The organism is Alteromonas macleodii ATCC 27126 (assembly GCF_000172635.2).
In the GTDB taxonomy this organism is placed as follows: Bacteria; Pseudomonadota; Gammaproteobacteria; order Enterobacterales; family Alteromonadaceae; genus Alteromonas; species Alteromonas macleodii.
In genome coordinates this window covers 865,071-1,326,443 of record NC_018632.1, presented here as the reverse complement: position 1 = coordinate 1,326,443, position 461,373 = coordinate 865,071, and the positions used below count along the sequence as shown (strand labels likewise).

The window sequence follows — 461,373 nt, the reverse complement described above, 5'->3', positions numbered from 1 at the left end:
GTACCGCTGGTCTCTATTTGTGTTGTGTATCCGTTGTCGTGAAGTAGGCTCGTCAGAGGACGTAGGTCGTACATACATGGCTCACCGCCGGTAATAACCACATGCTTTGCCACATAGCCTTGTTTCCCAAACTCAGCCAGCAAAGCCTCCTCACTGGAGATGAAATAGGTTTCAGACTCTTCGCCTTTTGTGATCACAGCTTGTGGCGACACACTCAAGTCAGGCTTAATTTCCCACGTATGTTTTGTATCACACCATGGACAGCCCACAGGACAGCCTTGTAAACGAACAAAGATAGAGGGAATACCAGTGTGAGCACCTTCACCCTGGATAGTTTCAAACATCTCATTGATGTTTAATGTGGACATTACAGACAATTTGACACCCTTTAACGATTGTATGTTGGGATTTTACCAAGGATCACATAAAATTCGGGCATAATTTCTTAAATCTTCGAAAAACTATGTCAGAAAACGTTGTTGTTATCTATTCAGGAGGCATGGACTCCTTCACAGTGCTGCATAAGGCGCTAAAAGCAGGCAAAAAAGTTCATGCACTGAGCTTTAACTACGGACAACGCCACAAGAAAGAACTCGATTATGCTGCCAACGTGTGTAATTCGCTTAACGTTCCCCACAAAATTGTAGATATTAGCGCCATAAATACGCTCATAGGAGGTTCAGCGTTAACCTCAGATATCGAAGTTCCAGAAGGCCACTATGAAGAGCCAAGCATGAAACAAACCGTGGTGCCCAATCGCAACATGATTTTGTTATCGCTGGCCGTTGGCTACGCGGTCAGTTTAGACGCTAACGAAGTATACTATGGCGCTCACTCTGGCGATCATGCCATTTACCCAGACTGCCGCCCTGAGTTTGTTCATAAAATGAATGATGTGTGCGGCATTGCGAATTATACACCGGTTACGATTATGACGCCTTATATCGACGACAGCAAAACCGCTATCTTGACCGATGGTCTGTCAATGGGACTGGATTACGGCCAAACGTGGACCTGTTACAACGGCAGAGAAAAAGCATGCGGAAAATGCGGTGCGTGCGAAGAGCGCTTAGAGGCGTTCAAGGAAAATAGCGCCGTCGATCCTCTAGAATACGAATAGCGTAATCTGAAATAAAAACACCTCTTATTGTTTATAAGCGCTTTATTCCAAGCGTTTATAAACAATAAGAGGTGTGATCACAGGTGCTTGTTGCTACTACTTTTGACTCTCTGAAATGAAGTAGCTCAATTCTTTAATACAGTGGCGTAATACAGGGTTTAATCGCGTATTTTTTCCATTCATCACAAACAGTTCGTGACTAAATTTAAATAAGCTCCCTTTTGCAATAGGTACAAGCCCAAGTGCGGCGCCCTGCTCTTTCGCCATATAGTCTGGCAGCAAACCAACATACTCGCCGGTCATAATCGCAGACATCGCTGCATCAAATGAATCTGAGAAAGTTTGAATCGATAATCTGGTTTCATCTTCAATGTAGTTTGCCGACGACAATCCAGAAATACCAATGGCAGGATAATCACCAATTTTCACGCCTTCTGGTAAATCAGTATCGCGATATTTTGCCAGAGGGTGTGTAGGCGCACAGTACAATCGCCCTTCGGTTTTGATGCCGACAGGATGAAAAGTTACTGATTCCGGTTTGACCATGTCATAGGTTGAAACAACGAGGTGGCACTCACCAGATAAAGCGACATGCTCAACTTCATTGTATAAACGAGTTTGGATATTAACGTGAATATCGTCAAACTTCTTCATAGTACTTTTAACCGCTTTACTTACGGCCAAGTGCATAGAAAGTGGAAGGCCAGCCATTAAGACCAAAGTGATATGGCCTGAGTAGTCATCATGAAGCGATTTCAGATTGAAGACAAAATTGTCGAAGGCATTAAAGATGCGTTTGGTTTCTTGGAAAACCACCTCACCCTCTTTTGTCATTTGAAAGCCACCACGACCGCGATGACATAACACCAAATCTAAACGTTCTTCCAGTTTTTTGATGGCTGCACTGATGTTGGGTCGTTGCATACGCAACACGGGTTCTGCCGCAGTAAATCCGTTGCAGCTCGCTACAGCGTAAAACACACGCAGTAGCTTTATATCTGACTCCTGAAGACGATTAAGCATATTAGCACCTGTTTATAGGTATAGTTATCGATACTCAACTTAGAACTATATTCAACTAATTGTGCTATTACAACGACATTTTGCGGCTTTTCATCTCATTTTTTATTAAAAATTTGAGTTTTGTGCTACCCAAAAACTGACGTCAAGTCGTATTGTCCACAGGAAAAAAGGGGGATTTTCTTACATCAAAAGGAAAGGTGCTGTAGTGAGTTATCCGGTTTTATACGGAAAGACCCCACATACAGCCTCTGCTAGCGGGGCACATAGCCATTTTTAAGAGAGTGTAACAACTTGCTTTCGAAGTGCTTCAATATCGTCACGCAATGATGCTGCTTTTTCAAACTCAAGCTCGCGCGCATATTCAAACATCTGCTTTTCAAGCTCCGTGATTTGGTCCATCAATTCAGTAGCACTTGCTGTTTTCTGTTGCTTCTTCTTCTCTTCAACTTTGCGCAGTCTGACTTTTCCAGACGCAGGGTGCGCGCTGTCGCCTAAGTCCATAATATCGGTAATAGGCTTGTTAAGTCGCATCGGCGTTATACCATTTGCCTCATTATGCGCCATTTGCTTCTCACGACGGCGTTCAGTCTCGTCCATCGCTTTTTTCATCGACTTGGTAATACTGTCAGCGTACAAAATAGCTTTACCATTCACGTGACGCGCGGCTCTACCAATAGTCTGAATTAATGAACGCTCGGCTCGCAAAAAGCCTTCTTTATCGGCATCTAAAATCGCCACCAGCGACACTTCCGGCATATCTAGACCTTCACGTAAAAGGTTAATACCTACCAACACGTCGAATTTACCCAGTCGCAAGTCTCGGATTATTTCAATTCGCTCTACGGTATCGATATCCGAATGCAGATAACGAACTTTAACGCCGTGCTCATTTAAATACTCGCTTAAATCTTCTGCCATACGCTTGGTTAGGGTAGTAATAAGCACACGTTCGTCAAGCTCTACCCGCTTTTGAATTTCAGACAGGACATCATCAACCTGAGTGGCTACAGGACGTACTTCAATAACAGGGTCTAGCAGACCCGTTGGACGCACAACCTGCTCTACTATCTCACCGTCAGTTTTCTTTAATTCATAATCGCCTGGCGTCGCAGAAACATAGATGGTTTGGGGGCAAATCTGTTCAAACTCTTCAAACTTAAGCGGACGATTGTCCAACGCCGACGGCAGCCTGAAACCAAACTCCACCAAGGTCTCTTTTCTAGAGCGATCCCCGCGATACATTGCCCCTACTTGAGAGACAGTTACGTGAGACTCATCGATAAACATTAGGCCATCTGCTGGAAAATAGTCCAATAAGGTTGGAGGTGGTTCGCCCGGTGCTCTTCCTGAAAGATAGCGAGAGTAATTCTCGATCCCAGAACAATAGCCAAGCTCCATCATCATTTCGATATCGAACTGGGTGCGCTGTGAAATACGCTGCTCTTCAATCAGCTTATTCGCCTCTTGAAGTTGCTTTTTGCGATCGCCAAGTTCTTCCTTGATATGCTCAATAGCATTGAGGATTTTCTCTCGAGGGGTTACATAGTGCGTTTTAGGAAAAACCGTTGCTCGAATAACTGACTTATCGACAGCCCCGGTTAGCGGGTCGAACAGACTAATTTTATCTATCTCATCGTCAAAAAGCTCGACCCTTACGGCTTGCTTTTCAGAGTCCGCAGGGAAAATATCTATAACATCGCCACGCACACGAAACGTACCCCTTTCAAACGCTAAATCGTTACGCTTGTACTGCAGTTCTGCAAGGCGACGTAAAATGTCACGTTGGTCCATGGTGTCGCCCTGGCGAAGGTGCAATAGCATCTTCATGTAGGATTCAGGGTCCCCCAAACCATAAATAGCCGACACACTCGCTACAATGACCACGTCTCTGCGCTCCATCAACGCTTTAGTGGCTGACAGTCGCATTTGTTCAATATGATCATTAATTGACGCGTCTTTCTCAATAAAGGTATCTGTACTTGGAACGTAGGCTTCTGGCTGATAATAATCATAATATGAAACGAAGTACTCTACGGCGTTATTGGGGAAGAATTCTTTCATCTCACCGTAAAGCTGAGCCGCTAATGTTTTGTTGTGTGCAAGAATAAGCGTTGGTCTCTGCACTTCTTTGATGACATTAGCCATGGTAAAGGTTTTACCCGACCCCGTAACACCAAGCAGTGTTTGGCCGGCCAAGCCACTTTCTAGGCCATCCACCAAAGCTTCTATTGCTTTTGGCTGGTCGCCTGCTGGCTTGTATTTAGAATGAAGCTCAAACCCTCTACTCATTTACTTAACCTTTTCTTTAGCTTACTGCTTAACATCTTGCCTGCGGTCAAACTACTCAACATTAAAAACGCACAGCCTTAAATAGCCGCTCTGGTATTAGCTGTGCTCAGACGTTTCTTTATCTAATTCAAACTGAGTAATCGCACGTTTGAAAACAACAAATGAAACACACGCCATTGCAATATTGGCAATGACCGTTCCTGCAAATAACCCTTTCAGTTCAAATAGAAAACTACCCGCAACGCTGATAGGTACGAAGAAAACAAATAAGCGGATGACACTTAACGTTAATGCCGTCATTGGACGATGCATGGCATTCAACGATGAGTTAGTCAGAATGATAATGCCTTGCATGCCATAACCCAGCGGTACAATCATAAGAAACAGCTGTATTAGTACGCTTACCTCTGCTTCATTAGCAAAGGCGACGGCTACCCAGCTAGATAGTCCCCACATGACAAGAAAAATGGCGAACTGCCAAACCAGAACAAATTTCAATGTAAGCGAATATGCCGTTTTTACCCGTTCTACTTGGCCTGCTCCAACGTTTTGACTGATAAATGGAGGCAGTGTCATGGAAAGTGCTAGCACAACAATACTTGCAATAGACTCCATTCTATTTCCCACTCCCCACGCTGCAACCGCTTCAGCACCGTAACCAGCAACTACAGCTGTCATCACGCCACCGGCAACAGGGGTAAGCATATTTGCACCCGCCGCAGGTAGTCCTATTTTGAGAATTTCACGGCTGCTATCACGCAGCTCGGCAAGTGTCAGCAGTCGAGGCAACATCAACTTTCGACGAACGGCTAAAATATAAAGAATCCATAATGCACCAACTATCCACGCTATAAAGGTAGCGAGTGCCGCACCTTTTATTCCCATTGCCGGAATGGGCCCAAGGCCGAAAATGAAAATAGGATCAAGCAACGCGTTTAATCCGCCGCCTGCTGCCATAACAATACTGGGTGTGCGGGTATCGCCACACGCTCGCAGCACACTATTGCCAACCATCGGCATGGCAAGAAAGATGCTCGACAAGTACCATAGCCCCATATAGTCAGATATGTACGGCATTAGATTGTCTGTTGCATTAAGCAACTTAAACACAGGCTCTATGGTGAAAAAGCCAATTGCAGCTAGTGCACCCACAAGCAAAACGGACAGCATTAATGAACCCGTCGCATAATGTTGAGACTTGGTTATTTCTTTACTGCCCTGTAACTTGCCTATAATTGCAGAGGTACCAATACCTAAACCTATGTTTAGGCTTATTACGGTAAAAGTAACGGGAAAGGTAAAACTAATAGCGGCTAAAGGGTCGGTGCCCAACAAGCTCACAAAAAAGGTATCGATAAGTCCAAAGCTCATCATCATTACCATTCCCAGTATCATGGGAATAGTCATACGCTTTAACGTAGTACCTATATCTCCTTCCAATAAGTCGGAAGTACGTTGTTTAGCGTTACTTTTTATCACTTGAGCTCCGGCAAACTAAAATCCCCTCATCAATTGCGCGTTAGTGTAAAAGAGTGAACACTATTTAGCTATGCGTATTCGACAAACAAAACAAAGCATAAGAGGGTTGTATGAAAAGCGATGTTTTTGACAAAAGTACGTGCGATGACCCATTTCGCTGGCTACGCCACAAAACTACGAGTTTTTTGTAAAAATAAATCAAAACACGTGCGTATGTGTTCATTACAGTTTAATTTCTATCCTGTTTCACTTTTAATATGCAGGCAAAACGTCTCGGGCGCATCTAGCTATCCAAATAGAGCGTTTAAAAGACACACAAAAATGTTAACAAAATGTAAGGCATTGAGAATTAAGATGGATTTCATTGAATAGCATTTAGGCATTCGTTGAATTAACACACAAGCTACTTTTTGTTCAACCGATCTATTCCGATCGAGAAACAAGATCAAAAAAAACACCCTAAACCCCTGTATTAAAAAGATTATCCACTCAATAACGCCATAACCTCATTAGATCAATACGTACGCGATCTCGTAAATAACTACAGCGATTCTAAGCTATCAACATAGTTATCCACAGATTTAGTGGATAACTAACGCCAGACCATATTCGGCGGGATTTCGTGCTCGATTAATTTCTCAGCACGTAAGTGGTGACTAACCTTTTAATCCTCAGGTACAGGTTACAGATTTATTAAAGCCTGTACATAATACCAGTATGGAAGCGCTTTTTTATTCTATTTAGTTATACCCTTTAACTTTAGTGAGATATATAAGAAAACGAGATGGGTAAAACTATCAATTACTAAAACAACCTCTTGTTCATAAGCAATGAGGGAATAATGTGCAGTTATTAACCATCATTTTCTCAGCATTGACGACAAAATGAACATAAAAGCCGTAAAAAGCTATTTTTTGCGCAGTCAGCACAAATATTTCATTTATGTTGTTGACAGTTCCTAAGTACGTCTTTAATATTCGCCTCCGTTGAAGCACAGGTCCCCCTTAGCTCAGTTGGTTAGAGCGACGGACTGTTAATCCGCAGGTCCCCCGTTCGAGTCGGGGAGGGGGGGGTCTAGACATTCTTACTCACCTTATTGGGCCGAAGGCCATTGTAGTTGCGGTTGAAGACAACAAGCCAGAGACTTTCGAAGCACTTAATATTGCCTGTCAGGATAAGAAAGACTATCGCGTTGTTAGCGTTGAGACTAAATACCCTGCCGGCGGCGAAAAACAGCTGATTCAGGTACTGACTGGCCGAGAAGTTCCAAGAAATGGATTGCCTGCCGACGTAGGCGTGATGATGTTCAACGTTGGTACCTGCTATGCCATTGCAGATGCTATTTTACACGGCAAGCCACTGATTGAACGGGTTGTTACCGTAACTGGTGAAGCCGTTGAATCACCAAGCAATTTTAGAGCGTTGTTGGGTACGCCCGTCTCTCATCTATTGGATGAAGCAAACTACAACCCGAAAAAACAGAAAGTACCTAAAGTGATTATGGGCGGGCCTATGATGGGCTTTACCTTATCAGACGCTACGATCCCCGTGGTTAAAACCACAAACTGTTTGCTGGTTCCTGCAAAAAAAGAGCTGGTAGACGACAATGCAGAGCGCCCCTGTATTCGCTGTAGCGCATGCGCCGACGCATGCCCTGCGTCGTTGCTCCCCCAACAAATGTTTTGGCACGCCAAAGCAAAAGAATACGATAAAGCCGAAGAATACGACCTTTTCGACTGTATAGAGTGCGGCGCATGTGCTTACGTTTGCCCCAGTGAAATCCCACTGGTGCATTACTACCGCCAGGCTAAATCCGAAATACGCATTCAGCGTGATGAAAAGAACAAGGCCGAAAAAGCTAAACAGCGTTTTGAAGCACGTAAAGAACGTTTAGAGCGCGAAAAACTTGAGCGCGAAGAAAAACATAGAAAAGCAAAAGAAGCACGATTAGCCGCCAACAAAGCCAAAGAAGAAAATGCAGTAGCCGATAATGCGAATAGCGCTGTTGATGCTGGCGCAACTGAGGCCAAGGACAAAGTAGCGGCGGCGCTTGCGCGTGCGAAAGCAAAGAAAGCGGCTATGCAGGCCAACGCAAAGGATGAAAGTTATACAACAAATACCAACGAACCAAGCACTGCGGCAGACGATAAAAAAGCACAGGTAGCAGCAGCTATTGCCAGAGCTAAGGCGAAAAAAGCCGCACAAGCCCAGAATGAAGCTCAACTTGAAAGCGCGGATAAGCAAGGTGAACAGGCGTCATCGCCAGAAGATGACAAAAAGGCAAAAGTTGCTGCAGCAATCGCCAGAGCAAAAGCGAAAAAGGCCGCACAAGCTCAAAACGAAACGCAAGAAGAAAGCGCTGTCGAACCATCAACCACAGAACAGCCAAGTAACCAGTCATCATCACCAGAAGATGAGAAAAAAGCTAAAGTTGCTGCCGCTATCGCTAGAGCAAAAGCAAAAAAGGCCGCGCAAGCCAGCCAGTCTGAAGCATCTTCAGCAGAAAAAACTGCGGGCTCTCAAGGCGAAAAGCATACCGAACTTTCCGATACTGAAGCTAATTCAGAGCTAAACGCTGAAGCGCAGAAAAGAGCGCGTATTGCCGCGGCAATCGCTAAAGCTAAAGCGCAAAAAGCTGCTAAAAATAGCGAAGACGGGCAGCCTGATAAGTCAGTTTCAGAGCAAGGTGCGCCAACTCAATTAGATGAGCAACCAGACAGTCACTCCAAAGAACAGCTAGATGAAAAGCAGGCTAGGATCGCAGCGGCAGTAGCGAAAGCGAAAGCTAAAAAGGCCGCTTCGCAAAAAGCGCAAGCATCTGGCCCTGATGGCGAGGCTGGTATTGAGAATCAAGACGGTAACTCGCCAGAAGAAGCCAGTTTTCAAAGCGTCAGCGATCAAAACAGTAGTGCTCAGAGTGATAGCGCATCAGATCCTGCTAACAACTTGAGCGAAGCGGATGAAAAAAAAGCGCGCATTGCTGCTGCGGTGGCGAAAGCGAAAGCCAAAAAAGCGGCTAAGCAGGAAGAACATGAAGGAAGCGAGCAAACTGATGCTAACGACGCTGCCTCGACAAATGAAGCTGACGAGAAAAAGGCGCGCATTGCTGCCGCAGTGGCAAAGGCTAAAGCAAAGAAACTTGCTCAAGACAGTAATGGCAATTTAGCGACCTCATCAATTACTGCTGAACAGGAAAGTAGTAAAGCACATGAGCAGAGCGAATCGTCTAGCCGTGTAGGTCAAGCAACAAGCACGCAAGCTCCTTCTCAACCGACGGCACAAGATGAAAAGAAAGCGCGCATTGCAGCTGCAGTAGCAAAGGCTAAAGCAAAAAAAGCAGCAGCTGAACAAGAGAAAGAATCATAATGAAGTTAAGTTTATCGAGTTCACCACACCAACGGGTTAAACGCGATACTGGCCAAGTCATGCGTATGGTTATTTATGCCATGCTCCCTGGCATGATTGCACAATCCTTCTTTTTTGGCTGGGGAATGCTCATTCAAGCCATCATTGCAGTAGTGAGTGCACTGGTCATTGAAGGCGTGATTTTATTTTTAAGAAATCGCCCCATCGAGCGCACATTAACGGATTACAGCGCAGTATTAACCGGCTTACTCATCGCAATTAGTATTCCTCCTACCCTACCTTGGTGGATGACGGTAACGGGTGTTTTCTTCGCTATTGCGGTGGCTAAACAGGTTTACGGCGGGCTTGGCTTTAATATTTTCAACCCTGCCATGATAGCGTATGTGGTGCTGCTTATTTCATTCCCTGCGGCTATGAGCCTATGGCTGCCTCCTGCGACTCACGCTGGCATTACGCCAAGTTTCTTTGATTCGGTATCACTCATATTTACTGGTTTTACTACTAGCGGATACGATGTCACTCAACTCAAAACCATTGCCGATGGTGTAACCATGGCTACACCGTTAGACACATTGAAAACCGACCTAACGCAAGGAGTAACATACTCAGAATCATTAGCGAAGCCAATCTTCGATGGCGGCATATTCGAAGCTGCTGGTGCTGGATGGGGAATGGTGAGTCTTGCATACCTACTTGGTGGCCTCTACCTTTGGAAGACCCGCGTTATCAGCTGGCATATCCCGGGAGGTATGCTGCTAAGCGTGTTTGTTTGTGCATCACTGCTTCATTTAGCAAACGCCGATTACTACGCTTCACCGCTATTTCACCTGTTTAACGGTGCAGTAATGGTAGGCGCCTTCTTTATCGCCACCGACCCGGTTTCAGCGTCAACAACACCAAGAGGCCGCATTATATTTGGTGCAGCGATTGGCTTTTGGGTGGTAATAATCCGTACCTTTGGTGGTTACCCTGATGCTGTAGCGTTTGCGGTTATTATTATGAATATGGCGGTGCCTTTGATTGATTACTATACCCGTCCTCGCGTGTACGGCAAAAACGTAAAAGGTCGAGGTAAACACTAATGATGAAAGAAAGCCTGGCCAAAAACGGCCTTATGTTAGGTGCGTTTGCCGTTGTTACCACAGCATTAATAGCACTCACATTTTTTGGCACCCAAGATAAAATTGAGCAACAAAAGCAGCAAAAACTGCTAAGCGTACTTAATGAAGTCGTGCCTAGCGAATTCCACGACAATGCCCTTTACGCCAACTGCACAGAGGTCAATGCACCTGAACTTGGCAACAAAAAAGCACACAAAATATATCGTGCGACGTTAAATGGCCAACCTAGCGCATTAGTATTAGAAGCCACTGCTCCAGACGGATACAGTGGAGATATCGATATCGTTGTTGGTGTAAAAGTGGATGCACACGTTGGTGGAAACACACAAGGCGGCTCGAGTACTGACTCGCTCGACGGTGAGAGCGAAAATCTCAATATCACCGCGTTAGCGCTCTCGGAGTTGGCCGAGCTTGACTCAACACCTCAGAGCCCATCGGAGCAAGACGAGAATGCGTCCGATATTTCTGTGCCCAACACTAATAGAATCAGTATGAGGGTGCTTGGCGTACGCGTTATCGAACACAAAGAAACCCCTGGCCTTGGCGATAAAATAGAGCTTGCAGTTAGCAACTGGATAACGACGTTCAGTGACAAGCCTTTTTCACCCGACAATTTGGCGCCTTGGCAGGTCAAAAAGGACGGTGGTGAGTTCGATCAGTTCACTGGCGCTACCATCACGCCGAGAGCAGTAGTAAGAGCAGTACGCGAAGCCTTGCTTTATGCACAGGCCAACCAATCTGCACTTTTCAACGCTCCTAACACCTGCGCAATTACAGATTCCGTTGAAACAATTGATGCGATTAACGTGAATGAGGCTCAACCTCATAGTGTAGAGGAGCTATAACGTGACTGATTTTCGCGACCTGTCTTTACAAGGGCTTTGGAAGAACAATCCTGCGCTGGTACAACTGTTAGGTTTGTGCCCGCTATTGGCCGTTACCGCGACGTTTACCAATGGTCTCGGGTTAGGCCTTGCTACCATGTTGGTACTCATTGGCAGTAACGTTACCGTTTCACTCGTTCGTAATGTAGTAAGAAACGAAATCCGCATTCCCGTTTTTGTTATGATCATTGCTGCGTTCGTTACCATTGTTCAGCTATTAATGAATGCATACACCTATGACCTTTACTTAGCGCTAGGTATTTTCATTCCGCTGATTGTAACTAACTGCGCCATCATAGGCCGCGCAGAAGCCTTTGCGTCGAAAAACGGGCCGCTCGCCTCTGCCTACGACGGACTCATGATGGGACTGGGTTTTACCGCAGTGCTGGTCATTTTAGGTGGTATGCGTGAGATATTGGGTGCAGGTACATTGCTAGCAGGGGCAGACAGACTGTTTGGCTCAATTGCTGAGAACTGGACCATAACGCTTTTCAACACTGAAAATCCGTTTTTGCTTGCGATACTGCCGCCTGGTGCCTTTTTAGGTATGGGTCTTCTCATTGCTATCAAAAACAGTATTGATGCAAAGTTAGCCGCTAAGCAAACATCGCCTGCAGTGAAGGCTGAACGGGTACGCGTTACCTCTGAAAGCTAAACGCTAAAAATCAAAAACAAAAAAGTATTTAGAAATGAATGATGTAGTTAAGCCGGCCAAGCCGCTTTCTAAGCAGGAAAAAGTAAAAGAAATCATGCGAATACTGGATGACCTTTATCCGGAAATTCCTATCTTTTTAGATCATAAAGACCCATATACGTTACTCATTGCGGTTCTGCTATCGGCGCAATGTACAGACGAGCGCGTTAACCAAATTACGCCGAAGCTCTTTGCTCGGGCAGATAATCCGTACGACATGGTATTGATGAGTATTGAAGAAATTCAAGACATTATCCGTCCTTGTGGTTTATCTCCCATGAAGTCCAAAGGCATTTGGCATTTGTCTGACATGATCATCAAGCAGCACAACGGTGAAGTGCCTGCAAACTTTGAAGCGCTGGAAGCCATGCCCGCAGTGGGTCACAAGACTGCCGCTGTGGTTATGTCTCAAGGCTTTGGCATTCCTGCTTTTCCCGTAGATACTCATATCCACCGATTAATGTATCGCTGGGGTTTGTCGAACGGAAAGAGTGTTGAGCAGACAGAGCGTGACGCAAAACGCTTGTTCCCAAAAGAAAGGTGGAACGATTTGCATCTGCAAATCATCCTATATGGCAGAGAATACTGCCCTGCCCGCGGTTTCGACTTAAACAAGTGTGTTATCACACGCGAGTTCGGCAGAAAGAGTTTTATTAACGAAGTGCTGAAAGAACAAGAGAAAAAGCAAAAATTGGCGCTTAAGAAGAAGCGTAGATAGAAACTTTCAGAAAGGAGCCTTAGGCTCCTTTTTTATTCTCCATTTATTTTCTCTCAAGAGGAATTTTGCGACTAACACACGACTTACGCTTGTGGTTTGCCTCGAAAGGGACAACCAAATTGGCTATGATGGATGGGTTAGAGTTTTGCTCGCGCAAATAAAAAAGAAATATAAAAATAAATCCATGGAGAACACATGTCTCGATTGAATACTATCGCTAGAAGGCTGGCGTTTGGTGCATTAGTAAGTGCATGCAGTTTTGGTGTTTTTGCAGAAACTTCCCCCATTACTGACGAGCAAAAGAAAAATGCGGAAGCATTAATTCAAAAAGCCCTGAAAAGTGATTTAGGCTATAGCATTGTTGAATCCCTAACCACTGAGATTGGCCCTCGCCTGGGCGGCTCTGAAGCAGAAAAGCGAGCTAGAGATTGGGGCGTGGTGGTAGGAGAGCGTCTAGGTTTTGATAAAGTCAGCATAGAAGAATTCACTATGCCATTTTGGGATAGAGGCCACCTACACATTTCACTCACGGCGCCTTATGCCCAGCCGCTTTACGGCACAGCCCTTGGCGGCGCAGCGCCTTCTGAAAGCGAGATCAATGCAGACATCGTTTATTTCAGAGATATTCACGCGCTAACCGCAGTTAAAGATGGTGCCCTTAAAGGCAAAATTGCATTTGTAGACGGCGACGCCATGGTTAAAAGCCAAACAGGTGCAGGCTATGGTCAAGCGAACCAACGTCGCCGTATTGGTTGGCAACATGCTCAACGCGGCGGCGCTGAAGCGCTGGTCGTGCGCTCAGTAGGTTCAGACTCTCATCGTTTCCCTCACTCAGGCATGATGAGCTCAGACGGCGATAATTGGGCAGATATCCCCGTAGTCGCTATCTCAAACCCAGACGCAGACCATTTACGACGTTTACATAACTTAGGTAAACCGCTGTCATTGTCGCTTCACTCTGAATCGAAATGGAAAGGCGAAGTAAACAGCGGCAACGTAATACTGGATTTAGTGGGCAGCGAGAAGCCCGAAGAAATTATCCTTATTGGCGGCCACCTAGACAGCTGGGATTTAGGAACAGGTGCAGTTGATGACGGCGCGGGCGTTGCCATTACCACGGCAGCGGCTGCGTTAATTGCTTCTTTACCAGAGCGCCCAAAACGCACCATTCGTGTGGTCATGTTTGGCGCTGAGGAAGTGGGCTTATTAGGTGCCTTTGCTTACGCTAAACAACACGAAAAGAACCTTGAAAATCACGTTCTGGCCACAGAGTCTGACTTTGGTGCGCAAACTATCTGGCAAGTAGTGTCAAATGTGAATCCCGAAGCGACTGTGCTAGTCGATGAAATCGCGAAGATTTTATCACCGCTAGGTATAGTGCGTGGCGGTTCAGACATTGCTGGCGGCGGCCCTGACATTATTCCGCTAGCAGCGAAAGGCGTACCAACGATTAGGTTAAATCAAAACGGTAGAGATTACTTTGATCTTCACCATACGCCAGATGATACCTTAGATAAAATTGACCCCGATGAGCTTGCGCAAAACATTGCAGCCTACGCAGCAAGTATATACTTGTTAGCCGATTCGGACGTTGACTTAAAAGCTAAACAGTAGTTACACGTTAGTAATCATCAAACATTGGTCAGTGCATCTCGTGCTGGCCATTGCTTACCAGTACTCTGCTTACCCTCGCCTCTGCTAGTCCGAAATGCTTACGTTTTATTGCGCTTGAATAAGCTGGGCAACAAATCGCTTCGCCTCTTGCCTTGATGGCAGCTCTACATGCCGATACGTATTCGCATGTTTAAAAGCAACGGTTGTTTTATTTATGGAGATATTTGAGATTAACGCACCTGAAATGGCGCTATTAAAGGTAGAGATAGAATCTTGAAATTGCATAGTAAATACTTCTTTATTAATGTTGTTTGTTTTGAATTCCTCGCAGGTTGGGTAAAGAAATCGAAAAACGATAATTAGGCTCTAGCGTGAACATAGCGTTTCAGAAAGAGCCCATTTTTTTGAGGTCACTTCAGAAAAGAGAAGTGACCTTAGATAAGCATAGAGGTTTTATCGAACTACTACGTTAGCAGCTTGAGGACCTTTTTGGCCTTGTTCAACTTCGAAGCTAACTTCTTGGCCTTCTTTCAACGTTTTGAAACCGTCAGAAGCAATTGAACGGAAGTGTACGAATACGTCTTTGCCGCCAGCTTCAGGAGTGATGAAACCAAAACCTTTTTCTTCGTTGAACCACTTAACTGTACCGTTTACAGAATTAGACATAATAAAAACCTTTTAAAAAAATTGATGTAATGGTGGAAACCACCGAATAGCTATAGACATCTCCAAGCTAGTAAAGCAGTTGTATATCTATATAAAACTTCAATTTGAAGGATTTAAAAAAGAGGTACAGCGCAGTATTAGGTAAAGCAAATAACATATCTAGAGCGATGCGAAAGGTACAGGTAATCGCGAGCAATGTCCACTAGTTTTCAGTTTATTTTTTAACCAAAACACAACTTTTTTACAAATTTTTTTGGCGAAGCTGAATACGTATGTTTGTTCAAGGCACTTGAAAGCTAGGTTAACCTTGCTTTTTTGCTATAGGTTTAAATTATGACAGACACGTATGCGTTAGAAGGTAAAACAGCCATTGTTACTGGAGGCGGAAAAGGGCTAGGTAAAACTCTCGCTCGATTTCTACTAGAAGCAGGAATGAACGTGGCCATTTGTGGGCGCACTGAAACTGCGGTTAAGCAGACTGTAGAGCAGTTCGACGCCTTATTCCCAGGTAATGTCTTTGGCCAAGTTTGTGATGTATCGAAAAGCGCTGATGTTGCCAGTTTTGTTAGAAAAGTCAAAGATAAATTTGGCGAGCTACACGTCCTAATTAATAACAGTGGCTTTGGTAAGGAGACCCTTATTTGGGAAACCTCAGAGAAAGCGTGGGACGAAGTAATGGATACTAACGTAAAAGGGACTTTTCTCATGTGTAAAGAGGTCGTGCCTCACATGATTAACAACAAGGAAGGCTACATTATCAATATCGCTTCTCAGGCGGCATTGAACGGCTATGCCAATGCAGGCGTTTACTGTGCATCAAAATTTGCGATGGTGGGGCTTGGAAAAGCGTTGCAAGAAGAGGTTCGCCCCTACGGTATTCACGTCCATTCCCTAAACCCTGCACTGATACAGTCGCAGAAAGCAGAAACAGAGAAAGTGGACGATGGCCTAATTCAAAATGAAGACTTAGGCAACATGGTGGTTTACCTATTGAGCCAACCTCGCCGTCTTAAAATTGATAATATCGGCCTATGGGGCTATTAATACCAGTCCGCATAGATAATTACCCACTCAGCGAGACTTAAAATGTTCGTAATCGCGGCGTGTTACCGCAGGTATAGTACGGTTAACTAGAATTGTAATATTGTCTTAAAGCGTTAACATTTCCTAATTAACATAAAAGCGTGTTGTTTGCGTTTACTCAAATAAAGTACTCATCGTATTTATGTGTACAAAAAGTAACAGCCAACACGCAATCACAGTGCAGTGTGCCATCGAGTAATTCCGATGGTTCAAAATAGGAATCTCTTATGCGAATGCTTCACACCATGCTTCGAGTTGAAAACTTAGAGGCCTCTCTTCACTTTTATACCTCACTCATGGGCATGCGCCTTCTTCGCCAGTCTGAAAACAAAGAGTATGAATACACGCTAGCTTTCGTGGGATATGGCGATGAAACCGAGAGTACCGTCTTAGAACTTACCTACAACTGGGGCGACAACACCTACGATAAGGGTAACGCATATGGTCATATTGCGATTGAGGTCGATGATATCTATCAGTTTTGTGAAAACTTAGAAACAAACGGCGCTGATGTATATCGTAAACCGGGGCCAGTAAAAGGCGGCTCCACAGTTATTGCTTTTGTTCGCGACCCCGATGGATATGCAATAGAACTCATACAAAATAAATCGATTTCGCTATGAAATGGCTCAAAAACAAGAACTGAAGATGCAGCCAGCGTAGTCAAAGCGATTTGAACGCTTAAGTCGCCAAACTATCAATTTAAAAACGTGCGGCACTGGAAAAAAACGATGAAAAACCACATGGAGTGACACGACATGCTACGTAACCGCTTATTATTTTCGCAAGATGATAAAAACAAAAGCCAAGCTAGAACAGCGATATGTCGGAAGCCTCGAGCAGCGCACAATATAGGCTTGCGCAGTCAGCCAAAAGCAAAACTGGCCGCTATTCTGCCAGCGTTGTTTATCGCTTTTACCGGTGCAGTTGCTGCTGGCAGTGCGTTTTCGGCCATGGCTGCAAATAACGAGAGTGCGCAAACACACGCTGACACAAAAGAAAATGTTGAAACGCACTTTACCGTGATAGCCCATCGCGGCGCGTCGGGCTATTTACCTGAGCATACCCTCGAAGCTGCTACCCTCGCCTTTTCTCTGGGCCCTGATTTTATTGAGCAAGATGTTGTTATCACCAAAGACGACATACCCGTTGTGCTACACGACATCCACTTAGAAACGGTCACCAATGTAGAAGATGTGTTTCCTGCACGCCACCGCGATGACGGACGCTATTACGCGCGTGATTTTACTCTTGAAGAACTGCGACAACTGCAGGTACACGAGCGCGCTAACAGTGACGGGAAGCAAGTTTTTAAAGATAGGTACCGCGGCACGCATGCTAATTTTAAAGTTGCCACGTTAAATGAACACTTTGAGCTAATCAGCGAGCTAAATCGCCAATTTGGAACGTCTGTAGGGGTTTATCCTGAAGTAAAGTCCCCTGCCTTTCACATTAAAGAAGGCGTTGATGCCAGTAAAATCGTTGTAGATGCCTTAGATGCTTACGGGTTTGGTGGAGAGAGCGGTAATAGCTACCTGCAATGCTTCGATTTTAACGAAGTTAAGCGCATTCGAGAAACCCTGGGCTATAAAGGCAAAGTTGTGATGCTGATCGGCGAAAACGACTGGGGCGAAAGCGACACAGATTATAACTGGCTGCGCACTCAGGAAGGCATGCAGCAGGTTGCGTTATATACCGATGGCATAGGCCCTTGGTTAGGCCATTTACTCGATAATGAAGCGATGACTCAAGGAAAAATAGAAGCCGCGGCATGGATTGCCTACGCCCACGAAAATAACCTGACAATCCACCCCTACACCTACCGACATGATGCACTACCAGCAGGTATGAGTTCAGAACAAGTCTTGGAAGTTTTAGACAAGGTGGTAGGTGCTGACGGTGTTTTCACCGATCATTTAGTACCGGTATTAAGGTGGCGAGAAAAATTAAACTAACGCATTTTAAAGCGAGTGTAGGCGCGACAATTAGCGCCTAGGATTTTGAAAGTCGCACCACCACGCGTCTATTTTGGGCACGGCTTTCTCGCGTATCGTTTGGCGCAATATGGCGTTTCTCACCGTGGCCTGTTAACTGAATTCGATCTTCAGGTACACCTAGCGTAGTCAAATAGCTTTTTACTTCGTTAGCACGTCGAATAGACAACTGTTCATTATTATAGCGACCGCCGTAGCTATCGGTGTAACCATCAAGAAGCACAAGCTCAAGCTCGCCGTCTTCTTTTAAGTATTCACCTATCATGGTTAAGCGCTTCTGCGAATATTTGGTTAGCTCTGTACTGTTGTTTTGATACGACAATACCGTGTAGGCAATGTCATCAAAACCGAAGGGCAATAAGTTCGATACACACTTCACAAATTCACGATACACACCAGAGAAGTTGCTAGCGTTTAATGCCACACTCACTTGGTCGTATTTGTTATACCAATCTTGGTAATAGATTGTGGGCCAAAAGCCTTTTTCTAATTCAGACAACATAGTCCAAGCCGCATCCTGCGGAAGGTCGCCATTGTACTGTTTACGAATAGACATGTCGGCAATGGTTTTAGGCGCAACGCCGGGCATCCATTTAGGTGGTACAGAATAAACAGCAGCCATATCAAATTTGCTTGGCAGCAAATACATGTCCAGTTCAAATTCCATATTAAGCTGCTTCGACGCTGAGCTCGTGAACATGGCTTCGCCATAACCGGGTAGTTCGTGGTTCAAGGTACACTGAAGTCGGGTGTCTTTGTCTATTCGCCAGTTGGAGCTTTCTATGGTTGCAGAATATTGCCGCATGGCAGCGTGGGAAGACAATGACCCCAGCATCCCCAATAAAGCGATGTATTTTAATTTCGACACCATTTCGACACCATAACGAAAATCAGACTAACACAGGTAAAAGACAACACTACGTGCACAAATTACCGAACATAATGAATCAAATTAGCTCACACAAAAAGAAGAAATGTGCCTAATGATTTTTCACGCTTAATTTGATTATCGTCCAAATTGTAGAAAAGTTTAGCGTTTAATACCATTCGCGTTTTGTACTTTTGCTAGCCCCCTGATTTAACAGTTTATAAATTGCAACTGGCAACTCGAGAGTATCCTTGCGATAATTCTTTTACGCAATATGCTTCGCAGGTTGGTACGCATTTTAGTCACCAACCAATTAACGCAATCGAGTCTTACAAGAGTGTTTATGTCTGCCAACCCGCCCCTTCTCTCCCAGCGCTTTCGAGGTTACTTTCCCGTTGTTATCGACGTTGAAACAGCCGGATTTAATGCAGGCACTGACGCCCTGTTAGAATTAGCCGCGGTAACGGTGAAAATGGATGAAAACGGTATACTTCATCCTGATCAAACTTTTCATTATCACATTGACCCCTTTGAGGGCGCTAACCTAGAGCCAGCAGCCTTAGAATTTAATGGCATCGATCCTAATTGTGCATTGCGAGGGGCTATTGAAGAAAGCGAAGCCATGAAGGACTTATGTAAAGGCATCCGCAAGGCGCAAAAAAATGCAGACTGCCAACGTTCAGTTATTGTTGCTCACAATGCAACGTTCGATCAGAGTTTCGTCAATGCCGCGATAGAACGCTGCAATATAAAACGCACGCCGTTCCATCCGTTTGTTTCATTTGACACCACCAGCCTTGCTGGATTGGCCTTAGGCCAAACGGTTTTGGTAAAAGCATGCCGTGCAGCGGGGATTGCATTTGACCAAAGTGAAGCGCACAGTGCGCTGTATGACGCCCAAAAGACCACCGAGCTATTTTGCTATATGGTAAATCGCTATAAAGCGCTAGGCGGATGGCCTGTAGAAAATAAAGAGTAGTTTTATTCAAACTGATATAAACAAAAACAGCGCCAAAAGGCGCTGTTTTTTTATAATCTTTAAACAGTTTAGCTTATAGCTTGTCTGCTTCTTCAGATAGGTACTTAGCAACACCTTCAGGCGACGCATCCATACCTGCTTTACCTTCAGTCCAACCCGCTGGGCAAACTTCACCATGCTCTTGGTGGAATGCTAGTGCATCAACCATGCGTAGCATTTCATCAACGTTACGGCCAAGTGGAAGGTCATTGATTACCTGATGACGTACCATACCTTCTTCGTCGATTAGGAATGAACCACGGAACGCAACGCCATCTTCTGGGTGCTCAACATCGTATGCCTGGCAGATGTCGTGCTTAACGTCAGCAACAAGGGTGTACTTAACCGGACCAATACCACCTTGATTTACCGGAGTGTTTCTCCACGCATTGTGTGAGAACTGAGAGTCGATTGAAACACCGATCACTTCAACACCACGCTTTTTGAACTCGTCGAAACGCTTGTCAAAGGCGATAAGCTCTGACGGGCAAACAAACGTAAAATCTAGTGGGTAGAAGAATACAACAGCTTTCTTGCCCTTGATTGCTTCACTTAGTGTGAAAGTGTCAACAATTTCACCACTACCAAGTACCGCTGCTGCAGTAAAGTCAGGTGCTGGACGGCCAACTAATACACTCATGAGTCTCTCCATTTATATTTGGATTGTAATAATAGAAGTGATTACGTTGCGTAACCACTTTGATAAGAAATTTCCTTCAAAGAAAATAGGTACGAATATGGAAATAACAATATTAAACAACGAGTTTTTTTACTGATCATACCAATAACCGCTTAACATCACCCCACACTGTTCAGTCTTTCTTCAATTACCTTGTATTAAATTTGTCATTATCCACTTGCTAAAGCAAAGAATAACAATTATTATCATTTACAGATTCATTTGGAGTACGTTTAATGTTTGTTTGCATGTGCTATGGGGTAACTGATAAAAGCATTCGCGCAGCGGTTGAAGAAAACGGTGTGGGAAATATGCGAGAGTTACGTCAACATTTAGAGCTTGGCTCACAATGCGGTAAGTGCATCAACATGGCGCAACAGATCATTGACCAAACTATCGTCGATGAGTCCCTATTCAAAGACGTTGGCTAGGCAATTAGCCAACTCGCGTATTCTTAACACGCAACGTCATCGCTCTTAGCATCCTTGGCTAGACTTTAAACACCATATTTATTATCACGATTATTCCTTTAAGTGACCTAAGTCATATTCTAGTTCAATTACCTAAGTAACATTCACATCGTCACCTAAAACGATAGGTTGTTGTCCTTTCAAACTCAGAGCTAGGCTCATTTTCTTACTTTCAATGAGTGCAGCGCGCCATTTAACTACGTAGCTTTGCTGAAGCACGCCCTAGTTAAAGGTGTACTCAATGCCTGCATAATAGAAAGCCCCATTGATACCGCTAGGCGATGTAGGTGGGTAGAGTGCGCCAACTTCACCTTGAAAAGGGTTTTCATTAGGCAGCGAATCAAACAGATTTTGGGCGCCGAGGGTAACTTGTGTTTGAGGCAGTACTTTCCATGCAACTTGGGCATCGAATGTGGTTAACGCATTGCCGTATATGTCCATCCCTGCGGACGCATCAAGATGGTCTTCATAAAACTCACCGTAATAGTTCAGTCGCCAAGTAAATGCCCAATTTCCTTTCGATTGCTCCAGCGTGATACTGCCTCGATGAGCAGGCAAGTTATCTTCCAGCATGCGAATTCTTGCCTGTGTTAGATTAGGTAGAAGCCGTATTTCGTCCCCCACTTGCGCAGGATAAAGTGTAACCCGCTCTACTTGTGTGTCTGTCCAGTTGAAGGCAAGAAGTAAAGAATTTGACCAATCAGCTAGCGCAAAATTGTAGTTAACAACTAAATCAACACCCTGAGTTTTTGTGTCAAAGTCATTAGTAAAATACTTTGCAGCATTATATTTCGCCGCATCTGGACGCCCTTGGGCAATAAGCGCACTAATGTCGTCGTCGGTTAACGGAATTGCAGATGTCGTACTAATACGATCAGAAAGGCGAATATTGAAATAGTCGAGCGTTGCAAAAAAGTTCTCGCTTGCCTGCATAACTAGCCCAAGGCTAAAGTTCACCGATTCTTCAGGCGTCAGTGGAGTTGCGCCTAGTTGCAGTGAGATAAGATCAGTTGGAGGCAGCGTTGCTTGGTCTTCCAAACCGTTAACACCGTAGGCGGTAGTTACGTTGATAACATTACTCTGCCCTACTGTTGGCGCCTTAAAACCGGTGTTTACAGATCCGCGTAATGCAAAAATATCATTTAGTTTATAGCGAGTACTCAATTTCCCATCGAATGTCGAGCCGAAATCACTGAAATGCTCTACACGAGTGGCCACGCCAAACTGCCATGCTTCGGTAACATAAAATTCCAAATCGGCGTACACAGCCCAATTGCTTCTGCTCCAGTGCCCAGCACTTTGAGGCTGATACCCCGGAAAACCGTTGGAACCGATGGAAAAGCCTTGGTTCAACCCAAGTGGCGGCTCTAGAGCGAAAGGGCCTGCAATATATGACGCTTCATCGCCGGACTTTTGAAAATAGGTTTCTTTGCGCCATTCTAAGCCCACGGCAATGCTAACCGGATCGTCGAAAATAGTTTGAATGAGTTTGTTAAAATCTAAGTTAAGCGTTCGCTCTACTTGCGACACACCACCGGGCGAAAACGACGTTGGCGTTTGTGGCCCTAACGATGGATTAACCGTATTGGAGATGGTGTACTCAATGTCACTGTAGCCCAATGTCGCACTGGCATCCATCGCCCAGCCATTAGGTAACTCATGTTTAACGCCCATCGCAACAGAAGCATCCGTTATCGTGCCCCCAAATTTTGGTGTGAAACCGCCAGGGAACCACTCGTTGAAAGCAAAACAGTTGGCACCAAGCGCCGTTGTGTTATCTGCAATAAGTTGATACGAGGGGTCCAGCAATACACTATTGCTGGACAAGGTTATAGAAGGGCAAGCAATTCCACTTTCCAGCCCGTCGAGATCGGCTACAATCAAACGACTTTCCCCTGTATTTGGGTCGGTACGGCTGAACACCCCTTCTCGGGTTTGCGGATTTCGAAAGTAAAAACCACCGTTTATTTCTCTTCTTGCTGCAGTGGCAAAGCTGTAAAATTGTGATTTAGACGAAATGTCTGCGCCTGCATTTAGCGCAAGTTTAATATCTTCGTTAACATCAAGCGCTCCCCATACTTGGGACGGTGACGCGATGAACACATTCCCTTGGTCAATCAAGTTCTGCGCATCAACCCGCTGTACAGAGCGCGACGTGCCATTTTGCTGACGATACTCTGCCGTTGCATTTAAAAAGCCGTTTTCTCCAATAGCAAAGCCCTTATTCAACTGCACTTGAAACAGTTCGCCGTCGCCTTCACTGTATCCGCCAACCTTCAGCGCAACATGCCCTCCTTCACGAGCATCCTTAAGTACGAAGTTAATCACGCCTGCAATGGCGTCTGAGCCATACTGGGCTGCTGCACCATCTCGCAATACTTCGACTTGCTTTAACGCATAGGCAGGAATAACCGATATATCAGGCCCTTGTGCACCGTCAGATAAACCTCCGCCTAAAAACGTGATTACCGCAGAGCGATGGCGTCGCTTTCCGTTAAGCAACAAAAGCGTGTGATCCGAGGACATTCCTCTAAGGTTCGCCGGCCTTACCAGGCTACTGGCATCATTGATGGGCTGATCGTTTACGTTCAACGAAGGAACCATCACGCTTAACATAGAAAGCACGTCTGAATTTCCCTGTGAGTTGAGGGTTTCAGAACCAATCACATCCAAAGGAACTGGTGAGTCAACAGCACTTCGAGGCGAGTTACGAGTACCGACGACCGCAATTTTTTCAAGTCCATTGCCTCCCTCGTCTGTTTTCTTTTCGGTATCTTGTGGCTGTGTTTCCTTCGCCACTAACGATGAACGAGAACGAATACTTACCGCACCGCTTTCATCAGTCACTACCGCCAATTCTGTTCCTTCAAGAAGCTGTGCCAGCGCTTCATTCAGTGTGAACGTACCTTCCAATGCGTTTGTTTTCACTTTTTTTGCTAAATCAAAAGGAAAAAGCAATGTGGTATTTGCCTGTTTAGCTAGTTCGGTTAGCGCTTCATTAGCATTTTGTGCGGGTATTGAAAAGCTGTAAGCACCCAATTTTGGTTCGGTTTGGTCGGGTGATTGCGAAGGGCTGTCTGTTTGTGCATGAAGCGTTGGCGCTGGTGCTATGAAAAGAAAAAAGCCGGACGCTATGTGTAGTGCCGAGAGGGACAAAATACGGGAGAATTTGCACATTCTTTTTTGCGAAAGGCATTGGGCCGAACACGCGAGGGCATGCAGCTTTTCTATTGCCTTTTTGGTTTGCCTGCTTATCGCAAAATTGCTGTATTGCAAGATATAAAATCGATGTGCTTATTATTTTAATTATATTGTCACATTAAAGAAATTGATGCCAACTACGAATAGTAGAAAGCACCTATCTTTCAGAAATATTTAACTTTTCGCTAGCTTAAGCTCAATACTTGTTTCTGTGACTTTCTCGTAATTGATATTAAAGCTGCTCTTAAGTGCTGACAACAGACCGTCTATATCGCCTACCTTAAAGTAGCCCGCTACACGTCGCTTGCGCAGACTTTCATCCGAAATGTTAAAGCGAACGGGTGTATAGCGCCCAATCTCAGCTAATACGGCCTCTAGCGGTTCACCTTTAAATACAATCATACCTTGTTGCCACGCTAAATCGTCGTCAATGTCATTTTGAGACATGCTTTCACGGGCTTCCACTTTACCTTGCACTGTTGCTTTTTCACCTGCGAACATGAGAAGTCCTTCTTCAGCAACAGGACGTTTCGTGAAGAGCGACTCATTTGAGGATGAAGCCTTAAAGCGATCTTTCACCAATACCTTTCCGTCGGTCACCACTAACTCAAACGCATTATCATCCACATATTGCATATTAAAAGCAGTTCCAACAGCGGTAACGGTGTTGTTGCCTGCAGTTACAGAGAACGGGCGAGACGTGTCGTGAGCCACTTCAAAGTGTGCCTCCCCTTTCAATAAAACGATATTGCGCGCCGTTGATGAGAAGTCTACGGTAACGACAGAGTTTGTATTTAGATGAAGTTTAGAGCCATCGGCTAGCGTCACGTTTTTCTGTTCGCCAACACCGGTTTGTACCTTTTGTGTTACCGCTGCGAATTCAGGGGTGCTATTTAGCCACGTGCGCTGAACCACTACCCCAACAGCAATTGCCATCACTAAAAATGTGGCCGCAATGCCCCAAACCGCTGTTTTAGGCATATTGCGTTTTTTCGACGACTGACGTGAGGTAGGCTGCGGGAATAAACCGCTCAATTCATTTAATACCGACATGTCGTCCCACAAGCTAGCGGCGTCGAGCAAAGCTTGACGATGCGCATTACTTTCCGACAACCAAGCATCTAGCTCCGTCTTTTCGTCACTGTTTAAGCCGCGATCGAGACGGCTTATCCATAAGCATGCTTGCTCTTGGATATCTTCTTTGCTTGAAAACTGGCGAATATTATTCATGTTAACTACGGCTTATGTCCTGAGTCGCGTTAGCAGTGGCACGGGGGGATGCACTGTCCTTTGACAGCTCGGCTAAGTACCTAGAGCACATCATTAAACCTTTGGCGACATGCTTCTCAACGGTGCTTTCGCTTAGCCCCACAAGCTCTGCAATCTCTTTTTGTCGCATGCCATATACTTTTTTCAGCAAAAATACGCGTTTTACATCAGCAGACAGTGTATCTGTCGCTCGGCAAAAATGAATAAAACGCTCTTTGCTTTCTACATTTTTTTCTAAACTGTGCCCTACAAGCTCATAAGGCAAAATATCCATGTCATCGAGCTGCTGCTTATTTTTGTTTTCAGCTTTCGCAACATGGTTCAGCGCTAGATTACGCGCTGTCTTGAGCATATAGGTACGCTCATACTGTATTTCTTGTTTTAACTCTGCTTCGTAGCTTTTAATAAAAGCTTCTTGCACGATGTCTTCAATGTCGTCGGCGCCAACAATAGAACCTACCGCGCGCATTAGCTTTGAGCGGTATTTTAAAAAGGTTTCAGCTACTGTCGACTTTCTCGTCATAATATTAAATGTTGTGTGTTTCGATTTGCTTACATTGGCATCAATAATGCCTGCTTTTTCGTTCTTTTTCACCTAATAAAATAAAAGGGGGCTAATGCCCCCTTAACTTTGAAACATTAAGTGAAAGTTTGGTTTATAGGTAATTGCTTACCTATTAAAAAGTGTAAACACCTCTTAGGTAGTAGAAGCCACCGTTTATACCAATTGGTGATGTTGTCGGATACGCTGAACCTGCAATCTGTGCGTAGGTGATACCACCTGCATCAGTGTTGTTTTCGTCAGGGTATTCATCAAACGCGTTCTTAGCACCAACAGTTACCGTGAACTCTTCAGTGAAGTTATATGCCACTTCAAAGTCGAACGTAATTTCAGAACCTACTTTGTCAATCGGCAATGCAGAGTCTAGGTGATCTTCGAAGATGCTACCGTAGTAGTTCATTCTCGCAAGGAAGCGCCAGTCGCCATTAGTGTGGTTAGCTGTTGCACTGTAACGTACCGCTGGAAGGTTATCTTCTAGCATGCGAATACGGAAATCAGAGATATTATCCGACGCGCGGTCAACTTCTGTCGACGTCCAGTTATATGCAAGTGAGAACTTAGTTTCACCGCCCATCATATCCATCGAATAGTTCGCTACTACGTCTACACCTTCGGTGGTGGTGTCGAAGTCGTTAGTGAAGAAGCTGATTTCAGAGAAGCTAGACGCATCGTTGATACCTTGCTCAAGCAGCGTGGCAATGTCTTCTTCAGTCAGCGCAATACCAGAGGCAGTACTGATACGGTCAGTCAGTTCAATGTTGTAGTAGTCTGCGGTAATGAATAGACCATTATCGAAATCGGCTACCACACCAAACGTGATACTTTCTGACTCTTCAGGCGTTAACTGCTCACCACCTTTAAGTTGAGACACTGGATCTGTCGGAGGCAGTGTTGCACGGTCAATAAGTTCACCACCTGTACCAAACGCGGTAGTTACGTTACGCACGTTGCTTTGACCAAGGTAGGTGCTTTAAAGCCTGTTGAGAACGCACCACGGAAAGCGATGTTCTCAAGTGCTTGCCAACGGAAAGCAATCTTACCTTTCGTTGTGTCACCGAAATCAGAGAAGTCTTCATAACGTAGCGCACCGGCTAACATGAAGTTTTCAGTGATATACGCTTCTGCGTCAATGTACAGTGCGATGTTGTTGCGGGACACACGACCTTGGCTATTGGCCGCCAAGCCAGGGAAACCATTTGAGCCAATGCCAAAGCCTTGTGTCGCCAGCGGACCTATTTCATAAGAGGCAGTATCACCTGCAAAGCTCTCATAACTTTCGTTGCGATATTGGAATCCAGTTGCCACGAATAGTGGTTCATATAAACCAACATCGAACGGCTTAGTGAAATCAATATCAAGGGTTTGCTCAGACTGCGTATAGCGACCTGGGCTAAATTCTGTAGGTGTTTCTGGACCTAAAGACGGGTTGATGGTGTTGCTAATAGCAAAGTCAACTTCGTTTTGGCCAAGGTTCAAGCTCACGTCATAAGTAATATCGTGGTCAAGTTCGCCTTTCGTACCAAAGACAAGCGACATATCTGTAACCGTACCACCGAAACGAGGCGTGAAACCACCTGGCAGCATTTCGTTGAACGCCCAACAGTCAGGGTTGTTCTGAACTTCGTTAATATAACGCGGGTTCTCTAGTACGTTATCACCAACTACGATGTCGGTTGGACAGTTACCTGACATATCACCGGTTAAATCACCAACAAGCAGTAGTTGCTCGCCATCTTCATTTGTACCACCATCGTTCACACCACCACGATTGTGTGGGTTACGGAAGTAGAAACCACCTTCAACCTCACGCTCGGCGTAGTTACCAAACATATAAGCTTCTGAGGTAGCAGAAAGCTCTATACCTGCATTAGCGAAAAGTTTGATGTCGTGTTTGATTTCAGGTGAACCCCAAATTTGCGCAGGATCTGCTACAAAGGTGTTCCCTGCCGCTATCAATGCAGCAGCGTCGGCACGCTGTACACTTCGAGATGTGTCATCTGCAGTACGGTATTCAGCTGAAAGGTTAATAAAGCCTTTATCAGATAGAGGAAGACCTACGTTACCCGACATCTGAATCATGTCGCCGTCGCCTTCGTAGAAAGAGCCGTAACGGGCTTCAAACGAACCACCTTCTGATGCATCGTTAAGTACGAAGTTAATTACACCCGCAATCGCATCAGAACCGTATTGTGCTGCTGCACCATCACGAAGTACTTCCACCTGCTTTAATGCCGCTGCTGGGATAACAGAAATATCAGGACCTTGTGCACCGTCAGAAAGACCACCACCAAGGAAAGTGATAACCGCAGAACGGTGACGACGTTTACCATTTACAAGCACAAGCGTGTGGTCTGATGCCATACCGCGAAGGTTAGCAGGACGAACAAGCGTTGAAGCATCGTTGATCGGCTGGTCGTTTACGTTAAAAGACGGAACAACAGTCTGCATCATAGATACCATATCAGTGGCACCCTGCTGCTTAAACTCTTCGTCAGAAATAATATCAATTGGCACCGCTGAGTCAGCGACCGAGCGAGGCGCTGCACGTGAACCAACTACCGCAATTTGTTCAAAATCTTCGGCCTTAGCACTCTCTTCAGCTTCTTGCGCATAAACAGGTGCAGCGGCCATTACTGAAAACGCAGCTGATGCGGCTAATACGCCACGCACGTTTTTGGTCAATAAAGACAAGGTTGTATTCATGGTGGTTTCCCGGAGTTTCTCTAAGACACCTTCAGCGTTTTAAACACATTAAAAAAATGCTCAGAGTAGTTGTTATTTTTTACCTTCAACACTGACTCATTTGCGGTCAGATGGTGTTTTTTATAGAACGCAAGATATTAAAAAACAAACCTTTTTCGACAAAATAAAAATATTTTTTCACTCCGTAGAGGATTTTAATTTCTGACCTGTCTATATAGTTTTTACGGGAATAAAAGTGCGGGATTTTTGGCGGGTTTTAATAAAAAAAGCCGACTATAAGCCGGCTTTTAAATCGTTTTTACAAACCCAAAGATTTGTACATGGAAACAAGATTTACTCTGCTTCTTTGTACTTTGCAGCCGTTTCTTTAATAAGCGGTTGAAGCTCGTTTTGTTGGAACATTTCAATAATGATATCGCAACCGCCTACAAGCTCACCTTCAACCCATAGTTGCGGGAATGTCGGCCAGTTTGCATATTTTGGTAGTTCTGCGCGGATGTCTGGGTTTTGAAGAATATCTACATAAGCAAATGGTTCGCCACATGACATCAACGCTTGCGATGCTTGTGAAGAAAAGCCACAGCTAGGTAGTTTAGGAGAACCCTTCATATACAATAAAATTGGGTTTTCTTCGATTTGCTGCTTGATTCTATCTAGCGTTGATTGATTTTCAGTATTATCCATTTGATTCCTCTGAGCACAAAAGTGTATTCCCAGTTAGATGGGAATGCATGAATGATTTATCAAGGGAAAGGGTATCATAATTTTATGTTTAATTACTCATAGCTGAATTGATCTTTTCAACCTCTGGATCGTTATCTACCCATACATTGCAATACAAATTAGTGTCACATTTTAACTTTTGAAAAAAAATTCACATTTTTGTCATTGAGTTATAGGACTTTATCCCCACATTTGGGATATGCTTTAGCGTCTAAAGCAGTATATTGAACATAGAATTAATATGCACTTATTGAACAGGCGAAGATAAGTGGGCTTTAGACTACAATACTAAACCAACATGGAGACCGTCATGGCTTTTGAATTACCAGCATTACCATACGAACAAAATGCACTAGAACCGCATATTTCTGCTGAAACGCTTGAGTACCACTATGGCAAGCACCACGCTACTTATGTAACTAAGCTTAACGGCCTAGTTGAAGGTACTGACATGGAAAACAAAAGCCTAGAAGAAATCATCAAATCTTCTGACGGCGGTGTTTTCAATAACGCAGCGCAGGTATGGAACCACACGTTCTACTGGCACTGTCTAAGCCCGAACGGCGGCGGTGAGCCAACAGGCGCGCTAGCAGAAGCTATCAACGCGAAATGGGGCTCATTTGCAGACTTCCAAGCAGCATTTAACGATAAAGCGGTTAACAACTTCGGTTCAAGCTGGACGTGGTTAGTTAAAACTGCAGACGGCAGCCTAGATATCGTTAACACAAGCAACGCGCAAACGCCTATTTCTGGCGACGACCTTACGCCAGTGCTTACTGTTGACCTTTGGGAACACGCTTACTACATCGACTACCGCAATGCGCGTCCTAAGTACCTAGAAAATTTCTGGGCGCTGGTTAACTGGGAATTCGCAAGCAGCAACTTTGCATAAGCCAAAGACTGAAGCGTTAAGCGCCTTGCGCTCTTAACAGCGTAAAGTATCAGTTATAAAAAGCCCCGCTTCCAAGCGGGGCTTTTTTTATGCACTATTGTTCATTAAGTGACACTAAATTCTTATTAAAGTTGCATTTTTCATTAGACGAAAAGATTAAAAACTATACACAATAATTACTATCGTTTTCCCAAATACCTACTAAGCTGAAATTACGGGGTTCCGTATTTAAGGGGTATTCATGGGTATTTTTGAACACTATCAAAGTCGCTATGAAGAGCGAAAACAGGAAGAGTTCACCATTGGGGAGTTCCTTGAAATTTGTAAAGAGGATCAAACCGCTTATGCAAATGCAGCAGAACGTTTGCTACAAGCTATTGGTGAGCCTGAATTAATCGACACTGCCAACGACCCGGCACTTAGCCGCATTTTCTCAAACCGCGTTATTTCTCGTTATCCAGCTTTTTCAGAATTCTATGGCATGGAAGAAGCCATAGAACAAATCGTTTCTTACCTTAAACACGCCGCACAAGGTCTTGAAGAGAAGAAACAAATTCTCTATTTGCTCGGCCCAGTGGGTGGCGGTAAATCGTCTCTGGCAGAGAGACTTAAAGAACTGATGCAGCACGTACCTATTTACATGCTGAAAGGCTCGCCTGTTAACGACCATCCATTCTGTCTGTTTGATGTCAAAGAAGATGGCGACATTTTACAAAAAGAGTACGGCATTCCTAAGCGCTACTTAAAAACCATCATGTCTCCGTGGGCACGCAAACGCCTGCATGAATTCAATGGCGATATTACCCAGTTTAAGGTGGTTCGCGTTTATCCGTCAGTGCTCGACCAGGTGGGTATCGCTAAAACCGAACCCGGTGACGAAAACAACCAAGATATTTCATCTTTGGTGGGTAAAGTTGATATTCGCCGCTTAGAACAATATGCACAAAACGACCCTGATGCTTACAGTTACTCGGGTTCACTATGTAAAGCCAATCAGGGCTTAATGGAATTTGTGGAGATGTTCAAAGCACCGATTAAAGTGCTGCATCCACTATTAACCGCAACACAAGAGGGTAACTACAACCCAACAGAGGGCTTCTCTGCGCTTCCCTTCGATGGGCTTATACTTGCGCATTCAAACGAATCTGAGTGGCAATCGTTTAGAAACAATAAGAATAACGAAGCCTTCCTAGACCGTGTCTATATAGTAAAAGTACCGTACTGTTTGCGAGTACGTGAAGAAATTAAGATCTACAAAAAGTTACTAGACAGCAGCGAGCTTAACGGCGCGCCCTGTGCGCCAGACACGCTAGAGTGTTTAGCGCAGTTTACTGTGTTATCGCGCTTGAAAGAGCCAGAGAACTCCAGTCTATTTTCTAAAATGCGCGTGTATGATGGCGAGAGCCTGAAAGACACCGACCCGAAAGCCAAGTCTTATCAAGAGTACCGCGACTACGCCGGTGTCGATGAAGGCATGGAGGGGTTATCCACCCGCTTTGCATTTAAGATTCTCTCTTGGGTTTTTAACTTCGATCATCAAGAAGTGGCGGCAAACCCAGTCCATTTGTTTTATGTACTGGAGCGTCAAATTGAACGGGAGCAGTTCCCTCAAGAAACCGCTGATAAGTATTTGGAGTTTTTGAAAGGCTACCTCATTCCTCGCTACGTGGAATTCATTGGTAAAGAGATTCAAACGGCTTACTTAGAATCGTATTCTGAATATGGGCAAAACCTGTTTGACCGCTATGTAACCTATGCTGATTTCTGGATCCAAGACCAAGAGTATCGCGACCCAGAAACCGGACAGCTGTTCGACAGAGCGTCACTGAATGCTGAATTAGAAAAAACAGAGAAGCCTGCGGGAATAAGTAATCCGAAAGACTTCCGTAACGAAATCGTTAACTTTGTTTTGAGAGCCCGTGCAAATAACGGCGGCAAAAACCCAGCATGGACCAGTTACGAGAAACTTCGCACCGTGATTGAGAAGAAAATGTTCTCTAACACGGAAGACTTACTGCCGGTTATTTCTTTCAACACCAAAGGCTCTGCAGAGGAGCAGAAAAAACACGACGACTTTGTAAATCGTATGACCGAGAAGGGATATACGCAAAAACAAGTTCGGTTGCTGTGTGAATGGTACCTGCGCGTACGTAAAGCGTCTTAGCGCTAAACGCAAGTGGTGCTGAAGCGCGTGTAATGCGTGCTTCAGCACGGGTATTTGTAGTTCACAACAAGACAAGCAGGTGTGTATGGCGCATTTTATTGACCGAAGGTTAAACAGCAAAGGTAAGAGTACGGTAAACCGCCAGCGCTTTATAAAGCGTTACAAACAGCAGATAAAGCGCGCTGTTTCTGATGCAGTGGGTAAACGTTCTGTTACCGATTTAGATTCTGGCGAGCAAATTAGCATTCCAGCCAGAGATATCTCTGAACCTATTTTTCATACCGGCCGCGGCGGCAGTAGAGATATTGTCCACCCTGGCAACGACCAATTCACAGCGGGTGATAAAATTGATAGACCACCAGGTGGCGGTGGCAAGGGCGCAGGCGAAGGCGACGCCAGCAATGAAGGCGAAGGCCAAGATGAGTTCGTATTTTCTATATCTAAAGACGAATATTTAGACCTACTTTTTGAAGATTTAGCGCTTCCCAACTTAAAGAAAAATCAATTTGATAAAGTCACCCAATACGAAACCTATCGCGCAGGTTATCAGACCGATGGCGTGCCAAGTAATTTAGATATTGTTCGCTCTCTCAAAGGCTCTGTGGCAAGGCGTATTGCCTTAAGCGGAAGTGATAGAAAGAAACTGAGAGAGCTTGAAGAAAAACTTGCACTGCTTATAGAAGACAAGCACGACAATACGTTAGCCATAAATGCATTAAAAGAAGAAATTGAAGCACTTAAAGCCAAAATAGCCCGCGTGCCTTTTATTGATACTTTCGATTTGCGCTTTAAGAACTATGACAAGCGTCCGCTTCCCTCAAGCAAAGCCGTAATGTTTTGCTTAATGGATGTATCTGGCTCTATGGACCAAGCCACCAAAGACATGGCTAAACGGTTTTATATCTTGCTGTATCTCTTTTTGACGCGCACCTACGAAAATGTAGACGTGGTGTACATTCGTCATCACACGCAAGCTAAGGAAGTGGACGAGCACGAGTTTTTCTACTCTCAAGAAACCGGCGGCACTATTGTTTCAAGTGCATTGAAGCTAATGGATGAAGTCGTTCGCGAGCGCTACAGCGATGGAAACTGGAATATCTATGCAGCACAAGCGTCAGATGGCGATAACTGGGCTGATGACTCGCCACAGTGTCGTGACTTGCTTACCGCTAAACTGCTACCCGCAACCCGGTATTATGCCTATATCGAGATAACCGAGAGGCAGCACCAAAGTTTGTGGCGAGAATACGAGAAAGTGGCCGCCACTCACGACAACTTTGTATGTAAGCACATACAAACACAGGCCGACATCTATCCTGTGTTCAGAGAGCTATTCAAACGCTCTGAACAAGATGCGCAGCAAGGAGCCTAATATGACAACCGACGCTATGGCAAAAGAAAACAGCGAGCCTGAAACATCAAAACGCCACTTATTAAGCGATGGGCCCGACTGGACGTTTCCACTTATCGAAGAGTATGAGCAACATATCGATCGCATCGCCAAAAAATTTAAGTTAGACACCTATCCCAATCAAATTGAGGTGATCACCGCAGAGCAGATGATGGATGCTTACGCCAGCATCGGCATGCCGCTTAACTACACGCACTGGAGCTTTGGCAAAAAGTTTATTCAAACTGAGCAACAATACCGTCGTGGACAAATGGGGCTGGCTTACGAAATCGTCATTAACTCTGACCCCTGCATTGCGTATTTAATGGAAGAGAACACCATTACCATGCAAGCGCTCGTTATGGCTCATGCGTGCTACGGTCACAACTCATTCTTCAAAGGCAACTACTTATTTAAAACCTGGACCGATGCCAGCTCTATCATCGACTACCTAGTATTTGCTAAAAACTACATTGCTAAATGCGAACAAAAATATGGATTTGATGAAGTCGAAAATATGCTCGACTCGTGCCACGCGCTAATGAATTACGGCGTTGACCGATACAAACGCCCGCAGAAAATTTCGTTACAGGAAGAGAAAAACAGACAAGAAGAGCGCGAGGCCTACCTGCAATCGCAAGTGAACGAGCTTTGGCGCACCCTGCCAAATAGCCCGCATAGCAAACACAAAGAAAAAATTCGTTTTCCACAAGAACCGCAAGAAAACCTGCTTTATTTTATTGAAAAAAACGCACCTTTACTTGAACCTTGGCAACGTGAAATTGTGCGTATTGTACGGAAAGTTTCGCAGTATTTTTATCCGCAAAAACAAACCCAAGTAATGAATGAAGGATGGGCCTGTTTTTGGCACTATCACATTCTAAATGAGATGTATGACGAGGGTTTGGTCAGCGACCGCTTCATGATGGAGTTTTTGCACAGTCATTCAAGCGTCGTTATGCAGCCAGAGTACAACAGCCCTTATTACTCTGGCATCAATCCGTATGCGTTAGGCTTTTCCATGTTCATGGATATTAAACGAGTGTGTCAGTCCCCCACTGAAGAAGACTATAAATATCTTCCAAGTATTGCGGGAAAAGACTGGCTTGAGACCGTGCATTTCGCCATGGAAAACTTTAAAGACGAAAGTTTTATCAGTCAGTTTTTATCGCCTAAAGTTATTCGCGACTTTAAGTTATTCGCCCTTGAAGATGACACCACCAAGCCCTTTATTGCGGTGAGCGCTATTCATGACGAAATGGGTTATCAAATTATTAAAGAGAAGCTGTCTGCTCAATACAATTTGAGTAATTTAGAACCCAACATTCAGGTACATAACGTTGATGTGAGGGGCGATCGTTCGCTTACTCTTCGCTATATTCCTCAGCGAGGAATTCCGCTAGGCGATTCAAAAGATGAAGTTATGCGCCACCTGCACAGGCTGTGGAAATTTGATGTACGTTTAGAGCAAGACAATGGTGATGATGGTATTGACGTGATATCAGAGTGTAAACGTGCACCGCAGGCGTAAGCCTGCGGTCAGCCCTCAGAACAAGATTTTAAGCCGCCTTTGCACTTTCCATTTCTTTTCTGGAACACAGTAACAATGACAGTGCGCCTATTGCTGCAAAAACGGCTGCGGTAACGAACGTCTCATAGGCGTTGGTGCCTTGCTGCCACTGCTGCCCTGCCATGTAGTTTCCAAATGCGCCACCTAATCCAAACGCTATACTGATGTATACCGCTTGCCCTCGGCTTTGATACGCCTTCGGCAGGAACTGGTGGATAAAATGCACCGATACTGCATGCGTTAAACCAAAGCTTAACGCATGAATAAGCTGACTTAACACAATCACCATAAAGGTATCAGCGAATGCCGCCATGACATACCAGCGAAGCCCTGTCAGTGCGATGCTCACAAACAACAAATTCCACACGCCAAACTGGCTAATCAGACGGCGGGCAATAAGAAATATCCCCACCTCGGCAAGTACCCCAAGCGCGATAAAGATGCCAGTTTGTTGACCGCTATAATCAAGGTCGCGCATGTAAAGTGCGAAAAATCCGTAATACGCACCAAAGCTAATTTGCAAGCACGCTGAAGAGAATATAAAGATGGCGAAAGGCTTTTGTTTGGCGTATTTCCAAATACTTCCCGCCGTAGACGTTTCAGGTGCAGCTTCTTTGGGCGCACGTATGAACAAGGTACTGATGAACAGTAACGCGAGTACGCCAATACTGGCGTGCACTGGCGTGTCGGTAGAAAAAATATCTAGGGCTTTACCCACACCTACCGTCAAACAAATAAAGCCAACGCTCCCCCATAGCCTTACCTGCCCATACGTGGCATTGGTTTTCGCCACCGTGTTCATCGTGATAACTTCAAGTTGAGGCAACACCGCTGTCCAGAACATCATCATTAACCCGAAAGCCAACGTAAGCCCCCAAAAACTGGTGAAGTAAAACACCGAACTGAAAGTTAGTACGGTGAGCAAGCAGCCTAAACGCATTACGCCAATGGCATTACCCGTTTTATCGGCCACGCCAGCCCACAGGCCTGGCCCTAAAATACGCGCTAGCGTTATAACAGCAAAAAGTTCACCGATTTCGGCAGAAGAAAATCCCCGCCCATCAAGGAAGATACCTAAATAAGGCACAAGCACGCCAAGCTGACCGAAGTAAAGCCAGTAGGTGATAGCAAGAATAAAGAGGCCGGTTTTGCTGCTTGCTGGGCTCGCCGCAGTATTGTTGGCATCGTTTAGGCCATTTGGTGACAATTCACATCTCCATATGCAAAAACGCCACTAGCGCAGAACAGGCAGTGGCGAATGATAAAATTAATTAGCGCAACATGCGCTCATGCTGCGTGTATCTTTAATCCGCGTTAACGTCGCAGTCCTGGCATTGCGGTCTTGCGATTTAAAAAACTGCTATGCCTGACCCGCAATTGGTTTCGTGGTCGACTGCACACCGGCATTTTGCGCGCGGTGGCGTAGCAGATGATCCATCAATACCAGTGCCAGCATGGCTTCAGCAATAGGTACAGCACGGATACCCACACACGGGTCGTGACGACCTTTGGTGACGATATCGATTTCTTCATTGTCTTTATTGATAGTTTTACCGGGAACCGAAATACTTGAGGTCGGCTTAAGCGCCATGTGTACTTCAATATCCTGACCGGTAGAGATGCCGCCTAGCACGCCACCTGCATGATTAGATGTAAATCCTTCAGGAGTAAGCGTATCGCGGTGTTCACTGCCTTTTTGATTAATAACATCAAAACCATCACCAATTTCCACGCCTTTCACGGCGTTAATTCCCATCATGGCGTGGGCGATTTCAGCATCTAGCCTATCGAAAACAGGCTCGCCTAGGCCTACAGGCACATTCTTCGCAACAACCGATACTTTCGCGCCAATGCTGTCGCCTGACTTTTTAAGGTCTCGCATGTACTCGTCCAGCGCGTCTAGCTTAGACTCATCAGGACAGAAAAACGGGTTAGTGTTGGTTACGCTGTGATCAACCTTATCTACTGTTACCGGCCCAAGCTGAGACAAATAGCCTAATACCTCAATACCGTGCACTTCTTTAAGGTACTTTTTCGCAATACCACCTGCGGCTACGCGAATAGCCGTTTCACGTGCAGACGAACGACCACCACCGCGATAGTCACGGCTTCCGTACTTTTGATCGTAGGTATAGTCAGCGTGGCCTGGACGAAAGCGGTCCTTGATATTGCCGTAATCTTGGCTTCGCTGATCTTTATTTTTAATTAATAAACCAATACTGGTGCCAGTAGTTTTACCTTCAAATACGCCAGATAAAATTTGTACTTCATCGTCTTCTCTTCGCGCCGTAGTATAACGAGAGGTGCCGGGCTTACGTCTGTCTAAATCAACCTGAAGATCTTCTTCAGTGATCTCAAGTCCTGGAGGGCAACCGTCTACTACACCGCCAATTGCAATGCCGTGGCTTTCACCAAACGTGGTTACAGTGAAAAGTTTTCCGAAGCTGTTACCTGACATAATTAACTATTAATCCTTACTACTAAAATACTGTACTAGTGTGTCTTTGCGCACGGCGAAAATACCTGAACCACCGTTATCGAATTCAAGCCAAATCACTTCTAACCCGGGGAACCTTTCGCTCATGTGCACTTCGCTATTTCCAACTTCAACGAATAACCAGCCACCGTCATTAAGGTAAGTTGGCGCCTCTTTAAGCATGATATCAACCAGTTCCAGACCGTCTTCACCTGCGGCAAGGGCAAGCTCAGGCTCGTGGTGATACTCTTCAGGCAAGTCAGCCATGTCCTCTGCGTCAACATAAGGCGGATTAGACACGATAAGGTCGTATTTCTGCCCTTCTAAACTTGAAAACAGGTCAGACTGAATGGGATAAACACGGTGACTAAGACCATGCTCCTGAATATTAATATCGGCCACTTCCAATGCATCTGTGCTGATATCTACGGCATCTACCTGCGCCTCTGGGTATGCATGAGCAAGCGCAATAGCAATACACGCACCGCCCGTGCACATATCAAGAATACTGTTAGGCGTCGATTCTACAAATGGCGCAAACTCTTTTTGAATAAGTTCAGCAAATGGAGACCGAGGAATGAGCACTCGCTCGTCTACGTAGAACGGCATACCGCAGAACCAAGCTTCGTTTGTGATATAAGGCAATGGCATGCGAGTTTGCACGCGCTTTAAAACAAGCTCTGCAATCTTCTCTCGCTCGCTTTTCGTTAAGCGAGACGTCATTACGCTGTCCCCAACTTGTTCCAATATAGGATGAGGCAAATGTAAGGCTTGCATAACTAGGCTTGTCGCTTCATCCCATGCATTGTCAGTACCATGACCAAAATACAAAGCCGCATCGTTAAAACGGCTGGTTGCCCATCGTGTCATATCTAACAGGGTATGCAGATCTTCAATGGCTTCTTCGAGGTAAAACTTATCGGTCATGGCGTTTGGGTACATCAAAAATTTCAAAGCTGGTATCATACCCAAACTTCATACCGATTCACATAATTAACTACGTACCGAATCTTTCTATTCGTTATAATTTAGGCGTTTTGAATCGTTAAACTCGAGTGTATTTACCCAAGCTATCGTTGATGAAAACCTTTAAAAAAGAACTCAAAGCATTGAAGAAGCAACTTTCTGAACCTCATCGCCATAAAAGTCAGGCGAGACAGGAAGGCGCCCGTAATGGAAATATGTCTACGAATACCGAGGAAGAGACCTTTTCATTTGCCGATGCAATGCAGGGAGTGACGCCTTTATCACAAGATAAAGTTGAGCCTGATAAGCAAGTTGAGTTATTTAAGAAGTCACAGCAGGTAAAAGGTAAACATCTAAAACACAGTAAGCAATTAGCGGCAAGCTTCGACTTTTCTGATATGTACCAGGCAGCGTTGCCGCAAGAAGGACCCATGCGCTTTTGCCAAGAAGGTGAGTCTACGCATATTTTGAAGCAGCTGCGCCGTGGCGACTACTCGCCAGAAATGACTTTAGATTTACATGGCCTTACCCGAGAGATGGCAAAAGCCGAGCTTGCCGCACTTATTCACACGGCAAGAAAAGAACTGATAGATTGCGTGTGTGTAATGCATGGTTTTGGTCAGGGCGTGCTAAAAGCCGCCCTGCCCCATTACTTAGTTCAGCACCCACACGTACGTGCATTTCATCAAGCGCCCCTCGAATACGGTGGACAAGCAGCACTATTGGTACTCATCGACATACCGCTTCAAAACAACAAGCGTTAATTTGCGCCTGGACAGCCATACATGGTGACTTATTTGTCTTCATCTGCACTGTTGTGCATAAACAAATAAGTGTAATACATCATCATCGCTACAATAATGCCTATACCGAGTAGTGAGCCCCATACTACGGGGTCTTTCATCATAGTCCACAACATAAGTAATCTCCTCTTCAACTAAGTAAATAGTAGAAGAGGCGTTAGAAAGAGGATGTGATCCAGATCAAATTCGATTTCTAGTCGTTAGCTGTCGGCCTAATTATTTGATCCAGGTCAACATACAGTTAATACCAATCCGCATATTTTTCGCGCCATCACAATTGGGCTTTGCCATACTTAGTTGTAACGATTGAATATGTTCAGGTTTCCCTCATAACCAAGCAAGGCCTCCGCATTACGGCACAGCTGCTCCATCGACTCACTAACTTGTATATCAAAATTGGGGGGTGTTGCTCGAAGACTGTGTTGAAAGATTTTGGCGTTTACATGGTTCGCAAGCAAAAGAAAACCCAAACACCCATACGTTCTCAGAAAGGGAAGCCGTGAGCAAAGTTGAGATGCGGCAGTATGTGTAATCGTTAAACTTTTGTCGGGAATAGATAGAATTACCCACTTATCAAGTTTCTGACCCTCTCTTGCGATATTCCTAAACCATCCGTCGACAACGCTATCGTCGTATACATTGCTTGGTATATCAAATAGAACATTGTTGACGTTGAAAAAACGGTATTGATGCTGACTACCTACCATGGCTACCTCCTGTTATGCCTTCATTCAATTGGTAGAGTGGAGCACTGAGCAAAGATCAGTTTAGACATGGCGAGTTCGCCTAGTTAGGACTGTTATGGCTATCGTCTGGCATTATTGAACTGATTAACATTGTGGGCCTGCAGACAAGCAAGTACTTTTTCACTCAACCACAGTGTTGCCTGAGCAGTGTCGTCAAAGTATTCGAATGCTAGTGTTGAAGATTCATAAACACGAGACCAAAACTTCTTTTGCATTGCCACACCTTCTGGTTCATGAAGCACCACTGCCGTGGCAATTAGCCCCAATGCTACGGCTTTACTAACAATTTCTTGCCCAGCGTTAGTAGCCTCCATGGGCGCAAGTGCCAGACCATGCACATTTACTAAGCTTCCCCAACACGGTGTATCAATATTCTTTCTTTGTGCGCCAACCACACGCTCATACTTTTGCATGAACTCAAGATTAAACGGACCTACTAAGTCTATATGTAGAATATTTTGCTCTGCTTGAAAATGAGCGTGAACCTCTCCATGCGCACTAAACTTGTCTATATCCATACGTTCCTCCACTTGAAAAGTATAGAACAAGATCAGGGCCAGATAAATTTGTTGCATATTTAGGGATAGAATTAATTTACAAAAAGGTATTGCAAATCATTCTCATTTACACTATCTTGTAAATGCCTGTTCGACGTTGGGTAAAAAACGGTCTTGGCTTAGCGTCGCTGAGGGATAGACGCCCGTCTATCCCTCAATTTTTTTCTTCAATATATTTTTCTATTTATTTTAATCAACGTTCATAGACGCATAAAAAAAGCGACTATCACGTCGCTTTTTCTCGCTTCTTTAATTTAGCTAAACAGCTTCATAAACCAACCTTTTTGAAGATCTTCCTCGCAGGTTTTAAGTTGCGTAGCATAGCGCAGCGAGCGCGCTTTAACTTTTGACGCCACTTTCTTCAGCCACGGCTTTCTATCATAGCTTCTGCGTTTGTACCCGCCCCATCCTTCGTGATAGTTAAGGTATTGCGCGTAGGCATCCCATTTAGAAATACCGTTCACTTTTTGCGACTTGTAAATAAACCATCCCATAAAGTCGATAGCGTCCTCGAAATCATCACGATCCGCACCACTGTTATCTGTTTCTCTCATATAGTCAGACCAGGTAGGTGTTTTCGCTTGTGAATAGCCATAAGCCGAACTAACACGCCCCCAAGGAATAAGCCCGAAGAAAACGTAATCACGCGGTGGAAGCGCATCGTGGCGGAAGGAACTTTCTTGATACATCATGGCCATTGGAACATGTATAGGCACACCCCATTTATCGCGGGCATCAGCAGCTGCATCATACCAATCGTCCTTTTCGTAGAATATTTCGCACAAATTACTGATGTCTTTAGGAGGCGTAGTTGCACACCCAGCGATAAACAGCGGAAAAAGAACGATGAGAGTTGATAAAAAAACAACCAATTTTTTGAACTTTTGGTTCATAGCTTGTCTTAACTAATGTTCTAGTAAAATGTGTGTTTCCCTGGAACCCTTCGATGCCTGACCTATGTCAGGCATTTTTTTTTGCTGGGGCCTCAGCGAAATAATCACGAATAAATGTATCAAAGTCTTTCACATCAGCAGCTTCTATTTCTTTTTGAGCAGCAAACGACACGTCAGCTTGGGCAGCAAAACCAGCAGCATCCGTATCCGTGTATTCAAAAGACTTCATCTCAGCTTGATAAGCTTGTGCCAGCTCTAAGCCCAACACGCCATTATCTTTGTCGCTTTCTAGCAAAGTAGCAAGTAGTTTACCTGACGGTGTTAGCGCCGGATCCGCCACTTTCTCAGCCTCGACGTTCACCGCTTGTGTATAACGCGACGTATCATTGGCTAAATCGAGTAATTCGGCCGCTTGCTCGAAGGACTTAAACAGCGAGGCACACCATTTAGGTAGTGAAATATTTTCTCCGCCATTTTGCAGGAGCAAATCAGGGTTTCGCCCTTCTAACACCACTTTATTCATATTCTCTTTAGCTTCTTTAAGCTGCGCTTCGTCAAGTTCTGCACTTGGCATTAGTAAGCACGCCACTAAGAAAACATCTAAGAAATCGAATTGCGTCTGTGAAATACCAATTGCCGAAAATGGATTTACATCTAGAGCGCGCACTTCAATGTAGCTGATACCGCGTCTAACCAAAGCGTCTGTTGGCTTTTCCATTGACTGAGTGGGCTGCTTAGGGCGTATAGGCGAGTACAGTTCATTTTCAATTTGAATGATGTTGCGACTTAACTGTTGATAATTGCCCTCTTCGCCTGCAGCAAACTGGCTGAACCGGGATGACGGCGTATTCATCGCATCGCGCAGCAAGGTGACATAGTTGTCTAGCTTGTTGTAACAAATCTTAAGCGACGATTGCTCTGCACTTGTGTAGCCTAAATCACTCATGCGAAGTGATGTCGCGTATGGCATGTATACCGTGCCCTTACCTACCTTTTTAAAAGGTAACGCATGCTGCTTTCCTTTTAAAAACGATCCACATAATGCAGGGGATGCACCGTACAAATAAGGAATAAGCCAACACAACCTGCGGTAGTTGCGGATAAGCCCAAAATAATCGGCTGAAGTCTGCTCTTGAGAATGTTCTTTTTCGTTCAGTTCAGCCCATAGCTTCCAAAACGTTTCGGGAAGAGAAAAGTTGAAATGCACGCCGGCAATTGCCTGCATCATACTGCCGTAGCGGTTTTTCAGACCAATGCGATATACACGCTTCATCTTGCCCACATTTGACTCACCAAAATAGGCGATGGGAATGTGCGCTTCATCATCTATAAAGCATGGCATACTTAGCGGCCATATTTGCTCTTCACCAATATTATCAATAACGAATTTATGGATATCTTTTAACTGAGAAATCGTTTTGGCAGCACTGTTTTCTGGCGGCGTAATGAATTCAAGCAACGATTCAGAAAAGTCTGTGGTGATTGAATCATGGGTTAGCGCAGATCCCAGCGGTTTAGGATGGGGTGTTTGTGCCAACGTACCGTTCGGGTTTATACGAAGGGCTTCGCGCTCAACGCCGCGCTTAATATCTTTTAGCGCAGCGAGAAATTCGGGTGACTTAAGCGCAGCAATGCGCGCTTCAAAACGGGATGAGTCTACAGTCAAAATGGTGGTCCGTTATGTCAATATAGCCCCCTGTTATGGGGGGCAATAATGTAAATTCAACAAAAATCAATCTATCAGTTTAACGTTTCTCGGGTGTTACTCTCTACTGATAACTCGATAATTGGTATCGATAGCGCGTTTAACTGAGGCAAAATTTTAGCTTTATCGCCTACTACAATAATTTGCATCTTATCAAGATTCAAATATTGCTTTGCCAAGGTATCCATCGTTTTCTTATCAATATTGTTGATAATAGCAAGCTGCTCTTCACGATAGCCTTTATCAAGACCATAGCTAAGCAATTGCCTTAAAAAGCGCGCTTTACTGGTAGGTGTTTCAAATTCAAGTGCGTCGCTTAACGTAAAGGCATTGCGCATGAACGCAATTTCTTCCTCGGTTACACCTTCAGTGCGGTAGCGATTAATCTCTTTTAAAATTTCAGCGATACCTTCACCTGTGTTAGCAGCAGTGAGGTCGGTACTTGCTTCAAACCAGCCAAGGGTTTTGCCACCAACGAAACCACTATTTGCTCCATAGGTGAAGCCTTTATCTTCTCGAAGGTTCAGATTTATGCGGCTATTAAATGCTCCCCCTAATGGGAAGTTCATAAGGCGAGACTTAAAGTGATCGCCTGTCGCATCAAAAGGTAAGCTTCTATCAACAATAAATACTACCGACTGAACCGCTTCTGGGCTATCCACTAGGAAGATTTGGTTTTCTTCGTACTTGGGAAAATCGCTGTAATCAGCAAATTCATAGGAATTCCCCTTCCACTGACCAATAAAGTCTAGTGTATTCACCATGTCTTTTTTCGGTAAGTTACCAACAACGACGATACTCGCTTTATCTGGCGAATAGTAATTGGCATAAAACGTTTTAACATCTTCCAACGTGATATTCTGCACAGTTTGCAGCGTGCCTTCATCCGGCAGGCTGACACGGTTCTCTTCACCAAACAAAACGAGGTCACGCGCGCGGCGGGCTAAGCTAGACGGCGTTTTCGCTTGTTGCTGCAAGCCTTGTACAACACGCTCTTTCATGCGGTCAAAATCTTCTTGAGTGAACGCAGGGTTGAACAGCTTTTCTTTTAATAGCGCTAGGGTTTCATCTAAATGCTTGGTTAAGGTAGAGACGTAAACTTGTGAGTATCTACCTGCAGTACTAAATCGGATAGCGCTACCCAGTTTTGCAAGTTCGCTAGCTAATTCTTCATTGCTGTAATGCTTTGTAGTTTCATTCATAAGTAACGCGGTTAAGTAGGCCGTACCCGCTTTACCTTCAGGGTCTAGCAACATGCCGCCATCCATACCTAATGTAAGCGTTACCGTTGGCGTTTCGGTGCTGGTTACGCCAAGTATTTCAATGCCGTTAGCAAGTTCAGATTCCCAATAATCAGGAACTTCCACAACCGGTGCCTCACCGGCTTTCGGCATTACGCTTCTATCAAAGCTAGGGGCGGTATTGGTAGATAGGGCACTGGTAACAGCTTCATTTTCAGACACTTCTACCGTATCGATTTCAATATTTCTCACCGGACGTTCAAAGGTCTGCTCAGCCGCAGCGAGCTGAACCTGCCCTTTGGGCACCACGCTTAATACAACGCTATTGGCGTCTTTAATGTATTTATTGTAAACACGCATAACGTCTTCAGCAGTTACGGCGTTGTAGCGCGCAATATCTTCGGCAATCAAATCTGGCGTTTGGTAAAAGGTTTCGTTAGCGGCGAGGGCTGACACTTTGCCAGACACACTTTGTAAGCCAAATACCGTACGCGCTTCAATTTGTCCTTTTGTACGCGCCAAATCATCTGCCGTGACACCACGTGTCTCAAACTCTTTTAGGGTTTCATTCAGTACGTTCTGAAGAGTAGAAAGTGAGGTAATTTTTGCAGGGTTAGCCAAAGCGAGTAGCTGAAATTCACAGGCAAGTTCGCGGCAAGGGTGAGACACCACGGCTTGCACCGCCATGCCTTCTTTGACTAGGTTTTTGTAAAACAGTGAGGTTTTTCCACCGCCTAAAATATCGGCCAACACGTCCAGTGGCGCTTCGTCTTCATGGCGACCATACACTGTAGGGTAAGTTATTTGCAGAAGCGGAAGATGAACTTTATCTTCTAACGTTACATAACGGGTTTCGTCTAGCGTTACTGGCTGAGGCTCAGGCTCTTCTACTTTCGGTCCTGTTGGGATTTCCCCAAAGTACTTGTTCACCCACGCTTTGGTTTTGGCTACGTCGATATCGCCACCAATAGTTAGGACCGCATTGTTCGGGCCATACCAGCGCTTAAAAAAGGCTTTTAGGTCATTGACGTCAACCCGGTCTAAATCTTCTACATAGCCGATAGTCATCCACGAGTATGGATGCCCTTCGGGATATAACGCTTCACCATTAAGCTCGAAACGCAATCCATACGGCTGATTGTCCACACGTTGTGCACGCTCATTTTTAACCGTTTCTCTTTGGTTTTCAAACTTAGTTTGGTCTACGGCTTCTAACAGATAGCCCATTCTGTCAGATTCTAGCCAAAGGACTTTCTCCAATTGGTTAGCCGGTACGGTTTCAAAATAGTTTGTGCGATCGGTATTGGTTGTGCCGTTTAAGTTACCGCCCGATTCCGTAATAACCTTAAAATGCTGCTCATCGGCAACGTGTTTTGAGCCTTGAAACATCATGTGCTCAAAAAAGTGAGCAAAACCCGATTTACCTACCTCTTCTCGCGCAGAGCCAACGTGATAGGTAACGTCAACATGAACCAGTGGGTCAGAATGGTCTTCGTGGAGAATGACGGTAAGTCCGTTTTCTAATGTGTACTTTTCGTAAGGAATAGACACGGTGTTCGACGAATCAGCTACTGTGTTTAGTTGGTTATTCGTCTTCTCTTCCTGTACGTGCTGACACGCTGTTACTACAATGACGCCTATGGTCATAACGAAGGTACGTAGGGTCAGTTTTCCTGACATGATGATTCCTTTTAAATTACTACACATTCTTCACTCTGCCTTTTCACTCTATATTCACTGAGTGGTACTTGGCTTATTGGGTGAAAACAGAGGTTGCTATCTCTATAGCGCAAGCGAATTTTCGAAGACTACCAGACTTTTTAGCGCTTTACTTGCTTCGACTTTGCTATGATTGTATTAATTTGTGTATTTCTGAAATACACTTACACTTCATAGTCTTTTGTAAAATAGGCTTTAGCCAGTTGAATTCGCTAAGTGGTACGAATGAACTGACAAACGGTTTCCATTTGGAATAGAAATAGCCCAATAGAAGTTGCGAAATAAAAAGGATAGTTGCATGGATCAGTCAACAACAGTAGTCGATATTGATTTTGGAATGTCACAGCTAAGTGGTAACAAAAAACTGTTGTTCACCCTACTTGGTAAGTTTACGGACGAATACCGTTCTCTTGATGCTGACTTGCAGGCGCATGTTGCTAAGGGTGATTTTAATGAGGCTTACTCTCTTGTTCACACACTAAAAGGCGTGACAGGAAACCTAGGGCTTTTTGCTTTGCACAATGCGAGCAAGCCTGTAGAAAGCGGCTTTAGAAACGACAAACGCGTTGCTGAACAATACCCTGCTTTTATCGCAGTACTAGATGAAACCATTGCTGCGGTTGATGCGTTGATCAAAGAGCCAGAAGTCACAGCTTCTGCCCCGGCACCGGCGAATGGAGCAGCAGCTGAGCAAGCGCGAAAACAGTTAATGACAGCGCTGAAAGCGAGCGAGTTTATCGCCCAGGACAAACTGGATGAATGGCTAGATGCCCTTGCCCTACCTCAAGAAAAGCGCTCGGCTATTATCGATGCGGTAGACGAACTTGACTATGAAGAAGCCATTTCAGAGTTAGAAAATAGCTAGTGCAGCCGATCCCCGTTCTCTTTGAAAATACAGACCTCATTATTGTTAACAAGCCTATTGGCATTGCTATGCACGATGCCACCAGTGAGGCAGATGTTAGAGAAGATATTGCCGAAAACGGCGAACCAGAAAAAATAGACGGCATTGTCACCCGATTAAAAAAGCAGTTAGCCGTAACAGAACTGCATCTATGCCACCGCTTAGATACGGGCACGTCGGGCTGTTTATGTCTTGCTAAAAATGCAGCTGTAGCCGGAGAAATTGGCGAGCTTTTCTCATCAAGACGCGTCAGCAAATATTACTTGGCGCTAAGTGATCACAAGCCTAAAAAGAAACAAGGCATGATAATGGGCGATATGAAAAATCGTCGAGGCGGCCAGCGGATTTTGCTAAAAACCACAGAAAACCCGGCTATCACTCAGTTTTTCAGTAGCGCGGCTAAGCCCGGTACCCGAGGGTTTATCGTTAAGCCTCACTCGGGGAAAACCCATCAAATTCGTGTGGCGCTTAAAAGCATTGGCGCACCTATTTTGGGTGATACACTTTATGGGGGTGAGACATCAGACAGGCTGTATCTTCATGCATGGCATTTGCGCCTACCTTTGTCTTCTGGTGAATTATCGGTTACTGCACCTTTCGATACAGGTGAAGTCATAAACGAAGCCGATGTGCAGACTTGGTACAACGGGCTTAATGCGCCTGAGACTTATCCATGGCCTTCCCTGCCCGCACGCTTTTTGCCGGTGTGCTAGGGGAAAACGCGAACGGCCTAATAGGTGCTAACCTAATAGGTGCTAATAGTCATAAAAAAATAGAAGCTACTTTGAATGTTTAATAGGTGCTAATGGGTAAACTACATATAGTTGGCGGCGGTGCCATAGGAAGCCTGATTGCTGCGAGCTCCCAGAAAAATGGCGTGCCGTATGACTGCTACCCCAGAGACATGAAAACCATGCCCTCTTGCGCACACTGGCAAAACGGCCAAACCACTGCGCTAAAACCTGCGAAGCCTTCACCTATCGTGTTACCTAAAAGTGATGTGCTGATAATCCCCTTGAAAGTATATCAACTTAAAGCAGCCCTATTGCAATGGCTTCCCTATCTCACACAACAACCTACCGTTGTGCTGCTTCACAACGGTATGGGCGGACTTGAGATCGCAAGAGATTTACTAGGCGGCGATTATCCGTTGCTTCTTGCTACAACCAGTCATGGCGCGTTAAAGGTAAGTACATCAAGTGGTTTTCATGTTAAGTATACTGGCGTTGGCGCAACGCAAATTGGCGCGCCAAATGTAAATAAACCATCACCTCAATCTTTGGCCGCCCTCTCACAAATAGCGCCACAGCTAGCCAGCGCAATTGCGACGTTAGATAAGGCTCTTCCGCCAGTGCAATACCAAAATAATATTCTAAAAGCACTGTGGACGAAGCTTTCCGTTAATGCCGTGATTAACCCGCTAACGGCGCTTCACAATATCCAAAATAAGCACATTGCTAAGCCTGAATTTGAACAAAGCCGTATTTCAATTTGCAATGAGTTTACTCAGGTAGCGGATGCTTACGGGCTAGATTTTGATGCACTGTCAGTTCATGAAAATGTGCTATCTGTAGCCAAGGCGACCGGAGAAAACTACTCAAGTATGCATCAGGATGTTGCTCACGGTAGACAAACAGAAATAGACGCCATCAACGGTTACATTGTAGATATGGCAACAAAAAAGGGTATTCCCGTTCCCGAGAATACCCTTTTAGTAGAGCGTGTTAAGGCGCTGAAGCTTTAACAGCGCCGAGCACCTAAATCACGCAATTTAAGGATTAAGATTATTCTTGTTCGCCCGCTTCTTGCGCGTCTTTTGGCGCCTGAGGCTTCATGTGTGGGAACAAGATAACATCTTTAATTGTTGAGCTATCAGTAAATAGCATAGCTAGACGGTCAATCCCGATACCTTCACCCGCCGTTGGCGGCAAGCCATATTCAAGGGCGCGGATGTAGTCATCGTCAAAGTGCATGGCTTCATCGTCGCCAGCGTCTTTCTCTTCAACCTGCTTTGCAAAACGTTCCGCCTGATCTTCTGGGTCGTTAAGCTCGCTAAAGCCATTCGCTAATTCACGTCCACCTACAAAGAACTCGAAGCGGTCTGTAATGAATGGATTGTTGTCGTTACGGCGCGCAAGCGGCGATACTTCCCACGGATATTCTGTAATAAACGTAGGTTGGATAAGCTTCTCTTCTGCTGTTGCTTCGAAGATTTCGCAAAGGTACTTACCCGCACCCCAAATGCCGTCAACTTCAGGCTCTTTAATGTGAAGCTGTTTTGCCATTGCTTTAAGCGCGTCAAGGTTCGCCTCTGGGTCGCGAATAGCTTCTTCGTTAGCTTCTGGCCAGTACTTAAGAATAGCTTCGCCCATACTTAAGCGGTCAAACGGCTTACCAAAATCGTATTCAACTTCAGACGTTACGTTACCTTCAGCGTCTTTAGTTGTGTTTTTGATAATGCTTGTACCAAGAATATCTTCTGCCAGCGTGCGCAGCATATCTTCGGTAAGGTTCATCAGGTCGTTGTAGTCTGCATACGCTTGATAGAACTCAAGCATAGTAAACTCTGGGTTGTGACGGGTTGATAAGCCTTCATTACGGAAGTTACGGTTAATTTCGAACACACGCTCAAAACCACCAACCACTAGGCGCTTAAGATAAAGCTCTGGTGCAATACGCAGGTACATATCGATGTCTAACGCATTGTGGTGAGTCACAAACGGCTTCGCTGTCGCGCCGCCAGGAATAACCTGAAGCATCGGTGTTTCTACCTCAAGGTAGTCACGTTCGGTAAGATAATTGCGAATACCGTTTACGATCTTGCTACGGATCATGAACGTTTTGCGCGTTTGTTCACTTGTGATCAAATCAACGTAGCGCTGGCGATATTTCGTTTCCTGGTCACTCAAACCGTGGAATTTTTCTGGCAATGGACGAAGTGCTTTGGTTAGCAACTCGTATTGCTCCATGTTCACGTAAAGGTCGCCTTTACCTGACTTATGCAGGTCACCCGCCACGCCAATAATGTCGCCAATATCTAGTGCGCCATATTTTGCTTTAAGGGCTTTTTGCGTGTCTTTATCTGCGTATGCCTGAATGCGGCCAGTCATATCTTGAAGCAACATGAAAGGACCACGCTTTGCCATAATACGGCCAGCGATGCTTACTTTGTTACCCTGCTCTTGTAGCGTTTCTTTGTCGAATTCACCGAACTTAGCTTGAAGCTCATCCGCATAGTTTTCGCGACGGAAGCTGTTTGGGAAACCGTTTGCACGGCACTGCTCGCGAATAGCGCTTAGCTTAGCACGGCGCTCTGCAATCAATTTGTTATCGTCTGTTTGTTGGTCAGTCATAACCTTTCACTTCGTTGTTCGGTTTACAGCCCGGATTTCAGGCTGGCTTCAATAAATTTGTCCAAGTCGCCATCCAGCACGGCTTGAGTGTTGCGTGTTTCCACGCCAGTACGCAAATCTTTAATGCGGGAGTCGTCCAAAACGTAAGAGCGTATTTGGCTTCCCCAGCCGATATCAGACTTGCTGTCTTCCATCGCTTGTTTTTCAGCGTTTTGTTTTTGCAGTTCAAACTCATAAAGTTTGGCTTTTAACTGCTTCATCGCCTGATCTTTGTTTTTGTGCTGCGAGCGGTCGTTCTGACACTGCACCACAATGCCCGTAGGTTCATGGGTAATACGTACCGCTGAATCTGTTCTGTTTACGTGCTGGCCACCCGCGCCCGATGCGCGATAGGTGTCTATACGTAAATCAGACGGGTTGATTTCAATATCGATGTCGTCGTCAATTTCAGGATATACAAACGCAGATGAAAACGACGTATGACGGCGGTTGCCCGAGTCAAACGGCGATTTACGTACTAAGCGGTGTACGCCCGTTTCTGTGCGTAGCCAGCCAAACGCATATTCGCCCTGAACGCGCAGCGTAGCACTTTTAATGCCCGCGACTTCACCTTCCGACACTTCAATAAGTTCCGTTTTGAAACCGTGCGCTTCGCCCCAACGCAAATACATGCGCAGCAGCATATTGGCCCAATCTTGTGCTTCTGTACCACCAGAGCCCGACTGAATATCAATATAGCAGTCGTTTTCGTCGTTAGGGCCAGAAAACATGCGGCGAAACTCAAGCACTTCTAGCTGCTCAATTAAGCCTTCAAGCTCACTTTGGGCCTCAACGAAGGTATCTTCATCTTCGGCTTCAACGGCCAATTCAACGAGACCTTCAACGTCTTCAGTTCCCTGATCGAGCTTGTGGATCGTCTCTACGATTTGCTCCAAGGCCACTTTTTCTTTGCCAAGGGCCTGCGCTCTGTCTGGCTCGTTCCAAACGTCAGGACTTTCTAACTCTCGGCTAACTTCTTCTAAACGCTCTGACTTTGCATCAAAGTCAAAGATACCCCCTAAGCGCTTCAGTGCGCTCGCGGATATCTTTTATCGCATTCATAACGGGGTTTATTTCAAACATAGTCCGCTTATTTCGTTAAAAATTTAAGACCGCGGATAGTACCGAATTTGAAGGAATTTTGATAGGGGTTGGCGCAAATATTGCGACACTGAGCTTGTGCTAATTTTCGTATGGATTTTAAGCACCTTCGTTGAAGCGAGTATTTTCACCGTTCAATGGCGCGCACATATTGTTGGGTAGGCTGTCTTAGCCCATACAAATAGAGTAAATGTTTTTAAAGGCAGCCTACAGCTGCACTAGTTTGGAGCATTATTGCTTAGTGTCGCGTGCGTTTAGAGTGCGAATTGTTTGGAAAATCTTTTAGGAAAAGTATGTCGTTCAATAATTTGTCTTATGCCGTTATCGGCGTACTTCTCGGTCTTTTTGTATTGGCCTTGGGCCAACTCGTCGATTGCCAGAACCTTGCGGGGGCAACGATGGCGTTGCAGTGCCCCAACGGCACGCCCATTTCTAAATTGTGGCTTGCCACGTCAATGTTAATAGCGGGAAGCGGAATTTTCACTTGGCTATATCGCAATCGTAAATATTAACCGTAAAGTGCAGAAATGACTCGGTGAGTATCAACGGTGTTAACACATCACTGCGTATAACTGTTACGTAATGAGTCTAACTGCTGACTGACGAAAGTAAGATTTAGAACGAACAACATGTTTTAAGTGCTGTTCGTTCTGGTAAAAAAGAGCCATGCTCATTTTTAATGGATTGCCCCTTTTTCCTGAGCAAAGTGTTTTTTACACACCCGCTGGAATTTCCGGCTATTTAGCAAAAGAATAATCTGTGTAGCCCTTCTCACCACCGCCAAATAACGTATCGGGGTTGTGCTCATTCAGGGGTACATTATTCGCTAGTCTGTAGGGTAAATCTGGGTTCGCCACGAAAGGTCGACCAAAACCAATCATATCTGCCCACCCTTCAGTTAGAGCTTGTTCGGCACGCTCTGTGTCGTACTTTCCGGCATAAATGAGCAGACCGCTATAGGCTTCACGAATAGCCATCTTGAATGATATTGGCATTTGCGGCGCATCATCCCAGTCGGCTTCAGCAATATGCATATAGCCAATCTTGAAACTATTAAGCATGGAAGCAATCGCAAGATAGGTCTCTTCGGGATTGTCGTCGACCGTCCCGTTTAATGTTGTTAGGGGCGCCAAACGTACACCTACTTTATCAGCGCCAATTTCCTCAGACACAGCCTGCACCACTTCTTTCAAGAATCGAATACGGTTCTGTACACTTCCGCCGTATTCATCAGTTCTTGTATTACTTTGAGAATCAATAAACTGGTTAAGCAAGTAACCATTAGCCGAATGCAATTCAATGCCATCAAACCCAGCGTCTACGGCATTGCGCGCCGCAACGCGATACTCTTCTACCACGGCTTTTATATCTTCAATGCTCATTTCTCGGGGCATGACCGACTCAACAAAGCCAGGGTTGCCGCCTTCATCAACAAATACTTTTACGCCTTTTGCTTGAATCGCCGATGCGCTAATAGGCTGCTGCCCTTCGGTATTTGAAGGATGGGATACGCGACCCACATGCCAAAGTTGCGCAAACATCACACCACCCGCTTCATGGACTTTATCTGTTACCAACTTCCAGCCATCGATTTGCGCCTTGGTATAAATACCCGGCGTCCACGCATAACCCTTACCGAGTGCCGAAATTTGTGTGCCTTCACTCACAATAAGCCCTGCACTTGCGCGCTGAGCGTAATATTCAGCCATAAGGTTGTTGGGCACATCTCCCGGCTGTGTTGAGCGGGAGCGGGTCATTGGCGGCATAACAACCCGATTGTTCAGCGTTTTTCCAGCCAGCGATAGGGTTTCAAATAGTTTCATAATACAGTCCTTTAAACTTTATTCTTGCAATTTACACGTTTAGATAACGGTAAATATAAGGCCCTATAGCTGGCTTAGAACCCGTACTTTTAACAAAGCACTTTTGCATTTTTCACAAAAGTACCGGTGTATTTCGACGACGTTATCCCAAATTTCATGCATCTCCTCTTGACGCATAAAAAATTAAGCTTACACTTGTGCGCTGAGCTAGCGTACAAGTGTAAGCTAAAATATTTTCATCCTTTTTGTATTTAAGATATTCCGACGAAATACAGGTGTGATTTCTACATTGAGACTATTAATAGATAAATTCACTGATCGCATTTTTCACCATGCCTCTTGGAAGGGCTACTGGGAAGTGCTGATGCAGCAAGTTAGACCCGCGTGGCGCGATGGGTATTTCAGAGCTAGGGTCGTGACCGTAAAAAAACTGAGCACGGATATGCTCGAGGTGTTACTTATACCAGAGAGGTCTTGGCCAACGCATGTTGCAGGGCAACATATCGCATTAACCATAGAAATTAATGGCAGGCTCACCACTCGCGTGTTTACCATAGCGAGTGGTGCTAACACCCGACAAAAAGAAAAGCAGATTCGTCTTGTAACCAAGGTTAAAGCTCAGGGCGCATTAACACCTTATCTTCACTCTTGTGTGCCTAATCAATGGGTAAATATCTCAGCCCCTATGGGGGAATTTATCTGGCCGAAGGTTGAAAAGCCCCTACTTATGATAGCGGGCGGCTCGGGTATAACTCCTTTCATTGCCATGCTTGACGATGCCGTCAACAACGCGCAGCTAAACCATACACCGGTACACTTACTTTATTTTGCTAAGCCGGACGAGCATGTATTACTCAATGAATTATCAGCGTTCAGTCAGCGCTGTGAGCACTTCACCTATGATATTTTGAGCAAGCAAAAAGACGGAGACGTAGAAGCGCATCTGTGTAACTTTGCCAATGCACACTGGTTAGTGTGTGGTCCACATGCAATGTTCGAGCAAGTTGAAAGTTATGCAAATACGATCAACGTCCCTGTTTCGAGCGAGCACTTCGCTGCGCTTCCTGTCCTAAGCAGTTCTAGTCTTAGCCAAAGTGAAACCTTTTCCTTGGTACACAACGGCCAATCTTTAACTGTCGACAATCAGCAAACCCTACTTATACAACTTCAGCAAGCAGAACAACCTGTGACTTATGGCTGTGGCATGGGAATTTGTCATCAATGCCAATGTGTTAAGAAACGGGGCGTAGTGAGAGATACCCGCACGGGTGAGCTTTCAGATAGCGCAGAGCAACTTATTCAGCTGTGTGTATCACAAGCCGTTACTGATTTGGAGATTCAACTATGAACACCAGCGTTGCAATAGACAACCAACACCGTGAAGAAGCCATCGAACAGGCGCATGCTCCGATAAGTGAAACCAAAGCTATTCGGTCAACGAGCACTAAAGAGAAACCGAACTACGAGTTACTTGCCGCTCAGCTTGATGAAATTAAAGCTGACATTAAACGAAAAGTGGGTGCTGAAGATGCGGCCTATATCCGACGTATTATTCTTGTTCAGCGAATTTGCGAGTGGAGCGGACGGATACTTTTAATGTTGGGGTTCATTCAACCGCTGCTCTGGGTTGCCGGCGTATTGAGTTTAGCTACAGCAAAAATTCTCGATAATATGGAAATAGGCCACAACGTAATGCACGGCCAGTACGATTGGATGAACGACAAACACATTAATTCGAAAGGCTATGAGTGGGATATTGCCTGCGATGGTGCGAGCTGGAATCGCGTTCATAATTACGAGCATCACACGTATACCAATATTATTGGGAAAGACAGAGACTTTGGCTACGGCTTGCTTCGCCTGTCTAACGATTTTAGATGGCGTGTAAAAAACCTATGGCAGTTTGCGACTTACATCGTACTTAGTGTTTTATTTCAGTGGGGTGTGTCGTATCACGAAATGGCCGCTGAGCGGGTCTTTTTTGGAAAAAAGAAGGACAACCGTAAGAATCAGATTACCCATAATGAACTTAAGAAACGCTTTTTTAGTAAAGGCGCACGTCAGTTAGTAAAAGATTATGTACTATTTCCTTTGTTAGCTGGGCCGTTATTTTTATGGGTATTTACCGGCAACCTTATCGCCAATTTACTACGCAATTTATGGACATCTACTATTATCTTTTGCGGCCATTTCACTGGCGACGTGGAAACGTTTAAACAAGAAGATTGTGTTAATGAAACCCAAGGGCAATGGTACTACCGACAAGCGCTGGGCTCGTCGAACATAAAGGGCGGAAACCTGTTTCACGTGCTTACTGGGCATTTAAGCTTTCAAATTGAGCACCACCTGTTTCCAGATATCCCAGCCAGACGCTACCGAGAGATGGCACCCAAGGTAAAAGCCGTATTCGAAGAACACGGCATACACTACAACACTGGCAGCTTTTTAAAACAATACGCCAGCGTGTTAAAACGCATTATTCGCTACTCTTTCCCTTAACCAGTTGAAATCCTAACCAGCCGGCCATGGCGCTTGCGCTGGTTAGGCACGTGCCCCACGCCCAATCAATCAACATGATAAACAAAGTAAAACCTTCAATTATGCTGTACGCCGTTAAATTGTAGGCGCCATAACTGGCCAACCCTAGAAGCGCGCCATCGATCCCTGCATAAAGTAACGACTTATCTCTGTTCGCCACCACAGCAAGTACAAACACCACACATCCATACATGAGGTAAAAAACCACCCAAGGCCACGTGATAAATTGACTTCTAAGCAGAGGAGCCATTTCACTTTGATACCAGCCATCCGCAATAACGCCAAGCCACAAGAAGTCGAGCACACCAAAACACACAAAGATTGCAATTAACGACACGACGATGTTTTTCGCAAAGCGAATGATGTTGGAAAGCATGGAACCTATCCCTGTAAATAAGCAAATTGCGGATGCAAGTGATTTAAAATATGAATACGCAAGTGTTGCACAATAAGCGCATCACTTGAATGATAATTCAAGGTAATGCGCATGGGATGATAATTCACTTAGCTTTTAAATACTCAGCTTTTCATTTTCGCAGCAAGTGTTGCACGCAGAGTTGCAGTTGGACGACCAAGTAGTGATGATAAGGTGCCGCTGTTATCTTGGAGCCACCCCGAGGCGGCGTAATGCTCTGAATCTGCTAACGCTGCTGCCATACCTTCAGGCAGCCCAGCTTTAATGAGTGCTTCTCTATAAGCGCTCTCATCCATGTCTAAAAAACCAATATCTTCGCCGGTAATTTCAGATAGGGTGGAAGCATACTCCATTAGCGTAAAGCCCGTGTCGCCAGCAAGCTCATAAATTTTGCCTGTTTGATTTTGCGATGATAGAAGAACGGCCACTGCGGCGTCTGCATAATCTTGTCGGCTAGCGGTAGACAAAACTCCCTGCTTTGCAGCGCCTGCCACCGCTCCCATCTGCAGTACGCTGTCTACATTATCGGTGTAATTTTCCGTGTACCACCCATTTCGAAGAAACACGAAAGGCGCTGACACATCTTTAAAGTAAGCCTCGGTTTGTTTATGTTCTTGCGCTAACAGCAAAGGAGACGTATCTGCTTTCAACAAACTGGTATAAGCAATGAGGCCAACGTTTTGTGCCATAGCTGCAACTATTACCGCTTTGTGCTGCTCAAAGCGTTTCCCAAACTCTGTACCTGATATTAGCAACAGCTTCTCAACACCCTCAAAAGCCGACTCAAGCGTCTCCGGTTTATTGTAGTCTGCCTGTCGTACTACTACTCCCAACTGCTTTAATGCGTGTGCGTTATCAGGGTTGCGCACTAGTGCAACAATTGTGTTTGCCTTCTCTGTATTAAGCAGTGTTTGAATAACTTTTTGACCTAATTGTCCGTTAGCGCCGGTTACTGCAATCATAATCTATCCTCTATCAATTAAATGAGTACTGGTTGAATACAGAGGTGATTATGTGCGTGAAACACTGTTATGATAAGTAGACACATACAGAATGAATTGTTACGAATATGAGTACAATTAACTATTCACATCTTAAGGCACTCGCTATATTTGCCAGCGTAGTAGAATGTGGAAGCTTTGCGGAAGCTGCCCGCCGTTTAGGCACCAGTCGATCTAGAGTTAGCGAGCAAGTAGCAGGTTTAGAAGCATCTCTTGACGTGCGATTACTGCAAAGAACCACTCGACAGCTCATGCTTACTGACGAGGGAAATGCTGTATTTTCCCATGCGAAAAAGTGCCACGAGATTTTGCATGGTATTGATGAAGATCTGCGTCAACCGGCGCCAAAAGGAAGAGTATCAATAACAGTCACCAACGACATTGCACACAAGTTTTTATTACCGTTGCTGCCTGAGTTCAAGCGCCGCTATCCTGAAATAGATTTACACATAGTGAGCAGTGACGATAAGCTCGACCTTATCGCTCAGAATATTGATGTAGGACTTCGAATTGGTTTGCCACGAGACGACTCGCTCGTCGGTAGGGTCTTATATCAAGAACAATTCGCCTTATATGCTAGCCCTGATTATCTCAAGAAATATGGTGAACCTAAGACTATTGCAGAACTGAATAATCATACCTGGATTTTGCTATCTCAGTTAAATTCACGAATCATGCATTACCTAATGCTGGACAACACACCAATCGACATTACACCCAAACATTACGAGCTGTGTAATTCTCCTCACCTTGTTCAAGAAATGGTCAAAGCAGGGTTGGGAATATCTACGCTGCTACCTTCAACTGTGCAAAAAGAAGTCGCATCTAACGAACTGGTACGAATTTTCCCTTCACTTGGAAGTGAAACCTTGTTGTTTACCTTGGTTTATCCTTCTCGTAAGCATGTGCCAAGCCGTACCCGAGCACTTATTGACTATCTGGTTGAGACTTGTCGCTTCGGCAATGCCGCTTCTTTTTGACGTAAAATGCATAACGTAATGAGTGTTGCTTGTAACGATACGCTCGTTATGAAGTTTGCATACCGAAATGCTTTACTTAAAACTTACACTGGGTGCTGCAACTAAAGAGGCGTTTGAATCTCAAAGTGACGTGGTTCAAATAAGCGTTAAATAAAATGAATAAAACACTATTAGTAATAACGACCTCTTTGATTGTCAGTGCGTGCGCTCATAGGCCACCACCTTTAGACATGGATGAAATATTTTTTGAAACGAAGATCAAGCAAGACGGTACCAAGCTCTTCGCCTTTAGCATTCCGTTAATGCAGCATCGTGACAGTGCCAAAGGTGGCGGTAAAGGCGGCCGTGGTCAGGGAGGCGAACGAAGTGGTCGTGGCGGTCGCAAAGGACAGGAAAGTCGCGAAGGCTCGTCACATAGCAGCGATAGAATGACTGAGCAACTTTATACATCTCTAGATGAGAAACTGGATGAGACCGGTTACTGCCAAACGGGCTTTCTAGAAATAGATACACACCAAACCGAAGATAGGCTTCACCTATTAGGTGAGTGCAATGAAACGGCGAGCGAACTGGACAAAATCGAGTTCCCCAACGTTAATTAACCCGCGTTGTTGTGAAGCGCATTGCCGATGGCGTGCGCTTCATTCAACGTTCGTTTGCTAAACAACCTCTTAGTCAACACACAAGGTATGCTCCACAACGCCGTTAGACACATAGGCTCTACAGCCGAATAAGTCCGTACTTTCTAAACACACGCCGCGCGCCTTTTCTCCCGCTTCCATATTATTGTTTTCCGTAACACAAGCCACTTCGCACTCGCTGCTGTCATTACACGCATTACCGGCATCGTTTGCTGGGAGCACACAAGCATGCGCCTGCTGTCGGCCTACTTTCTTCCAGTTACCACCGTGTTTATCGCACACTTTTTCGGACTCAATGGAATAGGCCTGCTGTACCAAAGGCAATGAGGTATCAACAACTTGCTCTAATCTTTCGACGTCTTCAACACTCGCGATTGGCTCATCAATAGGTTCTGGGGGCTGAGCGCCACAAGCAGACAACGCTGCACACACGCCAGCTATTAACCAGATCCTAAAACGCTTCTGTGCTCTACTGCTTGCTTGTTTCATTTTTTCTCTCAATTTATTTTACTTTTTAAACCACTACTATTTAAGCCCCACATTACTTAAGACCTAATTTATTAAGACCGCTGCTACTTATGACAACCGCTATTAGATAAGTTCTTATTTTGTCGATAAATCCTTATTTGCTTATTGCGCTATGCCTAATAAATTATCAAACCTATGAAATTTTAGTGCTACCTCGACGGGTCTCTACATACACTTCGCAAAACTAGCAGTATTTACGGACGCTTTATGACACTAAACCAAACCGAAAACATGGTCACCGCATTGCTCACTTTTAGCTTCGCAGTTCTTGGCCTAACATTTTTATTGGGTGCAAACCCCAATGCACTTATCGCTACATTTAATTTCTACTCGTTAGACACTGTGTTGAGCGAGAGTGCCCTTGGTGCTTTTTCAGGTATCGCATTGCTGTTACTACCGTTAATGACCATTGCAGCACGTTTTGACCTTGTATCAGCAAAAGCAGTAACACTATATGCCGCTTTTGTAACTGCCATTCCATTGCTGACGTTATTATCACCAACAAGATGGATGGCCGATTTAGGGGGCTTCCCGATTATTGGCAGCGGTCAAGGCATCATCAAGTACTTCGCAGTATTACCGCTTTTCCTATTCTTGTTTTATCGCGAAAAATTTTCGCACAAGCAACTGACATACCTCAACTTTGCTCCTGTAGCCATGGTCTTATTATGGATAGGAGGCATGAAGTTTTTCGAGTTTGAAGCTAATGCAATTGTGGGGCTAGTTGAAACATCACCGTTTATGTCGTGGCTATATGCTGTGTTTAGCGTACAGGGGGCATCGAATGTAATTGGTGGATTTGATGTCCTCTTTGCATTGCTATTGGGCGCGGGCATCTTTTCTAAGAACAAGCCGGTGATCATTGCGAGCGGACTGGCTTGTTTATCGGTTTTTCTGATGACACAAACGTTTTTGTTTACTGTACCGGATACCTTTAACAGCACGACTATCGTCAACCGCCTAGGTCAGTTCGTTATTAAAGACCTTTGGTTTGTCGCTAATCTTGCTGTGGTGGCTTACTTTACGCTGTTCGAGGCAGTTTCACGAGATCGCGAAGAAGCGCAGTTGGGCCAATCGCCACAGTAAGGCTTTACGGCAAAGTCAGGTTAAAGATGTTGTAGTAATTAACCACTACCCCACTTATCGTTTATTCGAAAATGGTCACTTGGTTGCGGCCATTTTCTTTTGCAGTGTAAAGTGCTTGGTCGGCATGGGTTAACATTCTGTCGTGATCTCTCGCGCCATCTGCACTTGCTACACCAATACTGATTGTGACTTTCAGCGTTTGCGCTATAAAACTGAAATCATGTGCTGCCACGATTTTTCGAACATGATCCATAGCTACCCTTGCATTTACCAAGTCATATTCAGGTAACAACACAGTAAACTCTTCGCCGCCCCACCTTGCACATTTAGCATAATGCGGAACTTCGCGATTTAATATACGGGCCACCTCAGTAATGACTTTATCCCCTACTAAGTGAGAGTACTGATCATTTACCTGTTTAAAATGGTCGATATCGATAACGGCAAGACATAGAGGAGATTGTTTCGCTTTAGCCTCTTCAAAATATTGTACAAGCCAGCGGTCGAATGCTCGTCTATTTGCAATACCGGTTAGATCATCGTGAGTTGCTTGGAACTCGAACCGCTTGGTTTGTAATTCTAGTGATCTGGTTTGTTCATCGACCCTTTGTTTTAAAATCATTTCTGATTTTTTCAAGTGATGAAAACGTACTTTATAAAGTGCATAGATAACAAAACAGAAGAAAAGAAAAACCGAGAATTTAAAAGCAAATGTCTGATAAATACTGGGTAACACGCGAATAGAAAATGGTGACGTAATCTCTTGCCAGGGACCACCAATGTAACGAGCACGTACTTTAAACTGATAACGACCAGGTGCTAAATTAGTGTATTCAGTCATTCTAAATTGATGACGGTTAACCCAATCTTGGTCATATCCTACTAACATAGCCTGATACTCTATACGCGAAGGCATAGCGAAACCCAACCCTGCATACTGAAACGCAACTCGCGTGGTTAACGGCGTTACGTCTACTTCCCTTTTATCCGTATCAAATTGCTGGTCAGCACCGTCCAGTAGTACCGCCTCTATACTTACCGGAATAGGGAATTCACTCAACATGGCGAGGTTTGCAGGCGTCACTGTGGCGAGCCCTTTCGCAGTAGGAAGCCAAACATTTCCGTCTACATCGACAATCTGAGATGGCTGTGATCCACCATTGATTTGAATACTCGCCAGGCCATTTTCTTCCTTAAAATGCTCAAATTCCAATAATGCACTTGGATGTGTCAGACACTCCTTAAGACTTGATAGTGAAGTGAGAATGACCCCTTGGTTTGAACTTAGCCATACACCGCTGTTGTGATCTATACCGATTGAAAACAGTTTATCTACGGGAAGCCCCTGCGACTTTTCGATTACACTAAGTGCCTGAGTAGCATTGTCAAAATACGCAAGTCCTCGATCGGTTGTAATCCAAGTTCCCTTTTCAACAACGCTAAAACTGAACGCGTGCTGCGCATCTGAATGTTCAGGAAACGAAACTACGTGCACAATACCCTGTTGGATAAAGGCTAGCCCTATCCCTGTAGCAATCCAGATTCGTCCTTCACGATCTTCTGCCAAGCCCATCGAAAAATGGGCAGGTAGCCCATTTTGTTCATTAAAATGGCTTAGCTTTCCATCTGGTGTTTGTTGAACCACACCTTGCGCCGTGGCATACCAAATACTGTTATCACTCGCTAAAAGAATGGCCCTTACTTCATTACTCGGTAACCCTAAATGTCTATTGAGGTACGGAGTAAGTTGGTCGTTTTCATATCGCAGTACACCTTTTGTGTAGGTGCCAACTAACGTTACCTCTTCAGTTACCGCTGCCAAACTGAGTACAGAAAAAGCTTCACCCGTAGTAAGCGATGCGCTGGAAAACGCATCATTGGAAAATATATCTAATCCAGCACTTCCACCTGATAAAAGTTTGCCATCAGACGTTTGCAAAACAGTTCGCAAAAAGTCTCCACTCATTCCTTGGCTTTGCGAGAATGTGGTAAATAGCGCACGACGCAGCCTAAACAAACCACCATTAGTGCCAATCCAGATATTTTTTTCCAAATCTTCAAGCAGTGAAAAAACACGGTTATTGGGAAGACCTGCAGTTGCATCCAGTTTTTCTAGGCCTAAGTCACTTAGACGATAAAGGCCATGATTGATGGTGCCTACCCAAATGCTATTTTGATGATCAAGCAAAATACTACTAATTGATTTGTCGGCAAGTGAGCTGTGAAGTAGCGCGAAGGTACCGTTTCTTTGCTGCCAAACACCGTGTTCCGTGCCAACTAAAACACGTTTTTTGCTATCAAGAGCGAGAGTAAATGATGGACCAGAGAGTATGTTGTGGTCGGGTACAGCTAGCTGAAATTTATCGTTTATGTATTTGAATAACCCTTGGTTTGTTGCAAACCAGATTACGCCAAATCCGTCTTCGATTATGCGGTAAGCACTCGAATTTACAATGTATTCTTTTTGCGTACCGTCAGGCGTTCTCATTGCAATCCCCGTGTCTTCCAGCGCAAACCACAACACGTTATTACTGTCTCTGAATGCATGATTAACCATTGAAGACAGGGGCGCTTGAGCATGCCACTGCTCGGCAATAAGCGACGTTATACCGCCTCGGTTTCCTGCCACAAGTAGCTCGTCGCGGGGCTTGTTGTAATACAAGCTTCGAATGCCGGAGTCTGGTAATCCTGTTTGCGCGCCGCGGGTAAATACAGTGAACTGCTGACCATTAAACCGAGCAACACCTTCCCAAGTACCCGCCCATAGATACCCATTGGACGTTTGTGCTAATGCGTGAATACTGTTGTGAGGAAGCCCGTCTTTCGTTCCCCACGATTGAGGGAAATACCGGTTGAGCGGCATGAGCTGAGAAGACTCTACCGAAAAGCCATCTATGGGTATCACCCACAGCAAACACATCACAAAAGTGAGAGACACAAACTTCAATGGCTTCTCGGTACATTATTAGATAGACGGTGTAATAATACCTCTATCTATTAACTAACACAAAAATTGTGGTTTTTAGTTATCGTCGGTCAACGACAAGCTAATCCAAACTAACCTGTGATCTGAGCTGGCTTCGCGGTCTTTAACTAATCGATATAGGTCACTGGTTTTTGCAGGCCAGAAAACGCCAGCATCGTTCACATCGAAGCCAAATCGAGATGGCAAAACATAGTCAGCTCTGGCTCCCCAATAGGCAGTAAAGCGGTTACTAAACTCTGCACCTGACGCGCCTGCACCACCTGCGCTTGTTGGAATGATGTCGTTATTAACTAACGGGTGCTCAGTTAACTGTTCAATTACACCCTCGCGATGTTTATCTCCAATATCCGCCGCGTTAAAATCACCAACAAGTACAAAACGCGCGTTCTCTGACAGGCTGACTTTCTCGCCATTATCATCGTAAATGTAGGCCCCTTTATCCGGAGAAAGGTAATCTGCCATAAGCCTAATTTCGTCAAAGTTGCGCTTGCCGTTGCGATCCTCGCTTCCATCGAAATTAGGTGGTGTTGGATGCATAGCAAGTATGTGTACGGTTTTGCCCGCTACTTTCACCGGCACATCCCAGTGAGACTTAGAACTCAACCTTAGCGCAGCCCACTCTTCTACGTCGTACCATGGCTTGCCCTTATCAGTACTTCCGCTCTCATCGGGAATAATAGGAACCTGTGGATGAGGCATGTGATGCCATTTAAACGTCTGAAAAGTGCGAATACCATCAACATCAATAGGGTATTTCGACAAAAGCGCCATGCCATATTGCCCGGGATAAAGCCCAAAGCCATATGCATCGCCACCAAAACCTTCTGCTTTGCCATTGTTATCTAAGTCGAATTTCGTGGGCTCCCCTGTGTTGACTGTGGCCACATACGTATATAGGTAATCCACAGGCTCAAGGCCGCCTTGTGAAACATTCAGGTAGTTCTTAACAAATGCATCTACCCCTTTACGCTTATCTGCAATGTAGTCAAATTCATTCAACATCAAGATATCGGGGTTAACGCGTTGAATAATTTCAGCAATGTTTTTAACTTGGCTATGCTCACCCGTTGAAAGAACGTATTGAAGTACCTGATCGCTCGGCTTCATACCCAACGCTTTGTAGTTAGTGGCTTCCATACTTACATTAAACGTTGCAACTTTAAGCATTTGCTCTTCTTGCGAGCTAGCTAGCGTAGATACGAATAATGCGGGTAGAAGAGCTATCGCACAGAAAAGCGCCCTATTTTTCATGTTGTTACCTGTAAGTAAAAGCGAAATGCAAAGATAGCAACTTTAGCGACTTATCTGAACTTTTTTGTTTTATTAAAGACCGTTGTATCAACAAGACAAACATGCTCTCGCTCTTACACAAAAACGGAATTTATTTTCATAAATGAGACCTATGAAAGAAATATTTTTTACTATAAAGCCCTAATACTAAAATAATAGAATCAAATACTCGTTCTTAACTGGTATTCTATTTTTGTTTTATACAGCTAGCATTAAGCGAACTACGCTTAACGTTTCGCATTTTGGGTGAATGAGAGAAGGTTATGAAAAGCTGGGTTTCAAAAGCGATCAATATTATCAATGCAGATTATCAACGTTCGGCTGATACGCACTTAATCAAATTAGAGCAGATCGCCTTTAGAGATATTGATATCTACCTTAAAGATGAAAGCACCCATCCAACAGGCAGCCTAAAGCACCGTCTAGCCCGGTCCCTTTTTCTATACGCCCTTTGTAATGGAAAAATTGTAGAAGGAACTACTGTGGTTGAAGCCTCGTCAGGCAGTACAGCGGTGTCTGAAGCTTATTTTGCTAAAATGATTGGCGTTCCGTTTGTTGCGGTTATGCCTAAATCTACCGCCCAAAGTAAAATCGCGCTTATTGAGCGATATGGCGGGCAGTGTCACTTTGTAGATTGCCCTACGCAAATGCACAGCGAAGCAACCAAAGTAGCTCACGAGCTTAATGGTTATTTTATGGATCAGTTCCTTTTCGCAGAGCGCGCTACAGACTGGCGAGGCAATAACAATATTGCTGAGAGTATCTTTGAGCAAATGAAAGCCGAGCCCCACCCTATTCCACACACCGTGGTTATGAGTGCAGGTACAGGTGGAACATCAGCCACCATAGGGCGTTACATTCGCTACAAAGGTCTCTCTTCTCAGCTTGTCGTGGTAGATCCAGAATTCAGTGTGTTTTTTGATAGCTTCAAAAACAACGATCATACACTTACTGCTACCCGTGGTAGCCGCATAGAAGGGATAGGACGCCCTAAAGTGGAAGCCTCTTTTCAACATGACGTTATAGATGACATGATTGCCGTTCCCGATGCCGCCAGTATTGCAACCATGCATTGGTTAAACAACACCATGGGGATTAAAGCCGGCCCATCTACCGGCACAAACCTATGGGGCGCATTAAGTATTGCTGAACAAATGAAGCAGCGAGGAGAAGTGGGATCGATCGTAACGCTTATGTGCGACAGCGGAGAGCGGTATAGTGAAACTTACTATAATGCTGGTTGGGTAGAAAAGACCATTGGCTCTTTCGCTGAATACACCACCAAACTAGAGGCCATCGGGGCCCCTGCTTAAATAGCCTGTTTCTGCTGTTTAAAGTGCTGGGGCGTTATGCATCGCGCAGCACTTTATTCAAAGCGTTTATCTCTATACATTGGCGATATACTTCTCATTGATAAAGCGCGCAAAATTATGATCAAAATAAAAAACGTTGTTAGCTGTACAGTTGCATTTGCCACAGCGTTTGCTGCACACACTGCCTTTGCTACCAGTACATCGACTGTTGAAATTGCGAACACAAGCAACACTAGTATTAACCAAACCGCAGACGCGACCGCCAACGCTGACGTCCCTAACAACAATTACGAAAGCGTTTTTGCTAACCTCGCGCTTCATTGTATTCATCAAGAGTTTCCAAATGTAGTGAAACACATGATGAATAACGGCGATGACGTTAAGGCACCAAATCAACTATACCCTTCATTTTATGGTTGTTTAGACTGGCACTCGTCGGTTCATGGCCATTGGCTTTTAGTAAGAATGCTAAACACTGCGCAAGATGCAGTGGATAAGGATGAGATCATTGAAAAGCTCAACATCAGCTTCACGCCTAAAAATATCCAAGGTGAATTGACGAGCCTTAAGCGTGAAAACAATGCCTCATTTGAACGCCCCTATGGTCTTGCTTGGTTCCTGCAGCTAACCGCTGAACTACGTCAATCTTCCCTTCCTGAAGCAACAAAATGGCTAAATACTTTACGTCCTCTCGAGGACGAAATTGTAGCCAGAGTAAGCGCATGGTTACCCAAATTAGCTTACCCAATCCGAACGGGTGAGCATAGCCAAACCGCCTTTGCTTTTGGCTTAATGTTGGATTGGGCGAAAACAGCAGGTAATAAGGAGTTTGAAGCGCTGTTAACGTCCAGGGTGAAAGACTACTATCAGGACGATACACAGTGCCCTCTTGCCTACGAACCTTCGGGACAAGATTTCTTATCACCGTGTTTGGCCGAAGCTGATTTAATGCGAAGAGTAATGTCTAAAAAGGACTATAGCCAATGGCTTTCAGCATTCTTTCCTAGCCTCACAGCTAGAACATCAAATTGGCTAGCTCCCGCTACAGTGACTGACAAGACGGATGGTAAACTCGCTCACCTAGACGGGCTGAACATCAGCCGAGCGTGGATGATAGAAGGCATAATGCAAGCTTTGCCTGAAGGTGACAAACGCTTACCTGTGCTTAAGAAAGCATTAAGTTCACATCGTGAGGCCGGGCTCAACGCGGTGTTTGGTGACATGCACTACATGGGCAGCCATTGGCTTGGCAGCTTTGCCAGCTACTTAGAAACACAGCACGGTTTGAATTAACTTATATCCTACTAAAGTGTGAGATGAATGAGCACTAAAGTGCTATTCGTCTCACACGCCTACCGTGGCATGCTCATTCTATGGTGATATGAATAAAGCGCAGCTATGGAAATTTTACTTGTTGATGATCACGCAATAGTGAGAGAAGGCTTTTCTACACTGTTATCTTCGGTACTCGAAGGCGCTGTCGTCACCAATGCAAAAAATGCGCAGCAAGCCACAAATGCACTTCGTGCCAACCACTTCGACCTCATTATTTTAGACATTAATTTAGGAACCACCAGCGGACTCACGCTAGCGGAATATATTGTTCAGCGCTGGGAGCACGCAAAAGTACTTATGTTCAGCATGTTCGATGATATTTCCATCATCGATAGAGCTATGAAACTAGGGGCAATGGGCTATGTTAGTAAACAAAGTGAACCTGATGTACTGATAAGCGCGGTGACATCTATCATTAAAGGCCGCCGTTATTTAGAACACAATACTGCCATTGAGCTCGCTACATTCAACCTGTCACATTCCGGAGGCAACTTAACAGATCTGACACAAAGAGAGTTGGATATATTCCTTGGTATAGCGAACGGGCTTTGCCGAAAACAGGTCGCTGAAAGCCTCAACATTTCTGAAAAGACGGTCTCAAACGTTATCACCCAGCTCAAGCGAAAACTTGAGCTACAGACAAATGCCGAGTTTGTTCACCTTGCCGTAAAGCAGGGTTATATCAAAATTGCCAGCTAAACAAGCGCCACTAAACAAGGTCGGGAAAACTTCCCTGTACTTTCGTATCTTTTTTATACCCCTTTGGTACTAACTTTGTCTCATGATTAAGATATCTCATTTAAATCAACACATTAGCGTTTTTATTACACTTCAATCTAAGGGAATTTTTCCCGCATTTTGAAGGACGGAATCCGTTTATCAGGGCCTCTACTTAGTTACATACTGTTAACACAACATCAAGGTAACAGTGGAAATAAAACTATGGCTAAGTTCTATTCAAAGGCTTCATTGGCCTTAAGCGTAATTATTGGTTTAGGTACGAGTTCACATTTATATGCGGACGATGGCGTGACATGGGCAGACATTGAAAATGATGCCAAGACGCCTGAGAACGTACTGATGTATGGTATGGGTCCAGAAGCTCAGCGTTACAGCGGACTTGATCAAATCAACAAAGAAAATGTACACATGCTATCTCCGGCTTGGGTGATGAGTTTTGGTGATGAAAAGCAACGGGGTCAAGAGTCCCAGGCAATCGTGTACGACGGTATTGTCTATGTAACCGGTAGCTACTCCCGTATCTACGCCTATGAAGCAAAAACAGGTAAGAAGTTGTGGGACTACGCCCACCGCCTTCCAGAAGGTATTCGACCGTGTTGTGACGTGGTAAATCGCGGCGCAGCAATTTATGGTGACTTAGTCTTTTTCGGTACGCTGGATGCTGGCGTTGTTGCCCTTGACCGGCTAACAGGCAAAGTAAAATGGAAGAAGCGCTTTGAAGACTATCGTGCAGGCTACACCATGACGGGGGCACCTACGATTGTTAAAGACCAAAAGTCAGGAAAGGTCATGCTTATTCACGGTTCATCAGGTGATGAGTTTGGTGTTGTAGGAAAACTGTTTGCACGCGATCCTGAAACCGGTGAAGAGATTTGGATGCGTCCATTTGTTGAAGGGCACATGGGCAGATTAAATGGAAAAGACAGCACGCCTACTGGTGGTTCATACGAAGTGACAACGTGGCCAAAGGATGAAAACGGCGAAATGGTTGAGGCTTGGCACCACGGTGGTGGCGCACCATGGCAGAGTGCAAGCTTCGATGTTGAAACTAACACTATCATCATAGGTGCAGGTAACCCCGCTCCTTGGAATACATGGAAACGCACCGCCAAAGGCGGCGATCCACGAGATTGGGATAACCTTTATACTTCCGGACAAGTGGGTGTAGATGCAACCACTGGTGAGGTTAAATGGTTCTATCAACATACACCTAACGACGCATGGGATTTCTCTGGCAACAATGAACTTGTTCTATTCGACTATTACGATAATGGAAAGCTCATAAAAGCGACGGCTCATGCAGACAGAAATGGCTTTTTCTATGTAGTTAACAGACAAAACGGTGAATTCATCAGAGGCTTTCCCTTTGTAGATAATATCACGTGGGCCACACATATAGACCCTGACACGGGTCGCCCAGTTGAAGTAGACGGACAGCGCCCGCCACTGCCTGAGCCGGGTGAAAAACGAGGAAAGTCAATAGAGGTATCGCCTCCATTCTTGGGCGGAAAGAACTGGAACCCGATGGCCTACAGCCAGAATACCGGCTGGTTCTATATGGGCGCAAACCACTGGAAAGAAGACTACTGGACGGAAGAAGTGACCTATAAAAAAGGTGCCGCTTACCTAGGACAGGGTTTTAGAATTAAGCGCATGTATGACGACCACGTGGGCGTACTTCGTGCCGTAGACCCCATTTCAGGTGAAATTAAATGGACACACAAAGAGAAACTTCCTATGTGGGCTGGGGTACTGGCGACGAAAGGCGGACTCATTATTACCGGAACGGGCGATGGCTATGTCAAAGCTTTCGATGAGGAAACCGGTGAAGAACTTTGGAAGTTCCAAACGGGCTCGGGCATCATTTCATGCCCTATAACCTGGGAAGAGGATGGTGAGCAATACATCGGCTTAGCGTCAGGGTATGGTGGTGCAGTACCTCTATGGGGAGGAGATATGGCTGAACTCACCAAACCTGTGGCGCAAGGTGGTTCGTTCTGGGTATTTAAACTTCCTAATCACAATAAAAAGCAAAACGTAGCTAAACAATAGCTTTACCTTTGCAACAAACCCAACCGAGAGGCGGTGAAAACGCCTCTCGGCATTAAGGAGCTCTCATGCGCTTACGTTTTCAAGCAACCAAACAACTCCCCATATTATTAGTTGTCCTATATTCAGCAACTGCCAGTGCCATTCCCGATTTCGAAGATGACGTGAAAATTATCAACGGATGTGAAATAAAACCAAAGACAGTGTGTAGTGATACAGACTTAAGCGGTGCTGATTTAAGCCATGCAAATTTGCACGGGGCAGTATTCACCAACGTTAAGTTCAACAAAACAGATTTAAGGCACGCCAACTTAAGCTATGCGACGTTTAAGAAAAGTAACCTAGATCACGCTGATTTAGCTACCGCCAACTTAAAACACGCAGATTTACGCAGCTCAAAAGTTCGCAACGCTAACTTAGAAGGCGTAGATGGCTGGGCGCTTTTCGGTCAAGGGGTTGATTTCACTAACTCCAACTTTTCAGGTGCTAACCTGGACCAAGCGCGTTTATCAGGTGCGACAATGGTAAACACCAACTTACGTGCCGCACGCTTAGAGCGGGTTTGGATGAACAAAGCAAACTTTGAAGGTGCTTCACTGATTAACGCCAATATTCAGGAAGCAAAACTGAACGATGCAAGTTTGTATCGAGCAAACCTAACCGGCACGCGCATCCACTACGCAACATTTCAGGGCACTTTCATGGACGAATGTATAAACTGTCCTATTAACTGGTAACTGTGATTGGGTGGAAAGAAAACATTGAGCCGTTCGATATAGCCAGCGCCCATTACCTTCACTAACACCCATTCATACTTACTTTCTTAATATCCCCACTTTTGCTCCCATTCATCTAAAAGAGGGGGACATTCAGAGAAAAGCGTTGGGTAGTTCTCATACTTTTGCATTGAAGACTTATACACTGGTTGACTAACTTGATAGTAGCTCGGTGTTTGGAACAAAGGCGAACTATTACTTTCTAAGGTCTTAGTCTCCCCTTCTGTCAGCCCTGAAAACTGATATATGGATGCTATAGAAGATTCAGGGTCAGCAACAACATCTTCATATTTAATGCTTATTGCTCTGTCCCTTAAGATTGGTTCCATTTTTTCCCAGCACGTGAAGACTTTATTATAAGCCTCAGCGAATTGCTCAACGGTGTACAAGTTTATTTCCTCGAACTGTAAACAACTCAACGCAACTGCCTTCGGGTTACGTAGGCAACAAAGTACTTTTGCGTTAGGAAATAAGGTCAACATTGCAGGTAAATAAGGGAAGTTAAGCGGCATCTTATCTACGATGAGTTTATTGCTGTTAACACTAGGAGAATAAGCCGTTAAATGCTCAAGATAGTCATTTGCCAAAGCGTCTAGTTCACTTTGGTTTGTCCGCTTTATATCACCCGTCTCAGGGTCAACAATCTCGCGTTCAACCATCTGGTTATAAAAGGTTTCTACAGCATCTGTTTCTTCTAATAACTCAACATTCGCATTTTTAAGTAACAAACTTTCTATCAATGTCGTTCCCGAACGAGGAAATCCAACAATAAAGAGAATGTTTGTGCTGTTACTTGACGCGTTAACGATAGGAGAAGGTGATACATCAAAACCATTGAGCATGACGCCAGAGGACAAATCTGCGAATTTACTGGAATGAAGGTTATTCACGTTATGTGCGATAAACCTGATGACCTCTTCGGCATCGCTAAAACGCTTGAGCTTTTCAAGGTTTCTAATCTTCTGGTAAAGATGAGGAAGGCTTTTGGGTTGTTTTACTAAGAAGTGCTCGTTAATTCGCAGCCCCTCTTCAAACTCTCCTTTTGCGAAGGCCAACAGCGAACGTTTTAACTCGTGTTGCTCCTTGTCGCCCTCAGCTTGAATTAATTGAATTTTGCCAAGAAACTTCTCAGCTTCAGCTAGCTCACGCCTGTTTTCGTTAATATTAAAGGCCAGCTCTAGTAACTGAATGTTATCGGTGTTTTCAAACTTTCTATTGAGGACATCAAGGTTGTCTTTAGTGGCATTGAGTAGCCAAGAAACATAGTCTAAGTACGTCAGTAACTCTTCTTTATCCGATGAATCAGCGAGGGAAAGTGATTTTTCAAGATGACGCTTTGCATGAACGTAACGCTTCGACTCCAATGCTGACAACGCCAAAAAATAGTGGATCGAATAAGAATCTGAGTACGTTGAACTTAGCATATTACTCTGCTTAGCTAATTCTCCTCTCGAATGAATTCTGTAACATGCTTCTGTATACAGTTCAGCGCTAAGTTTATCGCTTAGATGAAGACCCTCTCTTTTAATATGCGCGACCAACTGAGACCATTTTTCCTGCTGATAAAGACACTTACTCAGGCTTTGTCCGTACTGAATATTTTTAGGATTTTTTGCTATTGCTTTTTCATATGCTAACTGTGCTTCTTCATATCGGCCAAGCTCAGACATTAAATTTCCAAGTGCATGAAAAGCAACGTGGTAGTTTGGGTTAATTGCTATCGCTTTTGAAAGCTGCTTTTGTGCGTCATCAAACCGCTCAGCTTCTTTTAGCAATAGACCATAATTATACGCCACATCAGTGTTTTGAGGATAATCAGACTGAAGGCTTTCAAATATTTCAAACGACGTAGTAAATTCAGCAACCTTTCCTAGTGCCGTAGCATATACCATTTGTGCCATTGGATGCTGCTCATAGACAGGAGAAAGCGTCGATATGACTCGGCTAAATTCACCGGCACCGAACGCCTGCATTGCTTGATTTATTATTTCTTGAGTAAGTTTCATGAATATTTTATTTTTGGAGATATGTGCGTCTGTAGCAGATTTTGCAGTAATGATTTGTCTATAGTAACACGCTAAAAGTTGAATTTAAGCACTCTCAACTAACCATGCACAAAACTAAAACCTCGAACATTCACCGAAGACTGGCCACGCGTAGATACTGCAATTACAAGGTGGCCAGTCTTAATTTAGTAGGCTTCAAATTTGATTACCTAGTTTCAGCTATTTTACTTTGGCGGCAAGCTCGGCAGTTTCTTTACCCAAATTTTTAAGCTGCTTAATCGTCTTTTCATCCGTAATTGCGCCATCTTCCATAAGCGTATTTACCTTCGCAATAGCTTTTTGGTTCGGCAGCACCATGGTACCTAGATTTTCAAGTAACATTCTCAGTACCACCAGCACGCGCATGCCGCCTAGCCCACCAGCAGACGCAGCCATAATTCCAGCCACCTTACCGCGATATGCTTGTAATGGCTTTTCGCCTTCCCCCATGCGCGATGCCCAGTCGATGGCATTCTTTAGCAGTGCGGGATAGCTTGAGTTGTATTCTGGTGAAGCAATAAGAAAACCATCATGGCTCATTAGCAATTCTTTGAACGCCTGTGCTTTTTCAGGCATACCAAACTCGGCTTCCTCATCTTCATTAAACAACGGCATTTGAAAGTCAGCGAGATCTATAACGGTAACCTCTGCGCCAGCTTCACGTGCGCCCTCTGCGGCAACTTTCATAACAGCTTGGTTGAATGAACCTTTACGGGTACTACCTGCAAATGCAAGGATCTTAGTCATTTGAGTTTCCTGTCGTTAATTTAAGTAGTGTTCTAGTTGTCTGATTTATAGGAAGCTATCGCCCTATCGGTTCTAATCGAAATGTAATACCACTGTACCTGCTGTTACACGTGTACCTGCGGTTACACGCCGAGATTACGAACATTTTAAATCTCGCTGAGTACGCAATAATCTATACCCACTGGTATAAGAATCACGATTAGCGCAAACGAGCGTTGTAGGGTTGACGCTTATGTTTCGCATAAAAAAAGGCTGACAATCAATGTCAGCCTCTTTGTTATCAATATGTATGTTGTACCGCGAACACTACATTTTTTCTAGTGTTTCGATGCCAAGTAGGGTTAATCCTTGCTCTAGCGTCTTGGCAACCAGAGCTGACAACGCTAGACGGCTATCGCGTACGGCTGGCTCAATACCGTCTTTTAACATCGGGCACGCTTCGTAGAATGACATAAATGCTGAAGCCACATCATAGAGGTAAGTACACAGTACATGAGGCGTGGCTTCACGAGATACTGTACCAATCACCTCTTCAAACTGCATAAGTAATACAGCTAGCGCGTGCTCTTGTTTCTCAGCAATATTGATATCTACTGGCATGGTGGCCATATCCACACCCGCTTTTCTGAACAAGCTTTTCACACGGGTATAGGCGTACTGAAGGTAAGGCGCGGTGTTACCTTCAAAGCTTAGCATGGAGTCCCAATTAAACATGTAATCAGTTGTGCGGTTTTTAGATAGGTCAGCGTATTTCACAGCGCCAATACCCACCTTGTGAGCGACTTCTTTAAGCTCGTCTTCACTTAAATCGTTGTCGCGCTCGGCGATAAGCTTACCCGCACGCTCAACGGCTTCATCAAGCAATTCGACCAGTTTAACTGTACCGCCAGTACGCGTTTTAAATGGCTTACCGTCACTGCCTAGCATCATTCCAAATGGGCAATGCTCGTAAGTTTGCTCTTCTTTCATAAAGCCCGCTTTACGGCCCACAATTTCAGTTTGCTTGAAGTGCAGTGCCTGACGCGCGTCAGTAAGAATCAGCGTACGGTCAGCGTTTAACTTGCCGCTGCGATAGCGCATTGCCGCAAGGTCTGTCGTTGCGTATAAATAGCCGCCACCCGACTTTTGAACGATGTAAACCGCAGGGTTACCTTCTTTATCAGCAAGCTCAGGTATAAACACCACCTGCGCACCTTGGTCTTCTACTGCAAGGCCTTTCGCTTTAAGGTCACTGATTACGTTGGCTAAATCGTCGTTGTAAGCCGACTCACCCATAATATCTTTACGGGTCAGGCTTACGTTTAGCTTGTCGTACACTTCTTCTGAGTGAGCAATAGACACGTCAATGAACTTTTCCCATAGCGCCAGACACTGAGCGTCACCGCCCTGCAGCTTAACTACGTATTCACGGGCGCGGTCGGCAAAACCTTCTTCTTCGTCAAAGCGTACTTTGGCTTCGCGGTAAAAGTCTTCTAGATCAGAGAGCGCAGTTTCAGCCACTTCATCTTGTAGCTTGTCTGAAAGGTGCGCAAGCAACATGCCGAACTGTGTGCCCCAGTCGCCCATGTGATTTTGACGAATAACGTTGTGGCCCAAGAACTCAAGTACTTTAACCACAGCATCGCCGATGATGGTAGTACGCAGGTGTCCCACGTGCATCTCTTTGGCCAGGTTAGGCGATGAGTAATCAACAACAATGTTTTGTTCTTTTGACTTAGCAATACCTAAACGTGGGTCGGTTAGTGACAACTCACACTGATTAGACAGCCATTCGTCATTTAAATGAACGTTGATAAAACCAGGGCCCGCCACTTCTAGCTTGCTGGCAATATCGTCGAGCTTTACAGTCTCAACAATTTTCTCTGCAATATCGCGCGGCTTTTGCTTAAGCTGCTTGGCTAGCGCCATCGCGCCGTTAAACTGATACTCACCAAATTCAGGTCGAGCGCTGCGCGAAACTGGCACTGGCGCATTTTCTACGCCCATTTCTTGTAGAGCTTCAGTGAAACGGTTAACTAATAGTGCATGTATATTCATAATATATTGTGTCTTTGTTTAATCTTTATTAGCTTAATTTTCGCGCGTGTTCTTGAACTGAATATCAGGGTAGCGCTCTTGCGCTAGCTGTAAATTCACCATAGTAGGTGCGATGTACGTCAAGTTATCGCCGCCATCTAGTGCAAGGTTTTGCTCACCTTTACGGCGGAATTCATCAAGCTTCTTCTCATTGTCAGAGTAAACCCAGCGGGCAGTGCTCACGTTAATATGCTCATAAAGCGCGTCTACGTTGTATTCGGCTTTCAAGCGAGCGACAACTACGTCAAACTGAAGCACACCTACTGCGCCAACAATCAAATCGTTGTTGGCAAGCGGTCTAAACACCTGCACCGCCCCTTCCTCAGAAAGCTGGATCAGCCCTTTCAGCAGTTGCTTTTGCTTAAGCGGATCTTTCAAGCGGATGCGTTTAAATAGCTCAGGCGCAAAGTTTGGAATACCCGTAAAGCGGTAGTTATCGCCTGACGTGAAGGTGTCCCCTATGCGAATGGTACCGTGGTTGTGCAAGCCGATGATATCGCCGGCATAGGCTTCTTCTAGCAATGAACGGTCACCAGCCAAGAAGGTCAATGCATCCGAAATACGCACATCTTTACCTAAACGGCTGTTGCGCATTTTCATGCCTTTTTCGTACTTGCCCGACACAATACGACAGAATGCTATGCGGTCACGGTGTTTCGGGTCCATGTTGGCCTGAATTTTAAATACGAAGCCACTGAACTTACCATCGGTACTTTCGATAGTCCCTTCTTCGGTTTCGCGGCCAAGTGGCGCAGGTGCCCACTCAACCAAACCGTCAAGCATATGATCAACACCGAAGTTACCTAATGCTGTACCGAAAAATACTGGCGTTAACTGGCCTTCCAAGAAAAGCTCTTGTTCAAATTCGTTAGATGCACCGCGTACAAGCTCAAGCTCGTCACGCAAGGTTTCAGCGAGGTCACTTCCTACTGCAGTATCTAACTCAGGGTTATCTAACCCTTTGATGATGCGCACGTCTTGGATAGTGTGACCCTGGCCGCTTTGATACAAAATAGTTTCGTCGCGGTGAAGGTGATATACACCTTTAAAGCTCTTACCACAGCCAATTGGCCAAGTGATTGGTGCACACAGGATATCAAGCTCGGTTTCTACTTCATCGAGCAGTTCCATAGGATCGCGAATATCACGGTCAAGCTTGTTCATGAAAGTCACAATCGGCGTATCGCGCAAACGGGTGACTTCCATAAGTTTACGGGTTCGGTCTTCTACACCTTTCGCTGCGTCGATAACCATAAGGCATGAGTCAACCGCCGTCAGTGTTCGATAGGTATCTTCAGAAAAGTCTTCGTGCCCCGGAGTATCCAGCAGGTTTACTAAGTGATCGCTATATGGAAACTGCATGACCGAGGTGGTTACCGAGATACCACGCTCTTTTTCCATTTCCATCCAGTCAGATTTAGCATGCTGACCTGACTTTTTACCTTTTACGGTACCGGCAGTTTGCAGGGCGCGTCCGAATAACAATACTTTTTCGGTAATCGTGGTTTTACCCGCATCCGGGTGCGATATGATTGCGAACGTACGTCGCTTTTTAATCTCTTCTAGAAGCTTCTTATCTGACATCAATACTTATCTTCGTTATCTATTATCCCTGTAAACCAATTACTTACAGGCGCGTTTTATAACGGATAAGCAATGCTTTTCCGCGCAAATTCAGTATTGCGGTAAAACGCTTGATACGGCTTGGTAATTAATTGCGCGGATTTTAGCATTTTACTGCACGTAACAGTAGAGCGAAATTACATACTCCCTACCGCTTAATTTGCTATGCGACCACTCACTGCTTTTTTTCATGCATACACACTTTCACATCGTTAACCTATTTCAAACATTGTTGTACACACCGTTTACAACACAAGTGACAGACCCTTTTTATAAACCCTATTTATAAAAATAAGGACAACGCCCTGTGATATTGTTTCTAATTTGCGTAGCCGCGCTTATTGCTGGCTACTTTATATATGGCGCCTTTGTTGAGAAGGTATTTGGCGTCACACCAGCACGCCCCACTCCTGCACATAGCCAAAAAGACGGCGTAGACTTTGTTCCCATGTCTACACCGAAGGTGTATCTCGTTCAGCTTCTGAACATTGCTGGCGTAGGCCCTATATTTGGTCCTATTATGGGTGCACTATATGGCCCAGCTGCCATGCTTTGGATTGTATTAGGGTGCATTTTTGCCGGCGCTGTTCACGACTATTTTTCAGGCATGCTGTCAGTTCGCAACAATGGCGAATCTGTGCCTAGCTTATCTGGCCGTTATTTGGGCCGAGGCGCTAAGCACTTTATGAACTTGTTCGCTATTGTGCTGCTTCTACTGGTAGGTGTAGTTTTTGTCTCAGCGCCCGCAGGCATGATCACAAACCTCGTTAATGATCAGACATCATGGCATGTTGAAGTTGGCACCATGGTCGCCATTATTTTTGCCTACTATATTTTGGCTACCATTGTTCCTGTAGATAAAATTATTGGTCGCTTTTATCCGTTTTTCGGAGCCCTTCTTATTTTCATGTCGGTGGGATTATTAGCCGCTGCCAGCTATTCTGACCAGCACTCGATACTTAGCCAATTCACGGCAAGCGATATGCTGACGAATTTGAATCCTAACGATATGCCTCTTTGGCCGGCGCTCTTTATCACTATTGCTTGTGGCGCTATCTCTGGATTTCATGCCACCCAGTCCCCACTTATGGCTCGCTGTATGGAGAACGAGAAGAACGGGCGTTTTGTGTTTTTTGGTGCGATGATAGGTGAAGGTGTGATTGCCCTTATCTGGTGTGCCATTGCCCTTTCTTACTTCGACAATTTAGAAGGACTATCGGCAGCTATTACCAATGGTGGCCCTGGAAACGTTGTCTATGCCTCATCATTCGGTCTTTTAGGTGTTGTTGGTGGCGTACTGGCCTTTCTTGGCGTGGTTATTCTTCCTATTACGTCTGGCGACACCGCATTTCGCTCAAGTCGTCTTATCATGGCCGAGTACTTTAACGTTGAACAAAAAGGTATACGTAACCGCTTGTTCATGGCCGCCCCATTGTTTGTGCTTGGCGGTATTCTTACCCAAGTCGATTTCGGCGTAATTTGGCGCTACTTCGGATTTGCCAACCAAGCAACAGCCGTCATGATGCTGTGGACCGCGTCTGCATACTTATTAAGACATAATAAACTGCACTGGATAACTACGGTACCAGCAATATTTATGACGGCCGTTTGCGTTACCTTTATTCTAAACAACGACACCTTGGGTTTCGGTATGGCGATGAATGTATCGACAACCATCGGGCTTATCGCATCGCTAATCACCACGGTTTACGTCATTCGAATTTCCAAGGGGAAAGGTGAAGCGCCGCTTGAGCCATCATCTGTGAATGTTGAAAAACCTTCCCAACCGGTAGACGCGTAACTACCTACACTAAACACGTGTAATATGATGAGCCGCCCTTTATATAGGGCGGCTATTTATTTTGTACTTTTGACATGGGTTATAATGAGGCTCATTTTTAATCGGCGGTAATATTGGCAAGCATGGAACTCATACTTTCGCTACTTCAACAAATGTGTGTGTATCTTGTGCTCGCATATATGCTGAGTAAAACACCGCTTTTTCTTCCTATTCTCAGCATTTCTTCTCATCGCAAACACCGCTACTTGGTGTATGTAGTTTTTTCTTCCTTTTGTATTCTGGGCACGTATTTTGGTCTGCAAATAGACGACGCCATTGCCAATACCAGAGCCATTGGGGCAGTTATAGGAGGATTACTAGGCGGTCCAGTAGTTGGGTTTGCCGTAGGATTGACCGGTGGCCTCCATCGTTATTCATTGGGTGGTTTTACTGATGTTGCCTGCGCTATTTCCACCACGCTGGAAGGTCTTATCGGCGGCCTCATGCACGTTTACTATGTTCGCCAGAACAAAAGTCTAGATCTTTTCAACCCATGGAAAGTTGGTGTCATTACCTTCATAGCAGAGTTGTTTCAGATGGCTATACTGCTTACCGTTGCTGAGCCTTTTGAAAAGTCTTACGCACTGGTCAGCGCTATAGCCGCACCTATGGTCATTGCAAATTCTGTGGGAGCTGCACTTTTTATCAGTATTTTATCTGACAAAAAAACGATTTTTGAAAAGTACTCTGCCACTTTTTCACGACGTGCACTATCCATAGCAGATCGCTCAGTGGGCGTGCTCACATCTGGATTCACCCCAATTAATGCAGAAAAAGTAGCACGCATTATCTATGAAGAAACGAATGTGGGTGCGGTAGCGATTACTGATAAAGAGAAGATTTTGGCGTTTATCGGAACGGGTGCCGATCATCACCTGCCAAACACCCCCATATCGTCATCAAGTACGATGGAGTCACTGAACAATAACAAAATAGTCCATTTAGACGGTGCCGAGCGCCCTTACCAATGCACATTAAACAAAAATTGTCCGCTGGGTTCAGTATTGATTATTCCACTTCACTCTGGCTCTGAGGTGGTGGGTACCATTAAGCTTTACGAACCCAAACGGAAGTTTATGTCGACGGTTACCCTGTCAATGGCAGAAGGCATCGCTCAATTACTGTCTAGTCAGATTGTTTACGGCGCGTATCAGCAGCAAAAAGATCTGCTCTCACAATCTGAAATCAAGCTGCTGCATGCACAGGTCAACCCTCATTTCCTATTTAACGCACTCAATACGATTAGCGCTATAATTCGTCGCGATCCCAAAAGGGCCAGAGAGCTCGTTCTAAGCTTGTCACGCTTTTTCAGAATAAACCTAAAGCAAAACACCGCAGTGGTGACACTAAAAGAAGAGATTGACCACGTTAATGCTTATCTGGCAATCGAGAAGGCGCGTTTTGCCGAACGCCTGCAGGTTGCCATCAAATGTGACGATGCTGCCATGTCAGCGCTTCTACCAAGTTTTACGTTACAGCCACTAGTAGAGAACGCGGTTAAACACGGTATCGCCCAACGAATAGAGGGTGGGCATTTAACTTTGAATGTACGATGTACAACAGATAACCACATTCACATTCTCGTTGAAGATAATGCTGGCTTGTACAAACCCAAAAAAGAGCAACACGCAGGTTTAGGGATGGATATTGTAGATAAACGACTTATTCATCAGTTTGGTCAACAAGCAGGCCTGGTGATCGAATGTCGAACTAACCAGTTCACTCGGATGTCCTTTTCCATTCCACACACTCATTACCATTCTCATCAGGGCTAACAATGACTAAGAACTCAGCATTTCGCGCGCTTGTTATTGACGATGAACCGCTCGCCAGAGAGGAGCTTTGCCAGTTACTCAACGAAACCAATGAAGTACAAGTCTTAGCCGAGGCCGCAAATGCCATAGAGGGGTTGGCATTAATTAAACAACACCGTCCGGATGTTATATTTCTTGATATAGAAATGCCCCAGCTCTCTGGACTCGATATGCTGGCTATGCTTGATTTAGACACCATGCCTTATGTTGTGCTGGTCACCGCATTTGAACAGTATGCCCTTCAGGCATTTGAAGATAACGCGTTTGATTACTTGCTCAAACCTGTGGAACCAGAGCGGCTTGATAAAACACTCGCCAGGCTTAAAAAGAGAACTCAGCCCCAAACTGACATTGACGCCATTGCCTCCCCCACATTAGTACATATTCCTTGCGTAGGTCATCAGCGCATATTACTGCTGCCCGAATCTGATATTCAGTTTGCTTACAGCGATGTGGCGGGCGTACATGTTAGATCGCTAGAACAACAAGCAGACACGCAGCTCACATTGAAAACCTTAGAAGAGAGAACCGCGCTTGTTCGGTGTCACCGGCAATACTTGGTGAGGTTATCATGCGTTGGGGAAATTAAACTCTTGGATAATGGCCTTGCTACGCTTCTAATGAAGACGGGAGATTCAGTTCCCGTGAGCCGTCGATATCTCAAAAAGCTAAAGTCGTTATTAACGCTTTAATCACACCACAAAGGCTGTATTAACTTAAAAAGGACTGAGAGAGTATGCCTGATTTTCAGGCACCGTAAGACAAATAGCCACATTTTCCTGCTCGATGGAGAGCCTTCACCCGTTCAATTCACGCTCAACTTGCAAAATCTCTTTCTCATCTCAATGCTATTTACTTAGCATGCTAAACAAATAAAATAGTTAGCATGCTAAGTAAATCAACGGTTTTTACATGTCATTTTCAGAACCTATGCCACTTCAACTTATTGCGCTTTTTGCCCGCACTGCGCAAAAGTGCAGAAGAACTGTCACTGAATCGGTCGCTCATCTCGACCTTACAGAGTCTAGATGGCGCGTAATGATTCACATGTCATTACTTGGTGAGGGCTGTACGCAACAGATGGTGGCTGAAAGCTTGGAAATAGAAATGCCTAGCTTAACTCGCACAATTAAACAGCTCGAAACTACCGGGTTAATCAAACGCGTTACCGATACTAACGACAAACGAAGTCGCTTACTTTACTTCACAGATATGGGCAAAGGTCGAATGAATGATATCGAAAGTACATTGATGGCGCTGCGAGATGAAGTGTACGCAGGAGTATCTGAAGAAGAGTTACGCATTATGGCTAAATGTGTTCAAAAAATTGAAGTTAATGCCGCAAAATTATTGGAGTCACTTAAGTGAGTCAACGAACACCAGATCAGGAATTTGCTAGGTATATAAAGCTGGCTTTAGTCGCTTTTGCCATCTGTTTTATCTACTTTATTATTGCAGATATACGCATGCCAATGACACCACAGGCGAGAGTCTATCATCAGGTCACGCAAATCTCTCCTCAGATAAATGGGCCGATAAACGAGGTGCTTGTCAAAAATAACCAAACCGTCAAGGAAGGGCAGGTTTTATTTGTTATAGATGAGACACCTTACCTAATTGCGCTTGAAAAGGCGCAAATTGATTTGGCAAATGTGGAGTTAGAGAATGCTCAGATAGATGCGAAAGCGGAAGCGATTAGAGCCAAAATAGAGGCTGCATCGGCGGTTTACGACGAACGCAACAGTGAATTTCAACGACTCAATTCCTTAGTTCAAACTAAAGCGGTATCTCAACAAAACGTGGACAAAGCGTACGCGCAACTTAAAAGCGCTGAAGCTGAAATTAGTGCGCTTGAAGCCGATCTAAACGAGCAAGTTGTTGCAAGAGGTGAGCAAGGTGACAAAAACCTAAAATATCTAGAAGCGGTAAATGCGGTTAAACGGGCAGAGTTGAACTTAGCCTATACCAAAATTAAAGCACCGCATGACGGCATAATGGCAAACATGCAGGTAACTCAAGGCACTTATGCTAAACAAAGTACGCCCCTTGCCTCAGTTGTCGATAACACGCTAGATGTGGTTGCAGATTTTCGAGAGAAATCACTCGCCAATGTAAAAGAAGGCATTCGCGCTAACGTCGTTTTTGATGCACTACCGGGTAAAGTATTTGAAGCTAAAGTGGAAGAATTTGAAGCTGGTGTAAGCGACGGCCAACTTGCCGCCAACGGCACCCTTGCAAGCGTTGAAAAGTCGAATCGATGGGTACGAGATGCACAGCGCCAACGTGTCCACATTAAGCTTGAAGAACAAGAAATATCGTTAAGCCACCTCACCAGTGGCGCTCGCGCTACCGTGCAGATAGTTCCAGACAACCCTATTGAAAGTGTGGCAGCGAACATTCAAATTCACTTTATAAGCCTGCTGCACTTCATTTATTAGACTTAAATTATGGATTCACAGCTAAGTAAAAATGATGTCCAGCAGATGCTTAGGATCGCCTCCGGCGCCACGTTGGGCTTTGCTATATCGAAAGCGCTGGATTGGCCTAATCCGATATTTTTTACCTTGTACCCTATTTTGTTGCTTGGACTGGTAGCCGTTTTAAATGGTCACATTATTCGACAATTTCTTGCCGCAACTATCTTTCCGGCGGCGGCTGTTTTAGTGGTATACGGCTTGTTCGGAAGCCACCCATTGCTGATCACGCCGCTAATCGCCATCACTTTCGCTTTTCTGTTTTGGCAAATGAGTAAAGGTACGCTGTATTTATTCGGTGCGTTTTCCCTTGTAGGACTTTCGCTGCAGCTACACTTTGCCAGCTACAGCAGCGATGGAATAGATATCTACGCATTAGTGATATCAAACATCGGTGCAATTCTGTTGGCATTGATAATTGCATTCGCTTTGCATATTGTTTTTCCCGATGAGGAGCCGCGCACGCCTTTACCCAAAGCGGCAAAAGATAAAGCAAGTATTCGCCACGAAGTCATATTATGCACCACTGTCGCCACGCTATCGTTTGTTGTATTTCAAACCTTCGACTTAGTAGATTCGATATCAGCACAAGCAGCAAGTGTATTGATTCTTTTTCCACTGTGTTGGAAAGGAGCCACATTGAGTGGCTGGCAGCGAGCGCTGGGCACGCTAATTGGATGTAATCTTGCCCTGCTCGCCCAGCTCATTTTGCTCAACTACAGTGACACGTTGTTTTTCGCAAGTTTCAGCTTATGGATATTGGTATTTTTCATCAGCCGCCAGCATGTGCTTAGCGGTGGTGGTGCTGGCACGGGCTTTGGCGTACTTACCACATTTGGCATTTTGTACGGCCAGTCACTCTCTCCACAACAGGATATTATTTATAGTGCGCTGTATCGCTTTTCATCGGTAGTCGTAGCTATTGCACTTAGCCTGTGCGTTATTTATGTAGTACACAGTCTACTTAACAAATTCCAGCCTACACGACACCACACGTTTACTTAAAAGACCTGTAGTTATAACGCTTACTGGTTAAAATTTGTGGACGAAAAGTTGATTTACTACTTCTAGGGCCTGTTGACCTTTGGTGTACAAATTTTGAGTTAAAGGACTGTGACAAAGAGTAAAAGGCTTCGACGATATCGTCGAAGCCTTTAGGCGAGCAGAGGAAGCCCTTTAGATCGCTAAGGATAGAGAAGGACCTTAATCATTCCGGCTTTATGAAACCGCAACCACTGCCTTTCGCTTGTCTTCTTTTGAAAATTGCAGCGCGTTGTTCAAATTATCGAATTCAAACACGTTAGGTATTTCGACAACCAACGTTTGCGCAGCAACTTGCTCAAGTAGAGCCTCACCGTCTTTCACCAAACGCTGCCACTGTGACAAATCGCCATAATCATGCAGCGCACCTAGCGCTATCTCATGATAAGAAATAGTACGCGTGAAAGGCTCATCAACAGGCACTTCAATACGACCTAGAATACTCACTACGTGACCATTAGCTTCAAGAAGCGGTACAAGTGACGCCGCATAGTCTGGACCATTTGCATCAAAAAGCGCGTAAAAGGTTTGCCCTTCAGGCTTACCGCGATGGATGGCTTTTACGCCCATCTCCGCAGCTTGCTCTTGCGAAAAGCTCCCTGAGATAACATGTACATTAAAACCGGCCTGAGAAAGCATTTGCGCCAGCAATTTGTTAACGGCGCCCATACCGCTGACTAACACGTCAGCCCCCTTTCGGACCGGCACTTTACTAAACGCTTGCCAGGCAGTAAGCATTGGACATGGCAACGCAGCAGCTAGTGCAAAATCAACGCTTTCCGGCACGACCATTACACGGCTAGCATACACTTCACTATGATCGGCAAAGCTTCCGTTTTCACCTAGGCTATGATGGTAAGCCACACGCTTACCCAATAGACTGTTATCGACGCCCTCACCTACAGCGACAACAACACCCGCACCGTCCACACCGGGAATATGCCCTTTTTCCCAGTCGCGCGGGTTATCATCGATAAACTTCCAGTCAACTGGGTTAATGCCAATAGCATAGTTGCGCACGACAATACGCCCTGCCTTCGGCTCAGAAAACTCGCGTACCTGCTTTACCAGTGATGCGCCAGCTTGTTCAAATTGCCAAACGTTAGCTTGCATAAAAGCTCCTTAACACAGTGATTTTTCCGATTAGTCCCACGCAGGTGAAAAATCTGGGTTAGCTTGACGGTCGCCACAATCTAGCGCGTCAATCTTTGCGATATCGTCAGCGCCTAATGTAAGTTCAAGCGCTTTGAAATTGGTTTCCAGATTCTTGCGTTTAGTCGACGATGGAATAGTGACTAAACCATGGGCCAGCTCCCAGGCTACCACTACCTCAGCAGTGCTCACACCATGCTTATCTGCAATTGCGATGATGGTCTCGTCTTTTAGCACTTTACCAACAGCAAACGGCATATATCCTGTTACTGTGATACCGTGTTTCTCACACGCTGCACGCACTTTTTCATTAGTAAGATAAGGGTGTACCTCTACCTGATTCGTGGAAATAACGCCCTCGCCCAAGATACTCACCGCTTCTTCAATTTGTGCCACGGTAAAGTTAGAAATACCAACTTCTTTTGTGAGTCCCAGTTCCTTAACGCGCAGCAATTCACCTAGGTACTCTTCCATGCTTTCGCCGTTTTCCGGTGACGGCCAATGAATAAGTAGCAGGTCAACGTACGACAGTTGAAGCTTTTCCAAACTCTCTTTTACGCTATCCACAAAGCTTGCTTTATTCAGCTTGTCATTCCACACCTTGGTGGTGACATAAAGGTCTTCACGTGCAACAAGATTGTTTGCAATAGCGTCTTTAATAGCGCGACCTACCGCTTCTTCATTGCCGTAAATTTGCGCCGTATCAATGTGACGGAAACCCACTTCAAGTGCCATTGTCACGCTGTTATAGGCTTCATCGTCTTTTAAGCGAAACGTGCCTACACCTAGCGAAGGAATTTTAGATTGTGACTGATTTACATTCGGCATGATGCCTCCTTGTTGGTTCCGTTATTTATGAAAGTGAGGTAATACATTGTCAGCAATGCGCTGCATCGCGACTTCTACTGGTTGCGTATTACGTCTGAAGTGCAGGCCAATATGATCAACCCCCGCTTCTTTCATTGCATTGAGTTCTTTGATAAGCCCATTTACACCAGTTTCAACCCCGAACCGGTGGCGTTTTATGGGCGCTTCATCGTCTTCAACCAAATTAAGATGAATAAAGCTAACGTACGGCTTGTTGCCCGCGACATTTCGCCATAGCTCTACGCGCTTTACATGCTCGTTCGGTGTACCTGGATACGCCAGCCAACCGTCCATATTTTCTCCAACCCACTGAGGGCTTTGCTGAGCGAGCCCTGCAACGTACAAAGGCGGCGTGGTTGAGCGCGGTAACAGCGACATGCCAGGCTTAAGGGAATTCTCACCGTGCTTTACAATTTCCAGTGAGTGCCTGAAGTGCTCGCCGCGACTGTCAAAATCGACATCGAACAACGGATACTCAACCGGTCTATCCCCACTGGCTACGCCGAGTATAAGGCGGTCGTTACTTAGCTGCTGCACCGTTGCTGCCGCCTTTTTGACAAGCCATGGCTGCCTAAGAGGTAAAACAACGGCGGCTGTGCCTAATAGAATATTGTCTGTGATACCTGCTAAATAGCCCAAGTAAGCGAAGGTTTCGAAAACCTGAGCCGCATCACCAAAGCTAGGGTCATAAACTGGCACATCCCGTACCCACGCTGCTTTAAACCCTAGTTTGTCGGCTAGTTGAATACGGCTGTGATGCTCGGTCATATCAGGTACGCCGAATGGCGTACCTTTTGTGGCGTCGAAATGCGCCCAGTCGTTATCTAGCGGAAGCTCTACACCTACTGAGAACGTGTGTTGTGCAAGCTTATCAAAGGTATTTGTCGTCATTATGACCTCCCTACGCGCTCGTTGTGTTATTCGCCGTATTCGCAGTACTGAGTGCGCGCTTGTCTAAGTAGCCGCTGTAACGTGTAACAAGTAACGCTGCAACAGAAATAATTGCGCCAATCCATGCGGTATCAGATAACTGCATGCCGTCTACAATTGCACCGCCCAGAATTGAACCCACAGCTATGCCAATGTTAAATGCCGCGATATTTAAACCTGAAGCGACATCAACAGCATTAGGGGTAAACTTCTCTGCTAATTGAACAACGTACACCTGAAGTCCTGGAACATTGCCAAAGGCAAAGGCGCCCCACACTAAAACGGTGATCACTGCGGCAACTTTACTGCCCATGGTAAACGTCAGGGCAAACAAGATGACTGCAAGGGCTGAAAAGATGATCGTTAACGCGCGGATTGGGCCTTTTTTGTCAGCAAGCTTGCCGCCATAAATATTGCCTACCGCGACAGATACACCGTAAACCAGCATAATTAAGCTGATGGCTGAGGGCGCAAACCCCGCCTCTTCCTGCAATATAGGAGCGAGATAGGTGAATGCCGTAAATGTGCCGCCATAGCCCAATATCGTCATTAGATACACTAATACCAGACGAGGCTGAACCAACACCTTCATTTGTTCACTCAAGGTGGCCGGTTTACTTTGTTTAAGGTTGTTCGGTACCAGCAACGCACTGCCTATTAGCGCAAGTGTGCCAAGCGCGGAAACCACAAGGAAGGTTGCTCTCCAACCGAAGTTTTGACCAATCCAGGTACCCAAAGGTACGCCAGTAACCAAGGCTACGGTTAAGCCCGTAAACATAATGGCAATAGCACTGGCTTCTTTTTCTTTCGCCACTAGCCCTGTAGCAATAGTTGACCCTATGGAAAAGAACACACCGTGCGCTAAGCCTGTCAAAATGCGAGCTAATATTAAGCTCTCGTAGCTAGGCGCTTGCCAAGCAAGAATATTACCAGCCACAAATAGCGCCATTAAGCTAAGCAGAACATGCTTTCTATTCCACTTACCCGTAAGGGCGGTAAGAACCGGTGCGCCAACGGCAACACCAACGGCGTACAAGCTTACCAGTAAGCCTGCGCTTGGTAACGTAACGCCAAGATCAGTGGCAATGGTGGGGACAAGCCCCACTATCACGAACTCTGTTGTGCCAATAGCAAACGCACTTAACGTTAACGCAAATAATGCAATAGGCATTTCAATTATCCTCAAAAAGTAATTAACGAGATGGCTTGATTAACAACGCCACCATTGGCTTCTAGAACGAACAACTACACCGTTTTTTGAAAGCCATTAATAAAGTGCGTACAGTTTGACGATAAATTTATTTGCAAAAAACAGCACTAATGACAAAATACTTTTGCGATATTTGAAAATATAAGGTGTGCGATGCCAGTCTCATCAAAAACTGAAGATTTAGAAGCGTTCCTAACCGTTGTGGATACAGGTAGTTTTTCCAGTGCTGCCAATCTACTCAATCAGCAGGTTGCAAAAGTTAGTAGAGCAGTTACTCGTCTTGAAGATGGCTTAGATGTAACTCTATTGAATCGCACTACCAGACGGCTGGAATTAACAGAAGAAGGTGAGCTTTTCCTGCAATATGCCAGAGACGGGCTAAATATATTAGAAAAAGGTGAAGAAGCATTACGGCTATTAAAGCGGGCTCCTTCTGGAAAACTTCGGGTTGATGCTGCGAGCCCGTTTGTGTTCCACCAGCTAGCGCCGTTAGTGGGTGAATTTCGAGAAGCATTTCCTGACATAACACTCGATATCACCAGTCACGACAGCATTATCGACCTGTTGGAACATAAAACCGATATCGCAATACGTATTGGTGATTTAAGCGACTCTAACTTGCACGCTAGACGTTTAGGAAAAAGTAAGCTGCATATTGTGGCAAGCCCACAGTATCTTGAAAAATATCCCATATCTGAAGGTGAGGATGGAATTAGCACGCTAAACAAACACAAACTGATTGGCTTTAGCGACTCACCAAGTCTAAATAAATGGCCGCTCAAGCAAGATATTAACTTGCAGTACAGTCTTCGTGCGTCAAGCGGTGAAACTATTCGCCAGCTGTGCTTGGCAGGTCAAGGTATCGCGTTACTTTCTCACTTTATGGTACACAAAGATATCAGTGCAGGCTCGCTGGTAGCGCTATTTCGTGACGACATCGTCAGCCCAAACCGCAGAGAGTCGGTACAAGCGGTATACTATAAAAATAGCGCGGTATCGTCTCGTATCTCTGCGTTTTTAGATTTTATACAGCCTCGACTAACTCTTTAACTTACCTTTATTTCGCGTGGCCTTTACCTAATATTTTTTTAAGTGTGCTTTGGGGGAGGCCATTTACTATTAGCGCGGCTATCATCAATATTGCGCCGGCCATAACCATAGGCAGCAGCGTTTCTTTAAGCAATATCACAGAGCTTACATAACCCACTATCGGCGTAAGTGTACTAATAAGTACAATTTTATCTGGTGGCAATTTAGGCCCCGCTGCTACCATAAGCCCAAAGCCGAGACCCGTTGCCACTGGCCCAATGTACGCCAATAGTAACCAATCGCTTATATCGTAAGCCCCAAAATTAGGTGTTGGTTCAACTATCAGTGCAATAGCAAGCATGGCGAAACCTGCGATGGTAAACTGCCAGAAGACAGCTTCAATGACGCTTCCCTTCCACTTATGAAAAGACACTCTTCGAATAGCGACCGCCCACAATGCAGATGCCAGCAACATACCAAAGAGCGGTAGCCATGCGCCCGGTTGTCCCGAAGCAAATAAAATCATTGCACAGCCAATGGTAGATATACCGGTTAGAATTAATCGCTTAGAAGGCGGACGTTGCCGATACCATAGAGTGTCGATAAGCAGCATCCAAAGCGGTGTAGTGTAAATAAGAATACTGGCCGTGCCGGCAGGAATAAACTGCAGTGAGACAGTAATAAGCCCCATTGATAGGATAAACTGGAAAAAGGCAACGACAAACACCACCGAGCGATCTTTACGATTGAGCACCGGTAAACGTTTTTTGGTGATAAGTACAAACAGCGCGAGTACCGGAAGGCTTAACAAGAAGCGCAAGCACACCATCCATACAGGCCCTACAATCTCAAGCCCTAACTTCATGCCTGGCCAGTTAAGCCCTAAACACAACACCGCAACCAAAAGCATTTTAATGCCTTTTGATTGCTCTTTTTCCGCCACCGATGATGAAGACATGCGTTTTAAAAAATCCAATTACACGAACTGCGTTAAGAGAAGTTTCTACCGCCTGGTAAGCTGAATGTAGGCGGAGAATTTTGAGGGCGCAAATATAAGTGAATTAGCAAGGGATTAAAACCTTCCTGACCGTGTAAACACGCCAATTTATCGACCAAATGGTCAACTTTTTAAAACCTTGTGGAAACTTTGCTATACGGGTGGTTAATCACTGATAAACACTTTGACTTACAGGTACAATGCAACAGACAGCAGCTTCCGCTCACCTCTTTCTATTTTGCTTACGCTGTGCATGTACTTATCTGGCCGAAAAAAGTAAATGCGGTTAAAGAGATTAAAGATGACTTTCTCTGCCCAAAATTGACCGCCGCGCTTCGGCTTTTTTAGTACTACATTAAATTTAAAGTAACGCCCGCTGCCCATAGGGTCATTATGTTCTAACACGCTATGACCCTCTTTGTAGGTAACCACATTTATGGCAAATCGTTTTGATGAGATTAAAGCCTTGTTGAGCACTTTAGCCATGCTATTTATACCTTGATTGATGGGGACGTGTTCTAATTTAAACACGCACGGCTATGGTCTGGAAGCGTATGCTGAGTTCAGATAATGCTTTGATATACGCGAAACGTATATGCCTAGGAATACAAACACTAGGCTAAGGTGGGATTTGTCCACTTCATGATTTTAGCGTTTTCTTTTTGTGCGCTGTTTCCATTACTCTTGTCATGCCCGTCATCATTATTTTTTACGGTGTAATAATTTTTGCGGGTTTCTATATGCTCAAACCCCGAGCTCTCATAAAGCGCAATAGCAGTATGGTTACTTTCACGCACTTCTAGCCACATTTCACGCATTGCATTTTTTACCGATGTCTCAATGACAAAATCAACTAAAGCGCGACCTACCCCCTTGCCTCTTGCGCCACTGTCTACCGCAATATCCATCAGCGTAGCTTCATCAACGACCTCAAGCATGATGGCATAGCCAACAATCTTGTCATTTTCAAAGGCAAACACCCCGTAATAGGGTTTCGTGAAACAGTCTGCGAAGGTACTTAGTTTCCAAGGCGACACTTGTGCCTCTTGATGGATAGCATGCGCAAGTTCAATGTGCTCGTTAAAGCCTTGTGGCGGTACGATTGTTAACTTCATCGACGCGACTACTGGCCGTTAGCTGAATGGTTTAATTCGCGTGCTGCGCTGATAAGCTGCGCCCACAGCTCCCGTTTTTGCACAGCTGTGAGTTTAAGCGGTGTGGCTGGCAATATAATGGCCGTTTCGGTTACCGATAGCGTACGGCCAATCATTATGGTGCTAGCCCACTGTGACGGTATACCCAACTGAACACAGGCTAGCTGTAAGTCCTTCAGCCATTGCTGTGATTTTGCTTTCTGTTCGGCACTTAACGGGATACCTTCAGGCGATACCGGCCCTTTTGCGCCAATAGACTTTGTTAAAGACTCTTGCGAGGCAACCGCATTGTCGTAAGACGGCGAAGTGTTGTGTGACTGTGAAGCACCTGTTTCGCTTTGCCTTACTTTCCCTTCATTGTGCGATGCGCCAAGCGTGGAAAGTTTTGCTGCCCCGCCGTCTTTAGGCTTAGTCTTATCTTTCGCGCTACTGCCAACATTTGCTCTCAACTGAGCAAGCCGTGATTGCTTTTCTTCTTGAGATATTGGCGTTGAAGGCGGCTTATTGGTTCGAGCGTTTTGGCTGAAGGGTAATTGTGTCGATGAACTACTAGCAGTGCCGACGTTGCGTTGTACTGCATTAGTATTGTTTTGTTTCGCTTGGTCTTCCTGCTTTAGCTCAGTGTAGGCGTCTTTGGTGATCCAAACCGGGATCCCCATTTCCTGTAAAACCGCCTGCTGATATGAAGTAAGAGACATTGCGCAAAAACACCTAACGTGGATAGTTCATTGTATTTGTTTAGTTTACTAAAGTTGCAGGCTTGGTTGAATAACTATCGCGTTCTTTTGCTCGGATTGTACCTGCTGTTTAATGCTCAAGCGTTGATTCTTAAGTATTATTCGCGAATTTATAATGCCTAGCCCTTGGTATAAGAGAAAATAAAACAGCTGCAGCAAATTAAGCACTAGCAACAGAAACCAATAAAATTTAAGAAGAATTGAAGAAGAATTTAACAAAGAAACGATTTAGGATTTGAACGTAAACGTTCACAAGAAGAGAAAGTGGCAGGGGTGGAGGGACTCGAACCCCCAACCATCGGTTTTGGAGACCGCTGTTCTACCAATTCGAACTACACCCCTAGCGCGCTGTGCATTATACGGATGACATTAAAAAGGTAAAGCCTTTTTATCACTACCATGCACTGCATGCTTAATTAACACGCAATGCGCTGTTTTTTCAATCGAATAACACCAAATAGGCTTTATCCATCACCTGTGTTTTGTCTTATTGCTCGCTTTTAAACCGACTTCTATGCAGCGTCACTTTTAAATGCGGAGCAGTTTATGACAATTAGACCTTATTGGCGTTAAGCGCAGCAAACCACAGGTCATTAGTGATAGCGACAATCTCGGTGTGCAGATCAAATTTCGCTATCGCGTCGTGCTCATCGATATTCATTAGCTTGGCGTAATGCTTAACGAGCTCTCTACTTTCATTGATTTCAAGTTTATTGATAAGGCAGCAACTTGCTAAATCGAAGTAGCGGTTTCCCATTGCGGCATATTCCCAATCAATAATTTTGAGTGAGTTATCTGCGCTCAGTAATAAGTGATTAGTTAGCAAGTCATTATGACATAACACATAGTTGTCATCGTCTTGTTCACTTTTTATTACTTGTTTCCGCAATGATTGGGCTTTTAGATAAAGCTCACTGCTCATATCGAGCTGTGCAACATTAATATAATGCTGCCATCTTGATGCTAAATCTAATGGCCTAGCGGTAATGGGCAAAGAATGAATACGAGCGAGGGTGTTGGCCAGCTCAAGCATTGAAAGCGTCGCACTTTCACTGTGCTCTAGCCACTGCTCAACCCAGATGGTTTCATCATCGCTTAACCATATAGGTTGCGGCGCTACTCCTAACCTATAAAGCTGTTGCTGCAAAGCAAATTGGTGCGCACGATTAACCCCACTAAAGTCATCATCGCCCATCCATTTCACCGCTAAGTCGACAGGGTTATAATCCGACTTTGGTTGCCCACTACTTTGAAGGTTATTTGCAATCAAGGGTAACTGACTATCTGCGAGCTCTTGAACGCGGTAAACGTGATTTACCGCTCCAGCAGGGTGTGACGAAATTTTCGCACTGTCGCTAAGATTAAGCGCCTTTTGCAGCGTGGCGATGATATCCAACCTGTTCACCTTGTTTTTTATATTGTACTAGCCACTGGTAATACCCAAATACCGCAAAACCAACATAGCCTAAGAACAGGCAAGCAGATAATGCATAACCCACTTGCAGGTATAAATAGGCGGACGCTAAATTGATGAAAAACCAATAAACCCAGTTTTGCAGGATTTTATGCGCCACCATAAATGTTGTGACTACACTCAATAAATTAATGCTCGCATCTAATAGTAGGTACTCACTATTGAACTGTGAGCCTGCCACCTCAGACAGAACCCAAGCGAGCAATAACATACTCGGCACAATGAGCAAATGAGCCCAGAGAGGCCAATGAAGCACTGGCTTAACATCGCCGTCTTCCGCCCCTTTCGACCACTGATAATAACCGTATCCCGCCATTATCATATAAAAGAAGTTAAGCGCAGACTGAAATGGCAAAGTCACCTGCCAAAATAGCCAGGTGTAAATTGCGGTACTTACAAAGGCGCACAGCCAACACCAGCTGTTCTGTTTTGCGGCTAACAACACATAGGCAATAGCGAGGACAACCGCTACCCACTCTAACAGTGAAGTAGCGGCAATTTGTGAGGTAAACTCAGAAAAAAAGTTAGCCATTAAGATGATTTTCTAGATTGCATGGCATCGAAGTTTAGGAACTTAGCAACGAAAATAGCCTGCCCCACTTCTTCATGGGTCCTTTGCATTTCTTCACCAAGTACTTTCATAACCACACCATAGTCACCTGTAACCTGCGTGCTGGTTGAGCTTGTTGAAACTGCAATATCACTATAGCTATTTAACCTATCAATGAAATCTTGAATAGGTGGAATGTATTCGTTAACCAATGGGTACAACGACAGTTCAACCATAACTTGCATGTCTGTTTCCTTTTATTTTAAAACGCGTACTTAACAGTAACGCCAAACTGACGACCGTTACCTATTTGGTAATATGGCTCATCGAAGGCATACTCATCGCGAGGGTCGTTGCTGAAACCACCGAATCCACGGGTGTAGTACTCACGATCAAAGGCATTTTGTACCCACAGTGATGTCTGCCAATCACCGTGTAACACCACAATCTCCGAATTAACCAGCGTAGTACTTGGCGAGGTGACATCATGGCCGTCAGAAAAACGGTATTCGCTTTTGTAATCTACATCTACACGCCAGAGCATGTTATCTGTAAGTGCGTACTCACTATACAGGTTTGCGGTCCACTTAGGTGATTGAGCCTGCCTTTGCTCAGACACTTCAGTACCGTCTGCAAGCGTATACCCTTCAAAGGTAGCGCTTAGATATCCAACACTTGCATCTAGCTGCCATGCATCACTAGCAATCCAGCTAAGCTCCAGCTCGGCTCCTTTGTTTGTTCCTAAATCAGCATTATCAATAATGTCTACGAGCCCTGCCGTACCGTCATCACGAGTGATAACGTCAAAATCGCTCACCTGAGTATCTTTTCTATCCATATAGAAAATTGCAGCACGAGCAATTAGGTCAGGCGTAAGTAATGGGCCCTTTACACCTATTTCGTAGTTCCAGTTATATTCTTCGTCGAAGAATCGCTGATTGTCATTCACGCGGCTGTCGGGGTTAAAGCCTGCACCTTTATATCCGCGTGAAATACTGCCGTAATAGAAGTGATTGCCCTGCGTATACTGAAGCGCGACTTTCCCGCCTACCATGGTGGTGTCGAACGCGCGAGTAAGTTGGTTGTTATCAGCGTAATCAAAATCGTAGTTTTCTACTCTTAACCCTGCTACCAGTACTAAATTTTCGTTCAAACGACTTTCAGTCTGAGCATAGATAGCGGTCGTCGTAGGCGTGTATTCACTGGCAAAGTCACTATCCAAATAAGTGTATTGACGTAGCAGCTTTTCTTCCGTGCTTTTATAAAACACGCCTATTGTCCAGTCAGTCATACCATCAAAAAGTGCGGCACTGTCAGACGACACGAAACGCATCTCGCCGGTCTGTGTTTCTACATCGCGATAATAGGCGTCAAAAGACGTGTAACCCCACGGGTGAAACCCTGTGAATGTCCAGTCTTCATCGTAGCCATAAGCAATATTGTGAGAAGCATGGGTGGCAATTAGAATAAAGTCGCCCGCTGCTGTATTGGTTGTAGAGCGCGCGCTAACAGCGTGGGTTTGGTGTTCGTCAAATCCTGGTTCATCAGACAGCGTTTTGTTGTCATTGTCTAGCGAGAATGCATCGTAACCGTTATCGATATCGTACCAGCGATAAGTAAGTGCAAGTGTGGTTCGCTCATCTACGCTGCCTTCAACGGCAAAGCGCAGTGCGGTTTCATCGATATTCGCGGTATCGCTTCTATTTAAGAACGTATTTTCTACAAAGCCATCACTGCGATTATGAACCAGCGCAACACGATAGCCCCAATCCGTGTTGATATCATCACCAGTGGCGCCTTCAATACGGTAACTCTCTTTGTTCCCAATGCGGGCTTCAACGTAGTCTGGGGCGTCGCTACCCACGTCATTACTGGAGAGTTTAACCGCTCCGGCCAATGCACCTGTGCCGTATAAGGTAGCCTGAGGTCCGCGATATACCTCTAGTTGTTTAGTATCAAAAATAAGACCTGCCGCAGCAAGGCCTGAAAAATCAAATTCATCGACGATAAAGCTTACAGAAGGATTGATAGGCTCGGCGAACTGACTACGCTCTCCAATACCGCGAATTTGCACGAAGCGGCCGCGAGACGCACCAGCTGCAAAGTTTACGTTTGGAATACTGTTTAGCACACTGTCGATATGGCTCGGCTGTCTACTGCGAAGACGCTCTTGATCTAAAATGGTCGCGCTAGCACTTAACTGGTCGAGTGTAGTTTGACGAAAATCACCAGATACGATGACGCGCTCAATATCTGATGGCGTGCTATCTGAAGTGTTACTTACATTGGTTTGTTGCGCATAGGCCGCAACGGAACTAGCAAGCAGTGAAAGTGTGAAAAGTGTTTTATACATGGGATCTCTTATTCTTATTTAAGAAAAAAGATCCGGGTCTAACGGCAGGTGATAAGGCTATATTGTGAACCATCCCTACGCCGGTATTATCCGGATCAGGTTTAAGGGTTCCCACGAATGTGGATCTCAGACCGAAAACGGACACCCCTTGGTATAGTGTTGCGCGGCTAAAACTAGCAAACTCAACTTCTGCGACGGAGTCTACCAGTTCGATACACGCCGTCAAGCAGATAAGACGTTAAGCTAACGTAAGGTTTTATATATGATATAAGGCGTTGAAAGCTTAGGGCTATTCAGCGTCAATATTCATATTTAGGCGACGTACTTCATCGTCAGTTTGTGCTTTTAAACCTTCCAACGTTTTGCCGTGTGCGGTTGGTTGACGCGTATCAGGGTCAACCTTTACGAAAACGATATCGTCTGCAAAACAGATGGTTTTCTTGGTTGCTTTGTTGCGTACCAAGCAGCTTACGGTAATAGACGTACGGCCTACAGCTTTAGTTTCTAGACCAAACTCTACGATATCACCCTGCATAGCCGGTGATTCGAAACTAATTTCACCAATATGCTTAGTTACCAAGCAATTAGTTTCTAGCTGACAAATAGCCCAAATTGCAGCTTCTTCGTCTATCCATTCTAACGCGCGGCCACCGAACAAAGAATTGGCGTAATTAAGGTCGTTTGGCATAACTAGACGCCGAGAAAGAAAGCGCATTCGAATTCCTCATAATAAATCGCTACTATAGCGTTAGATTATACCGAAAAAACTGATTCATGGCGCTAACTCAATTACGCGAATGGCTATTAGCCCCCTACTTTGAAAATAGCGGCGAAAATGGCTGCAAAAAAAGCTCTCACGCTTCACACTTATCAAACGTGACTTGCCCGCTTCACCGGAGAATGCTTGTAATATCTGGCAATGATGATTTTTGTGAAGCTGCCATACGTAGCGTTCAAGCCTTTGTAGATGAAGTTTCATCTATAAGCGTTGTGAATTTTGCTGGCGATACACTTAAGGGAAAGAACCGCAAACAAGTACTGGGGAGCGAATGTGACATTGCCACATTAGACTGTCGCGATTCATTCAAACCTGGCGACGTGATGGCAGTGGCGGGGATCGTTAAACGCAGTGGTTGTTTAATACTTATTTGCCCTGCATTGAGTGAATGGGTCAACAATATTTCGGTCTCGTTCCTGTCGGAGGGGTTTACACTTACACAAAGTCGATACCTCGAACGCTTTATAAAGCACCTGCGTAACAACGACTACGTGGCATTTCACACTGAAGAAAAAACCACACTTCCAGATACGGCTATGTACCGCATTAGCCAAGGCGTAACATCAAACGTCTATAGAGGCTCACTATTTAAATCAGAAGAGCAAGAGCAGGCATACAGTCGTTTATATCAAGCACACTCACTTAATAAACTAAACGCGCTGATTACCGCCCCAAGAGGCAGAGGCAAGTCATCATTATTAGGTATATTCATTGAAAGCCTAATCAGACAGGGTAAAAATGTACTATTAACCAGTGAACGCTTTGATAATGTGAAGAACGTGCTTTCACGTATTCAACAGTACGAAATAGCAGGTGTCAGAACACAACAACCATCCACCGCTAACATTCAAACCCAACTAATCCTTGGTGATAAGAATGAGGCAGCGACGTTTGGCAGTGTAAAATGGGTGCCCCCTGACAGTGCCTTGTTATATACCACAGAAGATGAAAAGTACGACGTTGTAATTGTTGATGAAGCGGCTTCAATCCCCCTCCCGGATGTATACCGGATCATAGCCAACCACAAGCAGTGGGTGCTTAGTACTACGCTTTTGGGTTATGAAGGTTCAGGCAGTGGTTTTATTCACAAACTCATCCCTAGTTTACCGCCATCAGCTATCCATTTAAGACTATCAACGCCGTTACGATGGTTCGAACATGATCCCATTGAAGCCTTTTTCAATACGACTTGTTTATTTGAGGACAGAGATGCGGCGCGCAATATTGGCGAGATTAATTTCAAAAACAGTATTAACCCACCGATAGATTACGATTTTTCCATAAGTTCGTTTAAAACCATTTCCGAAGAGGCGCTTCAGCAAATAATGTCGCTACTTTCATTAGCCCATTATCAAACTACGCCCGATGATTTTATGCGCTTGATGGATAGCCCGGATGTACTTGTTGCCATACTTAAATTCAACGACAACGTGATAGGTGCTGCAATCATAAACGCTGAAGGTAGCGACTACCTGAACGATACCGCATTGGGGATTGCGTCTGGAAAGCGTCGTCCTAAAGGGCATTTAGGTGCACAGCGACTTGCTCTGTTGTCTGCTGATGCAAAAACAGCAACGTTTAGATATTGGCGTATTAACCGTATTGCCGTCGATACGCTTGCGCAGAGTAAGGGTATGGGCAGTTACTTGCTACAAAGAGTTAGTAATGAAGCCAAGAAGCAAAGTATTGACGCTATCTGTACTTCTTATGGAACGACACTTAAGTTAGACAGTTTTTGGACAAGAAATGGATTTGAGATTGTAGACTATGGGCGAAAGCCTAATAAAGCCAGTGGCGAAACCAGTGCACTAGCGTTATATCCTCATTCTAACAGAGCAAAAAGACTGCTTTCTGAATTGGTAGCGCTAAAAGAGAGCTTTAAATTCGATAACCAGTTAGACAACGTGCCCATTAGCATACTGACAATCTATGTAGAAAAGTTAGTACATTTTACCCAAGGCACACGCACTTTAGATGATGTTTGGCCGATATTACATAAAATTGCGCGTTATGCAGGGACTCAGCCTACACCAAGCGCAAATACTCAACTGAACAAGCCAAATAACACAATACTGTATACGCTATGGCGTCTTGTTGAAATCATTAACACGAAGCGCTTTCTCAGAAAAGTACTTACACATTCAGATATGAATGCGAAGCAACTTGTTTCTACATTTAACAAAGAAAACCTAAAAGCAAGTGGGTTAAAAGAAGTCACTATTGTTATAAGAGAAGCACTTCTGCCTGCTTTCAAATAATAGAAAGTCTGTAGCCTGAAAATACAAATAATCAGCTTGGCGTAGAGCCACTATACCTGCGTTAACAAGTCGCGATTACGAACATTTTAATTCTAGCAGAGTGGGTAATGACCTATGCGGACTGGTGTTAAAGCCCTATAAATATAACCCCATTCGAGAAAAGCTCACTTACTAAATTAAGGGCAAAAAAAAGCCTCCCAAAGGGAGGCTTTTTTGCTAAAACCACATATTAGATACTAATACCGCGGTTCTTCGCTTTTTCCTTGATATAAGGTTCCCACGCTGCAGCGTTGCGGCGTAGAGAGCGATCTTTCTTAGCTTCTTGTACGTGCTTGTAAGCAGACTTGAAGTTACCTGCGTAGAAGTTCGCTTCCATTAACGTGAAGTGAATCTTCTCAGGGTCTTCAGCACCACGCTCTAGAGCATTCTCTAGTGCTTTAATAGCGCCTTTGTAGTCTTCCGCCACAAGTAAAAGTGTACCTTGCTTACGATAATGCTCAGGGTCTGAACTCTTAGCAGCAGCTTGTGCATACAAGTCGGCAGCTGTTTTGAAGTTCTTTGCCTGGTGATAAGCATTAGCTACGTTTGCTAACATATCGGCATCATTTTTTAGCAAGCCTTCTTTCACGTGCTTTTCAAGCAACTTGGCCGCCTTGTAAGGCATACCGTTACTTTGATAAAGCTGAGCAAGCGTCTTTATTTCTGACTCTTTCTCTAGATAGCCCTGCATATAAGCAAGTTCTAGCGTTGAAAGACCTTTCTTATAGTCTTCAACTAAGATGTAGAAAAAGCCAAGACGTGACCACCAAGTTTTTTCCTGAGGGAAAGTTCTAACAAGATCTTCCGCCACAGCAACCGTTTCAGGGTACATCTTACGCTCGTAGTAAGAAGTTAGCTTTAATACATACGGGTTTTTGTTTGGCTCTTCATACAAAGCAATCGCTTTGTCTGCTGGCTCAACCATCTTCGCTAATTGCTTAGATTCAAAGTAAGCCTGTGCCAAACGCGTATATACGTCTGCGTCTTCTTTACACGTGAAGTCCATCCACTTGTTATACCATTTAATGGCATCAGTGTACTTCTCTTCCTGCATGCTCAAATCACCTAGTAATTTAAGTGTTTGAGAGTGTTCAAGGTCGTTTAGAACTTTTGGTTCAACTGATTCAACCAAATACCCTAAAGCTTTACCACCTTGACCTTCTTGCGCAGCAAGTAAGTTACCAATAAAACGCTTTACGTAAGCTCTATCGAAATCGTCAGATGCGTCGATTTCGTAAAGTACGTTTAGTGCTTCATTAACTTGGTCTTCATTGTAGAACTCAAAAGCTTTCTGAACTTTTTTACCGGTACGCTCACCTACAAGCGTTGTTTTTCCTTTCTCATATCCAGGACAAACAACAGGTGCTGACTGCGCTAGGGCAGCGGGTGCTGAAAGCACCGCACCTGCGCCTAGCACTAAAGCAACGGCTGACATTTTGAATGTACGTTTCATCATGATCATTGCTCCAGTTTAAAGTCTAGCTGTACGAACATGCCAGGTTGTTTAACTGGCTTGCCATCAACGATCTTAGGCTTGTATTTCCACTTACGTAGAGCACGACGTGCTTCACGGTCGAATACGCGCTTAGGTTCAGCTTCGATAACTTCGATATCTTCAACACCACCAACTTCGTTGATAGTGAAAGACAGTCTTACCCAACCTTCACGGCCGTCACGGGCTGCATCAGGTGGATATTTCGGGTCGATACGAACGATAGGTGTTGCTTCACCATCACGCTGCATTGCACCAACACCACCGATGTTTACACCAACACCACCTGTGTCGATAGCTGGAATAGCTAAGCTAAAGCCATCTGCATCAGGTTCCGCTGTTTCCGGCTCTACTTGCTCCATTTTAGGAGGCTGTGGAGGCGGAGGTGGCGGTGGTGGTGGAACACGAGTACGCGTCTGCGTCTGGTCGTCTGGTTCCTGCATTACAATATCGATAACCGGTGCAGGCGGTACTTCGTCTGCTGGTCTAGATGAATTTTCAATCAACTTGGCCATTAGAACGAAAAGGGCAAATGCAACACCAGCACCTAAAAGTATAGATACAATTATACGTAACATCTTATCCCCTTGCCGCTACCGAGACTCGGTTAACGCCAGCGGCTTTAACCTGATCCATAATCTCAACTACTAAACCATGCTTCGCTTTTACGTCAGCTTGAATGATTACGTAGTCAGTAGGCTGCTCGGTAAGCAGTCTTTCAATATTCGCTCTTACGCTGTCCGGCGCAACTTCACGCTTATCTAGCCATACATTTCCGTCTTCAGTTACGGCGATGAAAATGTTTGCATTTTTGTGAAGAATCGCCTGGCTCGCATCTGGCTTGTTGACTTCGATCCCTGCTTCTTTAACGAAAACAGTGGTAACGATAAAGAAGATCAGCATGATAAACACGATATCCAACATGGGCGTCATGTCGATCTGTGCATCTTCTTCCTCGGTTCTGACTTTTCGAGCCATAATCTCTCTCTCTAATGATGTGGCAGGCTATCAACTAGCCCTTCTCTTGCCAGCTTCACTTTCGCTTCAAGACGTGAACTGATGAACAGTCCAGATAGCGCGGCTACCATTCCCGCCATTGTCGGGATCGTTGCCATAGAGATACCAGCTGCCATTAGACGAGCGTTGCTGGTGCCCTGTGTTGCCATTGTCTCGAAAACACTGATCATACCGGTTACTGTTCCAAGTAGACCGATTAGTGGACACATTGCAATAATGGTTCTGATAATCAGCATTCTAGCGTTAAGGTCGTCTGACGCTTGAGAAATCCACGCGTCACGGATTCTATGCGCATACCATGATGTGGTATCTGCTCGGGCATCCCAATTCGCGATGATGTTTTTCTTCACCTTTGGGAAGACCGAGGTTAAATACCAGTAACGCTCAATCATTAAAACCCACATGAGAAAGAGCGCGGCAGCAACGAAGTATAGTACGTCACCGCCGGTAGCGATAAAGTCCCTGACCGATTCGAATAATCCAATCAGGTAATTCATATTACGCTTTCTCCGACTCTGAGTGAGCAGCTACGATACCCGCAGTTTGCTCATCAAGAATGTGGATGATTGACTTGCTACGAGAAGCTACGATGCTGTGAGTAAGGATTAGAGGCAGAGCCGCGATAATACCTTGAGCAGTAGTTACAAGAGCCATAGAGATACTTCCTGCCATCATACGTGGGTCACCTGTACCGAATAGTGTGATGGTTTGGAATGTCTCGATCATACCTAGTACTGTACCTAGTAGACCTAGTAGAGGAGCAATCGCTGCGAAGATCTTGATAACGTTGATGCCGCTTTCAATTTTTGGAAGCTCGCGAAGAATCGCTTCATCAAGTTTAAGCTCAAGGTTTTCTGCATCAGCAGTCTTGTTCTCTTGGTAAACTTTAAGGATACGACCTAGTGGGTTACCTTCTGAAGGATTGTTTACGTTCTTAAGCTGTGAACGCATTTTTCCACCAGTGATCGTTAGTGTGATCATTTTGTAGATACCAATTAGTAGGCCAATCGCAAGCATAATTGTGATTGTGTAACCAACTGGACCACCAGCATGATAACGCTCAGACATTGTCGCTTTTTGCTTCAATAGACCAAGGATTGCACCTTGAGAAGGGTCAGCAAAGAAAGGAACAATACCAGAAGTAGCGCCGATTAGTTCGTCAGCAGAAGCTACAAAGTGACCATCTGGTTGACGACCAAGAGGCTGAACAACTTCAGCTTCAGCGTCATACGCTAGGTAACCAGCTTCACCAACAAGGTTGAAAGTACCAACACGAACAACTTCTTGCTGTGAAGAACCGCCGTCAAGGTTAACAACTTCTGTAGTGAACTTAACTACTTCACCGCCTTCAGTCATTTCTTTCTGAAGAGCAAACCATAGGTCTTCAAGTTCTTTAATGTTTGGAAGACCTTTAGAGTCTTCTGACATTTCAGCAAGGAACTGACCACGGCCAGGGAATTGTGCACTTACGATTGATGTAGAGATACGGCCGTAAGCTTCAGAAGATGCTTGACGTACCACACCGAACATTTCACCAAGTGTACCTGTAGCTTGGTCTAGCTCAGCAGCTTTCTCGTTCAATGTAACTTCGTTGTCTGAGAATTGCTTCTGTAGACGGTCACCACGAGCTTGTTCAGCTTTAAGATCTGCTTGTGCTTTGCGAAGAAGTGCTTGCTTGTCAGCACGTGCTGATTGGAACTCAGCTTCGCGTTGCTTATCTAGGCGAGCTTCAGAAACGCGGTTCTGTTGAACCTGGTCTAGAAGGTCTTTCAGGCTCTTTGCTTCCTGAGCCTGCGCTCCGGTTGCTGCAACTGCAACTGTCGCAGCGGCTAAAAGAGATTTGAATACTGGTTTCATTAACAATTACTCCGCTGCGCTAATTGGTAGTTTAATCAGATCCGCAGGAATGACGTTGTTAGCCATTTTAACTGCGTCAACAACTGAAGACAGATACTCGTCACCCAGTTTTTCCCATGCGCGGCTTTCGTTGTTCCATACCCATGCGTGAGTTTGGTCTAGAGAAAGTGCAACTAGCGCCGTACGACCTAGGTTAAAGAAGTCAACAGTAACTTCTGTGCCTGCGTCGTCGATAGTACCTTGGTAAGAGTTGATCTTAGTACCGTATTCAACTTCTACTAGGTAAGCTTCTAGTACCTGACGGAACTGTTCTGAAACAGTTACGTTAGAGTTAGCCATAAGGTCGCGAAGACGCTCAACACGCTGTAGACGCTCGTCTAAGTGAATTGGACGGTCTAGCTTGATGAACTGCTCTAGGCTGTCGATCATGCGGAACATAAGAGGAACGATGCCCTGCTTAGTTTGTTCGATGCTGTCGATCTGACGTTGTAATGAATCGATACCGCGTTGCTGGTCTGCAACTAGGCTTGCGATGTAATCGTTGTAGATTTTAAGGTTTTCTGTCTCATCTACTGTTTGACGATACTCAACAAGTAGTTCTTGAGACTGTTCAAACAACGTATTGATTTTTTCTTGAGATTTCGCTGCAGCCGCGTGGATTTTCGCTTCTTCTTTATGAAGATCTTCAAGCGTATCTGCAGAGACTGCGCTACCTGTTAGTGCGAATGCACCCATAACAGTAGAAGCAATAAGAGTTCTCTTGCTCATTTTGGACATAGTTCCCAACCAAATTTCTTATTTGAATCCTCGCCGATAGGAAAATATTCGGGCAAGGGGCGTATAAAACTTTCACAATTTTGTTTCAGGAATGTAGCGCCGACGTCAATTGTCAGTACTACGAACGTATTATACTCACATGGAATGTTACGTTTAGTCAAGTAACACACTGTTTACACCTAGTAGATTTCATTCCGTCTGCCTAATTTGTGTTCATTAGCAGTGCAGATTTCATTCCAAAATAATGACATCAAACAAGAATGGAGCATCACTGACACCTTAATCGATTAACTAATAATCAATTACCAAATTTATTTAACAATTTCTCAGCGCGCATTTCTGGCTACTCGCAGAAATTAGATATGATTTTTAACCTAGATGTTACTTGCTATTAAAAGAAGGGCTAATCATATAAACTTCATGAAAAATCCAAAATACAGACGAGTATGCAATGACATTCACGCCAACTCACCACATTACGATTGAGAACAAACCCCTGTGGATCTTCGACGACCTTTGTACTCAGGCAGAAGCGGAAAGCTTATTCAAAGGTTTACAAGTAAGCGCGTTCAAGCGAGACGAAATTGCTAGACCTGATACACAAGAATATCGGCATTGGGCAGTGAATCTAACATCTGAGCAAATTAGAACCCTCCCCGTATACCACAGAGCGATTGAGGCCATTCGCGGTATTACAAAACAAGATTTTAGTGCTTATAGAGGATATGTGAATCACGCATCGTATGGAGATATGCTTTTTACGCACACAGATTGTGCACCTGATGCGAATGAGTTCACTGTTTTGGTTTATATTGCACCTGAATGGGACATTGAGTGGGGAGGAGAAACGTTGTTCTATGACAACAACGACGATTGCTTATTCGCGTGCACACCAAAACCTGCTCGTGTTGCAATTTTCCATGGTGCGATCAAACACGTCGGTAGACCGCCCAATAGAATTTGTTACACGCCCCGCTACACCCTGGCGTTTAAGCTAGAAAAAATGTAACTACGTTTAGTTTTCGTTTGGAATAATATCGAAGGCAACGGTTAATCTGTGTTCATCAGTGGTAAAAGCGTTAGTACCGTGCCACATGTATGATGGAAACAGAACGACCGTCCCCCCTTCGGGTTTGACTGCATAATCCCCTTCAAATCGTTGATTCGCAATATCAGCCCTACCAAACATCAACCAGCCTTGCCCATCCGTATCAACGGCTTTAGGCACATCCACATAGTAAACGCCGCTTAACCATCCTTCTGGATGGTAGTGAGACTTATGAAAGCCTCCATTTCTTAACCTTACTGACCAAGAACCGATATATTTAAGCTTATCGCTTAACCGTGATAAAAACGGATGGGTTTTGTCTGCACACTGTTGCGCGGTAAATAGTTTTGCCTGCGCTAAAATGTTTTCCGACAATTCTTTAATGATAGGTAAGGATGTGACGAATAAATCTTCATATGTTTGCGTCCCATTCTTCAATGATTGTCCAATAGGATGCCGTTGATTCTGATGTTTTTCTACAAGGGCAGTTTTTAGTTTTTCATTGAAATTAGCAGTATCAACTGGACTAGGTTTAATAGCGTTAACGTAAACAAGCTTGTCATAGTCGCACAACCATTTATAACGGTTTTCTTGTTCGGCCATAGACCAACATGTAGATAACATTGTCCACCAACCTTGGTTTAGTGGTTCTATTTTTATCAATTGGTTGAAGCAGTTGAGTGCTTCTTTTGCGCGCCCCAAACAAAGCAGCGAATAGCCCTTCTCACTTAATAGCGCCACTTTATTTGACTGTATTTTGGCATTTTCTATTTCAACAATAGAAGCCTCATAGTCACCTAGTTCTCTGAGCACTCTGGCCCTCAATGGCGCAATTTCGTGAGTCTTAATTGCTTCTGTAGTAAGTAAGTCTAATTGCTCTTTTGCCGCATGATATTCGTCGGCTTGTATTAGCAACTGAATAAAACGAAACCTGAAGCTATCGTCTTCAGGTTGTCGTTTGATATATGACTCAATATGAACAAATGGCGCATCAACTCCCTCTTCCCATAGAAACTTGGCCAGCTCCTCCTGAAGCTCCCAATCAGATGGTGCAACTTTCAATGCTTTCAGATACACCATTTCCGCGCGCTCTCTTTGATTTGATAGCGCGAGTACTGCTGCATAATTTCTTAAAATAGTAGGGTTAGCATTAGTTTTAGAAAGCGCTAATTCAAAATGCTTTAATGCTTGTTCATAGTCTTCAATTTTGCGATACAAATTGGCGATATTGTTCAAAGCAACAATATTTTCTGGACTAATAGCTAAGACATCTTTTAAGACGATTATGGCTTCATTAAAGTCTGATTGCTTCGAAAAAATGTCTGCCATAATTAGCTTCGTTTGCACGTGATTCGGCACTAACGCTAGAACTTTTTCTGCTGCTATACGCGCTTGCTTTAACGCATTTTTTTCAATTAGTGCACGTGCCAAATTATAGTTTAAATCAACATTATTAGGCGCTAATTCACTCGACTTTTGAAAGGTCGATACTGCCAAGTCAATTCGCCGAGTGGATAGGTATAAATTACCTAAAGCATTTGATAATTCGGGGTGATTTTTAAATTTCTTCAGCCCTTTTACTAAATATTTCTCAGCTTCTTTCACTCGCTGAACTTGGCGAAGCGAGCCACAGAATAGTTGAATAAATACTGGGTCTTTTTGCAACAGAAATAACTGCTTCTCAATAAATTGGATAATCTGCTGATATTGCTTCTGGTTATAAGCTGAGACGAGCTGTTGTACTATATTCATACTATTATTATTTTCTTCGTAACTGTGCATCTAAGTTAGCTAACTTACCTACCCCATTGTTCCAGACAGCAAATTTTGTCATAAACTTTGCCAATCCTTCCTTTTCTAACGAAGATAAGTCTGGATGCCATATATCAAAAATGAGCACAATTCTTACTTCATCGCTCTCATTTTTTGCGGAATGTAGAAAGCTATCATCGAAGATCATCGCGGATTGTTCATTTTCCCACTTGAATATTTCGTCTCCCGCTTTCAACGATGCATGTTTTGTGACTTTTAAAGGTATATGCACGGTAAGCTTACAATTTGAAATTCCGTAATGCGGAGGGATGTATGCCCCAGGCTCTAGCACAGAAACAAACATTTCAGGTGCATGAGGTGGACAATGCGCCAATGGTGCCCTTTCCAATACTTCACGAAGCGGTTCACTTAACGATTTAAACACTTCACTGTGCTCCCCACCTTTTATTAGATGGGTAGAGAGCCATTCATCTCTTAGCTTGTTCCACTCTTCCAAATTCGGTAGATTTTCAAACTCTTCAACATATTTGCTTTTTGATACTTTGCCTATATCCAACAACTCATCTATAAAAGGCTGCAATGTCTGTATCCAACTCTTTAATCCTTCACATTCCTGAATATCGTAAAACGGTTTACTGGTAAGCTCAGGAATATAAACAAAATTAGGTCGTTGAAGCGGGTTTGAAAAGAAGGTTGTGCAAGACCAAACAAAACTTTGACCATTTCACCTAATCGCGGAGATATATCTTTAACAAACTGCAGTTCGTTGAAACCTGCTCTTCGCGCTAGATTTGCGGCGTTAGAAATATGTGTAGCTTTAACACGTGAAGGCTGGCTACCTTCGATATTGAAGTCTAGGGGAGAAGATTCGTACCACTCTAAATAAAGCGCTGTAGCGAGATCAAAATTCTGTTGTTTAAGGGCTTGTTCAATTTGCTTTGTCATTTTAATAAGTAGCGTTAGAAACGAGAAGGCTACTTTATAGTAGCCTTCGTTCACATTACAAGCCTGAGCCTGAAGTTTCAGTCCCTCTTTGCATACGAGTCCAGCTTTCGCGTGCGGCCTCTTCCATCATTTCCCTTTCTTCTGCTGTATAGCAAACTCGGCGCATCATATTTGAACCGACTTTTCGCTCCATCTTACACACCATGCCATCATCTTTACTGCTAGCTATGTTGTTGCTTGCTTGCTCGGTAGAAGAACTTGCATTTGAAGAGGTAGAGCTACAACCTGCTAATGCTATAACACTCAACATACCTGAAAGAATTAATGTTTTCATATCGCTTCCTTGAAAAAATATTTGGTTTAACTTCCATGGACTAAATTACCATACTGAGTAGAATTTAGCCTCACCCATTTTGTAAGCATCCATTTCTCATTTGTAGAGACAGGTTGGCCACAATGATAACTCTGTTTTTCTAGCGCCAGATTTTTATCAACATTAAGAAAACTCACCAGCTTTCCCTTTTCTGGATAGATCGTTATTCCTAACTTGGGAAAGTGAGTAGCGCCCTCACTCAATGAATTCAAGTATGCCAATATCGTATGGGTGCGCTGGCCTCCCTCTTCAATAATACTGGTTTGCTTTAGTTGAGTATCAGTAAACCCATCATAATGCGGTTTGTATTCTTGGCCATCTTTGTATCTCAGTAAATTTAGTGGTTCACCATGCTGAGGTTTTGTATCAGACATACGGCTCATCTTCACTTCTACTTCGCGACTTATCCAATCTACCCATTGATTAGTGATAATAGCGACCTCACTCGTGCGAATATCATCTTTCATGGGATTACCATTCAATGGATTTAGAACCATAGATGGCTGAAGTAAACTTTTGTATCGAAGAAGCATGTAGTCACATTCAATATCTGACAGTACGCCGCTCATTTCACAAACGATACCGTTGCTATCAACAGCAGTTTTAGTTTTATCTAGTAGCGAGGTTTGCTTTTCAAGTACCGTGGTGATGATTGTATCTTCACATAAAGACGTAGAAACATCGGCGTAATTAGGGTCTCCCATAAACAATTGACGATAAATGTTGGGATTATGGCGACCTAATGTACCCTTCAATTGAGCGTAAACCGATGTGTTTTGCTCAGTCCAACTAAGTAATACAATTAAGGACTCTGCATGCCCTGCTGAAGCAAGCCTGACGAGCTCACTCACCAGCTCATAATTCATTTCTTTAAATAGATAAAACCGTGAAATGAGTAAACAGTGAAACCTTACAGTAGGTTTTGAGTTGTCTGGTAATGCGCTCAGATAGTCGATAGCTGCTTTGGGGCTATTTGGTGCGATGTGATAAGCGTAGTCTAATGCGGCATACAAATGTCCTGACTGACCAGCAATGCGTAAACAATCATAAGCTTGACTGTATTCGTTCCTTTGAAAATGCAAATCTGCTTTTGTCAGGAGTTGTTCAATGCTCTTCACAATATTCTCCTACAAAAAAGGCCTCTTACGAGGCCTTTAAATTTTTGAAAATCTTATGCAATCATTGAATTAGAATTCAAGATTTACACGACCGTAGAAGAATCTTCCAGGGATTTCATACATTGATGGGTCGAAGCTGTTCGCGAACGTAGTGAAAGAAACTTCTGGGTCAGTATCCCAAAGGTTGTTAACACCAAGCGTTAGACGAAGGTTATCAGTAACTGCATAACCAACAGACACATCGTGGTAAGCCATATCTTCAAGCTCGTTGAAGCTATCTTTAACTAGGTTACCGTCATCATCAAATGTAGTCTCACCTGGATCGCTACATAGTGTATCTTCTAGGTAGTTACCATCTGCATCTGTAGAAGTACCGAATGAACATTCTTCAGTTGTGTGACCAATGAAGCGTACTAGGTAGTTCGCAGTCCAATCTTCGTATGCCCAAGTAACAGACAGGTTAGTACGAAGACGTGGAATTACGTCACGGTCAAATGCACGGCCAGCGTCGTTTTCTTCAATTGTTTCACCGCTTACAGGGTCAACAACAATTGTTGTACGCTCGTCTACATATGTGCCATCCCAGTTAAGACGGAAGTCACCAAACTCAGTTTCGAAGTTATAAGCAACGTTATAATCGAAACCAGATGTTGTTTGACCACCAAGGTTCACAAGACCGTTGAATAGCTCAGTTACAACACCACCAGAGTTACGTTCGATTAGTGAACAGAATTGCGTACCAGTTTCAGCACACGCATCTAGGATGCTTTGCGCGCCAACAGTTGATACTGCATTGTCAACTTCGATATCAAATACGTCAAACGTGATTGATAGGCCTTCAACTTGTGCTGGAGAGTATACGAAACCGTATGTAAAGCTCTCTGCTTCTTCAGGCTGTAGGTCAGCGTTACCACCAACGGTAGTTCTGATCTGTGGGTTAGGCTGTTGGTAACCAGCAGGGATTCCCGCACAACCTGGTGCATTTGGATTTCCTGCCTCACCACCGTTACAAGGGTCTTGAAGTGTAACGAAGCTATCGCTGTTACCCAAGAATAGCTCTGATAGTGAAGGAGCACGGAACGCTTCAGACCATGTACCGCGAACGATTAAGTCTTCGTTTACACGCCACTTAAGACCAACTTTAGAGTTTGTTGTATCGCCAAAGTTGCTGTAGTCAGAGTAACGAGTCGCTAGTTCAAGGTCTAGTTGCTCTACGCCAGGCATATCTGAAAGTAGAGGAACAGCAAGCTCTAGGTAGAATTCTTCAACGCTGAAGTCACCTGAAGTTGGCTGACGAGAGTTACCAGAAGTAATACCCGCTGCGATTAGCGCGTCAGGCTGATCGTAACCAGACTGCCAGCGTTTTTCATAACCTGTTGCGAAAGCAAGGTAACCCGCAGGTAGCTCCATGATTTCACCAGAAAGGTTAGCAGTGTAGCTCTCTAAAGAAGAGTTCAACGCATCCTGTGCAGTAAACGTGATGTAGTCTAATTGATCTTGCGTGATAGTACCTTCACCGATAGCAGTTGCGCCGCCAAATAGGTTAAGTGGTACACAGCCGTCGTCTGAATTGTTACATGCGTCAACATCGCCTAGTGCCAATGCAACGCGGTCCATGTTAAGCAGACCGTCAGTCAACGTGTTTTGTGTGATATCAGCGTACGTGTAAGTCGCGTCCCAGAAGAACTCTTTATCGCCGATTTCAATAACGCCTTCAAAACCACCGTTAAATTGGTATTGGTCAACGTTTTGAGCGAATTGACGATAACCAGCTTCTAGCATACGACGACCTAGGAAATATAGGCCATTTGGCTCGCCGAAGCCAGCTTGGTCAGATAGGTCTAGACCAGTTGGGTTATATGGGTTGTTTGCAGCGATAGTGATACCAGAAGTACCGCCAGCAAAACCTAAGAATAATGGTGTAGGAGCAAGCAACTGTGCAGAACGACGGTTACCGTAGAAGCCCGTAACGTTAACACTTAGGTTATCTGTAAGCTCGTAACGACCCTGAGAGTAAATGTTTGTACGCTCTTGAGGTGTTGATAGGTAGTTAAGTGGCGCGAAGTTGAAAGCGCTGCTTCCAGACCAAGGAATTAGACCACCGTTACCGTCATTTTGTACGTTGAATGAAGTACCGTCTTCATCGAAGTACCAGAAACGACCGTTAGGCGTACCAGATGAACCACCGAAGCCAGTAGGTGCACCGAATACAGGCACAGCTGAAATTTCACGGTCACCCGTGAATGTTGGCTCTTCTTCTACGTAAGAAATGTTGAAGTAAACGTTACCTTTATCGTTTGAAGTACCGAAACCAACATCCCACTGCTCTTTGTTGCCGTCGCCTTCATCGTACTGACCCATGTAGCCAGACGCGTGAACGCCTTCAAAATCTTGACGAGTGATGATGTTTACAACACCAGCTACCGCGTCAGAACCGTATACAGCAGAAGCACCATCTTTAAGTACTTCGATACGCTCGATAATTGCTGCTGGGATGTTGTTAAGGTCAACTGAACCGCCAAGACCTGGAGCCCAACGTTTACCGTTAACTAGAACAAGAGTACGGTTTGAACCGATACCACGAATGTTGATTGTAGTTGTACCATTACCACCGTTGTTGTTGTTGGTGTTAATAGCAGAACCTGCAGAAGGGATAGCCTGAAGAACGTCACCGATAGACGTTACACCAAATCGCTCAATGTCGATTCGAGACATTACTGTAACTGGGTTTGCACCTTCGATGTCTGTACGACGGATACGTGAACCTGTTACTTCGATTTTTTCTACTGCTTCCGCTGCTTGTTCGGTTTCCTGTGCGTTAACTGCACCAGTGAAGCCGATAGATGATGCAGCACCGAATGCGCACGCTAACTTCACTGATTTAGCCAGCTTAGAGTTTGTAAACATGTATTGTCTCCCTGGACCACTAAAACTCTTAGTGTGTGTTTCTTAAATCGTTTATATAACGAATTATTATTAGTAAGGTCAAAGCCTCACTTTGATAATAACCACATCCTGTGCGAAGGGTCAACTGGGATCAGACGGGTGTTTCACAAAAGTTCAATTTTTTTTTGTCTTTTAACTCTAATCTGTAAATATTAACTTACATTTTACATATACTTTACAATACCAAGCTTTTTTAGCTCACTTTTCATACACTTCAAACCAAGACTAAAGTTTAATGAACTCATCTATGCGGCGAACAGCAAAATCGATGACGGCCGCTTACAGTTCAAATACTCTACTAATGAATTTCTGAATATGTTTTTTCGAACTTGGGGGGGATATTTTTAGAGTGTGCATGGTCGCTGCTTATCGGCTGTCGAGCCTGATACATACTTGCAGTTCTTACTGCTGTTGTATCTACTTTTCCTGCTTCATATGGAGGTAAAGATAGCAACTCAGTCTCACGAGTAGCGCCTTGCTTTTGGTAAACCCTATTAATTACTTGTTTTATTTTTTCCTGTGGCTGGTCTTGCAAGGTTTCTAGCTGTATTACTATTGGTGCTACCTCTTTAGAATTAGCCAAAATTTTCGCTAATCTAGACTCATTATCAATAAAACTTTTTATTTTTCTAATATCCCAAGACCAATGTAAACTATTACTAAATTGCGTCTTGAATATTGACCATGCGTTATCAATTTCATTTCTTTTGGTGACAACAAAGATTGCTTTATTAAAAACGTGCTTGATTGCATAAGCATATCGCAAGTTACTTAAGCTTTTGTCAACGATCAGGGCATTTGATACCCCATATTCGCTACAAATCTTAAAATACTCGTCAGCTATCATACTGCATTTTTCTTCATCTAAAAGAGCGAGTGTTTTTAGGCGCTCTAGAGCATTTTTAGTTTTTAATACGTTATCTACTGCCATCGGAAAGGCATCTATTTCCCCCACACTCTGCGCTTCTGTATTTTGAATGATGACTTGTTCTACAAGCGTTGTTCCAGTTCGAGGAATTCCCAAAATAAAAATTGGAGAGCTTTTCGTTGAAACACTTTCGTCTGTGAAGTTAGAAGGTTTAACCTCTGCGCACTCAACGTTCTCGTTTCTCCAATCCTCAATTAATGAGTAATCAAATGACTTATCCTTTGGTGAGATCGCTCGCATGGTTTCTGCGCACTTTTCAAAATATTGGTAAGCGGTAACCACTTCGGAGGTTTTTAGGTAGGTATTCCCTAAGGCGTTGTAAAAGCATGCTTTGGACACTGATAAAGGGGCCTTGTCCATGCTAGATAATAAGGTATCTAGTTCCTTCTGTAGCTCTTTTGCTTCCTCTGTATCAGACATCGTTGATAATAAGTGGAGTGTTTCCCCTGACGTTGGGACTTTTATTAAGACTTCTCTAAGCGACTGCTTTGCTTGAGTGAAGTAACCCAGTTGATAAGCGAGTACTCCTTTTAAGTGTAATAGCACTACAGACGACGACACTCTGTTGCCGATAGACTGCAGGTATTCGTATGCCAACTCGGTTTTTCCTAAATCAGAGAGCATTCCCAAGGCTTGCGCGACCATTTGATCACTTTGGCTTTGTTCAAGCGCTTTTTCGATACAGCGCTTAGCTAGTCTATAACTGCCAAACGATTTTGCTATTTGCCCTACTCCAACCCATCTTTCTTGTAAAGGTGCTTGTAAGTTGATTAAGTCGCTAACTATCGCCTCAACCTGTGACTTATTGACTGATTTTGAGGCTGAAACTAACTTTTGCAATAGATGATTCATAGTAAAAAAGAAGCCCAGCACTATGCTGGGCTTTCGACCTTGTTTAGAAATTTACTTCTACACTGAAGCGCACGTAACGTGGCGTTTGGAAAGATGTAGGCAACCCGTAACTTGGGTTGTATTCTCCAAGGAATATACCTTCATCACTTTGTCCAGCATAACGCTCGTTTATTTCGTTAAGCTGAGTAGCATCATCATTGTTGAATAAGTTAAAGATGTCAGCACGAAGTGCTACGTCCGCTTGCTCTAGCTCAATAAGGTATTTCGCACTCAAATCCAAAGTCCAAGTACTAGGCGTACGACCTTCAGAGCCACGAGAAACTAACTCACCATCTTTTACAAATGACTCCGCATCATAGTAGCTTGCGAAAAGATCTGTTGGGTGATAACCAAAAGAGTTAAGTGGTCTACCTGATGTCCAACGGAAGTTTGCTCCCAGTGTAAAGTTCTCAAAGAGCTGGTAAGCACCTGTTAGTTTAACAGCATGACGGCGGTCATTCGGTAAATTACCATATGCGCCATCAAGAAGGCCTGGTTGGTCAAAGTTTGTTGTTAAACCAGAATCTGTTTGGTCATTATCAGAACGAACAGCACCTTCAGTGTTACCCCAACTATGGCTCCACGTATAGGTGAAGCTCATCATCCAAATATCATCCCACGCTCGGTCAACAGTCAAATCAACCGCGGCATACTGACGTTCAGCTTCAGGGTAACCCAACATATCAGCAGGAATAGTGTATGTTCCGTATGGTACATCACCATCTCCATCTGGATCTGTGGTAATTGTTACATCGTTGCCTGGGTTTGTTAAAACATAATAATGGAAGCCAGAACATAGTGTACACGATGAACCAAACTCTTGTTGAATGTAGTCGTCGAAGCCTGCATCGATAGCAATATCTTCCAGAGAGCTTTTCAGGTCGCGGTAAGTCCCTTTAATACCGAAGCTCCAAGATTCGTTAATGACTTGCTCATAACCCAGAATATATTCATCTTGATACATAGGGTCGAGGTCGGCATTGACTGTTTCTGTCGTTCCTTTAAGCGTACCGTCACTGTATACCGTCAAACTGCCAGTAGCCTCGCCCAATACAGGCGTGAAATCATCATTTATTGACTCAACATCAAAATACTGGCGTGTATAGAGTTCATCACCCGCAAGACGAATATTTGTATTCGTCGCAACTGGAAGATAGTAGCGGCCGTAGTTTGCAAATACTTTACTCTCACCGTCACCTTTTACATCCCAGCTCAAGCCCAAACGTGGTGCCCACTGATCGCTTACATCAACAAATTTTTCACCGGCTTTGTTAAAGTTTTCGAAGGTTTCATTACGAAGACCAATTCTTGCAGTAATGTTGTCTGTCACTGTCCAAGTATCTTCAACATAATAAGCGAAGCTCTTGGTCTCAAAGTCGCCCTGGTTTACATAAAACTCTTGGCGAACTTGGCAGTCTGCATTACTCGGCTCATCTAGATTATCGCCACAGTTTTCATATCGGTATGCAACGCCACCTGCGCGAGAAGTATTTTCATAAGCCTCAAGGTCCTCATTATCGATACCAATTTTGAGGACATGGTCTGCATTAACGTACCACTCTACGTCAAAACGAATAGCCGTACGTTTATCTTCTTGAACTGAAGGCGTCGTTAAGCCGTAGGCGCCATACTCTATGTTGGTAAATCTGTCGTAAATAACCGGAGCATCACCTAGCGGATTGGCGCCATTATTCAGATTGCTGTAGCTCGTTTTGTTAACCGAGTATTTGGCACTCACGGTAAGATCATCGGTAATGATGCCTGTATATTGAGCTCCCCAAGTCGTGCCGCCACGCTCCAGCGTATATTCACCTAACGACGATCCCACATTGTCGCTATCTGGGCTATATAGGAACTTTTCAGATTCTAGCTCTTCAGTATTATCCCATGCCGTAAATTCTAGTATGTGCTCGGGCGTAATGTACCAATCAAGCTTTGCACTGAGTAACGTGTCGTTACCTTCGCGGTCGTAGATCGTTGTAGTCTCTGCGTAATCACGCTGACGTACTTTTTGATTTACTAAGCCGAAGAAAAAGAGTTTGTCTTCAATAAGCGCGCCAGAAGCCCACAGGTTGACGTTTGTCTCACCTGTTTCGTCTTCTTTGTTAACAACGTAATAGGCTGTTCCAGCCTCTTCTGCATCTTCTTGAGTTCTGTAGAATACGTCGGGCTGGTGAGCTCTAAGGGCTGCTGGCTCGTAATATGCGCTGGCTCCCCATTTGAATTCATTGCTACCGCTCTTGGTCCGTGCGTTAATAACACCACCTGTTGAACGCCCGAACTCGGCTGAGTAACCACCTGTTTTTACTTCGAAAGATTCGTACATTTCAAATGGAAGCTCTGAGCCCCCCAATCCGTTACGGAAGTTTGTAACGTTAATACCGTTCACATAGTAAACGTTTTCGCCAACTGAAGAACCGCCAAACGAAGCATAGTTACCGAAGTCGGAATCACCAGAAACGGTACCCGGAGCAAGTAGCGCTACTGAAGAAATATCGCGAGGTACTGGAACTTTAGATATAAACTCTTGGTCAACATATAGCTGTGACTCACTCGAAGTCACATCGATATTGGAAATTGAAGTTCCACGCACAGAGATTCTTTCGATATCACCCGCTTCGAGAGCGACATCCAAATTTGTTTTACCTGAAGGCCTTACACTGAATTGTTTTTCTTGCGCAACAGAGAAGCCATCTTTTTTAGCGGTTAAGCTATAATTGCCAGGTGGAAGAAGAGGAAAGGTATATCTACCGTCACTGTCTGTAACAATAGTTCTGGTTAACCCTGTTTCCAGATTTACAATAGTAACTTCTACTCCTGCAAGAGCTTGTTCTGTACTAGCTGATACTGATGTGCCAGTAATTGTACCTTTGGACTCTTGCGCGAATACAGGCGCAGAGAGGCCCATCGACGCGGCAACAGCCACCGCCGTAAGCGTTTTATTAAACGTCATTGTTTTTCCCTGGTTTTCATTTCTTATTAAAGTTTTTCTCTGTTTAGGTTTTTTAAAAACACCTTAAAACAGAATTAAACTAATGTTTTTATTAGGATTTTTTAAAATTATCCTTTTGTATAATTGACATATTGACAGGATGAAAATCAAGGGCTCTTCGATAGGATGCGGTTAGCTGCACCATAAAAGTGCAGCTAACTTACTGATTTTGTTGTTTACGTTTAAATTTCATGCAGAGAAAAATGCGACGAATAACAGTAAGAAAAAACGCATAAAAGCTTACTTTTCAAACTATTGGAGATAAAACCCCAGTCGTCTTCTTACAGTTTCAGGCAATTCTGGCAATGCACTTTTGGGAAGTAAGAAGGTTGCCATGTTAAAAAAGTCTAAATAGATACGATTAGACTCAGTGGTTTTCTTGAGGTAATGATGTCCTGACGATCCACCAGTGCCAATTTTAGTGCCCAGCATGCGCTGAACCATCATTGCGTGACGATAGCGCCATATAGTGAGTTGCTCGTCTATCTCTGTGAGTGCGGTAATAAGCTGGAACGGCAGATTAAAGATAGGCTCTTCAGAATACTGCTTTATGAATAATGCAGAAAGCAATGCTTTATGACTTAAGCGGAACTTGCCCTCGCCTCTTAACTTTTCAAACTGCGTATCATCAAACAACGCATCAAAGTTCTCCATCGTTGCTTGTAAGTCTTTTAGCTCTTGTCGCCGCTCTGTATCAGATAGCATGTCACTGGTTGAAATTGTATGATGATCGTCTTTCAACATTTCGTCTGCCGCATCTTTATAATATTGCCAAAAATCGAAACCTTCAGTTTTTAGAAGCGGCATTCTTGAAAGCCATTTGTCGACCAGCTCAAACAAACTGGGTTTGCTTTCAAGGGTTTCCAATAACGCTCTATCTTTATCAGTCAGACGGTTGTAGAAGCTTTGCTTATCAAAGTCGATTCTGAAATCACGCTTTAGGCCCAGTGATATTTCTAAACGCTTGAACTGTATACTTTGGAAGCCCGACGCGGGCACCAGGTAGTCCCTAAACGACAAAAACTGCTGTGGCGTCATGGTTTCCATGATAGCAATTTGATCGTTCATTAACTTTTGAATTTGTATGACTCGCTGTAAGCGATGCACCACTAGTGTTAGCTGCTGATCTTTAACTGTTTCTTGATTAAACGTATCAATTACTGCATTTAATTCATGAAGAACCTGCTTAAACCAAAGCTCATAAACTTGGTGAACAATAATGAACAGCATTTCTTCGTGCGCCGCGTCACCGTACTTCTCACTCTGTAAGTCCTGCGCCCCCAAAATCTTATCAAGCTGTAGGTAATCGCCGTAGTAGCAGGGCTCTATATTTTTTTCATGTCGTTCTTGCCTTATTGCTTTGTTTAACTTCGTAATTCTATCACCGTCGACTCGACATCCACAGAATACAAGCTATACATTATAAGGATATATAGCCAAGGTTCGTGTTGTGCCATATAGCTTGTATAAAAATGTGTCCAATTAATTGGACAAGCGCTGTATTTTCCGCACAGCATATTTGCATACCACAGCACTTTTACGCAGGGCGCTAACAACAACAATTATAAGGGGAATGAACATGAAACTAGATGACGACATCCATAACTATTATGAACACCTGGTTTTAGAAAGAATCAGTAAGCTGGGGCTCGATACCACGAAAAGTCCTGATTACTTAGCAGACTTATGCTGTCTTGCCTTAAATCAGGTTCCACCACGTTATATCCGCTACGAAGTAGACATGGCGTTTTACCTGCCTCAGAGCGAACGAAATCAAATGGAAATGAATGTTGAGCATGCTATTAGTAAAGCACTCAAGTACTTAGATGAAATAGAAAAGACTAAAAAAGAAGACGAATAAGGAATTTGGGTGGCGGGCCTCCAGCCACATCCCGGCACATGAGTCGTCTGCTGCGGCTGCTCCCTTCCAGGCCTGACCGGGTTCACAGAGTATCATTGCGGGAGGACCAAAAGCCCACCATAGAAAATCGCATTCAAAGCAAAGTCATTCGCCCCTGCCTGAGTGCGGGGCGCATTATGACTATTTGGTTGAGAGTTTTCAACCCTTTAAAGAAAATCTCTCTTCGGCAATAAGGTTGGCAACGCGGTTTGTCGCCGCCCCTTCTTGCTCTGCACGGGTATAAATTTCTTTTAGCGTTTCGCCGATTTGCTCAATATGTGCGCGAAGCGCTTCATTAGAACTCGATTCCATACGCTGATGGAAGATGTCGATAACGCCACCCGCGTTGATCACGTAATCTGGCGCATACAGAATGCCGCGCTGTTGAAGCAATTCACCAATATCTTCACGTGCAAGCTGGTTATTTGCAGCGCCTGCAATTACTTTGGCTTTGATTTCAGGCAATGACAAATCGTTAATGGCTGCACCCAACGCACATGGTGCTAACACATCCACATCTAGGCTCAGTATTTCTTCCGGCGCTACAGCTGTCGCACCAAATTCAGATACTGCTTTTTCAACACCTTCAGGATAGATGTCCGCAACATAAAGCTTGGCACCGTGCTCATGCAAGTGCTTTGCAAGACGGTAGCCAACGTGCCCCATACCTTGTATAGCAACACTGACGCCATCAAGGCTGCGCTTCAAGCCGTACTCTACCGTCGCCTTTAAACCCACAAACACACCGTACGCTGTAGACGGAGCCGGGTTTCCGTCAGGTACTTCGCCCGCATAGTGGTATTTAGCATTAACACCAGCGATGTAATCCGACTCGGTTGCCATGGTTTGCAAGTCCGTTACTGAAATACCAGAGTCTTCAGCAGTGAAATACTTGCCGCCCAATGATTCAACAAACTTGCCCATTGCCTTCATCATTTCTGGCGATTTAGCCTTACGAGGGTCGCCGATGATCACAGATTTACCGCCGCCAAGCTCCAAGTTAGCCATGGCTGCTTTATACGTCATCCCCTTTGACAGTCTCAACACATCGGTCAATGCCTCACCACTATTTACGTAGGGCCACATGCGACAACCGCCAAGTGCTGGCCCCAGATTGGTATTGTGTACAGCAATAATGGCGCTCAAGCCCGCCTTCTCGTCATGATAAAACGCAACGTGTTCGTGATTATTGAACTCCGGGTGATCAAAAACTGACATATTTTCCCTATTAATACTGTGATGAATTAAAGCCTACCCAAGGTCTAGCTGTCACGAAAACGAAACGCCGCTCATTTGGGATGATGTGAGAGTCTGAAGATGATTTGCGGTACACTTATCGGCCTCGCAAAGATCAGCAACATTTTGCCAAGTGTATCCGATTGTTTTGAGGACAGGCCTTGCAAAGTTTGTTAATGAAATTTACAAACTGAAACGCAATAGAATTGATTACAATTTTTCTAGGACAGCTATCCTAGAATTTTTTTTGATATATAATAAACATCATAAAAACGACGGAAACAGTGTTAATGAAATTGGATAAATTTGACCGTGAGATTTTGCGCGTACTTCAGCAAGACGCCACGGTGTCGATGGCAGATTTAAGCCAGCGTGTAGGATTGTCGCATACTCCGTGCTGGAGACGTGTCAAACGAATGGAAGCCGACGGCATCATTCTTGGTAAAGTCACATTGCTAAACAGCAAAAAACTGAATTTAGGTGTGTCGGTCTTTATCTATGTCACGTTGAAAAACCATGACGGTGACTCGCTAACCGATTTTGAAAATGCCGTACAAAACATCGATGAAATCGTGGAGTGTCATACCACCAGCGGTGAAAAAGATTACTTACTAAAAGTGATAGTGGAAAGTATTGAAGAGTACGAATTCTTACTTAAAACGAAATTAACTCACCTGCCTCTTGTCGATCATTTAAGCTCAACCTTCGCCTTAAAGCAGGTGAAAAACACCACCGAGCTACCGATTAAACGCCAATAACTCAAAAAATGGGGTCAGAGTACATTTCTACTCTCCCCCGTCAGTCTAAGTGGCGTCTATTTGATTTTCGGGCTTAGCCCGCTCAAAAGCATCTAACTCGTTACAGTTCTTCGCTATCTTACTAATTAAAGGGTAGCGACTCATATCAACGTTAAAACGTTGCGCATTATACACTTGGGGTACTAAGCAAATATCAGCCAGCGTAACATCGAAATCAAAGCAGAACTTTCCAGCTTGGGTCTGAAGACGCTTTTCAATGCCGTCGAACCCCAGCGTTATCCAGTGGGATGCCCACTTCGCCACATCATCTTGTGACGCCTCAAAATTCCCTTTTAGCGCATTCAGTACACGTAGATTACCCAAAGGCTGAATATCACACGCGATATCTTGTGCTAGCGCTCTGACTCTGGCTCTCTCTGTTCGATGTTCAGGAACCAGCTGGTGTTCGCCTTCATACCGTTCATCAAGATATTCGATGATTGATAGCGATTGATTCAAAATAATATCTTCGTCTTCGTCAACCAAAGTAGGGACAAGCTGCGCGGGATTGAGACGCGTATATTCGCTACTATGCTGCTCGCCACCGTTGTTTACAAGATGTACAGGTACATACTCGTACTCAACCCCTTTCAAATTCAGCGCAATCCGCACGCGGTAAGAGGCGGTCGAACGCCAATAGCCGTAAAGTTTTATACTCATGGTACTACCACACCTATTAAACGTTTTTGGTAGGAGTGCAGGGCTTTGATGAATCTAAACGCTCTACACCCTCTTATAATTATAGTGGGGAAAACAACAACGTGCCTACTGAGTAAACCGCGTTATTAGCCCACACTACTTTTCATTTTAAAGTTTTAGCTAAGCGGTTTAACTTGCTGTTCAATGGCGCCAAAAACAGAGTGACCTTCTTTATCTAGCATTTCTATGCGTATACGATCGCCAAACTGCATGAAAGGAGTAGAAGGTTTGCCGTCTCGAATAGTCTCAATCATGCGCACTTCTGCAATACATGAATAACCCACACCGCCTTCAGCGATGGCAGAGCCATGATCTGTACCCTGTTTATTAGACACTGTACCCGAGCCGATGATAGCACCTGCACCTAGGTTTCTGCTCTTGGCGGCATGCGCGACTAGCTGACCAAAATCAAACGTCATGTCCTGACCCGCTTCAGGCTTACCGAATAGTTCACCATTGTAGGTTGAACGCAAAGGCAAGTGCACTTTGCTATCTTTCCACGCATCACCTAATTCATCTGGTGTTACAGCAACCGGAGAAAAGCTAGACGCAGGTTTTGATTGGAAGAAGCCAAACCCCTTCGCCAGTTCGCCTGGGATTAACCCTCTAAGTGACACGTCGTTAACTAACATAATAAGTCGAATGCGCTCTGAAGCTTGTTCAGGCGTACACGCCATAGGAACGTCATCGGTAACAACAGCGACTTCACCTTCAAAATCGATTCCCCAATCATCACTTGGAAGTATGATGTCATCCTCGGGTCCAATAAAGTCATCGGAACCACCTTGATACATCAATGGGTCAGTCCAAAAGCTTTCCGGCATTTCTGCATTACGCGCCTTTCGCACCAATTCCACATGGTTCACGTAAGCACTTCCATCAGCCCATTGGTAAGCTCTAGGAAGAGGCGACTCACAGCGAGATGCGTCAAACGGCACGCTGTCACACGCATTGTCATTTAGCGCTTGGTATTTCATCTGTAGCTGAGGGGCAATCTCTTTCCAATTATCCAGTGCGTCTTGCATCGTTTTCGCAATGTCCTGTGCACTGCATGCTCGAGAAAGGTCCTTCGACACTACCATTAGGCAGCCATCTCGGGTTTCATTCTTATAGGTTGCTAGTTTCATTGTTCTTTCCTCGAAAAATTATTCATCAGCTTGGCGCTCTTGTCTTTTATTAATACGTTCTGAATAAAAGACCTATATCTTTTTACGCGGCAGCATCACACACAATTCCATGATTATAGTTATGCCACTAGTTGGTGTGCGTTGAGAAGTGATCTGTTGACGAAGTTTTATTTGGCTGTAAGAAAGGATGTACGCTAGTAAGCCTCTGTTGAGCAGGTATAGCGCTGCCCGCTTGCTCCGTGGGCGATGTAAATTTATCGTAACAGATGAATTGATATTGCTATGAGGCACAAAAACGCATTATCAATATAAAAATTGGCGTAGACCATTTGCCACTTTTACTTTGCTAAACGAAGCCAAATATACTTGGTCACATTGACCTTCACCCTATGGCAAAGGTCAATGCTCCCATATAATTAAAGCTTTACCGTTGCCTTGTTAATGCCGTACTCACGTAACTTATTTGCAATTGCCGTATGACTTAACCCCAGTTTTTTAGCCAATTGACGGGTACTTGGGTAGGAAGGATATAACCGCTTGAGCAAGTCCTTTTCAAACTTCTTCACTTCTTCGTCTAATGTGCCGTCAAAGTTTTCGTCAATATAAGTGACGCTTGGCGCACAACTTGGAAGCTGAATGTCTTCCTTGGTAATCTCCTTACCGTCAAGGAGTGATAACGCGCGATACAACGCATTCTGTAGCTGTCTCACATTACCCGGCCACGGGTACTGCTGCAGAAAATCAACACAGGATTTACTGAGTTTCGCAGGACGACGACCTAACTTGGTACTGTGTTGAACGATGAAAGACTCGGCAAGAGGAACGATATCCTGCCTTCTGTCTTTTAAAGAAGGCATAACCAAACTTAGTACGTTTAAGCGGTAGTACAATTCTTTTCTAAATCGTCCTTCTTCTACAAGCTGACCTAAGTCACGACAGGTGGTGCAAATAAATCGCACGTCTACCTTAACTGGCTCAGAATCCCCTACTCTTCTAAATTCGCCGTCTTCCAGAACGCGGAGCAGTTTAGCTTGAAGCTGAGAAGACATATCAGCAATTTCATCGAGAAGAAGCGTACCGCCTTTTGCTTGCTCTAATAGCCCCACTTTTGCATTAGGCTGATTGAATGCGCCCGCTGCGTAACCGAATAATTCGGTTTCTGCCACGCTGTCTGGTAAAGACGCGCAGTTTAAAGCTAAAAATGCTCCTTCACTGCGACGGCTAGACTGGTGACAGGCTCTGGCAATCATTTCCTTGCCTGTGCCTGTTTCACCAAAAATTAAAATAGGTGCATCCAAATCAGCTATTCGCTTGGCTTCATGAACGACTCGCTTCATAAACGGAGATTGAGTGACAAAGCGGTCAAAGCTATCAGTGGGAGACTGATGGAACGCGGTAAATTGTTGCCCTAGTCGCATCTCTGATTTTAATATCACCACAGCACCTGCCATGATCATATTCTGCTCGCCGTCAGGTACGGTAATAGGCAGCATATCGGCTAGATAATCCTGTTGAATAAACTTCACTTTCGAAGACTGAGGGCCAGGCGATTTACCGTCCATCCATTTAGTAAAGTTAAAGCCTTTCACAACTTCGCCAATTTCAATGCCTTCTATTTCGCTACTCGGAATTTCTAGCCCCGCGCATACCGCTTCATTGCATAGCAAGATATTGCCTTTGGCATCGATAGAAAACACAGGGTCGGGCAACGTTCTTAAAATAGCGGAAAGCTGATTTTTTTCACGCTCTCCTGGCATGAAAAGCGTCGTCTTCACATCGTCGATACCATCGATGCGGCGAATTTGAGGCATGAGGTGTTGAAAATCTGCAAATTCGATATTGGGAAAATTAAGGAAAATTTTCCCCGCAGGGTCAATTTCAATACCGCGTAAATCTATTTCTTTAGTAACGAGAATATCTAAAACATCTTGAGTGATACCAAGACGGTCCTGACAGCTTATTTCTAGACGCATAGGGTGTTATAGCTATTTTGTAAACATATATGTACAGAATATCATACTTTTACAAAAAGATAACAAGATAAATGTTACAGATGGTTAAATTTGCGATGAATCACACATTTAAGAACACGCAGAGAGCATGATTAAAAGGCCGTGCATACCAAATAAAAAAGATGCCGCTTCAGTGAGCGGCATCCTATATAAAACACATTTAATTAACAATAGTGTTAACTGGCTTTTTTCTCTTTAGGTGGGAAAAGTGGGGAAAATAACCCTAAAGACTTCGCTTCTTCTACGAGTGCCATAATATCCATTTCCGCTAATTCAAACAGATGGTCGAATTCCGGTAAAATATAATAAAGAGGCTGCATAATATCGATACGATAAGGTGTTCTTAATGCATCAATAGCAGTGAGCGGGTTACGCAGAGGTGTGTCGCTGTCTAACGCGTATATTGTCTCGCCAGGAGAAGATAAGATGCCTCCACCGTATATCTTCAATTCATCTTTGGCTCTAACCAATCCAAACTCTACGGTGAACCAATAAAGACGAGCGAGATAAACTCGGTCTTCTTTGCTGGCAGCAAGACCCAACTTTCCGTAAGTGTGAGTAAAATGAGCAAATGCAGGATTCGTTAGTAGCGGACAATGACCGAAAACTTCATGGAAAATATCCGGCTCCTGCAAATAATCGAATTCTTCTCTGGTGCGAATAAAGGTGGCAACAGGAAATTGCTTATTCGCCAGTAATCTGAAAAATTCGCCAAAATTAATTAACGCAGGCACTTCAGCTGTTTGCCAACCCGTTTTCTCCATCAGTACTTTGTTGATGTCGGGTAGCTGAGGAATTTCCTTTTCATTTAACTTCAACAAATCAAGCCCGTCCAAGTATTCTTGGCACGCTCTTTCTTTCACCAGCGGAATTTGTCTCGCATAGAGTTCAGACCAAATTTGGTTCTCTTCGTCTGACCAATGGATAATGCCATTCTCGTCAGATTGTCTCGACTGGTATTGCGTTGATTTTGGCATAACTTCTGTAACCAATAAGAGTTAAAAAACTTGTCTATCAGTCTAATGAAATTCGCGACGTCGAAAAGTGTAAGCCCTTACGAGCGACTCGATTTTGCTGTAACAGGAATTTTACAAAACCAAGTAAACGCATTGTTTTATATAACAAAAAGCCGCTCATTACGAGCGGCTTCATTCAAGTTTGCTTGGTGCGCCATCGCCAATTAAAGGCGGCTAATTTCTTTATTGAGTTGATATTCGCGAGACGTTACATAAGTTTCCATTTTACGAAGTCGAACTTCTGCTTTTTCAAAACGATTGCGAATATCGTGAAACGCTTGTTTTGGTGGCTCGCCCGCCTGCCAAACTTTCGTTTTCACTTCCACTTTTGGGCTTTTAACCTGACCACCGTTGGGATTTGTCCACCCCTTACCTTTTGAGAAAACAGGTTGCGTTGGTGCATTTTTTAACCCAACAGGTTTTTTATCGAGGATGAACCAAGCTGCAATGTATGCAACAAAGATGAAAGGTCCGGCTAACAAGAAGAAACCTGTTACAACTAAAATCCTTACTAACCAAGTTTCTAAGCCGAAATATTCAGCTACACCCGAGCACACGCCTGCAATTCTTGCATTTTCTGGGTTGCGATAGAGCTGCTTACCGTTTCTCATGCTCTATTCCTCCACTCAGGTGCCTCGCTGTCTAAAATGGCCTCTAGAGTTTCAATGCGTTCGCTCATTTTCTCGGCTTTCTCGGCTAAGTCTTGCAAAGATGCGTGCTCTTCTGCACTCAATCCCTGATTCACTTGCTTCTTGCTTCGATAGTGTAATATTAGCCAAATTGGAGCAACGAATATTGAAAACACCACAAGGGGCATCACCAACATTGCAATCGTACCTTCATCCATCTCAATCTCTCCTACAAACTCTGATGTAATTACCCTCCTTCCGATTTCACATCCGGAGGGTACACCCTATTCTTATTATTCTGATTTTTCGGTGCTTGTGTTTGCACCTTTTACTTTCGCTTTAAGCGCAGCAAGTTCGTCTTCAACTTTGTCACTGGCCTCTAGTTCAGCAAACTCATCCTGTAACGTTTTCTTACCTAGATCGTAAGCTTCAACCTGCGACTCAAGGTCATCGATTTTACGCTCATATTGCTCAAAGCGTCCCATCGCATTATCTACTTTAGTGCTATCGAGCGTCTTTTTCACTTCAAGACGAGAGCTTGCGGTTTTCTGGCGCATGATAATCGCTTTTTGGCGACTCTTCGCATCCGCTAGCTTTTCTTGAAGCTGACCAATTTCATCCTGAAGTTTGCTGATTTGCTCATCAACAATAGCCAGCTCTTTACTTAACGCTTCAGCAGCTTCTGCAGACTTCTTCTTTTCCTGCAGCGCAGCACGCGCCAAGTCTTCTCTGTCTTTGCTCAAAGCAAGCTCAGCTTTGGCTTCCCAGTCACTTGCATCGCTTTCATACTTTGCAATTTGATTAACAATTTCTTTTTTGTTGGCTAAGGTCTTTGCTGATGCTGAGCGCACCTCAACCAATGTGTCTTCCATTTCCTGAATGATTAATCTAACCATTTTCTCAGGATCTTCCGCTTTATCTAAAAGCGCATTAATATTCGAATTCACAATATCTGTAAAACGCGAGAAGATACCCATAATAATTACCTCTTGCTAAAAATGGTAAGTGTTTAAAAAACACCACACTTGATAAATAGGTTACTCTTGGTATTAGTTGTATTCAATATGCTTGCCAACTTTACAACTGTGCTAACCTGCTATTTTTCATACACTTTTTATAAGTTCAAATAATACTCGTTTCTCAATATGTTTTGTTCTACACTATTAATTGGTCGAAATGACTAACTTTTGAGGGATTTAATGAGTAGGTATCGACAGCAAGACAATTTACTTGGCCAAGCGAATAGTTTTCTAGAAGTTTTAGAGCAAATTTCACAAATTGCACCGCTAGATAAACCTGTGCTGGTAATAGGTGAGCGAGGCACAGGTAAAGAGCTTATTGCCGCGCGACTTCACTTCTTATCTAAGCGCTGGGATCAGAACTATATCAAGCTTAATTGTGCCGCCTTAAGTGAAAGCCTTTTGGAGAGTGAATTATTCGGTTATGAAGCAGGTGCGTTCACCGGTGCCTCAAAACGCCGCGAAGGTCGCTTTGAAGTGGCCCACAACGGCACCTTATTTCTTGATGAACTAGCTAATACTTCTGGCCTTATTCAGGAGAAGCTACTGCGCGTTGTCGAATATGGCGAATTTGAGCGCGTTGGCGGAAGCAAGTCAGTAAAAACTGACGTACGCCTTATTGCAGCTACAAACGAAGACTTACCCGCGCTTGCCGATGCAGGTGAATTTCGTGCAGACTTACTCGACCGACTTGCCTTTGACGTAATTACCATTCCTCCGCTACGCGAGCGTAGGGAAGATATCATGATGTTGGCAGAAAACTTTGCTATTAATATGGCCCGTGAAATGGAAATGGAATTATTCAGCGGCTTTACAGAGAAGGCGAAGCGAACCCTTCTTGATTACGATTGGCCAGGCAATATACGTGAACTTAAGAACGTGGTCGAACGTGCAGTATATCGAACAAATAACCCTCATCTGCCCGTCCATGAAATCGTTCTTGACCCCTTTGAGTCAGCTTATCGCCCGAAAGGTAGAGTGAAGACCAATGACAGAGTGAATACGTCCGACTCACCCGTTCCTCAATCCCCTTCAGAGGCCGCTGCCATCAATGAACGCATTGAAAGTGCAGACATTACGCCACTGGCACCAGTGAAAAAGCCAGAAATTGTTGAATATCCCATAGATTTGAAAGAACGTTCTCAACAACATGAGATAGATATGATAAAACAGGCACTTGCTGACAGTCAGTTTAATCAGAAGAAGACTGCTGAAAAATTGAGCCTGACGTATCATCAGCTGCGAGGCTATCTCAAAAAATATAACTTACTAGATTCTTCCGCGGAAAGCGTCGAGGCGTAAAGCATGTCCCATGGTTTGGTAAAGCGTTTGTCATTATGTATATGTACAGCGCTTCTTGTTGCATCCTGTGCTAAGCAGAACAAACAAGCGTTTTACAATACGGGTATTATATACTGCTCTGAAAGCAATCCAGTTACCTTCAATCCGCAGCTAGATACATCAAGTACAACGTCAGATGCATCTTCACACCAACTCTACGACAGATTGCTTGATTTCGACCCTGAGTCTGGCCGCATCGTGCCTAGTTTGGCGAGTAGCTGGTTAGTGAGTGATGACGGTCTTACCTACGCTTTTCAACTGAGAAAGGATGTATGGTTTCACAATACGCGCTACTTCACGCCAACACGAAACTTTAACGCCGACGATGTTATCTTCAGTATAGACAGATGGCGCCTACGCTCCCATCCATACCACTACGTATCTGGTGGGCGCTATCCCTACTTCGAAAGCATAGGCCTTGCACAAAATATCGCGTCGGTAGAGCGCGTAAACGGCTACCGCGTTGAAATTACGCTTAAGCGCAGGGATAGCTCATTTTTGGCAAATCTAGCAACCGATTTCGCCGTTATCTTATCAGAAGAATATGCTAACCAGCTGGCACAGACCGGCACGCCAGGCAAAATCGATGAGCTTCCAGTAGGTACTGGCCCCTTTAAATTCGATAGCTATCGCAAAGATCATTTCATTAAGTTCCTGCGCCACGACAACTATTGGCGTGACCAAATGGAAGATGCGCCTACGAGTGATGAAATCCTAAGCGATAACAATACTGTAGAGAGTGCCAACCAAGAAGTTGAAAATGGCCAAGGTGGCGAAGATACTGTTCAAGATGGTACAGCACAAAACGGTGACGAAACGCGCCCTGTTGTAGAGCAGCTTATATTCGACATTACGCCAAGAAGCTCACTGAGACTGGCTAAATTAATGACAGGTGAATGTGACGCTACCGCTTTTCCTGCACAGACTGAACTTGAAGTGATTCGGGCAAAAGAAGATCTGACGCTAGCGGAAAAACCAGGACTAAACATTGGATTTTGGGCGTTTAACACTCAACGCCCTCCTTTTGATAACCCAGATGTAAGACGTGCGCTAGCGGCCGCAATCGATAAGAACACATTGCTAGAAGCGGTGTATTTTGACAGTGCTACTAGAGCTAAGACCCTGCTGCCTGCGGCAAGCTGGGCGTTTCAAAATGACGCAGACGATACCGCCTACAATCCAGTTCTAGCGCGCAAATTATTAGCTGACGCCGGAGTTAAGGCCGGCTTTTCTATGACGATATGGGCTATGCCTGTTGAACGCTCTTACAACCCTAACGCAACAAAGATGGCCGAGCTCATTCAGCGTTATTTGCGTGATGTAGGCGTAGAAGCAACCATTGTCAGTTACGATTGGACTACCTTCAGACGCCATCTTCAGGAAGGCCTGCACGACTCGGTATTAATTGGTTGGTCTGCCGACAACGGAGACCCAGATAACTTCTATCGTCCGCTATTGAGCTGTGGCGCTATACCCTCAGGTACAAATCGTGCCATGTGGTGCAGTGAAGACTATGATAAGTTACTCAACGACGCTCTTCAGACAGATGATATTGAAGAACGCACAGCCATATACCGGCAAGTTAACCGATTATTATACGAACGCCTTCCTCTTGTTCCCATCGCACATGCCTATCGCTATCAGGCATACAGGAATGAACTAGAAGGAATGACCATTAATCCCTTTGGCGGTGTACGCTTTGGTGGAGTAAAAAAAGCACTGTGATCCAGATCCTCGTAAGATACTGCACTTTATTTATATTAACGCTTTTGGTGTTAGCGATTATGTCGTTTTCACTCGCCTACCTTTTTCCAGGCGATACACTTGAAAACCTAACAGGACTCGTGCCGCAAAATGAAATTCAACGCGCGGCATTGGAGCGGCAATTTAAACTAGATCAGCCCTATATTTTCCAGTTTTTCTATTATGTAGGCAACTTGCTCACTGGTGACTGGGGATACAGCTTTACGTCAGGCCTGCCGTTAAGAGAAGAGGTAGGTATTGCGATGCCAGCCACAATAGAACTGGCAACCTATGCCATGTTGATGGCGTTATTCATTGGAATACCGCTTGGTTATTATGCGGGGATTCGCAGCTATTCAACGTCGGATCACCTAATAAATAGTGCAAGTATAACAACCTATTCTTTTCCTGTTTTTTGGTTTGCGCTCCTGCTTATATTGGTTTTCAGTTTGCAGCTAGACGCTGCACCGCTGTCGGGTCGTATCAGTTTGCTTTATAACATCGAACCCGTGTCAGGCTTTATTCTCATTGATATATTATTGTCTGACATAGAAAACAAGACCTTAGCCTTCAAGGATGCGTTATCGCACTTAGCATTACCTACGTTTGCCATTGGCGCTATCGCCACCGCTTCGATGATACGTATAACAAGACGTTCTGTTATAGACGTGAAACACCGCCCCTATATCGCTGCAGCAATATCTAGAGGCCTTTCAAGTTGGCAGATATTCTTTCGTCATATTCTGCGCAACGCGTTACTGCCCATTTTACCGCTAATGGCGATACAAATTACGACATTAATAACGAACGCGATGATTGTCGAAACCTTGTTTTCTTGGCCGGGGATCGGTAATTGGCTGATTCAAGCTATTTATCAGCGAGATTACCCTGCCCTTAGAATTGGTATGATGGCAGTATCCACGGTAGTAATTACACTCACGATTCTCGTTGATTTGTTTAACCGAATGATTGACCCAAGCAGAGAGAAATACGAACGTGCCACAGTTTAGTTTATACGACGAAGAATTCCATCCGTCGCCGTGGCAACGGACTTGGGCATCATTTAAAGCGAGCCACATCGCCATGCTTGGCCTGATTATGCTGGCGTTGTTTGTTGTTTGCGCGCTGTTCGCACCAATCATCACTCCCTATGATGCCGTGGAACAAAATATCGACGGACTGTTAATACCGCCTAGCTGGTTAGCTAATGGCTCTATATCGCACATTTTCGGTACTGATGCGTTGGGTAGAGACCTATTTACCCGCATAATTTATGGGTGTCGCATCACACTAGGCTCCGCATTCATTACTGTTGTGCTTGCCATGTTAGTCGGCGTTAGCCTTGGGACCTTTGCTGGCATGCTGCGAGGTGTTCGCTCAAGTATCGTCAACCACTTACTCGATGCACTTATGGCCATTCCCACGCTACTTATTGCGATTATTATCGTTGCAATATTGGGTACCGGTCTGGTTAACAGCATGTGGGCAATTACCCTTGCACTTATTCCACAGTTTGTGCACCACACAAGAAGTTTTGTGCGCGCCGAAATGAAAAAAGAATATATAGTGGCGTCTAAATTGGACGGTGCCAGTAGATGGCAACTTTTTGTTCATTCTATACTACCCAACATGACCGAAATGCTGGTTGTACAGGGCACGCTTGCACTTTCTATTGCCGTTATCGACATATCTGCACTTGGTTTTCTGAATTTAGGCGCACAGTCACCGCTTCCTGAACTTGGCGTTATTCTAGCTGATGGGCTAGATGTTGCTTATCTAGCACCGTGGAACGTTGCCGTCCCCGGCATGGCAATATTCTTCATGGTGCTATCTATCAATATTGTGGGCGACGGTTTGCGTTCAGCACTTAGAAAAAGAGTGAGTCATTAATATGCCAATGCTTGATATTAAAAACCTCACCTTGGAAATGCAGAGCAGCGATGGCGCAATTAAAGCGTTGGACAAGGTTAACCTGTCGGTTAGCAGCGGGGAAATTCGCGCACTGGTAGGAGAGTCAGGCTCAGGCAAAAGCTTGATCGTGTCCGCCATTTGCGGAGCCCTTCCTAGCCAATGGAATTTAACGGCTGACCGCATGAGTTGGAATGGTGAAAACCTGCTGAGTATGTCTGTGCAGCAGCGTCGTGAGGTAATGCGCCGAGAAATAGCGGTCGTATTCCAAAACCCACAGGCAAGTTTAGACCCATCGGCAACTCTTGGAGAGCAGTTGGAAGAGAGCATTCCCGATGAATTTGTTGAAGGGAGCTGGTTCTGGCAACGAGCACAACACCGCAAAAAGATCGCAATAAGCACCGTTCACAAAGTAGGAATAAAGTACCACAAGCATTATTTAAGCGCTTTTCCTCATCAAATACCGGCTGACATAGGTCAAAAATTCATGATTGCGATGGCCTTGGTTTCACAGCCTAAATTGCTCATCGCCGATGATCCAACTCGGGGAATGGAACCTACAACAAAAACACAAATTCTGAAGCTCTTCACGCGTTTGAATCAGACCCGCTCGCTCTCGATCTTGTTTGTTAGTCACGACCTACTGGCAATTGCAAGTATGTCTCACTCTATGACGGTGTTGTATGCAGGGCAGACTGTAGAATCAGGTAGAATGAAGCACATTAAGAAGCGCCCTCTGCACCCTTACACAAAAGCATTACTAGACAGCGCGCCGAGCTTCAGAAAAGATTTACCACCGAAATCGCTGCTACCCACGCTTGGTGGCTCTATTCCCACACTACAGCATTTGCCTATTGGTTGCCGATTAGGTCCGCGCTGCCCTCGTGCACAGCGCGCCTGTGTACAAACGCCAGCCGTGCGTAAAATTCACGATCACAATTACAGCTGTCACTTCCCTCTACATATGGAGAAGCTGTAATGGATATCATGCAGGTTAAAGATCTCACGTTTATTCATAACGAAAGGAAACGTTGGCTAAAACGTCCTGAAGTTTTTCAACTTGGTCCAGTGAACTTAAGCGTAAAGCGCGGTGAAACCATTGCAATTATTGGTGAAAACCGCTCAGGTAAATCCTTGTTGGCTAAGCTCTTGGTAGGTGCACTGCCTGCTGATGCAGGTGAAATTGAAATTAACACGCACAAATATTTAGCCAAATACCAGTCTAAAGATAGCCAGCAAAAACGTACCCATGACATTCGTATGATCTTGCAGCATAGCTCCGAGTCGATGAATCCATCGGTTCCTGTGGGAAAGATCTTGGATGAGCCATTGCGTTTGAATACAGGTCTAAGCGAAGCAGAACGCAAACCAATTATAGAAGATATGTTGGTGAAGGTAGGCCTCTTGCGCGAACACTATTACTTTTATCGACATATGCTTTCTGATGGACAGCAGCAGCGCGTAGCGCTAGCCAGAGCCATTGTGTTAAAGCCCAAAGTGTTAGTGGCTGATGAACCCTTTGCAGCGTTAGACCCTTCCATTCGTTCGCAAACGGTGAATCTTATATTGAAGCTTCAGCAAGAACTTGGCTTGGCGTTTATCTTTATTAGTCACAACTTGGGTATTGTACGACACATTGCAGACAGGATTATTGTGATGGAAGGCGGTGAAATTGTAGAAGAAGGCAAGACCGAAACTATCTTTAGGTGGCCGCAGCATACGCGCACTAAGAAACTCGTTACCGCCTACCAATCACTGGTACCACAAAACACAATTCGAGAATAAAGAGCTTATCGTTTGGGTGTTGTTTTCTTTGAGAAGCGCACTTACGTACCTAACTGGCACGCTCGACTCGTCACAAAAAGAAAACCCTAGAAAGCCTTTTTTGAACAAACGCCATGCAATAAAAAAAGGGCAGATAAACTGCCCCTTGTACAGCAATGCATTCGTGCTTTCTAGCCAACCAGAGCCAAAAGTATACCTGCGGCAACCGCACTACCTAGCACGCCAGCCACGTTAGGCCCCATTGCATGCATAAGTAAGAAGTTATGAGGGTTAGCTTCTAGCCCAACTTTGTTCACCACTCTGGCTGCCATCGGCACAGCAGAGACGCCAGCTGCACCAATCAGTGGATTTATACTGCCACCAGACAGCTTACTCATAAGCTTGGCCATGAGTACGCCTGCGGCAGTGCCTATACCAAACGCGATAGCCCCAAGCCCCAAAATACCTAAAGTCTCGACCGTAAGGAATGCTTCAGCTGATAACTTTGATCCTACTGCTAAACCAAGGAAAATGGTGACCGTATTGATGAGCTCGTTTTGGGCTGTTTTGCTCAATCTGTCTACCACGCCACACTCTTTCATTAAGTTACCGAAGCAGAACATGCCGACAAGCGGCGTTGCGGCCGGTAAAAACAAGATAGTCATAAACAGCACAGCAAGCGGGAAAATAATCTTCTCTCGCTTTGACACAGGTCGTAGTTGACCCATTTTTATCTCGCGCTCTTCTTTTGTGGTCAGCGCTTTCATGATAGGTGGCTGGATAATAGGTACCAACGCCATATAAGAGTATGCAGCGACAGCAATCGCACCAAGCAAATCAGGCGCAAGCCGTGAGGCGAGGAAAATGGCAGTAGGCCCATCCGCGCCACCTATGATAGCAATGGCGCTCGCGTCCTTTAACGTAAACTCAAAGCCAGGTATAAGGTTTAACGCTATCGCGCCAAACAAGGTAGCAAAAATACCGAACTGCGCAGCTGCGCCAAGTAACAACATTTTGGGGTTAGCAATAAGCGCACTGAAATCAGTCATTGCGCCTACCCCCATAAAGATGAGCAGAGGAAATACCCCTGTATCTATGCCGATTTTGTATATGTAGTGCAGCAACCCCCCCGCTTCTGAAAAACCAGCAATAGGGATGTTAGTAAGCAATGCACCAAAACCAATGGGCAGTAAAAGCAATGGCTCAAACTTTTTAACAATGGCCAAGTACAACAAGCCGAAACCCACTGCCATCATTATAAGCTGGCCGGCTTCAAAGTGCGCAAGCGCGGTACTATCCCAAAGTACCATTAACTTATCCATGTACTACCCCAATAAGATTAACGGTTGACCACTGGTTACGGCATCGCCCTCACCTACGGTAATGTCTGTGACCGTACCGGTGTATGCGGAGCGGATCTCTGTCTCCATTTTCATGGCTTCTAAGATCATCACCACATCGCCTTCTGACACGCTGTCGCCGTTTCTCACCAAGACTTTAAATACGTTACCTGCAAGCGGTGCATCAATAGACTGAGAAGAGTTAGAGTCTGATGGCGCAGCGCTGTTGGTTTGAGGCTGTGCTTGCGTCTGAGAGCCACTAGCAGGTGTAACGCTCGTCAGCGTACCTGAAGGTGCCACTTCTACGCGATACACTCTTCCATCTACGTTTACGTCGTAAGTTTCACTCGCGGTAGCCCCTTGTGAGCTTGACTTGGCTTCAGCAGGCTTAGGCGCACTCGAGCTTTGCGACTCTTGCGCGCTAGGTGCAGGTTCAAACGCATCAGGGTTGCCGCGGTTTTCGATAAACTTTAGGCCTATCTGCGGGAATAAGGCATAAGTCAAAACATCATCAATTTTATCGTCTGACAGCGATAGTTGCTTTTTCTCAGCCAGTTCATCAAGCTCTTTACTCAGTGTATCCAGCTCTGGTGCAATATTGTCAGCAGGGCGACATGTCACGGGCTCTGCGCCATCAAGCACACGCGCCTGCAACTCCTTGTTTACTGGTGCTGCGGTAGCGCCATATTCACCTTTAAGAACGCCTGCGGTTTCTTTTGTAATGCTTTTGTAACGCTCGCCGGTGAGTACGTTAAGCACTGACTGCGTGCCCACGATTTGTGAGGTTGGCGTAACAAGAGGAATGAACCCAAGATCTTCCCTTACCCGTGGAATTTCTTTTAACACTTCTTCGAATTTATCTTCAGCGCCCTGCTCTTTAAGCTGACTTTCCATGTTGGTTAGCATTCCGCCCGGTACTTGAGCCAAAAGAATACGTGCATCTACCCCTTTGAGACTGCCTTCGAACTTGCTGTATTTCTTTCTTACTTCCCTGAAGTAACTGGCAATTTCTTCTAGTTCGGGTAGTGCAATACCCGTATCGCGCTCTGTACCTTCTACGATAGAAACCATGGTCTCAGTTGCGCTATGACCATAAGTCATGCTCATTGAAGAAATAGCCGTGTCCAGCATATCAATGCCGGCATCGATAGCTTTTTGATACGTCGCCGTACTCAACCCTGTTGTGGCATGGCACTGCATGGCAATAGGTACATCAACCGTTTCTTTTAATCCGGTAATCAATGCCTCGCACTCGTACGGTTTTAAAAGCCCAGCCATATCTTTTACGCAGATAGAATGAACCCCTAGGTCTTCAAGCTGTTTCGCCATTTCGAGCCAAAGCTTAAGATTGTGCACAGGGCTTACCGTATAAGAAATTGTCCCTTGCGCGTGAGCGCCACTGTCTATAGTCGCTTTTATTGCGGTTTTCAAATTCCTAATGTCATTCATGGCATCAAAAATTCTAAATACATCTACGCCACTTTCGTGAGCACGCTCTACAAAGCGAGTGACAACATCGTCAGCATAATGGCGGTAACCCAATAGGTTTTGACCACGCAACAGCATTTGCTGTTTCGTGTTAGGCATGGCTGCTTTTAGCTTTCTGATGCGCTCCCAAGGGTCTTCCCCTAAATAACGAATACAGGCATCAAATGTAGCACCACCCCAAGATTCAACTGACCAAAAGCCAGCTTTATCTAGTTTTTCCGCTATGGGAAGCATATCTTCAATACGCATGCGCGTAGCAAGAAGGGATTGGTGGGCATCACGCAGAACCAGCTCGGTAAGGGCCAGAGGCTTAGACATGGTAACTCCTGATTAGGCTTTATTTTTTAGAATTTTGGCGATGGGTATGAATTGCGGCAGAAATAGCTGCGATAACGTTTCCGTCTATTCCTGGTTGTACCGCTTGATTGTTTCGACTCAAATTAGCTGAAGGCCCTTTTAAATGAGCTGAAGGCTCTGCTGTTTCACCGGGAAAAGCTTCACAAAATCGGGCAATGAGATGAATACCCACAATAAGAAGCCCTAAGAATGAGAAAACAAATACCATTCCTATAAGCATAAGAGAAGCTGCTTCAAAGAGCAGGCTAGCGACGGATCCCGAATTCATATTCAAACCTGTTGTTATTTTGTACCTGAATAAGTATCACGTGGTTTTTCAAAACACAACAAAGCAGCATAAAAAACCACTTTAAAATGAATAAAACCCGCCAAAATGAAACTTAATGCATTATTCTCTAATAAATTTGCAACAAAAGCATGTTTTAGGAATTAGCATAAGCGTTGCCGATGCCAGCAATCTACGTTTACGTTCATTTATACTCACGCCTTAATGAAAGCCTATATTTTCCGTAAAGTCACTGTCTAGCTGTTTAGCGAAATCTTTCGCATGCATCGCCACTAATTCTAGCTGCATATGTCGTTCATCCTCGGGTACGTAAGCAGGCACATTTACTGGGCTTCCCTCACAGTCCACCGCCATAAAAGTTATAAAACAGCGATTTGCGACAGACTTAGTGTTTTCCGTGGCGTCGCCCGATTTAACCACAACATAGATATGCATACTTGACGCACCAGTGTGTACCAACGATGCGGTTATCTCAACTAGCTGGCCTACTTTTATAGGTTTTATGAAACGTATGCCATTGGCAGACACCGTGACGCAGTAACATTTGGACCACTGCGCGGCACAGGCATAGGCTGCTTGGTCAATCCATTTCATTACAATGCCACCGTGAACGTTACCGCCAAAGTTTACGTCGGTAGGTTCTGCTAAAAATCGAAAAGTAGTAGATGGATGTGCCATAGCGTACCTCGCGCTTTACTGCTGTTAGACACATTAAGTTTAGCTTAAATTTTGAACAGCGCGCTTAGACGAAAGTGGAGAGAACAAAAATAAAAGGAGTAGAAATGAAAAAACCCACCTAAAAAGGTGGGTTTTTCAATGTGGCGCGTGTGGAAGGATTCGAACCTCCGACCGCCTGGTTCGTAGCCAGGTACTCTATCCAGCTGAGCTACACACGCGTAAACTTGTGTACTTTTGAATTTTACATCAAAAGGTGACGCTTTAAAATAAGTGGCGCGTGTGGAAGGATTCGAACCTCCGACCGCCTGGTTCGTAGCCAGGTACTCTATCCAGCTGAGCTACACACGCGCAAAACTTGTTGTTGGCCGTCACTGCCAACGAATAATGGCGGAGAGGGAGGGATTCGAACCCTCGATACGCGTATATGCGTATGGTTCCTTAGCAGGGAACTGGTTTCAGCCACTCACCCACCTCTCCTTGACTGCGGGGTGCATTTTACGGATTCATTGGCCTGAGTCAAACCTTTTTTATAAAGAAATTGTTCACCCGCTGCCATTTTAAACGATTCGAGCAAAAAACCAGTAATTTGTTCGCAATACAAGCAATTAAACCGAATTTTATTTAACGATGCTCGTTAATTTGCATTTGAATATGCGCAGCTTCATTGCAGTTTTAACTGACCCGCCTTAATAATTTAGTCAATTTTTCAAAAATAATATCAAAAAGTTTTGAATTTATTTGTTCATAACCAAGTACGCTGATTCGTATTACTTACTTAAGTTATTTAAAAACGCTCCAAAATCTCAGATAAAGCGGTAAATGTCTCTATTTAAAAATCGTCCACCCAGAAGGCATTGTGCTAGAAAAAAGCTGTGCACGACCCAGAGACTTAACTTGGTCGTTAGCGCGAGACATCACAACGTCATTTCTGGCGAAATAGAACAGAAACAATAGACTTGCGCTAAAGCCCGATAAGATTTACTCACTTAAAACAAAAAAGGCCAGCGTAAGCTGACCTTTTCCAATGAAGCGTATAATGCAATTATTCTGCAGAGCCTGGCTGACCGCCTTTTTCTGCTTGAATGCGCATGTATATCTCTTCACGGTGCACAGAAACTTCTTTTGGTGCATTCACACCGATACGTACCTGATTCCCTTTTACACCTAGTACGGTAACGGTTACATCGTCACCAACCATAAGCGTTTCACCAACTCGACGAGTCAAAATAAGCATTCGCTTGCTCCTGTTCCTTAATACTGAACATCATCCATTAAGATTTGCCAACCCATCGGCACGACCCGATGGAAGCGACAGTGATTCCATGTTTCTGCGTCACTTCAAAAACTCACTGTTATACACAAAAATAATTATAGCTTATCTTGTAACCAAGCGTTAACCGAATCTAGCGCCTGGCCCAAGTTTTCAGGCTGGTCACCGCCTGCCTGTGCCATATCTGGACGACCGCCCCCTTTGCCACCTACTTGTGATGCGACAAAGTTAACTAGCTCGCCCGCTTTAACTTTACTAGTGAGGTTTTTAGTAACGCCAGCAATAAGATTCACTTTCGCGTCATTAGCCACACCTAATACTACGATCCCTTCACCAATTCGGTTTTTAATGTCATCCATCATTGAACGCAATGACTTCGCTTCAACACCTTCCAAATTCGCAATAAGAACTTTAACGCCATTTATCTCTACTGCATTACTAAGCATATCAGCACCTTGCTGACTCGCCAGTTTTTGTTTCGCAGAATTGAGTGCTTTTTCTAGTTCTTTAGTCTGATTTTGTAGAGAAACTACGCGATCAAGTACATTTTGGCTGTCTGTTTTCAATAACGCAGACAATGAAGACAGTGTCGCTTGTTGGGTTTGCACGACTTCAAGTGCATGCTCGCCAGTAACTGCTTCGATACGTCGAACGCCCGATGCAATACCCGCTTCACTGGTAATTTTAAACAAGCCAATATCACCAGTACGTGTAACGTGAGTACCACCACATAGCTCAACAGAGAATGGCCCCATGGTTACCACGCGAACTTTTTCGTCGTACTTTTCACCAAATAACGCCATTGCGCCTGATGCTTTGGCTTCATCCAAATCCATTAGTTCAGTTGCTAACGTGTGGTTTGCACGTATTTCTTGGTTAACTCGTCTTTCAATCTCAGCAAGTTGCTCAGCCGTTACTGCCTCAAAATGCGAGAAGTCAAAACGCATGCGCGGCGCTTCAACCAATGAACCTTTCTGAGTTACGTGCTCACCTAAAATTTCACGCAGTGCTGCATGAAGTAAATGCGTTGCGCTGTGGTTCTTTTTAATGGCTTCACGATTTGCTGCATCAATCGCTGCGGTTGCCGTATCACCTTTAGATACCGAACCTTTAGCAATACCTTTGTGTGCAAACGCATTACCCATTTTTTGGGTGTCGGTAACGATGAATTCACCGTTTGCCACGCGAAGCACACCTTTATCTCCAGCCTGACCACCACTTTCAGCGTAGAACGGTGTGCTGTCTAATACCACAACGCCTTCTTGACCGTCTTCAAGCTTCTCAACAAACGCATTGTCGGCAATAAGTTCAACCACATTCGCCTGGCCTTCTACATCGGTGTACCCAGTAAATGAGGTTGTGTGGTCAATGGCGAGTTTACTATTGTAGTCTGCACCAAAGTTGCTAGCCTGCTGTGCACGGGCACGCTGTGCTTGCATAGCAGCTTCAAAACCTTCTTCGTCAATCTTAAGGTCGTGCTCTCGTGCTACATCATTGGTTAAATCAGTAGGGAAACCATAGGTGTCGTAAAGCTTGAACACTACGTCACCCGGCACTGTGTCGCCTTCTAGAGTTTCTAATGTATCGTTTAGGATAGCCATACCACGGGCTAACGTTTTGCTAAACTGCTCTTCTTCAACACGTAGTACTTTTTCAATAACCGGTAGCTGGTCTACAAGTTCTGGATACGCTTCACCCATTTCTTTGGCAAGTGATGCCACAAGTTTATAGAAGAAGATATCGTTTGCGCCAAGCTGATAGCCGTGGCGAACAGCGCGACGAATAATGCGACGTAATACGTATCCGCGCCCTTCATTTGATGGCATAACGCCATCGCAAATTAAGAAGCTGCACGAACGAATGTGATCGGCGATAACCCGTAGCGATTTATTTTCTAAATCTTCGCTTCCAACAATTGATGCTGCTGATTTGATCAAGTTTTGGAAAAGGTCGATCTCGTAGTTGCTGTGCACGTTCTGCAAGATAGCGGAAATACGCTCTAGGCCCATACCGGTATCGATTGAAGGCTTAGGGAGTGGCTCCATGGTACCGTCAGCTTGTTTGTTAAACTGCATAAATACCAGGTTCCAAATTTCGATAAAGCGGTCGCCGTCTTCTTCTGGTGTTCCCGGAGGACCTCCCCAAATGTGCGCACCGTGATCGTAAAAGATTTCAGAACAAGGACCACATGGACCGGTATCGCCCATAGACCAGAAGTTATCTGACGTGCTAATGCGAATAATCTTTTCTTTTGGAACACCAATATGGTTTTCCCAGATGTCGAACGCTTCGTCATCTTCAGAATAAACGGTGACTAAGAGCTTTTCTTTTGGCAAACCAATTTCTTTGGTAAGGAAATTCCATGCAAACTCTATCGCTTCTTTTTTGAAATAATCGCCAAAGCTGAAATTACCCAGCATTTCAAAAAAGGTATGGTGACGCGCAGTGTAACCTACGTTCTCAAGGTCGTTATGCTTACCACCTGCGCGAACGCAGCGCTGTGACGATACCGCACGGGTATAGCTGCGTTTTTCCGCACCTAAAAAACAGTCTTTAAACTGGTTCATGCCCGCGTTGGTAAAAAGAAGTGTGGGATCATCTGCCGGAACCAGTGACGAGCTCGCCACCGCTTGGTGGCCATGGCTTTTAAAATAATCGATAAACTTGTTACGTAAGTCAGCAGTTGATAATGTCATTGAAAACCTAACTTCCTTTATTCTATTTTTGAAACGTGCGATTTGCCTGTTCTAATGAGCTTTATAATCGGGGCAGTTTGCGAATACGCAATACGCTTATCCTCGCTATAATTCTCTGGATAATTAAAATGCACACAAATTTGCGCAACAATACCATGGATAACGCAATTTTGTTAAGTGTAACGGGGAGAAGATAGGCTCAAATTTCACTTTAAGTAGACGAAAATAGCCAGTATTCATAAAACGAATCGCCAACGGCATCTATTTGTCGGTAAACAAGAGCATAAACCAGCCGTTTTAGCTAGATTCGTTTGCGCTTACCGCATATTCAATGTGATCTTGGTAAAAGCCACGATATTGAAGAAATTGTTTCTGCTTTTGTCTCAACGCGAATTCGGTTTCATAAAACTCGCCAAACTTTTTCTCTTTTACTTTTTTAGCACTTTCAAACCAGTCAGCGTCAATCTCTCTCATTGCGTGTTCTGCAGTACTTTCATCTACACCGTATTGCTGTAAGTCTAATTTAATTGCGCGGGGTCCCTTCCCTTTTAAATACAGTGCGCGAGCTCGGCTTTCTGCAAATCTAGCATCGCTTTGGATATCAGCATCTTTGAATTCCTCCAGAATAGGCATGAAAGCATCACTCGCTATTCCCTTCTGCTGCAACTTTCGCATAATCTCGTTAAAGCTATGCTCTCGTCGTGCCAGCATGCGAGTAATCGCGTCGGTAATGATTTTTCGGTCGAACTCTGACATTTTTGTAAACTTACTCTTCTGTATTAAACGTAGAAACCGCGTTATTTTAGCGTTAATTACTCGTACATTGCGACTATCTAGCGTTTTACGCACTTAACCTCTACATGATGTAAACTGCATGACAGCATCCAACTATCGCATAACAATAATAGATTCGATTGAACAGATCTCTAAAGAGCGCTGGCAATACCTCGCAAAAGAATCGGGTCCTTTCGTTTCTTATGAATTTTTACATGCGCTAGAACGCAGCGGCTCGTGCAGCAATGAATCTGGGTGGCAGCCTTGCCATATTGCTATAGCGCAGAGCCAGCATGGGGCTGTTAATCTCGTTATTCCCGGCTACCTGAAAACTCACAGCTACGGTGAATACGTGTTTGACCACGCATGGGCTAATGCTTATGCACAGCACGGTCTCGACTATTATCCTAAATGGATATCGGCCATCCCCTTCACGCCCGTAACAGGCTCTAGACTACTTTCTGATGGGCACATTGCGCTTACTCCGTCACTTTTAAGTGAACTAGAAAATACATTAACAGCGTATGTAGATTCCGTATTTGGTGAGGCTTTATCTTCTTTTCATTGGCTATTTGCTAATGAAAGCACCTCGGCTCAAATCACCAGCAGCGGTACTCCCAAGCCAAATGACTTTTCCATTGAACAACTTCGAGATCAATCCGACACGCTAAACCGTTACCTGACCCGATACGCGGTTCAGTTTCAGTGGCATAACTACGGTTATGGTGATTTCGACGATTTTCTTAACGCGCTTACCTCCCGCAAAAGAAAAGATATCAAGAAAAGTCGACGTAAACTGAACGAGCAAGGCGTCCGCTTTACCCATCATACCGGCAATGAGATTAGTCCAGAGACACTGCAGTTTTTCACAAAGTGTTACAAAGCAACCTATTTAAAACGAAGCGGTCACGTGGGATATTTGAATGATGCGTTCTTTGAGCAGCTTGTCGAGAGCATGAGCGAGAACATGCTTATAGTTACGGCAGTAGAGAATGAGGTAGCAGTAGCCAGCGCCCTCTTTTTCTACGATGAGACAGGACTGTATGGCAGATACTGGGGAGCACTGAAAGAAATAGACGGGCTACATTTTGCCTGCTGTTATTTTGAAGGCATTGAATTTGCCATTGAGAAAAAGCTATCGCTTTTTAATCCCGGCACCCAAGGTGAACATAAAATACTTCGAGGCTTCGAGCCCATTTATTGCCGTTCACATCACAAATTACAACACGAGTCGTTTCACACAGCTGTAGCAGACTTTTTACAGCGAGAAACGCCGCATATCACAAGCTATTTTAATCAGGCACGGAATGCTTTACCGTTTAACAAGGAATTTGTGCCTACTTTAAAAACAACGAGTGTCACTGCACCTAACGACGACACTTATAATCACAACGAGAAAAACGATGAAATATAAACTTCTTGCCGTAGCGATTGCGGCATCTTTGGGACTTGCTGGTTGCGGTCAGCCTGAACAAGCCCAAGAACAAACCAGCAATGTTGAAGCGCCAGAAATGAAGGGCGAAGCGGAACTAGGCTCTTTTGGCATAGACTTGACCGCTCGTAATGAAGCGGTAAAACCTGGTGATGACTTCTTCATGTACGCGAGCGGTACATGGTACGACAACTACGAGCTGCCCGCTGACAAAACTCGCTACGGCGCGTTTACGGGTCTTGCAGAGCGTAGTGAAGAGCAAGTTAAAAACATCATTGATGGGCTAATGGAAAAGTCTTCGCTTAATGCAGAAGAGAAGCTTGTTCACGACTTTTTTGTTGCTTACATGGATACCGATACTATCAACGAGAAAGGTATTGAGCCAATTAAAGACGTACTCACGTCTATCGATAGCATTGAAAACAAAACTGACCTAACCAAAGCATTTGGTAACAGCTGGTTAGTAGGCTCAACCACGCCAATTGGCGGCGGTATGTGGTACAACCGCCTTGACCCAAATGAATACCAATTAAGTGTTGGTGTTGGTGGTTTAGGCCTTCCTGATCGCGACTACTACCTGAGCGATAGCGAACGTTTTGTTAAAATTCGTGAAGCTTATGTAGCGCACATCGAGCAGATGCTAAATTTTGCAGGCGAAGAAAACGCAGCTGAAAAAGCGGCGAATATTCTTGCCCTTGAAACACAAATTGCAGAAATTCAGTGGCCTCGCGAAAAACGCCGTGACCGCGACCTTACTCTTAACCAGATTGAACGTAGCAAGCTGTCTGACGAGTACCCTGGCTTTGATTGGGATACATATTTTGCTCAAACCGGTTATAAGGTACCTGAGCTAAATATTACACAGCCTGAGCCAGTAAAAGACGTTATTAAAATTATTAACGAAGCTGATCTCGCTGATTGGAAGTCGTACTTGAAATATCACACTATTTCAAACAATGCGGATTTCCTTTCTGAAGATATCTACCTAGCCAACTTTGACTTCTTTGGTCGTACACTAAGCGGACAGCAAGAGCCTCGTCCTCGTTGGAAACGCGCAGTGAGCCAAATGTCTGGTACTGAGTCACTTGGTTTTGCTATCGGCAAGATTTACGTAAACGAATACTTCCCAGAAAGCTCAAAAGAGCAGATGGCGGAGCTGGTTGAGAACTTGCGTACAGCACTAGGTGAGCGTATTGAAAACCTAGACTGGATGAGCGAAGAAACCAAGGTAAATGCCAAAGAAAAGCTAATGGCATTTAACCCTAAAATTGGCTACCCAGACGAATGGCAGTCTTTCGACGGCGTAACCATCAGCGACAAAGACTTAGTAGGCAATGTTCGAAACCTACGCACATTCTTCCAAGACCAATCGGTAGAACGTGAGCTAGAGAAAACAGATCGCAATCGCTGGGGTATGACACCGCAGCGCGTTAATGCCTACTACAATAGCTCGTTCAATGAAATTGTATTCCCAGCGGCTATTTTGCAACCACCATTCTTTGATCCAAACGCCGACGCAGCAGTTAACTACGGTGCAATCGGTGCGGTAATTGGTCACGAAATGGGACATGGTTTTGACGATCAAGGCTCGAAGTCAGATGCAAACGGTATTCAGCGCAACTGGTGGACCGATGCTGACCGCGCAGCGTTTGAAGAAAAAGCGGATATGCTAGCCGAGCAATACAGCCAGTACGAGCCTATCGAAGGTAACTTCGTAAATGGTCGCAACAGCTTGGGTGAAAACATTGGTGACGTGGGTGGTCTAGCCATGGCTTACCACGCCTACAAACTTAGCCTTAACGGCAAAGAAGCGCCGGTAATTGACGGCCTAACAGGCGATCAGCGTTTCTTCCTTGCATGGGCACAAGTGTGGAAAGAAAAACGCACTGAAGAAAGCATGCTGAATCAACTTCGCGCAGGTACACACGCGCCAGGTCGTTATCGTGCACAAGCTCCAAGAAACCATGATGCATGGTATGAAGCGTTTGACGTGAAACCAGGTGATGCACTTTATCTTGCGCCAGAAGAGCGCGTAAGAATTTGGTAGCTCATTGAGTTTAGCACTTAGTGAGCACATGCTAGCCTCTCGCGCCGGATAGCGATTTGTATCTGGCGCCAGCTAATACCAGTCCGCATAGATCATGTAGCTCATTTAGAAAGTGTAGATAATTAAAAAGGGCGGTTCGACTTATCTCGAACCGCCCTTTTTATTTTTCTAATAAGTATTCGCTCGGTGGTACTTATACGCCAGCCGCGAGTACTTGTTTAACTTCCGTTTGCTTATTTATCTTCCGTATTGGGCAACTAAATCGCGAACGTATTGCTTACAACGGGCTACAGCTTCTGAAAAATCACCGTTACCCACACTGCCCATGGAATAACGAAGCCAATACCCATCAATTAATGCAGCGGTAGACGCAGCGGCGTTTTTGACCTGCTCAGGTTTAAGTAGCTTGCGGTAACTAAACGCTAAATTACGCTCTAAGCGTTTGTGGTTAATACACTGCAAACGATGCAAGCCTTCGTTGTGTAGTGACAACGCCCAGAAGTTAAACCAGGTATTGGTGGCGGAACTCGCCCCTTGCGTTTGTGAAAAGTTATTTTCAATAATGAAATCTATCCGCTCTAGGGGATCGTCAATACGCTGCGTGATTTTTAGCGCATCGAGAAGGTGGTGCATCGTTGCTTCAATTAAACCTTGCTTGTCACCAAAATAGTGACTAATTATCCCTGAAGAAAGCCCAGCTCTTCTACTAATTAAGCTAATCGTTGTACCGTGATAGCCAACTTCTGCCATCACTTCTAGCGTTGCTTCTATTAATTGCTTCTTGCGAACTGGCTCCATTCCCACCTTGGGCATGCTACAACTCCAAACCTTAAATCTAAAAAATAACCTGCGACAGCACAATGCCGCCGCAGGCATGATATCACGATTAAAAGGTTAAGCGTGCGTTGACTGCAACAGCGCGAGGTGCGCCAATCCAAAATGCACCTGGTGCAATGGTAGACGCATAGTCTTCATCAAACAGGTTGTTTACTGTTAAACGCACTTCTAGCTCTTCAGCACCTGAACCAATGTTTTCGATAAAGCCGCCAATATAGAAGTCGCTAACGATATAGTCATCAACTTGTGCTGCATTATCAATATCCAGGTAGCGGCTATCAACGTACTTGGTAGACAGGCCTGCAAAGTAGTTATCGCGTGCCCAATCAAGGCTAATTACCGCCATAGTGTCAGGCGTACCGATAACCGTATTACCTTCAATAGCTACCAGTGACACTTCAGGGTTTTCAGGGTCAGCGATGGCTGCCAGCGCATCGTCAAGTGTATCGTATTGCGTACCTGAACTACCTACCGTCGCAACATATTCTGACTCGCTTAAGGTAATAGAAGTGAACAACGAGAACTCTTCGGTTAGCATAATGTCTGCTGAAATTTCAAAACCGCTAGACTCAATACCGCCCACGTTTTTGTATCCACCCGCGGCTGCTTCAAGAAAGTCTATACCCTCTGAGGTTTCGTTACTGGTAAATTGAATACGGTCGTTAAACTCAATATTGTAGTAGGTCACGCTGGCATTGAAACCAGGTGAAGAGTAGCGGAAACCTACGTCAATGTTGTCAGCGGTTTCTGGCTTTATAAAGCGAAGGTCAGTATCGTTGCGCTCTAGTTGTGCATCTTTGATTGCCGCAAAGTTCTCACCGTAACCTGCGAAAACTTCAACTCCTTCAATGGGTAAAGGTGCAACGATACCGGCTGAGAATAAGGTATCTGAGTCAGTATTGACCGCTAAGTTGTTGGCTGAATCAAAGTTGTCCGTTTTCTCGATATCTACGTTAAACTTCTTGGCACCAGCGCGAATGCGGGCAAAGCCTAGATCAAGCTCATCTTCCACATAGTACATCAAGGTATCAACTGGGAAGGTTCTGTCGTACTGCACCCAGTAAGGCACGTTGTCATAATCGACGCTAATAGACGAGTTGGTAATTTTATGCCAATCGCGAGACTCGCCACGCTCATAGTCTTCCCACCAAATACCAAAACGTACGGTATTATCAAAATCACCAATTTTGGTGTACCACACAGCATCAGCATTAATGCCAAAACGCTCTTTATCATAATGGGTGTGACGATATGAGCCCACGGGAATAGCGCCTTGCGCATGACAGCCTGGGTCATATTCTGCACCTGCACCACCATAAGGGAAGGTCAGTGAGCTTTGACAACCCTCGATAGGGCTTAGCTGGTTACCTTGTCTATCAACAAAGTAGATTTGTCCCAGCTCCTCTCCACCGAATACCGTATTTCCAACAATAAGCTCTGAGTGCCCTTCTGCTCCGTCATCAGTGATATCAACAATATAGGGTGGAACCCATTCGCCGCGTCCTTCATTGTCGTGATAATACACGTTAGTCATAAAATCGACCTGGCCAATAGTAAAGTCAGCCTGTAAATAAGCGAAAAGGTTTTCGCGTAGGGTAGACCAACCTCGACGATACGCCTGATCTTGATAAGGCACGCCTGTCCACTCGTCAGTTAACTGGTCCCAATCTGGATTTTGCTCATATTGCGCCAGCCCGTATATGCGCTGGTAGTTATCTTCGTGGGTATCGTCGTAAGACAGGTAACCTGTAAGAGACACGTCGTTAACGGTAGAGATAAACTTCATGGCTAAATGATCACGGGTGTTCTCTGCTGCCTGCTGCATAAAGTCAGAACTTTCTTGACTTGAAAGGCTTATCCACGCGTAAGTATCTTTAAAGATTTCGCCTGTTTCGTAGCGTACATAGTATTTTGACGCATCAAATGAACCCGCAGTTACACTGGTTATTAAGCCCTGCTCCGCAGACGGGTTAATGGTGGTGAAATTCAGTGTGCCGCCCAAGGCTTCGTGTGAACGGGAAGCGATATCCGCCGTACCCTGAGAAACTTCAACGCCTTTTACGTTTTCGGTATCGATATAGCGATTCGCTTTCGCGCCACCACCGTAATTCGAGTTACCGTTGGCGATGCCATCTACCGTCATGCCAATTTGCTGCTCGTTTAGGTTTACTTGAAAGCCACGAATAACAATAGACGTTGACCAGTCATCAGCCCCAAAGGTATCACCTTCGTTAATAAGCACACCCGGCAGGTTATCAACCGCGGCTAACACACTGCTAAGATTAGCCTGTTGTTTAAACATATCGTCGCTCGTTGCGTTATTCGCGTAAGAAACGCTTCGCCCAACAACGGTAATTTCTTCTATGCGCTCTTCGTCAGCACGCTCTGCTTCCTCTGCCCACGCCACTGTAGGTGTAGTCATAGACGAAAGTGCTGCAAGTACAGCTAACGAGAGTTTATTGTGTGTTTTCATGTGTTTCCCAAAGTAGTTGTGTAATGTTTACTCACTACTCTAGGGAGGAATTGTTACAGTAGCGTTAAGTTTAATTGAACAATCAATTAATAAAACATTTTCCATGTTTGTTTATTCAATGACATCCAAGTAAACACGCACCAGCTATAAACGGACCCAGAAATTTAGCAAAGAAATCTTTGCCTAACAGACACAAAAAAGCCCTCACTAAGGAGGGCCAAAAGGGAAAGGTTTATCTTACCTTGATATTACTTCACGACTGCGTTGCGGCTTGAAAACGGGTGTTTTTGCTTTCAGTCCCGGCTACTTGCTTTTCTGCGTAAAGCAAGGCGTCGTGTAGCGTGTCAAAGTTGGGGATACCTGGGTGCGCTTCGTTTACGCCCTCAAGCACCTTATTGACTTCTGCATTAGCACCACAAATAACCAGCTGACGACCTGCCGCTAGTGCATCTGAGGTAACTGTATCAACTGCCATCGCAGCAGAAACATCCATAAGTGGAACGCGCGAGAAATCTAAAATGGTGACTTTAGAACCCGGTTTCACACGCTCACGAACGTGGTGGCCCAAATCGGCAGCCGCACCAAAGCTTAGTGGTCCGCCAAAACTAAAGATTGATACTTTGTCTTTAAGAGATTCCAATAGCTCATTTTCTTTAGGGTCGTTTAACGACTCAGGGATTTTCTTAAGCTCTTCAATTTGCAGCTGTGCGATTTGCTTAACGTAAGCTAATGCTGCGAATACCACGCCAACACCAACTGCTGTGATCAGATCTACAAATACCGTTAGCGCAAGCACCATAATCATTAGGCCGAAGTCCCAACGTGGGCCTTTGTGAGCGCGCTTCAAGTAACTCCAGTCGATGATATCTAAGCCAACTTTGACCAAGATACCAGCAAGAACAGCGTGAGGAATTTGCGCTGCTAGCGGGCTAAGACCTAACACAATTGCTAGAAGAACTAGCGCGTGTACCATGCCTGATATGTTGTACTTACCACCGCTTCGGATATTTACAACAGTACGCATCGTTGCGCCTGCACCTGCGATACCGCCGATAAGACCAGCAAATGTATTACCAATACCTTGGCCGATTAGCTCTTTGTTACTATCGTGACGGGTACGCGTCATGTTATCAGCAACAAGAGATGTAAGTAGACTATCGATGGCTCCCAGCACAGCTAGAATAAACGCGGCTTCAAGAATAAGCAGTGCTTTGCTTTGGTCAAATACTGGAAGGTGAAGGCTAGGTAAACCCGTCGGGATATCACCAAGGATTGGCACAGACAGCGCTAAACTTACAAGCGTGCCAATGATAAGTGCAGCCAGTGCGCCAGGCACATACTTGCCTAATTGCGGTGGCCATTTGTAGGCAATAACCAAGGTACCAAGGCCTAACGCCAAGGTTGCAAAATCAATATCGGCAAGCGCGGTTGGCAAATATGTCAATGCGCCGATTGTTCCGCCTGGCGGCTCATGGCCCAGCAAGCGGCCGATTTGAAGAATGATGATGATTGCACCGATGCCCGACATAAAGCCCGATATTACCGGGTAAGGCACCAGGCGAATGTATTGACCAACGCCAAGGACACCAAAAACAATCTGGAATATACCGGCCAATATCACAGCTGTGAATATAAGGCTGGCGTCGCCTGATAGACTTGCGAACAAGCCTGCAAGAACAACAACCATAGGCCCCGTTGGACCAGAAATCTGTGCTGGTGTACCACCGAAAAGTGCGGCAAAGAAGCCAACCGCAATAGCACCGTACAGACCCGCCATTGGGCCTAAGCCTGACGCTACACCAAGTGCAAGCGCCAGTGGTAAAGCAACGATACCGGCTGTTAAACCGCCGGTAAAATCGCCTCGTAGGTTTGAAAGGTTAATTTTTACCATAGTTATAGACCTTATTCACCGCGAGCAAGTTGTGCTTCGGCAGTTGACTCGTCCATTACATCGAATTCACCAGACTCAGTGTTGTAGTAAAGTACTTCACCTGAACCAATGTTATAAACCCATCCGTGGAGCTTAACCTGACCTGTTGCAATTTTTGCAGCAACAGCAGGGTGAGTACGAAGGTGCTGAATTTGCTGAACAACGTTCTCTTTCGTTACCGCTTCTAGGTCGTCAATAGAAAGGTCTGAATGGCCACAGCGCTCTTTAACAACTTCAGTTGCAACACGGCAATGACCTAGCCACTCTTTTACATGCGGAAGCGCACTTAAGCCTTCAGGGTTGATGGCGCCTTTCATCGCACCACAGTCAGTATGGCCACAAATAACAATGTGAGAAACGCCCAGTGCAGCAACTGCAAATTCAATAGACGCTGTCATGCCACCAGTTTGGTTGCTGTGAGGAGGTACGATGTTGCCCGCATTACGGCAGATAAATAGCTCACCCGGATCAGTTTGTGTTACTAAGTTCGGGTCGATACGTGAATCAGAGCACGTAATGAAAAGCACTTCAGGGTTCTGCCCAGTAGCTAGTTTTTGAAACGTAGCTTTTTTGTTTGGGTAAACTTCTTTCTGGAATTTGGCAACACCTGAGATAACGTGATCCATATATAACTCCCAATTTTTTAATAATTGTAATGATTATGTAATTACGCCAGTTTCACCTGATAGATTAATAGTTTAATATACTAACTCGCGATAGCTAAATACTATCACCGCTTACGTATCACTACCCATAAGCATAGTAATAGAGAGCCATTTTCACCATGCAATTCAACGGAAAGACCCCGTCAATTAACCAAATCCGCTATTTTGTTGCAGTGGCTAAATACCTAAGCTTCAGGCAAGCAGCGGGAATACTGGGAATTAGTCAGCCTACTCTGACCAGTCAGATCAGTGCGCTAGAGAACCTCTTAGGGCTAACGCTTTTTGAACGTTCACGCACAGGAACGCTGTTATCTCCCCAAGGTAAAGCCTTGCTTGATGCAGCGGAAGAGGTGCTGCAGGCCTCTCAACGGTTCAGCGAAATTGCACGAGACTTGTCCGAGGGTGAAGTTGTAACCTACCGGTTAGGGATACCGCCAACGCTAGGGCCTTATTTACTTCCCTTTGTGCTACCAGATCTGCACAAACGGAAGCCCGGCTTGCGCTTCTATGTTCGAGAAGGCGCCCCTAACGCATTGCAACACGGTCTACTGCGTGGTGAATATGACCTAATTCTTTCGCCACTTTCAGGCGAAAACTCTCAATTAATCACGCAACCACTCTTCAAAGAGCCTTTAAAATTCGTCACGCCTTCTGATCACAAATTGTCAGGAAAAGCCTATGTTAAGCCAGAAGAAATAAGCGGCGAGAAAGTGTTAACACTAGAAGACCGACATCACTTTCATCATCAAGTGCAGCGCATTTGCGATGAGATTGGGGCAGATTTACAGCGAGATTATGAGGGCACCAGCCTAGATACTTTGCGTCAAATGGTGGTAATGGGCATGGGTGTAGCCTTCCTACCCGGGCTTTATATTCATTCTGAGTTGCACAAGCCTGAAGCATTACACGTGTGTGAGATTGCCGATATGCCTATTGAGCGTCAGCACTCATTAGCGTGGAGAAACACTGCGCCTGGACGAAAGACCTTTAGAGAAATATCAATTATCATAAAAGAGATAATTGAAACTCGCCTGTCGGACGCCGTGACTATAGTCAGTGCTGCCCCAAGCCCTCTTCAAAAACGTTAAACTGGTTGTAATTTATTATGATTGATAGACAACATTTACGAATAGTAAGAGCGATAGATGCTGAAGGCACGATGACAGAAGCGGCAAAATCGCTTTTTCTAACCCAGTCAGCGTTAAGCCACGCAATGAAAAAGTTGGAAGCCCATTTTGACGTACCGCTTTGGAAAAAAGACGGCAGAAGACTCACGCTGACTCAGGCGGGTCAGAGTGTATTGGGCTTAGCTCACCGAGTTTTACCCCAGTTTGAGCATACTGAAGCCCAATTACGCAGATTCGCCGATGGTAAACAGGGCATATTACGTATTGGGATGGAGTGCTACCCGTGTTTTGAATGGTTGCTCAAGGTAGTGGCGCCTTTTTTGAAAGCCTTTCCAGATGTTGATGTAGATGTACGCCGCGCGTTCTCTTTTGGCGGTTTACAAGCGCTTCACGGGTACGATATTGATATATTGCTCACGCCAGACCCTCTTTCACTTGAAACCATTACCTACACGCCAGTGTTCGAATATGAACAAGTGTTGGTAATGGATAAGCACCACCCTTTGGCAGAGAAACCATTTGTTACACCGAAAGACTTAAGCAATGAGACCCTTATCACCTACCCCGTAGAACTCAGTCGACTGGACGTATTCACGCATTTTCTTACTCCTGCCAATTGCACAGTGAGGCAACATAAAACGATTGAAACCACAGAGATCATCTTACAAATGGTAGCAGCGGGACGTGGTGTTACTGCGCTACCTAAATGGTTGATTGATGAATCAAAAGAAAGCGATCTCCTGACTTGTCGGTCGCTTGGTGAACAAGGCGTATCAAAAACGCTGTACTTGGGTCATAGAAAAGCGCAGGACGTATTGGGGTTTGTAGATGATTTCATTGCCCTTTCGCAAACGCACAAGCCATAGGTGTTCCAAACTGTATTTCGGAAAACTTATGTCAAACTAGGGAATAAAATAATTCGCTTGCCAACAATGTTGGCAAGCGACAACGCTCTAATTAAAGACTGTCGCGCATTATGCGCGGTTAACGGTATGAATGGCGCTAAATTTTAAACTGCCCCACCAATTCTTTTAAGTCACCAGAGACGGCACTTAGCTGCGTAGCTTCCACAGCTAACTCTTCTGCATGCTGACTAGTTTTATCACTTAAACCAGTGATAGCTACGAGCGACTTATTAATATCTTGCGCCACCTCCGTTTGCTGCTCGGTCGCCAGTGCTATGTGAGTACTTTGCTCGTGAACCAAACCTATAGACTGGGTAATGTCTTTAAGCGTTTCGACCACTTTCTCTGTCTTATCGACACCAGATTGAGAACGGGTTTGTCCTTCCTGCATAACACTGTTGGTCTGCTCAGACATCGCCTGCAATCGCTCTACCATTTTTCGTATATCAGTCGTCGATTCTTGTGTACGACTTGCTAATGAGCGAACTTCATCTGCAACAACGGCAAAGCCGCGCCCCTGTTCACCGGCTCTCGCCGCTTCAATGGCTGCGTTTAATGCCAGTAAATTAGTTTGTTCAGCAATGCTGTTAATTACATCGACTACAGCACCGATGCTATCTGACTCTTTGCTCAATCCGCCCACAACTTCAACACCCTGACTGATGGCGTCAGCCAGCGCGCGAATTTCCCTCATGGCATCTTGCACTTGCTCACTGCCGGCTTGTACCAATTCATCTGCTTTAGTCGCAGCGTCACTGGACTGTGCCGCATTTTTTGAAATTTCAACGACGGTAGCAGCCATCTGCGTGACTGCCGTAGACACATTGTCCACCTGACTACGCTCTTGGTTAATTTCCTTGCTAGTCGCGTGACTCACATCTCGAAGGTGATCCGCTGCATCAGAAACAGCCTTAGTGTTAGCGGCAGTATCTTTTAGCAATGATCTTAGTTTATCGGTAAAGGTATTAAACTCTATGGCAAGCGCACCGATTTCGTCGTTGCTCTTAACTTCCAGACGCTTGGTTAAGTCGCCGTCGCCATGCGCTATTTCCGCCATTGCGTTGCGCATTTCGACCAAAGGTTGAGTGACTTTAGCACTCGCAAAATAAGTAATAAGCGCTATTAATCCAATAATCACAAAGGCGACGATAATTGCCGTAGTAATTGCATTATTTATAGGGCTATCAATGATGCTTGCAGGGATAAGAATGCCCAGCGACCAATTCATTTGTGGGTTAGTTAACTGAGCGTGCTCAAAAACCGCAACATAGTCTTCCCCCTTCCAGGTTACGTGCACAATACCAGATTCATTAGCCGCTATATTACTTGCCAACTTGCCAAACCCTTCAGTGCTATCAAACACGCTGTCAAAGTTGCGAATAGAGGAGCTTAGTGGCAACGCTTTGCTCTGTTTTGGAAAGTAAACAATGTTTTGGTTTTCATCGAGTAAAAACGCCGTGCCTTGTTCTTCATAACGAATGGCATCTATGACCTTACCCACCGTGCTAATAAGAATATCGACACCGCCAACGCCTAGTAACGCTCCATTTTTGTATATCGGGGTTTGTACTACTGCAGATACGCTTCCATCTTGGGAATCGACAGCAGGAGGCGTTACATATAGCTTTCCTTTTTCAACGGCAGTAGTAAACCACGGACGCTTAGTTGCAAAGTAACCGGCGTTAGGATTGCCAGCATCAGGACCCGAAGTGTCGACGCCGACTCGGCCCTCTTCATAGAAGTATTCACCCGTCTTAGCTGAACCAAAGAACGCCGATTTAATAATGGGATCTTGACTGCTGATGCCCTCAAATGTGGCATAGATATCTTTGGATTGAGTCAGTTGGCTTTCGGGCGCCCCTCGCGTGTTATGGCGCGTAAAAAAATCTTGTAGAAAAGGACTACTTAGGAATGCTCTAGCAACGCCGCCATAGGTTGCGAAGAATCCTTCAACGTCATTAGCCTCACGTGCAACTAAGGATTTAAGCTCTTTTTCTACGCGACTGCGGGTGTTATCTGCAACGGTATTGACTAAGAAAAACGCCGTAATGAGTAACATCAAAGCTATGCTACCGCCAACGATAAGCATGAACTTTTTTTGGAGTGATATGGATTTCATTTGTACTTCTCATTGTTTACTAAACGCCACAACGTGTGAAAAGTGTATTCCAGCACTAGGGCCTGTTGACCTTTTTAGTACGTTTTTGCAGCGGTCTTTGTGCCATCTAGACAAGGCGGATGTTTGACGGTTTCGTGGTTCTAAGTCGAAAACATTCAACGCAGTACCCTTTAACTTAGCCCACTAGGCTTGCAGGACTGTTTCGCGATTAAAAGGCTTCCATTTAGACCGAAATTCGTACATCAAAGGTCAACAGGCCCTGATAATTCGCACACATTTCAGGTTTAGTTTTATTAGTATAAAAGCGCAAGTGAGCCGAGCTCGCTTGCACTTCTAATACTTTGAGATATACAGAGAAATTTTACAACCTCTGAAAGTCAATTCTACGAAAGTTTAAATACAGAGTGAATTAAACGCTTTTAAGAATTAGCTGTAAAAGCAAAGATAAGCGGTAGGCGTAGACACTTTTACGTCAAAAGAAGCATCGGCGGGTACATTAAAGCTGGTGCCTGTAGCAAAAGATTGCCATTCGTCACTTCCCGGAAGCTTCACAACTAGCTCACCTTCAACCACTTTCATTAGCTCTTTTTGTGATGTAGAAAATGTATATTCACCCGGCGACATCACGCCCGAGGTGCAGGGGCCGTTTGCAGATTCAAACCCAATCGAGCTCACTTTATTGTCGAAATAATGGTTTACTTTAAAGCTCATAGTTACTCCTTTAATGTGAGTGCTGACTTTCTTTGCTTTAACTGTTTTTAAAGCAAAGTGCTGCAGCCTTGATACTTCTTTAGCGTTTTTGCCAAATAAGCATATGGTTATTGGCGGGCATGTCGATTATGTCTTGCAAGCTTAACTCGCCTGCCCAAGCAGTAAGCTCATTGATATCGCGGTAGCCACCATAACCACGCGCTAAAAGCGAAGTATGGAAGGCTTGGTTACTTTCAGAAGTAAACTTACCACTATGTGTAAAAGGGCCATACTGACAGAATACGCCCCCTTTGGGTAAGTGCAACGCTACTGATTCCATGAGCAGCTTCGCCTCTTCTTTTTGCATGATATGCGCGGTGTTTGCCGTAAAAATCCCGTCTATGTCGAGGTTGGGAAAGTCATCTTGCCCAACGGTAAATGCTATGGGAGGTTTCACATTCCGCGTATTTGAATCACTCAGCCACGCGGCAATACCTTCGTGATAGTGTGGTTGATCGCTTGTGTGCCAAATAAGATGGGGCAAATGCTCAGCCAAAAATACGGCGTGCTGACCTGTTCCACTCCCTATCTCTAATACCTGTCGGCAATTGGCAAATTTACGTTCAAGCACGCTCAAAATGGCGCGCTTGTTGTTCTCACAAGCCTGACTAAAAGGCTTTTCGATTTGCATACACGTTACCTGCCTAATCAACATTAATCACTTAAGTTTGGACCCAACCACTTTTCAGCCTCTTCTAAGGTCCAGCCTTTACGTGTGGCGTAATCTTCTACTTGGTCGGCTTGAATTTTGGCAACCGCAAAGTATTTGGCATCAGGGTGAGCAAAATACCAACCCGATACTGACGCCCCCGGCCACATGGCGTAACTTTCCGTAAGCTTCATACCTGTATGCTGCTCTGCTGACAATAAATCCCAAATAAGCTGCTTTTCGGTGTGTTCTGGACACGCAGCGTAGCCTGGTGCCGGTCTAATGCCCTGATATTTTTCGCGGATAAGTTCTTCGTTACTCAGTGATTCGTTAGCGGCGTAGCCCCAATAGTGCTTACGCACCTGCTCGTGCAGATATTCCGCAAACGCTTCGGCAAGCCTGTCTGCCACCGCTTTAACCATAATACCGTTGTAGTCATCGCCTGCTTGAATATAGCTCTCAGCAAGCTCGTCTTCCCCTATACCACCGGTAACGGCAAAAGCGCCCACATAATCATTTATGCCACTCGACTTTTCAGCCACAAAGTCTGCTAAACAATAATTAGCAAATTTGTCTTTTAGCGTTTGCTGACGCAAATGATGGGCAACACCTTGAACCTGGTTTCTCGACTCATCAGTGTAAATTTCAACATCGTCATTAACGCGGTTAGCAGGAAACAAACCAATAACGCCTTTCGCCTGAAGGCTGTTCTCTTCAATAACTTTATCTAACATGGCGTTGGCGTCGTTAAACAGTGACTGTGCCTGCTCTCCCACCACCTCATCTTCAAGTATACGCGGGTATTTACCTGCTAACGACCAAGTTAAGAAGAAAGGTGTCCAGTCGATGTAGTTACGCAGGTTAGCCAAATCGGCGGTTACCGGTGTTACACCCAGGCTCGCAGGTTTTACTGGCAAAGTCGTAAAATCTGGCCTAAAAGCGTTTTCTCTGGCCTGTTCTAACGTCACCGGCTTGCTGCGCGGCTTCTTACGGGCGTGCTGTTCGCGTACCGTATCGTATTCTTTTGCCAGTTCCTGCGCGTAAATATCGCGAGACGCTTTGTTTAAAAGACGCTGGCACACGCCTACTGCTCTACTTGCGTTTGGAACATAAGCCACAGGTGCATGATAATTTTGTTCAATTTTTACCGCAGTGTGCGCTTTAGACGTCGTCGCCCCGCCAATAAGAAGCGGAATATCAAAGCCCTGACGCTCCATTTCTTTAGCTACGTGAACCATCTCGTCAAGTGATGGTGTAATTAGGCCTGACAAACCAATCATGTCGACGTTTTCATCTTTGGCGGTCTGTAAGATTGTCGCCGCTGGCACCATTACGCCAAGATCAATCACTTCAAAGTTATTGCACTGAAGTACCACGCCTACGATATTTTTACCGATATCGTGAACATCGCCCTTTACCGTGGCTAATAGAATTTTACCGTTGCTTTTCGCATCGTCTGACTTTTCTTCTTCAATGTATGGCTGTAAATGGGCTACCGCCTTTTTCATTACACGGGCCGACTTTACTACCTGAGGAAGAAACATTTTTCCTTCGCCGAACAAATCCCCTACTACGTTCATGCCGTCCATTAACGGCCCTTCAATAACATGTAACGGACGCTCAGCTTGTTGACGCGCTTCTTCAGTATCTTCAATGATGTAATCGGTAATGCCTTTAACAAGCGCATGCTCTAAGCGCTTATTCACTTCTTGCTCGCGCCAGGATAAATCTTCCTTTGCGGCCGCTTTACCGTCTCCTTGATAGTTCGGTGCAATATCGAGTAAGCGTTCAGTAGCATCACTTCTGCGGTTTAAAATCACGTCTTCAACCGCATCGCGCAATTCAGCGGGTATTTCGTCGTATACTTCTAGCTGACCTGCATTCACAATAGCCATATCCATACCCGCTCGAATAGCGTGATATAGGAATACCGAGTGCATAGCTTCGCGAACCGGATTGTTCCCTCTGAACGAGAATGAAATATTAGAAAGGCCACCAGAAATATGTGAGTACGGACAGGTTTTACGTATCTCGCGGGTCGCTTCAATAAAATCAACCGCGTAGTTATCGTGCTCTTCAATACCTGTCGCTACAGCAAAAATATTGGGGTCAAAGATAATATCTTCAGGAGGAAAGCCGACTTCTTCTGTCAGCAACTTGTAGCTACGCTGACAAATCTCAACTTTGCGGGCTTGTGTATCGGCCTGGCCGGTCTCGTCAAAGGCCATAACTACGGTTGCAGCACCATAGCGCTTTATTAGCTTGGCTTGGTTTAAGAAGAGCGCTTCCCCTTCTTTTAAGCTAATAGAGTTAACAATCGCTTTGCCCTGCACACACTTAAGCCCTGCTTCGATGATCTCCCATTTAGACGAGTCGATCATAATGGGAACTCGGCTAATATCTGGCTCAGAGGCAATCAGGTTTAAAAAGGTGATCATGGCCTGCTTTGAATCAAGCATGGCCTCATCCATATTGATATCGATGATCTGCGCGCCGTTCTCTACTTGTTGCCTTGCGACATCAAGTGCAGTTTCATAATCGCCTTCAAGAATAAGTCGTTTAAAGCGAGCGGAGCCTGTTACGTTGGTACGCTCACCGATATTAATAAATGTAGAAAATTCTGCGCTCATTATGCCCTCCTAGTGTACAAACGGCTCTAGGCCTGACAAACGCATTTTGGGTTCAAACTTTGGCACTTTTCTTGGCGCAATCCCATTGACCGCGTTAGCAATATCGCGAATGTGTTCCGGCGTACTGCCGCAGCAGCCACCTACAATATTCACTAGCCCAGACTGCGCCCATTCTTTGATGTGCTCGGCCATTTCAGGGCCTTCCATGTCGTATTCACCAAACTCGTTGGGTAAACCAGCGTTAGGGTGCGCTGAAATTAAGCACTCACTAACAGTAGCCACTTCATCTACGTATTGGCGCAGTAAGTCTGGTCCAAGAGCACAGTTTAAGCCGAATGAGAATGGACTGATGTGTCGCATGGAATAATAAAACGCTTCCGCGGTTTGACCAGACAGCGTGCGCCCTGAGGCATCGGTAATCGTGCCAGACACCATAACGGGCAGCGATATACCTAGCTTTTCAAAAACCGACTCTACCGCATAGGCTGCCGCTTTCGCATTAAGTGTATCGAAGATGGTTTCCAGCATGATTAAATCTGCACCGCCTTCAATGAGCGCTTCGGTAGACTCGCTATACGCTTCCACGAGTTCGTCAAAAGTAACATTGCGTTTGCCTGGGTCGTTAACGTCAGGCGAAATTGAAGCAGTGCGGTTTGTTGGCCCAAGTACGCCCGCCACGAAACGGGGTTTGTCGGGTGTCTTTGCTGTGAACTCATCGGCAGCTTTACGCGCCAATTTAGCTGCAGCTAAATTAATGTCACGTGATTGAGCCTGCATATCGTAATCGGCCATAGCGATAGTCGTAGCATTAAACGTATTCGTTTCAATAATGTCCGCGCCAGCCTCAAAGTAATCACAGTGAATTTGATAGATGATATCGGGCTGGGTAAGAACCAACAAATCGTTGTTACCCTTAACATCGCAGTGCCAGTCGGCAAACTGTGTTCCGCGATAATCTTCTTCTTCTAACTTATGGCGCTGGATCATGGTGCCCATGGCGCCATCTAATATAAGGATGCGCTTTTTAGCGGCTTCTGTAAGCGTTGCTTGCGCGCTAGAATTTGGTCTTTGGCTCACGTGCTACCTCTTTGGCTGTGACTTTTCAGCAAGCTGACTTAAATCGTAAGGCGTGGTCTGATAGACATAATAATTCAGCCAGTTTGTAAACAATAGGCTACCGTGTGAGCGCCACTGTACAATAGGAGACTTGGCTGGATCATCCCCTTCAAAATAGTTTTTTGGAATTACTGGCGTTTGTCCCGCGGCAATATCTCGAAAATACTCATCTTTAAGTGTATCTGGATCGTATTCCGGGTGACCCGTTACAAATACCATGCGCTTATCTTCTGACGCCACAATATAAGCGCCTACATCGTCAGACTCTGCAACAACACTAAGTCCATCGACGCTGTTATACAACGAGGTGTTAATATGCCCATAACGGGAATGTGGTGCGTAAAAAGAAGGATCAAAGCCCCTTAATAGCTCATTATTCGGGTCATTCACTTTGTGTTTAAAGACACCTGAAAACTTTTCGTTTCTAAGCTCTCGTGTAATGCCGTAAAAGTGATACATGGCGGCGTGAGCAGCCCAACACAAGTAAAGGGTTGAGTTCACGTGACGCTGCGCCCACTCCAATATGGTGGTCATGGTTTCCCAATACTTTACTTCCTCGTAATCGATAAGCGCGAGAGGCGCACCGGTGACAATGAGGCCATCGTATTTCTTATTCGCTACCGCTGAAAAGTCGTGATAGAAAGCATCCATGTGCGATTGCGGGGTATTCTTCGGCGCTTGATTATCAATTCGAATTAAATCCACGTTTATTTGCAGTGGCGTGTTCGATAACAGGCGAAGTAACTGTACCTCTGTTTCTATCTTGTTCGGCATTAAATTAAGAATACCGACTTCAAGAGGACGAATATCCTGATTGGCAGCCCTGTCCATGTCCATGGTAAAAATATTTTCACCTAGTAGTACATTCTGCGCGGGTAACTGCTCAGGAATACGAATTGGCATAGAGGGCTCCAGTGATAAATTACAATATCTGTATTGTGTCTATAACTGGCGATATGTCAACATCTTTACGTCTAGACGTCTAAACGTTTTTTCTCTGGTGCTCAAAAATACTAATTATTTTGTTTATGCACCATTACCAACATCTCAGCTTCGGCACGAGGAATGTCGCAGGCTTCTATAATTTCATCAATGCTAGCGCCTTGCTTGACTAAGTCCGCCGCACGCTGATATAGGCGTAGGGAAGGATCTTGAAGCTTGAGTTCTCGAAGCTGGTTTTCAATATCAGTTTGCTTTTCGTCTAACTCTTGAAGGTGTCGAGTGATCACCAACGTGCGTGCTTGCGCCTCAGTTTGTTGATTATTTGCATTTTTAGCAAGGGCTTCAGTGCGGGCAATAGCCTCTGCGTTAGCATGTTCGCTTTCGCTTAATGCAGAACGCAACTGCTTAATGTGTGAATACAGCACACCCATCGCGGCGATGAGTATAACTACAAGAATACACAGTATGAGTTCTAATAAGGTAGGTGCAGCAAGCTGCCAATCCATGGACATAACCCTTGGGGAAATGTAGGCAGTATTACAATCAATACCGCCTATTCATTTATTTAGATGTTGCTAAGCTCATCCCACTCTTCGTCGCTTAACAATTTATTAAGATCTACAAGAATAAGCAGTTCGCCGTCGCGATTACTTACACCTTGGATAAACTTAGCACTCTCTTCAGTACCTACGTTAGGGGCACTGTCAATCTCTGAAGATTTCAAGTAAACCACCTCAGCGACACTATCCACCAGAATACCAACCACCTGCTCGTCAGACTCAATAATAACGATACGGGTATTGTCAGTAATTTCTGTTGGCGGTAATCCGAAACGAGCACGTGTATCAATAACCGTTACTACGTTACCACGCAGATTGATAATACCAAGTACATAGTCAGGTGCACCGGGTACAGGGGCTATTTCGGTATAACGCAAGACCTCTTGAACTTGCATCACGTTGATACCGTAAGTTTCTTCACCTAAGCGGTACGTTACCCATTGAAGGACTTCGTCGTTGCTGTCGGTGGCGTTATTATTTATTCTTTCGTCGCTCATGAACCTGGCTCCCAATACTATGGCGTCTGGTCGTTACTGCCTAAGCCTTTGTTAAGCATAGATATTAATTCTTCAACGTCAATTAACGCGCACATTTTTTCTTTAACCATCCCTGCTAACCAGGGACGCTTACCTGTGGACTCGCGCCATTTAACATCATCGGTAGTCAAATTGACCGTATTGACTAGCTTTTCACTAGCCAGACCCCACGCACTTTCCCCTAACATTATAAGATATCGGTAGTTAAGCGATTGTGCGAGGTTTTCGTCATATTTTTCTGGCATTACCCATTTTGCAGAGTCAACAACACTTAGTTTAGACTCTCTGTGCAACATTACACCCATAAACCAATCAGGTTTTCCAAATAAAGGGCCAATCTTCTCAATTTGGTGGATCCCACCTAGCGACGTCAAAGGCACCGCAAGTGTTAACCCTGCAACCTCAAAGAATAGCGCCTGAAAGCGAAAACCGAGAGTATCCTTTAGTGGAACTTTTGTTTTTTCAGCGCGGTTTAACGCAGCTTCTTGTTCATTTTCTACTAAAGTTTCTGCGTGAGACTGTTGCTGTTCATCTTCAATTGTCTCTGCTTTTTGCGTTTCAATTAACGATGTAACCTTTTCCGCTATCGCTTCTTGTTCATTTGATTGCGGCTCACTTTCATTGGCGGTAGAAGCAAGTGCCGTTTCAGCCATCTGCTGAGAAGCCTGCTCGAGCAATTTTGCCGTGCGCGCAGTCACATCTTCCGGTGCTTCTGGCTCTTTGAGGAGACTATCAAGGTATGCCTCCATCACTTCTTCACGGGCAAAAGGCGATTGCTTGCTCATGTTCTCGTTATTTCTCCAATACCGCTAATAGTTTCTCGTACGCAGACACACCACGTGTTTTGGGGTACGCTGCGGAAATGGGAAGCTGTACTAAACTTGCATCCCTGAAGTGCGTGTCGACGGGAATAACCCCTTCCCACACGCGCTCACCATAGTCATTCATTAAGCGCTTTCGCGATGCAAGCGCCGCGTTAGTGCGCTTATCAAACATAGTTGGAATAATCACAGTATCAAAGGATTTGTCCAACGAACGTCCCATAATTTCCATGGTACGAATCATTCTGTCTAGCCCTTTAAGCGCCAGATACTCCGTTTGGGTAGGCACAATAACCTTGTCACACGCTGCAAGAGCGTTAACCATCAGCACCCCAAGCACTGGAGGGCAATCGATGATAGCAACATCGAATTCCCCTGCGATTTTTGCCAACGCTTTTTTTAGGACTAAGCCCATACCTTGTTCGCTACCCATCGTTCTATCTAAGGTCGCGAGCGCCATTGTTGCAGGAAGCACATATAAGTTGTCTAACTTTGTCGGGCAAAGACAATCCATAACATTATCGGCCGTAATGTCATTAGACTTAATAAAAATATCGTAAACTGAATGACTTGACGCTTCTGCATCGATACCGAAGTAATAACTCAGCGATGCATGTGGATCAGTATCAATCATGAGCACTCGCTTGCCTTGCTGTGCAAGCAAGCCGCCAAGGCTCACCGTAGTGGTAGTCTTTCCTACACCACCTTTCTGATTCGCTACTGTCCACACTTTCATATTTGCTGTTCCATTACTTTTCAAACTGCTATCGCATTTCGGTTTGAACGCAACTGCTCATATCATCAATGTTTATATTTTTACTGGATATATTGGCAACGGCTACAGCTTGAGGCATACCGTACACAACACAGGAATCTTGGTCTTGAGCCCAAATCGTTGCGCCTTTTTCCTTGAGCATTCGGCATCCTTCTCTGCCGTCAGCCCCCATACCCGTTAATATAATTCCTAATACATCCCCACCATAAGCTTTAGCCAGAGAACTGAAAGTGAGATCAACACTGGGCTTATAATTCACCTTGTCACTCGCACTTGCATCAACAATGGCAATGCGTTTATTCGCACCTATGGTTTCTAGCAACATTTGCTTCCCACCGGGAGCAAGATACGCATGACCTGGTTTTAGAATGTCGCCGTGCTCGGCTTCTTTTACTCTAATCTTACAGTTTGTGTCTAAACGCTGTGCAAATGCCGTAGTAAATGTTCCTGGCATGTGTTGTACAAGCAAAATGGGGTATGGAAACTCTGCAGGTAAAGGAGACAGCACTTTTTGAAGCGCCACAGGCCCGCCTGTAGAAGCCCCAATTGCCAAACACTTGTAGTGCTTTCCCGTCGCTCTTACAGACGAAACGGTTGGTTGTTTAGCTGCGTCTTTATGCCCTGATAGCAACCCTGATGTTTTAAAAAACGCCTGCTTTGGCGCATTATCAGGAAGCTTTCTTGCCTCTGTAGAGCGAAACGACGGACGCTTAAGACCAATACCACGACGCGCTATTAAGCGTACTTTTGTACACAACAAGCGCGATGCGTCTTTTCTGTCCTGCGCGATATCTTCAAATTTCTTAGGTAAGAAATCGAGCGCGCCCGCTTCTAACGCATCTAATGTCGCTTGCGCACCATGATGCGTAAGCGAAGAAAACATAAGAATAGGTGTAGGCCGTTTGTCCATTATGGCCTTTACAGCTGAAATGCCGTCCATGACAGGCATTTCAACATCCATCGTTATCACATCCGGCTTAAGCGCTTCTGCTTTTTCAAGTGCATCGCGCCCATTTCTCGCTTCCCCAACAACTTCAAGTTCCCTATCGCCATCGAGTATTTCTTTTACTCGACGACGATAAAAAGTCGAGTCGTCCACGACAAGGACTTTAAAGACCATGGATTATTATTCCTGTTAATTCATCGCCTTACTTGATGGGTTTACGCGCATACCGTTTAAGCAGGCTCGGAATATCTAAAATTAGTGCAATTCCACCGTCTGATGTAATCGTGGCTCCCGCCATACCAGGCGTGCCTTGCAATAATGCATCAAGAGGTTTAATAACCACTTCTTCTTGGCCTATTAGCGCGTCTACTACGAATCCTACTTGTTGTGTACCAATTTGCACTACAACAACGTGTCCCTTTTCTCTATCGATGTTTTTGGGACCTCGAATCAACCATTCACCAAGGAAGAACAACGGAATTGCTTTTGAACGAACTATCATTGTTAGCTGGCCATCGACCGTGTTGGTCTTTTTGATGTCCATATTTATTATTTCGTTCACCGCACCTAATGGTAACGCAAAGGTTTGTTTTCCTACAACAATCATTAGCGTCGGAAGAATGGCTAGCGTTAGCGGAACTTTGATATCCAGTCGCGTGCCTTTTCCTAGCTGTGAATCTATGTTCACGGTGCCGTTAAGTTGGTTAATTTTAGTCTTAACCACGTCCATGCCCACACCGCGACCAGAAATATCACTAATTTCTGTTTTGGTTGAGAACCCTGGCGCGAATATCAAGTTAAACGCTTCAACATCCGACATCCGTGCAGCTGCGTCTGCGTCTAGTACACCGCGACTAATAGCAATTTCTTTAAGCTTTTCAGGATCCATTCCTTTACCATCATCTTCGATGGTTAGAAGAATATGATCGCCTTCTTGAGATGCCGATAGCTGAACCGTACCCATGCGCGGTTTACCCGCTGCAGCACGGTCATCAGGCATTTCAATACCATGGTCGACGGAGTTTCTCACCAAATGCACAAGTGGATCGGCCAGTGCTTCAACCAGGTTTTTGTCTAAATCAGTTTCCTCACCCACAAGCTCAAGGGTTATTTCCTTCTTCAAGCTTCTAGCGAGGTCTCGAACAACGCGAGGGAAACGACCAAACACCTTCTTGATAGGTTGCATGCGGGTTTTCATTACCGCACCTTGCAAGTCGCCCGTTACCACATCTAAGTTGGCAATGGCTTTGGACATGCTTTCGTCGTTACTGTTGATACCCAAGCTTATTAGCCTGTTTCTCACTAGTACGAGTTCACCCACCATGTTCATAATTTGGTCAAGGCGCTTGGTATCTACACGTACTGTAGTCTCAGCTGGAGGCGCAGCTGGTCCGCCTTCTTCTCATCTTTTCTAGGCGCTACTTTTGGTGCAGCAGGCGCGCTTGCTTTAGCTGGCGCTGCGGCGCTAGGAGCAGGCGTCGCTTTTGGCGCAGCTGGCGCTGCTTGTTTCGCTTTTTGAACCGCTTCTGTTGCTGCCTTATCTACAGGAGGCTCTGGCGCCTTTGAAACGGCTCCCTGCTTGGTAGGCCCTTGCCCTGAACCATGCAGTTGGTCAAGCAGTGCTTCAAATTCGTCATCGGTGATTTCTTCATCACCAGCTGCACTCGGCGTAACTGGTGCTGGAGCTGGTGTATTTGCCTTTGGCGCAGCTTCTTCACCACCAAACTTGCCTTTGCCATGTAAATCATCGAGCAGCGCTTCAAATTCTTCGTCGGTGATATCGTCGTTATCACTAGCGGCAGCAGGTGCAGCAGCCTTTGCAGGTTCGCTTTTAGCCGCTGAGGACTGTCCTGGTGCCCCAGAGCCATGAAGCTCATCAAGCAGCGCTTCAAACTCATCTTCAGTGATTTCGTCAATACCGCCGCTATCACCAGAACTTGGTGCCTGTGCAGTAGGCTCTTCAACAACTAATTCTGGCTCTTCAATCGCGGGCTCAGGTTCTGACGCCGGCGCGCTTTGTTCACCAAAAATATTCTCATCTGGAGATTCCGGGCGACTTAGTTTGTGTAACAAGTCTACTAGGTGTGCATCTGCTGGCTCTAATGGATCCCGAGCTTTCACTCGTTCAAACATTTCAACCACAACATCTGTGGCTTGCAGAATAATATCCATCAGTTCAGGGGTTAGTGTTCGTTGACCGTTACGCATTACGTCAAAGACGTTTTCTGCACCGTGACAAATTTCTACTAACTCGGTAAGAGACAGGAACCCTGCTCCCCCTTTAACTGTGTGATAACCACGGAAAATTGCATTCAGCAAATCCGCATCTTCAGGATTGTTCTCAAGATCAACGAGCTGTTCTTGTAATTGTTCAAGTATCTCTCCAGCCTCAACTAGAAAGTCCTGTAATATATCCTCGTCAACATCAAACGACATGCGCCCGCTCCCCTAAAAACCTAAGCTAGACAGAAGATCATCTACATCATCTTGGCCTGACACGACGTCGTCGCGCTTATCGGCATCAATGATAGGGCCTTCTGCCTCTACACCATCAACCTTATCGGCCTTAACGCTAGATGGTTTAGTTTGTTCTGCACCGTCGCGTTCACCAAACATGGTAAGCATGTTAACTAAGCTGTCTTCCACTTCTTTAACCAAGTCGATAACGCGGCGAATAACCTGACCAGTTAAGTCTTGATAACCTTGAGCCATCAATACTTCTGTAAGTAACTGTGTAAGTTTAGCTGACTGTGCCGAACCTTCTTCCAACAATTCGTCTAAGTCTGCGCATAAAGCCTTGAATTCACCCAACTCTATTTGGCGATTCATCAGCTTCTTCCACTCAGGCATAACCTTTTCGATGCGCGCCGACAGCATTTCAGCTATAGGCATGCTCGCTTCAACTGCATCCATAGTAGTATTAGCAGCTTTTTCAGTTTCTTCAATTACGTAGGTTAGGCGGGATTGTGCATCGGGAATATCATCGGTCGCGAGATTTTTAATGCGGTCGTCTATTTGGAAATTATTCAGCGCGTCATGGAGCTGACGCGTCAGTTTCCCTACTTCGGCAAATAACTCAACGTTTTCTTTCATTGAGGCCGCTTCTAATAGGGCATTGGCTGAAGCGTTGTCACCCTCTTCAAGGTAGGTGACAAGCTGTTTTGCTTCTTCCAACGAAATTGGAACGTTTACATTCGTTGACATCCAGTAAACCTCATTTCTCTGGTGAGCGTCTGGATCAACCTAAACGTTCGAATATTTTATCTAATTTTTCTTTAAGTGTTGCTGCAGTGAACGGCTTAACAACGTAGCCATTAACACCTGCTTGCGCAGCGGCAACAATTTGCTCTTTCTTCGCTTCAGCAGTAACCATAAGTACTGGTAGGTGCTTGAGCTTGTCATCGGCTCTAATCGCGCGAAGCAAGTCAATACCCTGCATTCCAGGCATGTTCCAATCGGTAACTACGAAATCGAAATCACCTTGCTGCAACATAGGCAATGCAGTACTTCCGTCATCCGCTTCCTGGATGTTGGAAAAACCCAAATCTTTAAGTAGGTTTTTGATGATACGTCTCATGGTAGAAAAATCATCGACCACGAGAATTTTCATGCTTTTGTCCAAAATAGCCTCCAGTGAGGGGTTAATTGTTATTAATTTCTATTCTTCGTCAGCTTGCCACGACTTCATTCGTGATTTGAGTTTTAACATGGCCTGACTGTGAATTTGACTGACTCTCGATTCACTTACATCAAGAACCTCACCAATTTCTCTTAGGTTCAGCTCTTCATCATAATACAGCGAAAGTACAATCGCTTCTCTTTCAGGTAATGTCGTAATTGCATGGGCAAGCGCTTTTTGGAAAGCGCCTTGCATTAAATCTTCCAGTGGTGCGTCGCTACCTCGATTTTGCTCTGTCGAAATAACATCTTCTGACACACCTAAATCTTCAATACCTACCAGCTTTCCGGCATTTACTTCATTAAGCATTTGGTGATAGTCCTGCAAGCTTACATTAAGCTTATCAGCAATATCAGAATCTCTAGCATCGCGACCTGTTTCGCTTTCTACTTGCGAAATTGCTTCAGTGATCGCTCGGCCATTTCGGTGAACTGAACGCGGTGTCCAATCCCCTTTGCGAATTTCATCTAGCATAGCACCGCGAATGCGAATACCGGCAAACGTTTCAAAGCTGGCTCCTTTTGAACCATCAAAGTTTCGCGCGGCTTCTAATAATCCAATCATGCCTGATTGAATTAAATCGTCTACAAGAACACTAGCCGGCAATCGCGCTATCAAGTGATGCGCTATACGCTTAACCAATGGCGCATGTCTTTCGACTAACTGCGCTTTATCGGTTTGTTGTTGATAAGCGGCTGCCTTGCTGTTCAACGCTGACTTCCTACGGCTTTTTCTGCAACTAATTGTTCAATGAAAAACTCTAAATGGCCACCTGGCTGCGCTGGAATAGGCCATGTTAAGGCTTTACTCGCCAACTGTGTTATTGCAACGGCTGCCGGTGAACCTGGGTAAGCATCGACAATGGCTGTTTGTTTACGCACTGCTTTACGAATGTTCTCGTCAAACGGTACTGTCGCCACTAATTCTAGTGCAACATCTAAAAAACGCCCTGTCACTTTGCTTAATTTACTAAATAGCTCTTGGCCTTCTCGCACGTCGCGCACCATATTAGCCACAACTTTGAAGCGGAAAACACCGTGCTCTCTATTCAGAATTTTTATCAATGCATACGCATCTGTCAATGAAGTAGGCTCGTCACACACAACGACCATGATGTCTTGTGAGGCTTTTGAAAAGCTCAACACCATGTCTGAAATACCTGCCGCTGTATCAACGATTAGCACGTCAATTTGCGAGCGCAGCTCACTAAAGGCACGAATTAGGCCAGCGTGTTGCGTTGGCGACAATTCTGCCATCGACTGCGTGCCTGATGTGGCAGGGGCGATCTTTATTCCGTGCGGACCGGTCACTAATACTTCATCAAGTGTACATTCGCCGGAAAGCACGTGGGATAAGTTTTTCTCAACACGCAAACCTAACATAACGTCTACGTTAGCAAGACCGAGGTCCGCATCGAGAACCATTACACGTTTACCTTGCTTCGCCATGGCGATAGCGGTGTTCAATGTAATGTTTGTTTTACCTACGCCACCTTTGCCACCGGTGACGGCGATTACTTTGATTAACCGTGATTGCTTCATTTTTCTTAAGCTACTCGCTTGGTCGTCAATCATACTGCTTATGCTGTTTTAATTGCGTTGTTACCACTAGTATGATTCAAACCGTACTTTTTATAAAGCTTTGCAGCAGCGGAAACCAAAGATTTCGCTTCTGCAATCTTAATGTCTTCAGGTACTTTTTGACCATCGGTGACATAACTAACCGGTAATTGGTATTCAACCGCTGCACTAAGCACCTCTCCTAAAGAGTAGCACTCATCTAACTTTGTGAAAATACAGCCACTTAGTTCAATATCATCATACGCTTGAATGATTCTCTGCAAAGCAGGATATTGCGTATTTGCTTGCGCTACCAAATATTTTTTAACATTTGGCATTTGTCCGTTATCAAACTGCTTAATTTGTTTAATTAATCGACTGTCTCTTTGACTAAATCCAGCCGTATCAATCAATACTAGTCGCTTATGACGAAGTTGGAATAATAAATCCGCAAGTTCTTCACTAGTCTGCGCTTTTCTCACCGTGCAGCCAATAATCTTTCCGTATGTCGCTAGCTGCTCATAGGCGGCAATTCTATACGTATCGATGGTAATCATCGCAACCGACTCTGCACCGTATTTTTGCGCATAGCGGGCAGCAAGTTTCGCAACGGTAGTTGTTTTACCGGTACCTGTTGGTCCTACTAATGCAACAGCACCTTGTGCGCTAAGTATATCGTTTCCTGTCACATTTATGCGATTAGCCAATAGGTTAAGAAGATATACCCATGCATCTCGTTCGTTGTAATGTGACGGCGTATAGCTAATAAGCTGTTTCGCTAACGCGTTGCTTAACCCCATATCGGTTAAACGGGTGATTAGATATTGATGAACAGGTTTTTGACGTTTGTTCTTAGCTTCCATCAAGTCGGCCACTTGATATTGCAATACATCGCGAAGAGACGCTAGCTCTTCCTTGATTTGCGCAAGCTCCGCTGACTGCGTCACAGAGGTATCATCCATACTTGACGCTTGATGCTCTGGGAAAGCGTTCTGACGAACTGGTTCATGAGAAGACTGCTGTGCTTCTACGTCGTCAATAAAGGCTTCTGAGAAGTCTAAGTGCGAAGCAATTTCATTGGCGTGCTTAGCATTCGCTGTCATTGGTTGGTTGGGTTGCGCGGGACTCGCTACGCCATTATTTCCACCGTGCTGCTTTTCTAGCAGTGCTTTAAGGCTATCAGGACCGTCGTCACCAATGATTTCGCTCAAGCTAGGCACTGCCTTTTGACCAGGTGTTTTTGCAGCGGCTTGTGGAGACGCTTTCGGCGTAAATAACTTCGCCTCAGGTTCTTTGTCGTAGGCTGCGACAAGCTCAATACCGTCAGCGACTTTGCGATTTGACATGATCACAGCGTCACTGCCCAATTCAGCTTTAACTTGGCTTAACGCCTCACGCATATCTTTGCCGAAGAAACGTCTAATTTTCATTGCAACCTCTCCAATCACCCAGTGTCAGATTATTGACCGACCGAACTGACTATTTTTATTTGTTTGTCGTCAGGCACTTCTTGGTAAGACAGAACATGAAGCCCAACAACCGAATATTTTAAGAAGCGAGACAGAACGGGTCGTAGCATGCCTGAGGTAAGGAGTACTGCAGGCTCTCCTTCTAACTCTTGCTGCTGACTGGCTTGCTGCAATGATTTTTGCAGCTTGTCTGCCAGACCTGGTTCTATGCCAGCGCCATCTTCGCCACCTGCTTGAAGTGACTGGTGCAACATCTGTTCCAACTCTGGCGCCAAGGTTATGACAGGTATCTCTTTTGCACCTTGAGTAATTTCTTGGACAATTAAACGTTTAAGGGCAATACGCACTGCAGACACTAAAACATCGGGGTCTTGGCTGCGCGTGCCGTACTCACTGAGTGTTTGTACGATTGTACGCATATCGCGAATAGGCACGCCTTCAAACAATAAGGTTTGCAGTACCTTCACGACGGTGCTTAGAGGAAGAATGTCTGGTACTAATCCTTCAACCAGTTTCGGATGCTGCTTGGCAAGCATATCAAGAAGTTGTTGCGCTTCCTCGTGCCCTAATAGTTGATATGCATTGTTAGAGAGTAATTGGCTTAAATGGGTCGCTACAACGGTCGCAGCGTCTACTACTGTGTATCCAAGGGTTTGTGCATGCTCCCGTTTATTGGGCTTAATCCATACTGCGTCCAAGCCAAACGCGGGGTCTTTAGTGGCACGCCCTTCTAATTTACCGAACACTTGCCCTGGATTAATAGCAAGTTCTTCATCGTGACTGATGATGGAATCCCCAATCGTTACGCCTAGCATAGCGATGGTGTAAGTGTTGGGCTCTAAATCCAAGTTATCGCGAATGTGGACAGGCGGAATAAGGAAACCCAGCTCTTGCGATAGTTTCTTACGTACGCCTTTAATGCGCGTCAACAACTCGCCACCTTGGGATTTATCGACAAGAGGAATTAAGCGATAGCCCACTTCCAATCCGATGGTATCTACCTGCTGAACATCATCCCAGCCAAGCTCTTTCACTTCAGGCGCAACCGATTCATCTTTTACCACATTGTCTGGCACTTTGGGCTCTGCGGCCTTTCTCTTTTCTTGGACCGACTGCCAGTAAGCAAAGCCTGCAATCAAGAATGAGAACCCTAAGAATGCGATATGAGGCATCCCAGGAATTATACCCATCACAAATAGAACGCCCGAGGCTATATAAAGAGCTTGATTATTACCAAGCTGACCGCGGATTTCTTTGCCCATTTCCTGAGTCTCGTTTTCACGAGTCACGATAATGGCTGTAGCGACCGAAAGTAATAATGAAGGGATTTGCGCCACCAGACCATCACCTATGGTCAGTATCGTATAGATTTCTATGGCGTTACCGAATGAAAGACCGTGCTGAATCATGCCTATGAAAAGACCACCAACAATGTTGATTAGCATGATAAAAAGACCCGCTACCGCGTCACCTTTTACAAATTTTGAGGCACCGTCCATCGACCCGTAAAAGTCGGCCTCTGCAGTAATTTCTTCGCGGCGCTTGCGCGCTTGGTCCTGGTCAATATAACCAGCATTCAAGTCGGCATCGATTGCCATCTGCTTACCAGGCATAGCATCTAACGTAAAGCGAGCACTTACCTCTGAGATACGTCCTGCACCTGCGGTCACTACTTTAAAGTTGATAATAAGAAGAATGGCGAAAACAACAATACCTACGGCGTAGTTACCACCAATAACGACCGCACCAAAGGCTTCAATAACCTTACCTGCTGCATCGCCGCCTTCATGTCCGTAAAGTAAGACAACGCGAGTAGAAGCCACGTTAAGCGCTAGTCTCAAAACGGTAGCGATAAGTAACACCAAGGGGAAAATGCCGAAATCTACTGGACGCTGGGTAAGTACAGCCACCAAGATAATGACTAGCGACAACGCAATATTAAAGCTAAACAGCACGTCCAGTAAGAATGGCGGCATAGGCAATATAACCATGCCCATAATTGCCAAAAGGACGATGGGTGCGCCTAAACCACTGGTAAAATTTTGCAGCTGATTTTTATCGAATCGCTGAAGATAACCGGATAACTGCATGGCTTGGTGTCTCTCTATCAGAAAATTGACGCTTTATGTGAATCTTCTAGTGAGTTTTCAACTAACGTGCCAGCTTTGTGTTTTACGCAAAAGTTATCCAAATCTGAGCTGTAATCATGCGTGATTACTGTCTACAGTGACTTGTATAGGGCGATTAAGATTTTGTATCCGAGGGACATACGAACAGTTTATAATTACGTCACTATTCCTAGGGCCTACTCTTCGTTTTAAAAGGATTATTCATGGTAGTGCTACAAAACCGTGTTGCAACGTTTTGTTGGGTCAGCCTTGTCATCATGCTGACTTTTAGTCATGTAGCTCATGCATCTAAGCAACCTAACTTACGACAGCGTGTGGAGAATTTGCTAGTTGATTCAGTGGAGATATACGGTTCACAAAATAGTAACCCATCTCGTGTGCACAATAGAGTTTTGGTAAGCGAGGTCTACACTCAACAGGGCTATCAGCTTATATGGTTTGGTACTAGTGATGCTGAAAACCGTCTTCAGGAACTCCTCCATGAAATTGCTGATTCAGAGTTACATGGCTTCTCGCCCGAGTATTACCACGCGTCAATGCTCGAAAGTCGCGACGCCAATACGGCACTCTTAGATGTACTAGCAACCGATGCCTTCATCAGTCAAACTCTGCATCGATTAAATGGGCTTGTTAGCCCCGCCAATGCAGATTCGCAGTGGTTCCTTAAGCAAAGAGAAGCGGATCCTGTGGCATCGCTAAATCACGCATTAACTAACGGTGTTTCTGCAACATTGCGGGCCATGTGGCCATCACACCATGAATACCAGTTACTGTTAGAAAAAAAGCGTAGTTTACTCACGGCAGTTTCTACAGTTACCACGCAAATTCCAGTTGGCCCAACACTTAAGCTGAACTCAACGAGCGAAAGAGTTGTGTTGCTGAAGTCTCGTCTTTTAGGGCCAGGCACCTATTCAGAGTTATTCGATAAAGATTTACTGGACGCGGTTAAGCAGTTTCAAATGTCTGCGGGCATAGAGCCAGATGGTATTGTGGGAAGTTCCACTTTAGAAGCATTAAATGCCACCACGTTTTCTTGGTTAGAAAGAATCGATGCAAACTTAGAGCGTTGGCGATGGCTTCCTCATCAAACTTGGTCAACATATTTACGCGTTAACATTGCGTCGTTTCAGTTGAGAGGATTTACTGAAGGTGAAGAAACACTGGGAATGCCTGTGATTGTCGGTACACCAGTGAGGCAAACGCCCGTTTTCGCTGAATCAATGAAGTATATGGTGTTTAACCCCTACTGGACCGTGCCTTTTAGTATTGCCACTAAAGACAAGCTGGCGAAATTAAAAACCAATCCTTCTTTATTGGTCGAGCAAGGTTACGAAGCCCAGCCCGCCGGTGTCAGCGGCTTCAGCCCTGTCGATAAGTTTGATTGGACAAATGTTAGCCGTGGTACGTTTCACTATACACTCAGACAAAAGCCCGGGCCGCACAATGCCCTTGGTAAAGTGAAATTCATGCTTCCAAATAAGCATGCCATTTATCTTCACGACACGCCCGATCACAGCCTTTTTTCGAAATTAGAAAGGAACTTCAGCTCTGGCTGTATCAGAGTCTCCAACCCTTTGAAGCTGTCTCAATGGGTACTCACTCATTCAGGCCAGACAGAGGCAATACCGCAAGCTGAGCAATTACTTCAAAGTGAAGAGACCAGTACACTGTATTTGAAGAAACCGATACCGGTTCTTATTGTGTACTTCACAGCGTTTGCAGATGAAGCAGGAACCATTGTATTTCGCCGCGATGCATACAATCGCGACAGCTATATTATTGAGAAATTGAAGGAGTTTAAACGTGCGTAAGTGTTTGTTAGTACTGATTGCTCTTTTAACTGTAGTGCGCGCCGGTGATGCGTGCTCCTTTGACAATGACACGCTCAACTCTAAGCTTGCTATTAATGGAAATATGGTTCCCTACCCTATTTTCTCTATTTTTGTAATGCCGAATAAAACGTTCACTGTTGAGTTTGACAATAAAAGCCATACTGGGAATTTTCAATTTCACCATGCGAACGGTGAAGCACTAAAGACGAGTTCGAACCTACCAATAGTTAGCGGGGTTGTGGGGAAAGCGCCAATAATGGCACCTAAGAAATCAGGGCACTATGTACTTAAAACCACCAACGCGCAGTCAGGTGAAACTGCGACGCTCAACGTCTTTGTGATGACATCTTTGGAAAAGGTAGACAAAACAGGTAAGTTAAACGGCTACACAATTGGTAAATATCCTGATAAGCCTTTAAAAAACAATCCCATTTATTTACCCCCATCAGGACTTATTGAGGTATCGCCAGAACAAACGGACGTAAGGTTGTCGCCCAATTTCACCCTAGGTCAATTTCTATCCAAGCAGCAACAAGGATTTCCCAAATATGTACATTTGCGAGCAGGCCTTTTGTTGAAACTGGAAAAAATACTGCACACCTTAAATGACGAAGGGCATGCTGTTGAAGGCTTAACCATAATGAGTGGATATCGCACTCCGTTCTACAACAAAGCTATTGGCAATGTTCAGTACAGCCGTCACGTTTGGGGTGGCGCAGCGGATTTCTATATCGATCAGTCACCGAAAGATGGGGTGATGGATGACCTCAATAAAGACGGTGTGGTAAACCGCGAAGACGCGGTATGGCTTGCGAACTTTATATCAAACATGTCTAAACAAGGCGCTTTCGGCCCAAGAATCGGTGGGCTTGGTATTTACGGTGCTAATGCGGCGCACGGGCCTTTTGTTCATGTGGATGTGAGAGGAACCCTAGCGCGCTGGTAGAACTGTTGGTTCGGGGCAAATAGCTATGCCCCACCTTCAAAGTCAATTTTCACCCATTCAGCAGTTGGGTTAGCGTCGGTACTCTGGTGGGATAGGCAAATCCCGTTTAAGTGGCTTAGGACGTTTGCCCTTACCTGCTCTATGCGCTTTTAACTGATAAACATGTGCGAGCACCTGCGCTACCGCCATAAATAACGCATTAGGGATCTCATCGTCCACTTCAGTGGAGTAGAAAATGGCGCGGGCAAGCATGGGAGAAGGGATCAACGGCACATCGTTGGCGGTAGCAATTTTTCTGATGTGCATCGCTAGCTCATCAGCACCTTTAGCGACCACAACCGGCGCCCTCACTCCCTTCTCATCATACTTGATAGCAACCGAGAAATGGGTCGGGTTAGTCACCACTACGTCTGCTTGTGGCACTTCCTGCATCATGCGCTTGGTTGCAGCCTGATATTGCAGACGGCGAATTCGGCCTTTAACCATAGGGTCGCCTTCCGCATTTTTCCGTTCGTCTTTAACCTCTTGCTTGGTCATCTTCATTTCTTTGTTGTGCTTATACATTTGATAAGGCACATCAATGAGCGCGATAGGGATCATACCGCACACCAGAATAAGAAACGCCCACTTAAGCATGTCGAGTGCGTGAAAGATGTTTCCCGGATAAAGCTCCATATCAAGGTGGAGCGCTTCATCTTCAAAGAACAGTAACGCTCCGATAGCCATGCCAATTATGACCACCACTTTCGCTATAGACTTGAGTAACTCAACCAAGCCGTTCATGCCGAACATACGCTTGAAGCCTTGAATAGGGCTCATTTTTGAACCCTTAGGTTTTGCACCTTCCCAGGTAAAGTTAAAACCGCCAAGGGCGATAGAGCCATAAATGCCCGCTATCATTGCCACAACCATGTATAGCAGCACGGTAGGACCTACTGCCGAAAAGGCTTCACCCCATGCGCCAAACATGTGGGTGATATCATAGGTTTCGTCACGAGAGAGAATGAACATTCTCTGAGTAAGTTTAAAAACAGATTCAGCAATCCACCCGCCCACAAACAAGAACATAAAAGCACTGACGATAAGTACTAGGGTCGTAGAGAGTTCACGGGATCGGGCTAGCTGCCCTTTTTTTCGGGCATCTTCGAGTTTTTTCCCCGTGGGGTCTTCTGTTTTTTCGCTTGAATCTGCCATGTTTTCCTACGAACAAATATTCAATAGTTCACACATAAACTGTTCGGCTCTAAACCATTGGGTTTCGAAGTGTGCAGTAAAGTTATCAAGTGTTATCCAAATAATCAGTAATCCCATTACCTGAGCAATGGAAAAACCAATACTAAAAATGTTTAGCTGTGGTGCAGCTTTGGTCATTACGCCAAACGCCAAGTTCACGATAAGCAGCGAGACGATTGGCGCAAGGGAGAGGGTCACTGCCGATATAAACATCCAGCCGGCCCAATGGGCAATATCGCGGAACTGTTCACCGGTCCACCATGCTTCGCCTATGGGAAACGCCTCAAAGCTCATGACTATCATTTGGATCATGGACAAATGCCCATCCAAAGTCCAAAACAACAAAGTCGCCAATATCAGATAAAACTGACCTACCGCTGGCACGTTAATACCATTGACTGGGTCAACAATAGACGCAAAGCCCAAACCGGTTTGCATTGCTATAACTTGGCCAGCAAGCACAAAGGTATTGAGCACCATCATTGATATAAAACCAATAGCAATGCCAATAAGTAATTGCTGAACAACGATTAAAAATGTGCCCACATCCACCAAATTTTCTATGGGTGACGGAGGCACTACCGGCATGATAATGAGCGTGAGCATTATACCCAACAAGGCTCTTACCTGCGGGGGAATGGATTTAGCACTCAAGCCAATCATGGCCACGAATAAGCCGCTAATGCGCATAAACGGCAGCAGCATGTCTGCTAGAAATTGATTGATGGTCGCAAGTTCGACTTCCACAGCTTTAGCCTTCTATCCCACAACCTGCGGGATCATATCAACCATTCTGAAAGTAAAGTCCATAAGCTGTTGCACCAACCAGTTGCCTCCCCAGCTCAATGCGAGAAGCGTAACAAGCAAGCGGGGCAAGAAACTCATGGTCTGTTCGTTGATACTTGTCGCCGCCTGGAAAACAGCAACAACTAGACCTACGATCAAGCTTGGAACAATCACCGCAGATACCAACACAATAACCATGAACATGGCTTCTCGCAGTATTTCTACAAAGACTTCTGGTGACATAAGCCCTCCTAGACGCCCATACCGAAGCTGGTCGCCAATGTACCGAAAATCAGGTTCCAACCATCAACCAACACGAACAACATGAGTTTAAACGGCAAGGATACAATCATAGGTGAAAGCATCATCATACCCATAGCCATCAATATAGACGCTACCACCAAGTCAATAATAAGAAAGGGAATAAATAGCATAAAACCAATTTGAAACGCGGTTTTAAGTTCACTGGTTACAAAAGCCGGAATAAGGATGGTCAGCGGTACTTCATTGGTGTCAGCGTATTTTCCTTCGTCTCCGGCTATCCGTACAAACGTTTCTAAGTCTTTTACCCTTGTTTGTGAAAGCATGAATGCGCGCATAGGGCCTTTGGCTTGCTCCAAAGCGTCTAAACTGGTGAGTTGCTCGTTAAGGTAAGGCTGTAAAGCTCGCTCGTTCACCTCTTCAAACACCGGCGCCATAATAAACATGGATAGAAACAAACTAACGCCAATGAGTATCTGGTTTGACGGTGATTGCTGTAAGCCAATCGCCTGACGCAAAATAGACAACACCACAATAATACGCGTGAAAGAGGTCATCATCATGATAAACGCAGGAATAAGGCTTAGCGCCGTCATGATAAACAGCGCTTGAAGCGTCATGGTGTAGTCTTGAGAACCATCTTGATTGGTTGTCACCGTGACTGCAGAAATCCCCTGTTGAGCATAGGCGGGCTCAACGAGAAGTAATAAGGGCAGTATTAAAAGTAGCCAGGCAAACTTACGCATCTCTCGACTCTTCCTTTGTTTTATTCTTTTCTATATTCGGGTTGAGCTTTCCCGCCATGGCAGCAACAAGTTTTTGTTTAAACGCATCGGCACCATTTTGTTGCTCGCCTGTGGTTTTGTTCACACCTTTCACAGGCACATCGAGATTCTTATCTAATTTGCTTAAATGAGAGATGTTGTGACTGGTTACACCAATGAGGTGCTGCTCTTCACCTACCTGAATCACCATGATTTTTTCTTTTGTGCCAACAACCATGCTGGCCGCGACTTTCATTTGATTTCCACCCATCGCAGTGACATTAAATCGACGCATCACATAAGCCAGGGCGAAAATGACGCCAACGACGACGAGCAAGGATAGGAAAATTGACAGTACCGACGTGGGATTGGTGATTGACTGGGTCGACTGCGCGACGGCTATCTGGCTAAATAAAAGGGGCAGCATTGCGCAACCCCTTACTTTATAAGAAGTTTTATCTGAGCTTCTTGATTCTCTCAATTTGACTAATAACATCCGTTAATCGAATACCGAATTTGTCGTTGACCACTACTACTTCTCCATGAGCAATCAACGTGCCATTAACTAATACATCTAGTGGCTCACCGGCAACACGATCCAGCTCCACCACAGAACCCTGGTTCAACTGTAGCAGATTTCGGATACTTATTTGACTACGACCGACTTCCATCGAAATAGTCACAGGTATATCTAGAATGGTATCTAGCTTTTTCTTTTCTTCTTGCGTAATCGGCGCGTCGTCAGTTAATTCGTCAAGTTCAGCAACTTGTACGTCTTCGTTATCGCCAGCCTCTTGTTCCGCTTCAGATTCGGCTTGTTCGGCCATTGCCGCTGCCCAATCGTCCATACCGTCTTCACTCATGGGAACTCCCCTCTACCTTACAGGTCTTCTTCGAGTACTTGCAGTTCTGCGTCATTATCAATAATGCGCCCACCGCGGGTTAATAACTGTAGCTCAGACTTCACTGAAGTCGGTCTTGCAATCTTCTCTACAATTTTCAGTGCCAAATTGTCGCGACTGCGACCTAATTTAGCCCTGAACGTGGGTAAATCTTCAATTAATACTGTGATGGTTTCTGGCATCTCCACAGGGATGATATCGCCAGGTTTAAACTCCATCACATCGCGAAGCGGTACATCAACGTCTAGCATATGCGTAGTTAACGCTACTTTAACGTCCATGATTTCATCGCGAAGGGCCTTACTCCAACGTAAGTCTGTATCTTCTTTATCGCTTTGAACACCTGCATCAAGCAATTCGCGAATGGGCTCTAACATTGAGTATGGCAAGGACACGTGGAAGTCGCCACCGCCGCCATCTAGTTCGATATGGAACGAGCTGATGACCACCACCTCGGTCGGGCTCACAATGTTCGCCATCGCAGGGTTTACTTCTGAGTCCAAATATTCAAACGACACATCCATGACTGGTGCCCAGGCTTCTTTATAATCTTCAAAGATTATTTTAAGCAGCATCTGGATAATACGGCGCTCCGTTGGCGTAAACTCCCGGCCTTCAATTTTCGCATGATAGCGACCATCACCACCAAAGAAGTTGTCTACCAGAATAAATACCAAGCGGGCTTCCATGGTGATAAGCCCCGTACCTTTAAGTGGACGGAAACGCACCATGTTCAAACTCGTTGGAACGAATAACGTATGAATATATTCGCCAAACTTGATCATCTGAATACCGTTAATCGATACTTCAGCTGAACGTCGCATCATGTTGAACAAACTCACACGCATGTGACGTGCGAAACGTTCATTAACTATTTCAAGCGTAGGCATACGCCCACGCACAATTCTGTCTTGCGAGGAGAAGTCGTACTCGAGCGTAGAAGCATCAGAGTCGCTACCGCCGACCTCTTCTTCTTCTACATCATCTACCCCGTGTAATAGGGCATCGATTTCATCTTGAGATAATAAATCACTCACCGTCTTCTACCTTACTTAGTCAATGCATTACTGCATGACAAACCCAGTGAACAATACGCGCTCAACTACATCGCTGCCCGTAATGTCCTTTAATGCTTTTTGTACTTCAGTTACTGCCTGCTCGCGAAGCTCAATTTTACCGGCTTCGGTAACCAGATCGTCTGCGTTTGAAGTACTAAAAGCCTGTAGTAATGTCCCTTCAATTAGCGGTATATGCGTCTTCGCCAGCTCTTCATTGTCAGAACCGCGCACAAGCAACTGCACTTTTATCTGAACCAACCTGTCTCTTCCTGCGCCCGGCACGTTAAAAACAAATGGTCGTGGCATCGCTACGTAAAGCGCAGTGCCCATTTCAGCTTTCCCTGCTGCTGATGCTGGTGCACTCGCAGCCGCTGCGGCGGCATCAGTCTCGGCAAGCTGTTCGGCTGCTGGCTCATCACCGCCTGCGAACAATAAGAAATAGGCAGCTGCACCGCCTCCTAAAAGAACCACAGCGATAATGATGATCAACATCATTTTGCCTTTCTTTTTACCGCCTTCTTCTACTTGTAATTCTTCTTCAGCCATGTGTAACTCGTCAGTAATGCTCGGAAAAAACGTATTATCAAGGTTCCGTCAAAAATGGCAATGCCATTATTTGAGGAAAACAATATGTGTACGGGTAATTTTTTGCGTCTTCACGCTTCCTATTACCCTCTAATACCACCTACTGCTCACTCCCTTCATTCAAAACATAGCAGCGTTTACGTATTCTCTCTATGCGACCTATTGGTAATAATTCATACGGGATGTGGTTAAGCGTAAAAGTCTATGCCGCCCTTGTCCGCGCGCGAAATCGAGTGTTCAATAACCCGCATGCCATCCGTGTCGTCTACACCGTCATTTTCTCCACGATCCCCAGCTCCCTGACCTTGGTGACTGCTTCCTGCAAGTTGCTGGCCATTTTCTTGACCAGAAGAATTATCTTTCCTAACTTGGGCGTCGCCTAACTCAATACCCTGTTCTGAAAGCATATCCCTTAGCTTAGGCATAGCATCGGCCAACGCATCTTTAGCTTGCTGTGATTGCACAACAAAGCTCACGCTTGCAGCGTCACCCGCCACATTTACTCTCACCTGCATACTGCCAAGCTCGGGAGGATCTAAGCGAATTTCAGCCATGGTATTTCGCGCATTAACCATCCAGCGAATTTTCTCACTAAGCTGCTGCTGGCCGTCGCTCTTATGAATATTGACCGCTTTATCAAAACCTTCAAACTGCTGCTGAGTTTTTGACGCTTCAGCGCGAAGCTGAGAGTTTTCCTGCATAACCGATTCAGTTGGATTAACCAATCCAGCAATAGCGTGTTGAGCACTTGCTTGAGTTTGCGTCATCAAATTTAAGAATTGACTGGCTTGACCGTCTACACGCGCTGTCATTGAAGCAACCACATCAGCACTTACCGCAGCATCTTTTGCGGCATCGGCAACAATAGTTGATAAATCAATGCCAGGCTCTCTACCTTGCTGGACTTGTTGCTGAAACTCGTTAATGCCAGCGATAATGTTAGCCTTCACCGCTTGTTGCTGTGCACCACCAGGCAGAGCCGCGACTACACGCTCTGCAAACGCTTCTGTTGCCTTTTGCGCGCTTTGTGGCGATAGCTCACTTATCGCTGAAAGCAGGTCGCTTGAGATTTCTGTAGCACCAAAAGAATCAACTACCTTGGTTTGCTCGCCGCTGTTATCAACGTTTGACAGCCCCTCAGACGATACTGATTTAGCGTCGTTTGATGCTGCTGTATTTACCGCCACGCTGCCGGCAACAGCTGCCTCTGAAGTTAACTCGGCCAATAACTCTTGAGCCTCGGCGAGATTGTCATCAAGAGATTTGGCCTGAATATTGTTAAGTTCATCTGCTAGTAGACTTAGTACGAGCGATTCATCGGCCGATTTTTTACCGCTTTCAGATAGCCCATTTAACGTTTCTAACATACCGCTTAATGCATTTGCGGCTTCAGTGTCTGACTCTAGACCTTGTTCGGGATTTTCTGTGTGCTCAGTTTGCATGAGCTTGGCAATTAATGCTGAAAGCTCATTGTCATTTTTTACTTTTTTATCTGAATTAGTATTGATATCGGTTTGCGCATTTGAAGACGCATTGTTCGCTTCACTATCACTTCCACTCTGTTGATTGTTAGCGTTGCCACCAATAAGAAGTGAAGTTAGTGCAGTGAGTGTTTGTTGTGCTTCAGACGACAGGGATTCGATGGCTAATTCACCATCATTGTTACTATTAAGTTGCGACAAAAGATGAGCCATGACCGATGGCATATCGCTCGTATCCACATCCTCCGGAAGCTTCCAAAGTTTTCCGCTTTCTTTTATAGATACGACGTTAACTGCCTCGCCTGCAGCTTCAGAGATACTCTTATCTTCTGTGGTACCTGATTCACCTGAAGATTCATCACTTTTTCCAAAACGATTGGCTACCGTCTCGACGTAGGCAATCCAGTCTGGCTCGCCGTCGTCTTTGCTTGGCTTTCCGTCTGGCGTGCCAGGTGAGGTAATAACGCCAGCCTCGGCATCTTTCCTGCCGCCTTCTCCAATGACATACTGCGCGTCGGTCACGTTTTTTTGTTCAACGGCGCCTTCAGCGTCGTCAATAACGAGATTGGTATTTTCACCGTCAGTCGAGGGCTGCGTTGTCGTTGCTGAACCTTGCGCATCAAGCGTTGCATTTTCTTCTTGATTTGCATTGTGAGAGTCAGCTTCAGACTCAGCTGGAATATCTGTCACTTCGTCACGAACAGGTAAATCCGTATGTCCCGCATCGCGGTCTTTACCATTTTTGATCGTGTCACTGGATACTGAAGATTGGGGAGCCGCGCTGTCCGAACGGTTTGCTGTTCGAGATTGAGCAACCTGATCTTCTTTTTCGTTTAAAACAAAATCTGACTTGGTCGTTTTCGCGTCTTGATAAAGTCGGTTAAATGCTTGGTTATTTTCATTGTTCGCTTGTTGCTGAGTTCCGATACCCGTTCCAACGGCTTTCGCCGTACCAGAAGCAGAGAATGGTAATGCGGCAATGTCTGTTTTATGTGCGGCAACTTGTTGCATATTGTCCTACCGTCCTACATTTAAATCGTCTTTCACCAAGAAGACGTATCGTGATGCGAATGATCCACGTGGCGTTTTATTACAAAAAACTTGATGCCATTTCATCGCAAACCCACCAACGCTTACTTTAATTACAATCACTTAGCATTACTTAGTCAGCATGTATCGCTATGATTTTTCGCTACTGCCCTTAGTCGCCCTCGCTGAATTTCAAACGCTATACTGTGTGATGAAACTCAAAGAAACGATGATTTACCGTAGTAGCGATTGCAAAGTAATTACGTCGCGCTAGTACATTATGAAATGGTTTTTGCAAGGGTTGAGCCAAAGTGGCAGAGGCTCGACTAATTATCAGAAAGGCGAGCGCTTAGCTCTGAAAAATCGTTGGGTAGCAAACTCATCCATCATGGCCTGCTCAGCTCTGGCTTCTTTTTTCTGCTCTGCCAACTTTTTCTTATCTAGCAACAAGGTAACAGCTTTCACTTTTTGTTGTTGCTTTAGCCAAAGTTGCTTTCGCTGATCCGCCGCCATTTGTGCACGAGCAATCACTTGCATCTGTTGTTCGCACGCTTTATCCAGTTTTCCAACGAAGGATAAATGCTGCTGATAATAGGTGGCGGTAACACCTGCTTGACCGGTTTGTTGAATACCTTTTATGTAGTCAATGCGGTACTGCTCAAGACTGGTTAGCTTTTGCTTTTGCTGATTAACGTTCTGTTGGGCCTGTTTGTAGTATCGGGCTTCTCGCTGCTCTTTTTCGCGCTCGAATTCGGCTAAACGTTCTAGTTGTTTAGACATTATGCGATACCTTTTGAAAAGTTGACGACTTCTGGATCATAGGCAAGCTAACTTGCATTGCAGCACTATACATTAGCCTTGCCCCAGCCCTTTAGCCAGTGCAGCCATGCCTTCTAAGCTCTCGTCATACGGTATGACTTGCTTCATCCCTTGCTGCAATAAAGCGTTGATTGCAGGCTCTGCGCGAATAGCCAGATCAATACGCGGGTCTGAACCTTTCGCATAAGCGCCAATAGAAATGAGGTCTTGGTTTTGTTTGTAGTTTGAATAAACTTGTCGAATACGACGCGCCATCAATTGATGTTCTTCGCTCACGACCATAGGCATTACACGGCTTATTGACGCCTCAATATCAATAGCAGGGTAATGACCGCTATCGGCAAGGGTTCGCGACAACACTACGTGACCATCTAATATAGCGCGAGCGGCGTCGGCAATGGGGTCTTGCAAATCGTCACCTTCGGTTAGCACCGTATAAAAAGCCGTGATAGAGCCTTGGCGCTCGCTACCGTTACCTGCACGCTCAACCAAAGCGGGAAGCCGAGCAAATACCGAAGGTGGATAACCTTTTGTGGCCGGTGGCTCACCCACAGCCAACGCAATCTCGCGCTGCGCCATGGCATAGCGTGTTAAAGAATCAATCAGCAGCAGTACTTTCATGCCTTTATCACGAAAATATTCAGCGATAGTTACCGCCGTCTCACAGCCCTTTAAACGCATAAGCGGTGAAGTATCGGCTGGGGCTGCCACTACAACCGCCCGTTGGCGTTCTTCTTCTGTCAGTATTTCGTGGATAAACTCTTTTACTTCTCGGCCACGCTCACCTACAAGCCCAACCACGACCACATCGGCTTCACAGCCTCGGGTCATCATGCCAAGTAGCACACTTTTACCCACGCCACTTCCTGCAAAAAGCCCCATACGCTGACCAACGCCAACCGTATTTAACGCATTGATGGCACGTACGCCAACATCCATAGGGGTGTTGATTGGACGGCGAATGAGCGGGTTCATAGGAGGACGCGTAGTGGGAGCTCGCGCTTCGGCATTGATTTCACCCAGTCCGTCAAGTGGCTGACCGTTGCCATCGACTACACGTCCCAACAGTCCCATACCTACCGGCAAACCGCTTTGCCGGTTTAACGGCATAACGCGACTCCCTGGCACAATACCGCGAACCGCTTCAGTGGGCATCAAATAGGTAATATCATCACCAAAGCCAACCACTTCAGCTTCTATTTCGCCTTCGATGGTTTGCACTAAACATTGACTGCCCACCGGCAGCTGGCAACCTACAGCTTCAAGGGTAAGCCCTATGCCCCGGACTAATTTTCCCGCCGCAACAACGGGTGGCGATGTCACTTGTTTAGTAAGTGATTCAAAATGGGCATGCCAAGGGCTAGTCATCAGATAAACCTTGGTTTAAAAGAAACTTATCGATAACGTCGCGGCATCGACGCTCAATCGACACATCTACGGCATTTTGCGCAGTGGTAATGTCACAGCCACCGCGTTCCATTGCTGGTGCTTCAACCAAATTCCAGCCTTTTTTGGTCATTTCCTCTTCACCAAAATGCTCTTTTACCAATTCAATATCTTCAGGATTCATATGAATTTGATAGTCAGCTTGATTAATTGGTAGCGCCTTAATACCTTCGCTTAACGCCTGCATTATAACCTGTTGGTTAGTACTTACCTCTGTTTTAATAACTGCTTTTGCAAGAGTAACGGCGAGTTTTACCAATTGATCTCGGGTTTCATCGTTGGCTTGCGAGAGTGGGTCGTGAAATTTTTCAGCAAGCATTTGCCACACTTCGGCTTGTGCCGTCATTTGCTGGCGGCCTTCTTCAAGCCCTTGTTCAAGCCCTTCGGTGTGACCTTGCTCTTTACCTTCCGCTAAACCTGCTTCAAGACCTTGCGCTTTTCCTTCTTCAAAACCTTTTTCTTTGCCTTCCTGATAACCTTCATCATAAGCAGCCTGACGTATAGCTTCTATTTCTTCAGCGGTAGGCGGCTTAATCTCTTCCTCAACTTCAGGCGGTTCATACTTCCAGTCCGAACGTTTGTTTAACGCGTTGGTCGGCTCGTTTTCTCGGGGTGCAGTGGGGTCATCAACGAAAGGTAGGTCCCATTTTTTAGCTTCATTTACTTCGTTTTCGCTGAAACTTTTTTTGGCAGTCATATATTTACCTAGGCTAAATGAGTGACGGGACTAGCGTTCCTACAGGAACTCTTCGCCACCGCCACCACCAAGCATGATTTCACCAGAGTCAGAAAGTCGACGGGCAACAGAAAGGATCTCTTTCTGCGCTGTTTCCACTTCACTAATACGCACAGGACCGAGCGCTTCCAAATCATCATTAAGCATTTCAGCAGCACGCTTAGACATATTGCGCATAATTTTGTCTTTAAGCTCTTCGTCAGCACCTTTAATGGCTTTAAGCAGCGCGTCTTGCTGTACTTCGCGCAGTATGGCCTGAATACCCTTGTCGTCTACATCGACTAAATTGTCGAATACAAACATCAGGTCTTGAATTTGCTGGCTCATCTCTTCGTCTTGCTCGCGAATAGCATCCATCAACTGACCTTCTATCGCGGTATCTAGGTAGTTCATAATGTTCGCTGCAGACTTCAGGCCGCCCATTTTGGCTGCTTGTGTACCCGCTTGACCTGCAAACTGTTTCTCCATGATTTCGTTCAGCTCTTGTAGTGCAGCCGGCTGAACTTCCTCTAGATTTGCTATACGCATTAGCAAGTCGAGTCGCACTTTTTCAGGGAACTGCGCCAATATTTCAGCACTTTGTTCAGGCTCTAAATAAGACAATACGATAGTTTGAATCTGCGGGTGCTCATTGCGAATAATGCTGGCTACTTGCTTAGAATCCATCCACTTCAATGAGTCTAGGCCTTTTGCACCGCTTCCCATCAGGATTTGATCAATTAGGTTTGCGGCCTTATCTTCACCTAACGCGGCTGTGAGCGCACGTTTAACAAAGTCTTGGCTTTGGAAGCCAATGGTACTGTAATTCTGAATTTCTTCGATAAAGTGCTTATGAACCGCCGTAATTTTGGTTTGCGTCATATCGTCCACTTTTGCCATTTCAGTACCGAGCTTTTGTACTTGCTTGGGCTCTAAGTGTTTCAATATCTGGGCGGCGTCTTCTTCAGAAAGACTCAGCAGCAAGATGGCCGCTTTTTCTACGCCTTCTAATTTACTGACGTCGTATGACGGCTCGTCAACATTGGCAAGTTCATCAGCCATAATCTTATCTCACTACTCGTCTTGCATTAACCAGCCCTTCACTACTTGGGCTGATAACTCAGGTTCATTGGCCACAAGGGCACGCACGGCTTTAAGTACATCTTCATCTTTGTGCAGGTCAGGCAGCATGAGTGAACCATCTGGCGCAAAACCTACCTGTCCTTCATCAAAGTCAGACGTTAACATGCTAATGGTGTCATCGCCTAAATCTAAGCCCTCGTCTGCATCAAATTCATCGGCGTCGTTCGACTCATCAGGATTAATAAGACGACGTAGCATAGGACGAATCACGAAGATGATAAGCACTATTATAACCAAGCCACCAACAACTAGCTTTAGAATTGGTAGAAATCCGGGCTGCTCCCAAATAGGCGCGTCTTCAATTTCCCCTGCGTCCATCCGAGTAAAGGGCACGCTTACAACTTCTAACGAATCACCACGGGTAACGTCAAAGCCAATGCCGCCCTGTAAAAGCCTACGAATGTTGAGAATCTCTTCTTGTTTACGCGGTGTTGGCGTCATCGCACCGTCTTCACCCGCAACTTGGGTATAGTCCACCGCCACAGATACACTTAATCTGCGAATAACCCCTGTCTGTTTCTTGGTATGACTGATAGTGGTATCAAGTTCGTAGTTGCGCGTAGACTCTTTTGCTGTGCGCCCAGGCATAGTTTGTTGACTGCCGCCCACTGCATTTTCTGGAATGTTAGAATCTAATGGAGGTTGATTAGACAGTGCACCAGGAATACCGCCAACACCGCCACCTACGCTGTTTTCTTCCATTATCATTTCACTGCGAACCGCAGGTAAATCAGGGTTGTAGCTACGCTGTGTTTGTTCCATAGCTGTAAAGTCCATGGTAACGTCAGCTTGTGCTGTGTAGTTACCTATGCCCAATACTGGAATCAGTATCGCGTCAATTTTTTCTAAGTACTCTTGCTCACGCTGGCGCTCAATTTCATATTCTTTTCTGGCACGAGCACTCATAGAATCTTGAGAGCCTGAGTTAAGCAGACGACCATTGCTGTCTGTTACGGTTACCTTAGACGGCTCCATATTTTGCACTGCAGACGCCACGATATCGACAACAGCATCAACTTCTTCACCTGCAATAACGGCACCGCGCTTAGCCGTTAGCACAACGGTTGCCGACGCTTTCTTCTCTCTTCGCGCAAATACGTTCTCTTTAGGCATAGCTAACAAGACACGGGCTTTTTGAATACTCGCGATATCTTCGATGGTAGCCGCGATTTGTTGCTCGCGGGCGTGTTTTAGACGTTCCATCTCAACACGCTGGCTCACACCAAACCCCATATCCTGCATAATGATATCGGTACCGGCATCAGAGGCCTTAGTTAACCCTTGGCGGGTCATGCCTAAACGAATGTTTTGGAATTCGTCACTTCTTACGTAAACAATATTGCCTTCAAGCTTATAGTCGATTTGGTTCGCATCCATATAATCGAGGGTTTCAATAAGCTCTTGGGTTTCCATTTTCGCAAGTGGACGGTAATCAGGTTCTTGCGACCAGATAAGAATAAAAATAGCGATGGCGACGCAGATTACCAAAACAACCACAAGGGCCATTTGGCGCATCATATCTGCGCTACCTAAAGTGTCCATAAAACCAGATTTGTTTTCTGGCTCATTGTCCACTGCTTGATTTTGATCAGGAACCGTAAGGTTTGTACCTGTAGCTTCAGCCATAACCTACTCCACCTACACCGGCATATTCATTATTGTTTTATAGGCTTCAAGTACTTTGTTACGTACTTGAACAGTGGCTTCAAAAGCAATGCCCGCCTTTTCTTTCGTCAGCATAACTTGAGCTAGGCTTAAGTTAGGGTCGCCCATTTCAAAACGCTGCTGCGCGTCTTTTGATTCGAGCTGCATGCCGTTTACACCATCTACCGCATTCTTTAGCATGGTCGAGAAATCACTTGCCGAGCTATTAACTTCACTAAGCGGCTGCTGTTGAGGCTCATTAACTTGAAGACGAGTTTGCCCAATCATGTTCTGCATTTCTTGATACAAACTATTGGCTTTAACGTCCATAACCACTCCTAGTGCTTTTTCGAGACCGCCTGAACATCGGCGTATAACTTATGTATAGAGGGGATTTAGCAAAGGGCTTGCCAACTTTAAAAAGCTATACATATCAAGAAGATAAATCAAAAATAAGAGGGTTAGCCAAATTTATGGCGTTTGACTTAGTGTGAGCAACAAAAAACCGCCGCCTTCTTTACTACAGAGGCGACGGATAAGGACGAGGAAACCGAAAGTGTAGAAAGCGACCTTATGCGGGCACTTCAATACCGTCTTCGCGCATGCGCGCTAATTTGTAACGAAGGGTTCTTGGACTAATGCCGAGCTTTTCTGCCACATCTTTACGCTTGCCGTTACACGACACCAATGTATCGAGGATAATTTGATGTTCTTGGTAGCGCAGCTCAGACCCTAGCCTATTTTCTTCAACATGCTCTTGCAGTGTTTCAACAGGTGCAGTCATGTCTTCGTCAATCATTAAATCGCTGGCGTCGATTTCATTGTGTTCACATAAAATAAGCGCCCGTTGAACCACGTTTTCTAGTTCGCGAACGTTCCCTGGCCAGCTGTATTGTGACAGCTTATTGCGTGCTGCTGCGCTTAACCTGATAGTACCCAGCCCTTGAGAACTAGCGTGACGCTGAACCAGGTGTTCGGCAAGAGGGACAATATCACCCGGACGTTCCGAAAGCGGGCGCCACTCGATAGGGAATACATTTAAGCGGTAGTACAAATCTTCTCTGAACTCTCCCGCATCCACTGCTTTTCTCAAATCTCGGTTACTTGTAGCAATAACACGGACGTTGAGCTTAACGGTTTTACGTCCGCCAAGACGCTCTACTTCGCGCTCTTGTAACACTCGTAGCAGTTTAGCTTGAAGCGCCAAATCCATCTCGGTTATTTCATCAAGTAACAGCGTACCGTCTTGGGCTTGTTCAAATTTACCCGGGCAAGCTTGGATTGCGCCGGTGAACGCACCTTTTTCGTAACCAAACAAGGTCGCTTCTAGCATGTTCTCTGGTATGGCTGCACAGTTGATGGCGACAAATGGCGCATCACTTCGCGGCGACTGATCGTGAATATAGCGAGACAGCACTTCTTTACCCGAACCGCTTGGTCCCATTACCATCACAGTGGCGTCGGACTTCGCGACTTTGCGAGAAAGCTCAAGTAACTTCAAGCTTGAAGGGTCAGCAACAATAGGCGTGCGAGACTCTATTTTTTGAGCCGGCGCGTAGCGTCCCACTAAATTAAGCAGTACTTCTGGGGCAAACGGTTTTGATAGATAGTCTGTAGCGCCATCGCGCATTGCCTGCACGGCATCATCAATAGTGGCATAGGCTGTCATCAATAACACCGGCATATTGGGGTACTTAGTTTTGATACTTTTAAGTAGCGTTAAACCGCTCATTTCGCCCATTTGAATATCGCTTACCACTAAATCGACGGAGCGCGAAGACAGCACTATTAACGCTTCTTCAGCACAGTCAGCGGCAACAACCTCATAGTTACCTAACAGAAGGGTGTCTAGGAGTGCTTCGCGTAATCCTGCGTCATCTTCAACAATTAAAATGGTAGTTTTAGACATAATTCTCTCCTATGACCTACGCAACATGAGTCAATGTTTGTGAAGATTGAGCGTTCACCACACACGGCAAAGACACACTAAAGCACGCCCCACCTTCTGGCATATTTGATACGCTAAGCAAACCGTTGTGGGCGTTTACGACGGATTTAACAACCGCAAGTCCAAGGCCCGTGCCATGAGTTTTAGTTGTGAAAAACGGTTCAAAAATTTTGTTTTTGAGTTTATCCGGTACGCCAGGACCTTTATCTATAATGGCCACATGCAAACGTTCACCAGACACTGCAGTTTCTACGTGCACGCACTCCCCTTTCGGAGTAACTTGGCTCGCGTTGTGAACAAGGTTTAATAACGCGCCCTGAAGCGCTGTAAGATTGCCGGTGATAGATACGTTTTTATCGAAGCCGCTAAAAGTTAGCGTTTGCTGTGCTTGAGCCGTCATGGTTTGGGCACTGCCTTCAATTGAAGTAAACAACTCTCCCAAGCTAATTTGGCTGACCACTTGTTCTTCCCCTGACTTAGCGAAAAGCAGCATGTCGTTAACCTGACTCTCTAGCTCTTTAAGCCTGTCAGTTAGCTTGTTTGCAAATTGAGTTTGTGCTTCTTGTCCCAAGCCTTTGCGCGTTAAATTAGACGCATAGAGCATGGCCGCAGAAAGAGGCGTACGAATTTGGTGAGCAAGGGATGCCACCATTTTTCCAAGAGAAGACAGACGCTGCATATGACTCACGCGAGCTTGCAGCTGCCGCGTTTCGGTTAAGTCGGTAATAACAATTAATTGTCCAGGCTCATTTTCTAATGGCGTGATAGAAAGCTTCACTCGGCGACCGTCAACAAGTGAGACTTCGTGGCCGTCGTCAGCGCGGGGCTTGAATGAGCGCGTGATAATACTTCGCCACACTTCCTCTTCCAGCGGTTCACCTAACAGTGCTTTCGCTTGTTCATTGGCTTGGCGTACGATCCCTTTACCGTCTATAACGATAACGCCCGCAGGCATTACCTGAAGTAAGTGTTCAAGTCGACTCGCCTGCAACCGCAAAGACGAAATATCGTCACTGCTTGAGGGGTCGTATTCATCACGAGATATCGCATTATCAATACTATCTAACGCATAGCTTGATGCTGAGTACTCAGTTGATTGTGGTGTGCTGTCAAAAGCCATATTGCCCTCGTCAAATTGCAGACGCTGTTAAACTATGACTTAGATAAAGCAGAAGATGTGCCAATTCATCATTGGCTTATTTTTCAGTTAGATAGGATGAAATTATAGAGGAAAGCGCAACGTCAATTACCTGACATTACGCTTCTTCAGTACGTTGAATATCGTACTTCCGCATTTTCTCGACAAGCGTTGTTCTGCGCATACCAAGTTTGTCGGCAGCTCGAGCCACCACCCAATCTTGATTGTCTAATGCCTGTCGAATGAGGTTTACTTCCAACTCAGAAAGGTACTCTTTGAGATTAACCCCTTCTTCAGGTAAAGATGAAGAAACCATCCCGTTCAAACCCTCATGGCTTTGCTCATTAAGGTCTTCTTCTGGCTCTTGCGCGGCCGCTTCAGCAAAGAGTGCATTGAATGCTTCACGCTCAAGAATTTCTTCTGGATAATCAGGCTCGTAAGCCTGTACATCACCGTATTGATATTTCTCAGGTAAATCGGCGATATCGACAATTTGGCCAGGATAAAGGATTGTTAGGCGTTCAACCAAGTTAGACAACTCACGAACGTTGCCCGCCCATTCGTGCTCCATTAAGGAGGCAATCGCTTGCTCGGTAAAGCGTACACCTTCCACCCCATCGCCTTGGATACGACTATTTAGCTCTTGGAGCAGTAAGGGGATATCGTCTTTTCTTTGTCTAAGTGCAGGGCTATCAATTGGGAACACGTTGAGTCGGTAATACAAGTCCTCACGGAACTTGTCTTCACTGATCATGGTTTCCAAATTGCGGTGCGTCGCGGCGATGATGCGTACGTTACACTGAAGGGGCTTGTTGCCGCCTACGCGCTCAAAGGTACGCTCTTGCAACACGCGCAATAATTTAACCTGCATCTGAAGGGGCATATCGCCGATTTCATCCAGAAACAACGTACCGCCTTCCGCTAACTCAAAACGGCCTTTACGCGCGCTGATTGCGCCAGTAAACGCGCCTTTTTCGTGACCAAACAGCTCGCTTTCCAGCAGTTCGCCAGGAATGGCACCGCAGTTTACCGGAATAAATGGCCCGTCTTTGCGTTCAGATAAGAAGTGAACATTACGTGCAACGACCTCTTTACCTGTTCCAGACTCACCTAGAATCAAGACAGTGGCATCAGTTGGAGCAACCTGTTCAACTAATCGACGAACTATTTGTATTTGTTCGCTTTTACCAATAAGGCTTCTAAACAGTCGCGTCTTTGTTCCCGATGTACGAGACAAGCTCGGTTTGCGCCTTGAGTATTCTTGGCAACGATGGATAGCTTGGGTCAAAACGGGATAGGTTAATGGCGTTGCAATAACGCTAACGAGATTACAACCTGCTGATGCTTGGCTATTATTTTCAACCAATGCTACAAATGGTATGTGAGGAAACTTCTCAACCAGTCCACTGACTATGGCTGGCGATAAGTGCTCTATAAGAACAGCATCAGCTCCACTATCTTGCAAATACCGTTCGCAATCACTAAAGCCTCGCGATTGACACGATTCTCCCATGAAGGTAACGATAGTTTCCAAGTTTTGAATAAGTTCCTGGTTGTCACTAACCAGCAAAATGTTCTTCATCAATTCCCCGAGAACGCTTTGTTATTATTTACAGTTTAGCGCATTTATAAATTGTAACGACAAAAGATCGGAGCGCAACCGCTGTTTTCGGAAATGTATCAATAAAAAAAGCAGGTTACCCTGCTTCTTTCGATTAATTTTAGCAAAATTAACGTACGTTGGTTTAACTCAACAGTGATAAAACCTGACTTTGCTGCTGATTCGCTTGCGCTTGAACGGTTAGCGCCGCCTGACCAAGCACATCGTTTGACGCCTGCTGTGACACAGCTTGAGCAAAATCAAGATCTTGAATGCGGCTACGCGCTTCAGCGGTGTTCACGTTAGCTTGAGTAAGAGAACGCGCCGCACTTTCGAAACGGTTTTGGGTAGCACCTAAATCGCCTCGCGCGTTACCGAGCGTTTCAATTGCAGCATCAGTTGCACCTAGCGCATCTTCAATGCTGGTTCCCGACGTAATATCGATAGCCAGTACATCGTTTAATTGAGCAGCAACATCCTGTGTGTTGACGCTTATTGATTGGCCCGCACTTGAACCTGATTGGAATTCAAGTGAGCCATTTTCAGATAATAACGGCTTGCCAGAAAAATTCGTCTGCTCAATGGTTTGGGAGATATTCTCTTGTAGCTGTGTTATTTCAGATTGGATAGCACGGCGATCGCCACTGCTCAAAACACCATTACCAGATTGTAAGGTAAGTTCGCGAATGCGGTTTACATCGTCATTGATGCTGCCTAAACCACCCTCTGCAACCTGCGCCACCGAAATTCCGTCGTAAACGTTATTAATAGCCTGGCGGTTGCCTTCTACTTCTGAAGTTAACCGATCGATGATTTGCTGGGCCGCTGCGCCGTCAGTTGCATCGTTAATTTTCTTACCACTGGCAAGCTTTTCCATCAAGGATTCTTGCTTCTCTTGCACTTGGCTGAGAAGTGAGGATGTTGAACTATTAACTTGCATGATGCTTTCCTAAAATATGTAACTCGTTAAGTTTAGCAGAAAGCTGAGCAAAATGTAGTCAGCCATTTGTATGATAGTCGATACCTTTACGAACAAATCTATACGCTCATGGAATAGTTTGACTTGCCGATAAGTTATGGGTGTACAATTTGTTTATTTTCAGAGATTAATGCTATGACTACTGTGGTGACGTACGGCACCTTCGACCTTTTTCATATAGGGCATGTAAGGCTTTTAAAGCGATTACACAGCTTAGGCGATAGGCTAGTGGTTGGCTTGTCCTCTGATGAATTCAATACGGTAAAAGGTAAAAACGTAGTCATACCATATGAAGACAGAAAAGAAATTTTGCTCTCCTGCCGTTATGTCGACGATGTATTTCAAGAAAACTGTTGGGAACAGAAACGAGAAGACCTTGAGCGAGAAGGCGCTGACATATTCGCGATGGGTGATGACTGGATTGGAAAGTTCGATGATCTGCAAGATATTGTTAAAGTTGTGTATCTACCGCGCACACAAGATGTCTCTACAACTGAACTAAAAACCGTTATCAGCGAAATTCAAAACGAGAAAATTCGCCAATTACAAAGTCTAACAGAGCATTTAAATGCGTTGATGCAGCGGCTTTGAGCTCGCTGTCAGATTCGAGCTAGCCTTTTTTGAACGGAAAAAGTAAATGAACGTAGCCATAATCCCCGCAAGGGGCGGAAGCAAACGCATTCCTAAAAAAAATATAAAACCGTTTTGCGGTAAACCTATGGTTGCCCATGCAATAGAAAATGCGTTGGCAAGCCCCTATGTAGACAAAGTAGTGGTTTCAACAGATGATGAATCTATTGCGAACGTAGCAAGAGATTATGGTGCTGAGGTGCCATTCATGAGACCTGTAGAATTAGCAGATGATTACACAGGCACTAGTCCTGTGGTTCGCCATGCATTGAGCACTCTGTTAGAAAAAGGCTGGGATATAAATTATTGCGCCTGTGTATATGCAACATCGCCTCTTCTGACCACTTCTTTAATTAATTCTTGCTATGAAATGCTAATGAACGCTGACAATACAGACTACGTATTTACAGCGGCAAGATTCTCATTTCCAATTCAACGGGCGATATTACAAACCGAAAATGGCGGCGTAAAACCTTTTGACGAATTTGGCATTACTCAGCGCTCACAGGATTTACCACCAGCCTTCCATGATGCAGGACAGTTGTATTGGGGCCATCAAAAAACCTGGCTTGATACTACTAAACGTATTTTCGGTGCCAACTCTAAAATGGTAGTAATGCCAGACCACTTAGTGCAAGACATTGATACACCTGAAGATTGGGTTAGAGCTGAACTGCTTTACAAGCTTTTGCAGAGCGAAAGCGTAAAGTGAGGATTGTTTTTAGGGTCGATGGTACAGCGCAAATAGGACTCGGCCACGTTATGCGTTGCTTAACCTTGGCCACACAATTACTTCCCTCACACAACGTAACATTCCTTTGTTGTGCGTTGCCTTCAACTCTACAACAACAGATACAGCGTGCTGGAATTACAACATTGACCACGCCATCGCTTCATAAAGGCGAACGGGCAGGTAATGGTTCGGCAGTCTTGAATGAAGCAGAGCAAGCCTCTCATGCTGCTCACTGTATAGCGCTTCTTGATGATATGAACGATGAGCCTATCGACATGCTCATAGTCGACCACTATCAGCTATCAGCTTCGTTTAGTAAAGTAATGCGCAGTCGCTGCAAACATATTGTTGTCATTGACGATTTAGCTAACCGCCAGCACGACTGTGACGTGATTTTGGACCAAAACCTCTTTGAGGACTTTGAATTCCGATACGATCTTCTTGTCCCTCCTCATTGCCAAAAACTTTTAGGACCTGAGTTCGCTATTTTGAGAAATGAGTTTTACCACGTACCACCAATGCCTAGAAATGACAATCATATTCTAGTCTGCTTTGGCGGCAGCGACCCTGGGAATTTAACAGAGCGAGTCGTTGATGTTTTGATTGAATTAAAGTCTTTAACTTTTTCAGCCGATATTGTTGTCGGAGCGGCTTATTCCGGCGTTAGTGCGCTTAAAGCAAAAGTTGAACGCCTACCTAACGCGAAGCTTCATGTCGCTTGCGGGTACATATCCGAGCTTATGAAAGCCGCCAATATAATGATTGGCGCTGGAGGTTCGATGCACTGGGAGCGCGCGGCATCGGGGGTAGCGGGCATAATTATCACATTGGCTGATAATCAAGTTGAAACGACGCGGTGCTTGCACGAACGGCATTGCTGTTTGTGGCTAGGAGCATGTGACGAGGTCACAAATGAAGATATTAGCAAGGCCGTTGAATTTGCGATAAATTTCCCGCAAGAAATGCGTAAACTAGCAAACAACGCGGTATCTTTGGTGAGCGCAAACAAAAATCCATCTTTTGTAATGGATACTATATTGAACACTGTAACGAGGTAGTCATGAAACCAATCACAATCGGTGATATTCAAATTGGTCCGGGTCTCGCTCCCTTTATCATCGCAGAAATGTCTGGAAATCATGGACAATCATTAGAAAAAGCCTACCGACTCATTGATGCAGCTGCAGACGCTGGCGCACATGCCATAAAATTGCAAACCTATACGCCAGACACGATCACTTTGGATTGTCATGAAGGCGAATTTTTTATTGAAGACCCAAATAGTCTTTGGAAAGGAAACTCTTTGTATAACCTCTACAAAGAGGCGATGACGCCTTGGGAATGGCACAAGGAGCTATTCGACTATGCCAAAGAGAAAGGCCTATTAGCATTTAGCACGCCCTTCGATTTAACCGCTGTCGACTTCCTAGAAACATTGAATCCTCCTTGTTACAAAGTAGCGTCTTTTGAAAATACTGACCACGCTATCCTAGCGGCTGTAGCAAAGACAGGAAAACCCGTTATTGTCTCTACAGGCATGGCTAGCCAAGCAGAAATAGCCGAGTCTGTTGAAGTACTCCGTTCCAATGGGTGTGATGACATCATATTACTCAAGTGCACCAGTAATTACCCAGCAAACCCGGTAGACGCCAACTTAAAGACAATTCCTCATTTGAGCGAACTTTTCAACTGTCATGTTGGACTTTCCGACCATACACCGGGGGTGGGGGTAGCTGTCGCTGCGGTGGCACTTGGCGCAACAGTCATTGAAAAGCATTTTGTTTTAGACAGAAACGGCGGAGAGGTCGACGCAGAATTTTCTCTTGAACCCCATGAAATTAAGCTGCTTGTCGAGGAAACGGCGCGGGCAGCGGTAGCAATTGGCAAGGTGAGTTATGGCGCCACCGAGCGAGAAAAGGCCTCGTTGGTACACCGACGCTCTTTATACATTGCCAAAGATATGAAAGCCGGCGATACATTAAATGCGGAGAATTTACGCTCTGTTCGTCCAGGACTTGGACTGCCTCCCAAATACCTTCCCCTTTTGCTTGGAAAGCAAATCAAGTGCGACGCACCAAAAGGTACCCCTATGAGTTGGGAGCTACTGTGAGATGAGAGCCATTCTGTTCGGTGCAAGTAAGGCAGGAGAAAACTACGTTTCTAATCACCCAGATATAGAAGTCGTGGCATTCACGGATAACGATAGTGCGAAACACGGAACTCGTTTTATGGGTTATCCCATCATTGCACCCGCAGATATCAATACTCACGAAGTCGACAGCATAATTATCACCAGTCAGTGGGTTGATCAAATCTATTCCCAACTTACCGAAGAAATGGGTATTGATGAGTCGAATATCATTGTACCGACTAAGCAGTCGGTGAAAGCTGCCCTGCCTTTCGAAGACAATGAAACGTTAGCCTTTGCCCAGTCCGTAATGCGTACGCTAAATCAATACTTCGTTTCCCACAACATTTCAGCGTGTCTAGATTCTGGAACTTTGCTAGGTGCTGTGAGAAATAAAGGGCTCATTCCTTGGGATGACGATATAGATTTAGCTGTAGATAAAGACAATTACGAAAGGTTACAGGCATCGCTACCTGAGCTTTATAAATTATTAAACACAAACTATGACGTAAAATGGAATATCGTCATTATCACGGTCAACAACATTGACTGTTGCATTAACCTAGAGTTTAGTAATTCATCTCACACCCAATTAGTCCCTTTTGATATAAGCATACAACGCAGAGAGTCGATAAATGGTCTATCTGAACTCTTGTCCTCGGGCGGGCTGTTTTTTGCCCCCGCTACACATTTCGACAGTTACGAGCCAATCGAGTTTTTAGGTGAAACCTTTCTTGCCCCATTCGATGCAGAAGGCTTTCTCACTTTTATGTACGGACATTGGCAAACGCCCAAAAAGACGACACAAATTACGGAATACGAAAATAGAAGAGCATCGATGTCAGCACCTAGAACAGGTATAAGCGTGCAAAAACGCACGCTTTGTGAATGAGCGTGATAGTTAAGGTGTCAAATTAACGTGAACGTATTACTTTCAAGTGCCAGCAATAAAGTTCCACTATTAAGAGCGCTTCAATGCGCAGTTAAGCGTATCGATAACAAAGGCATAGTTACGGCGGGAGATTTAAGTAGCCAAGTACTCACACGACACTTTTGCGATGTTTTTTGGCAAATGCCACCCACAAAACAAGAAAACGCAGATGAGATTATTGCCCAGCTCAAGCGTCGAAGCATTACTCATGTTCTCCCAAGTAGAGACGGCGAACTCCTTTTTTGGGCAAGGCTAAAAAATGACCTAAAAAGCGCTAACATTCACGTACTTATTTCTAATGAAAGTGCAATTGAGCTTTGTTTAGATAAATTAAGATTCGGCCAATGCAGTATGCCTTTTATCATCCCTTCATTTGAAAGCATCGAAGAGGTGAAAACGGTTGTTCAGGACACTCAGCCATTGCATTATGTGGTCAAAGAACGTTTTGGTGCGGGTAGTAAAGCAGTTGGCCTTAATCTAAATGAAAACGACGCAGTCCAGCACGCTAAAGGTCTGTCCTCCCCTATTTTTCAATTATTCAAAGCAGGTAAAGAAATTAGCGTAGACGCTTGGCTAACAAAAGATCATTTGGTTAAAGCGGCCGTGTGCCGTGTGCGAGACTTAGTTGTTAATGGTGAATCCCAAATTACTTATACTTTACCGAATTGCCCTTTTACAGCACAGGTGACACAGACACTTTCCAACCTAGCCCTCTCTGGCCCCGTTGTATTACAGGGCATCATAAATGATGGAGCACTTCACATCATTGAATGTAATTCGCGATTTGGAGGCGCTTCAACATTAGGGATCAAGGCGGGTGTTGATAGTCTTTATTGGAGCTTGTGTGAGAGTATAGGTGTAGATATCGATTCGTTGCCCGTAGATCTCGCATCTCATAAAATAACGCAGATTAGAGCTGCTACCGACTATTACCTATGATTTATATCTTCGACCTAGATGACACCCTTTATGATGAGCGCCAATACGTAGAGTCTGGCCTTGCAGCGGTTGCCTCATTTGTGGAAAAAACCTGGAACGTTGATAAGCGAAGTGGCTTTCAAGAATTAGTTACTCTGCTTGATCGAAATGGTCGTGGCCGAATTTTCAATGATTACTTAGCTAACCATGGCATAGCAGTCAATAAGAGAAATGTACGTGCCTGCCTTTCAGCATATCGCTTACACCAGCCCACTTTGACTTTGCCCGACAATCACCCAACGTTGCTAGAACGTTTGCCAAAGCCGCTTTACCTCGTCACTGACGGAAATAAAGTAGTACAAAGTAAGAAAGTGGAAGCACTCAACATAGCGCACTACTTCAAGCGCGTGTTTGTCACTCACCGCTTTGGAGTGCAACATGCTAAACCTTCTACTTACTGCTTTGAAAAGATTAAACAAGCAGAACAATGTCAGTGGCACGAAATGGTTTACATTGGTGACAACCCAGCAAAAGACTTCGTTAATTTAAATAAACTTGGAATGCCGACTGTTAGGGTGCTAACTGGGGTTCACAAAAACGCACCTGCAAAACCAGGTTTTGATGCAAAGTTTACAATACAAAACCTAAATGAACTTCCAGCCCTCAGTCTTTGAACTTTATTAGGCGGCATCCCAGCATATTTAATAAAATAAAATCAATGCTTAACCTACCTGCTGACAAACAACAAGTTCTACCTAAACACGAAGAAATCTACACCTTTAGGACTAATAATCCTCACCTAAGCGCATAGATTCTAAAGCTTTATGGCAAAAATGCCGACACATGATATATTGTGTTTATAACCATAAAAACAGCGAGCAAGCTATGTTCGATGGAAAATCGATTCTCATAACAGGTGGAACGGGTTCATTTGGCCATAAGTACACTGAGACTCTGCTAGCGAGATACAAACCAAAGCGCTTAATCATCTACTCACGCGACGAACTCAAACAGTTCGAAATGCAGCAAAAATTTCACGCGCCGTGCATGAGATATTTTATTGGCGATGTTCGTGATAGAGAACGTCTTAATCGCGCCATGCAAGGTGTTGACTTTGTAATACACGCAGCGGCGATGAAGCAAGTCCCTGCCGCTGAGTACAACCCTACCGAATGTATTCGTACGAATATCGATGGTGCCGAAAATGTAATTAACGCTGCCATTGATAATAACGTTGAAAAAGTTATTGCGTTGTCTACAGACAAAGCCGCTAACCCGGTTAATTTATACGGTGCTACCAAATTAGCTTCAGATAAATTGTTCGTTGCAGCCAATAATATTGTTGGCGCTGGTGCATCTCGATTTTCTGTAGTGCGTTACGGCAATGTGGTTGGCTCTCGTGGTTCTGTTGTGCCCTTTTTCAATAAGTTGATAGCGGAAAACAGCGATCATATTCCTGTTACGCACAAAGACATGACCCGTTTTTGGATTACTCTTCAACAGGGCGTCGATTTTGTGCTTAAAAACTTTGAGCGCATGTTAGGTGGTGAGATTTTCGTACCGAAAATCCCATCTATTCGAATTACTGACCTCGCGACTGCAATGGCACCGAATATTCCAATCAAATATGTAGGGATTCGTCCAGGTGAAAAGCTTCATGAAATGATGTGCCCTGGCGACATGTCTCTGCACACATTTGAATTCGATGATCACTTTGTAATTGCCCCAGCTATTAAGTTTTTCCACCGAAGTAATAACTTTACTAGCAACGCACTTAGCGAACAGGGAAAACTTGTAGAGTCGGGTTTCGAGTACGTTTCAGACACTAACGAACATTTCCTTAGTATTGAAGAAATAAAGAAGTTCAACGAGGAAGCTCAATAGTGATTCCTTATGGGCGACAACACCTAGATGAAGATGATGTAAAAGCTGTGGTCGAAACCTTAACATCAAATTGGTTAACGCAAGGCCCGGCTATTCCTAAATTTGAAACCGCTCTTGCTGATTATTGTGGCGCTAATTTTGGGATTGCAGTTAATAGCGCTACGTCTGCTCTACACATTGCTTGCCTTGCACTAGGTGTGAGTGAAGGCGATAGAGTATGGACATCGCCGAACTCATTTGTTGCGTCGTCAAACTGCGCGCTCTACTGTGGTGCCAAGGTCGATTTTGTAGATATTGACCTTTACACCGGTAACATGTGCGTTGATGCTTTACGAAACAAACTTGCCCTAGCTGAATCCACCAACGCCTTACCAAAGGTGGTTATTCCCGTTCATTTTGCTGGTCAGCCCTGCGATATGAAAGAAATTCGTGCACTTTCAAAGCAATATGGCTTCTTTGTTATTGAAGATGCATCACATGCAGTAGGCGCAAAATACCAGGAGAAATTCGTAGGCAGCTGCGAATTCTCAGATATTTGTGTGTTTAGTTTCCACCCGGTAAAGATTATTACCACTATGGAGGGGGGAATGGCACTTACAAATAACAGTGAATGGGCTGAAAAGATGCGTATGTTGCGCAGTCACGGCATAACCAATGATCCAGAGAAGATGACTGAGGACAGTCATGGCCCTTGGTACTATCAACAGATAGCATTGGGCTTTAATTATCGTATGACTGACGTAGAAGCTGCGCTTGGGTTAAGTCAGTTAAACAAACTCGGAGATTTTTTGGAAAAGAGAAATATTTTAGCTAGGCATTACGACAGCCTTTTCCGCCCCTACTCAAATATTTTCCCGCTAACGCAGAGCAACGACAACTACTCAAGTTATCATCTATACGTGGTAAAAGTGGATTCGCTAGATAGTGACAAACACGCAAAGCTTATAAGCGAACTGAGAGAGCGAGGTATTTTTGCTCATGTTCACTATATCCCCATTCACTTGCAGCCTCATTACAAGAGTTTGGGCTTTAAAAAAGGCGACTACCCAAACGCAGAGAATTACTATCAACAAGCAGTCACTCTACCATTATTCCCCGATTTGACGCTAGAAGAAGTAGAGCAGGTTGTTGATACGCTCTTAAACGCAGTCAACACCGTTTATAGCAAGTAACCAGCAAACTCTCTGTCACCACACTGATCGCATTAGCACTTTCTTATAACTGAAATGCAATCTAGTGCTTCTATCCCCCAATCCATTATTTGCTGTTCTTCCACAGTGAAACCACTCTTTTCACACAAATGACGCATATCTTTAGCGTTAAATTCGCTGCGACAATGAGGATTTTTTCTCCAATTTTTATCTGCTTTGAAACTATTATGCTCTCTTGCATTGGAATGATGAATAACCGCAAATCCACCACTTTTTAAGATGCGTGAAAACCCAGTTAAAATATAATCAATGCTTCTGTAATCAAAATGCACCATCGCATCCCAACTGTAAAGCAGGTCAATGCTATTTTTATCCAGAGGGATCCATTCTGGTTCACTAACTATACACTCAACGTTGCTTTTTTCACGAAATCTTTGGACACAATAATCGATCGCTTCGCGACTGGTATCAACGCAAACAAGAGAATCGGAGAAACTACTCAAGAGTTCTGCAATCCGGCCTTTGCCGCAAGCAAAGTCGACTACTCTGGAAAAACTGAAGTCATATTTTCGAATAAGAGGTTCGAGGTAAGTTTGAAATTGAACCTCATTATGCCCTTCTGCATCGCTATAGTATTCATTCCAGTCAAAGGAATGCGGCTCAAACTGGCTCTCTTCCATAGCATGATTTTCGGCAAGCATAACAACTCTCTCGGCCTCAATACCTTGTTGAATCAAACGCTGTTTGATTTCTTCACCAAATTTTAACGACGCGACGACGATTTGATAAGCTGGAAGCTGAAAAACATCTTTTTCCGGAAGAAAAACAACATTACCGACTTTTTTTGACGATACTATTTTCTTATCGGTCACGTAGATAACAGCAAAAGGCAGAGTTACCTCAAGCTGCTTTAAGAAAGATTGGCCAATAGCGCCAGCCCCGTAGACAATAATCCCCTCATTTTGAGATACATTGCCGAAAGGAAAAAGATAAAACATACAACTTCCTATATAACGGTTAACGCTTTATCGCGTAGTAAATTTCTGATGTCTTGTTTGTGAGGAAGCGTAGCTACAACAACAGCATCAATTGCTTCGATTGTCATATTTTCTGGAGAGACAATTGGATATGAAAAACATTTACCTATAAGATAAGTGTCGACAACTTGTTTAATCACAATAGCCGGAAACTCTTGCTCTATAGCCTTAACTATTCGTCTACCTCTAGCTCCCGCTCCCCAAACGATCAAATTTCCGCCATTTTCAAATTGAGCAGTTAACCTTGCCAATATTGTTCTATCCTCTTTATCAAGATATAGCGATAACTTGTTGTTTTTAAAGGGAACAGATTCAAGCAGCACTCTATATTGGTCTTTGTAAGGGTGCACTGATGAAGTATGCCATGGCTTTTCTTGGCCGGTAAAATGAACAATAAGGGGCTCTTTTATATTAATATGCTTCAAACTATAGGTCTGAACATTCATATCTGCTCCCAAATACTGTACTTTCTCATCAAGTACGACATTTAAAACGTCTTGATCGTTATACTCCCACCTTTCTCTAGTATTATGTGTGCGGCTCAGATATTGAAATATTCTCCTATCGCGCCAAATTTTCAAATCAACAAGCAACACCCCTGCGTTGAAATATGATTTTGATTTTAAAGAAAGAGTAATATGTCGCTTCTGTGACATTAATGAGTGATCTAAAACGGCCCCCACATATGACTTTTTGAGGGGCTGTTCCCATAGACGTTTAATATCTCCACAAACCAAAACATCAGCATCTAAATAAATGACTTTGTCTAACTTTGTTAAGACTTCAGCAATAGCATATCTAACAAATGTTATTTTGTTTAGCCGTTCAACATAACGGTCACTCAAAGGCATGGTCGAAAGAGGTAAATTATGAGCCACAAAAACCATTGCTGATCTATCATTTTTTAACGTTAGCAGTTTCTCTCTAACTCCCTCTGACAAATTCCCTATAAAATAGATATTTACAAATGACTTTGTATTGGAGAGTATACTAATTACGCTAACTGCCGCATAAGGTGCAAACTTATCATCTATGCAAAAAGCGACACTAATCATTTTTGCAATCCTTTAGTATAAGAAAATTGTTTAATATTATCTGAAACTTCAGTATTCGCTAAAAAAAAATTCAGTGACCTTTTCCCTCAAAAGATAACACCATAACATTGATGTGATTTCCACCGCTGAGTTTCCCTCGACATTCAATTATTCGCTCTAACGAAAGGGTAACCGACTATTTGGCAACGATAAATCGACACCTATCTCGAGTTCAGCGTGATTGAAATCATCAATAATATTGAACGAAGGTATGCAGCGGCAACCGTGCTGGATGCCACTCAAAAAATCCATTTATCATACTTGACTGACGGAGTCTGACGAATGTCCTCCTTAAACCGCTCTTCAGCATATATTTTTGAGCCACTTACTTTTCGGATTACACAAGGACTATATTAGCTCACCCGAACTGTTTGCCAACCAATTCGACAGCGCATTGCGCCCACCGGGCGATGAAAATCGTTTTCATTTGTTATTCGATGTTACTATGCGAGAAAATGGTTGTTCAATAAATCTTGCCCAAACCCGAAGTAACCTGTGGCTGCGTCCGTCACTATTTATTGAATCAAAAACGGCAGGATAAGATGAACGCCAATGTTGATCGTAAAGAGAAAATACCAACAGTTTAAAAAGACGTACTAGGCTTAATCGTAAATACTTACAAAGAATTTATTCGCTCGCCCAGCCCTTTCAGTTAACATCATTTATATTTGTTTCAACCCCGAAAAATGCCATCCGTTGTTCTATGAACTCAATGTCAGCTAAGCTTAACTCCGTGCGGTAACCACCAACAACACCTTTACGAACCTTAGGAAAATCATTTCTTGGGGTTAACCAAGGACGTTGAGAGTTTCCACTTATTTCTAGCTTTTTCATGTTTTCAAAAGAGGCTAGCTCTGAAATGTCGGCCAGGCGCTCAGAATAAACATGAATATCAAAATATTCGCAAACGCGGGTCAATACATTCTCAAAATCATAATGCATCTCTTCGTAGCAAACCATTAACCAGTTCAGCTCACTGGCAAGGGTTCGCCACATTTTTTGAAATCGTATCAGGTTATCAACACCAAAATACTCATCTCGAATAAAAGCTGAGATGCTATCATTGTAATGAAAAAAATCGGCAAAACGGCCTGTAACCTGATTGTACAAACTTACAATAGTATCTCGCGTGTCACGGTCTACATACACTAGCTTAGCTCCTGTCTGAGCGTAGCGCTTAAGTCGTAAATCTACGTCAAAACTCAGCGGTGGCTTCGAGCTATCGTTATATTCAAACTCGTCATGACAGAAAATAATGTCACTAGCCTGTTCCGTTAACTCAAGTGCATACCTTAACCAGCTTCTACCAGATTTAGGGAACGAAACCACTATCCGCTTAGTCATGCCTACTCAGCCCTTCTTATACAATCTGATAGGCCCAGCACCACCGGAATTATCTGAAAGATGTTCCGAGTACATAGTAAAACCATGTTGCTTGATGGTATCAATCAAATTATTGTCCTGATAATAATGGACCGGGGTGCGAAGAACAAACCAGTTGGATGCTCGTTTTAACAGCCCTTCAAGCGTGGCCTTTTGGTCTGATTTAGGAATATGCTGATGAACCGCCAAATATAAAACAAGATCATATTGTGCTAGTAAATCGTCTTCGTGTTTATCTAAAAAAGCATCCCATGGTGCAATGCTCGCGTGAATGAATGTCGCACGGGAATCTTCACCACTGAGTGCCCTGGCGGTTAAAATCCGGCCACCATCCATTTCAATCGCATCCAGTCTTCGGCAACCCGCCTTCAACAACTGATGATCAATGTACCCCTCCGCAGACCCTGCATCCAAAATACTAGCACCTTCGACCAACTCTTCTATAATTGACAACACCTCCGTGCGGGTGTCAACGGGCCACTTACCGTACATATTGAGTTCAGGTATACGTAAATAATGCTCTCGGCCATCATTATGCAACAGTGAAATAATTTCATCGCAGGTACTGTCCCAATCATAGCGCTGAATGTGAATTCTCCCGGCAGCAGCTCTGACAATCGCCTCTTCAGGCTTATCAATGACGGTTTTAATCGCCTTAACACAAGCTTCGGATGAGAAATCGTTCAGAACCAGCGCCGTTTTATTTGCCAATGCAAACGCAGAGGTTCCGGCTTTGGTGCATACCAACGGCACGCCACACGCCATAGCTTCAGCGGCAGTATTAGCCCAACCGGCAAATTCTTCGACATGCACAACACAATGGCATGAGTGATAGAACGCCGGTAATGCATGTTCAGGAATTACCCCTTCTTCGATAATGGCATTACGTTGCTGAAGTCCCCTGAACAAGTCAGTTTGCTTCAACGCGTGAGGAATATTCCCCATAATACGTAATACTTTACCATGCCCTAATTGCTCCACAACCGGCAGCAATCGCTCCAGTGATTTAGTACTGATACCAATGTAAAAGTGTGACGATGGCTTTGGCTTGATGGAGGGATAAAAATGAGCGCAATCCACAGCGCCTGGTATAACACTGAACCGTTTGGCAATAAAGTCAGTAAAACTGCCGTCTTGCCAGTCTGAGTTATTAAAATACACACAGTCGGGCCTAAAAGCCCGGTTAACTGCAATAAAATGTGCCCTGCGTGAACGATCATTTAATACTGCTTGAATGCGAATCCCGAATTGATCTGTTTGTTTAGATTCTAATAAAGTAATGAACTGCTCAGAAAAACCCGCACCAGGTATCAGAGTTGCTCCCCACTTTCGTTGATTGGCCTCAGCAACAGAAACGACGTCAACCCCATCAGGTTGCCATGGACCATCGGTGACTTCAAAGCAGAAACTTACATTAACTCCTCTTTTTCGCAATTGCCTTCCCAAACGCTCAAAGCGAATTAAGCCACCGCTCAATATATTGCGCTCAGCGTACACTAGCAGAGTTCTCACACCGGTCGTGAACGTGGGTTCTCTTTTCTGACAAGGCTTTCTAAAAAACGTAATTTTGCCAACCGTTTCGATTGGTTGCATCCCAGCGATAATAAGTTCATTAACAAACTGTGCCGAACCCAGTGTTTGACCACTCAAAAATTTGCTGTCGTCAAACGCAATAATTCCACCGTCAATCACATGGGGGTACCAGCTTTGATAATCGTCTCTGACCGAGCCGTACCTGTGATCACCATCAATAAAGAGTAACCCAATAGGCTTATCCCAGCCTTTTGTCAACACCGTAGACTCTAAATTAACTAAGCTCACCTCCTGATAAGCGCCACTCTGCAGCATTAGCTCAAAAAAGTCCTTTCTATCGTTAGGACCGAAAATGCCACCGAGCTCACCAATGAAGTCCTTGTGCGGGTCGATGCAATAAATGGGCGTTGTTGATACTGATTGAGCTGAACGCACACCATGACAAAAAGCTAGTGCAGACTTGCCTTTATATGAACCAATTTCAACAATAACACCCAGTGTGACATCAGCGGCATATCGCGACAACGCTTTAGCCTCTTCAAGTGTAATTCCACCTTTATCATAAGGATATGATGCCATTATCTGTTCAATGGATTCCACGATTGTAATTCCTCTCCATCAACGCTGACACTAATCATAGTTAATTCAGCATGGACCATGATGCCAGTGATAGAATCGTTGAGTATCCGCTTCAGACTTACTCGCCACCAGCGTAATGATTTATTAATTATTTGCTCAGCACTATCCACAAGCAGAATTTAAAATAAGAGCGAACGCGAAGTTTATGGTTTGAACAACAACGTTTCCATAAAAACAATAGGTTTGCTGGAAAGCTGGCGAAGATAACTAGATACTTCGGATTGTCGCCCGGTTACACCAACTAAGATCACATCGTGTTTAACTTCTGCAAGATTTTGGGGAGGCTGAAATACAAAGCCATAGCGTTTAACGTCCTGCTCTTCTGTTGCTGCGCGATCAACTGCAATCACAATTGAATCAGATAGCTGCCCAATTAACAAGGACGTAAGCTCACTCGCGCCATATAAAACGACTCGTTCATACTTAAAAATATCGGCAATAGTTTTAATTTCATTAATGACATATTTTTGATGCATGGGATGCAAGTAGGCGACATTTAGTGCGTGATAAAAGTGTTTAAGCGATTTAATTCTGCTTTCGTCCACCTCAGCATTAGGGAAATCCCGCAACATTTTACCCTGCCAACAAAAGCCGTAATTAGGCTCGGTTGTTACTGCATGATGTTCCAGATCATTTTCAAATAAAAGACGCTGAACGCAGGATACTACATCAAGGTATATCATCAACGATTCCCTCACCGCCTTTTCATTGTGTTTGACATCCTCGTATTGAATGAGGAACCGTTCATAACTGGAAGGCAAAAACTGTACAATCGACGCCCAGTGCAAATAAATAAGCTGGGAGGCATATTCGTAGTCTAAGTGATCTCGTTTAACTAATGAACTGGCCGTTGACTCCGCGTTACGCTTGACCAGAACAATGTTAATGTCCGCGTCTATCGCAGAGAACACCTCTACCCAAAACGGCAACAATATACACATGCGGGGGTCTTTTAAAGCTACTTTTTTGTGTTCTGCAAATAGTTCACGTAGATAGCTTACCGCTTCAGTACGCAGCGCTTCATACCGATCACTTTGCTTGAGTCTTGCTGGTGTTATCCATACCAGCGAATACCAGTAGTACCCCAATGATGCTAATAAGTTATCGTTAATTGCAACAATCTTTTCATCCTCCCAATACCCATTGGGATTATCTTTGCTGGGCTTCATGGGATATTTCCCACACATAAACCCCATTGCTTCGACAAAGCTAGTCACTAAGCTTGTGCCGGAACGGTGCATCCCAAGCACAACGGTTAACTGATTTTCAGACATCAAGAACTCCACGAACATAGACCCCCTCTGAAAACGACACTACAATGCCGAAACAGAAAGATGCTCAATTAAATCGTAATAATGTCACCGGAAAACTGCAAATTATCTAGTGAAATCCGCATTTCATCTTTATATGCGAATGAGCAAATTGCAACCACGTCAATATCATCTAGCGCTGATTCTGACAGGGTGATTACGGGTACACCATGCGTCTCAGTGCCAGCTTTAGCCTTATCAAAGATTACAGAAAACAGGACTCGCGGATAAAAACCAAGGATCAAGTATTCAGCAATATCGTTATAACCATAAAGCGCCACTCGAGTATTGTGCTTAATAATGGTATCCAGTTTACTGTAAAGCCTTCCAATCCGTTTAAACTTATGCCGGTTTTTAAACATTCTCCGGTACGACTTTGAAATGCTCTCGAGAGCTCCGGGAATACCCATATTTCTAATTTCTTTAAGGATAATTTTTTTTTCAACGAGCGCTAATTTGTAACTATGCTGGTCGTGCCATCGCGTTGACTGAATATGTGCTCTGAATAAGTTAAGCGGTCTGTGAACGTAGGCCACGGCAGAATTCGATAACAATCGCGCGTAACAATACCAATCACCACAATATTTCATATTATGCTTGTTCAGGGCCGCTCTCAGACACTCTGTTTTAAACAAAGCAGAACTAACATTCGGTATCACATTTTTAAAGACCAGATGATCTCTAATAAATGATTTACCGTCCATTACAAAATCCTGATGCCAGCGGCTGATATAATCCTCACAACTAAAATCGTACCTGAATAGCGCTTTTCCTGACTCATCAATAATCATTGAGTCACAGTAGGCCATACCGATTTGCGGCGCTTTTTCAAATTGCGCTATCATTACCTCTAGAAACTCGGAATCTGAAACATCATCACTTTCCGCAATCCAAATGTACTTTCCTTTGGCTAGGTTGACTCCTTTAATCCATTGGTCGTTAACACAACCGCTGTTGTCAGAGTTAAAATCAGTGACAGAAACTCGGGGTTCTTGTCCGGCAAACTGATGTAAAACTGCTTGGCTGTTGTCCGAACTTGCGTCGTCTAGCAAAATAATTTCAAAATCCGTAAAGCTTTGTTTTGAAATAGATTTCAGCCTTGCTGGCAAAAAATTCGCGTGATTATAACAGGGCACTATGATTGATATCTTGGGTGAGTGAGACATCGCGAAAGCTCTTTGTTTACTTTTCAATATTTTTGTTTAGTCTATAAGCTTGTACCAAGCTCTGTTAACTCAACATCATATAATGTTGTTTTGATTGTGAAAGCAGGTGTTATTTTAAAGCAGATTCTATTATCTATAACTTTTGACCTGATATATAAAATTTTATCTAGCATTCATATTCATCAGTAATATTTTCGTCGAAATCTCTGGGGAAAGGCCTAATAAAACTAGTCAAAGTGACATTTCATTTAAGTACTTCGATGAATGTACATTATCAAAAGACAATGTTATTGCATTACTTTCTCATAAAGAAAGGAGTGCGTGGCATTAGGTATAAATTGAAACCTATCACCAACTCCATTTAATAGGTCATCTTCCCTAAGAATAACATCTGAAAAAATTAACAGGTAATCTGATTCATATACATTTAATTTCTTCAAATTTAGCTTTGATAAACCGTTAAATACCAGCTTCCCCCATACATTTGAAATGTTTTTTGGGATAGCCAATTTAACATGTTCACTGCTAGTGAGAATAGTTATTGCGCTAAAAAAGGCTCTCCTTAATTTTTCTTCAATATCAAATGGAAAGAAAATTATGGTGAATGGTGGGTATGAAACCTTTCTCAATAACAAATCAGTCAAAATTTTAGGATCTTTTATGACAAAAGCAATTCGATGAACCTGAGCGTCCTGCAATCTCAAATCATTTAAATCATGCAAAACTTCTATTTGATAATTCAACGTATTTTTTTCATCCTGAAAACTTTTAAGAACATTTCTTTTATAAAAGCCATCAACCTCACTACTGGTTTTACTGTAAAAATTTATTCGTTTCTCATTTAAGAAGTTTTTCAAAGCTTTTTTTTGTCTATCAAGTGTAAAAGTAGTGACGGCATCAAATTCATCTGGATAAATAGATAAACTTACCAAAGTATCTTCGATGAATTTTTTCCACACATTTAACACGAAACTTGCCTTCTCATTGAAATAAAATTCATTTCTCAGACAAAGTAACTTACTTAAAATTCCGTTTATATAATTTACACTTCCGTTATAATAGTAAAGAAAAATAGAGTGTCTATTTAAGAAGGAGTCCACAACAAATTCTCTTTGCAATTCGACAAGTCTTTTTATGCGCTCTTTTGTTATCCCCTCATTGAAGAGTAGATTAGTAAAACCTTGGACTTCATTAATCAGCATTGCATTATTAAATCTAGTATCAAATTTACTTTTAAAACTTTTATCAAGAATAGGATTATGGGCTTTGTTTATAACCCAATCCAAAGCTCTTTTTTTATCGTCACTCGAACTAAGGGTGAGAACCTCATCAGGGGAAAGTGATAATGCGCCATCTATGAATGCACCATCATTTAAATTGAAAACATCAGCTTTCGGAAAAGCCGATATGGCTTTTTCAAGTACTTTTCTTGCCAAATTAAATTCATATTTAGTAGATACGTATGGTCTAAAGTTTCCTCTCACCAGTAATGAAGAATTTGCTCGAGTTGCATAACTATATAACTCTAAGCCGTTTTCATAATACCCTGAGTATTGAGAATGATGATACTTATCATCAACAAAACCAAGATCAATACCTAATAGATACAGTTGTTTAAAACCAGCGCTTAGCGCGAAGTTTATCGCAAAATTGGCAACTGTAGGATATGCAAACTTCAACTCTGGGTAATTAAAATCATTCAATAGCTCTTTTATAATTTCCGTTGAAGCAGCTCCTTCTTTCATACTTAAAAATGTATCCTTGTACAGACCTATCGTGTCTGGATGTACCCCACAGCAACTTATCAAATTAACAGTCTTAAGAAATTCGATATCTCCTATGCGCACAGCCCAATCAAAAGTTGCTCTGCAATTCTCTATTTCTGCATGGAAATCAGGGGTAATATTATTTTTATAAAGAGCCTGTAGCGCTGTACCACAAGAAATTATTATAGCTTTCTCTTTTTTAGCTACGATTGTAGGCATTAATGTATCAAGCGACGGGCCATTTCCTATTATAAAGACAGGAGTCTCAGCCAATTCATTTACAAGGGGCTCTTGTTGGCTCTTATCAAAAATTCGAACACCATTCTCAATCGCCCATTTGGCATGAGCAACGTCATATCTTGAGTAATCAAAATACTCCCCAAGGGCTATAATCCCCCTCAACTCTTCATGTAAGTTGTTTATAGCAGGTTTTAACTTTTCGTTATCATAGCCTTGAGAAAAATACATGGACTCTATTATATGAGTGCCAATAGCGTGTAACTGAGTTAACAAATCTTTGGCTAAATTGGAACCATCGTCACCAATATTTAAATAGATTCGTTTATTGCATTCATTAGCTTTGGTAAAAATAGTATTCCAGTCTATGGCGTACAAAGATGCATAGAAAAAGTCTCGATTAGGTTCGCAAATGAAAAGAGAATCTATTTCGAAATTCGAGTATAATTCTTGAAGCTTGTAGCCTGCCCCTATACCAAACAAAAGTAACGCACGCACCTCGTCAGGTAAGCTTTCTTCATCTGCCGAGAGCCCTTTAAATAGTTTTTCAATTTTTTTAACCATTCGTTGGTGAGAATGAGAATATGATTTTCCTTGTTTAGAAGTTAACGCGAGCCGCTCTTTTGTAGGTGCTTTGACGAAAGCATTATAGGCCTCATGCTCCATGTCCACCGGCGAGTCACCGTAAAGAGCAGAATTTGTCTCTATATGGAAAATATTCACTTCTCCACTAGCATTTGCTAACGGCTTCCATTTATTAGCTTTATACTGACGAAATTCGTTTGCAATATCCGGAAAGAACAAAGAGAATATTTCGAGGTTCTTTTGATATCTCTTTTCGTTCAGGTGCTCATCTGACCACTCTCGAGATCTTACGATCGGCGGCCAAGGCACTAGACTATCAACATGCGTTCGTTTAAGAAGCGGACGCCGTAGCATGGAACCTAATTCATTAAGTGTTACTGTGGATAAATAGGCTATCGTATTGTCAAAAAGTTCTGAGTGATAATGCTGATACACATAGATATGTCTAAAAGGCGAAAAATCATACAACTCACCAAATTCCACTAGTATTCTTCTCGGCTCTAGCTGTGTTTGCAGATAGACTCCTGTTTTCTTCACTGCAGCAATTTCGAAAACCTGTTTCCATATACCTGATGATAACGAACAGTCAAGATAACCTAAGTTGGGCTCGTATATGACAAGATGCTTTATTTTATAATTTTGCAGAAGTGGTATTAAATGCTGGCCAAGGCCAAGACCAAACACAACCAACACTTCAATTTCTCGGGGTAAACTCTCAACCTTACTCGATGAATTAAAGGAAACTACATGAGGATTTGCTGAAAACCTTTCCAGATGGTTAGAAATGCTTTTATTAACATCATGTCCATAAAACGCCTTTCCTGTGGAAATGTTTACAATGTCTAATTCGCCCTCTTTGTTTACAAAAACACTTTCTGGATATTCTTTAGCGCTATTTAAGACTTGATAAATATTTGGCATTGTTTGTTTGAATACATCTAAACTAGCCAACCTATTCTCTTTTATCTTGTTCGACCATGATACCTCTAACTGCTCTTGCCGCTCGGTATCTTGATCAATAAAATACTTTATATCTTTAAGCATTATTATTCATAACTCTTCGCTGCTTTTTTGGCCCTAGATAATTCAACGAGATTATTTTTAATTTGAGATCGCAATTCTTTTATAAAGTTTTCTAAGAATTCATTAACAATTAGCTCGTTTTTGGCAAATGAACTAAGTTTTGAAGAAGGTAATTGTTTTAACGCTCGCATAACAAGCTTATGTCTTAACGTCACCAGCCTTTTTAAGTGTTCGTCTGAATCAATTCGATCTTGAACTTTCAAATTATCGGCTAATTTAGCGTTCAGCTTTTTTAAGAAAAGAGGTGTGTGAGCATGATTGAAGTTATCTATCATCTATAGCGCTTGTTTCTTATCATTCTGCAGCCTGTAGGCTTCTTCTTTGGCTTCAGCAGGAATTTCTAACCAAGCATCACGTATGGGGCCTAGCAATGATGAAACTTCATCGAGTTGCATTTGATCGTTTTGAGTATGGGCATCAGTGAGACGCTCTATCATGTAGTTATAGAGACTAAACAAATTCTCACTTAACTCACCACCGACATCCAAATCCAGAGTATCTCTCAAGTGAATGAGAATAGAGCTCGCTCTGGATATATGCTCTGACTTTTGTGCGTACTCTTTACGCGCCATCGCACCTTTAGCGTAAGCAATTCTGTCTAATGCTCCCTGAAATAGCATAAGAGTTAACTTATGCGGGTCCGCATTTGCAATATCTTGTTTTAGATTGCCCTTTTTGTAGGCACTAATACCTTTTAAAGCCACCACTCTACCCTCGAACTACTAAAGTATAGAAAACAAGGCTGCGCCAGTTTGATTTAGCTGAGCAACCGTTTGGTCTAAATTCAAATATCTGTCTCTTAAAAGAGATTCGTAACTTATCATTCTCAATTCTAATGACTCTCTCGCATCATATACTCTCTCACGCTCTTCCTTTGCTGATTTTTCACGAGCATTTAATAGGCCACTTGAAGATGTATATTGCTCTAAATAGGTTGATAATTGATTCGCTATCCCTTCACTCTCATCAGTAAAAAGTAAGGCGATGTCATCAAAATTATCTTCCAACGCATTTTCAAGTCGGTCTTCACCAGAGCCAACTCCAAAGTCGGTCGAGCTAATTTCTAATCTACCATCTTTGTTCAACTCTACACCGAGAGAGAAAAGTCCACCCAATGATGAAGAAGAGATATTTCCCCCGACAATTGAAGCGATTCCAGCTTTTATCCCTCTAATCATAGAGTCGCCAGCGAGTGCTCCATCATCCTCCAAAGCAGAGGCACCATACTTACTTTGCTTTTCGAGCTCGTCCACAAGGCTATTATAGCCATCGACAAACTCACGGATTTTTTCCTCTAAACCTTCTTTATCAAAACCGATTGTTAATTTCGACGCACTCAGTTCACCATCGGCTTGCTTTGGTGAAAGCTCCTCCACGGTAAAAATAACATTTTGTATCGTATTCTCAAATTTGTTAGTTTGACTTTGAACTTCTATCCCATCTACTGAGGCTATTGCGTTTCTGGCGTTCTCTATATTGCTTGGATTGATATTACTGCTTCCACCAGTGGTTGATAATTTATCAAGTTCAGGTGTGCCGGTGTCATTCGTAATAACCAAATCATTTCCAGATCCAGTTTCACTTGAAAGAAACACCAGGCGAGGGCCAGCGCTTGTTCCGGTTTCGATAATATTAGCTGTTACACCAAAATTGTCCTCGTTGTCGTTTATTAATTCCCTTAAATCAGCAAGAGATGTGTCCGCGCCAACAGATACTGTGAAGGATTTTTCAGTACCAACACTAAATGTCAATGAACCACTTCCAGACGTTAATAAGTTGTCTGAGCTAGAAGAAAAAGCACCTTCATCTGTGGTTATTCTACTTCCTGAAGCCAGTTGAGAGACTTTAATGTCGTATGAGCCTCTTAAAGCAGAATTTGCCGATTCGGCTGATAATACATCTAAGTCTTCAGTAGGGTTTGTAACTTTTGGCTCACGCCCGTTAATTTCCCGATCGCTTTTTAGTTCGTCTACAACATCTTGAAACTCCGACAACTTAGACTTAATTTTGCCTAAGCCAGATATTTCAGATTCAATATTTTCTTCTTTTGCATTGAGCCTATCTTCTTTAGGCTGACGTTCAGCCGTTATTAACTGCTCTACCAAGCTATCTAACGCTAACCCAGAACCGACACCTAAAGATTGAATAGTCATTTTAAATCCCGCTATATTTCGCTATTAATAAAAATACCAATACTATTTCCGACGTCTTGCTGCAACTCTTGTATTCTATCAGCCAGTTTTAAAACTTCTTCTGAAGGGATTTGCCTAATAACTTCGCCACTGCTTGAATCTTTGACTGTCACAACCGTTCTTTGAGTCTGTTCGTCGACATTAAATAGTAAATCCCTGTTTTGAGCACTTAAAAAATCTGATACTTTTTTAACGGCTTCATCAAGTTGTAAAGTATTGTCCAGTAAAGTTTCCTTTTCATCTTTATCGCCTTCCAAACTAGAAACTTTAACATCAAGAGCTTTTTTGCCGAAAACTGAGTCACTGATTTCGGCTCTTTCTTCTGAAAGTTTATTTCTATCAAACGCTGTGGGCTCATCAATGTTGTCTTTTCGAAACATACTTTGAGCGTTAAACGGGCTTTGAATATCCACCTAAACCCCTCCCTAAAAAGACGGAGTATCTAAAATTAGTATACTCCGTTATTCTAGAACAATAATTGACGATTTACCTAACCTAGTAATGAGAGCGCCGCTTGAGGACGCTGGTTTGCCTGGCTAAGTACAGATAACGAAGCTTGCTGCATTATCTGATTACGTGTCAGGTTTGCGGTTTCAGTAGCAAAATCAGTATCTTGAATCCGAGATCGGGCAGCTGAAACATTTTCAGAAATATTACTTAAGTTACGGATGGTTGACTGAAAACGATTTTGTAAAGCACCAAGGTCCGCGCGTTGCGTGCCAATAGTTGACAGAGCTGCATCAACCTGTCCTAACAGTGTACCCGCATTTGCGTCGGAGTCTACCGTACCAGAGACAGTAAGTGCTGTAGCATCAAAATCAGAGCTTATGGCTACAGTAACAGATTGCCCAGCGTTAGCTCCTACTAAGAAATCAGCAGAAAAAGTTCCGTCAAGAAGATTTTTTCCCGCAAACTCGGTCTCATCTGCTATGCGGGTAATTTCATTTTTTAGCGCAGTTATTTCTGAGGACAATGCCGCTCTGTCTTCACTTGAGTTAACTCCATTTTGGGCCTGTATAGCCAATGTACGAATACGTTGTAATGCTGTCGTAGATTCATCCAACGCACCTTCAGCAGTTTGTACTACTGATATTGCGTCGTTAGCGTTACGAACGGCTTGATCAAGACCTTGAACCTGCGATGTCATCCTTTCACTAATCTGAAGGCCCGCTGCGTCGTCTGATGCGCTATTAATACGAAAACCAGATGACAAACGCTCGAATGATGTGCTCAATGAACTGCTTACGTCAAAAAGTTGGCGTTGTGCGTTCAATGAGGAAACGTTGGTATTTACAAATAAAGACATAGTCTACCTCTTCACAGTTTTTTGCTTTTTACGATAACAACGGCCTTTTCAATCGTGCTCACATCAGGTCACTACTCCTGATGACAGAGAAAATTTAGATGCATCGCCTCTCATTGTATTTATCGGCGCTTTCGCAAAAATCTTTAGCTCGAATTGAATAAAATTTAAAGAAGATGGTTATGTAGGAAGTTAACGCATTGGCCTAAAGCAATAAAAATGTAGGTGACGCAACAGCTTTTTAGCGAAATCCCCTCTGTTTACGAAAATAGGTGAGGGGAAGAGTTTCTTGAGAGTATTAAACGCAAATGTGAATAATCTGGTTCAAGTACTATTGCCATGTCTACCGCAAACAAACTAGTTAGCCCCTACAAAGGGGCTAACTAGAATTAGAACGGTAAGCTATTTAAAGTTAACCACCGAGTAGTGATAACGCAGCTTGAGGTCTTTGGTTGGCCTGAGCTAATACTGTCGTACTTGCCTGTTGCATTATCTGATTACGCGTTAAATTTGCTGTCTCTGTCGCGAAATCAGTGTCCTGAATTCTTGAACGGGCGGCTGAAACATTTTCGGAAATATTACTCAAATTCCGAATAGTTGATTGGAATCGATTCTGCAAGGCACCAAGGTCAGCTCGCTGGGTTCCGATTGTTGACAAAGCCGCATCGACTTGACCCAAGAGTGTTCCAGCATTTGCGTCACTGTCTACAGTCCCAGTAACAGTCAAAGTTGTTGAATCATAATCCGAGCCTATTGTGACGTTGACACTTTGACCAGCATTAGCTCCAACTAAAAAATCTGCAGCAAATGTACCATCTAGGAGGTTTTTGCCCGCGAATTGCGTCGTATCTGCAACACGATCGATTTCGGCTTTTAGTGCTGTGATTTCAGAGGAAAGTGCAGCGCGATCTTCGGCTGTATTAACGCCGTTTTGAGCCTGTATTGCCAGTGTACGGATACGTTGCAAGGCAGTCGTAGTCTCATCAAGAGCACCTTCTGCGGTTTGAACAACCGAAATGGCATCGTTTGCATTGCGGACTGCTTGATCAAGCCCTTGAACTTGAGATGTCATTCTTTCGCTGATTTGAAGTCCAGCCGCATCATCGGCTGCACTGTTGATGCGAAAACCAGACGAAAGGCGTTCAAATGACGTGCTCAGAGAGTTACTTACATTGAACACCTGGCGTTGAGCGTTAAGTGACGACACATTAGTATTTACGAATAAACTCATTACTTTCTCCAAACTTTTTCAGATGCTTTACTCTCGAACACTTCAAATTCAAGATGGCATACAAAGTGCTTTAAAATAGCGTCGGAAGCTTTCTGACAAAATATTGGCTCACTACCAATAGACTCTTGGTAAACTTACTCTTTACCATTGCTGACTGATTTGTTTGGTGTTCTAGGCTTTATACCTCTCACTACCTCTTTACATCAGTCTTATCAGTCAGCGCTTTCTTGCTTCTCTCCGCTGATAAATACTTATCGGTCCCTACTTAATTTTACTTTAGCTTTTTTCTCACCTTTTTTATCAAGTACCGCTAAAAATCACACAAAACCATTACTTTCAACAAGTTAGAAACGTTCGCTTTTTCGCTTTTAACATGAATTAGCTGTTATTAGAGCTTAATTTTTATATTCTTTTTGTTTATGATCTATAAGCATGTCAAGACTTTCGCCCAGCGAAAATTAAGCCTTATGCTTTTGGCCTTTCTGTCGGGACAGTCTGCTAGTAAATAAGAAAAATATCTAGATTATTTGCGGCATGGAGTTGCCGGAAAGAGAAGGCCCTTGCCGGGCATTTGTCGTTAAGGTCAACTAAACATCCAGAAGGTTTGCTCTAAATGAAATTGAATAGGGATAACTCAGTAACTTGTGGAAATGTTGCCAGAGCTGCACTTAAAGCAGTTTCTTGTTTCGCAAATTCGGTTGATGCCTCTGCATAGTCAGTATCTTGTATAGAAGAACGTGATGCCTTTGCTGCTATTTCCATATCTAAGTTACTTTCATAAATACTTTCAGCTATGTTTAAACGGCTTCCGATTGAAGCGTGTTCTAGCGACAATTTTTCTAAGCCATTATCTAAACCAACCAAAGCATCTGAAATTGATTCCTGTAGTTCGAAACTGTCAATCGATGAGTCATTTAATACTGCTTGTATTTCGTGCAGTGTCTGAGCCATGCTCTTCTTCTCCGGCGCATCTAAAGACAAATCGATGCTATCTCCAGGTACGGCCGTAGCCTCAAATTCCATTCCTTTAATGGTAAATGGCTGACCTGAAGTATAGGCAACAGACTCGACAATAACGCCTGTACCTTGGTTAACTAACTCAGCTTGTCCTGAAGCTAAAAAGTTTATACGGTAGTCATTGTTACCCGTATTTACTGGATCATAATTTTTGTCAAAAAAAGTGTCGAACGTTCCTTGCTGCTTTACAGATGCTTCACTAACAACTGCAGTACTAGCAGGATCAGTGGAAAATTTATATCGTGAAAGCACGTTTTCGAAAACTTCATAACCATTACTGGTTGATTGAATCTTTGAGCTATTAGATAGTTGGACAAAGCTCACACCGGCATCACCGGTAAAGGTAATAGCTTTGTCTGTCGCTGTGGGGTTATATTCAAACGCTTGGTTACCTGATTGAAAACCCGCATACAAATAACTACCTTCGGCATCTTGAGTGTTCATAAGATCAAATATTTCAAGTTTGATCTGTTCTAATTCAGCCCCAATAGCCTTTCTGTCAGGAGAATCTAGAGCACCGCTGCCTGCCTGTATTACTAGCGTTCTAGCACGGTTAACCGAATTGGTAATATTCGTCAATACAGCTTCCTGCTGTTCGAGCGAACCTGTTACTAGATCATTGTTGCGCTGAAATTGGGTTAGCTCATCGATTTCTTCGGTTAAACGTAATACTTTTGCCGCACCAACGGGGTCGTCACTCGGAGTGATAATGCGTTTTCCAGAAGCTAGCTGCTCTTGAGTCTTTGCCAAATCGCCCTGATTTTGCATAATCGAGCGCATGTTTTGATCATAAATTTGATTCGTTGATATACGCATAACTCACCTACCTTGCTGACTGCAAAATGGTATTAAACAATTCTTGCGCCGTAGACAAAATTCGCGCTGCGGCAGCATAGCTTTGTTGATACTTTATTAAATTTGCGGCTTCTTCGTCTAAGCTAACGCCAGAGACAGACTCAAACCAATTCTGCGATTGAACCTTCATGGCTTCCGCTGAAGCAAGTGTTACTTTTGCCATCGAGGCATCTTCACCAATTCGGCCAACCATAGATGCATAAGCATCTTGGAAGGTACGTGGTGTATTCGTTGCCTCACTGCTCACTTGCGCGGTATTTTCGTTTTGAATAGCCGCTAAATTAAGCGCATTACTGTTATCGTTAAAGCCATCTGTATTATAGCTGATCGAGAAACTATCCCCAGCTTTTGGCACGCCATCCAAGCTCAAATCAAAGCCTGGATCTGGACTTATTCCCGCTTGACTAATGAGGTTAGTTAAATCAGTTGTGCCAGTTACTGTAGCTAAAACATTACCGCTTCCATCTACAACGTCGTATGTATCTGCGGCCGTAAAGTTAATTTGAGCTGGCGCTGAATTTAACAGCCCACCCGCTCCGTCAAAAGCAGAAGCGCCGACTTCTGTGTTAGATACCGTAACGTCAATAACATTTGCGCTTCCCAAATTTGTATTATTTGCTCCCGCTCTCACCGGGCTTGCAAACGCCAAATCTTCAGGGCGATTTGTCTCTAGTGTAATCTTAGACGCGATATCTTTAGTTGGCTGAATGAGGAACTCATTACCCACGGTATAGGGATCGGTTCCTGAGAAATCAACTTCAATACCACCGGGCAATTCATTAAACCCAGCTGTAACCGCGTAATTGGAATAGATAATATCATTGCCAGAAGCGTCTTTTTTCGGTGTGCCATCTGCATTTAATAGCGTAATTTCTATTTGGCTAGGTACGCCCGCAGTTACTGCTGTAACCTCAATTTTGTAGTCAGCATCCGTTAGCTCTGCACCTTTACCTTCGGTAATCTGGGCAGTTACAACATAGTCACCATTGGTATCGCTATATGCTAATCCGCGAAACGAGGGTATATCGAAAATATTGCTACCAAGTTGACCGTCTAAGTCCATCCCCAATTTATTTTGCGTATTCATTGCATCGGCGAATGCTACTGATAGCTGACCAACATCCCGCATTGCAGGGCCTAAAATTTCGTTTCTGTACCCGAATAAACCGCCAAGTGCGCCACCTAAATCATCTTCCACGATACGTATTGAGGCATCAGCTTTTGTTTGTGAGCCAAAGTTTGTTTCTAGTTTAAGCTGCTTGAACGTTAAGTCAGCATTGGTATTCAGTTCAAATAAATTAAATGCACCATTTTCTAATACCAATGACTCACCAGAAGTCAGATTAATTGTTACCGCTCCATTTTGCGTGGTGCTTTCTTTAACTGTTATTCCCATGATTGAAGCGAGCTCGTCTATCGCTTGATCTCTCTCATTAAGCAATGCGCTAGGCTGGTCGCTGGTATTGTTACCATTGGCAATAACAATATTGCGGTTTAGATCGCCAATATTGCCAATCAAGGTGTTCGCTCGGTTCACCATCGACGTGAACTCTAGGTTTAATTCTTCTTCTTTCTCCAACATATAATCAGACAGTGTCTTCATTCGTTGGTACAAAGACTCCGATTTCCCTAACACTTGGTCGCGAGACGCTAGGTTAGTAGGATCGTCAGCAGCTGTCTGCAACGCGGCGAAGTACTCGCTCAATCCTTGGGAGATTGAGTTAGCCTCACTCGCTAATAGATTGTCAATGGCCGCTGTTTTACTAGAGAATGCCTCAAGCTCGCCGACAGAAGTAATGTCCCTGCGCAATTGATTTTGAGCAAATACATTGATGATACGTTCGGTATTGCCGATCTCTACACCGAAGACTTGGCTGTTTTGAAGCTCAGTGCGCTCGCGAACATAGCCTGGCGTGTTGACGTTGGCAATATTGTTACTGGTCGTTTGTAATAGCTTACTACTGGCGTTAACACCACTGGTCGCTAATGAGAATAAATCGACAGAACTCACAATGTAATCTCCAATGCTATGGCATTAACGTGCTGAGACGATCGCTGTTATACACTGCCATTATCTTGCGCGCGTATTCAGGGTCGGTAGCGTAGCCCGCCTCTTGAAGCGCATGGGTATAGCGCGCTGCGTCAGAAGCATTCTCGACAGCATGGCTGTAGCGAGGCTGTGATGTGATAAAGCGTCCATAGTCTTCCATTGCGTCTTCTACTGACGAGTAGGACCTAAAAGCAGCCTTTTGTTTTTGCGGTAGTCCATTGTTAAATTCCAACGTGTCGACTACAGCCTGCTCTCCTTGCCATCCCTTATTTGCTTTGATGCCAAATAAGTTGTGCGAGCTTTCCCCATCCGCTTTATGGATAACGAATTTCCCCCACCCGGTTTCAACCGCGGCTTGGGAAATTATTGCTTTAGGATCCATTCCGTATTTTGCTGCCACTTTCTCAGCTATTGGCATTAGGCTCTCTACAAACTGCTCGGGACTTTCGAACATGGCGTCTTTTTGTGCTGACTGGCTGCGAATAGACTGTGAAGAAAGGGCAATATCCTGCGCCTCAGCTACGTTGTACACACGGTTTCTGTTAAGTGATGATAAGTCGCCGTCACTTCTGATTACACTGGCAGGCGTATAGCTATCCTCAGTTTGACCTAACTGTTTAACAATGACATCAGCGAGACCTAAGCCACCACCGGAAGTTAGATCTGTCGCTAGCTGTTGGTCGTGCATATCACGATAAAACTTAACTTGCTGCGAATTAAATGGGCTATTTTCGTCAGCAAGAGCATCTTGCGCTTTACGCATTGATTTCAACATCATTTGCACAAATATCGCTTCAAACTGCTGGGCAGCTTCTTGCAATACCGTCTCGTCGCCCGACGCAATGGCTTCACGCATTTTGTTTATGCTGCCCATATCGTGGACATTGCGAGCCATATCAAGCTGACTTTTTGTGCTAAGTGATTCCATCGTGCTTATTCCGCCGTGACCTTATTTTTACTAACGTCTCGTAAATGCTCTTTGCTCGTTTTAAATAATAACGAGCTCTCCACGCAATGCGCCTGCTTGACGTAATGCTTCCAAAATTGCCATTAAATCGCCCGGCGCAGCGCCCACCTCATTTACCGCGCGCACAAGCTGGTCCAGAGTAACGCCTGGCTCAAACTTAAACATGCGGCTATCTGCCAAATCGACATCAACAATCGACTGAGTGGTAACGGCAGTCTGCCCTTCACCAAACGCGTTAGGTTGAGAAACTTGCTGATTTTCAGAGATGGTCACCGTTAGCCCGCCGTGAGTAATTGCTGCTGGTAACAAGCGAACGTCACTGCCAATAACAATGGTGCCTGTGCGGCTGTTTATTACCACACGCGCTGGCGCATCAGCTGGTGTAAATTCGAAGTTTTCTAAGGTAGCCAAAAAGCCCACGCGCTGACCGACATCTCGCGGGGCCGACACGCGAACAGACGCTGCATCAATGGGCTTAGCAATAACATAGCCATTTTCGGGCTGTGCACCTAAGCGCTCGTTGATCGTATCTGCAAGCGACTTAGCCGTTGAGAAATCTGGATAATGGAGGTTAAGCGTTAACGTGTCGCCATTGGCAAAGCCTGTTGGTACAGATTGCTCTACCATCGCACCGTTTGGAATTCTGCCTACCGTTGGCGTATTAACGACAATGCGCGAGCCATCACCACCTTGTGCGCCAAACCCGCTCACGACTAAACTGCCTTGCGCTACAGCGTAGACTTTACCGTCAACACCGCGAAGAAACGTCTGGAGCAGCGTTCCGCCTTGAAGACTGGCCGCTTCGCCAACTGAAGAAACCGTGATATCAATGGTTTGTCCGGGTTTTGCAAAAGCAGGCAGGTCGGCGTGTACCGCCACTGCGGCCACGTTTCGTATTTTTGGCTTGGTGTTAGCGTCAAGACTGATACCAAAGTTACGCAGCATGGTTCTGAAACTTTGTTCGGTAAACGGGCTTTGTTCACCCGTTCCAGGCAAACCTACAACAAGACCATATCCCACTAATTGGTTACTACGTACGCCTTGAATACTCGCTACATCTTTAATGCGCTGCGCACCTGCCTGTAAAGATAAAAGCATTGTGAAAACGGCTAATACTACTGAAAACAAACGCATGTTCACTCTCCTATCCTAAAACCTAAAGAGGCCACCAAGCAGAATCAAAGAACTTGGTTAACCAACCCTTTTCTTGTGCTCGCGCAAAACTTCCCGTACCCGAATATTGGATACGCGCATTTGCAACCTTAGTGGACACGATTTCATTCTCGGGACTAATGTCTGCCGGACGAATAATGCCGGTAAGACGGATATATTCGTCGCCCTGATTCAGGGTTAGCCACTTTTCGCCACGAATAACAAGGTTGCTGTTAGGAAGTACGTCGACCACAGTAACTGAGATGGCACCGTTTAAGCTGTTGCTTTGGTTAGCAGTGGCATCACCGGAGAAATCTCGGGATGAACTTATTCCCAATTGTACGGACTCTCCGCCAATATTTATCGCTTGCCCAGCTAGCCCGGTAATAGGGTTTAGATTGACGTTTGAATCTTTCGCTGTGCTAGTGTCGGCTGATTTGCTCGCTTGGGTATTCTCGCTTAACGTTACAGTGATGATGTCACCGACTCTTCTTGCGGTAACGTCAGAATATAAGTTGTTAGCAAGCTGCGAACGAAAAAGCGAGCCATCTTCTACTACCGTTTCACGCGGGTAATCTGGCACTACCGGTGCAAACGACGGGTCGTTTGCCTGAACGGGCGGCTCGTTTGTACTGGCGCAACCGCCAAGTATCAGAAGTGCAGCAGATAAACCTAAAATACGCATGATGCTACCTACTAAAGTTGCTGAATAACCTGACCAAGCATTTGGTCGACCGATGAGATAACCTTTGAGTTCATCTCATACAAGCGCTGGCTTTCGATAAGGTTTACTAACTCTTCGGTCACGTTTACGTTAGACGTTTCCAACGTGCCTTGTGAGATATAACCCAAACCTTGCAGACCAGGGATCCCCTGAATAGGTGCACCGCTTGACGCTGTCTCTACATAAAGGTTTTGTCCGGTTGGTTGTAATCCGGTTGGGTTAACAAAGTCAGAGATATTAAGCTGACCGAGTACCTGCGGTTCAGCTTGGCCCCGTATGCTCACGCTAATTTCACCATCTTGAGAAATTGTGATTTGTTGCGCATCTTCGGGAATAGCCACTTCAGGCTGAAGCAAAAAGCCCGCGCCAGATGTAACAATTTGGCCTTGGTCGTTCAGTGAAAATTGACCATTTCTCGAATATGCAATGGTGCCGTCTGGCTGCAATATTTCAAAGTAACCACGGCCCTGAATTGACATATCAAGCGCGTTTTCAGTGGTTAATAGGTTACCTTGCGTGTGTGCTTTTTGAGTAGCAACGACCTTCGAGCCTGAACCAAGCATAAGCCCAGAAGGTAGCTCTGTGTCAGCAGACGAACGACCGCCTGGCTGATTGATATTCTGATAAAGCAAATCTTCAAACACCGCTCGATCTTTTTTGAAACCAACTGTTGATGCGTTTGCTAGGTTGTTAGACACCACTGCCACATCGGTCTGTGCGGCGTCTAGTCCGGTTTTACTAATCCACAATGCTGGATGCATGTTAACCTCCGACGTTGCTCATAGGGCAACGGTGATAAAAATTCTTTTACAGGATGCGTAGTAGCTGATTACCGCGAGTATCAAGCTCTTCTGCTTGCTTCATCATTTTGACTTGAAGCTCGTAGTGACGCTGCAGACTTATCATGTCCACCATTTCGTCAACCGCATTGACGTTGGAACCTTCAAGCATGCCCGACATTACTTTTACGTTGGCATTGGCTGGCGCTATTGAGCCATCTTCCATTCTAAATAAGCCGTCGTTCCCACGTTCCATGTCAGCATAGTTTGGGCTAACTAATTTAAGTCGCCCCACTTCTTCAATAACATTGGCAGGGGCACCTAACTGTCTCATTGACAACGTGCCATCGGCCGCAATATTGAGATTATCTAAAGGAACAGGAAGGAATATTGGCCCATTGTCACCAAGCACGACGCGATCGTGGATATCTGTCAAAATTCCGTCATCGCCCAACTTGAAATTTCCATCACGCGAGTAAGCTTCTTGACCATTTTGATCTTGTACAGCGAACCAACCATCACCTTGAATGGCTACGTCTAAATCGCGGTCTGTTTTAATCATCGGGCCCGACTCGTAATTATTCGACGGGCTTTCTGTCATGGAAAACACGCGAGTCGGCAAACCTTCGCCGTAGGCCGGCATTGACCTTGCCTGCTCTAACTGCGCTCTGAATCCTGTTGTCTGTGCATTAGCCAAGTTATTGGCCCTAATCCCTGTTCCTAGTAGGTCTTGGGAGGCGCCACTTGCTGAAATATAGAGAAGTTTGTCCATGACTGACTTTTGACTCTGATTAAACCTTAAACAAGATTTTGCAAAGGCAGTGCCAATCTGTGGATATTTAGTGCAATTGAAAAATAAGGGCGGTATTGAATTGATATATATAGAAAAATAAAAAGGTCGCATTGTTGCGACCTTTCTAAATCGGGTCAAATAGGTACAGTTTTCCGCGCCTAAAATTTGCCGCTTAGCAATCTGCTAATGTAGCTTACTGCAAACTATCGAATGTTAAGGATAGTCTGGTTTAGCGAGTTGTTCACTTCAAGCGCACGCGAGTTTGCTTGGAAGTTACGCTGAGCGATAATCATGTCGATGAGCTCAGTGGTAAGGTTAACGTTAGCTTGTTCTAGCGCCGAAGAGTTAATTTCGCCGAAAGTACCGGTTGTTGCTTCACCCGCTAGTGCCTCACCTGAAAGAATACTTTCCTTCCACTGAGTACTGCTCTCTTGAGTTAGGCCTTGTTCATTAGAAAAGCGAACCAAAGCGACACGAACAATGGGTTCAGACGTACCATTAGAGAATGTTGCACGAACCAGGCCGTCAGGACCGATATCGATACCCGTCAATCGACCTACAGGCAAACCGTCTTGTTCTAATGATGTAACCTCGAACGCAGAGGCGAACTGAGTCGGCTCATTAGGCGTCGCGTTATTAACATCGAGGTTAAAATCAATGCTTATTTGCTGCGTAGGATCTGAGCCATTAGCAAGAATACCTGCGCCTAACGCTTCTGTTTGCATTTTGAAATCAAGTGTAGGTAGGCCATCAGGCGTTTCCATACCAGCAAAATCACCGCCTTGAGAGAAGATAAGTTTAGATGCTGTTACGGCGTTACCGGTGTTACCACCGACACTATTTACTGCTGTTGCTGGGTCTGTGTCATTACCCGCTGAATCTGTCATATCAACTAGCGTGTCATCGATTGCAGTAGCAACGTACCACTCATTATCAACACCCGGTGTCGCATCCTTTATGAAGTAATAGGTCATTACGTGGCTATCACCTAACGAATCGTAAACGGTTACCGATGTTGCTGCGTTGTAGGTAAGCGGATCTTCAGGGTCAAAATCTTGTGGATCTAGGGCTGCATCACCAGCAGGCAAGTTCATTCGAATGTCAACTTCTGTGGTTTGTGCGGGAGAACCCGAAGAATCTGGGATACGTACTGGCTCTGTAGTACTAAGTGCTACCGAGGCACTTGTACCATCAGAGTTAACGGGGAAACCCAATAAGTTATCGCCGTTACTGTTAACCACGAAATTGTCGCTATCTAACTTGAACTGACCCGCACGTGTGAACGAGAAGTCGCGAGACGTAATTTCAGGTACTGTCGCAAAGAAACCATTACCTGTGATCGCCAAATCAAGCGAGGTATTGGTAAACTGAAGGCTACCTTGAGAAAATTGCTGAGCAACTTCTTGAGTGAGTACACCGTCACCTACTTTAGTTTTACCACCTGAAAGCAGTGATGCCGCATAAACATCGCCAAATTCAGCGCGAGATTCTTTAAAGCCAACTGTATTTACGTTTGCGATGTTGTTGGCGGTTACATCCAAATCTTTTTGTGCGGCTGATACGCCACTCAGTGCAATATTAAAAGACATTATTGATTCTCCTACTAACTGCCGATTTGAATGACGTCATCAAGATTGATACTGACATCACCATCCAAATTCAAAATTACGCCTTGACCACTACCAGCCAAGCTTACACTTCCTACATGGCGATTAACGGCGGTATTCAGCTGAACACCCTCTCCATTTAATTCGCCAGTGGCACTGATAACATATTCACCCGGTGCCATCTGGTTGCCATGCTTATCTTTGCCATCCCATTCAAACTCAATGTTGCCAGCGCTTTGTGTGCCTGCATCAATGGTTTTTATGACTTCACCAAACTGGTTCTCAATAGTGATCGTCATATTCTGAACTGTTTTTTCATTCACGATGACACCCGAAATGCCATCGCCTTCATTGGCCATATAACCCACGTTACCTTGAACCAGCACGTTTTGCCCGATAAGACTAGAGGCTTGTAACGCTTGATTCGATGTCATTGAAGCTGCAAACGACTCAAACTTTTCGTTAAGCTGGGAAATACCGTCGGCCATCGTAAATGATGTCATCTGCGCTACCATTTGATCGTTATCAACGGGTGCAGTGGGATCCTGATTGGCTAACTGCTCAGTTAACATTGAGAAGAAGTCTTCCTGGGTTAACTGCTGCTCGGTGCCGTCAGCTATTTTGACGGTTTCCTCTTGCCAATACAGATCAGTATTTAAGCCAGTATTGTTTATGGTATTCACTGAGTAATCCTCACATTATTCAAGCGGCAAGTTACTGCCCTTGACCTAGCTGCAGTACGCGACGGAAAATACGCTTTGTGGTGTCCGCAACCTGCACGTTAGTTTCATACGCTTTGGACGCTGACATCATATTCGCCATCTCTTCCACAATGTTCACGTTGGGTTTATAGATGTAGCCGTTTTCATCTGCCATCGGGTTATTAGGCGAATACTCCATTTGCAAAGGAGCATCACTTTCTACAATACCCTTTACTTGAACACCTGCACCTTTTGACTGATCGCGCATTGCATCTTGCAACGCCGTAGCGAAGACTGGATGGCGAGCTCGGTATGTTTCGTCATAGCTGCTGCTAACCGAGTTAGCGTTGGCAATATTACTTGCCGTAGTATTAAGACGTACATTCTCCGCCTCCATACCCGTACTCGAAATTTGCATTACATTAAATAAACTCATGACTACTGACCTCCTGAGCTAAGCGCTTTTTTCATGCCTTTAATTTTTCCGTTCAAAAATTCTAGGCTGGCTTGGTAGCGCAATCCATTGTCTAAAAACCGATTTCTTTCCGCTTGAACTTCAACCGTATTACCGTCGCCAGTGTCTGGTTGTGTTGGGATGCGGTATTGCATGTCAAAGTTTGCCGCTACTGACGTAGAATTGCCGCTTAAGTGGCGATCATTTGTCCGCACCATTCCTGAAGAAGCGTGATTGGCTGTACCACCAGATGCTTCTCGCATAGCCGACTGCATTGCTTTATTAAAATCAATGTCCCGCGCTTTATAACCAGGCGTGTTTGCGTTCGCTAGATTTCCAGAAATCACTTCCATACGCTCTGTGCGTATAGTGAGTGCTGACTCATGAAAGCCAACCAGCTTATCTAGGTTAATAGCCATAACATGACCTCTGACATACTAAAAATTTGTTCGTGGTGACAATGTAAGCGGACAATTAAATATCGAATCTTGCCGTTTTACTGTCGTTTGTAGAAATAGTTAGCAAGGCAAATGCCATAATGAGATTTTGACGGAGGGTGTAAGTCAAAAGTGTCGACCTGATCGTAAAAAAAGTATTATTTATCAGGCCGATAAGTTAGATCATTTTTTTTGATAGTAAAGGCCAGGGTGGCACTTAACCATACTGTAGGTATCACTTGCAGCGCTGATTGATTCAGAGGCGCCAAGGAAAAGCACACCCTGAGGCTGCAGCTGTCCGGCAATTTGTTGCAGGATGCGTTGTTTTACTTCGGCCGAGAAATAAATCAAAACATTACGGCAAAAAACGATATCAAAGCGGCCAAGTGCTGCATAGCTCGAAAGTAAATTTAGACTTCTAAAGCTTACCATCCGACGAACGTCGGGTTTTACCTGCATAAGCCCGCTATCATTTTGCTGGAAAAAGGCCTGTCTCCTTTGCGGGGACAATCCCCTTGCAAGGGACAGTTCGTCATAAATACCTAACTCACACTTTTGCAGCATTTCTGACGATAAATCTGTAGCAACAATTTCAACACCCGCTCTTAATGCACCTGGCCTTTGGCGCTGATATTCAAGTACAGACATCGCAATAGAATAAGGCTCTTGTCCAGACGAACAAGCGGCACTCCATATGCGAAGTTTCTGATTTTTTTGCCGATAGTGTTGGTAGTAACTCTTTTACAAGTAAATCGAAGGGATAGTTGTCTCGAAACCACAACGTTTCGTTTGTGGTCATTGCGTCAATAACGTTCTGTAGTAAAGTTCTGTCGAACCCTTTCACAACCACGTCAATCAGTTCGTCAGCAGACTCATACTTATGCTTATAGAGTAATGAAGCTAAACGGCTGCGCACCAGGTATTGTTTATTATCACCTAATACTATGCCGCATTGCTTTTCCAAAAACTCTCTAAACTTGAGGTAACTTGCTGGCGAAACGTCTTTATTAGCCAATCCTATCTTGCTCCGTTATTCGCACTCAGTCATTAGCCACTTTTGTACCGCGGTAGCAAGTTCATCGGGGTGGAATTTCGCGATAAAGTCATCAGCCCCTACTTTCTGCACCATAGCTTGGTTGAAGACACCACTGAGCGACGTATGCAATACAACATGAAGCTTTTGAAGTTCAGGCGTATTCTTAATTTCGGCGGTTAGTGTATAGCCGTCCATTTCTGGCATCTCGATATCTGAGACCAGCACGCCTACACGGTTCGTTACATCGCCATACTCTTCCGCAATTTCTTTAAGCCTGTTTAATGCTTCAAGACCGTTTTTAGCTAGTTCAATTTCTAAGCCTAGTGAAGTTAGGGCCTTTTTAACTTGGTTTCTCGCTACCGCAGAGTCATCTGCAATAAAGATAATTTTGTTTTCTTGGCCTTCGGTTGTCAGACCTTCTGCCACCTCTGAACTTACTTCGGCATTCAACGGAGAAATTTCATTTAAAATTTTCTCAACGTCTAGAATTTCAATAAGTTCATTTTCAACTTCAGTCACCGCCGTTAGATAGCTTGCTCTGCCAGTACCTTGAGGTGGCGGCATGATCGCATCCCAATTGGTGTTGATGATACGCTCTACGGCACCCACCAAAAAGCCCTGAACTGAACGGTTATATTCCGCAATGACAATAAAGGCATTAGAGAGATCTTCAATTTTACGGCCGCGTGTTGCCATACTTAAATCAATGACCGATATGGTTTGACCACGGATGTGCGCCACACCACGAACCAACGGGTTTAATTTCGGCATTGCTGTTAGCGGAGGACACTGAAGCACTTCCCGCACTTTAAAAACGTTAATTCCAAAGCGTTGGCGGCCGTTCAGTCTAAACAGCAGCAACTCTAAGCGATTCTGCCCAACAAGCTGCGTGCGCTGGTTTACTGAATCTAAAATCCCCGACATAGGTCACCTCTAAGTAATACTGGGCATGATCATTGCCTCTTATGATAAAGATAGACAATATCACTAAATTTTTGCAGGTCAAACGACAGAAAAATGACACTAAATAGCATTTTTCAGTCTTTAGTAGGGTTTATACCTTAACTTAGTCAATGATCCTGCGTTGACGCTCGTGCTTGTAAACCTTATGGATTTACTTTGGCTGTTATTTATTTGCACTAAGCAAACCGGCCGTATTAAGCATAGTCAATAACTTGTAAACTGAACACGAAAAGTCATGATGAAAAATATGAACGCCAAAACGCGCCTTACATTCACACGATTACTGTCATTGACCGTTTTCAGTGTGCTTTCTATGAACTGCTTGGCGACACAAACCAATCACAAACAGGTTGAAGAAGGCGCAAAACAATACCTAATAACTCAACTTGCTGATAATACGCAGGATACTAGCATTGATGTGTCTATTGTGAAGATAGACGATAGGATAAATATTCCTGACTGCCCAACTGGGTTCGAATACAATGCGTCGCAAGAAGCGCTGAGCCAATCGTATATATCAGTTAGAGTGAGCTGCAGAAATAATGAATGGTACCTTTTCACCAGCGGGCAAGTAACGCGTACCAAAGAAATTGTTGTCACTCAAGGCGCAATAAGTCCAGGAACCGTACTGACATCATCGAATCTCTCTCTGGCAAAAGTTGATGTAAGACGATTGCGCCATACCGCATTTACTGAGCTAGAAGCACTTATTGGGGCTAGAATAAAACGCCGAGTGACTGACGGACAAGCTATACAGTCAAATATGCTATGCTTTGTGTGCAAAGGCGACAGAATTACCATAACTGCTGAGGTAGCAGGTATGGAAGTGAAAACAGCCGGAATCGCTCAGCAAGACGGTGTTGTTGGTGACAATATTAAGGTAATTAATGCCAGTAGCCAAAAGGCGGTGATAGCAAGAGTCGCAAGCCCTGAAGAAGTCGTGATACACTTATAAACGAGGCAGCGAATATCTACTTTTTTGTTCACAATTTAGCTAAAGAAATTAGCCAAAAGGCCGATATACTTTACAGAGGCGAAAAAGTAGTGAGGACTAATTATGGCAATTAACAATATAAACAATGGGTTACCGAAAACACCCGTTGATAATGGAAAGGTTGCGCAGCAAAACCAAACGCAGCAATCTCCACAGCAGGCATCAACACAGGCTGCGCAAACCGCATCAGTTCCGCGTCAGGATTCTGTATCGTTGACGCAATCTGCTCAGCAGCTCAACCAGGTTCAGAAGAAAGGTTCGGAAGCGCCTGTGAACCAAGATAAAGTCGATCGCCTTAAGCGAGCGATTCAAAGTGGCGAGTATAAAGTTAATCCTGAAGTGCTTGCCAACAAGATTGCAAAACTAGAAGGTGAGATTTTTGGCGCTAAATAGTGAGCGACAAAACTCGTAACTAACCAGAAGAGAGCTAACGTGACTGAACAAGCAAGCCAATTGACACAAGCACTAATAAAGCAAGTGGAGCAACTGTCTTCACTTGCCGTATTGCTTGAAAAAGAATTGCAACTTATCAGTTCGCGAGACGCAGAATCTTTAATGAACTTATTAGACGAAAAGACAGCACTGTTAACGTCTATTCAGGCTCTCGATGGAAGCATTGAGCGCACAATTAGCAATCAAGGCTCAATGTCAGAAGAAGATGAAGCATTAATGGCTAATGCAAAGAAACTTCTGGACGATTGCAAATACCGCACGCAGGTCAATCAAAAAGCCGTAGAGCAAGGACAGCTACGCCTCACACACTTACGTAACTTGATGATGGAAGTTCGTGCCAAAGAATCGCTCACCTATGACAAAAAAGGAAAGCCGAAAGGCGGGATTTTAGGGTCGGGAGTGAGCGCCTAATTTTTTTTGCGATTTCAGTAAACCCCACTCAGCGAGCTTTAACCATTAAGCCTTAACCGGTAAAAGTAAATTATATCTCTGTGAATTTGCGCATGTTTTAAGACTTCACGATACAGCCACTTGCGCAAACACCCCTTTCGCTAACGTTTAATAATACTTAACATCCTTTACTCGGCGCGGTTTTGCGGTCGACAGATATATATCGTAAACCTGCTGCATATCTAAAGCGAGTTCGGTGACGTATGTATCTTCACCTACCGGATAGGCTTTTACGACTTCAGCGCCTCTAATGACCCCCTCTACAGATGCTCGCAATGTTTCGCTATCTATAACCAAGTGAGACAGAGACTGATTGCCTTCAATTTTTTGACCATAGACTTGTTCAGTGAGCTCTCGGTATGCATCTAATTTTGACGCTTTCATCGCCATTATAAGCTTCATGCTGTCGCTTTCGCCATGCTGAGAAGAAATCGGCGCGTAGCCTACCGCCTTGAGCACGGGATAGCTTTCTGGTTCTATTGTTTCCCACTCAACGTGTTTATCAATAATGCCGCATCCACCAGTGCTTATTGCTAAACCAAGAAAGCAAGACAGCAGCAGCGATTTTGATTTATGTATTTTTTTCAAGCACATAGTTTCATTTCCAAATTACATTATTAATAAAATCAAATGTGTAGTTACGCTGCTCTCGTCGGTGGCAGCCTTGTAACTACGAGATACTGCCATACTCGCGGTAGCAGATTTTGACGTATTTAAACTGACGCTTTTTACAAACCTTTTGCAAGATACGCGTTGCAAGATATGTGCAAGATATGCGCCCGATCGATTTAATGGCGATGAAACCACATCAACTGGCACTCTTTTCGCATACTTTGCTTTATAAAGCGGGCGCTTTGCATAGCGCAGTTAGACAAAAACCTCCAGAGGTGTGCGGTGCGACATATTAGCAAAACAACGCTGGTAACTATTTTAAATGCTGTCGTGGCGGTAATTTGCCTGTTTGCATTTTTGGTTGGGCAAGCAAATGCCGTGTGGTACGAGGCTACAGGACAGGCTGTGGTGCGAAATGGCGATAAGGAAACTGCCAGACATGCGGCTACCCAAGAGGCACTTAAGCAAGCCATGCTTTTTGCAGGCGCATCAGTTCATAGTGTCGCCAAGCTTACAAATGGTCTTCTTAAAAATGAAGAGATGACCATTCGCTCTACCGGCGAAGTTGAACAACTGGAACTAGTTGATGAAGTTTATAGCGGCGATGTGATTACGGTAAGTATTCGCGCTGACATTTTTCCAAGAGGAAAAGTGTGTGCCGCACAAAATGACCAAAAACATTTCGCTACCACACATTTCAGGGTACGTAACAGAGCGCAACTAACACAGGGTAATATTCCCAATTTCGATGCTTCATTCACCCAGCAGTTAGCGCAGGCCATGCGAAATAAAACTGAAAACCTAGATATTATCTATATCGCGCCACATACTGCAAAATTTGACAGTCGATATACTGACCAAAATGTACGCACGCTTTCAGCGCAAAGTAATACTCAATTTGTGCTGGTGGGCATGATAGATGATTTAAGCGTGACACGGGAAAAGGCTTCGGTTTTTACACCGTGGCGTGAGGGTACTTCTCGACGCTCCTTTGCTATGACCGTTCAGGTCTATGACGGCATTAATGGAGGCCTGTTGTTGACTAAGTCTTATCAGAATCAAGGAGAATGGACATTCGACAGATTCGAAGATGTAGATGAATTTTCGACGAAGTTTTGGCAGTCGCTTTATGGGCAAACTGTCAACGCGACAATAGCAGAAGCGATTGAAGATATAAAAGAAGCCACTGCATGCCAGCCAATGACAGGTAGAGTGATTAATGTTGCCGGCGATAAAATTTCTGTATCTTTAGGCAGAGACAATGGCATTTCTGAAAAAGATGAACTATACCTTTATCAAGCTAAAGAGATTGTCGATAACCGTGGCCGTAAATACTTACAGTACTCACTATATCCTGGCAAATTTGTAGTGAGTAGTGCCTACGGTAATTCGTCTCTAGTAGTAAACGAAGGTGCAGGAATTATCGCAAACATTCAAGAACACGATTTTGTAGTAAAAAAATAGTCTTTCTCGATTTCCACTTTAGCATTCGAAATCATGGTTGGTTTATCAGCACAGCCATGTTATACCTATAACTACGTATAGCAAATTATACTTAAACTTTAGGTGAAGAAGGTTACTCTCGCCTATACTTTAGTATAACTAAAATAATGAAGTTATGACCCTTTCTCTATTTGCGTCGCACTGCTTAGCATTAGTGGCCCTGCTACTGGCTGGACAGCAAATGAAGGATCAGTATGTAATCGAGTTTCCAAAGCTTGAACAGGAAGTAAAAAATAAATTTGGAGCTGATAAAGCATCACACGTTGCAGCGCTAGAAGCTGCCCTACACGCTCTTGAAAGTAAGGGTGTCAAAGATCAATTGCTTGGTGTAAACGCTTTCTTTGATGAGCATATTCAGTATGCTACTGACGATATTGTGTTTAAAGAAAAAGACTACTGGGCAACCCCTTCTGAACTTTTTGGCCATTCTCGCGGAGATTGTGAGGATTATGCCATTGCAAAATACGTAGCTCTGCTACACTTAGGTATCGATAGTTCTAAACTTCGCCTAATTTATGTAAAAGCGAAGATTGGTAGAAGTCGAGTAACACAAGCACATATGGTTTTAGGGTACTATGACTCCCCTTCATCGGATCCCCTTGTGCTAGACAGCTTAGTGTCTAATGTATTACCCGGCTCACAGCGCACAGACCTTATACCTGTTTTTAGTTTTAACGACTCAGGTATATGGCAACCGGGCAAAACGTCACAGGTTTCTTCGTCTACCAGTAGACTATCTAGGTGGCGTGACGTTATTGAGCGCATGAAGCAAGAGGGGATTAGCAGAAGGTCCTAGGAGTCTATGTCAATAACAAGAGAATTGTGGCTCGCCATTGTAGTCGTTGTCCTTGTTGCAATTGCAGGTAGCGTGACAATTCATGGAATTACTACGAAGCAATACGTAGAAGAACAGCTTTACTCAAAAAACTTAGATAACGCCAGTATGATGGCGTTAACGCTAAGTGGATTAGAAAAAGACCCCGTATCTTTAGACCTTTTCATCATGTCCCAATTCGATATAGGACACTACGCAACAATTGTACTTCAAAAAGCGGACGGCGAAATTGTGTCTGCCCATACCCACGAAGTGCAATTAGATGAAGACACGCCCAGATGGTTTGCAGACAATTTCTCACCGAATGTCAATCCAGGTATTGCTCAGGTTAGCGAGGGGTGGGGTCAGTACGGTACGATATATGTTGAAACCGACACCAGCTTCGCCGTCGCATCTATGTGGCGCGCTACTCAACGGCTCATTTTTGGCTTGTCCCTTGTAGGTATCTTCTCAGGAATAATAGGCGCGTGGGCTCTTCGCTTTATTATTCGACCTCTGGATGGCGTTGTTAATCAAGCCGAGTCTTTTGGTGAAATGAAATTTGTTCAACTGCCCGAACCTCGTACGTTAGAACTCAAACGTGTGGTTCGCGCGATGAACTTCTTAGCGAGAACGTCCAAGAAGATCATGGAGGAGGAGAATACCCGCCTTGATCTCATGCGCTATAAAACCCAATTCGACGACGAATCTGGTGTCGCCAACAGGGACTATTTTATATCGATTTTAAAAGGCCAACTTGCCTTTCGCGATACAGAAGGCATTAACTGCGTCTTTTTTGTGAGATTTACTGAGGGCGAAGGCTTCTTGCGCTCCCCGGCCAATATACGTAAAAATCGTATTCGAGATTTCGTTGAAGAAATTAATGATTGCCTTTCTATGCATCATCACCTTTTCACCGACAGTCGTATTGCTAGAATGCAAAAAAACGAGTTTGCTATTCTCCTCACCGAAACCCACGACGCCGTCACTATTTCTGAAGCATTACACGGTGCGTGTTTGAGTGCATTTAGCCGCGAAGGCGACCCTCAAGTCTTTCAGTCGGTTGTGAAATTACGACCGGATGATAGCTTTTCAAACGCACTTATGCGCGCTGATGCAATGATAGATGAAGCCGAAGCGGATGAAATGGACGAACCGTTTGTCGAGGCTCCGCTAAGAGAATTCATTTCACTTGTGGAAGAGAAACGATGGGAGCAAGAGCTCAAACGTGCTATCGATGAGCGCGATGTAGAAACATTTAATTTCCCAGTGCTCGACATAGACAGAAATTTGGTTCATTACCAAAGCTGGGCTGGGGTGAACATAGACGGCGAGCTTAGAAAGAGCGGGTTCTATACTCACTGGGCACGTTACTTAGGTTTGTTGCCACAGTTAGAACTGACAACCATTATTCACCTTATTGATTACATCAACCGTTCTGGCACAGGATCAAAGTTTGCTTTTCTTTGCTCTGAACAGTTCATGCTAGACCCTGAAATTCTTGCACAGCTTTATTATCAAATAGGCACCAACTTCAAAGCAGCTAAACAGCTGTGCTTCGAGGTAAGGGAATCTACCGCAACACGTTTCCCTGACGAATTTAGCGACTTTTGCACTACGCTAAAAGCTAAAGAATGCGAAATAGGCCTTAAACGTGTAGGCGAATCGTTCTCGCAACTGTTAGATGTGCAAGAGATGGGGCTAGACTATGTGAAAATTGATTCCGCATTTATGGCCGACATAGACTTCAACCCAGCTAATCACGCTTTTCTTCGAGGCTTCTGCTCACTGGCGCATACTTTCGGTATTAAAGTATACGCCGACGGCGTTAAACGCTCTGACCATCAAGCGCTCTTTATAGAGCTTGGTATTGACGGCGTTGTATCACACATGGAAGTTATAGAGCATCTTTTAGATGACTAAATTCACCAAGTCGAAGTAATAGACTGATTCGGTCCTTTGCCTCAAATTTGTGTAAGAGCGTACCCACATATTCTTTAACGGTACGCTCAGTAATACCGTGCTCTCTTGCAATTTCTTTATTGCTTAACCCATCTAAAATGCCGCTCAATACGTCCTTTTCGCGGTTCGTTAAGCCACTTAAAGCAGGTAGCACTCGTTTAGACTGCAGATTGACCGCCACATTAGATGTTGTCACTAAAAGTAACTCATTAGGTAACCACATGCCTCCGGCTTCTATCACCCTCGCTACTGAAGATAAAAGAGACTGGGTTCCTAATGCGTGACAATACGCCCTAGCGCCTAGCATCAGCGCTGTTTGCATCTCTAAACGGTCATATTTGTAGGTCAGTAATACCACTTGCGTTACTTTTTGCTTGGCTTCAATTAGCTGTTGCCGCCAGTTCTCATCGCTTGCCAATATCCATATACAATCAGTTTGATCACATGTTAATTGATCAACCCGACTATAGCTGGTCCACGAATACTGGGTTAGCGCCCCTTGCAAATCTTTCTCTGCAATGAAATGTCTCATTTAACGCTCCCGCAGCGCAGAGGCTGTAACATTGAACAGAGGGGATAATATATAGTTAAGGACAGTTTTCTTTCCCGTCAATATGTCTACCTGTACGATCATTCCAGGTAAAATATCTAACGCTTCATCAGCAATGCTTTTCTTCGTTTCGAGCCTGACTAAATAGTAGGTTTCATCTTTCTCGTTGGTAATGGCGTCAGCACTGATATGTTGGACTTCAGCAGACATACCGCCATAAATAGTAAAGTCGTAAGCACTGAACTTTAAGATGGCCTGCTGCCCTTCTCGAATAAACGCAATATCTTTAGGCGAAACCTTTGCTTCAACAATAAGTTGATCATCTTGAGGAACGAGTTCCACTACCGCGCTGCCTGGTGTAATGACCCCACCAATGGTATTAATGAGCAAGCGCTGCACCGTACCATTGATTGGCGATCTCAGCGCTGCTTGTGACACCACATCTTCTAAACTGGTTTGAGACTGCTGCAATGTCGCCATTTCGGCGGTGGCTTCGGTCAATTCTTGGTTCCATCGATTAACCAGTTTTAGACGCGCTTCTTCCTTCTTTATAATTTCTTCTTCGATGGCGTTTAAGCCACGCTCAATCGCTACCTTGGACTTGGTGATGTTTCCTTCTAGCTCTACTATCTGACGTTCCAATCGAAGGATTTCAATCTCCGACACAGCACCTGATGCAAGTAATGGCTTGGTCACAGCGAGCTCTTTCTTTGAGAGGGACAAAACGTTTTGATACTGGGAAAGATTCGCTCGCTCTTCTTCCACGTCTTGACGGCGTTGCATAATACGAGAATCCGATCCTGCTGCAACTTCATCAAGCTCAGCCAAGTTGGAATTGTAGAGCTTGCGTTCGTTATCAACGATCGTTGGAGCCTGTTCGCGAAGCTCTCGATTAAACCGCAATACGTCACCTTGGGTAAGCGCAGATAAGCGCTGCACTTTCGCCGCCAGCGCCGCAAACTGGGTTGTGTTTTCTTCAAGGCTTGACAAAAATCGGGTAGGATCAACCTTTAATAACACTTGCCCAGCTTTAACCGTTTGCCCTTCTCGTACTAATATATCCTGTACAATTCCTCCGTCGTAGGATTGGAGAACCTGTAGTTGCTGTGACGGTATGACTTTCCCATCGCCTTTGGCAACTTCATCAATCTCTGCAAAATACGACCACACCACCAAAAGAAATAAAACTAGTGATACCAAATACAAAAGCCCACGGGCTTTTACCGGCGTTTGCATTATACGTGACCACTCGGCTTCCAATACCCAGTCCTGACCTGGAGGTGGCGCTAGCCAACCTCGCATTAACCGCTGCAACCAGTCTTTTTTCTCACCACCACTGTTTAAAATCATGGCGCCCTCTTAAGTATTTGACTTGGCTGTTTAAACTGAACAAGTACATCTTCCTTCTTACCGTCAGCAATAACTTTTCCGTTCTCGACAACAATCACGCGCTCAACAAGGTCAAGCAACGTAGTACGATGAGTATTGATGATGAGTGTTTTGCCAGATGTCGCTGCTTTTATGGTTTCCTTCATCTGCGCTTCGTTTGTTGAGTCCATGGCTGAGGTAGGCTCATCCATGATATATATCGCAGGGTTTCGCACTATGGCTCTAGCCATCGCTACTGCTTGTCGCTGACCACCAGAAAGTAAGCTACCTCGCTCACCTACATTTTGCTCTACCCCGTTGGCATTACCATTAACAAGTTTCGCCAAACCACACTGAGTCAGTACCTCCCAAAAGTCACTTTCATCGATATGTAAATCTTCAGACATAATATTGTCTTTCAATGAACCGTAGAAAAGGCTGACGTCTTGTGGCACGTAACCTATCTGTTTGCGAAGTAGTATCGGGTCGTATTGCTGAAGGTCAATGCCATCCACGAGTAACTGCCCAGACTCAGGGCGGTAAAAGGCCATAAGCAGTTTGTTCAAGGTAGATTTTCCGCATCCGTTTTTGCCCAAAATCGCTACGTGCTCACCTTGTTTAATTGAGAAGTTTATGTCTTTGAGTGCAAGTACGGTTTCATCCGGATATTTAAAGCAAAGCTGGCTTGCATCAATATTCCCCTTAAGCACAATATTACTTTTTATCTGCTTATTACTGCCTGACTCACTCGGTAAAGACATAATATCGTCAAGGGCATTCTTCGCCGTCTCAGCGTGATGGTATTGCGCCAATAAAGCCGCAGCCTGGGAGACCGGTCCCATGGCTCGGCTAGACAATAGGTAGGCAGCAATCAATCCACCTTGGGTGATTACACCTTCGATGATCAGATAAACACCAGTTAAAATGATTACAACGCCGACTGACTGCTGAACCCAAAGTGCAGCATTATTTACCGACATCGAAACCAAACGCAGCTTGGCATTAACTTTGGCAAGAAAGATTGTTTGTTTTTCCCACGCACTTTGGTTTCGGCTCTGGTAACCAAATGCTTTTATGTCTTCTAAAGATGTTACGCTTTCGGTAACGAGGGAGCTTTTACGAGAACTAATCTCCATCGACTCTTCTGACAGAGATCGCATTACGCGCTGTGCTTTCATGGCGTAAAGGAAAAGCGCTGTGGCGCCAATAAGAATAGGAATGATCAAATAAAAATCGATCATGGCTATGATAACGACAAACAGGAGCCCGAATGGTAAATCAACCAATGCCACCAGCGTTACAGAACCAAAAAACTGCCGAATACTCTCAAAAGATTGCAAGCTGTTTATAAAGGAACCGCTTTTTGCTGGTCTACTGGCCAAATTTATAGACAGTACTTTTTCCATAATTTTTGCAGAAAGCGTGACATCTAGCCGACTTGCCGCCAGTTCTACAAAGTACTGCCGAAGCATGCGTAACAGGAAATCTGCCGCGAGAACTAAAAGCACGCCGATCGCCAGCGCCCACAAGGTTTCCAGTGCCGCATTTGGCACCACCCTATCGTATACATTCATTACAAAAAGAGGCAGGGCAATGGAAAGCAGGCTAATAAAAACAGAGGCTATTAGTACATCCCTATACAGCCCTTTTGCAGATTTGATAGATGACCACAACCAGTGCCCTACTGAGGATTTGTCAATTTGAGCATTGGTCTCACGCGCGTGCATCTCGGGTCGAGCAAATATGATGTACCCAGTATAACGGGCAGCAAGTTCATCTCTGGGAACTTCAACCACGGCGTCATCTAGTTCTGGATACGAAACTCTTGCATGGGTAGGCTCTAAGCCATGTAGTACACAGGCTTGCTTTTCATTTAAGACTAATACAGCGGGCAAAAGCGCAGTATTAATGTGGTCTAAATCGCGCTTAACCGTTCTGCTGGCGAGTCCCGCCCGTTTAGCTGCACGCTCAAATCCTGTGGGCGATAATTCGCCGCTATCTAAGGGAAGCCCACTGAGCAGGCTGACTCGAGATACATCCAGATGGTGCGCATGACAGATCGTAATCAAACAATCCATCAATACGCCTCCTTGCTGTTCCAAATAGGATATGTCGTCTACGACCTTCTTTTCCTTCATATAGGCCTACACATTGCTATTCGTTAGAAGGAAGCTGGATAATAGCCGCTTCAATTCTGCGATTACGGGCGTTCGCCGCGTCTGATTCTTCATCAACCAACGGACGACTCTCTCCGTAACCAACCGCAGTAATTCTTCTAGCTTCTATGTTCGCTTTATTCATAAGCAGCGAGGCAACCGCCTTAGCTCTGCGTTCAGACAATCGCTGGTTGTAGGCTGCATCCCCATCTAGAGAGGCGTGACCGTGAATAATCACCCCTGAATTTGGGTCATTGTTTAAGGCTTCGATGACGTCCTGAAGCGAGTTCTCGTATTCAGGTAAAACCTCGGTAGAATTAGACGCAAATTCGATATTGACGTTGAATGAATTGATTATCTTCGCATTATCTAACGTAAAATCTGCAGCACTTGGTTCTGGCGCCATATCAGGCTCTCTGGCTTCACAACCAAAGTCATCGACCATGGCACCTGGTGTAGAATCGACGCAGTCGTCCCACAAATCAACAATGCCGTCGCCATCTGTGTCGCGCTTAAGAATATTAAGTTCATCTTCAAAGTTTGTACGAACGGCCGGACAAACGTAGTTAGGGTCGTAACTGATTTTTTCTTCAGCTTTGTCTAGTACATCAGGCACGCCATCTTTTGTAATTCCTAACGTTTGTGCCAAGCTACCCGAAGCCGCAAGCAGTCTTACGCGCGCCTTTTCTAAGGTGTATTGTGCTTCTAAATATGCGCGACTAGATTCGTAGTACTCGTTTTCGGAATCGAGCAAATCCAATAGAGAACGTTCGCCAATGGTAAACTGATCCATGTATGCAGACTTTACTCTGTCTGAAGACAGGCGGTGGGCATTCAGTGAGGGTAGCTGCTCAGTAATATTGATAATATCGTTATAAGCAATTTGTACCGTTTGTCTCATATCGATACAGGCTTTGTCCCGCAAGTCTTTTGCTAAATCTACCTGTGATAATGCTTGTCGAATCGCTGCGCGGTCCGAACCACCGTTATACAAGTTATAAGAAAAGTTAACGCCAACACTGGCTTCAGTAATGGTGTTATTTAGCGCAGCTTGGTCTCGCGTTTGTGCGCCATAACTTGCGGTTAAATTGACTTGCGGATGATAAAGACTTTTTGCACTGTCCACGGCGTAACGCTGGGCATCAATGTTGTAAATAGCAGCATTGAATTGGGGGTTGGTGCCGTAGGCGCTAGTGAGTAAGGTTTGAATATCAGTAACACTAGCATCAACATAGGCAGAGTTTAACGTTACCGGCTGCAAGTTATTCGCGGGCTTCTCGCCCACCAACCGTAAAAACCGCGCGGTAACATCGTGCAAATTAGACAGCTCGGTAAGCACATTAGACTCAGCCAGAGACAAACGGCCGCTAATTTGTTCCAAATCGGCACGACGACCTACACCAGCTTCTACACTCTCCTCAATTTGTTTAAACACGTCCACATGAGTAATTAAGTTTTCTTCAGCGAGTTTTAAGAGCTCGCGAAACATCTTCACATCCATGTAGGCGAGCGCTGTATCCAGAGATTTTTGCTCTACTTCACCCATTAGTTCGAAAAAGCGAACCACTTGCGCTTGTTTAAAACGTTTAACTTCACTGCTTGTTAAGAAACCGTCGTACAGCATCTGGGTTAAGGCGATTTGCGCGGTATGTCCCATGTATTCCCGATCTAGCCCGTAATTTCTATCGGTATAAGCACTTGATGCCAACACATCGACCTGAGGGCGAAAGCCGCCACGAGCAATATCAACGTCTGACATAGCCACTTGAAGTTGACGCCAGCTGGCTTGCACTTCTGGGTTTTCGTTTACTACCTTGCGAACGTAGTCTTCCAAACTGACTGACGAGTCACCAACACCATTACTTTGAGCAATAGCAGCATGAGCTAGCACAGCGCCAGTTGCTCCAATAACAACCTTGGAAAGCACTGAATTTATCAACTTCATATATGCATCTCACTTTATAAATACTAAGCGACATTTGTGTCGTTTCTTACTTTTAAAAAGTAGACGCTATGTGTATTTCTGCAAACTTGACTCACAATTATTAGACTAAAAATTAATAAATTAGGGGGAACTACCTAGGCTTTATACCAAAGGATATGTGTCCCCCGTACCACGGTCCGGTAACGAGATAAAAAAGCCCTGCTACGCTTTTTGTATAGCGAGAAAATTTATCGATTGAGAGGGAATTATGGCTGAAGTAATCATTGCAGAAGTAAACGGCGAGGCTTCTTTAGTACGTGGTGAAACAGGTGAACAGGTCAATGTTACTGTCGGTATGACGGTGGCGGAAGGCGACGTATTAAACATATCACCTGATGGATTTGTTACCGTAAGTGTAGATGGAGAACTTCGCACACTTCCAGCCGGACAAAGTGTTACTTTCCCGCTGCAATTAGATTTCACCGAAAACAATTCTGACGATGAATTTGCTGTTTTTGATGAAAGTGTGGATGAGCTAACAGCATTACTTGACGGTGTTGACGGCGTTGATGGTAACAACCAAGAAGGTGACGCTGACTTTCTTGATGTGCTTGCTGGTGACGGAGACATTTTAGAATCGTTAGAAGCAACCGCAGCAGGTCTAGATGGCGGTGCTGGTACTGACGGCGGTAGTAATTTTGTGCGCGTTGATCGCATAAATGAAGAAGTCGATCCTGTGGGTTTCCAGTTCGATCAAAGTGCAAATGGCAACGACGATGTTACACCAGTTGAGTTTTCTGGAACAGGCGAGCAAGCACAAGACATTTCACTTACCCTAGATGCGATTGGCTTAACAAGCGACACCACGCCAACACTATCAGGCATTACTTCAGCAATTCCAGGCAGTACAGTAACATTAACCGTTACCGATAGTGAGGGAAACACTCAGGTTGTTACCGCCATAGTACAAGACGACGGTACGTTCAGTGTAGACGTACCAAACGCACTGGCTGATGGTGAGTTCACGGTAGATGCTACCGTATTAGAACCTACAGGTAATACTGCAGATAGTTCTACCACTGGTGAAATTGACGCTACCGCTCCAACTATTACTATTAATGCGCCGGGTTCTGATAACGACACCACGCCTACCCTTTCAGGTACAACCGATGCCACTCCTGGCAGCACAGTTACGCTAACCATTACCGACAGTGCAGGCAATACTCAAACCGTGACTGCCATTGTGCAGGCAGACGGCACCTACAGCGTTGATGTACCCACTGAATTAGCGGAAGGCGAATTTACCGTTAACGCCAGCGTGACCGATGAAGCAGGCAATACAGCAACTGCTGATACTACAGGGGAAATTGATACCACCGCCCCAACCATTACCATTAATGCGCCTGGTTCTGATAACGACACCACGCCTACCCTTTCAGGTACTACTGATGCCACTCCTGGCAGCACAGTTACGCTAACCATTACCGACAGTGCTGGCAACACGCAAACTGTAACTGCCACTGTGCAAGCGGACGGCACCTATAGCGTTGATGTACCTTCTGAATTAGCTGAAGGTGAATTTACTGTCAACGCCAGCGTTACAGATGAGGCTGGCAATACAGCAACCACAGACACCACTGGCGTTATTGATACCACCGCGCCTTCAATCACTATCTACACCAGGCTCTGTTAACGACACCACGCCTACCCTTTCAGGTACGACCGATGCCACTCCGGGCAGCACAGTTACTCTAACCATTACCGACAGTGCAGGCGTTACGCAAACCGTGACTGCCATTGTGCAAGCAGACGGCACCTACAGCGTTGACGTACCCGCTGAATTAGCGGAAGGCGAATTTACAGTTAACGCCAGCGTTACCGACGAAGCCGGCAATACAGCAACCTCTGACACCACGGGTGTTATTGATACCACAGCGCCTTCAATCACCATCTACTCAGCTGAGTCTGTTAACGACACCACGCCTACCCTTTCAGGTACCACCGACGCCGCGCCTGGTAGCACAGTAACATTAACCATTACCGATAGTGCAGGCGTTACTCAAACCGTGACCGCCATTGTGCAGGCTGACGGCACTTACAGTGCTGACGTACCGGCTGAACTAGCTGAAGGCGAATTTACCGTTAACGCCAGCGTGACTGATGAAGCAGGCAATACGGCCAATGCTGACGCTCTGGGTGCTATCGACGTGACGGCGCCAACCATCTCATTAAACGACCCAGGAATAAATGGCGATGCTACACCCACACTCTCGGGTTTAACGGATGCCGTGCCCGGAAGCACGATAACTCTTACCGTTACCGATAGTGCTGGCGTTACTCAAACCTTTACCACCACTGTGCTTGCCGATGGTACCTTTACCGTTGAAGTTCCAAATGCGGTGGCAGAGGGTACATACAGCGTAACTGCCGAGGTGACAGATGGTGCGGGTAACACCGCACAAGCAACAGCAAGTGGCGATTATGATTCTACAAGTCCTTCGACGACCGTAAATCAACCTGCGCCAACGAACGATACTACGCCCAACGTTTCTGGTGAAACCGATGCCCCTCCAGGCAGTGAAGTGGTCATCGTTGTTACAGATAGCGAGGGTAACGAGCAAACAATCGTCACTACAGTGGGCGCTGACGGCACGTTCAACGAAGATGTGCCAGCGGAGCTTAGCGAAGGTGAGTACACGGTAGATGTTACTGTGACGACACCAGCAGGTAACAGCTCGACTACTACAGTAACAGGCGAAATTGACACCACGGCGCCGATAATCAGCCTTGATCCTATTGGCTCAACCAATGATGACACGCCAGTGATAAATGGCGACACCGACGCAGAACCGGGTGCGATAGTAACACTAGATATCGTGCATTCAGATGGCACTACGCAAACCATTACTGCAACAGTGCAAGAAGACGGTAGCTTCAGCGCTGAAGTTCCGCAAGCGCTCGCAAATGGCGACTTCACGGTAACCGCTACTGTGTCTGATGTGGCGGGCAATACCGCTTCAACCTCTATCGATGCAGTTATTAATACCCAAGGCCCTAATGTTGTCATTGAAACCGGCTCTCCTACCAACGGTAGTGAAGGCATAGGGGGATCGTCAGACGCCCCTAATTCAGAGATTGTGGTTGTTATCACCGATAGCGACGGCAACAGCCAGACAATAACGGGGACAACCGATGAGAATGGCAACTTCAATGTTGCATTCCCTCCTGGCTCTGAAGAGGGCGAATACGAGATTGAAGTGACGGTGACAGACGAAAATGGCAATAGCTCTACCGCCACGGCCACTACTGTACTTGATACCACCCCACCGATTGTGAACATCGACCCGCAAACGGATACTAACGACACAACACCGACCATCTCAGGTAATACAGATTTACCCGCAGGTAGCGAGGTCGTTATTACCGTCACCGATAGTCAGGGTAATACGCAAACTGTTACCGCCATTGTTGATGAAAATGGTAATTTCAGCGCCGATCTCGAAGACGCGCTAGCAGAAGGCAATTATGAGGTTTCTGTCGAAGCAACTGATGCAGCGGGTAATACAACTACCGTTGTCGACAACAGTGGCAACATAGACACTACCGCACCAGCGCTTTCTTTAGACCCGCAAACTGACGGTAGCGACACCACGCCAACGATTTCAGGCTCTACCGATTTACCACCTGGTTCAACAGTAACTATTGTGGTGACCGACAGCGCGGGCAACACACAAACTATCGATGCCGTCGTTGATGAGAACGGTGATTTTAGCGTGGACGTGCAAACGCCGCTTACTGAGGGTGAATATACCGTAGAGGCCAGTGCAACAGACGAGGCCGGCAATACAACGACTGTTACTGAAAATGGCGGCAACATTGATACGCAAGCCCCCACCATTTCACTAGAGCCACTTGGCACAGGTAACGACACGACACCGTCAATTAGCGGTTCTACAAACTTGGAAGCAGGCAGCACGGTTACACTTACCGTTACCGATAGTGCTGGAAACAGTCAAACCTTTACTGCCACAGTAGACGCGAACGGCGAATTTAGCGCAGACGTGCCTGCTGAACTCGCTGACGGCGACTACACTGTTGAAGCAACAGCCACCGATGCTGCGGGAAATAGTGCTTCAACGTCACAAACTGGCACAGTGGACAGCAATGCGCCAAGCTTAACCCTTGACCCACTGGGTGATGACAACGACACCACGCCTACTATCTCAGGTACTACCGATTTACCCGCTGGCAGCACTGTTACACTGTCTGTTACCGATGCGCTTGGCAATACGCAAACATTTACGGCAACGGTAGATGGTTCTGGTAATTTCAGTGCTGATGTGCCCAATCCATTAGCTGAAGGTGAATATAGCGTAACGGCTACAGCGACCGACGCCAACGGCAATACTGCAACGGCAACGGAAACTGGCGGTAATATCGATATTACATCGCCGCTGGTTAATCTAGATGCTCAAGGCAGTACCAATGATACTACGCCAACCATCTCAGGTAACACAGACCAGGCACCGGGTAGCAGTGTATCAATCACTGTTACAGACAGTGCAGGGAATACGCAAACCTTTGACGCTCTTGTCCAAAATGACGGTACTTTCTCTGTTGACGTGCCGGCAGAGCTTGCCGACGGCAACTTTACCGTTACCGCCACTGTCACTGACGATGCGGGTAATCAAGACTCTGCATCGACACAGGGCAATATTGATACCGCAGCACCAACGCTATCGCTTGACCCACAAGACATTGGCAACGACACCACACCACTTATTAGTGGCACGACAGATTTGCCACAAGGTAGCACGGTAACACTGGTCGTCACCGATAGCTTAGGTAACCAGCAAACTATTGAAGCCGTTGTTGATGAAAACGGAGGCTTTAGCGCTGAGGTACCTAGCGCATTAGCAGAAGGTAACTACTCCGTTACAGCAACCGCTGTCGATGAAAATGGTAATACCGCTAGCGTGACAGAAAACGGCGGCATTTTAGATACAACCGCTCCATCGCTATCTTTAAATCCAGTGGGTTCTGGTAACGATTCCACACCAACTTTATCGGGCAGCACCGACCTGCCTGAAGGAAGTGTTGTCTCGCTAACGGTCGTTGATAGCGCTGGTAACACCCAAACTATCAACACCTTAGTCGATGCTAATGGCAACTTCTCTGTCGACGTACCGCAAGAACTGGCTGATGGAGACTATACGGTTACCGCCACGGCAGAAGACGAAGCAGGCAATGAAGTTACAGACAACGCAACGGGTAATATTAATACCAATGCCCCCACGTTAGTGCTAGATGGTCAAGGCGAGACGAATGACAGCACGCCCCTTATTTCAGGTACCACCAGCTTACCTGAAGGAAGTACGGTTACCTTAACCGTAACGGATAGCGCAGGTAACACGCAAACGATTACCGCGACAGTAGGCACAGGCGGAACATTTAGTGCAGATGTTACCACTCCACTCGCTGATGGCGCTTACACCGTAACCGCCAGCGCAACTGACGGCGATGGCAATACGACAACAGTAACCGACAATGGCGGCGTTGTAGATACCACCGCGCCTACGCTTACCCTAGAAAACCCTGGCAGCACGGGTGACAACACACCTACGCTTTCAGGCACCACTGACCTTCCTGAAGGAAGCACGGTAACGCTTGTCGTTACAGATAGCGCTGGAAACACGCAAACTATCAATGCCTTGGTCGATGCAAATGGTAGCTTCAGTGTAGATGTGCCAAACGCACTAGCTGACGGCGACTTTACTGTGACTGCCACTGCAACCGACAGTGCAGGCAATACCGCGAATGCCAATACAACAGGTAATGTAGATAGCGAAGCGCCGCTGTTAACCCTTGATACACAAGGCGCTACCAGCGATGTTACCCCAACTATCACAGGTACTACCGACGTGGCACCTGGCACACTGGTTACCATTACTGTGGTAGATGCCAATGGTAACTCGCAAAGTTTCCAAGCAGCCGTGCAGGCAGACGGTACATTCAGTGCCGATGTGCCTAGCGCTCTGGCTGAAGGCGACTTTACCGTTACGGCAACAGTAAGCGATGCACAAGGCAACACCGCGACGGCAAACGAAACAAATGGAAGTATTGATACACAAGCGCCTATTGTTACCGTTAACCCGTTAGATTCAGGTAATGACACTACGCCGGTTATTTCAGGTAATACAGATTTACCTGAAGGCTCTGTCGTTGTGATCACCGTAACTGACAGCAATGGTGACACGCAAACCATTAACGCATTGGTTGATGCTGACGGCAACTTTGCAACAGAGGTATTGTCTCCACTGCCTGAAGGAGATTACAGCGTCGAAGTTACTGCAACAGATGATGCAGGTAATTCAACAACCGCAACTGAGGACGGTGGCAATATTGACACCACCGCCCCTGTACTTACGCTAAATCCGCAGGGCACAGGCAACGATGAAACCCCTAACATATCGGGCAGCACTGATTTAGCACCGGGAAGCACGGTAACGTTAACCGTCACAGATAGCGCAGGCAATACACAAACCTTTGACGCCATTGTGGACGCAAACGGTGACTTCAGCGCGGATGTTCCAAACGCTATACCTGATGGTAGCTACACGGTAACAGCAAGTGCCTCAGACGATGCAGGTAATACAACCACCACTTCTGATACCGGTACGTTAGATACCAGCGCCCCTGCGTTGACATTAGATGCGCAAGTTACGGTTAGCGATACTACACCAACCATTACAGGTACGACTGACCTACCCGCGGGTTCAACAGTGACGCTTTTTGTCACTGACAGTGCAGGTAACACCCAAACCTTTACTGCACTTGTCGATGCGAGCGGTAACTTTAGTGCTGATGTCCCCGCGCCTCTTGCCGAAGGTGATTACTCAGTAACCGCTACCGCTACAGACAGCAACGGAAATAGTGCATCTGTCACCGACAATAACGGTATCGTCGATACTGTCGCCCCCGTTATTTCACTAGATGCGCTGGGTTCAAATAACGATACTACGCCGACCATTTCAGGCACTACGGACTTAGCAGCAGGTGAGAGCGTAACGCTGTCGATCACCGACAACGCTGGCAATACGCAAACTGTGACCGCAACGGTTGACGCAAACGGCAACTTTACTGTGGGTGTACCAGTTGCACTAGCCGAAGGTGACTTTACGGTTACCGCAACGGCCACCGACGATGCTGGCAACAGTGCGTCAGCCAATGTAACAGGCACCATAGACACCACCGCGCCTACCCTAACCTTAGACCCTCAAGGATTAGGCAACGACACAACCCCAACCATTTCGGGAAGTACAGATCTAGCCGAAGGTAGCGTGGTCTCCTTGGTTATCACAGACAGTGCTGGCAACATTCAAACGGTTACAGCAACAGTTGATGCTGCAGGAAGCTTTACGGTTGATGTACCCGCGGCACTTGCTGAAGGCTCTTACAGTGTTGAAGCTACTGCCACTGATGAAGCAGGCAACAGCACGTCGGTTCTCGATAATTCAGGTGTTATCGACATCACGCCACCTGAGCTAAACCTTGACGAATTAACGCCAGAGAATAACGCTACGCCAACTATTTCTGGCACCACAAACCTTCCAGCTGGCGCCATTGTTACATTAACGGTGGTCGACAGTGCGGGTAATACGCAAACCTTTGCCGCTACGGTACAAACCAACGGCAGTTTTGCAGCCAACGTACCTTCACCACTAGCTGAAGGTGACTATACGGTTACCGCAACCGCTCAAGACGCGGCTGGCAACCAAGGTTCTGATTCTGAAACGGGTGGCAGCGTAGATACCACAGCGCCTGTTATCACTTTGGATCCGCTTGGTACAGGTAACGATAACACGCCTACCATTAGCGGAAATACCGACCTAGCCGCAGGAAGCACAGTAACTATCACAGTAACTGACAGTGTTGGCACTGTGCAGACGTTTACCGCAACTGTTGATGCTAACGGCGACTTCAGTGCAGATGTGCCTAATCCTATGGCTGACGGAAACTTCGACGTTACTGCAACGGCCACTGATGCTGCAGGCAATACTGCTACAGATACAGTGAGCGGCGACATAAACTCTGCCGCGCCTACCCTATCCCTCGACCCTCTTGGGTCGGGCAACGACACGACGCCGACTATTTCAGGTAATACCGACGTAGCGCCAGGTAGCACTGTAACGCTAACTGTGACTGACAGTGCTGGAAACACACAGACATTCAGTGCCATAGTGCAAGGTGATGGAAGCTTTACGGCTGATGTTCCTGCAAGCCTACCTGAAGGTGACTATTCTGTTACTGCCACCGCCACAGACGGCGCTGGCAACAGTGCATCGGTAACCGAAAATGGCGGTAACATCGATACCACAGCTCCATCGATAACCATCGATTCACAAGGGCTTGGCAATGATGCAACGCCGTCTATCTCTGGCACCACAGACCTCAATGCTGGCGACACAGTTAGCATAAGCGTGACAGACAACGCTGGAAATACCCAAACATTCACAGCAACTGTCCAAAACGATGGTACTTTCAGTGCTGATGTTCCTGCCGATTTAGCTGAAGGCAGTTTCAGTGTGACCGTCACTGCGACTGACGATGCGGGTAATTCAGCAACGGCAATAGATAATAACGGCATCATAGATACAGCTGCCCCTACCATAACGTTAGACGCACAAGGCCTGACCAACGACGCTACACCGACTATATCGGGAACCACCGACTTGGCTGCAGGCAACACTGTAAGCATTAGCGTGACTGACAGCCTGGGCAATACGCAAACTTTCACTGCCACCGTTCAAGCGAACGGTAGCTTTAGCGCTGATGTGCCGGTTGACCTTGCAGAAGGCGATTACACCGTAGAAGTGACGGCGACTGATGATGCAGGTAATCAAAACACAGCGGTTGATAACAACGGTACAGTTGACACCACTCCACCTGTTATCAACTTAGATCCAGTGGCCAGCGGCAATGACGCAACGCCAATTTTGAGCGGTACTACCGACTTGCCAGAGGGAGCAACAATTACACTGGTTGTCACCGATGCAGGCGGTAATGTACAGAACCTTACCGCTACGGTAAACGCGGATGGCACTTTCTCAGTTGAAGTACCCAGCGCGCTTGTTGATGGCGATTACGATGTAACAGCCAGTGCGAGCGATGCTGCGGGCAATAGCACAACTGTGTCGGATAGCGGCAATATTAATGCAAGCGCTCCGGACATTACCCTAGATGCCCTTGGCCAGACAAACGATGCTACGCCTCTTATTTCAGGCACAACTAACGCGCCAGTTGGTGCCACTGTCACCTTAACAGTGACAGATAGTGCTGGAGCAGTTCAAACCTTTACCGCAACAGTACAAGGAGATGGCACCTTCAGCGCAAGCGTACCGTCAGACTTGGCCGAAGGTAGTTACACAGTTGTCGCAGAGGTGACTGACGGAGCCGGAAATACAGGCTCTGACTCTGAAACTGGTGGTGTGGTAGATACCACATCACCGGCTATTGATGTGGCAGATCCGGGTGTTGGCAATGATGCAACACCAACCATTAGCGGCACGACAGACCAGCCAGCCGGAAGCACGGTTTCAATTACCGTCACCGATAACGCTGGCAATATACAAACCTTATCAGCAACCGTACAAAGCGACGGCTCTTTTAGCGTAGACATACCCACCACTTTGGCTGAGGGTAGCTACACAGTTCAGGCAACGGTCGTTGATGAAGCTGGCAATACAGCGTCCGACGCTGAAACCGGCCTAATCGACACAATTTCACCTGTTATTACGCTGGACGAGCCAGGTACAGTTAGCGACTCAACCCCAACCATAAGCGGTACTGTAGATTTACCGCAAGGTTCTACAGTGCAAATAACGGTTGTTGATAGTGCGGGTAATACACAGGTGTTCTCTGCATTGGTTGGCGCGGGCGGCGTATTCTCTGCCGATGTACCAGCGGCGATGGCTGAAGGAAACTTCACTGTTTCAGCAACCGCCACCGATGAAGCAAACAACAGTACAACCGATAACGAAGCAGGCGTAGTTGATACTCTAGCACCTACACTTACTATAGATGTTGCCGATACCACTAACGACGCGACGCCACTCATTACCGGTACAACCGATGAACCTGCGGGCGCTGTGGTCACTATTTTGGTAACGGATAGCGCTGGTGCGACCCAGACCTTAAGCGCAGTGGTACAGGCCAATGGTTCTTTCTCTATCTCCCCGGGTACGGATTTAGCTGAAGGCGACTTCACGGTAAGCGCTACCATCAGTGATGAGGCAGGTAATACAGCAACAGCCAGTGATGCTGGAAACATAGACATTACAGCACCATCACTAACATTAACGCCACTTGAGGAAGGCAATGACACAACGCCTACCCTATCTGGTAGCACAAACCTTGCGCAGGGTAGTGAAGTTACGCTTGTGGTAACTGACAGCGCCGGAAATGTTCAAACCCTTACAGCTACGGTTGATGTAAATGGAAACTTTACAGTGGATGTGCCTGCGCCTTTGGCAGAAGGTGCATACAGTGTTGAAGCCACGGCAAGTGATGAAGCGGGTAATAGCACTACCGTCGTAGACAATACAGGCGTTATTGATACGACAGCCCCTACTCTATCGTTAGATACACTAGCCCCAGACAGTGACACAACGCCTACAATATCAGGGAATACTGACCTGCCTGCAGGTGCTACGGTAACGATTACGGTTACGGATAATGCAGGTGTAAGCCAAACCTTCGATGCAACCGTTCAGGGAGACGGCAGTTTCTCGGCCGATGTGCCAAGCGCCATGGCTGAAGGAGGGTATACTGTCACCGCCGTGGCCCAAGACCCAGCAGGCAATGAGACTACTGCCACTGAAACAAACGGTAGCGTAGACACTACCGCGCCGACGATCAACTTAGATGCACAAGGCACAGGTAACGATACTACGCCAACGATCACCGGTAGCACCGATTTAAGCCCAGGTAGTTCAGTGACCATAACCGTCACCGACAGCGCGGGAGCAGAACAGACATTTACGGCTATTGTCGATAGCCTTGGTAATTTCAGCGCCGACGTGCCCAATGCAATGGCAGACGGAAACTTCAATGTTACTGCTACCGCCACTGATGCTGCTGGAAATTCAGCGTCTGATACTACCAGCGGCAATATCAATACAGCCGTGCCAAACCTAACCTTGGACGCACTTGGTACAGGAAACGACACCACACCGACCATTTCCGGTACTACAGATATTGCGCCAGGCAGCACCGTATCCATCAGCGTTACCGATAGTGCAGGAAACACCCAAACATTTGGCGCCATTGTTCAAGCTAATGGCACCTTCTCTGTAGATGTGCCAGCGGCCTTATCTGAAGGTAATTATTCAGTCACCGCAAGTGCAACAGATGGCGCGGGCAATACGGCAACCGCAAACGAAAATGGCGGCATTGTCGATACTACTGCGCCTGCTGCGCCTACTGTTGATGCAGGCAATGGTACCGAAATTACCGGTACAGCCGAAGCAGGCGCTGTCGTAAACGTAGACGTTGACGGTGATGGCACACCTGATTTCACGGTTATTGCTGATGGCGATGGTAACTGGTCAGTAACACCCACTACACCGCTAGCGGATGGCGTGGTTGTCACGGCAACAGCAACCGATGAAGCTGGCAATACGAGTAGCCCGGCGTCTGATACCGTAGACGCTGTCGCGCCAGTCGTTGCCTTTGACGACCTAACGACTAACGACACCACGCCTGCACTTACCGGTTCGGTGGACGATCCAACCGCCATTGTGGTCATTACCATTAACGGTACAGACTATACCGCTACAAACAATGGTGATGGCAGCTGGACACTGGCTGACGATATCGTTGCCGCGCTGGCTGAAGGTAGCTATACCGCTACGGTTACTGCTACTGATGCCGACGGTAACACCGGAACTAACTCTGGCACTGTGGTGATTGACACCACTGCGCCAGCAGCGCCTACCGTCGATGCAGGTAACGGCACTGAAATTACGGGTACTGCGGAAGCAGGGGCAACTGTAAATGTGGACGTGGATGGCGACGGCACGCCAGACTTCACCGTCATCGCAGATGGCGATGGAAATTGGTCAGTAACCCCCACTACACCGCTGGCCGATGGCGTGGTTGTTACGGCAACAGCGGTTGATGAAGCTGGCAATGTCAGTGCACCAGCGTCAGATTCAGTAGATGCTGTTGCGCCAGACGTTGCAATCAATGACTTAACCACTAATGACGCCACACCAGAGCTAACCGGTACGGTTGACGATCCAAACGCTATCGTAGTAGTGACCATTGATGGTGTGGACTACACCGCAACTAACAATGGCGATGGAAGCTGGACCCTGGCTGACGATGCAGTGGCTGCACTTGCAGATGGTAGCTATACCGCTACCGTTACTGCCACGGATGCCGATGGCAATGTAGGTTCAAATTCAGGAACGGTAGTGATTGATACTACACCACCTGCCATACCTACTGTGGATGCGGGCAACGGTACCGAAATTACCGGTACCGCTGAAGCAGGCGCAACCGTAAATGTGGACGTTGATGGCGACGGCACGCCCGATTTCACCGTCATCGCTGATGGCGACGGTAATTGGAGCATTACGCCTGATACACCGCTTGCCGATGGCGTAATTGTGACCGTAACGGCAACTGACGCAGCGGGTAACATTAGCAACCCAGCCTCAGACACGGTTGACGCGGCTGCGCCAGTGGTTGCCTTTAACGATTTAACAACGAACGATACAACGCCGGCACTTACTGGTTCGGTTGACGACCCAACAGCCACGGTGGTTGTTACCATCAACGGTGCCGACTATACCGCCACCAATAACGGTGATGGCACGTGGACACTGGCTGACGATGCGGTGGCGGCACTTGCTGAAGGTAGCTATACCGCAACGGTTACTGCAACCGACCCAGAAGGTAATGTGGGTACGAATACTGGTACAGTGGTTATTGATACCACAGCACCAGCTGCGCCTACCGTTGAAGCGGGCAACGGCACTGAAATTACCGGCACAGCCGAAGCGGGCGCTACGGTAAATGTGGATGTAGACGGAGACGGCACGCCAGATTTCACCGTCATCGCTGATGGTGACGGCAATTGGAGCGTAACGCCAGATACACCATTAGCAGATGGAGTTGTAGTAACGGCAACGGCTACCGATGAAGCGGGTAACACCAGTGGGCCTGCATCTGACACGGTAGATGCCGTGGCACCTGTCGTAACCATCAATGATGTAACGACCAACGACACTGCGCCTGCACTAACGGGTACGGTTGATGACCCAACGGCTACTGTAGTAGTCACCATTGACGGCGTTGACTACACCGCTACCAATAACGGTGACGGTACGTGGACGCTGGCCGATGACGTAGTCGCTACACTCGCTGAAGGTAGTTACCCAACATCTGTTACTGCAACTGACGATGCGGGTAATACCGATACCGACACTGGTACTGTAGTAATTGATACCACCGCGCCTACCGTTGCAATAAACGATCTTACTACCAACGACACCACGCCTGAGCTTACCGGTACGGTGAACGATCCGAATGCAGTTGTGGTGGTAACCATTGACGGCAATGATTACACCGCTACCAACAATGGTGATGGCACCTGGACACTGGCTGACAACGCAGTTGCTGTGCTAGCAGAAGGCAGTTACCCAACATCTGTTACTGCAACAGACGCCGCGGGCAACACTGTTACCAATACAGGAACAGTGGTAATTGATACAACCGCACCTACCGTTGCAATAAACGATCTGACCACCAACGACACAACGCCTGAGCTTACCGGTACGGTGAACGACCCGAATGCATTTGTGGTGGTAACGATTGACGGCAATGACTATACCGCCACCAATAACGGAGACGGCACATGGACACTGGCTGACAACGCAGTCGCCACGCTTGCAGAAGGCAGCTACCCAACATCGGTAAGTGCAACAGACGCCGCGGGCAACACGGTAACCAATACGGGTACAGTGGTTATTGATACAACCGCACCTACCGTTGCGATAAACGATCTAACCACCAACGACACCACGCCTGAGCTTACCGGTACGGTGAACGATCCCAATGCGGTTGTTGTGGTGACCATTGACGGCAACGATTACACCGCTACCAACAATGGTGACGGCACTTGGACGTTAGCTGATAACGTAGTCGCTACGCTTGCTGAAGGTAGCTATCCAACATCGGTAAGCGCGACAGACGCCGCAGGCAACACGGTAACCAATACCGGCACGGTGGTTATTGATACCACCACGCCTACGGTTGCAATAAACGATATAACCACCAATGACACCACGCCTGAGCTTACCGGTACGGTGAACGATCCCAATGCGGTTGTGGTGGTAACGATTGACGGTAATGATTACACCGCTACCAACAATGGTGATGGCACCTGGACACTGGCTGACAACGCTGTCGCCACGCTTGCAGAAGGCAGCTACCCAACATCGGTAAGCGCGACAGACGCCGCGGGCAATACGGTGACCAATACAGGTACAGTGGTAATTGATACCACTGCACCTACGGTTGCAATAAACGATCTGACCACCAACGACACCACGCCTGAGCTTACCGGTACGGTGAACGACCCCAATGCGGTTGTGGTGGTGACCATTGACGGCAACGATTACACCGCTACCAACAATGGTGACGGCACGTGGACACTGGCTGATAATATCGTCGCTCTGCTTGCGGAAGGCAATTACACGGCTGTGGTTACCGCCACAGATGTGGTAGGCAATCTTGCTACTGACACAGGTACCGTTGTTATCGATACCAGTATTGATGAAAACAAGAATGGTCAGACAGTAACGTTCGACAGTATCTCAAACGACTCAGGGGTGGCTGGAGACTTTATTACTAGCGATAGCACGCTTATTTTCAATGGAACGGTTGACCTTGGTGACAATACTACCCTAACCGTTACCGTTGATGGCACGTCCTTTACCTTTGGCACTGACCCTGAACTTACCATTGATGGCAGCGGTAATTGGAGCCTTGATTTAACAGGCACAACGCTACCAGCAGGTACCTACGCGGTGGTGGCAACAGTCACCGACGAAGCAGGTAACTCGGCAAGCACAGCAAGTCAGAATGTTGTCGTACAGGCTCTCGATGCTATAAACGACGGTAACACCGTTGATATGGGCGAACCTGTGGTTACTGTAAATCCACCGGAAACCACCAGCGACGTGCAGGTGATTGGCTTAGCAGAATCTACAGGTGGCGTGGATGCAAGCGCCTCCTTTACGGTATCACCTGATAATGTGGGTGAAGTGCTCATAGAAGTCGAACAAGTTGCACTTGTTGCTGTTGCCGATGCCTACATAGTCGAGATATACGACGAAAGTGGCCAGCTGGTCTATCAAGGAGTCAGCGCTGACTCGCAACTTACGGACGTTGGCGGACTTGAGATATTCAATGTCTCAGGGGATGAAACCATCTCCTTCTCGCTAGCAGGTCTAGCTGCAGGCACTTATAGCGTAGTTGTTCGCAACGATGAAAACTTACTCGAAGACTTGTTAGACAACGACAACAGCAACGATATTGACCTTGATGAACTAGGCACAGCGGGTGTGGTCCTCGGGCCTGAAAACCAGGATGTCGTGCTTAATACGGTCGAAACAACGTTAAACGGCGGTATTCTAGGCATTCCACTAGGCACTGTAGGCACACAAGTAAGAGGCATTTTAGAAACAGTTCTAGACACCACTACTGTAATCGGTGCGGGAGACCTCGTAGGAGCGCTCACGGGTCCACTCACAGATCTTGGATTGTTAGGTTTCTTAGACGATATCGCTGCTGTTCTTGCTGACGTGTTACTCAGCAATACGTTAACCATTTTGCAAGACACTGATATCACCACCACATTGACGGAATACACCTACACAGGTGATTTAGTGGCGCAGGGTAACCTAATTGACGGTGATTTAAGTGGCGTGGGTGCGGATACCATTTTAGACGGCGCTCGAGTGACGCTGGTTACTAACGCATCAGGTGACAGTGTTGTGATTCCTGCCACAGGAACGGTTACTATCCAAGGTGACTATGGCGTGCTTGAAATTGCCTCAGATGGTACTTACACCTATACCGCCGATGGTGACCGCAGTGCTATTGGACAAGATGAAGTATTTAACTACACCTTGTCAGATGGTGAAACCTCTGATATTGCGGCGCTCACCATTACTATTTCGGGAAGTGACTTCCCGCCAGTTGTCGCACAAAACGACAGTAATGATATGGAGCTCGGTGCGCAAACTGCTATCGTTAATGCCCCTGTCACCGACAGTGATTTACAGGTCATTGGTTTAGCAGAAGGATCGCCTGCTGCGGGCTCTCCAACTGCAAGTACCACGCTTACGGTTGACCCTGGGTTCTTCGGTGAAATAGTGGTTGAAGTTAGCCAAGAGGCTCTCGTTGCCGTTGCCGATGCCTACATTATTGAAATTGTGGATTCTAGTGGCAATGTAGTCGCTACAGCTATGACTCCTGATAACCCGTTAATTGGAGATGTCGCAGGCGTTAATCTTCTGGGGTTAACAGGTGACAATACGCTGGTTGCTAAATTCTCGGGACTACCCGCTGGAGACTATACGGTTGTTGTGCGCAATGACGAGAGCGCTTTAGAAACCTTGTTTGACCAAAACAGCGGCGGCTCAATTACGTTGACGGAGTTAGGTAGCGGTGGCGTTGCTCTTGGTGAAGAGAATCAGGATGCAGTCTTAACTGCTGTAGAAGACGCATTGAACGGTACTAATGCCAGTGTTCTGAACAGTCTTGGACTAGGAACTATAGTACGGGCACTCATACTTGAACCTGCTCTTAGCACAGCTGATTCGATTGGCGCAGCGGATTTAGTTAGCAGAATCACTACGGGTCTTAACGAGTTAGGTCTAAGTTTGCTGGTCGACGTAGCGCTCGATGCCGTCGCCGAGGCACTACTTAGCAACACGCTCACCTTACTGCAACAAACTGATGTGACTTCAACGTTAACCGAGTATGCGTTTGCGGGCAGCATTACCACATCAGGTAATGTTATCGATGCCGCTAGCTCAGGCGACGTTAGTGACAGTATTGCCGAAGGAGGCGTTGTTACTCAAGTTACTCATACCAATGGAGAGTCAGTGACTGTATTGGGTACTGGTTTATCTGGCATTACCATTGAAGGTGATTATGGCGATTTAACTATATTTGAAGACGGCAGCTACACCTATGTAGCCAACGGCGTTCGCGACGGCTTAGGCAATACAGATAGCTTTAGCTACACCATTTCAGATGGCGCCAATACGTCTACTGCAAACTTGAACTTCAATCTATCAGGGCAAGGCGTATCCGCAGACTCGGCACGTGCTGAATTGACCTACGACTTTGTTTCGGAAGCGGGCCCTAGTGACCTAGATGCACTTTCTCATGGCTATTTATTGGGGCTAGGGGGCAGCTTTAGCGATACCAGCAGTACATTTGCCGTTGCAACAAATACAACTCAAGATATTACGTTAAACGTTGATAACGGCAGCCTACTGTCACTGGTTTCAAGCCTTACTGTTACCGTAGAAAAGTTCGAAAACGGCGCGTGGGAAGCGTACAGGGTTTTCCCTAATGGCGAGTTGATTAGCTTATTAGGCATTGATGGCGATACCGTGCTTACCGTCAACGGATTAACTGAAGGTTTGTACCGTCTGTCGATGAGCGGTACAACTGGCGTTGGCGTAGCCGGAAGTATTAGTGTAGACCTGTCTTCTACCATCAACTATCTTGACCAGTTTGAAGTTAGCGGCGTACAAACCGCCACCGGCAATCTGTTCGAAAACGATATACTGTTTGGCCCAACATACGACGTAACCGTTTCTACTGATGGAACAACCTTCCAAGATGCGACTGGCGGCATTACGTTAGTGGGTGATTACGGTACGCTGCAAATTGATGAAACTGGCGCATACACTTATACCCCGGACAACACGCAAGCCGTGTTTGGTGGAACCTTAACGGATACTTTTACTTACCGTATCGAATATCCAGACGGCACTATCGAACAGGCAGAATTTAACGTGTTTGTAACGGCATCTGGTGAAGGTGTACCAGAAGTGGTAATGAGCAGTTCATCTGAGTCTGTAAGCGCATCAGATAGCAGCGGCACCGTGGTTACTGACGAGCCTACAGCACCTGACGTCATTGACCTAACAGGGCAAACGCTTCAAACAGTCGATCTAAACGCTGAAACTAGACTGATAACACCAGAAAACGAGCCTACTGCACCGCTTATGAGCGAGCCTTCAGCGATAACGGAGCCAGTAGAGAGTACACCAGATATCATTACGCTACCTGAAGACGAGGTAAGCACACTTGGTACCACTGTGGGCGATGGTTTTGGTGGAGGAGATACTATCGACCTGTCTGGCACTAAGCTTGATACGGTTGATATTGGCGGTCCTGTGCCCACCGCGCCGGACGAGGGTACAAGCCCGCTTTCGCCTGAGCTTTCTACACCAGAAAGTACAGCGCCAGAACCTATCACTTCCGGTACAGTACCAGAAGACACAATCACCCTTCCTGAAGAAGGCGATATTGTTACTACTGGGCCTGTCACTGAAGTGACGGTTGATGTTGTGGACATTGACCTTCCTCCGGAAGATTTGATTCTTCCCTCAACAGAGCCTACTTCGACTGACTCAGGTTCTGAGAGCGTTTCAACGACGAGTTCAAGCGACTCAGCAGTTGACACAACTAAAGAAAGCGGAAGTGACGTGGGCGCTACATCTCCTACCGAGTCAGAGGTACTGAAAACGGCGATTGATAAACTTCCACCTACGGATATTTAAAATACGCTGACCATAGCCAAAGCCCTCGTATCTACGAGGGCTTTTTATATGCATTAGAAAACCAGGCCATGGGCTCATTACTTTCACGTCAATGACAGAGACATTCTGCTCATAGCGCTGCACCTTGTTGACAAAGGGTTTCGTATTTTCCCGAACTACGTATAATAAAACTCCCTACGCATTAGGTCCCCATAGTTTAATGGATAAAACAAGGCCCTCCTAAGGCTTAGATGTTGGTTCGATTCCAGCTGGGGACGCCATTAATTGCGCAACGTTTCTGCTTTTTAGTAAAGATGCTTATACACACCGTCGCCTGTAATATTGAAGAATTTATTATACTTTGGTTGTAATTTAGCCAATTTAAGTAATACTCTTCAAAACAGGAGAGCATTATGACTTTCGATTTCCCCCCACCTGATAACGCTGATAGTTGTGCCGAAACAGCTGAGCAGTGCCCATTTTCTGAAGAAGAGTGGGATGCTATTGAAGCTTTAGCGGAACCCGGTGCCATTTACTAAACGATGATTTTTAGAATTTAATCCCCACTTTATAATTACACTGCAATCGACGGTGCTGCTGTTCGTTGCGCCCGGTGATATATCGAGCGGTTATGCTCCATAGACCAACGGGGCAGAAATAGCGTATAAAAGATAGAGAAGTAGCTTATACGGGGATTAATATGAGCCAATTTGAAAACGACGATATCGATTCGTTTTTTGCAGAAATGCAAGATGTAAAACCAATCGCTTCAGATGATAAGGCTTTATTACACGATCCTGAAAAGGCGCTCGCTGAAAAACAAAAACGAGCGGCTAGGCAGTTAAGCGTCCGCGAAAAACTCGCTAATCCACTGAGCATGGAAGGTGTAAAGCCGGTCCCCCCTGATGATTTCATACACTTCCAGCAGCCCGGTATTCAAGACGGCGTTTTTAAAAAACTTCGCCTTGGTAAATACCCTCTAGAGGCCAACGTAACACTTTCAGGGAAAACCTTAGAACAAAGCCGAGACCTGGTTTATAGCACCATTAAATCTAGTCACGAACGCGGGGTTCGTGCACTGCTCATAAAACATGGAACAGGTGAAAATAGCAAACCCTTTCCCGCTTTGAAAAAAAGTTATGTTAACCATTGGCTAAGAGAACTAGACGAAGTCATTGCCTACCATACGGCTCAACCGATGCACGGAGGCTTTGGTGCTACATATGTGCTTTTGAAAAAGCATCCGCAGCAGAAATTAATTAACAGAGAAAAAAATAAGAAAGGATAAAATGAGAGGCAAAAACTCGTTGAGTCAGCTTTGCTTTTTTGGGCTTGTCTTTAGGTGTAGCTTTTAGGCTTTTCTCATGAAGCGCTATATGCTGAACGTTTTTATTGTCCCCTAATGATTAACGCCCGTATCAAGCAACTTGATACGGGCGTTAGAATTTTTCTTTCAGACTACTTAACTGAAGACTGCACACTTAGCGTTGTTGGAGCTTCGGCAGACTTCGCAGATGTGCTAAAAACAGCAGTTACGAACATCAGCACTACAGCTACAGCCACTCCGGTTAAGCCAAACCCTTTAGAAGAACGATTCATCGGTCGTCTCTTATTATTTAAACCAGCTGGCGCATGCCTTTCACTGGTACAACCCTAACTCAACTCCTGTAACCTAATCGCATTCCTTGCTTGCACTACAATAGATCAGTGACAATCTGATGACAAGGGCAAAAATCAGATTTTTGACACTTTGCCAAAGCTTTGACACCTATTTATGGTATGAACGTTTATTAAACAGTATTTTTTCGAAAGATAAACAGGGGTTTCCCCCTGTTTTTATCGAACTAACAGTGCTTTGTTACCCAACAAATTTACGGGCATTTCTGAAGATACGCATCCACGCACCATCTTCTTGCCAATCGTCTGGACGCCACGAGTTTGCCACGGCTCTGAATACACGTTCAGGGTGCGGCATCATAATTGTGCTGCGTCCGTCTAGTGAAGTTAAGCCTGTGATCCCCTGCGGTGAACCATTCGGGTTTGCCGGATAATGCATGGTTGGCTTGCCGTAGTTGTCTACATAACGCATCGCCACCTGCGCGCCTACTTGTGACAGCGCGTTGTCATTGGAAAATTCAGCCTGACCTTCACCGTGCGACACAGCAATAGGCATACGCGAACCTGCCATGCCATCAAGCAGCACAGACTTAGACTCCATCACTTCGACCATTGCAACACGGGCTTCAAATCGCGCCGACTGGTTGGTCACGAAATGTGGCCAATGCTCAGTACCTGGAATCAGTGATTTAAGGTTCGATAGCATCTGACAGCCGTTACACACACCTAAGCTGAACGTATCGTTACGGTTGAAGAAGCCTTCAAACTGGTCGCGAGCCATGCTGTTGAACAATATAGATTTCGCCCAACCTTCACCTGCACCTAATACATCGCCGTAAGAGAAACCGCCACAAGCCGCAAGGCCCGCAAACTGTTCAAGGGTAATGCGACCGGCCAACACGTCACTCATGTGCACATCGATAGCATCAAAGCCTGCACGGGTAAATGCAGCCGCCATTTCTAGATGCGAGTTTACGCCCTGCTCTCTTAATATCGCCACTTTGGGCTTAACGCCTTTGGCAATATAGGGCGCTGCTACGTCATCGTTTACATCATAAGACAACGCAGCATGCAAACCTGGGTCGGCAGCATCTTGCTTTGCAGCGTGTTCTTGTTCAGCACATTCAGGGTTATCACGCAGTTTCTGCATTTCAAACGTGGTTTGTGCCCACATTGTACGCATTGATACGCGGCTATCTGCAAGTACAGCAACGCCACCGCGACTAAACTCAATCATGTCGGTGCTATTAAGCGTACCGATATCGTGAGTCAATTCAGTTAAACCGAATTCAGTCAGTACTGCGTTAACGGCATCCATATCGCTTTCAAGCACTTGGATTACGCCACCTAGTTCTTCATTGAACAATACGGCAATGTCGTTTCCAACTAGGCTATCAAGGTTAATGCTTACACCTGTTTTACCAGCAAAGGCCATTTCAGCAACGGTGGTAAACAGGCCACCGTCTGAACGGTCGTGATAAGCACACACCAAGCCTTTTTCAATTAACGTCTGCATTGCGTCAAAGAAGGCTTTAAGGCGATTTGCAGAGACCACATCCGCTGGGCTATCACCAAGCTGAGTATAGACTTGTGCCAGGCAGCTTGCGCCCAAGCGATTTTTCCCTTCGCCCAAGTCGAGTAGCAGCAAGCGGCTTGCGCCTTTGTCTGTACGTAGCTGAGGCGTTAGGGTTTTGCGAATATCTTTTACTGCGCCAAAGGCAGAGATAACGAGTGATAGCGGAGAAGTCACCGCTTTATCTTCACCGTTTTCATTCCATGCGGTTTTCATCGACATAGAGTCTTTACCCACAGGAATGGTTAGGCCAAGCTCTGGGCAAAGCTCCTCACCCACTGCTTTAACCGCTTCATAAAGACCCGCATCTTCACCTGGATGTCCAGCTGCTGCCATCCAGTTTGCTGACAGTTTAATGCGCTTAATATCGCCGATGTTTGCTGCGGCAATATTGGTTAACGCTTCACCCACAGCAAGACGTGCAGACGCGCCGTGCGATAGTAACGCGACAGGCGTACGCTCACCCATCGACATCGCTTCACCGTGGTAGGTGTCAAACGCTGTTGCAGTAACCGCCACATCTGCCACTGGCACCTGCCATGGGCCTACCATTTGGTCGCGACTAACAAGACCGGTAACCGAGCGGTCGCCAATAGTGATAAGGAAGGTTTTCTCTGCCACGGTAGGCAAAGATAAAATGCGATTTGCTGCATCACTTAAGGTAATGCCTGCCTCGTCTAGTGCTGGCGAGCTAACCTTGGTCGAGCTTACGTCGCGGTGCATTTTAGGCGGCTTGCCTAAAAGTACATCAAGAGGCATATCAATAGGTTTGTTGTCAAACTGGCTGTCGTTCAAGTTTAGGTGCTGCTCGGCAGTGGCTTCACCAACCACAGCAAACGGCGCACGTTCTCGGGCACAAATTGCTTCGAACACTGGCATATTTTCAGGCGCGACAGATAAAACATAGCGCTCTTGGGATTCGTTACACCATAGCTCCAGCGGTGTCATACCTGGCTCATCTGACAATACTTTTCTAAGTTCAAAGTTACCGCCGCGGCCACCGTCATTAACCAGCTCAGGCAGTGCATTTGAAAGACCACCTGCGCCCACATCGTGGATAAACTGGATAGGGTTGTTATCCCCTAGCTGCCAACATGCATCAATCACTTCCTGACAGCGACGCTCCATTTCAGGGTTGTCTCGCTGTACTGAAGCGAAGTCTAAATCTTCGTTTGACTGGCCAGATGCCATTGATGAGGCTGCACCGCCGCCAAGACCAATGTTCATTGCGGGGCCGCCAAGCACAATAAGCTTAGCGCCTACCGTGATTTCGCCTTTTTCAATATGCTCGCGACGAATATTACCTAAACCACCAGCTAACATAACCGGTTTGTGATAGCCGCGCACTTCAACACCGTTGAAGCTATTGACTTCTTGCTCAAAGGTACGGAAATAACCCAGTAGCGCAGGACGACCAAACTCGTTGTTAAACGCAGCGCCACCTAGTGGGCCTTCAAGCATAATATCAAGGGCGCTTACAATACGCTGTGGCTTGCCGTATTCAAATTCCCACGGCTGTTCAGCACCAGGAATACGTAAGTTAGATACGGTAAATCCAACCAAACCCGCTTTAGGTTTTGAACCACGACCAGTAGCACCTTCATCACGGATTTCACCACCAGAGCCTGTTGCTGCACCAGGGAAAGGTGAAATTGCCGTTGGATGGTTATGGGTTTCTACCTTCATCAAAATATCAATATTTTCATGATGGTATTCGTATTGGTGTGACTGCGGGTTCGGGAAGAAACGACCTGCTTGCCACCCTTCCATTACCGCGGCGTTATCTTTGTAAGCTGAATACACGTGATCAGGTAACAACTCGTAGGTGTTTTTGATCATTTTAAACAGCGACTTCTCTTGGTCCTCGCCATCAATGGTCCAGCTAGCGTTAAAAATTTTGTGGCGACAGTGTTCAGAGTTTGCTTGTGCAAACATGTAAAGTTCAACGTCAGTCGGGTTTCTGCCTAGCTTAGTAAAGCTATCAAACAGGTAGTCAATCTCATCATCAGCCAATGCAAGGCCTAACGACACATTTGCATTAACTAGCGCGTCCTTGCCTTCGCCTAATACATCTACACTGGTAAAAGTATTAGCTTCGGTGTGAGCAAATAATACCGCCGCCTCTTCAGTGTTCGTAAACACTGACTCAGTCATTCTGTCGTGTAAGAAACTAGCGATAAGCGCAAAATCATCTTCACTCACAGTGTTTTCTGTTTCTATATAAAACGCGCATCCACGCTCTATGCGGTTGATATTTTTTAGACTGCAGTTGTGAGCGATGTCGGTGGCTTTAGAAGACCAGGGAGAGATAGTGCCGGGGCGAGGAGTGATGAGGAAGAAGGTTCCAGAAGGGGTTTGTGCTTGCCTTGCGGGGCCGTAAGTGAGCAGCTTCTCGAGTATCTCTATTTGCTGCTTAGACAAGTCACCTTGGGAATCGACTAGGTGAACATATTCGCTATATAGGTTTTTAACCCTAACGCCGGATTGACCCAGCTTTGCAATCAGTTTAGTTTGGTTAAACTCTGATAGTGCAGGAGCGCCTCGAAGGACCAACATATTGATTTACCTGGTTTGTTAGAAACAACGACCACCAATGCGACGCGTTGCCTCTTGGATTGATGAGTATTTCGGCGCGGATTATAGAGTAATTATGCGCAGTAAGTAACCTCATAACGCGCTTACATGAACTTTTTTTTAAACTTAGATGGTTTAATGACAACAAGTAAAGGTCTATGCAGTCACAAGACTATAAAAAACGATTAAAACTACAATTAATAATCATATTATCTATTGCTGTTATAAGTTGTGGTGTTCCTTCCGTACCCACTGCCCTTTCTTCATTATTGGAACGAGAATCGATCCGCGTGGGAACCGTTTATGGTGCAGGAACATTTTATAACGGCGCCGAGGGGCCGCAGGGTTTCGAATATGAACTGCTGGCAGGATTTGCCGATTACCTTGGCGTGACGCTCGACCTTTACCCTTTCTACAGCTATGAAGTCATGTTAGAACAGTTAGAAGAAGGTAATTTGGACATTGTCGCGACAGGCGATGCGGTAACGCCTTCACTTAAAAGTCGTTTTGCTTACGGCCCAGCCTATCAACACGTTCAACAAGAGCTCGTCTTCCAAGCAGGGACATCGAGACCTAGAGACTTATTAGAACTTGATGCCCCTATTATTACTGTGGCAGGTAGCAGCCAAGCTCACTTACTGTCTAGTTTATTAGGCCAGGTAACCGACCAAGCAAGTGATAGTGAAAGCCCAATAATAAAAACCCAACTTGTTACCACCGAAGATTCTGACTCTGAAGAACTGTTACAACAAGTTGCCAATGGTGACATTGCTTATACGGTAGCTGACAGCAACCGTCTAGCCCTTCAGCGCAGGCGATATCCTAACTTAGCCGTGGCAAAAACCCTTAATGAAGATATGCCGATGGCGTGGGCACTCCCATTACATCAAGATGACTCCGTGAAAGCTGCGCTGATTGAATATTTTGGTACTGTACATCAGTCAGGCTGGTTTACGGTGTTAGAAGACAAGTACTTTGGCCATATTCGCCAGTTCGATTACGTCGACAGTCGCGCGTTTAATTATGCCGCCGAGACAGCACTTGCCCAATACAAACCCTTATTTCAACAGTATGCAGGTGAATTAGACTGGCGACTGCTTGCGGCCATGAGTTATCAAGAAAGTCACTGGGACAGTGACGCTATTTCAAGAACTGGCGTTCGCGGTCTAATGATGCTCACCATGGATACGGCAAGTGACTGGAACGTAGATGACAGAACCGATCCTGAACAAAGCATTCGCGGAGGCTCTCGTTATTTTGCCAGTTTGCTCAATCGCATACCTGCGCGAATTAGCGAGCCAGATAGAACCTGGATGGCTATGGCGTCGTATAATATTGGTATGGGCCATTTGGAGGACGCACGCATTCTTACCGAGCAACAAGGTGGCAATCCAGACCTTTGGGTAGATGTAAAGCGTCGCTTGCCACAGCTTAGGCAAAAGAAATATTACCGTACTACTCGCTATGGCTATGCAAGAGGCGATGAAGCGTTACAGTATGTGGAAAATATTCGTCGTTATTATGACAGCTTAGTATGGTTGGACGAACAAGGAAAAATTTGACGCAGTTCACCTTGCTTCTCTCTTGAAAACTGTCATTTCGATGTCATCTTTGTACTGTACCCTAAAAAGAAGTTAGTCAGACACTGACTTACTTTCTCAGAATAATTATTTTCTCAACGATGACAAGCTCCAAAAGAGCAGCGGCTCTTTAATGACAATATCTCTCGAATAACGTGATACTTGTTCAAATAGGGGAGCTGCGCACAACGGAAGAAAAGTGGTCACGAAAAACATAAAGTGGCCACAACGCGAGAAAGGAGAACAAATGAAAAAAAATCGATTTATGAAAAAGGAATAAAATTGAAAAACAACAACAGACGCAGACTTATGCTCAAGCGTTGTCACCAAAAAGTACTTCAGCGCCGCAAGCTATTTGTTACCAGCGATATGTTCACTCAGTTAACCCGTACGCCTGGCTAAGCCACCTCTATACCATCTGGTTCACAATGATTGACCATGTAACCGGTATATACCAAATGGGCGAAAACACGAATAAGCACAACTTCAGGTGACGCTTTAAATTAGCTTGAAGCATCACCCTCTAGCAGTCTTTTCGCCTTTTTGGCAGCCTTTATTTCTTTCCTGCGCTTGCGAAAAAAATCTGACAATTTGTTAGCACATTCATCAGCTAACACGCCAGATACAACCTCAAGTTGATGATTAAGCGCAGGATGTTGCAATAAGTTCATGACCGAGCCCGCAGCGCCTGTCTTCGCATCCTTTGCGCCAAACACCACCCGCTTTACCCGTGCATGTACCAACATACCTGCGCACATAGAGCAGGGCTCTAATGTCACATACAACGTAGCGTCAATAAGTCGGTAGTTTTGCACCGCAGCTGCTGCCTCTTTAACAGCGCGTAGCTCTGCATGCGCAGATGGATCATTATCCGTTATCGGCGTATTGAAGCCTTCACCGATAAGCTCACCATTTAGTACTACGCAGGCGCCGACTGGCACCTCACCAATCGACTCAGCCTTATCGGCAAGCGTTAACGCATGCCTCATCCACATTATGTCCTCTTCTGTCGCGATGTCTTCCATTGCGATTTCAGTCAACGGCTCCTGCACAGCCTCTTTTTCTTGCGTTTGCTTGTTTGCAAGGTCGAAGTTTGGTGTTGGACGGTTGCTATTTTGGTCACTCATTCGTCAATTTTGCTACTTTACTTGGTGAAATTCATTAACATTTATTTTGTATTAGCTTAGGTAAACATTCTAACTTCTTAGAAAGTAATGACTTTTGTCACTTGGCAACCTACTTGCAATCTCTCATTATAACACTGCTAGTGTGATGGACTTAACAGGTTACATTTTTACTAAAAAGTATGTTAGATAACCGCTATAGTACCTGAAGCGAAGCAGTAATTTTACCGATAAGTATTTAACTAAATACGGGGTGAATTAGGCAACAGGCCAAATTTTCACCTACACTGTTTTAAAGCCATTTGTGAGGGATACCACCGTGAATATGACCGCGATTGCAATAGTAGCCATTTGTGCCTGGGCCTTAGTTACCATTGTCGAAAGTGCAAAAGACAAAAGTAAGAAGAAACTTAGCAGCAAAGAAACCGATGCTTATAAAGCCGAAATTGCAGAGCTTAAGGAACGAGTTTCTGTGCTTGAGAAGATAGTGACAGACGAGCGCTACGACCTAAAAAAGCAATTTGCAGACTTAGAAAGCGACCGCGTAGCGTAAGCTTGAACTCACGTAATTCAACACACGTTCCATGGCAAGCGCGCTAGATTAAACAACGCTAAGTTTAACTGCGTGCTAGCTCCCTTCTAATAGTTTTCGCTCTGCTCGCTCCACACGCCGGGGTTTACCCGCAATCACTAGCACGTCATGGGCTTGCAAAATAGCGTCTTGGTCTGGGTCTTTAACTTCATTTCCATCCCGTCTTAGGCCCTTAATCGCTACTCGCATTCTCGAGAAATCGATATCTTTTATGGCTTTGCCAATACAGGAAGCGTGTTCGGACAACACCACAGCATGGATAAACTCTAACTTGTCTTCTGTGCCATAGGTGATCTCTGTTGTTTCTCCCGGGTAAAAGCCGTGCATATGATCGTAGCGACCTTTTCTCTCAGCTCGCACCCGCTTTAAAATACGAGACATTGGCACGCCGGCGTAATGCAGCACCTGCGATACCAACATCAAGCTCCCCTCTTGCAGCTCTGGCACGACTTGATTGGCACCCGCGCTGTATAGGCTTTCAAGCTGGTAGTCTCGTTTGGTACGCACCATAACATCTATAGTGCTCGTAATGCTTCGGGTCTGCGTTATCACCTGCTTGGCCTTATCGACTTGATCAAACGTAACAAGCACAAGCTTGGCACCTTCTACATTGGCAGTAATCAATATATCTTTTTGACTCGCATCACCGAAGATGACGGGCTCTCCCGCGTTTCGACTCTCGTGTACTCTGACAGGATCCATATCTATGGCAACAAAATGAATGCCTTCCATTTTCAGCATACGTGCTACCGACTGTCCAACGCGGCCAAACCCACAAATAATGACGTGGTTGGTTAACGGCTCTGCGTTACCAAAGCTCACATTGTCATCGAACGAGATATCCTTGTTAACAATACGCCTTGCTATAGTGACGCTGTTATTCATAAGCCACGGGGTTAACGCCATACTGATTACACCCATACACACAATCAGCGATGACTGCTCTGACGTTAACACGCCGTGTGTCGTAGCAAGCGCAGCAATTACAAAACTAAACTCGCCAATCTGACAAAGTTTAACCCCAGCAGACCAGCCATCTGTTGCATCGGTTTTAACTAATAGAGATGCGCCTCTTACTAAAATGACTTTAACTATCATCAAAGCAAAAACGCCAAAAACAATCTCAAACAGGCTGTTCCACAGTACAGTGAGTTCTAACTGCATACCCACGGTAACAAAAAATAACCCCATTAAAATATCTCGAAACGGACGAATGTCGGCTTCAAGTTGATACTTGTATTGGCTTTCCCCCAACATCATACCCGCCAAGAAAGCGCCTAGCGCCATGGACAGCCCGAAGTAATAAGTTAGCCCTCCTGCCAATAGGGCAATCAATATAGTGGTCAGAACAAACAGCTCGTCAGTCCTTGTTCTTGCTACCTCTCTAAACACCCAAGGTAGTAACCACTTACCCACTGACATTAGAAACGCAATGACAAACACACCTTTAAGCAACGCCTCGCCTAAAGCTAGCGCAATACTTACTTCACCAGTCTGGGCTAAAAGAGGAATAGCAATTAGGAACGGAACCACCGCTAAGTCTTGAAAGAGCAAGATACTTACCGCTAATTGTGTACGCCTGTTATTAAGAATGCCCATTTCGGTTGCTTGCTTAATTACAATAGCGGTTGAGCTTAACGCCAGCGTACCACCAATAATGATGGACGCACTCATTGGAATGCCGAGAAACAGTGGAACACAGGTAAACACTGCCGTGGTAAACACCATTTGCCCTAATCCTACACCGAATACTAAAGAGCGCATTGCCAACAATTTAGGTAACGAGAACTCAAGACCAAGTGAAAAGAGCAAAAACACTATGCCCACTTCAGCGAGCAGGTGCATTTCTTCTGGGTGGGCAAACACAGATAATAGTTGTGGACCCGCGAGTACGCCGGCAAACAGATAAGCAAGAATAGGAGGGAGATGAATGCGTTTAAATAATGCGACCGCGCATACCGATATGAACATCAATATCACGATATTTAAAAAGCTCGTCCCCACACTACCTCCTAAAGCTACATAAACTTCCATTTGTAAAACAGGCGCGATAAATCACGCGATTTTACGCTTTAAACTAAAGACTAGTGCCTGAAACACTTTGTTGGCATCTAGTTTGCAAAATCCACTGTGTAAATGCAGATCCGGCAAGTTTTGCCGCTGTGATCGCCATAAATTCCGCGAAAATGCAGATGTGGCCACAGAAACGTCAGGGCTTTGACACTTGTTTCTTTGCATATCAACGCATTTTGTATAGGGGCACTACTGTGGATTTTTCAACGTCAGTCTACGATAGCACACAACATAACAATTTTTACCCTGCTGAGAGCACAGGTAAATCACTCTCTTTTAGTGAATTATCAGGCTTTATCACGCAGCTACTTTCTACTCTTGAACTACAAGAGCTAGGTGGCGTGTATTTTCAGCAGCTAAACACGTTGTTACCTATTGTCGGGTTTAGCTTGTCTGACTTTGACTCGCGTTGGGTGTACGGTAATGCAAAGATATCGTCAACACTCATTGATTTACCACTACAAGGTGCCAATGCCGTTAATGGCGATCAAGCTCATGTCTATTATTACATTAGTTCACCCTTGTCGTTATCGCAACGGGAGAGTCTATTCCAACTGCATGATTTATTTGGAAAACAAATAAAGCACGCTCTTTCATTGATGCGTGTGCAACAGATGGCGACTAAAGATGTGTTAACTGGCTTAGGTAACCGAGCGGGCTTTGAGCAGTCAATGACAAGACAACTCGGCTGGGCGCAAAGACACGATGATCCTTTCGCACTTTTGGTGATCGACTTAGACAACTTTAAGTATGTGAATGATAATTTTGGTCATGGCGAAGGTGACAAAGTACTTGTCCATGTTGCATCACATTTATCTAATGTTCTGCGGGATGAAGACGAAGCATTTCGCTATGGCGGCGATGAGTTTTGTTGTTTGCTAGACTGTCAGTCGCAACAGCAGCTAGCTTGTGCAGCCCAGCGTATTCAAATGAGTATCAATAGCTCTAGCTACTTATCTCGCTTAGGCGTATCAACCAGCCTTGGCGGCGCGATTTATCGCGACGGCGATACGATGAGTAGCCTATTTGACCGTGCTGACAACGCCCTGTATCGCGTGAAAAATTCTGGAAAAAATAGTTATCACGCAGCGTAACGTCGCGATTCGAATTTATCAGGATGGCGGCAAAGCAATGCCGCTTTTGCACATTATTGCCATGGATACCATAAGCAAGAGTATCTAGCCCTTTCAAAAAACGGCACTTTTAGTGCTACATAGATTCAGTCGAGACTAAAGGTTATTTCTATATCTGGCGCTTTGGGCTGCAGATAAACACAACGTCCTTCAACAATCAGTGCGACAGGCTCGTCGTTAATTAAGATTGCCGGCACGCCGTTTCGCTCCCATCTTGGCACGCGCCATACCTTAAACCATTCTTTCAGCAACTTAGATACGTTCGCATTTTCTGGCTTTACTTTAAGGTTGCGAGCATTAGTTTGCAGAGAAACGGTATCTTCTTCTCGCGCCTTTGGTACTGCAATTCGAATATGACCTCTAAGCCAAGGAAGCGCGATATTTTGGTTGGGCACTAATTTTAAGTTTTGCGGTACTTCATGAGTAGCGTTCACCACCCAATAAAGGTCTTGGTCAAACCGTATAACCCTCCCCCATTTAAAGTTCACTTCAGGGGTTGCATCATGCTTTGCTTTTAACATAGCAAGCACTTGGTCTGTCTGCGCTTTTGAGGGCGACAGCTCGCCTTGAGCTCGAAACCACGCGCGAATGACCATAGCCTGCCAAGGTAAAGACAATGCAGCGAGTTGTTGCCCGTCGAGCCTGAGATCTGTGCGTTTACAATCTTCAAAATATTTTTGGGCAGAATCGCTGACTAGTGCACTTTGCTCAGCACAAAGCTCGGCGCTGCGCCCCACGGTTTTGGTTAACTTAGGCCATCGCGCCAGCAAGTGAGGTATAATTTCGTTCCTTAAGAAGTTCCTATCAAAGCTATTTTGCTGATTAGATTCATCCTCAACCCACTGCAACATTTCCTCTTCGGCATAAGCCACAATCTCGGCTTTCTCTAGTGCTAGCATAGGGCGCATTATCAAGGTGTCACCTCGGTACTGAACTTCTCCCATACCCGCTAAGCCCTGAGGACCAGCACCGCGTTTGAGCTGGAGCAATACGGTTTCAAGCTGATCTTCGGCATGTTGTCCTAATAACAGTACACCGCCTATTTGGTCACACACTTCTAACAATGCGTTGTATCGAACCTTACGCGCTTCTGCTTCCAGGCTTTTTCTCGACCCCGTATCAACATCAACTCGATACAAATGAAATGCTACGTCTTCAAGACGACACTGTAATTCGCAGTGCTTTGCCCACTGTTCGGCATTATCACTTAAACTGTGATGTACATGTACAGCATGAATTGGGCTATCAAACTGCTCCCTATACGCAATAACGGCTTGGAGCAGAACGGTCGAATCCACACCACCGCTGTAAGCAACGACGAGTGGCGTTTGAAGTGGTAGCTCTACATCAGTGAGAGATGTCGCTATGCGGTTGACGATATGTTCGATTGTTGGGGATTGTAGAGGGGTCACAGACCGGTAATACCTTATTCTTTCAACGCTATATTTTACTGAGGTTTAACTTTGTATTTGGCTAAGCACTGGCTTTCTAATAACACACTTTCTAATAACACAAGGGGGTTGGTTACCTTTGGTAAACAACCCCCTTGTTCGTATACGACATTACATGACCGACATGAGTTAAGCCGCCGCTCGCTAGTTTTTATAGCAAGCGTTTAAACTGATAGAACGCAGCTGTACATAACGGCTAAATGCACCTTTCATGCTAGTTTTCTTAATGAACTTATAATGAGCTTAGCAATAACCGAACGACATCAAACGCTGGTAACGCTCTTCCATCAATTTAGTCTTATCTAGCTCTTTAAGCTGGTTAAGCTGCTGCTTAATGACCGCCTTCAAATTAGCCGCCATGCCATTATGATCGCGATGCGCACCACCTAAAGGCTCTTCAACAATACTGTTAATCAGGCCTAGCTCTTTAATTTGTGGCGCACTTACGCCCATCGCTTCTGCAGCGAGTGGTGCTTTTTCTGCGCTTTTCCACAGAATAGACGCACAACCTTCTGGTGAAATCACCGAGTACGTAGAATATTGAAGCATATTAACACGATCGCCAACACCAATTGCTAGTGCGCCACCTGAACCACCTTCACCGATAACGGTACACACGATTGGAACGGTAAGCTCAGCCATCTCGAATAGGTTCTTCGCGATTGCTTCACTTTGGCCACGCTCTTCAGCGCCAACACCAGGATACGCTCCCGGCGTATCGATAAAGGTGATGATAGGCATATTGAAGCGCTCGGCCATCTTCATAAGACGCAAGGCTTTACGGTAGCCTTCTGGTTTAGGCATACCGAAGTTACGCTTAATTTTTTCGTTGGTGTCACGCCCTTTCTGATGACCAATAATCATCACCGGCTGATCATCTAGCATTGCTGGGCCACCAACAATCGCTTTATCGTCAGCAAACGCGCGGTCACCAGCAAGCTCGTCGAATTCGGTAAAAATGCGAGGAATGTAATCTAACGTGTATGGACGCATTGGGTGACGAGCAAGTTGAGAAACTTGCCATGCGCCAAGATCAGAAAAGATCTTTTTAGTCAGCTCTGCGCTTTTACCGCGAAGCTTATTGATTTCTTCTTCAATACCAACGTCAAACTCGCCACCTTGATTCACCAACCTAAGCTCTTCAATTTTTGCTTCTAGTTCGGCTATTGGCTGTTCAAAGTCCAAAAACTGTATACTCATTTCATGTCCTATTCGTACTACGCTCGTCTATGCAAACGCGAGATGTCCAATCTATCGAACTCTTACCCTTAATGGTAGAGAATTGAAACGGCTTTGTCTCCCAAACATTGTTTGAGATCGTGCAAAAGTTGGTCTTCAGGGGTAACGTACCATCTTGCACCACACGCTAAGATTACTTCAGCGTCTGGATGGGTTACCGCTAACTGAACAGGACAACTTCCGCCGTTAAATGCCTGCAGGATAGATTGCATCTGACTCATTTTCTTCGGTTCAAGCAGCTGGGTATCAATATTAAGTGCCAGCGCTCTCGCGTTTTTCTCTCGTGCCTGAACAATGTCCATTACATCACGGGCGGTGATTGTATTGCCCCCAGAGAAATCATCAAAGCTGACCTGTCCCTTTATAAGCAATATTCTGTCAGTTTCTAACACACTTTCGAACTGTTCGTACATATCGGGGAAGAAACGTACGTCTATTCTGGCACTCTTATCATCCAGTGTCACTATGGCCCAGCGACGACCCCGCTTGTTCGTCATAACACGCACGCCAAGCACCAGTCCTACTGCACTGGCCATTTGGTCTTTGTTGGTTGGTTTTAAATCAACTAATCGACCGTCGGTGTAGTAACGCAGTTCTTCCGCATACTGATTGATGGGGTGGCCGGTTAAGTACAAGCCCAAAGTATCTTTTTCACCTTCTAGCCATACTTTTTCAGGCCACTCAGGGACGTCGGCAAACGCTTGCTTCACGTCTTCTGGCTCGGTAGTCAGTAGGCCAAACATATCTGACTGACCAAAAGACTCGGCTTTTGCATGCTGTCCAGCGGCGGCAAGGGCTTCGGGTAAACTCGCCATAAGGCTAGCGCGATGCGGACCTAAGTTGTCCATTGCCCCCGCTAATACTAGCTTTTCTAGCACTCGCTTGTTTACCCGTTTAATGTCTATCTTGGCGCAGAAATCAAATAGATCCTTAAATGCCCCTTGGGTCTCCCGCGCTTCAATAATCGCTTCAATTGGGCCTTCACCTACCCCTTTAATCGCACCGATACCGTAAACAATGCGACCTTCGCTATCGACGGTAAATTTGTATTTCCCCGTATTTAAATCTGGCGGCAGTATTTCGATGCCCATGCGCTCACATTCATCGACAAGCGTCACGATTTTATCGGTGTTATCCATATCTGCCGACATTACCGCGGCCATGAATTCCGCAGGATAATGCACTTTCAGCCACAAAGTTTGGTAAGACACCAAGGCATAAGCGGCAGAGTGAGATTTGTTAAACCCGTAACCCGCGAACTTTTCTACCAAGTCGAAGATTTTCATCGCTAGGTCTGGGTCAATATTATTGCCCTTCGCACCTTCGGCGAACGTGCCGCGCTGCTTGGCCATCTCTTCGGGCTTTTTCTTACCCATTGCGCGACGAAGCAAGTCAGCGCCCCCTAGTGAGTAGCCCGCCATTTCCTGGGCTATCTGCATTACCTGTTCCTGATACAAGATAATGCCATAGGTAGGCTCTAGAATTTCTTTCAAGCACTCGTGCTGATATTCAGCATCGGGGTAGGAAATTTCTTCACGCCCGTGCTTACGGTCAATAAAGTTATCTACCATGCCTGATTGCAGCGGGCCCGGACGGAAAAGGGCCACCAGTGCGATAATATCTTCGAAGCAGTCAGGTTTAAGGCGCTTTATCAGCTCTTTCATACCGCGAGATTCCAGCTGGAATACCGCAGTTGTCTCGGCGTTTTGAAGGGTTCTAAAACTCTTAGGATCTTCAAGCGGAATAGCGCTGATATCGACATCAACGTTCTTCCCTTCTTTGATCATATCTATTGCCCACTGAATAATGGTCAGCGTACGAAGACCTAAGAAATCGAATTTTACCAAGCCTGCCGTTTCAACGTCGTTTTTGTCGAACTGGGTTACGGGGTTTTTACCTTCGTCATCACAATACAAAGGCGAGAAATCAGTAATTGTGGTTGGCGCAATAACAACACCACCGGCGTGCTTACCTGCATTTCGGGTAACCCCTTCAAGTATTCGCGCCATATCGATAAGGTCTTTCACTTCCTCATCGCTTTCATAAACTTCTGGTAGCTGTGGCTCTGCTTTAAACGCCTTTTCAAGCGTCATGCCTGGATCTGGTGGAATAAGCTTTGAGATCCTGTCTACAAAGCCGTATGGGTGACCAAGCACGCGGCCTACGTCGCGCACTACCGCTTTTGCCGCCATAGTACCAAACGTAATGATCTGCGATACCGCCTGACGCCCATAAAGCTCAGCAACGTGGTCGATTACCTCGTCTCGTCTATCCATACAGAAGTCGACGTCGAAGTCGGGCATGGATACACGCTCTGGGTTCAAGAAACGTTCGAATAGCAAGTCGAATTCAAGCGGGTCTAGGTCGGTAATTTTTAGGGCATAAGCCACCAGTGAACCCGCACCAGAACCCCGCCCTGGCCCTACCGGAATTCCGTTATCCTTACTCCACTGAATGAACTCCATTACAATAAGGAAGTAGCCTGGGAAACCCATTTGGTTGATAACTTCAAGCTCAATGCGAAGTCGGTCATCGTACTCTGGACGTTTCGCTTTGCGCACTTCTTCATCGGGAAATAGAAATTCTAGACGTTCTTCCAACCCCTCTTCAGACACCTTAACCAAGAAGTCTTCGGTGGTCATGCCGCCGGTTGGAAATTGCGGCAAGAAGTACTCGTTTAACCGTACGGTAACGTTACAGCGCTTGGCAATTTCAACCGTATTTTCTATGGCTTCAGGAATGTCGCTAAATAACTCAACCATTTCCTCAGCAGTGCGCAGATATTGCTGGTCGCTGTATCGTTTAGGGCGGCGGTTATCATCAAGCGTGTAGCCATCATGAATACATACACGAATTTCGTGAGCATCAAAGCCTTCACGATCAATAAAGCACACTTCATTGGTGGCAACCACGGGTAAGCCGCGCTGCTCAGCAAGCTCCACGGCAAGGTGCAAGTAATCTTCCTCACCTTGTCTACCGGTTCTGATAAGCTCTAAATAAAAGCGATCGGGAAAATGAGTTTGATAAAACTCAAGGGCACTATCGAGAATTTTGGCGTTGTTTTTCATTAAACCCACACCAACATCACCATGCTGTGCACCCGATAACGCAATCACACCTTCGCTGTGCTCTGCCAACCATTCTTGATCAATGACCGCTCGGTGTGAGAGGTGCCCGCGAAGGTAGGCCTTGGAGATAAGAATAGTAATGTTCTTATATCCCTCATTGTTCATTGCAATAAGGGTTAGTCTGAAAGGTTCATCGCCAAAGACTTCATTAGTAACCCAAAAATCAGTGCCGATGATGGGCTTAATACCTAAGTTATGTGCCTCGGAATAAAACTTTACCAAGCCACACATATTCATTTGGTCGGTGATCGCCACGGCAGGCATGCCAAGCGCGGCCACTTTACCTAGAATAGGCTTAACCTTATTCAGGCCGTCCATCATCGAAAAGTCGCTGTGAACACGTAAATGAATAAATGGCGATGACATGATGTTATTTCTCTTCGAGTAGCGCTTTTACAGGTTTAAAACTTTTTCGATAGCAATCTAAGATGCCATATTCAGCGATGGCTTCAAAGTGTGCTTTTGTGGGGTAACCTTTGTGCCCGGCAAAGTTATATTGCGGGTAGGCCTCGTGAAGCGAAATCATATCGTTATCTCGCTCTACTTTGGCAATAATGGAAGCCGCTGAAATTTCTGCGTGCAGGCTATCGCCTTTCACTACCGCTTCAGACTCAAAATTCCACGCAGGAACCCGGTTGCCGTCTACGCGCACAAAGTCAGGCCTTACTGGCAGGCCTTCCACTGCGCGGATCATAGCGAGCATGGTAGCGTGCAGTATATTAAGCTTGTCTATTTCTTCTGGGCTCGCTCTGCCGATATTCCAGTAGAGTGCTTTTTCACGAATTTCTTGGGCAAGCGCTACGCGCTTTTTTTCACTCAGTTTTTTAGAGTCGGTTAGCCCTTCAATGGGATTTTCAGGGTCAAGAATGACCGCGGCGGTGACCACATCACCAACTAACGGGCCACGACCTACTTCATCAACGCCGGCAATTAACTTATGCAAACAATTCCTCCACGACAGCTTTTGCTGCTGTTTTATCAGCGTTGCATTTTAGCGTATGGTGGAGGTCGGTGAAACGGGAAATAAGGGCTGAATTATCACTTTCGAAGAAGTTGAGTAGCTGATTGCTCATATTCTCTGCATTTACTTCTTCTTGTAGTAATTCAGGAATAATAGCTTCATTAGCCAATAGATTTGGCAACGTGAAGAAAGGCGCTTTATACAAGCGCTGCATAATTTTATACGTGAGTGGTGCAAGTAAATAAGCGGCCACCATGGGGCGCTTGCATAACATGGCCTCTAAGGTAGCCGTGCCTGAAGCAAGCAAGATAACATCGCTAGCTATCATCGCATCTCGCGATGTGCCTTGCGTTACCTGAATGGGTAATCGTTCCTCTGCATTATTGGCTTCCAGTAAAAGTGCTTTTATTTGTGCAAGACGATGTTCGTTAGCCGCAGGGATAAGAAATTGAATGTCGCTGCGTTTAGCATGAATAGCTTCTACGGTCTCCAGAAATACTGGAAGTAGCGTTTCTACTTCGCCTCTGCGTGAGCCGGGAAGTACAGCCAATACGGAAGCATTACTATCTACACCTAATTCTTGGCGCGCCGCATTTTGGTCGGGCTCAATTGCTATAGCGTCAGCCATTGTGTGTCCCACAAAGGTATAGGGAACGTGGTATTTATCGTAAACCTGCTGCTCGAAAGGAAATAAACCCAACACGCGATTAGTCGCTTTCGCTATTTTATGGATGCGCTTTTCACGCCACGCCCACACAGTAGGACTCACATAGTGCATGGTTTTGATACCGCGTGCTTTAAGCGCTTTTTCTACTCTTAGATTAAAATCAGGCGCATCAATACCCACAAAAATATCAGGCGGATTTTGCTCGAAGTGAGCAAGAAGCTGCTTTTTAACTTTCAAGATGGCAGGTAGATGGGAGAGAACTTCAACAAGCCCCATAACCGACAAGGTTTCCATATCGAACAGACTATGAAAACCCGCGTTTATCATATTTGGACCGCCAATACCTTCGATAACCGCATCAGGGTATTGGCGTTTTAACTCTGCAACCATTCCGGCGGCAAGCACGTCACCAGAGGGCTCTCCGGCAACCATGCCGATACGGATAGGCGTAGACATAATTAGCGAATAATGCCTCGCTCAGAGTCTTGTAAGAACTTCACCATAAGGGCCACACCAGGGAACTCCTGTGCGGGTTCGGCAAGTTTTTCAATGGCTTCGTCTACGGTATTGCCTTCACGGTATATTGCTTTGTAAGCGCGTTTAATGGCCATAACTTCTTCTTTGCTGAAGCCACGACGCTTAAGCCCTTCAGAATTAATACCCTGAGGAATGTTTTTCTGGCCGCTGACCATAACAAAGGGAGGCACGTCGCGCAGAATAATGCCGCCAGCCCCCAAAAACGAATGAGCTCCAATCTTACAGAACTGGTGAATACCTGCGGCACCGCCAACAATGACGTGGTCGTCCATGTGAACATGGCCAGCAATCGCAACACTGTTTGCAATAATAATGTCGTTGCCAAGAACACAATCATGGGCAACATGAGAGTTGGCCATAAATAAACAGCGAGAACCGATTATGGTAATGCTGTTGTCTTGAATAGTGCCTCGGTGAACGGTTACCCCTTCCCTAAACTCGTTATCGTCACCGATGACAAGTTCAGTAGGCTCGCCCGCATACTTCTTATCTTGGCAGTCTTCACCAATTGAAGAAAACTGATAAAATTTATTGTTTTTACCGATACGCGTTGGGCCGCGTACCACCACATGTGATTTCAGAATACAGCCATCGCCTATGGTGACGTTGTCGTCTACCACACAAAATGGGCCAATGGTGACATTTTCACCAATCGTTGCACTTTCTGAAATTACCGCAGTTGGATGGATCACGTTAAGCTATCTCTCTCATCGCACACATAAACTCTGCAACACAAGCGATATCGCCATCAACGCTTGCAGTGCCTTTAAATTTCCAAATCCCTCTGCGCTCTTTAACTAGAGCAACATCAAACTCAAGCCTGTCACCTGGAACAACAGGACGCTTAAAGCGTGCGTTATCAATCCCTGCATACAAGTATAACTTATCATTGTTACCCATTGTCTTAAATCCTAAAACACCGGCAGCTTGTGCCATAGCTTCAAGAATTAATACCCCTGGGAAAATTGGCTGTTCAGGGAAGTGCCCCATGAAACACGGCTCATTGATAGTGATATTCTTATAAGCCTTTACAGACTCACCCAGAACATAGTCTGTTACACGATCAACAAGTAGGAATGGATACCGATGAGGTAACAGTTCCAATATTTCCTGAATTTCGATGGTATTAAGTGAATTGGCCAAAAACTTTCTCCTGTATACAAGCATGACCTACAACTATTTTATACCAATACAGATGATTGATTGGCATTCTGGTCAAACTCGCCGTAAAAACTAAAAACGGCGGCAACCATACGCTGTTAAGCGCAAAAAACAAATCAGACCAACACCTTTGGGGAGTTGGTCTGATAAATTTTACAACTGACTAGTGCAGTTATTAGTTAGTTTTGCTTACTTGCTGAAGAACTTGCTCAGATAAGTCGTGCTCTTCTTTTGCAAACGCAACCGCACCAGCGTTAAGCACTAGGTCATAACCTTGCTTTGCTGCAACAGAGTCAATAGCTTGCTTGATTAGTCCAAGAAGCTTGTTGCGCTCTTCGTTGCTGCGACGTTGAATATTTTGCTGCAAAGGTTGACCTTTTTTAGCTAGCTCTTCACGTACTGACAAGATTTTTTGTTCTAGTTCTTTCTTCTCTGCATCGCTCATTGTCGCTGCGTCGCGCTGAAGACGTTCTGCGTAGAACTGACCATCACGCTGCAGTTGATTCACTTCTTCAAGCTGATCTTTAAATTCAGCCTGAATAGCGTTTTGAATTTCAGCCGCTTGAGGCATCGCTTGGAAAATACCTTGCACATCGACAACTGCAACTTTCTGCTCAGCCATTACAGATGTACTAACTAAAGCGCTACCCAACATTGCTCCTGCAACGATATGTTTAACCAACTGTTTCAAAGGGAACTCCTTTTGTGAATCTTATTATAGAGCGCGCCTAAAAACGCGCTCGCTTTAATGTCTTAGAAAGTTTGACCAATGTTGAAAGTGAAGAATCTCGCATCGTCACCATCACGTTGCTGTATCGCTTTCGAGAAGCTGAATACCATCGGTCCCATTGGTGATACCCATTGGACCGATATACCTGCCGAGCTACGATACAGGCTCCAATCAGAATAGTCCAATAGCTCACCGCGTTGTGTAGATGCTATGTCAAACTGACGGTAATAGTCATAGTCGAACTCAGTATCCCACACGTTACCCACATCCACAAACAAACTTGTACGAACTGAGTTATCCATTTCTTCTTCAACAAATGGCGTAGGAACAATAAGCTCGATACCGCCAAGTGCCATCGCGTTACCACCTAGGCTTCGCGTCGACCAAGACAGCTGCGCATCAGCTGGATCGCCCGGGAACACTTCGCCATCAGGTCCAACTATAGTGCCCGTATTGCCTAGGAATACACCGCGAGGACCTACCGTGTTATTCTCGAATCCTCGTAGTGAATCAGAACCACCTGCCGTAAAGTTCTCTGTAAACGGTAATATTTGCTCATTGCCGTTAATATCACCGTAACCATTCCCGTAGCCAAGACGTACGCGCGCTAGGAAAGACCAGCGCTGGTTACGAGATAATGGGAAGTACCACTTACCGTCAAATACTGTCTTGAAGTAGTTAACGTCTGAGTTAGGCGTGGTAATACTGAATGACGCACGCTGAGACGAACCAGCAGTAGGGAACAGACCACGGTTAAGCGTACTTCTGCTCCAGCTTACGCTTGCCAAGAAGCTATCATATTTAATAGCCGCATCAGGATCTTCACCGTTAGTAAACTGATTATAGAACTGCTCAGTTTGCTCGTAGTAACCACGGTTGAATAGCTCTACGTTGCTGTAGGTCAAACCGAAGTTAATACGATTAAACTCGTTAATCGGATAACCAATGTTCGCACCAATAGACCAGCGCTTAGAGTTGTACTGAATAACGTTAAAGTCAGAACCGTCGAACTCACTATAGCCCAAGCTTCCGCCCAAACTAATACCGTCAATGGTAAAATAAGGGTCGTTGTAAGTGATTTGCGCACTGCGCTGATACGAAACCGTGCTTAGGTTAAGACCTACACGTTTACCTGTACCCAAGAAGTTATCTTGCTGGATACCCGCCTGTAGGCTTAGCTTCGTTCTGTCACCATAGCCGATACCAGCATTAAACGAGCCCGATGGCTGTTCTTTTACGTTAAAATTAACGTCTACTTTATCTTCTGAACCCGGGATACGTACCGTTTCAAATTCAACCTCTTCCATATAAGTAAGTCGAGAAAGCTGGTTCTTTGAAGACTCAAGTAAGTTATTCGACAGCCACGTACCTTCCATCTGGCTGACATTTTGACGCAGAACACTATCGGCTGTTACTACGTTGCCGTTAAATTTAATGCGGTTGACGTAGATACGTTTGCCTGGGTCAACGGACAGCGTCAGCTTAACCGTTTTATCTTCGTCGTTAATTTCGGGAACGGTAGTTACTGTTGGGTAAGCGTACCCAAATCGACCAAGATACTTACTGATAAACTCTTCTGTGTACGTTACTTCTGCTTGGTTATACAATTCACCCGTAGTAAGCGGAAGCACGCGTTCAATATACTCTTCGTGCCCGAGTACATCGCCTACCAGCTCAACTTCAGAAATGGTGTATTGCTCACCTTCTGTTACGTTCATGGCAATGTAGATACCTGACTTTTCAGGTGTCATTGAAACTTGTGTAGAGTCAACGTTGAAGCGAAGGTAACCACGGTTTAAGTAATGGTTACGCAGCGTTTCCATGTCCCCTTGCAACGTTTGCTGCTGGTAGCGAGTTTCCGACAGGAAATCCCACCAAGGCGTGTCGTATTGTAGCTCGAAAGCATCCATCAGCTCTTCGTCTGAGAAGATTTCGTTACCTACAATATTGATTTGTTCAATTTCAGCCGCGTCGCCCTCTTCGAAAAGTAATTTCAAGTCAACACGGTTACGCGGTAGCGGCGTTATAATAGCCGTCACGTCAGCATTATATTTACCTATGCTGTAAAAGAAGTCTTTCAGGCCATTCTCGATAGAGGTTAGTACGGTCTTATCGAGCGGCTCACCAATACGAACGCCGTTTCCGTCTAAGCTTTCCTGAAGTTGCTCATCTTTAATATCATCGTTGCCTTCAAAGATGATATTACTAATGGTAGGACGCTCAGCGACACGCACGACAAGCGTATTGCCATCACGAAGAATTTCAACATTTTCAAAGTGAGTTGAAGAGTACAACGAGCGAATAAGCTGCGTTACCCTGAATGTATTAAGCTCGTCGCCAACTTGAACGGGCAAGTAGGTTAAGGCTGCACCAAGTGCAACTCGTTGCAAACCTTCTACGCGAATGTCTTCAACGACAAATTCACTGTCTTGCGCCGCAGCATTGGCAAAGCTAGCACTGGAAAGAATGGCTCCGGCTGCTACTAACTGTTTTAACTTCATCTATTTTTCTTTTCCTGGCCGCGTTTTGTATTAGCTGTTTTGTACTTCCTGATTTGTATCAGGTTATGCGAGCGATATCGTTAAAAATTGCGATACCCATGATCATAAACAGAAGCACGCCACCTATTCTGTAACCCCATTCCTGCACCGCTTCAGGCACAGGTTTGCCTGTGATCCACTCCACGATAAAAAACATGAGGTGACCACCGTCAAGCATGGGCAAGGGTAATAAATTTATTATGCCTAAATTTACGCTTATTAAGGCAAGAAAACTCAAAAAGTACGCAAGTCCATACCCAGCACTTGTTCCCGCACCTTGAGCAATTGAGATAGGCCCACTCAAATTCTTCACTGACACGTCGCCCGTGATGAGCTTACCTATCATTTCGACACTGAGTGTCATAAGACGCCATGTTTTATCTAGCGCCTTCCCAATAGCCTCTATAATGCCATATTGATGCGTAAACACATACCCTTCTGGCCAAGGCTCAAATGTTGGGCTTACACCGAGATATCCACTTTGCCCTTGTGGTGTATCGCGGCGCGCTATCGTGGCATCTAACGTCAGTTGTTGTCCATCCCTTTGTATATCAAGCGAGATATTCTCGCCGGGACTTTCAACAATAACGTCAACTAATCGCTCCCACGATGACAACTTAGCGCCATTTAATGCAAGAAGCTCATCACCGGGTTTTAAACCCGCTTGCTGAGCCGCGCTTCCTTCACCTACAAACCCAACGGTTAACGTTGCATCTGGACGATAAGGGGTTAACCCTAAGCTGCTTAAAGGAGACTCGCTATCTGGGTCAAAGTTCCAAGAACCCAGTGTAAAAGTCAGTTCTTTTTCAACATTTGACGAATTTTTAACCGTAACATTGGCTTTTTCGGCGCCAATGTTTGAGACTATTTCCAGGTTTACCGCTTCCCAATCAGGCGTATTCCTGTCGCCAACTTTAATAATTTCATCACCAGGTTGCACACCAGCGATAGCTGCGATGCTTTCTGGCTCAACCTGTTTAACTACTGGCTTAACCGTTTCCAGTCCCACCAGATACATCAACCACAGTGCGAAAAACGCAAAAATAAAGTTAACGCCAGGGCCAGCAGCAATAACCGCCATGCGCTGCAAAACGGGTTTATTGTTAAACGCTTTGTCTTCTAACTCAGGCGGTACGTCATCAATGCGTCCATCGAGCATGCGCACGTATCCACCTAATGGGATCATAGCGATGACATATTCTGTGCCTGATTTACTTGTTTTACGCCATATAGGCTTTCCAAAACCAATTGAGAAGCGCTCTACCTGCACACCGCATTTACGAGCCACATAAAAGTGCCCCCATTCATGTACAGCAACCAAAATACCTAAGGCTACAATGAATGCACCAAGGCTCCATAAAAATGCTAGCACTGGAATTTACCTCGAATAATCTCGTTAGCTTTTGCTCTTGCAAGGCTGTCTTGCTCTAGTATTTGCTGAATAGAATTCACCGACACATTGGGCATAGCATTAAGCGTGGCGTCATTTACTTTAGCAATATCGCAAAACTGAATTTTGCCTTCTAGAAAGGCGTCGACAGCCACTTCGTTTGACGCGTTCACTCGTGTTGTTGCACATTGCCCTTCTTTACACGCATCAATAGCCAGCTTCAAATTCGGATAACGCTCAAAACAAGGGGTTTGAAAACTGAAATTTGAGATATCTGAAAAGTCGAGTGGCGTCACGCCCGCTTCAATTCGCTCAGGATGCGCCAAACCATAGGCAATTGGGGTACGCATGTCAGGGTTGCCCATTTGTGCGATGACCGAACCATCAATATATTGCACCATGGAATGAATAATACTTTGCGGGTGAATCACCACATCAATATCATCTGCGCCAGCACCGAACAGCCAACAGGCTTCAATAAACTCCAGCCCCTTGTTCATCATAGTTGCAGAATCGATTGTAATTTTTCTGCCCATCGACCAGTTAGGGTGTGTACTGGCTTCATCAATTGTAATTGACGAGAAGCTATCAAGCGGTCTTTCTCTAAACGGACCACCAGAACCCGTTAAGAGAATTTTACGAATGCCGGATGCGGCAAAGTTACCGTATTCATAATCATGCGGTAGGCACTGGAATATGGCGTTGTGTTCGCTGTCAATAGGAAGAATTTCAGCGCCGCTTTGGTTCGCAGCCTCGATAAATAAAGCACCAGACATGACTAACGCTTCTTTATTGGCAAGCAAAACCCGTTTACCCGCCTTTACTGCTGCCAGTGTGGGTAAAAGCCCTGCTGCACCCACAATGGCTGCCATTACAGCATCAACTTCAGGCGCGCTGGATACTTCTTCCAGCGCCTTAGCACCAGAGAGAATTTCTGCATCCACACCGTACTGGGATGCTAACTCACAGGCTAGTTTGTAGTTAGCGTCATCAGCAATTACCACATAGCGCGGCGCGCATTTCTGGGCCTGCTCCATAAGCAATTCAAGCTGTGAGTTGCCAGTAATAGCAAATACGCGATATTTGTCTGGGTGGCGGTTTATTACGTCGAGTGTATTACAACCAATGGAGCCTGTGGCCCCTAACACTGTTACTGTTTGCATTACGCCATCCAGGTTACATAGCAGAACGCAAAAACAGGGAATGCCGCGGTTAAACTGTCGATTCTATCGAGTACACCACCGTGTCCAGGGAGAATTTTGCCGCTGTCTTTAATGCCCGCACAACGCTTAAGCATGCTTTCGTTTAAATCGCCAAGGGCGGAAACAGCCACCGTAATACCGCCAATAGCAAGGTGAAGCCAAATACGCGAAGGCTCTACCTGATAGTGAAGGGCCGCAAAAGCGATAATAGCGAATGAAGCTGCAATACCGCCTAACAAGCCTTCTAAACTTTTACCTGGCGATACGTTAGGGCGTAACTTGTGGCGTCCGAATTTTACGCCAACAAAGAATGCACCAATATCTGCAGCCCAAACAATCCCCAGCACATAAAAGATGAGTGAAGCGCCGTAGAAAGGATCAACATCGTGCAAGCTCGTGCGAAGCGCAACAACCGCTACCCATGTGGGTATAAGCGTAAGTGCCCCAAATAGGGTTCTAACGCTGCGACTGTCTTTCCAGAACTTGGAATATTTGGGATAGGCTAGCACCATAAATAAAGACGCTATCCACCATAATACGGCAACCGTTAATATGGCACGGTATAAACCATGTAATTGGCCTTGATACCAAATCGTGCTGGCATCAACAATAAGAGACAAGGCTATACATATGGCAAAGGCCCCTGCCATATAAATGAGCTTTTTAGGACGTTCACATACGCCCGACATATTCGCCCATTCATAAGCGCCAATGCCGACAACACCAGCAATGGCTATTTCAAACCAAAAAATAGGAAGAAAAAGAATAGCGTAAAGCGCCAGTGGCGCGAGGATTAATGCAGTTATTATTCGTTGTTTTAGCATAATTTGCCCTTGGCTATCGTTACCAGGGCAAGCCTGATAATTGCCTGTATGGTGTTAACCATCGGCTGTGACTACCTGTTCACCGGTTAAACCGAAGCGACGTTGGCGAACGTTAAAATCGTCTACGGCCAATTGAAACACGTCTTCGTTGAAGTCGGGCCATAGTACGTCGGTAAAGTACAACTCTGCATAGGCACATTGCCACAGCAAGAAGTTGCTAATACGGTGTTCGCCACCTGTGCGAATAAGAAGGTCTAACTCAGGAAGGTTAGCTGTTGAAATGTGCGCATTCAGTGCGTCTTCACAGATGCTTTCCACATCAAGTTCGCCGCTTTTCACTTGCGTAGCAAGCTGCTTAGCCGCGTTTACAATGTCCCATCTACCACCGTAATTTGCGGCGATATTCAAGACCAAATCTTTGTTGTCTTTGGTCATGTCTTCAGCTTTACGAATTTTTTCGACCAGCTTGGCATCAAACGCCTCAACATCACCAATAACCTGTAGACGTACACCATTTTTGTGTAGTCTTTTTGCTTCGCTATTGAGGACAAGATTGAACAGCTCCATTAAGACACTGACTTCTTCCTCAGGACGTTTCCAGTTCTCACTTGAAAACGCGAATAGCGTAAGTGATTCAATACCGTTTTGACGTGCAAAGCGCACAACAGAACGAACAGACTCTACCCCGGCTTTATGACCAAAGGTACGAATTTTCCCTTTCTTTTGCGCCCATCGACCATTGCCATCCATAATGATTGCAACATGCTTCGGGCCAGCAGATTCTGCTGGCACCTCTGCTTTTGTCGATTTGGCTGCGCTTAAACGCTTTCCAATCATAATACTTACTTATACTTCCATTAGTTCTTTTTCTTTGTCAGCAAGCATGCTGTCAACTTTCTTAATGAAATCGTTAGTAATAGATTGAATGTTCTCTTCAGCAGCGCGGCTCTCATCTTCACTGATTTCTTTTTCTTTAAGAAGATCTTTGATGTCACCGTTCGCGTCACGACGGATGTTACGGATAGCGACACGACCACCTTCCGCTTCATTGCGAACAACGCGGATAAGGTCTTTACGACGCTCTTCAGTAAGAGGAGGAAGTGGAATACGAATTGAACCACCTGCACTCATTGGGTTTAAACCCAAATCAGACTGCATAATGGCTTTTTCTACCGCTTGAATGGCGCTTTTATCAAACACAGTTAACGCTAGAGTACGACTGTCTTCTGCAACGACGTTAGCCACTTGCTTTAGCGGCGTGTCTACGCCGTAATAAGGTACCATGATGCCATCTAGAAGGCTTGGATGCGCACGACCTGTGCGGATTTTGCTGAATTGGCCCTTAAGAGAAACTAGGCTTTTTTCCATGCGCTCTTGCGCATCTAATTCAATTTCATCAATCACGATTTGTATCCTATTGTTCTTAATTAATCGTTGTCAGCGTGGCGAATAACAGTACCTTCTTTTTCGCCCATCACAACACGCTTCAGGCAACCTGGCTTATTCATGTTGAATACGCGAATTGGCAAGCTGTGATCGCGCGCCAAAGTAAACGCTGACAAGTCCATCACTTTAAGTTCTTTTTCTAGTACTTCTTGATAAGTCAGTTCTTCATAAAGCGTTGCTTCTGGATTTTTCACCGGATCATCGCTGTAAACACCATCAACTTTTGTCGCTTTCAATACCGCATCGGCTTCAATTTCGATACCGCGTAAACAAGCCGCTGAGTCTGTGGTGAAGAAAGGGTTGCCTGTACCGGCAGAGAAGATAACAACACGGCCTGACTTAAGAAGGCTAATGGCTTCTGCCCAGTTGTAGGCATCGCAAACACCGTTTAGCGGTATTGCTGACATCATTCGCGCATTTACAAATGCACGATGAAGCGCATCGCGCATGGCTAAGCCATTCATTACGGTAGCCAGCATTCCCATGTGATCGCCAACAACGCGGTTCATTCCCGCTTTTGCTAAGCCTTCGCCACGGAACAAGTTACCACCACCGATAACAAGACCAACTTGAACACCAAGTTCAACCAGCTCTTTAATTTCTTGCGCCATTCTATCTAGCACTTTAGGGTCTATGCCAAAGCCTTCCGCCCCCATTAGGGCTTCACCACTAAGCTTTAACAAAATGCGTCGGTATGCTGATTTTGGTGTGATACTCATAGTTTGAATTGTCCTCGTAAACCCGTTTTGTCCTATGTCTTTCAACAAGCCACTGATGTAAAAAACATAGGACAAAGCGCTTTCGTTTGTCAGGCAGGCGCGTACTTAATCTCGCCTAGCTTCACACTTACGCATTGCAATGGCAACACTAAAGACGTTCAGCTATAAAAAAGCACCTCCTAAGAGGTGCTTTGTAGTTTATCTAACTATTGCTTAATGCAAAAGATAAACACTCAATTATTTCTTAGCAGCAGCCATTTGAGCAGCTACTTCAGCAGCGAAGTCTTCAGTCTTCTTCTCGATACCTTCACCAACTTCGAAACGTACGAAGTTGATTACGTCTGCGCTGTTGTTCTTAAGAAGCTCAGCAACAGAGATTGAAGGATCTTTAACGAAAGGCTGACCAGTCAAGCTCACTTCGCCAGTGAACTTCTTCATGCGGCCTGCAACCATTTTCTCAGCGATATCAGCTGGCTTACCAGACTGGATAGCGATTTCGATTTGGATTTCTTTCTCTTTCTCAACAACTTCTGCTGGAACATTTTCAGGCTTAACGAACTGCGGGCTTGCAGCTGCAACGTGCATTGCAACGTCTTTCGCTAGCTCTTCGTCACCGCCAGTAAGGATAGAGATAACACCAATACGGCCGCCGTGTACATACGCGCCTAGTGTATCGCCTTCAACGTTGATAACGCGACGAGGAGAGATGTTTTCGCCGATTTTAGCAACAAGTGCGTCACGAACTTCGCTTACTTTAGAACCGTTAAGTTCTGCATCGTTAAGCGCTTCGATGTCGTTGATGTTGTTAGCAGCTGCTACTTCTAGAAGCTCGTTACCAAATTTAAGGAAACCTTCGTCACGTGCTACGAAGTCAGTTTCACAGTTTAGTTCAAGCATAGTCGCGCGACCCGCTTCAACCTTAGTAAGGATTACACCTTCAGCTGCGATACGGCCTGCTTTTTTAGCCGCTTTCGCTTGGCCTGATTTACGCATGTTTTCAATGGCTAACTCAATGTCACCATCCGTTTCAACCAGGGCTTTTTTACAATCCAGCATACCTGCGCCAGTACGTTCGCGCAGTTCTTTAACTAGTGCTGCAGTCACTGCCATTTTTCAATTCCTCAGCATTAAATATAAATTCGTTAGGTAAAAGGGGCGATGTCGCCCCTCTCAATACGTTTCGTATTGTAGTACTGCCATATTATTAAGATATGACAGTAAGCAATCAGAATTACTCTGCTGCTTCTACGAAGTCGTCTTGCTCAGCTTGTACTTCAAGGTTGCTTTCGCGACCTGAGTTGATAGCGTTTGCAGCAGCATCCAAGTAAAGTTGGATAGCGCGGATAGCATCGTCGTTACCAGGGATGATGTAATCAACACCGTCTGGGTTAGAGTTAGTATCAACAACACCAACAACAGGAATACCTAGGTTACGAGCTTCTGTTACAGCAATGTGCTCGTGATCTGCGTCGATAACAAAGATCGCGTCTGGAAGACCGCCCATGTCTTTGATACCGCCAAGGCTGTTTTCAAGCTTGTCCATTTCGCGCTGAAGCATAAGTGCTTCTTTCTTAGTTAGCTTCTCAAACGTACCGTCTTGGCTTTGCTGCTCAAGATCTTTAAGACGCTTGATTGACTGACGTACTGTTTTCCAGTTAGTCAGCATACCACCTAACCAACGCTTGTTTACGTAGTACTGGTCGCACTTAAGAGCAGCATCTTTAACTGCTTCGCCAGCTGCGCGCTTAGTACCAACGAAAAGGATTTTACCTTTCTTAGACGCAACACCTGAAAGGTAGTTAAGTGCGTTGTTGAAAAGTGGAACCGTTTTTTCAAGGTTGATGATATGAACTTTGTTACGAGCGCCGAAGATGAAAGGCTTCATCTTTGGGTTCCAGTAACGAGTTTGGTGACCGAAATGCACACCTGCTTTCAGCATGTCACGCATAGAAACATTAGCCATTTTATTTTCCTCTTGGGGTTAGGCCTCCATATACCCCTTGTATCGATTCAGACCAACCTAAATTGAACTGAACACCCCGATACGAAGTGTCGGTATATGTGTGTTTTAATAAAATAAATTTACCCTCTAAAACGGTGCCAAATGCACGTGGCAAAATGAGCTTTCCGTCAGGGCGCGCGCTTTATACCACAATACCACCTAAGCCTCAAGTTTTGAGGGTAAAAAGCGACAATTTGAAGTATTTAGGTTAAAGAAAGTATAGAACCCTTAATGAGCTCGCTTTCCACCTCTGCCTTTAGCAGATAAAAACCAACAATATCATAACCTTACTAAGAATGACCTGAATAGTGTTATAATGCGTAAGTAATCAAAATTCTTCATCAAACTAGTTTCAAACGATTTGAGAGGCGCTGTGACAGCTATTATCAAAACCCCAGAAGAAATCGAAAAAATGCGCGTAGCCGGTAAATTGGCAGCCGAGGTGCTTACTATGATAGGGCCTTACGTAAAGAAAGGCGTTACCACAGATGAGCTAAATACTATTTGCCACGACTACATTGTAAATGAGCAAAAAGCGGTACCTGCGCCTTTAAACTACGGCCACCCGCCTTTTCCAAAGTCTATCTGTACGTCGGTAAACCACTGTATTTGCCACGGTATTCCTTCTGACAAGAAACTGAAAGACGGCGACATCATTAATATCGACGTGACAGTTATTAAAGATGGCTATCATGGCGATACGTCAAAAATGTTTGTGGTAGGTAAGCCTTCTATTCTTGCAGAACGCCTAATTCGCGTCACCCAAGAATGCTTATACAAAGCTATTGAGCAAGTGAAACCGGGCATGCGTCTTGGCGATATCGGTCATATTTGTCAAACCCATGCTGAAGCGCATAACTATTCAATAGTTCGTGAATACTGCGGCCACGGTATTGGCGCTAGTTTCCACGAAGAGCCACAAATTGTTCACTACGGAAAGCCAGGGACGGGTGATGTGTTAGAGCCAGGCATGTGCTTTACCATCGAACCTATGGTAAACGCAGGCAAGCGCTACTCAAAAGTGCTACCAGACCAATGGACTGTGGTAACTAAAGACAGAAGTTTAAGCGCCCAATGGGAGCACACCCTATTGGTCACTGAAACCGGCGTTGAGATTCTTACGCTTCGCGAAGAAGAAACCTTGGAACGCATCATTTCTCACGGATAAATCGACTTCGACAATATTGATAACGTTTCGAATAATCGCGTTAAAAATATGATTTCAGAAGATTGAGTCTATCGAATTATGCAAAGCAGCCGTTGAATTCGCGGCTGCTTTTTAATTAGCTCGTTAGCTCAAATTCCAACTATCAAAGTTCGGCATCGTGTGCCCACTCCCCTCATATTTACTGCGCTACACACCTATAACAAAAAACCATAAATATTCACAATTCAACCTAACTTATGCATTAATTTGCTACTGCGAACTACTAGCAATTCATGCTATTGTTCTTAGCGTCTAAAAAGAAGTCTATTTCAAAGGTGTATTTTGACGCTGCAATCACTGATAAAGAATATCGACACAATTAGCTCTGTTGATGAAATCCCCGCCATTAAATCGTGCGTGGAAGCCAGTTATGCCTGGATAACGGAGTCCTTCGACGCTACGCCGGTTAATCAACTCGTTACCGGTCGTGCACAGTTCGTCGATGCGTTGCTTTGTCATCTTTGGCAACTTTATGGTTTAGATACCGTCGACGAATTATCGCTTTGCGCCGTTGGTGGTTACGGCCGTGGTCATCTGCAACCTCATTCAGACATCGATTTACTCATAGTTAGTAAAAAGAAGCTTAAGCCCGATGTACAAGAAAAAATTGGCATGTTCATCACCCTTTTATGGGATATCAAATTAGATGTTGGCCAGTCAGTTCGCACTATCAAAGAAACGGTCAAGCTAGCAAAAGACGATATTACGATTGCGACCAATTTAGTGGAAAGCCGATTACTTTGCGGCAGTGAAGCCACCTTTGATAAATTGTGGGATGAAGTTAACGGTCGAAACTCATGGTCGAGCAAAGCGTTTTTCTCAGCCAAGTACGACGAGCAGAAAAAACGCCACGCCAAATTCAACGGTACCGCTTATAACCTTGAACCTAACATCAAAGAAAACCCCGGGTGTTTGCGTGATATTCAATCTATTGGCTGGGTCGCCAAAAAGCATTTTAAAGAATATGACGGCTGGAATTTAGTAGGCCACGGCTACTTTACAGAACAAGAGCACAGTGAATTAATTGCTTGTCGCATGCACCTTTGGAAAATGCGTTGTGCACTGCACCTGGTTGCAGGCAGAAGCGAAAACCGACTGCTGTTTGATTACCAACCTGACGTTGCAAAAATGATGGGGTATGGTGAAGAAGGTAAATCGTCTGTCGAAAAAATGATGCGGGACTTTTTCCGCACAGTGGCGCGGGTGTCTGAACTGAATCAAATGCTGCTTCAGCGCTTCAAGTACGACATGCTGAACCAAAGCGTTCAGAAAAGCGTGATCATAAACGAAGATTTCGAGCTGCTCGATAATATGATATCGCCACGACACGAAACCGTGTTCTCCTCTCCCGAAGCAATCTTGGACTTTCTGCATTTGGTGGCCAACACGCCAGAAGTACAAGGCCTCAGTACGATTTGCATACGTCAGCTGCGCAACGCTCACCGCGCTTTTGAAGCAGAATACTATGTTGAGCGCCCACTGTGCCGCGAAAAATTCATGCGCTTAATGAAACAGCCTGAGTTCTTTGATTTTGCATGGGACATCATGCATCAATACGGCATTTTACAAGCTTATCTTCCTGAATGGGATGCCATTGTGGGTATGATGCAGTTCGACTTGTTTCACGCCTACACGGTGGACGAGCACACTCACCGATTAGTGAAGCATGTTAACTACTTTTTCTCAAGGGCAAATAAAGACTTCCCACGCTGCGGCAGAATTTGCAGAAACCTCGATAAACCAGAAGTGCTTTATATCGCTGCTATTTTCCACGATATCGCCAAAGGTAGAAATGGCGATCATTCCACATTAGGCGCCCAAGATGTAGCAAAGTTCTGTCAGCAACACGATGTTCCCAGTGACGATGCTGAAATGATTGCATGGCTTGTAGAAAATCACCTACTGATGTCAGTGGTAGCCCAACGCCGCGATATTTATGACCCAGACGTTATAAGCGAGTTTGCTGGCGCGGTAAGAAGCCACAATCACCTTAATTTGCTTTATACGCTAACCCTTGCCGATATTCGTGCCACCAATGACAACCTTTGGAACGACTGGAAAGCATCTTTACTTCGCGAATTATATTTAATGACGCAAAAGGCATTGGATAATGGACTACAGTGTCAAGTAACATTGAACGAGCGAGTAACTACTCACAAACACCAAGCAAGGCAAATTTTGCAAGAGCGCGCTATTGAGCCTGTTGCTATAGATGCATTGTGGGCCCGCCTGGACGACGATTACTTTGTTCGCTTTAAGCCTACTCAAATCGCGTGGCATACTGATGAAATTATTAAAGCTCAGAATGAATGGCTTACACCAGAGCACGATGGTTTGTTAGTAAAAGCAAATGATAACAGCGCGAAAGGTGGCACTGAGGTGTTTGTTTACGGCAAAGATAGAAAAGCATTGTTTGCGCAAGTCGCGTCAGTGCTAGACAGTCGCAACTGTTCAATTCACGACGCCCACGTTACCGTGACCAGAGATGGCTATGTGTTCGATAGCATGCTTATTCTTGAAAATGACGGCAGTCGTATAAGCTCAGAGTCTCGCATTGCGTCCATTGAAAATGCTATTTCTGCTCAACTTGAAAAGCCGGGGCGTTCGCACGAAAATAAGCGTAAATTGCCTCGGCAAATGAAACAACTTGACGTGCCTACTAAGGTACGCTTTTTCAATATCAACGATGAAGCCACGCTTATTGAGTTAGAAGCCCTAGACGCTCCGGGCATTTTAGCTAAAATTGGTCACGCATTCGTTGATACTAATATGACGCTTAAGCTTGCGAAAATTGCCACCATTGGCGAGCGAGCAGAAGATATTTTTATCGTCAGCAATGAGGCTGGCAAAGCATTAACCCAAGAACAACAGGTGAACCTTAAAAAGCGTATCCTGTTCAAACTCGACCAACTTGAAGATATCACAATACCATGAATGAATTGAAAGCCATCATTGAAGACGCCTTCGAAAATCGCGATAGCATTAGCCCTTCATCTGCACCTGATGAAGTAAGAGATGCAGTAGCACAAGCTATTGACCTTTTAAACACAGGTAAAGCGCGCGTTGCAGAAAAAATTGCTGGCGAATGGGTAGTACATCAATGGCTTAAAAAAGCTGTTCTACTTTTCTTCCGTCTTCACAACAACGATGTGATTGAAGGCGCCGAAAGTAAGTTTTATGACAAAGTACCGCTTAAGTATACAAACTATACTGCTGAACAGTTTGCGGCTGACGGCGCGCGTATTGTTCCACCAGCAGCGGTACGTACGGGTACATTCGTAGGTAAGAACGCGGTTGTTATGCCTTCTTACGTAAACATTGGTGCGTTTGTTGACGAAGGTACTATGGTTGATACATGGGCGACAGTAGGCTCGTGCGCGCAAATTGGTAAGAATGTTCACCTTTCTGGTGGCGTGGGCATTGGTGGCGTATTAGAACCGCTTCAGGCTAACCCCACCATTATTGAAGATAACTGCTTTATCGGCGCGCGTTCTGAAATCGTAGAAGGCGTGATTGTTGAAGAAGGTTCTGTTATCTCAATGGGCGTTTACATCGGTCAGAGCACTCGTATTTATGACCGCGAAACCGGTGAAGTTCACTATGGCCGTGTACCAGCAGGTTCAGTAGTCGTGGCGGGTAACCTGCCAAGCGCAGATGGTAAATACAGCCTTTACGCCGCTATCATCGTGAAGAAAGTAGATGCGAAGACCCGCGCGAAAGTAGGTATCAACGCGCTACTTCGCGGCGTAGAATAAGCAGTATTTCTGGCTTATCGCTAACGGCTCGGGTTAATTTTAATTAGCCGAGCCACATGCTGAAAGACTCACAAATTAAAAGAGGCGCTTATGCGCCTCTTTCTTTTCGTAATCAGAACATTTCTAAGACTTAAGCCAACAGCTTATCTTTAATGGTGTTTACCCACTCTACTACGTCTTTTTCGGGCTCTAGGGTTTCAATCGCGTCAACCTCTAACATGTCGGCAACTGCGTTACCTTGTAGCTCGATCAGTAACGCATGAAACTGTTTACCTGCACCACAGAAACTATCGCCATAGCTGCTATCGCCTAGCGCTGCTACCGCGAATGGCTTGCCGGTTAGCATAGGCGATTCGTCTTTCAGATCTGAAAACACAAACTCAAGGTTTGGTGGTACATCGCCCTGCCCTGTTGTAGAGGTAATGATCAAAAGTGCGTCAGCATCAGTAAAATCTGCAACCGACGGGTCGCTTTCTAGTGAGCAATCCACGCCCTGTTCAGCTAAGTTCTCTTCCACCTGCTCAGCTACGTGTTGCGCATTGCCGTAAACTGTACCCGCAATAATTTTCAATGTTGCCATTTTTACCTCTTAAACCAATGATCGTCGCCTTTGTCGACAGGCGGAAATTCTTACTATTTTATCAACCTAAACGCAAAACGGCGCTAATTTTTCGAGCCATAGTCGCATTTCACTGTGCATCTGTGAATTAATTGATACCCACTTTCCAGTGACAGGATGAGAAAAGCCCATTTGAGTACAACTTAAGGCCAAATTGTTAAAATTAAAGTGCTGCTTGGCGAATTTGTTTTGTTTGCCGTCCCCGTGGGTCGTGTCGCCGATAATGGGGTGACGAATATGAACCATGTGCCGACGAAGCTGATGTTTACGACCGGTACTAGGAGAAAGCTTAACTAGCGAATATCGTGCACTTTGGTATTTGCCCACAGGCTCAGGCACTTCGAATTTTGCCACTGACTGATACATAGTTGATGCTGGTTGTGGCGGCTGCTGCGGGCGCTTATGCTTGTCTGCAATTTTGTCGTAGCGGTATTTTAGGGCGTAATCGATATACCCTGTGTGATGCACAAAACCGCGAACTATAGCGTGATACGTTTTTACTACCTGCTTGTCCATCATCTGCTGTCCAAGCTTTGCTGCAATTTCTGAGCTAAAGCTAAACACCAGCACACCTGAAGTGGGTCGGTCTAAACGATGAGCAGGATAGACGTGCTGGCCTATTTGGTCTCTAAGTGTCTGTACTGCGAACACCGTTTCATGTCTATCAATCGGGCTTCTGTGTACTAGTAGGCCAGGCGGCTTCTCAATCGCGATGATATGTTCATCTTGGTACAGCACAGGTAAATGAAGAGCATTGACACTATCTTCCTCACCAACGTCTACCTTTCCTATTGTTTGCTCATCTGAATGCACAGTTAATTGGCCTTTTAAATCGTTCTGCATAGTGCGTTGTGTTTGCTCACCCAATGTCTCCATTGGCAATATTATCAATAACTTGAAGCTGGGACAGAGTGCGCTGATGCGCCGATGACAGATATATTTCTGCTGCGGGCGCAATTTGCATGGGTGGTAAAGGCATTTCCTGTTTCAACAAAATGCGCATTTTGGGAATAAAAATAAAAGCCAACCAACTCTCAAACGCTAAACAGTCGACCGCAAAAGGAACTGCACTTTCCGTGGCATTTTTAAGTTCTTGCTCAGCAGGCATTTTCTTAGGCCAAACACCCTCTTGTTCCATAGCAGTTTCTAACTGCTCCAATGCCCTACCTAGTGCATTGTGACAGGCACTACTCACTTTACTCACAGCAACTCCGCAAAAAACTTCTATTTCGAAGCGCGCAGTATATCAGGGGCTAAAGATCTACATAAGTCCGCGTGTCTTATCGTTGAAATTCATCTGCTGTGATACCATTATCCGTCTTTGTTGGCGGTATCTCATCGACGTGCCCCTTTAAATAGATGTGACAGCCTGGCAAATTTTGATTAAAGCAGTATTTTGGAACGAGTTATGAGCGCTAACAGTATTAATTCTATCAGCGAGTTTTTGTTACATGCAGGCACTGAATACCAGGTTTTTGATTTAGGTCGTCGCCTTGAACCCACAGATAGTCAGACTTTTCTAGAAATAGAAAACGGCAGTGCTTACGCGCCCTACCCTCGTCAGCAGCATGCGTGGTTCGGCATCGTCTTTTGGAATAAAAATGCCTCTACGCAACACTATATTTGGTTTGTGAAACTGCCGCTTGATGAGCAAGGCTTAGTGGTGGCCGCTGCAAGGAATCACTTTCTAGAGATTATTGTTGAGGCATTAGGTCAGTCGGTTGCTGAAGATACTGAAAACGCACAAACACTGCCTGACAATCCTTATTCGTTTGTTCCCAATCAATCGCAGCTTGCTCAATTTAACGCACTAGTTAAACGCACCCTAAGCCAACCTTTAAGTGAAGAGGCGCAAAAAGTTGAGGCCTACGTTCAAGCCCCGCAACTTGTTGATTGGCAGCAAATATCCATGCAGAGCGTGGCCGACTTTGTACATAGCCTAAGCCATCACCCCAAACAAGATGTATTAGCGCAGGCAATTAAAACCAACACCTCACTTTACTCGGACGTTTTCCTTAACACATTGATGGAAATGAGTGAAAGCGTTTCTCTGCCTGAAAATTTATTAGCGGCGTATTTGGATGAGATAGATAAAAGTGACGACATCAATTTAGCGGCGTTAAGAGGCACGTCAGAGGGTACCTTTAACCCGACCATTAACAACAAACTACTCGAACTATTAAAAAGCGAAAAGTCGCAGAGACTTGATATTTTAAGCGTTATTGCAGCACGTCATTTCGAGCAAATGGAACCACTACTGCTTAGTGCCTTTTTAGAGCAGGCGGCAAACGTTGATGAAAAAGAGGGTCATAAGGGCGCCTTATTCGCAGGCTTCTTTTCAGATTTAGTACAAGTCCCGAAGTTACGCAGACAAGTGCTAACACTCCTGCATTCCAAAGCCAACCCTCAGATTCTCACCAATGCATTTCAACAATTGTTTGCACAAGCGAGAAAGTAAATGACGTTACTTGAGTTAGTGGTGTGGATGGTTATTGGGTTTACTGGCTATCAGTTTTGGCGCATACGGGCTATTTCTGAACGAACAAACGCTTACCTAAAACAATACTGCGATAAACATGGTTTGCAGTTGTTGAGCGTGGCAAGAGCAAAAACTCGGTTCTCGTTTAAATATGGTAAGCCAGACTGGCACAGTGTATTCAACTTTGAGTTCTCGAGTAATGGTGAGGACCGATATACTGGGGAAGTTGAATTAATAGGTGTAAGGGTTATGCGAACAGAGGTGCCGCCGCATAGGGTTTAAGCTTCTATGTCGAAGAGCGTGAGCGGCTCTTAATTCACCATTCAGGCCAGGTTTTACATAACAAGTGCACACGGATTGGTAATAACAACGCAAAAAAAAGGGGAACCTAGCGGCTCCCCTTTTTCCTGGAATTTTGAGTATCCTTCTCCGCGATCCTTTGCGACTAAAATCTTCCCGATTAAAATCCGTATACGCCCCTTTCCATCTACTCTCGCGCCTTCCTGTGCGAGCTACACATCCATGCGTAGGTCCCTTTCCTTTTATCCTAATTTACTGTACATCCTTCATACAGTGTTCCTCTTCCTGAGGCTGTCCTTGTCAGACTCCGCTGACGTTCCCTTCCCTCATTCCATTATTTGCTGTACATCCTGCTACAGCTTTGCCAATCCTTTAGCATGTCCTTCTTTCGTCCTTGGTTTGCTCGTCCATGCAAACTAGAAATTCCTTAATGGCTATCCTGCCGTTGGCTTCTTGCCTCTAGCTCCTTGCTAGCTCTCGTCCATTTTTCCCTGCTACATCCTGTATGCGAAGTCCTTTCACATTTTACGTCCCTGAATCCCTTTATATCCTTTAAAATCCGTTTCTAACATCCTGTTAATGCAGTGTCCTATCTGCTTTCCTTTCCCTTTCCCCACTGCCTTGTGGGAGTCTCATCCTTAAGTTGTCCTAACTTATTCCGTTGATGATCCTTGACTCAATCCGTGACTCGTCGTGTTTCCTTGTGACATGTTCATAGTATCCCTTCCAATTATTACCGCCATATTGAATTACAGAGATTTAAGAAAGATTCTTGTACGACTTTTGACTAATTTTTAAAAACTTCAATATAATCAATAGCTTTATACTTTAGTATAAATTAATCTTTCATCATTTAGGTAAGATCACTCACAGCGTTTGTAGGAAATGTCTTACAAACGCTGTAGTAAATTTGGTGTAAAGATTGGAACTGCAACTGGTGAGGTTTTGGTAGGAGTATCACATCGAATAAAAAAACATCATTTTAGCCTGAACATTACCTCACCGTTCACATGAGAAAGGCTTAGTTGTCCTACAACCTGATAATTGTCATCGTTAAAGAAAGCGCGATGTTTTTCTATGGTCACGAACACCGAAACACCCTCACTTTTTTCATCTTCCTCTACCACGCTATCAATAGCGCCAAGTAATATATGCCCAAGCCCATGATGTTGATAATCTGGATGCACTGCGATGAAACTCAGCATGTGGAAGTTATCGGCGGGAACTAATGCTCGCACTTTTTCTTCTTTCTCTAGCATTTGCTTTGTACCGAACAAACCTGCCGTTAAAAGCATCCGCAATCTCCAGTGCCAGTAACGTCCTGAACCAAATGCTGCATCGGGCGCGGTCAAGCATGCAACGGCAATAAGCCGCTCATCATCGAACAGGCCAATCATCGGCTGCTCTGCAACCCAAAATGCATTGAGCTCTTCACGGATAGCTGACCGTAGACGGCTTTCATAACCTTCTTTTTCTGCTTGGAAAATGTCAATGAACAATGGGTCATCTACATACGCATTGTAAAGAATAGAGGCGGCAACTTTAAGATCATCTACAGATAGATAGATGGCTTTAACCGTGTCTTGCAAGGGGGCTATTGCATTATTAATAGCATCAGTATTCATCAGGGGCTCCTTGTACGCAAAGTTATACAGCTGCTTTTACCCATTTAAATAAAATGGGAGAAGTGGACACTACCGCACAACTTTTATCATTGCGCCAACCACCCACTTAAACTGATTAAACTTTAGCCTACGCGAAAAACCCCTGCATGTTAACTTTTTATTAACATTTAAAAACAGTTAGTAATGCCTACTTTCGTAATCAATTACCAACTAACGATTGTTAGTGCATTAAGCTATAAGCACTGTCACCCCAGCCAACTAAATTTCCATTTCTGAAAACCAACGGCGTACACTCGTCTTTTGTGGTGATACCATCGCCCATCGTTTTTTGAGTTCGGTAGTAAAGTACGCGATATGTGCCGTCTTGCTTTTCGAACAGTTCGTTGAAATCCGCAACGCCCATTTTTCTCAATACACTTTCGTAAGTTGTCCCTGTTTCAAGATTCGCGATGTGTTTACGATTGTTAAACTCTCTGTCTTCCCAATCAGCACCATAGTGACTATCTGAACCGCCACCTACTGATACGACACAACCTGAAAGCAAAACTGAAGATGCCAAAGCTACTGAAAGAAGAACCGTTTTCATGTGAATTCCTTAATTATGTGTGTTGTTTTTATTCGATACTACGCCTACTTTGTGAACCGACACTGAATAGACATAAATGCGCTAACGTAAGAACCACTGCGTTTATGCGTGATAATGTAAGTTATGATTGGTAAACAAGATTAAGGCCAAAAATTAAATCATTGATTTTTATACCAATCTTAATAACACCAATCTACGAAGGCTTTGAAAAATAGTGAAATCAGTAACTTATTAGTGAAATTGACTACGTAGACAGGCTACACTGCTAATATTCATGACTTTCAACCATTTTCGTATTATGAGTAACGCTAACCTGCAGCAACTTCACGTTTTGTGCCTTCAAATGCATAAAGAAGGAAAAACACCGTCCGTAGGCATTTTACGTGCAAAAGCTCCCTTTAAGGTATCGGTAACCGAAGCTATTGAAGCGATTAAGCGATTTAACGCACACAAACCTAAGTTAGAGGTATCTAAGGACGAAAACGTAGCACAACATAATCCTGTCGCCACAACTGATGAATTAGGCAATTTGCATGCACGGGTAGAGTCATTAGAAAAAGAAGTGGCGGAGTTAAAGCGGACGCTACATCAAATTATTAACGCCCAATAGCTTTTAGTCTTGCAGGCCGGTAATTTTAGGTCTGATTGACGTCAGTCAACGCATTAACGTTATATAGCAGGTGTAAGCTGCTCAATAAACACCGCAAGAGATGGCGCAAGAATTTTGGCAGGCTCTCTGCCAACCTGCTCGAGTGCCACTTCGCCACTTTCGTTGACAACGGTTAAAATAAAATCATCTTCGTCAGTTAAACCAAAAAACAATGTTGGCGCTTGCCTAAGTCTTTGCTTCATCAACAAATGCCCAATCAAGTTTTGCTGTAATCTTTCAAAATCTTCGGTATTGAAAACTTGAAGCAATTCACAGTGACCTTGCGGGGAGTTAGCCTTTAAATTATCGCTGTAGTAACGAGTAAAATACTCGCAGTAGTCAGGATTTAGCTTTAGCGATAATGCCTCTTCAACATTACTGAAAGACTGCACAGGCGATTGAAGCGTAGGAGACCATCTTACAAGCTCACCGTCTTGCGCCGTCGTCTCATAGCACGGCGAGGGCCACTCGCTATCAAATGCTATCTTGAGTCCCTCGGCCTCGGCCTGTTCGACATAAGATGATACAAATTTATCTAATTGTGCTGAAATTGTTAGAGCCATTATGACGTTACCTGCGTATTTTTGGGGTACACTATACAACTAAACAGTTAAGTCAATACTAGGGTTAATTCTACTGCGCCGTAAGACTGTGTGCCGCTGTGCAGTTCAACAATTTAAATCCCGCGTAGATACATAAAAGGTTCTTATGTCGACGGACAACTCACCTCAAAAAATTACTATCTCTGCACCTGATGACCTCTCTTTGGGTAAACAGGTTGACTATGAATTTGAATATAATCCTGGCTTGTTGCAAGGCGTGCCGCGCAGTTTAAGTCGTGATACGTTAAACTTGGCTGGCTCAGGTTTACCTTTTGATGGTATCGACACTTGGACAGGATACGAACTTTCTTGGCTAAATTTAAAGGGTAAACCTAATGTGGCAATTTTAGAATGCCACGTTCCTATTACCTCAAAGAACCTAATCGAATCAAAATCATTTAAGCTATATTTGAATAGCTTCAACCAAACAAAATTCGCTTCAGCAGAGGACGTACGACAAGTGCTTCAAGCGGATTTGTCAGCGTGCGCAGGAGAGCCTGTCGAGGTAAAGCTAATTCTTCCAGAGCAGTTTTCTTCGCTACAATTCCAAGAATTTAACGGAACCTTGTTAGATAGTCTGGATGTAGAAATCGATCAATATTCCCCTAATACTCAATATTTGACTGTTGCGAAAAATGAAACAGGAATTCAAGAGACGCTTGTTTCTCATTTACTTAAATCTAATTGTTTAATCACAAGTCAGCCAGATTGGGCTAGTATTCAAATAAGGTATGAAGGAAAAGCTATTGAACACGAAGGGCTTTTAAAATATCTAATTAGCTTTAGGCAACACAACGAGTTTCATGAGCAATGCGTTGAGCGCATTTACAACGACATCATGCAGCATTGTCAGCCAGATAAGTTAACCGTTTGTGCGCGTTACACACGACGAGGGGGTTTAGATATCAACCCTTTCCGTTCAAATTACGAAGCGCCTTATGCTAATCATCGTCAAGCACGTCAGTAATATAACGGTGAAGTACCTACCAACGCTACCTAAGCCGCGGCAGTAATAGCGAATTAGAACAAAGACGAGATTATGGAAGCAAAACAACTACAAACCCTAAAACAAAATAACGCGCTTCTTTGTCAGTTTATTGTGAAACTCTCAGCATTTTATGAGGGCTTCTCGGATAAGATCGATACTGAACTTAAGGTGTTACGAGGCCACCTTTCTGGCACACCTAATTTTAGTCTTGCCGCTGTGAGCATAGAGAAACTCAACAAATCACTTCAGCATCAAGAAATAACGCTTAGAAAATACAGTGTTGATACTGTTTCATCGCTAGAAGATGCAATGAAACAACTACAGAAAATTGTATTTGAAGATACTGAATTAAAAGGGTTAACCACGCAGGAATTGATTAAGCTAAATCAACCTGTAGGTGATATCTTCAGTATTTATAAACTTTACTCAAAAGCCATTGCGCTTCACCGCATTGCGCTTAACAAGGAAATGGTTGGACTTGAGCCATCTGAAACCACAGAAACTAAGTCCACCAACAATGAAAGCACATCGGCTCGTTCGATTAAAGATGATAACCCTCACTACCGTTCTATTTTGGTTGAGCTTAATCACCTTATTGCTTCTTATGCGCAAAAAAAACCTAACGATCAGCAACTCAATGATATAAAGCAACGTCTTGATGAAGGCATGGATGAAGACCAGCTGCTTAAAAGCTGCGTTGTAATTTTGCGCATGATCGTTCAAGACGCTATGTCAGAGGCGAGCTTAACAGGAAAAGTGATTCAGAGTCTGCACCGTTCATTAGGTGAAGTGAGTAGCGACGTCAGCAATACGATCCAAGGCAGCCAAGCCCAGTTCGAGCAGCGCCAAGCTGGTAATGAGCAACTTAAACGTGACATTATTCACATTGAAGAAGCCGTATCGGAAAGCAGTTCTCTAGAAGCACTTAAAGAGCAGACACAGTTTCGCGTAGAAAAGCTTGTGACTACGTTAAGCGAGCAACAAAGCAACGATCAGCAAGGTCAAGAAGCGCTAATGGCACTGCTCTCCTCTATGCAATCGCGAATAGATACACTTCAGCAGCAAACCAGCGTCTATAAAAAGAAGCTGGCCGAACAAGCAATGCAAAGCCGCACCGACCCCCTCACTCGGCTTCCAAACAGGCAGGCGTATAATGAGAGACTAGAAGCGGCTTTCACTAAATTTAAAGAAAATGGTGACTTGCTTGCGGTCGCCGTTGTGGATATTGATCATTTCAAGTCAATCAACGATAGATTCGGGCACGCAGCAGGCGATAAAACTCTTCAGGTAGTGAGTAAATTCTTAAAGCAAAGTTTGTCCGAAAATGATTTTATTGCCAGGTGGGGAGGAGAAGAGTTTGTAATGCTACTGCCTCAGGCGCAGATGGCAGATATAGATAAGAAGCTTAATGAAGTTAGAACTAAACTTGCTGCAATGCCGTTTAAATTCAAGCAAGAAAAAGTAAAAATCACCGCATCTTTTGGCGCAACCTGTTTCAATGACAATGATACTACTGAAACTGTGTTTGAACGCGCCGATGAGTACCTCTATAAAGCAAAACGAAACGGCCGCAACCTCGTAGTCACTGATTTAAGCACTGACTTATAGGAAGTAAAAATATGAAGAAAGTGCAGCTTAACCCTGTTGGCTGGATGAGCCAGCTATCACAAGTAGAAGTTTCTCGTCTTCAAGACGCCACCAACAGCGAGCTCTTTGCTATGTTCAGAAACTGTTGCCTTGCAGTATTGAACAGCGGCGTTGACGAAGACAATTTCGAAGCACTTTTTGCTCCTTATGAAAATTTTGAAATAAAACTCATTCGTCGTGAACGGGGCGTAAAAATAGAACTCGTGAACCCTCCTGAAGTGGCTTTCGTTGACGAAAAACTCGTTCGTGGTGTACACGAACATCTATTTGCGGTCCTTCGCGACCTGCTTTACATGGGTAACAAGTACGCATTTCTTCATCAAACCGCACCGGCTGAAGGTAACGACATCACAGACATGGTGTTTGACATGCTACGCCACGCTAAAGCGCTTGAAGGGAACGATGGCGTAAACACAATTGTCTGTTGGGGCGGCCATTCCATTAATCAAGTAGAGTACAAATACACGAAAGAAGTGGGCTATCAGCTCGGCTTACGTGACATGAATATTTGCACAGGATGTGGGCCTGGAGCGATGAAGGGGCCAATGAAGGGCGCCACCATAGGTCATGCAAAGCAACGCCACAAGACAGGCCGTTATATTGGCATCTCTGAGCCGAGTATTATTGCCGCCGAGCCGCCCAACGCCATTGTCAACGAGCTCATTATCATGCCTGATATTGAAAAGCGTTTAGAGGCGTTTGTTAGACTCGGACATGGCATTATCGTGTTTCCAGGCGGTGTAGGCACTGCCGAAGAATTACTTTATCTGCTTGGCATTTTGATGAATGAACGCAATGCGCAGCAACCTTTTCCCTTCATTCTAACAGGGCCTGCTGGAAGCGAAGAGTACTTTGAAGCCATAGACGCTTTTGTTGGTGCAACACTGGGTCCAGAAGCACAATCAAAATATCAAATCATTGTAGATGACCCAGAAGAAGTAGCACGCACCATGAATAAACACCTTGAAAAAGTGAAGAAGTTCAGAGGTGCGATGGGTGACGCATTCAGCTTTAATTGGTCATTAAAAATTGAACAAGACTTTCAACAGCCCTTTATTCCAACGCATGAGAGTATGGCCGATCTTCAACTGCACTTAGATCAAAGTAAAAGTGATCTAGCGGCCAATTTGCGCAAAGCGTTTTCAGGCATTGTTGCGGGTAATGTAAAAGCAGAAGGCATTGCTCAGATCAAAAAACATGGTCCGTTTGAGCTCACCGGTGATAGTACACTGATGGAGAAGGTTGATACGCTACTCGAGTCGTTTGTAAAACAGCATAGAATGAAGCTGCCTGGTAGCGCGTATGAACCATGTTACGTTGTAAAGAACGATAAGAGAAACAGCGAATAACACGAGACCGTGGCAAGACGCATTTGCTTACGTTTACTACTTATGTTTAGTAGTCGTTTTGCGGTACACTATTAGAGAGTATTGTTTAACGAATGAATGTAGTGCACATTTAGCCTATGCTCGGCTCCCGAACAATGTCGGGCTTTGGCTTGCAGTAGCATTCAAGTAAAGAAAAACGAGAAGTAACGGTCATGAATACCAAGGTTATTCGTCTAATTTTAGCTGGCATCGCCCTTTATGCGGTGTTTGTTTTTATGGTTATCGCGTTCTATCCCGATAAGCCTGAGAATATGGATTGGAAAGACCGTGAAGAATATAACCGTGTCCAAATAACCAAGTTAAAGTTAGGCAGTACAAGAGAAGAAGTTTTGGCGTTACTAGGCTCACCTGACATTACAGAAGCCAAGCGGCAGGGTGCCACTGCTATTCAGGTTATGTTTTTTAGGACACAACATGTGCGCGCTGACGGCTTAACCACGCAAGATGAATGTACACCCTTGCTTTTTGAAAACGACAAACTTATTGCATGGGGTGAAGGGGCTTACTCCAGTTACCAAAAAAGTTAGAAGGATGGGGAGTGAGCGACATCATTTCCACGCTTAAACGCCTGGTTCAGTTAGGTAAAACTGAACTTTCTGTCGAGCAGCGTATAAACCATTGGTTGAAAATCGCTAAACGGATCCTGACCTTAGTAAACGCCAATCCAGCGCTTGCTGCAGCAACGTTACACATCGATAATGACCTTCCTAAAGATACTCAACATCTTTTGTTATTGGCGCTGTTTGGCAAGCTTTGCCGATTAAACGACCACTATTTACAACATGTGCTTGCGTCTTTACTCGCATCCCTCTGGCTTTCAAGTAAAGGAACACCAAGCGACCAAACGGCCAATATCATTCGCTTTTTGCGTAAACACAATCTCTCGATTTGGCTGGATATCATTAAACTTCAAAAAGCGTTTCGGTCAGACAAGCCAATTAACTACGTTGCAGACATTCGGCTTAATATGGTTCAAAGGCTTTGTCTCCTAGCAAATGTTTTCGCTACTAAAACAAAAAAAGCAGATTATCGTGAGGTTTTCACTCAGATTGTTTTACGCCTTCCAGCACATCATCGTCCCCCTATTGCACCACTTATCAACCTATTTAATGGTGTGCTACCTGGCGCAAAGGTTTACGCAAACGGCGTACCGGGCGCGCTAGTCGACATTCAGCAAAATCACGGCTACGTATTTATGCTTAGCCAAGATGATGAAGATGGAAAGTGGCTGCCTCTATCGTCAATACGCTCTCCCATTTCACTATCAATGCCGTTTGAGCACTTTGTTGCTCTTTACACTGATACCGCCACTGCGAGAGTAAATCATGGCGGCACACCATTTTTACCTTCTACATTCGCAATTCAGCATCCCCCTAAAGCCCTTATAACTATTATCGATGAGCTGCAAAAGCGCGATGTAGATATTGAACAACTTTGCGAAAAAATTGAAAGCGTGCCCACGTTTAATCACTTTTTGATGCACACTGCGAGTCAGGACAACCGTCTTCAGCTTCCGGTTAAAAGCATTAAACAGGCGGTTTTGACCTACGGCATTGAACGTGTGGGTGACATGCTTATTCAATTTGCGCTTTTAGAACGGCTAACGCAAAACCAATTTCCACTGATGGGCATGTGCAAGCAATTGACTTTATTGGCTTGTTCATTTGCAAGCTATTTCGCACAACTCGCCGATTCGAAATTTTCGCCGCAATCTGCCGCACTGACCATGACCTTTGTTTGTACTCCCTTGTTCACGCTACCAGGGTTTAAAGTGTCACGAGCATTACCCGTCGACCTCACCAAAGCTGTGTCCATTAATAGCGCATTCAAGGTCAAATCTGACACGCCTTGGCTAGCAATCGCTTCTGAACTTGCTGGAAGTTGGCATCAAAGCTCGACGTGGCGTGCCGTTATACACCAATGCAGTAAAGTAAGTACGGACGTTCCTAAATCACTTCAAAAGGAACAAGTAATTCTGGTGTTGAGCTTCGCTCTCGCCAAAGCATGCTTATTTAATCAGGATATTTATTCATTACTTCAGGATATCAATATCAAAACACTTTTAAATATCCTAGGTATTCGACGAGATGATGTGGTAAACGCACTAGACGCCAATGGGTCACGTTTGTTCTGTCCGCTTGCGCAGTAACGCCATTTACTCCAATACATCGTACTCGGCTATTTAATTAATCTTTACGAATGGCTATAACTTGCGCCAGGTATCGTATAAAATACAGCAACTTTTGCAGTGCTTAACCCTTTTTCCCTACATTTTCCATTATAATAAGTAAGCAGGCAGAAATTGGCTCATAAACGCCAAGCTACAAATTGAATAAACCTAACGATTTTGACAACAGAATTACCAGAGGATCCCTCCACATGACTCAGCAACGTATTACAGTCATTCGCGGTGACGGCATTGGCCCGGACATTATCGATGCAACCACAAAAATTTTAGATAAGGTTGGCTGTGACTTTGCCTATGACTATGCCGATGCTGGCCTAGTCGCACTGGAAGAACATGGCGAGCTTCTACCTCAAGAAACTTTAGACCTAATCGCAAAAAACAAAGTTGCGCTTAAAGGTCCTTTAACGACCCCCGTTGGAGAAGGTTTTACTTCAATCAACGTTAGTCTTCGCAAGCAGTTCAAACTGTACGCAAACCTTCGTCCTGTGATGTCATTCAAAGGCACAAAAGCACGTTACGAAGACATCGATATCATTACCGTTCGTGAAAACACGCAAGGTATGTACTCTGGTCTTGGCCAAGTTGTATCAGAAGACGGTAACGAAGCTGAAGCAATGAGTAAGATCACTCGTGACGGCGCTGAAAAAATCGTTGTTTTTGCTTATGAATTAGCGCGCCGTGAAGGTCGTAAGAAAGTAACAGCTGTTCACAAAGCTAACATCCTTAAGTCAACATCAGGTCTTTTCCTTAAAGTAGCCCGTGAAGTTGGTGAGCGTTATCCTGACATCGAGTCAGCTGAAATGATCGTTGATAACTGCTGTATGCAGCTTGTGATGAACCCGCATCAGTTTGACGTTATCGTTACGACTAACCTTTTCGGTGACATTCTATCTGACCTATGTGCTGGTCTTGTCGGTGGTCTTGGTATGGCACCAGGTGCAAACATCGGTGAAGATTGTGCAATCTTCGAAGCCGTTCACGGTTCTGCACCAGATATTGCTGGTAAGAACCTAGCTAACCCGACGTCAGTAATCTTGGCAGCAGCGCAAATGCTTGAGTACCTAAACATGGGCGATAAAGCAGAGAAAATTCGCGCAGCACTAAAAGACGTGATCGAGTCTGGCGATCGCACAACACGTGACCTTGGTGGTGAAGCAGGTACTACCGAGTTCACTCAGGCGCTTCTTGACCGCCTATAAGCATTTTAGCTTACACCTTTAAATTATTTCAAAACGGGCTTAATAGCCCGTTTTTTTTATGTCTCTATTAATCACTCCCCCTGCTTTAAACTGTACTAAAACTGGACTACCGCTTTTCTCGTTCACCTTTATTATTTCCTTTGTACACGTTGAAGTGTGCTGAGCTTTGTAACTTGGTCACAACAGAAGACAGGAAATTTTTAAAGAGGCCTGCTCCGCTTGCATCTAGGTTACAAAAGTCAGCGCGCTTTGGTACATGACTTAAACCCATTTACTTAAATATTGCGCCGATAACGCTTTATGGCGCGCTTAGCAACATACAAGGAAAGATGATGAAAAAATTAATCTCAGGTTTACTCGTACTATCTGCACTAGCCATTCAAACGCCAGCGGTTCACGCTCAACCAGCGGAAAGCGGAAATGCGCAAGCTAATGAAGGTACAAGCCAGCAACAACGTATCGATTTAAACTCGGCGACCGTAGAGCAATTAATTACCCTACCCGGCGTTGGACAATCTAAAGCGAAAGCTATTATTAAATATCGTGAAGAAGTAGGCCCGTTTCTTGAGGTCGCACAATTAACTCAAGTAAAAGGTATCGGTGAAAAGATGCTTAATAAAATTGAAGGCTATGTACACGTAAGATAGAAGGACTAAAGCGAATAGGCGGTACGCTGGCTCCACACACACAAAATGCGCCGCAAGGGCGCATTTTTAATCGTTTAAAGCTATTTAATTGCCTTAGGCCTGCTGTTCTTTCATCTACACTAAAGGTCAACAAGCCCTAGTAAGACTATTTAACAACAGAAGCTAAGTATTCTTTAAATTCGTCGCCTAACGATGGATGACGTAACGCATATTCAACGTTAGCTTTCATGTACCCCAACTTACTACCGCAATCGTGACTCTTACCTTTCATGTAGTAGGCATCAACTTGTTCAAGTTTCATCAATGCATCAATAGCATCAGTAAGCTGAACTTCACCACCTGCGCCTGGAGGCGTGAACTCTAACAGATCCCAGATTTTTTCTGACAGAACGTATCGGCCTACAACGGCAAGGTCAGAAGGTGCTTCGTCGCGAGGCGGCTTCTCTACCATGTTGTGAATCTTCGCTGACTCACCTGGCGCAATTGCCGCGCCGTCTAGGTCTGCGATACCAAATTTAGAGATATCTTCGTCTGGAACCTGCTCAACCATGACCTGGCTTACTCGGCTGGTGTTAAATTTGGCAACCATGTCTGCAAGGTTATCCTTTTTAGGATTACTTGCTGCATCATCAATAATGACGTCAGGTAACACTACCGCAAATGGCGCATCGCCAATCAGAGGTCGAGCGCAAAGTACTGCGTGACCAAGTCCATTCGCAACGCCTTGGCGAATATGCATGATAGTTACATCTTTTGGACAGATTGACTGAACTTCTTCTAACAGTTGGCGTTTTACACGCTTTTCTAGTGTGGCTTCTAGCTCAAAAGAGGTATCAAAGTGGTTTTCAATACTGTTTTTACTCGCGTGCGTTACTAGGATAATTTCTTTTAGTCCTGCAGCAACACATTCGCTTACCACGTATTGGATCAATGGCTTATCAACCACTGGCAACATCTCTTTTGGAATAGCTTTCGTTGCTGGGAGCATTCTCGTCCCAAGGCCCGCTACAGGGATTACCGCTTTTTTAACCTGACTCATAGTTAATATCCTTTTTTAAAATCCTAAATACACGCCTAAGTCGACTTTCAGCCGTTTGTTATTCCTTAAGCTGAGACATATTCACTGTTGTTCGCAAGACTAATGCAATCGATGTTCCAATTACCTTTTTAGAGCGTCTGTGTATTGAAAATGGGCAAAACAGCTCAAAACCACCGATAAAAGCACAAAATTAGGGATAAATAATATCTAATGCACCATAATAGTGAAAGCGTTTATGATTTGTCCTTCCTTTCCTACACATCAAGTGTCGCTTTTTTTCACACTACTTTTTGGAATTAGTGCATGCTCTATGGGGCCGGTTTTGCGTTTTAATCCGTCTTTGAGTCCTGCCCACATGAAAGCGCCTCGCGTTTTGCCTTGCTCAAAGCAATATCTGTTTACAAGATACCTCAGAGGTATTGCACAAACATGACGAAGTTTCCAATAAAGAGGTACATAATGGCGGCGCGCTAAAATGAGTACGTTACGAAACTGATAGTAGAGCCTTATCGGTGCGCCCTGCTTGAATGTCACACCGCAAACTTTCACTCTATCGTCGCCTTGTCGATGAGGCATACATGCACTGAGCGACTGATAGATAACCATGCCCTTGGCTCGAGCACGCCAGCACCATTCGTGATCAACGCCATCGATAAAGAGCTCATTTTCTTTTTCACCCACGCGTTCAAAAGCACGTTTGGAAATTAACATGCCTGAGGCAATGATTTGCTTTACTGTTTTTAACTTTTCGGAAACCTGCTTCCCTTTTTGCAGAACACCCTGATCGACACACTCTGAAAATTGGCAATAGATAGAAGGGCCAATGGCTGCAATTGGGGAACGTTGCTCAAGGTCTTGGAATTGCCTGACTAACTCAACAGCAATATCGGGAGAGAACAAGCTATCTTGATCAAGCAAAAAGGCGTAGTCGCTTCCCTCATTAAAGAGTACTTTCAAGCCGACATTCTGAGCGTGGGCGATACCAATATTTGAGGGGTAATGAAGATAAGTAACATCAGTTGTTAAAAGAGCCTGCTGAGGACTTGGAGAATTATCAACTAAGATGACGTTCCAGTCAGGGGCACAAAACGCATCGATGAGACTACGCACGTGCTCAACATCAGGGTTAAATAGTATAACAACAACGCCGACGCTCAATGTTTACCAAACCTTTCCAGTAAATGTCTATCAAGTTTATAGGCAAGTTTAACCACTTTTCCAGGCATTAACCTCAATGCTAAAACACCACAAGCGTAAAAAAAGTTATAGGGTGAAAGTTGCTTTAATTTACGTATGGCATATAAACGTGCTCTGAACTCGTTGAGCGACTTACTTAAGCCTCGACGTTTATAAAAATTGTTTACCCTTCTGAATTTCAAAAGTCGATCTTTTAAGTTCCTAAAAATATAACCCTTAGACGCTAAGGTTATCCAGAAAAAATAGTCTTGAGTGTTTAACAAGTCACTGTCGTAACGATGCCCATCATTAAATACATTGTAACGAATGACTACTGTTGGATGGTTAAGCGAGCATCGTCTCGGCAAGATACGAACGATCTGCCTGTGTGAAGCGGGCATTACTCGCGCACCGACCTTTACACCACTTTCGTTAATTTCCGTTAGTGCTGAACCTAGCACCGAAATATTGCTGTGCTTTTTAAGGTAGGTGATTTGACGTAGAAGGCGGTTTTCTTCAGAAATATCATCCGCATCCATTCTTATGAAAAACGATGGGTTAAACTGCATACCGAACTCAGCAACTGAGTTCATGCTACTTGCTAGCCCCACATTGTGACTATTCGACGCTATTATTACCCTGTCGTCTTTGCTTGCTACATCTTCTAGTACGCGAGTTATTTTTTGAGGTACAGGTCCATCGGCGACAATAACGAAAAGAAAATCTGTGTAAGACTGCTCAGTCATGCTTTCAATGGCTTCGCGAAGCCACTTCGCATTGTCAGCTTGGTAAACCGCCATAGCAATTATCGATTCGACATGCTGTTTTTTATTGTTATTTTGAAGAATAGAGAATTGATTTATCAAGAATTTTACCAACGTAAAAAAGTAACAAAGAAAATAAAAGCGCCTTAATTGTGCGCTTTTATTTGTTGGCATGTTACAGAGATTTTACAAAGCCTGCCACGATTTTACTCAAACTATGCGGTTAATCGCTTCACAAAGCGCAGTACACTCCAAATATGTTGGATAACAAGACTGTACACGACGAGTAGCCCAATAAAGCCCCAGAACATGACGGCTTCAGCTACCTGATAGACTTCTCCTAATATACCGATTAAGCAATAACATGCTCCGAGCAAAAGGATAGCAACAAGTGACTTTCTACTGCTAAGCCCTGCACGCATAAAGATATTGTGAAGGTGCTGACGGTCAGGTTTGAGCATTGATTGCCCCTTCCGTGCACGGCGATACATGATCGCGGCCATGTCCATTAATGGAAGGCCGACTAACCACACCGCAGTAATGGGCCTAAATGCGGCAGCTTCACCTTGAGTGTGATCCACAAGCAACCATACGATAGTGAGCCCAACGAACATACTGCCCGCATCACCCATAAATATCTTATTGCCTTTAAACCCTTTCCAACTCAAATTAAAAGCAAGAAACGGAACAATAGCTGCAACGATGATAAGCGGCTCCATGATGGAGGCTCCGTTACCAGTAAAGATCAAAAAGCCCGCAACTGTTAATAGAATAACAAGGCTCATACCGCCGGCTAATCCATCAATACCATCTATCATGTTAAACGCATTGATGACACCGACCACACAAATGATCGTAAAGAAATACCCACCTAGGTCGAGAAATACCTCACCTGTTCCGAAGATATTACCCAAAGATGTAATATAGTTTTGCGCGCTCCATGCCATGATCGCTGCAACACCAAATTGGCACATAAGGCGGCCTTTGGCACTCAGGTCAAAACGGTCATCCAACATACCAAGCAAGACAACAAATGCTGATGCGGTGAAAAACAGAGGATTGTTTTTCATCCACACATCTGTCGCGACGCTGGCAACAAGCACGGCCATAAAAATAGCCACACCACCTGTTAGAGGTACAATTCCGGCGTGACGTTTTCGCGCTGATGGTTGGTCAACTAAGCCAAATTGATGCGCTAAAGGCGTCATGACCACCAAAAGGATAAGGGCGACGAAAAATGCAGTAAAAAGCGGGACAAACTGCAAATAAGCTAGCATAAAACACACAACCTCGCGTTACCGACAAAAACACAGCTACTTGTAGTAGTTTCTGTCAATACACATGCAAATTTTGATAAAAAACTAAATGTTGCTTCCATTTATTTACAACTTCCATTTCTTCCAGCGCGATGAGGGCATCTTGTTATGAGTATGCGGATAGAAAACTTCGATATAATATAAAACATTTGTCTAAGTAACCACCCTTCATGCATAAATAACGTATCAAAACGTGTCAAAAACTCATTTGTTGCGAGAATAACCTTAATCACCGCTAAAAAGAGAACCTGTTGTGCGTCTTCTCGCCGCCTCTCTCGAACTATCTCAGCTTCTGTTGTAACGATTGAATAACTTCTTTATTCCTTTAACCTGTTAACTTACTCGTCTATTTCCAGTCTTTGCAATGCCAAAAACATATCGAGTTACACTATTGATATGAACTTGTCTTCTATATTGCAGTCTTGGTGAAGACTCAGACAATTCAGCAACTGCGATAGCGAACATGCTTTTTTTAAAACTTATGTTATCCTAGCGCGAAATTGCTATATGGATATGAAAGCTAATGTTCAAACAATTATCTCGTCTAATTTTACCTATCGTAGTTACGGTAGGCGTAGCTGGGTGTTCTAACACTCCTACCGCCACTAAGGCTGACATTCCTTTGGTGCATTCTTCTCTTGCTTATTCCCTTGCACCGGACAAAGAGCTTGCAATAAATATTCCAAAAGCCAACATTTATCATGATACGCAGGAATCATTTTCAATACGCTTCAATGGCCACCAATACGAGTCCTTGAAGCACTATATATCCGCCACAGGCAATAAATGTATCCGATTTTCTTTACAAGACGGTGAAACAGCGTCTTCTGATATTCAGCGTAAAATGACGACATGTCAGCGAAACGGTCAATGGCGAGTTATTACTCCCTTAGTAGCTTCGGCAACAGTGCAAGGTGAATAGATAAATGCAGTCAACCAGCATCAAAAAAACTTTAAAGCGCCTGACGCTAGCGGCTTGTGCAACGTCACTTCTTTTCGCTTATGTGGGCACTGCAAGCGCGCAAAGCGTGGAACAATTGCAGCAATTAAGAGAAAGAGCTCAGCAGAGCCAGAGTAGCGGCATTGCTAATCAGTCCGTATCGCCATTGAGTATTTCAACCCAGCGAACGCTTCCAGGCGCTAGCAGTTCTGCGAATACCATGGGACAGTTTTCAACCCAGCCTCGTAATGGCGTAAACTTACCTGGCGAGCCAACTATTGATACTGTTTTTCCTGCGCAAGCGCCTATGGAAAACCCACCTTTTGCAGCCAACTTATTTATTGGTGGATTTGAGTCAGAACGCAGCACAGGTCTTAATGATAACTATCTCGTTGCACCGGGCGATAAAATTTCAATATGGCTGTGGGGGGCGGTTAACTTTTCTGACGTAGTAACCGTTGATAATCAAGGCAATATTTTTATTCCTAACATTGGTCCTATCCGTGTTGCAAATACACCTGCTGGCAGTGTAAATCAAACCGTTACTGCAAAAATCAGACAGGTTTATACAAACGATGTAAATGTTTACGTTAACCTTCTTACATCAACGCCCGTGTCAATTTTCGTTTCTGGCCCGGTGCTAAGACCTGGTCAATATGCAGGGCTCGCCTCAGATAGCGTGCTGTATTACCTAAAACGCGCCGGTGGTATTGATTTTCAGCGCGGAAGTTTTAGGCAGATAGACGTAGTGCGCAATGGTAAAGTAGTCGCTACTGCCGATTTATATGCATTTTTCAGAAATGGTAAGTTGCCTCAGATGTCGTTTAAAGATGGCGATACCATATTAGTGCACCCAATTGGCAACACTATTGTCGTTGAAACAGGCGCTCGAAATAGCTTCACCTTTGAGTTTCTTAACGAAGAATTGAACGGCGGCGTGGTGAATTACTTTGCGCGGCCAGGTGAGTTTTCCTCCCATGCTTCGGTATCTGGTATTCGAAATAACAAACAGTTCGCTCGCTACTTGAGTTTGGATGAATTTGCTTCACTTGAACTAAGTGCAGGCGACACAGTTGAATACCTTGCTGACCACGAGCCCCAAATCTATCGCATTAATGTGGCTGGCGCATTTGCTGGCGCATCTCAGATTATGGTTGATAAAGGCACACGCCTTATCGATGTACTAGATCACATCGAAGCAGATACAGCCCTTTCTGATACCCAGAATATTTATCTGTTAAGAGAAAGCGTTGCTGTAAAGCAAAAAGAAATCATCGAAGAAGGTCTTCAGCGTCTTGAGCGGAGCATGTATACCGCTCCCATTAGCTCGACGGGTGAAGGAGCCATCCGTGCCCAAGAAGCTCAGCTTGTCGCTGACTTTATTGCGCGTGCTCGCCAAATTGAGCCTCAGGGCAGAGTCGTAGTTTCTGAAAATGGTGATATCGCAAATATTCTGCTAGAACCGAATGACACTATTGTCATCCCAGAGGTAACTGACTTAGTGCACGTAGGTGGTGAAGTGTTACTTCCTCAGTCAGTAGTCTTTAACCCAGAAGCCACGACTGAAGATTATGTTGCTTGGGCCGGCGGATTCACTGAACGTGCTGAAGACGAACGAATCCTTATTGTTCGTAAAAATGGTAATGTTACCTTTACCAGCATCAACAGCTCATTCCTAGCAAGCAACGATAGTAAGTTAGAACCAGGTGATCAGATCATCGTATTGCCTGCTATCGATACCAAGCTATTGCAAGCGGTTAAAGACATTACTCAGATTGTTTATCAAATTGCTATTGCAGCCAACGTAGCTACTAACTAAACATGGTAACGTTTAAAGACCAGCTCTACGCATGGAGAGGCGTGATATTCGCGCTTTTCCTGCGCGAGCTTCAAAGTAAATTTAACGATAAATTTGGCTTAGGCTGGGCATTTTTAGAGCCCTTTGCCTTTATTTTCGCGCTGTCGTACCTTCGTGGACTGATCAGCGGCGATGATATCCACTCTATTCCTCTTTTTCTGTTTATGATGATCGGAATGGTCGGCCTGCAGTCTTTGACTACATGCCTCCAGTCAGTATCAACTTCTGTGCGCAGAAATAAGCCGCTCTATGCGTTCAGACAGGTTCAACCCATATCAGCAATGCTCACTGCTGGCTTTTTAGAGTTTTCTGTTAAAGTCGTTGTTGTCGCATTACTATGTCTTGCGCTTTACCTGATGGGCGAGACCTTTACAGTAAATGACCCGTTGCTGCTGATATCTCTGTTTCTTCTTTTGTGGGTATTTTCAATATCCATAGGGATGATTTTTGCTATCGCTGCCGCATTCGTGCCGGAAGTGGATAAGATAAAATCAATGCTTACCCGCCCATTAATGTTTATTTCATGCGTTTTTTTCAGTCTTCAAGATCTGCCTGAAGAGTATTGGCCTTACTTAACGTGGAATCCTCTTGTTCATTTCAATGAACTCGCCCGTTACGCCTGTTTCGAATCCTATGGAACAAAGGGCGTATCCCTTGGCTTTCTAATTGAAATTACTATAATTTTTCTCTTCCTAAGCCTTTCGATGTATCACATCACATGGAAGAAGGTGTTGTCTCGATGATAAGAATTGAGAATTTAACAAAGAGTTACCCCAGTAAAATGGGCCCTCAATATATTTTCAAAAATTTGAATTTTGATTTTCCTACGGAAAATAACGTCGCAATTTTAGGTAAAAATGGCGCGGGTAAGTCGACTCTTTTCCGTATGCTAGCAAAAAGCGAATACCCTGACAGAGGCCGAGTTTTAACGAATAAATCCATGTCGTGGCCGGTTGCCCTTCAAACAGGTGTACACCCGCAAATGACAGGGCGTGAAAATACGCGTTTTGTGGGCCGAATTAACAACGTCAAATCGCTTCCAGAATACGAAGAGCAAGTGCAAGAATTTGCCGAACTCGGCGCACGCTTCGACCTTCCTGTAAAAACTTACTCATCTGGTATGCGCGCCAAACTCGTATTTGCGTGCTGTATGAATATCAATTTTGATATTTACCTTATCGATGAAGCGACATCTGTAGGCGATCCGCTTTTTAGAAAAAAAGCGCGTTTATCGCTAAAAGAAAAAAGTGAACAAGCGGGCGTTATTATGGTTAGCCATGAACTTGACCAAATCCGCGAGTTCTGTACGTCTGCCGTTATCATAGATGAAGGCAAACTTACTTATTATCACGATCTCGAAGAAGGCATCGACGTTTATACGCAGGATGCAGACAATAAGAAATCACTTAAATAGGTTCAAATCACAGTGGAAAAATCTCTTACACAGCTCAATGCCCTTCTCAGCAAACACAAAATGCTGTTGCTTGTTCTTCCATGGGTGCTTTACGCCCTATACCTTGTTTTATGGGCTGCGCCACAATATGAAAGTAAAAGCCAGCTTATTGTAAAATCAAGCGATGGAGGCAGCAGCTTCGACCCCTCATCCCTGCTTATGGCAGCCGGTGTTTCAGGTGCATCAGGCGGCACGGAAAGTCAGCTTGTAGAAGCTTATATTCAATCTGCCGATATGATTAAGTATCTGGATGAAACTATTGGCCTTCGAGACCATTACATGTCAGACAAAGCCGATATGTTTAGCGGTTTGTCGTCTTCACATAAGCAAGAGGACTTTTATCAGTTTTACCTCAACCATATTGAAGTTAGCGTTGACTCGGCATCTTCTGTAATTAGTTTGCGAACCCGTGCATTCGACGCTGAATATGCCCAAATAATCAACCAGGCTATTGTTGATAAAGCGGAAGAGTTTATTAACAATATCAATAACAACTTAGCGAAATCAAAGCTTACTTTTGCTAAGGGCGAACACGAGATTGTTGAACAAAAGCTGCAACAAGCAAAGACTGAAATTTTAGGCTTCCAATCTAAATACAATGTGCTAGACCCTACGGCTGAAGGTGCAGCGTTTCAGCAGATTGCTTTTTCATTAGAGGCAACCCTTGCCCAGAAAAAAGCTGAGCTAAGCACTATGTCGACCATGATGTCTAACGTCGCACCAGAAGTGATAAACATCAAGCGTGAAATAGCTGCGCTACAGAAAGAAGTAGAAAAGCAGAAGGAGCGCATTAGTACTGCTGAAGGAGAAAGTGAGGCCCTGTCAGTGAGTGAACTTATGGCGCAATACAGTAACCTTCAGGTACAGCTTCAATTGGCTATTCAAGCGTATTCTTCATCGCTTATCACACTAGAAAATGCACGTGTAGAGGCGTACCAAAAACTACAACATTTGGTCACCGTAGAATCGCCTACCCTTCCGGATGATAATGCTTACCCTACGGTTATCTACAACCTTGTTCTTTTCGGCGTTTCATTGCTTCTGATATACGGAATTGTAAGAATTGTAGTGGCAACCATCCGCGAACTTTAGTATTTCTCCTTTCAAGTAAACCATACCGTCAATTGGCTAAGTCGATTAAGACTTGGTCAATTGACACCGCTTTAATGAAGTTTGTCGCCCAAATCTTGTGTCTTTAAGCAAGCTCTAGTATAAGAAGCTATCCGCCTTACGGACGACTATCAAAGAGCCTATCCTATAAGTGCTCTACAATAACAACCATAAGCAATATGGAATTAAAATATAATTATGAAATCATCTAACGATACTAGCTTTTTTGGCCATCCAGGGGGCCTAAGAACGCTATTCTTTACAGAAATGTGGGAGCGCATGAGCTATTACGGTATGCGCGCACTACTTGTTCTTTTCATGACAGCAAGCCTACAAACCCAAGGGTTAGGTTTTACTGTTGCAACCGCTGGCGCTATTTACGGCCTTTATACAGGTGCGGTATATTTTCTAGGTCTACCGGGTGGATGGTTAGCGGACCGCTTAATTGGTGGTAAGAACGCCGTATGGTACGGGGGTATTATTATCTTCGCAGGCCACGTGGTACTCGCAATAGATTTGCAAAACCTTTTCTTTGTCGGCCTTATCCTTGTTGCTTCAGGTACTGGCTTACTTAAACCTAACATTTCAGCAATGGTTGGCCAGCAATATGGTGACGACGACGGCCGTCGTGACAGTGGTTATGCGCTGTATTACATGGGCATTAACATCGGTTCACTCATCGCCTACCTAGTTACCGGTTATTTACAGGAAAACTGGGGCTGGCACTACGCATTTGGTGCAGCTGCCATCGGTATGGCAATCGGCCTAATTCAATATTACTTCAGCAACCGTTCGTTATCGGCTGATTCTGTTGCTCCTGCAAATCCATATCAAGGTGCAGCTAAACAGCGCGCATGGATGGGCGTATGGGCTGTGGTTGCCCTTGCTGTTGTGGTTATCGTGCTTGCCCACATGGGCACTATCGTTATTGAGCCAGTAGCCCTTGCTCAGCAAGTTGCCGTTGTATTTACTGCCATCTTCTTTCTTTATTTCGGCTTTATTTACTTTAAAGGCCAACTAAGCGACAACGAAAAGAAACGTATGTGGGCGCTGTTTTTAGTGTGTGTCGCTTCAGCGTGTTTCTGGTCTGGCTTCGAACAGGCTGGTTCTTCACTAAATCTATTCGCTCAGAACTATACTGACCGCGTACTTGAAAGCGGCTCGCTACTTACCTCTTGGTTTGGGATGGACGCTATCCCAACCGTATGGTTTCAGCTTTCAAATTCCCTATTTATAATCATCCTGTCGCCTTTCTTCGCTGCCCTTTGGATAAACCTTGCTAAGCGAATGATTGACCCGTCGTACACCATTAAGTGTGCCATTGGTATCGTAATTATGGCGTCTGGCTTCTTGGTAATGTTTATGGCGTCGCAGTACGCTGCACAAGGTCTTAAAGTTGCGCCTATGTGGCTTGTTACTACGTATTTCTTGCATACAGTTGGTGAGCTGTGCTTAAGCCCAGTAGCACTAAGTGCAGTAAGTAAACTAGCGCCTAAGCGTTTCGCAGGGCAAATGATGGGGGTATTCGTACTGACTTACTCTATCGGTAACATCATTGCTGGCTTACTTTCAGGCAACTTCGACCCTGAAAACGTAGAGCAAATGCCAGACCTGTATCTTCAAATTGCCCTATTTAGCATTGCCATTGCTATTGTGATTGGTTTAATGAGCTTTAAATCTCGTTTCTGGGAAAAAGCGGGTATTGAAGAAAAAGCGTAATTTATTGTTAGCATGTTTTAAGTGCTGACCAATTACCCTACAATAACCGCCGCAACGTAACGTTTCGGCGGTTTTTTATTAAGGGCTTTTCATAAACCTATGAAGTTTTATTTTTCTACCAGAGACATTCCGGCCTTAAAAGGTCTTCCACTGACAGAGCGGGTTAAGTTGCTTGACCAAGCGTCAAAGCGGCTATCTGTCCCAGAGAAGACTTTACTGAATGTGCTAAAGTTACTCGTCATTGTCCCGGTATTCGCATTTATTCTTCAAACCGCGTCAAATTGGACCTCGTTACTGTGGGCTTTTGTGGTATTTTTAATTTATCCATTGGTTATAAAACCTATTCAATATTCCATCTGCGCTAAATACATTGCGCAACCGTCTAGCAAGGAGAATGCATGAAGACCATCTTAGTCACTGGTGGTGCAGGCTATATAGGTAGTCACACAGTTTTACAGTTACTTGAACAAAACTACGGTGTGGTAGTACTGGATAACCTTGCAAACGCAAGTGCGGAATCACTTCGTCGCGTAGAAGCGTTAACAGGCAAGTCGGTTACGTTTGTTCAAGGTGACATTCGCGATACCGCCGTGTTAGATGACATATTCAGCGAGCATAACATTTATGCAGTTATTCACTTTGCCGGTTTAAAAGCCGTAGGTGAGTCGGTCCAAAAGCCCCTTTCATACTATGAAAACAACGTGTACGGCACGCTGACGCTGTGTAAAGCTATGCAGAAGCACAACGTAAAGAATATTGTGTTTAGCTCATCTGCAACGGTTTACGGCGATCCTGCATCGCTACCGCTGCGTGAGGATATGGCGACAGGTCACCCGACAAACCCTTACGGTATGTCGAAGCTTATGGTTGAACATATGCTTAGCGATCTTTACGTATCGGACAACGAGTGGAACATTGTATTGCTTCGCTACTTTAACCCCGTTGGCGCACACGAGTCTGGACAAATCGGTGAAGATCCTAATGGCATTCCGAACAACCTTATGCCTTATATTTCTCAGGTAGCTACCGGTAAACTGGAGCAGCTAAGCGTTTTTGGTGACGACTACGATACTGTTGATGGAACAGGCGTTCGCGACTACATCCACGTTGTCGATCTAGCCAACGGTCACTTAAAGGCACTTGATCGTTTAAACCTTAACATGGGCTTAGACAAGTACAATCTGGGTACAGGTCAGGGCTATTCAGTTATTGAAATGATCAAAGCTTTCGAAAAAGGCTCGGGTAAAACCGTGCCTTATAAAATTGCTCCGCGTAGAAGCGGCGATGTGGCAGCCTGTTATGCCGACCCAACAAAAGCTGCTACAGAGCTCAGCTGGCATGCAGAAAAAGGCTTAGAAGACATGTGTGCCGACACATGGAACTGGCAGTCACAAAACCCGATGGGCTATCCAAAGGACTAGCTTTGCATTTGAACGCTGCCGATAGGCTTGTTCACATACCTAGAACTAAAAAGCCATGCTGTTGAGCATGGCTTTTTTTGTGCGGGCATTTATAGCTAGAGTGACGTTGAAGTTGAGGTTAGATAACAATAACTAAACCCTGCCCCCGAACTTTATCCAACATCGTTTTATTTATTACTCTTGCTCTATTTGCCGTCATTCGACTTGGCGTCTTTTTCTTTTAGCTTAGCTTTCTCACTGTCATCAACTGATGTATCTTCTGAATCTGTCGACTCATCAACACCTTCTTCCGACGTTTCTTCATAGCTATCAAAATCATTGCCTTCCAACATTGCTTCAAAATCAGCAAAGTCATCTAGCTGCTCATCATCAATGGCTTTATCGCCGCTCTTACCGTCAGTAACGCGAAACTCCAAGTTTTCAAAGTAAGCATTTTTAACGAACGCATAATCGTCCACCGACTGCTCAAGCTGCGCCTCTTGATCAAGTAATTGAGCTCGTGTTTCAAGTACCGAAATGCCAATACGCGCTAAGTTTACAGACCCTTCGAGTAACGACATTGGAAACGCAAAACCGTCAACATAATCACCGGTGAAGCTTCGCGGATCGCTTGGGCCTAAAAAGGGCAGCATTAAGAAAGGCCCAGTATCTAATCCCCACACAGCCAGAGTTTCACCAAACTGCTCGCGTTTACGCTCAATGCCAATTTTTGACGCAACGTCAAACGTGCCAACTAACCCTACCGTGGTGTTAATTAAAAAACGAGCCAAGCTATCTAATCCATCATCAACCTTGCCTTGAAACATATTATTCAAAAAATTCGCAGGCTCTTGTAGGTTGTCCGTGATGTTCACCAAACCAGTTCTCGCAGGCTGAGGCATCACAGTCACGTAGGTAACGGTTATTGGGCGTAAGATGTAGGCATCCAACACATCCCAGTTAAAATCCCAGATTTCACGGTTAACCGGCTCTAATGGGTCGCGGGGGTCTGAAGTATCCACTACAGCCTGGTTCGACCCAGCGTCTTGAGAATAGGCTTGAGCCTGATCTTGCGTATGGTTACTCGCACAGCCACCTAAAAGACTTGCGGCAATAATCAACCCGGTTGCGAGTGATTTAGACAGTTCCATACTTATAATTCCTTATCAATAATAACGCTTAGTGAAGATATTTCGTTGGCAGTAACGCTTGCACTCGCACTGCCTTGCCATTCGCCTTTTGAAACTGCCACATTACCATCTTTGGATAGTCTTGCGGTAACCATCACATCAGAAAGTGTGGCCAGCGTGAATTGTGGCATCATTGCGTTCTCTGTGGTTAGAGTAACGGATACGGGGAAGTCATCTATCGGCAATTTAACCACAGCAGCAGGCATTTTGTTGTCAGAGTTCGCATCTTGAGCGAACACTATCAAGAAACCGTCTTTAGGCGCTTCTGTGCTAGCGTCGTCAGATAAATTCACCGTAATATTAAAGCCGGTTTGCGCTTCGCTGCTATCACTTTGAGCTTCGCTACTAGCATTTTTCGCTTCGCTACTGGCATTTTGCGCTGTTGATGTATCAGTAATTTCAGCAGCTGTATTTTGTAGTGCTGCCATTTCACTGGTATTCCCTTGTAGCTCTTTTATACGCGCAACTAAACGCTGCGCCATGTCGCTATCTGCTGGCAACTTACCTTCAACTTGCTTATAAAAACGCTGAGTATTTTCAAGGTCGCCAAGTTGAGCAGAGACCACCGCCATCATCAACGCAAGATTATCATTTGCTGGATTATCGTTTAGCAAGCCCAATAAGATAGATTGTGCACGTTCTAAGTTGTTTACATCCCCTGTGGTCATCAAGGCCTGAGCAAGCGTAATGCGATTAGCAGAGTTAGACGGCGCCAAACTTACCGCTTTATCAATAGCTTCAATGGCCTGCACTTCTTGACCAATACTCAGCATCAATCTGCCAAAATACATCCATCCCGTGTCGTCTTCGGGCTCTTCTCTCAAACGCTGGCGTATAGCAAGAGCAAGGCTAGCAATGTCTTGTTGGGTCAGGTTATTCGCATTACCGCTGGCAAGCTGTTGACTCAACTCGGGCAACGCTTCAATGGCTTGGCTTGCCTGGGTAACACGACCCATTTGGTTTACTTGCGCATATACAATCACTCCGCAGGCTATCGCAAGCACGGCGCCAATCGCGAGCGGAAGTTTTGCATTACCCGTTTTATGAGATTGAAATGCGCTTTCATCTACCAGCGCTAGTTTTAGTTCGTCAACGGCTTGTCGTTTGTCATGTTCGCTGATCAAACCTTCTTGCACTTCACGGTCAAGTTCAGCAAGGCGCTGCTTAACAATTTGGGTATTGCTTAAACTATCTTGTTTTGCGTGATTTTTATTACGTAGCCATGGGAAAGCGACAATTAGTAGAACAAGCGTAATTAAGCCTGAAACAATAATATAAAACTCAGACCAACTCATTCTTTCTCTCGCTCCAACATTTCATCTGCTTTAGCTAACTTAGCGGCCATATCTTCTGGTGGTGTTACCGATTTGCGGCGAATCACCACAATTAGGGCAATAAAAATAAACAAAACAGGGCCAGCCCAAAGCCACAAGGTCGCAGCCGTAACCGGCGGTTGATAATGTACAAAATCGCCATAGCGCGACTTCATAAAATCAATCACTTCTTGCTCTGTTTTGCCTTGCTTTAGTAACGCGTACACTTTTCGGCGCATGTCGTGAGCAATCATGGCATCGCTATCAGCAATATTCTGGTTTTGACACATAGGGCAACGTAATTCTGCGGTAAGCTTTAAAAAGCTTTCACGCTGAGCTGGCGTGTCGAAAGAAAACTTATCTTCAGCTGCACTTACTGAAAAAGTGCTAAACACAAACAGCAGCGTAAAAACGCTTAGCATAGTGGCTTTAAAGAACGCGTGACCGTGGGAGGAAGTGTTCGATAACATAATTATTCCCCTCCCTGTGCACTTGCGGTGCTCTGATTATTCTTTTCATTAAGCGTGTTCGACAATGTAGGCTCTGAGTCCATAACTGCATCTACATCTACCTTTTTGCCATTGCCTGTTTTGCCAGATGCTTCTGCCACCAACTTGTTATATAGCGGGCCAACTTTGGAGTTCCAAACACGCTCGTTAATATCGCCTATGTGGTGCATACGAATAATGCCTTCAGCGTCGATAACAAAGTGTTCTGGCGCTCCTGTTACTCCAAGGTCGAGCGACGTATCGCGATAGACATCAAAAATATTATATGCATATGGGTTACCGTATCGGCTGAGCATGTCGGTAACTTCTTGCTGAACACGGCTCAGTGTTTTTGTACCAAAGTCTGGGTCTAAGTCCTGATCAAAATACAAACCCACAATGTGAACGTTTTGTTCGTTCTTTAGCTGAGTGAGGTACGGCATCTCAACAGCGCAGGTCACGCACCATACACCCCATACATTTAAGATGGTGACCTTGCCCCTTAAATCTTCAGGTGTATAGGTCACCTCTGGCTTCATCAGGTCTGGCAGTGAGAATGCAGGTAACGTCTTATCCTGAACCTGAGAATCTAACTCTCTGGGATCAGAAAAAAGCCCTTTAAACAGAAAAATGACCAGCAAAGAAAACAACACTAACGGAATAGCAACGAGTGGTGCTTTTTTCATTATGCGCCCCCTTTCACTGACGCATTTGATGGAGTGGATACTTGACCATGAGATTGCTCAGCGTCGCTTTCACCTTTCCCACCAAATACACGTTTTATCTTTTTTACTTTAGCCATACGGTAACGTTTGTCGCTAATAGAGAAGATACCGCCTATAGCCATAACCACTGCGCCCGCCCATAGCCAGATCACAAATGGCTTAATATAAATACGGATGGCCCATGCGCCATTGTCTAAAGGCTCGCCCATAGCGATAAATAAATCTCTTATAGGATTTGAGTGAATAGCGGCTTCAGTCATCGGCATACGCTGTACGATATACAAACGCTTTTCTGGCTCTAGATGCGCGATCAATTCACCGTCTTGATAAACATCGAATACGCCTTTGTCCGCCTCAAAGTTCGGACCTTGAACTTTGACGACATCTCTAAAGCTAAAGTCATAACCGCCAAGAGAAACGGTATCGCCGATGTCCATGCGAACATCCCGCTCCATTTCGTAGTTTGAAACAAGGGTAATACCGATAATGCAGATAGCAAAACCCACATGGCCCAGCACCATTCCCCAGTGACTTGGCGTAAGCTTGCGAAGTTTAACTAGCACCGATGCATTATCACTGTTACCTGATGGCATAGCCGATAAGCGCTGCATCACCTCTTGCACCGTAGTAACGAGGATCCAAAACACTAATATCATGCCTAAAACGCCCATATAGGTTGGTTCATCATAGGCAAAGTTAACTAGTACACCGGCACATAGCGCAATACCGCCAGCGATTAATAGCTGTTTTTGTAATTCACTGGCTTTTTGCTGTTTCCAGCGCGTAAGCGGGCCAAGACCGAGCATTAGTACGAATGGCACAATCAATAACGTGAACATTTGATTGAAGAACGGAGCGCCTACCGAAATACTGCCTAGACCTAACTCTTTATGTACAAGAGGCAGTAGTGTACCCAACAATACAACCAGTGTTGCTGCGCACAAAAATACATTGTTACCCATTAACAACACTTCACGGGAAAACGCTTGATAGCGGCCTGGGCTTTTAAGTGAAGCAGCACGCATAGCATAGAGCAGTAAACCAAAGCCACTAAGTACAATCAATATTCCTAGTATAAATAAGCCTCGGGTAGGATCGCTTGCAAACGAGTGCACCGAAACAATTACCCCTGAACGTACTAAGAAGGTGCCAAGTAAACTCAAACTAAATGCGGCAATAGCAAGCAGTACGGTCCACGACTTAAACGCCTTTCGCTTTTCGGTTACGGCTAGCGAGTGCATTAGCGCAGTACCGACCAACCAAGGCATGAAAGAGGCGTTTTCTACTGGATCCCAGAACCACCAGCCACCCCAGCCAAGTTCGTAATACGCCCACCAGCTACCTAGCGCAATGCCCACGGTGAGAAACGCCCAAGCAGAAATAACCCAGGGCCTTGACCAGCGTGCCCAGGTTGAGTCTAGCTGGCCTGAAATTAATGCTGAAATTGCAAAAGCAAACGCGACAGAAAAGCCAACATAACCCATGTACAGCATAGGCGGGTGAATGATCATGCCAAAATCTTGCAGCAGCGGATTAAGATCTCGTCCATCTACCGGGAAAAACGGCAGCATGCTGTTAAACGGGTTTGAGGTAAGCAGCATGAATAAGTAAAAACCGATGCCCACCATTCCCAACACCGACAGCACTCTTGCAACCATTGCAAGAGGAATACCCTTGCTGAATATCGCCACTGCTACTGTCCATATGGAAAGCATCAACACCCACAGCAGAAATGAGCCTTCGTGGCCGCCCCACACGGCGGTAATTTTATAATAAATAGGAAGTCGACTATTTGAGTGCTGGGCAACATACGCCACACTGAAATCGTCAGTCACAAAGGCATAGGTTAAGCATACATAGGCAATAAGCGTGAAGGTAAATAAGCCTATCGCCAGCGGTTTGGCCGTTGCCATTAACGCTTCGTGCTGACGGTGAGCGCCCCATAGCGGATAAACGGCCAATAATATAGAGAGCACTAGCGCAAGCGTCAGCGCAATATTTCCAATCTCTGGCACCATTATTTACTTGCCTCCGCTGCCGGTAGACGACTCGTAGGAAGGCATATTTTCAGGTTTAACGTGCTTAATGCCCTTCATTTTTTCAGCTAGCTCAGGCGGCATGTATTCTTCATCGTGCTTAGCCAGCACTTCCTGCGCTTTAATGCTGCTTGCACCAGTAAGTACACCCGTTGCTACAATGCCTTGGCCTTCGCGGAATAAATCAGGAAGGATGCCGGTGTAAGTCACAGTCACCGTTGGGCCAGTATCGATAAGGTCAAAGCTCACAGCTAAGCTTTCTTGATCCCTTTTCACACTGCCAGGTACCACCATACCGCCTATACGAAGACGCTGGCCAACCTGCGGTTTCTGGCCGTTTTTACCTTCAATGATTTCGCTTGGCGTATAGAAAAGGTCAATACTGTCGTTTAGGGCGTAAAGCATCAATCCAATTGCACTTACTATTAAAAAACCGATAATTCCCACTACGGCTAGTCGCTGCTTTCGTCTCGGGTTCATGCAACTCTCACTTCGAAAAAACTAATAAACAATAAAAACGCAAATGAATGCTAAGTTCACTTTTCACATTAACACTAGGTGTTTACTTGCTGTTGCTGTCGTGCTTTTTTAATACGCGCTTTGCGTTCTTTTTCCACCACTACCTGCTTTAACAGGTCGCGATGTTTACTAAAACTCTGAATAGCGATAATGCCCATTGCTAAGAACGTAACGCCAAACGAAAGCCATACATAAAATGCATAGCCTCCCATATTTAAAAAATCGGCAAAGGATTCAAACTGCATCTTAACTGCCCTCTTTTAAACTAGCAGTAGCCGCATCACCAGGTTGTTGATTTAATGCTTTATTCATTGCTAGCGCTTGTACCCAAGGTCGGTGCATTTCTCTAAGCACAATCTCATTACGTAATCGTACAGTGGTAACAGCTCCAATAAAAAAAGCGAAGCCCAGCAGGTTAATTAACAACGGCCACAGCATTTCAGGGGCAATTGAAGGGTTGTCGAATTTACTGATAGTCGCCCCTTGATGCAACGTATTCCACCACTCTACCGAGTAGTGAATAATGGGGATATTTACTACGCCTACAAGCGCCATTACGCCTGCGGCTTTACCCGCCTGCTGTTTATCTTCAAAAGCACCGTAAAGCGCAATCACGCCCATGTACAAGAAAAGCAGAATAAGCTCTGAAGTTAGGCGTGCATCCCACACCCACCAAGCGCCCCACATTGGCTTGCCCCAAGCGGCGCCGGTGAACAGAGCAATAAACGTCATTACTGCGCCGATAGGCGCCATAGCAATCATGCTCATATAAGCGGTGCGCCACTGCCAAACCATACCCACCAAGGCCGCAATCGCCATGGCAACATAGGTGCCCATAGACAAAATGGCGCTAGGTACATGTATATAGATGATTCTAAATGAATCGCCCTGCTGATAATCTTGAGGCGCAAAGGCCAGCCCCCACACGGTGCCTACGCTTAAACACGCTAGAGCGCCAACCCAAAACCAAGGCTGTAAAGTTAAACAAAGCTGATAGGCTCGCTCTGTTTTTGCGTAGGGATGTAACCACTTCCACATTAGTTTTGACTCACTTTTAAAGAATATGCGATGGCAAACGGTGCCAATGCCGCAGCCAATAAAAGCATGGCGGCAATAATAGCAAGTTGCGCATGATAAGGTAATTGCAGTGCGGCAGAATCCACAGCCGACGTGGCAAATATCAGTAACGGAATAAAGACAGGGATAAGTAGCAGTGCCAACAGCACTCCACCTTTTTGCAATCCAACGGTAAGCCCTACTGCAATGGCACCAATTAAGGAAAGTAACGGCGTCCCCAATATCAAGGTTAAGACAAGGGCGATATACATATCGACCGTTAAATTCAAAAACATGGCGAGTAGCGGAGACAACAGCAATAATGGTACAAAGCTAACCAGCCAATGGGCAGCCACTTTTACCGCACTCACCGCTGGTAATGGCATACCAGATAACATGTACTGCTCTAGCGATCCGTCTTGAAAGTCATCGCGAAACAGCCTTTCCATCGCCATGAGCGATGACAAAATTGCCGCAATCCATATTACCCCTGGTCCAATGCGTTGAAGGGTGTCGGGAGACGGACTAACGCCTAAGGGAAATAAGGTCACCACCATCAGCAAAAACATCAGAGGCTGCACTAATTCTGCTTTTTGCTTGAACGCAACCTGCATGTCGCGCTTAAAAATTCCTTGGTAAAGTGACATTAAAAGCGGTACTCCAAATCGAATACACGGTGTTCCCCTGCAGTTTCTGATAGGTGTTGATGCGAAGTAGTAATGATAAGACCGCCGCGACCCACGTGCTCTTTCATACTTTTTTCAAGCATGTGAACCCCTTTTACATCAAGCGCTGTAAACGGTTCGTCCAGTATCCACACCTTTGCTGGCTTTAGCCACAGTCTCGATAGCGCCACACGACGCTGTTGACCGGCCGATAAATACCTTACGGGCACATCTTCAAGTCCAACTAATCCCACTTTCTCTAATACATCAAAAAGCGTGTTAACAGGCACCGATACATTATGTTGAGCTAGCCAGAACGATAGATTATCTAGGGCAGAGAGACTGCCGTTAGTTCCGCTTTTATGGCCAAGATAAAAAAGGTCTTGGTAATAACCTGTCTTGTCCGCTGAAATGTCCATGCCGTTGTACAATACTGCACCTGAATCAGGTGAACTCAGTCCTGTTAAAATGCGCAGCAAGCTGGTTTTCCCTGCACCGTTAGGACCGCGTAAATACAGCAACTCACCGGGTTCGACAACCAGTGAAAGCCCTTCAAAAAGGGTTCTGTCTCGTTTGCTGCAGGTTAATTCGCGCGCCTCTAACACTACCTGGCTACTCCAACCTTAAAAAGAGGTTCTAAAAAATGGCGCTAGTCTACCACATGAACGCTTTTTCGCAGTCGCGAATTCCAATTAAATATGATTTACTTCAATGACAAAGGTATTTTTCCTGAGAGCCATCCGTCGTGAGTAAGTGTTATCCCTCCGCCTAAAGGATGAATTCTTTTGCTTCATCTTATCAACTGGTTAATAACGAAACTGCCAAACAGAGCTTTGCTATACTCAAATAAGTAAGGAAAAGCGCGACATTGCCGATATCTCAATTATGACAACACCACTATCATCTCTATTGGCAGCCGCTCTAAATCAAACAACTGGCCCGACGTCGCCTGTCTCGGCCGCTTTATCGTCTACAGATGCCCCTACTCAAGGATCGAGTCGAGGAGCAACGCCTGTGATTGCCAACGCTGCGCTTTCGCAGGCTACCGCTTTAGACAATGCAGCGAAAGTGATAGTTGAACGCTTGCCTGAACGAGTGCTATCGATAACGATGACATCGAGTAATGCATCGTCAAATTTAGCGCCGTCGGTCGCCCAAGTATTGCACGTTGTCTTACCCGCAGAAGTTAGCGCTAAACTCTCCAAACACGCTATTCATAATGCGCAAATTGCTCTTCTGCCCCGAACTTCAGACCAGGTCTCAAACCCAGAAACGAAAAGTGTTCAAAATGCTCCGCAGAGTCAGTTAAGCGCTCAGTCTGCAATACTCTTTTCTACAAGTTTGTCTCAACAAGGCGCGTCATTGTCTGCGCCTGATAAAGCTGAATTACTGAAAGCCGTGGCACAAGCGCTTGCTGCAAATAACGCCGCCGTTACGCTTAAGGGTCAGCTGTCTATTTCTACAAAGAGCGAAAACTTTGGGCAACTCATTCTCACCACGGCTAAAAACGAGGGTGTTCCCCTTACAGACATAAACACTGAAAAGCTGGATAGCACGGCGAAAGCAGCGCTTCAAAAGCTGGTCGGCCAGCAGGGCGTTATAGGACTAAGCCGAGCTAGCAACGGTGGAATCGCGCTGCAAATCTCTCAAGGTTTTTCCAATGGAAGCGCTGCCCCAAGAGCCAACCACAACAATTTCGCCACTATCACCCATAAAGATGTAAGTACCAACTTACAGCAACAGCTAATTTCCAGCGCTCTTAAGCAAGGCGGCGTTGCTGTTGAGCATAACTTGAGTAACCCGCCACAACTTAACGCGCTGTTACAAAGTTCAGGTGCAGACACCAGCGCGTTAAAAGTGCTCTCAGCGTTAACCTTAACGGGTAGCAAACTCTCAATTCGCACTGCGCAACAAAGCGCGTTATTACAAATAAGTTTGCCGCAGAGCAAGGCCCCTTCCCTTTCAGCTCCAACTTTGAATCTGGAGCAGGTAAATAAACTTGACCTTACACAATTACCAAAAGTGACGGCGAAAGGGCTCGATGCCGTCACGGGAAATAGCTCGCTCGAAGCCTCTTCATCCATTACAAACCTAAAAGCAGCGGCTCCCACATCGCTTAAAGGAACGGATGTACACAACGCAATTAGTACACTTTCTCGGGTATTACTGAGCCAAACAGGCAGTACCAGCCAAGCATTAAGCCAACTCGTTGCTATTGTTGAGAATGGAAAGTTACCGCCCAGTAGCGGCGCTCCTCAAACACATGGAGCCCAGCATTTCGATAAAATTTTGCAGCACCTAAAAGGCCTTGATGCACTCAACGCGAAGCCTTCGCAAGTCAAAATATCTAATGGAGCGTTTATCGGACCGCCTAAGCCTTCCAGCGAACAACTGCTAGCAACAGCAAAAGCTATATTGACGGAAGGGAAAGAAACCGCTTCAGCAGAGAATAATGGCATGCAAGGAAAAGACGGTGGGAGTAAATCTTCTCTTGTATCACTTGCCTCTATCGCACAAGCGTTAAGCTCACAGGCAAAAGGCTTATCAAATAGCTTACTGAGCAACATCGCTGCTCAACTTGCGGCTACACAAGGTAAAGGCGCAGAGATACCACCAGTGGTTTCAGATAGTCACGTCACTATAGCGGGTTCAAAATCAAACGAGAGCGTAGCTAGCGAGAACGTAGGCGCTGTCGGCGATTTAAAAAACGGCGCGAAAAAACTAACGCCCGATATGAACGAGCAAGGATTGTCGCAACGCTTGCAGCAGCTTATATCCTCACAGGCGCTGGTTACCACACCAATAAACTTATCCTCACCCGTAAACGCTTCCAGCTTCGTTCAAGGGCTGGTCGCCTTAGTTCAATTAGCACTAGCGGGGCGTGCCATGCAGCGTCAGCCTGGCCTAAAAACGCAAATAGATGCGCCTGACTCTATCGTTTCAAAAACGTTAGCGAATATGGGGGTAACGACTCAACCAAGTCGCGTTAGCCAAGACATGAACCAGTTAGACGGCAGACAACAGCTGCTTTCTCAACTTAAAACGCTACTAAGTAGCCACCAGCAAAACAAAATTGCTAATGTAGATAGCCGTATTCAAGGGCAAGATAGTTTCTATTATATATTGCCATCACTTTCACAACATCAAAGTCCACCAGAACTCTTGATAAAACGAGAGCTGGGTGGCCAGAACAATAAGCACGCACAAGCAGGCCAACGTTCTCTTTGGAATATCACGATGAAGCTGGACATTGGTGGCAGCGGACAAGTTTTGGCAAAATCAAAAATTGATAAAAGCACCATTACGTTAGACTTATATGCATCCAACGATGAAGTACTTAGGCGCATTGGCGATACCCTACCCTATTTGCAAAAACGTCTTACTTCGCTCGGCCTGGTTGTTGAAAACACCAGCTACCAGCGAGGCCACATTCCGGACACATTAAATTCGCGTCCTCATCAAATCTTTGAAACTAGGGTTTAGGTAAAGCGTTTATGACTGATTCCCAAAAGACAAAACGCGCCATCGGACTAAAATATGACGGCGGCGATAAGAAAAACGCACCTAAAGTGGTAGCAAAAGGCTACGGAGATTTGGCGGAAGCCATTATAGCCATGGCTGAAGAAACCGGGATATTAATTCATGAAGACCCTTACTTAAGCGAAGTCCTTGCTACCCTTGATGTGGGGCAAGATATCCCTGAATCGCTGTATTATGTAATTGCCGAGTTGCTGGCCTATTCTTATGTCCTTCAAGGAAAAATCCCTCCTGGTTGGGAGGGAATTATCAAGCGTATCGACTTTGAAGTGTAGTAAACACAAAACTAAAGTGTATTGAACCTTCACTTCGAGTATCAATTTTGTCCACCACATAAAAAAGCCTTGCTTCAATAAAGAATAAGCCCGCGTTTAGCGGGCTTGTTACAAGAATGCTAGATAAGTAGTTTTGTTATCTAAACAGAACCTTTTCTTTATTAAACCAATGGATACAGAAGAAAATCAGTCCGGTTGCAATCACTGCGGTAGACGTAAATATGCCAAAGAGTGCAAAGTAGTCCATGGTACCTTTGAACAGCTCTTTCATCGCTAGGGCAACGTTAGTCAGCGGTACCCAAACCCAGCCGCCTTTAAGCTCTACACCAGGCATCATGGCTATAATTACAGGGAAAATAACCACCATAATTAACGACCCCATGTAGCTTTGCGCCTCTTTAAACGAGCGAGCATAAATTGAAAGTGATAGTAGAATAGCGGCGAAAACTGCCACCACTGGCACCAACATTAGAAAGATCAGCAGGAAGTCCACAAGACCAATCATCGACATGATCTTAACCACAAACTCAACGGCCATGCCTTGCGATAACACCAGTCCCCATATAGCCATGGAAGAAACGGTAATAAGCGCAGTAATTATCCCCGCAGTAGCGATAGTAAAGAATTTACCCAGTACCAGCTTATGACGGTCCATGGGCGATATAAGTAGTGTTTCTAATGTACCCCGCTCTTTCTCACCGGCACCTAAGTCAGCCGCTGGGGCCATAGCGCCTTGAAGGCACAAGATGAAGATGAAATATGGCAGCATACCGCCTAAGCGTTCACCCCACACTTCGCGATCGTCGGCGACATTTTGCTTTTCTATCTTGATTGGCTTTAGCAAGGCCTCTTGCTGAGTTTCATCTAGATTAAGCTGCGCAAAAGCGGTTTGTTGGAATGCATCGGTATATTCATCAATGATGTCGGATACGCGCCCCACCACCTTATTTAAGCCAGCATCGTTGAGATAAAGCTCAATGTTATGCTGACCTGAACGCAAAACGTTGCTATCAAAGGTTTCGGGAATAACCAAAACAAAATCCACCGTTTCGTTTTTGATGAGTTTGGCGTAGTCAGTCTCATCGCCAATCGCAACCGGTTCGAATTTATCTGATGCGTCGTTAAAAGACTGTACAATTGCTGGCGCGTAAGCTTCACCAACTATCGCGTATTTCAGTATTTTATTTTCCGCTTTATCCGCCGCTGAACTCATGAAAAAGAACGCGACACCGAAAATAGCTGGGAATAATAAAAGCGGTAGACCAATCATGAATATGATGGTTTTCTTATCCCGTAATAGTTCTTTGAATTCCTTTTTAAAGATTAACCACATTACCCATCTCCTCAGAATCCAATGATAGTGTTTTTAGGAAGCTCTTATGCATTTGCCCGCCAGCCCCGTCATTACCAGACAAAGCGCTAAAGGCGGCTAGCGAATCGTTAAATACCGTTTCACCTTGGTTAATCACGGTCACCTTGTCGCAAAGGGTTTGCACCTCATCAAGGTGGTGAGTAGAGAAAATAACCGGGGTACCTTTATCTTTAAGGCGCTGAATAAATTCCATCACGGTACTCGTTGCCATAATATCAAGGCCGGTTGTGGGTTCATCAAGCACCACTAGTTCAGGCTCGTGTATAACGGCGCGAGCAATAGAAACTTTTTGCTTCATCCCTGATGAGAAATTCTCGGCACGTCTATCAAGGAAGGTTTGCATATCGAGTAAATCAGCCAACTCTTCAATACGCGCGTTAATCACATTTTTTGGAATACCGTGCAACTCACCGAAGTAGCTAATATTCTCTCGGCCACTCAAACGACCATAAAGGCCCGTTGAGCTAGATAAAAAGCCAATTTTTTTACGGGCAATATTAGGGTTAGAAAGCACATCCTCACCACCAATGATAACTTTTCCGCTATCAGGCTTTAGTGCTGTAGAAAGCATGCGAAGTGTAGTTGTTTTGCCAGCTCCATTTGGCCCTAACAGCCCAAGTACCTGTCCTTTTTCGCACGTAAACGACACATCCCTTACCGACTGGAAATAGCGCCCTTTTAATCGCGGGTCCTTTTTTTCCTGTTCGCTAAGCTTTTTTGGGTTCTCCACCTCAAAACGCTTAGCAAGGCCTGATATTTCAATCATTTCCCTTCCCTCTTCTCACGTGTGAACAGTAGCACCGTTCATTATTGTTGTAGGCTTGCTTTGCTGTAGCCGCAAATTATGCCGTTCTATTTGTTTAAAATTGTTTTAGCGTACTAACCAGCTTTGGCAGTAATGGCCATTGCACCCTAGTAGTCTGTACTTACAAATATTTATTACAGCATTCCTTGTTTTTATTTGTTGTACAAGTTTCAGCCTTGCATTAAGTGTTAGTAAATATTTCTTAATATACCCTTTGATGAAGCCATAAAAAAACCCACCTAGCGGTGGGTTCTTAATATACGGTTAAGCGCTAATTTTACTCAGGAAGCACATCGTCTTCTTGCTGAGGTACCGCTTCCTCTGCTTTCATTGTCTTAGAAAGCAAAAGTTCTTGGCGGATCTTGGTTTCAATCTCGTTTGCGATCTCAGGGTTCTCTTTCAAGAACTTCATTACGTTCGCTTTACCTTGACCAATGCGGTCGCCCTTGTAGCTATACCAAGCACCCGCTTTATCAACTAGCTTTTGCTTAACACCAAGGTCGATAAGCTCAGCTTCTTTGCTGATACCTTCGCCGTAGCGGATCATAAATTCAGCTTGTTTAAACGGAGGTGCAACTTTGTTCTTCACTACCTTAACGCGAGTTTCGTTACCAACTACCTCGTCGCCTTCTTTCACTGCACCAATACGGCGAATGTCTAGACGAACAGAAGAGTAGAACTTAAGCGCGTTACCACCGGTTGTAGTTTCTGGGTTACCAAACATAACACCAATCTTCATACGAATTTGGTTAATGAAGATACACAGTGTATTTGAACGCTTGATGTTTGCAGTAAGCTTACGCAACGCTTGCGACATTAGACGCGCCTGAAGACCAACGTGAGAATCACCCATGTCACCTTCAATTTCAGCTTTAGGTGTAAGCGCCGCTACCGAGTCAACAATAACAACATCTACCGCACCTGAACGTACAAGCATGTCGCAAATTTCTAGCGCTTGCTCACCAGTATCAGGCTGAGATACCAATAGTTCGTCGATGTTTACGCCTAGTTTTTCAGCATATACCGGGTCTAGTGCGTGTTCAGCATCAACGAAGGCACAGGTTTTACCCTTGCGCTGCGCTTCAGCAATAACTTGAAGCGTTAGCGTGGTTTTACCTGATGATTCTGGCCCGTAGATTTCAACAACACGTCCACATGGCAAACCGCCTATACCTAGAGCGATATCAATGGTAAGTGAGCCAGTAGAAATCGCTTCAATATCCATGGCTTGGTTATCGCCTAAGCGCATGATTGCGCCTTTACCAAATTGCTTTTCAATTTGGCCAACTGCGGCGGTTAAAGCTTTTGATTTGTTATCGTCCACGTATGTATCCTCTAGGATTTGCGGTTAAATTCTGTATTGGTGTTTTCCATATCTTGTATGAAATTACCAAATAATGATCACATTCTATACTGTACAAGCATACAGTTTCAACCAGTGTTTTTAATTTTCACTCAACATTTTAACTAAGTGAGTAATCGCAAAGCTAATAGCGTGTTGACGTACTTCGTCGCGATTGCCGCTAAACACCTGTTTAATTTGCGCTTCGTGTTCTCCACATAAAAAGCCAAACCATACCGTGCCCACTGGTTTTTCTTTGCTACCACCGCCAGGACCGGCAATGCCACTCACCGTTACAACAAGTTGCGCTCCGCTATTACGGCGCACGCCCTCTGCCATTTCAATTACCGTTTGCTTCGACACCGCGCCGTACTCTTTTAGCGTCTGCTCTGTTACGCCCAGTATGCTTTGCTTTGCGTCATTAGAGTACGTCACCCAGGATTGGTTAAACCAATCAGAGCTGCCAGCCACACTGGTAAAAGCAAAAGCAACTCCTCCGCCCGTACACGACTCGGCGCTCGATACGGTCCAACCTTTGTTCCTGAGTGCGTCACCCAACACATGGACTTGCGCAGATAATGCGCTATCAAGTGTTAAAGGGGTGGCGTTTGCTGTCGAATCAGTTGAAAATGTTGTGCTCATTTGGATATACCTAATTACACCTGTTGTGCTTTATCAGATCTTCGCTTGATCTTAGTGGGCGTGAGTTTATCATTTATTCCCCTCAACAGGCATTAAACCCAGCAACAAATTCGCAGAGGCATTTTTTGGAATCACATACTCCTATGATGCGCCAATACCTGACTATTAAGGCGCAGCATCCGAATATTTTACTGTTTTATCGCATGGGCGACTTTTATGAGTTGTTTTACGACGATGCCAAAAAAGCTGCTGAATTACTGGATATTTCATTAACAGCCAGAGGAAAATCTGGTGGTGAACCCATTCCGATGGCAGGTGTGCCTTATCACGCGGTGGAAAGCTACCTGTCACGCTTAGTGAAAATGGGCGAGTCAGTAGCCATTTGCGAACAGGTAGGCGACCCAGCCACTAGTAAAGGCCCTGTTGAGCGCGCGGTACAACGTATTGTTACGCCCGGTACAGTCACCGACGAAGCGCTGTTAGAAGAACGTCGCGATAATATCTTGGCCGCCGTTTGTGGTCACAGTATGCACTATGGCCTGGCAACCCTAGATGTTACGAGCGGTCGTTTTGTTGTGTTTGAATGTGACAGCGATGAAAGCCTACTTGCTGAAATTCAGCGCATTAATCCAGCTGAACTGCTCTATCCTGAAGGATTTGAAAGCCTAGCATTAGTTGAAAACCGCAAAGGACTTAGACGCCGTCCTGAATGGGAATTCGACATTGATACCGCCACAGAGCAACTAAACGCGCAGTTTGAAACCAAAACATTAGATGGCTTTGGAATAAAAGGCGTCACTAAAGGCTTAGGCGCAGCGGGCTGCGTTTTACAATATGTAAAGGATACCCAGCGCACTGCTCTGCCTCACATTCGCCGCATTCAGACCGAACAGCAAGACAGCCGCGTGCAGCTTGATGCTGCCACCCGCAGAAACCTAGAACTTACCCATAATTTGTCGGGCGGACAGGAAAATACGCTGTTCAGCGTGATGGATACCACCACTACGGCCATGGGTAGTCGTATGCTACAGCGTGTTATTCACTCGCCTTTAACCGACCAGCATGAACTGCACAGCCGCTTAGATGCTGTTGAAACGTTTATTAATGATGACCCTGAAGATATTCGCACCGCGTTAAAGCACATTGGTGATATAGAACGTATTATGGCGCGCTTAGCCCTTCGTTCAGCGCGGCCACGCGACTTCGCTCGCCTAAAAAATGCCTTTAACGCCCTGCCTGACTTACAAGATGCTCTAGCTCGGTTCGACACAGGGCAAATCCGAAGTATTAGCGAAACCATTGGCACTTACCCTGAACTTCAAGCCCTGTTAAATGATGCCATTATCGATAACCCACCAATGGTAATACGCGATGGCGGCGTAATTGCCGAGGGCTACAACGCCGAACTTGATGAATTGCGCAAGCTATCGCAAGGAGCTACCGACTACTTAGACGCTATGGAACAGCGTGAGCGCGAGCGCACCGGCATTTCTACGCTAAAAGTGGGCTATAACAAAGTTCACGGGTTCTTTATTGAAATTAGCCGGGCGAACAGTGCATTAGCGCCTGCTGAATATATTCGAAGACAAACCCTTAAAAACACTGAACGTTATATAACGCCAGAACTTAAAGAGCACGAAGATAAAGTGCTAAGCAGTCAGGGCGCTGCGCTTGCTCTTGAAAAGCAGCTTTATGAAGCTCTGTTTGACAACTTTGCGCCGCACTTAAACAACTTAATTGAAACCGCCGCGGCGCTAGCCAAATTAGACGTGCTGTGCTGTTTTGCCGAACGCGCAGTCTCCCTTGATTGGTATCGACCTCATTTGAGTCAAGAATGTGCGCTTACTTATGATGCCGGTCGCCACCCTGTGGTTGAGAACGTGATGAAAGACCCCTTCATTGCCAACCCGCTTCAGCTAGATACCGAGCGCCGCATGCTGATTATTACTGGCCCGAACATGGGCGGTAAATCAACCTATATGCGCCAAACCGCGCTGATTGCCCTGTTGGCCTGTATTGGCAGTTTTGTACCTGCAGAAAATGCCCACATAGGAAAGCTTGATCGCATCTTTACCCGTATAGGCGCATCAGATGACTTAGCCTCAGGTCGTTCTACCTTTATGGTTGAGATGACAGAAACGGCGAACATTCTAAACAATGCCACAGAAAACTCTCTGGTATTAATGGATGAAATAGGCCGTGGTACCAGTACCTATGATGGATTGTCTCTGGCGTGGGCATGCGCGAGTTATTTGGCAAAACAGCTAAATGCTTATACGCTTTTTGCCACTCATTATTTCGAACTTACTGAACTTCCAGAAACGCAAAGCGGCGTAGTGAATGTGCACTTAGACGCGATGGAGTTTGAAGATACCATACGCTTCATGCATACCGTATCAGAAGGTGCGGCGAGCAAAAGCTTTGGTTTACAGGTTGCCCAACTTGCAGGCGTACCGAAGGCGGTAATAAAAGCAGCGCAACAAAAACTCGCGGTGTTGGAATCATCACACCTTATGACCAGCACGGAAGACGGATCAGAGAAAGCCAACGATGAGTCTTTTGTAGCGAAGAGCTCGGTAAAAGGTGTAAATAAAACAAGCGCATCAGTTAAAGTCACATCAAATACTAAAGGCCAAGCTGAAATGCTATTCCCTGATAAGCCGCACCCGGTTGTAGAAGCCCTTGAAAACTTATCACCCGATGAGTTATCACCGCGCCAAGCGCTAGACCTTATCTACACACTTAAGCGCCTGAGCCAATCTTAAACCAAGCTTAAGCGCGTATAAATTGCGCATCATGTGGGCAAATTGATTGTCTGCCCACATGAATTTGCGTATACTATCGCCCCGTCCAAAGTGTAGCTGGTTTTGTTCTAAACTCAGCCTATATTTACCATACAACCCAAACGTTCTAGGTTTCGCATGACAAATTATATTTTCGTCACCGGTGGTGTAGTTTCATCGCTAGGTAAAGGTATTGCTGCAGCATCGTTAGCCGCAATTCTGGAAGCTCGCGGTCTCACCGTAACCATGTTAAAACTCGACCCTTACATCAATGTCGACCCGGGCACTATGAGCCCTATCCAGCATGGTGAAGTATTTGTTACCGATGACGGCGCTGAGACCGACCTTGATCTTGGTCACTATGAGCGTTTTATTCGCACCCGCATGACTAAGCGCAACAACTTCACTACCGGCCGTGTATATGAAGAAGTGTTAAAGCGCGAGCGTCGCGGTGATTACCTTGGCGCAACCATTCAGGTTATTCCTCATATCACCAATGAAATTAAGCGCCGCGTAATTGAAGGTGCTGAAGGTCATGATGTAGCTATTGTTGAAGTAGGTGGAACGGTTGGTGATATCGAGTCACAACCTTTCTTAGAAGCTATTCGTCAGCTTGGTACCGAAGTAGGCCGTGAACGCGCTATGTTCATGCACCTAACGCTTGTACCTTATATGCCAGCATCAGGTGAAGTAAAAACTAAGCCTACGCAGCATTCGGTAAAAGAGCTTCGCTCGATTGGTATTCAGCCAGATATTCTAGTTTGTCGTTCGGTAGGTGCACTGCCGGCCAGTGAGCGCTCGAAAATCGCCCTATTCACAAACGTTGCCGACAAAGCCGTTATTTCTTTGAAAGACGTAGACAGCATTTACCGCATTCCTGCTGCACTTAAAGCACAAGGCATGGATCAGCTGGTAGTTGACCGTTTCGGTCTTGAGTGTGAAGAAGCCGACTTATCTGAATGGGAACAAGTACTTTACGCTGAGTCTAACCCTACTGCTGAAGTTAATATTGGTATGGTAGGCAAGTATGTTGAGCTACCTGACGCTTATAAGTCTGTAAACGAAGCGCTTAAGCACGCTGGCCTTAAAAATCGTCTGACCGTGAATATTCACCACATCGACTCGCAAGACGTGGAAAGCAAAGGTACCCAAATTCTAGAAAAACTAGATGCTATCTTGGTGCCTGGCGGCTTTGGCGAACGCGGTATAGAAGGTAAAATTGCTGCTGCTCGTTATGCCCGTGAAAACAAAGTCCCTTACCTTGGCATTTGCTTAGGTATGCAGGTAGCGCTTATCGAGTACGCGCGCAATGTTGCAGGTATGGAAAATGCGAACAGCACAGAGTTCGACCCTGAAACGCCTTATCCTGTTGTGGGCCTAATCACTGAGTGGTTAGACGCAGCTGGTACAACTGAAACTCGCACTGAAAACTCAGATCTTGGTGGTACTATGCGCTTAGGCAGCCAGCTTTGCCACCTTATTGACGGCACAAAAGTGCATGAGATGTATGGCAGCACAGAGATTTATGAGCGTCACCGTCACCGTTATGAAGTGAACAATAACCTACGCGACCAAATCGAAGCAGCTGGATTAAAGGTAAGTGGTTTGTCCACTGACAAGCGACTTGTAGAAGTAGTAGAAATCCCTGATCATCCTTGGTTCATTGCGGGCCAATTCCACCCTGAGTTCACATCAACTCCTCGGGATGGACACCCATTATTCACTGGTTTCGTTGCTGCGGCAGGAAAATACCAGAAAGAAAATCACTAATTTCTAATAAAAGGGCGCTCTCTCCCGTTGCGCCCCATTCAATTGTTGAGGAAAAAACATGGCGAAAATTAGTCGCATTATCGGACGCGAAATCTTAGATTCACGCGGAAACCCTACCGTAGAAGCAGATGTTTACTTAGAATCAGGCGTAATGGGCCGAGCTGCAGCACCTTCTGGTGCATCTACTGGTAGCCGCGAAGCACTAGAGCTACGCGACGGCGACAAGTCTCGTTACCTAGGTAAAGGTGTAACAAAGGCAGTTGCAGCAGTTAACGATACCATCGCGCCAGCACTTATCGGTAAAGATGCACTAGCGCAAGCTGATATCGACGGCATCATGATTGACCTTGATGGCACTGAAAACAAAGAAACCCTTGGCGCGAACGCAATCCTAGCGGTTTCACTTGCAGTAGCGAAAGCAGCGGCAGCAGAGAAAGGCGTAGCACTTTACGAGCACATTGCAGACCTAAACGGTACATCTGGTCAATTCTCTATGCCAGTACCAATGATGAACATCATCAACGGTGGTGAACACGCTGACAACAACGTAGACATTCAAGAGTTCATGGTACAGCCAGTTGGCGCGAAGAGCTTCAAAGAAGCGCTACGTATGGGTGCAGAAATCTTCCACGCTCTTAAGAAAGTACTGTCTGCTAAAGGTCTTAATACAGCAGTTGGTGACGAAGGTGGTTTTGCGCCTAACCTAAGTTCAAACGCTGAAGCGCTTGCTGTAATCGTAGAAGCCGTTGAAAACGCTGGCTACAAAATGAATGAAGACATCACCCTTGCACTAGACTGCGCGGCGTCTGAATTCTATAAAGAAGGCAAATACGTACTATCTGGTGAAGACAAGAGCTTCGATTCAGAAGCGTTTGGCGATTACCTTGCTGACCTTTCTTCACAATACCCAATTGTATCTATTGAAGACGGCCTGGACGAAAGCGACTGGGACGGCTGGGCAAGCCTAACTAAGAAGATTGGCGACAAAGTACAGCTAGTTGGTGACGACTTGTTTGTAACTAACACTAAAATTCTTAAGCGCGGTATTGATAACGGTATTGGTAACTCAATCCTTATCAAGTTCAACCAAATCGGTTCACTAACTGAAACCCTTAACGCTATTAAAATGGCAAAAGATGCGGGCTTTACGGCAGTTATCTCTCACCGTTCTGGTGAAACTGAAGACGCCACTATTGCCGACCTAGCAGTAGGTACAGCAGCGGGCCAAATCAAGACGGGTTCACTATGCCGTTCTGACCGCGTTGCTAAGTACAACCAATTACTTCGCATTGAAGAAGCTCTTGGTGACGCTGCAACTTACAAAGGCCGTAGCGAAATCAAAGGTCAATAAAAAAGGCTCATTGAAAAGTCTTTATTGTGGACTGTTAACACAACATTGTTGTTAACCATCGTTTTTTTAAAAGCCAGTTAGCATTGCTATCTGGCTTTTTTATTACCCCTTGATCTAAATCTACAGCGAACCCACCACAAACCTTACCAATAACTAAAAAATGTAAAACCAAATTAAACTAATTGGTAAACCAATGGCGATATTGTTACTATGAAGTTGCGGAAACATTAACCTATGCTATGCGACCGCAGCCCTACGTATACTGCATTAATTACATAATAAGGCCTGTTTATGAAAGCAATTTTGCCAATCCAAAAGCGCTGGCTTGTTATCTCTAGTACATTCTCTAGTGTACTCGCCACTGCATTAGCAACCACAAGTCCAGTATGGGCGGAAGACCTCGCGCTGCCTGCACAACAGTATGATTTAAGTGAGTGGTATTTATCGTTACCTGCAGACGGTAACAACGATGGAAAAGCTGACAACATTTCTGTTGAAGACCTTCAATCTTTTACGCATCCTTCGTTTTTCTATTTGAATAACGAAGGTGGATTGGTGTTCACCAGCCCTAACAAAGCATTAACTACAAAGAACTCTACAAATACGCGAAGCGAACTGCGCCACATGCTGCGTGGCAACAATAAGTCAGTTAAAACACAGTCAGCAGAAAATAGCTTTACCGTTGCCAGTAACCCCATAGCGCGACGCTTTGCCCGTGTGGGTGGAAAAATGCAGGCCACATTGAAAGTGAATCATGTAGCGCTAAGAGCTAAGTATCCCGAGAAACCACCAGCATATTCTGTGGTTGTAGGCCAAATTCACGCAACTAAATGGAAAAAGAAAGTAAAAGGCTTTGGCTGGGGCAATGAACCGCTAAAAATATATTTTAAAAAATGGCCTGAACACGAAACCGGCTCGGTATTTTGGACCTATGAGCGAAACCTTCCTAAAAGCGACCCAAAACGCAAAGACATTGCCTATCCTGTTTGGGGTAACCTGTGGACTGACAGTACCGACCCTGGCGCTCAAGGCATTAAGCTTGATGAGACGTTCAGCTACACCGTGAACGTTCATGGCGATATCATGCACCTTAGGTTCGAGTCAGAAAATCATGAAACCATTGAGTATTCCATTAACCTTGCCAATGCCGTTGATGCGTATGGACAGGTAGATAAATACGATCATCCCTACGGTTATACCCTTGATTGGAACTACTTCAAAGCTGGCGCCTATAACCAGTGCAGCACAAAAGACGCCCCCGCATTCTGGTATCCGGCCTGTTTAGGCACGGGTAATTGGGAAGAAGATGAAAAAAATGGTGACTACACGCGAGTAACCTTTACTGAACTTACGGTGACAGAAAGTACACCAGAAGAGAACTAGAAAAGCCTTTGTTATTCACTGCGATTGTGAATACATAAAAAATGCCCCCTTTATTGGGGCATTTTTGTTTATCTTACCGACAAAAATACTTGTTGGCGAAAAGGCTACAGCTTCAATACTCGCTTAACTGATATACCAAACTGCTTTGCCTAGTTAATTTGTTTAGTTGATTTTTTTAGTTACTCTGAGCCGGTGCTTCCCACGTTGAATAAGGCCCAACCATATTTTCTTCAATAAAGATAAGGTCGTCCAGCGCTGCACCAATACCGGCATCGCTACCCGTACCTTCCACTAACTTATTCGCAGTGGGTTCACTCAAGCTTGCACCGTCTTCTGAATTGTCAGCCAATATGTTGCCATCAACACCATCAACCAAAGATGTGTTATCGCGCTTTGGCATTATCGGTGTTAAATCAGCAACGGTTTGAGCATAAATATGGTTATTATCATAGTCAGAATCGTTATCTAATGCACAACCATGAGCAGGATATTCATCTTGCTTAATCGCTGTAGCACCAGCACCAGAAGCCGTGCCGAAGATGTTGTTGTCTGCGCTTTGATTAGCAATAAGGTTACTGTCGAAGTCCAAGGTGTAATCAAGATTAGTACAGTTTTCTGCGCCGTCGCGAGAAGAATCATCTTCAAACTGAATGGCGTTAGTTGTATTTAATATCGTGTTACGAGCAATAACCGTATTTAAATCAAGGCCTGCATCAATCAGTGTTTGCGTAGATGAGTTACCGCTGTCGATATAATCAGAATCGATATGCAGTGCTGCGCGGTCTGAAGAATTAGTAATGATGTTAGCAACAAAGTTGTCGGTAATTGCATGGCCTAAAGGCGTGAAAGCAATACCACCGTCTTTATTATTAGTACCTTCTACTCCGCCAACGGTTGCCGTATAAGGTTCTCCGCTTGAGATAATGATATTTTGCGACACGGTATTACCATAGCCATTTCGCAACTCGACATTCCCCCAAGAATTTACAATCGTGTTGGCATGAATACTATTACCGCCACCTTGAACAATAATAAGACCACGATCCACAAGTACGCGATCGAAACGGTTATATTGAACCACATGTTCGCCGCGACCCGCGCCATCGCCACTACCAGAGCGACCAACTTGAACAGCGTGGCTACCAGAGTCCGTATCAAATTCTCCATCACCGTCAATAGTGGTAGGTAGGAAGTCTTTGAACAGATTGTATTGAACAATGTTACGCTGATGATCGCCCAATGAGTTAGGCGTGTCACCGACACCTAGGAACATGCTAATCGCAGAACCTTCTTCAGCTTCGTTAACGCTTTTACCAGTAAATAGGTTACGTTCAATAATATTGTCGGTACCACTAACCGTAATGTAGTGAGACTCGTCACTTGAACCTAAATTAGGTCGCGTAGCACCTGAGTCGCTCAAGAAACTAGAGTTTTTAATAGTGTTGCCAGAGCCGTTTAGGTCAATTGAACCACGACCTTCACCGCAGCTCCCCGCAACGGGTATCACTAACTCTTCAAACACAAGACCGTCTAATACTACGCCGCTAACTGACGAACTGAATGCAATACACGTAGTGCCTGAAATGACTGCGTTAGTTTCTGCTACCCGTTTAATAAGAATATTATTTTGTGCGATAGAAAGCTCCGCCATGTCTTCATAATCATCTGCAGTATCACTTGTATTTAATACATCCGCGATACCAATTGAATCGCCTTCTTGCGCGTTAGCTAGCGCTGCAGTGAGCGACACTTCACCTTGCACATAAAACGTAAATATCTGGTCATCTGCACTTTTCGACAGGTTTTCTTCATAGTTCGCATCATCGGTGTAAGATAGGTTAACTGAAAGCACTTTGCCTAAGTCAGCGTCTGTTACGACTAATGTTGCTTCTGTTGCACCATCGATATTGACCGCTGCAGACAAATCTTCGCCAACGTTACGCGATTGCCACTGGTAACTAATTTCACCTGAAACGCCATTGGCATCAACAGGGGTAGGTGCAGTAAGCGTGGCACCTACTGTTAGCTCACCAGTAATTGGGTCATCAAGCGAGCCAGTTTCATTATCAGCCGGTACTGGTGCAATAGCTTCAGTAGGCTCAGAGGTAATTGATTCGTCAAATCCACTATCGTCAACATATGAAGCCATAGCCGTAATGGCAGTTCCTTCGTAAGCCTCAACAAGTTCAAGCGAATTAGATACTGCTCCTTCGATAACAGCGCCGTCTGAGGCCCAGCTGTAAGTTACGGTGCCAGACAAACCATTATCGTCTGTTATGTCTGCCGTTAACGTTTGCCCTACCGTTGTAGAGCCTGAAACGGTAATAACACCCTCAAAGTTAACAGGCAGCGCTTCTACTACCTCGGTTTCTTCTGTAGTAAAGCCTTCACGCGTGTTGCCCAGGTCGACGTACGTAACCGCTACACGAATACGTGTACCAGCTTCACTTACCGTAAGCGTGTAAGACGCATCGGTTGCATCTGCTATTGGTGTACCATCTGCAAACCACGTAAACACCACTGTGTTTTGATCAATACCGTCAGGGTCACTGACTGATGCAGTTAACGTCTCTCCTTCCTTAGCCGTTCCAGAAAGAGATAAGGCACCAGGCTGGTTTGTAGCACCATCATCACCACCGCAACCCGCAAGCCCTAGGCTTAAGGCGCTAAGCGTTAAAATACTTATTTTTTTCATTATTACTCTCGCTGCTTATTTTCTTTGATGCTGATAAACCCCACTGCCAAAAACTTACCAATAGAGAAAACCAACCTTACCAATATATACAACCAAAATAGTTATTGGTATGTAACCACAAAGAATTTATTATTACCACCAGAAAAACAAACTGATAACATTTATTTGACATCGAGAACCAGTAACCACTGAACACCAAAACATTAATGGATTGATTTATATATATTTAATAGCCTTTTAGCAGATAAAAGCACGATCTACATCTTTTGGCTATCCGTCTCATAGATAAGCGAAATAATGACAATTTTAATTATTTTCTTGTAAATTTGTTGCCAATACGTAAACAAACCCTTAGCATTGGCTTTACACCATGAAACAAATTGGTAATAACAGATATGCGTTTTGGTTAGATTTAATAACCAAATAAATTGCTGAAAGCCCTACAAAATAAAAGACACAGCATTATGGAAGCCACGATGATAAATCAGAGAAAACCAAATCCGTTCGTACACGCCATTCGCGCCAAATACTTCAGCCCAGCTCTGGTTTATGCTGCGTGCTCTGCAGGTCTGCTTATGAGCGCCCCAGTTTCAGCGCAAGAAGCAGATGCTGCCGATGAAGAAACAACCGAAATTATCGAAGTTAAAGGTATTCGAGGTACTATTCAAAGCTCTATCTCAATAAAGCGTGAATCAACTGAAATTGTTGATGGTATCTCTGCTGACGACATTGGCGACCTGCCTGCTTTGTCTATTGGTGAGGCATTAGAAACCCTTACTGGCGCGTCTTCTCACAGAGAGCAAGGCGGTGCAACGGAAATTTCAATTCGAGGCCTTGGCCCTTATCTAGGCAGTACGGTAATGAACGGTCGTGAAGCAGCGAACGGCAGTGGTGACCGCTCTGTAAACTTCTCTCAATTTCCATCAGAGCTTTTTAATAAAGTTGCGATTTATAAAACACAGTCTGCTGAGCTGATTGAAGGCGGTGTTTCAGGTCAAATACATTTAGATACCATCAAACCATTAGATTTCGGTAAACGCCGCTTTCAGTTTGAATATAAAGGTAACTGGAATCCAGACAATACAGATTTAGAAGACCCTATTCGCGACTTTGGCCAGCGTATTACCAGTAGCTTTGTGGACCAATTTGAAACTGATCGATTCGGCGACATAGGTATATCTGTAGGCTATCAAAAGAATGTAACGACCAACCCCGAACAGGAAGCGCGAACAGGAACGAGTTGGGATGCATGCAGAGTTTCACCGGCATTTGGTGACGGAATTAACAGCAGCCGCACAGACTGTGAAGATAACGGCGGCGCGCTAAATTTAATTACTGATGGTACCGGCGCAGCGCCTGATGCTTCGGAGCCGTTTATCTTTTCTCGCTCGCAAAACTCGTTTAGACAAAACGTTACCGACGATGATAGAGAATCATTCTTCGGTGCTATCCAGTGGCGCCCTAATAACAAGCTAGAGGTAAATGCCGACGTACAGCTTTCAGATAGAACCTTTAGTGAAGTAAGAAACGACCTCGTCTTTGCCGAAGTCAACCACATTGATGGCTATACCACACCAGCGTCAGAAAGACTGCCCTTTGACCTTGTGGCTACCTCTAACGGTGCACTAAGACAATTTACAGCTACGCAAAACATTGAAACAAACAGCCAATTTGCAGAACGCCTTGAAGAGTACACTGGAGGAGGCTTACGTTTCGACTATACGGTAAACGATAGACTAAGCATATCTCTTGACCTATCTACCTCTGAAACTGAACGACGCGAAAATATTATTCAAACCAGACTGCAGTCGGAAGATGTAGACATCTACGGTAATGATGTACTGGGAGCCGATGGTAACGGTGAAGTAAGAACTGCAGCACAGATATTTGCCAACGGTTCTCTTGTACCTACATGGACACTTCAAGACTTCGACGTTAACTACCACGGTGCTTTTGCTGATGAAGCAAGAACACGCCTAGATCTAAACCAATTTAGAAATAACAAGATTTCAGCGGTACGCGCTGACTTCGACTACATACCAGACTCTGAATTTATCATTGGTGTAAAAGGTGGTGTTAGATTATCTAAGTTAGAATATGACAGCGTACCTGGTGGCAGTGGTACCAACAACCGAACAGAGGTAACATTCAGTGATGAAGCGGCAGCTATGGCTAATGATGCTTGCCGAAACAACGCATTTCCTGAATCAGGCTTCTTTGACGATGAAACCGGAGGTGCGCCGCTTTTCACCAACGTTGATAGCGAAGGTAACGTAATAAGCGCAGGAACAGGTAACTCTTTCGCTACGTTCGATCCAATCTGTTTAGCAGAGACATTGCTAGGCACAGTGACTAATGATGCGGGAGAGGTGCTAACAATCGCTAACGCCTTCCCAACGGTTGATGATTCAGATAGACAAGATATTGCAGCTGTTGACGTTGAAGAGAAAACCATCGCGGCCTATCTGCAGGCAGACTACGACACTTTCATAAATGATTATGGTGTACGCGGCAACTTTGGTCTTCGCATTGTAAGAACAGAAGTATCGTCTCTGTCATATCGAGGACCCTTACAGGCTACACGCGATGAAAACGGCCTAATTACAGGCATTGCCCCTATTACTGACGAACTCATTCAAGTAGAAGGCGGCGGTGATTACACTGAGTTACTTCCAAGCTTCAATTTAATCGTAGACCTCTCGGATGAGGTTATGTTTCGCGGCGCTATTTATCGCGGCCTGTCACGCCCAGATCCATCAGACCTAGGCTTTGGCAGAAACTTCTTAGGCCTAGACGAAGACAGCGACACTGGCGAGATATCAGATGCGCTTGCGCGCGCAGTGGCAGTAGGTAACCCGGTACTTGAACCTTTCCTATCTTGGAATGTAGACACCGCTATTGAGTGGTATCCAAACGAAGATACTATTCTTGCGCTTGGTTTGTATTACAAAAGCTTTGAAGGTGGCTTCTCAAACACGTCTCAAACCGAAATTTTTGAAGTTGATGGTGAAGAATTAGAAACCATCGTTACTGCGCCTCAAACTAGCGACGATACCAGCACTATCTATGGTGCTGAAATTACCGCTACACACTCATTTTCATACCTAGATAGCTGGTTAAGTGGTTTTGGTATAAAGCTTAGCTACAACTACGCAGACTCGAATTTTGAATTTCAAGATGAGAGCTTCGGCGAATCAACAGTTATCGACCCTAGCTCGGGTGATTTAATTTCGCGTACGGGCATTGTTGCACCAGCTAACCTGTTCGGTTTTTCAGAGCACGTTATTTCTACGCAGCTCTATTATCAATGGGAAGACTTAAGCGCATCTATTAACTACAAATACAGAAGCAACTACTTCCAGCAGTTTGTTAATACGCCTGGCGCTATTCGATTCATAGACGATACGGAAGTATTTGAGGCGCGTGTGTCTTATCGCCTGAATAAGAATTGGAAGTTTAGTCTAGAGGCTATCAATATCTTTGATGAGCCCAGACGCCAGTATCGCCCAACCCAAGACAACTTTGCAGAAATTAATGTGTACGGTCAAAGAGTCTTCGCTGGCGTGCAATTCCGCTATTAACCAAGGTTTCACTGTGAGTAATTGGGGCCCGAACATGGGCCCTTTTTTTCTTCAACGCCAGTAAGGAATGTATATGTTTCGCTTATTGCTTGTTTTACTAACGCTTACTTCGCTAAATGGCTGTGGCTCTTCTTCATCGTCCACAACCTCGCAAACGCCTTTACCAGACGATAGCTCTGCGCCAACACCGTCTCCCATTCCCCCAACAAATGAGACGGAAGCATGTAGCGCGTTACCATTAACAGGGTTAAGCGCATCGGCGACTGAAGAAAAAGCGCCTTTTAATGCATCTAAAGCTATCGACGGCGATACCTCTAACGCCTCTCGTTGGCAATCAACAGGCACTAATTCTGCGCTCGTGCTTTCATTTGATAGCGACCAACAACTAGGTGCTCTTCAAATTAAGTGGTATGACAGCGAAGCTCGCGCTTATCGCTTTTCTATTGAAACCTCACTAGATGGTGAAAGCTGGGATACACAGCGATCAAATATCAACTCAAATACACAGCTTGCGGGTTTCGAGCTTTATTCATTACCAGCGCTTGTAACGTCTCGCTATATACGTGTTACCCCGTTTGGAAACTCTGTTAATGACCATAACGCAATAGTTGAGGTTCAGTTATTCAATTGCACTGAAGGCGACGGTGAAATTTCATCTGCACTTACTTCAACTGCGGGTATCGATTTACAAGACTGGTATTTAAGCATTCCAACAGACAATGATGACTCAGGCACGGCTGATAACATAGGCGAAACTAGGCTTCAGCAGGGGTATACCAACTCCGAATATTTCTATGTAGGTAACGATGGCGCGTTAGTGATGCGCTCTCCTACAATCGGTTTTAAAACCTCTGTAAACACCAATTATGTTCGCGTTGAGTTACGTGAAATGTTGCGACGCGGCGATACCAGTATTAAGACCCAAGGCGTTAATAAAAACAACTGGGTACTCTCCTCCGCCTCTCAGGCAAATCAAGATGCTGCAGGCGGCGTGAATGGTCGTTTACGGGTTGAGATGGCGGTAAACGAAGTTACCACTACAGGCGAGAATTTCCAAATAGGCCGCGTGATCATAGGTCAAATACATGCTAACGATGACGAGCCAATACGCCTGTACTACCGCAAGTTGCCTAGTAATAACTTAGGCGCTATTTACTTTGCCCACGAGCGCAGAGCAGTGGCAACAGCGAATGGTGAGAAAGAAGAAATATGGGTAGAAATGATCGGCTCGCGAGACAGTGATGCAAACAACCCCACTGATGGCATAGCACTTAATGAGCGTTTTACCTACGTTATTGACGTTGAAGGTGACACGCTCACCGCAACGATTTCAAGAGAAGGAAAGTCTGACGTCACCCGTTCTTTAAATATTGGGAATAGTGGTTATGATGAAGATGATCAATATCTGTATTTCAAGGTAGGTGTATATCACGTAAACAATTCTGCAAATCGAGCAGAACGTGCAGTTGCCAGCTTTTATTCAATTGAGAATGAACATGGTAGCTAGCAACCACCGATATGAGGTGGAACGGAGAAGTCCGTTCCCAAATAGCATATTTTGTACGGTAATGGCTTTGTTCGTGCGCTAATGGCTTAGTTAGTACGCTAATGGCTTATTTTGTGCGCTGATGGCTCACTTTGCGTGCTAATGGCTCATTTTGCGCGCTAATGGCTTAGTTAGTACGCAAATGGCTTAATGAATAAAGATCGCGAGTTTGACTGCTTTTCTTTCTCACTTCTTCTAGCGCCTGCGCCTCGCTCGCCGCAAACAGCGCGTCGATTAAGCGATTGAAGTGAGCATGCATAGCAGCTCTCGCGGCCTGTGAATTTCTCGCCTTTAAGCTTTCGAAGATTTCATAGTGCTCTTCCAGTCTATCTTGGTCAGACTGACTACAAACCGTGCTGTAAGCTTGAATGATTTGAGGCTGTGAATCTCGTAACGACCAGAACTTATTTACTGCCAACAGTATGGCTTTATTGCGCGTGGCACGTGAGATAATGATATGAAAATCACGGTCAGCTTCTTCCGCGTTTACCCCGGTTTTCATTGCTTCTAATGTCTTCTCAAGGGCAGAAAGCTCTTCATCAGTAATCGACAATGCAGCTAAAGCAGCCGCTTCACCTTCTACAAGTGCTCTTGCTTGAGTCAGCTCGAATGCACTTATTTGTTCTGTGGTAGCGTCTTCTTTGTCTTTTGGCTTATCGAGTACGTAAACGCCAGACCCCGTCTTCACTTCAACATGCTGAAGCACTTCAAGGGCAATGATAGCCTCTCGGATCGTCGGACGGCTTACATCGAATGTCTCAGCTAACTCACGCTCAGCGGGTAAACGCGTTCCTGGTGGGTAAAGACCTGATGCAATTAACGCCTTTATTTTTTCTGCAATTTGCCAGAACATTCGACGACTTTTCATGTTCGAAACCTTTTCAATTAAACGTAGTGCGCATTACGCGCCCACTGTGCAACTTTCTCTAGCTCTGGCGGTATATTTATTTTTCTGCCGTTGCAGACTACCCGTCGAACTAAATTGCTATTCTTAACTTTATATAGCGTCAATATACACGCAATTGGTAATATTTCAATTCAAGCTCTAAAGCAAGAAAAACAAAAACATTAGCATTTATTATCAACAACTTAATTATAATCGCCTTTTGGCGATTGAACAAAATTAAAACAAGAAATCGAAAAAAAAGTGTATCAAACTACAATTTGGTCATACAAGTAGGTTAGTTAATGAGAACAAAGGGCGGATAAACGCCCCTTCTAAGCAACAAATTATGCGTTTGCCTCTTGGCAAGACTGCGTTATTGCTTCCCAGTTTTCTTCGCTTACCCACTCTTTTTTCGCGACCCACGTTCCACCAACTGCAAATACGTTAGGTAGCGAAAGGTAATCAGTTTTGTTCAATTGATTCACGCCGCCTGTAGGACAAAACTTAACATCGCGAAATACCGATGACACTGCTTTTAAAAAAGGTGCACCACCTGATAGAGATGCTGGAAAAAGCTTTTGTTCAGTGAAACCAGCTTCAAGCGTCATTAGTATGTCTGCAGTATTCGACACACCAGGCAATACCGGTATCTGACATGCCTCTAACGCATTTAACAGTGAATTAGATACCGCAGGCGTAACGATAAAGTCACTGCCCACTTCAATAGCGGCAGATAATACCTCTTCGTTTATCACTGTGCCTGCCCCCACAATGAGTGAAGGTACTTCTGACTTAATGGCGCTAAGCGCTTCAAGTGAGGCCTCTGTTCTAAGCACAACCTCTACAAGGTTTAAGCCTGCCTTCGACATTGCTTTCGCAATATTCACACCTTGTTCAGGGGAATCTGCCTGAATAATTGGCAACAGGGTTTGGCCTGACATAAGTTCAGAAAAGCGTGTCATAAAATGGTCTCTCTATTTGTTGAATGTTAATAGGCCTTAACCTGAAAGGTGTTCTGCAAACAGTGTGATGGATGTGCCACCGCTTACATCTAACAAAAAATAAGTGTCAATTGTTCAGTAATTATTTAGCGTTGTTCAGCTAATGCCGTTTCAACGATTCCTCGTGGGATGATGGCTCCGCGATGCTGAATCACAGTGCCTGCTGCTTTTGCTGCAAATTCAACCGAACGAGAAATAGGCACATCATTAAGCCTGCTGCCTAAATACACACCGTTAAATGCATCGCCGGCCGATGTGGTATCGACTACGTTGGCAACTGGAACAATAGCGTGCTCCAAACGTTCACCGTCTAACACGGTGAGCACTGATAAAGGTCCATTCTTGATAACGATTTCACTGACGCCAAATGATTCGCAAAGGGCTAAGGCATCGTTTGCACTTTCAATATCAAAAAGCTCAATAATGTCTTCCACGCCAACGAGTGCTACATCACAAAGCGAAAGTGCCTGCTTGAAGTTCTTACTTGCTTCATCAGGTGTTTCCCAAAGTCGTGCACGATAGTTAGGGTCGAACACAATTTTTACGCCACTCTCTTTTAACGCCTCAATAAAACGGAAGAACGACGGCCGTTCGTCGCGTGGGATAATGGCAATGGAAATACCAGAGAACATAAACATATCGTTTTCAGACAATGTGCTTAACGCTTCTGGTTTAAGGAATGACATGATGGTTTTAGCGGCAGATTGTGATCGCCAATAGGTAAAGCTGCGCTCTCCCGAAGCATCAGTATCAATTAAATAAAGACCTGCAGAGCGATTTTCATTTGAAAACACGAATGAGGTATCTAGCCCTTCCACTTCAAAGTTGTCCTTCATGCGAGAGCTAAAGGTGTCGTTTCCGACGACAGTAACAAACCCCACCTGTATATCAGAAAAACATCGCTTTAAGTAAACGGCAGAATTGTACACATCGCCTGCGAACGATTGATGTAGCGATGTATCAGAGCCTTCATTTGAGCGCAGTTCAACCATGCATTCGCCCATAAAGCTTAGCTTTTTCATTTGGTACGCCTTGTTTGGTAATTCATAGAGACTGTGGGCTGATAAAATCGAGCCCACAGTAAAAACACTATTGCTTTATTGGTTCGATTTTAGGAATGAGAAGCCACACCGCAGCAGCGGCAATAATGGCAAGCGATGCACCAATAATAAAAGCAGGAGTATAGTTGCCATCGGCGGTTAACATGGGTACCAATGAAGTTAACCCCACAGCGCCTAATTTCGCGGCCATTCCGGAAAACCCAGACAAGGTTCCCACCGACTTTTTCCCCAGCAAGTCGCTGGGTAGTGTTTGAACATTTCCGATAGCCGTTTGAAAACCAAATAAAATGACAGCCATAATCAACACCGCTGTAATTGCAGACCCCGGATTTGCCATCGCCAGTAGCGAAGGAAGCATAATCACACAACCCAGCGTGATAACGAGTTTTCGGGTTTTATCGGTATTCCAGCCTGCCTTTATGCGGTTCTGCGCGAGTAAGCCGCCGAACCATGCGCCCAGCATGGCGCCAACATACGGAACCCATCCATACAGACCAATAGACTTAACATCCATCCCATACACTTCGTTAAGGTAAATTGGGATCCAGAATACAAATAGCCACCAAATAGGGTCGATAGCAGCGGAAGCGATAATTACGCCCCAACTTTGCTTTTTCGACAGTAGCTCCTTTGTAGAGGGATTGTATTCGCTCTCACAATCAGCGGCGTCATCACTCGAAACCATGCGCTGGCCAGTGAGTATGTACTGCTTTTCTTCATCAGTTATCCACGGGTGTGAGCCAGGCGGAGCTTTAACAAGAACAAGCCACGGCACCAGCCACAAAAAGCCCAAAGACCCCACAACAATAAAAATAAGCTGCCAACTAAAGTAAATGGTCATCATAGCGATAGCTGGGATAGCAATTATTCCACCTATCGCAGCGCCAGAATTAAAAATACCCTGTGCCAACGCACGCTCTTTAGTTGGAAACCACTCGGCATTGCCTTTCGCTGCGCCTGGCCAGTTACCCGCTTCTGCTACACCAAGAATGGCGCGAAAAATAGCAAAACTCAGAAAGCCTTGTGCAAATGCGTGAAGCACGGTAGCAAGAGACCACACGCCTATTGATAATACAAACCCAATACGGGTACCTATCCAATCGAAGATTTTTCCGAAAATAGCTTGCCCAAAGGCGTAAGCGAAAACGAAGACAATAGAAATATTCGCATAAATTTGTTTGCGCTCTAATGCAGATTCGTCGGGAAATAGATCTTCAACAATGTCTGGCCAAAGCACACTGAGTGCCTGTCTATCGATGTAGTTAATTATGGTTGCTAGCGCGATAAGGGCAATTACCCACCATCGCAAGCCATTAATTTTCATTATTATTCTCCCACAAAATCTTCGCGAGCTGGGCTAAAAGTATCTATTAGAATGCCGCCTGTAGGGCAAACTGCACCATGCTCTACGTGAGGTGGGATAAGACAGCTATCCCCTTTCCTCAAAATCTTCATTTCACCACCAATGCTGAAATGAAACTCACCTTCTTCAACATACGTCACCTGAGAATGGCGATGTGCATGGGTATACCCTTCTGCACCTTTATCAAAAAATACCTTTACTGCCATAAGTTCATGATTAAACCCCAGCATTTGACGCTTTAAGCCATTGCCTAAGTCTTCAATCTCTGTCTCGTTGCCAAATAAAAAATGTTCGCTTTGCTTATTCATAACGTAAATCCTAAAAAATTACAGCGCATACACAGCGAAACGGCTTGAAAGCGTGTAACGGTTTTTATCAAAATCAAAAGAAACAGACTCGGTCGACTCGCTACCGTCTGTGGTATTTATGGCTATTAGAAACTGCTGTTCAGCTGCCTTTATTACAAGTAAAAGCAATGTGTCGTTTTTTACTGTCTGAACTGATGTAATAATGCTTTCTGCACCCAAGGTATATTCCTTACTAGGGTTGTATTCACCGTGAGGCTCTAGAACGGAAACGAATTGGTGATGTGCCTTACCTTCTACCCTGCGTATCACGCTGCTCTCGTTGCGAAGATTGAAATTTGGGTCACCGGCACCTAGCTGGGTAAATAGAAAGGTTTCGTTGCCTTTTGTAACGCTGTGTTGTGAATAGAAACGGCCATTACTATTTAGCCAAGTCACTCTAGCCATATCAGCTTTCGGAATACCCTTCGCCCTTAGCCACAAGTGCTGATATCCACTTACGCTTCCTAGTGCAGATAACGTATTGGTATAACCCTGATATTCAAAGTTAGTATCAATTAAATGGCCGCTATAATGCAGTGGTAAATCGTAGGTGTGCGGCTTGTCACTAGATACATCAAACACATCAACAACAATGCGCTTATTTAAGGTAGGTAAAGAAAGCAGCGCTATCGTTCTATCAAGTACAACATCGTCATAGGCAGTTTCGATGCTGGCGCGAGCAACTGTACCGTGCTCGTTATTTTCAAAGAAGTGTAGCGTAGGCGCATTCGCATTCGCCTTTTCCAAGTTAAAAGAGAAATGACTTTGCTCATCAACCACTACCGTATTGTGCGCAACGGTTTGTTTGGCATAGCTATTATTTTCTGGAAGGTAACGACCACCAAATTTGGCTTCTACATTTAAGAATCGTGCCGCACCATAGTCGGTTACAATCTCACTGCCTTTATCGTAAAGCTGCCATGTTAGTTTATCGAAATGCCCATGTCCTAAACCTTGGGCTGCAGGTTTAAATAACACTGTTTCACCCTGAGGTTCTTCAGTGCGCATAATTACTAATGCACCTTCATCGCCATCTTTACCGTCACCCAAGGCCATCGATTCGAAAATATAAGGCGCTGCTTTGTTCTCATCCAGCGCCTTCGCTACGTCAACACCATCGCCTGTGAGTACAATTCGCCCTTGCTGCTTGGCAATATCCAGTAAGCCTTTATCTTTTGTTTGCTGATACGCCACAGCAACACCATACACTAACTCAATAGTATCTATGCCTTTGCTTTTAATTGCGTCATTGATTGGGAAGAACAATCCATTGTAGCTAAGCTGAATGGTGGTATTTATTGCTTTAAGCAAAACCTTATCGCGGTAGTCGAAAATATTGCGTTGAGGCTCATTATTTTCAATTGCTTTAGCGAACGTAACGAACGGCATTAGCGCGTAGCGTTGGTAGTACGGCCCTTCGTTATAGTAGCCTTGAGGGGAAAATAGCGTATCGAGCTGTTTTAAAAAACCACCTTTGCCTGACTTTTCAAGGTCGTAAAGTGCTTTTTCAACCCATTCTGGTTCGTTTAACACATACCCTGCCATACCTACGCCAGCGGTAGCCCACGTTCCGTGGTTGTGTACTTTATTAAACGTAGACGGTTGACCCTCTGATAAGAACAACGCGACAGGACGCAACAGTTGGTTCTCAATTACGCTTCGATCTTCTTCATCAAGCGTGTTGTATATCAAGTCGTAAGCTTGAATAGTATTCACAAGCCATACGGCTTCGTTTAGGCTTTGCCAGAAGAAAACACCAGGGTTTTGGGCGTTCACTTTACGCTGTGGGTGTAACCCTAATGTAGGATAAAGTGCGGCATAATCTAACAAGAGACTTTTTACATAATCCGCATACTTTTCGTTATCACTAATTTGGTACACCACGCCAGCGTTATACATAAGCTGATAGTTCTTTTTATGACGTTCGTGAGTGTAACCACCGCCGCCGTCTTTTGGCACAGGAACAACGTTTGGCATTGCTAAATGCAAATCTACCTCTTGCTTAACTTGCAAATAAGCATCTTGGAAACGCCCTTCTTGCATTATGGCGTTGCGCATTTTTACAACGTCGTCTTGCGTGATCACCAAGTTAGGGTGAGCGGCTAGAGAAGAAAAAGAAAGCGAACAAAAAATGAAAAGTAAAAGCGCAGATTTTTGTTGTAGGGAACAGAGGTTTTTAATCATTGCCCATTACCTCTTGTTCGCTTTCGTGGAAACATTGTCATTCAAGACCGCAGTATGCGGACCAGGTGCAAACAGCTCTTTAATCATTTGCATAGGTGTATTTAGGAATGTATTGTTTGTTATTGCGGTAATTGGCTCACCAACGGTGTGATTAACCACAACAGGCTCAGACTCATTAAAGTTGTTATTTTTTAGCGTTGAAACTTGCACGCCATGAAGATAAACACTGGCACTTTGCTTGTTGCGTTTACCACTGCCTACGTTAGTTAGCACGTTGCCCTGCATGTCTAAGTGCGGTCCAAAGGTACTTTCATCGGTACCGCCTCGGTAGAGATTTACAACGCTACCACTTATGTTGCTAAACGTGTTGTTGGTTATGCTGACATACTCAGCGTTATAAATACCGTAGTCCTCTATCTCTTTATCAAGACTTAAAACATGGCCCGTAATGCCGTTAAAACTATTTTTCGAGAGTGATATGTCATCGGCAAACGCGCCTTTGCCAGACGTAAAGAAGTTAAAAGAGTGGTTGATATCGAGACGCTCGATATCACAGTTTTCTACGTTCAAAACATAGTTGTGAAGCATGCCCCACTTTTTCGTTCTTACAACGCTATTGCCAAAAGCGTCTGGGCTGTCTTTCCCTGAAAGCACCAAACCTTCAAGCTTCAAATTTCCATTGTCATGTATTTCGAACAAGGCGGAGCGTTCGAACGACAGTGTTGTAGCTTTGGGAGTCTGTGCAGTTACCATTATTGTCTTATCGATAATAAGAACACTGGGCACAACGATTGTGCCAGGTGCGATTGTAATAACATCTCCGTCACTGGCATTTTCAAGTGCTGTCATAAGTTCAGCGGCATCGGCACTTACGATAATTGTTTTACCTGCAGCGAAGTTCACTTCAGGTACTATTTTGGGATACCAGCTTACGCCGACGTCACTTTTTGATACGACGTTCATGTTAGAAGCAACACCAACATCTTTTGTTTCTGCGCCTTTTACCTCAGGCTCGTTTAGCTTAGCGACGTTAAGCCCATTCTCACCCTTAACAAGGGGCAGCGATGCAGTAGTAAAGCCTTCGCTAAGTTCTTTTATCATTTTGGTATTAGCGACATTGTTAGCGAATGTAATGCCGCTCACATCATCAAATAATGTAAAAGGTTGGTTTAGCGAAGCATTGTAAATAAGGTTATTGGCAAACAATGAGTTTATAGGTGCCGCGCTTCTCTCTTCATCGCTTCCAGCACCAAGTTGGATATGTGACACGTTAATGAATGAGTTATTTGTGATTTGCGCGTTATTAACCTGATGATAACGATTGATAGGCGAGTCAGGCACACCATTCATAACCGTAAAACCACTACCAAAGCGATAACCCGTTAGCCCCTCCAAGTAGTTATTGGTTATCACTTGGCCTTCATTGATAACGCGAATTCCGCCGGTATGGTCCACGCCATTGCCTAAAAACACATTATCTTCAACGCGATTATTATTACCGTGTCTAAGGGTTAGGGTGCCTTTGGCGGATAGAAAAACGTTTCCTTTCAGCAGGTTCTCACCAGACTTAACAGAAATAATTTCAACTTCGCCATTAGTTTGTTCGAATATGTTATTGATAACCTGAGTATTCGAATTACTCAGAGAGTAATGACTTGTACCTATCCTTAACGTCTCTCCACCGTTTGAACCGAATACAGGGCGATAACCGAAGTAGTTATGATCGATACTGTGATGGTTCTCTTGATGTGCCTCGCCGTTAAGCCGAACAGCGACAGTAACCCCCTTGTTACGCTTACCCGTCAGGTGGTTATGGTCAAACCGGTTGTGCTTACCATAAAGTGCAACCCAATAATCTGATTCTTGGCGGTCCGGATTACTGTACTCATCAATGACTACTTCACTTACTCGTGAATAATTAGCTGGCGTTTGTGCATCTTTCCTAAACGCGATAACAGCGCTGCTAGGGGTATATCCGTCTTTGAATACCAAACCCGATACTTCTAAATACTGCCCAGCTAACTTTAAGTTAGAACGACCAGACAGAATAACCTTACCTTTAGTTTGCGCAGTCAGCGTAATGGGCTTTTCAGCGCTACCCTGCCCTACTAGTAAAATTTCAAAGTCTCGATAAACACCATTTTGTAAAATTACGTCGTCACCCGCCTTAAGAGACGATGCTATTGCGTTGTATTCATCTGGTGAGCTAACGGTATATTGTTTAGCGCCCGCGTTTGACGACATAGCGCTAATAACAATAAACACAGCTAGCCACTTAATAAATTGCACTTGCATAAAATACCTGCCTTTTGATCACTTTAAGAGCGATGACGACGTAGTCGATACATTACTTAGTCAGCGTTTTAAAGTACTCGAAAATCTCAGGTACATTACCTTGGCTTAAACCCGCATCAACCGCAGCGTTCAAATTGGCAGACGAGCCTTCCGCTATTTTTGATTCGGTACCTAGGTCTTCAACCATCTTCAAAAAGTAGCCCAGGTCTTTGTTAGCGTTAGCAATTGAAAAGCCTAAATCACTAACGTTATCAACCGCATAATTTTTACAGAATTGCATGAAAGGGGAACTTGAAGGCCCTGTAGACATAATGTCGAAAAGCTGCTGCTTATCTACGCCTGCCTTCTCTGCTACAGCGAAGGCTTGTGACATGGCACAGACCGTGGTCATACCGATGAAGTTGTTAATTAGCTTAGTTGTGTGGCCGGAACCTAAAGCGCCTAAATAAAAGACATTTTCACCTTGGTCTTCCAGCACACCTTTTACCTTGTTAAAGGTATCGATATCACCTGCTGCCATAATGTTTAACAGGCCATCTTTTGCGTGTGCAGGTGTTCTTCCAAGAGGCGCGTCAATCATACCTACGCCCTTCTTCGCCAAGTCTGCGCCAATTTTCTTAGTAGATGCTGGGATTGATGTACCAAAATCTACTAATACAGACCCCTCCTGCAAACCTTCTAACACGCCATTTTCAGCATAGATAACTTTTTCTACTATTTCTGAGGTGGTTAGACACAACATCACGATGTCTGAAGCTTCAGCAAGTGCCTTACCAGTTTTCGCTGTTTTTGCGCCGCGTTCTACACATTTATCCACAGCAGCTTTATTTAAGTCCATTACGGTAACGGCGTAGCCTTTGTTCTGAAGGTTTTCTACCATATTGCCGCCCATAAGGCCTAAACCGATAAAACCAATGGTTGGTTTGGACATGACTGTCTCCTAATGACGATATTCGTTGCATTGTCCGAAGTTGCTTTTCGAACCAAAAATAAAATGACTAGTGCTTTGTAATGGCATTTCGCTTTCAGATCTTGCCAATTCAAGCCTACCCTTACGTTATTATTAACTTACCAATTTGTCAACCAATTGATAGAAATAACGAAAACCTGTAATACCAATAAAGATAAAAGTTAAACCGTATATATTCAGGAAACTTCGCCCACTAATTTGAGCGGTCTGAATGTGGTACATGTGACGACTGTGGTTTACCCAAATAACTTTCAGATTTGACTTAATATCTTGATTGGCAAAACCAAATTGATTGGCCGTGAGAGCATCTGAAAAATTAACGTCCAGACACCTCACCACCATTTTGCGATGTTAGAAGCGATAGTTCGCACCAAGAGTGATTCTTCGGTCAGTCAGACCTTGGAAGCACAGAAGCGCACCTTCGTTAACACAGTACTGCTCTACCTCAGACTCAGTGATGTTTACGGCCTCTACACCAATATTAAGGTTTTCGTTAACATCGTAAGTCACACTTGCATTCAACTGACCACGATCCGCCTGAACCGCTGGGAAACCCCACGGGAAGCTAGAAGTACTTCCGAAGTCATCTGTACGGTAGGCTTCACGCCACGTGTAGCGCATGCGAGCAGATAGACCAAACTTCTCGTAATAAAGCGTAATGTTGTAGGCATTTTCAGAAAGATTTAACAGACCCTGAACCGCACTAACCTCTTGATCGTTTCCTGTGGTTGCTGCGAAAACTTGGCCAGCTCGGCTTGTCGCGATGTTTTCAGCTTCACCACCGTCGAACTCCTGAATAGTGTAGTTAGCAAGCACGCCAAAACCTGAAGCCCAACCTAGCTCGCTTTCAAAACCAGATAGGTCATATTGAACAGCAAATTCAATACCTTTCTGGGTTGTTTCACCTGTATCGTTAATTTTAGTTTCTGTGCCCACACAAACGCCTGTGCCAAGATTTGGACCAAATACGTTGATATCTGCTATTGGATTGAAGATACCACCACCTTCACAAGGGTCTGTTAGGTCTCGATACCCTGTTACTGGATCTTCTGCTGCACTCACAATTTGATCTACGAATAGATCTTTTCGAGTTTTGTGGAAAATCCCTACACTAATAACGCTGGCTTCAGCAAAGTACCACTCAGCTGCTAGGTCATAAGAAATTACTTCTTCAGGCGTTAGGTTAGGGTTTCCAATAGCCACATTTGGGTTAGGACTTGTGCTGAAGGTTACCGATGTCGAAAGGTCGTTAAAATTAGGGCGACGAATGTCTTTGCCAGCACCAAACCTTAGTACAATGTCATCCGTAACATCTGCAACTAGATTGAAACGAGGAAGGATAAAGTCGTAATCGCCGTTGTTAGTAACGCGTGAAACAAGCTCATCACCATTTTCATCAACCGTTACTGAGTTGCCTACAGAAGTTACGTCTGTTTGTAAGTAGCGAACACCGAAGTTACCGCGGAACATTTCGTATTCAAAATTTGCTTGTGCGTATAAAGCGTGAGTTTCCTCTTCAATATCAAAGAAGCCCGTTGAACTTGATGTTGGTTCATCTAATGTTTCGCCAGAACCATGAGTTTCTAGCGCTTGTTGAAGTGCAGCTAAAACAGCATCGGGATTAGACGATACTTGTTCGGGATCTATAAGAAGAAAATCAGCCACATAGAGCTCACGCCCATCAGCATCGTTAAAGTTGTCAGGACCAGCGACTAAAAGCTCGCTAAATAAACTACCTCTCGGGCTATCTTCCATAGACCGAAGATTTACATTATTTCCTATCTCTTCACGCTTACTACCTGATTTGTTGTAGCGATAACCAAAATCAACGGACGTAACCATAGTGTCGACGTAATACGTGAAATCGACGCGGAAAGCATCTTCGAAGTTTTCAGTAGTGTCACGACCAATGTTTACATCACGCAGCACAACGTTGTTTGGGTCAAGTAATTGCTCTGCCGTTGGCGCGTATTCTGCCCCATCAGCAATACCGAACGTTAATGCACCACCAGATAAGTCATATGCGAAAGGCACTGCATTATCGTTTGCGCCACCAGCATCTAAAGGCGCATTTGGGTTGATAAAGTTAAGCGTTGTATTAAAACTCGGTGTGGTAGTATCTGATGATGTTGAGGCAACCTCCGCAAACACGCTCCACTTTTCGCCCTGCCACTCTCCCCCTAAGCGGAAAATCTCGCTTTTCGTTACACGAGAGTTAGTATCACTAGAAAAGCGTAAGTTAGGATCGTCATCGTCATTTTCCAGATCAACTGGAATAACTCCGCGAAGCGCCGCTTGAATTGAGCCCAAGTTTGTACCACCCAATGAACCAAAGTTAATGGTTTCAAATTCATCAGGCACTGACACATCGTTAAGCGCACTCACCCCAGACGCTTGCACCCGCGAACTTTCTTGTAAACGCTCTTGGTCGTTAATGATTGCGTCAAAAAAGAACTTAGTATTATCGTTCGGGGCCCACTCTATAGTGCCCACTAGATTTTTAGTTTCGTACTCGAAGTTGTCGTAGTCTTGAACAAAAAACTGAATTGGCAAAAAGTCAAAAGACTGAGCGCTCGCTACGCCACTATCCGACGTAATGATATTATCTCTATCAGCACGAGGTCGAAACGCGGTTACGTCTTGTTCAGCATAGCTTCCGCTTATAACAATACCAATGGTGCCGTGATCGGTATCCCAGTTATCACCAAACGTACCCGAGATACGAGGTTGAAAGTTGCTATCAGTGGTTAAACTACTGTTCTCGCCTTGCACACGAAACGCTGCTAACTGCTCATTAAGCTGTAAAGGACGAATAGTTTTAAGGTTAATCGTACCGCCTACAGAGCCTTCAATCGTTTTCGCGTCTGGCGATTTAGTCACTTCTAAGCCAGCAATAATAGCCGCTGAAACATCTTCAAAATCGATACCGCTTCGACCTGCGCCTGAACCGACAGTTGAAACCCCGTTTATTTCGGTGCGGTTGGCATCGGTACCACGAATCTGCACGCCTGTCCCCACGCCAGCTTCACGGGTAATCTGGATACCAGTAATATTTCCAATACTTCCGCTAAGTTTTGGTCAGGTAGCTTACCAATATCTTCAGCTTCGATAACTTCAACAAGATTATTCTTGAAGCGTTTTTCATTCATCGCGCTAGCGAGTGACGCTCGGATACCAGATACCTCAATTACCTCTACATCTTCATTTAACTCTTGCTGAGATTCCTGCGCGTTTGTAGTTGCGGTAAGGCTTAGTGTCGTAGCCGAAAGTACCGCAAGCGTTATTTTAGATAATTTGTGTGCCATGTGTGTTTTCCTCTTAAGGATTGAGGAATGTCTAATCACTCATTCCTTACCGCTTAATTGATCTGCAACTTACCTGCCTTGTAAATTTACCTCACACCTACTTTACAAGGATGTTACAAACAGTAGATCAATTCCACATATTGGTCAACAACAAAAATAACAATTGGTCTTAACATCATCACAACAACACCTTACCAATAACAAATTATTTTTTAATAATTTGATATTGTTAAGGTCATAAAAACAAAGTAAGTCATTATTTAACAATGACTTAATGATTTATCACTTATATGGAAATTGGTAATTGAAATTTTTCACCCTCACCTTTGCGCATAAAAAAATTGGTAATATAAATCATCATGAAATGAGTAATCGCTAAAGCCTCAAACTTGCTAAACAAAAAGCAATACCAGCTTTTAAAGCGCCTATATGGCACTTATTACCGTTTCTTGATACGGTTATTCAATAATCAAAAATTTGTGCAGATAAGTGATGACAGCAGAGAAACCTTCTTCTCGATCTCAAGCAGGCTTTTTTAGCGAATCGGGAGAGTTAGGCGGAAGCCACCCTCAATTCAATGAAATATGTACTGCTCTGTATGAAAGAGAAATCGTCTCTCTAGCTCATAGCGAGATAAAAAACCTATCGCTGCTAAAGCGTCGAATGGGCGGGCTTCCTTATCACGTGAAAGCTATTGCTCGATATATGATTAGTAATGGCATCGCAAACAATCCATCCCCGCTAAAAACAGATACCCATAATGGAAGTTGGTATGCCAAGCAATCTGCAAAGTGCCCCGGCATTAATCATTTAGACGATGTAGAAAAGCGAGAAGCGTGGTATAGAAAAAACGGTAGGTATGGTCTTGTTGTACCTGTTTTAATTTTAAATATGGAAGGCTCTCACATTGAGCTTGATTCCATTGATATGGTAAACCAAGACAATACCCAGCTCCATCTGAACAAAAATGGATGGTTTGCCAATTCAGGGGAGTGCATTTCTTCAACTCCACTACGCGATGAAATGGAAGCGGCCACGGCACTTTCAGTTCAAAACAAAATACTGCTGCGGCCTTCAAAGGCGATAATGACCGCTGCATGCTGTGGCCACGCATGGAGCTTTAAATCCAAGCGTTCACCACGTGCCTTATCCCTTCGCGAAATGCGCTTATCTACTCAAATCAACTGGAAGAACTTTACGCTGCTTAATAGGTAACAACGCCCCAAAAAGAATAAAAACCCAGTATATTCGCATAAAAACCACAACCTCTTTTGCATCTCCACAACAAAATTTAGTACAAACATCCTAACCAACATCATATATAGTAAATTAAGCCCCTCATAAATGGCTGTAGTTACTGGTCACGTTGCTCTCAGACTAAGATCTTTAGGACACATATCCTAAATAATTAAAAGAAAGTATTTATACACGAAAAATATACTCATTATTGTAAACAATGGTTGACCTCTTCATGCCACATGGGTACATTGTCGCTATCAACTTGGTCAGCAAAGAAATAACAAATGCGTATTCGTTTCCTTCTTCTATCTCTACTCCTTATGGCAGCCAGACTGCACGGGTAGATTGCGACCAGCGATTTAATTTCACAAAAACCCGTGCCAAGCACGGGTTTTTTTTTAACTATTCAACTGAGAGAGCGTCATGACAAATCAAGTGAAGATCTTTGATACCACATTGCGAGACGGCGAGCAGGCCTTACCTGCAAGTCTAAGTGCCAAAGAGAAATTGCAGATCGCGCTGGCGCTCGAACGGTTAGGCGTTGACATCATTGAGGCAGGCTTTCCTGTCTCTTCACCCGGCGATTTTCGCTCTGTACAAATGATTGCCAAAGAAGTTAAGAACTCCATCGTTTGTGGCCTATCTCGCGCATTGCCGGGTGATATTGATGCATGCGGACAAGCATTAAGCGTTGCTGAGCAATTCAGAATTCACACCTTCATCGCAACGTCAGAGATTCACGTAGGTGCCAAGCTTCGCAAGTCACAAGATGAAATTGTAGATATGGCCGTAGCCGCGGTGAAACATGCACGTAAGTATACTGACGATGTAGAGTTTTCCTGTGAAGATGCGGGGCGTACCCATATTGATTACCTATGCCGAATGGTTGAAGCCGCTATTAGCGCTGGCGCGACGACGGTGAATATTCCGGACACCGTAGGCTACACAACACCTACAGAGTTTGGCGGTATTATTCAGCAATTGTTTAATCGCGTTCCAAATATCGATAAAGCAACCATTTCAGTGCATTGTCACAACGACTTGGGCTTAGCGGTAGCAAATTCATTAGCAGCTGTTGAGCAAGGTGCCAGACAGGTTGAATGTACGATAAACGGTATTGGCGAGCGTGCTGGTAATGCTTCACTTGAAGAAATTGCTATGATCTTGCAAACCCGTAAGAACATGTTGGGCTTTGAAACTAACATTAATTCTACCGAAATATCGCGCACATCTAAGCTAGTCAGCCAGCTTTGTAATATGCCAGTTCAATCAAACAAGGCCATTGTTGGCGCAAATGCGTTTAGCCATTCATCTGGTATTCACCAAGACGGTGTCTTAAAAGCGCAAAATACCTATGAAATTATGACTCCAGAAAGTGTGGGTATTAATAAGAACAACCTAAACTTAACGTCACGTTCTGGCCGTCATGTGATTAAGCATCGCTTAACCGAACTTGGCTATAAAACCGAAGACTATGACTTAGAAGCGGTGTATGACGCATTCTTAAAGTTAGCGGATAAAAAAGGCCAAGTATACGATTACGACCTTGAAGCCTTGTTGTTCTTCGATAAGCAAAAACACGACCAAGCACACTTCCAGTTGCTTTATCTTCAAGCTAATTCAGGCCGTGAAATCATTCCAAGTGCTACCGTTAAAATGAAAGTGGGCACTGAAGAGATTACCCAGTCTAGTATTGGAAACGGCCCGGTAGATGCGGCTTATAAGGCCATCATGTCTATACTAGGTCACGAAGATTTAGAAGTTGTCGACTTTAAATTAGATTCAAAAGGTGAAGGTGCCGACGCTTTGGCGCAAGTGAGCGTTATCGCTACATATAAAGGCCGTCGTTTCCATGGAATCGGCTTGGCTACAGATATTGTGGAAGCCGGCGTTAAAGCCCTTATCTTTGTATTAAACAACACATATTTAGCCGATCAAATTGATCAGCAAAAAAATCAACAAGAACGCGTTGCAGGAGTATAAATGAGCCAGTATTCAATTGCCGTATTAGCCGGAGACGGTATCGGCCCAGAAGTTATGCAGGAAGCCAATAAGGTTTTAGATGCTGTTGAAAAGAAGTTTAACGTCACCCTCAACCGTACTGCATATCCTGTAGGTGGCTACGCCATTGATACTGAAGGCGAAGCGCTACCCTCAAAAACGCTTTTGGGCTGTGAGCAAGCCGATGCGATCTTGTTTGGCAGCATCGGTGGCCCTAAGTGGGACACCTTGCCGTTAGAGCAACGTCCTGAGCGCGCTGCACTACTTACCCTTCGCAGCCATTTTGACCTGTTCAGTAACTTACGCCCAGCTCGCATTTATCCGGGCCTTGAAAGCCTGTCTCCCCTTCGTGAAGACATTGCTAAATCAGGCATAGACGTTTTAGTTGTGCGCGAGTTAACCAGCGGTATTTACTTTGGTCAGCCTAAGGGCCGAGAAGGTGAAGGCGAAGAAGAGTTCGCGTATGACACCATGCGCTATAGCAAACGTGAAATTCGCCGTATTGCTATTGCAGCGTTTGAAGCAGCACAGAAGCGTCGCGGCAAAGTGACGTCGGTGGACAAAGCCAACGTACTGGTAACCAGCCGCTTATGGCGTGAAATTGCTGAAGAAGTGGCAAAAGACTATCCAGATGTAGAGCTAGACCACATCTATATCGACAACGCCACTATGCAAATAATGAAGAATCCGGCGCAGTTCGATGTGATGCTGTGTTCAAACCTTTTTGGCGATATCGTTTCTGATGAATGCGCTATGATGACGGGCTCTATGGGCTTGTTGCCATCGGCAAGCATGAACGAGGAAGGCTTTGGCCTTTATGAGCCAGCAGGTGGTTCGGCTCCAGATATTGCAGGCCAAGGCATTGCTAACCCTATCGCACAAATTTTATCGGCCGCCATGATGCTGCGTTTCAGCATGAACTTGAATGATGCTGCCGACGCAATTGAAAAGGCAGTAGTGGCAACGCTAGAAGCAGGTGTACTTACAGGCGAGTTACTTCCTTCTGACAAACGCAGCCAAGCGGCAAGCACGTCACAAGTGGGCGATGAAATCGTTAAACAATTAATGGCGCAGGAGTAAAACAACCTCATGGCCAAGACCTTATATGACAAAGTGTGGCAAGCCCACATTATTGACCAAATCGGTGAAGACAGCTTAATTTATATCGACCGTCACTTAATTCATGAAGTAACGTCACCTCAGGCATTCGCTGGCCTTAATGAAAAAGGCCGTAAAGTACGACGCCCTGATCGCACGGTTGGTACTATGGATCACAGCATTTCAACCCGTTCATTGGCAATTGATGCCTGTGGACCAGCCAATGCGCTTCAGCTACAAACCTTGGCAAAAAACTGTGAAGAACACGGCATTCAGCTATTTCCAGTAGGTCACCAAAAGCAAGGTATTGTGCACGTTATGGGCCCTGAATTAGGTCTAATTCAGCCTGGTATGACGGTGGTGTGTGGTGACTCACACACTGCAACCCACGGTGCATTTGGTGCGCTGGCATTTGGTATTGGTACCTCTCAGGTAGAGCATGTATTGGCAACGCAAACGTTGAAACAAAGCCGCGCGAAAAGCATGCTTATCAACGTAAATGGCAAGCTTCCTGTTGGTATTACCGCAAAAGACATTATTCTTGCCATTATCGGCAAAATTGGCCACGCCGGCGCTACTGGCCATGTCATTGAATATGCAGGTGAAGCTATCCGCGGTTTAAGCATGGAAGAGCGCATGACGGTGTGCAACATGAGTATTGAAGCTGGCGCGAAAGCTGGTCTTGTTGCACCAGACGAGAAAACCTTCGCCTACCTTGAAAGCCGTGAATACGCACCTAAGGGTCAAGACTGGGAAGACGCTGTCGCTTATTGGAAACCCTTTATACCGAAGAGGGCGCAACCTTTGACACTGTGGTTGAACTTGAAGCGGCAGATATCGCTCCTCAGGTTACGTGGGGCACTAACCCAGGCCAGGTTATTGGCGTAAACACACCGGTACCTGCCCCTGAAGACTTCAGTGACCCGATTGAAAAAGAGAGCGCAGTAAAAGCGCTTGAGTATATGGGGTTAAAACCCGGTGAAAAGCTTGCTGACGTTGCAGTAAACCACGTATTTATCGGCTCATGTACCAACGGTCGTATTGAAGATATGCGCGCAGCGGCACAAATCGCCAAGCACGGTAAAGTCGCCGATTCAGTGACTGCGATTGTCGTTCCAGGGTCGGGTAACGTTAAACGCCAAGCTGAAGCAGAAGGCTTAGATAAAATCTTTATCGATGCTGGCTTTGAGTGGCGTTTGCCAGGTTGCTCTATGTGCCTTGGTATGAATGACGACAAGCTAGTGGCAGGCGATAGATGTGCCTCTACCAGTAACCGTAACTTTGAAGGCCGTCAAGGCCGTGGGGCGCGCACTCACTTGGTAAGCCCAGCAATGGCTGCCGCTGCTGCAATTACCGGTCGCTTTGCTGACGTTAGAGATTATCAGGAGTAACTTATGTCTGAACAAGGTTTTACACAACACACAGGCATTGCTGCGCCGCTTGATCAGGCCAATGTCGATACCGACCAAATTATTCCAAAACAGTTTCTAACTGGCGTAACACGTGCTGGCTACGGCAAACATTTGTTTCACGACTGGCGTTATTTGGATTTAGAAGAGAAAGAGCCAAACCCAGCGTTCGCGCTGAATAAGCCTGAGCACAAAGGTGCGAGTCTGTTGCTAGCTCGCGAAAACTTTGGTTGTGGATCAAGCCGAGAACACGCGCCGTGGGCACTTGCCGACTTTGGATTTAAAACGGTTATTGCCACCAGCTTTGCTGATATTTTTTACGGCAACTGCATTAATAATCAGCTAGTGCCTGTGGCATTATCAAGCGAGCAAATGGACGCTTTGTTTGCTGCAGTGAAGGCAGACCCGGCAACTAAGATCACCGTTGATCTTCCAGCGCAAACAGTAAGTTTTAACGATACAAGCTTCAGCTTCGATATTGCTGAGCATCACAAAAACAACCTTATTAAAGGCTTAGATGCTATCGGTCAAACGCTTGAACTCACAAGTGCTATAGAAGCCTTCGAAGATAAACAGCCCGCGTGGTTGTAAAAGCGTGGGGCTTTAGCGCTTAACAACGCCCTAGCATGACACATGGGTGCTGTCGCGAGATGGCACCCTGTTTATTTCTCTCATCTATGCCTCTACCTTAACTTCGCATCAAGACGCCTAATACCAATCCGCAATAAAAATATCAGTTCACCTGATTTGAGCCATAAGCAACTTCTCGGCACATTTACACGTCACGCGTTTTCTCACGAATTCGGTAATCCTACATTCGCCAACTCTAGCTATACTAAAGACTAATAAACTCCTCACTTTTTTCACTGGAATATCGTACTATTCGTTTCTATTGTAATTGAAGGCTATGGCAACGTTGTGCCTCACAGGAGAGATAATGCTAGAACAGGTACCCATTGATGATTTGCAGCCAGGAATGTACGTCAATCAAGTACTTGAACAAACAGGTTCACTTAAAATGCGCTCTAAAGGCATTGTGAAAACCCAAGCCATTATTGATAGTCTAAAATCGAAAGGTATTTTAAGCGTCGAAGTAGATCTTGCGAAATCTAAGCTGCCCGAGCCAGCTGTACCAACCGAGCCAGCTAAAGAAAAAGAGCCTGAAGTGACTAAACCGGTTGTTAAGCCAGTGGGTCGTGATTCAATTAACGAAGCCAACGAGCTTTACAGCAGCGCAATTGCCATTCAAAGCAGCTTTTTAAAGTCGCTTAAAAATGGGGCGGTAAAAGATTTGTCTCCCATGGAGTCGCTATCGCAAAGCCTGATCGAAAGTGTATTTGATAATAAAGATGCGCTGAGCTGCCTGACTATGATCAAGGATACCGACCAGTACCTTCTTGAGCACAGTATTAATTGCAGTGTACTAAGCGGCATTTTCTGTGAGTTTCTTGGCTATGACAGAGATACCACAGAGCAAGTGAGTTTAGGTGCCCTATTGATGGATATCGGCATGTCTTCCCTGCCAGATGAAATTCGCAATAATACAGGCGAATTTTCCAGTGATGATTGGGAAGTGATGAAAACTCACGTTGAAATTGGTGCTGACCTAGTTGAACAGTGTGGCGATATTTCTGACCTATCGCTACGCATCATTGAAGAGCACCACGAGCGCGTCGATGGAAGCGGCTACCCGAGAGGATTGGTTGGTGACGAAATCTCAGAGTTCGCGCGTATTGCTGCCATTGTGGATGCATACGATGCCATGACATCTAATCGTACGCACAAAAACAGTATCACGCCTACTCAGGCGCTAAAGCGACTAACTGCGACAGAGAACTTAGACCAAGAATTGGTAAAACAATTTATCCAGTGTATTGGCGTGCACCCTGTTGGCTCCTTGGTGAGGTTAAAGAGCGGTAAATTAGGTATTGTTAGCAAAATCAACCCTAAAGACCCCGTAAGCCCTCACGTTATGACCTTTTACAGCGTTACGTCGCAGCATTTCAATGAAGTGAAACGCGTTGATTTAAGTCAGTACGACGATGAGATTGTGTCAGGCGTTCGCCCCGAAGAGTTTAGTTTGAACTTACCAAAATTCTTTAAAGACGTTTTCATCAATCAGATGCCGCTGTAGAACACAAAGTATAACCAGCGAAAAGGCCCTTTTTTCAAAGGGCCTTTTTTGTATTTCTTGTTAGTGTTTTTTGTAACTAACAGATAGTAATTACCAATCGGTTAATGCTGCCATAGTAAAAATCTCATCTTCGAAAGCAAGCACCACACGTTGCGCTTCAATATTGACGATTTGCACTCTATCAGCAATCCAGTCACCCTCACCTATTTGACGGCCATTGACTCTCACCCACCTATCGGCAGGACGAGACGCATACATATGCGCGCTAAAGTTCATGGTTGGAAGTCGTGTTAACAAGCGAACGGGTAACTGATCTACACGGGGTAGTTCGTCTTTAACCGTCACCCTTGTTTGCTCTTCAGCGGGTTTATTATCTTGTGCCTTTGAGTCTAGCGCTTCAACGGCAGCATTAAAACGGGCCATGAGTTCTGGTGACACGGATACGTCAGATTGAGACGTAGCTTCATTTAATACTCTCCCTTCATAATTCCCTGAAGTCTCAGTTTGTCTTGTATCCATTGAAGAGCTACGCTCATATCCACTACTTGGCTCGGCGCCAGAACGTTGGGACACGTCGTTATTGTAGCGATTCTGAGTACCTGTTGTGTTTGGGTTTGTATTTGGAACTGCACCTAAATCAGTATTTTGTGTTGCAGCTAAGTTGCCAACAGACTGGTTATTTACCATAGCGTTCGCTTGCGTGCCTTGCTGAGCTGCACCGCCGTTACTAACGTTGGCATTTACCGCTGTGTTAGCAGTTTCATTTAAACCTGCGCTTTGCCCACTTCCCTGAATGTTAGAAGATACCTGTTCACTTTTGTTGCTTGAAGTGCCTGGTGCTTCATTACTACTTTGCGTGGTCGTAAGCGCTGAAGCGCCTCCGCTTGCTTCAACCTGTGAAACTGAGCTTTCAGAGTCTGCCACCGGTACAGAAGCGGGTGCAGTTAGCATTGGCCACCAGCGTTTTGCCGTAGCGGCGGAAAAGCCAATGCATAAACCACCAAGAATAACGACGGCAAAAAGCGCAACTTGCTTGGTGTAAAGCTTCCATGCTGACGGAAGCCCTTCTACTGTGGGTAAAAACAAGCTTCGATTAAACTGCTCGTTAAGGGATTTATCAAATTTGGCGGTAGTGTCGTGCTCGCCCCGAAGCAAAGCTTGGGTCTGAGTTCTATGATGAACTGTCGGCGCTATTTCCACGGTTTGCTCAGGGTCTATTTCGACCTCTTGCACGCCCATTTCAGACAAGCCCTGCACCATAGCATCGCTTGTCACTAAACCCGACTTTCTAATTTTAACTGGCCCATTTTGCTTGGTAATTTGAACAATCACCATACCGGGTTTTAAATGGTCAATGGCGACGATATTAGACATACAAACTCCCTAACCCGTAGCCGAATATGATGGCCAAAACAAACGCCGATGCGAGATACCATTTACGCTGGCTTTGCACGCGCTGACTAACAACATCTTCACCTAGAATTTGCTCTGCCGCGGCCAAGAATATAGGCTTTTGCACAACCGCATGCTGCTTAGTAAAAGATAAGGTTAACGCTCGGTCGCACAGCAAATTAATTACCCTTGGAATCCCACCAGTAATTTGATGCACCGCGCGCAATGTAGACTTACTGAAAATACTGATATCACCTTCAGCCACGCTTAAGCGGTGTGCTATGTAAGCACTGACTTCTGGCGCAGTTAAGGGTAGCAGATGATAACGAGCGGTAATGCGTTGAGCCAGCTGACGTAATTCATTACGCTTTAACAACTGCTGTAATTCAGGCTGACCTATCAATACCACCTTTAACAGTTTTTCACGATTCGTTTCTAGGTTGGTCAATAAACGAAGTTGTTCTAGTACTTCGGGCAACAGATGCTGCGCTTCATCAACCATTAGTACCGTATTCATGCCTGACTGATGATTCTCTGCTAACTTAGACAAAATCAAATCGGTGAAATACTTAAGGCTTGCTTTTTCAGGTGTATAAGCCAAGCCTAGCTCATCACAAACCGTTGCTAATAGCTCAAGGGCGGATAAGGTTGGATTCAAAATCATGGCTACCTGCGTATTATCGGGTAGCTGCTGCAACAGTTTTCTCGATACCGTTGTTTTTCCCGTGCCCACTTCTCCGGTGAGCATTACAAAACCACCGCTTTCTCTGAGGCCAAAGGTCAAATGGGCCAAAGCCTCTTTGTGCCTTGGGCTCATATACAAATAATCGGGGTTAGGCGCAATCGAAAAAGGATTGTCATTTAACCCGAAGTAGTTCAAATACATGGTTGCTGAAGCGCCTATCTGTTTTAATTTTTAACGACGATTAAACTACCAGACGCAACCTTGAAGTGAAAGCGCATAACGATGTGGCTACGAATTTTATTTGTAACATTGCTATACTGCGCCTCTGTTACCTTGGGAAGGTTGATTTTCGTTACACGTCAAAAGTCGATGTATTCCCAATCTAAAAAGTATTACTGACTAAAAAATCGTTGGAAGAGCATGCAAATATATCTCGTTGGTGGCGCAGTGCGTGACGCACTGTTAAACAGAAAGGTTGTTGAACGCGACTATGTCGTGGTGGGCGCCACGCCGGAAGAAATGCTCAGCCAAGGTTTTACCCAAGTAGGCAAAGACTTCCCTGTTTTTTTGCACCCTAAAACACAGGAAGAATACGCACTTGCACGTACAGAACGTAAGTCAGGAAAAGGTTACACCGGTTTTGTATGCGATGCGTCGAGCTCGGTCACGTTAGAAGAAGATTTGTTACGCAGGGACCTTACCGTTAACGCGATAGCGCAAGACAACCTTGGAAACCTTATCGACCCCTATGGTGGTAAAAAAGATTTAGAAAACCGCCTACTTCGCCACGTATCTGAAGCCTTTAGTGAAGACCCTTTACGCGTATTTCGCGTTGCTCGGTTTGCCACCCGCTATGCTTATTTGGGGTTTACTATCGCCACTGAAACCATGGCTCTTATGCAGTCTATGGCGCAAAGCGGCGAGCTAAGCACGCTAAGTGCAGAGCGGGTATGGCAAGAAACAAAGCGCAGTCTTTTAGAGAAAACACCGCATGTTTTTTTCACTGTATTAAACCAAGCCCATGGCCTCAATGACTGGTTTACTGAGCTTGAAAGAAACGTAGATACTGCTCTGGAAACGTTAAAAACGGCGGTAGCACTAGAAAAGGCTGAAAACGAAAGCGTTGTTAAATACACGGGTTCAGAAACCCCATTACCTGAAAGTAGCGATTCAGAAACCGCTAGGCTGATAACAAGGTTTACTGCCCTGCTCACTCACCTCAGTGAGGAAGAAGCGAAACAGTTATGCAGTCGGCTTAAAGTGCAAAACCAAGTTAGTGAAATCGTCAGCCTTGCCTGCAAATTCAAAGGCTTTCTTTTGAACGCGCAGAACTCGCCCGCCGATTTACTTGCCTTGTTCAATAGCTGTGATGCGTGGCGTAGAGAAGAGCGTTTCACATTGTTACTTAGCGCTTTTGCACCTTATGCTCATAACAAGGGCATAGATTGGCAACGCCAACGAAAGCGAATTGAAAATGCATTATCAGCCGCCAACCAAGTGAACGTGCAAGATATTATTGCCACGGGCGTTAAAGGCCCTGAAATAAAAGACGCGCTTAACCAAGCAAAGCTATCCGCTATTGCCTCTATTAATACATAATTGTGCTAAAGCAATGATCGAAAGAAAAACGAACGGACGCTTTCTCTCACCTTTAGCGTCACCACTTTTTTATTTACTTTTCACCGTTCTCCTTGCGCTTTTTGGTTGCACTGAAGAGACGCGCGTATTACCTGTTCACGAGTTTCGCTTTACCCAAGAGCCAGTGAGGAAAGCTGCGCTTTCGGAGGATGCCCGTCTTGCGGCATTTATTTTTGACGACTCCTCGGTGTCTGTTTGGGATGTAGATGAAAAACGAGAGCGCTACAAATGGCACAGTGACGTGCTTGATGAAGAGTCACTGCACCTCATTACGTTTTCCAAAGACAAGGCATGGTTAGCGCTCACAGGCTATTGGAGCACTACACTGATTAACTTGCACTCAGGTGATGTGGTAGGTAGTTGGCATTTTAGTGGTAAAGATCCCGGCGCCACAGCGTCATCAACTTCCCTATCTCACCATGGTGACAGCGCACTAGTTGGTATGACCGATGGTACCGTATTGCTACTAAATTTTGATAACGGCACTGCATTGCAATACCAGCACAATACAATGAAAGTGCTTCATGTCGGCTATTTTTCTGATGACTATGCGTTTTCTGGAGGGATAGATAAGCGCTGGTTTCTATGGGATTTAGACAAAAACGATGTGTTGCTGGAAAGGCAATATCGCAGTCGAGTTACCGCTTCAGTGCTAGACAATAGAGCTCAGCGAGCTTTTATATCCGATGCGCTGAACAGCCACGAAATTATTGATCTCGCCACCCATGAAGTGATGTCTGGACTACAATTTATGGAACGTTTCCGCTTTTTCCGAAAAGGGTTATTTTTAGAAAACGGTGACTACCTAATGACAACATCACCCAAATCAGTGGTAACGCTATGGCATGCTAACTCTGGCGAAGAGATAGCCTCATGGGAAATTAAACGCTACTCAAGCGAAGCCACCACTCACGCTATGAAACTTAACGAGGATGGTGATGTTGTTACCCTCTCCTCTGATGGCGTGCTTCAAAGCTGGGATTACCGCGCACTGATTACATCACTGTGATATACCTAATGCTTATACCGTCCCTCACAGCCTTTGCCCCACCTTTTTGCTAACAAGTTTTCGTTTACACAACTTAAGCATGTCGCTATTATTTAATTTAGATTACAAATGTAATCCTTAACTATATTTGTGCGTTCTTGTGCAACAGTTGCTCGCTAGTTATTCGTTGCTTGTTCGCAGCTCGTTAAATAACAGCTTCAAAGCGCGCTTCGCTTTAAACAAACGATTCGCCCTTTTAAATGAAAAAATCTGGCATCGGCTTGGAGATTCTTAAGTGAAAAAAACAATAATAACGTACCTTATAACTTTAGCTTTTCCCCTTATAGTTAGTGGATGTGCAAGCCCTCCAACCGTCTACCTTTATGGCAAATATCTTGAGCCGTCCAAAGTTCAAGCCTTATCTGAACAGTTAACGGACCATGGCTTGAATGTTGAAGTAAACGACTTTGATTTTCCTACATCCGTGTCTACAAATACGTTGCTCTATTCATTGCTGCTACAATCACCAGAAGCAATCGACAATACCACTAGCATCGCAGAGCATGCGGGTTACTCTATAAACCGTGTCCAATCGCTCACTCAAGGCAATCATTGGTATACTAAAAACTCTTTGGCGCTGTTCGTGTTTCCTGACGGCAATCGCCCCCACGGAACCCTCCTTGCCCAAGATCTTATCCATAGCTATATCGCCAATGGATGTGGTAACGGCGAGCGCCTCACGCTGTATAAAGACGGTACGTATACCCTCACACTTCAAACGCCCACATCTTCAGAAGACGTAAAGGGTAAATGGAAGTATCGCCAGTTTCCTTACCTAGAGCTTCAAGAACCAAATTCACCGTACGCCAACTACTACTTCGAAATTTCACGGGTTGAAAGTGAGGATAAAGTGAGTAAGCTCGATTTGACGCACTTGCACTTACTTAACGCCAACAGTACCAACCCGTTAGCATCAGAATGTGTATTTACCTACGGTGTGCGAATTTAACGCCAGTTTTTCTCAATGTTTTGGTATAGCAATGCTACAATACGCCCCATTCATTTAGAGCGTTTTTTATACTATGACTTTCGAAGAACTCGAATTAGACGAAGCACTGTGTCACGCAGCTGCCGATATGGGGTTTGAAACTCCAACTAGCATTCAAGAACTGGTTATCCCGCATGCGTTGGATGGACGAGATATCTTGGCCTCTGCTCCTACAGGTACTGGTAAAACAGCCGCTTTCTTATTGCCTGCATGCCAGTTTTTACTTGATTATCCGCGCAGACAGCCTGGTGCTACACGTATTTTGATCCTAACGCCTACCCGCGAGTTAGCGCTACAGGTTTACGAACAAGCCCTAGCCATAACAAAGCATACACAAATTGTGTGCGGGGTAATAACCGGTGGTATTAACTACGGTACCGATAAAGAAACCTTAAGCAAGAATCTCGATATTCTTGTGGCCACGCCAGGTCGTTTGCTTGAGCATATCGAAAAAGAAGCCGCAGATTGCCGTGATATCGAGTGTTTGATCCTTGATGAAGCTGACCGCATGTTGGATATGGGTTTCTCAACGGTAGTTAACCAAATTGCTGCCGAAGCGCGCTGGCGCAAGCAAAACCTATTGTTCTCTGCCACGCTTGAAGGCAAAGGCGTTAAGACTTTCGCTCATGACATTCTCAACAATCCTGAAGTGATTGAAGCGAACCCATCGCGTAAAGAGAAGAACAAAATTCATCAGTGGTATCACCTTGCTGACGACATGAATCACAAGCAAGCATTGCTGGTGAATATTTTGAAGCAAGAAACAACGACGTCAGCGGTTGTGTTTGTGAAAACCCGCGAACGCCTGCAAATGCTTAAGGACTTCTTAGCCTCGAAAGATATCCCAGTGTGCTGGCTACAGGGTGAAATGCCACAAGACAAACGTATTGCAGCGCTAGCCCGTTTCAAAAGTGGTGAAGTACCTATCTTGCTGGCAACGGATGTTGCTGCCCGCGGTATTGATGTGCCTAACGTGAGCCATGTTATTAACTTCGACATGCCGCGCAAAGCCGACGTTTATGTTCACCGCATTGGCAGAACCGGCCGCGCTGGCGCCAAAGGTACTGCTATATCTTTGGTTGAGGCCCACGATTTTGACATGGTAGCCAAAACCGCACGTTACATGGGCGAACCACTTAAAGCTCGCGTTATTGACGAGCTACGCCCCAAAAACAAAACGCCTAAAATTGGCCCGAAAAAGAAGAAAGTGAAGGCCAAAGACAAAGCCAAGGCAAAAGCTAAGCCTAAAAAGAAAAAGTAAAACTTGAGCACGTAGAGGGTGAGCGATGCGATGGCCGAAGGTTGGGAGTGGCTTTCGCAAACACGCGGTAAACACATCCATGTGCGCTCCGCTGCCGCATCCCTGCGGCAGAGGGTTTGCTCAAACCACTCCCAACCTTCGTCCTGAATAACCTAAAGTAACCCGATGAATGTGTTTGAGCTTATTTCAGGAGCAAAGAAAAAACGAGGAGTCTGGCACCATGAAATTCCCAGAAAAAATTGTTTTAGCCACAGGTAATCAAGGCAAGGTGCGAGAGTTTGCATCCTTATTTGCAGATTACGGCGTAGACGTTGTGGCGCAAAAAGAATTAGGTGTATCTGATGTGCCTGAAACAGGCACAACATTCGTTGAAAATGCCATTATTAAAGCGCGTCATGCGGCTCAAGTAACAGGCCTTCCGGCTATTGCTGACGACTCAGGCTTAGTGGTTGACGCCCTTGGCGGTGCACCCGGTATTTATTCAGCCCGCTATGCTGGCGCTGATGCAACTGACGATACCAATATCGACAAGCTATTAGCTGCCCTAGATGGCGAAACCCAGCGTAAAGCGCATTTCTTCTGTACATTAGTGTTTATGCGCCATGCTGACGACCCAGTACCATTGGTTAGTCAAGGTAAGTGGCAAGGTGAAATTTTAACCGCTCGCTCTGGTAACGACGGTTTTGGTTACGACCCGGTATTTCACGTGCCAACTCATGGCTGCACTGCAGCAGAATTGGAGAAAGCCGAAAAGAACCGTATTAGCCATCGCGGCAATGCCCTAGCGATTTTGCTTGATAATATGAGAGCGACTTTTGCGTAATCCACCGCTTAGCCTTTATATTCACATTCCTTGGTGTGTTCAAAAGTGTCCGTACTGTGATTTTAACTCTCACGGGCTTAAGTCTGATTTACCCGAGAAAGAATATGTGGCGCACTTGCTAGACGACTTAGCCATTGATGCAAAACGTATTGCCGACCGCCCTGTTGAGACAATCTTTATAGGCGGTGGCACGCCCAGTTTGTTTTCAAGCGAGGCCATGGCTGACATCTTAAAAGGCGTCAAACAGCGGGTTAACTTAAGCGACACTGCTGAAATCACCATGGAAGCCAACCCAGGTACCGTTGAGGCAGGTAAGTTTGCGGGCTTTTATCAGGCAGGCATAAACCGAATATCGGTGGGCATTCAGAGTTTCCAGCCTAAGCATTTAAAAGTGCTAGGCCGTATTCACAATGAAAGCCAAGCTGAAAATGCGGTAAAACAAGCACACAGCGCGGGGCTACCCACGTTTAATTTAGATCTCATGCATGGTCTACCTGAGCAAAGCGTAGAGAATGCCATGGGAGATTTAAAGCAAGGTATTGAGCTCGATCCTTACCACTTGTCGTGGTACCAGCTTACCATCGAGCCAAACACGCCTTTCTATTCAAAGCCGCCAGAACTGCCAGACGACGACATCCTGTGGGAAATACAGGAAAAAGGCCACAGCCTCTTAGAGCGTGCAGGCTATCACCAGTACGAAATTTCAGGCTACGCCAAAGCCGGGCACCAATGCCGCCATAACCTGAATTACTGGCGTTTTGGCGATTACTTAGGTATTGGATGCGGTGCCCACGGGAAGATTACCGATGCCGCTAACGGCACAATTCATCGTACCGTTAAAGTGAAGCATCCAAGAGGCTATATGGAAATGAGCCGCCCGTATTTAGATACGCAAACGCTGGTTAGTGCAGACGACCTACCGTTTGAGTTTTTTATGAATAGGTTTCGTTTAGTTGAGCCTTGCCCGATGAGTGATTTTAGTGACTTCACAGGTACTGAGTTAACGGATGACGTTAAACGCGCACTGTCTGATGCTCATCACCAAGGGCTGCTTTCTATTTCAGATAGTCACTGGCAGGTAACTGCTAAAGGACGTAGATATCTCAACTCTCTGCTGTCGTGCTTCGTATAATCTTGCCCATTTGAGCCAACCAAAAAGCTAGATCAAAAAAGCCTGCTCACGCAGGCTTTTCAGTCTTTAACCAGAATTAGTACACGTAATACTTATTTCAACTAGTTTTCACTCTTATCATGTCGCGTAATGATATTGTAAGGCTTGAATGCAGGCACACTTGCTCGAAGGTTTTCTTCCGCTATATCTAGGCGCTTAAGCTTTTCACAGAACCACTCGGCTTTTTTACGTAAAGTGGTGGCTTTATCACCCACATCAAGATGCTCGCCCACATTGTTAAGCTGACGAGTAATTTCCGCTACTTTCTCTTGGTTAACCTCGCCGCTTCCAGTGTTGATACCACTGATCGCCGATAATATACCGCCTACTGAGGTAGAAATTGCTTCCTCAAGCTGTGCTTCAATTTCACTATCCACGAATTCATCAACGCTTTCCAGTGATCCAGGGCCGATAAAATAATGATTACTCGCATGCCTGAATTTATCTTTCACGCGGTTTTGAACACGCTTCATAGCAGCATTCAAACGCTCGTAGCTGTCGTGATCACTGCCTACTAAGCCTAAGTAAACATGCTCAATGGTATCAATAGCTAAATCTACACCTTCGGTGGCCAAAATAATCATTTTTGGTACTACATAGTGTAACCCTGAAGAATACTCTTCTAGCCACTGCCGTTCTTGCTCATTCAAGGTTTGCCAACGTCCACCTACAAATAGCTGGTTTTGGTCATTAATCTGAACTACGGTGCGGGTTTTATCCATTACGCGAAGCTGTTCGTTATTAACGGCAATACCGTAAGCAAAATCGATATTACAGGTATATTCAGCCTGCGCCGATGTGCTAAGTCCAGCGAATAAACAAATTGTAAAAAGGGCAGCCTTAAGGCTCGATATCATTTTCATACCAACATTGTGGCTAGCTTACTGGGAAATAAAAAGCCATCATGAGTCTAACGTGCTAAAAATCAGGTTGAACATGTCGATATTATCAATCTACTCAAAACGCAGCTTGATACTAGGTCCTGTAGACTTTTGTTATTCACCAAAGGTCAACAGGCTCTAAGCAAGAGTGTCGATTTTCTTTAAAATTGACGTTCAAACCAAAAAACAAAGCACGCATTATAGAGCGTGCTTTGTTGATAAAAAGTCTAAGGGTCAGATACTAGACGAAAGACTAATACGAAGCGGTGTAGATCTTTATCTACACCTATTCGTTGGTGTAGGTGCGCACCAGTCGTACGTAAATGAAACGGTCTTTCTCTTTAATCGAATGGCTCGCATTAAAGAATGCAACAACCCAGGCTCTGTCTGGATCATCTGCCGAAGGGGTAGAAGTCCAAAAATCATCTGGCGGCGTTGCAGGAAAAAGCGAGCTATTAATCGCCGGGCGTACGCAGTCGCGTTCCGTTAAGGTGGCCAACTCTTTAACGTTGGGCAAGCGCCATCCTAGCAGGTCTTCGTTACTCGCCTGCTGCGCAAGTTGTAGCGCCTGCTGCCACGTATACTTCACCGCTTCACCACTGCAAGTTGAGCCGTCCCAAGTTTGCCCTTCGGAACATCGTCTCCATACTAAATCTGTGGTGGTATCCAACAAAGTACTGGTAGTCACTGCTTCAAAGTTATCGTTGGGCGTGGTTTCTAGTCCATCAGACAAGCACTCTTGAGCGAAAGCTGAAAGCGATGCACTAGCAAGCAACGTCGAGGCCGCAACCATTTTGAGTGTAGTTAGCACTGCGCTTTTCAGTACGCGTTGAGCGGATTTATTAACTTTATTGCTCATGACTATCTCCCTGCTCTTACAAGACGAACACGCGCCGCTGATGACTTATTAAGAAAGTTATCGACACCTGAATCGAAATCCAATGCCCATGCATTTTGTGCATCATCACTGTTTACCCCATCAGCACTTGGCACTGAGGTCCAATACCATAGGGGCTCGGTAGAGACTGCACCGGTGTTAGGGAAGTAATCTTCATCAATGGCCACGTCGTCGGCAATGCCTAAATGCATTAACGAAAAGAGTTCATGGTGAGTAGGTAGTCGCCAGTCGTAAAAACCACACAGCCCTTGTGCGTTAACCGCCTGTACATATGCAGAGGTATTACAGCTGGTTAATAAGCACGTTGCATTCGCGCCTGTCTGGTCGCCCTCAAAACCACCATTTACCTCTTCGCTGTACCAAGAATAGGTGTAGTCTTTATCTTGAAATGCGCCATCGTCAGTTTTAACTTCCCACACCAATCCGGTGACATTGTCACGAACGCACGACCACGTATCTGCGCTGGCGTCTTGTTCGTCGCCATTGGCATTTAAACGGGTAAAGTCGAAGCCGGCTTTACCACGCCCAGCTTTTTCAATTAAGCCGTTCTGTTCAATAATATCAGCTCCGCGTTGTCCGTCTTGGCCAGGAAAATCATTTTGCTGCGCCTCTGTTAACGCATTATTTGTGGCTTGCTGCAAAAATCCCGTGTCGTTCAATAGCGGCGTCGGCATGGGGCGTATTCTAACGTTAATGGTGTCTTCAACACTGTTGTTGTTAGCGTCTGTTACAGTAAGTGTATAGGCCACCACAGTCGCGGTAGATACGGAAGGGGCAATAGCAAACGTAGATAGTGCATCGTTGTCATCTACTGGGCGAGCTGCCACTCCCGTGTTTGCCCCATTGTTAGATGTAACGTTGTTACTGCGCTCCCAAGAATAAGTAAGCGGTAAAGCACTGGGAATACTGGTGCTTGCTTCACCATCCAAAATAACCACCTCACCACTGAAAACGCCTTGCGAGAAGCCTGCATCAACCACAGGCAGTGTCTCGGTTTCAGACTGCACTGAGATTGTCACTGTGTCTACGTCGGTTGCACCTTCGCTATCAGTTACTTCAAGTTGGAAAGTGAGTTCCTGAGACTCGTTAGCGATAGGCGTAGTAATTGTTAAGGTAGAAAGGTTCGTTTCCACCCCCGTAATAACGTTAGTGCCGCTGGTTTGAGACCAAACATAATCGGCAATTTCGCCATCGGACGTAGATGAGTCAGTATCGCTGCTTCCCGTGCCATCAAAAATAATTTCAACACCGCCTGGAAAAGTATTCGCTGGAAGGCCTTCCCACGCAGGCACATCAATACTTGCTTCCGGCGCTATGTTTACCGGCGCAACAGTAATTACCGTGAAGTCACTAGCCGTATTACCGCTTTGATCGTTTACCGAGACGGTAAGCGTGTATTCAGTGGCGCTATTAACTAACGGCGCAACGAAGCTCGCTGCAGAAGCGTTGGTGTCCTCATGTGTAATGGTCAGCGATGGAGACGCGCTCCAGTTGTACGTATACGTGCCATCACCACCACTCACTTGTGCACTTAGTGAATAGGTCACGCCTTCCGTTACGGTAGCGTTAGCGCCTGCATTAACAACTAAGTTGCCATTGCCAGATCCCCCACCACTAGAGTCACCATCTCCTCCTCCGCCACCACCGCAGGCTGCTAGAATGAAAGCACCACCAATAACTGCAAGCCCGCGTATTACGGTGCGAGGAAGGTAGCTTGAAAATGAAGACGAACTTGATTGCATACGTACTCCCATCGCACTCTGTGCTGCTGTTCTATGCTCAGTGCGAGTAAAAACTTGATGTAGATAGAGCCGCAAGATAAACAATATACTCTCACGGATTACACGTAGCGGTTATAAGAAGGTTTTCTTTGCTCTATCTGATTGTGAGCTTGCTTCTTGCGCTTCAGACACTGTTACTTGTAGCGCTTCTAGCTGCTTTTTACCTACCGCTACATCAGTCATGTCGTAAATCATCATACTGATAAAATCCACCTTACCCGTCGCAGAAGTAAGAGGAGAAAGTGTAATGTTTTGGTACATGAATGACTCACTACCTGTAATCGGCCGGTAGTTTGGAAACTTGAACAAATAAGGGCGTTGTTCCCATGTCATAAAGGCACGGGTTTTTAGGTCGAAAACGGGCTTAGCTTTCTTAATAAACCAGTCTTGTTTGATTGCGGGAAATAACGAAAATAACGTTTTGTCTCTTACTTCACTCGGCAAAAGCCCACTGTGACTTTCCATAAAACCGTTCCACACTTGCACGGTGAAGTTGCGGTCTAGTACGACAATGCCAACGTCTACCGTTTGTAGCATGTCCATCATCCAGTGAAATTCTTGTAACTCATCTAAATGCTGGCTCATTAAAAATCCTCCAACAAGTGGGCGAGTTTAGAATTCATCATTTTCATAGACTCTTCCGTGAACAACAAAATCAAATCACACTGAACATTGTAGCCTTCCAAGCCATAGCTAAGCTCAATCGCCAAGGTTCGCTTCCACTTTATTTGATTCATGCTAATAATTTCAGTGATAGCACGATGTTGACCAAGTACGATAGGATGGCCTTGGCTGAAGTTAATGTCCATTTGATGGGCCAGTCCTGTTAAACAGGTTCCAATCAAAATACTCGCAGCATCCATAAGCAGCTCTAACTGAAGCTGGTCGTCAACTACGCCTTCTACATTGAGTATTTTAGCCACGTCGTCAAAGCTTGAGTCGCTCAAAATACACAACGCCTCACCACTAACACCTGGCCCTAAGAAGCCTTGGCATACCGCAGTAACTTGCTCATGGCTCTCAATATCAGAAAGCATCATGTGAAGTTCAGACACTTCAATTAAATTAACGTTGGGAATAGGCAGTTCAACAAACACGTTCATGGTGCGGGCTAAATGATCCCCCGCTTGCCCCATGGCTATGTTAGTGATTTCTTGGTAACAATCGCGAATTTCAGGGTCTAGCGGTGAAACTTCTTCCGGCTCTTCCTCTTCAACATGAAGAATGTTGAATTTATCTAGTACCTCGGCCAGCTTCTTAGGATCCACCGGCTTTCGAATAAAGTCCAAAGCGCCAAGCGATGTCACTCTTTCATGAGCTTCAGGCTGAATATCACCAGACACAACAATAACTTTGGTTTTAAGACCTTGTTTCTGAATTGCTTCTAATGTGCCGTACCCATCTAAAACGGGCATATTGAGGTCGAGCAATAGAAGATCGCCCTTTCCTTCAGCGAGAGCCGATAGAGCATCTTGACCATTCTTCGCAAAATGTACGGCCACTTCCCAATCTTGAGGAAGGCATTTAGCCACTTGCTTGCGCGCAACTAACGAGTCGTCACATACGAGTACAGAAAACATTAAGTTCTTTTACCACCTAGCTTTTGAAACCAGCTACCGCCGGTATTTTCTAGCAATTTGAATCGCATGGGCACTAGTAATTTGGGCTTAGAATCGACGCAATTGGTCCCCAGTGCAGTAACCCGGTTACTTTTTGTTTGAATAGATACCATATATATAGTGATACGAAACACCTCACTAAGAAATAGCACTTTTGGGGAATATTGCCAGCACGTTTTTACTCACAAACATCACGGCGCGTTGATTCTTTGCTACGCGTTTTTACAGCAGCTTGTGCACCTTTTAGTCAAGGCGGGTGATTGCAGGTCTGGTCAGACTAAATCACAACAAATAGATAGAACGCCAAGATACGAGAAAAGCTATCAAACAAAGAAACCAAAAATGACAGGTAATGCCAACGCAGTAAATATACCATTTACACAAAGGCCCAGAGTCGCCATCGCCGCCACGTCTTCCCCCATTTGAATAGCTTTGGCTGTACCAATTGCGTGGGCCACCGTGCCCATAGCAATACCTTGCGCCTGTCGATTTTGTACATTGAGGATCGCAAACACACCAGTAGCCACAATGGCTCCAACTACACCCGTCACAATGACAAAAACGGCAGCCAATGCGGGAATGCCGCCAACCTGCGCACTCGACTCCATAGCAAGGGGCGTGGTGATTGATTTAGCTAACATGGTAATTTGTATTGCACGCGGTGCATCTAGTGCAAACAAAGTAAGCCACGCGGTGAAAGGCGCGAGTATGCCACCAAAAGCAATACTCGCCATTAACCGCCAGCCGTAGTGCCTTAGCTTTTGCCATTGTCTGTAAATGGGTAGTGCTAATGCCACAGTGATAGGCCCTAGCAACCAATGCAACAAAGAAGCCGCCTGTTGATACTCAGTAACCCCTGTTTCAGTTAAATAAAGGCCAGCTGACACAATCAGCGCGGTAACGACAATGGGATGCGCTAGCGGGTGACCTTTGCATTTTTTGTTCACCCAAAGGGCAATAATGTAGCCAATTATTGAAACGCTAAGCCACAATAACCCCGTTAAGCTAAATGCTTGATGTAGAGCCTCCTTCATTCTTGCTTTCCACCCTTGCTTGCCACATCTGAGCCGCTGCCGCTTTTGCTATTAAACAATTTCTGCGAAAACCAAGCGGTTATCCCTAAACTTATCGAGGTCGTTACAATAATCGCGATAGCAATGGCAAGTGCATTGGACTGAATGTCAGCCCAATAAATAGATACGCCAAGTACGGCTGGAATAAACAGTAAGGACATATGCTTCAAGGGAAAAGTAACAAAGCGCGCCGTGTGAACCTCAAGCTGAGGAAAAAGAAAAAGCATCGCGAGTAAAAAGAATAAGCCCATTAATGGCCCTGGTATAGGAAGGGCACTCACATTAACGACAACAAGCCCAAGATAATAAGCAGCAAACACTAAAACTGCGCCCACTATCATATTTCTTACATCTCGCACTATCACTCCTTATTAGGCCTTACAGGTCCCAGTACTTATTCCCAAAATTCAGTGAGTAAGTGTAACGATAAGCGAGTTAGACCACCAGCAGTACCATGGTCGTATAGTAGAATGTTGCACTGAAATGCGCTTTGACGTTCAGTCTGTCAGCCAAAACTGATAGTAATACTTGTGAGTAATCTTGAACGCTTCGCCACCTTGCATGACAACTCGCTGCTGATTGAGTTTTTGCTCCAGGTGCGCGATATGTTTTGCGTTGACCGCCACAGAGCGGTTACAGCGTTTAAAATTCTGCTCTCCCAAACGCTTAAGTAATTCACACAAGGTTGTGCGGACAACGTAGCTTTCTGATAGCGTTTGAACACACATGTAGTCACCTGCAGCTTCAATCCATTTAATCTCTGCTGGATTTAAGCAACACCAACCGTTTTCAGCGCGTATCCCTACAACATTTGGCTGAACACTTTTGTTCAATTGCTGGCGCAATGTAGCTAGAAGCGCAGGTTCAGACACCCCATATTGTTCACAAAGTCCCTTTACCAGCATATTGAATTGAAAGTCCCGTTCATAAAAATGGTACTTGGTTTTGACATGCTCTATAGCGTTTAATACTTGGGGTTCTTCAAGTGGTGATTTAACAAATCCTGACGCGTTATGAGAAAAGGCTAACAGCGCTTCTTCGTCTTTATTTCCTACTGCAAGCCAATACCGTGATGCAAGGTTTCGACTTGACTGAGAGACTGAATAGAAACCGATGGACTGAGGATATTTCTCTGCTAACGCAAGACAATGGCCTACCGATTGAGCGCCATAAACGTGACTGAATACGTCTAGCTTTTCTAGCATTTTGCAAAGTGAGTTTTGCATAGAAACAGAGTGTAAAAAAACCAGTGCGATCATCTGCGATCCCTTGCAAGTGCAAGCAGTAATAGCTGTCAGTGTTATCTATCCCAGTCTTAATAAGTGATGGGATGTAGACAGCGAAAAGTAAAAATAAGCGAAAAAGGGGCTATAAGCTGCATAGCCCAATCGCCAGGGTAGAAAACTCTTCATTAGCGTTTTGCTGTTAGTACACTAGGGCTAGCATTAATGCGACGAGCAATCAGTTGTGCGTTTTTAGATGCATTATGAGTAAGTGCAAAAGTAAGCATGTCTTGCCCGTTGCACACTAATCCTTCATGGATATATCGCATTTTAAAACCCGTCGCTTTCACGGCGCGATGCAATCGCAAACGGCTATCGCTTTTTACCGCTTCACACACTGCAATTAAGTTTTTTTCTACATGCTTGGGATACGGGGCGGCATTCGCTACTGTTGCAGTAAGCGACAAGGTTATTCCTAGTAAAGCAAGTTGGGTAACACGGCGTGACATAAACATAACAAGTTCCTCTGATAATATTCGGCAACGCGGTGACTACCTCTTTTGTCCCCGCACCATTAAATTAGTGAAACTTTGTAAAATTCACGCTATAAAAACGTTAAAGCACCGCTATTTGAGACGTTGCGACAAGTACACAAAAGCCAAGGTTTAATAATCGGTCTAAACTGTTATTAGTCGTACTTAACACACACTTTGCAACATTCTTATAAATGCATACGTTGCAAAGTGGAAAATCATAAGCAAATACTCTTGCCCGCCTAGCGGTGCAGACAATAATCTAATTTTTTAACACGTATTCAAGGAAGAGCCATGTTAGAGCAGCAACAATACCACCTTATTAGAGAGCATATGCAGCCTGGTGACATCATCGCATTTGGTGGCAATAGCCTATTTTCTCGTTGGACCAAACTCACTACACGCTCTGCGGTAACGCATGTGGCAATAGTTATGCAAACGAAGATGCGCGATGAAGATTCTAATCGATATTTTAATCAAGTCATGGAAGCTAAATCTTATAAAGGAAAGCGAGGGGTAATGACCAATAGACTAAGCGAGCGTGTAGCATCTTATGACGGTGATATTTGGTGGCTGCCCTTGTCTAGCGCCTCAAGAAGTATCTTTGAGCAAAATAAGCGAGACTTCTTTAACTTCATGTTTGAACAAGACGGGAAACCTTACGACGTGCTACAGCTATTCGGCTCAGCAGTGGACGCGATTGATGAACATCCCCTGTTCGGCAGCATAAGCTACAATCAAGAAGACTTTAATAGCTGGTTCTGTTCAGAGTTAATTGCTGAGGGGTTGGAGACTGCAGGTGTTGTAAGTGGCGTAAATGCATCGGAAGTCACGCCAGTGGATATCTGCCGGTTTAACATTTTCAAAAAGCGTTACGTACAGCTTAAAGGAAAAGGAAGGGTAATTGGAGGGTTCAATTCACTCAAGGCAGATAACTGGGGCCAGATTGCCTAACCCCATTAATTAAAAACACATCTACCCCAATATGGGGTAAGGTGAGTTTTAGAAAATACTGTCTTGGTGAATCTTAATAAACATGCTCGTCCCAATTTTAGAGTAATCGATTTTATACTCTTTCCCATTTAGGGTTTGTACGAACAATAATGTTTTTTCGTCGCCAAACACATCGCTAGTAGTTACATCTACTAGTTCCATGTCCATCATCTTGGCATCGCGCTTGTTTTCAGGCACTTTGCCTTCGTACTGCTTAATACCTTTATAAGTAACAAGAATTGGCGGATGTTCATCACCATTGATCACCAATAGATCTAATTTTCTTATTTTATGAATGATGGTATTTCGACCACTTGTAATGAAGGGTTTTTCAGTCATTCTCATCTCCGCGACCGCTCACCTGCTTTATAGTTATTAACAAAGAATGTAAGTGATTGAGTTTATCACGATGTTAACAATCAGCACATAAGCATTTGGTTGATATATGTGTGCAAAGTATAAACATAAATTACACAAAATGAGCAATAAATCGCTAATTTTTGCGTGTAGTGTGTGTTTTTACAAATTGCTCGTCGGTTAAACTGCGCAAAAATGCAACCAACGCCGCCTTTTCATCTTCAGAAATCGTAAAGCCTTTTATGAACGGACTGCGGTAAGGGTTAGGGCTTTCAGCCAGATTTCCCCCACGAGCATAAAACTCAATGACTTCATCAAGGGTGGCAATACTGCCATCATGCATGTAGGGCGCAGTAAGGGCTATATTGCGCAAAGTAGGTGCTCTAAACTTCCCCATGTCTTGTTTATTGTGGGTAACGCTGTAAAGTCCCATGTCCGATTCCGGATAACTGCCCTTCCCATCTTCGTTATACAGGCCAGTGTTGTGGAAAGGCTGAGCCGCAAAAGGTTGAAAACTATGCTTAGACGATTGAGTGAAGTTCAGACCTCCGTGGCAATGAAAGCACTCAGTGCGTTCTGAAAAAAACAGATTCAAACCTTCAAGCTGCTGGGCGGTTAGTGCATCGTCATCTTGAGCGTAAGCGTAGTTATCAAAAGCACTATTAAACGACACTAAACTTCTCACGTAGCTAGCAAGCGCCTTTACAATATTGTTTAAATTGGGTGTATCATCACCATAAGCCGCTTCAAAAAGCGCTCGATATTCGCTGCCCTCAAAGCGCTTTAATATACGCTTTTCATTTCCCGTAACGCCCATTTCCACCGGATGTTCATTAAAAAGCGGGATCATCAGCTGCTTTTCTATACTTTCTAAATTGTTATGCGCCCAAGTGAAGGATGCATTATAAGCCACGTTTACTAGCGCTAATGCGTTACGGTTTAGCGCGTCTCCATTCGCGCCTACTGAAACCGTCTTAGGTTCAGAGAAAGCATGCTCTGGTTCATGGCAGCTGCTGCATGAAACCGTGTTGTTAGCACTTAAGCCCTTATCAAAGAAAAGCTTCTCTCCCAAAATTACGCTTTCTTCGGTCACAGGATTGTCTGCGGGAACGGGAGGCGGTGGAATATTGTGAGGCAAATTCCAAGTGTAGGGCGTGGGCGATTTACTGCACGCTCCTAAAATCATTACAACAAGAGCGATAATTGCCGCCTTGAAAGCGAGCAGAGCTCGCCTTCTAGTGCAAATTAGAAGTGCCGCTACTGCCACTTAATCCAAGGCCTGTGCACTAAATTCTGAATAAGCTTTTTACAGGGCTCAGTTTCGGGAGACTCGAACATACAACTTGGCGCTTCGTTTATATCAACTTGCGCGACAATGTTAGACACCGATACTTCCAAATCTAAATCAGTATCAAGCTGGGTCATCGGCAGAATAAACTCCACCCGGTTTGTGAAAGCACACGATTTTTCAGGTGGCCTGACTGCTGATTCAGAATCGCAACCCACGCTACCTAAATGATAAGACCATTTGCGTGTTTCCTCTGAGCCTTTAGACACATCCAGTCGCAAAAACTTATGACCGTTTTGCCAGCTCCAAAACATTGTACTGTCATTCAATGGCGAAGGCTGTGTAAGCGGGTTAGCGTGATTATCGTCGAAGGGAAGACCCATAGTGAAGCGCAAGTTTGTGGACAGCTTTAAAAGCTCTTCCGATACATCTAATACAATTTTGCTATTGGCATCATCAGGGTTGTTGCACTTATTGTGAAACTTTAGCAATGCTATATTCGGCGTCTGCCATTGGGTTTGTTTAAACTTAACCCGCTGCCACTTACCATCAATGCGCACTTCTGGCTTACTAAGGTAAAAACCGAAGTAATCTATATTCCATCGCTGTTGTCCAATACTCATGATCATTGGACATGCCCCCGTATCGACTCCCACCAACTTAAACGGGATTTCACCAGGCTCTCTTCCTTTGAGGTTAATGACATCACAGCCGGTTAACGACACTAGCGCCGCAAAGAGTAACGAAGGCATGACACTCATGCGAAAAGGCATTTTCATTTACGTATGTACTTCCTTTGGATATCTGGTAGTTTTTTATACAAACTACCTTTTTCTAATTACACACTTGCGCGGACGACAAGATGAATGCATTCCCATTAACGCTAATAGTGCTGCTATTAGCATTTGTGAGTCAAGGTGCACAAGCACACACAGACCATGACAAAGCACGTTTTGTTGCCGAGGACGGCGTGGACGCGGGCAAGTGTGACAACCGTTTCAGGCCCTGTAAAACGTTGAGCTATGCCGCGCGACAGGCCAATAAAGGCGACAAAATTCTCGTTGCTGAAGGCCAATATTATTTCGACAACGCTCAGCATGCACAAGTTCTAAACGACAGTCTTTTACCCGTATTAGGAGGCTTTTCTCGTGAAGATCATTACCAGGCACAGAAGCCTGCCTTGCACAAAACTACACTAGTTAATGTGCCTACCTATTTATCAGAAGCCCTTTATGAAAAAGGGTTCGACAGTATAACTGACGGAAAAGCCGCGTCTTCCCTTCAAGCACAGGCATCTTCGCACATGGTCCTTAGTACCGAAGTCAGTGCAAATGAAGCTTGCACAGATGGAACGGCTGCCGACTTCCCATGCAGCAATATCGATCTACTCTCTAACGTACCTGTTAACGTATTGTCGTCGGTATCAAATAGTACCAACGATATTTGGGGGCACGTCGATTTAAACAACCGTAGAGAATATGCCATTGTTGGCATGCAGGCCAGCATTGCCGTCGTAGATGTAACCGAGCCAACAGCACCGGTAGTAGTAGGTGAAATTACCGGTCAAAGTACGACATGGCGCGACATTAAGGTCTATCAGTATTTCGATAGCGCTGCGGGGCGTTTTAAAGCGTATGCCTATGCCAGTGCCGATAGCGTAACCGAAGGTTTTACCATCATTGACCTTAACGACCTCCCTAATGGTATTAGCTTAACGAAGCGGATTAACGACGATAACCGTGCACACAATATCTACATCTCTAACGTAGATTACACGCTAAACACACCGTTAAATGACGCTGCGCCTCAGCTACATTTGGTTGGCCAGGATAGTAACGGCGGAGCCTTTCGTTCATATACGCTAACCTCACCTCAAACACCAACCGCGTCTTACATACCTAGCGGTCTCACACGTGCCGACTATACGCATGATGCGTCATCTATGCACGTTACCGACGCAAGAGCGCAAACTGACTGTGTGAATGCTACGGCTGATGGATGTACGGTTATGCTTGACTTCAATGAAGATGCAATGCGCCTTTGGGATCACACGAACACAAATAGTACCTCTGAACTAAGTAGTATTAGTTATAACGAGGTTGCCTACACCCATAGCGGTTGGTTTAGTGAAGACAAGCAGTACGCCTTTGTACACGATGAGTTGGACGAGCGAAACTTCAGCTTAAATACCCGGGTTATGATTTTTGATATTTCATCACTCACAACACCTGTGCTCGCCAGCATTTGGACCAGTGACAACGGCACTATCGATCACAACGGCTACGTGAGAGGTAACCGCTACTATATGTCTAACTATGAGCGTGGCTTAACGGTACTAGACATTTCAGATCCTACCGCGCCTGTAGAGGCTGGCTTTTTCGACACCTACCCTGCTTTTAACAGCACCAACTTTAATGGTGCCTGGGGCGTATACCCGTTTCTACCTAGCGGTAATATTTTGGTTAGTGATATTCAGCGCGGTTTGTTTGTATTAAAAGACAATACGTTAAGCGCAACAACAGTTGCGGCCTTCTCTCAGGCTAATTATGAAACGGATGCTGATCCAACCTTAAGCCTTCCTGTTAATAAGACAGGAACCGAGGCTATGACAGTTGCGTATGAAGTAATAGCGGGTTCAGCCACCAGCAGCGATGTAATGTTAGCGTCTGGAGAACTCAGTTGGGGAGCATCTGAAACACAGGCTAAAAACATCACGTTAAGCATCAGTGCTAATGAAAATACTGAAAGCAATGAAGTATTTTTCGTAAGGTTATTTAACCCGCAAGGAGGAGGCATCACCTCTGGTAGCGGCTATGCTCAAGTCACCATTAACGGTACTGCCCAGCAAGGGAAAGTTGAATTAAGCACTGGCGAACGCACTATTTTAGAGACCGACTCTGAACTTGCGTTAAACATTGTTCGCCAAGGCGGAAGTGAAGGCGAAGTAAGTGTGAACTATTCACTGGAAAGCGGCACAGCAGTGAGCAATGAAGACTTTGTCAGTCAAAGCGGCACGCTAACTTGGAGCGACGGCGAAACTAATTCGAAGACCGTCAATATTGCGCTTATTAACGATAGTATCGAAGAAGACAACGAACAATTTCGTTTAGTGCTTGCTGCACAAGACACCAATCTTCTAGGTGGTGTGGTAGAAACGCTGATTACGATAAAAGATGATGAGAGCAATCAAGCCCCTGTGGTAAACGCAGGAACAGATGTTGAAACCGATGTAAGAGCCAGCGTTGAATTAACGGGAAGCGCCCAAGACCCCGAAGGCGCGTTAACAAGCGTAGAATGGACGCAAACCGCCGGCGACACGGTTACCATCAGAAATGCAGATACATTAACCATGTCTTTTACCGCCCCATCATCTCAAAGCAATTTAACCTTTTCGTTAACTGCAACGGATGAGTTTGGAGTTAGCGCCAGCGACACCGTTACTGTTACCGTAAACGAAAGTGTAGTGAGCTTGCCAACGGATACTAATTCAAATAGCTCTGGTGGAGGCGGTTCTACGACTCTGTTTAGCATATTAGGCTTGGCATTAGCTCTTGGGTGGCGACGTGTAAAATTACCAAACAAGGCACATAAACTACAGCTTAGTGAACAAAAATAAAGCAAACAAATCACAAAGCCACCAGCGAGGCGTGACAAGGCAAATAAAACTGCTTATACTTGCGCTCGCTTGTGGTTGTTATGCATAGCAATTTGCAATAAAAAACTGCACAGCACATCTCAAAATGGCCCCATAGCTCAGTTGGTTAGAGCATCCGACTCATAATCGGCAGGTCCCCTGTTCAAGTCAGGGTGGGGCCACCATTTCCCTTATAACCCCCAGTAAAAATAAGGCCTGTAGCGCTTTTCTTAGTCTTTTGTTCCACTTCTGTTCCACCTCTTAGGCTACTTGTTCCACCTTATTTGTCAATCCAAGCCTAAAATTCACTATTTTATAGTGAGCTTTCAAATTTTACTTTTTTAGAAACATTGAAAGCAGGTGACGCAATTTAATGTACTTTTTTGATACTATTAAGTTATCCTAAAACGCTAGGATATTAATTAACAAAACTAAGGACAGTATGTGTTAAGCACGTTTGCCAAAATACTTTTGACTAGCACTGCAATAGCGCCTGTAGGCTTTACATATGCTTGGGTGGCTTGGTTTGCAGGGAATAAGGTTTTTGCAGGGCTAGCTGTTTCAGCGTCGCTATCCCTAATTTTGATTTGTATATGGATGCTTCGATACGCGAAAAAAACCTAGAAAGGTTTAATTTCTCTGTAGCAACTGTAGAGGCAGCTGACCGCGAAAACATGGGTTTTCTACTTCTGTATTTGCTTCCCCTTTTTACTTCCAGTTTCACGTCGCTAAATTGGACAATATGGGTGCCTACTTTATTAATATTTGCTGTGATAACGAGCACTGGATATAGCTATCACTTCAACCCCCTGCTAGGTATTATGAAGTGGCATTTTTATAAAGTAGGGACGCCAGAAGGTGTCACGTATGTTCTCATCACAAAAAAAGAACTTAGACATGCCAGCCAGCCACTTATTGTATCTCAGTTAACAGAATATATTGTCATAGATGTAGAGGACTAAAATGACAGCACAACAAAACTTTTTCGCACTTATTAAGGATGATGGCGGAAGCTGTCAGATTAAAAGACTCAGGGTCAACCAATCACTTCAAAACGAGCTGATAGAAATTTTTAATACTCAACGAATCCGCTTTGAACAGGGCATTGATACGGAAATTGCATTTAACGGTGACTGGAAGCCAGATTCAAACGAAATAATGACCCTAGATAATCTTGATGAATCAGAGCTAATGGTGAATGCTATAAACGCTAATGCTTCTTCCTTTCCAGACCTAGACATTTCTAATTTCTCTGATGAGCCAATAAAAGCATTATTTTCTGGCTTTACAGAAAACTCTCAGACAACAGTTCTTGTTCAAAAATTTACTTCACGACAAGCTTTGTCATTAGCAGAATTGCCTATTATCAAAATGCAGACAGGAAATACTTTCGTAAAAACTACAGATACCTTGTTCACAATTGACAATAAGCTGGTAGCAATAATAGAGGCTGACAAGACCAAATTTAAGAGTTTCCATAACGCTAGAATGGTCTTTGAATTAACAGATTATTATAAAGAAGCGACAGACGAAGACCTAAATGATCTATCGTTGCACACTTCGCTTGAAATAACTAATTTAGAAAACTTCAAGGGCATTGCCGATAGCCAAATAAGAAAGATGGCCCACTCTATAATAAGTTCTCAGGTTCTTGACACCTATAGTGTAAGCGACATAACGACTGCTGCCTCCTCTTTTCCTGATATCAGAGTAAGTGTTAACAACGGAAAAATTGTCTTGCCTGAAGATAAAAAAGAATTGAAAGAAGTGATGCACTTTTTGCTAGAAGACATTTATCGAGGCCCTTTATCAGGAAATGAATTTTTAACAAACTCGAAAAGAGAGCTTTGAGATCCTGCGTTTTTACTACTTACTCACTTATCGAAATTCTTAAGCAAAGCGCAGTTCCATTCGTGGACTGCGTTAAATTTCAAATTGAGTACAAAAGACGTATTACTAACTAAGAAGTAAACTTTTAACAAAAGTCCATTTCAATGCTCTGCATATTGATGAGGTCTGTGCTAGTACGCATCAGGATTCACACTTCTTGAGGTGGCCTTTCTCAGCAGCATCTTTACTTCGCTTGGTATTGGCCTTCCTATACGACTTGATTGCATGAAGTGATAAATGCCCAAGCACAGATGCAAGTGTATAGTCATCGCACTCCCACAGTCTCCCTAGCAAAGTTTCCCGAAAGTCATGTAGTCTATACTTGAAGCTTTTCTTTCCATCGTTGTCGGTGGTGAAAAAATTTAAATCTTCAAGCATGTCATACCAGTAAGGGTCAAAGTTTGCCTTGTGGCCTGTTTCCGAACTGTTTGATGGAAAGATATAATCAGCATAAATCCCTCTTGCTTTAAATTGCATCTGGCGCTCAATCACCATATCAATGATGTCTTTAGGAAGATGAATTGCTACTTCTTTGCCTCTTTTAGGCTTAACCCTTACAAAACCGTGTGCGAGGTCAAAATCAGAAAATTTGAGTTTCATTACTTGCCCGTCTCGGAAATGCCCTGATGATTGAAGGTTCATAAAAAAAACGAAGTCTTGGTTTGGGTGGTCGTCAAGGTAGTTAAATATAGACTTCATATCGTTTTCAGAAACTTCGATATGTCTATCTCTATCAATTCGTTTAGCCAATGTGAATGCGTTGGCGTACTCTCCTTGAATAAGCCTCTCCTTTACAGCAAAATTGAAGGCTGCTTTAATCCTAGACACAATTTTATCGTGAACTCCTACCCGCTCCCTAAAGGTATCGAGATATGCGCTGTAATCCTTCGCTGTGACAGCACAAAACGGCTCTTTCATTAAGTTTATAATCTCCGTATTTTTTTTATTCGGAGTTTGCACCTTTACATCTTTCGACAAATGAAGCCTGATCAGTCGTTCTATAGTGTCCCACTCATCTGAACCCTCTCCATGATTGTAGAGAATGTTTACATGTAAATGGTTAAGTATTACGTCGCCTACTGTAGACAGCTTTTTACTGTGAAGCTTGAACTCTTCAGTTTTTGGTCTTCGCCCGAGCTTTTTAAATACGGTAATATAACTAGCTATACATGACTCTAATTTAACGGCGCTAGCTTCTTCATTAAAATCCCACTCCATCAAGCAACAACGATCGTTTTTTCCCCGAATTTTAGCTTTAACAATAAGTCTTCTCTTCTTATTAGAATACTCAAGTTTTAGACCTGTCACAGAGTCATGGCTGATGGGTATTGGGGATAACTTTTCTTTAGCATCAATAATTTCGTCAATTAGAACCTTATTACATACCTCGGTAATATTGAGTCCCTTTGAAGTATTGGCCCGTTTAGCTTTCGCTATAGACTCTTGCTTGGAGAAGCTTTGACAACCACTTACAGCATAGTTCGTAGACTTACGATTCTGGATACTGTTAGTAGGAGGCTTGGTGACGTGTGACCATTGATCAATATTAATAAAGTTAGATAGCGTTTCGCTCTTGGTCGAACGATGCGCGATACTATGAACTCCCCAAATATCTATTTGGTCTACTGGAGGAAACAGCCATTTCCCTGAGCGCAATTGTATTGCTTTGATGTAACCATCTTCAGCAAGACCTATTACATCAGCTTCGTCGATATTTAATTGTTCAGCTATATCACTAGCGCTACTTACTAACGACTGCGAACGCAAAGCAGCAGCCATCACGCTCGGTGGCGTGATAGCTTGATTTTTATTTGCGCTCGTTACTTGCATTCAGTCTGGCTTATCTGGCTTCGAATACAAGAATGTTACTTCAATTAAGATTTCCAAACTTCCGTAAAAAAACGGACTTTGGCAAATTAAAAATTTTTCTGACCTTTTAGTCGTCTTTAGAAGCTAGGCTTTGCGACTATTCAACATTTCAAAAATCACCCTGGCAAACGCTGCTGTTTTCATTGGGTCTGAAAGGAGTTGCATCATCTGCTCCTGATGCGCTTCTCCGCTGCTCAGGATGGCATCATCAATAGCTTTGGGGAAATCTCCCAGCATTGCTTGTTCGGGTGTGTTATTCGCTATCTGCGTCATTACAGCGCTGTTCTCACTAAGCTTGTCACGCACGGTGTATGCGTAGTTAACCATGTCTTTGTCGGTAAGGTTATCGGTGATGAAAACTTCGTTCAGCCGTTCAAGTATTTGAGACAGGAACTCTTCTTTCTTGTCCTTAGCTTTACCTGAACCAACATCACTATTGGGTTCCAGCTTGTAATCAGCGCTGTCTTCCTGAAGCTTTATAGTCTGCTGACGAATTTTAGACAAACGATAATGGCTCATAACCACATTTGCTAAATCAATATCATCTTCGTCAATGACTTTCTCCCGCAGCAATGGGCGCAAATGTCTTGCATATAAGCTCAGCTTTTCGAGTTCTTTATCGTCATAGTCCACAATCTGAGACATGAACTCATAGAAACGCGTAAAGCTTCCCAAGTCTTTTTTAAATATCTCAAGCCTGTCTTTTTCTTGCTTGCAATCTTTAAAGCTGTTTTCAGCGTTAGCTATCAATACAGCATCGCCTGTTTTCTTAGTACGCTCGAACATTTCTTTAGCCTGTAAATAGGCTTCTACGGCAGAACTGTATCGTTTCTGCCATCTATCTACTGCTGGCTTACAGATATTGCTGATAGCGGCATTGGATTTGTTTTTGGTAAAGAAAGCATCACAGAACTGCTCTACCTCGTTCCAGAGGAATATACCGCTAGTACGAAGCTTCTCAAATAACTCAAACACGATATCAGGATTGGTGACATCCGTTAGTTCAGCAGTTTGGTAATAGGGTTGGAATGCATCAAGAATATCTTGGGGATCGTTAAAGAAGTCCAGCACAAAGGTGCCACTTTCAGCCTTACCTGGGTAAGTCCGGTTTAGTCGGGATAGCGTTTGTACACATTCCACCCCACCGAGCTTTTTATCCACGTACATGGCGCATAGCTTTGGCTGGTCAAATCCGGTCTGGAACTTGTTTGCAACTAGCATCAATTGATAACTATCGGTATCAAAAGCCTTTCGCATATCCTGTTTCAAATCAGGGTTCATGCTTTTTTCAGTGAACTTCTGATCTAGTAATGCAACGGCATCAGGGTCGTTAGGGTTAAACTCGACTTCACCAGAAAAGGCAACTAATGCCCGTATCGATTGATACCCCTTTTCGGTTACATATTTATCGAAAGCCAGTTTATATCTCACCGCCTCCTTACGTGAGCTGGTTACTACCATTGCTTTTGCCTGTCCGCCCAACAACCCCATTATGTTGTCTTTGAAGTGCTCTACAATCACCTTAACTTTCTGTGAGATATTGTACTCATGCAAGCGCACCCATTGGTTTAGTTTGACCTTCGCCTTCTTACTATCAACCTCTTTGTCGGCTGCTTCAATTTTCTGTGCTAATTGATACGCCACCTGATAATTGGTGTAGTTTTTCAATACATCCAGAATAAAGCCTTCCTCTATAGCCTGGCGCATGGAATACACATGAAAGGCTTCCGGTTTATTCTGCTTTGAAGCGGGCAGTTCTGGATTAGGTAAACGCCCGAATAGTTCCAGAGTTTTGGCTTTCGGTGTCGCAGTGAAAGCATAGTAGTTCAGGTTAGCGCTACCTTTTCGGGCAGTAATAGTTGCATCGAGAATGTCTTCTGAAGTTAATTCTGTATCATCGTCTGCTTCGTCCGTCATTAACACTTCTTTTAACTGACGAGCCGTCGAGCCACTTTGTGAAGAATGGGCTTCATCGGCTATCACAGCGTAGCTACGCTCTTTCAGCGATGTTGAATTTTCAATTGCACGTAAGACGAATGGGAAGGTTTGAATGGTAACAATGATGATGGGTTGTAAGGTTTCCAGAGCCTGAGCAAGCTTTTCTGATTTAGAACCATCACCTTCTTTATTGTTGATACGTCCTACCACACCATCAGCGTGTTCAAATTGATAGATGGTATCCTGTAACTGGTCGTCTAATACCGTGCGGTCTGTCACTACAATAATCGAATGAAACTGCTTATTACCTTTCGCATTATACAATGTAGATAACTGGTGTGCTGTCCATGCGATTGAGTTGGATTTACCGGAGCCTGCACTATGCTGAATCAGATACTTATTGCCAGTCCCCTCTTCAACCGCTGCGTTAATCAGTTTAGTGACAACGTTCCACTGATGGTAGCGAGGAAAAATTAGCGTTTCTTTTTTGCTCTTACGACCTTCCCAGTCTTCTTTTTCTTCTATCTGGAGGTGAATAAAACGTCCAATAATATTAAGCAAATTATCGGGCGTTAGCACTTCGTTCCAAAGATAATCTGTTGCATAGCGGTCTGCATCTTCTGGAATATTGTTACCCGCACCACCTTCGCTTGTACCTTTGTTGAAGGGTAAGAAAAATGTATCATCGCCAGCGAGTTTAGTAGCCATATACACTTCGTACTGACTAACAGCAAAATGCACGAGCGCACCACGTTTAAAGGCAAGCAGAGGCTCGATTTTCTTGGTAGCTGGGTCTTTGGGTAAACGGGTTCGCTTATACTGCTTAATCGCATTCTGAACAGCCTGTTTAAATTCAGACTTCAACTCAAGTGTTGATACAGGTAAGCCATTCACAAACAGAACGAGATCAATACGCCATTTCTTAGACGCTTTTCCCGTCGCAGCAAGATGCTCAGCCGTTGCATAAGGGCTATATACCAGCTCAGGCACAACACGACAAATATTCTTCTGATACCGAATCAGAGTATCGGGATTTAGATCATGTTCTGGTTTAAACTGGCATAAAGAAAAACGGGCATTACGAATTTTTAACCCATGACGCAATACACCCAATGTACCGTAAGTTCTAGACGCCTGGTCTGTCGCATTTATGTCTGCTTTTTTTAACTGAGAAACCAACGCATCAAGGAAATGGCGCTCCGAGTCAATTGGGAATACCTTATAGAACTTCTCCCACTCTTTAGGTTGAGTTTCCTTTATGAAAGCAAGAACGTCTTGTTCATACAGCGCTGAGTCGCGGTTGTAGTTTTCTGGCTGACCAAGTTGCCAGCCGTTTACCAACATTTGACTAATTATATCGTCCTGGAAAATCCGTTCCTGAGTTGCATCCATGCTCATGCTGTTACCTCCACTTTCTCTGTATTCTTATTATCTATTGGTTTCCAGTTTCTAACATCGATTTTGCCTGTAACTGCTGCTGAGATTAAGGCTGCTCGTCGCTCAAATAAAAGCGCCATCATCTGATTTTTTTTGTTTTCTAGTGCGCTTAATTTACTTACTTGCTCGTCCAAAAACTTTGCAATAGAGAGTTGTTCTTCATAATCAGGCAAGATTAATCGATGATTCCCAATGGCTTGCTGTGAAATTCCTAGAAAAGTAGCACCTGTACCATTGTTTCTAATAAAACCTTGAAAGTGCTCAGTTTGCATTAAGTAAAACATAAACTTGGTGTGAAAAGTCTTAATATCATCTCTTAGCAAGGGTCTAAAGAGTAGCAAATGACTATTGAGGCAGGCTTTTCCTGGCAAGTCATCGACATAAGCAAGTTTCCCCATTGCTGCACCATCTTTCATTAGCAAGATATCACCACTTTCAAGCTGGATATTTGAATCCAACTCATATCTTTCTTCAGAAACTCTAGGGCACATACCCCAGTTTATTTCATGGTTATTAAAATGAGCACTACTTACGACATGAGGGCCATCATCTTTATACTCATCGGCTTTGAGACCTTGCCAACCTAATCGTCCTTTCAATGAAGATAGATATTTAATTGGAGTCGCTGGACTCCAATGTTCTGGCACTTCACCCAACCATTCCACACCAGAATCTTTCATTGGTGCATAAGGGTTCAAGCCTTTGGTTACGGCATGACTGATAACCGCTTGGCGCTTTTCTTTTAGGAGCTTGATAAGCTGTTGCTGCTTTTCGATTAGGGTGTCGATTTTTGCGGTTTCGTGATCTAGGAAATCTATAATACCCTGAATTTCAATTTCGTCTTTTGGCAACGCAACTTTGATACTTCCCACCGTATCAGTATTTAAATTTAACTGAGTCCCCATTTTTCCCAGTCCTTTATAAGCCTGTTCACCTGCAAACACATAATATAAAAATTTGTGTGGGATACTTAAATCTGGAAAGTAGACAAAACCATCGTGTATACAAACTTTGATTTTGTTGATACAAGGCTTACCAACAGTACCTGCAATACTTAAGAACAACTGGTTAGGCTCTAATTTAACGCTCAAAGAACTGCCAATTTTAGACATTTTCTGAGTAGTATGATGGAGATAACTGTTAGAGGCTGTCACATCAGCTATTCGCACCCAAGCATATTCTCCGTTTTCATCGTCAAAATATTTCGGGTCATCTATGGGTCTAGGTGAAGCGCCTCGTTTTACTGGGCTTAGATGCTTAATCATCTTTATTTCCCAAGTAGAGGGGACATCTCCAAGCCAGTCTTCATCTGACTGCTTATATTCTGGATATGCGACATTAAAGCCCATTATGAGTGCACCTCTTGCAACAGTTGCAAGATTTCGGCACTCACTGCATCCAAATCTTTATCTATCTCTCTTAAATCACGAGGCGGCTGATACACATAGAAATGTCGATTGAACGGTATTTCATAGCCAACAATGCCAATCTCACCGTCTTTCTCGTCTCGCTTATCAGCATTTATCCAGGCATCTGAAACATGAGGCGCGACTTCTTTTAAGAAGTAGGACTCGATCAAATCTGACGTAATTTTGCTTGGGTTTAGCGGCACATTTTCGTTATCTCGCAGGTCACCGTCTTGCTTAAACGACACTACTTTACCTTTCCACTTACTAACAGGGCCTTTGTATTCATACGCACCATAGAGCGGTTTCTTGTCACTTTTCAGGGCTTTATCAACAACACATTCTGCATCTGGATTTTTAGTCGTTACGGCATCGAGAAACTGTTTTTTCTCTTTTGCATCAAACTTGATATATAGTGCTTTCAACGCTTTGTTGTAGTCGATTTCGAATTGGTTAAAGTCATCGGAACGCTTATCTCTACCACCTGCAACGTCTGCAAGTTTCGACTGAAGCTCTTGCACCTTCTCCATTAACGCTTTCTGAAACAACCACAGTTTGCTGCTCAGTATGTCTTTGATATTTGCTTCTTTCAGTTCACTGAATTCTGCTTTTATCAGTGCTCGAACCTCTACCTGAACTTGGCTTAAGTCACCGTAATTCTCTTCATTCCACGCTGAACCAAATTCACTGTAAATTCGCGGCATAACCATGTTGAAAGGTTTGGGAGCAAAACGTAGGGATTCGATAGCTTCATCGGTGATTTGAGAAGATAAACGTAATGGTCTTTCAATCGTTATGCGGCGATACCCAAACTCATAGGTATTGAATATTTTGCTAGCAAACGTCTTCGGCGCTTCTTGTTTCGCATTGGCGGACTGACGTCCACGATTTGATTTTTGTTCTGTTGGTTTGTCTATTTCGCGAGCATCAATGACTTCAAAATCACCAAAGGCACGAGTGATTGTTTTAATATCGTCGTCACTCATCTGATTACGTTTGGAACCAAGTGACTTACGCATTTTTCCGTAGAGGTTTGAGCCATCGATAAGCTGCACTTTGCCTTTACGTTCGTCTTTTTTCTTATTAGTTAGCACCCAAACGTAAGTAGCAATACCCGTGTTGTAAAACATGTCCGTCGGCAATGAAACGATAGCTTCCAGCAAATCAGCTTCTAAGATGTAACGTCGAATTTCACTTTCACCGCTTCCGGCCCCACCTGTAAAAAGTGGTGAACCGTTCAGAATGATGCCAATACGCCCGCCATTGCTAATAACACCATCAACAGACTGCGTATCTCGCATTTTACTGATGAGATGCATGAGAAAGAGCAAGGAGCCGTCTGATACTCGGGGCAGACCTGCGCCAAAGCGGCCATCAAAACCTTCTAAGTTGTGCTCGTCTTTAATGTCACTCTCTATCTTCTTCCAGTCCACACCAAACGGTGGATTAGAAAGCATGTAGTCAAACTGGTCGGCAGGTAGCTGATCGTTCGATAAGGTGTTACCTAATTTGATACGGCTTACATCCTGCCCTTTTATCAGCATGTCAGCTTTACAGATAGCGTATGACTCTGGGTTAAGTTCCTGACCGAATGCTCGCATGACTGCATTGGGGTTCAGTTCATGCACGTATTCCATCCCAGATGAGAGAAAACCGCCCGTACCTGCCGTTGGATCGTATATGGTTCTGATAATGCCTTCTTTAGTTAACGCATCATCATCTTCCATGAATACCAAAGAGGTTGTTAGCCTTACAATATCGCGAGGAGTAAAATGTTCCCCTGCCGTTTCATTAGAACTTTCAGCGAAGCGGCGGATTAATTCTTCAAACACCAACCCCATATCGTGGTTTGATATGTTTTTTGGGCTTAAGTCTGTAGTAGCGAACTTCTTAACGACTTTGTACAGCAAGTTGGCATCGTCAAGCAGACCTACAAACTCGTCGAATTTGAAGTGCTCAAATATTTCACGGGCATCAGATGAAAAGCTTTGAACATAAGTACCCAGGTTAGCCTTGATGTCACTTTGTCCCATTTTGCCGAGATCCATCGGCGAGGTATTGAAGAAAGACAAACCATCGGGGTTATTGGTGGTTTGCGTTGCCCTTATAAGCATCTTTTCCTGAGCTTCTTCGGGCAAGTTCATTGCCTTTACCCGTTCAGCTTCTTTTACTACTGAGTCTTTTGACTCTTCCAGCACACATTCAAGGCGACGTAGTAACGTAAATGGAAGAATAACGCGCCCATACTGGGATTGCTTGAAATCACCGCGAAGCAAGTCGGCAACAGACCAGATGAAGGCAGCGGTTTGAGAAAAGTTGTTATTCGTTATCATTGTTATTTCCCGAAGTAATTCCGTTTACGGTATTACTAATTAATTATGATTATATTTATGCAGCTACGAGCGATGGGATATTTAAGAAGGACGCATACAATGACACTAAAAAGTTGCCTGTTAGATATGCTATTTAAAGACAATTTCGAATAAGAGCACAACTGAAATCAAGTGGCGTTTTGTATGTCCGTATATCAACCATTACGACTCTAAAACCTCAAGCAGCTTAGGCGTCTAACGACAACGAAAGTGCTTTCAAAACCTAGCATTTTTATTAACATTTGTCAGCAGATTAATGACAAATGGAGGTAGATATGGGTTTGTTTAATTTGCTGTTTGGTTCAGGCAATGCGAGTTCCTCTGTGCCAGAGCAGACTGTTAACGTTGATGGCTCACCAATGGTTGGTGGCGTAGATATAAAAGGTAATCCATAAGGTGTTATCGAGAACACTAAATATGAAAGCAGTAGCTGTGATTTTGATTACACTAGTTCCGAACCTTGTTCCTTCGATAGTTTTGACAGCGATACAAACGGATTCGACGACTGGTAGCAAAATATAATCTGCACTGAGGTAGGAAAGATGACCCATCTGGCTCAATCGCTCAAGCTCTATAACCTGCTCTGACTTTGTCTGTAGGAACCACATTAGGCCGAGATACGGGCGCTAGTAATTTATATTTAACGTGAGCGCGACGAAATACTCGCACCGTGAGCTTAGTTAACACTAGGACAACTACTGAGTATTTTAAATGAGTTCACAAAAAATTGAGTTTCATAAAACTTACACTCGAATGAGTCGTTCGCCCTGGAAAGAGAGCGATCTCGGACGCGTGGCAATGCTGTTTGATCCCGACTCGAAAGCTGGAATTTACCTCCATCTTGGTGATAGGGGCATAAACGGAATGTCTGTCAGTAAATCACTACATCACAAGCTTCCTGAAGCGCTTCAGCAGCAATATATCGATGCTGAGTTAGTGGATGTGGTGATGTATGTATTTCATGCTGAGATAGTAAACTATTGCAGAGAAAGTGTTGATGAACATGCTTTCCGTCGTATTTTTCTTCTCTCGCAAGATTCATTTTTTTCTGACAGTTCACTCTACCGTTGGCAAGAAGCATTCGATAACTTTATGGAACAATGCTGCAATTGACATCCCCACAGTTTGTCAAATTTCCTCATTAGGAGCCTCGAAGGCTCCTTTTTTCTTGCTCTGGTTCTATATATCAATGAACTGGATGAAAATTGCCGACGTTGCAGTTGGCGTCCCAGCATTTCACTGCTGGTCTACTAACTGGCGGGTTCTGCAAACCTCGCCGCCACTTTAGTTTCTTTTCACAGTACGTGAATGTTAACTTTCCCAGTTATAGCTGGACTAAATTTTAAGTTAAAAGACTAACAACGGAAAAGCTCCTTCTGAAAATAGCAGGGGCTTTTTTCTACATAAAGAAATTTGATAGCGATCCAATAATAGCAGCTTCGATATTGACTCGTTGAACGAATTAACCATCTAGTATAGCTGCGCTTTCTTCCCAAAGCATATTGAATATAGTTACATATTGATTAACCGTTTTTTCATCCGTTGCTGGAAAGATTAGCTCCATATTTTGGCTCTTCCTATCAAATACTTGGGTGAAATTTCTAGATGACATAAAGGAGAATTTTTTATCGATCACGACAAACCTGTCGTGAACGTGACTATTTATTTTGATACTAAAATTTTTGCTGTTGCTGTCGTGATATCGAATAGTGCTTTCAACGTGCTCTTGTAATCCAGCGCTCGTTACAAGTTTAACTTTCGCGCTGAAGGACAAAACATTAAGTATGCTTAAAAAGTCAGAATCTATGTATGGAGCACAGACTAATATTTCATCTTTAGTATTTCTTATACAGTTCATCAAAGGTGCAATTACCTTTTCTGCGTGGACAATCTCCACATCTCTAAAATAAGAGAACTGATCAATTTTTTCATAACCACCAGTAGTAAAAACTGATGCCTGAGAAATATCAATACCAGAGTTGTGTTTAAGCAAGTTTTCATAAGGAATTGTTACTTTCCAATTCTTTCCTGTAGATTTGATGGTTTCATCGTTAACCTTCTGCCAAAATATAAGATCATCAACAGGATTATATAAAACAATAATTACAGGGAGACAGTGGCCTAACCAATATTTGTGATGCCAATCACCGAATCTGAATATAAAGCCCTCTTCACAATATTCCTTAAAAAAACTTTCTCCTGATTTAATTTGAACAGCTACTAACTGACCGCTTGGAGTTCCATTGTTACAAACCTCTACATGCGCATCTATTCCATGGTCTGCCTTTGGTTGGTCTCGAAAGATCCACTTTAGTTCCTTTTGGAATACTCTTCCGACTGAATAAACACCTTCTTCAGCAAGTAAATCTTTATCGCTCATATTTACCAATTGCTCTACTTAACAACTTGATAGCACGCTAAACGCGCTTTTCTACCGAAAATATTTTCATTTTTTCTCATAGTGCCAGATCGCTCCAATTACTGAAAGTCAAAGAAGGCGATTCCCTTAAGACACTGAGCCTAAAAGCGCTTCGGACGAAAACACTCAGTTTGGAGTTTCCCTGAATATTGAAACAAAAGAATGTTTTAGACAGCTAATACAAATCGATTTTTTATGCTGCCTCACCAAGTAGACTAAATGCAAAACCAAGCTAAGCTGCGCACATCTGAAAATAGGTTTTGATTCTCCTTATATTACTGCTCTTCTGCTGCGTGTGTAACGCCGTCATCGGGCACCTATCTCTCTAATAAGCGCTAATGACCAATAGCAAACACGTCAGAGTTGAAAGAGTGATTACTTCAAAAACATCTGGTACTTAAACCATCAGCATCCTCTTATAATCAAGCTTTTTCAGATAAACAATATAAAATGCTCAATGACACCAGAACTTGTGATAGAGCATATCGATATATTCACGAGAATATACAAGTTTCAAATGAGCGTTAAACCATTCGGCATCTAGACCGTTTTCTGGCTTGTCGAAAAGTTTCTGATGCACCCTTTCAGCATCTTTTAAGTGTTTTCGTTTATGAGAATAGTAAAGGACTCGATTAAACCTATTTTCGTCTTCTATCATGCGCCGAGTTGCTATCAGACAGTCTTTTCTGTGCGGTATTGTTTTTGCTGACGCTTCAACTTCAATTCCTACAAGTTCGCCAGATTCGATTTCAAAAGCTATTGCATCGCATCGTCTAGTTTTCTTAAGGTATTCCTTCGCTTGTTCTGATTCCGTGACATAGAACTGATATCGCCCTTCTGCGCAGCCTCTCGCAACTATTGCTTGACACATTAAGTCGTGGGTGATTGTTTTGAAATTAAGCGTAGAAGGCTTCACGGAATAATTGAGGGTTTCATCATGATATCTCTGTAAAAGTCTCAAACCTTCAGGCTTAAGCAGAAAAAGTCTTTTATCTCTACAGCTGAAAGTGGCAACTTCGGTAACCATTTCTTCGTTGATATACCTGCGAATCATTCTGTTTATTGTTGAACGATCTAATTGCCATAATTCTTCCAATACAGCCGTGCTCGTGAATCCCCAACGCCATATCCAGTCTAGTAAGCTGAGTAACTTTGCTTTATGCCTATCTTTGGTGGAGGTCGATTGGATGTACCTCTTCAGAATTCCTCTTTCAAATCTCGCTACGCTCATGATCATCTCTCCTTATTGACAACAATAAGTAGCGAAGTGGAAAGCGAAATCCCTTAATTTGTTTAAAGGAGATGGATTACCAACAGGTAATCACAGCGAGGTGAGCAAGCACTACTGCTTGCTAAATCTACTTCGTATAGTGCTTCGAAATTGCTTGCTACCAGCTACATGTAGCCTCTCGCTGCACTTTTGCTTTTAGCAAAACCATTCCAAAGCAGCGCATCGCACCCGCCTTACGGATGCGGAGCATCGTGATTGCGGGAAGAATGCGGGGTGAGAAGGCCCCGCAATCACGATGCTCCGTATCCTTACTGTCACTACGATGCGCTTTACGATTTTCAATCGGCTATCGCTACGAAATCAACTTCGTTATTTCTTGCTAACGCGATTTGTTTCTCATTTTCAATGAGAGATATTTTAGCTTGTCTGAAAGTCAGACAAGCGTGAAGGTTTGCCCAGACTCGTCATCATCATATCTATATATGAAGTCTCTCTTCTGACTCGCTGACAAATGCCTGGATTTGGCAAACGTAAAACGTGTATTACCTGTTTTTTCCTTGTTTCTTACCTCAGCTGTTAGGTCAATTGTCATGTCATTGTATGTATCAAGTACAACACTGCCACAACGTGCTCCCGATTTAGTCATATGATTAATCGTAATAACAGTGTATCCGGCGTATCTGAGATTCTTTAACCATTGTAAAAATGCTTTCATAGCTACTGTATCAGCAGAGTCACAATCAGGTAGAAGGGATGTAAGGTTATCCAATACAATTACCTTTGCTTTTGACTCCAATAGTTTCAGTTCAATAAGCGTCTGTCCTTCCTGTGTTAATAACGACGGTAGTCCATCTGCACAAAATTCCCCGTTCAGAAATATCAGATTTTCCATAAACAAGAGCTTCTGGTTAACGTCCATTTGGTGGCACATTTTCTTGATACGTGTTTTGAGATCCGAAAGAAGCATCTCACCGTCTACGTAAAGCACTCTTGAAGGAGTTTTTGCTTCCCATTTCAAAAATTTTCCAGCTGTCGCAATAGCGGCGCATATAGCCATTGTGATTGTAGACTTACCCAGTCCTGCTTCTCCTGATATATTGTTTATTGTTCGTGATAAAACTAAATGCCCAAGCAACTCCTCTCTTTTGGCTATAGTAGTTTTTAATAACTCCCCAGAGTTCATCATCTTCAGACCGTCTAGGTCTACTTTTCCAGATAACGTTGATTCAGCTTGAGCTTTAAACTTATCGAAGGCAACGCCTGGTGCAGTGATAATGTTAGTAACGCCCTTTCCGGCTGACTGCACGACATCGTTTTCTAAATTTCTTAATAACATTTCAAACCCTTTTTAATAAGGCATGTTTGTCCACTGTTTTTTTGTTTATGTACTGGTTAGCGAAAAGGCAATTCATTGCCCGATGAAGTGTTTAAAGTAACTCGAAAATTTTTTTTAGAAAAAAGCAAATTATGCTTTGTAACTTGCGAAACTTAAGAGTATTTCGCAGATAAGAATCCTACTCATGCAATGAGCATGTCGAAGACGATGCTCATTGCATGAGTAGGATTGTAACTGTTGAAACAATATTTTTTCAAACAAGGTTATGCTTAGTTAGCATAATCACAGCATCAAAAAAACATTACCCTAGGATAAAGTCCTTCCTGATTAAATATAGAAGGAAAAAATTCATGAAGTACGATCATATTGCTCAGTGTAAATTAGCAGCTTTCAAGGTTCGCGAGCAATGCCTCAAAGGTTTAGAGTCCACTAGTTTGCATAAAGTAAACTCCATTATCCAACTTAGCGATGCTAATCTCCTATCGTTAAGCGATAAGTTAAACGAACTAGATAGAGAAATACTTATCCCTCTAAACTTTCTCCTGATGGAGCAAAAAAAAGGGATTGTAGATGTGCGGGATTTAGTAGGTAAGCCTTGGCTTAATGCTTATAAAAATCTGCGCTATTTAGAGCCAAAGTTCGTGAAGTAAAAATAACTAAAACTTCTTTCAAAATAATATTTAGCTACGGAGCCGTAAAATCCTTTCGGTTCTCCGCAGCTTTAATAAACCAATTATATTAAGCGAGAGACTATAACGAATTCTATGAAAATTAGGTTTATAGTCGTACTCATCTGTTAGCCCAGATTGAGTGAAGGTCTTAAGTTTGTCTTTCTTAGCAAGTAGACCGTTAACAACGTTAATTGGAAACATCTCAACAGAATTATTAAACTGTTCTACGCTTCGGTTATAAATTGTAATCGCAGCTGCAACATTTTCACTCTTATCTGCTATTTGACTGAGTAGATCTCTTACAACTTGGGTTGAACCGAGTTCTGGATAGCTTTCTGCTACCGCCTTAAACGTACCAAAAACCTGATTAGAGCGAGCCTCAATTTCGTTCAATTTCTCGATATCAATATCATCTTTAGAGATAGACGATATTGCTGTACGCATAGCTGTAACTTGCTCAATAAAATTCGTTTCGAAGACTTTAAATTCTTCAGTAAGATTTACTAATTTTGGTATTAACTCACTTTTTAGTTTTTCGTAGGTTATTACATCTGACCAAGCTCGCTTAGCCCGATTCATTCTTCCTATAATTGTGTTGTACATTACGATAATTGAGATGACAACTATCGCGATTATTAGGTATGGGACTATGTTATCCATTAAACCGCTTCCTTTTTAATAGTATTTCTTGAGTTCGAATAATCAATGAAGTCTCTTAATGCTCTAAGGGCTTCTATTTTTGGAGGGGCTGACAAATACGATATGTACTCATCACTTTTCTTGATATGAGGAACACCAAAGCTTTTTGGGAATATATCTTTCTTAGCAGATATACAAACATATGCAGAGGGGGTCATATCTAGGTAACGTATATTCTTAAATGACTCTTCAAATTTAAGTACACAAGCGGGATTGAAAAACTTTGCTGTTTCTACAGGGTTGGAGCACCTTATCTTGAACTTTTTGTTAAACTCTTTGCTCGCCGAATCCCATTTCTCTTTGAACTGACTTCTCGTATTAATAGTCATCAAAGGCAAAGATGGCATATGGATAAGGACACCATATTCGTAATGAGTAGTTTCTTTTTTGGTGGTTGTTTTGTTTCCGTCTGAGTCTTCGTCCTCTTCCTCTGTGACATCTACGTACTTGAATTCAAACAATTGGAAGAATGCTCCGTCTTCTGTCTTCCCGTCGTACAAGGCTGTAATCTCCTGACTTTCATCGCCAGCTCTAAACACGCGGAATTGTCTTTTTAAATCTTTCCATAATTCTCGTCCGTTAAAAGCTTCATTAGGAACTAAATTATTTGCTAAAGCTAAAGCCGTATGCCCTAGGTTTCTTCCCACGTTTTTTACTTGCTTTTTCTTTGAGAAAAACGCAAAAACACTGCCTATGAATACTATAAATGAAGCACCTGCAAGCATAAGCCCTTCATCAGAGGACGAATTCGCATAAATAATTAGGGTAAGGAAAAAGGAGATAAATAATAGATATATAACAAACGGTTGTTGAAAGGTATACGAACCTGATTTGGAATATTCTTTTATTTCTTCAACAATACTCGGTATATCATCCCTGGACTTTGCGGATACTCGCAAGTCTTCCAGTTTTGCTAGATGCGTTTTCAAAGCTTCATTGCTCATACTACTTCCTTGTTCTTGTTAGCGCTGATAAAAATCTAGTTTTTCTCTACGCACTTTATTATTTTCGACGAAGATTACAGATTTTTATATAAGGTGTCTAGTGCCCGAAGCTGACAAAATTGAACACGAAAACGTGCTATTTTCTAACGTTACTTTCGGGCACTAGCGGCTATGTTAACTTACATTAAGATTGTCAAACGCTCCGACAATTGAGTTTCTAACTTGATCGATATTGGCGTATGCATAAACCATTGTATGCTTTAACGAAGTATGGCAAAGAGCCTTCGAAACCACACTAACATCAGCTCCTGACTGAATTTGCCAAGTAGCAAATGTCCTTCGGAGATCGTGTGGTCTGGGGCGAATATTAGGGTTATCATGATACAGGCCTGCTCGTTTAATCGCCGCCTTCCACACCGAATCGCCACCTGTTATGTAGCCGTATTTTGATTTCTGCTTGGATGGAAATACAAAATGGCTACTTGGACAAGTTTTTTGACGTTTTCTTAGAAGATAAACTGCCAACGGGTGAAGCGGAATTTCGTAAATCTGATTGGTTTTTGTCCGAGTCGCAGGTATTAACCAAACAGCGTTACTTAAGTTGATATCTTTCCATTCCATAGTCTTCACATTTGTCAGCCTAGCACCAGTAAAAAGAGCCATACGATATATATCAGCTACGTCTTGATTTGAGGCATATTCCAATGCTTTCATCAACTGTCCAGCCTCTTGATAAGTAAGATATCGGCTTCTCGTTACACCTGGCATCTTTTTAATGCGCTCAAATGGATTAAGTATTAATCCTGCATCTTCAAAATCGATGACATAATTACACGCTGCTTTTAACACTGATACTGCTTTGTTGTGAGCGCAATATCCCTTATCTTCGAGTTCTCGGAAGAACGAACGAACTTCTTTTCTATCCAGCTGTGCAACAGCACGATGGCCGAGACTGGCTTTGACATGAAGATTATACGCAACTTCAAGAGCATGTTTTCTGCCAGCAACCGTTCTTCTATGTTTAAGTTCATTCTCTCGATACAACTCAAACATACAGTTAACAGTAAGACTTTTAATACTGCTCGGTACTGAAACGCCATTTTGGCTCTCGTTTTTGAATCCGGAATGCTGACTATCTGCAATTAACCTTGCTGTTGCTAAACTCATGGTCGAAGCATCACCTATCTTCCGCTTTAGGTCTTTCCCATTCTTTTTTGCTCTGTAGTAAAAACTCTTAGAGCCGCTGGGCCGCACAACAAATTTCAAATAGGTTCTGTGCTTGTCGCGAAAAATTTGGCTCGATGACTTCGGCTTGATATCACATAAAAATTTATCGGTTAGGTTCTTAATTATTTCTGGCATGTTCCACCTTTATTCCACTTCGATTATTTAAATTAAGGTGGAACAGAGTGGAATAAAGACTGATAAAACGGGGGTTCGAGTGGCCCTCACACCGTTAAAAATGCCTAAATGGGCATAATTCTAGGAAGGGTGGGGCCACCATTTTTTCTAGAATTACCAGTCACCACTCGCTTATATCATCACGTTATCAGTTTTCTCAAACTTAAAAAAAGCGTCTTTATTAAAACTGTAACACCAAATCTGTAGCCTAACTGCACTGTCTCTTTACCCATAGTTTGGTTCCCCTTAGATGAAGCACACCATGTCACGCCATACGTTTTATTCGCTGACGGTAACCTTCACCATTTTGTCTATTCTTGGCCAACTCTCTACCAGCATTTATAGCCCCTTCTTTTTTGACTTGGCTGCTATATACGACAGCTATGTAGGAATAATTGAAAAAAGCGTGGCCGTGTTTCTTATCGCGTTCTCACTTTCTCAGTTAGTGTCTGGTGTCGCCTGCGACTACCTAAACAAACAAAAGTTTCTACTGTACGGAGTCTTAGTATTCATCGCCGGTACGCTTATGGTGGCACTTGCCACCGAAGAAAATACCTTTCTTGTAGGAAGAGTCATTCAAGGCTTAGGCGGTGGGGTTGGCGTTTCAGTATCGCGCGGACTGTCGCGTCAAATATTTAGCGAAAAGCAGCTGAATGCTTCACTTTCGTTTATCAACATTGCATTCGCTATCGCGCCAGCAATAGCGCCACTAGTAGGTACACTAATTGGCGAGTCCTTCGGAGTTTCATCTATCTTTTATTTTGTACTAGTAATGGGAGTATTCGCCTTACTTTTACTGCTTTCAGTTTCCACCACCCTCAAACAGTATATGCCGACAACCTCAGAGAACGTCTTTGGCGATACTTTAGCGCTTATTAAAAGCACAATGATGAAAATCGTCTCAGTGGGTATGGCCAGCGGACTACTTTATGGCATTGTGTTTAGCTTCATTACCATCTCGCCGTCTATGATAATGCAGCAATTCGGACTCACCAAAACTGTGTTCTCGATATATTCGCTTCTAGCCACGCTGTCTTTTGTGATGGGAAGCATAATCAATATTCGACTAGCCTCTGTTTCACCATTGTTTAAATTCAAGTATTCAAGCTTGTTTATCGCTGTGCTTTCTGTGCTTTTTGGGTTACTTATTTCCCCCTTCGCAATAAAAGGGTTAATGGGTATTTTGACTTATTGCTATATCACCTTCTTTTTTATTGGCATCGCAATGCCCTGCAGCGTAACTATCATGCTTGGCTACTCTGATAAATCCGCAGGTTTTTTAGCGGCGCTAACCGGCTTTTTTCACCTAACAGGGGCAGCAATAGGCGCTTACGCGGTGACCTTAATTACCCTAGAACCTATCATTTCTTTTTGTTTGTCCTCTTGCGGCTTAAGCGTTGCGAGTATCCTCATCTGTACAACACTGAAGAGGAATTAACTAAGCTCTTGTATGGCAATGCCGTTGTATTGATAAAACGTACACCACTTAAGGTGTTGAATAGTGAAAATCGAGTCGTGTTGCCCATTTGATTTCTAAAATCCATCCCCATAATGATGAGGCTCCCGAAGTGGTTGGGAGTAATTATTGTTAAAAGGATATTAGAAACAATGAAACGTACTATTCTCGCCAGTATCTTTGGCGCGCTTTCTTTAAATGCTTTCGCAGCTTCGCCTTCATATGACTTCGTTAAAGCTGGATACGTACAAGCAGATATTGAAGACGCAGGCGACTTCGAGCCAACCGGTTTTCAAATTCAAGGCTTCAAATCACTTAACGAAAATGTATACCTGACAGGTCGCTATGGTCAGTTGAGTGAAGACGAATATGGTGTTGACGGTGAACTTGACTATATCTCTGCAGGGGTTGGTTACCGCTATGGTTTAACTACAACAACCGACTTTTTTGGTGAGTTGACGTATGAGTATGTGGATGTTGACCTAGACTCAAGCTTCGCTTCTGCTGAGGCTGACGACAATGGCTATGGCATTACTGCCGGTATTCGTTCAATGCTGTCAGAGCAATTTGAGCTTCGCGGTGCTATCCGCTATATCGACATTGAAGACGACGAAACAGCTTTTGAAATTGGCGCAGACTATTTCTTTACACCACAATTCTCTTTCGGCGCAACTTACGTTATAGCTGATGATGTTGACCTACTAGGCGTATCTGCACGTTACACCTTCTAACACCTTTGATGGGTTAACGTACTCGCAACAAAGCCACGTTACACAACGTGGCTTTTTTATTGAGTTAAATAAACTCTCACAGAGAGTCACCTAAAAAGGTTTAGAACAAGCGCAACCGACTTAATCTAAATACACCTCAAACTCTGCAATTTGTGGTCGTTGTGTTGCAGAATCGATGACAAAGTTGATTTTATCCAAATTGGTATTTGAAAACGAAATCGTACTTGGAATTGAGTTTCCTGATGCCAATACGCTGCCAGTGTCATTGTTCACAAGTTGCCATGAAGTTACTGCACCTTGAGTAGAAGAGGTCTCAATTATCCGTACAGTATTTACTGTCGTATTCAAGCGTTTAATGCTAATTCTTCCCGTCGTTCCGCTCGGAGACCAGTAAGTAGATACATCCCCATCCCTTACGTTCCCGTAACTTGTTCCACTGTACTTTGAGCTACCGTCAGATTGTGCATTTAACGCTAAGTTGGTGCCGGTTGGCGGATTACCTCCTGAGTTATCATCGCCGCCACCATTATCACCTCCCCCTGTGTCGCCACCTCCTGTATCACCACCGCCGTTGTCACCACCTCCGGTATCGCCGCCACCAGTTGAACCGCAGCTACCGTCTGATACTGCAAGATTTTTGTTGGCACCAGCGGTGTTCTCAAGAATATCTCGTATACAAGATGCCCCATCTAGCGAGTAACTATAGGGAATAGATATTGATGCTGTAGATTGAACGTTTGGCCCTGCAGGTTCATAGTCACTGTCTGAGTCGCTCCACGTTACGCCACTTCCGAAAGTGTTTCCCGCAACCTGCCAATAACCGTCAGTTGTTGTATAAAATGTACCCAGTGGATCTTTACTATTTTCGAAATAGTTGTTTTCTACTTTGACTTCGGCTCCTGCGCGGGAATTAATCCCTGAAGAGCGAACGCCGTCATAGTAGTTATTGTAAATGTGAGCTGTTGCCCCCCTTACAAGGGGAACGCGCGAGTTCAAATTGTCAAAGATATTGTGGTGATAGGTGATCGGACCGTTATTGACTTGTGATTCGCTTGAACCTACCAAACCACCTCGATCTGAGTTACGTAAAATGCTGTAAGATAAGGTGATGTATTTCGAGTTATCCTTTACATCGAACAAGCCGTCATAACCATCACTCTCACCACCACTAGCTTCTAAGGTTACGTGGTCAACCCATACGTTGCGAACGTCTTTTTCTATCCCTATCGCGTCTCCGCCATTTGACGTGGGTGAGCCCGATTTTTTGACGTTTTTAACATGAACGTTTCTTATAATGATGTTTTGGGAATTCCTTATGTGTATACCTAGCTGGTCAAATGTAGCGCCACCGCCTACACCAATAAGTGTCACATTCGCGATGTCTTTTAACTCAATTTTGTCTTCTGCGGTATTACAGCTGTCTCCAGACACTTTTTCAGTATTACCATGATTGATTGTACCCGAGACTTGAATAATGATTGGCGTTTCTGAGGTGTTTCTATTACACAATGCTTCGTGAATTTGTTTACCCGTAGAAGCTTGTACTACTTGTCCACCTTGACCGCCTGTCGTGCCTCCGTTCTGTGTGTGAAAACCTGAAGCAACTGCAGACGTAGAGACGGCAAAGGCAATTGATGATGCAATTATCGTCGATTGAAATATCGGTAAGTTCTTTTTCATTTTTTGTCCTTAGATTAATAATTAGAAGGGCGTACTGCTTCAATTACTCAACAAGACAACATCAATTAGTTCTTCTTTTTACGCGAACTAACGGAACTCAATTACCGCCCATTTGCCACCGGTAGCAAAAAGATATTAGCAGGCAAAAGGAAATAATTAACAATCGTATTAATAACAAATTATTAATAAATATAACAAAAAATATACAAAAGACGGTATAACTTTGAAAAACTTAAAGTTAATTTTCTTTATAGAAAAGAAAAATACAACCTAAATTGCCACCGGTATTTTTTGAGGAGTCAAAAATCACTCGGTGAAAATAAACGGTGTATAGAAAAGAGAGCGATACGGATAAACGCATGTTGACTATTTTTGGCGAAAACTCCCCGTCAGAAGTCTGAGACATCATTTGCTCAAGTCATATTTAGCGAGATTTTTAAGCTTTGGGCGTTAAATTCTCTGTGGATTGAGCTGCACCTTCCTGCTCTAGGTTAAGCGCAGTAATTGGAAATGGAATGACAATCCCTTCTTCATCAAAACGCTTTTTAAGCATTTTTATAAAGGCGCTCTTTATGAAGAAGCGGTTAAAGTATTCACGGGTTCTCAACATCACTGTTAAGTTGATACTAGAATTGTCGAAAGTGTGAAACAGAACAAAAGGTTGATAAGTTTCAACACCAAACTCGTGCTGCTCTAGAATAGTATTGGCAACCTCTAAACATACGTTTTCAACATGCTCTAAATCAGAGCTATAATGCACGCCAACTTCAACAGGCACCGACAGTTCGCGTTCAGGGTAGTAGTAGTTAATCAACTTTGAATTAGACAACTTACTGTTAGGCATGATCACGATGTTGTTAGGTAGCATTCTAACCCACGTGGAGCGCCATCCTATTTTCTCTACAAAACCTTGTTCTCCGGAATCCAGCTCTATGAAGTCGCCTATACGAATGGGCTTATCCATTACCAACTGAATACCCGAGAAGAAGTTTTCAAGGGTTGGCTGTAGCGCTAGTGCTACTGCGAGCGAAGTAATGCCTAACGATGCAACAATGGGTGTTACCGACACCCCCATGGTGCTTAATATAATCAAAATTGCTAATACAGCGAAAAGCGCTCTAACTGCTCCACCGGCAATTGCGCTGGTATTTTTAACTATGGTTGACTGGTCGCGATAACGACTCAACGAGTAAGTGACAAAACGCTCGAAGAAGAGAAATAAAGTAATGATGAGGCCAGCTTCGATAACAATGGTTAGCGCTTTAATCGCCCCTTCATCTTCTATCTGAAATACTGAAACAATACTTTTAACCAACAGCAGGAAAATAACCCAGATAAGCAAATTAAGTGGGGCATTTAACGACAGCACAAGCACGCGATAGATATCAGACATACTGCTGTTTTCTGAACGCGCTTTAGCTTTCAAACGCACCAAAATAAGTCGTTTAACAATGAAGAGCACAATAACAACGCCTACTAATCCGGCTATTGCTATTGCCTGCTGGTTTTCAAGAAGTTGAGTGCTGTCCACGGCTGACGGGGCTCCTGCATATATGAGTAGGCACTTTTTATTTTTAGCTACACCTTAGTACGTGAAAGAAGAGGCAAAAGGTGCACCAGTTATATCAATCCGCATAGATAATTGCCCACTCAGAAGGCGCAGGCAAGTTTCCTAGCGAAGCGCGGGAATGAACGAAGCTAGGATACTTGCCAGACCTTCCCGGAGGGCGAGTTTAATAAAAAAACCCCATGCAGTTTTCACAACATGGGGCTTTGGTTTGTTTTATAGGCCTTTAGAAAGGCAGTTGTTGGTAGGTGACCTTTCTTCTAGTTAGCCTAGATTCTTCGTGTTTTCACGGGCGACTAATTAAGTAAGTTCAAAGGTATTACTTTCCCTGTTACGGGATTAAACTCAAACGTTACTGTTCCCGTTGTCGCATTACCATTTTGATCAACGTTTGCGTCGTTAATATCACTTACAAACTGATCAATAACAACCCGGTATGACGTCGGGCCGTTAGCCCAACCATTCACGCGAACCCGATAGGTTTCTCCGGGGACAATGCCACCGCCAACTTGCTCATTAGAGCCCAAGTTGCCGGAGCTCGCCATAATATTGCCTTCGGCATCGAGCAGTTCAAAGTCAAGATCTGGCACCGCTACTACCTCAACATCAGCGCTCAGCGTTGCAACTACACTTGATGCACTAGGCAGCGCTGTAAACGGGATATCAACATAGTCAACGCCATCAACCAATGCTTCATCCGCTGCACCAATTAAGACAACACCCGTGTGCTCCTCAATATTATGGTAAACCACAGACTGTTCTTTTGGCTCAGACGTATCAAAGGTAGGCGTTTCTCCTCTACCGGTTGACGAAGCGCCAGCTTCGTAGCCGCTGATCCGCGCTTGGAACGTAAAGAGTTTTCCATTTGAGTTATCAAACTTTAGATAACGCAGTGCAGATGTTCTGTCTACATCTAGCGATTGATCGAAACGGAACCTTGCTATGTCGCCGTTTTGACCAGTGCCACCATTATCTGCATTCAATACGGTAATACTGCCATTGCTAATATGAGTAATATCGAAATCAACTGGACCGTAAATTCTCTCGTCGCCAGTATTTATCAACGCAATATCAAAGGCAAAGATACCGTTATTGTAGTTTACATTACCCACCTTGTAGTCAACTTGCTCACTCACATCCACCGTGTTTAAGCCGGTTGAAGCAATCCCTGACATATTAGAAAAACCAACTTGCTGATTAGGGTTAAGGCTGATTGCACGCACTACGTATTCATAGTCAAACGAGTCTATGCCTTGACCTGCACCACGCCCTAAACCTTGCCCTTTGTCTATGTAGCGATTATCGCCCACAATAAATTCAACATGGGTGAAGCCAGAGAATATGAGGTCGCCGTCAAAGTATTCTCGGGTTGGTACACCCGTAAACAAACGTGCACTCGACCCTTTTTTGCGTTTTAGCAATTGATAAGCAAAAGCGTCAGGTACGGTTTCCCACGTAATTTCAATCGCGTCATCAGAAATGATATGCGCGTCTATAGCGTCTGGTGTCGATGGCTTAGCCTGGGTAGCCGTAAACTCGCTCACTGCCGTTGATATAGTCTGTCGACCGCCTAATGGTGCTTTCGCGTTCGCACCTAGCTCTCTAGCAGCAAAAACACGCTCAATTAATGCATGATGACGACCCGGTGAAGTTAAATCTAAAGGATCGGTAGGATATAAAGCGGCATCTGCAATTAACACTGCATCCCGTGCGCGCACGAAAGTGTCTGGTGCAGATATTCCTAGCACGTACATTGAGCCTAGGAAGATACGTTCCCACGTTTCTTTGCCCAAGCTAGTTTCTTGGGTAGGATCGCCGGTAACTGGGTCGGGGCGAACAAAGTCTTGTCTAGGCTGCAGCGCCACCATAAGTTCCTTTAAGTCCCACATTGCACCCGCGTAAATTTCTCCATCACGATGCACTTCAAATGCATTGTCTCTTGTGCCTAACTGCGAATAACGAATTTGGCTCTGTGCAGAACGAATAAACTCAAATGAGTCGGGATTAACCCCCTGCTCTCTTAAGAATTTTCGTAAATCGCACGAATTAACGGGGTAAGTACCTAAATCCGGTGTTTCGCCTACCGTGTATGCCCATAGGTCGGCTTGTCCTTCGTTAAGCGCGCCACCTTCTGGCTCGCCTTCAAAACCTGCGATAGGGGTAATTGTCGCATGGGTGCCTTCATGAATGGGAACCGAGAAGTCCATTGCTAGGTTGTTGAATAAGTAACCATGACCGTAAGCTGTCGGGTTAACCACGACCTCTTCACCTGCAATTTCCTGTGATAACGGCACTGCGAATGCGTTGTCCAAGCCCAATAGCTTAGCCATAAACTCAGGATCTGCTGGATTATCTGGTGGGTCGAGCACATTCGGAATATGTACCACACCAGTTAACGGTACCGCTTCGTTAGGGTAGCTATTTGGAAACGAGCCATCGCCCACGCCACGACTATGCACAGCATCGCCGTCTTTATGAAGGTAATCTAAATATTCGAGCAATGTGGTGATGTAAATAAACTGGCTGATGCCGTCAATGTGATGTGCCGTAGAAGGCGTTACATGATCATCTTCGACAGGTCTTGCCTCTATGGCAGCATCCTCGCTGAAGTGATACGTACCCGTTGCCGCTTGTGGAAAAGGCCCTTTTGTCAGCATCGCGCTTTCAATAAGCGCGTGCTTACCTGTAAGCAAACCTTCAACACCCGTCACTAAGTTAGAATCGTCAAACTTACGTAGATTAATGCGTTCCATCCCTTTCGGTTTGCCGGTGTAGCCACCTGCATCGTCCTCTATCAGACATTCACTTTGCATCGATGGCGTAATGGGTGGAAATGTTGGGAAATAATCCGCAGTCTGCTGAACTAAGCCAACCTGCCCCGTTTGCGTAACTTCATTTTCACCTAAAGGAAGAATGGTTTTGACCCGATCATTACGCGCCAGAATGTCTCCTGACTGGGCATCGATGACATACTCAAACACACCAAAGGGATTTGAAGAGTAATAGAAGAACTTCCATGCGAGTTTCAGTTTATTGTCATCTTGTACCACCACTTTCTGTGGCACTGGCTTGGCGAAAATGCCAAGGCTTTTTTCTATTTGAGAAAAGGCAGGGTTCAGTACATCAAGAGCTTCTATTGGCAATGCTCGTTTGTAAGACGCTAAATCCGCGGTTGCCACGCTGATCGCGCTATTAGCAGAAAGAACTTGAGAGTTAGCAATAGGCGTATTTATAGCTGTATCGGCAAACAGCGCTCTCACCACCTGAGACTCATCTATTAAGAGGCCGACACCTCTATCTTTGATTTTTACACCATCAATGACTTGGTCAAACCTCACTAAATGACCACCCAATGCTGCTTTGCTGCGGTGAGGGTTAAAAAGAAAATCCCCGTCACTTAGTCCACCTAAAAGGGCAGAATGTCGACTAATAAAGTCATACCCCATCTGTTCAGGCGACGTTCCTGAAACATCAATGGCAATACCAAAAACACTATCTAAATGGCCATTAGCTGTTCGTAATGTAGATGATGGGAATGTGGTTTGCAGTTGGTCTAACGCCATTTGAAACAAGCTGTTTGCTGGCGGGTTAACAACATTGTCAGTCAGATTTATTTCAGCAATGCGGTGCGATGAAGTATCTAAGGGTGCGTGTATTTTGGAGGCGCTTGCTACGAAAGGTAAAGCCGCTGCTACCGCAGCATATATAAGGGTTCTTTTTTCATTATTCAATCCTTAAAATTTGGAGCTATCAATGCGTTCAGCGTTAATACTGAGCAACGACTAGATAGCGTTAACCAAATTAGGATCGAGCAAAAAACGCCCATCCACCATAGGGGTTAACCACTAGAGTTAACTGCACCAACCAGATGTGGGAAATGAGATAGTTAATTGCGCTATTAACTTATTACAGGCTAATTAGGAATCAGAGAGCAGAGATAGTTTGCGTTCATATTCGCGAGACAACCACAAAGAAGCTTCGTCAATATCTGTGAAAAAAAGATAATCCATACTTTTGAGCTCGGGGATCCTCTGAAACATTATTCCGCGTATAACAGGTCCTTTATAAACATAAGCTTTCGCGATTAATCCCATATCAGGAAGCCGTTTTATAATACGCTTGAGTATGTCGAAGGCCTCAGGAGTTGCACCTTCAACTTGGCTAATATCTGCCAGAAGGGAAAAGGGTCGTTGATTCAGTCCTATGACTAGTTTAAAAAGACGATCGCTGTAGTCTTCCGCACTTTTTTCATTAAACGCGCCATAGAGTCGAGTGGTGACTACTCCGTTCTCGTACGAAATTGTTGATGAGCTCAGTATTTTTGGCATAGCCTACTTTCACAATTACTTCCTAGGTTAATAGTAGACGATAAGTTTTCGTAAATGCGAATACTCTTAAAGTTTAGGTTTATTTCTCAGCCAATGTTAACAGCGGTTCGTTATTGGGAAAGCGTTCAAGCCCCTGTTTTAGAATTGTATTTGCCTTCTCGGGCATGTTGTTTTCGCGCAAAGCTAATACGTAGTTGTGAACATAAACATGTTGGTGCTGCCCCACTTCATAGCCTTTCTCAAACCAAGCCACTGCTTGGTTGTCGTTTTGCTCTAAGTAATAATTGGCAATCAGGAAATAACTTAACCAGTACGTTGGCCATGTATGCGACGCGGTTTCCAAAAACGCCAATGAACGCGCTTTATCTCCCACTTTAAGCATGTCGTAAGCCGCACTTACATAAGTGAACGGTGTCATCTCAGGCGAGGTTACATTAGGAGGAACTGGTGCCAAATACCAGTAATTTCCTCTTCCCCACGTTCTTTCAAAAAGCTCAAGCGACATTTCGTGATTAGGAGCCCTCATGTAAGAGGGCTTTTTAATATTGAGTTGATGCGTTTCGCTACGCGGGCTTTTTAAACGCTAGCGTTTCCCACAGTGGTACCGTAGACAAACTATGTTTATAGCTGCCAGATGTCTCTTTGGTGCTGTAAGACAAGTAAATCAGCGTTTTTGAGTCGGCATCGTAAATTCTTCGAAGCTTCATGTTTTTGAAAAACACGCTCTTAGATTTTTTAAAAATTACTTCACCTGAATCTGACTTATCAATGGCGTTTAACATCTCAGCCGTAATAGGGCCGGTTTGTCTGCACGCGATTGAACTGTCTGATGGATCCGACAAATCAAGGTTCGCTTCAATACTTGAAATATGGCAGGTTACACCTGTCACTATGGGGTCTTGAAGCGCATCAATTTTAATGTCTTTTGTGGTAAAAAGACCAAGAGACACATCGCCCACTTCGCTGTCGCTACAGCCTGCCAACGTAAACACCGATGCGGCGAGTAACCCCAGCACAGTGCTTTTCACAAAAGAGCCGCTCTTAAAAGTGCCTTTCATAGAAGTACGAGCCTCGTATGAACTTAACCAACGTCCATTTGTTTTCATATCATTCCCACCTCTACTCTATTTATGATCTTTATTTGTTTACTCGAAATACCGAGCCTGTGATCATTTTAGACTAACAGGTTTAACTGTGTCTTATCCATAAGGTCGTGCTGCTTAATAAGTTGCTTGGCCTTTTCAATGTCTGGCGCAAAATAGCGGTCTTTGTCGTAAAACGGCACTTGGTCTCTTAGTAGCTGCATCAACACTTGGAGCTTTTCGCTGGTTTTAAACGGCTTCCTGAAATCTAACCCTTGGCAGGCCGCTAACCACTCAATGGCCAATATACCTGCCACGTTATCGAAAATATCTCGTAAACGCCTCGCGGCGAAGGTAGCCATAGACACGTGGTCTTCTTGGTTCGCAGACGTAGGCAACGAATCGATAGATGCGGGGTGCGCCAGGGTTTTGTTTTCACTAGCAAGCGCCGCACAGGTAACCTGCGCAATCATGAAGCCCGAGTTTACCCCACCATTTTCAACCAGGAACGGTGGCAAACCACTTAAATGCGTATCAATCATTAACGACATTCTGCGCTCCGACAGTGCGCCAATTTCAGATAGTGCAATAGCCAGCATATCTGCCGCCATTGCCACGGTTTCCGCATGAAAGTTTCCGCCAGATAGAATATCGCCAGTTGGCGTATCAGCGTCATCATTATTTTCAACAAAAACCAACGGGTTGTCACTTACTCCATTAGCTTCAACCACCAAAATCTCTTGGGCATAGCGCATTTGCTGTAAACACGCTCCCATCACCTGTGGCTGGCAACGCAGAGAGTATGGGTCTTGCACTTTTTCACACCGTTGATGTGAATGGCCAATCTCTGAGGTGTCTAGCAATATTCTAAACGCAGTCGCCACATCGCTCTGGCTTTTGTGGCCACGCACTTCGTGGATCCGCGCGTCGAACGGCACGCGGGAACCTAACGCGGCCTCAACAGTAAGCGCACCAATACCAATAGCACTATGAAGCGCATTTTCAGTATAAAACAGCCCCTGAAGTGCAAACGCTGTCGAGGCTTGTGTGCCGTTTAACAGTGCTAAGCCTTCTTTGGGTGCCAGCGCAATTGGCTGCATGCCGGCTATTTCAAGGGCTTGGGCTGCACTAATTCTCTCTCCTTTATAAAAAGCTTCCCCTTCCCCTAACAGCACCACACTCATGTGTGCTAAAGGCGCTAAGTCGCCGCTGGCGCCTACCGAGCCTTTTTCAGGAATGGCGGGATAAACCTGTGCATTAAACAAGGTAATGAGCGCTTCTATTACGCTGAGGCGAATGCCAGAATAACCACGGGCCAAGGAGTTAATTTTTAACAGCATGAGCAGGCGCACAGTATCTTCTTGCATAAAGTCGCCCGTACCGGCCGCGTGCGATAACACAATACTGCGCTGTAATAGCTCTAACTCATCAACATTAATACGAGTATTAGCCAACAAACCAAAGCCGGTATTGATGCCATAGACAGTCCGGTTTTCTTTAATGACATTAAGCACTACTTGCTCGGCGGCGTTTATAGCGGGTACTGCGCTTTCATCTAACGATAAATGAACGTGGCTTCGATGTACTTCCCGTAACTGATCTAACGTCAATGTACCTGGCACAAGATTAAGCTGCTTAACACCACCGTTTTCAGTAATAAAAGACGAATGCGACATGACTATTTCTCCCCACCAAAGCTTTTGTTCGCGCTTGAATGTGTGCTTGTTCCATCAGGGCTTTGATTATTAGCCGCGTTATTGATCATGGGAAGATCCAAGTTGTGCTTGGCAGCACAGTCTTTTGCAATGTCGTAGCCTGCATCTGCATGACGCATTACGCCCGTGGCAGGGTCGTTATGAAGAACCCGAGCAATACGCTCAGCCGCTTCGTCCGAACCGTCACAAACAATCACTACACCCGAGTGTTGGCTAAAACCCATTCCTACACCGCCACCATGATGAAGGCTTACCCAGGTTGCACCACCCGCTGTATTTAGCAGGGCGTTCAGCAGCGGCCAGTCCGAAACGGCATCTGAACCATCGAGCATGGCCTCGGTTTCTCTATTGGGTGAAGCTACCGAACCAGAGTCGAGATGATCCCGTCCAATCACAACTGGCGCGCTTAGCTCGCCACTGCGAACCATTTCATTAAAGGCAAGCCCCAGCTTTTGTCTTTCACCCAGCCCCACCCAGCAAATACGCGCGGGCAGGCCTTGGAATTGAATGCGTTCTTTGGCCATATCTAGCCAGTTATGTAGATGGGGGTTGCCGGGTATAAGCTCTTTAACTTTCGCGTCCGTTTTATAGATATCTTCCGGATCGCCTGACAGCGCAGCCCATCTGAAAGGCCCTATGCCCTGACAAAAAAGCGGTCGAATATAAGCAGGAACGAAACCTGGGAAATCGAACGCATGCTCAATACCCTCTTCTAGCGCCATTTGTCTAATGTTGTTGCCATAATCAAGAGTAGCAGCGCCAGCTTGTTGGAAACCAAGCATTGCTTTAACTTGCAGCGCCATCGACTGTTTAGCACTTTTCACAACACCCGCTTCGTCTTTTTTACGCTGCGCCTCAGCTTGATCTAGCGTCCACCCCACTGGTAGATAGCCATTCAACGGATCGTGCGCACTGGTTTGGTCGGTCACAACGTCGGGAACAATCCCTTTAGCTAGCATATCGGGAAAGACTTCAGCGGCATTGCCTAATAGGCCAATTGATACAGGCTTCCCAGCTTCTTTGGCTTCTTCTAGGAGTTGCATGGCTTCATCTAACGAATGCGCTTTTTTGTCCAAATAGCCCGTGCGAATTCTGAAATCTATGCGAGTTTCATCCACCTCCACAGCTACCATTGAAAAGCCAGCCATGGTTGCAGCTAAAGGCTGTGCTCCGCCCATACCGCCCAAGCCACCAGTCAAAATCCAGCGTCCTTCAGCGCTTCCTTCAAAATGCGTTTTGGCCACGCTCACAAACGTTTCATAAGTACCCTGGACAATGCCTTGCGAGCCTATGTATATCCATGACCCTGCGGTCATTTGCCCGTACATCATCAAACCTTCTTTATCCAGAGCGTTAAAGTGCTCCCAGTTTGCCCAATGCGGTACAAGGTTAGAGTTAGCAATTAACACACGAGGTGCATTTTCGTGAGTGGGAAATACCCCAACAGGTTTGCCTGATTGAACCAGCAACGTCTCATCAGTATTTAAACGCTTGAGTACTTCTACAATTTTGTCGTAAGACGCCCAGTCACGGGCCGCACGCCCAATACCGCCGTAAACCACCAAATTTTGCGGATGCTCCGCAACGTCTGGATCCAGGTTATTCATTAACATGCGAAGCGGCGCTTCAGTTTGCCAGCTCTTCGCATTTAACGTACTGCCTCTTGGGGCACGTATTTCTCTTGTAGGGTCGAGGCGTTTCATAAACTTCTCCTAGGCATATTCTTACGTTTGCCGATTTGTTTTTTATTAGGAAGTGTCATCTTTTTAGAAAGTAATGAGTTGCTAGCGCCTTTGGCGCAATGACACTTAGAACTCCAAGTGTCCTCCCAAGCGGTATCGACTACCTGGGTGATACAGCACCGCGTGGCTAACCACTGCGCTTGAACTCGCTTTGGAGCTATTATTTAAGGGTGAATCTGACGTAGCCCTTAAACCGTTCTTTATCTGAGCATTTGCCGTTGACGACTCGCCAATATTGCTCTCATCGCTGGTTATTGCGCTGGGCACTCGAGAGAAGGTTCGTCGCGTAATTTTCAGGCACGGCTCTTTAGGCTTAATCAATAGTGCTTGTGCAATATCTTTTTCAACAACCACAGCTTCTACGCTGTGATCGGCTTGTGAAAGGGGCGCGACCTGATTCAAATAAAAGTTTGCAGTTTGAGCTTTAAAATCTTTATCTAAATAGTCGTTAATCCACGCTGGGTTAACCCACCTGTCTTCATACTGCACGGGTAGATTGTTCTCGCAGTGTACGATAATGCTATGGAATACTGGCTCTCCCACATCGATTCCCAGTCGCTGAGCAATAGCATCACTGGCTGGCGAGGTTTCCAACACCAATATTTCGTTGGTGTATCTATGCCCCCGCTGCTCTATTTCATCGCGAATACTTTTAATCTCAAGCATTGAGCTCATAGGGCGACTATCTGACACAAAGGTGCCTATCCCCTGGCTGCGCATTAAAATGCCCTCGTCCACCATTTCACTTAACGCTCTTCTAGCAGTCATTCGGCTTACACCGTGCTGCTGGGCAAGTTGGTTTTCTGAAGGCACTTGGCTACCCGGCTTCATCTCACCACTTTCGATGGCATCCAAAATTGCTGTCTTAATTACTCTGTACCGAGGTTGCATATCGTGGCCATTCACAACTAAATTGTTAATAATATGATAACAGCATACTTGTATATACAAGTATGCACAAGTACACTGAACTCAAAATTTACACTGCGTTTCAGTAAAGATTCTGGACAAAGCCAGAAAAAGAGCTAGACGACCAATTAAACGAAAAAACCAGACAAGAGGTGGCTTAGAGTGGAGCACGATATGGGTTATCAGTACGACACGCTTATTTACAATGTTCGCATTGCGTCTATGCAAGACAACAAGTTGCCCTATGGCGAATTACCGCCACACGCCATTGCCATAAAAGACGGCAAAATTGCTGCGTTACTTCCTTGCGATGACTCACTAGACGACGTGTTTGAGCAGGCCAAAAGCGTAATAGATGCCACTACCCTAATTCCCCAAAATGAAGGTTCGACGCCCAAACACCCGTGGCTATTGCCTGGCTTCATCGATTGTCATACGCATCTAGTGTATGGCGGCAATCGCGCCGAAGAATTCGAAATGCGATTGCAGGGCGCAAGTTATGTAGACATTGCGCAGCGCGGCGGTGGCATTAAAGGGACGGTTGAAAAAACTCGACGCTCTGACGAAAACACTCTGCTTCACACTGCGATAAAACGCGCAAAGCGACTGTGCGAAGAAGGTGTTACCACCATTGAAGTCAAATCAGGTTACGGGCTGGATTTAGACACTGAAGTGCGTATGTTACGCGTGGCTAAATCCCTTGAGCAGCATCTTCCTGTGAGTATTAAAACTACCTATTTAGGCGCTCACGCCCTGCCCAATGAATTTGCTGACGACTCAGAAGGATATATCGATTTCATTTGCAACGAGGCACTTCCTCACATTGCTTCGCAAAACTTAGCTGACGCCGTTGATGTATTTTGTGAAACTATTGGATTTTCAACTTCACAAACAGAACGAGTGTTTAGCTGCGCACAGCAGCACGGTTTACCCATTAAAGCTCATGTAGAACAGCTTAGCGACAGCAAAGGCGCAGTGCTAGCAGCTAAGTACGGCGCACTATCGGTAGATCACATTGAATATTTAGCTGACAGCGATATTCCCTTACTTGCCCAAAGTGGCACCGTTGCCGTACTTTTACCAGGCGCTTTTTATTACTTAAGTGAAGTTCAAAAGCCGCCGGTAGACGCCCTAAGGGCGCACAATGTGCCCATGGCCTTAGCCACTGACTTTAATCCAGGTAGTTCGCCGTTAGCCTCAATCCTTACCGCGATAAATATGGGGTGTGTGCTGTTTCAACTTACGCCAGAAGAAGCGCTACGCGGCGCCACTGCACACGCGGCTAGCGCACTTGGGCTGCACGACCGAGGTGTTATTGAAGCAGGTAAGCTTGCTGACTTAACACTTTGGGATATCGAAACGCCGGCAGAGCTCGCCTATTGTATTAATGGCCACCGCCCCGTTGCGGTGTTTAAGGAAGGTAAACATGTTTAAGTGGCAAGGCAGAATAGACAGTGAAGACGGCATTGAGGGCCTACGTTGGCATCAAAAAGTTAACGAACTTGAAGTCGGCGAAGATAATTCATTAGCCAACGCCGTTACCCTTGTTGGTTTTGAGAGTGATTTAGGTGTGGCATTTAACAAAGGCCGCGTAGGTGCAGCTGCTGGTCCAAACGCTATTCGCCAGGCACTGGCAAACTTACCCTGGCACTGGCCAAGCGCAGCATTGGCTGATTTAGGGAATGTTACCGCTAAAGAGAACTTAGCCCAGGCACAAACCCAATATGCTGACGCCATTTGCTATGCGCTCAAGCAAAATGATGGTTTGGTCATCGGTCTGGGAGGGGGACATGAAATTGCATGGGGTAGCTATCAAGGGGTTTTCAATGCTAAGCCCGAAAGCGCCCGCATTGGAATTATTAATTTCGACGCCCATTTTGATTTAAGAAAGCCTTCACCAAACACCAGTTCAGGTACGCCGTTCAGGCAAGTGTATGATCACTGCCAGCTACACGACACACCGTTTCATTACGCTTGTTTGGGCGTATCGAAAGCAGCCAATACACCAGCGCTGTTTAACTTTGCCAATACTTCCAACACGCGCTATTTAACCGATGTGGCGTTAAATGATGAATCACTGTGTATGCAGCGAATAGATGAGCTACTATCTCCGATGCTAAAAGACATCGATGAGCTTTACGTCACTGTATGTTTAGATGCATTTCCAGCAGCACAAGCACCTGGCGTTAGCGCGCCCAGTGCATTGGGAATATCCCCCACACTTGTTATCAACACGCTACACTTTTTAGCACAGCACCAAAGTACTTACGGATATCAATGGAAACTGTGTGACGTTGCGGAAATGAACCCCAATTATGATATTGATAGCCGCACAGCAAAGCTGGCTGCACGGCTAATTTTTGAAGCAGTAGATGCAGTAAGTTCGCACACCTAAACTGTTTAACGCTGTTATGTTTGACGCTTTTATGTTTACTGGCCGCCTGCCCTTTCACACGCAGCGGCGGTAAACAAGACATCGGTGGAGCTATTTAATGCTGTTTCAGCAGAATCTTGCAGTACGCCAACAATAAAGCCCACCGCAACCACCTGCATAGCCACTTCATTGGGTATATTAAACAGGCTACAGGCAAGCGGAATAAGCAGTAGCGAACCACCTGCAACACCTGAACTTCCACATGCCGATACCGCAGCGATAACGCTTAACAATACAGCAGTAGGGAAATCTACAGCGATTCCCAAGGTATTAACCGCAGCTAGCGTCAACACGGTTATTGTGATTGCAGCCCCAGCCATATTAATCGTGGCGCCTAACGGAATAGATACCGAATAGGTGTCTTCATCAAGCTTTAAGCGTTTACACAGCGCCATGTTTACCGGAATATTCGCCGCCGAACTACGGGTGAAAAACGCTGTAATACCGCTTTCTTTCAGGCATTTGAACACCAAAGGATAAGGATTCTTTTTGGTTGCCAGAAATACTAACAAGGGGTTGGTCACAAGTGCGATAAATAGCATCGCGCCAATCAGTACCGTTAGTAAATGAGAGTAACCAAGCAATGCTTCAAAGCCCGTTGTAGCAATGGTATTAGCTACCAAGCCGAAAATACCGAAGGGCGCGAGTTTAATAACAAAACCCACCACGGTTGTTACGCTATCTGCCATATTTTGAAGTAGCGCTTTCGTTGCCTCGCTAGCATGACGAAGACCTAAACCTAGACCTACAGCCCACGTGAGAATACCAATGTAATTTCCATTTACTAATGCATTTACCGGATTATCTACCATGTTATAAAGCAAAGTAGTAAGGACTTCCGATACACCTTTCGGCGCAGCTTGGCTAACTTCTGAAGTCACTAAGCTTAAGCTTGTAGGAAAAGCAAAGCTTGCCAACACGGCGGTGAGCGCGGCCAGTAGTGTGCCCATCAAATAAAGCACAAGCACGGGTTTGATAAAGGTTTGCTCGTTTTGCTTATGGTTGGCAATGGATGCCATGACCAAAACAAAAACCAATAAAGGAGCTATTGCTTTTAAGGCTTTTACAAATAAGTTACCCAATAGCCCTGCTGATTGAGCAGCTGAAGGTGAAAAACTCGCTATCGCAATACCGCATACGATACCAATGATAATTTGCAGTACCAAACTGCCATTCATGTAGCGCTGAAACAGGCTGGGGCGTGACGTTGAATCCATAAATGTTGGTCCATTATTATTTTGACGACGCACCATAAAGGATAACGTTACACAAATGAACCTGTTTGGTCTTAGTTACTCGCAAATAACCGTATGCTTGCCGTTTATAAGGGTTTACGTATTAGGGTGGCTGTAAGGAAGTTAGGTAAAGGTTATGATTGCGCGGCAACCTCTCGATTCATGGGGCTGTAGTGAAAATTGCCATCCATAGCGCCGACATAAATCGTCAACAATCAGTAACCCTAGCCCATGGCCACTTTTGCTGCTTTCATTGGACAGGCCCGCTCCATCATCGATTACTTCTATTGCATTGTCGTTAACTAAAATGTCAACTTCCCCTTTCTGGGATGCAGCACAAGCGTTTCTCAGTATATTTCCCACTACCATGCTTAATATTGCCTGCGAAGCTTTGATTTTGGGACTGCTTCTGAAATCCACATTGATTCGAATTTGCTTATCCACGGCATGAAGATTATTAGCTTCGACAATTCTGATTATTTCGCTTTTGTCTACATCTCGCACCTCAATATCGCCCGAGTTCCGCTCGTACCTTACAATGGAAAGCAACGCATCAACCATTTTTATCATTTCTGATACCGCATCATTAATGCGAGCTACTTGTCGTTCTTGCCCCTCTGTTAATTCACTCCGTGACAATAGGTTATTAGCGCCCTTAACAATGGTTAAAGGCGTACGAAGTTCGTGGCTAGCATAGCGGGCAAACGCTTGCTCTCTCTTTAAAACAAGGCGTAACTCTTTGCGATATTGATTGAGCCTGGTAGTTAGTAATTGAAACTCACCCACTGCGCCTTTGCCAATCTTAAACGCACGCGTCGCATCACCTGAAGAGTCGTTGAGTTGATGAGCAAGCTCATTGACTGGCTCAATCAGTTTTTTGGAAACTTTAAACAGGAAAGCACCGAACACAAACATGAGCAGTGCGATAAAAATGATAACAACGATAGCAACAAACGCCATCTCTTCACGACTGAACTCAACTTTATCCACAAAACTTAAAACAACAATATCCTTTTGCTGACCATTTTGGGTGTAAACGCCCTTAAATACCATGTGGCCTGAAGGTGAATCTAATGTGTCCACTTCGCCTAGATAAGTATTTTTATTTTTTAAAAAAGACTTGAATGGCTCTGGCACTTGCGCTTCGTCGTTGTAGGCCGTCGTCAGAGTATCGAGCTTTATGACGCCATGCTCTCCATTTGTAAATCTCTCAACGGCACTGTCGCGATCAATAAGAATGCGTCGCTCACCAACTCTGTCTTCTGACCATTGAAGGGCATAATAAAAAAGTAAAAACGTTAAAACACCGATGACGCATGACATCACTGTAAAAAACAATGCCAACTTACCAGTAAGTGTGCGTGCGTTTGAAAATATGCCGAACAATTTACACTTCCTCCAGCCTGAAACCTATTTTAGGAACGGTAATTAGCATTGGTGAGTGAAACGGCTTGTCAAGCTGGTTACGTAGCTGATAGATGTGGCTGCGTAACACATCATTTTGCGGTTCATGTTCTTGCCATAGCTTCTCAGCTATTTCTTGACGAGACACTATCTCTGGTGCCTTTTGACACAGTAATTCTAAAATAGTGTAGGTGGTAGGGTTGAGCACCAATAACTTGTCATCCCGATATGCTTTGCGAGATTTTTGTATGATCTTAAGCGTGCCAAACTGCAAAATTGATGTTGCTACTTGTCCCTTGTAGCGTTTAATCAATGCATTGGCACGAGCGTCAAGGACGTCAAAATCAAATGGTTTTGTTAAGTAATCATCTGCACCATGCTTAAAGCCATTTAACATATCTTCCCTGTTATCGAGCGCCGTTAACATCAGTATGGGCGTTGTAATACCTTCATCCCTAAGCTTATTGCATAGCGTCAACCCGTCCATTCGCGGCAGCATTAAATCGAGTAAAATCAAATCGAAACTCTCAGCTTTTGCAAGCTCAAAGCCTAATTCGCCATTATCAGCATAATCTAGCTCAACGCCTTTACTTTCGTAATACTCAAATAAAATCCCTGCGACTTCTCGACTATCTTCTATCAACAAAATTTTCTGCATTCAGCTCTCTTCTTCTCGTTCTTATTTTCCGCTTACTGGCGTGAAAAAAATGTGAACAACAATCTTTTCACATCTAGCTTGTTAAGCTCCTCAACTCTGACAGCAGTTTGCTTCTGTAGTTTTAAATTTTTAGAGGTTTGGTAAGTGTTATGGGAAAAATCTCATCTGTTCAAAGTCGCATTAGCCCGCCTACTACATTGAGTGTAGTCGTTCCGTACTTTAATGAAGAAAGTGTGCTTTGTGAGTTTCATGCTCGGTTAACACGAGTATTGGATACCCTTTCAGATACTAGCGAAATTGTTTATGTCAATGATGGAAGCACGGATAACAGCCAATCGTTAGTTGAAAGCTTCTCTTCTCATACCTCCTCAATAAAGTGTATTGCGTTAAGCAGAAATTTTGGAAAAGAGAGCGCCTTAAGCGCGGGGCTCGCTCATAGTTCGGGGCTTGCCGTTATCGCAATTGATGCTGACCTACAAGATCCTCCGGAGCTCATTCCTGCTATGTTAACCAAGTGGCGAGAGGGTTTCGATGTGGTAAATATGCAGCGCTCTGAACGACTTGGAGAAAGTTGGCTTAAAAAGAAGTCTGCAGCAGTCTTCTACAGTTTACTAAACATAATGTCCCAAACAGATATACCTGAAAATGTTGGAGATTTCAGGCTGATTGCCCGGGAAGTCGTCGACCATATCAATGCGTTGCCGGAGCGAAACAGATATATGAAGGGAATTTTTTCTTGGCCAGGGTTCAAGCAAGCAACACTTCCATTCACTCGCGATCCACGTTTTTGTGGTGAGTCTAAATGGAATTACTTCAAACTAGTGGGTCTGGCGATTGACGGCATTACATCATTTAGTATCCGTCCACTCAGAGCTGCAACTGTGCTTGGTTTAATTATCGCTAGCAGCGCCTTTCTATATGGACTTTTTGTAGTGTCTAAAACTCTTCTATTTGGTGAACCGGTTTCTGGCTACCCATCACTTATGGTTGTGCAACTTGCTCTTGGCGGAATTCAACTTATCACAATAGGTTTGCTAGGCGAGTATATAGGAAGAATTTTCATCGAAACGAAACAAAGACCACTCTACCTCATTCAGTCTTACTCTGAGAAAGGCGCTGTTCATAAACAAACCCTTAGCGAGAAACGCGCATGACACTAAGTAGGAAAACGCTATTTTGGACTCTCACTGCAGTGCTATCAATTCGTTTGCTATCACTTAGTAGTTACCCGCTTATGGATACTACCGAAGCAAGGTATGGCGAAATGGCGAGGCTGATGTTCGAAACAGGCAACTGGATAACGCCACAGTTCGACTACGGTGTACCGTTTTGGGGCAAGCCTCCGCTCTTTACTTGGATGAGTGCTGCAGGGGTGACACTGTTTGGCATTAATGAGTTTGCACTCAGATTCCCTCATTGGTTAGCAGGTGTATTTGTAATTCTTATTTTGTTCAGCTTCGCTAAACGCCTGGGTATCAGTGGGGTTGTCGCAGCAATAGTAGTGGCGTCATCGGGCATGTTTTTGATTGCTGCCGGGGCGGTAATGACGGATATGGCATTGACCCTAGGTATTACCATTGCAATGTGGGGCTTTTACCTATGCTGGGAAAGTTATGATCAGGACGTTCCAACATTACGCTGGGCATTTGTCGGATTTTCGGGACTCGGCGTAGGACTCCTAGCAAAAGGTCCAATTGTTATATTACTAGTTGGGTTAGCAATTTTCCCTTGGCTAGTAATTAACTATGGACTTGGTACAGGCATTGTGACTTTTTGGCGTCGCATTCCTATCATTCGTGGGCTGGCACTAATGACGGCCATTGCACTGCCGTGGTATGTTCTTGCTGAGCAAGCTACTCCGGGTTTTCTCGACTATTTTTTTGTAGGAGAACATTTTGAGCGTTTTGTCGTTTCCGGATGGGAAGGCGACTTATATGGTACTGCTCACACAGAAACGAGAGGTACCATTTGGCTTTTTTGGGTTTATGCGGCGGCACCTTGGTCAATCATTCTTCCGCTTGTGATTTTCACGCGAATTGGTAACGTTAAAAAGATCATCTCTAACAATAAAAAGCTATTTAGTTTTTTAGCTTGTTGGATGGCATCACCTTTAGTATTTTTTTCATTTGCAGGCAATATTCTGCCCGCCTATGTGCTACCAGCTATTCCCCCGCTCGGGCTTATTTTTTCATTGATTCTCGCGAACCGCATTTGGCAAACTTTATGGTTCCCAGTTGCTGCTAGTATTGCGCCGCTTTTACTTATTGTTACCAGTATTTATATACACGTACACTGGGGTGAAAAACGCAGCGATAAAGCGCTACTTGCGCATAGTAACCCTAGCCTCCCCATCTACTATATCGGAAAACGTCCTTTTTCAGGACAGTTTTACAGCCACGGGCAAGCTAAAGAAATTGATATGAAAGCGACTCTTCCTGAGCTGAGAAGCGCTCAGTTCATCGTTACCCAAGAATCGCTACCCAAAATTACCGACTCACCATTCTTTGACTGCAAATTAGTTTTTGAAGCACATAGCGGGCGCTCTCTTTATGAATGCCAAACTAAACTATGAAGAAAGAGGTCTTTCGATTTATCGGCGTGGGAATATTAGGCTTTTCTGTTGATGCTGCTACATTTTCTATATTTGTATACGCATCACATTTAAGCCTAATTCAAGCACGCATAATTGCTTTTTTGTGCGCGGCAACGGCTACTTGGCTTGGCAATCGACACATTACTTTTCAGAGAGATGACGCTCCTGTTTTGCAACAATGGTTTCGATTTATGACGGTCGCCACAGTTTCTGCACTGCCTAATTTTATCTGCTTCTCCATTGCGAATGTGAAGCTTGGGCAAACTGGAATCATGCCATTGCTCTCCTTATCAATTGGCATCATTGCTGGCGCAGCTTGTAACTATACGCTGTGCAAGTACTGGGTATTTAATGGAAATAGTACTACGAGGTAACGAGAGTTCTTGCTCTTCTCGAGTTCATTTCCATTACATGCCTTCAAGTATCTTTTGCGTATAAGACGTCCACTGGTAAAGAGGAAGTTCTCCATCAATATAATAGTCTGGCTGAATGCCTACCCCATCAATGGCCATATGCGGAATGCGTAAACTTTTAGTCAGGCTGTAATACAAAGTAAAAGTACCGCTCGGCGAATCAGTTTGATACATGTTAGAAATATCGAGTACACCTGCGGTAGTTTGCCCAAACAACTTTACTTTTTTGCTTTGTTTAGCCGCCAGTAAGAACTGCTCAGCGGTGCTGCCATTACTTGAATCAACAAGTACGCCAATACTCTTCGGCAAGGGTTCAATTTTATCGAATGTCTCCACCGTTACGTCTTCATCAATATTGATGTAGCTGCCGATGTGTTGATTAAGAATGTCATACCCGTCTTTTGCCCATAGCTTTTCTTCTTCACTAAAATGAGGGTTTTGCAAAAAGCCAAGCATTCTAGAGTTGTTAAGCTCGGTAGATAAGTATTCCATGCCTACAGTGCGAATAGGGTTGGTGTATAAAATAGGGAGTAAAGACGCATAGCTTACGTCACTACCACCACCGTTTCCTCGGATGTCGATAATGAAGTTTTCAGTTTTTAAAATCGTGTCTAGGTGCTTAGCGATAACCGCGTCGATGTCTTTTTTGAAGGCATGATCGAAAGCCGGTATGCGAACTAACACAGTGTTCTCTGAAACTTTCTCGAATAGCGGAGCTTTTGTACTAAGCAGGCGAACATAGCGTGTTATTTCAGGGGATGATTCTTGTCGCGGTTCCTCACGCGACATAACAATAAAGCTATTGCCTAACACCACTTCATTGTTACCCAAGTACGTAATGGTATCGATTTGTCGGGCGGAGTGATCGCCCATAAAAAACGTCACTTTTGCAGTATTGCTGTCTGCAGGGTCGTTAAGGATAAACTTTACTTGTCCCGCCTTCCATGAAGGGTTGGTACTTTCAACGATATAAGCTTTATGGACATTGCCCTCTTTTTTTAAGGCAACCGTATAGCTTGAGAATTGCCAAATCCCCTCAAGAGTTTCGTCACGTTGGCTTTTCAAATGTTGTTTAAATGCCGATAAGTCGAAATCATGCACTACCGATTCGCGTACCGCTTCCTCTGAGCCATTCGTATTTAGCGCAAGACCAATGTGCCCCTTGCGAAAAAATGTAAGCCAGTCGCTAAGCACTGCGTGGCATTGCGCTTCGCTTTTCGCGCTTTGTACTCGCGCCAAAATCGCACTATTGTGGGCCGAATAAAGGTCCTGCCCTTTTTTCTCTGCGGTATATTGAAAGCCGGCATCGTTGTTTTCAAACGTGCTTTTTAGCCATGCAAACTCACTTTCACACTGAAAGGTACTACCAAACGAACAGAAAGAGGCAAAAAGAGGGTATATCGCAAATCGTTTCACTAAATATGATGTCCATATCTACTTTTAATAACGATAAAGTATCATAAAACCATGATCTTGCGAGCATTTACCAAGCACATACTTGTAAGCAAACGTTTTAACTACTAATTCCTAAAGCGGTGAGTTCACCCCACCGCATAAGGTTTTTCTAGTGCGCTTAAGCCTACACCGTTGCGTTTAATCACTTTAAGCTGAGTAGGAATACGCTCTTTCATGGCTTCAATATGGCTTATCACACCAATCATTTTTCCGCTGGCATTTAAGTTATCTAGGGCATCAAGCGCCACATCCAAAGTTTCAGCATCTAGGGTGCCAAAGCCTTCATCCAAAAACAGCGAATCAATACTGGTCTTGTGACTGACCAAGTCAGATAAAGCTAATGCCAGTGCAAGGCTCACTAAGAAACTTTCTCCGCCGGACAGGGTTTTGGTGTCTCGCACCACGTCACCTTGCCAGGTGTCCAATACACTTAAACCCAACCCTTCGTTTTCTTTTCGAATTAGCTGATAGCGACCGTGTAATTTATCAAGCTGCTGATTTGCAAGCTGCACTAAGTTGTCCAAGGTAAGTCCTTGGGCAAAACGTCTGAATTTATCGCCGCTGGCCGAACCAATTAACGAATGCAGGTAAGTAATATCATCGTAATAGGCCTCAAACGCAGCCATCTCATCCACAAGCTGCTGCTGCCTTTCGCGGGCTTGATTGTTAGCGCTTAGCTGCTGTTCAATTTGCCCTAAAGACGATAACAGCGTGTCACGCTGCTGAGCTTGCTGGGTAATTTTCGTATCGAGCCACTGTGCACCGTGCTCTTCTAGCTCGCTCTGCCACAATGCTGCGTTAGCATGGGCTTTTAGCGATTGTTGGGTAGCTAGCGCGTTTTCTAGCTTTAAGTCCGCTTGTTGTTTTTGCTGAGTTAATCGCTTTTGCAGTTCAAGCAAGGTGTTGCGGGTATCTTCGTCTAAAAGGGCATTGCTAAACGCGTGCTCATCGGCAAATGGGCTGCTCGCCAACTGACGGCTAAAGTGCTCTGTTGCCTCTGAAAGTGCCTGCTCTTTTTCGCGCATTTGCTCATTAAGCTGGGCAATTTCTGCTTCTAAACGAGACAAAATAGTGTCCGTTTGTTGCAGGCGAGATTTGCATTCATTTACATTTCGCTCAGCGTGTTCTTGGGCAGCGCTTGCCTTATTTCTGGTTTCAGCAATATTGCCTTCAGGGAATACGGTTGAGCGCGAGTCTAGCAGCGCCTTTAGGCTATAATCTAGCTGCACAAGCTCTTCGCATACACCCTTAAGCTGATTTTCGGCGCTCTCGATATCACGATTAACCACAAGCAAGGTGCTACTTACCCCTTGCAACTCATCTTTAAGTTTGGCGTGTAGCTGATGATTGTGTTTATAAGTTCTTAGCGCTTCGGCTTTTTCATTTAACCACGTGGTAATTCCATCAATAGACAGATTGTGAATATCAGCACCGTGCGCCGTCATAGTCTCGCTGAGCGCTAAAATACCATCGTTAACCCTTTTTGTTTTACTCTCTAACTCTGTATTACGTTCGTTAAATTGCTTTTCCAAGGTTTCGCGCTGCTGCAGAGAAACTGCAAGTTCTGACTGCTTGCCTTGTAATGCCTGTTGCGCTTCATTTTTAGCCTGCAGTGCAGCATTTAGAGCTTGCTCGCACTCTTCTAAACGGGTTAATTGAGCACTAATATCATCAAGACGAGTTTTAAACTGCTGGGTAAATTGAGCGACGCTTTGCGATGTATTAATGTCGACCTTTTCAAAGCTCGGTATATCAGCGCTAAGTACGCTTGAAATCTGCTGCCACTTTTCTAGCAGCGTATCTCGTTGCCCGCTTGCCTGTTCTAGCTGCTTATTAACCTGAGCAAGCGTGAATTCAGTTTGTGTAACACTTTCTTTTGCCCGCGCCCCTTGCTGCTCAATATCATCTAACTGCTGCTTTAAGCTATCTCGCTTTTGGATAGTTTCAGGTACATCAATAACCACGGTAGACGTGGTGTGCTCGTTTGCCCCACAGACAGGGCATGGCTCGCCACTTTTTAACTGTGCGCGAAGGTGCGCCACTTCAGCATCTAGGGCGATAAGCGCTTCTATGTCTTTAAGGTTACTACGAGTTTGCTTGTAAGCATCAACCAAGGCTTGGCGGTCAGATTGCTGCTGTGCTAGTTGCTTCGCTAAGTCGACTTTCTGTGCATTCAGCGATACTTTGTCTTGCTCAAGTGCCAAATATTGCTGTTGAATATGCCCTATCTGTAGCACACTATCCCAATGATGAAGCTTATTATCGCGCTCTTGCTGAAGGTTTGCTTTGCTGGTTGTATTAGCACTATTAGTATCACTTGGTTTGTCAGATAGCGTGGCCTGAAGTACCTTTTCGCACTTGGCAACTTGCGCGTTTTTGTCATCGAAGATCTGCGTTAACGCGCTTAACGACTCATTTGTTTTTGCGATAGCGTCATCTAGGGATGAAAGCGCCTGACGATCATTCTTTACGCTTTGTGTTAGTGTTTCTAACTGCTTTTTATCATGTTCAATATGGCGCGCCGTTTCACTCCAGCCACTTATAAATTCCGCTATGCCGCTAAGTGAGTGATGTTCATGTAAGTAGGTTTCCAGTTCACCAAGCTTGGTCTTGTTATCTGCCGAAGCGTTTTCGATTTCTGTGCGCTTTAGCGTTAACGCGTTTATTGACTGCCTTAAACGTGCCGCGTTTTCGTTTGCTTTTTGCTGTTCAGTAGTGAGCTGCGCTATTTGGTTATCTAGTGGAACTACCTGCTCATTTATGCGCTTTTCAAGCTCACTGCTTTGTTGCTTTGTAAGAACTAATGCTTGTTCAGCGTTGGTCACTTCCAAACTGAGCTGTGCCTTTTGCGTTTTTAAGTCGGGCAACTGGGCTGCTTTCTCTTCAAGTTTTTCTTTATAACGAGTTACATCTTGCTGAAGCCCGTTTCTTTGCAAAAATGGCAGGCGAAGCTTTTCAGCTGGCTCACTTTGGGTTAAAAGATCAAGTTCTTGTCTCGCCTCATTGATGGCGTTATTCGCGCTCTGCTGCGCTTCACTGGCTTCTTTTATGGTTAGCTCATTGGCGTTAAACGCTTGTTGCCACTGCTGTTGCTTTTGTAACTGAACAAGTGTTTGGTTAGACGTTGCGACTTGGCTCTTGGTTTGTGCTTGCTCTTCTTCAAGCTGGGTGATTTGCTCGTCGCTAAGCAAAGTTACGCCTTCCAGCTTTATCGCAAACTCTTTTTTCTTTTGTTTAGCGTCACTAAATTGCTGATGTACTGCCTGTGATATCTGCCCGTAAATTTCAGTGCCAGTTAACTCTTCAAGCAGCTCGGCTCGGTCGGCCTCGTTAGCATTTAAAAACGCAGCAAAATCCCCTTGCGACAACATCATAGACTTGGTGAAACGGGCAAAGTTAAGGCCAGTCAGCTTTTCAATCTCTTCACTTTTCGGCCTAACCTGGGTAGCCAGTACCTTGCCGCTTTCAACTTCGGCCAGCTCAACATCGGCACTTTGCAGGTTACCGTCAACTTTCCCTCTGGCCCGACGCATACTCCAAAACGCACGGTATGCTTTTCCCTTAATATCAAACTCAACCTCCGCCAAACACTCCGCCGTGCCGCGGGTCATGATGTCGTTGTTAGACGTTGAAATTGGCCCCAAGCGAGGGGTTTGGTGATAAAGCGCTAAACAAATGGCATCAAGTAGCGTGGTTTTACCCGCCCCCGTTGGACCCGTGATAGCAAACAGGCCATTGTCGATAAACGGCGAATGGGTGAAATCTATCTTCCACTCCCCTTTTAGGGCGTTTAAGTTTTTAAGGCGTAAGGTCAATATTCTCATTGTATTACTCGCCTTTGTTTTCTGTTGTGTTTGCCAATGTTGCCTCTACTGATACTTCGGTATCTTCATCATTGGTATGCACTTGCTCTACTGCTTCATTAAACAACCGCCTTATCCGGTTTATGCGTGAAGCGCTTTTCTCTGAACCTGCTTCTTTTGTTTCTCTGGCGCTTTGGTCGTCATCTAGCAGGGTTTCTTGTGCCGACTCAGTTGTTGAACTATCTTCTATGCTCTCCAATGCCAAACGCGCTTCAAATACATCGTTTACCGATAGTTCACTAAGCTGGACGTTTTGCTTTTCCGTTAAGCTATTTATTGTGCGCTTACGCTTGCGTTTCAACTGTAAAATCTCAGCGTTTTTCCCTTCTAACAAGCCCTGAATACGCTGCTGTAGATCAGTCAGATAGTCTTCTGTTTCAACTTCAATGCATAACCACACTGGGTCTTTAGAGCTAATGGCGTTATCCGTTGCGCTAAGGGGTTTATCCACTTCGCTAACGGCTTTATCCACTTCGCTAACGGCATCATCTGTTTGAGAAGCTAACGTGATGGCATCGCTCTTACTAATGGCCGCCTCAATCGCTTTTAAGTCGCCTTTTATGACTTCCATGGCCTGAAAGCGCGGTACCGGAAGCGTTGAGATAGTAGGCGTTGTGCTTTCAGATTCAAACGTTATCAACACTACTTGCTTTTGTGTGTTTAGTTCATCAAAACTTAGCGGTATGGGCGAGCCTGAGTAGCGAATGTGTTCTGTTTTAGCGACTTTCTGTGGCCTGTGAATATGCCCAAGTGCAATGTAATCGGCGGGCGGAAACCCTTTGGCGTCAAAGCCTTCAAGGGTGCCAATGTAGATATCGCGTACACTTTCTGACTGACTCACGCCTAAAGCGGTTAAGTGCCCTGTAGCAATAATAGGAATAGCAGCGCTATTTTTACTGCCCTCCTCTCCTTGTTTTTCTTCAATTGAAGCGCGCAGTGACAAGGCTTCGTTATAAAGCGCCCCATAATGCTGCTTTATCGCATCGCCAAGCGCTTGACGCTTGTCAGTGCCGCTTTGCCCTGCCTCACTGACAAGCACATCACGTGGGCGAATAAAGGGTACGGCACACAGTACGGCGCTGGGCTGCCCCTTGCGATCGTTAAGCGTAATGACTTGTTCACTCAATTCGCCGTATGTACTGGCAATTACGTGGCTATTTAAGTATTTCAGTAGCGCCTTACTTTCGTTCAATACCGATACTGAATCGTGATTTCCCCCCAGCACCACCAATGTACACTGCATCCCCTGAAGTTCACCGATAAACGCATGGTAGAGCTCTCTGGCGTAGCTAGGCGGCGTGCCCGTGTCAAACACATCACCCGCGACAATAATCGCATCTATTTGATGCACTTCTACTTGTTGAAGAAGCCATTTAAGGAAAGCGGCGTGTTCGTTTTTGCGACTTTTCGTAAAAAAACTCTGACCTAAGTGCCAGTCAGATGTATGCAATATTTTCATGTAGAAGTGAACCAGGCTTGTTGCATTGGAGATAGAGAAACGCATTCGGCGCAATGGCGCTGCTGCTATGGAGTGTCGATGTTGATCAACGCACCGTACAGCAACTATAGAGATTTTGTGGTTTTATGACAATGGTTTGTCTGTGATGCATGTTCACAGGGAGCAGGTAAAAAAAGAGGCACCACACGCTTTAATAAACGTCTGGTGCTCAGGATATTATTTTGATGAAAACAACCCAAAGCTAAAAGCTGGCAGAGTAATCTGTGTTTCACCGTTGTCAGAAGCGGAAATTTTAGCGGCTCCTGAAACAACTAAGTAGCTTTCATACTGCTGAGAAACCGTTACCGTTTGCTGCTCGGCTGACACGTTAAACACAACTAAAAGTGCTTCGTCATTTTGTTGCGCCACGCCTCCGTTTGGCATTGTGTCATTCGCTACGCGGGCGAAGGCAAACACCTGCTTTTTATCATCAAAGAACTTATTTTCTTGCACTCCATATTGAAGTAACGGCTGCTGCTTGCGAATGGCAGCGTACAGTTACATCGCGAGAGAAAAACATCATGGTAACTCCACCCCTTTTGCACTTACGTACAATGCGTACCAGTCTTCCCGCGTAAGCGTCACTGTAACGGCTTCTGCACTTGCTTTAATACGCTTGGGGTTTGCCGAACCAACAATTGGCTGAATATTGCTGGGGTGGCGCATTAACCAAGCCAACACGATTGCGTCGGTCGCTACACCATATTTTTGCGCTAAGGTCGCAACGAGTTTTTTAGTCGCTTCTTCTTGCGCAGTTAGCGCAGCGGGTGCTCCGGTATATTTACCCTGGCTTGCTGGCCCCCACGACTGCATTTGAATGTTGTTTTGCTTTGCGTATTGAAGTGTGCCCGCTGTAAAGTTCACATGCTGCCCATCTGGGTTACCGACATAAATACCTTCATCCACAAAGCCTAAGTTAGTAA

General features: G+C 44.7%; 369 protein-coding genes, 7 tRNA genes, 1 other RNA gene, 6 pseudogenes and 1 riboswitch (2 of these 384 running past the window's edge). Of the genes and pseudogenes, 133 read left to right on the top strand and 250 right to left on the bottom strand.

Annotation, left to right across the window (positions count from 1 at the left end; all coding sequences use genetic code 11):
* Positions 1-368: the 5' portion of a 7-carboxy-7-deazaguanine synthase QueE gene (gene queE / locus MASE_RS05655; protein ID WP_014948788.1), read on the bottom strand. It extends 307 nt beyond the left edge of the window; 368 of the gene's 675 nt are visible here — the first part of the coding sequence; the start codon lies at positions 366-368; the stop codon falls past the left edge of the window.
* Between the two features lie 95 nt (positions 369-463).
* Here queE and queC point away from each other — a divergent pair, with 95 nt between their 5' ends.
* Positions 464-1,120 (top strand): 7-cyano-7-deazaguanine synthase QueC, encoded by a 657-nt coding sequence (gene queC / locus MASE_RS05650; RefSeq protein WP_014948787.1) that lies wholly within the window; start codon positions 464-466, stop codon positions 1,118-1,120.
* A 96-nt stretch (positions 1,121-1,216) separates the two neighbouring features.
* Here queC and MASE_RS05645 read toward each other — a convergent pair whose 3' ends face one another.
* The 3 genes from MASE_RS05645 to MASE_RS05635 form a co-directional block, all read right to left on the bottom strand.
* Positions 1,217-2,143, bottom strand: coding sequence for a LysR family transcriptional regulator (locus MASE_RS05645; protein ID WP_014948786.1), 927 nt, complete (start codon positions 2,141-2,143; stop codon positions 1,217-1,219).
* Positions 2,144-2,416: 273 nt separating this feature from the next.
* A complete protein-coding gene (uvrB, locus tag MASE_RS05640) occupies positions 2,417-4,432 on the bottom strand; it encodes an excinuclease ABC subunit UvrB (RefSeq protein ID WP_014948785.1) in 2,016 nt (671 codons plus the stop codon).
* Positions 4,433-4,528: 96 nt separating this feature from the next.
* On the bottom strand, positions 4,529-5,911 hold the full coding sequence (locus MASE_RS05635; protein WP_041693415.1) for an MATE family efflux transporter: 1,383 nt from the start codon (positions 5,909-5,911) through the stop codon (positions 4,529-4,531).
* 998 nt (positions 5,912-6,909) lie between these two features.
* Here MASE_RS05635 and MASE_RS05630 point away from each other — a divergent pair.
* The 7 genes and pseudogenes from MASE_RS05630 to MASE_RS05600 all read left to right on the top strand — a co-directional run bounded on the left by MASE_RS05630 (position 6,910) and on the right by MASE_RS05600 (position 14,308).
* A tRNA-Asn gene (locus MASE_RS05630) sits at positions 6,910-6,983 on the top strand.
* Positions 6,983-9,277 (top strand): annotated as a pseudogene (rsxC, locus tag MASE_RS19885) (electron transport complex subunit RsxC); the annotation flags it as partial. The gene MASE_RS05630 and the pseudogene rsxC, both read left to right, overlap by 1 nt.
* The gene (gene rsxD, locus MASE_RS05620) at positions 9,277-10,359 is read left to right on the top strand and encodes an electron transport complex subunit RsxD (RefSeq protein WP_014948782.1); all 1,083 of its coding nucleotides are present in this window, start codon (positions 9,277-9,279) and stop codon (positions 10,357-10,359) included. The pseudogene rsxC and the gene rsxD, both read left to right, overlap by 1 nt.
* Positions 10,359-11,243 carry an RnfABCDGE type electron transport complex subunit G gene (locus MASE_RS05615; RefSeq protein WP_014948781.1) on the top strand — a complete coding sequence of 295 codons (885 nt, stop codon included), beginning with the start codon at positions 10,359-10,361 and terminating at the stop codon, positions 11,241-11,243. Before rsxD ends, MASE_RS05615 begins: the two co-directional genes overlap by 1 nt.
* A 1-nt stretch (position 11,244) precedes the next feature.
* Positions 11,245-11,937: an electron transport complex subunit E gene (locus MASE_RS05610; RefSeq protein ID WP_014948780.1), complete on the top strand. Its 693-nt coding sequence runs from the start codon at positions 11,245-11,247 to the stop codon at positions 11,935-11,937.
* Positions 11,938-11,971: 34 nt separating this feature from the next.
* Positions 11,972-12,694 (top strand): endonuclease III domain-containing protein, encoded by a 723-nt coding sequence (locus MASE_RS05605; RefSeq protein WP_014948779.1) that lies wholly within the window; start codon positions 11,972-11,974, stop codon positions 12,692-12,694.
* A gap of 195 nt (positions 12,695-12,889) precedes the next feature.
* Positions 12,890-14,308: a M20/M25/M40 family metallo-hydrolase gene (locus MASE_RS05600; RefSeq protein ID WP_014948778.1), complete on the top strand. Its 1,419-nt coding sequence runs from the start codon at positions 12,890-12,892 to the stop codon at positions 14,306-14,308.
* Positions 14,309-14,413: 105 nt separating this feature from the next.
* On the opposite strand, the gene MASE_RS05595 is transcribed toward MASE_RS05600, so the two are convergent.
* Together MASE_RS05595 and cspE are read right to left on the bottom strand one after the other, a co-directional pair.
* Positions 14,414-14,593 (bottom strand): hypothetical protein, encoded by a 180-nt coding sequence (locus MASE_RS05595; protein ID WP_014948777.1) that lies wholly within the window; start codon positions 14,591-14,593, stop codon positions 14,414-14,416.
* 168 nt (positions 14,594-14,761) lie between these two features.
* Positions 14,762-14,974: a transcription antiterminator/RNA stability regulator CspE gene (cspE, locus tag MASE_RS05590; RefSeq protein ID WP_014948776.1), complete on the bottom strand. Its 213-nt coding sequence runs from the start codon at positions 14,972-14,974 to the stop codon at positions 14,762-14,764.
* Positions 14,975-15,307: 333 nt separating this feature from the next.
* On the opposite strand from cspE, the gene MASE_RS05585 reads away from it, so the two are divergent.
* From MASE_RS05585 to glpQ, 3 genes are all read left to right on the top strand, one after another.
* Positions 15,308-16,018, top strand: coding sequence for an SDR family oxidoreductase (locus MASE_RS05585; RefSeq protein WP_014948775.1), 711 nt, complete (start codon positions 15,308-15,310; stop codon positions 16,016-16,018).
* A 266-nt stretch (positions 16,019-16,284) separates the two neighbouring features.
* Positions 16,285-16,680 carry a lactoylglutathione lyase gene (gene gloA / locus MASE_RS05580; protein ID WP_014948774.1) on the top strand — a complete coding sequence of 132 codons (396 nt, stop codon included), beginning with the start codon at positions 16,285-16,287 and terminating at the stop codon, positions 16,678-16,680.
* 135 nt (positions 16,681-16,815) lie between these two features.
* Entirely contained in the window at positions 16,816-18,012 is a 1,197-nt protein-coding gene (gene glpQ, locus MASE_RS05575) for a glycerophosphodiester phosphodiesterase (RefSeq protein WP_014948773.1), read from the top strand.
* A 37-nt stretch (positions 18,013-18,049) separates the two neighbouring features.
* Here the strand turns inward: glpQ and MASE_RS05570 are convergent, their stop codons facing one another.
* Positions 18,050-18,922 (bottom strand): flagellar protein MotY, encoded by an 873-nt coding sequence (locus tag MASE_RS05570; RefSeq protein ID WP_014948772.1) that lies wholly within the window; start codon positions 18,920-18,922, stop codon positions 18,050-18,052.
* A 340-nt stretch (positions 18,923-19,262) separates the two neighbouring features.
* Between MASE_RS05570 and rnt the strand changes: the two genes are divergently transcribed.
* Positions 19,263-19,898, top strand: a complete 636-nt coding sequence (gene rnt, locus MASE_RS05565; RefSeq protein WP_014948771.1) for a ribonuclease T — start codon at positions 19,263-19,265, stop codon at positions 19,896-19,898.
* Between the two features lie 73 nt (positions 19,899-19,971).
* Here the strand turns inward: rnt and MASE_RS05560 are convergent, their stop codons facing one another.
* Complete coding sequence (locus MASE_RS05560; RefSeq protein ID WP_014948770.1) at positions 19,972-20,577, bottom strand: peroxiredoxin; 606 nt, start codon at positions 20,575-20,577, stop codon at positions 19,972-19,974.
* 275 nt (positions 20,578-20,852) lie between these two features.
* On the opposite strand from MASE_RS05560, the gene MASE_RS05555 reads away from it, so the two are divergent.
* The gene (locus tag MASE_RS05555) at positions 20,853-21,047 is read left to right on the top strand and encodes a bacterioferritin-associated ferredoxin (RefSeq protein WP_014948769.1); all 195 of its coding nucleotides are present in this window, start codon (positions 20,853-20,855) and stop codon (positions 21,045-21,047) included.
* A gap of 261 nt (positions 21,048-21,308) precedes the next feature.
* Here the strand turns inward: MASE_RS05555 and MASE_RS05550 are convergent, their stop codons facing one another.
* The 5 genes and pseudogenes from MASE_RS05550 to MASE_RS05530 all read right to left on the bottom strand — a co-directional run bounded on the left by MASE_RS05550 (position 21,309) and on the right by MASE_RS05530 (position 29,505).
* Positions 21,309-24,242, bottom strand: a complete 2,934-nt coding sequence (locus tag MASE_RS05550; RefSeq protein ID WP_014948768.1) for a TonB-dependent receptor — start codon at positions 24,240-24,242, stop codon at positions 21,309-21,311.
* A gap of 219 nt (positions 24,243-24,461) precedes the next feature.
* Positions 24,462-25,517, bottom strand: coding sequence for a FecR family protein (locus MASE_RS05545; RefSeq protein ID WP_014948767.1), 1,056 nt, complete (start codon positions 25,515-25,517; stop codon positions 24,462-24,464).
* Position 25,518: 1 nt separating this feature from the next.
* Positions 25,519-26,151, bottom strand: coding sequence for an RNA polymerase sigma factor (locus MASE_RS05540; RefSeq protein ID WP_014948766.1), 633 nt, complete (start codon positions 26,149-26,151; stop codon positions 25,519-25,521).
* An 82-nt stretch (positions 26,152-26,233) separates the two neighbouring features.
* Positions 26,234-28,821, bottom strand: a pseudogene (locus MASE_RS05535) (TonB-dependent receptor plug domain-containing protein).
* A 333-nt stretch (positions 28,822-29,154) separates the two neighbouring features.
* Positions 29,155-29,505 carry a Grx4 family monothiol glutaredoxin gene (locus MASE_RS05530; protein WP_014948765.1) on the bottom strand — a complete coding sequence of 117 codons (351 nt, stop codon included), beginning with the start codon at positions 29,503-29,505 and terminating at the stop codon, positions 29,155-29,157.
* Positions 29,506-29,854: 349 nt separating this feature from the next.
* Between MASE_RS05530 and sodB the strand changes: the two genes are divergently transcribed.
* The 4 genes from sodB to MASE_RS05510 all read left to right on the top strand — a co-directional run bounded on the left by sodB (position 29,855) and on the right by MASE_RS05510 (position 35,521).
* A complete protein-coding gene (sodB, locus tag MASE_RS05525) occupies positions 29,855-30,436 on the top strand; it encodes a superoxide dismutase [Fe] (RefSeq protein ID WP_014948764.1) in 582 nt (193 codons plus the stop codon).
* A gap of 241 nt (positions 30,437-30,677) precedes the next feature.
* On the top strand, positions 30,678-32,600 hold the full coding sequence (locus tag MASE_RS05520; protein ID WP_014948763.1) for a PrkA family serine protein kinase: 1,923 nt from the start codon (positions 30,678-30,680) through the stop codon (positions 32,598-32,600).
* Between the two features lie 85 nt (positions 32,601-32,685).
* The gene (locus tag MASE_RS05515) at positions 32,686-33,972 is read left to right on the top strand and encodes a YeaH/YhbH family protein (RefSeq protein ID WP_014948762.1); all 1,287 of its coding nucleotides are present in this window, start codon (positions 32,686-32,688) and stop codon (positions 33,970-33,972) included.
* A 1-nt stretch (position 33,973) separates the two neighbouring features.
* Complete coding sequence (locus MASE_RS05510; RefSeq protein WP_014948761.1) at positions 33,974-35,521, top strand: SpoVR family protein; 1,548 nt, start codon at positions 33,974-33,976, stop codon at positions 35,519-35,521.
* 28 nt (positions 35,522-35,549) lie between these two features.
* Here the strand turns inward: MASE_RS05510 and MASE_RS05505 are convergent, their stop codons facing one another.
* The 3 genes from MASE_RS05505 to prmB form a co-directional block, all read right to left on the bottom strand.
* A complete protein-coding gene (locus tag MASE_RS05505; RefSeq protein WP_014948760.1) occupies positions 35,550-36,767 on the bottom strand; it encodes an MFS transporter in 1,218 nt (405 codons plus the stop codon).
* Positions 36,768-36,920: 153 nt separating this feature from the next.
* Complete coding sequence (gene aroC / locus MASE_RS05500) at positions 36,921-38,018, bottom strand: chorismate synthase (RefSeq protein WP_014948759.1); 1,098 nt, start codon at positions 38,016-38,018, stop codon at positions 36,921-36,923.
* Positions 38,019-38,027: 9 nt separating this feature from the next.
* Positions 38,028-38,963 carry a 50S ribosomal protein L3 N(5)-glutamine methyltransferase gene (gene prmB / locus MASE_RS05495; RefSeq protein WP_039226525.1) on the bottom strand — a complete coding sequence of 312 codons (936 nt, stop codon included), beginning with the start codon at positions 38,961-38,963 and terminating at the stop codon, positions 38,028-38,030.
* Positions 38,964-39,115: 152 nt separating this feature from the next.
* Here prmB and smrB point away from each other — a divergent pair, with 152 nt between their 5' ends.
* On the top strand, positions 39,116-39,766 hold the full coding sequence (gene smrB, locus MASE_RS05490) for an endonuclease SmrB (RefSeq protein ID WP_014948757.1): 651 nt from the start codon (positions 39,116-39,118) through the stop codon (positions 39,764-39,766).
* Between the two features lie 29 nt (positions 39,767-39,795).
* On the opposite strand, the gene MASE_RS20385 is transcribed toward smrB, so the two are convergent.
* The 6 genes from MASE_RS20385 to MASE_RS05465 all read right to left on the bottom strand — a co-directional run bounded on the left by MASE_RS20385 (position 39,796) and on the right by MASE_RS05465 (position 46,627).
* Positions 39,796-39,921 carry a hypothetical protein gene (locus MASE_RS20385; protein ID WP_012517787.1) on the bottom strand — a complete coding sequence of 42 codons (126 nt, stop codon included), beginning with the start codon at positions 39,919-39,921 and terminating at the stop codon, positions 39,796-39,798.
* A 177-nt stretch (positions 39,922-40,098) separates the two neighbouring features.
* The gene (locus MASE_RS05485) at positions 40,099-40,512 is read right to left on the bottom strand and encodes a hypothetical protein (RefSeq protein WP_014948756.1); all 414 of its coding nucleotides are present in this window, start codon (positions 40,510-40,512) and stop codon (positions 40,099-40,101) included.
* A gap of 98 nt (positions 40,513-40,610) precedes the next feature.
* On the bottom strand, positions 40,611-41,069 hold the full coding sequence (locus MASE_RS05480; RefSeq protein WP_014948755.1) for a hypothetical protein: 459 nt from the start codon (positions 41,067-41,069) through the stop codon (positions 40,611-40,613).
* 293 nt (positions 41,070-41,362) lie between these two features.
* Positions 41,363-42,001, bottom strand: coding sequence for a transglycosylase SLT domain-containing protein (locus MASE_RS05475; protein WP_014948754.1), 639 nt, complete (start codon positions 41,999-42,001; stop codon positions 41,363-41,365).
* A 67-nt stretch (positions 42,002-42,068) separates the two neighbouring features.
* A complete protein-coding gene (gene gshA, locus MASE_RS05470) occupies positions 42,069-43,667 on the bottom strand; it encodes a glutamate--cysteine ligase (RefSeq protein ID WP_014948753.1) in 1,599 nt (532 codons plus the stop codon).
* A gap of 74 nt (positions 43,668-43,741) precedes the next feature.
* The gene (locus tag MASE_RS05465) at positions 43,742-46,627 is read right to left on the bottom strand and encodes a M16 family metallopeptidase (protein WP_014948752.1); all 2,886 of its coding nucleotides are present in this window, start codon (positions 46,625-46,627) and stop codon (positions 43,742-43,744) included.
* 337 nt (positions 46,628-46,964) lie between these two features.
* On the opposite strand from MASE_RS05465, the gene MASE_RS05455 reads away from it, so the two are divergent.
* The 3 genes from MASE_RS05455 to MASE_RS05445 all read left to right on the top strand — a co-directional run bounded on the left by MASE_RS05455 (position 46,965) and on the right by MASE_RS05445 (position 49,314).
* A complete protein-coding gene (locus MASE_RS05455; protein WP_014948751.1) occupies positions 46,965-47,531 on the top strand; it encodes an Hpt domain-containing protein in 567 nt (188 codons plus the stop codon).
* Positions 47,531-48,283, top strand: a complete 753-nt coding sequence (locus tag MASE_RS05450; RefSeq protein ID WP_014948750.1) for a pseudouridine synthase — start codon at positions 47,531-47,533, stop codon at positions 48,281-48,283. Before MASE_RS05455 ends, MASE_RS05450 begins: the two co-directional genes overlap by 1 nt.
* Before the next feature lie 92 nt (positions 48,284-48,375).
* Positions 48,376-49,314 carry a ketopantoate reductase family protein gene (locus tag MASE_RS05445; protein ID WP_014948749.1) on the top strand — a complete coding sequence of 313 codons (939 nt, stop codon included), beginning with the start codon at positions 48,376-48,378 and terminating at the stop codon, positions 49,312-49,314.
* A gap of 40 nt (positions 49,315-49,354) precedes the next feature.
* Here MASE_RS05445 and lysS read toward each other — a convergent pair whose 3' ends face one another.
* Positions 49,355-50,923: a lysine--tRNA ligase gene (gene lysS / locus MASE_RS05440; RefSeq protein ID WP_014948748.1), complete on the bottom strand. Its 1,569-nt coding sequence runs from the start codon at positions 50,921-50,923 to the stop codon at positions 49,355-49,357.
* 23 nt (positions 50,924-50,946) lie between these two features.
* A protein-coding gene (gene prfB, locus MASE_RS05435) for a peptide chain release factor 2 (RefSeq protein WP_101563798.1) occupies positions 50,947-52,045 on the bottom strand; the annotation gives its coding sequence in 2 pieces (ribosomal slippage) (positions 50,947-51,969 and positions 51,971-52,045; 1,098 coding nt in all).
* 311 nt (positions 52,046-52,356) lie between these two features.
* Here prfB and MASE_RS05430 point away from each other — a divergent pair.
* Positions 52,357-52,575 (top strand): hypothetical protein, encoded by a 219-nt coding sequence (locus MASE_RS05430; protein ID WP_014948746.1) that lies wholly within the window; start codon positions 52,357-52,359, stop codon positions 52,573-52,575.
* A gap of 225 nt (positions 52,576-52,800) precedes the next feature.
* On the opposite strand, the gene MASE_RS05425 is transcribed toward MASE_RS05430, so the two are convergent.
* Positions 52,801-53,886 carry an alkene reductase gene (locus tag MASE_RS05425; RefSeq protein ID WP_014948745.1) on the bottom strand — a complete coding sequence of 362 codons (1,086 nt, stop codon included), beginning with the start codon at positions 53,884-53,886 and terminating at the stop codon, positions 52,801-52,803.
* Between the two features lie 289 nt (positions 53,887-54,175).
* Between MASE_RS05425 and MASE_RS05420 the strand changes: the two genes are divergently transcribed.
* Both MASE_RS05420 and MASE_RS05415 read left to right on the top strand, forming a co-directional pair.
* Positions 54,176-55,234: a flavin reductase family protein gene (locus MASE_RS05420; protein ID WP_232362815.1), complete on the top strand. Its 1,059-nt coding sequence runs from the start codon at positions 54,176-54,178 to the stop codon at positions 55,232-55,234.
* Entirely contained in the window at positions 55,231-56,385 is a 1,155-nt protein-coding gene (locus MASE_RS05415; RefSeq protein WP_014948743.1) for a fatty acid desaturase family protein, read from the top strand. Before MASE_RS05420 ends, MASE_RS05415 begins: the two co-directional genes overlap by 4 nt.
* Here MASE_RS05415 and MASE_RS05410 read toward each other — a convergent pair.
* Both MASE_RS05410 and MASE_RS05405 read right to left on the bottom strand, forming a co-directional pair.
* Positions 56,363-56,800 carry a DUF2177 family protein gene (locus MASE_RS05410; protein ID WP_014948742.1) on the bottom strand — a complete coding sequence of 146 codons (438 nt, stop codon included), beginning with the start codon at positions 56,798-56,800 and terminating at the stop codon, positions 56,363-56,365. The two genes, MASE_RS05415 and MASE_RS05410, sit on opposite strands and share 23 nt — an antisense overlap.
* Positions 56,801-56,943: 143 nt before the next feature.
* Complete coding sequence (locus tag MASE_RS05405) at positions 56,944-57,801, bottom strand: SDR family oxidoreductase (protein WP_014948741.1); 858 nt, start codon at positions 57,799-57,801, stop codon at positions 56,944-56,946.
* Positions 57,802-57,908: 107 nt separating this feature from the next.
* Between MASE_RS05405 and MASE_RS05400 the strand changes: the two genes are divergently transcribed.
* Complete coding sequence (locus tag MASE_RS05400) at positions 57,909-58,820, top strand: LysR family transcriptional regulator (protein ID WP_014948740.1); 912 nt, start codon at positions 57,909-57,911, stop codon at positions 58,818-58,820.
* A gap of 230 nt (positions 58,821-59,050) precedes the next feature.
* Complete coding sequence (locus tag MASE_RS05395; RefSeq protein ID WP_014948739.1) at positions 59,051-59,422, top strand: hypothetical protein; 372 nt, start codon at positions 59,051-59,053, stop codon at positions 59,420-59,422.
* Positions 59,423-59,491: 69 nt separating this feature from the next.
* Here MASE_RS05395 and MASE_RS05390 read toward each other — a convergent pair whose 3' ends face one another.
* Positions 59,492-59,950 carry a hypothetical protein gene (locus tag MASE_RS05390; RefSeq protein WP_014948738.1) on the bottom strand — a complete coding sequence of 153 codons (459 nt, stop codon included), beginning with the start codon at positions 59,948-59,950 and terminating at the stop codon, positions 59,492-59,494.
* 246 nt (positions 59,951-60,196) lie between these two features.
* Here MASE_RS05390 and MASE_RS05385 point away from each other — a divergent pair, with 246 nt between their 5' ends.
* On the top strand, positions 60,197-61,075 hold the full coding sequence (locus MASE_RS05385; RefSeq protein WP_014948737.1) for a DUF417 family protein: 879 nt from the start codon (positions 60,197-60,199) through the stop codon (positions 61,073-61,075).
* A 61-nt stretch (positions 61,076-61,136) separates the two neighbouring features.
* Here the strand turns inward: MASE_RS05385 and MASE_RS05380 are convergent, their stop codons facing one another.
* A complete protein-coding gene (locus tag MASE_RS05380) occupies positions 61,137-63,995 on the bottom strand; it encodes a ligand-binding sensor domain-containing diguanylate cyclase (RefSeq protein WP_415857822.1) in 2,859 nt (952 codons plus the stop codon).
* Between the two features lie 102 nt (positions 63,996-64,097).
* The gene (locus tag MASE_RS05375; protein ID WP_014948735.1) at positions 64,098-65,312 is read right to left on the bottom strand and encodes an endonuclease/exonuclease/phosphatase family protein; all 1,215 of its coding nucleotides are present in this window, start codon (positions 65,310-65,312) and stop codon (positions 64,098-64,100) included.
* Positions 65,313-65,614: 302 nt separating this feature from the next.
* Between MASE_RS05375 and MASE_RS05370 the strand changes: the two genes are divergently transcribed.
* The 5 genes from MASE_RS05370 (at position 65,615) to MASE_RS05350 (ending at position 71,526) form a co-directional block, all read left to right on the top strand.
* Complete coding sequence (locus MASE_RS05370) at positions 65,615-66,664, top strand: PLP-dependent cysteine synthase family protein (RefSeq protein ID WP_014948734.1); 1,050 nt, start codon at positions 65,615-65,617, stop codon at positions 66,662-66,664.
* Between the two features lie 36 nt (positions 66,665-66,700).
* Positions 66,701-67,957 carry a DUF2891 domain-containing protein gene (locus tag MASE_RS05365; protein WP_014948733.1) on the top strand — a complete coding sequence of 419 codons (1,257 nt, stop codon included), beginning with the start codon at positions 66,701-66,703 and terminating at the stop codon, positions 67,955-67,957.
* A 105-nt stretch (positions 67,958-68,062) separates the two neighbouring features.
* Positions 68,063-68,698: a response regulator transcription factor gene (locus tag MASE_RS05360; protein WP_014948732.1), complete on the top strand. Its 636-nt coding sequence runs from the start codon at positions 68,063-68,065 to the stop codon at positions 68,696-68,698.
* 243 nt (positions 68,699-68,941) lie between these two features.
* A complete protein-coding gene (locus MASE_RS05355) occupies positions 68,942-70,792 on the top strand; it encodes a methanol/ethanol family PQQ-dependent dehydrogenase (protein WP_014948731.1) in 1,851 nt (616 codons plus the stop codon).
* A 65-nt stretch (positions 70,793-70,857) separates the two neighbouring features.
* Positions 70,858-71,526, top strand: coding sequence for a pentapeptide repeat-containing protein (locus tag MASE_RS05350; RefSeq protein WP_014948730.1), 669 nt, complete (start codon positions 70,858-70,860; stop codon positions 71,524-71,526).
* A gap of 86 nt (positions 71,527-71,612) precedes the next feature.
* On the opposite strand, the gene MASE_RS05345 is transcribed toward MASE_RS05350, so the two are convergent.
* The 4 genes from MASE_RS05345 to prfC all read right to left on the bottom strand — a co-directional run bounded on the left by MASE_RS05345 (position 71,613) and on the right by prfC (position 78,017).
* Positions 71,613-73,571: a sulfotransferase family protein gene (locus MASE_RS05345; RefSeq protein WP_014948729.1), complete on the bottom strand. Its 1,959-nt coding sequence runs from the start codon at positions 73,569-73,571 to the stop codon at positions 71,613-71,615.
* A 219-nt stretch (positions 73,572-73,790) separates the two neighbouring features.
* Positions 73,791-74,357 (bottom strand): NADPH-dependent FMN reductase, encoded by a 567-nt coding sequence (locus MASE_RS05340; protein ID WP_014948728.1) that lies wholly within the window; start codon positions 74,355-74,357, stop codon positions 73,791-73,793.
* Between the two features lie 306 nt (positions 74,358-74,663).
* Positions 74,664-76,394 (bottom strand): arginine--tRNA ligase, encoded by a 1,731-nt coding sequence (argS, locus tag MASE_RS05335; protein ID WP_014948727.1) that lies wholly within the window; start codon positions 76,392-76,394, stop codon positions 74,664-74,666.
* A gap of 33 nt (positions 76,395-76,427) precedes the next feature.
* Entirely contained in the window at positions 76,428-78,017 is a 1,590-nt protein-coding gene (gene prfC, locus MASE_RS05330) for a peptide chain release factor 3 (protein ID WP_014948726.1), read from the bottom strand.
* 346 nt (positions 78,018-78,363) lie between these two features.
* On the opposite strand from prfC, the gene MASE_RS05325 reads away from it, so the two are divergent.
* The 6 genes from MASE_RS05325 to MASE_RS05300 all read left to right on the top strand — a co-directional run bounded on the left by MASE_RS05325 (position 78,364) and on the right by MASE_RS05300 (position 85,189).
* Positions 78,364-79,857 carry a carbon starvation CstA family protein gene (locus tag MASE_RS05325; protein ID WP_014948725.1) on the top strand — a complete coding sequence of 498 codons (1,494 nt, stop codon included), beginning with the start codon at positions 78,364-78,366 and terminating at the stop codon, positions 79,855-79,857.
* A 122-nt stretch (positions 79,858-79,979) separates the two neighbouring features.
* Positions 79,980-81,671, top strand: coding sequence for a sensor histidine kinase (locus MASE_RS05320; RefSeq protein WP_014948724.1), 1,692 nt, complete (start codon positions 79,980-79,982; stop codon positions 81,669-81,671).
* Between the two features lie 2 nt (positions 81,672-81,673).
* Positions 81,674-82,402 (top strand): two-component system response regulator BtsR, encoded by a 729-nt coding sequence (btsR, locus tag MASE_RS05315; RefSeq protein WP_014948723.1) that lies wholly within the window; start codon positions 81,674-81,676, stop codon positions 82,400-82,402.
* 220 nt (positions 82,403-82,622) lie between these two features.
* Complete coding sequence (locus tag MASE_RS05310; protein WP_014948722.1) at positions 82,623-83,078, top strand: MarR family winged helix-turn-helix transcriptional regulator; 456 nt, start codon at positions 82,623-82,625, stop codon at positions 83,076-83,078.
* Entirely contained in the window at positions 83,075-84,148 is a 1,074-nt protein-coding gene (locus MASE_RS05305) for an HlyD family secretion protein (protein WP_014948721.1), read from the top strand. Before MASE_RS05310 ends, MASE_RS05305 begins: the two co-directional genes overlap by 4 nt.
* A 9-nt stretch (positions 84,149-84,157) precedes the next feature.
* Positions 84,158-85,189: a DUF2955 domain-containing protein gene (locus MASE_RS05300; protein ID WP_014948720.1), complete on the top strand. Its 1,032-nt coding sequence runs from the start codon at positions 84,158-84,160 to the stop codon at positions 85,187-85,189.
* A 213-nt stretch (positions 85,190-85,402) separates the two neighbouring features.
* Here the strand turns inward: MASE_RS05300 and MASE_RS05295 are convergent, their stop codons facing one another.
* The 4 genes from MASE_RS05295 to MASE_RS05280 are packed head-to-tail and all read right to left on the bottom strand — an operon-like array spanning position 85,403 to position 89,345.
* Positions 85,403-86,338 (bottom strand): alcohol dehydrogenase catalytic domain-containing protein, encoded by a 936-nt coding sequence (locus MASE_RS05295; RefSeq protein ID WP_014948719.1) that lies wholly within the window; start codon positions 86,336-86,338, stop codon positions 85,403-85,405.
* Between the two features lie 30 nt (positions 86,339-86,368).
* Positions 86,369-87,205, bottom strand: coding sequence for a 2,5-didehydrogluconate reductase DkgB (gene dkgB, locus MASE_RS05290; RefSeq protein ID WP_014948718.1), 837 nt, complete (start codon positions 87,203-87,205; stop codon positions 86,369-86,371).
* A 21-nt stretch (positions 87,206-87,226) separates the two neighbouring features.
* Positions 87,227-88,135, bottom strand: a complete 909-nt coding sequence (locus MASE_RS05285; protein ID WP_014948717.1) for a TIGR03571 family LLM class oxidoreductase — start codon at positions 88,133-88,135, stop codon at positions 87,227-87,229.
* A 10-nt stretch (positions 88,136-88,145) separates the two neighbouring features.
* A complete protein-coding gene (locus MASE_RS05280) occupies positions 88,146-89,345 on the bottom strand; it encodes an MFS transporter (protein WP_014948716.1) in 1,200 nt (399 codons plus the stop codon).
* A 192-nt stretch (positions 89,346-89,537) separates the two neighbouring features.
* Here MASE_RS05280 and MASE_RS05275 point away from each other — a divergent pair, with 192 nt between their 5' ends.
* On the top strand, positions 89,538-90,434 hold the full coding sequence (locus tag MASE_RS05275; protein WP_014948715.1) for a LysR family transcriptional regulator: 897 nt from the start codon (positions 89,538-89,540) through the stop codon (positions 90,432-90,434).
* Positions 90,435-90,441: 7 nt separating this feature from the next.
* Here the strand turns inward: MASE_RS05275 and MASE_RS05270 are convergent, their stop codons facing one another.
* From MASE_RS05270 to MASE_RS05225, 10 genes are all read right to left on the bottom strand, one after another.
* Entirely contained in the window at positions 90,442-91,371 is a 930-nt protein-coding gene (locus MASE_RS05270; RefSeq protein ID WP_014948714.1) for a DMT family transporter, read from the bottom strand.
* 228 nt (positions 91,372-91,599) lie between these two features.
* The gene (locus tag MASE_RS05265) at positions 91,600-91,896 is read right to left on the bottom strand and encodes a hypothetical protein (protein WP_014948713.1); all 297 of its coding nucleotides are present in this window, start codon (positions 91,894-91,896) and stop codon (positions 91,600-91,602) included.
* A 128-nt stretch (positions 91,897-92,024) separates the two neighbouring features.
* Positions 92,025-92,525 (bottom strand): ribosomal protein S18-alanine N-acetyltransferase, encoded by a 501-nt coding sequence (rimI, locus tag MASE_RS05260; RefSeq protein ID WP_014948712.1) that lies wholly within the window; start codon positions 92,523-92,525, stop codon positions 92,025-92,027.
* 8 nt (positions 92,526-92,533) lie between these two features.
* Positions 92,534-93,262 (bottom strand): hypothetical protein, encoded by a 729-nt coding sequence (locus MASE_RS05255; protein WP_014948711.1) that lies wholly within the window; start codon positions 93,260-93,262, stop codon positions 92,534-92,536.
* Positions 93,263-93,566: 304 nt separating this feature from the next.
* Positions 93,567-93,643: transfer RNA gene (locus tag MASE_RS05250), tRNA-Trp, on the bottom strand.
* Between the two features lie 211 nt (positions 93,644-93,854).
* Complete coding sequence (locus tag MASE_RS05245; RefSeq protein WP_232362814.1) at positions 93,855-94,706, bottom strand: phosphotransferase; 852 nt, start codon at positions 94,704-94,706, stop codon at positions 93,855-93,857.
* Positions 94,663-95,307 (bottom strand): nicotinamide riboside transporter PnuC, encoded by a 645-nt coding sequence (pnuC, locus tag MASE_RS05240; RefSeq protein WP_014948709.1) that lies wholly within the window; start codon positions 95,305-95,307, stop codon positions 94,663-94,665. Before pnuC ends, MASE_RS05245 begins: the two co-directional genes overlap by 44 nt.
* Positions 95,307-95,570, bottom strand: a complete 264-nt coding sequence (locus MASE_RS05235; protein ID WP_014948708.1) for a hypothetical protein — start codon at positions 95,568-95,570, stop codon at positions 95,307-95,309. The genes pnuC and MASE_RS05235 overlap by 1 nt, the downstream gene beginning before the upstream one ends.
* A gap of 17 nt (positions 95,571-95,587) precedes the next feature.
* A complete protein-coding gene (locus tag MASE_RS05230; protein ID WP_014948707.1) occupies positions 95,588-97,678 on the bottom strand; it encodes a TonB-dependent receptor in 2,091 nt (696 codons plus the stop codon).
* Positions 97,679-97,733: 55 nt separating this feature from the next.
* Positions 97,734-97,837: riboswitch (TPP riboswitch) on the bottom strand.
* Between the two features lie 130 nt (positions 97,838-97,967).
* Positions 97,968-98,393 (bottom strand): acyl-CoA thioesterase, encoded by a 426-nt coding sequence (locus MASE_RS05225; RefSeq protein ID WP_012517742.1) that lies wholly within the window; start codon positions 98,391-98,393, stop codon positions 97,968-97,970.
* Between the two features lie 59 nt (positions 98,394-98,452).
* On the opposite strand from MASE_RS05225, the gene MASE_RS05220 reads away from it, so the two are divergent.
* A complete protein-coding gene (locus tag MASE_RS05220) occupies positions 98,453-100,714 on the top strand; it encodes a tRNA(Met) cytidine acetyltransferase TmcA domain-containing protein (protein ID WP_014948706.1) in 2,262 nt (753 codons plus the stop codon).
* A 229-nt stretch (positions 100,715-100,943) separates the two neighbouring features.
* Here the strand turns inward: MASE_RS05220 and MASE_RS05215 are convergent, their stop codons facing one another.
* From MASE_RS05215 to MASE_RS05190, 6 genes are read right to left on the bottom strand one after another with little or no spacing between them, the layout of a single operon-like run.
* Positions 100,944-102,209: a tetratricopeptide repeat protein gene (locus tag MASE_RS05215; protein WP_014975939.1), complete on the bottom strand. Its 1,266-nt coding sequence runs from the start codon at positions 102,207-102,209 to the stop codon at positions 100,944-100,946.
* Positions 102,210-102,211: 2 nt separating this feature from the next.
* The gene (locus MASE_RS05210) at positions 102,212-102,823 is read right to left on the bottom strand and encodes an energy transducer TonB (RefSeq protein WP_014948704.1); all 612 of its coding nucleotides are present in this window, start codon (positions 102,821-102,823) and stop codon (positions 102,212-102,214) included.
* 1 nt (position 102,824) lies between these two features.
* Positions 102,825-103,223, bottom strand: a complete 399-nt coding sequence (locus MASE_RS05205; protein WP_012517737.1) for an ExbD/TolR family protein — start codon at positions 103,221-103,223, stop codon at positions 102,825-102,827.
* Between the two features lie 11 nt (positions 103,224-103,234).
* Positions 103,235-103,759, bottom strand: a complete 525-nt coding sequence (locus MASE_RS05200) for a MotA/TolQ/ExbB proton channel family protein (protein WP_012517736.1) — start codon at positions 103,757-103,759, stop codon at positions 103,235-103,237.
* A gap of 1 nt (position 103,760) precedes the next feature.
* Positions 103,761-105,119: a MotA/TolQ/ExbB proton channel family protein gene (locus tag MASE_RS05195; RefSeq protein ID WP_014948703.1), complete on the bottom strand. Its 1,359-nt coding sequence runs from the start codon at positions 105,117-105,119 to the stop codon at positions 103,761-103,763.
* Between the two features lie 6 nt (positions 105,120-105,125).
* Positions 105,126-105,887 (bottom strand): DUF3450 domain-containing protein, encoded by a 762-nt coding sequence (locus MASE_RS05190; protein ID WP_014948702.1) that lies wholly within the window; start codon positions 105,885-105,887, stop codon positions 105,126-105,128.
* A 460-nt stretch (positions 105,888-106,347) separates the two neighbouring features.
* On the opposite strand from MASE_RS05190, the gene MASE_RS05185 reads away from it, so the two are divergent.
* Positions 106,348-106,905: a 2OG-Fe(II) oxygenase gene (locus MASE_RS05185; RefSeq protein ID WP_014948701.1), complete on the top strand. Its 558-nt coding sequence runs from the start codon at positions 106,348-106,350 to the stop codon at positions 106,903-106,905.
* A 6-nt stretch (positions 106,906-106,911) separates the two neighbouring features.
* Here the strand turns inward: MASE_RS05185 and MASE_RS05180 are convergent, their stop codons facing one another.
* The 9 genes from MASE_RS05180 to MASE_RS05140 all read right to left on the bottom strand — a co-directional run bounded on the left by MASE_RS05180 (position 106,912) and on the right by MASE_RS05140 (position 120,266).
* Entirely contained in the window at positions 106,912-108,696 is a 1,785-nt protein-coding gene (locus MASE_RS05180) for a putative 2OG-Fe(II) oxygenase (RefSeq protein WP_232362813.1), read from the bottom strand.
* Between the two features lie 7 nt (positions 108,697-108,703).
* Complete coding sequence (locus MASE_RS05175) at positions 108,704-109,297, bottom strand: aspartyl/asparaginyl beta-hydroxylase domain-containing protein (protein ID WP_014948699.1); 594 nt, start codon at positions 109,295-109,297, stop codon at positions 108,704-108,706.
* A 17-nt stretch (positions 109,298-109,314) separates the two neighbouring features.
* Positions 109,315-109,716, bottom strand: a complete 402-nt coding sequence (locus MASE_RS05170) for a hypothetical protein (protein WP_014948698.1) — start codon at positions 109,714-109,716, stop codon at positions 109,315-109,317.
* A 1-nt stretch (position 109,717) separates the two neighbouring features.
* Positions 109,718-109,996, bottom strand: coding sequence for a hypothetical protein (locus tag MASE_RS05165; protein ID WP_014948697.1), 279 nt, complete (start codon positions 109,994-109,996; stop codon positions 109,718-109,720).
* A 26-nt stretch (positions 109,997-110,022) separates the two neighbouring features.
* Positions 110,023-111,153 (bottom strand): 2OG-Fe(II) oxygenase, encoded by a 1,131-nt coding sequence (locus MASE_RS05160; protein WP_014948696.1) that lies wholly within the window; start codon positions 111,151-111,153, stop codon positions 110,023-110,025.
* A 69-nt stretch (positions 111,154-111,222) separates the two neighbouring features.
* On the bottom strand, positions 111,223-114,060 hold the full coding sequence (locus MASE_RS05155; protein WP_014948695.1) for a TonB-dependent receptor: 2,838 nt from the start codon (positions 114,058-114,060) through the stop codon (positions 111,223-111,225).
* 337 nt (positions 114,061-114,397) lie between these two features.
* Entirely contained in the window at positions 114,398-115,867 is a 1,470-nt protein-coding gene (locus tag MASE_RS05150; RefSeq protein WP_187289707.1) for a tetratricopeptide repeat-containing sulfotransferase family protein, read from the bottom strand.
* 55 nt (positions 115,868-115,922) lie between these two features.
* Complete coding sequence (locus MASE_RS05145; RefSeq protein ID WP_014948693.1) at positions 115,923-118,871, bottom strand: TonB-dependent receptor; 2,949 nt, start codon at positions 118,869-118,871, stop codon at positions 115,923-115,925.
* 291 nt (positions 118,872-119,162) lie between these two features.
* Positions 119,163-120,266: a tryptophan 2,3-dioxygenase family protein gene (locus MASE_RS05140; protein WP_041693407.1), complete on the bottom strand. Its 1,104-nt coding sequence runs from the start codon at positions 120,264-120,266 to the stop codon at positions 119,163-119,165.
* A 223-nt stretch (positions 120,267-120,489) separates the two neighbouring features.
* Here MASE_RS05140 and MASE_RS05135 point away from each other — a divergent pair, with 223 nt between their 5' ends.
* Positions 120,490-120,771: a late competence development ComFB family protein gene (locus tag MASE_RS05135; protein ID WP_014948691.1), complete on the top strand. Its 282-nt coding sequence runs from the start codon at positions 120,490-120,492 to the stop codon at positions 120,769-120,771.
* 15 nt (positions 120,772-120,786) lie between these two features.
* Here the strand turns inward: MASE_RS05135 and ffs are convergent.
* An RNA gene (gene ffs / locus MASE_RS19880) (signal recognition particle sRNA small type) lies at positions 120,787-120,883 on the bottom strand.
* Between the two features lie 86 nt (positions 120,884-120,969).
* On the bottom strand, positions 120,970-122,028 hold the full coding sequence (locus tag MASE_RS05130) for a Glu/Leu/Phe/Val dehydrogenase dimerization domain-containing protein (RefSeq protein ID WP_014948690.1): 1,059 nt from the start codon (positions 122,026-122,028) through the stop codon (positions 120,970-120,972).
* Between the two features lie 308 nt (positions 122,029-122,336).
* Between MASE_RS05130 and MASE_RS05125 the strand changes: the two genes are divergently transcribed.
* A complete protein-coding gene (locus MASE_RS05125) occupies positions 122,337-122,804 on the top strand; it encodes an Lrp/AsnC family transcriptional regulator (protein ID WP_014948689.1) in 468 nt (155 codons plus the stop codon).
* A gap of 45 nt (positions 122,805-122,849) precedes the next feature.
* Here the strand turns inward: MASE_RS05125 and maiA are convergent, their stop codons facing one another.
* The 7 genes from maiA to pspA all read right to left on the bottom strand — a co-directional run bounded on the left by maiA (position 122,850) and on the right by pspA (position 129,303).
* Positions 122,850-123,503, bottom strand: coding sequence for a maleylacetoacetate isomerase (gene maiA, locus MASE_RS05120; protein WP_014948688.1), 654 nt, complete (start codon positions 123,501-123,503; stop codon positions 122,850-122,852).
* 155 nt (positions 123,504-123,658) lie between these two features.
* Positions 123,659-124,669, bottom strand: a complete 1,011-nt coding sequence (locus MASE_RS05115; protein ID WP_014948687.1) for a fumarylacetoacetate hydrolase family protein — start codon at positions 124,667-124,669, stop codon at positions 123,659-123,661.
* Positions 124,670-125,085: 416 nt separating this feature from the next.
* Positions 125,086-126,642 (bottom strand): transcriptional regulator TyrR, encoded by a 1,557-nt coding sequence (gene tyrR / locus MASE_RS05110; protein WP_014948686.1) that lies wholly within the window; start codon positions 126,640-126,642, stop codon positions 125,086-125,088.
* A 215-nt stretch (positions 126,643-126,857) separates the two neighbouring features.
* Positions 126,858-127,658 carry a phenylalanine 4-monooxygenase gene (gene phhA / locus MASE_RS05105; protein ID WP_014948685.1) on the bottom strand — a complete coding sequence of 267 codons (801 nt, stop codon included), beginning with the start codon at positions 127,656-127,658 and terminating at the stop codon, positions 126,858-126,860.
* Between the two features lie 203 nt (positions 127,659-127,861).
* Positions 127,862-128,308, bottom strand: coding sequence for an envelope stress response membrane protein PspC (gene pspC, locus MASE_RS05100; RefSeq protein WP_014948684.1), 447 nt, complete (start codon positions 128,306-128,308; stop codon positions 127,862-127,864).
* Positions 128,305-128,544, bottom strand: a complete 240-nt coding sequence (gene pspB, locus MASE_RS05095) for an envelope stress response membrane protein PspB (protein ID WP_014948683.1) — start codon at positions 128,542-128,544, stop codon at positions 128,305-128,307. Before pspB ends, pspC begins: the two co-directional genes overlap by 4 nt.
* 75 nt (positions 128,545-128,619) lie before the next feature.
* Positions 128,620-129,303, bottom strand: coding sequence for a phage shock protein PspA (gene pspA, locus MASE_RS05090; protein WP_014948682.1), 684 nt, complete (start codon positions 129,301-129,303; stop codon positions 128,620-128,622).
* 222 nt (positions 129,304-129,525) lie between these two features.
* Here pspA and pspF point away from each other — a divergent pair, with 222 nt between their 5' ends.
* From pspF to MASE_RS05060, 6 genes are read left to right on the top strand one after another with little or no spacing between them, the layout of a single operon-like run.
* On the top strand, positions 129,526-130,647 hold the full coding sequence (pspF, locus tag MASE_RS05085) for a phage shock protein operon transcriptional activator (RefSeq protein ID WP_014948681.1): 1,122 nt from the start codon (positions 129,526-129,528) through the stop codon (positions 130,645-130,647).
* A gap of 3 nt (positions 130,648-130,650) precedes the next feature.
* Positions 130,651-132,411: an ABC transporter substrate-binding protein gene (locus MASE_RS05080; protein WP_014948680.1), complete on the top strand. Its 1,761-nt coding sequence runs from the start codon at positions 130,651-130,653 to the stop codon at positions 132,409-132,411.
* A gap of 59 nt (positions 132,412-132,470) precedes the next feature.
* A complete protein-coding gene (locus MASE_RS05075; RefSeq protein WP_014948679.1) occupies positions 132,471-133,439 on the top strand; it encodes an ABC transporter permease in 969 nt (322 codons plus the stop codon).
* The gene (locus MASE_RS05070) at positions 133,426-134,319 is read left to right on the top strand and encodes an ABC transporter permease subunit (protein WP_014948678.1); all 894 of its coding nucleotides are present in this window, start codon (positions 133,426-133,428) and stop codon (positions 134,317-134,319) included. Before MASE_RS05075 ends, MASE_RS05070 begins: the two co-directional genes overlap by 14 nt.
* A gap of 1 nt (position 134,320) precedes the next feature.
* Entirely contained in the window at positions 134,321-135,316 is a 996-nt protein-coding gene (locus MASE_RS05065) for a peptide ABC transporter ATP-binding protein (RefSeq protein WP_014948677.1), read from the top strand.
* Positions 135,316-136,122, top strand: a complete 807-nt coding sequence (locus MASE_RS05060; protein WP_014948676.1) for an ATP-binding cassette domain-containing protein — start codon at positions 135,316-135,318, stop codon at positions 136,120-136,122. The genes MASE_RS05065 and MASE_RS05060 overlap by 1 nt, the downstream gene beginning before the upstream one ends.
* Positions 136,123-136,292: 170 nt before the next feature.
* On the opposite strand, the gene MASE_RS05055 is transcribed toward MASE_RS05060, so the two are convergent.
* The 10 genes from MASE_RS05055 to MASE_RS05010 form a co-directional block, all read right to left on the bottom strand.
* Entirely contained in the window at positions 136,293-137,423 is a 1,131-nt protein-coding gene (locus MASE_RS05055) for a sodium ion-translocating decarboxylase subunit beta (protein ID WP_014948675.1), read from the bottom strand.
* A gap of 3 nt (positions 137,424-137,426) precedes the next feature.
* Complete coding sequence (gene oadA / locus MASE_RS05050) at positions 137,427-139,247, bottom strand: sodium-extruding oxaloacetate decarboxylase subunit alpha (RefSeq protein ID WP_014948674.1); 1,821 nt, start codon at positions 139,245-139,247, stop codon at positions 137,427-137,429.
* A 19-nt stretch (positions 139,248-139,266) separates the two neighbouring features.
* The gene (locus MASE_RS05045) at positions 139,267-139,554 is read right to left on the bottom strand and encodes an OadG family protein (RefSeq protein WP_041693403.1); all 288 of its coding nucleotides are present in this window, start codon (positions 139,552-139,554) and stop codon (positions 139,267-139,269) included.
* A gap of 219 nt (positions 139,555-139,773) precedes the next feature.
* Entirely contained in the window at positions 139,774-140,250 is a 477-nt protein-coding gene (locus MASE_RS05040) for an acyl-CoA thioesterase (RefSeq protein WP_014948672.1), read from the bottom strand.
* A gap of 141 nt (positions 140,251-140,391) precedes the next feature.
* Positions 140,392-140,468 (bottom strand) — tRNA-Arg (locus MASE_RS05035).
* Between the two features lie 53 nt (positions 140,469-140,521).
* A tRNA-Arg gene (locus MASE_RS05030) sits at positions 140,522-140,598 on the bottom strand.
* A gap of 37 nt (positions 140,599-140,635) precedes the next feature.
* Positions 140,636-140,727 (bottom strand) — tRNA-Ser (locus tag MASE_RS05025).
* 565 nt (positions 140,728-141,292) lie between these two features.
* Complete coding sequence (gene csrA / locus MASE_RS05020; protein WP_012517705.1) at positions 141,293-141,484, bottom strand: carbon storage regulator CsrA; 192 nt, start codon at positions 141,482-141,484, stop codon at positions 141,293-141,295.
* Between the two features lie 134 nt (positions 141,485-141,618).
* On the bottom strand, positions 141,619-144,216 hold the full coding sequence (alaS, locus tag MASE_RS05015; protein ID WP_014948671.1) for an alanine--tRNA ligase: 2,598 nt from the start codon (positions 144,214-144,216) through the stop codon (positions 141,619-141,621).
* Positions 144,217-144,513: 297 nt separating this feature from the next.
* A complete protein-coding gene (locus MASE_RS05010; protein WP_014948670.1) occupies positions 144,514-144,972 on the bottom strand; it encodes a regulatory protein RecX in 459 nt (152 codons plus the stop codon).
* Positions 144,973-145,090: 118 nt separating this feature from the next.
* Here MASE_RS05010 and MASE_RS05005 point away from each other — a divergent pair, with 118 nt between their 5' ends.
* Together MASE_RS05005 and MASE_RS05000 are read left to right on the top strand one after the other, a co-directional pair.
* Complete coding sequence (locus MASE_RS05005) at positions 145,091-146,404, top strand: GNAT family N-acetyltransferase (protein WP_014948669.1); 1,314 nt, start codon at positions 145,091-145,093, stop codon at positions 146,402-146,404.
* Positions 146,394-148,469 carry a M13 family metallopeptidase gene (locus MASE_RS05000; protein ID WP_014948668.1) on the top strand — a complete coding sequence of 692 codons (2,076 nt, stop codon included), beginning with the start codon at positions 146,394-146,396 and terminating at the stop codon, positions 148,467-148,469. The genes MASE_RS05005 and MASE_RS05000 overlap by 11 nt, the downstream gene beginning before the upstream one ends.
* 237 nt (positions 148,470-148,706) lie before the next feature.
* Here MASE_RS05000 and betI read toward each other — a convergent pair whose 3' ends face one another.
* The 4 genes from betI to MASE_RS04980 all read right to left on the bottom strand — a co-directional run bounded on the left by betI (position 148,707) and on the right by MASE_RS04980 (position 154,335).
* Positions 148,707-149,282: a transcriptional regulator BetI gene (gene betI / locus MASE_RS04995; RefSeq protein WP_269719635.1), complete on the bottom strand. Its 576-nt coding sequence runs from the start codon at positions 149,280-149,282 to the stop codon at positions 148,707-148,709.
* A 73-nt stretch (positions 149,283-149,355) separates the two neighbouring features.
* Positions 149,356-151,779: a TonB-dependent receptor domain-containing protein gene (locus MASE_RS04990; protein ID WP_014948666.1), complete on the bottom strand. Its 2,424-nt coding sequence runs from the start codon at positions 151,777-151,779 to the stop codon at positions 149,356-149,358.
* Positions 151,780-152,032: 253 nt separating this feature from the next.
* Complete coding sequence (locus tag MASE_RS04985; protein WP_014948665.1) at positions 152,033-153,670, bottom strand: SulP family inorganic anion transporter; 1,638 nt, start codon at positions 153,668-153,670, stop codon at positions 152,033-152,035.
* An 11-nt stretch (positions 153,671-153,681) separates the two neighbouring features.
* On the bottom strand, positions 153,682-154,335 hold the full coding sequence (locus MASE_RS04980; protein ID WP_014948664.1) for a carbonic anhydrase: 654 nt from the start codon (positions 154,333-154,335) through the stop codon (positions 153,682-153,684).
* A gap of 158 nt (positions 154,336-154,493) precedes the next feature.
* Here MASE_RS04980 and MASE_RS04975 point away from each other — a divergent pair, with 158 nt between their 5' ends.
* A complete protein-coding gene (locus MASE_RS04975; protein ID WP_014948663.1) occupies positions 154,494-155,462 on the top strand; it encodes a hydrogen peroxide-inducible genes activator in 969 nt (322 codons plus the stop codon).
* Between the two features lie 17 nt (positions 155,463-155,479).
* Positions 155,480-156,367 (top strand): LysR family transcriptional regulator, encoded by an 888-nt coding sequence (locus MASE_RS04970; RefSeq protein ID WP_039223024.1) that lies wholly within the window; start codon positions 155,480-155,482, stop codon positions 156,365-156,367.
* A 136-nt stretch (positions 156,368-156,503) separates the two neighbouring features.
* On the opposite strand, the gene MASE_RS04965 is transcribed toward MASE_RS04970, so the two are convergent.
* The 18 genes and pseudogenes from MASE_RS04965 to flhA form a co-directional block, all read right to left on the bottom strand.
* On the bottom strand, positions 156,504-158,525 hold the full coding sequence (locus MASE_RS04965; RefSeq protein WP_014948661.1) for a methyl-accepting chemotaxis protein: 2,022 nt from the start codon (positions 158,523-158,525) through the stop codon (positions 156,504-156,506).
* 426 nt (positions 158,526-158,951) lie between these two features.
* Positions 158,952-159,236, bottom strand: coding sequence for a pyrimidine/purine nucleoside phosphorylase (gene ppnP / locus MASE_RS04960; protein WP_014948660.1), 285 nt, complete (start codon positions 159,234-159,236; stop codon positions 158,952-158,954).
* A 79-nt stretch (positions 159,237-159,315) separates the two neighbouring features.
* On the bottom strand, positions 159,316-159,906 hold the full coding sequence (locus MASE_RS04955; RefSeq protein WP_014948659.1) for a DUF938 domain-containing protein: 591 nt from the start codon (positions 159,904-159,906) through the stop codon (positions 159,316-159,318).
* A gap of 23 nt (positions 159,907-159,929) precedes the next feature.
* Positions 159,930-162,554, bottom strand: coding sequence for a methionine synthase (metH, locus tag MASE_RS04950; RefSeq protein WP_014948658.1), 2,625 nt, complete (start codon positions 162,552-162,554; stop codon positions 159,930-159,932).
* 9 nt (positions 162,555-162,563) lie between these two features.
* Positions 162,564-163,631, bottom strand: a complete 1,068-nt coding sequence (locus MASE_RS04945; protein WP_014948657.1) for a homocysteine S-methyltransferase family protein — start codon at positions 163,629-163,631, stop codon at positions 162,564-162,566.
* Between the two features lie 3 nt (positions 163,632-163,634).
* Positions 163,635-164,573, bottom strand: coding sequence for a homoserine O-acetyltransferase MetA (metA, locus tag MASE_RS04940; protein WP_014948656.1), 939 nt, complete (start codon positions 164,571-164,573; stop codon positions 163,635-163,637).
* Between the two features lie 110 nt (positions 164,574-164,683).
* Positions 164,684-165,118, bottom strand: coding sequence for a DUF2802 domain-containing protein (locus MASE_RS04935; protein WP_014948655.1), 435 nt, complete (start codon positions 165,116-165,118; stop codon positions 164,684-164,686).
* A 59-nt stretch (positions 165,119-165,177) separates the two neighbouring features.
* Complete coding sequence (locus MASE_RS04930; protein ID WP_014948654.1) at positions 165,178-165,669, bottom strand: chemotaxis protein CheW; 492 nt, start codon at positions 165,667-165,669, stop codon at positions 165,178-165,180.
* A 17-nt stretch (positions 165,670-165,686) separates the two neighbouring features.
* Positions 165,687-166,493: a chemotaxis protein CheW gene (locus tag MASE_RS04925; protein ID WP_014948653.1), complete on the bottom strand. Its 807-nt coding sequence runs from the start codon at positions 166,491-166,493 to the stop codon at positions 165,687-165,689.
* A 7-nt stretch (positions 166,494-166,500) separates the two neighbouring features.
* Complete coding sequence (locus MASE_RS04920) at positions 166,501-167,265, bottom strand: ParA family protein (RefSeq protein ID WP_014948652.1); 765 nt, start codon at positions 167,263-167,265, stop codon at positions 166,501-166,503.
* Positions 167,266-167,293: 28 nt separating this feature from the next.
* Entirely contained in the window at positions 167,294-168,424 is a 1,131-nt protein-coding gene (locus MASE_RS04915; protein ID WP_014948651.1) for a protein-glutamate methylesterase/protein-glutamine glutaminase, read from the bottom strand.
* A gap of 28 nt (positions 168,425-168,452) precedes the next feature.
* Positions 168,453-170,686, bottom strand: a pseudogene (locus tag MASE_RS04910) (chemotaxis protein CheA).
* A 12-nt stretch (positions 170,687-170,698) separates the two neighbouring features.
* Positions 170,699-171,454 carry a protein phosphatase CheZ gene (locus MASE_RS04905; RefSeq protein WP_014948650.1) on the bottom strand — a complete coding sequence of 252 codons (756 nt, stop codon included), beginning with the start codon at positions 171,452-171,454 and terminating at the stop codon, positions 170,699-170,701.
* 34 nt (positions 171,455-171,488) lie between these two features.
* Positions 171,489-171,872 (bottom strand): chemotaxis response regulator CheY, encoded by a 384-nt coding sequence (gene cheY, locus MASE_RS04900; RefSeq protein ID WP_012517682.1) that lies wholly within the window; start codon positions 171,870-171,872, stop codon positions 171,489-171,491.
* A 36-nt stretch (positions 171,873-171,908) separates the two neighbouring features.
* Positions 171,909-172,640 carry an RNA polymerase sigma factor FliA gene (locus MASE_RS04895; RefSeq protein WP_014948649.1) on the bottom strand — a complete coding sequence of 244 codons (732 nt, stop codon included), beginning with the start codon at positions 172,638-172,640 and terminating at the stop codon, positions 171,909-171,911.
* Positions 172,637-173,503 carry a MinD/ParA family protein gene (locus MASE_RS04890; protein WP_014948648.1) on the bottom strand — a complete coding sequence of 289 codons (867 nt, stop codon included), beginning with the start codon at positions 173,501-173,503 and terminating at the stop codon, positions 172,637-172,639. The genes MASE_RS04895 and MASE_RS04890 overlap by 4 nt, the downstream gene beginning before the upstream one ends.
* Positions 173,504-173,508: 5 nt before the next feature.
* Complete coding sequence (gene flhF / locus MASE_RS04885) at positions 173,509-174,918, bottom strand: flagellar biosynthesis protein FlhF (RefSeq protein ID WP_014948647.1); 1,410 nt, start codon at positions 174,916-174,918, stop codon at positions 173,509-173,511.
* Between the two features lie 29 nt (positions 174,919-174,947).
* Positions 174,948-177,047, bottom strand: a complete 2,100-nt coding sequence (flhA, locus tag MASE_RS04880) for a flagellar biosynthesis protein FlhA (RefSeq protein WP_014948646.1) — start codon at positions 177,045-177,047, stop codon at positions 174,948-174,950.
* Positions 177,048-177,289: 242 nt separating this feature from the next.
* Here flhA and MASE_RS04875 point away from each other — a divergent pair, with 242 nt between their 5' ends.
* Together MASE_RS04875 and MASE_RS04870 are read left to right on the top strand one after the other, a co-directional pair.
* On the top strand, positions 177,290-178,897 hold the full coding sequence (locus tag MASE_RS04875; protein WP_014948645.1) for a L,D-transpeptidase family protein: 1,608 nt from the start codon (positions 177,290-177,292) through the stop codon (positions 178,895-178,897).
* The gene (locus tag MASE_RS04870; RefSeq protein WP_014948644.1) at positions 178,890-179,864 is read left to right on the top strand and encodes a D-Ala-D-Ala carboxypeptidase family metallohydrolase; all 975 of its coding nucleotides are present in this window, start codon (positions 178,890-178,892) and stop codon (positions 179,862-179,864) included. The genes MASE_RS04875 and MASE_RS04870 overlap by 8 nt, the downstream gene beginning before the upstream one ends.
* 69 nt (positions 179,865-179,933) lie before the next feature.
* Here MASE_RS04870 and flhB read toward each other — a convergent pair whose 3' ends face one another.
* From flhB to MASE_RS04775, 19 genes are all read right to left on the bottom strand, one after another.
* Complete coding sequence (gene flhB, locus MASE_RS04865; RefSeq protein WP_014948643.1) at positions 179,934-181,058, bottom strand: flagellar biosynthesis protein FlhB; 1,125 nt, start codon at positions 181,056-181,058, stop codon at positions 179,934-179,936.
* Between the two features lie 6 nt (positions 181,059-181,064).
* Positions 181,065-181,844 carry a flagellar biosynthetic protein FliR gene (gene fliR / locus MASE_RS04860; RefSeq protein ID WP_014948642.1) on the bottom strand — a complete coding sequence of 260 codons (780 nt, stop codon included), beginning with the start codon at positions 181,842-181,844 and terminating at the stop codon, positions 181,065-181,067.
* 12 nt (positions 181,845-181,856) lie between these two features.
* A complete protein-coding gene (fliQ, locus tag MASE_RS04855; RefSeq protein ID WP_012517675.1) occupies positions 181,857-182,126 on the bottom strand; it encodes a flagellar biosynthesis protein FliQ in 270 nt (89 codons plus the stop codon).
* Between the two features lie 8 nt (positions 182,127-182,134).
* Positions 182,135-182,890 carry a flagellar type III secretion system pore protein FliP gene (gene fliP, locus MASE_RS04850; protein ID WP_014948641.1) on the bottom strand — a complete coding sequence of 252 codons (756 nt, stop codon included), beginning with the start codon at positions 182,888-182,890 and terminating at the stop codon, positions 182,135-182,137.
* Positions 182,883-183,335, bottom strand: a complete 453-nt coding sequence (fliO, locus tag MASE_RS04845) for a flagellar biosynthetic protein FliO (protein WP_014948640.1) — start codon at positions 183,333-183,335, stop codon at positions 182,883-182,885. The genes fliP and fliO overlap by 8 nt, the downstream gene beginning before the upstream one ends.
* Positions 183,336-183,363: 28 nt before the next feature.
* Complete coding sequence (fliN, locus tag MASE_RS04840; protein WP_014948639.1) at positions 183,364-183,771, bottom strand: flagellar motor switch protein FliN; 408 nt, start codon at positions 183,769-183,771, stop codon at positions 183,364-183,366.
* A gap of 17 nt (positions 183,772-183,788) precedes the next feature.
* Positions 183,789-184,847, bottom strand: coding sequence for a flagellar motor switch protein FliM (fliM, locus tag MASE_RS04835; RefSeq protein WP_014948638.1), 1,059 nt, complete (start codon positions 184,845-184,847; stop codon positions 183,789-183,791).
* A 27-nt stretch (positions 184,848-184,874) separates the two neighbouring features.
* Complete coding sequence (fliL, locus tag MASE_RS04830; protein ID WP_014948637.1) at positions 184,875-185,414, bottom strand: flagellar basal body-associated protein FliL; 540 nt, start codon at positions 185,412-185,414, stop codon at positions 184,875-184,877.
* A 227-nt stretch (positions 185,415-185,641) separates the two neighbouring features.
* On the bottom strand, positions 185,642-187,945 hold the full coding sequence (locus tag MASE_RS04825) for a flagellar hook-length control protein FliK (protein WP_014948636.1): 2,304 nt from the start codon (positions 187,943-187,945) through the stop codon (positions 185,642-185,644).
* A 351-nt stretch (positions 187,946-188,296) separates the two neighbouring features.
* On the bottom strand, positions 188,297-188,743 hold the full coding sequence (gene fliJ / locus MASE_RS04820) for a flagellar export protein FliJ (protein WP_014948635.1): 447 nt from the start codon (positions 188,741-188,743) through the stop codon (positions 188,297-188,299).
* A 72-nt stretch (positions 188,744-188,815) separates the two neighbouring features.
* Entirely contained in the window at positions 188,816-190,150 is a 1,335-nt protein-coding gene (gene fliI, locus MASE_RS04815; protein WP_014948634.1) for a flagellar protein export ATPase FliI, read from the bottom strand.
* Positions 190,143-190,925, bottom strand: a complete 783-nt coding sequence (gene fliH, locus MASE_RS04810) for a flagellar assembly protein FliH (protein WP_014948633.1) — start codon at positions 190,923-190,925, stop codon at positions 190,143-190,145. Before fliH ends, fliI begins: the two co-directional genes overlap by 8 nt.
* Positions 190,926-190,964: 39 nt before the next feature.
* Positions 190,965-192,005, bottom strand: a complete 1,041-nt coding sequence (gene fliG, locus MASE_RS04805) for a flagellar motor switch protein FliG (protein ID WP_014948632.1) — start codon at positions 192,003-192,005, stop codon at positions 190,965-190,967.
* A gap of 12 nt (positions 192,006-192,017) precedes the next feature.
* The gene (gene fliF, locus MASE_RS04800) at positions 192,018-193,712 is read right to left on the bottom strand and encodes a flagellar basal-body MS-ring/collar protein FliF (RefSeq protein WP_014948631.1); all 1,695 of its coding nucleotides are present in this window, start codon (positions 193,710-193,712) and stop codon (positions 192,018-192,020) included.
* Between the two features lie 12 nt (positions 193,713-193,724).
* Positions 193,725-194,060: a flagellar hook-basal body complex protein FliE gene (fliE, locus tag MASE_RS04795; protein ID WP_014948630.1), complete on the bottom strand. Its 336-nt coding sequence runs from the start codon at positions 194,058-194,060 to the stop codon at positions 193,725-193,727.
* A gap of 241 nt (positions 194,061-194,301) precedes the next feature.
* Positions 194,302-195,639 (bottom strand): sigma-54-dependent transcriptional regulator, encoded by a 1,338-nt coding sequence (locus MASE_RS04790; protein ID WP_014948629.1) that lies wholly within the window; start codon positions 195,637-195,639, stop codon positions 194,302-194,304.
* Positions 195,640-195,655: 16 nt separating this feature from the next.
* The gene (locus MASE_RS04785; protein WP_014948628.1) at positions 195,656-196,798 is read right to left on the bottom strand and encodes a sensor histidine kinase; all 1,143 of its coding nucleotides are present in this window, start codon (positions 196,796-196,798) and stop codon (positions 195,656-195,658) included.
* A 136-nt stretch (positions 196,799-196,934) separates the two neighbouring features.
* On the bottom strand, positions 196,935-198,398 hold the full coding sequence (locus MASE_RS04780) for a sigma-54 dependent transcriptional regulator (RefSeq protein WP_014948627.1): 1,464 nt from the start codon (positions 198,396-198,398) through the stop codon (positions 196,935-196,937).
* Between the two features lie 163 nt (positions 198,399-198,561).
* Positions 198,562-199,356, bottom strand: coding sequence for a flagellin N-terminal helical domain-containing protein (locus MASE_RS04775; RefSeq protein ID WP_014948626.1), 795 nt, complete (start codon positions 199,354-199,356; stop codon positions 198,562-198,564).
* A gap of 174 nt (positions 199,357-199,530) precedes the next feature.
* Between MASE_RS04775 and MASE_RS04770 the strand changes: the two genes are divergently transcribed.
* The 9 genes from MASE_RS04770 to pseC all read left to right on the top strand — a co-directional run bounded on the left by MASE_RS04770 (position 199,531) and on the right by pseC (position 207,791).
* Entirely contained in the window at positions 199,531-199,986 is a 456-nt protein-coding gene (locus MASE_RS04770; protein ID WP_014948625.1) for an adenylyltransferase/cytidyltransferase family protein, read from the top strand.
* A gap of 46 nt (positions 199,987-200,032) precedes the next feature.
* Positions 200,033-200,737: a pseudaminic acid cytidylyltransferase gene (gene pseF / locus MASE_RS04765; protein WP_014948624.1), complete on the top strand. Its 705-nt coding sequence runs from the start codon at positions 200,033-200,035 to the stop codon at positions 200,735-200,737.
* A complete protein-coding gene (gene pseG / locus MASE_RS04760; RefSeq protein ID WP_269719634.1) occupies positions 200,734-201,816 on the top strand; it encodes a UDP-2,4-diacetamido-2,4,6-trideoxy-beta-L-altropyranose hydrolase in 1,083 nt (360 codons plus the stop codon). Before pseF ends, pseG begins: the two co-directional genes overlap by 4 nt.
* Positions 201,817-201,818: 2 nt before the next feature.
* Positions 201,819-202,868 carry a pseudaminic acid synthase gene (gene pseI / locus MASE_RS04755; RefSeq protein WP_014948622.1) on the top strand — a complete coding sequence of 350 codons (1,050 nt, stop codon included), beginning with the start codon at positions 201,819-201,821 and terminating at the stop codon, positions 202,866-202,868.
* Between the two features lies 1 nt (position 202,869).
* Positions 202,870-203,778 carry a LicD family protein gene (locus tag MASE_RS04750; protein ID WP_014948621.1) on the top strand — a complete coding sequence of 303 codons (909 nt, stop codon included), beginning with the start codon at positions 202,870-202,872 and terminating at the stop codon, positions 203,776-203,778.
* A gap of 27 nt (positions 203,779-203,805) precedes the next feature.
* Positions 203,806-204,756 (top strand): ATP-grasp domain-containing protein, encoded by a 951-nt coding sequence (locus MASE_RS04745; protein WP_014948620.1) that lies wholly within the window; start codon positions 203,806-203,808, stop codon positions 204,754-204,756.
* Entirely contained in the window at positions 204,753-205,409 is a 657-nt protein-coding gene (locus MASE_RS04740; RefSeq protein ID WP_014948619.1) for an HAD family hydrolase, read from the top strand. The genes MASE_RS04745 and MASE_RS04740 overlap by 4 nt, the downstream gene beginning before the upstream one ends.
* A gap of 211 nt (positions 205,410-205,620) precedes the next feature.
* Entirely contained in the window at positions 205,621-206,619 is a 999-nt protein-coding gene (gene pseB / locus MASE_RS04735; protein ID WP_014948618.1) for a UDP-N-acetylglucosamine 4,6-dehydratase (inverting), read from the top strand.
* Positions 206,619-207,791, top strand: a complete 1,173-nt coding sequence (gene pseC / locus MASE_RS04730) for a UDP-4-amino-4,6-dideoxy-N-acetyl-beta-L-altrosamine transaminase (RefSeq protein WP_014948617.1) — start codon at positions 206,619-206,621, stop codon at positions 207,789-207,791. The genes pseB and pseC overlap by 1 nt, the downstream gene beginning before the upstream one ends.
* Positions 207,792-207,823: 32 nt before the next feature.
* Here pseC and MASE_RS04725 read toward each other — a convergent pair whose 3' ends face one another.
* Entirely contained in the window at positions 207,824-208,768 is a 945-nt protein-coding gene (locus MASE_RS04725) for a class I SAM-dependent methyltransferase (RefSeq protein WP_014948616.1), read from the bottom strand.
* Positions 208,769-208,776: 8 nt separating this feature from the next.
* A complete protein-coding gene (locus MASE_RS04720; protein WP_014948615.1) occupies positions 208,777-209,862 on the bottom strand; it encodes a glycosyltransferase family 8 protein in 1,086 nt (361 codons plus the stop codon).
* Positions 209,863-210,217: 355 nt separating this feature from the next.
* Between MASE_RS04720 and MASE_RS04715 the strand changes: the two genes are divergently transcribed.
* A complete protein-coding gene (locus MASE_RS04715; protein ID WP_041693393.1) occupies positions 210,218-210,442 on the top strand; it encodes a hypothetical protein in 225 nt (74 codons plus the stop codon).
* A gap of 107 nt (positions 210,443-210,549) precedes the next feature.
* Here MASE_RS04715 and MASE_RS04710 read toward each other — a convergent pair whose 3' ends face one another.
* From MASE_RS04710 to MASE_RS04595, 24 genes and pseudogenes are all read right to left on the bottom strand, one after another.
* Entirely contained in the window at positions 210,550-211,245 is a 696-nt protein-coding gene (locus MASE_RS04710; protein ID WP_014948614.1) for a sulfotransferase domain-containing protein, read from the bottom strand.
* A gap of 6 nt (positions 211,246-211,251) precedes the next feature.
* Entirely contained in the window at positions 211,252-213,417 is a 2,166-nt protein-coding gene (locus MASE_RS04705; protein WP_014948613.1) for a class I SAM-dependent methyltransferase, read from the bottom strand.
* Between the two features lie 182 nt (positions 213,418-213,599).
* The gene (locus tag MASE_RS04700; RefSeq protein WP_014948612.1) at positions 213,600-214,730 is read right to left on the bottom strand and encodes a sulfotransferase family protein; all 1,131 of its coding nucleotides are present in this window, start codon (positions 214,728-214,730) and stop codon (positions 213,600-213,602) included.
* Positions 214,731-214,798: 68 nt separating this feature from the next.
* Positions 214,799-215,932: a glycosyltransferase family 2 protein gene (locus MASE_RS04695; RefSeq protein WP_014948611.1), complete on the bottom strand. Its 1,134-nt coding sequence runs from the start codon at positions 215,930-215,932 to the stop codon at positions 214,799-214,801.
* Between the two features lie 287 nt (positions 215,933-216,219).
* Positions 216,220-219,564: a motility associated factor glycosyltransferase family protein gene (locus MASE_RS04690; RefSeq protein WP_014948610.1), complete on the bottom strand. Its 3,345-nt coding sequence runs from the start codon at positions 219,562-219,564 to the stop codon at positions 216,220-216,222.
* Between the two features lie 2 nt (positions 219,565-219,566).
* Positions 219,567-219,878 carry a hypothetical protein gene (locus MASE_RS04685; protein ID WP_014948609.1) on the bottom strand — a complete coding sequence of 104 codons (312 nt, stop codon included), beginning with the start codon at positions 219,876-219,878 and terminating at the stop codon, positions 219,567-219,569.
* Positions 219,879-220,307, bottom strand: coding sequence for a flagellar export chaperone FliS (fliS, locus tag MASE_RS04680; protein ID WP_014948608.1), 429 nt, complete (start codon positions 220,305-220,307; stop codon positions 219,879-219,881). It abuts the gene before it with no gap.
* Positions 220,308-220,325: 18 nt separating this feature from the next.
* Positions 220,326-221,756, bottom strand: coding sequence for a flagellar filament capping protein FliD (fliD, locus tag MASE_RS04675; RefSeq protein ID WP_014948607.1), 1,431 nt, complete (start codon positions 221,754-221,756; stop codon positions 220,326-220,328).
* A gap of 11 nt (positions 221,757-221,767) precedes the next feature.
* A complete protein-coding gene (locus tag MASE_RS19875; protein WP_014948606.1) occupies positions 221,768-222,208 on the bottom strand; it encodes a flagellar protein FlaG in 441 nt (146 codons plus the stop codon).
* Between the two features lie 77 nt (positions 222,209-222,285).
* A complete protein-coding gene (locus MASE_RS04665) occupies positions 222,286-223,101 on the bottom strand; it encodes a flagellin N-terminal helical domain-containing protein (protein WP_014948605.1) in 816 nt (271 codons plus the stop codon).
* A 409-nt stretch (positions 223,102-223,510) separates the two neighbouring features.
* Complete coding sequence (locus MASE_RS04660; protein ID WP_014948604.1) at positions 223,511-224,329, bottom strand: flagellin N-terminal helical domain-containing protein; 819 nt, start codon at positions 224,327-224,329, stop codon at positions 223,511-223,513.
* A 609-nt stretch (positions 224,330-224,938) separates the two neighbouring features.
* Complete coding sequence (flgL, locus tag MASE_RS04655; protein ID WP_014948603.1) at positions 224,939-226,162, bottom strand: flagellar hook-associated protein FlgL; 1,224 nt, start codon at positions 226,160-226,162, stop codon at positions 224,939-224,941.
* 7 nt (positions 226,163-226,169) lie between these two features.
* Positions 226,170-228,212 (bottom strand): flagellar hook-associated protein FlgK, encoded by a 2,043-nt coding sequence (gene flgK, locus MASE_RS04650; RefSeq protein ID WP_014948602.1) that lies wholly within the window; start codon positions 228,210-228,212, stop codon positions 226,170-226,172.
* A 16-nt stretch (positions 228,213-228,228) separates the two neighbouring features.
* Positions 228,229-229,179: a flagellar assembly peptidoglycan hydrolase FlgJ gene (flgJ, locus tag MASE_RS04645; RefSeq protein ID WP_014948601.1), complete on the bottom strand. Its 951-nt coding sequence runs from the start codon at positions 229,177-229,179 to the stop codon at positions 228,229-228,231.
* A gap of 60 nt (positions 229,180-229,239) precedes the next feature.
* Complete coding sequence (locus MASE_RS04640; protein ID WP_014948600.1) at positions 229,240-230,352, bottom strand: flagellar basal body P-ring protein FlgI; 1,113 nt, start codon at positions 230,350-230,352, stop codon at positions 229,240-229,242.
* A 22-nt stretch (positions 230,353-230,374) separates the two neighbouring features.
* Positions 230,375-231,055, bottom strand: a complete 681-nt coding sequence (gene flgH, locus MASE_RS04635) for a flagellar basal body L-ring protein FlgH (RefSeq protein WP_014948599.1) — start codon at positions 231,053-231,055, stop codon at positions 230,375-230,377.
* 11 nt (positions 231,056-231,066) lie between these two features.
* Positions 231,067-231,855 (bottom strand): flagellar basal-body rod protein FlgG, encoded by a 789-nt coding sequence (gene flgG / locus MASE_RS04630; RefSeq protein ID WP_014948598.1) that lies wholly within the window; start codon positions 231,853-231,855, stop codon positions 231,067-231,069.
* Positions 231,856-231,901: 46 nt separating this feature from the next.
* Positions 231,902-232,645 carry a flagellar basal body rod protein FlgF gene (locus MASE_RS04625; RefSeq protein WP_014948597.1) on the bottom strand — a complete coding sequence of 248 codons (744 nt, stop codon included), beginning with the start codon at positions 232,643-232,645 and terminating at the stop codon, positions 231,902-231,904.
* Between the two features lie 224 nt (positions 232,646-232,869).
* A complete protein-coding gene (gene flgE / locus MASE_RS04620; protein WP_014948596.1) occupies positions 232,870-234,255 on the bottom strand; it encodes a flagellar hook protein FlgE in 1,386 nt (461 codons plus the stop codon).
* A gap of 14 nt (positions 234,256-234,269) precedes the next feature.
* On the bottom strand, positions 234,270-234,956 hold the full coding sequence (gene flgD / locus MASE_RS04615; RefSeq protein ID WP_012517628.1) for a flagellar hook assembly protein FlgD: 687 nt from the start codon (positions 234,954-234,956) through the stop codon (positions 234,270-234,272).
* Positions 234,957-234,987: 31 nt separating this feature from the next.
* A complete protein-coding gene (flgC, locus tag MASE_RS04610) occupies positions 234,988-235,410 on the bottom strand; it encodes a flagellar basal body rod protein FlgC (RefSeq protein WP_014948595.1) in 423 nt (140 codons plus the stop codon).
* 2 nt (positions 235,411-235,412) lie between these two features.
* A complete protein-coding gene (flgB, locus tag MASE_RS04605) occupies positions 235,413-235,847 on the bottom strand; it encodes a flagellar basal body rod protein FlgB (protein WP_014948594.1) in 435 nt (144 codons plus the stop codon).
* A gap of 201 nt (positions 235,848-236,048) precedes the next feature.
* Positions 236,049-236,880: pseudogene (locus MASE_RS04600) on the bottom strand (CheR family methyltransferase).
* 15 nt (positions 236,881-236,895) lie between these two features.
* Positions 236,896-237,825, bottom strand: a complete 930-nt coding sequence (locus tag MASE_RS04595; RefSeq protein ID WP_014948591.1) for a chemotaxis protein CheV — start codon at positions 237,823-237,825, stop codon at positions 236,896-236,898.
* Between the two features lie 277 nt (positions 237,826-238,102).
* Between MASE_RS04595 and flgA the strand changes: the two genes are divergently transcribed.
* The 3 genes from flgA (at position 238,103) to flgN (ending at position 239,722) form a co-directional block, all read left to right on the top strand.
* The gene (gene flgA, locus MASE_RS04590) at positions 238,103-238,819 is read left to right on the top strand and encodes a flagellar basal body P-ring formation chaperone FlgA (RefSeq protein ID WP_014948590.1); all 717 of its coding nucleotides are present in this window, start codon (positions 238,103-238,105) and stop codon (positions 238,817-238,819) included.
* 102 nt (positions 238,820-238,921) lie between these two features.
* Entirely contained in the window at positions 238,922-239,251 is a 330-nt protein-coding gene (gene flgM, locus MASE_RS04585; protein WP_014948589.1) for a flagellar biosynthesis anti-sigma factor FlgM, read from the top strand.
* A 39-nt stretch (positions 239,252-239,290) separates the two neighbouring features.
* Entirely contained in the window at positions 239,291-239,722 is a 432-nt protein-coding gene (flgN, locus tag MASE_RS04580; RefSeq protein WP_014948588.1) for a flagellar export chaperone FlgN, read from the top strand.
* A 147-nt stretch (positions 239,723-239,869) separates the two neighbouring features.
* Here flgN and MASE_RS04575 read toward each other — a convergent pair whose 3' ends face one another.
* Complete coding sequence (locus tag MASE_RS04575) at positions 239,870-240,355, bottom strand: LPP20 family lipoprotein (protein ID WP_014948587.1); 486 nt, start codon at positions 240,353-240,355, stop codon at positions 239,870-239,872.
* Positions 240,356-240,655: 300 nt separating this feature from the next.
* On the opposite strand from MASE_RS04575, the gene MASE_RS04570 reads away from it, so the two are divergent.
* From MASE_RS04570 to MASE_RS04560, 3 genes are all read left to right on the top strand, one after another.
* On the top strand, positions 240,656-241,837 hold the full coding sequence (locus MASE_RS04570; protein WP_014948586.1) for a flagellar assembly protein T N-terminal domain-containing protein: 1,182 nt from the start codon (positions 240,656-240,658) through the stop codon (positions 241,835-241,837).
* Between the two features lie 220 nt (positions 241,838-242,057).
* The gene (locus tag MASE_RS04565) at positions 242,058-242,672 is read left to right on the top strand and encodes a transglutaminase-like cysteine peptidase (RefSeq protein ID WP_232362811.1); all 615 of its coding nucleotides are present in this window, start codon (positions 242,058-242,060) and stop codon (positions 242,670-242,672) included.
* A gap of 6 nt (positions 242,673-242,678) precedes the next feature.
* Complete coding sequence (locus MASE_RS04560; protein WP_014948584.1) at positions 242,679-244,613, top strand: bifunctional diguanylate cyclase/phosphodiesterase; 1,935 nt, start codon at positions 242,679-242,681, stop codon at positions 244,611-244,613.
* Here MASE_RS04560 and MASE_RS04555 read toward each other — a convergent pair.
* From MASE_RS04555 to MASE_RS04540, 4 genes are all read right to left on the bottom strand, one after another.
* Positions 244,588-245,184, bottom strand: a complete 597-nt coding sequence (locus MASE_RS04555; protein ID WP_014948583.1) for a helix-turn-helix transcriptional regulator — start codon at positions 245,182-245,184, stop codon at positions 244,588-244,590. The two genes, MASE_RS04560 and MASE_RS04555, sit on opposite strands and share 26 nt — an antisense overlap.
* Positions 245,185-246,552, bottom strand: a complete 1,368-nt coding sequence (locus MASE_RS04550; RefSeq protein ID WP_014948582.1) for an HlyD family type I secretion periplasmic adaptor subunit — start codon at positions 246,550-246,552, stop codon at positions 245,185-245,187.
* Entirely contained in the window at positions 246,549-248,648 is a 2,100-nt protein-coding gene (locus tag MASE_RS04545) for a type I secretion system permease/ATPase (RefSeq protein ID WP_014948581.1), read from the bottom strand. The genes MASE_RS04550 and MASE_RS04545 overlap by 4 nt, the downstream gene beginning before the upstream one ends.
* Before the next feature lie 76 nt (positions 248,649-248,724).
* The gene (locus MASE_RS04540) at positions 248,725-250,671 is read right to left on the bottom strand and encodes a TolC family outer membrane protein (protein ID WP_014948580.1); all 1,947 of its coding nucleotides are present in this window, start codon (positions 250,669-250,671) and stop codon (positions 248,725-248,727) included.
* A gap of 247 nt (positions 250,672-250,918) precedes the next feature.
* Between MASE_RS04540 and MASE_RS20190 the strand changes: the two genes are divergently transcribed.
* The 5 genes from MASE_RS20190 (at position 250,919) to smrA (ending at position 270,792) form a co-directional block, all read left to right on the top strand.
* Positions 250,919-252,343, top strand: a complete 1,425-nt coding sequence (locus MASE_RS20190; RefSeq protein ID WP_014948579.1) for a retention module-containing protein — start codon at positions 250,919-250,921, stop codon at positions 252,341-252,343.
* A complete protein-coding gene (locus MASE_RS04530; RefSeq protein WP_232362809.1) occupies positions 252,255-269,525 on the top strand; it encodes a BapA/Bap/LapF family large adhesin in 17,271 nt (5,756 codons plus the stop codon). The genes MASE_RS20190 and MASE_RS04530 overlap by 89 nt, the downstream gene beginning before the upstream one ends.
* A gap of 185 nt (positions 269,526-269,710) precedes the next feature.
* Positions 269,711-269,785, top strand: a tRNA-Arg gene (locus MASE_RS04525).
* A gap of 132 nt (positions 269,786-269,917) precedes the next feature.
* Positions 269,918-270,043 (top strand): hypothetical protein, encoded by a 126-nt coding sequence (locus tag MASE_RS20380; protein ID WP_014948577.1) that lies wholly within the window; start codon positions 269,918-269,920, stop codon positions 270,041-270,043.
* Between the two features lie 161 nt (positions 270,044-270,204).
* Complete coding sequence (smrA, locus tag MASE_RS04520) at positions 270,205-270,792, top strand: DNA endonuclease SmrA (RefSeq protein ID WP_014948576.1); 588 nt, start codon at positions 270,205-270,207, stop codon at positions 270,790-270,792.
* A gap of 170 nt (positions 270,793-270,962) precedes the next feature.
* Here smrA and MASE_RS20035 read toward each other — a convergent pair whose 3' ends face one another.
* Positions 270,963-271,103, bottom strand: a complete 141-nt coding sequence (locus tag MASE_RS20035; RefSeq protein WP_162889815.1) for a hypothetical protein — start codon at positions 271,101-271,103, stop codon at positions 270,963-270,965.
* A 259-nt stretch (positions 271,104-271,362) separates the two neighbouring features.
* Positions 271,363-275,250: a phosphoribosylformylglycinamidine synthase gene (gene purL, locus MASE_RS04510; protein ID WP_014948575.1), complete on the bottom strand. Its 3,888-nt coding sequence runs from the start codon at positions 275,248-275,250 to the stop codon at positions 271,363-271,365.
* A gap of 176 nt (positions 275,251-275,426) precedes the next feature.
* Between purL and mltF the strand changes: the two genes are divergently transcribed.
* Complete coding sequence (gene mltF, locus MASE_RS04505; protein WP_014948574.1) at positions 275,427-276,830, top strand: membrane-bound lytic murein transglycosylase MltF; 1,404 nt, start codon at positions 275,427-275,429, stop codon at positions 276,828-276,830.
* A gap of 521 nt (positions 276,831-277,351) precedes the next feature.
* Here mltF and tadA read toward each other — a convergent pair.
* On the bottom strand, positions 277,352-277,975 hold the full coding sequence (gene tadA / locus MASE_RS04495; RefSeq protein ID WP_014948572.1) for a tRNA adenosine(34) deaminase TadA: 624 nt from the start codon (positions 277,973-277,975) through the stop codon (positions 277,352-277,354).
* Positions 277,976-278,297: 322 nt separating this feature from the next.
* Here tadA and MASE_RS04490 point away from each other — a divergent pair, with 322 nt between their 5' ends.
* Positions 278,298-278,525 carry a hypothetical protein gene (locus MASE_RS04490; RefSeq protein WP_014975858.1) on the top strand — a complete coding sequence of 76 codons (228 nt, stop codon included), beginning with the start codon at positions 278,298-278,300 and terminating at the stop codon, positions 278,523-278,525.
* Between the two features lie 75 nt (positions 278,526-278,600).
* Here MASE_RS04490 and MASE_RS04485 read toward each other — a convergent pair whose 3' ends face one another.
* Positions 278,601-280,568 (bottom strand): cation:proton antiporter domain-containing protein, encoded by a 1,968-nt coding sequence (locus tag MASE_RS04485; RefSeq protein WP_014948570.1) that lies wholly within the window; start codon positions 280,566-280,568, stop codon positions 278,601-278,603.
* Between the two features lie 263 nt (positions 280,569-280,831).
* Between MASE_RS04485 and MASE_RS04480 the strand changes: the two genes are divergently transcribed.
* On the top strand, positions 280,832-281,731 hold the full coding sequence (locus tag MASE_RS04480; RefSeq protein ID WP_014948569.1) for a GGDEF domain-containing protein: 900 nt from the start codon (positions 280,832-280,834) through the stop codon (positions 281,729-281,731).
* Positions 281,732-281,856: 125 nt separating this feature from the next.
* Here MASE_RS04480 and tilS read toward each other — a convergent pair whose 3' ends face one another.
* The 17 genes from tilS to rpsB form a co-directional block, all read right to left on the bottom strand.
* Positions 281,857-283,182 carry a tRNA lysidine(34) synthetase TilS gene (gene tilS / locus MASE_RS04475; protein WP_014948568.1) on the bottom strand — a complete coding sequence of 442 codons (1,326 nt, stop codon included), beginning with the start codon at positions 283,180-283,182 and terminating at the stop codon, positions 281,857-281,859.
* 282 nt (positions 283,183-283,464) lie between these two features.
* Entirely contained in the window at positions 283,465-284,421 is a 957-nt protein-coding gene (gene accA / locus MASE_RS04470) for an acetyl-CoA carboxylase carboxyl transferase subunit alpha (RefSeq protein ID WP_014948567.1), read from the bottom strand.
* A 68-nt stretch (positions 284,422-284,489) separates the two neighbouring features.
* Entirely contained in the window at positions 284,490-287,954 is a 3,465-nt protein-coding gene (dnaE, locus tag MASE_RS04465) for a DNA polymerase III subunit alpha (RefSeq protein ID WP_014948566.1), read from the bottom strand.
* 4 nt (positions 287,955-287,958) lie between these two features.
* Positions 287,959-288,531, bottom strand: coding sequence for a ribonuclease HII (rnhB, locus tag MASE_RS04460; protein ID WP_014948565.1), 573 nt, complete (start codon positions 288,529-288,531; stop codon positions 287,959-287,961).
* Entirely contained in the window at positions 288,524-289,672 is a 1,149-nt protein-coding gene (gene lpxB / locus MASE_RS04455) for a lipid-A-disaccharide synthase (protein WP_014948564.1), read from the bottom strand. The genes rnhB and lpxB overlap by 8 nt, the downstream gene beginning before the upstream one ends.
* A 2-nt stretch (positions 289,673-289,674) precedes the next feature.
* Positions 289,675-290,445, bottom strand: coding sequence for an acyl-ACP--UDP-N-acetylglucosamine O-acyltransferase (gene lpxA / locus MASE_RS04450; RefSeq protein WP_014948563.1), 771 nt, complete (start codon positions 290,443-290,445; stop codon positions 289,675-289,677).
* Between the two features lies 1 nt (position 290,446).
* The gene (fabZ, locus tag MASE_RS04445) at positions 290,447-290,896 is read right to left on the bottom strand and encodes a 3-hydroxyacyl-ACP dehydratase FabZ (protein ID WP_014948562.1); all 450 of its coding nucleotides are present in this window, start codon (positions 290,894-290,896) and stop codon (positions 290,447-290,449) included.
* Positions 290,897-291,089: 193 nt separating this feature from the next.
* Positions 291,090-291,605 (bottom strand): OmpH family outer membrane protein, encoded by a 516-nt coding sequence (locus MASE_RS04440; RefSeq protein WP_014948561.1) that lies wholly within the window; start codon positions 291,603-291,605, stop codon positions 291,090-291,092.
* Between the two features lie 62 nt (positions 291,606-291,667).
* Complete coding sequence (bamA, locus tag MASE_RS04435; protein WP_014948560.1) at positions 291,668-294,145, bottom strand: outer membrane protein assembly factor BamA; 2,478 nt, start codon at positions 294,143-294,145, stop codon at positions 291,668-291,670.
* 58 nt (positions 294,146-294,203) lie between these two features.
* Positions 294,204-295,556 (bottom strand): sigma E protease regulator RseP, encoded by a 1,353-nt coding sequence (gene rseP, locus MASE_RS04430; RefSeq protein WP_014948559.1) that lies wholly within the window; start codon positions 295,554-295,556, stop codon positions 294,204-294,206.
* Complete coding sequence (gene ispC, locus MASE_RS04425) at positions 295,550-296,737, bottom strand: 1-deoxy-D-xylulose-5-phosphate reductoisomerase (RefSeq protein ID WP_014948558.1); 1,188 nt, start codon at positions 296,735-296,737, stop codon at positions 295,550-295,552. Before ispC ends, rseP begins: the two co-directional genes overlap by 7 nt.
* Positions 296,737-297,600 carry a phosphatidate cytidylyltransferase gene (locus tag MASE_RS04420; RefSeq protein ID WP_014948557.1) on the bottom strand — a complete coding sequence of 288 codons (864 nt, stop codon included), beginning with the start codon at positions 297,598-297,600 and terminating at the stop codon, positions 296,737-296,739. Before MASE_RS04420 ends, ispC begins: the two co-directional genes overlap by 1 nt.
* 54 nt (positions 297,601-297,654) lie before the next feature.
* Positions 297,655-298,437: a polyprenyl diphosphate synthase gene (gene uppS, locus MASE_RS04415; protein ID WP_014948556.1), complete on the bottom strand. Its 783-nt coding sequence runs from the start codon at positions 298,435-298,437 to the stop codon at positions 297,655-297,657.
* A 9-nt stretch (positions 298,438-298,446) separates the two neighbouring features.
* Entirely contained in the window at positions 298,447-299,004 is a 558-nt protein-coding gene (gene frr, locus MASE_RS04410) for a ribosome recycling factor (protein WP_014948555.1), read from the bottom strand.
* A 23-nt stretch (positions 299,005-299,027) separates the two neighbouring features.
* Positions 299,028-299,765 (bottom strand): UMP kinase, encoded by a 738-nt coding sequence (gene pyrH / locus MASE_RS04405; protein WP_014948554.1) that lies wholly within the window; start codon positions 299,763-299,765, stop codon positions 299,028-299,030.
* Positions 299,766-300,002: 237 nt separating this feature from the next.
* On the bottom strand, positions 300,003-300,875 hold the full coding sequence (gene tsf, locus MASE_RS04400; protein ID WP_014948553.1) for a translation elongation factor Ts: 873 nt from the start codon (positions 300,873-300,875) through the stop codon (positions 300,003-300,005).
* A gap of 121 nt (positions 300,876-300,996) precedes the next feature.
* Positions 300,997-301,728: a 30S ribosomal protein S2 gene (rpsB, locus tag MASE_RS04395; RefSeq protein ID WP_014948552.1), complete on the bottom strand. Its 732-nt coding sequence runs from the start codon at positions 301,726-301,728 to the stop codon at positions 300,997-300,999.
* Between the two features lie 412 nt (positions 301,729-302,140).
* On the opposite strand from rpsB, the gene map reads away from it, so the two are divergent.
* The 3 genes from map to dapD all read left to right on the top strand — a co-directional run bounded on the left by map (position 302,141) and on the right by dapD (position 306,729).
* Positions 302,141-302,935, top strand: coding sequence for a type I methionyl aminopeptidase (gene map, locus MASE_RS04390; RefSeq protein WP_014948551.1), 795 nt, complete (start codon positions 302,141-302,143; stop codon positions 302,933-302,935).
* Positions 302,936-303,256: 321 nt separating this feature from the next.
* Positions 303,257-305,908 carry a [protein-PII] uridylyltransferase gene (glnD, locus tag MASE_RS04385; protein ID WP_014948550.1) on the top strand — a complete coding sequence of 884 codons (2,652 nt, stop codon included), beginning with the start codon at positions 303,257-303,259 and terminating at the stop codon, positions 305,906-305,908.
* Entirely contained in the window at positions 305,905-306,729 is an 825-nt protein-coding gene (gene dapD, locus MASE_RS04380) for a 2,3,4,5-tetrahydropyridine-2,6-dicarboxylate N-succinyltransferase (protein ID WP_014948549.1), read from the top strand. The genes glnD and dapD overlap by 4 nt, the downstream gene beginning before the upstream one ends.
* A gap of 130 nt (positions 306,730-306,859) precedes the next feature.
* Here the strand turns inward: dapD and MASE_RS04375 are convergent, their stop codons facing one another.
* The 3 genes from MASE_RS04375 to MASE_RS04365 form a co-directional block, all read right to left on the bottom strand.
* A complete protein-coding gene (locus MASE_RS04375) occupies positions 306,860-307,309 on the bottom strand; it encodes a flavodoxin domain-containing protein (RefSeq protein ID WP_014948548.1) in 450 nt (149 codons plus the stop codon).
* 66 nt (positions 307,310-307,375) lie between these two features.
* Positions 307,376-308,215, bottom strand: a complete 840-nt coding sequence (gene truC, locus MASE_RS04370; protein WP_014948547.1) for a tRNA pseudouridine(65) synthase TruC — start codon at positions 308,213-308,215, stop codon at positions 307,376-307,378.
* Positions 308,208-308,552 (bottom strand): YqcC family protein, encoded by a 345-nt coding sequence (locus MASE_RS04365; RefSeq protein ID WP_232362808.1) that lies wholly within the window; start codon positions 308,550-308,552, stop codon positions 308,208-308,210. Before MASE_RS04365 ends, truC begins: the two co-directional genes overlap by 8 nt.
* A 204-nt stretch (positions 308,553-308,756) precedes the next feature.
* Between MASE_RS04365 and MASE_RS04360 the strand changes: the two genes are divergently transcribed.
* Together MASE_RS04360 and MASE_RS04355 are read left to right on the top strand one after the other, a co-directional pair.
* Positions 308,757-309,806: a DUF3549 family protein gene (locus MASE_RS04360; RefSeq protein ID WP_014948545.1), complete on the top strand. Its 1,050-nt coding sequence runs from the start codon at positions 308,757-308,759 to the stop codon at positions 309,804-309,806.
* Complete coding sequence (locus MASE_RS04355; RefSeq protein WP_014948544.1) at positions 309,807-310,109, top strand: DUF3301 domain-containing protein; 303 nt, start codon at positions 309,807-309,809, stop codon at positions 310,107-310,109.
* 995 nt (positions 310,110-311,104) lie between these two features.
* On the opposite strand, the gene MASE_RS04350 is transcribed toward MASE_RS04355, so the two are convergent.
* Both MASE_RS04350 and MASE_RS04345 read right to left on the bottom strand, forming a co-directional pair.
* Positions 311,105-311,752 carry a GNAT family N-acetyltransferase gene (locus MASE_RS04350; RefSeq protein ID WP_014948543.1) on the bottom strand — a complete coding sequence of 216 codons (648 nt, stop codon included), beginning with the start codon at positions 311,750-311,752 and terminating at the stop codon, positions 311,105-311,107.
* A 220-nt stretch (positions 311,753-311,972) separates the two neighbouring features.
* The gene (locus MASE_RS04345; protein WP_014948542.1) at positions 311,973-312,338 is read right to left on the bottom strand and encodes a DUF3192 domain-containing protein; all 366 of its coding nucleotides are present in this window, start codon (positions 312,336-312,338) and stop codon (positions 311,973-311,975) included.
* A 343-nt stretch (positions 312,339-312,681) separates the two neighbouring features.
* Here MASE_RS04345 and MASE_RS04340 point away from each other — a divergent pair, with 343 nt between their 5' ends.
* Positions 312,682-312,948, top strand: coding sequence for a hypothetical protein (locus MASE_RS04340; protein ID WP_230633697.1), 267 nt, complete (start codon positions 312,682-312,684; stop codon positions 312,946-312,948).
* Between the two features lie 59 nt (positions 312,949-313,007).
* On the opposite strand, the gene syd is transcribed toward MASE_RS04340, so the two are convergent.
* Complete coding sequence (syd, locus tag MASE_RS04335; protein WP_014948540.1) at positions 313,008-313,550, bottom strand: SecY-interacting protein; 543 nt, start codon at positions 313,548-313,550, stop codon at positions 313,008-313,010.
* 145 nt (positions 313,551-313,695) lie between these two features.
* On the opposite strand from syd, the gene queF reads away from it, so the two are divergent.
* The 7 genes from queF to MASE_RS04300 all read left to right on the top strand — a co-directional run bounded on the left by queF (position 313,696) and on the right by MASE_RS04300 (position 321,646).
* Positions 313,696-314,556 carry an NADPH-dependent 7-cyano-7-deazaguanine reductase QueF gene (gene queF, locus MASE_RS04330; RefSeq protein ID WP_014948539.1) on the top strand — a complete coding sequence of 287 codons (861 nt, stop codon included), beginning with the start codon at positions 313,696-313,698 and terminating at the stop codon, positions 314,554-314,556.
* 72 nt (positions 314,557-314,628) lie between these two features.
* Positions 314,629-316,185, top strand: coding sequence for a diguanylate cyclase (locus MASE_RS04325; RefSeq protein WP_014948538.1), 1,557 nt, complete (start codon positions 314,629-314,631; stop codon positions 316,183-316,185).
* 11 nt (positions 316,186-316,196) lie between these two features.
* The gene (gene ppnN, locus MASE_RS04320; protein ID WP_014948537.1) at positions 316,197-317,573 is read left to right on the top strand and encodes a nucleotide 5'-monophosphate nucleosidase PpnN; all 1,377 of its coding nucleotides are present in this window, start codon (positions 316,197-316,199) and stop codon (positions 317,571-317,573) included.
* A gap of 191 nt (positions 317,574-317,764) precedes the next feature.
* Positions 317,765-318,139 (top strand): DUF3192 domain-containing protein, encoded by a 375-nt coding sequence (locus MASE_RS04315; protein WP_014948536.1) that lies wholly within the window; start codon positions 317,765-317,767, stop codon positions 318,137-318,139.
* Between the two features lie 11 nt (positions 318,140-318,150).
* Positions 318,151-319,761: a hypothetical protein gene (locus MASE_RS04310; RefSeq protein ID WP_014948535.1), complete on the top strand. Its 1,611-nt coding sequence runs from the start codon at positions 318,151-318,153 to the stop codon at positions 319,759-319,761.
* A 230-nt stretch (positions 319,762-319,991) separates the two neighbouring features.
* Entirely contained in the window at positions 319,992-320,999 is a 1,008-nt protein-coding gene (locus tag MASE_RS04305; RefSeq protein WP_014948534.1) for an isocitrate dehydrogenase, read from the top strand.
* A gap of 332 nt (positions 321,000-321,331) precedes the next feature.
* The gene (locus tag MASE_RS04300; protein ID WP_014948533.1) at positions 321,332-321,646 is read left to right on the top strand and encodes a ComEA family DNA-binding protein; all 315 of its coding nucleotides are present in this window, start codon (positions 321,332-321,334) and stop codon (positions 321,644-321,646) included.
* Positions 321,647-321,791: 145 nt separating this feature from the next.
* On the opposite strand, the gene galU is transcribed toward MASE_RS04300, so the two are convergent.
* From galU to wecA, 4 genes are all read right to left on the bottom strand, one after another.
* Positions 321,792-322,685, bottom strand: a complete 894-nt coding sequence (galU, locus tag MASE_RS04295) for a UTP--glucose-1-phosphate uridylyltransferase GalU (protein ID WP_014948532.1) — start codon at positions 322,683-322,685, stop codon at positions 321,792-321,794.
* Positions 322,686-322,946: 261 nt separating this feature from the next.
* Positions 322,947-323,843, bottom strand: a complete 897-nt coding sequence (locus MASE_RS04290; protein WP_014948531.1) for a glycosyltransferase family 2 protein — start codon at positions 323,841-323,843, stop codon at positions 322,947-322,949.
* The gene (locus tag MASE_RS04285; RefSeq protein WP_014975841.1) at positions 323,840-324,727 is read right to left on the bottom strand and encodes a glycosyltransferase; all 888 of its coding nucleotides are present in this window, start codon (positions 324,725-324,727) and stop codon (positions 323,840-323,842) included. Before MASE_RS04285 ends, MASE_RS04290 begins: the two co-directional genes overlap by 4 nt.
* Positions 324,728-324,840: 113 nt before the next feature.
* Complete coding sequence (gene wecA / locus MASE_RS04280) at positions 324,841-325,902, bottom strand: UDP-N-acetylglucosamine--undecaprenyl-phosphate N-acetylglucosaminephosphotransferase (protein WP_014948529.1); 1,062 nt, start codon at positions 325,900-325,902, stop codon at positions 324,841-324,843.
* A gap of 562 nt (positions 325,903-326,464) precedes the next feature.
* On the opposite strand from wecA, the gene MASE_RS04275 reads away from it, so the two are divergent.
* From MASE_RS04275 to galE, 8 genes are all read left to right on the top strand, one after another.
* A complete protein-coding gene (locus tag MASE_RS04275; RefSeq protein WP_014948528.1) occupies positions 326,465-326,863 on the top strand; it encodes a hypothetical protein in 399 nt (132 codons plus the stop codon).
* 4 nt (positions 326,864-326,867) lie between these two features.
* Complete coding sequence (locus MASE_RS04270) at positions 326,868-328,700, top strand: polysaccharide biosynthesis/export family protein (RefSeq protein WP_014948527.1); 1,833 nt, start codon at positions 326,868-326,870, stop codon at positions 328,698-328,700.
* A gap of 2 nt (positions 328,701-328,702) precedes the next feature.
* Complete coding sequence (locus MASE_RS04265; RefSeq protein WP_014948526.1) at positions 328,703-329,482, top strand: ABC transporter permease; 780 nt, start codon at positions 328,703-328,705, stop codon at positions 329,480-329,482.
* Complete coding sequence (locus tag MASE_RS04260; protein WP_014948525.1) at positions 329,479-330,153, top strand: ABC transporter ATP-binding protein; 675 nt, start codon at positions 329,479-329,481, stop codon at positions 330,151-330,153. The genes MASE_RS04265 and MASE_RS04260 overlap by 4 nt, the downstream gene beginning before the upstream one ends.
* Before the next feature lie 12 nt (positions 330,154-330,165).
* Positions 330,166-331,284, top strand: coding sequence for a capsule polysaccharide transporter (locus tag MASE_RS04255; protein ID WP_014948524.1), 1,119 nt, complete (start codon positions 330,166-330,168; stop codon positions 331,282-331,284).
* A gap of 216 nt (positions 331,285-331,500) precedes the next feature.
* Positions 331,501-333,021 carry a peptide MFS transporter gene (locus MASE_RS04250; protein WP_014948523.1) on the top strand — a complete coding sequence of 507 codons (1,521 nt, stop codon included), beginning with the start codon at positions 331,501-331,503 and terminating at the stop codon, positions 333,019-333,021.
* A 99-nt stretch (positions 333,022-333,120) separates the two neighbouring features.
* Entirely contained in the window at positions 333,121-333,423 is a 303-nt protein-coding gene (locus tag MASE_RS04245) for a DUF6170 family protein (protein WP_014948522.1), read from the top strand.
* Positions 333,420-334,442 carry a UDP-glucose 4-epimerase GalE gene (galE, locus tag MASE_RS04240; RefSeq protein WP_014948521.1) on the top strand — a complete coding sequence of 341 codons (1,023 nt, stop codon included), beginning with the start codon at positions 333,420-333,422 and terminating at the stop codon, positions 334,440-334,442. Before MASE_RS04245 ends, galE begins: the two co-directional genes overlap by 4 nt.
* 185 nt (positions 334,443-334,627) lie before the next feature.
* Here galE and MASE_RS04235 read toward each other — a convergent pair whose 3' ends face one another.
* The 10 genes from MASE_RS04235 to ccmA form a co-directional block, all read right to left on the bottom strand.
* Positions 334,628-335,572: a phospholipid-binding lipoprotein MlaA gene (locus tag MASE_RS04235; RefSeq protein WP_014948520.1), complete on the bottom strand. Its 945-nt coding sequence runs from the start codon at positions 335,570-335,572 to the stop codon at positions 334,628-334,630.
* 2 nt (positions 335,573-335,574) lie between these two features.
* On the bottom strand, positions 335,575-336,906 hold the full coding sequence (gene ccmI, locus MASE_RS04230) for a c-type cytochrome biogenesis protein CcmI (RefSeq protein ID WP_014948519.1): 1,332 nt from the start codon (positions 336,904-336,906) through the stop codon (positions 335,575-335,577).
* Positions 336,903-337,394 (bottom strand): cytochrome c-type biogenesis protein, encoded by a 492-nt coding sequence (locus tag MASE_RS04225; protein ID WP_014948518.1) that lies wholly within the window; start codon positions 337,392-337,394, stop codon positions 336,903-336,905. Before MASE_RS04225 ends, ccmI begins: the two co-directional genes overlap by 4 nt.
* A gap of 2 nt (positions 337,395-337,396) precedes the next feature.
* A complete protein-coding gene (locus MASE_RS04220; protein WP_014948517.1) occupies positions 337,397-338,098 on the bottom strand; it encodes a redoxin family protein in 702 nt (233 codons plus the stop codon).
* Positions 338,098-340,155, bottom strand: a complete 2,058-nt coding sequence (locus MASE_RS04215; protein WP_014948516.1) for a heme lyase CcmF/NrfE family subunit — start codon at positions 340,153-340,155, stop codon at positions 338,098-338,100. The genes MASE_RS04220 and MASE_RS04215 overlap by 1 nt, the downstream gene beginning before the upstream one ends.
* 3 nt (positions 340,156-340,158) lie before the next feature.
* The gene (gene ccmE, locus MASE_RS04210) at positions 340,159-340,653 is read right to left on the bottom strand and encodes a cytochrome c maturation protein CcmE (RefSeq protein WP_014948515.1); all 495 of its coding nucleotides are present in this window, start codon (positions 340,651-340,653) and stop codon (positions 340,159-340,161) included.
* Positions 340,654-340,727: 74 nt separating this feature from the next.
* On the bottom strand, positions 340,728-340,937 hold the full coding sequence (ccmD, locus tag MASE_RS04205; RefSeq protein WP_014948514.1) for a heme exporter protein CcmD: 210 nt from the start codon (positions 340,935-340,937) through the stop codon (positions 340,728-340,730).
* A 1-nt stretch (position 340,938) separates the two neighbouring features.
* Positions 340,939-341,730 carry a heme ABC transporter permease gene (locus MASE_RS04200; RefSeq protein ID WP_014948513.1) on the bottom strand — a complete coding sequence of 264 codons (792 nt, stop codon included), beginning with the start codon at positions 341,728-341,730 and terminating at the stop codon, positions 340,939-340,941.
* Entirely contained in the window at positions 341,730-342,395 is a 666-nt protein-coding gene (gene ccmB, locus MASE_RS04195; RefSeq protein WP_014948512.1) for a heme exporter protein CcmB, read from the bottom strand. The genes MASE_RS04200 and ccmB overlap by 1 nt, the downstream gene beginning before the upstream one ends.
* Entirely contained in the window at positions 342,395-343,018 is a 624-nt protein-coding gene (gene ccmA / locus MASE_RS04190; protein WP_014948511.1) for a cytochrome c biogenesis heme-transporting ATPase CcmA, read from the bottom strand. The genes ccmB and ccmA overlap by 1 nt, the downstream gene beginning before the upstream one ends.
* A gap of 280 nt (positions 343,019-343,298) precedes the next feature.
* Here ccmA and MASE_RS04185 point away from each other — a divergent pair, with 280 nt between their 5' ends.
* Positions 343,299-345,896 (top strand): flagellar hook-length control protein FliK, encoded by a 2,598-nt coding sequence (locus MASE_RS04185; protein ID WP_187289706.1) that lies wholly within the window; start codon positions 343,299-343,301, stop codon positions 345,894-345,896.
* Positions 345,897-345,907: 11 nt separating this feature from the next.
* Positions 345,908-346,225 (top strand): EscU/YscU/HrcU family type III secretion system export apparatus switch protein, encoded by a 318-nt coding sequence (locus MASE_RS04180; protein ID WP_014948509.1) that lies wholly within the window; start codon positions 345,908-345,910, stop codon positions 346,223-346,225.
* A gap of 136 nt (positions 346,226-346,361) precedes the next feature.
* On the opposite strand, the gene MASE_RS04175 is transcribed toward MASE_RS04180, so the two are convergent.
* The 4 genes from MASE_RS04175 to MASE_RS04160 form a co-directional block, all read right to left on the bottom strand.
* Positions 346,362-347,558: an ABC transporter permease gene (locus MASE_RS04175; RefSeq protein ID WP_014948508.1), complete on the bottom strand. Its 1,197-nt coding sequence runs from the start codon at positions 347,556-347,558 to the stop codon at positions 346,362-346,364.
* Entirely contained in the window at positions 347,542-348,363 is an 822-nt protein-coding gene (locus MASE_RS04170) for an ABC transporter ATP-binding protein (RefSeq protein WP_014948507.1), read from the bottom strand. Before MASE_RS04170 ends, MASE_RS04175 begins: the two co-directional genes overlap by 17 nt.
* Positions 348,364-348,679: 316 nt before the next feature.
* A complete protein-coding gene (recA, locus tag MASE_RS04165; protein WP_014948506.1) occupies positions 348,680-349,726 on the bottom strand; it encodes a recombinase RecA in 1,047 nt (348 codons plus the stop codon).
* Positions 349,727-349,846: 120 nt separating this feature from the next.
* The gene (locus MASE_RS04160) at positions 349,847-350,386 is read right to left on the bottom strand and encodes a CinA family protein (RefSeq protein WP_014948505.1); all 540 of its coding nucleotides are present in this window, start codon (positions 350,384-350,386) and stop codon (positions 349,847-349,849) included.
* A gap of 143 nt (positions 350,387-350,529) precedes the next feature.
* Here MASE_RS04160 and mutS point away from each other — a divergent pair, with 143 nt between their 5' ends.
* The 4 genes from mutS (at position 350,530) to MASE_RS04140 (ending at position 357,673) form a co-directional block, all read left to right on the top strand.
* Positions 350,530-353,151, top strand: coding sequence for a DNA mismatch repair protein MutS (gene mutS, locus MASE_RS04155; protein WP_014948504.1), 2,622 nt, complete (start codon positions 350,530-350,532; stop codon positions 353,149-353,151).
* Positions 353,152-353,307: 156 nt separating this feature from the next.
* Positions 353,308-354,939, top strand: a complete 1,632-nt coding sequence (locus MASE_RS04150; protein ID WP_014948503.1) for a CTP synthase — start codon at positions 353,308-353,310, stop codon at positions 354,937-354,939.
* Positions 354,940-354,997: 58 nt separating this feature from the next.
* Positions 354,998-356,290, top strand: coding sequence for a phosphopyruvate hydratase (gene eno, locus MASE_RS04145; RefSeq protein ID WP_014948502.1), 1,293 nt, complete (start codon positions 354,998-355,000; stop codon positions 356,288-356,290).
* A 291-nt stretch (positions 356,291-356,581) separates the two neighbouring features.
* The gene (locus MASE_RS04140; protein ID WP_014948501.1) at positions 356,582-357,673 is read left to right on the top strand and encodes a polysaccharide lyase family 7 protein; all 1,092 of its coding nucleotides are present in this window, start codon (positions 356,582-356,584) and stop codon (positions 357,671-357,673) included.
* A gap of 175 nt (positions 357,674-357,848) precedes the next feature.
* Here the strand turns inward: MASE_RS04140 and MASE_RS04135 are convergent, their stop codons facing one another.
* A complete protein-coding gene (locus MASE_RS04135) occupies positions 357,849-360,368 on the bottom strand; it encodes a poly(beta-D-mannuronate) lyase (protein WP_014948500.1) in 2,520 nt (839 codons plus the stop codon).
* 476 nt (positions 360,369-360,844) lie between these two features.
* On the opposite strand from MASE_RS04135, the gene MASE_RS04130 reads away from it, so the two are divergent.
* Positions 360,845-363,949, top strand: coding sequence for a TonB-dependent receptor (locus MASE_RS04130; RefSeq protein WP_014948499.1), 3,105 nt, complete (start codon positions 360,845-360,847; stop codon positions 363,947-363,949).
* 73 nt (positions 363,950-364,022) lie between these two features.
* A complete protein-coding gene (locus tag MASE_RS04125; RefSeq protein WP_014948498.1) occupies positions 364,023-365,456 on the top strand; it encodes a polysaccharide lyase family 7 protein in 1,434 nt (477 codons plus the stop codon).
* Positions 365,457-365,622: 166 nt separating this feature from the next.
* Here MASE_RS04125 and MASE_RS04120 read toward each other — a convergent pair whose 3' ends face one another.
* The 9 genes and pseudogenes from MASE_RS04120 to MASE_RS04075 all read right to left on the bottom strand — a co-directional run bounded on the left by MASE_RS04120 (position 365,623) and on the right by MASE_RS04075 (position 378,907).
* The gene (locus MASE_RS04120) at positions 365,623-366,363 is read right to left on the bottom strand and encodes a FadR/GntR family transcriptional regulator (RefSeq protein WP_014948497.1); all 741 of its coding nucleotides are present in this window, start codon (positions 366,361-366,363) and stop codon (positions 365,623-365,625) included.
* A gap of 362 nt (positions 366,364-366,725) precedes the next feature.
* Positions 366,726-367,343 carry a bifunctional 4-hydroxy-2-oxoglutarate aldolase/2-dehydro-3-deoxy-phosphogluconate aldolase gene (gene eda, locus MASE_RS04115; RefSeq protein ID WP_014948496.1) on the bottom strand — a complete coding sequence of 206 codons (618 nt, stop codon included), beginning with the start codon at positions 367,341-367,343 and terminating at the stop codon, positions 366,726-366,728.
* Between the two features lie 125 nt (positions 367,344-367,468).
* Positions 367,469-368,404, bottom strand: coding sequence for a sugar kinase (locus MASE_RS04110; protein ID WP_014948495.1), 936 nt, complete (start codon positions 368,402-368,404; stop codon positions 367,469-367,471).
* A 67-nt stretch (positions 368,405-368,471) separates the two neighbouring features.
* The gene (locus tag MASE_RS04105; protein ID WP_014948494.1) at positions 368,472-369,767 is read right to left on the bottom strand and encodes an MFS transporter; all 1,296 of its coding nucleotides are present in this window, start codon (positions 369,765-369,767) and stop codon (positions 368,472-368,474) included.
* A 2-nt stretch (positions 369,768-369,769) separates the two neighbouring features.
* The gene (locus MASE_RS04100) at positions 369,770-370,114 is read right to left on the bottom strand and encodes a cupin domain-containing protein (protein ID WP_014948493.1); all 345 of its coding nucleotides are present in this window, start codon (positions 370,112-370,114) and stop codon (positions 369,770-369,772) included.
* An 18-nt stretch (positions 370,115-370,132) separates the two neighbouring features.
* Positions 370,133-372,337 carry a heparinase II/III domain-containing protein gene (locus MASE_RS04095; protein WP_014948492.1) on the bottom strand — a complete coding sequence of 735 codons (2,205 nt, stop codon included), beginning with the start codon at positions 372,335-372,337 and terminating at the stop codon, positions 370,133-370,135.
* A gap of 6 nt (positions 372,338-372,343) precedes the next feature.
* A complete protein-coding gene (locus MASE_RS04090) occupies positions 372,344-374,632 on the bottom strand; it encodes a polysaccharide lyase 6 family protein (protein ID WP_014948491.1) in 2,289 nt (762 codons plus the stop codon).
* Positions 374,633-374,684: 52 nt separating this feature from the next.
* The gene (locus tag MASE_RS04085; RefSeq protein ID WP_014948490.1) at positions 374,685-375,563 is read right to left on the bottom strand and encodes an NAD(P)-dependent oxidoreductase; all 879 of its coding nucleotides are present in this window, start codon (positions 375,561-375,563) and stop codon (positions 374,685-374,687) included.
* Positions 375,564-375,953: 390 nt separating this feature from the next.
* Positions 375,954-378,907 (bottom strand): annotated as a pseudogene (locus tag MASE_RS04075) (TonB-dependent receptor).
* Between the two features lie 492 nt (positions 378,908-379,399).
* Between MASE_RS04075 and MASE_RS04070 the strand changes: the two are divergent.
* The 6 genes and pseudogenes from MASE_RS04070 (at position 379,400) to MASE_RS04045 (ending at position 386,788) form a co-directional block, all read left to right on the top strand.
* Complete coding sequence (locus tag MASE_RS04070; RefSeq protein ID WP_014948486.1) at positions 379,400-380,122, top strand: hypothetical protein; 723 nt, start codon at positions 379,400-379,402, stop codon at positions 380,120-380,122.
* 447 nt (positions 380,123-380,569) lie between these two features.
* Entirely contained in the window at positions 380,570-382,129 is a 1,560-nt protein-coding gene (gene leuA / locus MASE_RS04065; protein ID WP_014948485.1) for a 2-isopropylmalate synthase, read from the top strand.
* Positions 382,130-383,227, top strand: coding sequence for a 3-isopropylmalate dehydrogenase (gene leuB, locus MASE_RS04060; protein WP_014948484.1), 1,098 nt, complete (start codon positions 382,130-382,132; stop codon positions 383,225-383,227). It begins immediately after the preceding gene.
* A 9-nt stretch (positions 383,228-383,236) separates the two neighbouring features.
* Positions 383,237-384,636, top strand: a pseudogene (gene leuC / locus MASE_RS04055) (3-isopropylmalate dehydratase large subunit).
* A 3-nt stretch (positions 384,637-384,639) separates the two neighbouring features.
* Positions 384,640-385,245 (top strand): 3-isopropylmalate dehydratase small subunit, encoded by a 606-nt coding sequence (leuD, locus tag MASE_RS04050; protein ID WP_014948483.1) that lies wholly within the window; start codon positions 384,640-384,642, stop codon positions 385,243-385,245.
* A gap of 346 nt (positions 385,246-385,591) precedes the next feature.
* Entirely contained in the window at positions 385,592-386,788 is a 1,197-nt protein-coding gene (locus MASE_RS04045) for an HD-GYP domain-containing protein (RefSeq protein WP_014948482.1), read from the top strand.
* Positions 386,789-386,878: 90 nt separating this feature from the next.
* On the opposite strand, the gene MASE_RS04040 is transcribed toward MASE_RS04045, so the two are convergent.
* Entirely contained in the window at positions 386,879-388,162 is a 1,284-nt protein-coding gene (locus tag MASE_RS04040) for a general secretion pathway protein GspB (RefSeq protein ID WP_014948481.1), read from the bottom strand.
* The gene (locus tag MASE_RS04035; RefSeq protein WP_014948480.1) at positions 388,155-389,066 is read right to left on the bottom strand and encodes an ExeA family protein; all 912 of its coding nucleotides are present in this window, start codon (positions 389,064-389,066) and stop codon (positions 388,155-388,157) included. Before MASE_RS04035 ends, MASE_RS04040 begins: the two co-directional genes overlap by 8 nt.
* A gap of 219 nt (positions 389,067-389,285) precedes the next feature.
* Between MASE_RS04035 and MASE_RS04030 the strand changes: the two genes are divergently transcribed.
* The 6 genes from MASE_RS04030 (at position 389,286) to hemW (ending at position 395,755) form a co-directional block, all read left to right on the top strand.
* Complete coding sequence (locus tag MASE_RS04030; protein ID WP_014948479.1) at positions 389,286-390,464, top strand: CCA-adding protein; 1,179 nt, start codon at positions 389,286-389,288, stop codon at positions 390,462-390,464.
* 13 nt (positions 390,465-390,477) lie between these two features.
* Entirely contained in the window at positions 390,478-391,512 is a 1,035-nt protein-coding gene (locus tag MASE_RS04025; protein ID WP_014948478.1) for a WD40 repeat domain-containing protein, read from the top strand.
* A gap of 274 nt (positions 391,513-391,786) precedes the next feature.
* Positions 391,787-392,500 (top strand): hypothetical protein, encoded by a 714-nt coding sequence (locus MASE_RS04020; protein WP_014948477.1) that lies wholly within the window; start codon positions 391,787-391,789, stop codon positions 392,498-392,500.
* A 73-nt stretch (positions 392,501-392,573) separates the two neighbouring features.
* Positions 392,574-393,800, top strand: coding sequence for an ATP-dependent RNA helicase SrmB (gene srmB / locus MASE_RS04015; protein ID WP_014948476.1), 1,227 nt, complete (start codon positions 392,574-392,576; stop codon positions 393,798-393,800).
* A 220-nt stretch (positions 393,801-394,020) separates the two neighbouring features.
* Complete coding sequence (locus MASE_RS04010) at positions 394,021-394,623, top strand: XTP/dITP diphosphatase (RefSeq protein ID WP_014948475.1); 603 nt, start codon at positions 394,021-394,023, stop codon at positions 394,621-394,623.
* Complete coding sequence (gene hemW, locus MASE_RS04005) at positions 394,616-395,755, top strand: radical SAM family heme chaperone HemW (protein ID WP_014948474.1); 1,140 nt, start codon at positions 394,616-394,618, stop codon at positions 395,753-395,755. The genes MASE_RS04010 and hemW overlap by 8 nt, the downstream gene beginning before the upstream one ends.
* 101 nt (positions 395,756-395,856) lie before the next feature.
* Here the strand turns inward: hemW and MASE_RS04000 are convergent, their stop codons facing one another.
* From MASE_RS04000 to MASE_RS03955, 9 genes are all read right to left on the bottom strand, one after another.
* The gene (locus MASE_RS04000) at positions 395,857-396,651 is read right to left on the bottom strand and encodes a YggN family protein (protein WP_014978492.1); all 795 of its coding nucleotides are present in this window, start codon (positions 396,649-396,651) and stop codon (positions 395,857-395,859) included.
* A 310-nt stretch (positions 396,652-396,961) separates the two neighbouring features.
* Positions 396,962-397,534 (bottom strand): Lcl C-terminal domain-containing protein, encoded by a 573-nt coding sequence (locus tag MASE_RS03995; protein ID WP_014948472.1) that lies wholly within the window; start codon positions 397,532-397,534, stop codon positions 396,962-396,964.
* Positions 397,535-397,536: 2 nt separating this feature from the next.
* Complete coding sequence (locus tag MASE_RS03990; RefSeq protein ID WP_014948471.1) at positions 397,537-399,315, bottom strand: Lcl C-terminal domain-containing protein; 1,779 nt, start codon at positions 399,313-399,315, stop codon at positions 397,537-397,539.
* Between the two features lie 111 nt (positions 399,316-399,426).
* On the bottom strand, positions 399,427-399,939 hold the full coding sequence (locus MASE_RS03985) for a PAS domain-containing protein (protein WP_014948470.1): 513 nt from the start codon (positions 399,937-399,939) through the stop codon (positions 399,427-399,429).
* Complete coding sequence (locus tag MASE_RS03980; RefSeq protein ID WP_014948469.1) at positions 399,939-400,934, bottom strand: response regulator; 996 nt, start codon at positions 400,932-400,934, stop codon at positions 399,939-399,941. The genes MASE_RS03985 and MASE_RS03980 overlap by 1 nt, the downstream gene beginning before the upstream one ends.
* A 362-nt stretch (positions 400,935-401,296) precedes the next feature.
* A complete protein-coding gene (locus MASE_RS03970) occupies positions 401,297-402,007 on the bottom strand; it encodes an LrgB family protein (protein ID WP_014948468.1) in 711 nt (236 codons plus the stop codon).
* On the bottom strand, positions 402,004-402,405 hold the full coding sequence (locus MASE_RS03965; protein ID WP_014948467.1) for a CidA/LrgA family protein: 402 nt from the start codon (positions 402,403-402,405) through the stop codon (positions 402,004-402,006). The genes MASE_RS03970 and MASE_RS03965 overlap by 4 nt, the downstream gene beginning before the upstream one ends.
* A 138-nt stretch (positions 402,406-402,543) precedes the next feature.
* Positions 402,544-403,305 (bottom strand): LytR/AlgR family response regulator transcription factor, encoded by a 762-nt coding sequence (locus tag MASE_RS03960; protein ID WP_014948466.1) that lies wholly within the window; start codon positions 403,303-403,305, stop codon positions 402,544-402,546.
* A gap of 152 nt (positions 403,306-403,457) precedes the next feature.
* Positions 403,458-403,784 carry a DUF3718 domain-containing protein gene (locus MASE_RS03955; protein WP_014948465.1) on the bottom strand — a complete coding sequence of 109 codons (327 nt, stop codon included), beginning with the start codon at positions 403,782-403,784 and terminating at the stop codon, positions 403,458-403,460.
* A gap of 312 nt (positions 403,785-404,096) precedes the next feature.
* Between MASE_RS03955 and MASE_RS03950 the strand changes: the two genes are divergently transcribed.
* A complete protein-coding gene (locus MASE_RS03950; RefSeq protein ID WP_014948464.1) occupies positions 404,097-404,756 on the top strand; it encodes a hypothetical protein in 660 nt (219 codons plus the stop codon).
* Positions 404,757-404,804: 48 nt separating this feature from the next.
* Here the strand turns inward: MASE_RS03950 and MASE_RS03945 are convergent, their stop codons facing one another.
* The 3 genes from MASE_RS03945 to MASE_RS03935 all read right to left on the bottom strand — a co-directional run bounded on the left by MASE_RS03945 (position 404,805) and on the right by MASE_RS03935 (position 407,219).
* A complete protein-coding gene (locus MASE_RS03945; protein WP_014948463.1) occupies positions 404,805-405,134 on the bottom strand; it encodes a hypothetical protein in 330 nt (109 codons plus the stop codon).
* 154 nt (positions 405,135-405,288) lie between these two features.
* Positions 405,289-406,338 carry an MbnH family di-heme enzyme gene (locus MASE_RS03940; RefSeq protein WP_014948462.1) on the bottom strand — a complete coding sequence of 350 codons (1,050 nt, stop codon included), beginning with the start codon at positions 406,336-406,338 and terminating at the stop codon, positions 405,289-405,291.
* A 71-nt stretch (positions 406,339-406,409) separates the two neighbouring features.
* Positions 406,410-407,219 (bottom strand): MbnP family copper-binding protein, encoded by an 810-nt coding sequence (locus tag MASE_RS03935; RefSeq protein WP_014948461.1) that lies wholly within the window; start codon positions 407,217-407,219, stop codon positions 406,410-406,412.
* An 83-nt stretch (positions 407,220-407,302) separates the two neighbouring features.
* On the opposite strand from MASE_RS03935, the gene MASE_RS03930 reads away from it, so the two are divergent.
* The 3 genes from MASE_RS03930 (at position 407,303) to MASE_RS03915 (ending at position 411,925) form a co-directional block, all read left to right on the top strand.
* Positions 407,303-410,056, top strand: a complete 2,754-nt coding sequence (locus tag MASE_RS03930; RefSeq protein WP_014948460.1) for a choice-of-anchor B family protein — start codon at positions 407,303-407,305, stop codon at positions 410,054-410,056.
* 126 nt (positions 410,057-410,182) lie between these two features.
* Positions 410,183-410,259 (top strand) — tRNA-Ile (locus tag MASE_RS03925).
* Between the two features lie 778 nt (positions 410,260-411,037).
* Entirely contained in the window at positions 411,038-411,925 is an 888-nt protein-coding gene (locus MASE_RS03915; protein WP_014948458.1) for a Kiwa anti-phage protein KwaB-like domain-containing protein, read from the top strand.
* 180 nt (positions 411,926-412,105) lie between these two features.
* Here MASE_RS03915 and MASE_RS03910 read toward each other — a convergent pair whose 3' ends face one another.
* The 4 genes from MASE_RS03910 to MASE_RS03895 form a co-directional block, all read right to left on the bottom strand.
* Positions 412,106-413,794, bottom strand: coding sequence for a tyrosine-type recombinase/integrase (locus MASE_RS03910; RefSeq protein WP_014948457.1), 1,689 nt, complete (start codon positions 413,792-413,794; stop codon positions 412,106-412,108).
* A 123-nt stretch (positions 413,795-413,917) separates the two neighbouring features.
* On the bottom strand, positions 413,918-417,169 hold the full coding sequence (locus MASE_RS03905; protein ID WP_014948456.1) for a type I restriction endonuclease subunit R: 3,252 nt from the start codon (positions 417,167-417,169) through the stop codon (positions 413,918-413,920).
* Complete coding sequence (locus MASE_RS03900; RefSeq protein ID WP_014948455.1) at positions 417,166-418,557, bottom strand: restriction endonuclease subunit S; 1,392 nt, start codon at positions 418,555-418,557, stop codon at positions 417,166-417,168. The genes MASE_RS03905 and MASE_RS03900 overlap by 4 nt, the downstream gene beginning before the upstream one ends.
* On the bottom strand, positions 418,557-420,947 hold the full coding sequence (locus MASE_RS03895; RefSeq protein ID WP_014948454.1) for a type I restriction-modification system subunit M: 2,391 nt from the start codon (positions 420,945-420,947) through the stop codon (positions 418,557-418,559). Before MASE_RS03895 ends, MASE_RS03900 begins: the two co-directional genes overlap by 1 nt.
* 792 nt (positions 420,948-421,739) lie before the next feature.
* Here MASE_RS03895 and MASE_RS03890 point away from each other — a divergent pair.
* Complete coding sequence (locus tag MASE_RS03890) at positions 421,740-422,099, top strand: hypothetical protein (RefSeq protein WP_148275217.1); 360 nt, start codon at positions 421,740-421,742, stop codon at positions 422,097-422,099.
* A gap of 349 nt (positions 422,100-422,448) precedes the next feature.
* Here the strand turns inward: MASE_RS03890 and MASE_RS19800 are convergent, their stop codons facing one another.
* The 3 genes from MASE_RS19800 to MASE_RS03875 all read right to left on the bottom strand — a co-directional run bounded on the left by MASE_RS19800 (position 422,449) and on the right by MASE_RS03875 (position 425,972).
* The gene (locus tag MASE_RS19800; RefSeq protein ID WP_014948452.1) at positions 422,449-423,366 is read right to left on the bottom strand and encodes a DUF4365 domain-containing protein; all 918 of its coding nucleotides are present in this window, start codon (positions 423,364-423,366) and stop codon (positions 422,449-422,451) included.
* A 493-nt stretch (positions 423,367-423,859) separates the two neighbouring features.
* Positions 423,860-424,636, bottom strand: a complete 777-nt coding sequence (locus tag MASE_RS03880; RefSeq protein ID WP_014948451.1) for a hypothetical protein — start codon at positions 424,634-424,636, stop codon at positions 423,860-423,862.
* A gap of 433 nt (positions 424,637-425,069) precedes the next feature.
* Complete coding sequence (locus MASE_RS03875) at positions 425,070-425,972, bottom strand: AAA family ATPase (RefSeq protein WP_014948450.1); 903 nt, start codon at positions 425,970-425,972, stop codon at positions 425,070-425,072.
* 350 nt (positions 425,973-426,322) lie between these two features.
* Here MASE_RS03875 and MASE_RS03870 point away from each other — a divergent pair, with 350 nt between their 5' ends.
* A complete protein-coding gene (locus MASE_RS03870) occupies positions 426,323-426,622 on the top strand; it encodes a hypothetical protein (protein ID WP_014948449.1) in 300 nt (99 codons plus the stop codon).
* Positions 426,623-426,652: 30 nt separating this feature from the next.
* Here the strand turns inward: MASE_RS03870 and MASE_RS03865 are convergent, their stop codons facing one another.
* From MASE_RS03865 to MASE_RS03855, 3 genes are all read right to left on the bottom strand, one after another.
* A complete protein-coding gene (locus tag MASE_RS03865) occupies positions 426,653-427,303 on the bottom strand; it encodes a LemA family protein (protein ID WP_014948448.1) in 651 nt (216 codons plus the stop codon).
* On the bottom strand, positions 427,303-428,286 hold the full coding sequence (locus MASE_RS03860) for a hypothetical protein (RefSeq protein ID WP_014948447.1): 984 nt from the start codon (positions 428,284-428,286) through the stop codon (positions 427,303-427,305). Before MASE_RS03860 ends, MASE_RS03865 begins: the two co-directional genes overlap by 1 nt.
* A 174-nt stretch (positions 428,287-428,460) precedes the next feature.
* Complete coding sequence (locus MASE_RS03855) at positions 428,461-429,648, bottom strand: tyrosine-type recombinase/integrase (protein WP_014948446.1); 1,188 nt, start codon at positions 429,646-429,648, stop codon at positions 428,461-428,463.
* Between the two features lie 301 nt (positions 429,649-429,949).
* Here MASE_RS03855 and MASE_RS03850 point away from each other — a divergent pair, with 301 nt between their 5' ends.
* The gene (locus tag MASE_RS03850) at positions 429,950-431,125 is read left to right on the top strand and encodes an MFS transporter (RefSeq protein ID WP_232362806.1); all 1,176 of its coding nucleotides are present in this window, start codon (positions 429,950-429,952) and stop codon (positions 431,123-431,125) included.
* A gap of 170 nt (positions 431,126-431,295) precedes the next feature.
* Positions 431,296-431,874: a porin family protein gene (locus MASE_RS03845; RefSeq protein WP_014948444.1), complete on the top strand. Its 579-nt coding sequence runs from the start codon at positions 431,296-431,298 to the stop codon at positions 431,872-431,874.
* A gap of 120 nt (positions 431,875-431,994) precedes the next feature.
* Here the strand turns inward: MASE_RS03845 and MASE_RS03840 are convergent, their stop codons facing one another.
* The 9 genes from MASE_RS03840 to MASE_RS03800 all read right to left on the bottom strand — a co-directional run bounded on the left by MASE_RS03840 (position 431,995) and on the right by MASE_RS03800 (position 444,879).
* Positions 431,995-433,554: a pectate lyase family protein gene (locus MASE_RS03840; RefSeq protein WP_014948443.1), complete on the bottom strand. Its 1,560-nt coding sequence runs from the start codon at positions 433,552-433,554 to the stop codon at positions 431,995-431,997.
* Between the two features lie 436 nt (positions 433,555-433,990).
* Positions 433,991-435,085, bottom strand: coding sequence for a mechanosensitive ion channel family protein (locus tag MASE_RS03835; RefSeq protein WP_014948442.1), 1,095 nt, complete (start codon positions 435,083-435,085; stop codon positions 433,991-433,993).
* Positions 435,086-435,417: 332 nt separating this feature from the next.
* Entirely contained in the window at positions 435,418-438,852 is a 3,435-nt protein-coding gene (locus tag MASE_RS03830) for a M36 family metallopeptidase (protein ID WP_014948441.1), read from the bottom strand.
* 186 nt (positions 438,853-439,038) lie between these two features.
* Positions 439,039-439,449, bottom strand: a complete 411-nt coding sequence (locus MASE_RS03825; RefSeq protein ID WP_014948440.1) for a hypothetical protein — start codon at positions 439,447-439,449, stop codon at positions 439,039-439,041.
* A gap of 79 nt (positions 439,450-439,528) precedes the next feature.
* Positions 439,529-439,975, bottom strand: a complete 447-nt coding sequence (locus MASE_RS03820; protein WP_232362805.1) for a hypothetical protein — start codon at positions 439,973-439,975, stop codon at positions 439,529-439,531.
* 37 nt (positions 439,976-440,012) lie between these two features.
* Positions 440,013-440,555, bottom strand: a complete 543-nt coding sequence (locus tag MASE_RS03815; RefSeq protein WP_014948438.1) for a CreA family protein — start codon at positions 440,553-440,555, stop codon at positions 440,013-440,015.
* 68 nt (positions 440,556-440,623) lie between these two features.
* Positions 440,624-442,207, bottom strand: a complete 1,584-nt coding sequence (gene hutH, locus MASE_RS03810) for a histidine ammonia-lyase (RefSeq protein ID WP_014948437.1) — start codon at positions 442,205-442,207, stop codon at positions 440,624-440,626.
* Between the two features lie 2 nt (positions 442,208-442,209).
* The gene (hutU, locus tag MASE_RS03805; RefSeq protein WP_014948436.1) at positions 442,210-443,949 is read right to left on the bottom strand and encodes a urocanate hydratase; all 1,740 of its coding nucleotides are present in this window, start codon (positions 443,947-443,949) and stop codon (positions 442,210-442,212) included.
* 105 nt (positions 443,950-444,054) lie between these two features.
* Positions 444,055-444,879: a UTRA domain-containing protein gene (locus MASE_RS03800; RefSeq protein ID WP_080589195.1), complete on the bottom strand. Its 825-nt coding sequence runs from the start codon at positions 444,877-444,879 to the stop codon at positions 444,055-444,057.
* 192 nt (positions 444,880-445,071) lie between these two features.
* Between MASE_RS03800 and hutI the strand changes: the two genes are divergently transcribed.
* Together hutI and hutG are read left to right on the top strand one after the other, a co-directional pair.
* On the top strand, positions 445,072-446,331 hold the full coding sequence (hutI, locus tag MASE_RS03795) for an imidazolonepropionase (RefSeq protein WP_041693681.1): 1,260 nt from the start codon (positions 445,072-445,074) through the stop codon (positions 446,329-446,331).
* A complete protein-coding gene (gene hutG / locus MASE_RS03790; RefSeq protein ID WP_014948433.1) occupies positions 446,324-447,292 on the top strand; it encodes a formimidoylglutamase in 969 nt (322 codons plus the stop codon). Before hutI ends, hutG begins: the two co-directional genes overlap by 8 nt.
* A gap of 35 nt (positions 447,293-447,327) precedes the next feature.
* Here hutG and sstT read toward each other — a convergent pair whose 3' ends face one another.
* The 3 genes from sstT to MASE_RS03775 form a co-directional block, all read right to left on the bottom strand.
* Positions 447,328-448,548: a serine/threonine transporter SstT gene (gene sstT / locus MASE_RS03785; RefSeq protein ID WP_014948432.1), complete on the bottom strand. Its 1,221-nt coding sequence runs from the start codon at positions 448,546-448,548 to the stop codon at positions 447,328-447,330.
* 141 nt (positions 448,549-448,689) lie between these two features.
* Positions 448,690-449,952 carry a sensor histidine kinase gene (locus MASE_RS03780; RefSeq protein ID WP_014948431.1) on the bottom strand — a complete coding sequence of 421 codons (1,263 nt, stop codon included), beginning with the start codon at positions 449,950-449,952 and terminating at the stop codon, positions 448,690-448,692.
* A 1-nt stretch (position 449,953) separates the two neighbouring features.
* Entirely contained in the window at positions 449,954-450,628 is a 675-nt protein-coding gene (locus MASE_RS03775; protein ID WP_014948430.1) for a response regulator transcription factor, read from the bottom strand.
* A 149-nt stretch (positions 450,629-450,777) separates the two neighbouring features.
* Between MASE_RS03775 and MASE_RS03770 the strand changes: the two genes are divergently transcribed.
* From MASE_RS03770 to MASE_RS03760, 3 genes are read left to right on the top strand one after another with little or no spacing between them, the layout of a single operon-like run.
* Positions 450,778-451,782, top strand: a complete 1,005-nt coding sequence (locus tag MASE_RS03770; RefSeq protein ID WP_014948429.1) for a glycosyltransferase family 2 protein — start codon at positions 450,778-450,780, stop codon at positions 451,780-451,782.
* Positions 451,779-453,200 carry an ArnT family glycosyltransferase gene (locus MASE_RS03765; RefSeq protein WP_041693375.1) on the top strand — a complete coding sequence of 474 codons (1,422 nt, stop codon included), beginning with the start codon at positions 451,779-451,781 and terminating at the stop codon, positions 453,198-453,200. The genes MASE_RS03770 and MASE_RS03765 overlap by 4 nt, the downstream gene beginning before the upstream one ends.
* On the top strand, positions 453,197-453,595 hold the full coding sequence (locus MASE_RS03760) for a GtrA family protein (protein ID WP_014948427.1): 399 nt from the start codon (positions 453,197-453,199) through the stop codon (positions 453,593-453,595). Before MASE_RS03765 ends, MASE_RS03760 begins: the two co-directional genes overlap by 4 nt.
* Positions 453,596-453,628: 33 nt before the next feature.
* Here the strand turns inward: MASE_RS03760 and MASE_RS03755 are convergent, their stop codons facing one another.
* The 5 genes from MASE_RS03755 to MASE_RS03735 all read right to left on the bottom strand — a co-directional run.
* A complete protein-coding gene (locus MASE_RS03755; RefSeq protein WP_014948426.1) occupies positions 453,629-455,050 on the bottom strand; it encodes a S41 family peptidase in 1,422 nt (473 codons plus the stop codon).
* 125 nt (positions 455,051-455,175) lie between these two features.
* On the bottom strand, positions 455,176-458,913 hold the full coding sequence (locus MASE_RS03750; protein WP_014948425.1) for an AAA family ATPase: 3,738 nt from the start codon (positions 458,911-458,913) through the stop codon (positions 455,176-455,178).
* Positions 458,914-458,917: 4 nt separating this feature from the next.
* Positions 458,918-460,411 (bottom strand): exonuclease subunit SbcD, encoded by a 1,494-nt coding sequence (gene sbcD, locus MASE_RS03745; protein WP_014948424.1) that lies wholly within the window; start codon positions 460,409-460,411, stop codon positions 458,918-458,920.
* Between the two features lie 216 nt (positions 460,412-460,627).
* On the bottom strand, positions 460,628-460,903 hold the full coding sequence (locus MASE_RS03740) for an alpha-glucosidase C-terminal domain-containing protein (protein WP_014948423.1): 276 nt from the start codon (positions 460,901-460,903) through the stop codon (positions 460,628-460,630).
* 66 nt (positions 460,904-460,969) lie between these two features.
* Positions 460,970-461,373, bottom strand: partial view of an aldo/keto reductase gene (locus tag MASE_RS03735; protein WP_014948422.1) — the 3' portion only. The gene runs 565 nt beyond the window's last position; the window shows 404 of its 969 coding nt (coding positions 566-969); the start codon falls outside the window, past its right edge — the gene reads right to left on this strand; the stop codon is at positions 460,970-460,972.

Excerpts from the sequence above, each read along its gene's own strand:
- queC (WP_014948787.1), top strand. The coding sequence starts at position 464 with ATGTCAGAAAACGTTGTTGTTATCTATTCAGGAGGCATGGACTCCTTC.
- MASE_RS05645 (WP_014948786.1), bottom strand. The coding sequence starts at position 2,143 with ATGCTTAATCGTCTTCAGGAGTCAGATATAAAGCTACTGCGTGTGTTT.
- uvrB (WP_014948785.1), bottom strand. The coding sequence starts at position 4,432 with ATGAGTAGAGGGTTTGAGCTTCATTCTAAATACAAGCCAGCAGGCGAC.
- rsxD (WP_014948782.1), top strand. The coding sequence starts at position 9,277 with ATGAAGTTAAGTTTATCGAGTTCACCACACCAACGGGTTAAACGCGAT.
- MASE_RS05615 (WP_014948781.1), top strand. The coding sequence starts at position 10,359 with ATGATGAAAGAAAGCCTGGCCAAAAACGGCCTTATGTTAGGTGCGTTT.
- MASE_RS05605 (WP_014948779.1), top strand. The coding sequence starts at position 11,972 with ATGAATGATGTAGTTAAGCCGGCCAAGCCGCTTTCTAAGCAGGAAAAA.
- MASE_RS05600 (WP_014948778.1), top strand. The coding sequence starts at position 12,890 with ATGTCTCGATTGAATACTATCGCTAGAAGGCTGGCGTTTGGTGCATTA.
- MASE_RS05595 (WP_014948777.1), bottom strand. The coding sequence starts at position 14,593 with ATGCAATTTCAAGATTCTATCTCTACCTTTAATAGCGCCATTTCAGGT.
- cspE (WP_014948776.1), bottom strand. The coding sequence starts at position 14,974 with ATGTCTAATTCTGTAAACGGTACAGTTAAGTGGTTCAACGAAGAAAAA.
- MASE_RS05585 (WP_014948775.1), top strand. The coding sequence starts at position 15,308 with ATGACAGACACGTATGCGTTAGAAGGTAAAACAGCCATTGTTACTGGA.
- gloA (WP_014948774.1), top strand. The coding sequence starts at position 16,285 with ATGCGAATGCTTCACACCATGCTTCGAGTTGAAAACTTAGAGGCCTCT.
- glpQ (WP_014948773.1), top strand. The coding sequence starts at position 16,816 with ATGCTACGTAACCGCTTATTATTTTCGCAAGATGATAAAAACAAAAGC.
- MASE_RS05570 (WP_014948772.1), bottom strand. The coding sequence starts at position 18,922 with ATGGTGTCGAAATTAAAATACATCGCTTTATTGGGGATGCTGGGGTCA.
- rnt (WP_014948771.1), top strand. The coding sequence starts at position 19,263 with ATGTCTGCCAACCCGCCCCTTCTCTCCCAGCGCTTTCGAGGTTACTTT.
- MASE_RS05560 (WP_014948770.1), bottom strand. The coding sequence starts at position 20,577 with ATGAGTGTATTAGTTGGCCGTCCAGCACCTGACTTTACTGCAGCAGCG.
- MASE_RS05555 (WP_014948769.1), top strand. The coding sequence starts at position 20,853 with ATGTTTGTTTGCATGTGCTATGGGGTAACTGATAAAAGCATTCGCGCA.
- MASE_RS05545 (WP_014948767.1), bottom strand. The coding sequence starts at position 25,517 with ATGAATAATATTCGCCAGTTTTCAAGCAAAGAAGATATCCAAGAGCAA.
- MASE_RS05530 (WP_014948765.1), bottom strand. The coding sequence starts at position 29,505 with ATGGATAATACTGAAAATCAATCAACGCTAGATAGAATCAAGCAGCAA.
- sodB (WP_014948764.1), top strand. The coding sequence starts at position 29,855 with ATGGCTTTTGAATTACCAGCATTACCATACGAACAAAATGCACTAGAA.
- MASE_RS05520 (WP_014948763.1), top strand. The coding sequence starts at position 30,678 with ATGGGTATTTTTGAACACTATCAAAGTCGCTATGAAGAGCGAAAACAG.
- MASE_RS05515 (WP_014948762.1), top strand. The coding sequence starts at position 32,686 with ATGGCGCATTTTATTGACCGAAGGTTAAACAGCAAAGGTAAGAGTACG.
- MASE_RS05510 (WP_014948761.1), top strand. The coding sequence starts at position 33,974 with ATGACAACCGACGCTATGGCAAAAGAAAACAGCGAGCCTGAAACATCA.
- aroC (WP_014948759.1), bottom strand. The coding sequence starts at position 38,018 with ATGTCAGGTAACAGCTTCGGAAAACTTTTCACTGTAACCACGTTTGGT.
- prmB (WP_039226525.1), bottom strand. The coding sequence starts at position 38,963 with ATGACCGATAAGTTTTACCTCGAAGAAGCCATTGAAGATCTGCATACC.
- smrB (WP_014948757.1), top strand. The coding sequence starts at position 39,116 with ATGAAAACCTTTAAAAAAGAACTCAAAGCATTGAAGAAGCAACTTTCT.
- MASE_RS20385 (WP_012517787.1), bottom strand. The coding sequence starts at position 39,921 with ATGTTGTGGACTATGATGAAAGACCCCGTAGTATGGGGCTCACTACTC.
- MASE_RS05485 (WP_014948756.1), bottom strand. The coding sequence starts at position 40,512 with ATGGTAGGTAGTCAGCATCAATACCGTTTTTTCAACGTCAACAATGTT.
- MASE_RS05480 (WP_014948755.1), bottom strand. The coding sequence starts at position 41,069 with ATGGATATAGACAAGTTTAGTGCGCATGGAGAGGTTCACGCTCATTTT.
- MASE_RS05475 (WP_014948754.1), bottom strand. The coding sequence starts at position 42,001 with ATGAACCAAAAGTTCAAAAAATTGGTTGTTTTTTTATCAACTCTCATC.
- MASE_RS05465 (WP_014948752.1), bottom strand. The coding sequence starts at position 46,627 with ATGTCAGGAAAACTGACCCTACGTACCTTCGTTATGACCATAGGCGTC.
- MASE_RS05455 (WP_014948751.1), top strand. The coding sequence starts at position 46,965 with ATGGATCAGTCAACAACAGTAGTCGATATTGATTTTGGAATGTCACAG.
- MASE_RS05445 (WP_014948749.1), top strand. The coding sequence starts at position 48,376 with ATGGGTAAACTACATATAGTTGGCGGCGGTGCCATAGGAAGCCTGATT.
- lysS (WP_014948748.1), bottom strand. The coding sequence starts at position 50,923 with ATGACTGACCAACAAACAGACGATAACAAATTGATTGCAGAGCGCCGT.
- MASE_RS05430 (WP_014948746.1), top strand. The coding sequence starts at position 52,357 with ATGTCGTTCAATAATTTGTCTTATGCCGTTATCGGCGTACTTCTCGGT.
- MASE_RS05425 (WP_014948745.1), bottom strand. The coding sequence starts at position 53,886 with ATGAAACTATTTGAAACCCTATCGCTGGCTGGAAAAACGCTGAACAAT.
- MASE_RS05415 (WP_014948743.1), top strand. The coding sequence starts at position 55,231 with ATGAACACCAGCGTTGCAATAGACAACCAACACCGTGAAGAAGCCATC.
- MASE_RS05410 (WP_014948742.1), bottom strand. The coding sequence starts at position 56,800 with ATGCTTTCCAACATCATTCGCTTTGCGAAAAACATCGTCGTGTCGTTA.
- MASE_RS05405 (WP_014948741.1), bottom strand. The coding sequence starts at position 57,801 with ATGATTGCAGTAACCGGCGCTAACGGACAATTAGGTCAAAAAGTTATT.
- MASE_RS05400 (WP_014948740.1), top strand. The coding sequence starts at position 57,909 with ATGAGTACAATTAACTATTCACATCTTAAGGCACTCGCTATATTTGCC.
- MASE_RS05395 (WP_014948739.1), top strand. The coding sequence starts at position 59,051 with ATGGATGAAATATTTTTTGAAACGAAGATCAAGCAAGACGGTACCAAG.
- MASE_RS05390 (WP_014948738.1), bottom strand. The coding sequence starts at position 59,950 with ATGAAACAAGCAAGCAGTAGAGCACAGAAGCGTTTTAGGATCTGGTTA.
- MASE_RS05385 (WP_014948737.1), top strand. The coding sequence starts at position 60,197 with ATGACACTAAACCAAACCGAAAACATGGTCACCGCATTGCTCACTTTT.
- MASE_RS05380 (WP_415857822.1), bottom strand. The coding sequence starts at position 63,995 with ATGTGTTTGCTGTGGGTGATACCCATAGATGGCTTTTCGGTAGAGTCT.
- MASE_RS05375 (WP_014948735.1), bottom strand. The coding sequence starts at position 65,312 with ATGAAAAATAGGGCGCTTTTCTGTGCGATAGCTCTTCTACCCGCATTA.
- MASE_RS05370 (WP_014948734.1), top strand. The coding sequence starts at position 65,615 with ATGAAAAGCTGGGTTTCAAAAGCGATCAATATTATCAATGCAGATTAT.
- MASE_RS05365 (WP_014948733.1), top strand. The coding sequence starts at position 66,701 with ATGCATCGCGCAGCACTTTATTCAAAGCGTTTATCTCTATACATTGGC.
- MASE_RS05360 (WP_014948732.1), top strand. The coding sequence starts at position 68,063 with ATGGAAATTTTACTTGTTGATGATCACGCAATAGTGAGAGAAGGCTTT.
- MASE_RS05355 (WP_014948731.1), top strand. The coding sequence starts at position 68,942 with ATGGCTAAGTTCTATTCAAAGGCTTCATTGGCCTTAAGCGTAATTATT.
- MASE_RS05350 (WP_014948730.1), top strand. The coding sequence starts at position 70,858 with ATGCGCTTACGTTTTCAAGCAACCAAACAACTCCCCATATTATTAGTT.
- MASE_RS05345 (WP_014948729.1), bottom strand. The coding sequence starts at position 73,571 with ATGAAACTTACTCAAGAAATAATAAATCAAGCAATGCAGGCGTTCGGT.
- MASE_RS05340 (WP_014948728.1), bottom strand. The coding sequence starts at position 74,357 with ATGACTAAGATCCTTGCATTTGCAGGTAGTACCCGTAAAGGTTCATTC.
- argS (WP_014948727.1), bottom strand. The coding sequence starts at position 76,394 with ATGAATATACATGCACTATTAGTTAACCGTTTCACTGAAGCTCTACAA.
- prfC (WP_014948726.1), bottom strand. The coding sequence starts at position 78,017 with ATGTCAGATAAGAAGCTTCTAGAAGAGATTAAAAAGCGACGTACGTTC.
- MASE_RS05320 (WP_014948724.1), top strand. The coding sequence starts at position 79,980 with ATGGAACTCATACTTTCGCTACTTCAACAAATGTGTGTGTATCTTGTG.
- btsR (WP_014948723.1), top strand. The coding sequence starts at position 81,674 with ATGACTAAGAACTCAGCATTTCGCGCGCTTGTTATTGACGATGAACCG.
- MASE_RS05310 (WP_014948722.1), top strand. The coding sequence starts at position 82,623 with ATGTCATTTTCAGAACCTATGCCACTTCAACTTATTGCGCTTTTTGCC.
- MASE_RS05300 (WP_014948720.1), top strand. The coding sequence starts at position 84,158 with ATGGATTCACAGCTAAGTAAAAATGATGTCCAGCAGATGCTTAGGATC.
- MASE_RS05295 (WP_014948719.1), bottom strand. The coding sequence starts at position 86,338 with ATGCAAGCTAACGTTTGGCAATTTGAACAAGCTGGCGCATCACTGGTA.
- dkgB (WP_014948718.1), bottom strand. The coding sequence starts at position 87,205 with ATGCCGAATGTAAATCAGTCACAATCTAAAATTCCTTCGCTAGGTGTA.
- MASE_RS05285 (WP_014948717.1), bottom strand. The coding sequence starts at position 88,135 with ATGACGACAAATACCTTTGATAAGCTTGCACAACACACGTTCTCAGTA.
- MASE_RS05280 (WP_014948716.1), bottom strand. The coding sequence starts at position 89,345 with ATGCCTATTGCATTATTTGCGTTAACGTTAAGTGCGTTTGCTATTGGC.
- MASE_RS05275 (WP_014948715.1), top strand. The coding sequence starts at position 89,538 with ATGCCAGTCTCATCAAAAACTGAAGATTTAGAAGCGTTCCTAACCGTT.
- MASE_RS05270 (WP_014948714.1), bottom strand. The coding sequence starts at position 91,371 with ATGTCTTCATCATCGGTGGCGGAAAAAGAGCAATCAAAAGGCATTAAA.
- MASE_RS05265 (WP_014948713.1), bottom strand. The coding sequence starts at position 91,896 with ATGGCTAAAGTGCTCAACAAGGCTTTAATCTCATCAAAACGATTTGCC.
- rimI (WP_014948712.1), bottom strand. The coding sequence starts at position 92,525 with ATGAAGTTAACAATCGTACCGCCACAAGGCTTTAACGAGCACATTGAA.
- MASE_RS05255 (WP_014948711.1), bottom strand. The coding sequence starts at position 93,262 with ATGTCTCTTACTTCATATCAGCAGGCGGTTTTACAGGAAATGGGGATC.
- pnuC (WP_014948709.1), bottom strand. The coding sequence starts at position 95,307 with ATGGCTAACTTTTTTTCTGAGTTTACCTCACAAATTGCCGCTACTTCA.
- MASE_RS05235 (WP_014948708.1), bottom strand. The coding sequence starts at position 95,570 with ATGCAAGTTATGGTTGAACTGTCGTTGTACCCATTGGTTAACGAATAC.
- MASE_RS05230 (WP_014948707.1), bottom strand. The coding sequence starts at position 97,678 with ATGTATAAAACACTTTTCACACTTTCACTGCTTGCTAGTTCCGTTGCG.
- MASE_RS05225 (WP_012517742.1), bottom strand. The coding sequence starts at position 98,393 with ATGCGCTTTCTTTCTCGGCGTCTAGTTATGCCAAACGACCTTAATTAC.
- MASE_RS05220 (WP_014948706.1), top strand. The coding sequence starts at position 98,453 with ATGGCGCTAACTCAATTACGCGAATGGCTATTAGCCCCCTACTTTGAA.
- MASE_RS05215 (WP_014975939.1), bottom strand. The coding sequence starts at position 102,209 with ATGATGAAACGTACATTCAAAATGTCAGCCGTTGCTTTAGTGCTAGGC.
- MASE_RS05210 (WP_014948704.1), bottom strand. The coding sequence starts at position 102,823 with ATGTTACGTATAATTGTATCTATACTTTTAGGTGCTGGTGTTGCATTT.
- MASE_RS05205 (WP_012517737.1), bottom strand. The coding sequence starts at position 103,223 with ATGGCTCGAAAAGTCAGAACCGAGGAAGAAGATGCACAGATCGACATG.
- MASE_RS05200 (WP_012517736.1), bottom strand. The coding sequence starts at position 103,759 with ATGAATTACCTGATTGGATTATTCGAATCGGTCAGGGACTTTATCGCT.
- MASE_RS05195 (WP_014948703.1), bottom strand. The coding sequence starts at position 105,119 with ATGAAACCAGTATTCAAATCTCTTTTAGCCGCTGCGACAGTTGCAGTT.
- MASE_RS05190 (WP_014948702.1), bottom strand. The coding sequence starts at position 105,887 with ATGAGCAAGAGAACTCTTATTGCTTCTACTGTTATGGGTGCATTCGCA.
- MASE_RS05185 (WP_014948701.1), top strand. The coding sequence starts at position 106,348 with ATGACATTCACGCCAACTCACCACATTACGATTGAGAACAAACCCCTG.
- MASE_RS05180 (WP_232362813.1), bottom strand. The coding sequence starts at position 108,696 with ATGAATATAGTACAACAGCTCGTCTCAGCTTATAACCAGAAGCAATAT.
- MASE_RS05165 (WP_014948697.1), bottom strand. The coding sequence starts at position 109,996 with ATGAAAACATTAATTCTTTCAGGTATGTTGAGTGTTATAGCATTAGCA.
- MASE_RS05155 (WP_014948695.1), bottom strand. The coding sequence starts at position 114,060 with ATGTTTACAAACTCTAAGCTGGCTAAATCAGTGAAGTTAGCGTGCGCA.
- MASE_RS05145 (WP_014948693.1), bottom strand. The coding sequence starts at position 118,871 with ATGACGTTTAATAAAACGCTTACGGCGGTGGCTGTTGCCGCGTCGATG.
- MASE_RS05135 (WP_014948691.1), top strand. The coding sequence starts at position 120,490 with ATGAAACTAGATGACGACATCCATAACTATTATGAACACCTGGTTTTA.
- MASE_RS05130 (WP_014948690.1), bottom strand. The coding sequence starts at position 122,028 with ATGTCAGTTTTTGATCACCCGGAGTTCAATAATCACGAACACGTTGCG.
- MASE_RS05125 (WP_014948689.1), top strand. The coding sequence starts at position 122,337 with ATGAAATTGGATAAATTTGACCGTGAGATTTTGCGCGTACTTCAGCAA.
- maiA (WP_014948688.1), bottom strand. The coding sequence starts at position 123,503 with ATGAGTATAAAACTTTACGGCTATTGGCGTTCGACCGCCTCTTACCGC.
- MASE_RS05115 (WP_014948687.1), bottom strand. The coding sequence starts at position 124,669 with ATGAAACTAGCAACCTATAAGAATGAAACCCGAGATGGCTGCCTAATG.
- tyrR (WP_014948686.1), bottom strand. The coding sequence starts at position 126,642 with ATGCGTCTAGAAATAAGCTGTCAGGACCGTCTTGGTATCACTCAAGAT.
- phhA (WP_014948685.1), bottom strand. The coding sequence starts at position 127,658 with ATGCCAAAATCAACGCAATACCAGTCGAGACAATCTGACGAGAATGGC.
- pspC (WP_014948684.1), bottom strand. The coding sequence starts at position 128,308 with ATGAGAAACGGTAAGCAGCTCTATCGCAACCCAGAAAATGCAAGAATT.
- pspB (WP_014948683.1), bottom strand. The coding sequence starts at position 128,544 with ATGGATGAAGGTACGATTGCAATGTTGGTGATGCCCCTTGTGGTGTTT.
- pspA (WP_014948682.1), bottom strand. The coding sequence starts at position 129,303 with ATGGGTATCTTCTCGCGTTTTACAGATATTGTGAATTCGAATATTAAT.
- pspF (WP_014948681.1), top strand. The coding sequence starts at position 129,526 with ATGAGTAGGTATCGACAGCAAGACAATTTACTTGGCCAAGCGAATAGT.
- MASE_RS05080 (WP_014948680.1), top strand. The coding sequence starts at position 130,651 with ATGTCCCATGGTTTGGTAAAGCGTTTGTCATTATGTATATGTACAGCG.
- MASE_RS05075 (WP_014948679.1), top strand. The coding sequence starts at position 132,471 with ATGTCGTTTTCACTCGCCTACCTTTTTCCAGGCGATACACTTGAAAAC.
- MASE_RS05065 (WP_014948677.1), top strand. The coding sequence starts at position 134,321 with ATGCCAATGCTTGATATTAAAAACCTCACCTTGGAAATGCAGAGCAGC.
- MASE_RS05060 (WP_014948676.1), top strand. The coding sequence starts at position 135,316 with ATGGATATCATGCAGGTTAAAGATCTCACGTTTATTCATAACGAAAGG.
- MASE_RS05055 (WP_014948675.1), bottom strand. The coding sequence starts at position 137,423 with ATGGATAAGTTAATGGTACTTTGGGATAGTACCGCGCTTGCGCACTTT.
- oadA (WP_014948674.1), bottom strand. The coding sequence starts at position 139,247 with ATGTCTAAGCCTCTGGCCCTTACCGAGCTGGTTCTGCGTGATGCCCAC.
- MASE_RS05045 (WP_041693403.1), bottom strand. The coding sequence starts at position 139,554 with ATGAATTCGGGATCCGTCGCTAGCCTGCTCTTTGAAGCAGCTTCTCTT.
- MASE_RS05040 (WP_014948672.1), bottom strand. The coding sequence starts at position 140,250 with ATGGCACATCCATCTACTACTTTTCGATTTTTAGCAGAACCTACCGAC.
- csrA (WP_012517705.1), bottom strand. The coding sequence starts at position 141,484 with ATGCTTATTTTGACTCGTCGAGTTGGTGAAACGCTTATGGTTGGTGAC.
- alaS (WP_014948671.1), bottom strand. The coding sequence starts at position 144,216 with ATGACATTATCAACTGCTGACTTACGTAACAAGTTTATCGATTATTTT.
- MASE_RS05010 (WP_014948670.1), bottom strand. The coding sequence starts at position 144,972 with ATGTCAGAGTTCGACCGAAAAATCATTACCGACGCGATTACTCGCATG.
- MASE_RS05005 (WP_014948669.1), top strand. The coding sequence starts at position 145,091 with ATGACAGCATCCAACTATCGCATAACAATAATAGATTCGATTGAACAG.
- MASE_RS05000 (WP_014948668.1), top strand. The coding sequence starts at position 146,394 with ATGAAATATAAACTTCTTGCCGTAGCGATTGCGGCATCTTTGGGACTT.
- betI (WP_269719635.1), bottom strand. The coding sequence starts at position 149,282 with ATGCCCAAGGTGGGAATGGAGCCAGTTCGCAAGAAGCAATTAATAGAA.
- MASE_RS04990 (WP_014948666.1), bottom strand. The coding sequence starts at position 151,779 with ATGAAAACACACAATAAACTCTCGTTAGCTGTACTTGCAGCACTTTCG.
- MASE_RS04985 (WP_014948665.1), bottom strand. The coding sequence starts at position 153,670 with ATGGTAAAAATTAACCTTTCAAACCTACGAGGCGATTTTACCGGCGGT.
- MASE_RS04980 (WP_014948664.1), bottom strand. The coding sequence starts at position 154,335 with ATGGATCACGTTATCTCAGGTGTTGCCAAATTCCAGAAAGAAGTTTAC.
- MASE_RS04975 (WP_014948663.1), top strand. The coding sequence starts at position 154,494 with ATGCAATTCAACGGAAAGACCCCGTCAATTAACCAAATCCGCTATTTT.
- MASE_RS04970 (WP_039223024.1), top strand. The coding sequence starts at position 155,480 with ATGATTGATAGACAACATTTACGAATAGTAAGAGCGATAGATGCTGAA.
- MASE_RS04965 (WP_014948661.1), bottom strand. The coding sequence starts at position 158,525 with ATGAAATCCATATCACTCCAAAAAAAGTTCATGCTTATCGTTGGCGGT.
- ppnP (WP_014948660.1), bottom strand. The coding sequence starts at position 159,236 with ATGAGCTTTAAAGTAAACCATTATTTCGACAATAAAGTGAGCTCGATT.
- MASE_RS04955 (WP_014948659.1), bottom strand. The coding sequence starts at position 159,906 with ATGCAAATCGAAAAGCCTTTTAGTCAGGCTTGTGAGAACAACAAGCGC.
- metH (WP_014948658.1), bottom strand. The coding sequence starts at position 162,554 with ATGAGCGCAGAATTTTCTACATTTATTAATATCGGTGAGCGTACCAAC.
- metA (WP_014948656.1), bottom strand. The coding sequence starts at position 164,573 with ATGCCAATTCGTATTCCTGAGCAGTTACCCGCGCAGAATGTACTACTA.
- MASE_RS04935 (WP_014948655.1), bottom strand. The coding sequence starts at position 165,118 with ATGGATTGGCAGCTTGCTGCACCTACCTTATTAGAACTCATACTGTGT.
- MASE_RS04930 (WP_014948654.1), bottom strand. The coding sequence starts at position 165,669 with ATGAGCGACGAAAGAATAAATAATAACGCCACCGACAGCAACGACGAA.
- MASE_RS04925 (WP_014948653.1), bottom strand. The coding sequence starts at position 166,493 with ATGAGCAAGCAATCGCCTTTTGCCCGTGAAGAAGTGATGGAGGCATAC.
- MASE_RS04920 (WP_014948652.1), bottom strand. The coding sequence starts at position 167,265 with ATGAAAGTGTGGACAGTAGCGAATCAGAAAGGTGGTGTAGGAAAGACT.
- MASE_RS04915 (WP_014948651.1), bottom strand. The coding sequence starts at position 168,424 with ATGGTCTTTAAAGTCCTTGTCGTGGACGACTCGACTTTTTATCGTCGT.
- MASE_RS04905 (WP_014948650.1), bottom strand. The coding sequence starts at position 171,454 with ATGTCAACGAATGTAAACGTTCCAATTTCGTTGGAAGAAGCAAAACAG.
- MASE_RS04890 (WP_014948648.1), bottom strand. The coding sequence starts at position 173,503 with ATGATTGACGACCAAGCGAGTAGCTTAAGAAAAATGAAGCAATCACGG.
- flhF (WP_014948647.1), bottom strand. The coding sequence starts at position 174,918 with ATGAAAATTAGACGTTTCTTCGGCAAAGATATGCGTGAGGCGTTAAGC.
- flhA (WP_014948646.1), bottom strand. The coding sequence starts at position 177,047 with ATGCAGTTATCCGGTTATCTTCAGCGATTCGATAAAAATCAGCTGCAA.
- MASE_RS04875 (WP_014948645.1), top strand. The coding sequence starts at position 177,290 with ATGGTAGTGCTACAAAACCGTGTTGCAACGTTTTGTTGGGTCAGCCTT.
- flhB (WP_014948643.1), bottom strand. The coding sequence starts at position 181,058 with ATGGCAGATTCAAGCGAAAAAACAGAAGACCCCACGGGGAAAAAACTC.
- fliQ (WP_012517675.1), bottom strand. The coding sequence starts at position 182,126 with ATGTCACCAGAAGTCTTTGTAGAAATACTGCGAGAAGCCATGTTCATG.
- fliP (WP_014948641.1), bottom strand. The coding sequence starts at position 182,890 with ATGCGTAAGTTTGCCTGGCTACTTTTAATACTGCCCTTATTACTTCTC.
- fliO (WP_014948640.1), bottom strand. The coding sequence starts at position 183,335 with ATGCTGCCCCTTTTATTTAGCCAGATAGCCGTCGCGCAGTCGACCCAG.
- fliN (WP_014948639.1), bottom strand. The coding sequence starts at position 183,771 with ATGAGTGAAGACGGTATGGACGATTGGGCAGCGGCAATGGCCGAACAA.
- fliL (WP_014948637.1), bottom strand. The coding sequence starts at position 185,414 with ATGGCTGAAGAAGAATTACAAGTAGAAGAAGGCGGTAAAAAGAAAGGC.
- MASE_RS04825 (WP_014948636.1), bottom strand. The coding sequence starts at position 187,945 with ATGCAACAAGTTGCCGCACATAAAACAGACATTGCCGCATTACCATTC.
- fliJ (WP_014948635.1), bottom strand. The coding sequence starts at position 188,743 with ATGTCTAAACAACTAGAACGTTTAGCCGAATTCGAGCGCGAAAAAGAG.
- fliI (WP_014948634.1), bottom strand. The coding sequence starts at position 190,150 with ATGACTAGCCCTTGGCATGCCCATTTTGAATCACTTACTAAACAAGTG.
- fliH (WP_014948633.1), bottom strand. The coding sequence starts at position 190,925 with ATGACTGCCAAAAAAAGTTTCAGCGAAAACGAAGTAAATGAAGCTAAA.
- fliG (WP_014948632.1), bottom strand. The coding sequence starts at position 192,005 with ATGGCTGATGAACTTGCCAATGTTGACGAGCCGTCATACGACGTCAGT.
- fliF (WP_014948631.1), bottom strand. The coding sequence starts at position 193,712 with ATGGCTGAAGCTACAGGTACAAACCTTACGGTTCCTGATCAAAATCAA.
- fliE (WP_014948630.1), bottom strand. The coding sequence starts at position 194,060 with ATGGACGTTAAAGCCAATAGTTTGTATCAAGAAATGCAGAACATGATT.
- MASE_RS04790 (WP_014948629.1), bottom strand. The coding sequence starts at position 195,639 with ATGTCTAAAACTACCATTTTAATTGTTGAAGATGACGCAGGATTACGC.
- MASE_RS04785 (WP_014948628.1), bottom strand. The coding sequence starts at position 196,798 with ATGGCTTTTGACAGCACACCACAATCAACTGAGTACTCAGCATCAAGC.
- MASE_RS04780 (WP_014948627.1), bottom strand. The coding sequence starts at position 198,398 with ATGAAGAACATTTTGCTGGTTAGTGACAACCAGGAACTTATTCAAAAC.
- MASE_RS04775 (WP_014948626.1), bottom strand. The coding sequence starts at position 199,356 with ATGCAAGTTAATAGTTCAACATCCTCACTTCTCAGCCAAGTGCAAGAG.
- MASE_RS04770 (WP_014948625.1), top strand. The coding sequence starts at position 199,531 with ATGACTACTGTGGTGACGTACGGCACCTTCGACCTTTTTCATATAGGG.
- pseF (WP_014948624.1), top strand. The coding sequence starts at position 200,033 with ATGAACGTAGCCATAATCCCCGCAAGGGGCGGAAGCAAACGCATTCCT.
- pseI (WP_014948622.1), top strand. The coding sequence starts at position 201,819 with ATGAAACCAATCACAATCGGTGATATTCAAATTGGTCCGGGTCTCGCT.
- MASE_RS04750 (WP_014948621.1), top strand. The coding sequence starts at position 202,870 with ATGAGAGCCATTCTGTTCGGTGCAAGTAAGGCAGGAGAAAACTACGTT.
- MASE_RS04740 (WP_014948619.1), top strand. The coding sequence starts at position 204,753 with ATGATTTATATCTTCGACCTAGATGACACCCTTTATGATGAGCGCCAA.
- pseB (WP_014948618.1), top strand. The coding sequence starts at position 205,621 with ATGTTCGATGGAAAATCGATTCTCATAACAGGTGGAACGGGTTCATTT.
- MASE_RS04725 (WP_014948616.1), bottom strand. The coding sequence starts at position 208,768 with ATGTTTTATCTTTTTCCTTTCGGCAATGTATCTCAAAATGAGGGGATT.
- MASE_RS04720 (WP_014948615.1), bottom strand. The coding sequence starts at position 209,862 with ATGATTAGTGTCGCTTTTTGCATAGATGATAAGTTTGCACCTTATGCG.
- MASE_RS04710 (WP_014948614.1), bottom strand. The coding sequence starts at position 211,245 with ATGACTAAGCGGATAGTGGTTTCGTTCCCTAAATCTGGTAGAAGCTGG.
- MASE_RS04700 (WP_014948612.1), bottom strand. The coding sequence starts at position 214,730 with ATGTCTGAAAATCAGTTAACCGTTGTGCTTGGGATGCACCGTTCCGGC.
- MASE_RS04695 (WP_014948611.1), bottom strand. The coding sequence starts at position 215,932 with ATGTCTCACTCACCCAAGATATCAATCATAGTGCCCTGTTATAATCAC.
- MASE_RS04690 (WP_014948610.1), bottom strand. The coding sequence starts at position 219,564 with ATGCTTAAAGATATAAAGTATTTTATTGATCAAGATACCGAGCGGCAA.
- MASE_RS04685 (WP_014948609.1), bottom strand. The coding sequence starts at position 219,878 with ATGATAGATAACTTCAATCATGCTCACACACCTCTTTTCTTAAAAAAG.
- fliD (WP_014948607.1), bottom strand. The coding sequence starts at position 221,756 with ATGACTATTCAATCTTTAGGTGTCGGTTCTGGGTTAGCGTTAGATAGC.
- MASE_RS04665 (WP_014948605.1), bottom strand. The coding sequence starts at position 223,101 with ATGTCTTTATTTGTAAATACCAACGTTTCCTCATTGAACGCACAACGC.
- MASE_RS04660 (WP_014948604.1), bottom strand. The coding sequence starts at position 224,329 with ATGAGTTTATTCGTAAATACTAATGTGTCGTCACTTAACGCTCAACGC.
- flgL (WP_014948603.1), bottom strand. The coding sequence starts at position 226,162 with ATGCGTATATCAACGAATCAAATTTATGATCAAAACATGCGCTCGATT.
- flgJ (WP_014948601.1), bottom strand. The coding sequence starts at position 229,179 with ATGGAATCACTTAGCACAAAAAGTCAGCTTGATATGGCTCGCAATGTC.
- MASE_RS04640 (WP_014948600.1), bottom strand. The coding sequence starts at position 230,352 with ATGCGTTTGTTTTCAGTAGTATTAGCCGTTTTCACAATGCTTTTATCT.
- flgH (WP_014948599.1), bottom strand. The coding sequence starts at position 231,055 with ATGCGTATTTTAGGTTTATCTGCTGCACTTCTGATACTTGGCGGTTGC.
- flgG (WP_014948598.1), bottom strand. The coding sequence starts at position 231,855 with ATGCATCCAGCATTGTGGATTAGTAAAACCGGACTAGACGCCGCACAG.
- MASE_RS04625 (WP_014948597.1), bottom strand. The coding sequence starts at position 232,645 with ATGGACAAACTTCTCTATATTTCAGCAAGTGGCGCCTCCCAAGACCTA.
- flgE (WP_014948596.1), bottom strand. The coding sequence starts at position 234,255 with ATGTCTTTTAATATTGCACTGAGTGGCGTATCAGCCGCACAAAAAGAT.
- flgC (WP_014948595.1), bottom strand. The coding sequence starts at position 235,410 with ATGAGTTTATTTAATGTAATGCAAATTTCGAGTACGGGTATGGAGGCG.
- flgB (WP_014948594.1), bottom strand. The coding sequence starts at position 235,847 with ATGGCTATTAACCTAGATAAGCTGGTTGGCTTTCATGAGTCAGCACTC.
- MASE_RS04595 (WP_014948591.1), bottom strand. The coding sequence starts at position 237,825 with ATGTCGGGGATTTTAGATTCAGTAAACCAGCGCACGCAGCTTGTTGGG.
- flgA (WP_014948590.1), top strand. The coding sequence starts at position 238,103 with ATGAAAAATATGAACGCCAAAACGCGCCTTACATTCACACGATTACTG.
- flgM (WP_014948589.1), top strand. The coding sequence starts at position 238,922 with ATGGCAATTAACAATATAAACAATGGGTTACCGAAAACACCCGTTGAT.
- MASE_RS04575 (WP_014948587.1), bottom strand. The coding sequence starts at position 240,355 with ATGTGCTTGAAAAAAATACATAAATCAAAATCGCTGCTGCTGTCTTGC.
- MASE_RS04565 (WP_232362811.1), top strand. The coding sequence starts at position 242,058 with ATGAAGGATCAGTATGTAATCGAGTTTCCAAAGCTTGAACAGGAAGTA.
- MASE_RS04560 (WP_014948584.1), top strand. The coding sequence starts at position 242,679 with ATGTCAATAACAAGAGAATTGTGGCTCGCCATTGTAGTCGTTGTCCTT.
- MASE_RS04555 (WP_014948583.1), bottom strand. The coding sequence starts at position 245,184 with ATGAGACATTTCATTGCAGAGAAAGATTTGCAAGGGGCGCTAACCCAG.
- MASE_RS04550 (WP_014948582.1), bottom strand. The coding sequence starts at position 246,552 with ATGATTTTAAACAGTGGTGGTGAGAAAAAAGACTGGTTGCAGCGGTTA.
- MASE_RS04545 (WP_014948581.1), bottom strand. The coding sequence starts at position 248,648 with ATGGATTGTTTGATTACGATCTGTCATGCGCACCATCTGGATGTATCT.
- MASE_RS04540 (WP_014948580.1), bottom strand. The coding sequence starts at position 250,671 with ATGAAGTTGATAAATTCAGTGCTTTCCAAGGTTGTTATTGGAGCAACT.
- MASE_RS20190 (WP_014948579.1), top strand. The coding sequence starts at position 250,919 with ATGGCTGAAGTAATCATTGCAGAAGTAAACGGCGAGGCTTCTTTAGTA.
- MASE_RS04530 (WP_232362809.1), top strand. The coding sequence starts at position 252,255 with ATGAGGCTGGCAATACAGCAACCACAGACACCACTGGCGTTATTGATA.
- MASE_RS20380 (WP_014948577.1), top strand. The coding sequence starts at position 269,918 with ATGACTTTCGATTTCCCCCCACCTGATAACGCTGATAGTTGTGCCGAA.
- smrA (WP_014948576.1), top strand. The coding sequence starts at position 270,205 with ATGAGCCAATTTGAAAACGACGATATCGATTCGTTTTTTGCAGAAATG.
- MASE_RS20035 (WP_162889815.1), bottom strand. The coding sequence starts at position 271,103 with ATGAATCGTTCTTCTAAAGGGTTTGGCTTAACCGGAGTGGCTGTAGCT.
- purL (WP_014948575.1), bottom strand. The coding sequence starts at position 275,250 with ATGTTGGTCCTTCGAGGCGCTCCTGCACTATCAGAGTTTAACCAAACT.
- mltF (WP_014948574.1), top strand. The coding sequence starts at position 275,427 with ATGCAGTCACAAGACTATAAAAAACGATTAAAACTACAATTAATAATC.
- tadA (WP_014948572.1), bottom strand. The coding sequence starts at position 277,975 with ATGAGTGACCAAAATAGCAACCGTCCAACACCAAACTTCGACCTTGCA.
- MASE_RS04490 (WP_014975858.1), top strand. The coding sequence starts at position 278,298 with ATGACCGCGATTGCAATAGTAGCCATTTGTGCCTGGGCCTTAGTTACC.
- accA (WP_014948567.1), bottom strand. The coding sequence starts at position 284,421 with ATGAGTATACAGTTTTTGGACTTTGAACAGCCAATAGCCGAACTAGAA.
- dnaE (WP_014948566.1), bottom strand. The coding sequence starts at position 287,954 with ATGTCATCGCCATTTATTCATTTACGTGTTCACAGCGACTTTTCGATG.
- lpxB (WP_014948564.1), bottom strand. The coding sequence starts at position 289,672 with ATGTCTACGCCTATCCGTATCGGCATGGTTGCCGGAGAGCCCTCTGGT.
- bamA (WP_014948560.1), bottom strand. The coding sequence starts at position 294,145 with ATGAAGTTAAAACAGTTAGTAGCAGCCGGAGCCATTCTTTCCAGTGCT.
- ispC (WP_014948558.1), bottom strand. The coding sequence starts at position 296,737 with ATGCAAACAGTAACAGTGTTAGGGGCCACAGGCTCCATTGGTTGTAAT.
- MASE_RS04420 (WP_014948557.1), bottom strand. The coding sequence starts at position 297,600 with ATGCTAAAACAACGAATAATAACTGCATTAATCCTCGCGCCACTGGCG.
- uppS (WP_014948556.1), bottom strand. The coding sequence starts at position 298,437 with ATGATTGGAAAGCGTTTAAGCGCAGCCAAATCGACAAAAGCAGAGGTG.
- pyrH (WP_014948554.1), bottom strand. The coding sequence starts at position 299,765 with ATGAGTATCACACCAAAATCAGCATACCGACGCATTTTGTTAAAGCTT.
- tsf (WP_014948553.1), bottom strand. The coding sequence starts at position 300,875 with ATGGCAGTGACTGCAGCACTAGTTAAAGAACTGCGCGAACGTACTGGC.
- rpsB (WP_014948552.1), bottom strand. The coding sequence starts at position 301,728 with ATGGCTAATGTTTCTATGCGTGACATGCTGAAAGCAGGTGTGCATTTC.
- dapD (WP_014948549.1), top strand. The coding sequence starts at position 305,905 with ATGAATGAATTGAAAGCCATCATTGAAGACGCCTTCGAAAATCGCGAT.
- MASE_RS04375 (WP_014948548.1), bottom strand. The coding sequence starts at position 307,309 with ATGGCAACATTGAAAATTATTGCGGGTACAGTTTACGGCAATGCGCAA.
- MASE_RS04360 (WP_014948545.1), top strand. The coding sequence starts at position 308,757 with ATGAGCGCTAACAGTATTAATTCTATCAGCGAGTTTTTGTTACATGCA.
- MASE_RS04355 (WP_014948544.1), top strand. The coding sequence starts at position 309,807 with ATGACGTTACTTGAGTTAGTGGTGTGGATGGTTATTGGGTTTACTGGC.
- MASE_RS04350 (WP_014948543.1), bottom strand. The coding sequence starts at position 311,752 with ATGAATACTGATGCTATTAATAATGCAATAGCCCCCTTGCAAGACACG.
- MASE_RS04345 (WP_014948542.1), bottom strand. The coding sequence starts at position 312,338 with ATGAAAACGGTTCTTCTTTCAGTAGCTTTGGCATCTTCAGTTTTGCTT.
- MASE_RS04340 (WP_230633697.1), top strand. The coding sequence starts at position 312,682 with ATGCATAAAGAAGGAAAAACACCGTCCGTAGGCATTTTACGTGCAAAA.
- syd (WP_014948540.1), bottom strand. The coding sequence starts at position 313,550 with ATGGCTCTAACAATTTCAGCACAATTAGATAAATTTGTATCATCTTAT.
- queF (WP_014948539.1), top strand. The coding sequence starts at position 313,696 with ATGTCGACGGACAACTCACCTCAAAAAATTACTATCTCTGCACCTGAT.
- MASE_RS04325 (WP_014948538.1), top strand. The coding sequence starts at position 314,629 with ATGGAAGCAAAACAACTACAAACCCTAAAACAAAATAACGCGCTTCTT.
- ppnN (WP_014948537.1), top strand. The coding sequence starts at position 316,197 with ATGAAGAAAGTGCAGCTTAACCCTGTTGGCTGGATGAGCCAGCTATCA.
- MASE_RS04315 (WP_014948536.1), top strand. The coding sequence starts at position 317,765 with ATGAATACCAAGGTTATTCGTCTAATTTTAGCTGGCATCGCCCTTTAT.
- MASE_RS04305 (WP_014948534.1), top strand. The coding sequence starts at position 319,992 with ATGACTCAGCAACGTATTACAGTCATTCGCGGTGACGGCATTGGCCCG.
- MASE_RS04300 (WP_014948533.1), top strand. The coding sequence starts at position 321,332 with ATGAAAAAATTAATCTCAGGTTTACTCGTACTATCTGCACTAGCCATT.
- galU (WP_014948532.1), bottom strand. The coding sequence starts at position 322,685 with ATGAGTCAGGTTAAAAAAGCGGTAATCCCTGTAGCGGGCCTTGGGACG.
- wecA (WP_014948529.1), bottom strand. The coding sequence starts at position 325,902 with ATGCTAGCTTATTTGCAGTTTGTCCCGCTTTTTACTGCATTTTTCGTC.
- MASE_RS04275 (WP_014948528.1), top strand. The coding sequence starts at position 326,465 with ATGTTCAAACAATTATCTCGTCTAATTTTACCTATCGTAGTTACGGTA.
- MASE_RS04270 (WP_014948527.1), top strand. The coding sequence starts at position 326,868 with ATGCAGTCAACCAGCATCAAAAAAACTTTAAAGCGCCTGACGCTAGCG.
- MASE_RS04265 (WP_014948526.1), top strand. The coding sequence starts at position 328,703 with ATGGTAACGTTTAAAGACCAGCTCTACGCATGGAGAGGCGTGATATTC.
- MASE_RS04260 (WP_014948525.1), top strand. The coding sequence starts at position 329,479 with ATGATAAGAATTGAGAATTTAACAAAGAGTTACCCCAGTAAAATGGGC.
- MASE_RS04250 (WP_014948523.1), top strand. The coding sequence starts at position 331,501 with ATGAAATCATCTAACGATACTAGCTTTTTTGGCCATCCAGGGGGCCTA.
- MASE_RS04245 (WP_014948522.1), top strand. The coding sequence starts at position 333,121 with ATGAAGTTTTATTTTTCTACCAGAGACATTCCGGCCTTAAAAGGTCTT.
- galE (WP_014948521.1), top strand. The coding sequence starts at position 333,420 with ATGAAGACCATCTTAGTCACTGGTGGTGCAGGCTATATAGGTAGTCAC.
- MASE_RS04235 (WP_014948520.1), bottom strand. The coding sequence starts at position 335,572 with ATGGAACTGTCTAAATCACTCGCAACCGGGTTGATTATTGCCGCAAGT.
- ccmI (WP_014948519.1), bottom strand. The coding sequence starts at position 336,906 with ATGAGTTGGTCTGAGTTTTATATTATTGTTTCAGGCTTAATTACGCTT.
- MASE_RS04225 (WP_014948518.1), bottom strand. The coding sequence starts at position 337,394 with ATGTTATCGAACACTTCCTCCCACGGTCACGCGTTCTTTAAAGCCACT.
- MASE_RS04220 (WP_014948517.1), bottom strand. The coding sequence starts at position 338,098 with ATGAAAAAAGCACCACTCGTTGCTATTCCGTTAGTGTTGTTTTCTTTG.
- MASE_RS04215 (WP_014948516.1), bottom strand. The coding sequence starts at position 340,155 with ATGGTGCCAGAGATTGGAAATATTGCGCTGACGCTTGCGCTAGTGCTC.
- ccmE (WP_014948515.1), bottom strand. The coding sequence starts at position 340,653 with ATGAACCCGAGACGAAAGCAGCGACTAGCCGTAGTGGGAATTATCGGT.
- ccmD (WP_014948514.1), bottom strand. The coding sequence starts at position 340,937 with ATGCAGTTTGAATCCTTTGCCGATTTTTTAAATATGGGAGGCTATGCA.
- MASE_RS04200 (WP_014948513.1), bottom strand. The coding sequence starts at position 341,730 with ATGTGGAAGTGGTTACATCCCTACGCAAAAACAGAGCGAGCCTATCAG.
- ccmB (WP_014948512.1), bottom strand. The coding sequence starts at position 342,395 with ATGTCACTTTACCAAGGAATTTTTAAGCGCGACATGCAGGTTGCGTTC.
- MASE_RS04185 (WP_187289706.1), top strand. The coding sequence starts at position 343,299 with ATGACAACACCACTATCATCTCTATTGGCAGCCGCTCTAAATCAAACA.
- MASE_RS04180 (WP_014948509.1), top strand. The coding sequence starts at position 345,908 with ATGACTGATTCCCAAAAGACAAAACGCGCCATCGGACTAAAATATGAC.
- MASE_RS04175 (WP_014948508.1), bottom strand. The coding sequence starts at position 347,558 with ATGTGGTTAATCTTTAAAAAGGAATTCAAAGAACTATTACGGGATAAG.
- MASE_RS04170 (WP_014948507.1), bottom strand. The coding sequence starts at position 348,363 with ATGATTGAAATATCAGGCCTTGCTAAGCGTTTTGAGGTGGAGAACCCA.
- MASE_RS04160 (WP_014948505.1), bottom strand. The coding sequence starts at position 350,386 with ATGAGCACAACATTTTCAACTGATTCGACAGCAAACGCCACCCCTTTA.
- mutS (WP_014948504.1), top strand. The coding sequence starts at position 350,530 with ATGATGCGCCAATACCTGACTATTAAGGCGCAGCATCCGAATATTTTA.
- MASE_RS04150 (WP_014948503.1), top strand. The coding sequence starts at position 353,308 with ATGACAAATTATATTTTCGTCACCGGTGGTGTAGTTTCATCGCTAGGT.
- eno (WP_014948502.1), top strand. The coding sequence starts at position 354,998 with ATGGCGAAAATTAGTCGCATTATCGGACGCGAAATCTTAGATTCACGC.
- MASE_RS04140 (WP_014948501.1), top strand. The coding sequence starts at position 356,582 with ATGAAAGCAATTTTGCCAATCCAAAAGCGCTGGCTTGTTATCTCTAGT.
- MASE_RS04135 (WP_014948500.1), bottom strand. The coding sequence starts at position 360,368 with ATGAAAAAAATAAGTATTTTAACGCTTAGCGCCTTAAGCCTAGGGCTT.
- MASE_RS04130 (WP_014948499.1), top strand. The coding sequence starts at position 360,845 with ATGATAAATCAGAGAAAACCAAATCCGTTCGTACACGCCATTCGCGCC.
- MASE_RS04125 (WP_014948498.1), top strand. The coding sequence starts at position 364,023 with ATGTTTCGCTTATTGCTTGTTTTACTAACGCTTACTTCGCTAAATGGC.
- MASE_RS04120 (WP_014948497.1), bottom strand. The coding sequence starts at position 366,363 with ATGAAAAGTCGTCGAATGTTCTGGCAAATTGCAGAAAAAATAAAGGCG.
- eda (WP_014948496.1), bottom strand. The coding sequence starts at position 367,343 with ATGACACGCTTTTCTGAACTTATGTCAGGCCAAACCCTGTTGCCAATT.
- MASE_RS04110 (WP_014948495.1), bottom strand. The coding sequence starts at position 368,404 with ATGAAAAAGCTAAGCTTTATGGGCGAATGCATGGTTGAACTGCGCTCA.
- MASE_RS04105 (WP_014948494.1), bottom strand. The coding sequence starts at position 369,767 with ATGAAAATTAATGGCTTGCGATGGTGGGTAATTGCCCTTATCGCGCTA.
- MASE_RS04100 (WP_014948493.1), bottom strand. The coding sequence starts at position 370,114 with ATGAATAAGCAAAGCGAACATTTTTTATTTGGCAACGAGACAGAGATT.
- MASE_RS04095 (WP_014948492.1), bottom strand. The coding sequence starts at position 372,337 with ATGATTAAAAACCTCTGTTCCCTACAACAAAAATCTGCGCTTTTACTT.
- MASE_RS04090 (WP_014948491.1), bottom strand. The coding sequence starts at position 374,632 with ATGCAAGTGCAATTTATTAAGTGGCTAGCTGTGTTTATTGTTATTAGC.
- MASE_RS04085 (WP_014948490.1), bottom strand. The coding sequence starts at position 375,563 with ATGTCCAAACCAACCATTGGTTTTATCGGTTTAGGCCTTATGGGCGGC.
- MASE_RS04070 (WP_014948486.1), top strand. The coding sequence starts at position 379,400 with ATGACAGCAGAGAAACCTTCTTCTCGATCTCAAGCAGGCTTTTTTAGC.
- leuA (WP_014948485.1), top strand. The coding sequence starts at position 380,570 with ATGACAAATCAAGTGAAGATCTTTGATACCACATTGCGAGACGGCGAG.
- leuB (WP_014948484.1), top strand. The coding sequence starts at position 382,130 with ATGAGCCAGTATTCAATTGCCGTATTAGCCGGAGACGGTATCGGCCCA.
- leuD (WP_014948483.1), top strand. The coding sequence starts at position 384,640 with ATGTCTGAACAAGGTTTTACACAACACACAGGCATTGCTGCGCCGCTT.
- MASE_RS04045 (WP_014948482.1), top strand. The coding sequence starts at position 385,592 with ATGCTAGAACAGGTACCCATTGATGATTTGCAGCCAGGAATGTACGTC.
- MASE_RS04040 (WP_014948481.1), bottom strand. The coding sequence starts at position 388,162 with ATGTCTAATATCGTCGCCATTGACCATTTAAAACCCGGTATGGTGATT.
- MASE_RS04035 (WP_014948480.1), bottom strand. The coding sequence starts at position 389,066 with ATGTATTTGAACTACTTCGGGTTAAATGACAATCCTTTTTCGATTGCG.
- MASE_RS04030 (WP_014948479.1), top strand. The coding sequence starts at position 389,286 with ATGCAAATATATCTCGTTGGTGGCGCAGTGCGTGACGCACTGTTAAAC.
- MASE_RS04025 (WP_014948478.1), top strand. The coding sequence starts at position 390,478 with ATGATCGAAAGAAAAACGAACGGACGCTTTCTCTCACCTTTAGCGTCA.
- srmB (WP_014948476.1), top strand. The coding sequence starts at position 392,574 with ATGACTTTCGAAGAACTCGAATTAGACGAAGCACTGTGTCACGCAGCT.
- MASE_RS04010 (WP_014948475.1), top strand. The coding sequence starts at position 394,021 with ATGAAATTCCCAGAAAAAATTGTTTTAGCCACAGGTAATCAAGGCAAG.
- MASE_RS04000 (WP_014978492.1), bottom strand. The coding sequence starts at position 396,651 with ATGATATCGAGCCTTAAGGCTGCCCTTTTTACAATTTGTTTATTCGCT.
- MASE_RS03995 (WP_014948472.1), bottom strand. The coding sequence starts at position 397,534 with ATGAGCAATAAAGTTAATAAATCCGCTCAACGCGTACTGAAAAGCGCA.
- MASE_RS03990 (WP_014948471.1), bottom strand. The coding sequence starts at position 399,315 with ATGCAATCAAGTTCGTCTTCATTTTCAAGCTACCTTCCTCGCACCGTA.
- MASE_RS03985 (WP_014948470.1), bottom strand. The coding sequence starts at position 399,939 with ATGAGCCAGCATTTAGATGAGTTACAAGAATTTCACTGGATGATGGAC.
- MASE_RS03980 (WP_014948469.1), bottom strand. The coding sequence starts at position 400,934 with ATGTTTTCTGTACTCGTATGTGACGACTCGTTAGTTGCGCGCAAGCAA.
- MASE_RS03970 (WP_014948468.1), bottom strand. The coding sequence starts at position 402,007 with ATGAAGGAGGCTCTACATCAAGCATTTAGCTTAACGGGGTTATTGTGG.
- MASE_RS03960 (WP_014948466.1), bottom strand. The coding sequence starts at position 403,305 with ATGATCGCACTGGTTTTTTTACACTCTGTTTCTATGCAAAACTCACTT.
- MASE_RS03955 (WP_014948465.1), bottom strand. The coding sequence starts at position 403,784 with ATGTTTATGTCACGCCGTGTTACCCAACTTGCTTTACTAGGAATAACC.
- MASE_RS03950 (WP_014948464.1), top strand. The coding sequence starts at position 404,097 with ATGTTAGAGCAGCAACAATACCACCTTATTAGAGAGCATATGCAGCCT.
- MASE_RS03945 (WP_014948463.1), bottom strand. The coding sequence starts at position 405,134 with ATGACTGAAAAACCCTTCATTACAAGTGGTCGAAATACCATCATTCAT.
- MASE_RS03940 (WP_014948462.1), bottom strand. The coding sequence starts at position 406,338 with ATGATTTTAGGAGCGTGCAGTAAATCGCCCACGCCCTACACTTGGAAT.
- MASE_RS03935 (WP_014948461.1), bottom strand. The coding sequence starts at position 407,219 with ATGAAAATGCCTTTTCGCATGAGTGTCATGCCTTCGTTACTCTTTGCG.
- MASE_RS03930 (WP_014948460.1), top strand. The coding sequence starts at position 407,303 with ATGAATGCATTCCCATTAACGCTAATAGTGCTGCTATTAGCATTTGTG.
- MASE_RS03915 (WP_014948458.1), top strand. The coding sequence starts at position 411,038 with ATGACAGCACAACAAAACTTTTTCGCACTTATTAAGGATGATGGCGGA.
- MASE_RS03910 (WP_014948457.1), bottom strand. The coding sequence starts at position 413,794 with ATGCAAGTAACGAGCGCAAATAAAAATCAAGCTATCACGCCACCGAGC.
- MASE_RS03905 (WP_014948456.1), bottom strand. The coding sequence starts at position 417,169 with ATGAGCATGGATGCAACTCAGGAACGGATTTTCCAGGACGATATAATT.
- MASE_RS03900 (WP_014948455.1), bottom strand. The coding sequence starts at position 418,557 with ATGGGCTTTAATGTCGCATATCCAGAATATAAGCAGTCAGATGAAGAC.
- MASE_RS03895 (WP_014948454.1), bottom strand. The coding sequence starts at position 420,947 with ATGATAACGAATAACAACTTTTCTCAAACCGCTGCCTTCATCTGGTCT.
- MASE_RS03890 (WP_148275217.1), top strand. The coding sequence starts at position 421,740 with ATGAGTCGTTCGCCCTGGAAAGAGAGCGATCTCGGACGCGTGGCAATG.
- MASE_RS19800 (WP_014948452.1), bottom strand. The coding sequence starts at position 423,366 with ATGAGCGATAAAGATTTACTTGCTGAAGAAGGTGTTTATTCAGTCGGA.
- MASE_RS03880 (WP_014948451.1), bottom strand. The coding sequence starts at position 424,636 with ATGAGCGTAGCGAGATTTGAAAGAGGAATTCTGAAGAGGTACATCCAA.
- MASE_RS03875 (WP_014948450.1), bottom strand. The coding sequence starts at position 425,972 with ATGTTATTAAGAAATTTAGAAAACGATGTCGTGCAGTCAGCCGGAAAG.
- MASE_RS03870 (WP_014948449.1), top strand. The coding sequence starts at position 426,323 with ATGAAGTACGATCATATTGCTCAGTGTAAATTAGCAGCTTTCAAGGTT.
- MASE_RS03865 (WP_014948448.1), bottom strand. The coding sequence starts at position 427,303 with ATGGATAACATAGTCCCATACCTAATAATCGCGATAGTTGTCATCTCA.
- MASE_RS03860 (WP_014948447.1), bottom strand. The coding sequence starts at position 428,286 with ATGAGCAATGAAGCTTTGAAAACGCATCTAGCAAAACTGGAAGACTTG.
- MASE_RS03855 (WP_014948446.1), bottom strand. The coding sequence starts at position 429,648 with ATGCCAGAAATAATTAAGAACCTAACCGATAAATTTTTATGTGATATC.
- MASE_RS03850 (WP_232362806.1), top strand. The coding sequence starts at position 429,950 with ATGTCACGCCATACGTTTTATTCGCTGACGGTAACCTTCACCATTTTG.
- MASE_RS03845 (WP_014948444.1), top strand. The coding sequence starts at position 431,296 with ATGAAACGTACTATTCTCGCCAGTATCTTTGGCGCGCTTTCTTTAAAT.
- MASE_RS03840 (WP_014948443.1), bottom strand. The coding sequence starts at position 433,554 with ATGAAAAAGAACTTACCGATATTTCAATCGACGATAATTGCATCATCA.
- MASE_RS03825 (WP_014948440.1), bottom strand. The coding sequence starts at position 439,449 with ATGCCAAAAATACTGAGCTCATCAACAATTTCGTACGAGAACGGAGTA.
- MASE_RS03820 (WP_232362805.1), bottom strand. The coding sequence starts at position 439,975 with ATGAGGGCTCCTAATCACGAAATGTCGCTTGAGCTTTTTGAAAGAACG.
- MASE_RS03815 (WP_014948438.1), bottom strand. The coding sequence starts at position 440,555 with ATGAAAACAAATGGACGTTGGTTAAGTTCATACGAGGCTCGTACTTCT.
- hutH (WP_014948437.1), bottom strand. The coding sequence starts at position 442,207 with ATGTCGCATTCGTCTTTTATTACTGAAAACGGTGGTGTTAAGCAGCTT.
- hutU (WP_014948436.1), bottom strand. The coding sequence starts at position 443,949 with ATGAAACGCCTCGACCCTACAAGAGAAATACGTGCCCCAAGAGGCAGT.
- MASE_RS03800 (WP_080589195.1), bottom strand. The coding sequence starts at position 444,879 with ATGCAACCTCGGTACAGAGTAATTAAGACAGCAATTTTGGATGCCATC.
- hutI (WP_041693681.1), top strand. The coding sequence starts at position 445,072 with ATGGGTTATCAGTACGACACGCTTATTTACAATGTTCGCATTGCGTCT.
- hutG (WP_014948433.1), top strand. The coding sequence starts at position 446,324 with ATGTTTAAGTGGCAAGGCAGAATAGACAGTGAAGACGGCATTGAGGGC.
- sstT (WP_014948432.1), bottom strand. The coding sequence starts at position 448,548 with ATGGATTCAACGTCACGCCCCAGCCTGTTTCAGCGCTACATGAATGGC.
- MASE_RS03775 (WP_014948430.1), bottom strand. The coding sequence starts at position 450,628 with ATGCAGAAAATTTTGTTGATAGAAGATAGTCGAGAAGTCGCAGGGATT.
- MASE_RS03770 (WP_014948429.1), top strand. The coding sequence starts at position 450,778 with ATGGGAAAAATCTCATCTGTTCAAAGTCGCATTAGCCCGCCTACTACA.
- MASE_RS03765 (WP_041693375.1), top strand. The coding sequence starts at position 451,779 with ATGACACTAAGTAGGAAAACGCTATTTTGGACTCTCACTGCAGTGCTA.
- MASE_RS03760 (WP_014948427.1), top strand. The coding sequence starts at position 453,197 with ATGAAGAAAGAGGTCTTTCGATTTATCGGCGTGGGAATATTAGGCTTT.
- MASE_RS03750 (WP_014948425.1), bottom strand. The coding sequence starts at position 458,913 with ATGAGAATATTGACCTTACGCCTTAAAAACTTAAACGCCCTAAAAGGG.
- sbcD (WP_014948424.1), bottom strand. The coding sequence starts at position 460,411 with ATGAAAATATTGCATACATCTGACTGGCACTTAGGTCAGAGTTTTTTT.